Origin of the sequence: Streptomyces sp. NBC_00289 (assembly GCF_041435115.1) — a bacterium.
In the GTDB taxonomy this organism is placed as follows: Bacteria; Actinomycetota; Actinomycetes; order Streptomycetales; family Streptomycetaceae; genus Streptomyces.
In genome coordinates this window covers 4,194,789-4,656,161 of record NZ_CP108046.1, presented here as the reverse complement: position 1 = coordinate 4,656,161, position 461,373 = coordinate 4,194,789, and the positions used below count along the sequence as shown (strand labels likewise).

The 461,373-nt window shown below is 70.9% G+C and carries 400 protein-coding genes, 4 tRNA genes, 11 pseudogenes and 2 riboswitches (2 of these 417 running past the window's edge); of the genes and pseudogenes, 270 read left to right on the top strand and 145 right to left on the bottom strand.

Annotation, left to right across the window (positions count from 1 at the left end; genetic code table 11):
• Together OG985_RS21045 and hemB are read left to right on the top strand one after the other, a co-directional pair.
• Window positions 1-566 carry the end of a uroporphyrinogen-III synthase gene (locus OG985_RS21045; protein WP_371669883.1) on the top strand. It extends 1,138 nt beyond the left edge of the window, so only the last 566 of its 1,704 coding nucleotides appear in the window; its start codon lies off the left edge, out of view; it ends in the stop codon at window positions 564-566.
• Between the two features lie 420 nt (window positions 567-986).
• On the top strand, window positions 987-1,985 hold the full coding sequence (gene hemB, locus OG985_RS21040; RefSeq protein ID WP_371669882.1) for a porphobilinogen synthase: 999 nt from the start codon (window positions 987-989) through the stop codon (window positions 1,983-1,985).
• Here the strand turns inward: hemB and OG985_RS21035 are convergent.
• Window positions 1,979-2,710: a DUF4232 domain-containing protein gene (locus tag OG985_RS21035; RefSeq protein WP_371669881.1), complete on the bottom strand. Its 732-nt coding sequence runs from the start codon at window positions 2,708-2,710 to the stop codon at window positions 1,979-1,981. The two genes, hemB and OG985_RS21035, sit on opposite strands and share 7 nt — an antisense overlap.
• Before the next feature lie 213 nt (window positions 2,711-2,923).
• Between OG985_RS21035 and OG985_RS21030 the strand changes: the two genes are divergently transcribed.
• Entirely contained in the window at window positions 2,924-4,228 is a 1,305-nt protein-coding gene (locus OG985_RS21030) for a helix-turn-helix domain-containing protein (protein WP_371669880.1), read from the top strand.
• 230 nt (window positions 4,229-4,458) lie between these two features.
• On the opposite strand, the gene OG985_RS21025 is transcribed toward OG985_RS21030, so the two are convergent.
• Window positions 4,459-5,637, bottom strand: coding sequence for an IS4 family transposase (locus tag OG985_RS21025; protein ID WP_371669879.1), 1,179 nt, complete (start codon window positions 5,635-5,637; stop codon window positions 4,459-4,461).
• Window positions 5,638-5,728: 91 nt separating this feature from the next.
• Between OG985_RS21025 and OG985_RS21020 the strand changes: the two are divergent.
• Both OG985_RS21020 and OG985_RS21015 read left to right on the top strand, forming a co-directional pair.
• Window positions 5,729-5,964: pseudogene (locus OG985_RS21020) on the top strand (transposase); the annotation flags it as partial.
• Window positions 5,965-6,224: 260 nt separating this feature from the next.
• Window positions 6,225-6,644 (top strand): thiol-disulfide oxidoreductase DCC family protein, encoded by a 420-nt coding sequence (locus OG985_RS21015; protein ID WP_371669878.1) that lies wholly within the window; start codon window positions 6,225-6,227, stop codon window positions 6,642-6,644.
• An 85-nt stretch (window positions 6,645-6,729) separates the two neighbouring features.
• Here OG985_RS21015 and OG985_RS21010 read toward each other — a convergent pair.
• Window positions 6,730-6,840: pseudogene (locus tag OG985_RS21010) on the bottom strand (PRC-barrel domain containing protein); the annotation flags it as partial.
• Window positions 6,841-7,399: 559 nt separating this feature from the next.
• On the opposite strand from OG985_RS21010, the gene OG985_RS21005 reads away from it, so the two are divergent.
• The 3 genes from OG985_RS21005 (at window position 7,400) to OG985_RS20995 (ending at window position 10,681) form a co-directional block, all read left to right on the top strand.
• A complete protein-coding gene (locus OG985_RS21005) occupies window positions 7,400-8,836 on the top strand; it encodes an ice-binding family protein (RefSeq protein ID WP_371669877.1) in 1,437 nt (478 codons plus the stop codon).
• An 86-nt stretch (window positions 8,837-8,922) separates the two neighbouring features.
• Entirely contained in the window at window positions 8,923-9,621 is a 699-nt protein-coding gene (locus OG985_RS21000) for a DUF5819 family protein (protein WP_371669876.1), read from the top strand.
• Entirely contained in the window at window positions 9,611-10,681 is a 1,071-nt protein-coding gene (locus OG985_RS20995) for an HTTM domain-containing protein (protein ID WP_371669875.1), read from the top strand. The genes OG985_RS21000 and OG985_RS20995 overlap by 11 nt, the downstream gene beginning before the upstream one ends.
• A 352-nt stretch (window positions 10,682-11,033) precedes the next feature.
• Here the strand turns inward: OG985_RS20995 and OG985_RS20990 are convergent, their stop codons facing one another.
• Window positions 11,034-11,294, bottom strand: a complete 261-nt coding sequence (locus tag OG985_RS20990) for a hypothetical protein (RefSeq protein WP_371669874.1) — start codon at window positions 11,292-11,294, stop codon at window positions 11,034-11,036.
• A 264-nt stretch (window positions 11,295-11,558) separates the two neighbouring features.
• Between OG985_RS20990 and OG985_RS20985 the strand changes: the two genes are divergently transcribed.
• Window positions 11,559-12,461 (top strand): SAM-dependent methyltransferase, encoded by a 903-nt coding sequence (locus OG985_RS20985; RefSeq protein WP_371669873.1) that lies wholly within the window; start codon window positions 11,559-11,561, stop codon window positions 12,459-12,461.
• A gap of 28 nt (window positions 12,462-12,489) precedes the next feature.
• Here OG985_RS20985 and OG985_RS20980 read toward each other — a convergent pair whose 3' ends face one another.
• Window positions 12,490-13,938, bottom strand: a complete 1,449-nt coding sequence (locus tag OG985_RS20980) for an FG-GAP-like repeat-containing protein (protein ID WP_371669872.1) — start codon at window positions 13,936-13,938, stop codon at window positions 12,490-12,492.
• A gap of 352 nt (window positions 13,939-14,290) precedes the next feature.
• On the opposite strand from OG985_RS20980, the gene OG985_RS20975 reads away from it, so the two are divergent.
• Window positions 14,291-15,499, top strand: a complete 1,209-nt coding sequence (locus tag OG985_RS20975) for a PLP-dependent aminotransferase family protein (protein ID WP_371669871.1) — start codon at window positions 14,291-14,293, stop codon at window positions 15,497-15,499.
• A 129-nt stretch (window positions 15,500-15,628) separates the two neighbouring features.
• Entirely contained in the window at window positions 15,629-18,697 is a 3,069-nt protein-coding gene (locus OG985_RS20970) for an FG-GAP repeat domain-containing protein (RefSeq protein ID WP_371669870.1), read from the top strand.
• Window positions 18,698-18,707: 10 nt separating this feature from the next.
• Here the strand turns inward: OG985_RS20970 and OG985_RS20965 are convergent, their stop codons facing one another.
• The 4 genes from OG985_RS20965 to argS form a co-directional block, all read right to left on the bottom strand.
• Window positions 18,708-19,562 carry a DUF4253 domain-containing protein gene (locus OG985_RS20965; protein ID WP_371669869.1) on the bottom strand — a complete coding sequence of 285 codons (855 nt, stop codon included), beginning with the start codon at window positions 19,560-19,562 and terminating at the stop codon, window positions 18,708-18,710.
• 109 nt (window positions 19,563-19,671) lie between these two features.
• On the bottom strand, window positions 19,672-20,562 hold the full coding sequence (locus OG985_RS20960; protein ID WP_371669868.1) for a helix-turn-helix domain-containing protein: 891 nt from the start codon (window positions 20,560-20,562) through the stop codon (window positions 19,672-19,674).
• Window positions 20,559-21,389, bottom strand: coding sequence for a peptidoglycan-binding protein (locus tag OG985_RS20955; RefSeq protein WP_371669867.1), 831 nt, complete (start codon window positions 21,387-21,389; stop codon window positions 20,559-20,561). The genes OG985_RS20960 and OG985_RS20955 overlap by 4 nt, the downstream gene beginning before the upstream one ends.
• A 252-nt stretch (window positions 21,390-21,641) precedes the next feature.
• Complete coding sequence (gene argS, locus OG985_RS20950) at window positions 21,642-23,408, bottom strand: arginine--tRNA ligase (RefSeq protein ID WP_371669866.1); 1,767 nt, start codon at window positions 23,406-23,408, stop codon at window positions 21,642-21,644.
• A 146-nt stretch (window positions 23,409-23,554) separates the two neighbouring features.
• Between argS and lysS the strand changes: the two genes are divergently transcribed.
• On the top strand, window positions 23,555-25,318 hold the full coding sequence (gene lysS / locus OG985_RS20945; RefSeq protein ID WP_371669865.1) for a lysine--tRNA ligase: 1,764 nt from the start codon (window positions 23,555-23,557) through the stop codon (window positions 25,316-25,318).
• A gap of 79 nt (window positions 25,319-25,397) precedes the next feature.
• On the opposite strand, the gene OG985_RS20940 is transcribed toward lysS, so the two are convergent.
• The 3 genes from OG985_RS20940 to OG985_RS20930 form a co-directional block, all read right to left on the bottom strand.
• Window positions 25,398-26,741: a DUF2637 domain-containing protein gene (locus tag OG985_RS20940; RefSeq protein ID WP_371669864.1), complete on the bottom strand. Its 1,344-nt coding sequence runs from the start codon at window positions 26,739-26,741 to the stop codon at window positions 25,398-25,400.
• 182 nt (window positions 26,742-26,923) lie between these two features.
• Window positions 26,924-27,898: a DUF3558 family protein gene (locus tag OG985_RS20935; protein WP_371669863.1), complete on the bottom strand. Its 975-nt coding sequence runs from the start codon at window positions 27,896-27,898 to the stop codon at window positions 26,924-26,926.
• Window positions 27,899-28,016: 118 nt separating this feature from the next.
• Window positions 28,017-28,862, bottom strand: coding sequence for a DUF3558 domain-containing protein (locus OG985_RS20930; protein WP_371669862.1), 846 nt, complete (start codon window positions 28,860-28,862; stop codon window positions 28,017-28,019).
• Window positions 28,863-29,089: 227 nt separating this feature from the next.
• On the opposite strand from OG985_RS20930, the gene OG985_RS20925 reads away from it, so the two are divergent.
• Entirely contained in the window at window positions 29,090-30,283 is a 1,194-nt protein-coding gene (locus OG985_RS20925; RefSeq protein WP_371669861.1) for an RtcB family protein, read from the top strand.
• 25 nt (window positions 30,284-30,308) lie between these two features.
• Here the strand turns inward: OG985_RS20925 and OG985_RS20920 are convergent, their stop codons facing one another.
• From OG985_RS20920 to OG985_RS20905, 4 genes are all read right to left on the bottom strand, one after another.
• Window positions 30,309-30,455: a hypothetical protein gene (locus tag OG985_RS20920; protein ID WP_371669860.1), complete on the bottom strand. Its 147-nt coding sequence runs from the start codon at window positions 30,453-30,455 to the stop codon at window positions 30,309-30,311.
• Window positions 30,455-31,231 carry an SDR family NAD(P)-dependent oxidoreductase gene (locus OG985_RS20915; protein WP_371669859.1) on the bottom strand — a complete coding sequence of 259 codons (777 nt, stop codon included), beginning with the start codon at window positions 31,229-31,231 and terminating at the stop codon, window positions 30,455-30,457. Before OG985_RS20915 ends, OG985_RS20920 begins: the two co-directional genes overlap by 1 nt.
• Before the next feature lie 90 nt (window positions 31,232-31,321).
• Window positions 31,322-31,657 (bottom strand): YnfA family protein, encoded by a 336-nt coding sequence (locus tag OG985_RS20910; protein WP_371669858.1) that lies wholly within the window; start codon window positions 31,655-31,657, stop codon window positions 31,322-31,324.
• 100 nt (window positions 31,658-31,757) lie between these two features.
• Window positions 31,758-32,165 carry a winged helix-turn-helix transcriptional regulator gene (locus OG985_RS20905; protein WP_371669857.1) on the bottom strand — a complete coding sequence of 136 codons (408 nt, stop codon included), beginning with the start codon at window positions 32,163-32,165 and terminating at the stop codon, window positions 31,758-31,760.
• Window positions 32,166-32,303: 138 nt separating this feature from the next.
• Here OG985_RS20905 and OG985_RS20900 point away from each other — a divergent pair, with 138 nt between their 5' ends.
• Entirely contained in the window at window positions 32,304-33,212 is a 909-nt protein-coding gene (locus tag OG985_RS20900) for an NADP-dependent oxidoreductase (protein WP_371669856.1), read from the top strand.
• 188 nt (window positions 33,213-33,400) lie between these two features.
• Here the strand turns inward: OG985_RS20900 and OG985_RS20895 are convergent, their stop codons facing one another.
• Window positions 33,401-34,243: a DUF6597 domain-containing transcriptional factor gene (locus tag OG985_RS20895; protein ID WP_371669855.1), complete on the bottom strand. Its 843-nt coding sequence runs from the start codon at window positions 34,241-34,243 to the stop codon at window positions 33,401-33,403.
• Between the two features lie 136 nt (window positions 34,244-34,379).
• Between OG985_RS20895 and OG985_RS20890 the strand changes: the two genes are divergently transcribed.
• From OG985_RS20890 to OG985_RS20865, 6 genes are all read left to right on the top strand, one after another.
• Complete coding sequence (locus OG985_RS20890) at window positions 34,380-35,474, top strand: LLM class flavin-dependent oxidoreductase (protein WP_371669854.1); 1,095 nt, start codon at window positions 34,380-34,382, stop codon at window positions 35,472-35,474.
• Window positions 35,471-36,187 (top strand): FMN reductase, encoded by a 717-nt coding sequence (locus tag OG985_RS20885; RefSeq protein WP_371669853.1) that lies wholly within the window; start codon window positions 35,471-35,473, stop codon window positions 36,185-36,187. The genes OG985_RS20890 and OG985_RS20885 overlap by 4 nt, the downstream gene beginning before the upstream one ends.
• Before the next feature lie 117 nt (window positions 36,188-36,304).
• The gene (locus tag OG985_RS20880) at window positions 36,305-37,102 is read left to right on the top strand and encodes a response regulator transcription factor (RefSeq protein ID WP_371669852.1); all 798 of its coding nucleotides are present in this window, start codon (window positions 36,305-36,307) and stop codon (window positions 37,100-37,102) included.
• Complete coding sequence (locus tag OG985_RS20875) at window positions 37,103-38,530, top strand: ATP-binding protein (protein WP_371669851.1); 1,428 nt, start codon at window positions 37,103-37,105, stop codon at window positions 38,528-38,530.
• A gap of 247 nt (window positions 38,531-38,777) precedes the next feature.
• On the top strand, window positions 38,778-39,074 hold the full coding sequence (locus tag OG985_RS20870; protein WP_371669850.1) for a hypothetical protein: 297 nt from the start codon (window positions 38,778-38,780) through the stop codon (window positions 39,072-39,074).
• Between the two features lie 383 nt (window positions 39,075-39,457).
• On the top strand, window positions 39,458-39,883 hold the full coding sequence (locus OG985_RS20865) for a hypothetical protein (protein ID WP_371669849.1): 426 nt from the start codon (window positions 39,458-39,460) through the stop codon (window positions 39,881-39,883).
• A gap of 72 nt (window positions 39,884-39,955) precedes the next feature.
• Here the strand turns inward: OG985_RS20865 and OG985_RS20860 are convergent, their stop codons facing one another.
• Window positions 39,956-40,582, bottom strand: coding sequence for a hypothetical protein (locus OG985_RS20860; protein WP_371669848.1), 627 nt, complete (start codon window positions 40,580-40,582; stop codon window positions 39,956-39,958).
• 314 nt (window positions 40,583-40,896) lie between these two features.
• Between OG985_RS20860 and hemL the strand changes: the two genes are divergently transcribed.
• The 7 genes from hemL to ccsB all read left to right on the top strand — a co-directional run bounded on the left by hemL (window position 40,897) and on the right by ccsB (window position 48,740).
• The gene (gene hemL, locus OG985_RS20855) at window positions 40,897-42,216 is read left to right on the top strand and encodes a glutamate-1-semialdehyde 2,1-aminomutase (RefSeq protein WP_371669847.1); all 1,320 of its coding nucleotides are present in this window, start codon (window positions 40,897-40,899) and stop codon (window positions 42,214-42,216) included.
• 80 nt (window positions 42,217-42,296) lie between these two features.
• Window positions 42,297-42,944 (top strand): histidine phosphatase family protein, encoded by a 648-nt coding sequence (locus OG985_RS20850; protein WP_371674450.1) that lies wholly within the window; start codon window positions 42,297-42,299, stop codon window positions 42,942-42,944.
• Window positions 42,945-43,088: 144 nt separating this feature from the next.
• Window positions 43,089-44,405, top strand: a complete 1,317-nt coding sequence (locus OG985_RS20845) for a hypothetical protein (RefSeq protein WP_371669846.1) — start codon at window positions 43,089-43,091, stop codon at window positions 44,403-44,405.
• A 66-nt stretch (window positions 44,406-44,471) separates the two neighbouring features.
• Window positions 44,472-45,113 carry a TlpA family protein disulfide reductase gene (locus OG985_RS20840; protein ID WP_371669845.1) on the top strand — a complete coding sequence of 214 codons (642 nt, stop codon included), beginning with the start codon at window positions 44,472-44,474 and terminating at the stop codon, window positions 45,111-45,113.
• Window position 45,114: 1 nt separating this feature from the next.
• A complete protein-coding gene (locus tag OG985_RS20835; protein ID WP_371669844.1) occupies window positions 45,115-45,879 on the top strand; it encodes a cytochrome c biogenesis CcdA family protein in 765 nt (254 codons plus the stop codon).
• A 3-nt stretch (window positions 45,880-45,882) separates the two neighbouring features.
• Window positions 45,883-47,649, top strand: a complete 1,767-nt coding sequence (locus tag OG985_RS20830; protein WP_371669843.1) for a cytochrome c biogenesis protein ResB — start codon at window positions 45,883-45,885, stop codon at window positions 47,647-47,649.
• On the top strand, window positions 47,646-48,740 hold the full coding sequence (ccsB, locus tag OG985_RS20825; protein ID WP_371669842.1) for a c-type cytochrome biogenesis protein CcsB: 1,095 nt from the start codon (window positions 47,646-47,648) through the stop codon (window positions 48,738-48,740). Before OG985_RS20830 ends, ccsB begins: the two co-directional genes overlap by 4 nt.
• Window positions 48,741-48,831: 91 nt before the next feature.
• Here the strand turns inward: ccsB and OG985_RS20820 are convergent, their stop codons facing one another.
• The 4 genes from OG985_RS20820 to OG985_RS20805 form a co-directional block, all read right to left on the bottom strand.
• Window positions 48,832-50,376, bottom strand: a complete 1,545-nt coding sequence (locus OG985_RS20820) for an ABC transporter substrate-binding protein (protein ID WP_371669841.1) — start codon at window positions 50,374-50,376, stop codon at window positions 48,832-48,834.
• The gene (locus OG985_RS20815) at window positions 50,376-52,472 is read right to left on the bottom strand and encodes a hypothetical protein (RefSeq protein WP_371669840.1); all 2,097 of its coding nucleotides are present in this window, start codon (window positions 52,470-52,472) and stop codon (window positions 50,376-50,378) included. Before OG985_RS20815 ends, OG985_RS20820 begins: the two co-directional genes overlap by 1 nt.
• A gap of 106 nt (window positions 52,473-52,578) precedes the next feature.
• Window positions 52,579-53,571 (bottom strand): isopenicillin N synthase family dioxygenase, encoded by a 993-nt coding sequence (locus OG985_RS20810; RefSeq protein WP_371669839.1) that lies wholly within the window; start codon window positions 53,569-53,571, stop codon window positions 52,579-52,581.
• Window positions 53,564-54,022 (bottom strand): nucleoside deaminase, encoded by a 459-nt coding sequence (locus OG985_RS20805; protein ID WP_371669838.1) that lies wholly within the window; start codon window positions 54,020-54,022, stop codon window positions 53,564-53,566. Before OG985_RS20805 ends, OG985_RS20810 begins: the two co-directional genes overlap by 8 nt.
• 99 nt (window positions 54,023-54,121) lie before the next feature.
• On the opposite strand from OG985_RS20805, the gene OG985_RS20800 reads away from it, so the two are divergent.
• Window positions 54,122-55,384, top strand: a complete 1,263-nt coding sequence (locus tag OG985_RS20800; RefSeq protein ID WP_371669837.1) for a PucR family transcriptional regulator — start codon at window positions 54,122-54,124, stop codon at window positions 55,382-55,384.
• A gap of 104 nt (window positions 55,385-55,488) precedes the next feature.
• Entirely contained in the window at window positions 55,489-56,256 is a 768-nt protein-coding gene (locus OG985_RS20795; RefSeq protein ID WP_371669836.1) for a CDP-alcohol phosphatidyltransferase family protein, read from the top strand.
• Window positions 56,257-56,263: 7 nt separating this feature from the next.
• Here the strand turns inward: OG985_RS20795 and OG985_RS20790 are convergent, their stop codons facing one another.
• Window positions 56,264-56,914, bottom strand: a complete 651-nt coding sequence (locus OG985_RS20790; protein ID WP_371669835.1) for a hypothetical protein — start codon at window positions 56,912-56,914, stop codon at window positions 56,264-56,266.
• A 114-nt stretch (window positions 56,915-57,028) separates the two neighbouring features.
• Here OG985_RS20790 and OG985_RS20785 point away from each other — a divergent pair, with 114 nt between their 5' ends.
• A complete protein-coding gene (locus OG985_RS20785; RefSeq protein ID WP_371669834.1) occupies window positions 57,029-57,994 on the top strand; it encodes a Scr1 family TA system antitoxin-like transcriptional regulator in 966 nt (321 codons plus the stop codon).
• A pseudogene (locus tag OG985_RS20780) lies at window positions 57,948-58,055 on the top strand (DUF397 domain-containing protein); the annotation flags it as partial. The gene OG985_RS20785 and the pseudogene OG985_RS20780, both read left to right, overlap by 47 nt.
• Before the next feature lie 88 nt (window positions 58,056-58,143).
• Here OG985_RS20780 and OG985_RS20775 read toward each other — a convergent pair.
• Window positions 58,144-59,553 (bottom strand): cytosine permease, encoded by a 1,410-nt coding sequence (locus tag OG985_RS20775; RefSeq protein ID WP_371669833.1) that lies wholly within the window; start codon window positions 59,551-59,553, stop codon window positions 58,144-58,146.
• A gap of 99 nt (window positions 59,554-59,652) precedes the next feature.
• Entirely contained in the window at window positions 59,653-60,054 is a 402-nt protein-coding gene (locus OG985_RS20770; protein WP_371669832.1) for a PLD nuclease N-terminal domain-containing protein, read from the bottom strand.
• An 88-nt stretch (window positions 60,055-60,142) separates the two neighbouring features.
• Between OG985_RS20770 and OG985_RS20765 the strand changes: the two genes are divergently transcribed.
• The 9 genes from OG985_RS20765 to OG985_RS20725 all read left to right on the top strand — a co-directional run bounded on the left by OG985_RS20765 (window position 60,143) and on the right by OG985_RS20725 (window position 67,396).
• A complete protein-coding gene (locus tag OG985_RS20765; protein WP_371669831.1) occupies window positions 60,143-61,600 on the top strand; it encodes a menaquinone biosynthesis decarboxylase in 1,458 nt (485 codons plus the stop codon).
• Window positions 61,597-62,499 carry a menaquinone biosynthesis prenyltransferase MqnP gene (mqnP, locus tag OG985_RS20760; protein WP_371669830.1) on the top strand — a complete coding sequence of 301 codons (903 nt, stop codon included), beginning with the start codon at window positions 61,597-61,599 and terminating at the stop codon, window positions 62,497-62,499. Before OG985_RS20765 ends, mqnP begins: the two co-directional genes overlap by 4 nt.
• 57 nt (window positions 62,500-62,556) lie before the next feature.
• Window positions 62,557-63,228 carry a UbiX family flavin prenyltransferase gene (locus OG985_RS20755; RefSeq protein WP_371669829.1) on the top strand — a complete coding sequence of 224 codons (672 nt, stop codon included), beginning with the start codon at window positions 62,557-62,559 and terminating at the stop codon, window positions 63,226-63,228.
• 73 nt (window positions 63,229-63,301) lie between these two features.
• Window positions 63,302-63,757, top strand: coding sequence for an Lrp/AsnC family transcriptional regulator (locus OG985_RS20750; RefSeq protein ID WP_371674449.1), 456 nt, complete (start codon window positions 63,302-63,304; stop codon window positions 63,755-63,757).
• A 58-nt stretch (window positions 63,758-63,815) separates the two neighbouring features.
• A complete protein-coding gene (mqnE, locus tag OG985_RS20745; RefSeq protein WP_371669828.1) occupies window positions 63,816-64,979 on the top strand; it encodes an aminofutalosine synthase MqnE in 1,164 nt (387 codons plus the stop codon).
• A 31-nt stretch (window positions 64,980-65,010) separates the two neighbouring features.
• Window positions 65,011-65,673, top strand: coding sequence for a UdgX family uracil-DNA binding protein (locus tag OG985_RS20740; protein ID WP_371669827.1), 663 nt, complete (start codon window positions 65,011-65,013; stop codon window positions 65,671-65,673).
• Between the two features lie 16 nt (window positions 65,674-65,689).
• Window positions 65,690-66,214 carry an N-acetyltransferase family protein gene (locus OG985_RS20735; protein ID WP_371669826.1) on the top strand — a complete coding sequence of 175 codons (525 nt, stop codon included), beginning with the start codon at window positions 65,690-65,692 and terminating at the stop codon, window positions 66,212-66,214.
• Window positions 66,215-66,331: 117 nt separating this feature from the next.
• Entirely contained in the window at window positions 66,332-66,631 is a 300-nt protein-coding gene (locus tag OG985_RS20730) for a DUF4229 domain-containing protein (protein ID WP_371669825.1), read from the top strand.
• Between the two features lie 102 nt (window positions 66,632-66,733).
• The gene (locus OG985_RS20725) at window positions 66,734-67,396 is read left to right on the top strand and encodes a TetR/AcrR family transcriptional regulator (RefSeq protein ID WP_371669824.1); all 663 of its coding nucleotides are present in this window, start codon (window positions 66,734-66,736) and stop codon (window positions 67,394-67,396) included.
• Here OG985_RS20725 and OG985_RS20720 read toward each other — a convergent pair.
• Together OG985_RS20720 and OG985_RS20715 are read right to left on the bottom strand one after the other, a co-directional pair.
• Window positions 67,378-68,343 (bottom strand): MaoC family dehydratase, encoded by a 966-nt coding sequence (locus tag OG985_RS20720; protein WP_371669823.1) that lies wholly within the window; start codon window positions 68,341-68,343, stop codon window positions 67,378-67,380. The two genes, OG985_RS20725 and OG985_RS20720, sit on opposite strands and share 19 nt — an antisense overlap.
• Window positions 68,343-69,638, bottom strand: a complete 1,296-nt coding sequence (locus tag OG985_RS20715; RefSeq protein WP_371669822.1) for a 3-oxoacyl-ACP reductase — start codon at window positions 69,636-69,638, stop codon at window positions 68,343-68,345. The genes OG985_RS20720 and OG985_RS20715 overlap by 1 nt, the downstream gene beginning before the upstream one ends.
• A gap of 358 nt (window positions 69,639-69,996) precedes the next feature.
• Here OG985_RS20715 and OG985_RS20710 point away from each other — a divergent pair, with 358 nt between their 5' ends.
• Window positions 69,997-71,925, top strand: coding sequence for a long-chain fatty acid--CoA ligase (locus OG985_RS20710; RefSeq protein ID WP_371669821.1), 1,929 nt, complete (start codon window positions 69,997-69,999; stop codon window positions 71,923-71,925).
• Between the two features lie 226 nt (window positions 71,926-72,151).
• The gene (gene kstD, locus OG985_RS20705) at window positions 72,152-73,909 is read left to right on the top strand and encodes a 3-oxosteroid 1-dehydrogenase (protein ID WP_371669820.1); all 1,758 of its coding nucleotides are present in this window, start codon (window positions 72,152-72,154) and stop codon (window positions 73,907-73,909) included.
• A gap of 166 nt (window positions 73,910-74,075) precedes the next feature.
• On the opposite strand, the gene OG985_RS20700 is transcribed toward kstD, so the two are convergent.
• Window positions 74,076-74,279 (bottom strand): cold-shock protein, encoded by a 204-nt coding sequence (locus OG985_RS20700; protein ID WP_003992177.1) that lies wholly within the window; start codon window positions 74,277-74,279, stop codon window positions 74,076-74,078.
• A 451-nt stretch (window positions 74,280-74,730) separates the two neighbouring features.
• On the opposite strand from OG985_RS20700, the gene OG985_RS20695 reads away from it, so the two are divergent.
• Window positions 74,731-75,579: a menaquinone biosynthetic enzyme MqnA/MqnD family protein gene (locus tag OG985_RS20695; RefSeq protein WP_371669819.1), complete on the top strand. Its 849-nt coding sequence runs from the start codon at window positions 74,731-74,733 to the stop codon at window positions 75,577-75,579.
• A 335-nt stretch (window positions 75,580-75,914) separates the two neighbouring features.
• Window positions 75,915-77,612 carry a protein kinase gene (locus tag OG985_RS20690; RefSeq protein ID WP_371669818.1) on the top strand — a complete coding sequence of 566 codons (1,698 nt, stop codon included), beginning with the start codon at window positions 75,915-75,917 and terminating at the stop codon, window positions 77,610-77,612.
• Here OG985_RS20690 and OG985_RS20685 read toward each other — a convergent pair.
• Together OG985_RS20685 and OG985_RS20680 are read right to left on the bottom strand one after the other, a co-directional pair.
• The gene (locus OG985_RS20685) at window positions 77,527-78,210 is read right to left on the bottom strand and encodes a hypothetical protein (protein WP_371669817.1); all 684 of its coding nucleotides are present in this window, start codon (window positions 78,208-78,210) and stop codon (window positions 77,527-77,529) included. The genes OG985_RS20690 and OG985_RS20685 overlap by 86 nt on opposite strands.
• Window positions 78,211-78,253: 43 nt before the next feature.
• The gene (locus OG985_RS20680) at window positions 78,254-82,804 is read right to left on the bottom strand and encodes an FtsK/SpoIIIE domain-containing protein (RefSeq protein WP_371669816.1); all 4,551 of its coding nucleotides are present in this window, start codon (window positions 82,802-82,804) and stop codon (window positions 78,254-78,256) included.
• Window positions 82,805-83,102: 298 nt separating this feature from the next.
• Here OG985_RS20680 and OG985_RS20675 point away from each other — a divergent pair, with 298 nt between their 5' ends.
• Window positions 83,103-83,402, top strand: coding sequence for a WXG100 family type VII secretion target (locus tag OG985_RS20675; RefSeq protein WP_371669815.1), 300 nt, complete (start codon window positions 83,103-83,105; stop codon window positions 83,400-83,402).
• A 109-nt stretch (window positions 83,403-83,511) separates the two neighbouring features.
• Here OG985_RS20675 and OG985_RS20670 read toward each other — a convergent pair whose 3' ends face one another.
• The 5 genes from OG985_RS20670 to OG985_RS20650 all read right to left on the bottom strand — a co-directional run bounded on the left by OG985_RS20670 (window position 83,512) and on the right by OG985_RS20650 (window position 86,842).
• Window positions 83,512-84,057, bottom strand: a complete 546-nt coding sequence (locus OG985_RS20670; protein WP_371669814.1) for a hypothetical protein — start codon at window positions 84,055-84,057, stop codon at window positions 83,512-83,514.
• Entirely contained in the window at window positions 84,054-84,722 is a 669-nt protein-coding gene (locus OG985_RS20665; protein ID WP_371669813.1) for a hypothetical protein, read from the bottom strand. Before OG985_RS20665 ends, OG985_RS20670 begins: the two co-directional genes overlap by 4 nt.
• The gene (locus OG985_RS20660) at window positions 84,719-85,297 is read right to left on the bottom strand and encodes a hypothetical protein (protein WP_371669812.1); all 579 of its coding nucleotides are present in this window, start codon (window positions 85,295-85,297) and stop codon (window positions 84,719-84,721) included. Before OG985_RS20660 ends, OG985_RS20665 begins: the two co-directional genes overlap by 4 nt.
• 31 nt (window positions 85,298-85,328) lie before the next feature.
• Window positions 85,329-86,435, bottom strand: a complete 1,107-nt coding sequence (locus OG985_RS20655) for a putative T7SS-secreted protein (protein ID WP_371669811.1) — start codon at window positions 86,433-86,435, stop codon at window positions 85,329-85,331.
• A gap of 95 nt (window positions 86,436-86,530) precedes the next feature.
• Window positions 86,531-86,842: a hypothetical protein gene (locus OG985_RS20650; RefSeq protein ID WP_371669810.1), complete on the bottom strand. Its 312-nt coding sequence runs from the start codon at window positions 86,840-86,842 to the stop codon at window positions 86,531-86,533.
• A gap of 541 nt (window positions 86,843-87,383) precedes the next feature.
• On the opposite strand from OG985_RS20650, the gene OG985_RS20645 reads away from it, so the two are divergent.
• Together OG985_RS20645 and OG985_RS20640 are read left to right on the top strand one after the other, a co-directional pair.
• On the top strand, window positions 87,384-88,046 hold the full coding sequence (locus OG985_RS20645) for a hypothetical protein (protein WP_371669809.1): 663 nt from the start codon (window positions 87,384-87,386) through the stop codon (window positions 88,044-88,046).
• A gap of 53 nt (window positions 88,047-88,099) precedes the next feature.
• On the top strand, window positions 88,100-89,068 hold the full coding sequence (locus OG985_RS20640; RefSeq protein ID WP_371669808.1) for a hypothetical protein: 969 nt from the start codon (window positions 88,100-88,102) through the stop codon (window positions 89,066-89,068).
• A 116-nt stretch (window positions 89,069-89,184) separates the two neighbouring features.
• On the opposite strand, the gene OG985_RS20635 is transcribed toward OG985_RS20640, so the two are convergent.
• On the bottom strand, window positions 89,185-90,084 hold the full coding sequence (locus tag OG985_RS20635; RefSeq protein ID WP_371669807.1) for a hypothetical protein: 900 nt from the start codon (window positions 90,082-90,084) through the stop codon (window positions 89,185-89,187).
• A 486-nt stretch (window positions 90,085-90,570) separates the two neighbouring features.
• Here OG985_RS20635 and OG985_RS20630 point away from each other — a divergent pair, with 486 nt between their 5' ends.
• The 9 genes and pseudogenes from OG985_RS20630 (at window position 90,571) to OG985_RS20590 (ending at window position 97,091) form a co-directional block, all read left to right on the top strand.
• Window positions 90,571-91,299, top strand: coding sequence for a hypothetical protein (locus OG985_RS20630; protein WP_371669806.1), 729 nt, complete (start codon window positions 90,571-90,573; stop codon window positions 91,297-91,299).
• A 15-nt stretch (window positions 91,300-91,314) separates the two neighbouring features.
• Window positions 91,315-92,161 (top strand): annotated as a pseudogene (locus OG985_RS20625) (hypothetical protein).
• Window positions 92,158-93,465 (top strand): CpaF family protein, encoded by a 1,308-nt coding sequence (locus OG985_RS20620; RefSeq protein ID WP_371669805.1) that lies wholly within the window; start codon window positions 92,158-92,160, stop codon window positions 93,463-93,465. The pseudogene OG985_RS20625 and the gene OG985_RS20620 overlap by 4 nt, the downstream one beginning before the upstream one ends.
• Before the next feature lie 2 nt (window positions 93,466-93,467).
• Window positions 93,468-94,454 carry a type II secretion system F family protein gene (locus OG985_RS20615; RefSeq protein WP_371669804.1) on the top strand — a complete coding sequence of 329 codons (987 nt, stop codon included), beginning with the start codon at window positions 93,468-93,470 and terminating at the stop codon, window positions 94,452-94,454.
• Window positions 94,455-94,465: 11 nt separating this feature from the next.
• A complete protein-coding gene (locus tag OG985_RS20610; protein ID WP_371674448.1) occupies window positions 94,466-95,374 on the top strand; it encodes a type II secretion system F family protein in 909 nt (302 codons plus the stop codon).
• Between the two features lie 38 nt (window positions 95,375-95,412).
• Window positions 95,413-95,664 carry a hypothetical protein gene (locus tag OG985_RS20605; RefSeq protein ID WP_371669803.1) on the top strand — a complete coding sequence of 84 codons (252 nt, stop codon included), beginning with the start codon at window positions 95,413-95,415 and terminating at the stop codon, window positions 95,662-95,664.
• 112 nt (window positions 95,665-95,776) lie between these two features.
• Window positions 95,777-96,157, top strand: a complete 381-nt coding sequence (locus OG985_RS20600) for a TadE family protein (RefSeq protein ID WP_371674447.1) — start codon at window positions 95,777-95,779, stop codon at window positions 96,155-96,157.
• A complete protein-coding gene (locus OG985_RS20595; RefSeq protein ID WP_371669802.1) occupies window positions 96,157-96,633 on the top strand; it encodes a TadE/TadG family type IV pilus assembly protein in 477 nt (158 codons plus the stop codon). Before OG985_RS20600 ends, OG985_RS20595 begins: the two co-directional genes overlap by 1 nt.
• A complete protein-coding gene (locus tag OG985_RS20590; RefSeq protein WP_371669801.1) occupies window positions 96,630-97,091 on the top strand; it encodes a pilus assembly protein TadG-related protein in 462 nt (153 codons plus the stop codon). The genes OG985_RS20595 and OG985_RS20590 overlap by 4 nt, the downstream gene beginning before the upstream one ends.
• A gap of 9 nt (window positions 97,092-97,100) precedes the next feature.
• Here OG985_RS20590 and OG985_RS20585 read toward each other — a convergent pair whose 3' ends face one another.
• Window positions 97,101-97,445, bottom strand: a complete 345-nt coding sequence (locus OG985_RS20585) for a hypothetical protein (RefSeq protein WP_371674446.1) — start codon at window positions 97,443-97,445, stop codon at window positions 97,101-97,103.
• Window positions 97,446-97,573: 128 nt separating this feature from the next.
• Between OG985_RS20585 and OG985_RS20580 the strand changes: the two genes are divergently transcribed.
• The 11 genes from OG985_RS20580 to OG985_RS20530 all read left to right on the top strand — a co-directional run bounded on the left by OG985_RS20580 (window position 97,574) and on the right by OG985_RS20530 (window position 116,568).
• Complete coding sequence (locus OG985_RS20580) at window positions 97,574-98,221, top strand: hypothetical protein (protein WP_371669800.1); 648 nt, start codon at window positions 97,574-97,576, stop codon at window positions 98,219-98,221.
• 95 nt (window positions 98,222-98,316) lie between these two features.
• Window positions 98,317-102,888: a DUF6531 domain-containing protein gene (locus OG985_RS20575; RefSeq protein ID WP_371669799.1), complete on the top strand. Its 4,572-nt coding sequence runs from the start codon at window positions 98,317-98,319 to the stop codon at window positions 102,886-102,888.
• A complete protein-coding gene (locus OG985_RS20570; RefSeq protein WP_371669798.1) occupies window positions 102,885-103,493 on the top strand; it encodes a hypothetical protein in 609 nt (202 codons plus the stop codon). Before OG985_RS20575 ends, OG985_RS20570 begins: the two co-directional genes overlap by 4 nt.
• Window position 103,494: 1 nt before the next feature.
• Complete coding sequence (locus OG985_RS20565; RefSeq protein WP_371669797.1) at window positions 103,495-104,079, top strand: hypothetical protein; 585 nt, start codon at window positions 103,495-103,497, stop codon at window positions 104,077-104,079.
• A 54-nt stretch (window positions 104,080-104,133) separates the two neighbouring features.
• Window positions 104,134-104,784: a hypothetical protein gene (locus tag OG985_RS20560; RefSeq protein WP_371669796.1), complete on the top strand. Its 651-nt coding sequence runs from the start codon at window positions 104,134-104,136 to the stop codon at window positions 104,782-104,784.
• A 173-nt stretch (window positions 104,785-104,957) separates the two neighbouring features.
• Window positions 104,958-109,568, top strand: a complete 4,611-nt coding sequence (locus tag OG985_RS20555) for an RHS repeat-associated core domain-containing protein (protein WP_371669795.1) — start codon at window positions 104,958-104,960, stop codon at window positions 109,566-109,568.
• Window positions 109,569-109,613: 45 nt separating this feature from the next.
• Window positions 109,614-110,180, top strand: coding sequence for a hypothetical protein (locus OG985_RS20550; protein WP_371669794.1), 567 nt, complete (start codon window positions 109,614-109,616; stop codon window positions 110,178-110,180).
• Between the two features lie 537 nt (window positions 110,181-110,717).
• Window positions 110,718-113,672 (top strand): BTAD domain-containing putative transcriptional regulator, encoded by a 2,955-nt coding sequence (locus tag OG985_RS20545; protein ID WP_371669793.1) that lies wholly within the window; start codon window positions 110,718-110,720, stop codon window positions 113,670-113,672.
• Window positions 113,669-114,463, top strand: a complete 795-nt coding sequence (locus tag OG985_RS20540; protein WP_371669792.1) for an A24 family peptidase — start codon at window positions 113,669-113,671, stop codon at window positions 114,461-114,463. The genes OG985_RS20545 and OG985_RS20540 overlap by 4 nt, the downstream gene beginning before the upstream one ends.
• A 109-nt stretch (window positions 114,464-114,572) precedes the next feature.
• On the top strand, window positions 114,573-115,772 hold the full coding sequence (gene mqnC, locus OG985_RS20535; RefSeq protein ID WP_371669791.1) for a cyclic dehypoxanthinyl futalosine synthase: 1,200 nt from the start codon (window positions 114,573-114,575) through the stop codon (window positions 115,770-115,772).
• Window positions 115,773-115,779: 7 nt separating this feature from the next.
• Window positions 115,780-116,568: a hypothetical protein gene (locus OG985_RS20530; protein WP_371669790.1), complete on the top strand. Its 789-nt coding sequence runs from the start codon at window positions 115,780-115,782 to the stop codon at window positions 116,566-116,568.
• 40 nt (window positions 116,569-116,608) lie between these two features.
• Here the strand turns inward: OG985_RS20530 and OG985_RS20525 are convergent, their stop codons facing one another.
• Window positions 116,609-117,637 (bottom strand): chitinase, encoded by a 1,029-nt coding sequence (locus OG985_RS20525; RefSeq protein ID WP_371669789.1) that lies wholly within the window; start codon window positions 117,635-117,637, stop codon window positions 116,609-116,611.
• A gap of 307 nt (window positions 117,638-117,944) precedes the next feature.
• On the opposite strand from OG985_RS20525, the gene OG985_RS20520 reads away from it, so the two are divergent.
• Genes OG985_RS20520 through OG985_RS20505 form a run of 4 tightly spaced genes read left to right on the top strand, consistent with a single transcriptional unit; the run spans window position 117,945 to window position 122,852 of the window.
• Window positions 117,945-118,370: a hypothetical protein gene (locus tag OG985_RS20520; RefSeq protein WP_371669788.1), complete on the top strand. Its 426-nt coding sequence runs from the start codon at window positions 117,945-117,947 to the stop codon at window positions 118,368-118,370.
• A gap of 20 nt (window positions 118,371-118,390) precedes the next feature.
• Complete coding sequence (locus OG985_RS20515; RefSeq protein ID WP_371669787.1) at window positions 118,391-120,727, top strand: bifunctional polysaccharide deacetylase/glycosyltransferase family 2 protein; 2,337 nt, start codon at window positions 118,391-118,393, stop codon at window positions 120,725-120,727.
• The gene (locus tag OG985_RS20510; RefSeq protein ID WP_371669786.1) at window positions 120,724-122,121 is read left to right on the top strand and encodes an acyltransferase; all 1,398 of its coding nucleotides are present in this window, start codon (window positions 120,724-120,726) and stop codon (window positions 122,119-122,121) included. The genes OG985_RS20515 and OG985_RS20510 overlap by 4 nt, the downstream gene beginning before the upstream one ends.
• Window positions 122,122-122,156: 35 nt before the next feature.
• A complete protein-coding gene (locus OG985_RS20505) occupies window positions 122,157-122,852 on the top strand; it encodes a demethylmenaquinone methyltransferase (RefSeq protein WP_371669785.1) in 696 nt (231 codons plus the stop codon).
• Window positions 122,853-122,903: 51 nt separating this feature from the next.
• Here OG985_RS20505 and OG985_RS20500 read toward each other — a convergent pair whose 3' ends face one another.
• The gene (locus OG985_RS20500) at window positions 122,904-123,257 is read right to left on the bottom strand and encodes a PASTA domain-containing protein (protein ID WP_371669784.1); all 354 of its coding nucleotides are present in this window, start codon (window positions 123,255-123,257) and stop codon (window positions 122,904-122,906) included.
• Window positions 123,258-123,340: 83 nt separating this feature from the next.
• Entirely contained in the window at window positions 123,341-123,868 is a 528-nt protein-coding gene (locus OG985_RS20495) for a GNAT family N-acetyltransferase (protein WP_371669783.1), read from the bottom strand.
• Between the two features lie 98 nt (window positions 123,869-123,966).
• On the opposite strand from OG985_RS20495, the gene OG985_RS20490 reads away from it, so the two are divergent.
• Window positions 123,967-125,250, top strand: coding sequence for a geranylgeranyl reductase family protein (locus tag OG985_RS20490; RefSeq protein ID WP_371669782.1), 1,284 nt, complete (start codon window positions 123,967-123,969; stop codon window positions 125,248-125,250).
• A 453-nt stretch (window positions 125,251-125,703) separates the two neighbouring features.
• Here OG985_RS20490 and def read toward each other — a convergent pair whose 3' ends face one another.
• Window positions 125,704-126,330, bottom strand: a complete 627-nt coding sequence (gene def, locus OG985_RS20485) for a peptide deformylase (protein ID WP_371669781.1) — start codon at window positions 126,328-126,330, stop codon at window positions 125,704-125,706.
• 153 nt (window positions 126,331-126,483) lie between these two features.
• A complete protein-coding gene (locus OG985_RS20480) occupies window positions 126,484-127,308 on the bottom strand; it encodes a C40 family peptidase (RefSeq protein WP_371669780.1) in 825 nt (274 codons plus the stop codon).
• Window positions 127,309-128,061: 753 nt separating this feature from the next.
• On the opposite strand from OG985_RS20480, the gene OG985_RS20475 reads away from it, so the two are divergent.
• The 15 genes from OG985_RS20475 (at window position 128,062) to recQ (ending at window position 146,689) form a co-directional block, all read left to right on the top strand.
• A complete protein-coding gene (locus tag OG985_RS20475; protein ID WP_007383963.1) occupies window positions 128,062-128,421 on the top strand; it encodes an NADH-quinone oxidoreductase subunit A in 360 nt (119 codons plus the stop codon).
• A gap of 13 nt (window positions 128,422-128,434) precedes the next feature.
• Window positions 128,435-128,989 carry an NADH-quinone oxidoreductase subunit B family protein gene (locus OG985_RS20470; protein WP_006382209.1) on the top strand — a complete coding sequence of 185 codons (555 nt, stop codon included), beginning with the start codon at window positions 128,435-128,437 and terminating at the stop codon, window positions 128,987-128,989.
• Window positions 128,986-129,741 (top strand): NADH-quinone oxidoreductase subunit C, encoded by a 756-nt coding sequence (locus tag OG985_RS20465; protein WP_371669779.1) that lies wholly within the window; start codon window positions 128,986-128,988, stop codon window positions 129,739-129,741. The genes OG985_RS20470 and OG985_RS20465 overlap by 4 nt, the downstream gene beginning before the upstream one ends.
• 62 nt (window positions 129,742-129,803) lie before the next feature.
• Window positions 129,804-131,114: an NADH-quinone oxidoreductase subunit D gene (locus OG985_RS20460; RefSeq protein WP_371669778.1), complete on the top strand. Its 1,311-nt coding sequence runs from the start codon at window positions 129,804-129,806 to the stop codon at window positions 131,112-131,114.
• Window positions 131,111-131,983 (top strand): NADH-quinone oxidoreductase subunit NuoE, encoded by an 873-nt coding sequence (gene nuoE, locus OG985_RS20455; RefSeq protein WP_371669777.1) that lies wholly within the window; start codon window positions 131,111-131,113, stop codon window positions 131,981-131,983. Before OG985_RS20460 ends, nuoE begins: the two co-directional genes overlap by 4 nt.
• Window positions 131,980-133,329: an NADH-quinone oxidoreductase subunit NuoF gene (gene nuoF / locus OG985_RS20450; RefSeq protein WP_371669776.1), complete on the top strand. Its 1,350-nt coding sequence runs from the start codon at window positions 131,980-131,982 to the stop codon at window positions 133,327-133,329. Before nuoE ends, nuoF begins: the two co-directional genes overlap by 4 nt.
• Window positions 133,326-135,830, top strand: a complete 2,505-nt coding sequence (locus tag OG985_RS20445) for an NADH-quinone oxidoreductase subunit G (protein WP_371669775.1) — start codon at window positions 133,326-133,328, stop codon at window positions 135,828-135,830. The genes nuoF and OG985_RS20445 overlap by 4 nt, the downstream gene beginning before the upstream one ends.
• Complete coding sequence (gene nuoH, locus OG985_RS20440) at window positions 135,827-137,203, top strand: NADH-quinone oxidoreductase subunit NuoH (protein ID WP_371669774.1); 1,377 nt, start codon at window positions 135,827-135,829, stop codon at window positions 137,201-137,203. Before OG985_RS20445 ends, nuoH begins: the two co-directional genes overlap by 4 nt.
• The gene (gene nuoI / locus OG985_RS20435) at window positions 137,196-137,837 is read left to right on the top strand and encodes an NADH-quinone oxidoreductase subunit NuoI (RefSeq protein WP_371669773.1); all 642 of its coding nucleotides are present in this window, start codon (window positions 137,196-137,198) and stop codon (window positions 137,835-137,837) included. The genes nuoH and nuoI overlap by 8 nt, the downstream gene beginning before the upstream one ends.
• Entirely contained in the window at window positions 137,834-138,700 is an 867-nt protein-coding gene (locus OG985_RS20430; RefSeq protein WP_371669772.1) for an NADH-quinone oxidoreductase subunit J, read from the top strand. The genes nuoI and OG985_RS20430 overlap by 4 nt, the downstream gene beginning before the upstream one ends.
• Window positions 138,697-138,996 (top strand): NADH-quinone oxidoreductase subunit NuoK, encoded by a 300-nt coding sequence (nuoK, locus tag OG985_RS20425; RefSeq protein WP_356033474.1) that lies wholly within the window; start codon window positions 138,697-138,699, stop codon window positions 138,994-138,996. Before OG985_RS20430 ends, nuoK (OG985_RS20425) begins: the two co-directional genes overlap by 4 nt.
• A 14-nt stretch (window positions 138,997-139,010) precedes the next feature.
• The gene (gene nuoL / locus OG985_RS20420; protein WP_371669771.1) at window positions 139,011-140,975 is read left to right on the top strand and encodes an NADH-quinone oxidoreductase subunit L; all 1,965 of its coding nucleotides are present in this window, start codon (window positions 139,011-139,013) and stop codon (window positions 140,973-140,975) included.
• A gap of 5 nt (window positions 140,976-140,980) precedes the next feature.
• Complete coding sequence (locus OG985_RS20415) at window positions 140,981-142,552, top strand: NADH-quinone oxidoreductase subunit M (protein ID WP_371669770.1); 1,572 nt, start codon at window positions 140,981-140,983, stop codon at window positions 142,550-142,552.
• Window positions 142,549-144,198: an NADH-quinone oxidoreductase subunit NuoN gene (gene nuoN, locus OG985_RS20410; RefSeq protein ID WP_371669769.1), complete on the top strand. Its 1,650-nt coding sequence runs from the start codon at window positions 142,549-142,551 to the stop codon at window positions 144,196-144,198. Before OG985_RS20415 ends, nuoN begins: the two co-directional genes overlap by 4 nt.
• 346 nt (window positions 144,199-144,544) lie before the next feature.
• Window positions 144,545-146,689, top strand: a complete 2,145-nt coding sequence (gene recQ, locus OG985_RS20405; RefSeq protein ID WP_371674445.1) for a DNA helicase RecQ — start codon at window positions 144,545-144,547, stop codon at window positions 146,687-146,689.
• A 95-nt stretch (window positions 146,690-146,784) separates the two neighbouring features.
• Here the strand turns inward: recQ and OG985_RS20400 are convergent, their stop codons facing one another.
• The 8 genes from OG985_RS20400 to fahA all read right to left on the bottom strand — a co-directional run bounded on the left by OG985_RS20400 (window position 146,785) and on the right by fahA (window position 156,914).
• Window positions 146,785-149,979 (bottom strand): fumarate reductase/succinate dehydrogenase flavoprotein subunit, encoded by a 3,195-nt coding sequence (locus tag OG985_RS20400; protein ID WP_371674444.1) that lies wholly within the window; start codon window positions 149,977-149,979, stop codon window positions 146,785-146,787.
• Window positions 149,980-150,062: 83 nt separating this feature from the next.
• The gene (locus OG985_RS20395; protein WP_371669768.1) at window positions 150,063-150,836 is read right to left on the bottom strand and encodes an ABC transporter ATP-binding protein; all 774 of its coding nucleotides are present in this window, start codon (window positions 150,834-150,836) and stop codon (window positions 150,063-150,065) included.
• Window positions 150,820-151,689: an ABC transporter permease gene (locus OG985_RS20390; protein WP_371669767.1), complete on the bottom strand. Its 870-nt coding sequence runs from the start codon at window positions 151,687-151,689 to the stop codon at window positions 150,820-150,822. The genes OG985_RS20395 and OG985_RS20390 overlap by 17 nt, the downstream gene beginning before the upstream one ends.
• Window positions 151,686-153,035, bottom strand: coding sequence for an ABC transporter substrate-binding protein (locus OG985_RS20385; protein WP_371669766.1), 1,350 nt, complete (start codon window positions 153,033-153,035; stop codon window positions 151,686-151,688). The genes OG985_RS20390 and OG985_RS20385 overlap by 4 nt, the downstream gene beginning before the upstream one ends.
• A gap of 16 nt (window positions 153,036-153,051) precedes the next feature.
• Window positions 153,052-153,279 (bottom strand): ferredoxin family protein, encoded by a 228-nt coding sequence (locus OG985_RS20380; protein WP_010986276.1) that lies wholly within the window; start codon window positions 153,277-153,279, stop codon window positions 153,052-153,054.
• A gap of 110 nt (window positions 153,280-153,389) precedes the next feature.
• Window positions 153,390-154,175, bottom strand: coding sequence for a GntR family transcriptional regulator (locus OG985_RS20375; RefSeq protein ID WP_371669765.1), 786 nt, complete (start codon window positions 154,173-154,175; stop codon window positions 153,390-153,392).
• 202 nt (window positions 154,176-154,377) lie between these two features.
• On the bottom strand, window positions 154,378-155,316 hold the full coding sequence (locus OG985_RS20370; protein WP_371669764.1) for a M56 family metallopeptidase: 939 nt from the start codon (window positions 155,314-155,316) through the stop codon (window positions 154,378-154,380).
• Between the two features lie 374 nt (window positions 155,317-155,690).
• On the bottom strand, window positions 155,691-156,914 hold the full coding sequence (fahA, locus tag OG985_RS20365) for a fumarylacetoacetase (protein ID WP_371669763.1): 1,224 nt from the start codon (window positions 156,912-156,914) through the stop codon (window positions 155,691-155,693).
• Window positions 156,915-157,173: 259 nt separating this feature from the next.
• Between fahA and OG985_RS20360 the strand changes: the two genes are divergently transcribed.
• The 5 genes from OG985_RS20360 (at window position 157,174) to OG985_RS20340 (ending at window position 165,329) form a co-directional block, all read left to right on the top strand.
• Entirely contained in the window at window positions 157,174-158,523 is a 1,350-nt protein-coding gene (locus tag OG985_RS20360; protein ID WP_371669762.1) for a DegT/DnrJ/EryC1/StrS family aminotransferase, read from the top strand.
• Window positions 158,516-161,347: a lipopolysaccharide biosynthesis protein gene (locus tag OG985_RS20355; protein ID WP_371669761.1), complete on the top strand. Its 2,832-nt coding sequence runs from the start codon at window positions 158,516-158,518 to the stop codon at window positions 161,345-161,347. Before OG985_RS20360 ends, OG985_RS20355 begins: the two co-directional genes overlap by 8 nt.
• A gap of 315 nt (window positions 161,348-161,662) precedes the next feature.
• The gene (locus tag OG985_RS20350) at window positions 161,663-163,618 is read left to right on the top strand and encodes a glycosyltransferase (RefSeq protein WP_371669760.1); all 1,956 of its coding nucleotides are present in this window, start codon (window positions 161,663-161,665) and stop codon (window positions 163,616-163,618) included.
• Window positions 163,615-164,043, top strand: a complete 429-nt coding sequence (locus OG985_RS20345; protein ID WP_371669759.1) for a hypothetical protein — start codon at window positions 163,615-163,617, stop codon at window positions 164,041-164,043. The genes OG985_RS20350 and OG985_RS20345 overlap by 4 nt, the downstream gene beginning before the upstream one ends.
• Window positions 164,040-165,329, top strand: a complete 1,290-nt coding sequence (locus tag OG985_RS20340) for a glycosyl hydrolase (protein WP_371669758.1) — start codon at window positions 164,040-164,042, stop codon at window positions 165,327-165,329. The genes OG985_RS20345 and OG985_RS20340 overlap by 4 nt, the downstream gene beginning before the upstream one ends.
• A gap of 11 nt (window positions 165,330-165,340) precedes the next feature.
• Here the strand turns inward: OG985_RS20340 and OG985_RS20335 are convergent, their stop codons facing one another.
• The 3 genes from OG985_RS20335 to OG985_RS20325 all read right to left on the bottom strand — a co-directional run bounded on the left by OG985_RS20335 (window position 165,341) and on the right by OG985_RS20325 (window position 168,625).
• Window positions 165,341-166,096 carry a polysaccharide deacetylase family protein gene (locus OG985_RS20335; protein WP_371674443.1) on the bottom strand — a complete coding sequence of 252 codons (756 nt, stop codon included), beginning with the start codon at window positions 166,094-166,096 and terminating at the stop codon, window positions 165,341-165,343.
• Window positions 166,097-166,203: 107 nt separating this feature from the next.
• Window positions 166,204-167,508 carry a glycosyltransferase family 2 protein gene (locus tag OG985_RS20330; protein ID WP_371669757.1) on the bottom strand — a complete coding sequence of 435 codons (1,305 nt, stop codon included), beginning with the start codon at window positions 167,506-167,508 and terminating at the stop codon, window positions 166,204-166,206.
• 28 nt (window positions 167,509-167,536) lie between these two features.
• Entirely contained in the window at window positions 167,537-168,625 is a 1,089-nt protein-coding gene (locus OG985_RS20325) for a GNAT family N-acetyltransferase (RefSeq protein WP_371669756.1), read from the bottom strand.
• Between the two features lie 318 nt (window positions 168,626-168,943).
• Between OG985_RS20325 and OG985_RS20320 the strand changes: the two genes are divergently transcribed.
• A complete protein-coding gene (locus OG985_RS20320; RefSeq protein ID WP_371669755.1) occupies window positions 168,944-169,405 on the top strand; it encodes a carboxymuconolactone decarboxylase family protein in 462 nt (153 codons plus the stop codon).
• Between the two features lie 121 nt (window positions 169,406-169,526).
• On the opposite strand, the gene OG985_RS20315 is transcribed toward OG985_RS20320, so the two are convergent.
• A complete protein-coding gene (locus OG985_RS20315; RefSeq protein WP_371669754.1) occupies window positions 169,527-170,693 on the bottom strand; it encodes an arabinogalactan endo-beta-1,4-galactanase in 1,167 nt (388 codons plus the stop codon).
• A 155-nt stretch (window positions 170,694-170,848) separates the two neighbouring features.
• Entirely contained in the window at window positions 170,849-172,849 is a 2,001-nt protein-coding gene (locus OG985_RS20310) for a beta-galactosidase (protein WP_371669753.1), read from the bottom strand.
• Between the two features lie 281 nt (window positions 172,850-173,130).
• On the opposite strand from OG985_RS20310, the gene OG985_RS20305 reads away from it, so the two are divergent.
• The 5 genes from OG985_RS20305 (at window position 173,131) to OG985_RS20285 (ending at window position 178,378) form a co-directional block, all read left to right on the top strand.
• Entirely contained in the window at window positions 173,131-174,465 is a 1,335-nt protein-coding gene (locus OG985_RS20305; protein WP_371669752.1) for an ABC transporter substrate-binding protein, read from the top strand.
• Complete coding sequence (locus OG985_RS20300) at window positions 174,462-175,457, top strand: carbohydrate ABC transporter permease (RefSeq protein WP_371669751.1); 996 nt, start codon at window positions 174,462-174,464, stop codon at window positions 175,455-175,457. Before OG985_RS20305 ends, OG985_RS20300 begins: the two co-directional genes overlap by 4 nt.
• Window positions 175,454-176,341: a carbohydrate ABC transporter permease gene (locus tag OG985_RS20295; protein WP_371669750.1), complete on the top strand. Its 888-nt coding sequence runs from the start codon at window positions 175,454-175,456 to the stop codon at window positions 176,339-176,341. Before OG985_RS20300 ends, OG985_RS20295 begins: the two co-directional genes overlap by 4 nt.
• A 34-nt stretch (window positions 176,342-176,375) precedes the next feature.
• Entirely contained in the window at window positions 176,376-177,404 is a 1,029-nt protein-coding gene (locus OG985_RS20290; RefSeq protein ID WP_371669749.1) for a LacI family DNA-binding transcriptional regulator, read from the top strand.
• A gap of 140 nt (window positions 177,405-177,544) precedes the next feature.
• Window positions 177,545-178,378 (top strand): HAD family hydrolase, encoded by an 834-nt coding sequence (locus OG985_RS20285; protein ID WP_371669748.1) that lies wholly within the window; start codon window positions 177,545-177,547, stop codon window positions 178,376-178,378.
• A gap of 89 nt (window positions 178,379-178,467) precedes the next feature.
• On the opposite strand, the gene OG985_RS20280 is transcribed toward OG985_RS20285, so the two are convergent.
• A complete protein-coding gene (locus tag OG985_RS20280) occupies window positions 178,468-178,950 on the bottom strand; it encodes a transglycosylase SLT domain-containing protein (protein ID WP_371669747.1) in 483 nt (160 codons plus the stop codon).
• Between the two features lie 3 nt (window positions 178,951-178,953).
• Window positions 178,954-179,122: riboswitch (cyclic di-AMP (ydaO/yuaA leader) on the bottom strand.
• 976 nt (window positions 179,123-180,098) lie between these two features.
• On the opposite strand from OG985_RS20280, the gene OG985_RS20275 reads away from it, so the two are divergent.
• From OG985_RS20275 to OG985_RS20260, 4 genes are all read left to right on the top strand, one after another.
• Window positions 180,099-181,109, top strand: coding sequence for a polyprenyl synthetase family protein (locus OG985_RS20275; protein WP_371669746.1), 1,011 nt, complete (start codon window positions 180,099-180,101; stop codon window positions 181,107-181,109).
• Between the two features lie 299 nt (window positions 181,110-181,408).
• Complete coding sequence (locus OG985_RS20270) at window positions 181,409-182,632, top strand: outer membrane lipoprotein carrier protein LolA (RefSeq protein WP_371669745.1); 1,224 nt, start codon at window positions 181,409-181,411, stop codon at window positions 182,630-182,632.
• A gap of 45 nt (window positions 182,633-182,677) precedes the next feature.
• Window positions 182,678-183,652: an ABC transporter ATP-binding protein gene (locus tag OG985_RS20265; RefSeq protein ID WP_371669744.1), complete on the top strand. Its 975-nt coding sequence runs from the start codon at window positions 182,678-182,680 to the stop codon at window positions 183,650-183,652.
• Entirely contained in the window at window positions 183,639-184,574 is a 936-nt protein-coding gene (locus OG985_RS20260) for an ABC transporter permease (RefSeq protein WP_371669743.1), read from the top strand. Before OG985_RS20265 ends, OG985_RS20260 begins: the two co-directional genes overlap by 14 nt.
• Here OG985_RS20260 and OG985_RS20255 read toward each other — a convergent pair.
• Complete coding sequence (locus OG985_RS20255; RefSeq protein ID WP_371669742.1) at window positions 184,564-185,175, bottom strand: flavodoxin family protein; 612 nt, start codon at window positions 185,173-185,175, stop codon at window positions 184,564-184,566. The genes OG985_RS20260 and OG985_RS20255 overlap by 11 nt on opposite strands.
• 271 nt (window positions 185,176-185,446) lie before the next feature.
• Here OG985_RS20255 and OG985_RS20250 point away from each other — a divergent pair, with 271 nt between their 5' ends.
• Window positions 185,447-186,868: a tetratricopeptide repeat protein gene (locus tag OG985_RS20250; RefSeq protein WP_371669741.1), complete on the top strand. Its 1,422-nt coding sequence runs from the start codon at window positions 185,447-185,449 to the stop codon at window positions 186,866-186,868.
• Window positions 186,869-186,973: 105 nt separating this feature from the next.
• On the opposite strand, the gene OG985_RS20245 is transcribed toward OG985_RS20250, so the two are convergent.
• The 4 genes from OG985_RS20245 to OG985_RS20230 form a co-directional block, all read right to left on the bottom strand.
• Complete coding sequence (locus OG985_RS20245) at window positions 186,974-187,924, bottom strand: M28 family metallopeptidase (protein WP_371669740.1); 951 nt, start codon at window positions 187,922-187,924, stop codon at window positions 186,974-186,976.
• A 213-nt stretch (window positions 187,925-188,137) separates the two neighbouring features.
• Window positions 188,138-188,650: a VOC family protein gene (locus tag OG985_RS20240; RefSeq protein WP_371669739.1), complete on the bottom strand. Its 513-nt coding sequence runs from the start codon at window positions 188,648-188,650 to the stop codon at window positions 188,138-188,140.
• Window positions 188,651-188,819: 169 nt separating this feature from the next.
• On the bottom strand, window positions 188,820-189,773 hold the full coding sequence (gene rarD, locus OG985_RS20235) for an EamA family transporter RarD (RefSeq protein ID WP_371669738.1): 954 nt from the start codon (window positions 189,771-189,773) through the stop codon (window positions 188,820-188,822).
• Window positions 189,774-189,953: 180 nt separating this feature from the next.
• Window positions 189,954-190,808, bottom strand: a complete 855-nt coding sequence (locus OG985_RS20230; protein ID WP_371669737.1) for an SDR family oxidoreductase — start codon at window positions 190,806-190,808, stop codon at window positions 189,954-189,956.
• Between the two features lie 176 nt (window positions 190,809-190,984).
• Between OG985_RS20230 and OG985_RS20225 the strand changes: the two genes are divergently transcribed.
• The gene (locus tag OG985_RS20225) at window positions 190,985-191,338 is read left to right on the top strand and encodes a winged helix-turn-helix transcriptional regulator (protein WP_371674442.1); all 354 of its coding nucleotides are present in this window, start codon (window positions 190,985-190,987) and stop codon (window positions 191,336-191,338) included.
• A gap of 13 nt (window positions 191,339-191,351) precedes the next feature.
• Here the strand turns inward: OG985_RS20225 and OG985_RS20220 are convergent, their stop codons facing one another.
• The 5 genes from OG985_RS20220 to OG985_RS20200 all read right to left on the bottom strand — a co-directional run bounded on the left by OG985_RS20220 (window position 191,352) and on the right by OG985_RS20200 (window position 198,728).
• Window positions 191,352-192,443, bottom strand: a complete 1,092-nt coding sequence (locus tag OG985_RS20220) for a 2-oxoacid:ferredoxin oxidoreductase subunit beta (RefSeq protein WP_371669736.1) — start codon at window positions 192,441-192,443, stop codon at window positions 191,352-191,354.
• Window positions 192,436-194,364 carry a 2-oxoacid:acceptor oxidoreductase subunit alpha gene (locus OG985_RS20215; protein ID WP_371669735.1) on the bottom strand — a complete coding sequence of 643 codons (1,929 nt, stop codon included), beginning with the start codon at window positions 194,362-194,364 and terminating at the stop codon, window positions 192,436-192,438. Before OG985_RS20215 ends, OG985_RS20220 begins: the two co-directional genes overlap by 8 nt.
• 483 nt (window positions 194,365-194,847) lie before the next feature.
• Window positions 194,848-195,507: a response regulator gene (locus tag OG985_RS20210; RefSeq protein WP_371669734.1), complete on the bottom strand. Its 660-nt coding sequence runs from the start codon at window positions 195,505-195,507 to the stop codon at window positions 194,848-194,850.
• A 353-nt stretch (window positions 195,508-195,860) separates the two neighbouring features.
• A complete protein-coding gene (locus OG985_RS20205) occupies window positions 195,861-197,243 on the bottom strand; it encodes a sensor histidine kinase (RefSeq protein ID WP_371669733.1) in 1,383 nt (460 codons plus the stop codon).
• Between the two features lie 282 nt (window positions 197,244-197,525).
• Window positions 197,526-198,728: a sensor histidine kinase gene (locus OG985_RS20200; RefSeq protein ID WP_371674441.1), complete on the bottom strand. Its 1,203-nt coding sequence runs from the start codon at window positions 198,726-198,728 to the stop codon at window positions 197,526-197,528.
• Window positions 198,729-199,201: 473 nt separating this feature from the next.
• On the opposite strand from OG985_RS20200, the gene OG985_RS20195 reads away from it, so the two are divergent.
• From OG985_RS20195 to OG985_RS20140, 12 genes are all read left to right on the top strand, one after another.
• The gene (locus OG985_RS20195; protein ID WP_371669732.1) at window positions 199,202-199,597 is read left to right on the top strand and encodes an NADH-quinone oxidoreductase subunit A; all 396 of its coding nucleotides are present in this window, start codon (window positions 199,202-199,204) and stop codon (window positions 199,595-199,597) included.
• Window positions 199,588-200,295, top strand: coding sequence for an NADH-quinone oxidoreductase subunit NuoB (nuoB, locus tag OG985_RS20190; RefSeq protein ID WP_371669731.1), 708 nt, complete (start codon window positions 199,588-199,590; stop codon window positions 200,293-200,295). The genes OG985_RS20195 and nuoB overlap by 10 nt, the downstream gene beginning before the upstream one ends.
• The gene (locus OG985_RS20185; protein WP_371669730.1) at window positions 200,292-201,677 is read left to right on the top strand and encodes an NADH-quinone oxidoreductase subunit C; all 1,386 of its coding nucleotides are present in this window, start codon (window positions 200,292-200,294) and stop codon (window positions 201,675-201,677) included. Before nuoB ends, OG985_RS20185 begins: the two co-directional genes overlap by 4 nt.
• Window positions 201,674-202,642, top strand: coding sequence for an NADH-quinone oxidoreductase subunit H (locus tag OG985_RS20180; protein ID WP_371669729.1), 969 nt, complete (start codon window positions 201,674-201,676; stop codon window positions 202,640-202,642). The genes OG985_RS20185 and OG985_RS20180 overlap by 4 nt, the downstream gene beginning before the upstream one ends.
• Window positions 202,642-203,301 (top strand): NADH-quinone oxidoreductase subunit I, encoded by a 660-nt coding sequence (locus OG985_RS20175; RefSeq protein ID WP_371669728.1) that lies wholly within the window; start codon window positions 202,642-202,644, stop codon window positions 203,299-203,301. Before OG985_RS20180 ends, OG985_RS20175 begins: the two co-directional genes overlap by 1 nt.
• Complete coding sequence (locus tag OG985_RS20170; protein ID WP_371669727.1) at window positions 203,298-204,026, top strand: NADH-quinone oxidoreductase subunit J; 729 nt, start codon at window positions 203,298-203,300, stop codon at window positions 204,024-204,026. The genes OG985_RS20175 and OG985_RS20170 overlap by 4 nt, the downstream gene beginning before the upstream one ends.
• On the top strand, window positions 204,026-204,418 hold the full coding sequence (gene nuoK / locus OG985_RS20165; protein ID WP_371669726.1) for an NADH-quinone oxidoreductase subunit NuoK: 393 nt from the start codon (window positions 204,026-204,028) through the stop codon (window positions 204,416-204,418). The genes OG985_RS20170 and nuoK (OG985_RS20165) overlap by 1 nt, the downstream gene beginning before the upstream one ends.
• Complete coding sequence (locus OG985_RS20160; RefSeq protein ID WP_371669725.1) at window positions 204,415-206,409, top strand: NADH-quinone oxidoreductase subunit L; 1,995 nt, start codon at window positions 204,415-204,417, stop codon at window positions 206,407-206,409. The genes nuoK (OG985_RS20165) and OG985_RS20160 overlap by 4 nt, the downstream gene beginning before the upstream one ends.
• Before the next feature lie 6 nt (window positions 206,410-206,415).
• Window positions 206,416-207,990: a NuoM family protein gene (locus tag OG985_RS20155; protein ID WP_371669724.1), complete on the top strand. Its 1,575-nt coding sequence runs from the start codon at window positions 206,416-206,418 to the stop codon at window positions 207,988-207,990.
• Entirely contained in the window at window positions 207,987-209,486 is a 1,500-nt protein-coding gene (locus OG985_RS20150; protein WP_371669723.1) for an NADH-quinone oxidoreductase subunit N, read from the top strand. Before OG985_RS20155 ends, OG985_RS20150 begins: the two co-directional genes overlap by 4 nt.
• A 298-nt stretch (window positions 209,487-209,784) precedes the next feature.
• Window positions 209,785-210,648, top strand: coding sequence for a zinc metalloprotease HtpX (gene htpX, locus OG985_RS20145; protein WP_371669722.1), 864 nt, complete (start codon window positions 209,785-209,787; stop codon window positions 210,646-210,648).
• Complete coding sequence (locus tag OG985_RS20140) at window positions 210,645-211,037, top strand: YccF domain-containing protein (RefSeq protein ID WP_371669721.1); 393 nt, start codon at window positions 210,645-210,647, stop codon at window positions 211,035-211,037. The genes htpX and OG985_RS20140 overlap by 4 nt, the downstream gene beginning before the upstream one ends.
• A gap of 337 nt (window positions 211,038-211,374) precedes the next feature.
• On the opposite strand, the gene OG985_RS20135 is transcribed toward OG985_RS20140, so the two are convergent.
• Window positions 211,375-212,619: an APC family permease gene (locus OG985_RS20135; RefSeq protein WP_371669720.1), complete on the bottom strand. Its 1,245-nt coding sequence runs from the start codon at window positions 212,617-212,619 to the stop codon at window positions 211,375-211,377.
• A 200-nt stretch (window positions 212,620-212,819) separates the two neighbouring features.
• Between OG985_RS20135 and OG985_RS20130 the strand changes: the two genes are divergently transcribed.
• Window positions 212,820-213,086 carry a GlsB/YeaQ/YmgE family stress response membrane protein gene (locus tag OG985_RS20130; RefSeq protein ID WP_371669719.1) on the top strand — a complete coding sequence of 89 codons (267 nt, stop codon included), beginning with the start codon at window positions 212,820-212,822 and terminating at the stop codon, window positions 213,084-213,086.
• Between the two features lie 166 nt (window positions 213,087-213,252).
• On the opposite strand, the gene OG985_RS20125 is transcribed toward OG985_RS20130, so the two are convergent.
• Window positions 213,253-213,741, bottom strand: a complete 489-nt coding sequence (locus OG985_RS20125) for a YajQ family cyclic di-GMP-binding protein (RefSeq protein ID WP_371669718.1) — start codon at window positions 213,739-213,741, stop codon at window positions 213,253-213,255.
• 226 nt (window positions 213,742-213,967) lie between these two features.
• On the opposite strand from OG985_RS20125, the gene OG985_RS20120 reads away from it, so the two are divergent.
• Both OG985_RS20120 and OG985_RS20115 read left to right on the top strand, forming a co-directional pair.
• Window positions 213,968-214,049, top strand: a tRNA-Tyr gene (locus OG985_RS20120).
• 445 nt (window positions 214,050-214,494) lie between these two features.
• Entirely contained in the window at window positions 214,495-214,707 is a 213-nt protein-coding gene (locus tag OG985_RS20115; RefSeq protein ID WP_371669717.1) for a hypothetical protein, read from the top strand.
• A gap of 58 nt (window positions 214,708-214,765) precedes the next feature.
• Here OG985_RS20115 and OG985_RS20110 read toward each other — a convergent pair whose 3' ends face one another.
• Window positions 214,766-215,422, bottom strand: a complete 657-nt coding sequence (locus OG985_RS20110) for an SDR family oxidoreductase (protein WP_371669716.1) — start codon at window positions 215,420-215,422, stop codon at window positions 214,766-214,768.
• 463 nt (window positions 215,423-215,885) lie between these two features.
• On the bottom strand, window positions 215,886-217,235 hold the full coding sequence (locus OG985_RS20105; protein ID WP_371669715.1) for an amidohydrolase family protein: 1,350 nt from the start codon (window positions 217,233-217,235) through the stop codon (window positions 215,886-215,888).
• A 246-nt stretch (window positions 217,236-217,481) separates the two neighbouring features.
• On the opposite strand from OG985_RS20105, the gene OG985_RS20100 reads away from it, so the two are divergent.
• The 9 genes from OG985_RS20100 (at window position 217,482) to OG985_RS20060 (ending at window position 223,066) form a co-directional block, all read left to right on the top strand.
• Window positions 217,482-217,554, top strand: a tRNA-Thr gene (locus OG985_RS20100).
• A gap of 46 nt (window positions 217,555-217,600) precedes the next feature.
• A tRNA-Met gene (locus OG985_RS20095) sits at window positions 217,601-217,673 on the top strand.
• A gap of 91 nt (window positions 217,674-217,764) precedes the next feature.
• On the top strand, window positions 217,765-217,929 hold the full coding sequence (rpmG, locus tag OG985_RS20090) for a 50S ribosomal protein L33 (RefSeq protein WP_006347275.1): 165 nt from the start codon (window positions 217,765-217,767) through the stop codon (window positions 217,927-217,929).
• A 252-nt stretch (window positions 217,930-218,181) separates the two neighbouring features.
• Entirely contained in the window at window positions 218,182-218,634 is a 453-nt protein-coding gene (locus OG985_RS20085) for a MaoC family dehydratase N-terminal domain-containing protein (RefSeq protein WP_371669714.1), read from the top strand.
• 4 nt (window positions 218,635-218,638) lie between these two features.
• On the top strand, window positions 218,639-219,067 hold the full coding sequence (locus tag OG985_RS20080) for a MaoC family dehydratase (RefSeq protein ID WP_371669713.1): 429 nt from the start codon (window positions 218,639-218,641) through the stop codon (window positions 219,065-219,067).
• A gap of 189 nt (window positions 219,068-219,256) precedes the next feature.
• Window positions 219,257-219,826, top strand: coding sequence for a TetR/AcrR family transcriptional regulator (locus OG985_RS20075; RefSeq protein WP_371669712.1), 570 nt, complete (start codon window positions 219,257-219,259; stop codon window positions 219,824-219,826).
• Window positions 219,827-219,964: 138 nt separating this feature from the next.
• Window positions 219,965-221,410 carry a DHA2 family efflux MFS transporter permease subunit gene (locus tag OG985_RS20070; protein WP_371669711.1) on the top strand — a complete coding sequence of 482 codons (1,446 nt, stop codon included), beginning with the start codon at window positions 219,965-219,967 and terminating at the stop codon, window positions 221,408-221,410.
• 100 nt (window positions 221,411-221,510) lie between these two features.
• Window positions 221,511-221,891, top strand: coding sequence for a DUF3291 domain-containing protein (locus tag OG985_RS20065; RefSeq protein WP_371669710.1), 381 nt, complete (start codon window positions 221,511-221,513; stop codon window positions 221,889-221,891).
• A gap of 119 nt (window positions 221,892-222,010) precedes the next feature.
• The gene (locus tag OG985_RS20060; protein ID WP_371669709.1) at window positions 222,011-223,066 is read left to right on the top strand and encodes a UDP-N-acetylmuramate dehydrogenase; all 1,056 of its coding nucleotides are present in this window, start codon (window positions 222,011-222,013) and stop codon (window positions 223,064-223,066) included.
• A gap of 8 nt (window positions 223,067-223,074) precedes the next feature.
• Here the strand turns inward: OG985_RS20060 and OG985_RS20055 are convergent, their stop codons facing one another.
• Both OG985_RS20055 and OG985_RS20050 read right to left on the bottom strand, forming a co-directional pair.
• Window positions 223,075-224,106: an adenosine deaminase gene (locus OG985_RS20055; protein WP_371669708.1), complete on the bottom strand. Its 1,032-nt coding sequence runs from the start codon at window positions 224,104-224,106 to the stop codon at window positions 223,075-223,077.
• A 135-nt stretch (window positions 224,107-224,241) separates the two neighbouring features.
• Window positions 224,242-225,468, bottom strand: coding sequence for a pyridoxal phosphate-dependent aminotransferase (locus OG985_RS20050; RefSeq protein ID WP_371669707.1), 1,227 nt, complete (start codon window positions 225,466-225,468; stop codon window positions 224,242-224,244).
• A 249-nt stretch (window positions 225,469-225,717) separates the two neighbouring features.
• Between OG985_RS20050 and OG985_RS20045 the strand changes: the two genes are divergently transcribed.
• From OG985_RS20045 to OG985_RS19995, 11 genes are all read left to right on the top strand, one after another.
• Window positions 225,718-225,790: transfer RNA gene (locus tag OG985_RS20045), tRNA-Trp, on the top strand.
• A 110-nt stretch (window positions 225,791-225,900) separates the two neighbouring features.
• Window positions 225,901-226,185 (top strand): preprotein translocase subunit SecE, encoded by a 285-nt coding sequence (gene secE / locus OG985_RS20040; RefSeq protein ID WP_371669706.1) that lies wholly within the window; start codon window positions 225,901-225,903, stop codon window positions 226,183-226,185.
• A gap of 77 nt (window positions 226,186-226,262) precedes the next feature.
• Complete coding sequence (nusG, locus tag OG985_RS20035) at window positions 226,263-227,138, top strand: transcription termination/antitermination protein NusG (RefSeq protein ID WP_371669705.1); 876 nt, start codon at window positions 226,263-226,265, stop codon at window positions 227,136-227,138.
• Between the two features lie 193 nt (window positions 227,139-227,331).
• Window positions 227,332-227,766 (top strand): 50S ribosomal protein L11, encoded by a 435-nt coding sequence (gene rplK, locus OG985_RS20030; RefSeq protein ID WP_005481290.1) that lies wholly within the window; start codon window positions 227,332-227,334, stop codon window positions 227,764-227,766.
• 85 nt (window positions 227,767-227,851) lie between these two features.
• Complete coding sequence (gene rplA / locus OG985_RS20025; protein WP_371669704.1) at window positions 227,852-228,577, top strand: 50S ribosomal protein L1; 726 nt, start codon at window positions 227,852-227,854, stop codon at window positions 228,575-228,577.
• Between the two features lie 136 nt (window positions 228,578-228,713).
• A complete protein-coding gene (locus OG985_RS20020) occupies window positions 228,714-229,664 on the top strand; it encodes a hypothetical protein (RefSeq protein ID WP_371669703.1) in 951 nt (316 codons plus the stop codon).
• Window positions 229,665-229,819: 155 nt separating this feature from the next.
• Complete coding sequence (locus OG985_RS20015) at window positions 229,820-230,683, top strand: LppX_LprAFG lipoprotein (RefSeq protein ID WP_371669702.1); 864 nt, start codon at window positions 229,820-229,822, stop codon at window positions 230,681-230,683.
• A 282-nt stretch (window positions 230,684-230,965) separates the two neighbouring features.
• The gene (gene rplJ / locus OG985_RS20010; RefSeq protein WP_371669701.1) at window positions 230,966-231,496 is read left to right on the top strand and encodes a 50S ribosomal protein L10; all 531 of its coding nucleotides are present in this window, start codon (window positions 230,966-230,968) and stop codon (window positions 231,494-231,496) included.
• Window positions 231,497-231,605: 109 nt separating this feature from the next.
• Window positions 231,606-231,989 carry a 50S ribosomal protein L7/L12 gene (rplL, locus tag OG985_RS20005; protein WP_371669700.1) on the top strand — a complete coding sequence of 128 codons (384 nt, stop codon included), beginning with the start codon at window positions 231,606-231,608 and terminating at the stop codon, window positions 231,987-231,989.
• Between the two features lie 627 nt (window positions 231,990-232,616).
• Complete coding sequence (gene rpoB / locus OG985_RS20000) at window positions 232,617-236,102, top strand: DNA-directed RNA polymerase subunit beta (RefSeq protein WP_371669699.1); 3,486 nt, start codon at window positions 232,617-232,619, stop codon at window positions 236,100-236,102.
• 94 nt (window positions 236,103-236,196) lie between these two features.
• A complete protein-coding gene (locus OG985_RS19995) occupies window positions 236,197-240,096 on the top strand; it encodes a DNA-directed RNA polymerase subunit beta' (RefSeq protein WP_371669698.1) in 3,900 nt (1,299 codons plus the stop codon).
• An 86-nt stretch (window positions 240,097-240,182) separates the two neighbouring features.
• Here the strand turns inward: OG985_RS19995 and OG985_RS19990 are convergent, their stop codons facing one another.
• From OG985_RS19990 to OG985_RS19965, 6 genes are all read right to left on the bottom strand, one after another.
• Window positions 240,183-241,103: a M48 family metalloprotease gene (locus OG985_RS19990; RefSeq protein WP_371669697.1), complete on the bottom strand. Its 921-nt coding sequence runs from the start codon at window positions 241,101-241,103 to the stop codon at window positions 240,183-240,185.
• Window positions 241,104-242,078: 975 nt separating this feature from the next.
• The gene (locus OG985_RS19985) at window positions 242,079-242,615 is read right to left on the bottom strand and encodes a Pycsar system effector family protein (protein WP_371669696.1); all 537 of its coding nucleotides are present in this window, start codon (window positions 242,613-242,615) and stop codon (window positions 242,079-242,081) included.
• Window positions 242,612-243,997 carry a PE-PGRS family protein gene (locus OG985_RS19980; RefSeq protein WP_371669695.1) on the bottom strand — a complete coding sequence of 462 codons (1,386 nt, stop codon included), beginning with the start codon at window positions 243,995-243,997 and terminating at the stop codon, window positions 242,612-242,614. Before OG985_RS19980 ends, OG985_RS19985 begins: the two co-directional genes overlap by 4 nt.
• 56 nt (window positions 243,998-244,053) lie before the next feature.
• Entirely contained in the window at window positions 244,054-246,210 is a 2,157-nt protein-coding gene (locus OG985_RS19975) for a hypothetical protein (RefSeq protein ID WP_371669694.1), read from the bottom strand.
• Window positions 246,207-247,364 (bottom strand): hypothetical protein, encoded by a 1,158-nt coding sequence (locus tag OG985_RS19970; RefSeq protein WP_371669693.1) that lies wholly within the window; start codon window positions 247,362-247,364, stop codon window positions 246,207-246,209. The genes OG985_RS19975 and OG985_RS19970 overlap by 4 nt, the downstream gene beginning before the upstream one ends.
• Window positions 247,365-247,536: 172 nt before the next feature.
• Entirely contained in the window at window positions 247,537-248,235 is a 699-nt protein-coding gene (locus OG985_RS19965; protein WP_371674440.1) for a Crp/Fnr family transcriptional regulator, read from the bottom strand.
• 474 nt (window positions 248,236-248,709) lie between these two features.
• On the opposite strand from OG985_RS19965, the gene rpsL reads away from it, so the two are divergent.
• From rpsL to truA, 36 genes are all read left to right on the top strand, one after another.
• Window positions 248,710-249,081 (top strand): 30S ribosomal protein S12, encoded by a 372-nt coding sequence (gene rpsL, locus OG985_RS19960; protein ID WP_003948652.1) that lies wholly within the window; start codon window positions 248,710-248,712, stop codon window positions 249,079-249,081.
• A 2-nt stretch (window positions 249,082-249,083) separates the two neighbouring features.
• Window positions 249,084-249,554, top strand: coding sequence for a 30S ribosomal protein S7 (rpsG, locus tag OG985_RS19955; protein ID WP_005481264.1), 471 nt, complete (start codon window positions 249,084-249,086; stop codon window positions 249,552-249,554).
• 39 nt (window positions 249,555-249,593) lie between these two features.
• Window positions 249,594-251,723, top strand: coding sequence for an elongation factor G (gene fusA / locus OG985_RS19950; RefSeq protein WP_371669692.1), 2,130 nt, complete (start codon window positions 249,594-249,596; stop codon window positions 251,721-251,723).
• A 155-nt stretch (window positions 251,724-251,878) separates the two neighbouring features.
• On the top strand, window positions 251,879-253,072 hold the full coding sequence (gene tuf, locus OG985_RS19945; protein ID WP_371669691.1) for an elongation factor Tu: 1,194 nt from the start codon (window positions 251,879-251,881) through the stop codon (window positions 253,070-253,072).
• 330 nt (window positions 253,073-253,402) lie between these two features.
• Window positions 253,403-254,614, top strand: coding sequence for an acyltransferase family protein (locus tag OG985_RS19940; RefSeq protein WP_371669690.1), 1,212 nt, complete (start codon window positions 253,403-253,405; stop codon window positions 254,612-254,614).
• 472 nt (window positions 254,615-255,086) lie between these two features.
• Window positions 255,087-255,395, top strand: a complete 309-nt coding sequence (rpsJ, locus tag OG985_RS19935) for a 30S ribosomal protein S10 (RefSeq protein WP_003948644.1) — start codon at window positions 255,087-255,089, stop codon at window positions 255,393-255,395.
• 17 nt (window positions 255,396-255,412) lie between these two features.
• Entirely contained in the window at window positions 255,413-256,057 is a 645-nt protein-coding gene (gene rplC / locus OG985_RS19930) for a 50S ribosomal protein L3 (protein ID WP_371669689.1), read from the top strand.
• Window positions 256,058-256,065: 8 nt separating this feature from the next.
• Window positions 256,066-256,722 carry a 50S ribosomal protein L4 gene (gene rplD, locus OG985_RS19925; protein WP_371669688.1) on the top strand — a complete coding sequence of 219 codons (657 nt, stop codon included), beginning with the start codon at window positions 256,066-256,068 and terminating at the stop codon, window positions 256,720-256,722.
• Complete coding sequence (gene rplW, locus OG985_RS19920; protein WP_371669687.1) at window positions 256,722-257,141, top strand: 50S ribosomal protein L23; 420 nt, start codon at window positions 256,722-256,724, stop codon at window positions 257,139-257,141. Before rplD ends, rplW begins: the two co-directional genes overlap by 1 nt.
• A 40-nt stretch (window positions 257,142-257,181) precedes the next feature.
• Entirely contained in the window at window positions 257,182-258,018 is an 837-nt protein-coding gene (rplB, locus tag OG985_RS19915; protein ID WP_371669686.1) for a 50S ribosomal protein L2, read from the top strand.
• Between the two features lie 12 nt (window positions 258,019-258,030).
• Window positions 258,031-258,312: a 30S ribosomal protein S19 gene (gene rpsS / locus OG985_RS19910; protein ID WP_030619138.1), complete on the top strand. Its 282-nt coding sequence runs from the start codon at window positions 258,031-258,033 to the stop codon at window positions 258,310-258,312.
• A gap of 42 nt (window positions 258,313-258,354) precedes the next feature.
• The gene (gene rplV / locus OG985_RS19905; protein ID WP_030619142.1) at window positions 258,355-258,702 is read left to right on the top strand and encodes a 50S ribosomal protein L22; all 348 of its coding nucleotides are present in this window, start codon (window positions 258,355-258,357) and stop codon (window positions 258,700-258,702) included.
• Window positions 258,702-259,547, top strand: coding sequence for a 30S ribosomal protein S3 (gene rpsC, locus OG985_RS19900; protein WP_371669685.1), 846 nt, complete (start codon window positions 258,702-258,704; stop codon window positions 259,545-259,547). Before rplV ends, rpsC begins: the two co-directional genes overlap by 1 nt.
• A gap of 5 nt (window positions 259,548-259,552) precedes the next feature.
• Window positions 259,553-259,972, top strand: a complete 420-nt coding sequence (rplP, locus tag OG985_RS19895) for a 50S ribosomal protein L16 (protein ID WP_010986348.1) — start codon at window positions 259,553-259,555, stop codon at window positions 259,970-259,972.
• Window positions 259,972-260,196, top strand: coding sequence for a 50S ribosomal protein L29 (gene rpmC / locus OG985_RS19890; protein WP_003998824.1), 225 nt, complete (start codon window positions 259,972-259,974; stop codon window positions 260,194-260,196). The genes rplP and rpmC overlap by 1 nt, the downstream gene beginning before the upstream one ends.
• Window positions 260,196-260,483: a 30S ribosomal protein S17 gene (rpsQ, locus tag OG985_RS19885; RefSeq protein ID WP_057602880.1), complete on the top strand. Its 288-nt coding sequence runs from the start codon at window positions 260,196-260,198 to the stop codon at window positions 260,481-260,483. Before rpmC ends, rpsQ begins: the two co-directional genes overlap by 1 nt.
• 101 nt (window positions 260,484-260,584) lie before the next feature.
• Window positions 260,585-260,953, top strand: coding sequence for a 50S ribosomal protein L14 (gene rplN / locus OG985_RS19880; RefSeq protein ID WP_003998823.1), 369 nt, complete (start codon window positions 260,585-260,587; stop codon window positions 260,951-260,953).
• 2 nt (window positions 260,954-260,955) lie between these two features.
• Window positions 260,956-261,279, top strand: coding sequence for a 50S ribosomal protein L24 (gene rplX, locus OG985_RS19875; protein ID WP_266519679.1), 324 nt, complete (start codon window positions 260,956-260,958; stop codon window positions 261,277-261,279).
• Entirely contained in the window at window positions 261,279-261,836 is a 558-nt protein-coding gene (gene rplE, locus OG985_RS19870) for a 50S ribosomal protein L5 (protein WP_003974255.1), read from the top strand. Before rplX ends, rplE begins: the two co-directional genes overlap by 1 nt.
• Window positions 261,837-261,841: 5 nt before the next feature.
• On the top strand, window positions 261,842-262,027 hold the full coding sequence (locus OG985_RS19865; RefSeq protein ID WP_003948630.1) for a type Z 30S ribosomal protein S14: 186 nt from the start codon (window positions 261,842-261,844) through the stop codon (window positions 262,025-262,027).
• A 213-nt stretch (window positions 262,028-262,240) separates the two neighbouring features.
• Entirely contained in the window at window positions 262,241-262,639 is a 399-nt protein-coding gene (rpsH, locus tag OG985_RS19860; RefSeq protein WP_030380853.1) for a 30S ribosomal protein S8, read from the top strand.
• Between the two features lie 24 nt (window positions 262,640-262,663).
• Window positions 262,664-263,203: a 50S ribosomal protein L6 gene (rplF, locus tag OG985_RS19855; RefSeq protein ID WP_371669684.1), complete on the top strand. Its 540-nt coding sequence runs from the start codon at window positions 262,664-262,666 to the stop codon at window positions 263,201-263,203.
• Between the two features lie 3 nt (window positions 263,204-263,206).
• Window positions 263,207-263,590, top strand: coding sequence for a 50S ribosomal protein L18 (gene rplR / locus OG985_RS19850; protein WP_020132625.1), 384 nt, complete (start codon window positions 263,207-263,209; stop codon window positions 263,588-263,590).
• Between the two features lie 64 nt (window positions 263,591-263,654).
• Window positions 263,655-264,260 carry a 30S ribosomal protein S5 gene (rpsE, locus tag OG985_RS19845; RefSeq protein ID WP_371669683.1) on the top strand — a complete coding sequence of 202 codons (606 nt, stop codon included), beginning with the start codon at window positions 263,655-263,657 and terminating at the stop codon, window positions 264,258-264,260.
• On the top strand, window positions 264,260-264,442 hold the full coding sequence (gene rpmD / locus OG985_RS19840; RefSeq protein WP_055553514.1) for a 50S ribosomal protein L30: 183 nt from the start codon (window positions 264,260-264,262) through the stop codon (window positions 264,440-264,442). Before rpsE ends, rpmD begins: the two co-directional genes overlap by 1 nt.
• Window positions 264,443-264,444: 2 nt before the next feature.
• On the top strand, window positions 264,445-264,900 hold the full coding sequence (rplO, locus tag OG985_RS19835) for a 50S ribosomal protein L15 (RefSeq protein ID WP_053746341.1): 456 nt from the start codon (window positions 264,445-264,447) through the stop codon (window positions 264,898-264,900).
• 248 nt (window positions 264,901-265,148) lie between these two features.
• On the top strand, window positions 265,149-266,462 hold the full coding sequence (gene secY, locus OG985_RS19830) for a preprotein translocase subunit SecY (protein ID WP_371669682.1): 1,314 nt from the start codon (window positions 265,149-265,151) through the stop codon (window positions 266,460-266,462).
• Window positions 266,462-267,124: an adenylate kinase gene (locus tag OG985_RS19825; RefSeq protein ID WP_371669681.1), complete on the top strand. Its 663-nt coding sequence runs from the start codon at window positions 266,462-266,464 to the stop codon at window positions 267,122-267,124. Before secY ends, OG985_RS19825 begins: the two co-directional genes overlap by 1 nt.
• Before the next feature lie 147 nt (window positions 267,125-267,271).
• On the top strand, window positions 267,272-268,108 hold the full coding sequence (gene map, locus OG985_RS19820) for a type I methionyl aminopeptidase (RefSeq protein WP_371669680.1): 837 nt from the start codon (window positions 267,272-267,274) through the stop codon (window positions 268,106-268,108).
• A 141-nt stretch (window positions 268,109-268,249) separates the two neighbouring features.
• Window positions 268,250-268,471: a translation initiation factor IF-1 gene (infA, locus tag OG985_RS19815; protein ID WP_003948620.1), complete on the top strand. Its 222-nt coding sequence runs from the start codon at window positions 268,250-268,252 to the stop codon at window positions 268,469-268,471.
• A 60-nt stretch (window positions 268,472-268,531) separates the two neighbouring features.
• A complete protein-coding gene (rpmJ, locus tag OG985_RS19810) occupies window positions 268,532-268,645 on the top strand; it encodes a 50S ribosomal protein L36 (protein ID WP_003998809.1) in 114 nt (37 codons plus the stop codon).
• 192 nt (window positions 268,646-268,837) lie between these two features.
• A complete protein-coding gene (gene rpsM / locus OG985_RS19805; protein ID WP_328749708.1) occupies window positions 268,838-269,218 on the top strand; it encodes a 30S ribosomal protein S13 in 381 nt (126 codons plus the stop codon).
• 65 nt (window positions 269,219-269,283) lie between these two features.
• Window positions 269,284-269,688: a 30S ribosomal protein S11 gene (gene rpsK / locus OG985_RS19800; protein WP_003956432.1), complete on the top strand. Its 405-nt coding sequence runs from the start codon at window positions 269,284-269,286 to the stop codon at window positions 269,686-269,688.
• A 164-nt stretch (window positions 269,689-269,852) separates the two neighbouring features.
• Window positions 269,853-270,875, top strand: a complete 1,023-nt coding sequence (locus OG985_RS19795; RefSeq protein ID WP_053661878.1) for a DNA-directed RNA polymerase subunit alpha — start codon at window positions 269,853-269,855, stop codon at window positions 270,873-270,875.
• Between the two features lie 192 nt (window positions 270,876-271,067).
• The gene (gene rplQ / locus OG985_RS19790; protein ID WP_371669679.1) at window positions 271,068-271,568 is read left to right on the top strand and encodes a 50S ribosomal protein L17; all 501 of its coding nucleotides are present in this window, start codon (window positions 271,068-271,070) and stop codon (window positions 271,566-271,568) included.
• A 74-nt stretch (window positions 271,569-271,642) separates the two neighbouring features.
• On the top strand, window positions 271,643-272,500 hold the full coding sequence (truA, locus tag OG985_RS19785; RefSeq protein ID WP_371669678.1) for a tRNA pseudouridine(38-40) synthase TruA: 858 nt from the start codon (window positions 271,643-271,645) through the stop codon (window positions 272,498-272,500).
• A gap of 17 nt (window positions 272,501-272,517) precedes the next feature.
• Here the strand turns inward: truA and OG985_RS19780 are convergent, their stop codons facing one another.
• Window positions 272,518-273,402, bottom strand: coding sequence for a hypothetical protein (locus OG985_RS19780; RefSeq protein ID WP_371669677.1), 885 nt, complete (start codon window positions 273,400-273,402; stop codon window positions 272,518-272,520).
• A gap of 406 nt (window positions 273,403-273,808) precedes the next feature.
• Between OG985_RS19780 and rplM the strand changes: the two genes are divergently transcribed.
• The 3 genes from rplM (at window position 273,809) to glmM (ending at window position 276,457) form a co-directional block, all read left to right on the top strand.
• The gene (gene rplM / locus OG985_RS19775) at window positions 273,809-274,252 is read left to right on the top strand and encodes a 50S ribosomal protein L13 (RefSeq protein WP_371669676.1); all 444 of its coding nucleotides are present in this window, start codon (window positions 273,809-273,811) and stop codon (window positions 274,250-274,252) included.
• Window positions 274,253-274,294: 42 nt separating this feature from the next.
• A complete protein-coding gene (rpsI, locus tag OG985_RS19770; protein ID WP_371669675.1) occupies window positions 274,295-274,825 on the top strand; it encodes a 30S ribosomal protein S9 in 531 nt (176 codons plus the stop codon).
• Between the two features lie 273 nt (window positions 274,826-275,098).
• The gene (gene glmM / locus OG985_RS19765; protein ID WP_371669674.1) at window positions 275,099-276,457 is read left to right on the top strand and encodes a phosphoglucosamine mutase; all 1,359 of its coding nucleotides are present in this window, start codon (window positions 275,099-275,101) and stop codon (window positions 276,455-276,457) included.
• 76 nt (window positions 276,458-276,533) lie between these two features.
• Here the strand turns inward: glmM and OG985_RS19760 are convergent, their stop codons facing one another.
• Both OG985_RS19760 and coaA read right to left on the bottom strand, forming a co-directional pair.
• The gene (locus tag OG985_RS19760) at window positions 276,534-277,466 is read right to left on the bottom strand and encodes a DUF389 domain-containing protein (RefSeq protein ID WP_371669673.1); all 933 of its coding nucleotides are present in this window, start codon (window positions 277,464-277,466) and stop codon (window positions 276,534-276,536) included.
• A 40-nt stretch (window positions 277,467-277,506) separates the two neighbouring features.
• Window positions 277,507-278,496 (bottom strand): type I pantothenate kinase, encoded by a 990-nt coding sequence (gene coaA / locus OG985_RS19755; protein WP_371669672.1) that lies wholly within the window; start codon window positions 278,494-278,496, stop codon window positions 277,507-277,509.
• A gap of 195 nt (window positions 278,497-278,691) precedes the next feature.
• Between coaA and OG985_RS19750 the strand changes: the two genes are divergently transcribed.
• Window positions 278,692-280,338, top strand: coding sequence for a serine/threonine-protein kinase (locus OG985_RS19750; RefSeq protein WP_371669671.1), 1,647 nt, complete (start codon window positions 278,692-278,694; stop codon window positions 280,336-280,338).
• Between the two features lie 50 nt (window positions 280,339-280,388).
• Here the strand turns inward: OG985_RS19750 and OG985_RS19745 are convergent, their stop codons facing one another.
• Both OG985_RS19745 and OG985_RS19740 read right to left on the bottom strand, forming a co-directional pair.
• Window positions 280,389-281,336 (bottom strand): hypothetical protein, encoded by a 948-nt coding sequence (locus OG985_RS19745; RefSeq protein ID WP_371669670.1) that lies wholly within the window; start codon window positions 281,334-281,336, stop codon window positions 280,389-280,391.
• A 264-nt stretch (window positions 281,337-281,600) separates the two neighbouring features.
• Complete coding sequence (locus tag OG985_RS19740) at window positions 281,601-285,977, bottom strand: RICIN domain-containing protein (protein ID WP_371674439.1); 4,377 nt, start codon at window positions 285,975-285,977, stop codon at window positions 281,601-281,603.
• A gap of 666 nt (window positions 285,978-286,643) precedes the next feature.
• Here OG985_RS19740 and glmS point away from each other — a divergent pair.
• The gene (gene glmS, locus OG985_RS19735; protein ID WP_371669669.1) at window positions 286,644-288,491 is read left to right on the top strand and encodes a glutamine--fructose-6-phosphate transaminase (isomerizing); all 1,848 of its coding nucleotides are present in this window, start codon (window positions 286,644-286,646) and stop codon (window positions 288,489-288,491) included.
• Here glmS and OG985_RS19730 read toward each other — a convergent pair.
• The 4 genes and pseudogenes from OG985_RS19730 to OG985_RS19715 all read right to left on the bottom strand — a co-directional run.
• Entirely contained in the window at window positions 288,452-288,670 is a 219-nt protein-coding gene (locus OG985_RS19730; protein WP_371669668.1) for a DUF397 domain-containing protein, read from the bottom strand. The genes glmS and OG985_RS19730 overlap by 40 nt on opposite strands.
• Window positions 288,671-288,790: 120 nt before the next feature.
• Window positions 288,791-288,967: pseudogene (locus tag OG985_RS19725) on the bottom strand (DUF397 domain-containing protein); the annotation flags it as partial.
• Window positions 288,968-289,050: 83 nt separating this feature from the next.
• A complete protein-coding gene (locus tag OG985_RS19720; RefSeq protein WP_371674438.1) occupies window positions 289,051-289,269 on the bottom strand; it encodes a DUF397 domain-containing protein in 219 nt (72 codons plus the stop codon).
• A gap of 8 nt (window positions 289,270-289,277) precedes the next feature.
• Window positions 289,278-289,532, bottom strand: a pseudogene (locus OG985_RS19715) (Scr1 family TA system antitoxin-like transcriptional regulator); the annotation flags it as partial.
• Between OG985_RS19715 and OG985_RS19710 the strand changes: the two are divergent.
• The 9 genes and pseudogenes from OG985_RS19710 to OG985_RS19670 form a co-directional block, all read left to right on the top strand.
• Window positions 289,531-289,755 (top strand): annotated as a pseudogene (locus tag OG985_RS19710) (ATP-binding protein); the annotation flags it as partial. The pseudogenes OG985_RS19715 and OG985_RS19710 overlap by 2 nt on opposite strands.
• A gap of 124 nt (window positions 289,756-289,879) precedes the next feature.
• On the top strand, window positions 289,880-290,050 hold the full coding sequence (locus OG985_RS19705; RefSeq protein ID WP_356046985.1) for a hydrophobic protein: 171 nt from the start codon (window positions 289,880-289,882) through the stop codon (window positions 290,048-290,050).
• Window positions 290,051-290,273: 223 nt separating this feature from the next.
• The gene (locus OG985_RS19700) at window positions 290,274-290,645 is read left to right on the top strand and encodes a holo-ACP synthase (protein WP_371669667.1); all 372 of its coding nucleotides are present in this window, start codon (window positions 290,274-290,276) and stop codon (window positions 290,643-290,645) included.
• 89 nt (window positions 290,646-290,734) lie between these two features.
• Window positions 290,735-292,207, top strand: coding sequence for an NAD(P)H-hydrate dehydratase (locus OG985_RS19695; protein WP_371669666.1), 1,473 nt, complete (start codon window positions 290,735-290,737; stop codon window positions 292,205-292,207).
• 178 nt (window positions 292,208-292,385) lie between these two features.
• Window positions 292,386-293,333 (top strand): L,D-transpeptidase family protein, encoded by a 948-nt coding sequence (locus OG985_RS19690; RefSeq protein WP_371669665.1) that lies wholly within the window; start codon window positions 292,386-292,388, stop codon window positions 293,331-293,333.
• 69 nt (window positions 293,334-293,402) lie between these two features.
• Window positions 293,403-294,593: an alanine racemase gene (gene alr / locus OG985_RS19685; protein WP_371669664.1), complete on the top strand. Its 1,191-nt coding sequence runs from the start codon at window positions 293,403-293,405 to the stop codon at window positions 294,591-294,593.
• A 127-nt stretch (window positions 294,594-294,720) separates the two neighbouring features.
• Window positions 294,721-295,962, top strand: a complete 1,242-nt coding sequence (locus OG985_RS19680) for an alpha/beta fold hydrolase (RefSeq protein WP_371669663.1) — start codon at window positions 294,721-294,723, stop codon at window positions 295,960-295,962.
• Window positions 295,928-296,449 (top strand): tRNA (adenosine(37)-N6)-threonylcarbamoyltransferase complex ATPase subunit type 1 TsaE, encoded by a 522-nt coding sequence (gene tsaE, locus OG985_RS19675; RefSeq protein WP_371669662.1) that lies wholly within the window; start codon window positions 295,928-295,930, stop codon window positions 296,447-296,449. The genes OG985_RS19680 and tsaE overlap by 35 nt, the downstream gene beginning before the upstream one ends.
• A 163-nt stretch (window positions 296,450-296,612) precedes the next feature.
• The gene (locus OG985_RS19670; protein ID WP_371669661.1) at window positions 296,613-296,762 is read left to right on the top strand and encodes a hypothetical protein; all 150 of its coding nucleotides are present in this window, start codon (window positions 296,613-296,615) and stop codon (window positions 296,760-296,762) included.
• Between the two features lie 253 nt (window positions 296,763-297,015).
• On the opposite strand, the gene OG985_RS19665 is transcribed toward OG985_RS19670, so the two are convergent.
• Window positions 297,016-297,570 carry a hypothetical protein gene (locus OG985_RS19665; protein ID WP_371669660.1) on the bottom strand — a complete coding sequence of 185 codons (555 nt, stop codon included), beginning with the start codon at window positions 297,568-297,570 and terminating at the stop codon, window positions 297,016-297,018.
• 191 nt (window positions 297,571-297,761) lie between these two features.
• Here OG985_RS19665 and tsaB point away from each other — a divergent pair, with 191 nt between their 5' ends.
• Genes tsaB through OG985_RS19645 form a run of 4 tightly spaced genes read left to right on the top strand, consistent with a single transcriptional unit; the run spans window position 297,762 to window position 300,289 of the window.
• On the top strand, window positions 297,762-298,415 hold the full coding sequence (gene tsaB / locus OG985_RS19660; RefSeq protein WP_371669659.1) for a tRNA (adenosine(37)-N6)-threonylcarbamoyltransferase complex dimerization subunit type 1 TsaB: 654 nt from the start codon (window positions 297,762-297,764) through the stop codon (window positions 298,413-298,415).
• Window positions 298,412-298,951 carry a ribosomal protein S18-alanine N-acetyltransferase gene (gene rimI / locus OG985_RS19655; RefSeq protein ID WP_371669658.1) on the top strand — a complete coding sequence of 180 codons (540 nt, stop codon included), beginning with the start codon at window positions 298,412-298,414 and terminating at the stop codon, window positions 298,949-298,951. Before tsaB ends, rimI begins: the two co-directional genes overlap by 4 nt.
• Complete coding sequence (gene tsaD / locus OG985_RS19650; RefSeq protein ID WP_371669657.1) at window positions 298,944-300,035, top strand: tRNA (adenosine(37)-N6)-threonylcarbamoyltransferase complex transferase subunit TsaD; 1,092 nt, start codon at window positions 298,944-298,946, stop codon at window positions 300,033-300,035. The genes rimI and tsaD overlap by 8 nt, the downstream gene beginning before the upstream one ends.
• Complete coding sequence (locus OG985_RS19645) at window positions 300,032-300,289, top strand: hypothetical protein (protein ID WP_371669656.1); 258 nt, start codon at window positions 300,032-300,034, stop codon at window positions 300,287-300,289. Before tsaD ends, OG985_RS19645 begins: the two co-directional genes overlap by 4 nt.
• A 90-nt stretch (window positions 300,290-300,379) precedes the next feature.
• Here the strand turns inward: OG985_RS19645 and OG985_RS19640 are convergent, their stop codons facing one another.
• Complete coding sequence (locus OG985_RS19640) at window positions 300,380-302,686, bottom strand: glycoside hydrolase family 3 N-terminal domain-containing protein (RefSeq protein ID WP_371669655.1); 2,307 nt, start codon at window positions 302,684-302,686, stop codon at window positions 300,380-300,382.
• A gap of 145 nt (window positions 302,687-302,831) precedes the next feature.
• Here OG985_RS19640 and OG985_RS19635 point away from each other — a divergent pair, with 145 nt between their 5' ends.
• The 4 genes from OG985_RS19635 (at window position 302,832) to OG985_RS19620 (ending at window position 307,246) form a co-directional block, all read left to right on the top strand.
• The gene (locus tag OG985_RS19635; RefSeq protein ID WP_371669654.1) at window positions 302,832-303,899 is read left to right on the top strand and encodes a LacI family DNA-binding transcriptional regulator; all 1,068 of its coding nucleotides are present in this window, start codon (window positions 302,832-302,834) and stop codon (window positions 303,897-303,899) included.
• 211 nt (window positions 303,900-304,110) lie between these two features.
• Complete coding sequence (locus OG985_RS19630; RefSeq protein ID WP_371669653.1) at window positions 304,111-305,154, top strand: LCP family protein; 1,044 nt, start codon at window positions 304,111-304,113, stop codon at window positions 305,152-305,154.
• Window positions 305,155-305,324: 170 nt separating this feature from the next.
• Window positions 305,325-305,681 (top strand): YciI family protein, encoded by a 357-nt coding sequence (locus OG985_RS19625; RefSeq protein ID WP_371669652.1) that lies wholly within the window; start codon window positions 305,325-305,327, stop codon window positions 305,679-305,681.
• 347 nt (window positions 305,682-306,028) lie between these two features.
• Window positions 306,029-307,246 carry an RNA polymerase sigma factor gene (locus OG985_RS19620; RefSeq protein ID WP_371674437.1) on the top strand — a complete coding sequence of 406 codons (1,218 nt, stop codon included), beginning with the start codon at window positions 306,029-306,031 and terminating at the stop codon, window positions 307,244-307,246.
• 284 nt (window positions 307,247-307,530) lie between these two features.
• On the opposite strand, the gene OG985_RS19615 is transcribed toward OG985_RS19620, so the two are convergent.
• Window positions 307,531-308,715: a methyltransferase domain-containing protein gene (locus tag OG985_RS19615; RefSeq protein ID WP_371669651.1), complete on the bottom strand. Its 1,185-nt coding sequence runs from the start codon at window positions 308,713-308,715 to the stop codon at window positions 307,531-307,533.
• Window positions 308,716-308,817: 102 nt separating this feature from the next.
• Here OG985_RS19615 and OG985_RS19610 point away from each other — a divergent pair, with 102 nt between their 5' ends.
• The 4 genes from OG985_RS19610 to groL all read left to right on the top strand — a co-directional run bounded on the left by OG985_RS19610 (window position 308,818) and on the right by groL (window position 312,997).
• A complete protein-coding gene (locus OG985_RS19610) occupies window positions 308,818-309,747 on the top strand; it encodes a polysaccharide deacetylase family protein (RefSeq protein WP_371669650.1) in 930 nt (309 codons plus the stop codon).
• 26 nt (window positions 309,748-309,773) lie between these two features.
• Window positions 309,774-310,622 carry a polysaccharide deacetylase family protein gene (locus OG985_RS19605; protein WP_371674436.1) on the top strand — a complete coding sequence of 283 codons (849 nt, stop codon included), beginning with the start codon at window positions 309,774-309,776 and terminating at the stop codon, window positions 310,620-310,622.
• Between the two features lie 327 nt (window positions 310,623-310,949).
• Window positions 310,950-311,258 carry a co-chaperone GroES gene (gene groES, locus OG985_RS19600; RefSeq protein ID WP_003998759.1) on the top strand — a complete coding sequence of 103 codons (309 nt, stop codon included), beginning with the start codon at window positions 310,950-310,952 and terminating at the stop codon, window positions 311,256-311,258.
• A gap of 113 nt (window positions 311,259-311,371) precedes the next feature.
• Window positions 311,372-312,997, top strand: a complete 1,626-nt coding sequence (gene groL / locus OG985_RS19595) for a chaperonin GroEL (protein ID WP_371669649.1) — start codon at window positions 311,372-311,374, stop codon at window positions 312,995-312,997.
• 79 nt (window positions 312,998-313,076) lie between these two features.
• Here the strand turns inward: groL and OG985_RS19590 are convergent, their stop codons facing one another.
• The 3 genes from OG985_RS19590 to OG985_RS19580 form a co-directional block, all read right to left on the bottom strand.
• On the bottom strand, window positions 313,077-313,784 hold the full coding sequence (locus OG985_RS19590) for an ester cyclase (protein WP_371669648.1): 708 nt from the start codon (window positions 313,782-313,784) through the stop codon (window positions 313,077-313,079).
• Window positions 313,785-313,992: 208 nt separating this feature from the next.
• Window positions 313,993-314,766 carry an SDR family NAD(P)-dependent oxidoreductase gene (locus tag OG985_RS19585; RefSeq protein WP_371669647.1) on the bottom strand — a complete coding sequence of 258 codons (774 nt, stop codon included), beginning with the start codon at window positions 314,764-314,766 and terminating at the stop codon, window positions 313,993-313,995.
• A 97-nt stretch (window positions 314,767-314,863) separates the two neighbouring features.
• Complete coding sequence (locus tag OG985_RS19580; protein WP_371669646.1) at window positions 314,864-315,532, bottom strand: MOSC domain-containing protein; 669 nt, start codon at window positions 315,530-315,532, stop codon at window positions 314,864-314,866.
• Window positions 315,533-315,612: 80 nt separating this feature from the next.
• Here OG985_RS19580 and OG985_RS19575 point away from each other — a divergent pair, with 80 nt between their 5' ends.
• A complete protein-coding gene (locus tag OG985_RS19575; protein ID WP_371669645.1) occupies window positions 315,613-316,575 on the top strand; it encodes a LysR family transcriptional regulator in 963 nt (320 codons plus the stop codon).
• A gap of 39 nt (window positions 316,576-316,614) precedes the next feature.
• Here OG985_RS19575 and OG985_RS19570 read toward each other — a convergent pair whose 3' ends face one another.
• On the bottom strand, window positions 316,615-316,944 hold the full coding sequence (locus OG985_RS19570; RefSeq protein ID WP_371669644.1) for a WhiB family transcriptional regulator: 330 nt from the start codon (window positions 316,942-316,944) through the stop codon (window positions 316,615-316,617).
• Window positions 316,945-317,325: 381 nt separating this feature from the next.
• On the opposite strand from OG985_RS19570, the gene OG985_RS19565 reads away from it, so the two are divergent.
• The 4 genes from OG985_RS19565 (at window position 317,326) to OG985_RS19550 (ending at window position 322,027) form a co-directional block, all read left to right on the top strand.
• Window positions 317,326-317,937: a response regulator transcription factor gene (locus OG985_RS19565; protein WP_003948568.1), complete on the top strand. Its 612-nt coding sequence runs from the start codon at window positions 317,326-317,328 to the stop codon at window positions 317,935-317,937.
• Window positions 317,938-318,364: 427 nt separating this feature from the next.
• The gene (locus tag OG985_RS19560) at window positions 318,365-318,955 is read left to right on the top strand and encodes a sigma-70 family RNA polymerase sigma factor (RefSeq protein ID WP_371669643.1); all 591 of its coding nucleotides are present in this window, start codon (window positions 318,365-318,367) and stop codon (window positions 318,953-318,955) included.
• A 326-nt stretch (window positions 318,956-319,281) separates the two neighbouring features.
• A complete protein-coding gene (guaB, locus tag OG985_RS19555) occupies window positions 319,282-320,787 on the top strand; it encodes an IMP dehydrogenase (protein ID WP_371669642.1) in 1,506 nt (501 codons plus the stop codon).
• A gap of 115 nt (window positions 320,788-320,902) precedes the next feature.
• Complete coding sequence (locus OG985_RS19550; RefSeq protein WP_371669641.1) at window positions 320,903-322,027, top strand: GuaB3 family IMP dehydrogenase-related protein; 1,125 nt, start codon at window positions 320,903-320,905, stop codon at window positions 322,025-322,027.
• A gap of 101 nt (window positions 322,028-322,128) precedes the next feature.
• Here the strand turns inward: OG985_RS19550 and OG985_RS19545 are convergent, their stop codons facing one another.
• The gene (locus tag OG985_RS19545; RefSeq protein WP_371669640.1) at window positions 322,129-322,686 is read right to left on the bottom strand and encodes a hypothetical protein; all 558 of its coding nucleotides are present in this window, start codon (window positions 322,684-322,686) and stop codon (window positions 322,129-322,131) included.
• Between the two features lie 333 nt (window positions 322,687-323,019).
• Window positions 323,020-324,228, bottom strand: coding sequence for a nucleotide sugar dehydrogenase (locus OG985_RS19540; RefSeq protein ID WP_371669639.1), 1,209 nt, complete (start codon window positions 324,226-324,228; stop codon window positions 323,020-323,022).
• Window positions 324,229-324,498: 270 nt separating this feature from the next.
• On the opposite strand from OG985_RS19540, the gene OG985_RS19535 reads away from it, so the two are divergent.
• Window positions 324,499-326,205 (top strand): glycerol-3-phosphate dehydrogenase/oxidase, encoded by a 1,707-nt coding sequence (locus tag OG985_RS19535; RefSeq protein ID WP_371669638.1) that lies wholly within the window; start codon window positions 324,499-324,501, stop codon window positions 326,203-326,205.
• A 220-nt stretch (window positions 326,206-326,425) separates the two neighbouring features.
• On the opposite strand, the gene OG985_RS19530 is transcribed toward OG985_RS19535, so the two are convergent.
• Window positions 326,426-327,490, bottom strand: coding sequence for a serine hydrolase domain-containing protein (locus OG985_RS19530; protein WP_371669637.1), 1,065 nt, complete (start codon window positions 327,488-327,490; stop codon window positions 326,426-326,428).
• Window positions 327,491-327,712: 222 nt separating this feature from the next.
• On the opposite strand from OG985_RS19530, the gene OG985_RS19525 reads away from it, so the two are divergent.
• The 4 genes from OG985_RS19525 to OG985_RS19510 all read left to right on the top strand — a co-directional run bounded on the left by OG985_RS19525 (window position 327,713) and on the right by OG985_RS19510 (window position 336,655).
• Window positions 327,713-329,896: a serine/threonine-protein kinase gene (locus tag OG985_RS19525; RefSeq protein WP_371674435.1), complete on the top strand. Its 2,184-nt coding sequence runs from the start codon at window positions 327,713-327,715 to the stop codon at window positions 329,894-329,896.
• A 162-nt stretch (window positions 329,897-330,058) separates the two neighbouring features.
• Window positions 330,059-332,941 carry a protein kinase gene (locus OG985_RS19520; protein ID WP_371669636.1) on the top strand — a complete coding sequence of 961 codons (2,883 nt, stop codon included), beginning with the start codon at window positions 330,059-330,061 and terminating at the stop codon, window positions 332,939-332,941.
• A gap of 174 nt (window positions 332,942-333,115) precedes the next feature.
• Window positions 333,116-334,906, top strand: coding sequence for a protein kinase (locus OG985_RS19515; protein WP_371669635.1), 1,791 nt, complete (start codon window positions 333,116-333,118; stop codon window positions 334,904-334,906).
• Between the two features lie 81 nt (window positions 334,907-334,987).
• Window positions 334,988-336,655, top strand: coding sequence for a serine/threonine-protein kinase (locus tag OG985_RS19510; RefSeq protein ID WP_371669634.1), 1,668 nt, complete (start codon window positions 334,988-334,990; stop codon window positions 336,653-336,655).
• 78 nt (window positions 336,656-336,733) lie between these two features.
• Here the strand turns inward: OG985_RS19510 and OG985_RS19505 are convergent, their stop codons facing one another.
• Window positions 336,734-337,660, bottom strand: coding sequence for an AraC family transcriptional regulator (locus OG985_RS19505; RefSeq protein WP_371669633.1), 927 nt, complete (start codon window positions 337,658-337,660; stop codon window positions 336,734-336,736).
• Window positions 337,661-337,765: 105 nt separating this feature from the next.
• On the opposite strand from OG985_RS19505, the gene OG985_RS19500 reads away from it, so the two are divergent.
• The 4 genes from OG985_RS19500 to OG985_RS19485 all read left to right on the top strand — a co-directional run bounded on the left by OG985_RS19500 (window position 337,766) and on the right by OG985_RS19485 (window position 344,048).
• Entirely contained in the window at window positions 337,766-338,668 is a 903-nt protein-coding gene (locus OG985_RS19500) for an MBL fold metallo-hydrolase (protein ID WP_371669632.1), read from the top strand.
• Between the two features lie 42 nt (window positions 338,669-338,710).
• Complete coding sequence (locus tag OG985_RS19495) at window positions 338,711-340,408, top strand: serine/threonine-protein kinase (RefSeq protein WP_371669631.1); 1,698 nt, start codon at window positions 338,711-338,713, stop codon at window positions 340,406-340,408.
• 153 nt (window positions 340,409-340,561) lie between these two features.
• Complete coding sequence (locus tag OG985_RS19490; protein ID WP_371669630.1) at window positions 340,562-342,175, top strand: succinic semialdehyde dehydrogenase; 1,614 nt, start codon at window positions 340,562-340,564, stop codon at window positions 342,173-342,175.
• Window positions 342,176-342,233: 58 nt separating this feature from the next.
• Window positions 342,234-344,048, top strand: coding sequence for a GMC family oxidoreductase N-terminal domain-containing protein (locus tag OG985_RS19485; protein ID WP_371669629.1), 1,815 nt, complete (start codon window positions 342,234-342,236; stop codon window positions 344,046-344,048).
• 643 nt (window positions 344,049-344,691) lie between these two features.
• On the opposite strand, the gene OG985_RS19480 is transcribed toward OG985_RS19485, so the two are convergent.
• Window positions 344,692-344,973: a chorismate mutase gene (locus OG985_RS19480; protein ID WP_371669628.1), complete on the bottom strand. Its 282-nt coding sequence runs from the start codon at window positions 344,971-344,973 to the stop codon at window positions 344,692-344,694.
• 413 nt (window positions 344,974-345,386) lie between these two features.
• Between OG985_RS19480 and guaA the strand changes: the two genes are divergently transcribed.
• Entirely contained in the window at window positions 345,387-346,961 is a 1,575-nt protein-coding gene (gene guaA / locus OG985_RS19475) for a glutamine-hydrolyzing GMP synthase (RefSeq protein WP_371669627.1), read from the top strand.
• A gap of 34 nt (window positions 346,962-346,995) precedes the next feature.
• Here the strand turns inward: guaA and OG985_RS19470 are convergent, their stop codons facing one another.
• Entirely contained in the window at window positions 346,996-347,472 is a 477-nt protein-coding gene (locus OG985_RS19470; protein WP_371669626.1) for a pyridoxamine 5'-phosphate oxidase family protein, read from the bottom strand.
• Window positions 347,473-347,644: 172 nt separating this feature from the next.
• On the opposite strand from OG985_RS19470, the gene OG985_RS19465 reads away from it, so the two are divergent.
• Window positions 347,645-348,439 (top strand): class II aldolase/adducin family protein, encoded by a 795-nt coding sequence (locus OG985_RS19465; RefSeq protein ID WP_371669625.1) that lies wholly within the window; start codon window positions 347,645-347,647, stop codon window positions 348,437-348,439.
• 32 nt (window positions 348,440-348,471) lie between these two features.
• Here the strand turns inward: OG985_RS19465 and OG985_RS19460 are convergent, their stop codons facing one another.
• On the bottom strand, window positions 348,472-349,356 hold the full coding sequence (locus tag OG985_RS19460; RefSeq protein WP_371669624.1) for a DUF4429 domain-containing protein: 885 nt from the start codon (window positions 349,354-349,356) through the stop codon (window positions 348,472-348,474).
• Between the two features lie 189 nt (window positions 349,357-349,545).
• On the opposite strand from OG985_RS19460, the gene OG985_RS19455 reads away from it, so the two are divergent.
• Complete coding sequence (locus tag OG985_RS19455; protein ID WP_371669623.1) at window positions 349,546-350,823, top strand: hypothetical protein; 1,278 nt, start codon at window positions 349,546-349,548, stop codon at window positions 350,821-350,823.
• A 155-nt stretch (window positions 350,824-350,978) separates the two neighbouring features.
• A complete protein-coding gene (locus OG985_RS19450) occupies window positions 350,979-351,509 on the top strand; it encodes a DoxX family protein (protein WP_371669622.1) in 531 nt (176 codons plus the stop codon).
• A gap of 253 nt (window positions 351,510-351,762) precedes the next feature.
• On the opposite strand, the gene OG985_RS19445 is transcribed toward OG985_RS19450, so the two are convergent.
• Together OG985_RS19445 and OG985_RS19440 are read right to left on the bottom strand one after the other, a co-directional pair.
• Window positions 351,763-352,023, bottom strand: a complete 261-nt coding sequence (locus tag OG985_RS19445) for a hypothetical protein (RefSeq protein ID WP_371669621.1) — start codon at window positions 352,021-352,023, stop codon at window positions 351,763-351,765.
• Window positions 352,010-353,464 carry a PspC domain-containing protein gene (locus OG985_RS19440; protein WP_371669620.1) on the bottom strand — a complete coding sequence of 485 codons (1,455 nt, stop codon included), beginning with the start codon at window positions 353,462-353,464 and terminating at the stop codon, window positions 352,010-352,012. The genes OG985_RS19445 and OG985_RS19440 overlap by 14 nt, the downstream gene beginning before the upstream one ends.
• 189 nt (window positions 353,465-353,653) lie before the next feature.
• Between OG985_RS19440 and OG985_RS19435 the strand changes: the two genes are divergently transcribed.
• Together OG985_RS19435 and OG985_RS19430 are read left to right on the top strand one after the other, a co-directional pair.
• Window positions 353,654-354,946 carry a PspC domain-containing protein gene (locus OG985_RS19435; protein ID WP_371669619.1) on the top strand — a complete coding sequence of 431 codons (1,293 nt, stop codon included), beginning with the start codon at window positions 353,654-353,656 and terminating at the stop codon, window positions 354,944-354,946.
• Window positions 354,943-355,689, top strand: a complete 747-nt coding sequence (locus tag OG985_RS19430) for a LuxR C-terminal-related transcriptional regulator (RefSeq protein WP_371669618.1) — start codon at window positions 354,943-354,945, stop codon at window positions 355,687-355,689. Before OG985_RS19435 ends, OG985_RS19430 begins: the two co-directional genes overlap by 4 nt.
• Window positions 355,690-355,728: 39 nt before the next feature.
• Here the strand turns inward: OG985_RS19430 and OG985_RS19425 are convergent, their stop codons facing one another.
• Window positions 355,729-356,796, bottom strand: a complete 1,068-nt coding sequence (locus OG985_RS19425; RefSeq protein ID WP_371669617.1) for an NlpC/P60 family protein — start codon at window positions 356,794-356,796, stop codon at window positions 355,729-355,731.
• 505 nt (window positions 356,797-357,301) lie between these two features.
• On the opposite strand from OG985_RS19425, the gene OG985_RS19420 reads away from it, so the two are divergent.
• Entirely contained in the window at window positions 357,302-357,655 is a 354-nt protein-coding gene (locus tag OG985_RS19420; protein WP_371669616.1) for a hypothetical protein, read from the top strand.
• A gap of 1 nt (window position 357,656) precedes the next feature.
• On the opposite strand, the gene OG985_RS19415 is transcribed toward OG985_RS19420, so the two are convergent.
• On the bottom strand, window positions 357,657-358,646 hold the full coding sequence (locus OG985_RS19415; RefSeq protein ID WP_371669615.1) for a tellurite resistance/C4-dicarboxylate transporter family protein: 990 nt from the start codon (window positions 358,644-358,646) through the stop codon (window positions 357,657-357,659).
• Window positions 358,647-358,880: 234 nt separating this feature from the next.
• Window positions 358,881-360,050 (bottom strand): NlpC/P60 family protein, encoded by a 1,170-nt coding sequence (locus OG985_RS19410; RefSeq protein WP_371669614.1) that lies wholly within the window; start codon window positions 360,048-360,050, stop codon window positions 358,881-358,883.
• 583 nt (window positions 360,051-360,633) lie between these two features.
• Between OG985_RS19410 and pcrA the strand changes: the two genes are divergently transcribed.
• Entirely contained in the window at window positions 360,634-363,120 is a 2,487-nt protein-coding gene (pcrA, locus tag OG985_RS19405) for a DNA helicase PcrA (protein ID WP_371669613.1), read from the top strand.
• Window positions 363,121-363,172: 52 nt separating this feature from the next.
• On the opposite strand, the gene OG985_RS19400 is transcribed toward pcrA, so the two are convergent.
• Together OG985_RS19400 and OG985_RS19395 are read right to left on the bottom strand one after the other, a co-directional pair.
• Entirely contained in the window at window positions 363,173-364,687 is a 1,515-nt protein-coding gene (locus OG985_RS19400) for a M23 family metallopeptidase (protein WP_371669612.1), read from the bottom strand.
• 278 nt (window positions 364,688-364,965) lie between these two features.
• Window positions 364,966-365,838 carry a lipase family alpha/beta hydrolase gene (locus OG985_RS19395; RefSeq protein ID WP_371669611.1) on the bottom strand — a complete coding sequence of 291 codons (873 nt, stop codon included), beginning with the start codon at window positions 365,836-365,838 and terminating at the stop codon, window positions 364,966-364,968.
• A 611-nt stretch (window positions 365,839-366,449) separates the two neighbouring features.
• On the opposite strand from OG985_RS19395, the gene OG985_RS19390 reads away from it, so the two are divergent.
• Window positions 366,450-366,866, top strand: coding sequence for a cobalamin B12-binding domain-containing protein (locus OG985_RS19390; protein ID WP_371669610.1), 417 nt, complete (start codon window positions 366,450-366,452; stop codon window positions 366,864-366,866).
• Between the two features lie 595 nt (window positions 366,867-367,461).
• On the opposite strand, the gene OG985_RS19385 is transcribed toward OG985_RS19390, so the two are convergent.
• Both OG985_RS19385 and OG985_RS19380 read right to left on the bottom strand, forming a co-directional pair.
• The gene (locus tag OG985_RS19385; protein ID WP_371669609.1) at window positions 367,462-369,123 is read right to left on the bottom strand and encodes a DUF5691 domain-containing protein; all 1,662 of its coding nucleotides are present in this window, start codon (window positions 369,121-369,123) and stop codon (window positions 367,462-367,464) included.
• A gap of 307 nt (window positions 369,124-369,430) precedes the next feature.
• Window positions 369,431-370,786: an SWIM zinc finger family protein gene (locus tag OG985_RS19380; RefSeq protein ID WP_371669608.1), complete on the bottom strand. Its 1,356-nt coding sequence runs from the start codon at window positions 370,784-370,786 to the stop codon at window positions 369,431-369,433.
• Between the two features lie 157 nt (window positions 370,787-370,943).
• Here OG985_RS19380 and OG985_RS19375 point away from each other — a divergent pair, with 157 nt between their 5' ends.
• From OG985_RS19375 to sucD, 5 genes and pseudogenes are all read left to right on the top strand, one after another.
• The gene (locus OG985_RS19375) at window positions 370,944-372,074 is read left to right on the top strand and encodes an AAA family ATPase (protein ID WP_371669607.1); all 1,131 of its coding nucleotides are present in this window, start codon (window positions 370,944-370,946) and stop codon (window positions 372,072-372,074) included.
• Window positions 372,075-372,200: 126 nt separating this feature from the next.
• A pseudogene (locus OG985_RS19370) lies at window positions 372,201-374,713 on the top strand (DUF5682 family protein).
• Window positions 374,710-375,876: a VWA domain-containing protein gene (locus tag OG985_RS19365; RefSeq protein ID WP_371669606.1), complete on the top strand. Its 1,167-nt coding sequence runs from the start codon at window positions 374,710-374,712 to the stop codon at window positions 375,874-375,876. The pseudogene OG985_RS19370 and the gene OG985_RS19365 overlap by 4 nt, the downstream one beginning before the upstream one ends.
• Window positions 375,877-376,848: 972 nt before the next feature.
• Window positions 376,849-378,027, top strand: coding sequence for an ADP-forming succinate--CoA ligase subunit beta (gene sucC, locus OG985_RS19360; protein ID WP_371669605.1), 1,179 nt, complete (start codon window positions 376,849-376,851; stop codon window positions 378,025-378,027).
• A gap of 21 nt (window positions 378,028-378,048) precedes the next feature.
• Window positions 378,049-378,933 carry a succinate--CoA ligase subunit alpha gene (gene sucD, locus OG985_RS19355; RefSeq protein WP_371669604.1) on the top strand — a complete coding sequence of 295 codons (885 nt, stop codon included), beginning with the start codon at window positions 378,049-378,051 and terminating at the stop codon, window positions 378,931-378,933.
• Between the two features lie 213 nt (window positions 378,934-379,146).
• Here the strand turns inward: sucD and OG985_RS19350 are convergent, their stop codons facing one another.
• Window positions 379,147-380,424, bottom strand: a complete 1,278-nt coding sequence (locus OG985_RS19350; RefSeq protein WP_371669603.1) for a helix-turn-helix domain-containing protein — start codon at window positions 380,422-380,424, stop codon at window positions 379,147-379,149.
• A 96-nt stretch (window positions 380,425-380,520) separates the two neighbouring features.
• Between OG985_RS19350 and OG985_RS19345 the strand changes: the two genes are divergently transcribed.
• Window positions 380,521-382,875: a DUF6350 family protein gene (locus OG985_RS19345; protein ID WP_371669602.1), complete on the top strand. Its 2,355-nt coding sequence runs from the start codon at window positions 380,521-380,523 to the stop codon at window positions 382,873-382,875.
• A gap of 47 nt (window positions 382,876-382,922) precedes the next feature.
• Here the strand turns inward: OG985_RS19345 and OG985_RS19340 are convergent, their stop codons facing one another.
• Window positions 382,923-383,738, bottom strand: coding sequence for a hypothetical protein (locus OG985_RS19340; RefSeq protein WP_371669601.1), 816 nt, complete (start codon window positions 383,736-383,738; stop codon window positions 382,923-382,925).
• Between the two features lie 256 nt (window positions 383,739-383,994).
• Here OG985_RS19340 and purN point away from each other — a divergent pair, with 256 nt between their 5' ends.
• Window positions 383,995-384,624: a phosphoribosylglycinamide formyltransferase gene (gene purN / locus OG985_RS19335; RefSeq protein ID WP_371669600.1), complete on the top strand. Its 630-nt coding sequence runs from the start codon at window positions 383,995-383,997 to the stop codon at window positions 384,622-384,624.
• Window positions 384,621-386,186: a bifunctional phosphoribosylaminoimidazolecarboxamide formyltransferase/IMP cyclohydrolase gene (gene purH, locus OG985_RS19330; protein WP_371669599.1), complete on the top strand. Its 1,566-nt coding sequence runs from the start codon at window positions 384,621-384,623 to the stop codon at window positions 386,184-386,186. Before purN ends, purH begins: the two co-directional genes overlap by 4 nt.
• Window positions 386,187-386,262: 76 nt before the next feature.
• Here purH and OG985_RS19325 read toward each other — a convergent pair whose 3' ends face one another.
• The 3 genes from OG985_RS19325 to OG985_RS19315 all read right to left on the bottom strand — a co-directional run bounded on the left by OG985_RS19325 (window position 386,263) and on the right by OG985_RS19315 (window position 389,093).
• A complete protein-coding gene (locus OG985_RS19325; RefSeq protein ID WP_371669598.1) occupies window positions 386,263-387,843 on the bottom strand; it encodes a protein kinase in 1,581 nt (526 codons plus the stop codon).
• On the bottom strand, window positions 387,840-388,367 hold the full coding sequence (locus OG985_RS19320; RefSeq protein ID WP_371669597.1) for a hypothetical protein: 528 nt from the start codon (window positions 388,365-388,367) through the stop codon (window positions 387,840-387,842). The genes OG985_RS19325 and OG985_RS19320 overlap by 4 nt, the downstream gene beginning before the upstream one ends.
• A 159-nt stretch (window positions 388,368-388,526) precedes the next feature.
• Window positions 388,527-389,093 carry a hypothetical protein gene (locus OG985_RS19315; RefSeq protein WP_371669596.1) on the bottom strand — a complete coding sequence of 189 codons (567 nt, stop codon included), beginning with the start codon at window positions 389,091-389,093 and terminating at the stop codon, window positions 388,527-388,529.
• Between the two features lie 253 nt (window positions 389,094-389,346).
• Here OG985_RS19315 and OG985_RS19310 point away from each other — a divergent pair, with 253 nt between their 5' ends.
• The 15 genes from OG985_RS19310 (at window position 389,347) to OG985_RS19240 (ending at window position 407,854) form a co-directional block, all read left to right on the top strand.
• The gene (locus OG985_RS19310; protein ID WP_371669595.1) at window positions 389,347-390,201 is read left to right on the top strand and encodes a bifunctional methylenetetrahydrofolate dehydrogenase/methenyltetrahydrofolate cyclohydrolase; all 855 of its coding nucleotides are present in this window, start codon (window positions 389,347-389,349) and stop codon (window positions 390,199-390,201) included.
• Complete coding sequence (locus tag OG985_RS19305; protein WP_371669594.1) at window positions 390,191-390,673, top strand: DUF3017 domain-containing protein; 483 nt, start codon at window positions 390,191-390,193, stop codon at window positions 390,671-390,673. The genes OG985_RS19310 and OG985_RS19305 overlap by 11 nt, the downstream gene beginning before the upstream one ends.
• A gap of 280 nt (window positions 390,674-390,953) precedes the next feature.
• Window positions 390,954-391,415, top strand: coding sequence for a helix-turn-helix domain-containing protein (locus OG985_RS19300; RefSeq protein ID WP_371669593.1), 462 nt, complete (start codon window positions 390,954-390,956; stop codon window positions 391,413-391,415).
• A gap of 619 nt (window positions 391,416-392,034) precedes the next feature.
• Window positions 392,035-393,126, top strand: coding sequence for a helix-turn-helix domain-containing protein (locus tag OG985_RS19295; protein ID WP_371669592.1), 1,092 nt, complete (start codon window positions 392,035-392,037; stop codon window positions 393,124-393,126).
• A 464-nt stretch (window positions 393,127-393,590) separates the two neighbouring features.
• A complete protein-coding gene (locus OG985_RS19290; RefSeq protein ID WP_371669591.1) occupies window positions 393,591-394,580 on the top strand; it encodes a malate dehydrogenase in 990 nt (329 codons plus the stop codon).
• 128 nt (window positions 394,581-394,708) lie between these two features.
• The gene (locus OG985_RS19285) at window positions 394,709-395,773 is read left to right on the top strand and encodes a hypothetical protein (RefSeq protein WP_371669590.1); all 1,065 of its coding nucleotides are present in this window, start codon (window positions 394,709-394,711) and stop codon (window positions 395,771-395,773) included.
• A gap of 264 nt (window positions 395,774-396,037) precedes the next feature.
• Window positions 396,038-397,831: a hypothetical protein gene (locus OG985_RS19280; protein WP_371669589.1), complete on the top strand. Its 1,794-nt coding sequence runs from the start codon at window positions 396,038-396,040 to the stop codon at window positions 397,829-397,831.
• Window positions 397,818-398,171, top strand: coding sequence for a hypothetical protein (locus OG985_RS19275; RefSeq protein WP_371669588.1), 354 nt, complete (start codon window positions 397,818-397,820; stop codon window positions 398,169-398,171). The genes OG985_RS19280 and OG985_RS19275 overlap by 14 nt, the downstream gene beginning before the upstream one ends.
• 964 nt (window positions 398,172-399,135) lie before the next feature.
• Window positions 399,136-399,849, top strand: coding sequence for a hypothetical protein (locus OG985_RS19270; RefSeq protein WP_371669587.1), 714 nt, complete (start codon window positions 399,136-399,138; stop codon window positions 399,847-399,849).
• Between the two features lie 316 nt (window positions 399,850-400,165).
• Entirely contained in the window at window positions 400,166-401,695 is a 1,530-nt protein-coding gene (locus OG985_RS19265; protein WP_371669586.1) for an aldehyde dehydrogenase family protein, read from the top strand.
• Window positions 401,696-401,752: 57 nt separating this feature from the next.
• The gene (locus tag OG985_RS19260) at window positions 401,753-403,282 is read left to right on the top strand and encodes a GMC family oxidoreductase (RefSeq protein ID WP_371669585.1); all 1,530 of its coding nucleotides are present in this window, start codon (window positions 401,753-401,755) and stop codon (window positions 403,280-403,282) included.
• Window positions 403,283-403,299: 17 nt separating this feature from the next.
• The gene (locus OG985_RS19255; RefSeq protein WP_371674434.1) at window positions 403,300-404,379 is read left to right on the top strand and encodes a glycine betaine/L-proline ABC transporter ATP-binding protein; all 1,080 of its coding nucleotides are present in this window, start codon (window positions 403,300-403,302) and stop codon (window positions 404,377-404,379) included.
• Window positions 404,379-406,322, top strand: coding sequence for an ABC transporter permease (locus OG985_RS19250; protein ID WP_371669584.1), 1,944 nt, complete (start codon window positions 404,379-404,381; stop codon window positions 406,320-406,322). Before OG985_RS19255 ends, OG985_RS19250 begins: the two co-directional genes overlap by 1 nt.
• 1 nt (window position 406,323) lies before the next feature.
• Window positions 406,324-407,280, top strand: coding sequence for an ABC transporter substrate-binding protein (locus OG985_RS19245; protein WP_371669583.1), 957 nt, complete (start codon window positions 406,324-406,326; stop codon window positions 407,278-407,280).
• An 82-nt stretch (window positions 407,281-407,362) separates the two neighbouring features.
• On the top strand, window positions 407,363-407,854 hold the full coding sequence (locus OG985_RS19240; protein ID WP_371669582.1) for a carboxymuconolactone decarboxylase family protein: 492 nt from the start codon (window positions 407,363-407,365) through the stop codon (window positions 407,852-407,854).
• Between the two features lie 102 nt (window positions 407,855-407,956).
• Here OG985_RS19240 and OG985_RS19235 read toward each other — a convergent pair whose 3' ends face one another.
• From OG985_RS19235 to OG985_RS19210, 6 genes and pseudogenes are all read right to left on the bottom strand, one after another.
• Window positions 407,957-408,757 (bottom strand): aminotransferase class IV, encoded by an 801-nt coding sequence (locus OG985_RS19235; RefSeq protein ID WP_371669581.1) that lies wholly within the window; start codon window positions 408,755-408,757, stop codon window positions 407,957-407,959.
• Between the two features lie 10 nt (window positions 408,758-408,767).
• Window positions 408,768-409,943 carry an FAD-dependent monooxygenase gene (locus OG985_RS19230; protein WP_371669580.1) on the bottom strand — a complete coding sequence of 392 codons (1,176 nt, stop codon included), beginning with the start codon at window positions 409,941-409,943 and terminating at the stop codon, window positions 408,768-408,770.
• A pseudogene (locus tag OG985_RS19225) lies at window positions 409,940-411,499 on the bottom strand (class I adenylate-forming enzyme family protein); the annotation flags it as partial. The pseudogene OG985_RS19225 and the gene OG985_RS19230, both read right to left, overlap by 4 nt.
• 104 nt (window positions 411,500-411,603) lie before the next feature.
• The gene (locus OG985_RS19220) at window positions 411,604-413,127 is read right to left on the bottom strand and encodes a benzoate-CoA ligase family protein (protein ID WP_371669579.1); all 1,524 of its coding nucleotides are present in this window, start codon (window positions 413,125-413,127) and stop codon (window positions 411,604-411,606) included.
• Window positions 413,124-415,547 (bottom strand): aminodeoxychorismate synthase component I, encoded by a 2,424-nt coding sequence (pabB, locus tag OG985_RS19215; RefSeq protein ID WP_371669578.1) that lies wholly within the window; start codon window positions 415,545-415,547, stop codon window positions 413,124-413,126. The genes OG985_RS19220 and pabB overlap by 4 nt, the downstream gene beginning before the upstream one ends.
• 30 nt (window positions 415,548-415,577) lie before the next feature.
• Entirely contained in the window at window positions 415,578-416,156 is a 579-nt protein-coding gene (locus OG985_RS19210; RefSeq protein WP_371669577.1) for a hypothetical protein, read from the bottom strand.
• 209 nt (window positions 416,157-416,365) lie between these two features.
• On the opposite strand from OG985_RS19210, the gene OG985_RS19205 reads away from it, so the two are divergent.
• Complete coding sequence (locus tag OG985_RS19205; RefSeq protein WP_371669576.1) at window positions 416,366-417,193, top strand: DUF3050 domain-containing protein; 828 nt, start codon at window positions 416,366-416,368, stop codon at window positions 417,191-417,193.
• On the opposite strand, the gene OG985_RS19200 is transcribed toward OG985_RS19205, so the two are convergent.
• Complete coding sequence (locus OG985_RS19200) at window positions 417,126-418,034, bottom strand: DMT family transporter (protein ID WP_371674433.1); 909 nt, start codon at window positions 418,032-418,034, stop codon at window positions 417,126-417,128. The genes OG985_RS19205 and OG985_RS19200 overlap by 68 nt on opposite strands.
• 294 nt (window positions 418,035-418,328) lie before the next feature.
• Window positions 418,329-418,418: riboswitch (ZMP/ZTP riboswitch) on the top strand.
• Between the two features lie 34 nt (window positions 418,419-418,452).
• Between OG985_RS19200 and OG985_RS19195 the strand changes: the two genes are divergently transcribed.
• Window positions 418,453-419,904: a glycine hydroxymethyltransferase gene (locus OG985_RS19195; RefSeq protein WP_371669575.1), complete on the top strand. Its 1,452-nt coding sequence runs from the start codon at window positions 418,453-418,455 to the stop codon at window positions 419,902-419,904.
• Between the two features lie 120 nt (window positions 419,905-420,024).
• Here OG985_RS19195 and OG985_RS19190 read toward each other — a convergent pair whose 3' ends face one another.
• The 3 genes from OG985_RS19190 to OG985_RS19180 form a co-directional block, all read right to left on the bottom strand.
• Complete coding sequence (locus tag OG985_RS19190; protein ID WP_371669574.1) at window positions 420,025-420,729, bottom strand: hypothetical protein; 705 nt, start codon at window positions 420,727-420,729, stop codon at window positions 420,025-420,027.
• Between the two features lie 158 nt (window positions 420,730-420,887).
• Window positions 420,888-421,814, bottom strand: a complete 927-nt coding sequence (locus OG985_RS19185; protein WP_371674432.1) for a hypothetical protein — start codon at window positions 421,812-421,814, stop codon at window positions 420,888-420,890.
• Window positions 421,815-421,854: 40 nt separating this feature from the next.
• Window positions 421,855-422,415, bottom strand: a complete 561-nt coding sequence (locus OG985_RS19180; protein WP_371669573.1) for an RNA polymerase sigma factor — start codon at window positions 422,413-422,415, stop codon at window positions 421,855-421,857.
• A 188-nt stretch (window positions 422,416-422,603) separates the two neighbouring features.
• On the opposite strand from OG985_RS19180, the gene trpS reads away from it, so the two are divergent.
• Together trpS and OG985_RS19170 are read left to right on the top strand one after the other, a co-directional pair.
• Window positions 422,604-423,614 carry a tryptophan--tRNA ligase gene (gene trpS / locus OG985_RS19175; protein ID WP_371674431.1) on the top strand — a complete coding sequence of 337 codons (1,011 nt, stop codon included), beginning with the start codon at window positions 422,604-422,606 and terminating at the stop codon, window positions 423,612-423,614.
• 135 nt (window positions 423,615-423,749) lie between these two features.
• Window positions 423,750-424,328 (top strand): 2'-5' RNA ligase family protein, encoded by a 579-nt coding sequence (locus OG985_RS19170; protein WP_371669572.1) that lies wholly within the window; start codon window positions 423,750-423,752, stop codon window positions 424,326-424,328.
• 163 nt (window positions 424,329-424,491) lie between these two features.
• Here the strand turns inward: OG985_RS19170 and OG985_RS19165 are convergent, their stop codons facing one another.
• Complete coding sequence (locus tag OG985_RS19165; protein ID WP_371669571.1) at window positions 424,492-425,247, bottom strand: decaprenylphospho-beta-D-erythro-pentofuranosid-2-ulose 2-reductase; 756 nt, start codon at window positions 425,245-425,247, stop codon at window positions 424,492-424,494.
• A gap of 163 nt (window positions 425,248-425,410) precedes the next feature.
• On the bottom strand, window positions 425,411-426,760 hold the full coding sequence (locus tag OG985_RS19160) for an FAD-binding protein (RefSeq protein WP_371669570.1): 1,350 nt from the start codon (window positions 426,758-426,760) through the stop codon (window positions 425,411-425,413).
• 133 nt (window positions 426,761-426,893) lie between these two features.
• On the opposite strand from OG985_RS19160, the gene OG985_RS19155 reads away from it, so the two are divergent.
• The 4 genes from OG985_RS19155 to OG985_RS19140 all read left to right on the top strand — a co-directional run bounded on the left by OG985_RS19155 (window position 426,894) and on the right by OG985_RS19140 (window position 429,982).
• On the top strand, window positions 426,894-427,427 hold the full coding sequence (locus tag OG985_RS19155; RefSeq protein WP_371669569.1) for a phosphatase PAP2 family protein: 534 nt from the start codon (window positions 426,894-426,896) through the stop codon (window positions 427,425-427,427).
• Entirely contained in the window at window positions 427,420-428,391 is a 972-nt protein-coding gene (locus OG985_RS19150) for a decaprenyl-phosphate phosphoribosyltransferase (protein ID WP_371669568.1), read from the top strand. Before OG985_RS19155 ends, OG985_RS19150 begins: the two co-directional genes overlap by 8 nt.
• Window positions 428,392-428,615: 224 nt before the next feature.
• Entirely contained in the window at window positions 428,616-429,080 is a 465-nt protein-coding gene (locus OG985_RS19145; RefSeq protein WP_371669567.1) for a GtrA family protein, read from the top strand.
• Window positions 429,068-429,982: a YihY/virulence factor BrkB family protein gene (locus tag OG985_RS19140; RefSeq protein ID WP_371669566.1), complete on the top strand. Its 915-nt coding sequence runs from the start codon at window positions 429,068-429,070 to the stop codon at window positions 429,980-429,982. The genes OG985_RS19145 and OG985_RS19140 overlap by 13 nt, the downstream gene beginning before the upstream one ends.
• Here OG985_RS19140 and OG985_RS19135 read toward each other — a convergent pair.
• Window positions 429,936-431,303 (bottom strand): D-alanyl-D-alanine carboxypeptidase family protein, encoded by a 1,368-nt coding sequence (locus OG985_RS19135; protein WP_371669565.1) that lies wholly within the window; start codon window positions 431,301-431,303, stop codon window positions 429,936-429,938. The genes OG985_RS19140 and OG985_RS19135 overlap by 47 nt on opposite strands.
• Before the next feature lie 91 nt (window positions 431,304-431,394).
• Here OG985_RS19135 and OG985_RS19130 point away from each other — a divergent pair, with 91 nt between their 5' ends.
• The 4 genes from OG985_RS19130 (at window position 431,395) to OG985_RS19115 (ending at window position 435,426) form a co-directional block, all read left to right on the top strand.
• A complete protein-coding gene (locus OG985_RS19130; protein ID WP_371669564.1) occupies window positions 431,395-431,634 on the top strand; it encodes an SCO4848 family membrane protein in 240 nt (79 codons plus the stop codon).
• 99 nt (window positions 431,635-431,733) lie between these two features.
• A complete protein-coding gene (locus OG985_RS19125) occupies window positions 431,734-433,131 on the top strand; it encodes a metallophosphoesterase (RefSeq protein WP_371669563.1) in 1,398 nt (465 codons plus the stop codon).
• A 294-nt stretch (window positions 433,132-433,425) separates the two neighbouring features.
• Window positions 433,426-434,982, top strand: a complete 1,557-nt coding sequence (locus OG985_RS19120) for an ABC transporter substrate-binding protein (RefSeq protein ID WP_371669562.1) — start codon at window positions 433,426-433,428, stop codon at window positions 434,980-434,982.
• A 12-nt stretch (window positions 434,983-434,994) separates the two neighbouring features.
• Window positions 434,995-435,426, top strand: coding sequence for an ATP-binding protein (locus OG985_RS19115; protein WP_371669561.1), 432 nt, complete (start codon window positions 434,995-434,997; stop codon window positions 435,424-435,426).
• A gap of 22 nt (window positions 435,427-435,448) precedes the next feature.
• On the opposite strand, the gene OG985_RS19110 is transcribed toward OG985_RS19115, so the two are convergent.
• Both OG985_RS19110 and OG985_RS19105 read right to left on the bottom strand, forming a co-directional pair.
• Complete coding sequence (locus OG985_RS19110; protein WP_371669560.1) at window positions 435,449-436,927, bottom strand: sensor histidine kinase; 1,479 nt, start codon at window positions 436,925-436,927, stop codon at window positions 435,449-435,451.
• Window positions 436,924-437,649: a response regulator transcription factor gene (locus OG985_RS19105; protein ID WP_371669559.1), complete on the bottom strand. Its 726-nt coding sequence runs from the start codon at window positions 437,647-437,649 to the stop codon at window positions 436,924-436,926. Before OG985_RS19105 ends, OG985_RS19110 begins: the two co-directional genes overlap by 4 nt.
• 164 nt (window positions 437,650-437,813) lie before the next feature.
• Between OG985_RS19105 and OG985_RS19100 the strand changes: the two genes are divergently transcribed.
• Complete coding sequence (locus tag OG985_RS19100; protein WP_371674430.1) at window positions 437,814-440,225, top strand: MMPL family transporter; 2,412 nt, start codon at window positions 437,814-437,816, stop codon at window positions 440,223-440,225.
• A 159-nt stretch (window positions 440,226-440,384) separates the two neighbouring features.
• Here OG985_RS19100 and OG985_RS19095 read toward each other — a convergent pair whose 3' ends face one another.
• The 6 genes from OG985_RS19095 to OG985_RS19070 all read right to left on the bottom strand — a co-directional run bounded on the left by OG985_RS19095 (window position 440,385) and on the right by OG985_RS19070 (window position 443,893).
• Window positions 440,385-441,131: a TetR family transcriptional regulator gene (locus tag OG985_RS19095; protein WP_371669558.1), complete on the bottom strand. Its 747-nt coding sequence runs from the start codon at window positions 441,129-441,131 to the stop codon at window positions 440,385-440,387.
• A gap of 9 nt (window positions 441,132-441,140) precedes the next feature.
• Complete coding sequence (locus OG985_RS19090; protein WP_371674429.1) at window positions 441,141-441,641, bottom strand: thiol-disulfide oxidoreductase DCC family protein; 501 nt, start codon at window positions 441,639-441,641, stop codon at window positions 441,141-441,143.
• 5 nt (window positions 441,642-441,646) lie between these two features.
• Complete coding sequence (locus tag OG985_RS19085) at window positions 441,647-442,054, bottom strand: hypothetical protein (RefSeq protein ID WP_371669557.1); 408 nt, start codon at window positions 442,052-442,054, stop codon at window positions 441,647-441,649.
• A gap of 117 nt (window positions 442,055-442,171) precedes the next feature.
• The gene (locus tag OG985_RS19080) at window positions 442,172-442,582 is read right to left on the bottom strand and encodes a VOC family protein (protein ID WP_371669556.1); all 411 of its coding nucleotides are present in this window, start codon (window positions 442,580-442,582) and stop codon (window positions 442,172-442,174) included.
• Window positions 442,583-442,814: 232 nt separating this feature from the next.
• Window positions 442,815-443,027, bottom strand: coding sequence for a DUF397 domain-containing protein (locus tag OG985_RS19075; RefSeq protein WP_371669555.1), 213 nt, complete (start codon window positions 443,025-443,027; stop codon window positions 442,815-442,817).
• Between the two features lie 11 nt (window positions 443,028-443,038).
• Complete coding sequence (locus OG985_RS19070) at window positions 443,039-443,893, bottom strand: helix-turn-helix domain-containing protein (protein ID WP_371669554.1); 855 nt, start codon at window positions 443,891-443,893, stop codon at window positions 443,039-443,041.
• 246 nt (window positions 443,894-444,139) lie between these two features.
• Between OG985_RS19070 and OG985_RS19065 the strand changes: the two genes are divergently transcribed.
• Complete coding sequence (locus OG985_RS19065; RefSeq protein WP_371669553.1) at window positions 444,140-444,655, top strand: ATP-binding protein; 516 nt, start codon at window positions 444,140-444,142, stop codon at window positions 444,653-444,655.
• Between the two features lie 55 nt (window positions 444,656-444,710).
• Here OG985_RS19065 and OG985_RS19060 read toward each other — a convergent pair whose 3' ends face one another.
• From OG985_RS19060 to OG985_RS19040, 5 genes are all read right to left on the bottom strand, one after another.
• Window positions 444,711-445,490, bottom strand: coding sequence for a succinate dehydrogenase iron-sulfur subunit (locus OG985_RS19060; RefSeq protein WP_371669552.1), 780 nt, complete (start codon window positions 445,488-445,490; stop codon window positions 444,711-444,713).
• Entirely contained in the window at window positions 445,490-447,247 is a 1,758-nt protein-coding gene (gene sdhA / locus OG985_RS19055; RefSeq protein WP_371669551.1) for a succinate dehydrogenase flavoprotein subunit, read from the bottom strand. Before sdhA ends, OG985_RS19060 begins: the two co-directional genes overlap by 1 nt.
• 24 nt (window positions 447,248-447,271) lie before the next feature.
• Window positions 447,272-447,754: a succinate dehydrogenase hydrophobic membrane anchor subunit gene (locus OG985_RS19050; protein ID WP_371669550.1), complete on the bottom strand. Its 483-nt coding sequence runs from the start codon at window positions 447,752-447,754 to the stop codon at window positions 447,272-447,274.
• A gap of 5 nt (window positions 447,755-447,759) precedes the next feature.
• Window positions 447,760-448,140, bottom strand: coding sequence for a succinate dehydrogenase, cytochrome b556 subunit (gene sdhC, locus OG985_RS19045; protein WP_280887440.1), 381 nt, complete (start codon window positions 448,138-448,140; stop codon window positions 447,760-447,762).
• Between the two features lie 201 nt (window positions 448,141-448,341).
• On the bottom strand, window positions 448,342-448,905 hold the full coding sequence (locus OG985_RS19040; protein WP_371669549.1) for a 2-oxo-4-hydroxy-4-carboxy-5-ureidoimidazoline decarboxylase: 564 nt from the start codon (window positions 448,903-448,905) through the stop codon (window positions 448,342-448,344).
• Window positions 448,906-449,061: 156 nt separating this feature from the next.
• Here OG985_RS19040 and OG985_RS19035 point away from each other — a divergent pair, with 156 nt between their 5' ends.
• Together OG985_RS19035 and OG985_RS19030 are read left to right on the top strand one after the other, a co-directional pair.
• Window positions 449,062-450,726, top strand: a complete 1,665-nt coding sequence (locus OG985_RS19035) for a glycoside hydrolase family 20 protein (protein WP_371669548.1) — start codon at window positions 449,062-449,064, stop codon at window positions 450,724-450,726.
• 197 nt (window positions 450,727-450,923) lie between these two features.
• Window positions 450,924-451,490, top strand: coding sequence for a hypothetical protein (locus OG985_RS19030; protein ID WP_371669547.1), 567 nt, complete (start codon window positions 450,924-450,926; stop codon window positions 451,488-451,490).
• A gap of 17 nt (window positions 451,491-451,507) precedes the next feature.
• Here the strand turns inward: OG985_RS19030 and OG985_RS19025 are convergent, their stop codons facing one another.
• Entirely contained in the window at window positions 451,508-452,002 is a 495-nt protein-coding gene (locus OG985_RS19025; protein WP_371669546.1) for a DUF1877 domain-containing protein, read from the bottom strand.
• Window positions 452,003-452,183: 181 nt separating this feature from the next.
• Between OG985_RS19025 and OG985_RS19020 the strand changes: the two are divergent.
• The 5 genes and pseudogenes from OG985_RS19020 to OG985_RS19000 all read left to right on the top strand — a co-directional run.
• A pseudogene (locus tag OG985_RS19020) lies at window positions 452,184-452,579 on the top strand (hypothetical protein); the annotation flags it as partial.
• A 198-nt stretch (window positions 452,580-452,777) separates the two neighbouring features.
• Window positions 452,778-453,395, top strand: coding sequence for an RNA polymerase sigma factor (locus tag OG985_RS19015; RefSeq protein WP_371669545.1), 618 nt, complete (start codon window positions 452,778-452,780; stop codon window positions 453,393-453,395).
• The gene (locus OG985_RS19010) at window positions 453,392-454,258 is read left to right on the top strand and encodes a hypothetical protein (RefSeq protein WP_371669544.1); all 867 of its coding nucleotides are present in this window, start codon (window positions 453,392-453,394) and stop codon (window positions 454,256-454,258) included. Before OG985_RS19015 ends, OG985_RS19010 begins: the two co-directional genes overlap by 4 nt.
• Before the next feature lie 343 nt (window positions 454,259-454,601).
• Complete coding sequence (locus tag OG985_RS19005) at window positions 454,602-455,264, top strand: RNA polymerase sigma factor (RefSeq protein ID WP_371669543.1); 663 nt, start codon at window positions 454,602-454,604, stop codon at window positions 455,262-455,264.
• Window positions 455,264-456,499, top strand: coding sequence for a hypothetical protein (locus OG985_RS19000; RefSeq protein ID WP_371669542.1), 1,236 nt, complete (start codon window positions 455,264-455,266; stop codon window positions 456,497-456,499). Before OG985_RS19005 ends, OG985_RS19000 begins: the two co-directional genes overlap by 1 nt.
• Before the next feature lie 205 nt (window positions 456,500-456,704).
• Here OG985_RS19000 and OG985_RS18995 read toward each other — a convergent pair whose 3' ends face one another.
• A complete protein-coding gene (locus OG985_RS18995) occupies window positions 456,705-457,583 on the bottom strand; it encodes a L,D-transpeptidase family protein (RefSeq protein WP_371669541.1) in 879 nt (292 codons plus the stop codon).
• Window positions 457,584-457,856: 273 nt separating this feature from the next.
• Here OG985_RS18995 and OG985_RS18990 point away from each other — a divergent pair, with 273 nt between their 5' ends.
• Both OG985_RS18990 and OG985_RS18985 read left to right on the top strand, forming a co-directional pair.
• On the top strand, window positions 457,857-459,437 hold the full coding sequence (locus tag OG985_RS18990; protein WP_371669540.1) for a methylmalonyl-CoA mutase: 1,581 nt from the start codon (window positions 457,857-457,859) through the stop codon (window positions 459,435-459,437).
• 25 nt (window positions 459,438-459,462) lie between these two features.
• Window positions 459,463-459,696: pseudogene (locus tag OG985_RS18985) on the top strand (TetR/AcrR family transcriptional regulator C-terminal domain-containing protein); the annotation flags it as partial.
• Here OG985_RS18985 and OG985_RS18980 read toward each other — a convergent pair.
• The gene (locus tag OG985_RS18980) at window positions 459,682-460,866 is read right to left on the bottom strand and encodes a DUF1906 domain-containing protein (RefSeq protein ID WP_371669539.1); all 1,185 of its coding nucleotides are present in this window, start codon (window positions 460,864-460,866) and stop codon (window positions 459,682-459,684) included. The pseudogene OG985_RS18985 and the gene OG985_RS18980 overlap by 15 nt on opposite strands.
• A gap of 92 nt (window positions 460,867-460,958) precedes the next feature.
• A protein-coding gene (locus tag OG985_RS18975) for an acyltransferase family protein (protein ID WP_371674428.1) crosses the window boundary here: on the bottom strand, window positions 460,959-461,373 show its 3' end. It continues 701 nt past the right edge of the window; only the last 415 of its 1,116 coding nucleotides appear in the window; its start codon lies beyond the right edge, outside the window; its stop codon occupies window positions 460,959-460,961.

Here is a 461,373-nt window from a genome sequence, read left to right as displayed (position 1 = left end):
CCGCGAAGGCGCTCATCGCCTTCGGTGTGAAGCCCGATCTGGTGCCCAGCGGCGAGCAGTCCGCGGCCGGACTGCTGGAGGACTGGCCGCCGTACGACCCGGTCTTCGACCCGATCGACCGGGTGTTCCTGCCGCGGGCCGACATCGCGACCGAGACGCTCGTCGCCGGGCTCATCGAGCTGGGCTGGGAGGTCGACGACGTCACCGCATACCGGACCGTGCGGGCCTCGCCGCCGCCGGCGGAGACGCGTGAGGCGATCAAGGGCGGCGGGTTCGACGCCGTGCTGTTCACGTCGTCCTCCACGGTGCGCAACCTGGTGGGCATCGCCGGCAAGCCGCACAACGTGACCGTGATCGCGTGCATCGGCCCGGCCACGGCGAAGACCGCGGAGGAGCACGGGCTCCGGGTCGACGTCATGGCGCCCGAGCCGTCCGTGCACAAACTGGCGGAGGCGCTGGCCGACTTCGGGCTGCGCCGCAGAGCCGCGGCCCGGGAGGCGGGCGACGCGGTGACGCGTCCGAGCGAGCGCCGGCCGGGAGCGCGACGGCGTCGTTCGACGACCTGAGCTGTGACGGGGCGCTCCTCTGGGAGCGCCCCTTCTCCGTACCGGCCCAGGTACCGGCTCGGTTCCGTCGGCCTGACCGTCTCCGGCGCCCGCTCCGGCCTCCGTGTGTCGCGGAACCGGGCGTCTCGTCGGCGTCACCGGCGACCACCAGCCCGCCGTCGGTGGCCAGGGTGCGCGGAAGCGCGGTCGAGGGAGCCGGTGTCGCCGTCGCGGCGCGCACGGGCGTGGTGCGGTGCTCGGTCTGCCGGCGGCGGCCGCCTGTGTCTGGTGCCGGTGTGAGTGCCGCGGCCGCTCGGCCGCGGAGCCGCTGACGGGGTGGGGCGCACCTGTCGCCGGGCTCAGGACCCGGTGCCGGAGGCGTCCGGGGCACCGACGTCGCGTCGGCAAAGGTGGTGCCGGGGCGGGCGTAGCGTAGTGGGCATGACGACGTACGGATCCTTCCCCGGCACGCGGCCGCGGCGGCTGCGGACCACTCCCGTCATGCGGCGCATGGTGGCCGAGACCCGGCTGCACCCCGCGGACTTCATCCTTCCGGCCTTCGTGCGCGAGGGCGTCGCCGAGCCCGTGCCGATCGCGGCCATGCCCGGCGTCGTCCAGCACACCCGCGACAGCCTCAGGAAGGCCGCCGTGGAGGCCGTCGAGGCCGGGATCTCCGGGATCATGCTGTTCGGTGTGCCGGAGGAGTCGAAGAAGGACGCGCTCGGCACGCCGGGCACCGACCCGGACGGCATTCTGCAGGTCGCCCTCCGTGACGTACGGGCCGAGGTCGGGGACGACCTGCTCGTCATGTCCGACCTGTGCCTCGACGAGACGACCGACCACGGGCACTGCGGGGTGCTGGACGCCGAGGGGCGCGTCGACAACGACGCCACGCTCGAGCGGTACGCCGAGATGGCCCAGGTCCAGGCCGACGCGGGTGCCCATGTCGTCGGGCCCAGCGGGATGATGGACGGCCAGATCGGCGTCGTCCGTGACGCCCTCGACCAGATCGGGCGCGAGGACGTGGCGATCCTCGCCTACACCGTGAAGTACGCGTCCGCGTTCTACGGCCCGTTCCGTGAGGCCGTCGGCTCCTCGCTCCGGGGCGACCGGAAGACCTACCAGCAGGACCCCGCCAACCAGCGGGAGTCCCTGCGGGAGTTGGCCCTCGACCTGGCGGAGGGCGCCGACATGGTCATGGTCAAGCCCGCCGGGCCCTACCTCGACATCCTGGCGCGGGTCGCCGACACCGTCGACGTGCCGGTGGCCGCGTATCAGATCTCCGGCGAGTACTCGATGATCGAGGCCGCCGCCGAGCGGGGCTGGATCGACCGGGACCGGGCGATCCTGGAGTCGCTGACCGGAATCAAGCGGGCGGGCGCACGGAACATCCTCACCTACTGGGCCACCGAGGTGGCCCAGAAACTGGCGGGTCAGTAGGCGAGCGCGTCGTCCATGTCCTGCTGCCAGTACGTGACCCACATCGAGCTGTCGTAGTAGACGCCCTTGGCCGGCAGGGGCGGGGTCGCGGAGGCGCCGCCGCTGCTGTCGGGGGTCCTGCCCTGGAAGGCGACGGTCAGCTTGTGGCCGGTGGTGCCGCCGTCTCCGCTGCCGTCGGCGGCGGAGAGCAGGACACCCGCGTAGCCGGACTCACCCGGGGCGAGCGTGGTGACCGCCTGCGGGTGGGACGCCTTGAGCGGCTGCGGTACCCACTGCATCTCGTCGAAGCGGACGACCGGGTAGTACGTCAGGTCGCACACCTTCGAGCCGGTGTTCCGGACGGTGATCAGCAGGTGGTTGAGCGGCCGGGCGACCTTCTGGGCGGTGACGGCCGTGTTGGAGCCGTTGCACGCGACGCGGTTCGCGGGGGCGTAGGGGTCCGCGGACGACGTCGCCTTGCCGGTGCCGGAGTTGGTCTTCTGTCCGGCTCCCGTTCCGGTTCCCGCGCCTGTGCCGGCGTTCGTTCCCGTGCCCGTGCCCGAGCCGTCCCCGGCGTCCGCGGTGGGGTCGGGGGACGTGGTGGCCGAGGTGTTGGCCGAGGCCGACGCGGTGAGCTGCGAGGCGCCCTCGTCCTTCGCTCCCGTACCGTCCTCGCACGCCGTGAGGGCGAGGGCGGCGACGGTGGCGCCGGTGGCGGCGAGCAGGCGGATACGACGTGAGCGCATGACAGATCCTCTTCCGTAAAAGGTGGTTGAAGCAGACCGCTCGACCGGGTGACGGGAACGGCGTGCTTGGATGGCAACAGCGTGTGGGCTGAACCGTCCCGTCCGCCACAGCCGGCCGGCGATCAGGGACGCTGGAACGCCCACACCACCACTGACCTGGGGGAACGCCCCGTCCCTGGAACGCCTGGACGGGACACGGGGGAGGACTGGAACGTGCCTGAAGACGCTGCCGCGGCCGACTTCGCCGCGTCACTGCGCGAGTTGAAGGACCGCTCCGCACTCAGCTACGGGGTGCTCGCCAAACGGCTCCACATGAGTACGTCGACGTTGCACCGCTACTGCAACGGGGACGCCGTGCCCACGGACTACGCGCCCGTGGAGCGGCTGGCCCGTCTGTGCGGGGCGTCCCCGGGGGAACTGGTCGCACTGCACCGACGGTGGGTGCTGGCCGACGCGATGCGGGGGCGGAAGGGGGAGGTTGCTCCGCCGTCGCCCTCCGGCGCGGGAGCGGTGATTCCGTCGGACGGTTCCGACGAGGTGCCGTCCGTGACCGGGCCGCTCGGCGAGGAACCGAAGCCGACGCGCCGGCCCCGTTCCGTCCGGCTCGCCGGAGTCGCCGCGATCGCCGCGGCCGCCGTCCTCGGTGCCGTCGTGCTCGTCGTGAACCTGCCCTCAGGCGGGACGGACGACGATCGTGGCGGCCGTACCGTCGCCGCCGCGTCCGACAGGAGCGGGCAGGCGGACGACGCGTCCCCTTCCGTGTCGGCGACCGGTGGCTCGCCCTCCGCGTCCGCCACCGGGAAGGGCAAGGACAGCAAGGACGAGGGCGGGGACGGGGCCCGGCGGCGGGCATCAGTTCCCGCGTCCCCCGCCACCGGCTCCACCGGGGACGACGGCCCGGCGGTTCCGCTGACGGTCGGCGCGGCCCCGTACTCCTGGGAGAGCCCCTGTTCACAGCGCTACCTGATCGACCGCGCTCCGGAGCGGGTGTCTCCGCCGCCGCTGGAACAGGACGCGGCCGCCTGGGTGTCGGCGCTGGGTGCCGTCGCGTCTGGCGAGCAGTACCTGACGCTCACCGTGCAGGGCACCGGCGAACGGACCGTGGTAGTGAACAGCCTCACGGTCCGTATGGACGGCAAGCGCGCCCCGCTCGCCTGGAACGACTACGCGATGGGCTACCCCGGTGTCGGCTGCGGCGGTGACATCCCGAACCGCTCCTTCACGGTCGCCCTCGACGCCGCCCGCCCCGCGGTCGTACCCGAGGCGGGCCACAAGGACTTCCCGTTCAAGGTGAGCGAGTCCGACCCCGAGGTCTTCTACGTCAAGGCCGACGCCTCCGCGTACGACGTGAGTTGGAGACTGGAGCTGGCATGGTCCAGCGGCTCGCGGCACGGCATCCTGACCGTGGACGACCGGGGCCGCCCCTTCCGTACGAGCGGCAACAACGGGCGCCCGGCCTACGAGTTCCCCCTAGGTGGCTCCGGCTGGGTCGGGGCCGGGGAGAGCCAGGGCTCCTAGGCCCAATGCCGTTGCATTACGGGTCTGGGTCGGGTGGCCGGGCTCGTTTGATGCGGATGGCTTGGGTGCCGGTGTGGGTGGGTTGGGGCCAGGTTTGATGTTCAGTCCGCTTGAGCCAGTAGTTGGACATCTTGCGCTTAACGACGCGGGGCTGGCTGCGGAGCCGTCTGGCGGGCAGAAGTCTTTCCAGCAGGTCTTCTTGGAGTACCTGCAGTGCTCGGACCAGGAGCTCAGGGGGAAAAACCGCCCGGCGTGACGGTCACACTGCGCCGGGCGGAACGCAGAGTTTCGGTGAAAGAGATCCGGTCCGGGTCGAGTTGACGGGTGGCTGCGGTTCTCAGCATGAGTTCCCGCAGTGCGTGATGGACCAGGAGGTGAGCCCAGATCTGTTGGAGGACACCGTCTGGTGTCTTGCTGCTGAGGACCACCCTCGCACCGCGTTGAAAGGTCTTGATCTCGGCGAAGACGGACTCAATCTCCCAGCGCTCCCGATAGAGAGCGGCCAGCTGCCGGGCTGGGTAGCGGCGGGCGTCCAACAGCGTCGTGACCAGGCGATAGTTGCTTGCCGCAGCGTCCTCGCTGGTGCCTTTGAGTTGGTAGGCCAGCACGCGGACGTGCACCGGGTCCCGTTTTGCCGGGTCGGTGGTGGCGTGGATGTTGGAGAGCCACGATCCGTCACGCAATAGCTTGTTCACGGGCAGGACGCGGTTGGCCGGCACCCGCCAGAGCAGGTCGGCGCCGCTGTCGGTAAAGGCTCGCCACAGCGGGACGCCGAGAAATTCGCGGTCGGCCAGGACCAGCTGGCCCGCAGTGCAGGATCGGGGCAGACGGCCGACGAGGGTGACTTCACCGGTCCGGCAGCCGGCGAGTTCCGCATCGAGCACCGCATGGCTGCCCGCTTCCACCAGCGCCGCCATCCGCACCTGGACGAACGCACTGCGCTTTGCTCCGCGGCCGCTGCCGGGACGCCCGAACGCGGCCTCGTTGGCTTCCGTGTCGGCGACGTCCCAGCAGGTCCCGTCGACGGCCAACACCCGCAGACCCCGCCAGAACGCGCCCGGTGTCGACTCGTCGGCCATCGGCTTCGCGGTCGCCGCGAACAGCACCTGCAGCGGTTCAAAACCGAGCCGTTGCCGTGCTCTGAATAGCGAAGACTTCGCCGGAACATGCCAGTCGCCCAACAGTCCCAGCCCTCGCAGACCCGCGACCAGATGCCTCATGACCTCGAGATAAGGCGCAGGCGAAAACAGCGCCAGCCCCAGGACGAAATACACCACCAACCGCGCAGGAAGCAGCCGTCTCCGTTGCTCTGCCCGACCACACGCGGCCACCACCCGGTCCACCAACCCCGGCGGATACACCCACGTCAGCAGACCAAGACCCGATAAGTCCGACGCGCTCGAAGCCACCCCAACCACCCCCAGGCCCCACTCCCAAGCAGCCTACGCCCACGCCAAAAGCAACGGCATTGCTCCTAGGCCTTGTCTGATAATTGATCTTGTGGTGGGTCGTGGTGAGCTGACGGATGCGGCGTGGGAGCGGATGGCGCCGCTGTTGCCGGGTGTTGACGGGCGGGGTCGTCCGTGGCGGGATCACCGGCAGGTGATCAACGGGGTGTTGTGGCGGTTGCGGACGGGTGCTCCGTGGCGTGACCTGCCGGAACGCTTCGGGCCGTGGCAGACGGTCTATGAGCGGTTCGCCCGGTGGGAGGCGGACGGGAGCTGGGCCGCCTGATCTAGGAGGTCCAGGTCCGCGACGACTCGGTCGGGGCGGTGGAGTGCACCGTCGCTGTCGTATTTCCAGGCATGGTGCGAGTTCCCGAGTTCCCGGTGTCTCAGATATCGTCATCAACAATGATTTCCAACCTCTTGGAGCTCTTCGTCCAGAGAAAGACTTCTCCGGCCATGCTCACCGACTGGCTCATGGGTTCGCCCGGATCACGTGCCCTGCGCCCGGCAAAACGAGAATCCTTGCTACAACGCTGGACGGAGAACCCGTGACGCATCCAGGCCGCCGGCCATCGCCCTCGGTACGACCGTCGGCGCCCGTACTCGCCTACGACGGGGACTGTGGCTTCTGTCAGACGTCCGTCGACCGTGTCCGGGTGCTCGCCGCACCGACCCTGGAAGCGGTGCCGTGGCAGTTTCTGCCCGCTGAGTCCACAGCGCCGCACTTCGAACGTCTGGACCGTGAGGTTCTGCTGCTGTGCGGCGATGCGGTCCTCGCGGGCGGGGCGGACGCCCTGGCCCGCTACCTGGGCACCTCGCCGTCGCCGGCGTATCGCGCGCTTGCAGCCGTGGTCCGTCTCCCCGGCATCCGCGCCTGCGCCCGCATGGTCTACCGCTGGGTGTCCCGCAACCGGCACCGGCTGCCCGGCGGCGCATCCGCGTGCGCGGTACCGCCGCGCGGCGCGTGAGACCCGCCATGCGCATCCCGACCTGCGTGTTCAGCAACACGGCTCCACAGACTGATGCCCGCCACGACCTGCTGCGCCAGGAGCCGGCCGGTTCGTCTGTGTCCACGTAGACCGCTTCGAGCACGCCGATTTTGTGGCCATTCGGGTCGACGACCCCGCGATCGCGCCATTCGCGGATATCCGCTGCCGGAATCATGCCTTCTTCTTCCGGCCCGCCCGCCTGCCGTGCCGTCGGCCCATGGAATGTTGCCCGGCACCGATTGGGCGGCCTTACGCCAAAATCGCCGACGGCGGGGAAAACGACTCTGGCGCAACACGCCGGAGTCGCCCTTCCGAGTGGTTGCACGTGAGAGTGAACCAGCCCACATTCAATAGTACTGCGGAGTATGCAGCTCCGAAATGGCCGATTGATGCCTCGGACGCACTCTTCCCGCGGCCTGCGAGGCGCCGGATGCCCTGTCGTGTCGGTTTGAGCGTGCTGGGTGTATTGCGCGTGGCCTGACACCGGCGACCAGACCCTCACTCATCGGACAATCCCAGACGGTGGGCCAGATCCGCGTCGCGGATATCAAGATCACTAAGTCCTCCCGTCTCGGGCGATGCCCACAGGGGGCGGCCCGCCACGGGAGGCATGTGATCTTCTGGCGGTGGTCTCCCGTTCCGCCGGTCATGCCGGATGGCCGGCTCCGGCGATAGTTCAGATTTCTGACCTGTCCAGCCCATTAAGTATTCCTATGTAATTCAAGGTCCGTTCAGTGATTCCGGAGAACCCGGCACACTCCTCAGTAATATGCCAACGCCAGAAACAGACGATTCTGCGCGACTGGATCTGTCAAGACGATCCGTACCAAGGAGTTGGCCCCTCGATGACGCTGAACATTCCTGATGCGCCACTGCGGCGCACCATGTCGACGTGGATCGTGGCGGTAGCGGCTGTGGTGATCGCCGCCGTCGTCCTCGCTCTGACGCCGACACGCGCAAATGCCATTGCCACCCCCGTGCCGATCGGTACGACGCTGGCCACTTACGGAGTACTGGGTGGTGCGACCGTCACCAATACCGGCCCCACGGTGGTCGAAGGTCTCAACGTCGGTGTGAGCCCAGGTACAGCCATCACCGGCTTCCCGCCCGGCGTTGTGACCCCGCCCGGGACTCTGCACGCTGCCGATGCCCACGCGGGCCAGGCCAAGATCGAGCTGACCACGGCGTACAACCAGGCCGCCGGACAGTCTCTGGACCCCGTGGTGTACAACGACGCTCCCCACGAGTTCGGCGGCGAGGTGCTGACGCCGGGCCTCTACAGGGCGAACAGCAGCGCACAGATCACCGGCACGCTCACCCTGGACGCCCAGGGCAACCCCGATGCCGTCTGGGTGTTCCAGATCGGTTCGACTCTGACGACGGCAGCCCAGAACAGCACGGTGAGCCTGGTCAACGGTGCCTCGCCGTGCAATGTGTTCTGGCAGGTGGGCAGTTCGGCCACGCTCGGCACCAACACCTCGTTCGTGGGCACCATCCTCGCCAACACCTCGATCAGCGCCACCACGGGGGCGACCATCAACGGCCGACTGCTGGCCGATGCGGGCGGTACCGGTGACGGCGCCGTGACGCTGGACACGAACAGGATCTTCCTGGGACCGTGCGCGGCCGGGGGCACTGGTGGCACCACCGGTGGCTTGATCACGGGTGGCGTGATCGCCGGCACCACGACGGGCGGCACCACGACGGGCGGCACCACGACGGGCGGCACCACGACGGGTGGCACCACGACGGGTGGCACCACGACAGGCGGCACCACGACAGGCGGCGTCATCGGCGGTGTGCCGACGGGTGGCGGAACCGGTGGCGCCCTGGGTGGTCTTCTCGGCGGCGCCCTGACGACGGGCGGAACCACCGGGGGCGCCCTGGGCGGCCTCGTCGCGGGCACCACGGGCAGCGTCACGGGCGGCGGAACCGGTGGCAACGAGCACGAGCACGACCACGACCACGGTGGGAAGCCCGAAGACCACGATCACGGTGGGAAGCCTGGCGGCCACGACCATGGTGGGAAGCCTGGCGGCCACGACCACGGCGAAAAGCCCGGCGGCCACGACCATGGCGAAAAGCCCGGCGGCCACGACCACGGCGAAAAGCCCGGAAAGCCCGAGGGCTATGACAGCGATCACGAAGGTGACCACGAGAAGGCTGCCTGACCCGATTTGAGCGAGCAGAACGAGCGGCGCGCGGCGGATCCTTTTCGATTCCGTCGCGCGCCGTTGGCGAATTCTCAGGAGAAGCGATGAGAGAAGCCAGGACCAGAGTTGAGCCGACAGAACAGAAAGATCGGGGTGGGAAAACCCCTGCGCACCACCACCCACCTGCCAAGCCTTCGCCCGTTCTCCTGAAAGCGGGAACGAGTGCTGCGGTGATCCTTTGCCTCGCGACGGCCCTGATCCATGTTCTCCTCGTGTTTCTGCACGTGGCCCCGCCGAATCCCCTCTCCAGGCAGTACAGCCGCCAGGTCAATGCGTGGGTCTTCCCGCTGTTCGAGCAGAACTGGCGGCTCTTCGCGCCGGATCCCGAGTCGGTCAACCGGAAGATTTCGGCGAGGACCATGCACACCGACCCGGACGGCACGGTGCACGTGAGCGGCTGGTTCGATCTGACAGCCGTCGACAACTCGGCGGTGGAGCACAACGCGTTCCCGAGCCATACGGCACAGAACACGCTGCGGCGGGCTTGGAGTTCGTACCTGGAAACCCACGGTGGTGACGATCAGCCTCACTCGGAGCGGGCGCTGATGATCCAGCAGTACCTGACCAACATCGCCACAGAACGCATCTCCGGCCACCGGGGCGGCGCCTTTGAGTCGGTCCAGCTGCGGGTGATCACGGTGCCCATCGCCGTGCCCGCCGCGGCGGGCACGGCCGCCGCCACACCGACGTCTGCCGAAACGCGGTATCTGCCCTGGTGGAAGGTGACGTCCCATGGAAACTGAGCAGGCGCGCGCACCGCATCGGATCATTGCGTTGCTCACCGTCCTGACCGAGCGGCCGGTCTCCCTCTATGCCGCGGCGGTCCTGCGCATCGGTTACGGATTTCTTTACCTCGTCTTCCTGTTGCGCGAGTTTCCGCACCGCGACGAGATCTGGGGCCCCGGGTCGCCGTGGACGCCCGAGCTGGCGAGGCAGCTGTTCGATCAGACGGGGTGGGCCAGCATCCTCACCCTCTCCGACAGCCGAGCGTACTTCGAGACGTGCTATGTGCTGGCTCTCGTCACGTCTGCGCTGTTCATGCTGGGCTGGCGGACCAGAGCGGTGTCCGTGCTGTTCGCGGTCGTGGTGGCCTCGTTCCACGCCAGAGCCATCTTCATGACCGACGGCGGAGACAACCTCGTCCTCCTGATGGCCATGTACCTGGTCTTCACCGCCTGCGGCCGACGCTGGTCGCTGGACGCGCGCAGAACCCGTCTGCGAGCCTCCGCGGGCAAAAACACGTGCCCGTCGACGGCTCGGGCTGCGGCCGGGCTCCGCGACTCCCGCCGGACCCTGACGCTCGCGCTGCACAACTGCGGCATGTTCGTCATCGCGGCCCAGGTCTGCTTCCTCTACGGATCCACGGGCCTCTACAAGGCGCAGGGCGGCACCTGGGGCAACGGCACCGCCCTCCACTACGTCCTGAACCTTGACCTGTTCCGCCCATGGCCCGAGCTCTCGCTCATGGTGGACCAGCACGACGTAATGATCAGCATCGCCTGTTATCTGACTGTGCTGCTGCAGGTCGCGTTCCCGTTCGTCTTGTTCGGACGGCTCAAGTACCCGGTCCTGACCATGCTGCTGGGCATGCACGTGGGCATCGCCGTCCTCATGGGGCTGCCGCTCTTCTCCGGCGCGATGATCATCGCGGATGCCGTCTTCCTGCCGGACCGCTTCTACCGGTCAGTGGGACGATGGTGGCGGCGCACGAGCAGGCAGCCGGACGCCTGGAGCACGGCGGGGGATCCGCCGCGCGGAGAGCCGGCACTCGTGCCGTCGCAGCTGACACCGTCGACCCGCTGAGGGCCACGCAGGACCGGTCGGCATCGCGGGGCCGCAGGCCGTTGTGGCTGCGGCCCCGCCCGTGTGACGCTCGGAGGGGGGTTTGTCGGTGACCCCCCAGCCAGGACCTAACGACGTTCTTTGGCTGCCACCGGCAGGCGTTCGCCCACTTCGGCGGAGTGCCGATGAGCATCGTCCACGACCGCACCAAGACAGTCGCGCGCCGGCACGTCGCCCCGGGCATCGAGCCACCGTACTTGCTGCTGCGCTTGCGGACGCGGGCCTTCAGTCGCCGGCGTCGAAGACGGCCTCGTCACGGTTGATCAGGAGGTGGAGAAGACGGCTCCGTCGCCGGCGTGGACAATCACCCCGCTCACGCGCTTTCCTCCTGCGTACTCCCCGTGGGTGTACGAGGTGTGGTCCCCTCCAGAGCTTCGAGGCCGCTCGGACCCTTGTCCGGGCGGCCTTCGCGTCGTTCCGCCGCGGCCGGTCCCGCGGGCCGCAGTCCCGCCGCGGCCGGTCCCTCGTCCCGCACGCCCTTTCCGTCCTCGCAGCCCGTCAGTGCGAACGCGGTGAGCACGAGGACGCCCGCGACGAGGAGCCTTCGGCGGTTGCGGGTCAGCTGCGCGGGCATGGTCGTACGTCCCTCTCCTGAGTGGTGGGTCCGGTGCGGGAGTTCAGCCTGCGCGGCGATCCCTCCCACGCGCCACAGTCACCGGCGAATCCGGGACGCCCGTCCGACGGGACATCCGCTGACCTGCGAGAACAGTCTGTCCCGGGTGGCCGGTGCGGGATGCGACGAGGGTGCCGGACCGTGGAGTGGACTCCGGGCACCATCAAGTCCCGCCGGAGGTTAGGTTGTTGACCGGCCCTGTTGAGCCCTGATCGGGAGACGCCCATGTCCGGTGACGCCCTCAGCCAAGATCCCGCCGAGCTGAGCAGGAGGATCGACACCACCAGGGCGCACCCGGCCCGCGTCTACGACGTCTTCCTCGGCGGCAAGGACAACTACCCCGTGGACCGGGCGGCGGCCGCCGCCGCGCTCGCCGCCAACCCGCGCGGCTACCTCGACGTACGCCACAACCGCGACTTCCTGCGCCGGGCCGTCACCACCCTGGCGCGGGAGGACGGCATCCACCAGTTCCTGGACATCGGGACCGGCCTGCCCACCGCGGACAACGTCCACCAGATCGCCCAGCGGATCGCCCCCGACACGCGGGTCGTGTACGTCGACAACGACCCCGTCGTCCTCGCCCACGCGCGCGCCCTGCTCACCAGCGGGCCCGAGGGCCGTACCGACTACCTCGACGCCGACTTCAAGAACCCGGCGCAGATCCTCGAACAGGCCGCGAAGACGCTGGACTTCGACCGGCCGGTCGCGCTGTGCCTCGTCGCGATCCTGCACTTCGTCGAGGACGAGGAGGCGTACCCGATCGTGCGCGACCTCGTCGAGGTGCTGCCCGCCGGCAGCCGCATCGTGCTCAGTCATCTCACGGAGGACCTCAACGCCGAGAACGTGCGCGCGGTGCAGCGCACGTACACCGAGCGTGGGTTCACCTTCGTGCTGCGGTCCAAGGCGGAGGTCGAGCGCTTCTTCACGGACAGCGGGCTGGAACTCGCCGCCCCCGGTGTCGTCCCGGCGCACCACTGGCGTCCCGACGGCGCGGCCCCCGTCCCCGAGCAGCCGGAGGCCGCCTACCTGGCGACCCTCGACGACATCGAGAAGGTCCGCCACCGGGACATCAACGACGTCACGGACGCGGACATCAACGTGTACGCGGCGGTGGGGAAAAAGGCCTGAGAGGCCGTCCGGGAGGCCGCTTCACCTCTCAGCGGCCGAAGACCGATCCGATCCGCGTGCCGGTGCCGTAGGCGAACGATCCGGTGGCGGTCGTACCACCGCTGGCGCCGCGCAGCACCCAGGCCCCGCCGCCACCACCGTTCTCACCGGGGCCGCCGATGACCAGTTCCGCCTTGCCGTCGCCGGTGGCGTCCACGACATCGACGGCACGGCCGAACAGGTCGTCGGACTCCACCGTGCCGGGCACGCCGGAGGTGTTCTGCGTGAAGAGGCGTGCGCCGGTCGACGTCAGCCCGTGGGCACCGCCCCTGAGGACGACCACGCTGCCCGCCCGCGGCGTCGTACCCACGCGCTCCTCGGGGACGCCGATCGCGACATCGGCGTAGCCGTCGCGGTCGACGTCGCCCACCGAGACGGCGTCGCCGAAGCCGTCGCCCTCCTCGGCGGCGCCCGGAACGCCCGGGGTGTCCTGGTCGACGGTGCGCGGTCCGGTGGTCCTCGGCCCGGCGGCGGAGCCGCTGAGGACCACGATCACCCCGCCCCGCTCGTAGGACGTCGAGTTCGCCACGTCGCCGACCACGACCTCGTCGTACCCGTCGTTGTCCAGGTCGCCCAGGGCGACATCCGAGCCCCCGTCCAACGGGGTGCCGCCGTCGGTGAGGGTGACGGCCGTCGACAGGCCGTCCTTGGTACCCGCGAAGTACTGGAGGAGTCGGCGTCCGGGTTCCTCCTCGTTCTCCCCGGGACCGGACGTGGCGGCGGCCACCAGGTCGCTGATGCCGTCCCCGTCCGTGTCGCCCGACGCGAGCCGGACATCGGACCAGCCGGCGTCGTCCCTGCCGTCGTACGGCTCCAGATCCAGCGCCGCCTCCCGTACCGGGGCCCCGGTACGGGTGAACGGACCGTAGAACATCGTGGTGTCGGTGGCGACGTCCTGGCTGCCGTCCCCGTCGAAGTCGCCGGTCGTCAGGGCTCTGCCGAGTTCCCCGGACACCTCCGTGCCCTTGATCGTGGAGCCCCCGGACAGGCCGTGCGGGCCTCCCCACAGCACCGTCAGGGTGCCCGAGTCCGGGGCGGAGCCCACATTTTCCCCGGGCGACCCGACGACCAGGTCCGCGTAGCCGTCCCGGTCGAGGTCGGCGCTGGTCACGGAGTCGCCGAACCAGTCGGACACCTCGGCGGAGCCCGGGACACCGGACGAGTTCTGGGTGAGGGTCTGTCTGCGTGCCGTCTTCAGGGCCGACGACGTCGCCCCGTACGAGACCGTGACCGCACCGGCACCGACCTTCCCGTCGACCGACCTGCTCGGCGCGCCGGCCACGACGTCGCGGTAGCCGTCCCCGTCGAAGTCGTCCTGGAGCACCGCGGCTCCGCTCGCCGCCGCAGCCGTGCCTGACGGCCCGGTGGGCGTGACGACTGCCGCGACGGTCATCGCGACCGCGATGGCCACAGTGGTACGACGCACTCGCTCGGTCACACGGTCTCCTGTGCTGGGTGGGAAGACGGTCGGGGGCCGTGACACCGCGCACCCGCCGAACGCGCCCGTGGCCGCTCACAGGTCTCGGGCCGTCACGTCCGCCCCTTGCCTCCAGAGACCGGCGACTCGGCCGCAGGGTTGTACGAGCGGACCTGCCGGGTCGGACCCGGCGGACCGCGCGCATCGGTCGGACCGGTCGCTTCCGGGGACCGCGCGGACGGACACCCGGGAAGCCGCTGCCCGTGCCCGCCGCCCGCCCCCCGCCCGTCCGCATCGCGGAAACCTGCTTGTAGGTGGCACGTACTTCCCTAGGCTGCGGGCACGCGAGTCCCCGCAGCCGAAGGAGCCGGTCATGACCGTCACCGAGCCCGCGCCCGTCCACGCCCCCGTGCCGCCCCTGGCCGCCCGGACGCGGTCGATCGGCGGCTCGCCCGTACGGGACATCCTGGCCGTCACCGCCCGCCCCGAGGTCATCAACTTCGCGGGCGGGCTCCCGGCCCCGGAGCTGTTCGACGCCGAGGGGATCGCGGCCGCGTACGCCGCGGTCCTCGCCGAGGCGCCCGAACGGGCGCTGCAGTACTCCACCACGGAGGGCGAGCCCGCCCTGCGTACCGCGCTGGCGGAGCGCGCCTCCGCACGCGGACTGCCCACCACCGCCGACGACATCCTCGTCACCACCGGCTCGCAGCAGGCGCTGTCCCTGCTGGCCACCGCGCTGCTCGAGCCCGGGGACACGGTCCTCGTCGAGAGCCCGTGCTACCTGGCCGCCCTCCAGGCCTTCGGCCTCGCGGGAGCGCGCGTCCTGCCCGTGCCGGGGGACGCCGACGGCGTCGACCCGCAGGCGCTGGAGGTGCTCGTGGTGCGCGAGCGGCCCAAGCTCTTCTACACCGTCCCCACCTTCCAGAACCCGACCGGCCGCACCATGCCCGCCGGGCGCCGGGCCGCCGTCGCCGCCGTCGCGGCCCGCCGCGGTCTGTGGATCATCGAGGACGACCCGTACGGCGAGCTCCGTTTCGAGGGCGGGCGGGTGCCGTGGATCGCCGCCCACGAGGAGGCCGGCGACCGGGTCGTGCTGCTCGGCTCCTTCTCCAAGGTCATGGCCCCGGGCCTGCGGCTCGGCTGGCTGCGGGCACCCGGCGAACTGCGCCGGGCCTGCACGGTCGCCAAGCAGGCCGCCGACCTGCACACCCCGACCGTCAACCAGCTCGCCGCGGCACGGTACTTGGCGGACCGGGACCTGGACGCGCACGTCGCCCGGGTCGCGGCCGTGTACCGGGACCGGCGGGACGCCATGCTCGCCGGGCTGGCCGACGCGCTCCCCGAGGGCTCGACCTGGGACCGTCCCGAGGGCGGCATGTTCCTCTGGGCCCGGCTGCCCGAGTCGTACGACACCACAGCCCTGCTCCCGCGGGTGGTGCGGCAGGAGGTGGCGTACGTCCCCGGCGCACCCTTCTACGCCGGCGAGCCCGATCGCGCGACGCTGCGGCTGTGCTTCGTGACGCAGACCCCCGAGGAGATCGGGGAGGGACTGCGGAGGCTGGGGGAGGGGCTGCGGGCCTGAGCGACTCTTCGGGGCCGGTGAAACCCAACTCGACCTGTGACGCGCGTAGTTGGGGCTCCCTGGGTAGGATCGCGAACACATGTCCGGGGGGACGTGTGCAGCAGGAAAACGTGAATACAGGGGGGAATCGTGCCTGTACGGCACCATGGGCTGACGCGCGCGGGGAGCGCCGTCACCGCCACCGCACTGGCCCTGACCGGGGGCGTCGCCGTGTCACTGCTCGCGCCCGCGTCCGCCACCGCCGCCCCGGCCGCCGTGGTGATCCCGGCACCCGGCGCCGGTGTCGACCGGGAGGTCAAGCTCCTGGCGGGCAGCTATCTCGGCGCGCTCTACCAGGAGGAGGGCACCGGCGGCTACGTGTGGAGCCGGACCGGCAAGGTGGTGACGGCTCTCGACGGTGTGCCCGCCGAGTCCATCGTCCCGATGTACGACTACGACAACCGGGTCGCCTACACCACCGTCGGCGACGACGGCCGTACCACGATCGTGCTGCTGGATCTGGACGACTCCACCTCGCGCACCATGACGCTGCCGGCCGGCTACAGCAAGCCGCAGATGAGCGGCGGCTTCGTGCTGGTCTCGGCGGAGCTGGAGGACGGCTCGCACGAGTACCGGATCGTCCGGACGACCACCTCGGGCAGCATGTACGAGGTTCCCGTGCGGCTGCCGGCCGGTGCGAGCGCCGAGGCCGAACCGGAGATCCTCGCCCGGGACAACGCCGAGTTCGTCGTCCGCTACCAGCAGGACGGGCGGGCCGCGTACGGGATCGTCGACGGTGTCGACGGCAGCGTCCAGGCCCTCCAGGTCACCGGCCCCGCGAACAGCTTCCGGCTCACCGGCGCCTGGGTGTCCTGGTTCACCCGGGAGGGCGAGGACGGGATACGCCTCAGGGCGCGCAGCAGCCCGGGCGGCACTCCGGGGATCCGGCCCGTGACCACACAGTCGCCGGACAGCGAGGTCACGTCGTTCGTCGTGGGCAACAACCTTCTCTGGTACGAGGGTTCGGGCGGGACGCTGCACAAGCAGTCACTCGACGGGGAGCCGGCCGGGACAGCGCTGGCCGACGTCGAACAGATCATGCAGACCGGGGAGGCGGTGACCGCCGTCGGACGGGTCACCGCCGGCGGAACCCGGGCCATCCACCACCTCAGCCAGGACGGCACCGGCGCGGTCTTCGTGAACACCCTGCACGTGGTGCCGCCGGTGCGTTACTACGGCACCGTGGGGGCGGTGAGCCTGGACCGCGGAACCGTGCGCTTCCTCAACACCCTGCGCGGCACGCCGACCCTGCACAGCCAGGACGTCGGCACCGCGATGGCCCCGGCCGACGGCAGCGCCCTGACGGCCACCGCCCCCTCGCCCGGCACCGGCCCGGGCCGTTTCGCCGACGGCGGCGACGAGGGCCTCGCGCAGCTGACCACCGACCCGGCCACCGGCAAGGACGTCCTCACCACCGCCGACGACCCGGCCGGCGACATCGCGCTGCCGGCCACCGGCGGCCGCATCCTCGACGTCTCACCCCAGTACGTGCTGTACGCGGGCTCCGGCGGCACCGGCGGCACCGGCACCCAGTACGTGGTGGACATCGCCGCCGACGAGGTCGTACGCGAACAGGAAGCGCAGGCGGCCGCCCTCGACCACGCCACCCTGTGGACCCCCTCCGCCACCGCCGGCACGGTGGTCGCCACCAGCCTGCGCACCGGCAAGGTCCTGCGCACCGTCGACGCCGGCCCCGGCTGCACCCCCGACGACCTGCGCACCAACGGCACCCTTCTGTACTGGAGCTGCGCCGGCCTGCACAAGGCCGGCATCAAGAAGCTCGACGGGACGGGCCAGGCATACCCGGCTCCCGTCGGGGAGGTGCTCCTGGGCGACGGCTTCTACGCCTACCTCAACACCGCCACGCGGTCGATCCAGTCGGTGGAGATCGCCAACGATGTCACCGAACCCCTCGGGGAGATCACCGGTGTCGCCGTCACCGAAGCCTTCGACAACCGGGGTTACACCTGGAGCGTGGACCGCCGCTCCAACAAGGTCGCCTACCTCGGCAGTTCGGACAACGCCGTGCACGTCGTCAGCGCCCACACCTACACCTGGTTGGCCTCCCGGCTCTCCGTGCCCGACTCCACCGTCCCCGCCGCCTTCGCCGCCGACGGCGGTGCGGCACGGTGGACGGGCCGCTGGTGGCTGTCCAAGCCCGCCGCCTCCTGGCAGTTGACCCTCAGGAGCGACACCAGCGGCGCCGTACCGCGCACCTGGCAGGGCGGCCCGGCCCGGAGCGCGGTCGACGTCTCCTGGGACGGGCGTTCGCAGGCGGGCGCGCTGGTGCCCAACGGCGCCTACACCTGGACGCTCACCGCCGCCCCGGCCGACGGCGCCGCAGCCATGCCGCCCCTCTCCGGCTCCCTCAGGGTGACCGGCGCCGCGGCGGTACGGCGCGACCACGCCGGCCTGGACGGGATCGGCGACCTGGTGACCCTCAACTCCGCCGGGAGCCTGACGATTCACCAGGGCAACGGCGCCGGTGCCCTCGCGGGCAAGGTCTCCGGGTCCGGCTGGGCGACCTCGGTCACGGCCGTCCCGTTCGGTGACCTGAACGGCGACCGCTGCAACGAGGTCCTGGTGCGCTTCGCCGGCGGCACCCTGCGCGCCTACCGGCCCGCCTGCGGAAAGGCAGTGACGCCGTCGACCGCGTACACCTCGCTCGGTACGGGCTTCCAGCAGTACGACGTGCTGACCTCGCCCGGCGACGTCACCGGCGACGGGCGCGCCGACCTGATCGCCCGCAACTCCTCGACGGGCGCGACCTACCTGTACCGGGCGACCAGCTCGGGGAAGCTGTCGGCGCGGGTGAAGCTGTACACCGACTGGTCCGGCTACAAGAAGATCGTCGGGGCCGGCGACCTCAACGGTGACGGCCGCGGCGATCTGCTCGCCCAGGACAGGTCGAACGAGCTGTGGCGCTACAACGGCACCGGGGCCGGCACGTTCACGTCCCGGGTGAAGGTCTTCGACAACTGGGGCTCGGCCTACAACGCCGTCGTCGGCGCCGGAGACCTCACCGGCGACGGCAGGGCCGACCTGGCCGCCCGGGACACGGACGGCGTGCTGTGGCGCCTGGGCGGCAACGGCAGGGGCTCCTTCGGCAGCCGTACGAAGATCGCCACCGGCTGGGGCGGTTACCAGGGCGTGTTCTGAGGTCCGGCGGTCAGTCCCACCAGAAGGACCAGGTGTCCTCGCCGACGAGATCCTCGGCATAGGCGCGCAGGGTGTCCGGTCCGTCCTGCAGGACGGTGTCCGGGCAGAACGCGAAGTGTTCCGCCGCCACCGCCTCGGCCTGCTCCGGGGTGGTGGGCGGGGCGGCCACGGACACCACCAGGGTGTCGAAGCCGAGCGCGACGACCCGTATCCCGAAGCGGTCCTCCCAGGAGCGCAGCACCGCGCAGAGCCGGGCCACGTCGTCCTCGTAGTTCAGCGGGCCGCTCCAGCCGATGGCGGCCGGGATGTCGGCGGAGCGGCGGGCCGGTACCAGGGCGAGGCGAGGTTCCTTGAACCAGGAGCGCGGGCCGCCGGTCAGCGAGTCGGCGACCTGAGCGGCCCGGGTGTCCGGGTCGGCGGTCAAGCGGGCGGCGGCCGGGGCGAGGCCGGGCCAGGCGGGGCCGAAGGGGGCGAGGACCGGCGCCCGGTCGTGACCGCCCGCGTCCTCGGCGTCGGGGGCGAGTTCGTCCTCCGCGTTCTCCTCCCAGTACTCCGCGAGCACCTCCTCGGCGTCGTGGTCCCCGGGGTACGACGTCTCGCCCGGCATCAACTCCCAGTCCTCCGGGCCGCCCTGGCTGCCGCCGACGTCGACGAGGACCGGGAGCAGACCGGCCCGGGCGGCGGGGGTACCGAGCGCCGACCAGTTGCCGGTGGACGCGGGCTGCCCGGCGTACCACAGCAGCGGTTCGTGCCAGGGGCCTTCGTCGGTCGCGTCGGTCAGGGTGCCGAGCGGAAGTCGGAGCCCGAGGGAGCGGCCGCTCGGGTCGGCCGCCAGTGTGGGCAGCGGGTTGGGAAGTGTCGCCATGCCGGTGACTGTAGGGGCCGCCACTGACAATCGGACGGCGGCCCCGGTCGGCAGGCGTAACCGGGCTGTTGCGAAGGCGAGTTGGCGAAGGCCGGACCGGGCGGATCCGCTACTTCACCCGGCTTTTGAAGCACTCCGACCGGTCGGCCCCCGCGGGCCGGAAACAGGTGGTGACGACGGTGCCGGGGAGGGTGACCGCCATGGGGGTGTAGACGAAGGCATCGGTGTCGACGCCGTCCCTGACCTCGGCGCGGCGGACCGGGCCCGCGGCGCCGCCCGCGCTCATCTCGATCCGGTCGCCGATCCGCGTACCCCAGGTCCGCGCCCAACTGGCCCCGCACGCCCTGCTGTAGCGCACTTCCATCCAGGCTCCGGTGGCCATGCGGCGCAGGGCGAGGGTGTCGGGCTGGGCGGCGCACTTCATCGCCATCGGATCCCTGCCCTCGCAGGCGGCACCCCGGCAGTACGGTCCGGCCGAGGACGGGGACGGGGACGGGAGTGCGGACGACCACGACTCGCCGTCGTGGCCCGGCAGCAGGAGGAGCGCCACCGCCACACTCCCGACGGTCACGGCGCAGGCCGACGCGAGCACGGCAACGAGCGCCACGGTCCGGTTACCGGCACGGGCGGCCTCCCGGACAGCCGGAGCGGGAGTCGCTGTCGGGGAAGGGGAAGGGGAAGGCGGCGCCGGCGAGGGCGCTTCCGTCCGCTCCGTCTCCGCCCGCCCCGGCTCCTTCCGCGTCGTCTCCGCCGCGCGCCCGCTCCATTCCGACTCCGCGATCTCCCACAGCGCCAGACAGCGTCCCTCCGGTTCGCCGGCGAGCCGGCACAACTCTCGCACCGCGGGGCGGGGCGGCAGCGCCCTGCCGTTGAGGTAGCGCTCCCAGGACGACTTGCTGTACGCGGTCTGCGCCGCGAGGCCGGCCAGGCTCAGGCCGGTGCGTGCCCGCAACTCCCTCAGTTCCGAGGCGAGTCGGGCATGTCCCGGTGACGGTGTCATCCCCGCAGTACTTTCCAGGTGTGCGGTCCGACGATGCCGTCCACCCGGAGACGCGCCCGCTTCTGGAAGCGCTCGACCGCGCCCATCGTCAGCGGGCCGAACATGCCGTCGATGGCCCCCGGCGAGATTCCCCTCCTGCGCAGCAGACACTGCACCTCGGCGACCTGCGGCCCGGAGTTGCCGTACGCCACGGTGGCGTCCAGGGCGCGGCTGTTGCCCGCGTACCAGCGCCCGCCGGTCCGTTCCAGGCGGCAGCGGTACACGCGTTTGGCCACCGTCGGTGACGCCGACGCGGTGGACGCGGCGTGCGAAGCCGCCGGTGCGCCGCCGTCCCGGTCGTCCATGATCCGTACGACCACGAGCACCGTGGAGGACACGGCCAGCACCAGGGCCACCGAGCCCGACACGAGGGCGACGCGCAGGGCACGTCCTGGTAATCGCGCCTCCTCTGTCCCCGCCGACAGGACCTCGGACTCTGGCGCCGAGGCCGCCGGTACGGACGACTCGGCTTCGGCCGGCTCCGTCACGGCCGGCTCCGGGGCGGACGTGCCCGCGCGGCCCGCCCGCCAGGCCTCGGCGGCGACCTCGTGCAGCGCGAGCAGCCGGGTCGGATCGTCGCCGCCGATCCGGGCCATCGCCTCCACGGCGTCCCGCGGCGGCAGCGACCGGCCGCTCAGGTAGCGCTCCCAGGACTTCGGGCTGTACGCCGTCTTCGACGCCAGTTGCCGCATGCTCAGCCCGCTGTGGTCCTTCAGCCGTCGTAAGCGCACCAGTAACTGCCGGACGCGCGGGTCGAGTTCCGCAGGCAGCGCTTTCCAACGCGACATGTTCCCCCCACGCGTTCATGATCAGTGGCCGTGGTCAGTGCCGCTGTGCCCCGGTGGCATTCTGCATCAGCAACCACGTGACCGCACCGCAACGTGGTTCCTGCACGGATACGGAATCGGCCACCACCCGCCACCACCGTCCCGCCGGACGGCGCTCTCGCAGGTCAGCCGGTGAGGCGGACCCGTGCGCCGACGACCGCGGCCCGCCCTCCCGGTGGGGAGGACGGGCCGCGGTGCGTCGTGCGGTTCTCCTCAGAGCCGCTCGGGCGTCCTGACGCCCAGCAGGGCCATGCCCCGGTGCAGGGTGCGGGCCGTGACGTCGCACAGGAACAGGCGGTTCTCCACCTGCTCCGGCGTCTCGGCCTTGAGCACCGGGCACTTGTCGTAGAACGTCGTGTACAGCGACGCCAGTTGGTACAGGTACGCGGCCAGCTTGTGCGGGGCGTACTCCCTCGCCGCGTCGGCCACCGTCTCCGCGAAGGCGTCGGCGTGCAGGCCCAGCGCCCGCTCCGCCTCGGCCAGTTCGAGCTCCGGGTGGGCCGAGGGGCGCAGCTCCCCGGCCTTGCGCAGGATCGACTGGATACGGGCGTACGCGTACTGGAGGTACACGCTGGTGTCGCCGTTCAGCGAGACCATCTGGTCCAGGTCGAACTTGTAGTCGCGGTTGGCCGACGTCGACAGGTCCGCGTACTTCACCGCGCCGACGCCCACCTGGGTGCCGCGCTCGGCGATCTCCTGCTCGGACAGCTGCTGCTGGACGTCCTTCTCCCGGACGACGGCGGTCGCCCGCTCGACCGCCTCGTCGAGGAGGTCGACCAGCTTGACCGTCTCGCCCTCACGGGTCTTGAACGGCTTGCCGTCCTTGCCGAGGACCGTGCCGAAGGCGAGCTGGTGGGCCGTGACGTCGTCGCCCAGCCAGCCGGCCCGGCGAGCCGTCTCGAAGACCATCTTGAAGTGCAGCGACTGGCGCGCGTCGACGACGTAGACCAGCGTGTTCGCCTTCAGGTTGAACACACGGTCCCTGATCGCGGACAGGTCCGTCGCCGCGTAGCCGTAGCCGCCGTCCGACTTCTGCACGATCAGCGGGACCGGGTTGCCGTCCGGGCCCTTGACGTCGTCGAAGAAGACACAGAGCGCGCCCTCGGAGCGGACCGCGACGCCCGACTCCTCCAGGAGCCGGCAGGTCTCCGCGAGCATGTCGTTGTAGCCGGACTCGCCGACGATGTCCGCGTCCCGGATCTCCATGTCGAGCTTCTCGAAGACGGAGAAGAAGTAGATCTTCGACTCGTCGACGAACTTCTGCCAGACGGCGAGCGTGTGCGGGTCGCCGGCCTGGAGGTCGACCACCCTGAGGCGGGCCCTCGTCTTGAACTCCTCGTCGGAGTCGAACAGCTTCCGCGCCGCCTTGTAGAGACGGTCGAGGTTCGACATCGCCTCCTCGCCGGAGACCTGGGTGTCCTTGTGGTCCAGCTCGTGCGGGTGCTCGTCCAGGTACTGGATGAGCATGCCGAACTGGGTACCCCAGTCGCCGATGTGGTGGCGCCGCACGACGCTCTCGCCGGTGAACTCCAGCAGCTGGACCACCGCGTCGCCGATCACCGCGGAACGGAGGTGGCCGACGTGCATCTCCTTCGCCACGTTCGGCTGGGCGTAGTCGATGACCGTGGTGCCCGGGTGCTCCGCGAGGGGCACGCCGAGGCGGGCCGGGTCCGCGTAACGCGCGGCGAGGTTCCGGACGATCGCCCCGTCGCTGAGCGTGATGTTCAGGAAGCCGGGGCCGGACACCTCGATCTCCCGGATCACGTCACCCGACTCGACCTGGGCGACCACCTGTGTCGCCAGCTCCCGCGGGTTGGCCTTCGCCTTCTTGGCCAGCGCGAGGATGCCGTTGGCCTGGAAGTCGGCCCGGTCGCTACGTCGCAGCAGCGGGTCGGCGGAGCCGGCCTCCGGCAGGGCTGCCGAGAGAGCCGCCGCGAGGCGCTGCTGGACGGAGTCGCTGAGGGACGTGACCGAGGCCATGGAATGGGTGCCGTTCTGCTCGGGTTCCGGGAGTTGCTGAGTACAGGGAACCCAGTATCCCATGCGGTGAAAAGCCGTTTTCGCGGTTCCGGCCCCAGCTGGGAGAATGGTCCGGTCAGCCGTACTGGCGTATGAGAAAGAAGGACGTGCCGATCGTGGCTCAGAGCACCGAGACCACCGACTGGGTCTCCCGTTTCGCGGACGAGGTCATCGAGGAGTCGGAGCGTCGGGCCCCGGGCGCGAAACACTCTGGTGCCGGCGCACCGGTGGTCGTCGTCGCGTCCGGGCTCTCGCCGTCCGGCCCCATCCACCTCGGCAACCTCCGCGAGGTGATGACCCCGCACCTCGTCGCCGACGAGATCAGGCGCCGCGGCCACCAGGTCCGGCACCTCATCTCCTGGGACGACTACGACCGCTACCGCAAGGTGCCGGCCGGTATCGCGGGGATCGACGAGTCGTGGGCCGAGCACATCGGCAAGCCGCTGACCTCGGTGCCCGCCCCCGCGGGGTCCCCGCATCCCAACTGGGCCGAGCACTTCAAGGCCGCCATGGTCGAGTCGCTCGCCGAACTGGGCGTCGAGTTCGACGGCATCAGCCAGACCGAGCAGTACACCTCCGGCGCCTACCGCGAGCAGATCCTGCACGCCATCCGGCACCGCGGCGAGATCGACGCGATCCTCGACCAGTACCGCACCAAGAAGGCCCCCGCGAAGAAGCAGCAGAAGCCGGCCGACGAGGCCGAGCTGGAGGCCGCGGAGGGCTCCGGCGCGGCCGGCGAGGACGACGGCAGCTCCGGTTCCGCCGGCTACTTCCCGTACAAGCCTTACTGCGGCAACTGCGAGAAGGACCTCACCACCGTCACCGCCTACGACGACGACACCACCGAGCTGACGTACGCGTGCACGGCCTGCGGTTTCTCCGAGACCGTCCGGCTGAACGAGTTCAACCGCGGCAAGCTGGTGTGGAAGGTCGACTGGCCGATGCGCTGGGCCTACGAGGGCGTGGTGTTCGAGCCGAGCGGCGTCGACCACTCCTCCCCGGGCTCCAGCTTCCAGGTCGGCGGGCAGATCGTCGGCATCTTCGGCGGCAAGCAGCCCATCGGCCCCATGTACGCGTTCGTGGGCATCAGCGGCATGGCCAAGATGTCCTCGTCCAGGGGCGGCGTCCCGACGGCGGCCGACGCGCTGAAGATCATGGAGCCGCAGCTCCTGCGCTGGCTGTACGCCCGGCGCCGGCCCAACCAGTCCTTCAAGATCGCCTTCGACCAGGAGATCCAGCGCCTCTACGACGAGTGGGACAAGCTCGACGCGAAGGTCGCCGACGGCTCCGCCCTCCCGGCCGACGTCGCCGCGCACTCCCGCGCGGTGCGGACCGCCGGCGGTGAGCTGCCGCGCACGCCGCGCCCGCTGCCGTACCGCACGCTGGCGTCCGTCGCCGACATCACCGCCGGGCACCAGGACCAGGCGCTGCGCATCCTCAGCGACCTCGACCCGGAGCACCCGCTCGGCTCCCTCGACGAGGCCCGGCCGCGCTACGACAGGGCCGAGGCGTGGATCAACACCCACGTCCCCGCCGACCAGCGCACCATCGTCCGCGCCGAGCCCGACGCCGAGCTGCTGAAGTCCCTCGACGAGCCGTCCCAGCAGTCGCTGCGCCTGCTGCTCGACGGACTGTCCGGGCACTGGTCGCTCGACGGGCTCAGCCACCTGGTCTACGGCGTGCCGAAGGTCCAGGCGGGCTTCCCCGCCGATGCCACGCCCAAGGAGCTGCCGCCGGAGATCAAGACCGCCCAGCGGACGTTCTTCGCGCTGCTCTACCACCTGCTGGTGGGGCGTGACACCGGTCCCCGGCTGCCCACCCTGCTGCTCGCGGTGGGTCAGGAGCGGGTACGGGCCCTGCTCGGGGAGTGACCTGAGCGTAGATCCACAGGCGCGTGCAGGAGGCCCTCGTACATTCCGTACGAGGGCCTCCTGTCGTCCGCGGTCCCGCTCAGGCGATGTGGTCGTCTTCCAGTTCCGCGTTGTGCCGGTTGGTGAAGCGCAGCACCATCCGCTTCGCGTCGGCGTCCGGGACGGGCACGCCGTACGTCGCCTCGGCGTTGGCGCTGAACTCGCGCGGGGTCGGGTAGCTGCCGTTTATGGACTGCTTGAAGACCTGGTAGTACCCCTCCTCGTCCGGCTCGGCGGGAGGAGTGCCGCCGCCCTCACCGAGCTGGCGGGTGCGGTTGGGGCCCGAGGGGATGGGAAAGGTGCCGGTCTCCTCCGAAGGGGATTCCCGGACGGGCTCGGCAGGGGCCGCCGCGGCGGGCTCCCGGTACTGGTCGTCCTGCTCGTAGTGCTCGTAGTGCTCGTACCGGCCGTACTGCCCGTACTGGTCGGCCTGCTGCTGCTCCTCGTACCACTGGGCGTCCTGCTCCGGGTCGTACGTCGGGTCGTAGCCACCCTCGTAGACCGTTTCCTGCGGGGGCGGCGTGTTGAACCAGGGGCTCTGCTCCGGCGTGAGCCCGGCCCGCTGCCGCGACGCGGCGTCCGTCCGCTCGGCGCCGGGATGGCCGGCCAGCTCGAGACGCTGCTCGCCGGGCGGTGCCGAACGCTGTGGGCCGGGTGCCGCCTCCGCGGCCAGGCCGCCCGCCGTCACCTCCGGCCGCGGCGCCGGGGGCAGCAGCGCCGGCTCGATGCCCGCCGCCGCCAGACCCGAGGGAGCCGTCTCCGCCAGCGGCACGCCGTAACGCGCCAGACGCAGCGGCATCAGCGACTCCACCGGGGCCTTGCGCCGCCACGCCCGCCCGAAGCGGGAGCGAAGCCGGGCCTGGTAGACGAGGCGTTCCTGCTCCAGCTTGATGACCTGCTCGTAGGAGCGCAGCTCCCACAGCTTCATCCGGCGCCACAGCAGGAAGGTCGGCAACGGGGAGAGGAGCCAGCGGGTGAGGCGGACTCCCTCCATGTGCTTGTCGGCGGTGATGTCGGCGATCCGGCCGATCGCGTGCCGGGCCGCCTCGACGGAGACCACGAACAGGATCGGGATCACCGCGTGCATGCCCACGCCCAGCGGGTCGGGCCAGGCCGCCGCGCCGTTGAACGCGATCGTCGCCGCCGTCAGCAGCCACGCCGTCTGGCGCAGCAGCGGGAAGGGGATCCTGATCCAGGTCAGCAGCAGGTCCAGCGCGAGCAGGACGCAGATACCCGCGTCGATGCCGATCGGGAAGACGTACGAGAAGTTCCCGAAGCCCTTCTTCAGGGCCAGCTCGCGGACCGCCGCGTACGAACCCGCGAAGCCGATGCCGGCGATGACGACCGCGCCGGCCACGACCACGCCGATGAGAATGCGGTGCATCCGAGTCAGCTGCATTGGCGCGCTCACCCGTACTCCCCTCCCCTTGCGTGTTGTTGCGCGCATCAGGGTGGCACATGTGTGCGGGGGGCGCGTGCCCGGTACGGCGGGAGCCCGGTCCCCGAGGGGGCCGGGCTCCCGCAAATGCCTTGCCTGAGCTGTGCGTTACGGCCCTGGTGTGACAGTCAGCTCTTCTTGGACGCTGTGCTGGAGGGGGACGCCCCGGCGGCCTTCGACGCCGACTTCGACGGAGAGGCGGAGGATTTCGAGGCCGGCGACTTCGACGCGGACGCGGACGGCGCGGAACTCGCCGTGCCCTTGTCCGACCCCGAACCCGATCCGGTGCCCGATCCCGTGCCGTCACCGTTGGCCGACGCCACCGCGGCCACGGCCTCCTTGGCGGCCTTCTCCGCCGCCTTCGTCAGCGTGGCGACGCTCGGGGTCTTCTCGCCCGCCAGGCCCGCGCCGTTGTAGTCGACGGTGACGACGACGTTCTCGACGCGCGCCACGACCGTCTGCTGCTTGAAGGACCCTTCCTTCTTCTTCAGGTCGTACCGCACCAGCGTCGCCTGGTCACCCGTGCCGGCGACCGGCTGCGAGGTGGAGTTCTTCGCGCCGTCCACCGACTGCGCGTCCTGGATCTGCTTCGCGTAGTACTCCTGCGCCTGCTTGTCACCGGCGCCGCGCGTGGTGTCCGAGTCGAACCGCAGCAGCGACACGTTCAGCCAGCGGAACTGCGAGCCCTTCACGCCGTTGTTGTCGAGGCTGCTCCACGAGCAGCTCCCGCGCGTCGCCGCGTCGTCCGAAGTGCCCTTCTTGCCGGACTTGGTGCCCTTCGGGACCAGTTCGCCCAGCGTCTTCTTCGACACGACGCCACAGGACTCGGGAAGCTTCCGGTACGCCGCCGCCTGCACCGTCGGCGACGCGCTCGCGGACGGGGACGTCTCGCTGCTGCCGGCCGTGCTCTTGCTCCCGGCGTCCGCTGAGCCGGAGTCCGAGGAGCAGCCGGCGGCAATCAGCATCGCGGGGACGGCCGCCGCGCAGACAAGGGCGCGGCGGCCCCGGCGCTTCGCTCGCTCGTCGGTCCCTCGCTGCCTCAACGGCGTGGGCTGGGCCCCCAGGTCTCGATGTGCTGGTCGCTGCATGGTTCCTTCACTCATGACGCTCGTGGTTCCTGCCGTCGGATCGGGTCCGAGGGGCCACGGTACGCGGTGAGGAAGCTGTGCGGTCTCCCTTCGTCCGCTTTGCGCGCGGACACCCGGGAGCCGCGAAGGGGCACTAACCGGCGAGCGAGTTCGCCAGCCGCGCGGCCAGTTTCCGGGCCCTGTCCTGCATTTCCGCGCTGTCCGGAACCACACCGACCGAGGCCGGCTGCTCCTCGTACTCGATCGTCACGATCACGTTGGACGTGCGGAACGCCACAGTCACGGTGCGCTGCTGGGCCGTCGAGCCCGAACCGCTCAACACGTCGTCCAGGAAGGCCTCGTCGCCGAGGTCGGTGAGGACGCGGGGCTGGAGTTCGGCGGACGAGGAGGCCGACGAAGAGGGCGTCGAGGAGGGCGCGGTGGCCGAAGCGGACGGCGAGCCGCCGGAGGTGGGGGAGGAACTCGCGCCGGGACTCGCGGCGGAGCCCGTCTCGGCGGAACTCACGTCGCTGGAGACGGAGACGACGGGTTCCGGGAGGTCCGCCGCCGTCAGCTTGGTCGCGAAGAGGGTCTCCGCCTGGCTGTCGTCGCTCGCGGAGGTGTCGTACGACACCACCCGCTCGAAATCGACCAGCAGATGGTCGGTGGCCTCCGCCGACTCGACCTTCCAACGGCAGCCCACCTTGCGGTCGGTGTCGTACGTCAGCGTCGCCTCGCCCGCGTACGCCGTCTCCCGCTGCTGCTCGTCGGTCAGCTCCGTGATGCCCGGCAGAAGCGAGTCGAGGGTGTCGTGGCTCAGTGCCCCGCACGGTTCCGGAAGGGTGCGGTACTTGCCCGGCTGGGCCGCCGCGGACGCCGTGCCGGCCTGACCCGGGTTCGCGTCGTCCGTCGTGTCGCCGCTGCCCGAGCTGCCTGTACAGCCGGCCAACAGCGCCGCGAGGAGTGCGGCGACTCCGGGTACGTAGGCCTTCCGCTGCACGGTCGGGCTCCTCTCGACGGGGTCCGTTCCCAGGGGAACGCCAGGGGAAAACGGTGGTGATCTCAGTGTCCCCGCTGGTTATTCGCTTGCCGCACGGGGGCGCCCACTGGAGACAATGTGTATCGCACGCACTGCCGTGAACGCCGGTCCGTTGTCCCTTTCATGGACCTTGGCGCCGGTTTTGCGATTGAGGACTTCTGTTTGTTTTCCGGGGGAATGAGGACGATATGTCGTACGTGGAGATGCCGGGAGCGAAGGTCCCGATCCGTATGTGGGCCGACCCCGCGACGGTCGAGGAGGGCGCGCTCCAGCAACTGCGGAACGTGGCGACCCTGCCGTGGATCAAGGGCCTGGCCGTGATGCCGGACGTCCACTACGGCAAGGGGGCGACGGTCGGATCGGTCATCGCGATGCAGGGGGCCGTGTGCCCGGCGGCGGTGGGTGTCGACATCGGCTGCGGAATGTCGGCGGTGCGGACGTCGCTCACCGCGAACGACCTTCCCGGCGACCTCTCCCGGCTGCGGTCGAAGATCGAGCAGGCGATTCCGGTCGGGCGCGGGATGCATGACAGCGCCGTCGAGCCGGCGGGCTTCCACGGCCTGGCCACGGCCGGGTGGGACGACTTCTGGGGACGGTTCGACGGGGTGGCCGAAGCGGTCAAGTTCCGCTTCGAGCGCGCCACGAAGCAGATGGGAACACTCGGCTCGGGAAACCACTTCGTTGAGGTGTGCACGGATACGACCGGTTCTGTCTGGCTGATGCTCCACTCGGGTTCCCGGAACATCGGCAAGGAACTGGCCGAGCACCACATCGGCGTCGCCCAGAAGCTCCCGCACAACCAGGGCCTCGTCGACCGGGACCTCGCCGTGTTCGTGGCGGACACCCCGCAGATGGCGGCCTACCGCAACGACCTGTTCTGGGCGCAGGAGTACGCGAAGCACAACCGCTCGCTGATGATGGCGCTTCTGAAGGACGTCGTCCGCAAGGAGTTCAGGAAGGCGAAGCCGGCCTTCGAGCCGGAGATCAGCGCGCACCACAACTACGTGGCCGAGGAGCGCTACGACGGGGTGGACCTGCTCGTGACCCGCAAGGGCGCGATCCGGGCCGGCTCCGGCGAGTACGGGATCATTCCCGGCTCCATGGGCACGGGGTCGTACATCGTGAAGGGCCTCGGGAACGCGAAGTCCTTCAACTCCGCCTCCCACGGCGCGGGTCGGCGCATGAGCCGCAACGCGGCGAAGCGGCGCTTCTCGACGAAGGACCTGGAGGAGCAGACGCGGGGCGTGGAGTGCCGCAAGGACTCCGGTGTCGTCGACGAGATCCCGGCGGCCTACAAGCCGATCGAGCAGGTCATCGACCAGCAGCGCGACCTCGTGGAGGTCGTGGCGAAGCTGAAGCAGGTCGTCTGCGTGAAGGGCTGAGGCACGCCCCGGCGGGCGCCCAGGGTCACTTCGGGGCGTGTGTCACCGCGTAGATCATGACGAACGCCACGATGTGGATGCCGAACAGGAAGTAGGCGAGCCACAGCCACATGTGGCGTTCGTCCTTCTTCTCCTGGCTCAGGCGCCGCTGTTCCCGCTCGGCATCCGGCATCACAGGTCCCTGTGGACCTTCGTGTTGGACGCCTGCGCGCGCGGGCGGACGACCAGGAGGTCGATGTTGACGTGGCTGGGGCGGGTCACCGTCCAGGTGATCGTCTCGGCCACGTCGTCGGCGGTCAGGGGCTCGGCCACGCCCTGGTAGACCTTCGCCGCCCGCTCCTCGTCGCCGCCGAAGCGGGTCAGGGCGAAGCCGTCCGTTTTGACCATGCCGGGAGCGATCTCGATGACCCGGACCGGGGTGCCCACGATCTCCAGACGAAGCGTCTCGGCCAGGACGTGGGCGCCGTGCTTGGCGGCGACATAGCCCGCGCCGCCCTCGTACGTGCCGTGGCCCGCCGTGGAGGAGACGACCACCACGGTGCCGTCACCGCTCGCCGTGAGCGCGGGGAGCAGGGCCTGCGTGAGATTGAGGGTGCCGATGACGTTCGTCTCGTACATCTGACGCCAGTCGGCCGGATCGCCCGACGCGACCGGGTCGGCACCGAGGGCGCCGCCCGCGTTGTTGACCAGCACGCCGATCGTCCTGAAGGCGGTGGCGAACTCGTCGACCGCGGCCCGGTCGGTGACGTCGAGGGCGTACGCGGTCGCCTGGTGCCCCGCCGCGTTGATCTCCTCGGCCAGCGCCTCGATCCGGTCCTTGCGGCGCGCGGTGAGGACCACGCGGTAGCCGGCCGCGGCGAGCTGTCGTGCCGTGGCGGCGCCGATTCCGCCGCTGGCACCGGTGACTATCGCGATGCGGGAGGCGGCGGACGGGGCGGCGGGGGCCATGGGCTGCTCCTCGGACGTGATCGGAACCTTGTCCGGCCAGGATAGGCGGGCGGGCCGCCCGGGCGTTCCGAGGTCCACCGCGGCCGCCGCTCAGCTGTCACGCGGTGCGTACATGATCACCGCCATGCCGGCCAGGCAGATCAGCGCGCCCGCGATGTCCCAGCGGTCCGGGCGGTAGCCGTCCGCGACCACGCCCCACAGGATCGAACCGGCCACGAAGATCCCGCCGTACGCGGCGAGGATGCGGCCGAAGTGGGCGTCCGGCTGAAACGTGGCGACGAAGCCGTACGCCCCGAGGGCGAGGACACCGCCGCCTGCCCAGAGCCAGCCGCGCTGCTCGCGCACGCCCTGCCAGACCAGCCACGCGCCGCCGATCTCGAAGAACGCGGCGACGACGAAGAGGGTGGCGGACCGGAGGATGACCATGCGGGCAGCTTCGCACGCGGGTCGGCGGCCCTCCGCGCCACCCAAGCGTGACCTGTGGGAGGGTGCCCGGCGTCCGCTCCGGTGACGTCTCCTGCCCGGCTCAGCTGTCCGGGCTCTCCGCGTCGTACAGCTCGCGCGCTTCGTGCACCTGCCCGATGTGGCTCTCCGCCCAGTCCTTCACCGCGACGAGCAGCCCGCACAGGCTCAGACCCAGCGGGGTGAGCTCGTAGTCGACGCGGACCGGGACGGACGGGGTGACCGTGCGGGTGAGGATGCCGTCGCGTTCCAGCGACCGCAGTGTCTGGGTGAGCATCTTCGGGCTGACACCGGCGATCCGGCGGCCGAGGTCGCTGTAGCGCATGGGGCCGGTGGCGAGCGCGGCGACGACCAGGCTGACCCACTTGTCGCTGATGCGCTCCAGGAGCTGGTTCGTGGGGCAGCCCCGGATGAACGCGTCGTACTCGACTCGGGCCTGCTCGCGCCGCTGAGCCGCGGTCATGGTCGCCATGGTCGTGGCCTCCGCACACTTCGGGGGTAGGAACGCACCTTCGGGTAACTACTTACCAATGGATAGTAGCTCTTCCTAGGGTTGCTGACGGCTGAGGAGATACCGAGGCCAACAGCGACAAAAAGGGAGCTGTCAGTCATGCGCGCTGCAGTGGTAACGACGTTCGGTGGGCCCGAGGCCGTACGGATAGTGGAGACAGCGCTGCCGGAGCCGGCCGCGGGACAGGTGCGGATCAAGGTCGCGGCGGCCACGCTGAACCCCGTCGACGCCGGGGTGCGCGCGGGCGTCTTCGGGGGAGAGGGCCGCCAGAACGGGCTCGGCTGGGACGTCGCGGGGACCGTGGACGCGACGGGACCCGCCGGGGACACCCCCTCCGGGGAAGCGTGGAGTGTCGGGGACGAGGTGGTGGCGCTGTTCTTCGGCATGGGGCAGCCGCTCGGTACGCACGCCGAGTACGTCGTCGTCGACTCGGACGCCGTGGCGAAGGCGCCGACGACGGTCGACGCGGTCCACGCGGCGACGCTGCCGCTGAACGCCCTGACCGCCGTACAGGCCCTGGATCTGCTGGAGTTGACGCCGGGGCAGTCACTGCTGGTGACGGGTGCCGCGGGTGCGGTCGGCGCGTACGCCGTCCAACTCGCCGCCCAGCGGGGGGTGTCGGTGACCGCGCTGGCCCGGGAGAGCGACGAGGAGTTCGTACGGTCCCTGGGGGCCGCGCACTTCGCGAGCGACGCCGTCGGGGCGGGCAGCGTGGACGCCGTCCTCGACGCGGCGATCCTCAACGAGACGGCCCTGGCGTGGGTGCGGGACGGGGGAGTCTTCGTCGGCGTCATTCCGCAGGCCGCCCCGGCTCCGGTACGCGGGGTGCGGACGACGGCCGTCGGGGTGAAGGCCGACGGGGCCCGCCTGGCCGAACTGGCCGGGCTGGTGGACGAGGGTGTTCTGACCCTGCGCGTCGCCGACACCTACACCCTGGACGAGGCCCCGAAGGCCCACGCCCGACTCGCGGAGGGCGGAGTACGGGGACGCCTGGTACTCATCCCCTGAGCCGGCTGCTGCGGGTGCGGGTGCGGGTGCGGGCCGCAGGGCCGCACGCCGGGGGCGGTCCTGCGGTCCTGCGGCCCTGCGGCCGGGGGTCCTGCGGTCCTGCGGCCGGGGGTCCTGCGGTCCTGCGGCCGGGGGTCCTGCGGTCCTGCGGCCCATCGCCCGCTCGCCCGCCCGTCCGGCCGCCCCGGTCAATCGCCCGCCGCGCTCCCGCCGCGTGAGGTCGCCGTGCTCGCGGCGTATGCGGTGGGTGGTACTCCCACCGTGGCGGTGAAGTCGCGTACCAGGTGGGCCTGGTCGGCGTAGCCGAGGCCGGCGGCCAGGGCGGCCCAGTCGATCGCCGTCTCGGTCTCCGCGTGCTCCAGTGCCTCGTGGATGCGGTAGCGCAGGACGACCCACTTGGGTCCGACACCGACGTACGCGGCGAACAGTCGCTGCATGACCCGCACGGACATGCCCTCCGCGCGGGCGAAGTCGGTGACGCGGCGGATCGTGCGGTCGGTGCGGATGCGGTCGACGAGGGTCATCGCGAGCTCGGCCTGGGGGTCGGGGCGCGGGTCGAGACCCAGGAGGAAGGTGTCGAGGGCGGCGACGCGGGCGTCCTCGTCGTCGGGGGACAGGACGGCGGCGGGGTCGGCTGCCGGGAAGACCTCGGGGATCTCGGGGAAGCGGACCCGCCGGCCCGTCCAGTCCGAGACCGCCCGGGCCGGTGCGAAGGGGCGGAAGCCGCCCGGCCTGAACTGGATCCCGCAGACCCGGCCGGCCCCCTCCAGCTTCTGCGTGAACAGGTCGAGCCCGATCCCCGAGACCTCGGCGAACGGCGCCTCGTCCCCGTACCGCTGGAAGACGACGTTCACCGACGGGTGCGGGACCACGTGGGAGGCGTACGGCTGGGTCAGGTCCCAGTCGATCAGCCAGTAGTGCTCGAGGTAGGGGCGCAGGGCAGGCGCGGGTTCGCGGCGGCGGAAGCGGACTCGGGCGAGTAGTTCCGCGGCGTCGACGATGCCTCGGGTGTCACGGCGTGGGGCGGCCATGCGGCGATCGTAGGACGGGGCACTGACACTCGCGCGTGCCGTCGGGAGGTGGGGAACACGGTGGGGGAATACCCGGGTGCGGGGTCCGGTTGGACGGGTATAGTTGAACCGTCAACAACTTGGAGGGTGAGCGATCATGCAGTTCGGGATCTTCAGCGTCGGTGACGTCACGGCGGACCCCACCACGGGCCGTATGCCGACCGAGCGCGAGCGCATCAAGGCCATGGTCGCCATCGCGCTGAAGGCCGAGGAGGTCGGCCTCGACGTCTTCGCGACCGGCGAGCACCACAACCCCCCGTTCGTGCCGTCGTCCCCCACCACGATGCTCGGCCACATCGCGGCGCGGACCGAGAAGCTCATCCTCTCCACCTCCACCACCCTCATCACCACGAACGACCCGGTGAAGATCGCCGAGGACTTCGCGATGCTCCAGCACCTGGCCGACGGGCGGGTGGACCTGATGATGGGCCGCGGCAACACCGGCCCGGTCTACCCCTGGTTCGGGCAGGACATCCGCGAGGGCATCAACCTCGCCATCGAGAACTACGCCCTGCTGCGCCGCCTGTGGCGCGAGGACGTCGTGAACTGGGACGGGAAGTTCCGCTCGGCGCTCCAGGGCTTCACGTCCACGCCCCGCCCGCTGGACGACGTACCCCCGTTCGTCTGGCACGGGTCGATCCGCTCGCCCGAGATAGCGGAGCAGGCCGCCTACTACGGTGACGGCTTCTTCCACAACAACATCTTCTGGCCGGCCGACCACACCAAGCGGATGGTCGAGCTGTACCGGGCCCGGTACGCGCACTACGGGCACGGCACGCCCGAGCAGGCCATCGTGGGCCTCGGCGGACAGATCTTCATGCGGCACAACTCGCAGGACGCGGTGCGCGAGTTCCGGCCGTACTTCGACAACGCCCCGGTGTACGGGCACGGGCCGTCCCTGGAGGACTTCACCGACCAGACACCGCTGACCGTCGGTTCCCCGCAGCAGGTCATCGAGAAGACGCTGGCCTTCCGCGAGTACGCCGGCGACTACCAGCGCCAGCTGTTCCTGGTGGACCACGCCGGGCTGCCGCTGAAGACCGTGCTGGAGCAGCTCGACATGCTCGGCGAGGAGGTCGTGCCGGTCCTGCGCGAGGAGTTCGCCAAGAACCGCCCGGCCGACGTGCCGGACGCGCCGACCCACCAGTCCCTGCTCGCCGCCGCGAAGAAGGAGAAGGAGACCGTCGCATGAAGCTCGTCGTCGTCTCGGCGGGACTGAGCGTCCCGTCGTCCACGCGGCTGCTGGCCGACCGGCTGGCCGCCGCGGTCGGCCGGCAGACCCCGGCCGATGCCCCGGCCGAGATCCAGGTGGTGGAGCTGCGCGAGCTCGCGGTGGAGATCGCGCACCACTTCACCAGCGGCTTTCCCGGACGGGCCCTGTCCGCCGCGCTCGACGCTGTGACGGGGGCGGACGGCCTGGTCGTCGCCACCCCGGTGTTCTCGGCGTCGTACAGCGGGCTGTTCAAGTCCTTCTTCGACGTGCTCGACCCGGACGCGCTCACCGGCAAGCCGGTGCTGATCGCCGCGACCGGCGGCAGCGCACGGCACTCGCTGGTCCTGGAGCACGCCCTGCGTCCGCTCTTCTCCTACCTGCGGGCCGTGGTCGTCCCGACCGGCGTGTACGCCGCTTCGGAGGACTGGGGCGCCGAGGGACTGGAGGGGCGCATCGAGCGGGCGGCGGCGGAGCTGACCAGGCTGATGACCGGCTTGTCGGCGGCGCAGGGCGGGCCCGTGGTGAACGGCGGATCCGTGGCGAACGGCGGGTCCGAGGGGGCCGACGGGTCCGAGGCGGCACGCCCGGCCGCGAGGACCGTACCGGCCGCCCGGGACGGAAAGGTCCGCGCCGGAGACCTCGAGGTCGTGCCCTTCGCGCAGCAGCTCGCCGCGCTCGGGTCCGCGGGGTGAGAGGACGGTAGGCGCCTCGGCCGGGTTGCGCTCCCACGGGTGAGAGGCCAGTAAGAAGGACGGCCGGTGAGCTGCTCATCACGTCGTACGACCGTGAGGGCTTGGCACACTGAATCCGTGCCCCGAACCGTGCTGCTCGCCGAAGACGACCGCGCCATCCGTCACGCCCTCGAGCGGGCCCTGACGCTGGAGGGCTACCGGGTCACCGCGGTCGCCGACGGCGTCGAGGCGTTGGCGCAGGCCCACCGCACCCCGCCGGACGTGCTCCTGCTGGACGTGATGATGCCCGGAATCGACGGGCTCCAGGTCTGCCGGGTCCTGCGCGCGGAGGGGGACCGCACACCGATCCTGATGCTGACGGCGCTCGTGGAGACCGCGGACCGCATCGCGGGCCTGGACGCGGGCGCCGACGACTACGTCGTCAAGCCGTTCGACGTGGAGGAGGTCTTCGCCCGGCTGCGGGCGCTGCTGCGCCGGACCAGCCCGGTCAGCGCCCCGGACACCGGCACGGTCGGCCAGGCCGCCGGTCCGGCAGCGGCTCCGGCCGCCGGTGCGGTCGCCACCGGGCCGGTCGGCAGCGGTGCCCTCGCCGGCGGACCGAGGCAGGCGCCCGAGCGGTACCTGGAGGCGGCCGGGGTGCGGATGGACCCGCAGGCGCGCCGGGTCTGGCGCGGCGAACGCGAGCTGGAGCTGACCCGCACCGAGTTCGAGCTGCTCGAACTTCTCGTGCGCAACGCCGACATCGTCCTCGACCACGCCACCATCTACGACCGCATCTGGGGCTACGACTTCGGCCCCGGCTCCAAGAACCTCGCCGTCTACGTCGGCTACCTGCGCCGCAAGCTCGACGAGCCGGGCGCGCCGCAGCTGATCCACACGGTGCGCGGTGTGGGTTACGTGCTGCGGGAGGACTGAGTGAGCCGACTGGGGCGGCTGCTCGACAGTCGGCGGCCCCGGCTCCGATCGCTGCGGACCACGTTCGTGGTGTCGTTCGCGGCCGTCACCGCCGCCGTCACCGTCCTCGTCGGCGTCCTGTCGTACGGCGCCGCGGCCCGGCTCGTCCGCGTGGACCAGGAGTCCGTCTTCGACGAGGTCGTGCAGGACCTCCGGGACGAGGTACGGCAGCACAGGATGGCGCCGGACGACTTCTCCTCGGCGGCCCCCGGGCACGACATCGTGCGGCCGGCCCGCACGGACGTGCAGGTGCTGGGGCCGGGCGGCGGGGTCGTCGACGCCGGCAGTCCGCCGCTGCCGGTCACCGCCGCCGACCGGAGGCACGCGGCCGCCGTCCCGGCCGGGCGGATGACCGAGCACAAGGAGGTCGACGTCGGCGACGACATCTACCGCATCGCGACCGTCTCCCTCGGCGGCGGCCGGGGCGCGGTGCAGGTCGCGCAGGAGTTCAGCGACACCGAGGACCTGCTGCGGGCGCTACAGCGGCGGACACTGATCCTGATGGCGGCGGTGGTCGTCGCGGCGGGACTGTTCGGCTGGTGGCTGGCCCGGCGCATCACCCGGCGCCTGGTGATCCTCACCTCGGCCGCCGAGGACGTCGCCCGCACCCGTCGGCTCGGCATCGACGTGCCCGTCACCGGCTACGACGAGGTGGGCCGCCTCGGCCGCGCCTTCGACCGGATGCTCGGCCGCCTCGCCCAGTCGGAGGAGGACCAGCGGCGCCTGGTCCAGGACGCGGGGCACGAACTGCGGACACCGCTGACCTCGCTGCGCACGAACATCTCGCTGCTGCGCAGGATCGACGAGCTGCCGCCCGACACCCGCGAGGAACTCGTCGCCGACCTCAGCCAGGAGGCCCGCGAGCTGACCGACCTGGTCAACGAGCTCGTCGACCTCGCGGCCGGCCAGTCCGACAACGAACCGCCGCAACGGGTCGACCTCGCCGACATCGCCGAGGACGTGGCGGGCCTGGCGCGGCGCCGTACCGGCCGGGTCGTCCTCGTCCACGCGCTCGGCGACACCGTCACCGACGGACGCCCCGCCATGCTCCAGCGAGCGGTGTCCAACCTGGTCGAGAACGCGGCGAAGTTCGACCGGGACGGCACGGCGCCCATCGAGATCGCCGTCACGGGCTCGGTGGGACCGGGACCGTCGGTCGCCGGGCCGGTCCGTGTCGAGGTCCTGGACCGAGGTGCCGGCGTCGCCGAGGGCGACCTCGTGCGCATCTTCGACCGCTTCTACCGCGCCGCCGCCGCCCGCTCCCTGCCCGGCTCGGGCCTGGGCCTGTCCATCGTGCGCGAGGTGGCCCTCGCCCACGGCGGAGCACCGTTCGCCTCCGAGCGGGAGGGGGGCGGGTCGGTGATCGGGTTCACGGTGGGGGGCGGGTAGTCGCGGGAGGCGTGGGTGACCGGAGTCGACGACGAGCTTCCGGGGTTCACTCGTTGGCCGGGCCCCGGCTGCACGTTGCCCTACGGGTCATTAGCATCACTCAATGTGACCACTGTGGCGTGGGCCGGGCGGCCCTGGTCGTGGACGGCGATGCGGCGCAGCGGGTCTCGTATGCGGCAGCCGTCGTCCGCCGGTGGGTGATCCAGCCGGCAGCAGTGCCCACCAGGTGACGAAAGGCGGTGACGCCGTGATCGATGACCATGAGAGCGCGACCGATCGCGAGGAGAGTCCGACCGGCGCCGACGGCCGGAGAGGGCGGGCCGGAAAGTCGCGGCCAGGGGTCGGGCGTACCCGCCCGGTGCGTCTGACGGTGGACCTGGATCCGGTGCTGCACCGTCGGCTGAAGCAGTGGACGGGCAATGCCGCCGTGGAACTGGATGTGGTCGACGTGTCCCTCGCCGAGGTCTTCCGCACTCTGGTGCACCGTCTCACCGTCGACCAGGCCCTCGCGGCCGCTGTTCTGAGCGACCTCCGGGACCGGTAGGCGGCATCGGCGGAGATTGAATGACGAAAGGGTTCCGACTTTCTTTACGCATTCAAATTCCCGGTCATTCGCATTTCATGAAAACCTCGCCTGCATTACTGCATTCCTTAATGCAGTATCGCGCTTGCGCGCGAGAGGGTGCTGTGGAACTTTGGTTTGTGGAACCTTCGATGCGTCAATGTCGGCCAAGCCGCTCAGGAACTCATTCAGGGCGAGACGTCCGGGCCGAAAGGATTCCAAGCCGCGGAGGCCGAGTTCCACGTCCGCCGCTGACTGAAATGGACGCGCCTACCGACCCGACCTACGCGGCGCCCGCGTGAGTCAGTTGTGGTGTCGCGGGCCGTCGACTCGACAGTGCCGTCCAAACAACCAGGGAGGCTGCAATGCCTGTCCAGGCTCGTCGCAGGAATGTGAAGTTCATCGGGAGCGCCGTCGCGGCGCTGGCCGCTCTCGCGGTCGTCAATCCCGTGACCGTCGGATCGGCGCATGCCGACCCCGACAGTCCGAAGGTCAATCTCGTGGTGACGGCAAGCTGCGGACGATTCGCCAATGACTCGGTCCCCAACAAGGTGACCGTGACCACCGCCACCAATCCGGCGGAGAAGAAGTCGAAGACCATCGACGCGGACGAGGAGTCGGCGACTTTCGGCGCCCTGAAGTTCCTGAACATTCCGAAGGCCGGAACGCTGGCGAAGGTCACAGTCGTCTGTGAGGACCCGGACGGAGCGGACGACTCCTTCACCAAGCAGAACGTCAAGATAAAGCGCCCCGCCGGGGACACGCTCACGCAGAAGATCAGCGTCAGCTGAACCCTGTACGCGTGCACCGAGGCCGGTCCCCACGGACCGGCCTCCGGTGGCTGTCGACGTCGAACAGCCGGCTCAGGGCCAGACCAGGCAGTACGGCTGGTGCCCCGCCTCATGCAACCTGTGGCTGAAGTCCTGCCATTCGTGCAGCAGTTGGTAGACGTTGAACGCGTCTCGGGGGCCGCCCCGGTCCGGGACCGTCGACCAGATGAAGGCTGCCGCGCCGACCGCTTCCTCGCCTATGCCTCGCAGCGGGTCGACGACCGTCATCGGGAGTTTGACGACCGCGTAGTCGGGGTGCAGGACGACCAGTTCCAGGGGCGGGACCTTGTTGAGCGGGACGCCCTCTATGCCGGTGAGCACCATGGCGGCCATCGTCTCCGGCTTGATCTTGGTGAACATGCCGTTCATGCCGAGCTCGTCGCCGCCGAGTTCCTCGGGGCGCATCGAGATCGGGACGCGGGCCGCGGTCGCACCGTCAGGCGCGCCGAAGTACTTGTACGTCACCCCCACCCGACCACCATTCCCGCTCCCCGCCCTCAGCTGCTCGACCCGTTGGTCGAGCCGCTCGGACTCACTCGGTCCACCGTGCCCCTGACGGGCCTCGGCGGCTTCCTCAGCCTCGCGCCGGTGCCGTCCCCGCCTGGCACGTCGAGGACCCAGGTCGTCAGTCCCCTCGCCCAGTCCGCCACCGCGATGCATATCTCCACCCGACTGCTTTTCTAGGACGCGTGGCCCCCGCCGCGCAACCCGATCATCGTGTCAGTGACCTCCCCCACGGCCGCCCGCCGAAACGTGCGGTGAAACACCTGCCCGCAGGATCTTCGCACCCCCTCGACACCATGGTCCCTGTGAGCTGCGTCTATCGGGGTCCAGTTTCGCAGACAGCGCAGAACCGGGACGGTGTGTCCGGTCGGCAGCGGGCCGGCCGCCGCTCCCGGACGTCCGCCGCGGCTGGCCTACTCTGAGGAGGTCACTGGCAACCGGAGTCCGAGAAGTCGGAGAAGTCGCAGGTCATGAGCGAACTGCCCTATTCATACGAAGCGCCCGTGTCGCAGGCACTGTTCGACCGTGCGGCGACCGTCACACCCGGTGGCGTGAACTCCCCGGTACGAGCCTTCCGCGCCGTCGGCGGCACGCCCCGGTTCATGGTGTCCGGCACCGGCCCGTACCTGACCGACGCCGACGGGCGCGAGTACGTCGACCTGGTGTGTTCCTGGGGGCCCATGATCCTCGGGCACGCGCAGCCCGACGTGATCGCCGCCGTGCAGGACGCCGTCTCACGGGGCACCTCCTTCGGTACGCCCGGTGAGGGCGAGGTCGCGCTCGCCGAGGAGATGGTGGACCGGATCGAGCCCCTGGAGCAGGTGCGGCTGGTGTCCAGTGGCACCGAGGCGACCATGTCGGCGATCCGGCTGGCGCGCGGGTTCACCCGGCGCACCAAGGTGATCAAGTTCGCCGGGTGTTACCACGGTCACGTCGACTCGCTGCTCGCCGCGGCGGGCTCGGGCGTCGCCACGTTCGCCCTGCCGGACACGCCCGGCGTCACCGGGGCCCAGGCCGGCGACACCATCGTCCTGCCGTACAACGACCTCGAGGCCGTGCAGGAGGCGTTCCACCGGCACCCCGGCGAGATCGCCTGTGTGATCACCGAGGCCTCGCCCGGCAACATGGGTGTCGTGCCGCCGCTGCCCGGGTTCAACCAGGGCCTCAAGGACACCTGCCGGAAGAACGGCGCGCTCTTCGTCTCCGACGAGGTCATGACCGGCTTCCGTACCAGCAGGGCAGGCTGGTGCGGCATCGACGGGGTCAAGCCCGACCTCATGACCTTCGGCAAGGTCATGGGCGGCGGCTTCCCCGCGGCCGCCTTCGGCGGCCGTGCCGACGTCATGGCGCACCTCGCGCCCGCCGGGCCCGTCTACCAGGCCGGCACCCTCTCCGGGAACCCGGTCGCCACCGCCGCCGGGCTGGCTCAGCTGCGCCTCCTGGACGAGGCCGCGTACGACACGGTCGACGCGGTCTCCGCGCAGATCCAGTCCCTGGTCACCGAGGCCCTGTCCAAGGAGGGCGTCGCGCACCGTGTGCAGAACGCCTCCAACATGTTCTCCGTGTTCTTCACGGACCGCGCGGTCCGTGACTACGAGGACGCGAAGAAGCAGGAGTCCTTCCGCTACACCGCCTTCTTCCACTCGCTGCTGGCGAACGGCGTCTATCTGCCGCCCTCGTCCTTCGAGTCCTGGTTCGTGTCCACGGCCCACGACGAGCGGGCCGTCCAGCGCATCGCCGACGCCCTTCCGGCGGCGGCCCGAGCGGCGGCGGAGGCCACGGCAGCATGAGCTCCCAGAACAGCCGGACCGGCGACAACAACGGTCGGAGCGACAGCAACCCCGACGGCGAGACCACCGTCGTCCACCTCATGCGGCACGGTGAGGTCGCGAACCCGGACGGGGTGCTCTACGGCAGGCTCACCGGGTACCACCTCTCCGACCTCGGGCGCCGGATGGCCGACCGGGTCGCTGAGCACCTCTCCTCGCGGGACATCACCCACGTCGTAGCCTCGCCGCTGGAGCGGGCGCAGGAGACGGCGGCGCCGATCGCCAAGGCGCACGGGCTGGACATCGGGACCGACGAGCGGCTGATCGAGGCCGAGAACGTGTTCCAGGGCAAGACCTTCGGTGTGGGCGACGGCGCGCTCCGCCGGCCCGAGAACTGGAAGCACCTGGTCAACCCGTTCAAGCCGTCCTGGGGTGAGCCGTACGTCGAGCAGGTCGCGCGGATGAGGGGGGCGCTGGACGCCGCCAGGGACGCGGCCCGCGGGCATGAGGCGGTGCTGGTCAGCCACCAGTTGCCGATCTGGATCGTGCGCAGCGACGTCGAGGGGCGGCGGCTGTGGCACGACCCGCGCAAGCGGCAGTGCACGCTCGCGTCCCTGACGAGCTTCACGTACCACGGCGACAGGATCGTGGCCGTCGGCTACACCGAGCCGGCCCGCGATCTGGTGCCGGCTCATCTCCTCGCGGGTGCCAGGCCGGTGAAGGGGCAGGGCAAGGCGTTCGGCGCCTGAGGAAGGCGTCTCCCGAGTGTCCCGAACGGCGTCCTGACACGTTCGTGACATTTGTTGCTGAATACACGTGTCCGACGGGAACCTACCCGTTCGTCACGTCCTCTGAATGGGTGACCACCGGAGAACGTGACGAACGGGGATGCAATGCGCTCTCACACCCGAAGGGGAATGCTCGGTCTCGGCGCGGGCGCCGCGGCCGCCGTCGGACTCGCGGGATGCGGCACCCTCACGCCGTCAGACGGGCCGAACCATGCCGGAGGTTCCGGCGGCAAGCGATCCGGCAGTACTCCGCACCCCGCCCGCCCCCTCGGCGACGGCTCCACCTCCTTCACCGGCAAGCAGCCCCACCAGCCCAGGAAGCCCGAGCCGTTGGAGCCGGGGCAGACCCCGCCGCAGTTCGTGATCTTCTCCTGGGACGGTGCCGGTGAGGTCGGCAACGGTCTCTTCCCGCGTTTCCTGGACCTCGCCAAGCGGCACGAGGCGCACATGACCTTCTTCCTCTCGGGGCTGTATCTGCTGCCCGAGTCGAAGAAGCGGCTGTACGACCCGCCGAACAACCCGCGCGGTGCCTCCGACATCGGCTACCTCACCGACGAGCACGTCAGGGCGACGCTGACGAACGTGCGGCGGGCCTGGCTCGAGGGTCACGAGATAGGCACGCACTTCAACGGCCACTTCTGCTCGGGCTACGGCACCGTCGGCAACTGGACGCCCCAGCAGTGGCGCAGCGAGATAGACCAGGCCAAGTCCTTCGTGAAGGAGTGGCGCACCAACACGGGGTGGACCGATCTGCCGGCCCTGCCCTTCGACTACGACAAGGAGCTCGTCGGCGGTCGTACGCCCTGTCTCCTCGGCCAGAACAACCTGCTGCCCACCGCCCGCGAGCTCGGCTGGCGCTACGACGCCTCCTCGCCCGGCGGCCGGCAGATCTGGCCGGAGCGTCGGCAGGGGATCTGGGACCTGCCGTTGCAGGCGATCCCGATGAGTGGCCACAGCTTCGAGGTCCTGTCGATGGACTACAACCTGCTGGCCAACCAGTCGGTCAACTCGACGAACGCGCCCGCCCACAACTACCCGGCCTGGCGGCAGCAGGCGTCCCAGACGTACATAGCGGGCTTCAAGCGGGCATACGAGACAAATCGTGCTCCGTTCTTCGTCGGCAACCACTTCGAGCAGTGGAACGGCGGCATCTACATGGACGCCGTCGAGGAGGCGTTCACGTACATCGCGCGGGAGAAGGAGAAGGGCGAGGACGTACGCCTCGTCTCCTTCCGGCAGTTCGCGGACTGGCTGGACGTGCAGCGGCCCGAGGTGCTCGCCAAGCTGCGCACCCTCGACGTCGGGCAGCAGCCGGCCGGTGGCTGGAAGGAGTTCCTCAAGGACACCTCGAAGTCCGCCGGGCAGTCCGCCGGGCAGTCCGCCGAGGAGGACTCCGGAGAGGGCTCCGGGCAGGCCGCCTGAAATGCGGGTTTCCGCCCCCAAGGGGGGTGCGCAAGATCCCCGGAACGGACATGCGAAACTTTTCACATGAGTGCCGCCAGCCGCGCCTCCCTGCGCTTGAACAGCACGAACCGCCCGACGCGTACGCGTAACCGCGCCGCCCTGCTCACCGCCGGTGCCGCGGTCGCCGCGCTGACGCTGTCGGCGTGCGGTTCCGGTGGCACGTCCGGCGGCTCCGGCAACACCAACTTCGTCACCGGTACCAACGGCATCGCGACCGTCGCCAAGGACGGGCGGAGCGTCGCCCCCGAACTGGCCGGCGAGACCGTCAACGGCACCCGGCTGGACGTCGCCGACTACAAGGGCAAGGTCGTCGTCCTCAACGTATGGGGCTCCTGGTGCCCGCCCTGCCGGGCCGAGGCGAAGAACTTCGAGAAGGTCTACCAGGACGTCAAGGGCCAGGGTGTGCAGTTCGTCGGCATCAACACCCGGGACACCAGCGTCGGTCCGGCGAAGGCCTTCGAGGCCGACTACGGGATCACCTACCCGAGCCTGTACGACCCGACGGGCAAGCTGATGCTCCGCTTCAAGAAGGGCACGCTCAACCCGCAGCTGATCCCCTCCACCCTGGTCATCGACCGGGACGGCAGGGTCGCGGCGCGGGCGCTGCAGGCGCTCAGCGAGGACAAGCTGCGCTCCATGCTCAAGCCCGTCCTCGCGGAGAAGTGACGTGACCGGAGTGTCCACGCTCGCCGCGGAGAACCAGACGGTCCTCAACGGGGCCCTGCTGGTGGCCTTCCCCGTCGCCCTGCTCGGCGGCCTCGTCTCCTTCTTCTCCCCGTGCGTCCTGCCGCTCGTGCCCGGTTACCTGTCCTACGTCACCGGAGTCAGCGGCACCGACCTGGCCGAGGCCCGCCGGGGGCGCATGGTCGCCGGTGCCTCGTTGTTCGTCCTCGGCTTCACGGCCGTGTTCGTCTCCGGCGGGGCCTTCTTCGGGTACTTCGGGCAGACGCTCCAGGAGTACAAGGGAACCCTGACCACGGTGCTCGGTGTGCTCATGATCCTCATGGGCGTCTTCTTCATGGGTCTGATGCCCTGGCTCACCCAGCGCGAGTTCCGCTTCCACCGGCGGCCGGTGGCGGGGCTGGCCGGGGCCCCCGTGCTCGGTGCCCTGTTCGGCATCGGCTGGACACCGTGCATCGGTCCGACCCTCGCCTCCGTGCAGTTCCTGTCCTTCAACGAGGGCAGCGCGGGCCGCGGGGCCATACTGACGGTCGCGTACTGCCTGGGTCTCGGCCTGCCGTTCGTGCTCGCCGCGGTCGCCTTCCGCAAGGCGCTCGGCGCGTTCGACTGGGTCAAGCGCCACTACGTCTGGGTCATGCGCATCGGCGGCACCATGATGATCGTGACCGGTGTGCTGCTGCTGACCGGCGCGTGGGACCGGATCGTGCAGGAGATGCAGACCTGGTCCAACGGCTTCACTGTGGGGATCTGAGCGATGAGCGGGACGATGAAGACGGGCACCGACGCGGCCGCGGCCGCGGACCGGGCCGACGACCAGGACCTCGGTGCCGCCGGCTCCCAGCTGTCCACCGCCCCCCAGGAGGAGACGGCGGGCCTGCCCGCCCTCGGACCGGTCGGCTGGGCCCGCTGGTTCTGGCGGCAGCTCACCTCGATGCGGGTCGCGCTGCTGCTGCTCCTGCTGCTGTCGCTCGGCGCGATCCCCGGCTCGCTGATCCCGCAGACCAACGTCGACGCGTCGAAGGTCGCCGACTTCGAGAACCGGCACACCTTCCTCGCGCCGGTCTACGACAAACTCGGCCTGTTCCACGTCTACGGCTCGGTGTGGTTCTCGGCGATCTACATCCTGCTGTTCGTCTCGCTCATCGGCTGCATCGTGCCCCGCACCTGGCAGTTCGTGGGCCAGCTGCGCGGACGGCCGCCGGGCGCCCCGCGGCGCCTGACCCGGCTGCCCGCCTACACCTCCTGGCGCACCGAGGCCGAGCCCGAGCAGGTCCGTGAGGCGGCGCTCGCGCTGCTGAAGAGGCGCCGCTTCCGGGCGCACCTCGCCGGTGACGCCGTCGCCGCCGAGAAGGGCTATCTGCGGGAGGTCGGCAACCTCGCCTTCCACATCGCGCTGATCGTGATGCTGACCGCCTTCGCCTGGGGCCAGCTGTACAAGTCGGAGGGCGACAAGCTGATCGTGGAGGGCGGCGGGTTCTCCAACACCCTCACCCAGTACGACGACTTCAAGTCCGGCAACCTCTTCAGCCAGGACGACCTGGACCCGTTCAGCTTCACCCTGAAGAAGTTCACGGGCACCTACGAGCTCACCGGCCCCAACCGGGGCACCCCGCGCACCTTCCAGGCCGACCTCTCCTACAGAGTGGGCGCCTACGGCAAGGACAAGCGGACCACCATCAAGGTCAACGAGCCGCTGCGGGTCGGCGACTCGAAGGTGTACCTCGTCAGCCACGGCTACGCGCCCGTGCTCACCGTCCGCGACAGCAAGGGCAAGGTCGTCTACCGCGACGCCGTTCCGCTGCTGCCGCTCGACTCCAACGTCACCTCCTCCGGCGCCGCCAAGGTCATGGACGGCTACCGCAACGCGCAGGGCGTCAAGGAACAGCTCGGCTTCCAGGCCTTCTTCCTGCCGACGTACGGCGGCGCGAACACCGCGGTCGTCTCGCAGTTCCCGGCGCTGATGAACCCCGTGCTGAACCTGGCGGCGTACCACGGCGACCTCGGTGTCGACGCGGGCATCCCGCAGAGCGTGTACCAGCTCGACAAGACCAACATGAAGGGGTTCAAGAACTCCAAGGGCCAGCTGCTGCGGGAGAACCTGAAGCCCGGCGAGACCATGCAGCTTCCCGGCGGCGCCGGCTCGGTCACCTTCGACAAGGTCGAGGAGTGGGCCGGCTTCCAGGTCACCCGGCAGCCCGGCAGCGGCTGGGCCCTCGGCGGTGCCGTCGCCGCGATCTTCGGTCTGGCCGCCTCGCTGTTCATCCAGCGCCGCCGCGTGTGGGTGCGGGCGGTCAGGGGCGCCGACGGCGTCACCCTCGTGGAGATGGGCGGCCTCGGCCGCAGCGAGTCCGCCAAGGTGCCCGAGGAACTCGGCGACCTCGCCGGAATCCTCTACGACCAGGCGCCGGGCGCCCCCGACCCCGACACCTCAGATTCCCCCGACCCCGCTTCGGAGCCGGGCGACGACACCCCTATCCCCGACCCCCCAGTCGCACCTTCCGAAGGGGCTGAGACGAAGTGACTCTCGCCGCCGCAACCGACCTCGCCGTCGCGACCAACGAACACCTCGCGAGCACCAGCAACACGCTCATCTACTCCGCGATGGCCGTCTACACCCTGGCCTTCTTCGCGTACATCACCGAATGGATCTTCGGCAGCCGCAGCAAGATCGGCCGCACCGCCGCCGCGCTCACCTCGGCACAGAAGTCCAGGGCGCCGGCCGTCACCGTGCAGCAGGCCGGCGGCACCGCCGTGCTGGAGCGGCCGAAGGTCGTCGTACGGGCGGCCGCCGGTGCGCGGGACGTGCCCGACGGACCCGGCGCGCACGGCGGCGACGAACAGGGTGACCTGTACGGCCGGATCGCGGTGTCCCTCACCGTGCTCGCCTTCCTCGTCGAGCTGGCCGGGGTCGTCGCCCGCGCGGCCTCGGTGGAGCGGGCGCCGTGGGGCAACATGTACGAGTTCAACATCACCTTCTCCACGGTGGCCGTCGGCGTGTACCTCACGCTGCTGGCGCTGCGGAAGAACGTGCGCTGGCTCGGCCTGTTCCTGATCACGACGGTCCTGCTCGACCTCGGCATCGCCGTCACCGTCCTGTACACCGCGAGCGACCAGCTGGTTCCCGCGCTGCACTCGTACTGGCTGTACATCCACGTCTCGACGGCGATCCTGTGCGGCGCCGTCTTCTACGTCGGCGCGGTCGCCACGATCCTCTACCTGTTCAAGGACTCGTACGAGAACAAGCTGGCCAACGGCGGCAAGCCCGGCAGCTTCGCCACGTCCTTCCTGGAGCGGCTGCCCGCCTCGGCGTCCCTCGACAAGTTCTCCTACCGCGTCAACGCGGCGGTCTTCCCGCTGTGGACGTTCACGATCATCGCGGGCGCGATCTGGGCGGGCGACGCCTGGGGCCGCTACTGGGGCTGGGACCCCAAGGAGACCTGGGCCTTCATCACCTGGGTCGCCTACGCCTGCTACCTGCACGCCCGCGCCACGGCCGGCTGGAAGGGCCGCAAGGCCGCCTACCTGGCGCTGATCGCCTTCGGCTGCTGGCTGTTCAACTACTACGGCGTCAACATCTTCGTCTCCGGCAAGCACTCGTACGCGGGCGTGTGACGCTCGGAGGAGACATCGCGGCGAAGGCCGGTTCCTGTGACTCGGGTCACGGGGGCCGGCCTTCGCCGCTGCACGGCCCCTGAGGCGGCCTCTATGACGGCGGCAGGCACTCCTTGCTCGGCGGCTTCCCCTCCGGCCAGGCGATCCGCACGAAGCGGGAGCCACCCTCGGGGGTGAGTTCCACGATCGGTACGGCCTTGTCGTACGGGTTGCCGTGCACGTCCAGGCAGATCCAGCCGCTGGCCCCGTTCACCCGCAGCGAGCCCTTGACCTGCGGCCACTGGAGGCCGACGTCCGCGAGCGGCGGGACGGTCCGGCCCTCCGGCGTGGCCTCGCGGATGCCGTGCACGGCCAGTCGCAGCGCGTCGTAGGCGATGATCAGCTGCCCGTCCTCCAGGGGCACCGGGCCGATCGGGCCGACGGGCTCGCGTCCGCTTCTCGCCAGCAGGTCGGTGAGGATCCGCGTGTCGTGCGCCGAGCCGCCGGTCCTCGCGGAGTCCTTCGCCCAGGCGTCCGGGTGGGCGAGGGCGGTGTACCGGACGGACAGGTTGTGCGCGAGGGCGCTGCGGTCGAGGTCCTTCTCGCCGGTCAGGTAGGAGCCCTCGTCCCCGGTGAGCAGGGTGAACCTCCGGTCCTGGCAGCCGCGTCCGCCGAGCGCGTTGATGAACTGCCGCAGCTGGGTGTGCCGTCCGGCGAACAGGATCGTGTCGGTTCCCGGCGAGGTGTCGCACACCAGGTGGGTGATCTGCCGGAAGGTGTTGGCGGTGGTGCCCTCCTGGCTGCGGTCGGCGGGCGGGGTGAAGGGCTGCGGCTCGTAGGGCGAGCCCTCGATGAGCTTGGCGAAGGACGTCTGGAGGGTCCGCGTGTAGGGGTCGCCGGGCTTGTCGTACACCAGCAGGGCCCGGCCCGCCGACACCTTGGCGAAGGAGGCCAGCGCGCGGGCCTCGTCGGTGTTGGTGGGGGAGACGCGGGCGAGCCCCGGGAAGGGGTCCCTGCCGTCCTGGCCGTTGGCGAGGTCGTCGGCGGTGATGGAGGAGCCCACGACCGGGATGCCGCGCCGGGTCAGCTCCTTGACGGCGGCCTTGTTGCTGTCCGTGCTCAGGCCCACGCCGGCGACCGCCCGCAGCCGGTCGGCGCCCTTCGCCATCCGTTCCAGCCGGTCGACGGTCTGTGCCCAGTAGATGCCGGTGGCCCCGGGGTTGGCGAGCACCAGCCGGATGGCCGGGGCCTCGCCGTTGGAGCTGTGGTTGGCCTCGTACTGCGCCAGATACGCGCCCTGCAACTCGTGCTGGATGTCGCTGAGACTGGCCGGCGCGGTGGAGGTGAACGGCAGCATCACCGCGACGGTCACCTGGCTGCCCTCCTTCAGCCGCTTGTTCTCGCGGTCGATCGCCCGTACCGCGTCCCGGAGTTGGGGGCGTCCGAAGTCGTACGCCGTGGTCGCGACGCCCACGCACTCGTCGCTGCCCTCGGGCCGTACGACACCGGGGGCGCAGGAGCGGTCGTCGTGGGCGAGCGCCCGGACCGCGAAGACGAGGCCGGCCACCAGTGCGGCACTGAGCAGCAGGGCGAGGTAGCGGCGCAGGGGGATCTCCCAGACGCTCTCCCGCAGCCACACGCCGTATCCGCGTGCCATCACGCCTCCCCGTCCTCGTCGTGGTCCGGGATGTGCAGGGGCCGCCCGGCGAGCGCGTCCCCGGGCCAGTCGCGCGAGGCCCGCCACAGCAGCGCGTTGCCCGCGGGCCGCAGGTTGGACAGCTGCTCCAGCTCGAACCGGAGCCGGTCGCTCACCTTGGGGTCGGGCAGCGCCAGCGGGTCGGTCAGCTGCCACACGACGTGCAGCAACCGCCGTACCCGCAGGTGTAGTACGGCGTCCACCGCGTCCGGCGGGCTGTGGCCGGCGTCCGTGCGGCCGAGCGCGACGGCGGCCCGCCGGTCGTCGTGCCCGGCGAAGTCGTGGCCCTCCTCGTCGTGCGCGTGGAAGTAGGGCGCCGAGGCGATGAAGCGCAGCGACCGAAGCCAGGTGCGGGTGTCCTGGACGGGGAAGGTGTCGCGCAGGTGGGCCACCGCCGAGTCGGCACCGCCCAGGGCGAGTTCGTGGTGCAGCCGGAAGGGGGCGCGGGCCGGGTCGTCGTCCTCGGCGATCGGCGCGTAGTGCGCGACGAGCGTCTCGTGGGCGGTGCGCCACTGCGCGTGGCCGGTGTCGCGGTGGTGCAGACGCAACAGCAGCAGGGTCCGTACGAAGGGGTCACCGACGAAGCGGCCGGGCACCGCGGGCAGTCCCTCCTCGCCCAGCCGGGTCTCCAGGGAACGTACGTCCGCCGGGCCGAAGTCTTCGGGGAGGAGGGCGGCGGCGAGCGCGCAGGCCGAGTCGTGGTCGTGGGCGGCGGCCAGCACGGTCAGCTCGTCGAGGCGGTCGGCGGGCACCAGCCGGTCCAGCAGCTCCAGATAGGTGGGCCGCCCGTCGCGGTCCTCGTGCAGCCGCAGGTCCGCGGTGAGCAGCGTGCCCAGCGAGGACACGTCCGGCAGGTGCTGGGCGGCGGACTCGGCGAGCAGGGTGATGCCCAGCGGATTGCCGCCGGTCAACCGGTGGGTGGCGTGCGGAAGTTGGGGTGGCATCGGAGCCTCGGCGCAGGCGGCACCCATCAGGTGCAGGGTGTCGTCGGGGCTGAGCGGGGGCAGCGCCACCAGCAGCGCCCGGGAGGACGGGGCGGCCGGGTCCGGGGTCCATTCGCTGCGCCGGGTCACCTCGGGCAGGGCCCGCCGTACGGCGTTGCGCAGGGCCGGGCGCCCGGTGCCGCGCAGCGCGCCGAGAAACACCACCTGGTCGGGGATGCCGTCGGCGCGGTCGCGCAGCACCGCGTCGGTCAGTCCGGGACCGGGCGCGGTCTGGGTGTTGTCGAGCAGGACGAGCGGACGCCCGAGGCGCCGCATCCGCGGCAGCACCCCGGCGTAGGCCTCGGCGAGGTCGGCGAGCAGTGCCCGCACCACATACCGCTCGGCGTGCTCGCGGGAGGTGCCGCCGGCCCGGAAGTGCCCGGACAGCAGCATCAGTCCGCGCCGGGCGTTGCGGCCGGCGTTGGGGTAGTCGCGCCACCAGGTGGCGGCCTTCTGGTGGCGCCGGTGCACGAAGCTGTCGGAGACGGACTCCAGGGTCGCCTCGATGGCGGAGGACACCAGCGGTCCGGTGCCGGTCGCCGCGGCGACGACGTTGGCGGCGACCCGCCCGGCCCACCGCCCGGCGAACCCGGCGATCCACGACCCGCTCTCGTTCAGCAGCAGGATCCGCTCGACCTCGCGCCGGATGCGCTCGGAGTCGGCGTCGCCCCAGCCGCCCGCGGCCACCGCGACCAGCCCCGACATCAGCCGCGGGAAGGTGATCCGCCCGGCGCCGGTCACCGGCTCGGCCAGTTGCTCGGCGATCACGAGCAGCGCCTGCGACACCGGGGACCAGGCCTCGGCGGGCCGGCCGCTCGGCGGCGCCGCGAACTGGGCGTCCTCGCAGTCGATCAGCGCGACCGGGGTGTGCCCCTGGTACGCCTCGCGCAGTTCGCCGAGCGCCGCGCTCTTGCCGAGTCCCCGTCCGCCGGTGAGCACGACGAAGGGGAGTTCCTGCGGGTGTTCGACCGGGCAGGCGCGGTGCTGGTGCGGACGCAGTCCCACGAGCCGCGCGGCCAGACCGGCCGGATCGGTGTCGAACAGCGCCCCGCGTCCGTGCAGCCGTCTGCCCACCGCATCTCCCCCTGCCCCCCGTGGTGTTCAACTCCAGGGTAAGGAGAGGGAGTTGGTTCGGACTAGATCGCGTGATGTCCGTTGGGTTACGAAAGTGTCGATCTGGTCAGTCGACGGTGATCGAATCCAGCTTCTCCCGCAGGTAGGTGTGCGAGTCGACCGCCTCGTACGCCACCCGTCCCACCGGCGCCGGCACGGACTCGACGAGCGTGCCCGGGGTGCACTCACCGAAGTAGACGAGGGACATCAGCTCCTCGGCCGGGGCGTCCGCGGGCGGCGGCAGCACCCGGTGGCGGCCCGAGCGCCAGCGGTCGCCCGTCCAACGGGCCATCAGGTCACCGATGTTGATGGTGAAGGCGTCCGGGTCGAAGGGCGCGTCCTCCCAGCCGCCCGCGTCCGTGTAGACCTGCAGTCCGCCCTTGCCGGCCTGCCGGTCAAGGATCGTCACGGTGCCGAAGTCGGTGTGCGGGCCGATGCGGAACTGGCCGGGTTCGGGCTCGCCGACGACCTCGGCCCCCGGGTACCAGTTGATGTTGAAGCCGTACGTCGGACGGTCCATGTGCCGGGAGAAGAAGTCGGCTTCGAGGCCGAGCGCCTCACCGAGCAGGGACAGGAGCCGCTTCTCCAGCTCCGCCATCCGCCCCAGGTACTCCTCACAGAGTTCCCGTAGCTCCGGCGCCTCGTCGGGCCACACGTTGGGCGCGTACCACTCCGCGTTGACGACCGGGTCCTCGAACGGCTCGTGGGTCGCGAAGGTCAGCGACTCCTTGAGATCCGGCGGGGTCTCGGTCCCCTCCGAGTAGCCGTTGGCCTCGGCCCCCGGTCCGAGCCACCCGCGCCCGCCGACCTTCGCGGTGTAGGGCTGTTTGGTCTCGGCGGGCAGGGCGAAGAACGCCCGGGCGGCCTCCCGGATGCGGGCCCGCAGCGACGGGTCCACGCCGTGCCCGGTGACCAGGAGGAAACCGGCGGTCTGCAGGGCCTCGTCGACGGTACGGGCGATCCGCGCGCGCACCTCGGGCCCGCCGTCGAGCCACGGCCCGAGGTCCACGGTCGGGATGCGCGGAGCCGGGGCGGCGGGGGTGCCGGGGGCGTCAGTCACCGATGTCCTCATTCCACAGTGCGGGGTTCTTCTCGATGAAGTCGCGCATCATCCCGGCGCACTCGGGATCGTCGAGCAGCACGATCTCCACGCCGTGCCCGGCCAGCCAGTCGTGTCCGCCGTGGAAGGTGTCCGCCTCGCCGACGACCACCCGCGAGATGCCGAACTGGCGGACCAGACCGCTGCAGTACCAGCACGGCGAGAGGGTGGTGACCATGGTCGTCCCCCGGTACGACCGCTGCCGTCCGGCTGCCCGGAATGCGGCCGTCTCCGCGTGCATGGAGGGGTCGTCGTCCTGGACGCGGCGGTTGTGCCCGCGGCCGAGGAGGGTGCCGTCGGGTCCGTAGAGGGCGGCTCCGATGGGGATGCCGCCCGCGGCGAGACCCGTGCGGGCCTCGGCGACGGCGGTGGCGAGCCACTCGCGTGCCTGTGCCTGGTCGATGCGCTGCATGCTCCCACTCTGCGGTGGCCGAAACACCAGGGCAACGTGCGGAAAGTACTCTCCCGGCAACCCGTAGCCGGACGAAATGTCAGCGCCCTGGAGGTTCCCGTGCCCGCACTCACCCTCCGCGAAGTCCTGGCCCTCGATCCTGTGCGCGCCGCCGAGCCCGAGCTGCTCGCCGGGGGAGGAGCCCTGGACCGGCCGGTGCGCTGGGTCCACTCCAGTGAGGTGTACGAGGGCGCGAACTTCCTCGACGGCGGCGAGCTCCTGCTCACCAACGGCTTCGGCCTGGTCGACGCCGACGAGGTGACCCGCCGCCGGTACGTCCGCGAGCTGGCCGCCCGGGGCGCCGCCGGCCTCGCCGTCGAGATCGGCCGCTCCCTGCCCCACATGCCTCCCGAGGTGAGTGACGAGGCGGACCGTCTCGGCCTGCCGCTGCTGGCGCTGCGCCGGGTCGTGCCCTTCGTACGGATCACGGAGGCCGCCAACCGGGCGATCGTCGCCCGCGGCCTGTCCGGACGCACCGTGGTCCGGCCGTGGGGCGACGACCACACCGCCGCACTGCTCGCCGACCTCGCCGACCGCCAGGCACTCAACCAGCCGGAGGTGGAGGCGCGGGCGGCACTGGCCGGGTTCCACCCCGGCCCCGGCGCCCGCCTGATCGGGGTGTCCGCGCACGGCACCCGGGAGACCGGGGCGGTGGACCGGGCCGTACGGCTGCTCGGCGGGGCGGGCGTCCTGCGGGCCGCGTTCCCCGGGGACGTCCTGGCCCTGCTGGCGCTGCCCGCGCCGAACCGCCCCGGCGACCCGGTCCGGGCGGTCCAGGAGGCCTTCCGTACGTCCGCCGAGCCGGGCCTCACCGTCGCGGTCGGACACCCCGTCGCCGCGGGCGGCGGCTGGCTGCGCTGGAGCGACACCCTGCGCGCGGCCCGTACGACGCTGGAGCTGGCGCTGACCGTTCCGGCCGCCGAACCGGGCGTACCCGACGGCCCGTTGGTCACCTCCTCACGCGCCCTCGCCCTGGAACGGGAGCTGACGCGCGGCGGCGTGGACGCCAACCGGGAACGGCTGGCGGGCCTGGTGCAGCACGCCCTCGGCCCCCTGCTGGCCTGGGAGGCGGCCCACCCCAGCGACCTGGTCCGCACCCTGGAGATCCACCTGCGTAACGGCTGCTCGCCGACCCGCACGGCGGCCCTGCTGCACATCGGACGCCAGTCGCTCTACCAGCGCCTCGAACGCATCGAGTCCCTGCTCGGCCTCGAGATCGACGACCCGGACCTGCTGGGCGAGTTGCTGGCGGCGGCCTGCGCCCACCGTGTGGTGCGCGGGAGGGGAGCGGCGCTCCCCGGCGGACTGCGGACGGTGGCCTGAGCGCGGACGGTGGCCTGCGGGACGGACACGCCGACCGCCTCTGTAGCCTGTGCCGATCACCGCCGCGCCAAGCGGCAGTTGAGCCTCGGGCGGAAGGACAAGGCATGGGTGCTGCTCCGGTTCTGGAGGAGCTGCGGGAGGTCTGCCAGCCGCAGGCCAAGCTCGCGAGCCGCAACGGCGAACACTGGGCCGGCCGGCTCTACATGCGCAGGATCTCGCTGCGGGCGACCCGCCAGCTGGTCCGCACACCGGTCACCCCGGACCAGCTGACCTGGACCATGGTGGTGTGCGGGATCGCGGCCGGAGCCGCCCTCATGATCCCCGGCCTGGCCGGCGCCGTACTGGCCGTCGTCCTGATGCAGCTCTTCCTCCTCTTCGACTGCGTGGACGGCGAGGTCGCCCGCTGGAAGGGGCAGAACAGCGCGGCCGGCATCTACGTCGACCGGCTCGGCGCCTACCTGGCGGACGCCGCCCTGCTGGCCGGGGCGGGCTACCGCGCCGCCGAGTCCGGGGTGGGCGGGTGGCTGTCGATCGGCATCGCGACCAGCCTCGGCGTCGTCCTGCTGAAGGCGTCGACCGACCTCGTGGACGTGGCCCGCGCCCGCCGCGGACTGACCGTCGTCGGCGACGAGGCCACCCGGCCCCGCTCCCAGGGTGTCGCCACCGTCCGGCGCCTGGCCGCCGCGTTCAAGATCCACCGGGTGACCAACGGCATCGAGGCGTCCCTGGTGCTGCTGGTCGCGGCCGTCGCCGACCAGGTGACCGGCGGCATCGAGCCGACCCGCTGGGCGCTGGGCGCGCTGGCGGTCATCACCTGGGTGATGGTCCCGGCCCACCTGCTGTCGATCCTGTCCTCGTCGCGCCTGCGGTGAGCCGCGCTCACACCGTCCTCTCCAGCACCGCGTAGTCCGCGAAGCTGCGGCGGTAGCGCAGGTGCCGGGTCTCCTGGGTGTGCCTGCGCTGCCACTCCTCGACGTCCGCCGGATCCTGGCACGGCCCCGAGGCGGCACCGCAGTCCGCCTCGTCGCCCGAGACACAGCGGGCCTCGTACTCCGGCTGCGCCGACGCGTCCTGCACGATCGAGTACGGCACGTACCGGAAGATCCGGCGGCCCGCCGGCGGCAGGCCGCCGTGCTCCCGGCGCTGGTGCTGGCGCAACAGGACGTTCGCATCCGTCTCCGCGCTGCCGTCGAACACGGCCCGCGCCTCCTCGCGCCGGGTGGCGAGTTCGGCGCAGGTCGCGCAGCCGGACACCGGCTCGGGCGGGCGGCGCGCCGCACCCTCGTCGAAACAGGAGCCCGTCACCGTCCCCTCCCGCCCCTCCCGCGAACGGTCGTTGGCCGCCCGCACCCCCGCGCTCAGCCGTTCCTCCGCCGTCGCCGCCCGCAACCGCGCCGGATCCGCCTGCCACTCCCGGCCACCGCCGACCGGGCGCAGCATCGCGTACGGCCCCAACCTGTCCCGGTACTCGCCCACTTCGCGCGTACGCGGGTCGTAGACGAGCGTTCCCGGTTCCCACCGCTCAACCATGTCCAACTCCGAGCATCATCCGTCACTCTGGGTGTACCGAGCGTCGCCCAGGGGAACGGTCGGTATCAATGCCCGACGCGTGCCACTGGCCCACTGTCACGAAGGGGGACGTCCGTGAGCCGACGCAACGCCGACGGGGGAGCGGGGCTCAGTACGAGCACGGCTGCCGTGTTCGGCGAGGTGCTCAAGCACTTCCGTGAGGCGACTCTGCTGACCCAGGAGGGGCTGGCGAGGGAGATCCCCTGCGACCGCTCTCATGTCGCCCGCGTCGAGGCGGGCACGCGGGTGCCGCAGGACACGTTCGCGAAGAAGTGCGACGAACTCCTCACCACGGGTGGGGTGTTGCTTCGGTTGTGGAGCCGGATCGACTGGTATCCGCAGGTGGAGCATCCGGACTGGTTCCGGCGCCGGGCGGAGATGGACGAGGTGGCGGTCGCCCTGCGGGAGTATCAAGTACAGGTCGTGCCGGGGTTGTTGCAGACGGAGGACTATGCGCGGGCGCTGTTCTCGCGCGTCGCACGCGGCGAAGAGGTCGAGGAGCGCGTCCGGGCGAGGCTCAGCCGACAGCGGCGCTTTCTTGCCGACGGCGGGCCGATGTACGTGGTCATCCTGGACGAGAGTTGTCTGCGCAACGTCGTCGGCAGTCCGGCCGTCATGCGCGCCCAGTGCGCGCACCTGCTCGACGTCGGGCGCCGCCCCAACATCCGTATCCAGATCGCCCCGGCCGGTCGTCCCGCGCTGGTCCGCCCCAACGCCCCGATGTCGTTGATCAAGCTGCCCGACGGACGGGAGTGGGTCTACTCGGAGTCGCTCGACCGAGGCCACTTCAACGACGATCCGACCGTCTGCGCGCGGCATGGCCAGACCTATGATGTGCTCAGAGCGGATGCTCCGTCAGCTGCCGAATCCGCCGCTCTGATCAGCGACGTGTTGGAAGGGTACGAGCCCCATGAACAGGTACGAGCTCGACGCGGCGACTTGGATCAAGAGCAGCTACAGCGGAGACAACGGCGGCAACTGCGTCGAAGTAAGCCCCGATTTCCCCGCCGCCGTCCCCGTCCGGGACAGCAAGGTTCCTGACGGCCCGGTCCTGCTCCTCACCCGCACCGCCTGGTCCGCGTTCACGGCCGCCCTGCGCTGACCTTCGGCCGAACCGCGCGGACCTCGACGCCCTCGCCGACCGGATCAGCGAGGACATGACCCATCAGGGTCGAGCACGTACCGCCCGCCTACGCCGACGCCGGCTGACCCTTCCGCCGCGACACCGCGCACAGCACCGCGTACAGCCCCGCGCTCAGCGCGAAGCCCACCAGCGGGGTCACGTCGCCGAAGGACGGGTAGTGCTCCGGCACCCAGCCGACGTACTTCTCCTGGTTGGAGAACAGCGGGACGGACACCGCCACGCCGGCCAACAGGGCCGCCACACCGGGCCAGTTGGTGAAGGACCGGTCGGTGAGGCGGGCGGACAGCTCCTGATCGTCCGTCCGCGCCCGGAGCAGCCGCTCGACCAGCACCACCCCCAGCCAGGGCGCCACCCAGTAGGCGATGACCAGCAGGAACGCCTCGTACGCCGACCCCGCGTCCGACAGTGAGGCCCACGCGGCCGCCGTACCCACGACTCCGGACAGGACGACCAGCACGCTGCGGCCCAGCCACGCGGGGAGGTTCAGGCCGAGCGAGGTGAGGGAGATGGCGGAGGAGTAGACGTTCAGGGCGTTGGCCGAGACCGCGCCCAGAATGATGGCGATCAGGGTCAGGTCGCCGAGCCAGCCGGGAAGATGGCCGGTGAAGGCCGCCGTCGGGCTCGCGTCCGCCGGTGCCGCGATCGTCGCCGAGGCCGCACCGATGACGGCCACGATCGCGACCGACACGAACAGGCCCAGCGCCGGGTACAGGACGGTCCGCAGCCGGTTCGCGGTGCGCGGCAGATAGCGCGAGTAGTCCGTGGCGTACGGGTTCCAGCCCGCCGTGTATCCCCAGGCCGTGCTGAACGCCAGCAGGAATCCGCCGAGGCCGCCGCCCGCGCCGCCCCCGCCGAGGTGACCGTCCTTGACCGTCCACACCCCGGCCAGCAGGAAGATCAGCGCGAGCGCCGGGAACGCGTACCGCTCGAAGACGTGCACGAAGTTGTGGCCGATGAAGCCGATCGCGATCTCGGCGACGACCACGAGGAGAAGGGAGGGCAGCGGCCGCAGGCCCGTCAGCGTGTTCAGCGCGAAGGCCGCGCTCAGGCTGTTCACCGCGAACCAGCCCACGCCCGCCAGCAGCGCGTTGACCCCCGACGGCAGCAGGTTCCCCCGGTGCCCGAAGGACAACCGGCCGATCACCATCTGCGGGACGCCGAACCGCGGCCCGTCCAGGGACAGCACGCCCTGGGTGACCGCGCCGAGCGCGGCGCCGAGCAGGATCGCGGCGGTGGCCTGCCAGAAGCCCAGCCCGAAGAAGAGGACGGAGATCACGCCGATGTAGACGGTCGCGAACTCGATGTTCGGGGACGCCCAGGTCCACAGGAGCTGGAGCGGGGAGCCGTGCCGTTCGGCGTCGGGAATCGGATCCGAGCCCGCCGTCTCGACCGCGATGACCTTGTCACCGTAGGCGGGGGCCGGCGTGCCGGTGGAGTCGGCGGTAGTCGTCGTCATGCGAGGTAAGTGTCCGGCCCGTCCGGGCTCCGGCCCAGGGGCGCACTGTCCGCTTCGGGCGGCTCACCGGCGTACAACCTGTAGGGCCGGTGACGTCCCTCAGTCGGTCTTCGGGTCCTCGCCGGTCTCCTTGCGCCGCAGTTCCTCCTCGCGGCGGCGCAGGTCCGCCTCCCAGTCCTTCAGGAGCGCGGCCTCGTCCTTCTTGCCGTCCTCCTTCAGGGACTTGAGGAACTCGGGGTTGTCGTCGGGCGCGACGAACCCCGTGCCCCGGTCGCGGCGCCAGGGGGAGTCGGAGGCCGCGCCACCGGCCGCGCCGTGCCGCTGCTTGCCCGCGACCAGCCAGGCGACCGGGCCGACCAGCACCTCGCCGAACAGCAGGATGATGATCACCCAGACCACCTTCGGCAGCCCGCGCACCTGCTCCTCGGGGGTGTTCAGGCAGTCGATGAAGGCGTAGATCCACAGCGCCAGGACCAGCAGGAAGGGCAGATACCTGAGCATGGTGGTGCGATCCCCCAGGAGACGGCGACGGGGCGCGGAACGGCCCCGGTGACCGGGCCAGAGTAGCGGGTGCCCGATACTGGAACGCATGGCTTACGACGATCTTCGCTCCCTGCTCAGGGCCCTGGAACGCGAGGGCGACCTCAAGCGCGTCAAGGCCGAGGTCGACCCGTATCTGGAGGTCGGGGAGATCGTCGACCGGGTGCAGAAGGCCGGCGGGCCCGCCCTGCTCTTCGAGAACGTGAAGGGCTCCGCGATGCCCCTCGCGATGAACGTCTTCGGCACCGACCGCCGCCTGTTGAAGGCCCTCGGCCTGAAGTCGTACGGCGAGATCTCGGAGAAGATCGGCGGGCTGCTGCGGCCGGAGCTGCCGCACGGCTTCGTCGGCGTGCGCGAGGCGTTCGGGAAGCTCGGCGCGATGACGCACGTCCCGCCGAAGAAGGTGAAGTCCGACAACGCGCCCGTGCAGGAGGTCGTCCTGCGCGGCGACGACGTCGACCTCGACCAGCTCCCCGCGCTCTTCACCTGGCCGCAGGACGGCGGCTCCTTCTTCAACCTCGGGCTGACCCACACCCGTGACCCCGAGTCCGGCATCCGCAACCTCGGCCTCTACCGCCTCCAGCGCCACGACAAGCGCACCATCGGCATGCACTGGCAGATCCACAAGGACAGCCGCAACCACTACCAGGTGGCGGCCAGGCGAGGTGAACGCCTTCCGGTCGCGATCGCCTTCGGATGCCCGCCCGCGGTCACCTACGCCTCCACCGCCCCGCTCCCCGGCGACATCGACGAGTACCTCTTCGCCGGGTTCATCGCCGGCAAGCGCATCGAGATGGTCGACTGCAAGACGGTGCCGCTCCAGGTCCCCGCGCAGGCGGAGGTCGTGATCGAGGGCTGGCTGGAGCCGGGCCAGATGCTCCCCGAGGGCCCCTTCGGCGACCACACCGGCTTCTACACCCCGCAGGAACCCTTCCCGGCCCTCACGATCGACTGCGTGACCATGCGCAAGCGGCCGCTGCTCCAGTCGATCGTCGTCGGCCGCCCCCCGACGGAGGACGGACCCCTCGGCCGTGCGACCGAACGCTTCTTCCTCCCGCTGCTGAAGATCATCGTTCCGGACATCGTGGACTACCACCTGCCGGAGGCCGGCGGCTTCCACAACTGCGCGATCGTCTCGATCGACAAGAAGTACCCCAAGCACGCACAAAAGGTGATGCACGCGGTCTGGGGGGCACACATGATGTCCCTGACCAAACTGATCGTGGTCGTCGACTCCGACTGCGACGTGCACGACCTGCACGAGGTCGCCTGGCGCGCCCTCGGCAACACCGACTACGCCCGCGACCTCACGGTCGTCGAGGGGCCCGTCGACCACCTCGACCACGCCTCCTACCAGCAGTTCTGGGGCGGCAAGGCAGGCATCGACGCGACCAGGAAATGGCCCGAGGAGGGCTATACGCGAGACGGCGGCTGGCCCGAGATGGTGCTGTCCGACCCGGAGACGGCGGCGACGGTCGACCGCCGCTGGAAGGAGTACGGCCTGTGACCTCCGCTTCCGCAGCGCTTCCCCAGCCGGGACGCACCAAGGCGTTCCTGCGGCTGGTGATGATCGAGCACTCCGTCTTCGCGCTGCCCTTCGCCTACATCGCCGCGCTCACCGCGATGTTCCAGTGGGACAAGAACGTCCACTGGGGCCGGCTGCTCCTGGTCACCGTCTGCATGGTGGGCCTGCGCACCTTCGCGATGGCCGTCAACCGGATCATCGACCGCGAGATCGACGCCCGCAATCCCCGCACCGCGCACCGCGAACTGGTCACCGGCGCCATGTCGGTGCGACACGCCTGGACGGGCGCCCTGATCGCCCTGGTCGTCTTCCTGGGCTCGGCCGCCCTGCTCAACCCGCTCTGCCTGGCCCTCGCCCCCATCGCCGTGATCCCGATGGTGGTCTACCCCTACGGCAAACGGTTCACGAACTACCCGCAGGCCATCCTCGGTCTCGCGCAGGCGATCGGCCCGATCGGCGGCTGGCTCGCGATCACCGGCGAGTGGTCCTGGGACGCGGTCGTCCTGGGCCTCGCCGTCGGCATCTGGATCGGCGGCTTCGACCTGATCTACGCCTGCCAGGACATCGACACCGACCGCGAGACCGGCGTCAGGTCGGTCCCGGCCCGCTTCGGCGTCCCCGCGGCGATCCGGGGCGCGCGCGCCTGCCACGTCCTGACGACGGCCCTGCTCGTCTGGTACGCGGCGGCCACCGACGCGGGCGGCTTCTTCTGGTTCGGCCTGGCGATCGTGGCGGGCGCCTTCGTCTACGAGCACTCGATCGTCCGCCCGCACGACCTGTCCCGCCTCAACCGGGCCTTCTTCAGCGTCAACGGCTTCATCGGAATTGCCCTGTTCGTGTGCGCCCTGCTGGATCTCCTGGTGCGCGGCCTGACGGTCTGACCGCCGAGCGGCCCGGCCGGTCCTGAGGTCCCTTCCGTCCGCCGGTACGCTCAAGGTGTGAACGCAGGAGAAACGCAGCGCACGCCTTGGATCGTGGGGGTGTCGGGAGCGTCGGGTACGCCGTACGCGGCCGCCGTGCTGCGCGCCCTGCTGGACGCCGGCGAGAGCGTCGACCTGGTGGTGTCCCGGGCCTCCCGGCTCACCCTGCTCGACGAGACCGGCATCTCCTTCCGGGACGCGCACTGGCAGGACGACCTGCGGGAATGGCTGTCCAGAGGCGCCGACGGCAAGCCCGACAGCTTCGACGTGGACCTCACGGGCGTACGGCACTGGGGCGCTGGGGACCTGGCGGCGGGACCGTCCTCGGGGTCGTACCCCTCGAAGGGGATGCTGATCGTGCCCGCGTCGACGGCCTGCGTCGCCGGAGTCGCCCTCGGACTGTCCAAGGACCTGCTGCAACGGGCCGCGAGCGTGGTCCTCAAGGAGCGGCGCCCGCTGGTCGTGGCCGTACGGGAGACCCCGCTGAACGGCCAGACACTGCGGCACCTGGTCACCCTGGACGACGCGGGCGCGAGCGTCGTGCCCGCCTCGCCCGGCTTCTACGCGGGAGCGACGCACATCCAGGACCTGGTGGACTTCGTGGCCGGCCGGGTGCTCGACGCGGCGGGCGTCCGGCACCGGCTGTACCGCCGCTGGAAGGGCGAACTCGGCGGCTCCCGGCCCGAGTGAGCGGCAGGCGGCACCAACCCGCACCAACCTCAGAAACTTCTCTTCAGTCTCATCAGTGGAAGGCTTCGATCGCATGGACGCGGTGGACAGGCAGCTCATCCAGGCCCTGAGAGAGAACGGCCGGGCCTCGTACGCGGAGCTGGGGCGCCTCGTCGGCCTGTCGGGACCCAGTGTCACCGACCGCATCAACCGGCTGGAGGCGGCCGGTGTCATCACCGGCTACCGCGCCACCGTCGACGCCGCCTCCCTGGGCCTCGGCGTCATCGCCCTGATCGGCATCTCGCTCTCCGACGCCGCCGACCACGAGGACGTGGCCCAGCGGATGAAGGACCTCACCGAGATCGAGGACTGCTGGTTCATCGCGGGCGACGACTCGTTCATGCTCAAGGTGCGGGCGACCGACGTCGACGGTCTGGAGAAGATCATCCGACGGCTGTCCGGAACCAAGGGCGTCTCCCGGACCCGTACGACCATCGTGCTGTCCACGAAGTGGGAGAACCGCGTCGGGGAGCTGCCGGAAGAGGTGTAGCGGCGTGGGCGTACGGTTGGCGAAGTCTGTCTCACACAAGAGCAGGAAGAGGTAGGGCATGGATGTCGGGCTCAAGCGCGAGCTGGAGGAGAAGGTCCGCTCCGGCGAGCGGCTGACCCGCGAGGACGGCATCGCGCTGTACGAGTCGGACGACCTGGCCTGGCTGGGCGGACTCGCGCACGAGGTGCGGACGCGGAAGAACGGCGACGTCGTGCACTTCAACGTCAACCGTCACCTCAACATGACGAACGTGTGCACCGCGTCCTGCGCCTACTGCTCCTTCCAGCGCAAGCCGGGCGAGAAGGACGCGTACACGATGCGCATCGAGGAGGCGGTGAAGCTCGCCAAGGCGATGGAGGGCGAGAGCCTCACCGAGCTGCACATCGTCAACGGGCTGCACCCCAACCTGCCGTGGCGCTACTACCCGCGGTCGCTGAGCGAGCTGAAGAAGGCCCTGCCGAACGTCTCGCTGAAGGCGTTCACGGCGACGGAGATCCACCACTTCGAGACGATCTCCGGACTCTCCGCCTCCGAGATCCTCGACGAGCTCATCGACGCCGGCCTGGAGTCCCTCACCGGCGGCGGCGCGGAGATCTTCGACTGGGAGGTCCGACAGCACATCGTCGACCACCGCACCCACTGGGAGGACTGGTCGCGCATCCACCGCCTCGCGCACGAGAAGGGCCTCAAGACCCCGTGCACCATGCTGTACGGGCACATCGAGGAGCCCCGCCACCGCGTCGACCACGTGCTGCGGCTGCGTGAACTCCAGGACGAGACCGGCGGCTTCCAGGTCTTCATCCCGCTGCGCTACCAGCACGACTTCGTGGACATGAAGGACGGCAAGGTTCGCAACCGCCTCCAGGCGCGCACCCAGATGGCGACCGGCGCCGAGGCCCTGAAGACCTTCGCGGTCTCCCGGCTGCTCTTCGACAACGTCCCGCACGTCAAGGTCTTCTGGGTCATGCACGGCGTCCAGACCGCGCAGCTCGCGCTCCAGCACGGTGCCGACGACATGGACGGCTCGGTCGTCGAGTACAAGATCACGCACGACGCCGACAACTACGGCACGCCGAACAAGCTGACCCGCGAGGACCTGCTCGACCTGATCCGCGACGCGGGCTTCCGGCCGGTGGAACGCAACACGCGGTACGAGATCATCCGCGAGTACGACGCCCCCGACCCGGCGCGACGCGAGTCCCCGCAGCCGATGCGGGTGTGATTCCCGCCGGGTGCGGGGGTACTCGGCGGGGGTGAGCAGCTCCCGTACGACCGCCACCGCGCCCGAGGACGCGTACACCGCCGAACCCTTCGTGCCGGGCCGCGGCGGCCTGCCCGCACTGCGCCGGGCCGCCGCGGAGTGCCGGGGCTGTCCGCTGCACCGGGACGCCACCCAGACCGTGTTCGGCGCCGGTTCGGCGGACGCCCGGGTGATGCTCGTCGGCGAGCAGCCCGGCGACCAGGAGGACCTGCGGGGCGAGCCGTTCGTGGGTCCCGCCGGAAAGCTGCTGGACCGGGCGCTGGCCGAGGCGGGCATCGACCCCGGCGAGGCGTACGTCACCAACGCGGTCAAGCACTTCAAGGTCACCCGGGCCGAGCCCCGCAAGCGCCGGATCCACAAGGCGCCCAGCCTGCGCGAGATGACCGCCTGCGGGCCCTGGCTGGCGGCCGAACTGGCGGTCGTGGAGCCCGAGCTGATCGTGGTGCTCGGCGCGACGGCCGGGAAGGCGCTGCTCGGGTCCTCGTTCCGGGTGACCGAGGTGCGCGGCCAGGTCCTGGAGGAGGAGATCCACGGGCGGCCGGAGCGGCTGGTGCCGACCGTGCACCCGTCGTCGGTTCTGCGGGCCGACGACCGCGAGAGTGCCTACCGGGGGCTGGTCGCCGACCTGGAAGTAGCGGCACGCATCCTGTCGTAAGGGTTACGATCCTTCGGTGTCCCTTACTTTCACTCTCGACCCCGCCGTCACCCCCGCCCTGCGTGACGGCGTCCTCGACCTGTGGACGGACGTCTCCAACGCGGGCGGCGCCGTCGGCTTCGTACCGCCGGTGACGCGCGAGGCCGTCCGGCCGGAGCTGGTCAGACACCTCGCGGGCATGGCCGAGGGACGCACCCGGCTGCTGACCGGCCTCGACGAGGACGGCTCGGTGGCAGCGACCGCCTTCTTCGGCCTCAACACCCACCGGCTGATGACCCACTGGGTGTGGCTGTACACGGTGATGGTCCACCCGCGCCACCAGGGCAAGGGATACGGCCGGGACCTGCTGGCCGCCGCCGCGGACGCGGCCCGCCGCCTCGAGGGCGTCGAGGCGATACGGCTCACCTGCCGGGGCGGCCTCGGCCTGGAGCACTTCTACGGCTCCTGCGGCTACAAGGAGGTCGGCCGGGTCCCCGGCGCGATCCGGGTCGCGCCGGACGACGACCGGGACGACATCACGATGCTCCAGCCGCTGACCTGACCCGCGGGCGTGCCCGCACCCCCCTGCGGGAGCGGGCCGTCGCCGTGCTTCACTGGAAGGTGCGACCGTCCCCTCGGGGGACGTTCCGGACTGTTCGCAACGGAAGAGTGGATTGGGATGTTCCGCTACACACTGATGCGCCTCGGTATCTTCGCGGGCTGCCTCGTGGTCGTCTGGGGCCTCGTCTACTCCGGCATCGCCCCGCGCGGCCTCGGCGACGCCAACTACATGTGGGTCGTCCTGCTCGCGCTGGTCATCTCCGCCCCGATCAGCTTCGTCGCACTGCGCAAGGAGCGGGACCGGGCGTCCGTACAGGTCGTGCGCAAGGTGGACCGCATCAAGGCCAACCTGGAAGCGAACCGCAGCCAGGAGGACGGCGCCGACGACTCGGCCCGCGCGCAGGGCCAGACCTCGTAGGCCCACGGGACACGGCCGGGCGCCGTCGCTTTCGCGCCGTCCCGGTCGGTCGGTCGGGTCCTGAGCGGCTCGCTCCGGGCCGGGCCCAACTACCCTGTGCCCATGGGTGCCGTGAAGACCAAACGGATGCCGCGGGCCGTCCGTGAGCAGCAGATGCTCGATGCCGCCGTGCGGACGTTCGGGCAGCGCGGGTACATGGCCGCCTCGATGGACGAGATCGCCGAACTGGCGGGTGTGTCCAAGCCGCTGGTCTACCTGTACCTGAACTCGAAGGAAGACCTCTTCACGGCCTGCATCCGCCGCGAGGCGAGTGCCCTCACCGAGGCCGTCCGGGCCGGCGTCCGCACCGAGGAGCCCGCCGACCGGCAGCTCTGGGACGGACTGCGGGCGTTCTTCACCCACGCCGCGCAGAACCCGGACGCCTGGTCGGTGCTGCACCTCCAGGCCCGCACCCACGGCGAGCCGTTCGCCGCCGAGGTCGCCGCGATGCGCGAGGAGATCGTCGCGTTCGTGACGCGGCTGATCGCCGTCGCGGCACGGGAGGCGCACCGGGACCCCGACCTGCCCGAGGCCGAGGTCGCCGGCCTCGCCGAGGCCCTGGTCGGCGCCGCCGAGTCGCTGGCCGCCTGGGCCAACGCCACCCCCGGCGTCTCCGCCCGGCAGACCGCGGCGACCCTGATGAACTTCGCGTGGGCGGGACTGGGCAACCTGATGGAGGGGCGACCCTGGTCACCGCCGGGACACGCTCACGAGGTGAGCGGGTAGACCTCGCCGGTCAGGTGCACACGGTCGGCGCCCCGCAGCTCGAACCGCCCGCCCTCCGCCGCGTACGCCACCGTTCCCGGCAGCGGCACCGGCGCCCGGAACTCCGCCCGCATCCGCACCGCCGGTGGTGTGCCGTGCGCGGCCAGGCAGCGGGCCACGGTCCACATGCCGTGCGCGATGGGCCGGGGGAAGCCGAACAGACGGGCGGTGAGCGGGTGCAGGTGGATGGGGTTGCGGTCGTCGGAGACGGCACCATAACGCCGACCGACATCCGCGCCGAGCCGCCAGTCGGCGCGGACGGGCAGCGGTTCGGGGACGAGGGACAGCGGTACGGCGGCCGGGGGCGCCGGTTCGGTGACGGCGGTCGACGGATCGACGGCCGCGAGCGGTGTTCCGCCGGCGGCGGGCGGACGTGCGGGGTGGGCGGGCAGCTGTCCGGGTCCGTCCGCGGGCGTCCGCGCGGTACGGCCGTCGGTGCGGTGCCGGGCCAGATAGGTGCTCCTGGACTCCCACACGACCTTCCCGGCCGTCCGCACCTCGGTGACCACGGCGGCCTCCGTGCCCCGCCGATGCGGCGCCAACCCGTCGACGTACACCACGAGTTCGTACTCCCCGGTGGTCTTCAGGACCGTGCTCCGGGTGATCTCGATCGACGTGTGGACGAGCCCGAGCAGCGGCAGCGGGAAGTCGCGTCCGCTCATCAGCCGCATCGCCGGCGGGAAGCCCAGCACATGCGGATACGTCAGCGGCAGCGAGTCGTCGCCGGTCGCGAAGCCGCACACCCGCTCGTAGGCGGCCAGCCGCGTCAGGTCCACGCGCACACCGGGCAGATGGAGCCGGGTGCGCGGGAAGTCGGCGTCGGGGCGGGGCCGCTTGAAGGGCGACAGGAGCGCGCCGCGTGCGAGCAGGGGGCCGAGCGCCGGGGAACCGGTCAGCGTCGTGCGCATCACGCCCCCAGCAGGCTCTGGCCGCAGACCCGGACGACCTGGCCGTTGACCGCGCCGGAGGCCGGGTGGGCGAGCCAGGCGGTGGTCTCGGCGACGTCGGCGGGCAGGCCGCCCTGGGCCAGGGAGTTCATCCGGCGGCCCGCCTCCCGGATGAGGAGCGGGACTGCGGCCGTCATCCTCGTCTCGATGAAGCCGGGCGCGACCGCGTTGACCGTCACCCCGTGCCGGGCGAGGGCGCGCGGCGCGAGGGAACGGACCAGCCCGACCACCCCCGCCTTGCTCGCCCCGTAGTTGGTCTGGCCGGCGTTGCCCGCGAGGCCGGCGATGGACGCGGTCGCCACGATCCGCCCGCCGGGCCGCAGGGTGCCGCTCCCGAGCAGTGCGTCGGTGGTGCGCAGCACGCTCGCCAGGTTCACCTCCAGCACCGAACTCCATCTGTCGGCGGGCATGTTGACGAGCCGCCGGTCACGGGTGACGCCCGCGTTGTGGACCAGGACGTCCAGGCCGTCGGGCAGCGCGGCCGCGATCCGCTCACCCGCGTCGGCGGCCGTGATGTCCAGCGTGAGGGCGCTGCCGCCGAGCCGTTCGGCGACCCTGGCCGTCTCCTGCCCGGCCGCCGGTGTGTCGAGTACGACGACCCGGGCGCCGTCCCTGGCCAGCGTCTCGGCGACGGCCTCACCGATACCGCGCGCGGCGCCGGTGACCAGGGCGGTGCGCCCGGCGAGCGGGAGGTCCCGGTCGGCCGGAAGCGCAGGTTCGCCCGGGCCGACCTCGATCACCTGGCCGCTGACGTAGGCGGACTTGGGGGAGAGCAGGAAGCGGAGGGTCGATCCGGCGGCGGCCGCGTCGGTGAGCCGGACCAGGTTCACGGTCCTGCCCCGGCCGATCTCCTTGCCGAGCGAGCGGGTGAATCCCTCCAACGCCTGCTGGGCGGCGGCCTGGTGGTGGTCGGCGGGGTCGAGGGGAGCCCCCAGCACGAGCACCCGGCCGCTGGCGGCGACCGACCGGACGACCGGGTGCAGGGCCGCGTGCACCTCGGCGAGCGTCTCGACGTCCCGTACGCCGGTGGCGTCGAGGACGACGGCGGCGGGCCGGTCCGAGGTGCCGGCGAACGTGAGCCCGGTGCGGGTGAGGTCGAGGTCCGACGTGCCGGCGGTGAGGTGGAGCGGTTCGCCGGGCAACTCGGGCTGCCGGGCGCTCCAGCGCCGGAGTTCGGTGGGTTGGGGCAGGCCGAGCCGGCGGGTGAGGAGGCGGCCGGGCGCGGTGGTGGTGAGGCGCAGATAGCGGTCGGCCATGTCCAACTCCCAGAGGCGGCGACGAGAAACTGACTCTGGAGTAAGGTTACCGGAGGTAAGGCGTCGTCGGGGGTGCCCCGGAAGTGAGCCCCGCTCACCTTCGTACGGCAGGAAAGGCCAGGTGGATGAGGGAGGTTGGCGACTCGCGGAGTGAGGCCCGCAGGACCCCCGAGGCTGCACAGCCCTGCCTCCGGAACACCCCGGAAACCGCACAGACTCCCCACGCGAACCCCGTACGATCCCCTCCTAACCGGCGGTAACCCCGATTCTTTCGGTTCTGTCGGTGAACGCCTCGGTGTGCGAGGTACGTACGTCTTGCAGCAGAGCAGTTCGTCGCTGCACGCCACAGGAGCCGCCCGTGTCCACCCCGCTTCCCTCCTTCGCCGCCTCGGCCGCCTACGACGACGCTCCCGGCCCCGTGCTGGTGGAGCCTGAGACCCGGCGGCTGGACGGAGCCGTCCGCGAGGCGTACGTGCCGCCCTTCGCCCCACCGGTGACCCACGGCTCGCTCGCGGACCTGCCCTTCGACAACGCGGCCGCGGTACCCGACTCCGTCGTCCTCAGCCGCAGGACCCAGGACGGCACCTGGACGGACGTGACGGCCACTCAGTTCGCCGACCAGGTCCTCGCGGTGGCGAAGGGACTGATCGCCGAGGGGCTGATGCCCGGCGACCGGCTCGCCATCATGGCCCGCACGACGTACGAGTGGACGCTGCTCGACTTCGCCGCCTGGGCGGCCGGCCTGGTCACGGTCCCCGTCTACCCCACCTCCTCCGTCTTCCAGGTCCGCTGGATCCTGCAGGACTCCGGAGCGGTGGCCCTCGCCACGGAGACCGCCGCCCAGGCGGCGGCCCTCGGCCCGGAGCTCGACCGCCTCCCCGACCTGCGGCACATGTGGATCATGGAGAAGGACCACGTGGAACGGCTGGCGGAACTCGGCCGGGCCGTCCCCGACCAGGAAGTCGCCGTACGCCGCGGAATGCTCGGGCCCGACACCCTCGCCACCCTCATCTACACCTCCGGCACCACGGGCCGCCCCAAGGGCTGCGTGCTCACCCACAGCAACTTCTTCGCCGAGGTCGACAACGCCGTCGAACTCCTCTACCCGATCTTCAAGTCCAGGTCGGGCGACGAGGAGTCGGTCCTGCTCTTCCTGCCGATGTCCCACGTCTTCGGCCGCATGGTCGCCATCGCCTGCATCCGCGCCCGGGTGCGGCTCGGCCACGCCCCGAGCCTGAAGGCCGAGCACCTCCTGCCCGACCTCGCGAGCTTCCGCCCGACCTGCCTGCTGGCCATCCCGTACATGCTGGAGAAGGTCTTCAACACCGCCCGCGCCAAGGCCGAGTCGGGCGGCCGGCTGTCCTCGTTCGACCGCGCCGCGTCCGTCGCGAGACGCTACGGCGAGGCACTGGAGGCCAAACAGACGGGCACCGGCAAGGGCCCCTCCCGGGCCCTGCGCACCGCCCGCGCCTGCTACGACCCGCTGGTCTACCGCCGTATCCGCAACGCGATGGGCGGCCGCGTGCGGCACGCCATCTGCGGCGGCTCACCGCTGGGCCGCCGCCTGGCCGCCTTCTACGCCGGCGCGGGCATCGAGGTCTACGAGGGCTACGGCCTGACGGAGACGACCGGCGCGGCCACGGTGACGCCCCCGCTCAAACCCCGACTGGGCACGGTGGGCTGGCCGTTGCCCGGCACCCGGATCCGGATAGCGGCGGACGGCGAGATCCTGATCGCCGGCGAACACGTGCTGCGCGGCTACTGGGACCCGGCGGCGGGCGGAGTGACCCCCGCCGCACCCGACGGCTGGCTCGCCACGGGGGACATCGGCAGCCTGGACGACGACGGGTACCTGACCATCACCGGCCGCAAGAAGGAGATGCTGATCACGGCGGGCGGCAAGAGCGTGGCACCGGCCCCGCTGGAGAACTGGCTCCGCTCCCACCCGCTGATCAGCCAGTGCATCGTGCTGGGCGACACCCGCCCCTACGTGTCGGCCCTGATCACCCTCGACCCGGACGGCATCACCCACTGGCGCCAGATGAACGGCAAGCACCCGGTGCCGGCCGAACTCCTCGTGGACGACCAGGAGTTGCGCGAGATCCTGCAACGCGCGGTGGACGAGGCCAACAAGCTGGTCTCCCGCCCCGAGTCCATCCGCCGCTTCGCGCTCCTGCCGGTCGACTTCACCGAGGAGGCCGGACACCTCACCCCGTCGATGAAGCTGCGACGGGAGTTCGTCCTGCGGGACTTCGAGCAGGAGGTCGAGGCCCTGTACGCGAAGTGACCGGGAGGCGACGGCGCGCCGGGAGGGCGAAGAGCTCCCGCCGCGCCGGAGGCGGTACCGGCCGACGCGCGCGTGTCCGACCTCGACGACCTGGTCGACCCGGTGCCGTTGGTTCGTACCACCGCACGCATGGCCCTTGACTTCACAAGACCCCCGCGCGACATTCCCAGCCCTCGTACGTCCCCGTACGTCCTCGTCGTTCGTTCCTCGTCGGGCTGGAGCGGTCATGACCTATGAATCCCCCTCCCGGAGACGGGTGTTGACCGGTGCCGGCGCCACCGGTCTCGCTCTCGCCGCCGGGACCCACCCGTCGGCCCGTGCCGCCGACCTGCCACTCCTCGGAACCTACGACGTCGTCGTCATCGGCTCCGGAGCCGCCGGCATGACCGCCGCGCTGACCGCCGCCAAGCAGGGCCTGAGCTGTGTGGTCGTTGAGAAGGCGGCCACGTTCGGCGGGTCCGCGGCCCGCTCCGGCGCCGGGATCTGGATACCCAACAATCCCGTGCTCCTGGCCGCCGGGGTGCCGGACACACCCGCGAAGGCCGCCGCCTACCTCGCCGCCGTCGTCGGGTCCGACGTGCCCGCCGTCCGACAGCAGGCCTTCCTCGCCCACGGCCCCGCCATGATCTCCTTCGTCATGGCCAACAGCCCGCTCCGCTTCCGCTGGATGGAGGGCTACAGCGACTACTACCCCGAGCTACCCGGCGGGCTCCCCGGCGGCCGTTCCATCGAACCCGACCAGCTCGACGGGCACGTCCTCGGCGCCGAACTCGCCCGGCTCAACCCGCCGTACCTGGCGGTCCCGGCCGGCATGGTCGTCTTCAGCGCCGACTACAAGTGGCTCGCCCTGTCCGCGGTGAGCGTCAAGGGCGCCGCCGTCGCCGCCGAGTGCCTGGCCCGCGGGACGAAGGCGGCCCTGCTCGGGCAGAAGCCCCTCACCATGGGCCAGTCCCTCGCCGCCGGACTGCGCGCCGGACTGAGCTCCGCCGGCGTACCGGTGTGGCTCAACACCCCGCTCACCGACCTCCACACCGAGGCCGGCACCGTCACCGGGGCCGTGGTCACCCGCGACGGCGCCGCCGGACTCGTCAGGGCGCGGCGCGGTGTCGTCGTTGGATCGGGCGGGTTCGAGCACAACGCGGCCATGCGCGCGCAGTACCAGCAGCAGCCCATCGGCACGGAGTGGACCGTCGGCGCCAAGGAGAACACGGGCGACGGCATCCGCGCCGGACAGCGGCTCGGGGCCGGCCTCGCCCTGATGGAGGACGCCTGGTGGGGCCCGGCCATCCCGCTCCCCGGCGACCCCTACTTCTGCCTCGCCGAACGCACCCTCCCCGGCGGCCTCCTCGTCAACCAGGCGGGCGCCCGCTTCGTCAACGAGGCCGCCCCCTACAGCGACGTCGTCCACACCATGTACGAGCGCGATCCCACCGCACCGGACATCCCGGCCTGGCTGATCGTCGACCAGAACTACCGCAACCGCTACCTCTTCAAGGACGTCGCCCCGACCTTCGTCCTCCCCGCCGACTGGTACACCTCCGGCGCCGCCCACAAGGCGTGGACCCTGGACGCCCTCGCCACCTCCATCGGCGTCCCGGCGACCGCCCTGCGCACCACCGTCGACCGCTTCAACTCCCTCGCCCGCAGCGGCAAGGACACGGACTTCCACCGCGGTGACAGCGCCTACGACCACTACTACACGGACCCGTCCGTCCTCCCGAACTCCTGCCTCGCCCCCCTGTGGCTGCCCCCGTACCACGCCTTCCGGATCGTCCCCGGCGACCTCGGCACCAAGGGCGGCCTGCGCACCGACGCCAGAGCGCGGGTGCTGCGTGCCGACGGCTCGGCGATCCCCGGCCTGTACGCCGCCGGCAACGCCAGCGCGGCCGTGATGGGCCACAGCTACGCGGGCGCGGGCTCGACGATCGGCCCGGCGATGACCTTCGGGTACATCGCGGCGCGGGACATCGCGGGGGTGCTCTGAGGCCCCGGCGGGGGCCTGGCACGCGCCGGAGGTCCGGAATGTCCCAAAGTCCGGTGTGCCCGGTGGTGGGCCCGGAAAGGCAGGAGCCCCGTTGCCTTGCGGCACGGGGCTCCTTGGGTACTGCTACTTGTTCCGGATCAAAGCACCAGGCTCCGAGACCGAAGACTCAGACGGGGGTGACGTTCTCCGCCTGCGGGCCCTTCGGACCCTGGGTCACGTCGAAGGAGACCTGCTGGTTCTCCTCCAGCGAGCGGAAACCGCTCGCATTGATCGCGGAGTAGTGAACGAAGACGTCGGGGCCGCCGCCTTCTTGGGCGATGAAGCCAAAGCCCTTTTCGGCGTTGAACCACTTCACGGTTCCGGTAGCCATAAGCCCTCCTTGGGCCCAAAGGGTTGCCCTGCTCCAGAACCCTGCAAGTGTGAAAACAAAATGCCGCACAACTGCATACGTCTGAATACGACGAGAGCCCGCGGTCACATGCTCCGCAGGCTCTGTACTGCAAGGGAAACCAAACTGCAACTTGCGGCGAGCCTAGCATGTGGGCAGCCGAAAGCAACAGAGGGTCAAGATCACGTCACTCGGACGTTTGAAGGCGCCCCGGAGTGGGATTGACGAGGCGGTCGAGAAGGCGGTGCACCAGCCGAGATGCCGTCGGTCCGGACAGGGCCGAGACGCAGGCGCGAAGCCGTCGGGCACACGATCCAGCAAGATCCGGAGGAACAGCGCCCCGGATGCCAGGGGGTCACCGCGATGACACTCGCGCGCCGTCCGCGCCACCCCTGGTGCCTGCACGGTACCGCAAAGGGTCTAGCCTCGCGATGTGGACAATTCTCGCACCCGGCCGCGCGTCGGCCACATCCAGTTCCTGAACTGCCTGCCCCTCTACTGGGGGCTCGCGAGAACGGGCACGCTCCTCGACTTCGAGCTCACCAAGGACACCCCGGAGAAGCTCAGCGAGAAGCTGGTGCAGGGAGACCTCGACATCGGGCCCATCACCCTCGTCGAGTTCCTCAAGAACGCGGACGACCTGGTCGCCTTCCCCGACATCGCGGTCGGCTGCGACGGCCCGGTGATGTCCTGCGTGATCGTCTCGCAGGTCCCGCTGGACGAACTGGACGGTGCCCGGGTCGCCCTCGGCTCCACCTCTCGTACCTCCGTCCGGCTCGCCCAGCTGCTGCTCGCCGACCGATACGGCGTCCGGCCCGACTACTACACCTGCCCGCCCGATCTCAGCCTGATGATGCAGGAGGCGGAGGCGGCGGTGCTGATCGGTGACGCGGCACTGCGGGCGAACCTGCTCGACGGCCCGCGCTACGGCCTCGCCGTGCACGACCTCGGCGCCCTGTGGAAGGAGTGGACCGGGCTGCCCTTCGTCTTCGCGGTGTGGGCCGCCCGCCGCGACTACCTGGAGCGGGAGCCGGCCATCACCCGCCAGGTGCACGAGGCCTTCCTCGCCTCCCGCAACCTCTCCCTGGAGGAGGTCGGCAAGGTCGCCGAACAGGCCGCCCGCTGGGAGTCCTTCGACGAGCAGGTCCTGGAGCGCTACTTCACGACCCTCGACTTCCGTTTCGGCGCCCCGCAACTCGCGGCGGTCACCGAGTTCGCCCGCCGGGTCGGCCCGACGACGGGCTTCCCGGCGGACGTGAGGGTGGAACTGCTGCAGCCGTGAGGGGCCAGGGGTGACGGGCCGGCGGGGCCGGTCGGCGCGGGCGCGGGCGTGACCCGGGTGACAGGCTTTCGGCCCGGGCGGGCGCGGGGGGACTTCGCTGCACCCGGGCTGTGAGGGGCGGGCCTTGCTCCACCGGGCTGTGAGGGGTGGGCCTTGCTGCACCGGGCCGTGAGGGGCGGGCGCAGGGGGCTTCGCTGCACCGGGCCGTGAGGGGCGGGCCCGCGGGAACTTCGATCCGCCGGAGCCGTGAGCTGCGGGGGCCCGCGGCACTACGCTGCTGCTGCACGGTGCAGAAGGCGTGCACAGTGCAGGCGTACGGGGGAAAGGTGACGCCCATGCAGCCGCTCGGAGCCGACGAGCCCACCGTCGTGGGGCCCTACCGGCTGCTCGGCCGGCTCGGCTCCGGTGGGATGGGCCGGGTCTACCTCGGCCGCAGCGCCGGCGGCCGCACGGTCGCGGTCAAGATCGTGCACCCGCACCTGGCGCTCGACGAGGAGTTCCGCGCCCGGTTCAGACGCGAGGTCGCAGCCGCCCGGCGGGTCGGCGGCGCCTGGACGGCGCCGGTCCTGGACGCCGACCCGGAGGCGGCGATCCCCTGGGTCGCCACGGCCTACGCGGCGGGTCCCTCCCTGACCGTCGCGATCGCGGACGGCGGCGCACTTCCGGCCGCCACGGTACGGGCACTCGGCGCGGGTCTGGCCGAGGCGCTGGCGGCGGTCCACGAACTGGGCCTCGTGCACCGGGACGTGAAGCCGTCCAACGTGCTGCTGACCCTGGACGGCCCCCTCCTGATCGACTTCGGCATCGCCCGGGCGACGGACGGCACGGCGTCGCTCACCTCGACCGGCGTCTCGGTGGGCTCCCCGGGCTACATGGCGCCCGAGCAGATCCTCGGCAAGGGTGCGACGGGAGCGGCGGACGTCTTCTCCCTGGGCGCGGTCATGGCGTACGCGGCGACCGGCGAGTCCCCCTTCCCCGGTGACTCCTCGGCCGCCCTGCTCTACCGGGTCGTCCACGAGGAGCCCGTACTCGGCTCCCTGAGCGGTGACCTGCGGGACCTGGTGCAGGCCTGCCTGGCCAAGGAACCCGGGGCTCGGCCGGCCCCCGCGGAGGTGGCCCGGCGGCTGGCTCCGGAAGGCGCGGCACGACTCGTCGCGGGCGGCTGGCTGCCGGGGGCGCTGGTCGAGCAGGTCAGCCGGGGAGCCGTGGAACTGCTGAACCTGGAGGCGGCGGGGTCGGTGCGTGAGGTGCCGTCGGGGCCGGTGGGGTTCAGCAGCCCGTCGGTGGGGGAGTTCGCGGTACCGGTGGAGGACGGGGGCCGCCGGGCGGTCGCGGGGCAGTTCGGGCCGGCGCCGGTCATGCCGACCGCGCCGCCCCCGGTGTCCTTGCCCGAGCCGCGTGACGCGCCCGTGGACGCCGACCCGCGCCCCGGCAGGCTCACCGTCAGCGTGGCGGCGTCGTCCGCCCCGGGAACCGGCGGGCGGGGCCGGAGACTGAGCTGCACGGTCGCCCTGGCGGTCGCGGGGGCGCTGGCGGCGGTGACCGTCGGCTCGGTGTTCGTCTTCGACCTGCTGCCGGGCAACGGCCACGACAACACGAGCAGCGCCGAAGGCGACCCCACCGCGGCCGGCACCTCCGCACCCTCCACCGACCCGGGGAGCGGAGCCGACGAACAGCTCTCAAAGATCCCGGCCCGCTACCTCGGCACCTGGGAGGGCGAGGGCAGCGGCCTCGACGGCACGGTACCGATGGGCACCTTCCGGCTCACCGTCCACCGGGCGGCCGTCGGTGAGGAACTGGGCCGACTGCGCCAGACGGACATCCTGGGCGGCGTCTGCAACGACGTACTGACCCTGAAAAAGGTGACGAAGTCACAGCTCGTCGCCACCTCGGCGGGCGCCCCCACCAACCACGACGGCTGCAACCCGGCCACCCACACGGTCCGCCTCACCCCGGTCGGCGACGACCTGAAGTACGGCTCGGAGAGCGAGGCGGAGGGTCGGCCGGTGGCGCGGATGTCGAAGGTCGGGTAGCGGGCCCGGTCCCCGCATCGCGCCGCTTGACGTACGCGACGAGCACCACGATCAGGAGCGCGGCCACGGCCACGGTGGCGACGAGGCCCGCGGCCCACAGGTAGGGGAACTCGTCGTGCACCCAGCACGGCCCGCCGCGGCCGTGGCAGTCGGCGTCCCAGTCGCGGCGCCGCTTGGGCCGCCAGGTCGCGCCGATCACACCCGCGATGAACCAGCCGCCGGCCAGGCCCGGGAGGGAAGCGGCGGCCCAGGCCAGTGAACGGGACTTGCTCCGCTTCCAGTTCATACGCGTCAGCGGGGCCACGAAGAGGGCGAGGTCCAGGGGAACCAGCGCGCCGACGGTGGCGGCGAAGGCGTAGGCGCCGCCGGGCCACGAGGGAGCGAAGTCGCCCCAGATGTCGTCGCCCCAGTACATCTCGGTGAGGATCACGGGCGCGAGGACGGCGAGGAAGGCGGGGAGCATCAGGCAGCCGAACACCCGGTCCCGGCCGCGCTTCTTCCCGGCCCCGGAGGCGGCCGGTCCCTCGCGCCGGTGCTCGTACCGCAGCGCGGCCCCCGCCGCCCTCCGCCGCTTGGGACGGGCCGATCCCCCGCTCACGCCTGGCTCCTCCACTCGCCCGGTGTTCCGGTCACTCGCCGGGTCACCCGGGCACGACCACCGTCCGCAGTTCGCCGTCGCCCAGGTGCAGCATGCCCTTGCCCGGGGCGACCTGACCGCCGACCAGACTGCGCGACAGCCGTACGCCGATGAGGTCGCCGCTCGACGACTCCTGAGGGGAGAGCAGGATGCCTCGTCGGCCCTTCTTGGCGTCGACCTGCCAGCCGGAGAAGCCGCTGCACACGTCCTCCTCGTCACCGGCGATGACCAGGGCGAGGCCGCGTTCGGCGCCGCGGGAGACGATCCGCTTCATGTGGCCCTCGGCGTCGCAGTCCTCGAGGATCTCGCCGTCGTCGATCAGGACGGCGATCGGCTCTTCCAGCGACGCCTGGTCGATGAGCTCCTCGAACTCGTCCTCGTCGATGTCGTCGCCGGTGAACACCTTCAGCACGCCGTCCACGCCGTCCAGTTGACGCAGCGGGGACTGGCGGGGGGCCGCGACGACCAGGCGCACCCCCTGGCCCAGATACGACTGGGCGAAGTTCATCAGGACCGTGGACCGGCCCGACTTGGCAGGGCCCGCGACCACGAACGTCGGTACGCCCGCGGCGAGGTCGGGGCCGAAGCCGACGATCTCGTCGCCGCCGATGCCGGCCAGCGCCCACAGCCGGGAGCGGGAGGCCTCCGGGTCCCGCATCTCCCAGGCGTCCGCGAAGGAGACCCGGCTCGGCAGGCTGTCCACCCGGAACGGACGCCGGGAACGGGGCACGGCGGTGTCGCGTGCCATCGCCGCCTCACCGATCGCGGACAGCGCGGCGGCCTGGCCCTGGCCGGTGGTGTCCTCGGACAGCAGCGCGAACTGTGTCTCCGTCCCCGACTCGTTGCGGTAGCCGCGGCCCGGCGGGATCTCCTCGGGCACCTTGCGGGCCGGGATGCCAAGCGTGGTGAAGTCGCTGCGGTCGGCCAGCCGCAGGCCGTACTTGTCCTCGGTGAGGGTCGCGATACGGCCGACGAGCAGCGTCCGGTCACCGGTCAGGACCAGGTGGATGCCGACGCTCGCGCCCTCGCGCATCATCGTCTGCAACTCGTCCGTCAGCGAACCGTGGTCGACCTCGCCGAGCGTGGGCACCCAGCCCTCCCAGCGGTCGAGCAGCACCACGATGTGCGGCAGCCGCTCGTCCTCGGCGGCCGCCGCCCGCTGCTCGCCGATGTCGGCGAAGCCCTTCTCCGCCAACAGGTCCTGGCGGCGGGACAGTTCGCCCTTGAGCCGGTTGACGAGCCGGATCACCCGCTCGGTCTGGTTACGGCTGACGACCGCGCCGCAGTGCGGCAGCCGGGTCAGCGCGTTGAGGGCGCCGTTGCCGCAGTCGATGCCGTACAGGTGCACATCGGCCGTGGAGTGGGTGCGCGCCAGGGAGCCCGCGAGGGTGCGCAGGATCTGCGAGCGGCCGCTGCGCGGCGCACCGCCGATCATCAGGTGGCCGAAGGTCGAGAAGTCCACCACGACCGGGCGGCGGGCCTGGTCGGCCGGCAGGTCCTCGACGCCGAACGGCGCCGGTGCCAGCTTGCCGGGGGCGAGCGAGCGGGCCGGCATCTCGATCTCGTCGAGCAGCAGCGTCTCGGAGAGTGCGGGCAGCCACGGGCTGTGCTGGGCCGGTATGCCGAGCGACTGGTTGGCGTCGCGGACCGCGTCGACGAGGACCTTGAGGTCGGTGATCTCCTCGTCCTCGCGGGACTCCGTCTTCGGCTTCGCCAGCGCGGAGCGGCCGAGGTCCTCCCAGGACAACGGACCCACCCAGGGCATCAGGGCCTGCGGGTCGGCCGCCCCCGGCCGACGTCCCCCGACACGGCCGGACTGGAAGGGCACGAGGGAGGCGTGACCGAGCCGGACGTACGCGCGGCCCGGCGTGCTCTTGGAGATGTGACCGGCCTCGGGGGAGTCGATCACGTCGCTGGACTCACCGCCGTCCGTCACGCGCAGGGCGATACGGAGGTTGGTGTTGGCCCGGATCTCCGGGCTGACGACACCGCTCGGACGCTGCGTGGCCAGCAGCAGGTGGATACCGAGCGAACGGCCTCGCTGGGCGATGTTGACCAGACCGGTGACGAAGTCCGGCAGGTCGCGGACCATGGACGCGAACTCGTCGATGACGATGAGCAGTCGGGGGACCGGCGGGTGCGACGGGTCCCGGCGCACCAGGTCCTGATAGTCCTCGATGTCCTTGGCGTCGGCGGCGGCGAGAATGTGCTCGCGCCGCTTCAGCTCGGCACCCAGCGATTCGAGCGCGCGCTCCACGAGGTGGGCGTCGAGGTCGGTCACCATGCCGACGGTGTGCGGCAGCTTCACACAGTCCTTGAACGCCGAGCCACCCTTGTAGTCGACGAGGACGAAGGTCATGTTCTCGGGCGTGTTGGCGACGGCGAGCGCTGCCACGATGGTCTGCAGCAGCTCCGACTTACCCGATCCGGTCGTGCCGGCGATCAGACCGTGCGGACCGTCCTTGCGCATGTCGATACCGAACGGGCCGTCGTACGACTCACCGATGACGGCCATCGTCGACTGCCCGCCCATACGCCACCGCGCGACGATCGCGTCGCTCGTCGGCGGCTCCAGCTGGAGCACGTCGAGCAGCCGGCTCGAGGCCGGAAGCGCCGAGTCCTCGGTCTCGCCGCTGATGTCGCGCAGCGGGGACAGGGAACGGGCGAGCCGCAGGCACCAGGCGGGCGACACGAAGTCGGGCCGCACCTCCTTGACGCGCTCGGCGCCGGCCTCCTCGACCCGCAGCCTCAACTCCTCCGCCTGCGCCTGCCGTTCGGGCTCGCTGCCACCCGTGTGCCAGGCCTGGAAGGAGGGGAAGCCGCCGGCGGCCTGCTGCGGCTGGACGGCCTGCGCGGCCTCCACGTCGTACTCCTGCGCCTTGGGCTCCGCGACGACGAACGCCTGGCACTCACCGGGCAGGAACCGCTCCTCGGCGTCCAGGCAGAGGGCGTACATGGAGACCGCGGGGCCTTCGCGCAGCAGCCGTACGGCACCCGGCAGGGACCGGAGCCGCCGTGAACCGTCCCATACGACGACGATGTCCGGCTCGCTGAAGGTGGTGCCCTGCCCGCGGTTCTGCTCGGCGGCCTTCTTGCGGGCGTCGAGGATCTGCGTCAGCTCGCCGATCCGGGCGCCGACGGTCTCGGCGTCGGTGCCGATGAGCACGTTGATGTCCTGGCTGCCGCCCGGCTTGGCGTGCGGCAGCCAGCGCGTCCAGTCCCAGCTGCTCTGCGCGCTGTTCTCGCTGAGCAGGTAGAACTGCACGTCCATGGGGCTGTGGAGGGCGGCGGTCTGCGCGACGGCCCAACGGCCCATCGCCCGGGCCGAGTCGCCGGGACCGGCCATGCCGATGACACCGAGCGAGCGCAGGGACAGGGAGACGGGCGCGTCCTCGATCTTCCAGGTCACCTGGCGCCGGTGCTCGTCCTGCTCGGGGTCGTCGAGGACGACCTCGGAGGACACCTGGCCGGTACCCACGCGCAGGAGCAGATGGTCACGGTCGGTGCGCCGCCGTTCCCACAGCCGGGTCCGCGGCCCGGTCCCGAGGGACAGGACGGTGGCGGGGTCGGGCACGGCATGGCGACGGTCGTTGCGCTCGGCGACAAGGGCGTCCTGGGCGTCCTTCTCGATCCGCTCCTTCTGCTCGTTGTACTCCTTGACCTGCTTGGCATGGGACTTGCGCCCGTGCTTCTTGTCGTTGAAGTAGTTGGCGAACAGCAGCAGCGGGCTCAGACCCGCCATGATCAGGTAGTACCAGCGCTGGAAGACCAGCACGGACACGATGGCGCCGACGAGCGGGGTCAGGGCCATCAGCCAGGGCAGCGGCCGGGCCTCGTAGTCCCGGGGCGGTGACGGCAGCCGGAACTTGGTCTGCCGCTCCGGCGGACGCAGCCGCGGCGGCCGGTTGTAGTCGAGCCCGATGCCGTCGTCGGACCATTTGAGCGCGGCGTTGGGCGCGACGTAACGGGTCAGCTCGAGCAGGGAGTTGCCGACGGCGATCTGCCCGCCGAGCGGCCACGCGTCCCCGTCGACGGCCGCCCCGTCGAGAGTCACGCCGTCCTTGTCCGCGTGCACGGCGACTTGGCAGGTGCCATCGGTTGCAACTGACAACGTCAGAGCACGTGCGGGGACTTCCGGGTCGTCCACGCGGATGTACGAGGCCGGTCCGCTGCCGATGTCGTACCGCCCGACGCCGAGCCGGTGCACGAATCCGGCCACCGGACCGCCGACGACGCGGAGTTCGACCAACCCGGTCGGCTCGCCGGGCAGACAGCCGGCGGGGTCCTGGAGACTGACGACGGCCCCGTCCCGCAGCGGCGACCCCACCACCGTGGCGGCCGGATCGACGGCGTACCCGTCCACGTAGACCAACGGGGCGTTGTTGGCGGGCAGCTGGTGATGATGCCCGAGCGGAATGACCTGGGCACCGGTCGCCCCCACCTGCTGGGCCAGCTCCTGCGCGATGTCCCCCACCGTGGACTCGGGATCGGCATCGAGTACGACGTCGGCGGCGCCCCCGCCGAACGGATCGACGACGGTCAGAGTCAGGCGCACGCTTGTCCTCCCATGGCCCCCGTGACCGCTTCCACATCGCAGGCCACACCGGAACCGACGATATCCGCTCCGCGTCACGGCACGGCAACAGGTCTGTCGCGACCTTCCCGATGGCAACTGACTGTGCACCAGCTCACGACGCCTTGTTCACAGACCGGGGCTGTGACACCTCTGGCCACACCCGTAAGCTGCTGCCTCAAGAGCGGACGATCACACCGGTCGTGTCACAGACCTCGGCGTCCGCGTACAGGGAGCCACGGGGGTTGGCCCTGCGGCGTGTTGAAGAGGGAGCGGCTTCATGGCCAAGGACCTTGACGTCACATATCAGGACATGCGGGACGCGGCCAAGCATGTCGTGAAGGAGAAGGAAAAGCTCCAGGAGAAGCTGGACGGCCTGCGCAAGTACATCGCCAACCTCGTCGAGTCCGGATACGTCACCAAGAGCTCGTCGAAGGCCTTCGACGAGAACTTCGACGAGTTCGTGCGCGGCACGAAGGACACCCTCGACGGTCTCGACGGCATGGGCGACTACCTGACCATGGCCGCCGACAAGTTCGAGCAGATCGACGACGAGCTGGCGAAGTCGGCGAAGAAGTAGCAGGACTCTCCTCCTGCGGCAGGGAGGTGGGGCGACCACTCAGGGCAGCCCCACCTCCCACTCCGCTTCGCCCGCGCCCACCGTCGCGCGGATCCGCGTCACCTGTGTGTCACACCCACCGCAGGGAGGCGGCGATGGCCTCGCACAGTTCGCCCATGGGGCTTTTCACGCCGCTCAGCGGGACGGTGAAGGCCAACAGCAGGTAACCCACCTCGCCGGGCATGTAGACGTAGTAGTCCAGCGTGGTCGTGGTGGAGACGCGTACCGCGTTCCCCGCCGGGAGCGCGGTGACCGACACGTCCGCCGTGTCCTGCCTGCGGATCGCCAGTGACTCGGCGAGTTCCTTCGGTGGGGCGTTCAGGGCTCCCCGCATGGGGAGCAGTGAGATCAGCAGGGTCGCCGGAGTCGACGCGCCGACCGAGGCCTCGGTGCGCAGGAAGAGCTCCAGGGACCCCTGCGCGACGCCGCTCTCCGCGGTGTTGCGCAGGGCTGTCCAGAGTTCCCGCTGCGCCTCGGCCGACATGGGCCGCTGCGCGACCTGCTGGTCGACGAACTTCTTGAGCTGGGGACGCCACCGGTCCAGCGTGAGATCGATCCGGAACCAGTCGCGGGGGACGAGGAGGCGGTAGTCCTCCGGGGGCTGTGCGTCGGTCACTCGGAGGACCCCAGCAGATTGCCCTCGTCATCGAAGAACCGGACACTCTTGACGACGCCCGCGAACATGGACGAGAAGACGTCCCAGCCTTCCTGCGTCGGCGTCACCATCTCCAGTACCAGGACCGTGCCGTTGGGCAACGGCGCCTGCACCTGGATGAACGACGTCCAGAAGGGTTCGTCGTGGCCCGAAGGCGCGAGCGCCGCGTCGATGGCCGCCTGCCGCGTACCGATCCAGGAGACGGCGGGGCCGCAGGGCAGGTCGATCTCCTGCACCTCGCCCTGGTCGAACGCGCTGAGCGCGCCGATGGTCGCCTGCACCGGGTTGAACCGGGCTTCCTCAGCGAGGTCCATGAGGGACACGTGAACGGTCGCCGTGCAGCGGGTTCCGTCCACCTCGGTCAGAACGAACCCGGCGTACTGGACGCCGGCTTCGACGAAGGCGTCGTAGTTGCCGGCGCACAGAGCGGCCCACTGGTACTGCATGTCCGCGGGCGCCCCGGGCATCACCCGCTGTGCCAGCTCGACCAGCTCGTCGGCGAGCTGGTCGGTGGACTCCACGTCCATGGGCAGCTCGAAGAAACCCTCCGGCATGATCCAGCGGACGTTGACGGCCTCACCGTCGACGACCGAGACGACCTGGTTGTCTGCTGTCACCGTGCTCATCGGGAGGATGCCTCGTCGGGAAGCTCGAGTTCTTCGGCGTCGGAATGAAAATTGGCGGCGAACGGGTACGGGCCGTAATGCGGGTAGAACTCCGGGAGTTCAGCTCCGTGGCGTACCGCGACGTGGGCGATCGCCCGGTACGCGGCGGCCCGTGCCCGTACCTTCTGCCGGGGGCGATTACCCCAGTGCCGGGTCAGCGTGATGACGTACAGAAGCACGATGAACGCGACGACGGCACCGCACGCAGCGTAATAGAGCGTCTGGTTCTTCGACGACTCCCAATACTGGACGTAACCTCCCCAGTAGACGAACATCCCGACCAGGGCGAACGCGGCGGGAATTCCCAGCCACATGCCGGCGCTGTTCAGTTTCTCCTGGTCCAGGTAGCGCAAGCGCAGCATCTTGAGTACCGCGTCGTCGTCGAAGAAGTCGAACTCCAGGCGGCGGCCCTCGGACTCGCCGAGCTCCCGTGCAGCGGGCACGGCGGCCAGGTTGGCTCCGGGAACCATCTTCCTGATGATGCCGGCCCGTGCTCGGTACTCGTCGGGTTCGAGCTCGCGGTCGTCTTCGGACATCTCGGCCTACTCCTTGTGGCAGTACGGACTTCTACTGGGCGAGGGCAGTGTGGAACGGCGCCGACGGAGGCCTGGGTGCCGGCTGAGGGGACGGGCTTGGGGTGACCTTCGGCAGGTCTCCGGGGTCGCCCGTGGATTCGCCGTTGTGACCGGTGAATATCTTCACCATGGCGCTTGCGAAACTGCCGGTTTTGATTCCCGCGGTGATCTTCTCGCCCGCGATGGCGGGCCGTCCGGCCTTGACAAGGATCTTGTTCACGGTGTTGACCGCGATTCCGTTGAAGAATTTGAAACCCACGCCCTCGAGCGCCGCGCCCCCACTGAAGCGGAGGCCACGCAGCTTGCCCAGGCCTTTGAGGCCCTTCAGAGCTCGGAAGCCCTTCAGCGCACCCAGGCCGGGCATCACACCCAGTGCGTCGAAGAAGAGCTTCGACGCACTGAACTTACCGCCACGCACCGTCATATCGTAGGCGTGACCGGCCAGGGCGAGGGCGCTGGTGATCACGGCCAGCGCCGCGAAGACCGGGGCCAGCACCTGTAGGGGCGGCACGAAGGCACAGATGACGGCCAGAATGGAAAAGATCGCCGACAGGTTGGCGAACCTGTCCGCCCAGTCCGCCAGGAAGTTCATGATGCCGCCGGGATCGCGCACGCCGTCGTGGTGGACGACGTTCTTGATGTGTTTGGCCGCGGCGCTCGCGGCGTCATCGCGGATGATCTTCGCGCGGCCGATCTCGCTGTGGCATTCGCGAATGACGTCCATCGCGGCGTCGCGCTGCTTCGCCAGACGGGTGCGGTCCGTCACGTCGTCACGGCTGGGCACTGTGCCCTCGTACTGCTTGAGATCGCCGACCGCGGTCTTGTGGTCAGTCTCGGCCTCACGGTACTTCTGGAGGGCCTTGTCCGCGACCTTCTGCGCGCGGTGGAGTTCGCTGGCGTACTCCTTGGACTCGCCGCCGTCGACGACTTTCGTCCCCAGCGCCTTCGCGGCCTCGTCGTAGCGCTCGAAGGCCCGCTTGAGTCGTCCTGACGAGCCGTCGGCTATCTCGTGGAAGGCGCGCCCCGCGTCGCTGTCCCAGCCGTCGACGGAAGCGAGTGCCTTGATGTTGCCGGACTGCTTGTCGATCTCGTCGGCCATGTTCCGCAGCTTCTTGCCGAGACTCGCGACTTCGTACGGGTCTCCGGGAATCGGGTCTCCGTCGTGCAGGGGTTCCCAGTCGCGTGGGCGTGAGCTCACTTCTTGCCCTTCCCGTTCTTCTTGGCGTCCCGGAGGGCCTCGGCCAGCTTGTGATCGACCTCGTCGTAGGTGTCGGCGGCGGTCTTGGTGTACTTGGCCAGGTTCTCTATGTCCTCCATGAGTTTCTTGCGGGTCTTCTTCCAGGTGTCGGAGAATTCGTCGAAGACGTCGCGGAGTTTGTCGCTGCCCAGGTCGTCGTGATAACCGTCAGCGGGATTTCCGTGCTCTTTGAACTCGCGGTGAATGCGGAACAAGGAGTCGGAGCAGTCTCGGATGACGCCGAGATCCGCTCGTGTCCTGTCACCCATGGCTTACCCCCGTGGGAATGCTGTGCATGACATGGCGGGACACGGGGCTCGACGGGCGTGAGGGAGACGGGTCCGCCCCGCGTGGGGCACCCGGTCGGCGCTGCACAGTCGACTCCCCGTGAGACAAAGGACTAGTCAAGACCACCGAAGGTAGCGGTGTGACCGGTGGTTTCGCCAGGCCGGACTGGATCACACGTGCGGGTAACTGTGAATTTATGATGGTAAATCGGTCGCGTTCCTGTGCTCGCGTCGTGCCCGGCAGGCTCGTGCCTTGCAGGTCCCCGTGGAGAGTTCGGCCCGATGCGGGTGAGGCGCGGCGGCGTTGCCCGGGGGTGGCTCGTTCCCAGAAACGGTTCGGACATCGTCAACAGGCCTGCGGAAGCCCTGCTCCGAACCCCGCTGTGACGAAGCCCCCGTCTGTGAAGGCGTCTTCACGAAGTTCACAGTGTCGCACCAGTCCCTTGCGGCGCTTGGCCGCGCAGGTACCTCCCGTGGGATCATCCGATCGAACGCCGATCGTCTATCCCTGAGGACAAGCTTCATGCTGACCACGCGACAGAGGACGGCCGCGGCCGGACTGCTTGCTGCCGTCGCCTTCTCCGTGACCGGTTGCAGCAGCGATTCGGGCGACGGTTCGGGGAGCGACAAGATCGCGGGGGCCGAGGCCGCGGAGACGGGTTCCTCATCGCCGTCCGCTTCCGCGTCGGCCGAGAAGGACGCGCCGGTCTTCGAGCTCCCGTCGGACCTGAAGATCGACATCCAGCGGGATGCTGCCGGAGACTCGGTCAAGGACGCGATCCTCCGGGACGCGGCGTACTCCGCCCAGGCCAACATCGAGGCATTCGCGCAAGGGCAGAGCCAGTCCGCCCAACTGAATCGCTACTTCGCGGGGGACGCCCTCACCTACTGGGTCAAGCAGGTCGCTGACTTCAAGAAGGACGGGCTGACCCTCACCGGCGAGTACCGGTACTACGACTTCAAGGTCACGGACGTCGCGAACGGTAAGACGGCCGCCGCCACTTACTGCGAGGACCAGAGCAAGGCGTACAGCAAGGAGATCAAGACCAAGAAGGTGCTTCGCACCAAGGCGAGCGACAAGAGCTATGTCCTGTACACGGTCCAGGTGGCGAAGGACGCCGCCGGAGACTGGCAAGTGACGCAGCAGAGCTGGAAGAAGGGGGACGCTTCGTGCGTGCAGGGATAGGACCAGGCACAGGGAAGAAGAGTGCACGTCCGGTTCTGGGGACGGTCGCGGCCGTGGGCCTCGTCCTGGCGCTGGGGACCTGCTTCCCCGCGCACGCGGACGACACCCGGGGCGATGGCGGCACCGGAAATACCGGCCAGACGCCCGATTCCGGCGCCAACTCCGGCAACGGCACCATCGGTGCCCACATCCAGATCCATCAGAGCAAGGCCGGCGGCGGTGGTTCCAGCACCACCGCCACTTCCTCCAACGCCAACTGGAAGCCCCCGGTCTGCTGGTACGAGCCGATGTACTCGGCGGACGAGTACGAGGAGTTCATCAAGGACGCGTACGGCGGTGCGCAGGAGCCCGCGGCGAGCTACGCCGAGAAGCGGGACAAGGAGAAGTACCACAAGGGCGACGACGGCCTGTGGTGGCAGGTGAAGTTCCGCAACGACGACTACACCACCGCGTGCCCCGTCACCACGGACAACTGGGAGATCTGGGTCCCGCCGGCCGACCCGCAGCCGGACCCGAACAAGCTGACGCCGGAGATCCTCTCCGAACTGGCCTACAACTCCACGAAGTTGCCCACCCCGCCCGTGGTGCTGAGCCCGGACGCCGACCGGCTCATCGTGAACCTCGGTACCCGGGTGAAGTTCGCGGGCGACTTCGATCGCGTGTGGACGACCGCCGACATCAACTACAAGGGCGTCCAGATGGCCGCGACCACGGTCGCGACCCCCGTGGCGCTCAAGGTGGACGCCGGCACCGCCGACGCCGACCCGCAGTCGTGCACGTACGACCTGGTCAAGGGGGACGGCGGCTACACGGTCGACAGCAAGGACGCGGGCTGCAACGTCACCTACCGCCGTTCGTCCGGCACCGACACCTTCCCCTTCAAGGCGTCGATCACCTGGAAGGTCACCTGGACCGATTCGGCCGACCCGGACGGACCCGCGCGGCAGCCGGCGCTGCCGGACGGGCTGTCGACGTTCGAACAGGACGTGGCGGTCAAGGAGATCCAGTCCGTCAATCGTTAGACGGCGCAAGCGAGGGCGGCCTCTTCGCCTCCGGCGGGAGGTCCGTCCGCGTGCCCACAGTCCCGCGGTGGCCCAGCTGAGCCACGATCACCAACTGTGGGCAGGCTATTCGTCCATCAACCCGCGGAGGGCCGACGACAGTTCAGGCACCTGCGCCCCAGCCGCCTGCGCCGCCGCCACTGCCCTGACGTAGGCCAACGCCTCGGCCCGCAGCTGTTGCTTCTCGTCGCCCTGGCGGCTGCCCGCGACCCAGACGACGATCGCCAGGGGGATGAGGGCGAGCGCGGCGTAACCGATCGGCATTCCTTCCGTCGAGGCCCAGAGGGCCCGCCCGCACCCGCGAACACCAGGAGACAGCCGCCCTCGTTGTGCCAGCCTCCCGCGTCGGCGATCCGCTCGTACTCGGCGACCGCCGCCGGCTTGGCCGGCACGGCAACCGGTTCGGCTACCGAGGCGGCCACCGGATCCGCCGCCGGATCGGCGGGTGCGGTCCGCTCCCGTGCCGTCACGTCCGACGGGCTCCGCCCGGCCAGCGGCTCCACGCTCGGATACGACGGAATCGGTGCCGCGCCCTTTCCGCTGCCGCTCGACGACCGTCCCTCCAGCCATGCCGGTATGTGCGTCGGCGGCAGGCCGTGGGCGCGGGCCACGCCCAGGACTTCGCGGTAGCCGGCCAGGGCGGGGTGATCGAGCTCACGCCTCCAGCGGGTGCGGACGTAGGTGAGCGCGGTCGCGGCCAGGATCAGGAGCGGTCCCGCGGGGCCGTACGCCAGCACCGGCCTTCCGGCGAGCGCGGGCAGGGAAGGGGCCAGGAACGGCCAGATCGCGCCGACCGTCAGGGCCAGTCCGCCGAGCCACACGAGCGGGCCGCGCTGCGTCGCGTCCATCGCGCGCCGGCGTTCACCGAGCAGCGCGGTCACGGCCGCGTCGTCCGTGTAGTCGACGCCGGTTCGCGCGCCGATCGCGAGGGCTGCCTCCAGCACCCGTTCGTCCGACGCCAGCGTCGCCCCGCTCACCGGAAGCGGTCCCACCCGATTCCCCGTCACTGCCGTAACCCCGTTTCCCCGTAGACCGCAACGACCGCCGCGCTTGCTGCGAGCAGAGATCATGGCACGGCGGATTCGGGGCTTCGTGAGCGATTCGTGCAGGCATGATGGCCGACGCGTGACGGCGGACCCGGCGGCGGCGTGATGTCGGACCGATGGCCGATTCGCTCTCGCACAGCGAACCGGCCACCTCGGCGCTGTAGTCAACGGGGTTGCAAGCCCGATCAGTTGCAGATGAGTAACGGTGGACCGGGTGTGCGGTGAGACCGTGGACGCGCCTTGAGGGGCTTATGTGCGGCTGATACGGTGCCATGGCTTGACACTCACCCCAGCGCTGGCTATTTGGCCAGGTCGGGCGGTAAGTCCAGCACGCCCCACAGGGGTGTTCGGGGGTGAAGTGTCTGCATTTGCAGAGAATTTGGCAGACATTTTCTTGGGTGTACGGGGAGCGGTTGCGTGAAGATCCAAGAGCGTACGGGGGCGGGCGCCGGTCGTTCCGCCGCTCCGGCTCATTCGTCGGTCGGTGACCGGCTTCCCACTCCGCCTCGCGAGCGCAAACCGGCGCTGGCAGCCCTCGCGGTGCTGCTGATCCTGGTGGGCGCGCTCGGGGCGACGATGCTCGTGCTGCAGGCGGGGGACCGGATCGAGGTCATCAAGGTGACCGAGGACATCCCGGCCGGAGAGCCCGTCAAGGACAGTGACGTGACCTCCGTGATGGTCGCCGCCGACGACAGCATCAACTACGTCGAGTGGTCGAAGCTGGACACGCTCAAGACCCTCAAGGCCAAGTCGACGATCTACGCGGACACGGTCGTCATGGGGCAGATGTTCGCCGAGGGCGAGAGCCTCCCCGCGGGCAAGGCCGCCGTCGGTGTCGCCCTCAAGGAGGGGCAGTACCCGTCGGACATCAAGGCCGGTGACACCGTGGCCGTCTACAACGTCGACACCAGCGGCTCGGGTTCCTCCGGTTCCTCCGACTCGGACAGCTCCACCTCGACCTCCACGTCGTCGGGCGGTCTGCTCGTCGAGAACGCCAAGGTCGACACCAAGGCCGAGAAGAGCGACGCGACCGTCAGTACGGGCAACCTCGCGCTGACGCTGCTCGTCGACCAGTCCGACGCCGCCGCCGTGGCCAAGGCCGCCGCCGCCGGCGCGGTCGCCGTCGTGCACGTCTCCGGCAAGTAGAAGGCGGCAGCACCCATGGCGCTCATCGCTCTCGCCGCCGACAAGGGTTCCCCCGGCGTCACCACCGCGGCCGTCGCTCTCGCGGCGGTCTGGCCACGGCGCGTCCTGCTCGCCGAGACCGACCCGGCGGGCGGTGACCTGGTCTACCGCAGTGCCGCCGCGCACGGCGGTCCGCTCAACCCGAACACCGGCATGCTGTCCATAGCGGCCACCGCTGCGCCGCGGCCTCGTGCCCGACCAACTCTGGGACCACGTCCAGCCGTTGAGCGGCGGGCTCGAGGTCCTGGTCGGACTCGGGAGCGCCGAACAGGCCGCCGGGCTCGCCGGGCTGTGGCCGACGCTCGGGCACGCCTTCGCCTCCCTCGCCGACTCCCCGAACGCGCCCGCCGACGTCATCGCCGACTGCGGTCGTATCAGCGGGGACACCCCGGCGGTCGAGCTGTTCCCGCACGCGGCGCTGGTGTTGCTCGTCTCGCGCACCGAGCCCGAGGCCATCGCCCGGGTCCGGGACCGTGCCGCCGCCCTGTCCACCAAGCTGCACGGTGGTCCGCGCGGTGCCGCGAGCCTCGCCACCCCGCTGATCGGTGTGGTCCTGGTCGCCGACCCGGGCAACTCCGCCAAGCTGGCCGGCCAGGTCAACGACATGCTCGTGCACGCCCAGACCGGTGCCCGTGTGGTCGGCACGATCGCCGACGACCCGTCGGGCGCCGACCAGTTGGCCGGCCGCAAGCGCGGGCGCCTCGACAAGTCGCTGCTGATCCGCTCGGCCCGCAAGGTCACCGCGGACCTCTACCAGCAGTACGGCGCCGCCTGGGCCGTACCGACGCAGCCGCAGCAGGGTCACGCAGGGGCTGCCCGATGACCGCTGTCGACCATTCGTTGGTCAAGCGGTTCCGGCAGGAGGCCGGCGACCGTATCGCCGAGCAGCGCCGCCTCGACCAGGTCAACAACGTCACGCCGATGTCCAACGAGGACGAACGGCAGTACGCCCGCGCGGTCATAGCCCAGATCCTGGAGGACTACGCCCGTACGGAGATCAACGCCGGGCGTACGCCGCTGGACGCCGAGACCGAGGAGCAGTACGCGGCCGCCGTGCACGCCGCCCTGTTCGGTGTCGGCCGGCTCCAGCCGCTGCTGGACAACCCCGAGGTCGAGAACATCGACATCAACGGCTACGACCAGGTGTTCGTCGGGTACTCCGACGGGCGCGAGGAGAAGGTCGACCCCGTCGCGGAGTCCGACGAGGAGCTCATCGAGCTGATCCAGGTGCTCGGCGCGTACTCGGGTCTCTCCTCCCGCCCCTTCGACTCCGCCAACCCGCAGCTCGACCTGCGGCTGCCCGACGGTTCGCGTCTGTCGGCCGTCATGGACGTCACACGACGCCCCGCGCTGTCCATCCGTCGTGCGCGCATGGGCAAGGTCTTCATCTCCGACCTCGTCGGCAACGGCACGCTGGCTCCCGAGGTCGCCCACTTCATGGCCTGCGCGGTGCGCGCCCGCAAGAACATCATGATCGCGGGTGCGACGAACGCCGGAAAGACGACGCTGCTGCGGGCCCTGGCCAACGAGATCCCGCCGCACGAGCGTCTGATCACCGTGGAGCGTGCCCTCGAACTCGGCCTGGACACCTTCCCCGACCTCCACCCCAACGTGGTGGCGTTCGAGGAGCGGCTGCCCAACTCCGAGGGGCAGGGCATGATCGCCATGGCCGAGCTGGTGCGCCGTTCGCTGCGTATGAACCCCTCCCGCGTGATCGTCGGTGAGGTGCTCGGCGACGAGATCGTGACCATGCTGAACGCGATGTCCCAGGGCAACGACGGCTCGCTGTCCACGATCCACGCCAACAGCTCCAGCGAGGTCTTCAACCGCATCTCCACCTATGCGTTGCAGGCGTCCGAGCGGCTGCCCATCGAGGCCAGCCAGATGCTGATCGCGGGTGCGGTGAACTTCGTCGTCTTCATCCAGCGGCGCAACAACTACCAGACGGGCGGCCGCCTTCAGCGCATGGTGACCTCCGTCCGCGAGGTCAACGGCGTCGACGGCCGGGTGCTGTCCAGCGAGGTCTTCGCCGAGGCGCCGGACGGCCGGATCGTCCCGCACGCGCCCCTAGCCTGCCTGGAGGACCTGATGGCCCACGGCTACCGGCCCACGGGGACGTGGGGGTGAACATGACGCCTGTCGCACTCGGCTCGCTCGGCACCATGGGCGGCCTGTTCTCCACCACCGTTCTCTACTCGATCGGTTCCGGCGTCGCCGTCGGCGGCGGACTCGCCCTGTTCCTCGTCGCGGTACGCGGCCTGCCGGCCAAGCCCGAGCACGAGAAGCAGAAGGCCGCCGAGCGCGCGAACGAGCTGATCCGGTTCGCCGGACAGCGCGGTTCGCTCGCGGCGATCGTCGGCCTCGTCGTGCTTCTGCTCACCCGCTGGGCGGTCGCCGGTATCGCGGCCGGAGTCCTCGTCTTCTTCTGGGACCGCCTCTTCGGCGGCGCCGCGGAGGAGAAGTCGGCCATGCGGCGGGTGGAGGCCCTCGCGTCGTGGACGGAGTCGCTGCGGGACACCATCGCGGGCGCGGTGGGCCTGGAGCAGGCCATCCCGGCCTCGGCCCGTGCGTCCGCTCCCGTCCTGCGCCCCCACCTGGACGCGCTCGTCGACCGTCTGCGTTCCCGCACTCCGCTGCCGGACGCCCTCCAGCATCTCGCCGACGAGATCAACGACGCGTCCGCCGACATCATCGTCGCCGCGCTGATCCTCAACGCCCGGCTGCGCGGCCCCGGCCTGCGGCAGGTCCTGGGCGCCCTGGCCAAGTCGGCGCGCGAGGAGGTCGACATGCGGCAGCGCGTGATGGCCCAGCGGGCGTCGACGCGCCGTTCGGTGCAGATCGTCGTAGCGGTCTCGGTCGCGTTCGTACTCGGCCTGTCCATCTTCAACCGCGAGTTCGTCGAGCCGTACGGCACTGCCGTCGGGCAGCTCGTCCTCGCCTGCGTGTGCGGTCTGTTCGCGCTCGGCTTCTGGTGGCTGCGCAAGCTGTCCACCATCGAGACACCCGAACGCTTCCTCGTCCGCAACGAGTCGGCGGTCCAGTTCGTCCGTCCGGCGGTGCCCTCGCAGCAGTCTCCCCAGCAGCCGCTCCACCCGGAAGAGGGGGTACGACGGTGAACGACCTGACCATGCCGATCGTCGTCGGCGCGGTGCTCGGCCTCGGCGTCTACGCCCTCGTACGCGCCCTCATGCCGTCGAAGCGGAGCGCGGTCTCGCAGGTCGCGCGGATCGACGCGATGCGGGCGCGCGGAGCGGCGTACGAGTCGGCGCGGACGACGGCCGACAAGGGCCGCATCGGCTCGTTCCGGGCCCAAGTCGGTCTGCGCGTCTCCGAGTTCTACCTTCAGCAGGGCTGGGAACAGCGCTCGCTGCGGGCGGACCTCGCGGTACTGGAGCGCAGCTGGGAGAAGTTCCTGGCGACGAAGGTCCTGCTGGCCACGGCCGGCCTGTTCTTCGGCCCGCTCCTGTTCGCGGTCGTCTGGACGCTCGGCGTCGGCAGCAGCCCGATCATCCCGGTCTGGCTGGCGCTGGCGTTCGGCGCGATCTTCTTCTTCCTGCCGGACCTGGAGGTACGGCGGGACGCGGCGGAGAAACGGCGCGACCTGCGCCGCGTGATCGGCGCGTACCTGGACCTCGTGTCCATGAGCCTGGCCGGTGGCCGGGGTCTGCCCGAGGCGCTGATGGCGGCCGCCGAGGTCTCCGACGGCTGGGCGACGGGCCGTATCCGCAACGCGCTCGCCGACGCCCGTATCACCGGCATCAGCCAGTGGCAGGCGCTGGGTTCGCTCGGCGAGGAGCTGGGCGTGGAGGAGTTGAAGGACCTCTCCGCGTCCCTGGCCCTGGTCGCCGACGACGGCGCCAAGGTGCGCGAGTCGCTCGCCTCGCGCGCCGAGACGATGCGGCACCGCGAGCTGGCCGAGATCGAGGGCAGCGCGGGCGAGAAGTCCCAGTCGATGCTGGTCGCCCAGCTGCTGCTGTGCGCGGGCTTCCTGGTGTTCCTGATCTATCCGGCAGCGATGCGCGTGTTCCAGGTCTGATGTCGACGACAGCTATCTCTTCGAGAGGACAACTCACCATGAGCCGACGGAACTTCAGCACCGGGGTCCCGGGGGTGGACTTCCTGATCACCTTCCTCCAGAGCCGCGTGCAGCGGGCTCGCTCCGGTGAACTCGACCGCGGTGCGTCCGCGGTGGAGTGGGTCATCATCTCGGCGGTCGTCGTGGCGATCGTCGGCGTGGTCGCCGCGATCATCAACACGGCCCTGAGCGACGGAGCCACCAAGGTCGGCGACTGCATCAAGGGCGCCAAGGCGAGCGGCACCTGCTGATCGTCGTACGAACACAACGGGGTTGACGGGGTTGCTGGTGGGCGTGGGCAGATGGGTGCGCCGCAGGGTGGGGACCGCACGCGAGGAGGCGGCCACCCGCGGTGACTCCGGCATGACCGCGATCGAGTTCGTGCTGCTCACCCCGGTCCTGTTCTTCATGATCTTCGCGACGGTGCAGTTCGCGCTGTACTTCTTCGCGGACCACGTGGCGCAGGCGGCGGCCCAGGCGGGCGCGCGGAAGGCGCGTGCCACGGCGCACGACTCCCCGGGCGCGTGGCGGGGCGAGGCGAAGGACGTCGTGGACAGCTACATCAGCCAGCTCGGCCCGCAGCTGGTGCTGTCGCCGAACGTGACGATGCTCCAGCCGGAGCAGAACACGGTGGGCGTCGAGATCACCGCCCGGGTGCCCACGGTGTTCCCCGGACTGGACCTGACGGTGCACGCGCGGTCGTCGGGACCGGTGGAGCGGTTCGTTCGGGAGGACGGGAACTGATGGATCTCCTCCTCAGGAGAACCCGGGGGAACGCGTCGGGGACAAGGCCGGAAAGACGGCCAGGGACTCGGCCGGCTCCGGAGTGTGACGACCGGGGTCTGTCCACCGTCGAGGTGGTGATCCTCGCCCCGGTGATGATCATGTTCATCCTGGTCCTGGTGGCCTTCGGACAGCTCGTCGACGGCCGTGGGGCGCTCGACGGCGCGGCCCGGGACGCGGCACGTGCGGGCTCCATCCAGAAGAACCACGGGACGGCCATGGCCGAGGCCCGCAAGGCGGCCGAGGCCGACCTCGCGGACGTCTGCTCGGGTCCGGTGTCGGTGACGCAGACCAGCGCGGGCTTCGAGCCCGACACCATCTTCACGGTGGAGGTCAGCTGCCAGATCCGGGGCCTGGCCATGCTCGGCGTGGACGTCCCGACGACGCTGACGGCAAGTTTCAGCTCGCCGCTGGACCCGTACCGGAGGACGGCGTGAGGGATGTCCTGCGGGCCTGGTGGTCCGCCCGACACGCGGAGCTGGACGACCGAGGGTCGGGCGCCGGCGCGGTCATCATCTTCGCGCTCGTCTTCCTGTCGCTGTCGGCCTTCGTCATCGACGGCGGCCTGTCCATCTCCAAGCGGGAGCGCGCGGCGGACATCGCCGAACAGGCGGCCCGCTTCGCCGCCCAGGACATCGACACGGCAGCCCTCTACGAGAACCAGGGCGGCGCCGCGCCGATCAACTTCCAGAACTGCGACGCCCGGGTCAAGGCCTTCGCTCGCGAGATGGACATGTCCGGCGCGGACATCGCCGCGACCCACTGCGTCACGGCGGACGCCCAACAGGTCGAGGTCAACGTGCAGTTGACGTATTCGCCGGTCTTCTCCGGAATGTTCTACGGCGGCGACGTGGTCGTGCACGGGGAGGCGGTGGCGGAGAACGAGGTGGGCTGAGGGCCGGGCTCAGCTGCCGCCGCTGTTGCCCTTGCCGGGCCGCTTGTCCTCCGTCCGCATCTTGTCGTTGACCTGCTTGGCGAGTTCGTCGTCGAGCTTCCTGAACTCCCGGACGACGGCGTCGGACATCTTGGCCAGCGCGTCGAGCTGCTGGGTGATGTCCTCGCGGCCGTCCTCCCAGTTGGACTCGAAATCGCCGAGGGCGTCGTTGACGCTGCCGTCGCCGATGTCGTCCCGGTAGGACTCGAAGAGCTTCTTGGTGTGGTCGAGGCGGGTCTTCAGGGAGCGGAGCCGGCTGCCGTAGCCTTCCAGCTCGCTCAGCGGAAGTGTGAGGTCGCTCTTGCCCTTGCCCATGGTGTCCGCCCCCAGGCTGTGCCTCGTAGTCTGACTGGCACCGTACATCGGTACGGCGGTTGTACGGGTGATCGAGTCATCGAGTGGCTGAGTCGCCGCATGGTCGAGGAACGGGGAAGGTCGACGTCATGGCCCGCTACATGGAGGCGCTCACGGTCGAGCGCGGGGGTTTCCGGATCAAGGTGCCCGAGTCGTGGTGGGAGTTCGACGTACGGCCGGAGTCGCGGGACGACTCGATCCGGCGCATGGTGAACGAACGGCTGCGCGAGCGACCGGAGTTGTCCCAGTACCGGGACCTGTACACCGCCTTCCTGCAGAAGGCGGCGGCGGACGCGTGGAAATCGGGCGCGCTGTACTGCGGATGCATGGCGGAGAGCTTCGGCGGGGACACCCCCATCACCGGCTCCGTGACGGTGTCGCTGGTCGGCGGCCGCACGCAACAGGGTGAGCCGCTGTCGACGGATCCGGCCGCGATCGCGAGCGGGCTCGCCGTGAAGGAGGCGAAGCGGGCCGGGGACGCCTGGCGGAAGGTGACGACCGTCGACATCCCAAGCGTGGGTCCGGCCGCGCGGACGTACGGCATCGAGGACATCGCCGTACCGGGAGACGCCCTGAACCGCACGATCCGAGCCGTGCTGATGCAGACGTTCATCCCGGTGCCGGGGCAGGAGGGCAAGGTCGCCCTGGTGGCGGGCAGCAGCCAGGTGCTGGACCTCGCCGACTCCTTCTTCGACATCTTCGACGCGATCACCTCGACGTTCCGCTTCACCGGTTGAGCTTCACCGAATGACCTTTTCCTCGAACGACTGTGCCTTGTAAGTTCGCGTGTGCATACGGTTGTTGATGGGTTGCGCGTGACGGGGGTTGCGGTATGGCGGGGTATCGGCCGCGGGACTGGCATGTTCTGGATCTGGACGGGGATCCGACGCCGGGTGATCCGGACCGGGTGCGGACGCTGGCCAGGACGCTGCACGACTTCGCCGACGACGTCTCGGACGCACTTCGCCTGGTCAAGGGGATGGCCGGCGAGGACACGATGCTGGAGTGGGTGGGGAAGTCCGCCGATGTGTTCCAGGAGGAGTTCTCCGGCGTTCCGAAGAACCTGAAGAAGCTGAAGAAGTCCTACGAGATGTGCGGGGACGCGCTCGCGGACTTCTGGCCGAAGCTGGAGCGGGCGCAGGCGCTGGCGGACCGGGCGTTGGCCCGGGGGCGTGAGGCGCAGACGGACCTGGCGTCGGCCAAGTCCCGGTTGTCGTCGGCGGATTCGTGGGTGACGCGGGCGAACAAGGAGGCCGACAAGTACAAGGACGACCCGACCGGCAGCAAGTCCGATGCCGAGAAGCCGGACGAGACCAAGGTCCGCGCCGCCACCCGGGACGCGCAGCAGGCCAAGTCCGCGCATTCGACGGCCCAGTCGGACGTGAACGGCGCGCAGGACGCGCTGGACGCGGCGAAGAAGATGGCCGAGGACGCCCGCAAGATGCGTGAGGACGCCGCACGGGAGGCCAAGTCGAAGATCGACGAGGCGTCGGACGCGGGGATCCAGAACCGGTCGTGGTGGGAGGAGGTCGGCGACTGGTTCACGGACAACTGGGACAACATCGTCGCGGTGTGCAAAATCGTCGTGGCCGTGGTGGGCATCGTCGCGATGATCATCGGTGGGCCGATCCTGGGCGCGATCGTGCTGATCGCGGCGCTGGTCGTGCTCGCCGACACGCTCTACAAATACTCCAAAGGGCAAGCGTCGCTGTGGGATGTGGCGTTCGCCGCCCTTGACTGCATACCCGGCGGCAAGGGCATCACCAGCCTTGGCAAGCTCGCCAAGGGCATGAGAGGCCTGGGCAAGGTAGGCCTCAAGGGCATGGCTCTCAGCGTGAAGGGACTCGGCAAGAGCACCCGTTCGCTGGGCCGGCAGATGAAGAAGCTCATCACGCGCGGTGATCCCGTCGACATGGCCACCGGTGAGATGGTCATGTCCGCCACGGATGTCTCCCTGGACGGCATGCTGCCGCTCCTCTTCGAACGGCACTACCGGACCGCGTCCCCGGGAGGCAGTCTTCTCGGACGGAGTTGGACCTCGACGCTGGATCAGCGTCTCATTCTGAATGCCTCCGAAGTGCGGTACGTGGTCGAGGACGGCATGGTCCTCGTGTACCCGGTCCCTGAGCCGGACGTGCCCGTCCTCCCCGTGGCAGGGCCTCACTGGCTCATGAGCTGGGACGGCACGCCGGGGGGTGAGATCACCGTGCACCGGCCCGAGACCGGGCAGACCTTTGCCTTCCGGCCGGTCCCGGAGCGTCCGCACGCAGAGGCCGCGCTGGTGGCCGTCAGGGACCGCAACGACAACACGATCACGGTGTCCTACGCACCCGACGGCACTCCTGACGAGATCGCTCACCACGGCGGCTACCGCGTAGGTGTGACCTGCGAAGACGGAAGAATCAGCGCGCTTGCCCTGCGCAATGCCCCCGAGCAACCCGTCCTCGTGCGCTATGGCTACGACGCGCACGGCAACCTCGCCCAGGTCGTCAACTCCTCCGGGCTACCGCTTCGGTACTTCTACGACGACCATCGACGGCTCACCGGCTGGGAGGACCGCAACGGCGTCTGGTACCGCTTCGAGTACGACTCCGCCGGTCGCTGCACGGCAGGACGCGGCCGTGACGGAGTCCTCGACTACACCTTCATCTACGACGACGAGGCGCGCCGCACGACAGCCGTCGACTCGCTCGGGCATGCCACGGTCCACCAGTTCAACGACTCCTTCCAGCTGATCGCCGAAACCGATCCGCTGGGCAACGTGGTCCACCAGGAGTGGAGCGAACGCGATGAACTCATATCGCGAACAGACCAGTTGGGTCGCACGACGCTTTTCGAGCGGGATGCCGAAGGGAACCTGACGGCTATTCATCTTCCTGACGGCAGTACGTCGTCGGCCCGTTTCAACGAGCTCAACCTGCCTGTGGAGCTGACGAACTACGACGGTTCGGTGACGCGCCAGGAATGGGACGAGCGGGGCAACTGCACCGCCGTGACGAACGCCGACGGCGCGACCGTGAGGTTCACACGGGACCGCACCGGCGCCCTGACCTCCCTCACGGACCCGGTGGGCGCCACGCAGTTCTTCACCAACAACGAAGCCGGACAGCCCGTCTCGGTGACGGACCCACTCGGAGCCGTCTGGCACTTCGCCTACGACCCCTTCGGACGGAGCGCCACCGTCATCGACCCCCTGGGCGCGACGACAGCGACGACCTGGACTGTCGAGGGCCAGATGTCCTCGCGCACCGATCCGGACGGCGGGAGGGAGAGCTGGGCTTACGACGGCGAGGGAAACTGCGTCACACACACGGACTCCCTCGGCCGGGTCACCCGCTTCACCTACGGCGGCTTCGACCTGCTGACCTCCAAAACCACTCCGGACGGAGTCCGGTACCTCTTCGCCCACGACACCGAGCTGCGCCTCACCCGGGTCACGAATCCGCACGGGCACACGTGGGACTACACCCACGACGCCGCGGGCCGGCTCGTCAGGGAGACGGACTTCGACGGCCGGACCGTCGCCTACGCCCACGACGCAGCAGGCCAACTCGTCAGCCGTACCAATCCACTGGGGCAGACGGCCGCCTTCCGGTACGACGACGTGGGCCGTCAGGTGGAGAAGACGGTGGACGGCTCGACGACCGTTTTCGTCCACGACGCCGTCGGACGGCTCCTGCGGGCCACGGCCGAGGGCGTCACGCTCACGTACCGGTACGACCGGGCAGGCCGCATCACGAGCGAGGCGATCGACGGACGCGCGCTGACCACGTCCTACGATGCGCTGAGCCGCCCCACGCGCCGTACGACTCCGAGTGGCGCCATCAGCGTGTACACCTACGACGCCGCCGGCAACCGCACCGCGTTGACCGCGTCCGGCAGGACACTCGCCTCCGCCCACGACGTGGTGGGACGGGAGACGACACGTCGGCTGGGCGCGTCCGGGCTCGCTCTCACGCAGACCTGGGACACCGAGGACCGGCTCACCGGGCAGACGCTGTCCGAGCACAACTCCGAGCAGAACTCCGCGCGGCCTCTCAAGCAGCAGACGTACACCTACCGGGCCGACGGCTCCGTGACGGCGCTCGACGATCCTGTCGCCGGCCGCCGCACCTTCGACGTCGACACGGCGGGACAGGTCACCGCCGTCCGGGCGGAGGGCTGGGCCGAGACCTACGCGTACGACGAGACCGGCAACCAGATCTGGGCCTCCTGGCCGGATCGGCACCCCATGCCCGAGGCACGCGGCGAGCGGGCCTACACGGGCGACCGCGTCTCTCGCGCCGGAGGCGTCCACTACGAATACGACGCCGCAGGTCGCGTGACCATGCGCCGCAGAACCAGACTTTCGCGAAAGCCGGACGTCTGGCGCTACTTCTGGGACGCCGAGGACCGCCTCACCTCTGTGATCACGCCCGACGGGATCACTTGGCGGTATGTCCACGACCCGTTGGGGCGCCGGGTCGGCAAGCAGCGCCTGGCCCCGGACGGGACGACCGTCGTGGAGGAGACGCGCTTCACCTGGGACGGCCCGCACCTGGTGGAGCAGGCGACGCGCACCCTCGACGGTGCCGGGGAACGGGTCCTCACCTGGGACCGCGACGGAGTGATGCCGGTAGCCCAGACGGAGCGTCTCCTGCCTGCCGACGCTCCGCAGGACGTAGTCGACGAGCGCTTCTTCGCCATCGTCACCGACCTCGTGGGCACTCCGACCGAACTCGTCTCCGAGGACGGCTCCGTCGCCTGGCGCGCGGACGCCACACTCTGGGGTCTCGCCACGCCCGACCCGGACGCGACGGCCGACATACCACTGCGCTTCCCCGGCCAGTACTTCGACACGGAGACCGGGCTCCACTACAACTACTTCAGGCACTACGACCCGGCGACGGGCGCCTACATCAGTCCGGACCCACTCGGGATGGACGCGGGCCCGAACCCCCGCCGCTACGCCATCAACCCCCTGCTGTGGATCGACTACCTGGGCCTGCTCACGTGCCGCCAGAACGCGCGCAGGCTGCGCAGGAACATGAGGCGCGAGGGGCGCCGGGTGCCACGCGGGCACGCGGCCGCCCATATTGTTCCGTCGGGAGGCAACGCGGGGCACTGGGTCCCCGGCGCCCGCAGCCGCGCTCTGCTGGAGAGGTATGGAGTCGATGTCAATGACGCTGCCAACGGAATCCCGCTGGCTCACCCAACCCCACACAACTTCACACACCGCGAGCCCTTCCTGCGTCGGGTCAACGAGCACCTGGAACAGGTCGTACGCGACGGAGTGGACCAGGGCATGGGTGCCCGCGCCATCCGTGCCCAGTTGCGCCAGGAGCTGCGCGGCATCGGCCGTCAGGTCGAGGGCGAACTGTCCACTGGTGCACCGGGTCCCGGCGCGGTCTGGACGGCGCCATGACCGCTGACGCGTCCCGCGAGCCCCTCGCGGTCTACCGCCTGATGCCGAGCATGGGGGACTTCCGGACCCTGTCCCTCGAGGAGGACGCGCACCGGAAGCTGATCCGCTGGCTGCGCACGGGGGATTCCGGGGATCTGCCGGAGTCGTTCCGCGCCGAATGGGTGGGGAATCCACGGCTGCGGCCCGCCGAGTTCCCGTGCGGGTATCCGGGTGCCCCGGTGTTCAGCCGCCGCATCGCCGATCTCCTGGCCGACGAACTCTCGAAAGCCGGAAGGTACCTTCCCGTCATCCCGGAGGACAGCGATCCGGGCGGGGCCGCGGACTATCTCCTCTACCTCGTGGAGAAAGTCATCGACTGCGTGGACCCGCGCAGGTCGTCGAAACCGAAGAAGGGAACCGGCCAGATGAAGATCACGGTCTTCCGGCCCGACGCGGTGCCGGCCGAGCTGCCCGCCTTCCGGGTGCCCGAGTACCCGGGCGGCGTCCACTGGAACGGCTGGGCCGTGGACCGCCTGACCGAGCTCCTCGACGGCGATCTCGAGGCCCGCCTCATCTGGTCCGAGGATCCCTCGAGCACCCCGCACCCCAACCCCTGGGGCTTCTGACATGCTCGCCGTCGACCGCCTGGAGTCCTTCCGGCAGCATCTGCGGCGGTCGGGCGAGCGCGTTCTCCGACGCTTCCCCGAGGCACTCAAGGCCGAGATGTACCTGGTCTCGTTCCGGATCTGGCGTGTCGACCAGGACAGTCGCCGCCCGTATGTGGCCATCGGTTACAACACCGAAAGTCACTTCCGGCAGCAGATGTCCGGGAGGCCGAGCCCCGATCCGGGAGAAACCCGCTGGAACTACGCCTACTGGCTGCTAGAGGGATTCGAGAGGCTCGGCAACGTCCCTGACGATCCGGTCGGGAGCGCACTCTACGAGCAGGAAGTGAAGCGGCTGGGGTTCTGGTACGAGGGACCCGACGAGCCGGACGCCGAATCCAGCCTCCTGGATACCCATTTCGTGGACGCCTGTATCGACCTCGCCAGGTCTCTGCACTCCGGCGGACACGTCGAAGCCGCCCTGGGTCATTCCGTCCCGGTCATCATCTTCGACATGGACTGTCCCGGCTGGGAACTCGACGCCACGCAGGCAGCCAACCCATCACATCTGATCGCCGACTACGTGGAGCACTTTGCGGCCGACTGATCCCGGCGGCAGGTTGTGCGGTCGGGCCTGTTTGCGGAATGGGGGTCCATTGCGATGACGGAAGGGTATGTCCCGTTCTCCGAAAGGGGACTCGGCTACGACGTGTTCGCTCCGCTGTGGGGAATCCTGGAGCTGGGCGCCGTGACCGTCTCCGGGGCGAGGTCCCTGCGCGATGTCTCGCTCGCCGCGTTCGTGGCCACCAGGCGGGATGAGGTGGACAGCCTTCTCACTCTGGTCCGGGTCATCGGCGACTTTTCCGCCGAGACGATGGCCGTCTTCGAGAGGCAGGGAGGGTGGAACGACGGTCGAGAGGTGACTGCTGAGTACGTGACGCTGTACTCGGGATCCATCGAAGGCTATCCACCCGACACCGACAACCCCGCCGTCCTGCGGCGCATGCTGCGCATGGCAGGTGACCTCCAGTTGGCCACTCTCCTGCATGCTCTGGTGAGTACCGCGACACTCAGAGGGCCAGGTCTGAAAACGGCGCCGGAACTCATCGTCGCCGCCATGCGCATGGCCGGTTCGTTGCTGGGTGTCGATGACGAGCGGGTGGCGTGGGACGCCTTTCGCCTGTGGCGCGTCAGGTTCCTGCCGGAGATCCTGCGTCCCGAATCACCTTCACGTGAAGACGCCAAAGTGAATCTCAGGCGGTACGCCCACGCGCTGGAGGACTTGCTCGATCCCTCCACGCGATCAGGCTGACTGCCACGCGCCGGCACCGCACAGGCGTGCCGCACGGCCGCAACCGGTCGCTCCCGCGGCTGTCCGACGAGGCCGCCGGGTTCACCGGTTGAGCTTTCCCTCGAACGACTGTGCCTTGTAAGTTCGCGTGTGCACAGGGTTGTTGATGGGTTGCGCGTGACGGGGGTTGCGGTATGGCTGGGCTTCGGCCGCGGGACTGGCATGTCCTGGATCTGGACAAGGATCCGACGCCGGGCGACCCGGAACGGGTGCGGTCGCTGGCCAGACAGTTGCACGACTTCGCTGACGACGTCTCCGAAGCGCTGCGGCTGGTCAAGGGGATGGCCGGCGAGGACACCATGCTGCAGTGGGCGGGGAAGTCCGCCGACGTCTTCCAGGACCAGTTCTCCGGTGTCCCGAAGAACCTCAAAAAGCTGAAGAAGTCCTACGACCTGTGTGGCGACGCGCTGGCGGCGTACTGGCCGAAGCTGGAGCGGGCCCAGGCGCTGGCCGACAAGGCGCTGGTCAAGGCCCGTGAAGCGCAGAGTGACTTGTCGTCGGCGCAGTCGAGGCTGTCGTCGGCCGACTCCTGGGTCACCCGTGCCACCAAGGAAGCCGACAAGTACAAGGACGACCCGACCGGCAGCAAGTCCGGTGGGGAGAAGCCGGACGAGACCAAGGTCCGCGCCGCCACCCGGGACGCGCAGCAGGCCAAGTCCGCGCATTCCAAGGCGCAGTCGGACGTCAGCACCGCGCAGGACGCGCTGGACGCGGCGAAGAAGATGGCCGAGGACGCGCGCAAGATGCGTGAGGACGCCGCGCGGGAGGCCAAGTCGAAGATCGACGAGGCGTCGGACGCGGGGATCCAGAACCGGTCGTGGTGGGAGGAGGTCGGCGACTGGTTCGAGGACAACTGGGACACCATCGTCACGGTGTGCAAGGTCGTCGTCGCGGTCGTCGGCATCATCGCGATGATCATCGGTGGGCCGATTCTCGGTGCGATCGTGCTGATCGCCGCGCTGGTCGTGCTCGCCGACACGCTCTACAAATACTCCAAAGGGCAAGCCTCCCTATGGGATGTGGGGTTCGCGGCGCTGGACTGCATACCGGGCATGAAGGGGCTGACCACGCTCGGTGGCCTCGCCAAGGGCCTCAAGGGCGGTATGGCCGCGATGAAGGGCCTCAGGGGCGGGATGAAGGGCCTGAGCCTGGCGGTGCGAGGGTTGGGCAAGAACGCTCGCGGCATGCTCGCCGACGGCGCCAAGGGCGCCTACAACCGGCTGAGGAGCATCGTTCGGTCCAAGGGAAGTGATCCGGTGGACATGGCCACCGGGGCGATGTATCTGCCGCAGACCGATGTGGACCTTCCCGGCCTCCTGGCTCTGGCGTTCACCCGCAGAGCCGCCTCCGACTACCGCTGCGGCTGGTGGTTCGGCCCCACCTGGGCCTCCACCATCGACCAGCGTCTGGAGATCGACGCGGACGGCATCGTCTTCGTCACAGAGGACGGCCTGTTGCTCGACTACCCTCACCCTTCTGCTCGGCAGACGCCGGTACTGCCAGAAGCCGGGCCCCGCCTGCCGTTGACCTGCCTGGACGACGGCAGCTATCGCATCGACGACCCCGTCACCGGTCTGGCCCGTCACTTCGCCCGCGCCACGGCCGACGGAATCGCCCTGCCGGTTCGTGTCATCGACCGCAACCGACACACCATCACCTTTGACCACGACGAGCACGGCACCCCGCTCGCCATCCGCCACTCCGGCGGCTACCACCTCGCGTTCACCACAGAAGAAGGCCGCGTCACCACTCTTAGCTTGGTCAGCCCCACTGATGACGGCGGGGACGTCGTCATCAAGCGCTATGCCTACACCGACGGCAACCTCACCGACATCATCAACTCCTCCGGTCTCCCGCTTCGTCTCACTTACGACGAGCGGTCGCGCATCACCTCGTGGATCGATACCAACGACAGCCGTTATGAGTACACCTACGACGCTCAGGACCGCTGCGTCGCGGAGGGTGGCGAGGCCGGCCATGTCACCGTCACGCTCGACTACTCCGGTGCCGACCCTGCCTGGCCCGACTGTCATGTCACCACGCTCACCACGGCCGAGAACGCCACGACCAGGTTTGTCATCAATCCACTCAGCCAGGTCGTCGCGGAGATCGACCCTCTCGGCCACACCACGCGCACCAGCTATGACGAGCACCACCATGTCCTGTCCCAAACGGATGGGCTCGGCCACACCACTCACTACGCCCGCGATGACATGGGTCTGCCTCTGGTCATCACCTACCCGGACGAAGCGACGGCGCGTTTCACGTACGACGGGAATGGCAGGCCCACCGTGACCGTCCATGCCGACGGGAGCACTTGGCGGCGGGAGTACGACGAGAGGGGTAACTGCGAGGCGGTCACCGGTCCCGGCGGCGCGACCGTGAGGTACGCACACGATGACGCGGGACATCTGACGTCGGTCACCGACCCCTTGGGGAACACGACCCGGATCGAGACCAATGCGGCGGGCCTGACCACAGGGCTGACCGAGGCGCGGGGCGGGCGGGAGTGGCGTCGCCACGACGTCTTCGGCAGGGTGGTGGCGGTCGCTGACACGACCGGCAGCGAGGCACACCTGTGGTGGACCGTCGAAGGCCGGATTGCGCGATGGGTGGGCCCCGGCGGCGCACAGGAGACCTGGGAGTACGACGGCGAGGGCAACTGCGTCCGCCACACAGACGCGAACGGTGGCGTGAGTACGTACGAGTACACGCACTTCGACCTGCTCGCCGCCAGAACGGGACCGGACGGAGCCAGATACACCTACGAACACGACGCCTCTCTACGATTGACCAAGGTCACGAACCCCCAGGGGCTGACGTGGGAGTACACCTACGACCCTGCCGGGCGCATCGAGTCGGAGTCCGACTTTGACGGTCGTAGCCTGCGCTATGAGTACGACGCGGTCGGCCGGATCGTGCTCCGGAAGAACGCTCTGGGACAGGCGATCGCCTACGAGCGTGACGTCCTCGGCCAGGTGGTGACGAAAGACGCCGACGGCGCCGTCAGTCGGTACGAGCACGACGCCATGGGACGTCTGCTGCGCGCCACTGGCCCGGACTCCTCCGTTCGGCTGGAGCGGGACCAGTGGGGCAGGATCGTCGCAGAGTGCGTGGACGACCGGTTGCTGTCCTTCGAATACGACGGTCTCGGCCGGCGCACCCGGCGCGTGACACCCACAGGAGCCGTGTCGACGTACGACTATGACGCCCACGGCCGGCGCAACTCCGTGACCACGGCCGGGCGCGCCGTGCGTTTCGGCTACGACGTCGCCGGACGAGAGATCACTCGCCAGGTCAATGAGTCCCTCACCGTGAACAGCCGGTGGGACGCCTCGGGCCACCTTGTGGAGCAGACGGCCGAAACGCCCCATGGGACGCTACAGAGCCGTCGGTACGCCTACCGGCCCGACGGCCACGTCACCGCCGTGGACGATCTGCGGAACGGCTCGCGCCACATCGAACTGGACGCCCTGGGACGGGTCACGGCGGTGAGCGCGCGGAACTGGCGGGAACGGTACGTGTACGACGCTGCGGGCAACCAAACCGACGCTGCCTGGCCGGACACCCAGCCGGAGCCTGAGGCAAGAGGCCGACGCACCTACACGGGCACGCGCGTGACCAGAGCCGGCGGCGTGGGCTACGAGTACGACGGCGCGGGCCGCATGGTGGTGCGCCGCAGAACCCGCCTCTCACGGCGCCGGGAGACGTGGCGCTATGCCTGGGACGCGGAGGACCGGCTGACGTCCGTGATCACACCCGACGGTGTGGTGTGGCGGTATCGGTACGACGTCTTCGGCCGCCGGGTCGCCAAGCAGCGGATGGTCGCAGACGGAACAGCCGTCGTGGAGGAGACCCGCTTCACCTGGGACGGTGACACCCTCGTCGAGCAGACGACCACAAGCGACGGGCGGCCCCACCCGGTCACCCTGACCTGGGACTATGACGGTCTCCATCCCGTCGCCCAAACGGAACGAGTGGTGGACGCGGCGACGCAGGAGGAGATTGACTCCCGGTTCTTCGCCATCGTCACCGACCTCGTGGGCACGCCGACGGAACTGGTGGACGCCGGGGGAAGCATCGCGTGGCGGGCCCGCTCCACGCTTTGGGGTAGCACCGCATGGCCGACGGACAGCACGACGTACACGCCACTCCGATTCCCTGGTCAATACCACGACCCCGAAACCGGGCTCCACTACAACCAGCACCGCCACTACGATCCCGACAGCGGCCGCTACGTGACCCCCGACCCGCTCGGGCTGAGCACGGCACCGCATCCCACTGCCTACGTACCCAATCCCTGGGCGGGCACGGACCCGCTGGGCCTCGGACCCTACGAGGTATTTCACCGTGTGATGTCGGAGAAAGAGTTTTCGCGGTTGGGCCCCAACGGAGAGATAACCCCCCGAGGCGAGAACTTCGTGACGCAGGAGGCTGATTACGTCACCGGGATCGCGGAGCGCTTCGCTCGGCGCGGTGGGAGGAACGCCCAGAAGTACACGCATCTCGTGCGTTACGAGATGAAGCCGGGAACCAGGGACGCGCTCATCGCGGCCGGACGCGGATCCGGGGACAACATCACCGCGATACGCGAAGCGTACGGCCTCCACCTGGACGAGATCGGAGAGAGCACCGAATTCGTGCATGTGAAAATGGAGCGTGGCGGGCTGAATTTCGGACTCCGCGACGGGTCGGCCCATGTGTTCAATTCGAACATCCTGAGGATGACGCACGAGTTGCTCTAGCCGGACGAGCTCGTACGACGGGAACGGCACAGGGAGAAGGAATTGATGGCAAGCGACGCGGCGGCAGACGGCGCACTGCTGGAGCGGGTGGACTCGCTCCTGGCTGACGGAGGGTATGTCGGCCGCGAGAGGGCCGCGGAAGTGGCGGCGGCGGTTCCCGAAGCGCGTGCCCGGATTCTCGATTGGGTCAGGAGCGCGGCCGATTCCGGAGACTTTCGCAGGTTCGAACGGCTCGCGGCGTTGGCGGTTCACCTGCATCCAGAGGGGCTCGCCCCGATCCTCGTACCGCTGCTCGCGTCGGACGCGGCCGGTGTGAACACCGAGGACCTGGTCGACATGCTCGGTGAGCTGCGAGCACCCGAATCGGTGGACGCGATCAGCCATGTCGTACGCGAGAAGAGGAACGCCGATGGGCCGTTCTACCCCTTGGGTATCAAAGGAGTTCAGTCGTTGGGGGAGATCGGCACCCCTGAGGCACACCAGTTCCTGAGGGGCATCGCCACGAGTGGGCCCGGCGAATGGCCGGACCCGCTGAGGTGGCACGCGGCAGAGGAGCTGGGCATCGAGGACGAGCTGGGATTCGACGAGGACGAGATGCTCGGCGGGGCGTAGGCAGAGTCCGCGGGATGACCGGCACTGGTCCGAGGCAGGGGTTCGAGCCTCGACCGGTCCAGCCCGCGGGTAGGGCCACCTGTGCGGGACCCGTCCATCGCGGTGGGCCTCTTCGGTCTGTGGGCCGCCGGTGATCAGGGAGCGCTTGACGCTGTGAGGCGGCGGGCGGAGCGCCGAAAAGGACGTACTCCTCGTGCCGATCAACTCGGAATCAGGGCGGTCACGTAGGGATGAGCGAGCAGAGCGGGAACCGGTGGTCTGCTGAGACCGATCGCGTCCTGCCTCCGGGCATCCGCCGGAAGCCGTCAGGGCCTCGCTGGAGGGCACTTGGGCGGTCGCGGAGGGATTGTGTGGGGAATGTGTGGGGTGTGGTCCCGGTGCACGTCGGGCTTCGCGGGCATTCCGTGAGGAAACGGCGGCGGGGGGCGTCGGAGTTCCGCTGGGCCTTCGACGGTGTCAGTCACAGTCCATAAGATCTCTGTAGGCTCAACACACCCCCACTCCACCGCCCTCCACACACGACCCAGGACACCCGCCATGGCGCGACGCAGCACTTCAAGCTCGACGGGAAGCTCGACGGGCCCGAGGAACCGGACACCGCAGCCGGTGCGGGTGCGAAGGCGTACCTTCGGGGACGTCGTCAGGGCGTTCCTCGCCTTCGTCGCCCTCGTGGTGCTGCTCGTCGGGGTGCCGGGGGCGCTGGCCGTGGCCGTCGGATGGCCGCTGCCGCACGAGTTCGAGCCGATGGAGTGGCTGAAGAACGAGATCACGGTCAGCACCTTCCTGCACATCCTCACCGTCATCGTCTGGTTCGCCTGGGCGCAGTTCACCGCCTGTGTGCTGGTCGAGGTGAAGGCCGCGCTGTCGGGTGTCGGGGTGCCGGGGCGGGTGCCGGGGTCCGGGGCGAGTCAGCTGCTCGCGCGGCAGCTTGTCGCCGCGCTGCTCCTCGTGGGCGCCACCGCGGCCAGCTTCACGCCGGGGCTCTCGCAACTCGGGCACAGCATGGAGGACAACCAGCGGGGGACCGTCGCCGCCGCGCAGCAGACGCCCGGGCTGTTCGCGCAGCAGCAGGAGCAGGCCGCCAGTACCGCGGCCGCCCTCGCCGAGCAGGCCTCGCACGCTGCCTCGCACGCGGATGCGGGGGGCGCCACCGCCAAGGCCGACGACACGAAGTACTACCGGATCCAGCCGCCCGAGGGGCGCCATCACGACTCCCTCTGGGAGATAGCGCAGCGGCACCTCGGTGACGGGCGCCGGTACAAGGAGATCTACGAGCTCAACAAGGACCGTGTGCAGCCGGACGGTTCGCGGCTGTCCGAGGCCAGCCTGATCCGGCCGGGCTGGATCATGGAGATGCCGGGTGACGCGCGCGGCGGCGAGCTCGTCGAGATGCCCGACGCGGCGCCCAGCGTCTCGCCGGACGTGCAGCAGCAGATCCACGACTACGCCAAGTCCGGGGACCACGCCCAGGGCGGCGGCGGCAGCCAGGCGCAGGGCGGCGGGGCCACACAGGTCTCCGTGCCCGAGCAGCGGCCCGCCCCCGAGCAGAAGCAGCAGCGGAACGGCGATCAGCAGCACGCCACCTCCTCCCACTCCTCGGACAGTTCCTTCGGTCTGCCCGAGGCTCTTCTCGGTGCCCCGCTCCTCGCCGCCGGTCTTCTCGGCGCGCTCGGGCGGCGGCGCCGGCAGGCGCTGTGGCAGTCGGCGATCGGTGCGGTCGGCGGGCGGCGCGGTATGGAACCGCCCACGCCGGCCGGCGACGCCCTGGACGTCCAGGACGCGCTGCTCGTGGGCGCCGACCCCGAGGGCGTACGACTGCTCGACCGGTCGCTGCGTGGCCTCGCCGCCTCCCTCGCCGCCGAGTCCCGGCCGCTGCCCACCGTGTACGCGGCCTGGCTGACCAACGGCGACCTGCATCTCCAGCTCGCCCAGCCGTCCGGCAAGCCGCCGGCCCCGTGGCAGCTCGGGCAGGACCAGACGTTCTGGGTGCTGGCCCGGAGCGACGGCGAGCAGTACGAGGACACCGACACCGCCGCCCCCTACCCCGGCCTGGTCAGCCTCGGCACCATGGACGACTCGCGGCTGCTGCTCAACCTGGAGGCCGTGCCCGGCATCGTCTCCCTGAGCGGGCGCGAGGCCGACCGGGCCGCCGTCTTCGCCTCCGTCGCCGCCGAACTCGCCACCAACGGCTGGTCCGACCGCATGACGATCACGCTCGTCGGGTTCGGCGAGGACCTCACCCCGCTCGCGCCCAACCGGCTGCGCCACCTCGACGACATCGAGGCGCTCGTGGAGACCATGGAGGCCGAGACCCGGCAGCGGCGCGGCGCGCTCGGCGCCGCCGGCCAGGACTCGGTCCTGACCGGACGCACCGGCCCCGCCCAGCACACCCGTTGGGCCCCGCACCTGGTGCTGCTCGCCGCCCAGCCGGACGCCGAGGACGCCGTCAAGCTCGCCGAGCTCGCCGCCGACGCTTCCCGGCTCGGCATCGGCTACCTCGTCGGCACCGAGTCCGATGACCTGCCCGGCGCCGCCTGGGAGATGGAGATCACCGGCGCGGGCAAGCTGCTCGCCCCGCTCCTCGGACTCGAACTCGACGCCCAGCTCCTGCCGGTGGCCCAACAGCGGGCCGTCGTCGAGCTGTTCGTCGAGGCCGACCCCGATCACGGGCCCGACGGGCCGACCAACACCCCGCCGTTCCTCGTCGACATCAGCGAACAGGGGCGGCCCGCGGTGTACGCGCGCCTCGTCGGGTCGTACGAGATCATCGGCCTGGAGACGCCGGACGGCGAGCGCAGCGCGCTGCTGCACGAGGCGCTGGCGCTGCTGCTCCTGCACCGGGAGGGCGTGCACCCGCGGGTGCTGTCCTCCGCGCTGTGGCCGCGCGGTGTCACCGACGACGTGCGTGACGCGCTGGTCGAGCGGCTTCGCGTCTGGCTCGGCGCCGACCCCGACGGCTCGCCGCGCCTCACCTCCGACGCGACCGGGCGGCTCACGCTCGCCAAGTCCGTCGTCTCCGACCTGGACGTCCTGCGCTCGCTGTACTACGAGGCGACCCAGGGCAAGGGCGTCGACAGCCGGGTCGTCCGCGGCCGGCTCCTCACCGACGCGCTCGTGCTGGTGCGCGGGCCGCTCCTCGCCGACCGGCCCGAGGGCCGTTACGGCTGGCTCACCCACGAGATCGTCGACGCCCAACTCCCGCTGCTGGTCGCCGACATCGGGCTCGCGCTGTCCGCCTTCCACCTGGAGAAGAACCGCGCGGAGAAGGCGATCGAGGCGTTGAACGCGGCGGTGCGGACCGCTCCCGCCGACGAGCGGCTGTGGAACGAACTGCTGCGTGCCACCCACGCCACCGGCGACACCGACCGCCTCCAGGCGCTCGCCGTCGACCTCGTCGGCCGCAGCGGCGCCCGCGGCCTCCCGCCGCGCACCGAGGCACTGCTCGACGAGCTGCTGCCGACCTGGCGGGGCGGCGTCGCCGCGGTGGGATGAACAGCGTCCTGGTGATCGCCGCCGCGCTGTGGGGCGCGGCGGCGGGGTCGTTCCTGCCGAGAGCCGCCTACCGCTTCTCCGTCCCGTCGGGGGAGGCCTGGCGGGACACGTGTCCCGGCGGACACCCGGTCGGCGGGTGGATCGGACGGGCCCGGTGCGGGGAGTGCGCGGGGGCGGCGGTTGCCGGAAGGGGCGCCGAGACCGCCGTAGCGTCTCCCGCCGCACCTGTGCCTGTGCCTGTGCCCGGGTACGGCCCCGGCACCCCCCTCGTCGCCCTCGTCACCGCCCTCCTCTGCGCCGCTCTCGCCGCCGCCACCGGCACCCGGCCGGAGATCGCGGTCTGGTTGCTGCTCGCGCCGGTCGGGGTGCTGCTGGCGATCGTCGACTTCCGCGTGCGGCGGCTGCCGGACGTGCTGACCCTTCCGCTCGCGGCCGCCGCGCTCGCGCTGCTCGGGCTGGTCGCGCTGGTGCCGGAGCACGCCGGTGACTGGCCGACCGCGCTGTGGGGCGCCCTCGCACTCGGCGGCGCCTTCTTCGTGCTGTTCCTCGTCAACCCGGGCGGCATGGGCTTCGGCGATGTGAAGCTGGCGCTCGGTCTCGGCGCGGTGCTCGGGTGGTACGGCTGGCCGACGGTGATGCTCGGCACCTTCGCCGCGTTCCTGCTGGGGGCGCTGTACGGCGGCGCGCTGGTCGTGACGCGGCGGGCCGGTCGCAAGACGGCCATCGCGTTCGGGCCGTTCCTGATCGCGGGGGCGTACGTGGGGCTGCTGATCGGGGCCTACGCGGGTTAGGAACCGCACCGCCCGCACCGCTGCCCGGCGCAGGCTGACGTCGGCTCCGGGAACCCGCTGGCGTAGGCTGGTTCGGTCTGTCCACAACCCTTACGAAAGGGACGCCCCGGTGACCGAGAAGGCCGAGCTTCAGTCCGTCCTCGACCGTGCCGCGGCCGGCGGACGGATCAGCCCCGAAGAGGCACTCGTCCTCTACCGCGACGCCCCGCTGCACGCGCTCGGCGCGGCCGCCGACGCCGTACGCCGCCGGAGGTACGCGGGAACCGAGCACATCGCCACGTACATCATCGAGCGCAACATCAACTACACGAACGTGTGCGTCACGGCGTGCAAGTTCTGCGCCTTCTACGCGGCCCCCAAGGACACCGCCAAGGGCTGGACCCGCGACCTGGACGACATCCTGCGCCGGTGCGCGGAGACCGTCGAGCTCGGCGGGACCCAGATCATGTTCCAGGGCGGCCACCACCCGGACTACGGCGTCGAGTATTACGAGAAGCACTTCGCGGCCATCAAGAAGGAGTTCCCGCAGCTCGTCATCCACAGCCTGGGGGCGAGCGAGGTCGAGCACATGGCCCGGATCTCCGGCGTGACGGTGGAAGAGGCGATCACCCGGATCCACGCGGCCGGCCTCGACTCCTTCGCCGGCGCCGGTGCCGAACTCCTCCCCGAGCGGCCCCGCAAGGCCATCGCCCCGCTGAAGGAGAGCGGCGAGCGCTGGCTGGAGATCATGGAGGCCGCCCACGGGCTGGGCGTCGAGTCCACCTCCACCATGCTGATGGGCACGGGCGAGACCAACGCCGAGCGCATCGAGCACCTGCGGATGATCCGCGACGTACAGGACCGGACGGGCGGCTTCCGCGCCTTCATCCCCTACACCTACCAGCCGGAGAACAACCACCTGAAGGGCCGTACGCAGGCCACGCTCTTCGAGTACCTGCGGATGATCGCCATCGCGCGGCTGTTCATGGACAACGTCGCCCACATCCAGGGCTCGTGGCTGACCACCGGCAAGGAGGTCGGCCAGTTGTCGCTGCACTACGGCGCCGACGACCTCGGCTCGATCATGCTGGAGGAGAACGTCGTCTCCTCGGCGGGCGCCAAGCACCGCTCCAACCGGATGGAGATCATCGACCTCATCCGCAAGGCGGGGCGCGTTCCGGCGCAGCGGACCACGACGTACGAGCACATCGTCGTGCACGACGACCCGGCGAACGATCCCGTCGACGAGCGGGTCATGTCCCACATCTCCTCCACGGCGATCGCGGGCGGCACCGCTCACCCGGAACTGAAGCTGCTCGCCTCCAACTGACCTCCATATGCTGACGATCCACGCCGCCGATCTCCTCGTCACGGGGGACCGGCGGCCGGCCGTGCCGGGTGGCGCGGTCCTGGTCGACGGGCGGAGGCTCGCGGCCCTCGGCCCGTACGACGAACTGGCGGCCGCGCATCCGGCGGCCCGGGTCCGGCGCTGGCCCGGACTGCTCACCCCGGGGCTGGTAAACCCGTACGGACCGGAACTCCTGGAGCACGCCTACCACCCCGATCCCCGCGAGGCCGACGAGCTCGGCACCGCGCCGCTGTTCACCGGGGAGGCCCTCGACGCGCTCGGCATGACCGAAGCCCGCCGGGCCGCCAGCGCGCGGCGCGGTGTGCAGCGGATGCTGGCGCACGGATGCGTCGCGGTCGCGGGCGACCTGCGGCGGCCGGCGGTGCGGGACGCCGTGCACCGGGCGGGACTGAGCACGCAGCCGCGCCACGACGTGCCCGTGGGCCCGCCGACGCTCGATCCGCTGGCCGCGGGGCGGAGCCTCGCGGAGGCGATCCTGCTGCCGTTGCCGCCCGTGGGCACGGACGGTTTCGACGCGACCGTCGGGACGGGCGTCGAGAGAGCTCTCGGGACGGGCCTCGATGGGATCGCCGCGAGGAGTGTCGCGGGAGCCGCGGAGAGGGGTGTCGAGGGGGCTGCCGAGAGGAGCGTCGAGGGGGCTTTCGACGCGACCTTCGCCGTGTTCGACGTCCCGGACGAGGCGGCGCTCCGGGACCGCGGAGCCGCGTCCTGCGTGGCGACGGTCGTCGCGGGCCGGCTGCTGCACAGGCGCCGGTAAGGCACTCACCCCGCTGGGCGGCCGCGCCGGGCGGCCCCCGTCACTCCGCGAACGCCTCCGCGAACGCGCCCGAACCCTGCTTCACGCCACTGCAGTTGGTCGCCGCGTCGTCGTTGTCCGAGCTCCCCGACGCGCACTGCTGGTCGCGGAAGGTCGACCACATCGACACCCAGGCGATCTCCCGCTCCTCGGCGAAGGCGCGGACCTCGGTCGCGTCCGCGAGCCCGAACGTCTCGCCCGCGACGTCGTTGACGCCGATCATCGAGGTGAGGGCCATGCCCCGCCAGGCGTTCGCGTCGGACAGCCCGAAGACCTTCTTCAGCTGGGTGTGCGCGGCCTTGGCCGAGGTGATCGCGTAGTCGCCCATGTCGCCGTCGTACGACTCGCCGTAGTTCATGGTCATGATGTTGACGGTGGAGACCTGGACGCCGTTGTCGTTGGCGGACTCCAGCAGTGCCAGGCTGTCCGCGTCGAGCCCGGAGGGCATGACGGGCAGGGTGTAGGAGACCTCGAGGTCGCTGCGCTCCCGCTGCAACAGGGCGATCGCCTCGGAGCGCAGGGCCACCGAGTCGGAGTCGGTCAGGGTGTCGCCCTCGACGTCGAAGTCCGCCTGCGCCGACCCGGCGGCGTCCAGTGCCTCGCCGTAGGCCTTCGCCAGCGCCGACGCGGTGTCGCAGCTCTCCGCCAACTCCTTGCCCGAGGCGCCGCCGAAGGAGACGCGCACGGTGGCGTCCGACTCCTTGAGCGCCGAGATACGCGACTTGACCGCCGAGTCACCGATCGCCTCGACGCCGTTCCACTTGGGCGTGCAGTCACTTCCGTCCGCGATCACGAAGGCCAGGTTGTAGGTGCCGGGGGAGCCCGTGGAGTCGGTGCCGGAGGCTTCGGTGGCGCTGACGTAGGGGGCGTACGACGTCACCGACGACGCGGTCCCGGAAGGGGACGCGTCGGTCTGTCGCGGCGCCTTCGGGGCCGCGTCCGAGGTGGCGTCGGAACCCGCTGAGCATCCCGCGGTGGCCAGGGCAAACAAGCAGGTGAGCCCGGCTGCCGGCCTCAGGAAACTCCGCATTCTGCATGCACCAGCTCTCGTGATCTCTGTCTCAGGACGGAAACAAAGTGTGTTTCCGAAAAGGAAATGTCTCACACGCCGCTGAGCCGCGCGCGGACAGCCGGCGTACAGCCGGTCCACAGATCCGGCCTGGCGAATCGGACTGTTCGGGCATCGAAGCGGGGCATACGGTTCCTTTCGCTTCGCGGTCCGTCGCGCAGCCGTTCTGGGAATCTCTCAGGGAAGAGACAGGTTAGGTGATTTCTCATGGGCGTCTCACAAGAACCTCCGAGTTTCCAACACATAAAGGCTCCCTAATATCCGGGGAATGCATTCCGAGCCTGCCATCGAAAACCACGCCGCCGCCGCACCTGCCGGCGTTGTGCGTGGTCGCCGTCGCAAACCCGGCAACGCGTCTGCCGACGGCCCCGTGTTCGTCGACAACTCCGGACGCCGCTCCAAGGTGCTGCGCCGGGTCGGCATCCTCCTCGGCGTCGTCTGTGTCGGGTACGCCGTCGTGCTGGGCATGGCCTTCATGGGCATCGGCACGTCGATCAACCCGTCCTCGCTGGTGCCCTTCGGCAACGGGCAGAACGCCGGTCCGTCCGGCCGGAACGGGACCGGCCCCGGCGGCTACCAGCCGCAGGGCGGCCTGGGCGACCAGCTCGGCCGGCCCAGCGGCGCCCCGTCGACCACGTCCACCGGCACCTCCGCCCCCTCCTCGTCCGCGTCCGCCGCCGCGGCCGCCAACTGACGGGAAGGCAAGCAACCCACATGACCACGACGACGCCCGCACGCCGCCGCCGGCGTGCCCCCACCCGTATCGAACGGGCGGCGGGCAAGGCCGCGGCGCTGCAGAAGCCCCGCGTCATCCTCGCTCTGCTGCTCCTGCTCGGACTGACCAGCGTCATGCTGCTCGACGGCTATCTGCGCGCCGAGGTCGGCGGCGACCAGCGGGTGCGCGACGGGGCCAGCTCCAGCAAGGTCCCCGACAAGATCCTCAACGGCGGCCCCATCGTCACCTTCCGGGCCGGCCAGGCCACGACGATCTCCGTCCCCAGCAAGACGATCGCGCTCACCTTCGACGACGGCCCGAACCCCACGTACACGCCCGAGGTCCTCGACATCCTCGCGGAGAACGACGTCCCCGCCACGTTCTTCCTGGTGGGTTCGATGGTCTCGCGCTACCCGGGCATCGTGAAGGACATGGTCGACCAGGGCAACGAGGTGGGCATCCACACGTTCACCCACGTCGACCTGTCGTACCAGAGCGACTCCCGCATCCGGCGCGAGATGGAGCAGACGCAGCTCGCGCTGGCCGGGGCGGCCGGCATCACCACCACGCTGTTCCGTGCGCCGTACTCCTCGGAGACGGACGCCATCGACAACTACAGCTGGCCCGTCTACAAGGAGCTCGGCGAGGACGGCTACACCAGCGTCTTCGTCGACACCGACAGCGACGACTGGAAGAAGCCGGGCGTCTCGAAGATCGTCAGCTGGGCCACGCCCAAGGGCACCGCCGGCGCCGCGGTCCTCATGCACGACGCGGGCGGCGACCGTGAGCAGACGGTCGCGGCGCTCCCCGAGTACATCGAGAAGATGAAGGCGAAGGGCTACACCTTCACCACCGTCAGCGGCGTCATGCAGGCGCAGAACGCGAGCAACGCCCAGGCCGCGGGAGCGCCGCAAGCCACTGGCAGCCGGCCGAGCGACGCGCCCAACGGCTCGACGGGGAGCGCCGGTTCGGGCACCGGGAACGCGGGCGTCGAGGGTTCGGCCCGGCAGTCGACCACCTCCCGGCTCCAGGCGGCGCACCGCGAGGCCACCGGCGCGACCCTCTACGAGGGCAAGGCCCTCGTCGCCGCCGTCGCGGTCGCCGAGTGGACGGTGCCGGCGCTGTCGGTCGGACTGGTCGTCGTGGGCGTCGCCGTCATGGGCCGGTTCGGCATGATGCTGCTCCTCGCCCGCCGCCACCACAGACAGCGCAACAAACGCCGGTTCAGCTGGGGGCCGACGGTCACCCGCCCGGGCAGCGTGATCGTCCCGGCGTACAACGAGAAGGAGTGCATCGCCAACACGCTCGAATCGCTGGCGCGGAGCACCCACCCGATCGAGATCATCGTCGTGGACGACGGCTCCACGGACGGCACGTCCGAGATCGCTCGCGGCGCGGCCGACGCGCTCGGCATGTCCAACGTCCGCGTCATCCGCCAGGAGAACGCCGGCAAGCCGGCCGCCCTGAACAACGGTGTCCGCAGCGCCGGTTACGACATCGTCGTGATGATGGACGGCGACACCGTCTTCGAGCCGGACGCCGTGCACCAGCTCGTGCAGCCCTTCGCCGACCCGGAGGTCGGCGCCGTCGCGGGCAACGCCAAGGTAGGCAACCGCGACACGATCATCGGCGCCTGGCAGCACATCGAGTACGTGATGGGCTTCAACCTCGACCGCCGCATGTACGACCTGCTGCGCTGCATGCCCACCATCCCGGGCGCGATCGGCGCGTTCCGCCGTGACGCGGTCCTCCAGGTCGGCGGCATGAGCGAGGACACCCTCGCCGAGGACACCGACATCACCATCGCCATGCACCGCGCGGGCTGGCGGGTCGTCTACCAGGAGCACGCCAGGGCCTGGACGGAGGCGCCGGGTTCGCTCAAGCAGCTGTGGTCGCAGCGCTACCGCTGGTCCTACGGCACCATGCAGGCGCTCTGGAAGCACCGCAAGTCCCTGACGGACAAGGGTCCTTCGGGCCGCTTCGGCCGCGTCGGCATGCCGCTGGTCGTGATCTTCCAGATCCTCACGCCGGTCTTCGCCCCGCTCATCGACGTCTTCACCGCCTACTCGATGATCTTCGTCGACTTCCAGGCGGCGCTGTACGCGTGGCTGGCGGTCCTGGGCATCCAGCTCTTCTGCGCGGCGTACGCCTTCCGCCTCGACCGCGAGAAGTACCGCTACCTGCTGATGATGCCGCTGCAACAGCTGGCCTACCGCCAGATGATGTACCTCGTCCTCATCCACTCCTGCATCACCGCGCTCACCGGCGGCCGCCTGCGCTGGCAGAAGCTGAAGCGCACCGGCGAGGTCGGCACCCCGGCGGGGGTCAGCCGATGAGCTGGGGTGAGGAACAACCGGGGCACCCGCAGGGGTACGGCCAGGTGCAGGGGTACGGGGAGCAACTCCCTTACGGGTACGACGGGTACGGGCGTCAGCAGCCGTATCCGCAACCGCAGCAGCCGTATCCGCAGCAGCAGTCGCACGGGCAACAGCCGTACGGACAACAGCCGTACGGACAACAGCCGTACGTGCAGCAGGACTACCCACAGCAGCCCTGTCCGCCGCACTACGAGGGCTATGAGGGCTACGAGGGCTACGAGGAACCCGGGCAGCGGGTGCCGGTGGACTCGACGGCGACTGCGCCGGTGGTGGAGCCGGAACCGGAGCCCGTCGCCGCCTCGTCGGAGCCTGCCGCAGGCGGCGGCCGTGACCGGTACTTCGACACCCTCCGCGCGGTCGCGCTCGTCCGGGTCGTCGCGTACCACACCTTCGGCTGGGCCTGGGCCGGGCTCGTCTTCCCCTCGATGGGGATCATGTTCGGGCTGGCCGGCACCCTGATGGCCAAGTCCCTGGAACGGCCCGCCCTCCAGGTGGTCAGGAGCCGGTTCCGTCGCCTCCTGCCGCCCTTCTGGTTCTGGGGCGCCTTCGTGGTGCTCGCGATGATGATCCACGACTGGATGCCGGGCTGGCAGATCGTCTACTGGATCGTGCCGCTGGGCGACCCGCCGGGCAACGCGTGGGGCGAGCAGGCCTGGGAGATCCTCTGGTACCTGCGGACCTATCTCTGGTTCGTCCTGCTCTCCCCCCTGCTCCTGCGCCTGTTCCGGCTCGCCCCGGTCCCGGTGCTGGTGCTGTCCCTCGCGCCGATCCTGGCCCTGACCTTCGTCTGGGCCGGCCCCGACAACCGCCTCGGCACCGCCCTGTGGGACCTGTCGACGTACCTCTTCTGCTGGATCCTCGGTTTCGCGCACCGCGACGGTGTCCTGCAGCGGATGAAACCGGCCGTGGTCGTCGTCCTCTCGCTCGCGGCACTCGGCTACGGCGGCTGGTACGCCTTCGCCCACCGGGCCGAGTTCGGCACCTACGACCTCGACGAGATCCCGCTCGCCCAGGCCTTCTGGTCGGCCGGTTTCGTGACGCTCCTGATGTGGGCCAAGGCGCGCTTCCGGATCGACTTCGCCGGGCTCACCAGGTTCCGGCGGCTCGACCGGATCGTGACCGTCTTCAACGCGCGCGCGGTCACGATCTATCTGTGGCACGAGATCGCGCTGATCCTGGCCGTGCCGCTGATCGACCAGTTCTGGAAGGTGCCCGCGTTCGAGACCTACCTGCCGCTGGAGAGCCAGTGGTTCATGTTCGGCGTCGGCTGGGTCCTCGTCGCGCTGTTCATCCTGGTGTGCGGATGGGTCGAGGACGTGGCGGCGAGGAAGAGGCCGCGACTGCTCCCCTGAGCCGGCGGGGAGGGCCGTACTGCAACAATGGGCGGGTGACCCGCGCCTCCCTGAACAAGCAGCCGCACGAAGTCGCCTCGATGTTCGACGACGTGGCGGAACGGTACGACCTGACCAACGACGTGCTGTCGCTCGGCCAGGACCGGGTGTGGCGCAGGGAGGTCGCCAGGGCCGTCGACGCCCGGCCCGCGCAGAAGGTCCTGGACCTGGCCGCCGGTACGGCAACGTCCTCGCTGCCCTTCGCCCGCACCGGCGCCTACGTCGTCCCCTGCGACTTCTCGCTCGGGATGCTCAGGGTCGGCAAGCGGAACCACCCCTGGCTGCCCTTCACGGCGGGCGACGCGACGCGGCTGCCGTTCGCCGACGACGTCTTCGACGCCGTCACGATCTCCTTCGGGCTGCGCAACGTGCAGGACACCGACGCGGCCCTGCGCGAGATGTACCGGGTGACCAGGCCCGGCGGCCGGGTCGTCATCTGCGAGTTCTCGCACCCGACCTGGGCACCGTTCCGGACCGCCTACACCGAGTACCTGATGCGCGCCCTGCCGCCGGTCGCCCGGGCGGTGTCCTCGAACCCCGACGCGTACGTCTACCTCGCCGAGTCCATCCGCGCCTGGCCGGACCAGCCCGCCCTCGGCGAGCGGCTGCGCAAGGCCGGCTGGTCGAAGGTGGCCTGGCGCAACCTCACGGGCGGCATCGTGGCCATGCACCGCGGGTTCAAGGACAGCTGAACCACGCGGGAGGCGGGTCGGCACGAGGTCGGTTTCAGCAGGAGGTCGGTTTCAGCAGGAGCCGAACCCGGCGACCACGTACGTGTCGCCACCCGGCTCGTCGAGTTCCCGCCGCATTCCGCCGCTCGGCGGCCGTGGCGGTCGCGGCTCCCGCACACCCGCACCCCCGCCGCCCTCTCCCTCCCCGAGGTCGAACCAGACGGTGACGACGGCCCCGCGCGGCACGTCGACACCGGGCGGCGGGTACTGCCGTACGACGTAGTCGACCGCGGTCCGGTGGAAGTCGGGCCGGTCGGGCGCGGCGAGGAAGACCCCGCGCGCGTCGGCCGTCCTGCGCGCGTCCATGGCCATCAGGCCGACAAGGCGCGGTACGCGCACTTCGGGTGTCTTGGGCGGTATGTGCACAGATGTCACCCCCAGCGGTACCGGCAGGGTAACTCCCGTCCAGTACCGCCCGGAAGTGGTACGTGTCGTTCTGTAGCAGTCGACTACCCTGCGTCACGACCCTCGAGGTCGAGCCGGTAACAGTGCGCCTCCCCCTGCCGCGGTCCCGGCAGTGGGAGGACCTCTTCGAGGCGCATGCCCAGCCGCTGTGTCACCGCGATGGAACGGGCGTTGCCGGCGCGGACCATCGCCACCACGCTCGGCACCCCCGCCGCGCGTACCCGCTCCAGCGTCATCCGCGCGGCCGCGGTGACGTACCCCCTGCCCCAGTGCTCCCGTCCCAGCCGCCAGCCGATCTCGATCTCACCCTTCGGACCCCAGTCCCGCGGCCACGGCTGGGCGCCCGTGAAGCCGATGACCCGCCCGGAGTCGTCGAGCACGGTCCACAGGCAGAAACCGCGCTCCGCGTCGTGCCGGCGCTGCCGGGCGGTGAGCTCCTCGTAGACGGACAGCTCCGCGGACCGGCCGCCGTGGAACTCCATGACGTCCGGGTCGTCGAACACCCGGTGCCAGGCGACGGCGTCCTCGTCGGTGGGGACACGAAGCCGTACGACGGGCAGAGCTCGGTTCACGGGGGCAGCCCTTCAGCCGGGTGATCGGTAACGCTGAATAGACTGCCCATGTCCAGTGCCGGTCGGCACGCAGATTCAGAACTTGGGGAGATCCCGCCGTGACCGAGCCCCTCTCCGAAAACACCGCCGATGTGATCGTCGTCGGCGCGGGGCCAGCCGGCTCCACGACCGCCTACCACCTCGCCAAGGCCGGGCTCGACGTCCTTCTGCTCGAGAAGACCGAGTTCCCACGCGAGAAGGTCTGCGGCGACGGACTCACCCCGCGCGCGGTCAAGCAGCTCGTGGCGATGGGGATCGACATCTCCGAGGAGGCCGGCTGGCTGCGCAACAAGGGCCTGCGCATCATCGGCGGCGGCTCCCGGCTCCAGCTGGACTGGCCGGATCTCGCCTCCTTCCCCGACTACGGCCTCGTCCGCAAGCGCGACGACTTCGACGAGCAGCTCGCCCGCCAGGCCCAGAAGGCGGGCGCCCGCCTGTACGAGCGCTGCAACGTCGGCGCCCCGATCATCGACGACCGCACCGGCCGCATCACCGGCGTGCACGCCAAGCTCGGCGAGGAGAAGCGCGAGGTCACCTATCGCGCGCCGCTCGTCGTGGCCGCCGACGGCAACTCCACCCGGCTGTCCCTCGCGATGGGCCTGCACCGCCGCGAGGACCGGCCGATGGGCGTCGCCGTCCGCACCTACTTCACCTCCCCGCGCCACGAGGACGACTACCTGGAGTCCTGGCTGGAACTCTGGGACCGCCGGGGAGCAGAGGACCGTCTCCTCCCCGGCTACGGCTGGATCTTCGGCATGGGCGACGGCACCTCGAACGTCGGACTGGGCGTGCTGAACACCTCCGACTCCTTCAAGGAACTGGACTGGCGCGAGGTCCTCAAGGCCTGGTGCGCGTCCATGCCGGAGGACTGGGGCTACACCCCGGACAACATGACGGGCCCGATCCGCGGCGCCGCCCTCCCCATGGCCTTCAACCGGCAGCCCCACTACACCAAGGGCCTACTGCTGGTCGGCGACGCCGGCGGCCTGGTGAACCCCTTCAACGGCGAGGGCATCGCCTACGCCATGGAGTCCGGCCAGATCGCCGCCGACGTCATCGTCCAGGCCCACGCCCGCTCCACGCCGGCCCAGCGGGAGACGGCCCTGCACCACTACCCGCGCGTCCTCAAGGACACCTACGGCGGCTACTACACGCTGGGCCGCGCCTTCGTGAAGCTGATCGGCAACCCGAAGGTCATGAAGATCGCGACCCAGCGCGGCCTGACCCACCCCGTGCTGATGAAGTTCACGCTGAAGATGCTCGCGAACCTCACGGACCCCACGGGCGGCGACGCGATGGACCGGATCATCAACGGCCTGAGCAAGGTCGCCCCGAAGGCGTGACACAACACCGTGCGGCGCACGTTCGGTGAGCGCGCCGCACGGCCCGGCCGTCGACCGCGAGCCCGAAGTGCCCGCCGCGGCCACCCGCGCCCGGTGAGCGCGCGTGGCCGCGCCCTCGGTGAGCGCAGACGGCCGGGACCCTCGGGCACGCGCTGAGGCTGCGGCCTTGGGTACGGGTCGCGGCTGCGGGTCTCGGGTCTGCGCCTCGGTGAGGGTGCGGCCTTGGGTACGGGTCGCGGCTGCGGGTCTCGGGTCTGCGCCTCGGTGAGGGTGCGGCCTTGGGTACGGGTCGCGGCTGCGGGTCTCGGGCCTGCGCCTGGGTGAGGGTGCGGCTTTCGGGCGCGGTCGTCGGGCAGGCGGTGACGCCTGCGGCCCACGAGTGCGGCCTTCGGGCGCGCCGCCGCGTGTGCCTCCGGTCCCGTGCGGGCGGCGCGCGGAGGCCTGGCGGGCCCGCTACCTCCGGAGTTCGGCTTCGTTGGCGGCCCGGCGGGCGAGCACCTCGTCCCTCCGGTCGGCCACCTGCCGTAGGGCCTGCCGGCGTTCGCGCAGGGAGAGGCGGTCCATGTAGACCTGACCGTTCACGTGGTCCGTCTCGTGGGCGAGGCAGCGGGCGAAGTACCCCGTGCCCTCGATCACGAGCGCGTTGCCGTCCCTGTCGAGTCCGCGCACCACGGCACGGTCGGGGCGCGGTACGTCCATGACGGCGCCCGGCACCGACAGACAGCCCTCGCCGTCGTCGAGCAGTCGTCGCCCGGCCGGATCCAGCGGCTCCAGGACCGGATTGACGATGTGTCCGACATGTCGGACACCGTCGTCGTCCGGGCAGTCGTACACGAACAGGCTCAGGTCGACGCCGACCTGGTTCGCCGCCAGTCCCGCGCCGTCGGCGACGTACATCGTGAGGAACATGTCGTCGATGAGCGCGGCGAGCTCGGGCCCGAACTCGGTGACGTCCCGGCACGGCTTGTGCAGGACTGCCTCACCGGTCTCGGTGATGCGCCGGACGGACCCGCGCCGGGCCTCGGGCGCGTGCGGGAAGTAGGAAGCGACAGGCTTCCCCTGGACGAAGACACGGGGCATCGCGGACTCTCCTCGGATCGTCGGCCGGTCCTTGGGACGAACCGGCTCCGAGGGCAGAGCCTTTCAGGCGAGCGGTGGTCTCGGCAGCAGGGTGTACCGAAGGGCCGCTGCCCCCGAGCGGCTGCGGCCCTTCGTGTGGTGTGTCCGGGGATGTCAGAGCACCCGGACGGCTCCGGTCGGCGGGTCGTACGAGAGCGGCTTCTCGGCGACGCCGGTGGAGGGGTTCTGCGCGCCGACGAACATACCGTCGCCGACGTACACCGCCACGTGGTACGCGCTGCCCGCGCTGCCCCAGTAGAGGATGTCGCCCGGCTGGAGGTTGCTCAGCGACACCTGGGTGCCGGCCGTCGACTGGTCCTGGGAGACCCGCGGCAGGTTGACGCCGACCTGCTTGAAGGCGGCCTGGACCAGGCCGGAGCAGTCCCAGGAGTTGGGGCCGGTGCCGCCGGAGACGTAGGCGTCACCGATCTGCGCCTTGACGAAGGCGATGACGGCCGCGGCCGAACCGGTGGCAGTGGACGTGGACGTGGACGTGGACGTGCCCGTGGAGGCGCTGGAGGCCGCGGGAGCGGCCAACGTCGTCCGCTCGGCACTGCGCGAGGCGCGCTCGGCTGCGGCCTTGCGAGCGGCCTGCTGGGCCTTCTTCTTGGCCTCGGCCTTCTGCTTGGCCTCCGCGAGGTCCGACTTGGCCTGCTTCGCGGCCTTCGCGGCGGCCGAGTCACGTTCGGCCTGCAACTGGTAGTTCGCGGCGGCCTGCTGCGTGGCGTCCGCGGACTGGGCGACCTGAGCGGCCAGGTCGGCGGTCAGCGTGGGCAGTTCAAGGGTCTGCGTCACCGGTTCGGCGGCGCTCGCCGAACCGGACGCCCCGGCGACGGCCAGGGTGCTGAGAACGCCACCGGCAACTCCGGCCCGCATCGCGATTTTCGACGCGCTGCGGCGGGGTTTCCGGTGGCTGCGTATGAGAGCGGTGTGGGACATGGGTACAAGCGGTATCAGGGGCTCCTCCATACCTTCAAGAAACGTGTGGTGCGCCACAGTTGTTCAATGGGCCCCCCGAATGCCTGGTGTGTCGCCCTTTATTGACGCCGTAACGGGCATTACGGACTCACGTGATCAAGCCTGTGATCATGGACTTTCATCATTACGCCCTAATTGCCCGCCACCTACCATTGGTTGGGATCGGTGGCCAAGCCTCGTTCTCAGACGCCTCTCATCAATGTGGCGGAGGTCACGCAACGATTACGACGGCGGCCGCGTCCCGCGCCCGGAATCCTGTCCGACCCCCGCTCGTGAACGCGTGCACGTGTCCATGGCCGTCCACACCCACCCGCCGAACTACCTCTGACGTGTGAACGCGAGCCTCTACCAGCGGGTCGGGCCCAGCACCAATTTGCATGCAAGAGAACTCTCTTGATATTGAGACGACCCTCCCCACCTGCGCCGAAGAGCGAAAATGTCACCTCTGGTGATCACTCGGACGCTTCTCGTACGAAGATCACCGCTCATCCGACTTCATGATCCTTCGTCAGGTGGTGGAGATCACAAAGCTTGTGTAATACCCCGTGTCGCAGATCACAGAGCGTCGGGCATAGGATGCGAGGCAGTTGGGCTTGTGACCTGCTTCACATGTTCGCGATCTTCGTCGGGACGGGCGAGGTTCGGGGACCGATGGAGGAGATCCGGGTCCTGCCATCGCCAGCAGTCAGTGCCGACTGAGAGGAGCGAGGAGCGGTGAACGCGTATGCGCCCATCCTCGTACTGGGAGCCCTCGGGGCAGGCTTTGCGATCTTCTCCGTGGTCATGGCCACGCTGATCGGTCCGAAGCGGTACAACCGGGCCAAGCTCGAGGCCTACGAGTGCGGGATCGAGCCGACCCCCACGCCGGCCGGCGGCGGGCGCTTCCCCATCAAGTACTACCTGACGGCGATGCTCTTCATCGTCTTCGACATCGAGATCGTCTTCCTCTACCCCTGGGCCGTCACCTTCGACGCCCTGGGTGTTTTCGGGCTCGTGGAGATGCTGCTCTTCGTGCTCACCGTCTTCGTCGCGTACGCGTACGTATGGCGGCGCGGCGGCCTGGAATGGGACTGAGGGGCCTTAGGACATGGGACTCGAAGAAAAGCTGCCGAGCGGCTTCCTGCTGACCACCGTCGAGCAGGCCGCGGGCTGGGTGCGCAAGGCGTCCGTCTTCCCCGCCACATTCGGCCTCGCCTGCTGTGCCATCGAGATGATGACCACCGGCGCCGGCCGTTACGACCTGGCGCGCTTCGGCATGGAGGTCTTCCGCGGTTCGCCGCGGCAGGCGGACCTCATGATCGTGGCAGGCCGGGTCAGCCAGAAGATGGCGCCGGTGCTGCGGCAGGTCTATGACCAGATGCCGAACCCCAAGTGGGTGATCTCCATGGGGGTCTGCGCCTCCTCGGGCGGCATGTTTAACAACTACGCGATCGTCCAGGGCGTCGACCACATCGTGCCGGTCGACATCTATCTGCCCGGCTGCCCGCCACGGCCCGAGATGCTGATCGACGCGATTCTCAAGCTCCACCAGAAGATCCAGTCCTCCAAGCTCGGCGTGAACGCCGAGGAGGCGGCTCGTGAGGCGGAGGAAGCGGCGCTCAAGGCCCTGCCGACGATCGAGATGAAGGGGCTGCTGCGGTGAGCGACGCGAACGGCACCAACGAGCCGTCGAACGGGGTGAACCCCGAAAAGGACCTCGGCGCCTCCAACCTCCCCGGCCGGCGCGGCGAGGGCGGTGAGGAGATCCGCGTCCAGCGCGGCATGTTCGGCGCCAACAACGGCGGTGACACCTCCGGCTACGGCGGCCTGGTCCGCTCGGTCCGTCTCCCGGGACCGGCGAGCCGCCCCTATGGCGGCTGGTTCGACGAGGTCGCCGACGAACTCGAGGGCGCGCTGGAGGAACAGGGTCTCCTCCCGGACAACGCGATCGATCGGACGGTCGTCGACCGCGACGAGCTGACCTTCCACATCGAGCGCGAGCACCTGGTCCGGGTCGCCCAGACCCTGCGCGACGACCCCGCACTGCGCTTCGAGCTGTGTACCGGCGTGAGCGGTGTGCACTACCCGGAGGACAAGGGCCGCGAACTGCACGCCGTCTACCACCTGCGCTCGATCACCCACAACCGGCTGATCCGCCTCGAAGTCAGCGCCCCGGACGCCGATCCGCACATCCCGTCCCTGGTCCCGGTCTACCCGACCAACGACTGGCACGAGCGCGAGACGTACGACTTCTTCGGCATCGTCTTCGACGGGCACCCGGCCCTGACGCGGATCATGATGCCGGACGACTGGCAGGGCCACGCGCAGCGCAAGGACTACCCCCTCGGCGGCATCCCCGTCGAGTACAAGGGCGCCCAGATCCCGGCTCCGGACCAGCGGAGGTCGTACTCGTGAGCACTCCCAACCCGTCGCCTGGCCACCACACCTCATCGAGTCCCTCCGGGACCACCTCCTCGATGGCATCCGCCCGTGAGACCACCGAGGGCACCGTCTACACCGTCACCGGTGGCGACTGGGACGAGGTCGTCCAGTCCGCGGCCCGCGCGGACGACGAGCGCATCGTGGTCAACATGGGTCCGCAGCACCCCTCCACCCACGGTGTGCTCCGGCTCATCCTGGAGATCGAGGGCGAGACCGTCACCGAGGCCCGCTGCGGCATCGGCTATCTGCACACCGGCATCGAGAAGAACCTCGAGTACCGCACGTGGACGCAGGGCACCACGTTCGTGACGCGCATGGACTACCTGACGTCCTTCTTCAACGAGACCGCCTACTGCCTCGCCGTCGAGAAACTTCTCGGTATCGAGGACCAGATCACCGACCGGGCCGAGATCATCCGGGTGCTCCTGATGGAGCTGAACCGGATGTCCTCCCACCTGGTGTGCATCGCCACCGGCGGCATGGAGCTCGGCGCCACCACGATCATGATCTACGGATTCCGTGATCGTGAAATGATTCTCGACATCTACGAGCTCATCACGGGCCTCAGGATGAACCACGCGTACATCCGCCCCGGCGGCCTCGCGCAGGACCTGCCGCCCGGCGCGGTGGACCACATCCGCGAGTTCGTGAAGAAGATGAAGAGGAACCTCCCGGAGTACGACAAGCTCGCCACCGGGAACCCCATCTTCAAGGCCCGTATGCAGGACGTCGGCCACCTCGACCTGGCCGGCTGCATGGCCCTCGGCGCCACCGGCCCGATCCTGCGCGCCACCGGCCTGCCGCACGACCTGCGCAAGGCACAGCCGTACTGCGGCTACGAGACGTACGACTTCGACGTCCCGACCGCCGACTCCAGTGACTCCTACGGCCGCTTCCTGGTCCGCCTGGAGGAGATGCGCCAGTCGCTCAGGATCGTCGAGCAGTGCCTGGACCGGCTGCAGCCGGGACCGGTCATGGTCGCCGACAAGAAGATCGCCTGGCCCGCCCAGCTCGCCCTGGGCCCCGACGGTCTCGGCAACTCCCTCGACCACATCAAGAAGATCATGGGCACGTCCATGGAGGCCCTGATCCACCACTTCAAGCTGGTGACCGAAGGCTTCCGCGTACCGCCGGGACAGGCGTACGCGGCGGTCGAGTCGCCCAAGGGCGAACTCGGGGTGCACGCCGTGTCCGACGGTGGCACCCGCCCCTACCGGGTCCACTTCCGTGACCCGTCCTTCACCAATCTGCAGGCCATGGCGGCGATGTGTGAGGGCGGCCAGGTCGCCGACGTCATCGTCGCCGTCGCGTCCATCGACCCCGTGATGGGAGGCGTCGACCGGTGACCACCAGTTCTTCGGAGCAGGGCGTCAGCCTGGGCATGCCCGAACTGCCCGCGCCCGCCTACCCGGACGACGTCCGAGCCCGGCTGGAGACCGACGCGCGCGAGATCATCGCCCGCTACCCGGACTCCCGCTCGGCCCTGCTGCCGTTGCTGCACCTCGTGCAGTCGGAGGAGGGCCATGTCACGCGCACCGGGATGCGGTTCTGCGCGGACGTGCTGAACCTGACCACGGCCGAGGTCACCGCGGTCGCCACCTTCTACACCATGTACCGGCGCAGGCCGAGCGGCGACTACCAGGTCGGCGTCTGCACCAACACCCTGTGCGCGGTGATGGGCGGCGACGCGATCTTCGAGGAGCTCCAGGAGCACCTCGGCGTCGGCAACGGCGGGACCACTGAGGACGGCAAGGTCACGCTGGAGCACATCGAGTGCAACGCGGCCTGCGACTTCGCGCCGGTGGTGATGGTCAACTGGGAGTTCTTCGACAACCAGACCCCGGCGAGCGCCACGCGCCTCGTCGACGACCTGCGCGCGGGACGGCCGGTCGAGCCCACGCGCGGGGCCCCGATCTGCACCTTCAAGGAGACCGCCCGGATCCTCGCGGGCTTCCCCGACGAGCGGGACGGCGCCGTCGAGGCGAGTGGCAGCGCGGGACCCGCTTCCCTGGTGGGCCTCCGCCTGGCCAGGGGAGAGGCGACACCCACGCGCGTGGTCCATCCGCGCGACGGCGGCCCGCACGACCAGCCGAAGGACCGGGCGATGCACGAGCCGTCGCCCAGCGAACACCTGAGTTCGCACGACGCGCCGCAGGACACGTCGGCCTCCGACCCGGCCCACCCGGCAGGGCCGACCGCCGAGGAGGGGGAGTGATGACCTTGGCACCCGAGATCAAAGACACCAGCCCCGAGAAGCTGCTCGCACCCGTGCTGTCGGCCTTCTGGGACGAGGACAGGTCCTGGTCGCTGGACGTCTACCGAAGGCACGAGGGATACGAGGGACTCCGCAAGGCGCTCGCCATGTCGCCGGACGACCTCATCGCGTACGTCAAGGAATCCGGTCTGCGCGGTCGCGGTGGCGCGGGATTCCCCACGGGAATGAAATGGCAGTTCATTCCCCAAGGGGATGGAAAACCGCACTATCTAGTTGTCAACGCCGACGAGTCGGAGCCCGGGACGTGCAAGGACATCCCACTCCTCTTCGCGAACCCGCATAGCCTCATCGAGGGCATTGTGATCGCCTGTTATGCCATCCGGTCTTCGCATGCCTTCATCTATCTGCGCGGTGAAGTCGTCCCTGTGCTGCGGCGGTTGCACGAGGCCGTGCGTGAGGCCTACGCGGCGGGCTACCTCGGCGAGAACATCCTGGGCAGCGGACTCGACCTTCAACTCACCGTGCACGCGGGCGCGGGCGCGTACATCTGCGGTGAGGAGACCGCGCTGCTCGACTCGCTCGAAGGCCGCCGTGGTCAACCGCGGCTCCGTCCCCCTTTCCCCGCTGTCGCGGGCCTCTATGCGTGCCCGACTGTTGTGAATAACGTCGAGTCGATCGCGTCAGTTCCCGCGATTCTGCAAAAAGGCAAGGAATGGTTCAGGTCGATGGGCAGCGAGAAGTCCCCGGGCTTCACGCTCTACTCGCTCAGCGGTCACGTCACCAGTCCGGGCCAGTACGAGGCCCCGCTCGGCATCACCCTCCGTCAGCTCCTCGAGATGAGCGGCGGGATGCGCGCCGGGCATCGGCTCAAGTTCTGGACGCCGGGCGGCTCCTCGACACCGATGTTCACCGACGAGCATCTCGACGTCCCTCTTGACTACGAAGGAGTGGGCGCCGCGGGTTCCATGCTCGGCACGAAAGCTCTCCAGTGCTTCGACGAGACGACCTGCGTCGTGCGCGCCGTCACCCGCTGGACCGAGTTCTACGCCCACGAGTCCTGCGGCAAGTGCACTCCGTGCCGCGAAGGCACGTACTGGCTCGTGCAGTTGCTGCGCGACATCGAGGCCGGCAAGGGCGCCATGTCCGACCTCGACAAGCTGAACGACATCGCCGACAACATCAACGGCAAGTCTTTCTGCGCCCTCGGCGACGGCGCCGCCTCGCCGATCTTCTCCTCGCTCAAGTACTTCCGCGAGGAGTACGAGCAGCACATCACGGGCCGCGGCTGCCCCTTCGACCCGGCCAGGTCGACGGCCTGGGCCGACCGCACGGAGGTGAACGCATGACTGTGACCACCAGCGCTCCCTCGGGAGGGGGAGAGGCGGCGGTCCCGCCGGAGGATCTCGTCTCGCTGACGATCGACGGCGCCGAGATCAGCGTGCCCAAGGGCACCCTGGTCATCCGGGCCGCCGAGCAGCTCGGCATCGAGATCCCCCGCTTCTGCGACCACCCCCTGCTCGACCCGGCCGGCGCCTGCCGGCAGTGCATCGTCGATGTCGAGGGCCAGCGCAAGCCGATGGCGTCCTGCACCATCACCTGCACGGACGGGATGGTGGTGAAGACCCACCTGACCTCGCCGGCCGCCGAGAAGGCCCAGCACGGTGTGATGGAGCTGCTCCTCATCAACCACCCGCTGGACTGCCCGGTCTGCGACAAGGGCGGCGAGTGCCCGCTGCAGAACCAGGCGATGTCGCACGGCAACGCCGAGTCCCGCTTCGAGGGCCGGAAACGGACGTACGAGAAGCCCGTCCCGATCTCCACGCAGGTGCTGCTCGACCGCGAGCGGTGCGTGCTCTGCGCCCGCTGCACCCGCTTCTCCAACCAGGTCGCCGGCGACCCGATGATCGAGCTGATCGAACGGGGCGCGCTCCAGCAGGTCGGTACCGGAGAGGGCGACCCCTTCGAGTCGTACTTCTCCGGGAACACCATCCAGATCTGCCCGGTCGGCGCGCTCACCTCGGCGGCGTATCGCTTCCGCTCCCGCCCCTTCGACCTCATCTCCACGCCGTCCGTGTGCGAGCACTGCTCCGGCGGCTGCGCCACGCGCACCGACCACCGGCGCGGCAAGGTCATGCGGCGTCTGGCCGCGGACGACCCGGAGGTCAACGAGGAGTGGATCTGCGACAAGGGGCGGTTCGCGTTCCGGTACGCGCAGCAGCGGGACCGGCTCCAGACACCGCTCGTGCGCAACGCGGAGGGTGAGCTCGTCCCTGCCTCCTGGCCGGAGGCGCTGCAGATCGCCGCGCAGGGGCTGCTGGCCTCGCGCGGCAGGACCGGCGTCCTGACCGGCGGTCGCCTCACCGTCGAGGACGCCTACGCGTACAGCAAGTTCGCGCGCGTGGCCCTGGACACCAACGACATCGACTTCCGCGCGCGCGTGCACAGCAGCGAGGAGGCCGACTTCCTGGCCGCCCGGGTCGCCGGGCGCGGCCGTGACCTCGACGGTACGGGCGTCACGTACACCTCCCTGGAGAAGGCCCCCGCCGTCCTCCTGGTCGGGTTCGAGGCCGAGGAGGAGGCGCCCGGCGTCTTCCTGCGGCTGCGCAAGGCCTGGCGCAAGCACGGACAGAGGGTGTTCTCCCTCGGCACGCACGCCACCCGCGGCCTGGAGAAGGCCGGCGGCACTCTGCTGCCGGCCGCTCCCGGCACCGAGACCGAGTGGCTGGACGCGCTCGCGAGCGGCGTCGGCCTCGAGGAGGGCGGAGGCCAGGCGGCCGAGGCGCTGCGTACCGAGGGCGCGGTGATCGTCGTCGGTGAGCGGCTGGCCGCCGTCTCCGGCGGCCTCACCGCCGCCGTACGGGCCGCGTCCGCGACCGGCGCCCGGCTGGTGTGGATTCCGCGCCGGGCGGGGGAGCGCGGCGCCGTGGAGGCGGGCGCGCTGCCGTCGCTGCTGCCGGGCGGCCGTCCCGCCACCGACCCGCGCGCGCGGGAGGAGGTCGCCGGTGTCTGGGGTGTCGGCGAACTCCCGCACCGCTACGGGCGCGACACCGGCCAGATCGTCGAGGCCGCCGCCCGGGGCGAGCTCCAGGCCCTCGTGGTGGCGGGCGTCGAGATCGCCGACCTGCCCGACCCGGCACGCGCGCGTGAAGCCCTTCACGAGGTGGGCTTCCTGGTGTCGCTGGAGCTGCGGCCCAGTGAGGTCACCGAGCACGCGGCCGTCGTCCTGCCCGTCGCCGCCGTCGCCGAGAAGGCCGGCACCTTCCTCAACTGGGAAGGCCGGGTCCGCCTCTTCGAGGCCGCGCTCAAGCCCGACCAGATGATCCGCCGACTGGCGCCCGCGGACGCGCGCGTGCTGCAGATGCTGGCCGACGCCATGGACGTACACCTGGGTCTGCCGGACCTGCGCACCGCGCGCGCGGAGCTGGACCGGCTGGGTGCCTGGGACGGATCGCAGGCCACCGAACCGTCGGAGACCGCGGGTGTGCTGCCGCGGCCCGCCGCCGGGGAGGCCGTGCTCGCGGGGCATCGTCTGCTGCTCGACCAGGGCGTCCTCCAGGAGGGCGACGAGGCACTCGCCGGGACGCGGCACGCCGCGCACGCGCGCGTGTCGGCCGCCACGGCCGCCGAGGCGGGCGTCAAGGACGGCGATCTGCTCGCCGTGACCGGTTCCCGCGGCGTGGTCGAACTCCCCTTGCGGGTCACCGACATGCCGGACCGGGTGGTCTGGCTTCCGCTGAACTCGACCGGCGGGGGCGTCGCCTCCGACAGCGGGGCGCGGCCCGGCTCCCTAGTCCGTATCGGCCCGGCGAAGTTCGCCGACGAGGCCCCCAAGGAGGTGGAGGCATGAGCCCGTATCTCGCTGCTGAAGACCTCTCGATGTTCGGCACCGATCCATGGTGGCTGGTCGTCGTCAAGGCGGTGTTCTGCTTCGCCTTCCTGATGTTGACCGTGCTGTTCTCCATCGTGTGGGAGCGCAAGGTCGTCGCCTGGATGCAGCTGCGCATCGGCCCCAACCGGCACGGCCCCTGGGGCATGCTCCAGTCGCTGGCCGACGGCATGAAGCTGATGCTGAAGGAAGACGTCATCGTCAAACGCGCGGACAAGGTCGTCTACGTCCTCGCGCCGATCGTCGCGGCCATCCCGGCCTTCATGGCGATCGCGGTGATCCCGTTCGGCCCGGCCGACAACGAGGTGTCGATCTTCGGCCAGCGCACCGCGATGCAGCTGACCGACCTGCCGATCGCGATGCTGTACGTCCTCGCGATCGCCTCCGTCGGCATCTACGGCATCGTCCTCGCGGGATGGAGCTCCGGCTCCACGTATCCGCTGCTGGGCGGTCTGCGCTCCTGCGCGCAGATGATCTCGTACGAGATCGCCATGGGCGCCGCCTTCGCCTCGGTGTTCCTCTACTCGGGATCGATGTCGACGTCGACGATCGTCGAGCAGCAGCACGACCGCTGGTACATCGTCCTGCTGCCGGTCTCCTTCCTGATCTACATCGTGACGATGGTCGGCGAGACCAACCGCGCCCCCTTCGACATGCCGGAGTCCGAGGGCGACCTGGTCGGCGGGTTCAACACCGAGTACTCGTCGATCAAGTTCGCGATGTTCATGCTCGCCGAGTACGTGAACATGGTGACGGTCTCCGCCGTGTCGACCACGCTGTTCCTGGGCGGCTGGCGGGCCCCGTGGCCGATCAGCACCTTCTGGGAGGGCGCGAACCACGGCTGGTGGCCGATGCTCTGGTTCGTCGTCAAGGTCCAGCTGCTGCTGTTCTTCTTCATCTGGCTGCGCGGCACGCTCCCACGGGTCCGCTACGACCAGCTGATGAAGCTCGGCTGGAAGGTCCTCATCCCGGTCTCCGTGGTCTGGCTGATGCTCGTCGCCACCGTGCGGACCCTGCGGAACGAGAACTACGACTTCGCCGACATCGCCCTCTACGTGGGCGGCGGCGTCCTCGCCCTGCTGCTGCTCTCCTTCCTCGCCGACATGTTCCGCGAGAAGGCGAAGACGGCCGAGCGGCCCGATCAGGAGCCGGCCGGCTTCGACGCGATGGCGGGCGGATTCCCCGTACCGCCACTGCCGGGACAGGAGTTGCCACCGGTGCCGCGGCGCCACCCGCGCCGTGAGCGCGAGTTGATTGTCAGTGGCGGGCCGGATACTGCGAGTGACGAATCGATCGGCGGAACTCGTGAAGGAAAGGAGGCGTCCGATGGCTGAGGAGCCCAAGGAGACCAAACCCGGTTTCCAGAACCCCGTGGCCGGCTTCGGCGTGACCTTCAAGGCCATGTTCAAGAAGCGGCTGACCGAGCAGTACCCGGAGCAGCAGAAGACCACCGCCCCGCGTTTCCACGGAAGGCACCAGCTCAACCGCCATCCGGACGGCCTGGAGAAGTGCGTCGGCTGCGAGCTGTGCGCCTGGGCCTGCCCCGCCGACGCCATCTACGTCGAGGGCGCCGACAACACCGACGAGGAGCGCTACTCCCCCGGTGAGCGGTACGGCCGCGTCTACCAGATCAACTACGCCCGCTGCATCCTGTGCGGTCTGTGCATCGAGGCGTGCCCCACGCGCGCGCTCACGATGACCAACGAGTTCGAACTCGCCGACACCAGCCGCGCCAACCTCATCTACACCAAGGAGCAGCTGCTCGCCGGCCTCGACGAGGGGATGGTCGACAGCCCCCACTCGATCTTCCCGGGGACGGACGAACAGGACTACTACCAGGGCTTGGTGACGGAGGCCGCGCCGGGCACCGTACGGCAGGTCGCCCTGTCGAAGGGTGAGGTTCCGCAGGAGGCCGCCTCGACCTTCGGCGAGGACGAGCCGGCGTCGGAGAAGGTGGTCGGGCGATGACCGCGCAGCTCGCCGCACAATCCGCCACGCAGCTGGCCGCCTACAGCACCTCCACCGGTGAGGCCTTCCAGTTCTGGGTCCTCGGCACGGTCGCGGTGATCGGCGCCCTGTGCACCGTCTTCATGAAGAAGTCCGTGCACAGCGCGCTCTGTCTGGCCGGCACCATGATCGTTCTGGCGGTGTTCTACCTCGCCAACGGCGCCTACTTCCTGGGCATCGTGCAGATCGTCGTCTACACCGGCGCGATCATGATGCTGTTCCTGTTCGTGGTCATGCTCGTCGGTGTCACCGCGGCGGACTCGCTGAAGGAGACCATCAAGGGGCAGCGCTGGCTGGCCCTGCTGTGCGGTCTCGGCTTCGGCGTCCTGCTGTTCGCGGGCATCGGCAACGCCTCCCTGAAGGAGTTCAACGGACTCGGCCAGGCCAACGCGAACGGCAACGTGGAGGGCCTGGCGGCCCTCATCTTCACCAAGTACGTCTTCGCCTTCGAGATCACCGGCGCCCTGCTCATCACGGCCGCCGTGGGCGCCATGGTGCTCACCCACCGCGAGCGCACCGAGCGGGCCAAGACCCAGCGCGAACTGGCCGAGGAGCGAGTCCGCGAGGGCAAGCACCTGCCGCCGCTGCCGGCGCCCGGCGTGTACGCCCGGCACAACGGGGTGGACATCGCGGGCCTGCTGCCCGACGGCACACCGTCCGAGCTCACCGTCAACAAGACGCTGCGCGGGCGCGGTCAGATCCGTGACGTGTCGGCCGAGGCGCTGAACGACCTGCGCGCGCTGGAGCAGCGCGCGCAGGACCGCCTGGACCGGCCCGAGGACACGCGCGCGAACCGCAAGCGGGCCGAGGAGGCATCGAAGTGAACCCGGTCAACTACCTGTATCTCGCCGCGCTGTTGTTCACGATCGGCGCGACCGGCGTGCTGATCAGGCGCAACGCGATCGTCGTGTTCATGTGTATCGAGCTCATGCTCAACGCCTGCAACCTGGCGTTCGTCACCTTCTCCCGGATGCACGGCAACCTCGACGGCCAGGTCATCGCGTTCTTCACGATGGTCGTCGCCGCCGCGGAGGTCGTGGTCGGGCTCGCGATCATCGTGTCCCTGTTCCGTACCCGCCACTCGGCCTCGGTCGACGACGCCAGCCTGATGAAGCTCTGAGGGGTCGCTGAATCGTGGAGAACCTGATTGCGCTGCTGGTGGCGGCGCCACTGCTCGGAGCGGCCGTACTGCTGTGCGGCGGCCGGCGCCTCGACGCCGTCGGCCACTGGATCGGCACGGCACTCGCGGCCGTCTCCTTCGTGCTCGGTGTCGTCCTCTTCGTCGACCTGCTCGGCAGGAGCGCCGAGGACCGGACCCTGCTGCAGCACCTGTACACCTGGGTGCCGGTCGAGGGATTCCAGGCCGACGTCGCCTTCCGCGTCGACCAGCTGTCGATGACGTTCGTCCTGCTGATCACGGGCGTCGGCTCGCTGATCCATCTGTACTCGGTCGGGTACATGGCGCACGACGAACGCCGCCGCCGCTTCTTCGGCTACCTGAACCTGTTCCTCGCGGCGATGCTGCTCCTCGTCCTCGCCGACAACTACCTTCTGCTCTACGTCGGCTGGGAGGGCGTCGGTCTCGCCTCCTACCTGCTGATCGGCTTCTGGCAGCACAAGCCCAGCGCGGCCACCGCGGCGAAGAAGGCCTTCCTGGTCAACCGCGTCGGCGACGTGGGCCTGTCGATCGCGATCATGCTGATGTTCACCACCTTCGGCACCTTCGCCTTCGGCCCGCTGCTCGGCACCTACCAGGAGGGGGGGATCGCCGGGGACGCGAGCGAGGGCAAGCTCACCGCGATCGCCCTGATGCTCCTGCTCGCCGCCTGCGGCAAGTCCGCCCAGGTACCCCTGCAGTCCTGGCTCGGGGACGCGATGGAGGGCCCGACCCCGGTCTCGGCCCTCATCCACGCCGCGACGATGGTGACCGCGGGCGTCTACCTGATCGTCCGCTCCGCCGCCATCTTCAACGGCGCGCCCGACGCGCAGCTCGTCGTCACCGTCGTCGGTGCCGTCACGCTTTTGTTCGGTGCGATCGTCGGTTGCGCGAAGGACGACATCAAGAAGGCGCTGGCCGGCTCGACGATGTCGCAGATCGGCTACATGGTGCTCGCCGCGGGCCTCGGCCCGATCGGCTACGTCTTCGCGATCATGCACCTGGTGACGCACGGCTTCTTCAAGGCCGGACTGTTCCTCGGCGCCGGTTCGGTCATGCACGGCATGAACGACGAGGTCGACATGCGGAAGTACGGCGGCCTGCGCAAGTACATGCCGATCACCTTCGTCACCTTCGGCCTCGGCTACCTCGCCATCATCGGCTTCCCGGGCCTGTCCGGCTTCTTCTCCAAGGACAAGATCATCGAGGCGGCGTTCGCCAAGGGCGGCACCGAGGGCTGGATCCTCGGCGGCGCGGCCCTGCTGGGTGCGGCGATCACGGCGTTCTACATGACGCGCGTGATGCTGATGACGTTCTTCGGTGAGGAGCGCTGGAAGAACCGGGCGACGCGGTCCCCCGAGGAGCCGAGTGCGGAGCCCGCGGCCGCGCACCACGGCGATCACGCCGAACCGCACCCCCACGAATCGCCCCGGTCCATGACGATCCCGATGATCGTGCTGGCCTTCGGATCGGTCTTCGCGGGTGGCCTGTTCAGCATCGGCGACCGCTTCCTGCACTGGCTGGAGCCCGTCACCGGGCACAGCCACGGGGACTCGCCGGTCAGCGCGACGACGGTCACCCTGGCCACGATGGTCGTCCTGGTCGTCGGTGTCGCCATCGCCTACGCCCAGTACGGGCGCCGTCCGGTCCCGGTCCACGCCCCGCGCGGCTCGCTGCTGACCCGGGCGGCCCGGCGCGACCTGTACCAGGACGACTTCAACCACGTCGTGCTGGTCCGCGGCGGCGAGCACCTCACGCGCTCCCTGGTGTACGTCGACCACACCCTGGTCGACGGTGTCGTCAACGGCACGGCGGCCTCGGTCGGCGGGCTCTCCGGGCGACTGCGGCGGCTGCAGAACGGCTTCGCGCGGTCGTACGCGGTCTCGATGTTCGGCGGTGCGGCCCTTCTCGTCGCCGCGACCCTGCTGATGAGGGCGGTCTGATACCGATGTCCTTTCCTCTGCTGACAGCGACGGCGGCGCTTCCCGCGATCGGGGCGGTCGCCACGGCCGCCGTACCGGCCGCGCGACGCACCGCCGCCAAGTGGCTGGCGCTGCTCGTCTCGCTCGCCACCCTCGCCCTGGCCGTCGTCGTCCTGGTGCGCTTCGACCCGGGCGGCAGCCGCTACCAGCTCACCGAGTCACACTCCTGGATCGCGGACTTCGGAGTCAGGTACGAGCTGGGTGTGGACGGCATCGCGGTGGTGCTGATCGCGCTGACCGCCCTGCTGATCCCGTTCATCGTCCTCGCGGGCTGGCACGACGCCGACCCGCTGGAGACGGGCAACACGCGCTGGCGGCCCACCCAGGGCTTCTTCGCCCTGATCCTGGCCGTCGAGGCGATGGTGATCATCTCCTTCGAGGCCACCGACGTCTTCCTCTTCTACATCTTCTTCGAAGCCATGCTGATCCCGATGTACTTCCTCATCGGCGGCTTCGGGGACCGGGCCCACGAGCACGGCGAGGAGGCGGCCTCCACGCAACGGTCGTACGCCGCCGTGAAGTTCCTCCTCTACAACCTGGTCGGCGGTCTGATCATGCTGGCCGCGGTGATCGGCCTCTATGTGGTCGCCGGGAACTTCTCGCTCCAGGAGATCGCCGAGGCGCGCGCCAACGGCTCGCTCGACATGGCGACCAACACCGAACGCTGGCTTTTCCTGGGCTTCTTCTTCGCGTTCGCGGTGAAGGCGCCGCTGTGGCCGCTGCACACCTGGCTGCCCAACGCCATGCAGGAGGCCACCACCCCGGTCGCGGTGCTCATCACGGCGGTCGTGGACAAGGTGGGCACCTTCGCGATGCTCCGCTTCTGCCTCCAGCTGTTCCCGGAGGCGAGCAAGTGGGCGACGCCCGTCATCCTCGTACTGGCGCTGATCAGCATCATCTACGGGGCGCTGCTCGCCGTCGGCCAGCGGGACATCAAGCGGCTGGTGGCGTACGCGTCGATCTCGCACTTCGGGTTCATCGTGCTGGGCATCTTCGCGATGACCAGTCAGGGACAGTCGGGCGCGACCCTCTACATGGTCAACCACGGGATCTCGACGGCCGCGCTGATGCTGGTGGCCGGCTTCCTGATCTCCCGGCGCGGCTCGCGGCTCATCGCCGACTACGGCGGTGTGCAGAAGGTCGCTCCCATCCTGGCCGGCACCTTCCTGATCGGCGGTCTGGCGACCCTGTCGCTGCCCGGCCTCGCGCCGTTCGTGAGCGAGTTCCTGGTCCTGGTCGGCACGTTCGCGCGCTATCCGGTGATCGGCATCATCGCCACCTTCGGCATCGTGCTCGCCGCGCTGTACACCCTCGTCCTCTACCAGCGGACGATGACCGGCCCGGTGAAGGCGGAGGTCTCCGCGATGCCGGACCTCAGGGTGCGCGAGCTCGTGGTCGTCGCCCCGCTGATCGTGCTGTTGATCTTCCTGGGCGTCTACCCGAAGCCCCTCACGGACATCGTCAACCCAGCGGTGGAGAAGACCATGTCCGACGTACACAAAACGGACCCCCAGCCCGAGGTGGAGGCGGCCAAGTGAGCGCAGCAGCCGTCCACAGCCTGTGGACAACCGCGGCCGACCCGATCTCGAAGATCGACGCGCCGAAGATCGAGTACGCACAGTTGTCGCCCACCCTGATCGTCGTCGGAGCGGCGATCGTCGGGGTGCTGGTAGAGGCGTTCGTACCGCGTAAATCCCGCTACTACGTCCAGGTGTTCCTTTCCGCCGTGGCGCTCATCGCCGCCTTCGCCGCGGTCGTCGCGCTCGCGGCGGACGGGTACGGCACCAGCAAGGCCCGCATCGCGGCGATGGGCGCGATCGCGGTCGACGGCCCGGCTCTCTTCCTGCAGGGGACCATCCTGCTGGCGGGCCTGGTCGGTCTGTTCACCTTCGCCGAGCGGCGGCTGGACCCGGAGGCGCACGGCAACCGGGTCGACTCGTTCGCCGCGCAGGCCGCCTCCGTGCCGGGCAGTGACAGCGAGAAGGCCGCGGTGCGGGCCGGGTTCACCACCACCGAGGTGTTCCCGCTGCTGCTGTTCGCCGTCGCCGGCATGCTGGTCTTCCCGTCGGCCAACGACCTGCTGACGCTCTTCGTGGCCCTGGAGGTCTTCTCACTGCCGCTGTACCTGATGTGCGCGCTGGCCCGCCGCAAGCGGCTCCTGTCGCAGGAGGCCGCGGTCAAGTACTTCCTGCTCGGCGCGTTCGCCTCCGCCTTCACCCTGTTCGGCATCGCGCTGCTTTACGGCTACGCGGGCTCGGTGTCGTACGCGACGATCGCGCAGGTCGTCGACGGCACGATCACCACCGTCGACCCCGCCCTCGTGGGCACCATGGGCAACGACGCGCTGCTGCTGATCGGCTCCGCGCTGATCGTCATGGGGCTGCTGTTCAAGGTGGGCGCGGTGCCCTTCCACGCGTGGACGCCGGACGTCTACCAGGGCGCTCCGACCCCGCTGACCGGGTTCATGGCGGCGGCGACCAAGGTGGCGGCGTTCGGCGCGCTGCTCCGGCTCCTGTACGTCGTCCTGCCCGGCCTGCGCTGGGACTGGCGGCCGGTCATGTGGGGCGTCGCGATCATCACCATGCTGGGCGGTGCGATCGTGGCGATCACGCAGACCGACATCAAGCGACTGCTGGCGTACTCGTCCATCGCACACGCGGGATTCATCCTCGCGGGTGTCATCGCGACCACGCCGGACGGTGTGTCGTCCGTCCTGTTCTATCTGGCCGCGTACTCCTTCGTCACGATCGGCGCCTTCGCCGTCGTGACACTGGTGCGGGACGCGGGCGGTGAGGCGACGCACCTGTCCAAGTGGGCGGGGCTCGGCCGTCGTTCGCCCCTGGTGGCGGCCGTCTTCGCGGTGTTCCTGCTGGCCTTCGCGGGCATCCCGCTGACCTCCGGGTTCGCCGGGAAGTTCGCCGTGTTCAAGGCGGCGGCGGAGGGCGGCGCGGCCCCGCTGGTCGTGGTCGGTGTGATCTCGTCGGCGATCGCGGCGTTCTTCTACATCCGGGTGATCGTGCTGATGTTCTTCAGCGAGCCGCGGCCCGACGGCCCGACGGTCGCCGTGCCCTCGCCGCTGACGATGACCGCGATCGGGGTCGGCGTGGCGGTGACGCTGGTGCTCGGTGTGGCGCCGCAGTACTTCCTGGACCTGGCGAACCAGGCGGGCGTGTTCGTGCGCTGAGGTCGCACGACCGTCCAGGTCGGCCCGGTACCCGCAGGAGGGTGCCGGGCCGCTGCCGTCGGCGCGGTGCCCGCCCCGCGCGCTCGCCGTGACGCGACCGGAACCGGTGAGGGCCGAGGTCGGTGAGGGCCACCGGAAGGGTCACCGGCCGGAAACGGGTGGCCGCCGGGCACGCGGCCTACGTCGTCCACCTGCCGATGACCACCGGCCTTCATCGAACGAGCGAACGGCAGCCGTGTCCTTGAGGTGGTCCACGTCCGGCAGCCTGTGGATAACTCCGGCGTTGTCGGCGGCGGCCCCTATGGTGGACGCAGTGGTCGAGGGACGACGTACGGGGGACAGGACGATGCGCGGGACGGGCGGGATCAGCGAGATGCCAGAGGTGATCGAGAGCGAGGCGCTGGCCACGCTCCACCGTGTCTTCGGATACGAGGCCTTCCGCGGCGAGCAGCAAGAGGTCATCGAGCATGTGGTGGCGGGCGGCGACGCCGTCGTGCTCATGCCGACCGGCGGCGGCAAGTCGCTGTGCTACCAGATTCCGTCCCTGGTCAGACCCGGTACGGGCATTGTCGTCTCCCCGCTCATCGCGCTCATGCAGGACCAGGTCGACGCGCTGCGGGCGCTGGGCGTGAACGCCGGGTTCATGAACTCCACGCAGGACTTCGACGAGCGCAGGGTCGTCGAGGCCGAGTTCCTGGCCGGCGAACTGGACCTGCTGTATCTGGCCCCGGAGCGGTTGCGACTGGAGACGACGCTCGACCTCCTCTCCCGGGGCAAGGTCGCGCTCTTCGCGATCGACGAGGCGCACTGCGTGTCCCAGTGGGGCCACGACTTCCGCCCCGACTACCTGGCCCTGTCCGTGCTCGGCCGGCGCTGGCCGGACGTCCCCCGTATCGCCCTCACGGCGACGGCCACGCACGCGACGCACCAGGAGATCACCCAGCGGCTGAACATGCCGAACGCCCGGCACTTCGAGGCGAGCTTCGACCGGCCGAACATCCAGTACCGGATCGTGCCGAAGGCGGACCCGAAGAAGCAGCTGCTCGGCTTCCTGCAGGGGGAGCACGCGGGCGACGCGGGCATCGTGTACTGCCTCTCCCGCAACTCGGTCGAGAAGACCGCGGAGTTCCTGTCCCGCAACGGCGTCGAGGCGGTGCCGTACCACGCGGGTCTGGACGCGGGCACCCGTGCCGCGCACCAGTCGCGCTTCCTGCGGGAGGACGGCCTGGTCGTGGTCGCGACCATCGCCTTCGGCATGGGCATCGACAAGCCGGACGTCCGCTTCGTCGCCCACCTCGACCTGCCCAAGTCGGTCGAGGGCTACTACCAGGAGACTGGGCGCGCGGGCCGCGACGGACTGCCGTCGACGGCATGGATGGCGTACGGCCTCAACGACGTCATACAACAGCGCAAGATGATCCAGTCGAGCGAGGGCGACGAGGCGTTCCGGCGCCGGGCCGCCGCGCACCTGGACTCGATGCTGGCGCTGTGCGAGACGGTCCAGTGCCGCCGCGGGCAGCTCCTCGTCTACTTCGGCCAGGACCCCGACACGGCGGGCTGTGGGAACTGTGACACCTGCCTCGCCCCGCCGGAGACCTGGGACGGCACGGTCGCGGCCCAGAAGGTGCTGTCCACGGTGGTGCGGCTGCAGCGGGAGCGCGGGCAGAAGTTCGGGGCCGTGCAGATCGTCGACATCCTGCTCGGCCGGCGCACGGCCAAGGTGATCCAGTTCGACCACGACCAGCTGTCCGTGTTCGGCATCGGTGAGGAGTTCACCGAGGGCGAATGGCGCGGAGTGGTGCGGCAGATGCTGGCGCAGGGCCTGCTCGCGGTCGAGGGGGAGTACGGCACCCTGGTGCTGACCGAGGCCAGCGGCACGGTGCTGCGGCGGGAGCGGGAGGTGCCGCTGCGCAAGGAGCCGAAGAAGCCGGTCGGCTCGCGGTCGGCTTCGGGGTCGGCGGGCTCCGGCCGGGGCGAGCGCAAGGCCAAGGCCGCCGCGGTCGAGCTGCCCGAGGGACTGCTGCCCGCCTTCGAGGCGCTGCGTGCCTGGCGCGCCGAGCAGGCCCGTGAGCAGGGCGTCCCGGCCTACGTGATCTTCCACGACGCCACGCTGCGCGAGATCGTGACCCTCTGGCCCACGTCGGTCTCGCAGCTCGGCGGGATCAGCGGAGTGGGCGAGAAGAAACTGGTGACCTACGGGGAGGGCGTGATCGCGGCGCTCGCCGAACTGGGCGGCCCGCCGGACGTGGCGCCGGGCCCGGCGGAGGCGGCCGAGGCGACGGATCCACGACTGTCGGCGGCCCCGGGCCCGGCCTCGGCCCCGGTCTCGGCCCCGGTCTCGGCCCCGGCGGACCGGGCTCCTGCGGCGGCCCCGGGTTCGGGCCCGGCACGCGCCGCGGGGCCTCGCCCGGCGGACCCTGCGGACTCCAGTGCGCACGACTGGCCCGAGATGGACGCCGGCCACGAGCCGGAGCCGGACGACTGGATATAGCGGTGGGCGGGGCGGGGCGCGCCGGCGTCTTGGCCGTGCCCGGCGCACCTGCCTGAACACGCACACGCACGCCCCGGGCGCCGTCGTCCGTGCCGTCACAGGGCGCGTGTGGCGTACGCCCTGACGTCGGCGTCGGAGTCCGTGGTCGCCGTGGCGAGGGCCACGCGGGCGTCTTCGGCGCCGGAATGCCGGGTCAGGGACAGCACGGCCGCCTTGCGGACATCGGCGTTCGCGTCCGCGAGGGCCTTGGCCAGGGCCGGTACGGCCAGGTCGGGGGCAGCCGCCGACAGGGCGGTGGCCGCGCCGGCCCGCACCTGCCACGCCGGGTCGGACAGAGCGGCGACGGCCCGTGCGGCGAACGGCTCCGGGCAGCCGGCCGTGCCGAGCGCCCCGTAGGCGGCCGCGCGCACCAGGGCGTCGGCGTCGTCGATGAGCTCGGAGAGGGCCGAGCGCACGGGGTCGGGCGAGGCGCTGGGCTGGTCGCCGAGCGGGCTTGAAGGTGCCGTTGCCTGTTGGTCGCCGAGCAGGCTTGAAGGCGCTGTGGCCTGCCGGTCTTGGAGCTTGCTTGAAGGTGCCGGGGTCTCGCGGTGTTCGAGCGGGCTTGAAGGTGCTGTGGTCTGCCGGTCTTGGAGCTTGCTTGAAGGTGCCGTGGTCTGCCGGTCGCCGAGCGGGCTCGAAGGCGCTGTGGCCTGCCGGTCTTGGAGCTTGCTTGAAGGTGCCGGGGTCTCGCGGTGTTCGAGCGGGCTTGAAGGTGCCGTGGTCTGTTGGTCGCCGAGCGGGCTTGAAGGCGCTGTGACCTGTCGGTCTTCGAGCGGGCTTGAGGGCTTTGCGACCTGCCGGTCGCCGGGCCGGCTTGAAGGGCCCGTGGCTTGCTGGTGGCCGAGGCGGCCCGCGGACACCGTGGCCAGGGCCTTGGCGATGGTGACGCGGACCTCGCGCGACGGGTCGGCGGCCCCCGCTCGGGCGAGCTCCTCGGCGGCGTCGACCGATACCAGCGCGCGGACGGCTTCGATGCGGACGGCGGTGTCCGGGTCCGCCAGCGAGGCCGCGAACAGCGCGGTGTCGCCGAGGCGCAGGGCGCGCAGTACGTCGAGCGCGGCGGCGCGGACGACGGGGTCGGACTCGGTCAGCGCGGCGCCGAGGCCGTCCCGCAGCGCGGGTTCGGGCGGCAGCGTCTCGACGAGCTCGCGCAGGGATGCCGCGGCGGCGGCGCGCACCTCGGCGGCGGGGTCGCGGAGTGCCTCGGCGAGCGCCGGGCCCGTCCCCGGCGGCAGCGCCTCGGTCAGGACGGCGACGGCCTCACGCCGGACGGCCGGCACAGGGTCGGTCAGGTACGGCCGCAGGGCGTCGAGTTCGGGCTGCTCCTCGGCGAGGGCGACGAGTTCGAGGAGGCGGCCCGAGGACTGTCCGGGGGCGGGCTGGAAGGCCGGGCCGTCCGGGACGGCACCCGGGCGATCCGACCCGGTCCCCTCGGCACCGGTCTCCTCGGCACCGGCCGCCATCGGCGCCAGGTCCCGTGACCCGGCGGTCGCCACGTCCTCGGCGAGGACCTCGCCCAGATGCCGGGAAGGACCGCCGGTCGGGGTGAACTCCTCGACCGGCACCAGATAGGGAGCCACGGGACGAGCCGTGAACTCCATCGCACCAGAGGGGGACTTGTGCAGATCGAGGTGGTGGAACCAGGACGCGTCGTCGCGTTGCGGGTGGTCGATGCGGTCGTGGTAGAGGCCCCAGCGGGATTCCGTACGGGCCAGGGAGGCGCGGGCGGCCATCTCCGCGCAGTCGCGGATGAAGGTGACCTCGGCGCAGCGCATCAGCTCGTGCGCGGTGCGGGCGCCCATCTCGGCGATGTCGTCGCGCATGCGCTCGAACGCCTCCAGGGCGAGCGACAGCCGGGCGCCGGACTTCGGCGGGGCCACGTAGTCGTTCACGAAGCGGCGCAGTTTGTACTCGACCTGGGGCTGCGGCGGGCCCTCCGGGTGGCGCAGCGGGCGGTAGACGAGCTCGTGCGCCTCACGGAGCTGGTCCACGGGAAGCTCCCCTTCGTACGCCGGGTACCGGGCGGCGTCCGCGCCCGCCAGGTCGCCGAAGACGAACGCGCCGATCATGTAGTTGTGCGGAACGCAGGCGAGGTCGCCGGCCGCGTAGAGCCGGGGGACGGTGGTGCGGGCGTGGTCGTCGACGCGGACGCCCGAGGCCGAGTGGCCGCCGCACAGGCCGATCTCCGAGATGTGCATCTCGATGTCGTGGGTGCGGTAGTCGTGGCCGCGGCCCGAGTGGAAGGTGCCGCGGGTCGGGCGTTCCGTCGAGTGCAGGATCGACTCCAGGGCCGACACCGACTCCTCCGGAAGGTGGCTCAGTTTCAGGTACACCGGGCCCCGGTCGGAGGCGACCTCCGCGGCGAACTCGGCCATCATCTGGCCGGACCAGTAGTCGGAGTCGACGAAGCGCTCGCCGTGCCGGTTGACCTGGTAGCCGCCGAAGGGATTGGCGACGTAGGCGCAGGCCGGGCCGTTGTAGTCCTTGATCAGCGGGTTGATCTGGAAGCACTCGATGCCGGTCAGCTCGGCGCCCGCGTGGTAGGCCATGGCGTAGCCGTCGCCCGCGTTGGTCGGATTCTCGTACGTGCCGTACAGGTAGCCGGACGCGGGCAGTCCGAGTCGGCCGCAGGCGCCGGTCGCCAGGATCACCGCACCCGCGCGGACGGAGACGAACCGCCCGGTGCGGGTGTTGAAGCCGGCCGCCCCCACGGCCCGCCGGTCGGCGCCCTCGCCCGCCGTCAGCACACGCACCGGCATCACCCGGTTCTCGATCCGGATCCGTTCCCGCATCTCGCGCCGCCGCAGCTGCCGGTACAGGACCTTCTTGACGTCCTTGCCCTCCGGCATCGGCAGCACGTACGAACCGGAGCGGTGCACCTGGCGGACGGCGTACTCGCCGTGCTCGTCCTTCTCGAACTTCACGCCGTACGACTCGAGGCGCTGGACCATGGCGAAGCCGCGGGTGGCGGTCTGGCGGACGGTGGACTGGTCGACGATGCCGTCGTTGGCGCGGGTGATCTCGGCGACGTAGTCGTCGGGCTCGGCCCGGCCCGGGACGACGGCGTTGTTGACGCCGTCCATGCCCATGGCGAGTGCGCCGGAGTGCCGGACGTGGGCCTTCTCCAGCAGCAGCACGTTCGCGCCCTGTTCGGCGGCGGTCAGGGCCGCCATGGTGCCGGCGGTGCCGCCGCCGATCACGAGGACGTCGCAGGAGAGTTCCTCGGCGTCGGCGAGGGCGGGGATCTCCACCAAGGTGTCCACCAGGCTGCCTTTCGGATGTTCGGGGACCGGATGTTCGGGGAGCGGATGTTCCGGGACCGGATGTCCGCGGATCAGCTGCTCAGAGAGGTCAGGACGTCGTGGCGCAGCAACACGCGGGCCGGGTCGTCGCGGGCCGCGCGCTCACGCGGGCGAGGCACGTCGCGTACGGCGGTGAGCCGGCCGGAGCCGAGAAGGGCGACACGGTCGCCGAGGAACAGGGCCTCGTCCACGTCGTGGGTGACGAAGACGACGGTCGCTCCCGTGCCGTGCAGCACCTCGACCAGCAGGTCCTGCATGCCGGCCCGGGTCTGGGCGTCGAGGGCGCCGAAGGGTTCGTCCATGAGGACGGTGCGGGGGTGGCCGGCCAGGGCGCGGGCGAGCTGCGCGCGCTGGCGCTGGCCGCCGGAGACCCGGTGCGGCAACTGCCCAGCCCGGTCGGCGAGTCCGACCCGGTGGAGCCAGGTCTCGGCCTGGGCGCGGCGTTCGGCGCGCGGCAACCCCTGGATCGCGAGCGGCAGTTCGACGTTGGCGCGCAGGGTGCGCCAGGGCAGGAGGGCGTCCTCCTGGAAGACCAGGGCGCGGTCGGCGGCGGGGCCCGTCAGGGGGCTCCCGTCCTGGGTGACCGTGCCGGCGAGCGGGGGGAGCAGCCCGGCGAGGGTGCGCAGCAGCGTCGACTTGCCGCAGCCCGAGGGGCCGACGACGGTGAGGATCTCGCCGGGCCCCACCTCGAGGTCCACCCCGTCGAGCGCGGTCGCGCCCGGCCGGCCGAGAGCGGCTCCCCGCAGGGCGAGCCCGGCACCGGGCCGGGTCCTCTCCGCGGGGCGGACGTCAGACGAGCTGGTCATGGGGCACCTCTCCCTTCGTCCTGGTGCTCCCCGTCACGGGCACGGGCACGGGGGCGGTGGCGCGGGCACGGGGGGCGCGGAGTCCGGGGACGTACGAGGTGCGCGGCAGCCAGCGGGTGAGGCGGCGGCCGAGCAGCTCCACGGCGGTGGAGGTGATCCAGCCGAGCACGCCGATCGTGACCATGCCGACGAACACGGCCGGATAGTCGACCACTGTGTAGTCCTGCCAGGTGCGGTAGCCGACGCCGTACTGACCGGAGATCATCTCGGCGGAGATCACACAGATCCACGAGACGCCGATGCCGACCGAGAGGCCGCCGAAGATGCCGGGCAGCGCGCCCGGCAGGACGACCGAGCCGAGGATCCGCCACCGGCCGCCGCCCATGGTCCGCACCGCCTCCTCCCACACGGGGGTCAGCGCGCGGACCGCGTGCCGGGTGGAGACCAGGACCGGGAAGAAGGCGGCGGTGCAGGTGATGAAGACGATGCCCTGTTCGTTGGAGGGGAAGAGGAGGATGGCGACGGGGACGAGGGCGATCGCCGGGATCGGGCGGATCACCTCGAGAAGCGGACCGAGCAGGTCCTCGGCCAGGCGGGAGCGGGCCACCAGCACACCGGTGGCCACGCCCAGGACGGCGGCGAGGAGGAAGCCGGTGACGATGCGGGTGAGGCTGTCGGTGAGGTCCGTCCAGTAGTCGGGGCCGGACAGCCGTTCGGCGAAGGTGCGGGCCACGTCGGCGACGGTCGGGAACTGCGAGAAGCGCAGCCACAGGTCGACGTCCCTGCTGGTCAGCAGTTGCCAGAGGCCGAGGGCGGCGGCCAGCGAGCCCACCCGCAGCGCATACCGGCTCATGACGCCCGCTCCAGCGCGTCGGCGTACGTGACGACGCGGGCGCCACCGTGCCCGGCGGCGTAGGCCCGCGCGGTCGCCGGTGCGACGAAGGGGAGGAGCTGGTCGCCGTCGGCCACCCAGACCGCCCTGTCGGCGAACCACAGGGTGCCGGTGGTGGCGTCGGGGACGTACGCGGCGCGGATGCCGTCCGGGTGCTCGGCGACGTAACGCAGCAGCTGCGCGGGGGACTTGAAGGCACGGGTCTCGGTGGCGCCCTTGGGCCACACCTCGCTCGCGGCCGGTGCGGGCGCGGCGGCGAGGCGCTTGGCGTAGTCCGTGCCGAGGGCCTTCCTGACGTACTGGTCGTCGACGAAGGAGTCCACGTCCACGTCACCGGTCAGCTTGGCCGACTTCAGGACCGACACGTCCTGCTTCAGGGCGGAGACGAGCTGGGGCTTGATCGCCGGGTCGAAGGTGGCGATGCCGTGGGCGCCGTTGTAGAGGTAGACGACCTCGGCGGGCAGGCCGGTGGCGCCGGCGACCTTCTCGGCGGCGGCCACGGGGTGTTCGCCGAGGTAGTCGGTGGCTTCCGCCTGGGCCCTGAGAAAGGCCTCGAGCACGGCCGGGCGCTTCTCGGCGAAGTCCTCGCGGGCGGTGACGCCGTGGAAGGTGGGCAGGTTCAGCTGGGCACCGTCGTACAGCGCCTTCGCCTTGCCCTGGTAGGCGAGCAGGCCGGGCCAGGCCACGAACTGCGAGAGCGCGTCCGTGCTGCCCGCGGCGAGGGCGGAGGCGCCCACCGCGGGCTGCTGGTTGAGCTTCTCGACGCCCTTGTCGGGGTCGATGCCGGCGCGTTGCAGGGCCCGCACGAGAGTGCCGTCGGCGGCCGAGCCGACGCTCGTCGACACCTTCTTGCCGCGCAGGTCGGTGAGGGAGGCGAGCTTGGAGCCCGGGGCGGTGACGATGGTGTTGAGGCCGCCGCGGAGGTTGTAGCCGGTGACCGAGACCAGGTGGGTCGGCTTGCCGAGCTGCTTGCCGCGGGCCGCGTTGATGAGGAGCGGGAAGTCGCCCATCGAGCCGATGTCGATCTTCCCCGCGGTCATCTGGGCGGTGATGGGGGCGCCGGTGGCGTAGTCCTGCCAGTTCACCTTGTAGGTGATGCCGTCGCCGAGCGCGTCGAGTTCCTTCTCGAAGGAGCCGAGGGAGCGAAGGAGGGTTCCGGCGGTGACCGTGTTGATGGTCTTGGACTGGTAGCCCACGGTCACGGTGACCGTGGAGCCGTCGCCGGCCTCGGCGCTGCCGCCGCAGGCGGTGAGCGGGAGGAGGAGGGCGAGCGCGGCCGTGGTGGCGGTGACTGCTGGATGTTTCACGGGAGTTCGGGACCTCTCACCGGAGCAGATAGGGCATGTTGACCGTGACGGCTCCGGTGGGACAGCGGGCCGCGCACGGGCCGCAGTACCAACACTCGTCGACGTGCATGTAGGCCTTGCCGTTGCTCTCGTCGATGGCGAGGGAGTCCAGCGGGCACATGTCCACGCAGAGCGTGCAGCCGTCGATGCACTTCGACTCGTCGATGGTCACGGGCACATCGGCCCGCTGGGGCGCCAAGGGCATGGCTGTCTCCAGGGAGGTCCTACTCGCGGAAAGGTGGGCGTGGCGAAGGGGCGCGTGGGGAGGACGACCTCGGCTTCGAGGTGTCGTCGGGGAAGCGAAGAAGGGGCGGTTCAGACGGAGCGGTGCAGCAGGCCGCTCATCGTGATGCGGTCGCCGCGGAAGCGGATGAACTCGAGGTCGACGGGACGGCCGTCGGCGAAGTGCGTGAGCCGTTCCAGCATCAGGACGGCGGCGCCGCGTGGCGCTTCCAGTACGGCGGCGGAGTGGGCGTCCGCGTTCACCGCCTCCAGGGTGATCTCGGCGTGGCCGAGGCGCTGGCCGGTGACGGCTTCCAGCAGGCGGAAGACGTCGGTGTTCTCCAGATCGGCGCCGAGCAGGGCGGTGCCGAGGTCGAGGGGGATGTAGGTGAGGTCGAGGGAGAGGGGAAGGCCACCCAGGCGGCGCAGGCGTTCGATGTAGAGGACGTCGGTGCCGGGTGGGACGTGGAGGCGTTCGGCGACGGGGGCGGGTGCGGGGGCGGGGCCCATGGTGCGGACCTCGTTGGTGACCCGGCCGTGCTCGTGCAGGGTTTCCGCGAGGCCCATCAGACAGTCGAGGCCGTGCGGGTACTTCCGGGCGACGACCACGGTGCCCACGCCGGGTAGGCGTTCCACGAGGCCTTCGGCGCGCAGGAGGTCCAGGGCCTGGCGGACCGTGTTGCGGGTCGCGCCGTAGTCGGTGGCCAGGGTGGACTCGTGGGGGAGGGTGCCGTCCGGGAAGCCGTCGCCGAGGAGCTGGTGGCGCAGCAGGTCGGCGAGTTGCCGGGCCTGGTCGGCGCGCAGCCGGCGCCGCGCGCGGTGGGCCGCGACGGTGGTCGCGCCCTGTCCGGCGTGGTCTCGGATGCGGTCGTTTGCCATGCGTCGGACGATAGCGGCGGCCGGGCGGGAGTGGTGTTGCGGAAGTGTTGCGCCACCCGCCGACCCGCCGCTCGCCTCTCTGAGCTGGGGCTTTCGCCGACGGTCGAGAAGATCTGCCACCGGGGACCGCCTTGTCCGACCGCTCGCGCCCATGGGTTCGGGGGAGGTCGATGGCGCCGCCGGGCGGGACAGCCCTGTGTGGCTACGACAGTGCGGTCAGGCCCGGCGCGAAGGTGATCAGGAGCGGAACCAGGGGCACCAGCGCCGCCACCGTCGTCGTCAGGGCCCGGTTTCCGCGGCCGAGACGGGGCGGGGGCTGGAGGAGACGGTCGACGCGTTCGCCGAGGAGGCGGTGGCTGGAGGCGCAGGACAGGACGCCTCGGTGCTGGTTGAGTTCGATGAGAGCCAGGGCGGTGGTCAGGTGGCCGCAACGCCGGGATGCCGTGTCGTCGGCGGCGAGTTCCACCAGCCGGTGGGTCTGGTCGCAGAAGTGGGCGAAGAGGGGGATGCGGGGAAAGCCCGTGGCCAGCGCGGTGGAGAGGTGCAGCAGCCAGTCGTGGCGGGCGCGCGCGTGACCGCGCTCGTGGGTGAGGACGGCGTCGAGCTGGTGGTCGGTGAGGCGGTGCAGCGCCCCGGTGGTGACGACCAGTTGGGGCGGATGGCCGGGCATCCACCAGGCGTCGGGGTACTCGTCCTCCAGGACCAGCATGGGGCCGCGGGCGGGAGGCAGACCGGCGGGCAGGTCTGGGGCGCGTTCCCGCAGGTGCGCCCGCGCCTGGCCGCGGCGCCGGCGGGCCTCGACGAGTTCCCGGGCGATCATCGCCGTGGTCCAGGCGGCCCCGCAGGCCAGCAGCACGGTGAGGGCGACCGCCCACGGCGGGGCCGTGGACAGGTCGTACGCCGCGGTCACGGCCGGCGGTGCCGGGGCGAAGACGTGGTCGCGGACGGTGTGGAAGACGGCCGCCGCACCCAGGACCAGGGCCGTCAGACAGCACAGCAGGACGGTGGCGACCAGGCACTGCCACACCCACAGCGCGACCACGGGTTCCCGGTCCGGCCATTCGGACCGGGTCAGCGCACGCGGAACCGGCACGGCGGCCGTCACGGCGACGACACTCAGCAGGAGCAGGCAGACAGTCATGCCACGGGCTCCGGGTCCTGTTCGGGAGGGTGCGGCCAAAGGGCAAGGTGGTGCGGGGCGGTGCGGGGCGGTGCGCGTGTCGGCACCGCACATGCATCGCCTGCCGTAAGTATGACCGCGCGGGCGACAGGAGTCAGGGGCAAAGCCGGACGTCTCCCGAATCGCCCGGCGGGAAGCCTCCGTGACGCCCGGCATGAAGCTCCGGGACGCCCGGCTGGAAGCCTCCCACGACGCCCGGCGAGAAGTTCCGGGACGCCAGGCAGGACGTTCGCATGACGCCGGGCGGGAAGTTCCCGTGAAGCCGGGCGGGAGGTTCTCGTGACGCCCGCGGGAAGTTCGGTGACGCCCCCGCGGGCAGGGCGACCCCGTTGCTGTCAGCCGTCGTGGTCCGCCGGCACCACCCGTCCGGTGACCTCTCCCAGTCCGACCCGGGTGCCGCCCGGTCCCGGCGCCCACGCCGACATCGTGACCACATCCCCGTCCTCCAGGAACGCCCGCTTGCCGTCGGGGAGTTCCAGGGCATCGCGGCCGTTCCAGGTCAGTTCCAGCAGCGAACCGCGTTCCCGCTCCGTCGGACCGCTCACCGTGCCCGAGCCGTACAGGTCGCCGGTGCGCAGGGAGGCCCCGTTGACGGTCATCTGGGCGAGTTGCTGGGCGGCCGTCCAGTACATGGTGGAGAAGGGGGGTTCGGAGACCACGTGACCGTTGATCGCGATCGAGATGCGCAGGTCGTAGCCGCCGGGTTCGTCGTCGGCGTCGTCGAGATACGGCAGCAGGGGGTGCGTCCGCGCGGGCGGTGACACCCGCGCGTCGTCCAGCGCGTCCAGCGGGGTGATCCACGCCGACACCGACGTGGCGAAGGACTTGCCGAGGAACGGGCCGAGCGGGACGTACTCCCAGGCTTGGATGTCCCGGGCGGACCAGTCGTTGAGCAGGCAGACCCCGAAGACGTGGTCCCGGAAGTCGGCGAGGTCCACGGGCCGGCCGAGCCGCGAGGGCGCGCCGACCACGAAGCCGACCTCCGCCTCGATGTCCAGGCGGACGGACGGGCCGAACACGGGCGTCGCGTCGGAGGGGGCCTTCCGCTGCCCGGACGGTCGTACGACATCGGTGCCGGACACCACCACCGTGCCCGCGCGGCCGTGGTAGCCGATGGGCAGGTGCTTCCAGTTGGGCGTCAGGGAGTCGGCCGCGTCGGGGCGGAAGATCTGGCCCACGTTCCGGGCGTGGTTCTCGGAGGCGTAGAAGTCGACGTAGTCCGCGACCTCGAAGGGGAGGTGCAGCGTCACCGACGACAGCGGGTGGAACAGGGGCTCGATGACCTCCCGGTGGGACGGCACGGTCACCCACGCGGTCAGCGCACGCCGTACGTCGGACCACGCGGTCCGGCCGGCGGCCAGCAGCGGGTTCAGGGACGGCCGCGCCAGCAGGGAGATGTACGGCGAGCCGAGTGCCGCGGCCGCCGCGCCCGCGTCGAGGACGGCGTCGCCGAGCCGCACACCGACCGTCCGCTCCGTGGAGCCGGGGAGTGAGAACACGCCGTACGGAAGGTTGTGCGGGCCGAAGGGGTCGCCCTCGGGGACATCGAAGGGGGGCATGGAGTGCTGCCTCACTTTCGTGCGTTCCGTGGTCACCGGGTCGCTCCGGTGGCGCACCACACGTTACGGCTGTGTCACCGGTCGTGGGCAGGGGCCGCCGGGTCGGCCGCATCCTGTGGCGCTCCGCTTTCGTTCGTGTGCGGGAAGTTGTCCACAGGCCGGTACGCAATCTTGACGCAGTGGTGCGAACAGGGAGACTCTGGACGGGTGCCGGAAGGCCTCGGGGAGGGGGCTTTCCCACGGCACTTCAGGGGGGCTCATGGCCATTGGGGAGGCCGGCCTCGTGTCGGCGCGCCCGGACTCACAGTCGCAACGGACCAAGCGGCTGGAAGAGATCATGCGCGGGCGACTCGGTCGGGAATGCGTATACGTACCGTCGTGCCGGTTCGGGTTGTATCTGGCGCTGCGCCACTGGTGCCCGCCCGGCGGGCGGGTGCTGATGTCGCCGGTCAACGACGACGTCATCCTCTTCGTGGTGCTCGCGGCCGGGCTGCGGCCGGTCCAGGCACCGCTCGACCCGCTGGACGCGTCCATCGACGTCGACGCCGTGCCCGAAGCGGTGTGGGGTTCGCTGTCGGCCGTACTGACCACCAACCTGTACGGCAATCCGGACCCGGCTCCTCGACTGCGCGAGCGGTGCGACGCGTTGGGGATACCCCTGTTCGAGGACGCGGCGCACGCGATCGGCAGCGAGGTGGGCGGCCGGCCGGTGGGAGCTTGGGGGGACGCCTCGGTCTTCAGCCTGTCCAAACACGTCGGCGCCAAGGCGGGCGGCATGCTGTCCGTCGCCGATCCGGGGCTGCGTGAAGAGCTGGAGCGGACCGGCCGTGATCTGCTCGCCCCGGGCCGGCCCACGGCCGAACTGGCTTACGCCGTACGGCCGTACGCGGAGGCGGCCGTGCGCGGTCTGCGCCTGCGGAGCGCCGCCTGGACCACGATGCGACTGCTGGGACTGATGGAACGCGAGGAGATCCGGATGCCGCTGCGTCCGGAGGAACTCGCGCGCGCCGGCGACTCGGCCCCGGGCCTGGAGGCGTACGACCCCTGGGTGCGGGTGGACATGCACGACTACCGTCTGCGGTCCGGGCGGCTGCGGCTCGGCCGTATCGGCCGGAGGCTCGGCCGACTGGACGAGACGCTCGCGGCCTGTCGCGCGGGTACGGAACTGCTGCTGTCGACGAAGTGGGCGAAGCCGGGTGCGGCGAGCGGGTCCGGCGATCCCGTCCAACCCCTGTTCCGGGTCCCGTTGTTCGTGTCGGACCGGGACGCGGCGATCAGGGCGCTGGCGCGGCGGGGCATCGTCGTCGGCTATCTCTACGACCCACCCCTGGACGACTACGCGGGCGCGCCCTTCACCGATCTCTCGCCCGCCCCCGAAGGGGCCCGCTGGTTCGCCCGGCACGCGGTGCCGGTGGATCCGCTGCGGGCCCGCGTCGTCATCGACGCGTTGGAGGAGTCCGGGGCCCAGCCGGCCGGGGTGGCGCCTGCACTCGCGTCGGGAGAGGCGGCACCGGCGAACAAGGGTGAATTGGCACCCGAGGGCCGGGTGGCCGAGGGGCAGTTGGCCGAGGGGCCGGTGTCGAGAGGGCTGGGCCCGTCCCGTGGCTGAGACCCGGGTGCACGAGCGCGCCGCGGTGGACGCCGACGGCGGCTCGGCGACGTCCGGGACCGGGCGCGGGGCCGGTGCCGACTCGATGTTCAAGAACGCCTACTTCCTCATGCTCAGCACCGGGGTCTCCGCCGTGCTCGGGCTGGGGTTCTGGCTCGTGGCCGCGCGCTATTACTCGGAGGAGGCCGTCGGCCAGGGCTCCGCCGCCATCGCCGCGATGCGACTGCTCGCCAGCATCACGGCGACGACGATGATCGGCGCGGTGGTGCGTTTCGTGCCGCGCGCCGGCCGCGCGACCGGTGCCCTGGTGTGGCGGGCCTACGCGGCCAGTTCGGTGGTCGTCGTGGTGGCCTCCGTCGGCTTCCTGTTCACGCTGGGCTGGTGGGGACCGTCGTACGCGCCGCTCGACACGCCCACCGCGGGGGCGCTGTTCGTCGCCGCCTCCGTGGCGTGGGCGCTGCTCACTCTCCAGGACGGCGTCCTCACCGGGCTGCGCAAGGCGGAGTGGGTGCCGGCCGGGAACGCGGTGTTCTCCGTCGGCAAGCTGATCCTGCTGGTCGTGTTCGCCACCAGCGTGCCGGTACTGGGCATCTTCGTGTCCTGGGCGGTGGCGATCGCCTTCTCCACGCTGCCGCTCGGCTGGCTGATCTTCCGTCGGCTCATCCCGGGGCAGGTCGCGGCGGACCGGCACCTGGAGCCGCCCCGGCTGCGGGAGATGGGCCGCTTCCTGGCCGGGGACTCGCTCGGGGCGCTGTTCAGCCTGGCGATGATCAACCTGCTGCCGGTGATGGTCGCGGTCCGTTTCAGCGCCGCGGAGAACGGCTTCTTCTACGTGGCGTACACCGTCGGCGGCACGATGGAGTTCATGGCCATCAACATGGCCTCCTCGCTCACCGCCCACGCCTCGCACGACCCGCGCCAGCTCGCCGACGGAGTCCGTGGCGCCCTGCGCCGGATGACGCTGCTGCTGGTGCCGGTGATCCTGGTGCTGGTGGTCTTCGCCCCGCAGATCCTCGCCCCGTTCAACGAGGACTACTCCAGACACGGTTCGACGGTGCTGCGGCTGCTCGCCATCGGCGCACTGCCCCGGGTGGCGGTGGAGCTGTACATCGGGGTGCTGCGCGTCCAGGGCCGTACCGGAGTGCTCGCCGTGCTCCAGGGCACCATGTGCACGCTCGTGCTGGGCAGTGCGGCCGTGCTGTTCGCGCCGACGGGCATCGACGGTGCCGGGTGGGCGGTGGTCGGCAGCATGACGCTGATGGCCCTCGTGTCCATCCCGGGCCTGCGTTCCGCGCTGCGCGGTACCGGCCGCGCGTCCACCGACCTGACCCGGTCTTCCGCGGGCCCCGCCTACGGAACCCGCTGGGCCCAGCTCAACGCCACCGCGGGCTACGGCACGAGCTGGGCCCGCCGGGCCGCGTACGAGCAGCAGGAGTCCAGCGAGGACACGGTCACGCTGTTCATCGGACACCCCGGGTACGAACGCGAGGCACTGGAGGCGGACACGCTCGCCCTGATCGTCCGCCGGCCCGCCTCCGAGCCGAGGCCGGTCAGCACGGAGGGGGGTCCGGCTCGGCCGGACTCCTCGGGCTCCTCGGGTTCCCCGGGGTTCAAGGGTTCTCCAGGCTCCTCCGAGTCCCCAGGCTCCTCGGACTCCTCGGACTCCTCGGCCTCCCCAGGATCCTCGGGTGCCCCTCGGTCCCCTGCTTCCCCTGGTGTGCCGGGTTCCCACGGATCCAGCGCCCTCGTCCGTCCGGGTACCTCGGATGCCCCGGATGCCCCGGGCTCCTCGGGCCCCTCTGAACTCGCCGTCCCCGTCCGCCCGGAGCCCCCGCAGGCCGGCGGCTCCGTTCGCCCCGAGCCCCATCGGCCGCGCAGCCCGCGCCCTCTCTCCGCCCCGCCGCGGGTCTCCGCCGCCGCGCAGCGCGACCGGCTTCCGCGCTACACCCTCTGGTCCCTGCTCGTCGTCGCCGCCCTGTTCTTCTGGGCGTCGCTGCGCCAACTGCCCTGGTCGGGCGGCCCGTCCGGGACGGTCGTGGGCGGCCGGGAACTGGTGGAGAGCCTGCCGCCGGTGGCGACGGCCGCCGTGGTGGTGCTGCTCCTCGTGTACGTGGCCGCCGTGACCTGGTGCGCCCCGGGCGACTCCTGGCTGCCGGGCAGTGCGCTGGGCGTCTTCACGCTCGCCCTGTACGCGGCGCCGGTGGCCCTGGGCCAGGAACCCCGGCCCGTCGGCGGAGCGTGGTACGCGCGGACGGCCGGTTCCCTCGCGAACGGGCTGGGCCTCGACGGGCCCGGTCCGCTGCTGCGCTGGGCGCCGTCCGTCCTGCTGGTGCTGGGCCTCGTACCGCTGTGGTGGCTGCTCGCGCGCGGGGGAGGGCGGCTGCCGTGGCCCGGGCGTTGGGGGGCCTTGTATCTCGCCGCGGTGGGCGGCTGGGGGTGGCGGCAGGCACTCGCTCCGGTCGCCCTGCCCCTGTTCGTCCTCCTCGTGCTGCTCATCCTGATCGTCCTGCTCGCGCTGCTTCCGTCACGGCTCCGCGACACCCGCGCGGTCGAGCTCCGCGACACCCGAGCGGCCGAGCTCCCGAACCCCGCACAAGGCCGAACGACGGGTTCGGAGACTCGGCAGGAACAGACCCGGAGACCGATCGAGAGACCGACCCAGAAGCCGCTTCACGGACCGGTTCACGGACCGGTTCACGGACCGGTTCGCAGACCAGTTGACGGACCGGTTCGCAGACCAGTTGACGGACCGGTTCAGAGACCGGTCGAAACACCGGTCCAGCGGCCGAATGACATCGGATCCGGCAACGGATTCACAGACTGAGCAAGGGATCGACGAGCGCACCAGCCGAACCACCGAAGCCGAGCGGCCCAGCCGGCCGCGGAGCGAAGCCGAGCCGCCAGGGGGAACACCGTGCGTCCGCCAACAACTTCACGGGAGAGATCCGAACCCGAGCGGGTGCCGGGCCCGGAGTCCTCCGCCGGCCCGGAAACGCAGCCCGGAGCGGTGCCGGAGGCGACCGCCTCGCCCGGGTCGGCCCGCGCCTCGTCCCCTGCCGGGTGGACCGCCGCCGTCCGGCACCCGCGGAAGACACCCGACCGTTCCTCCCAGGAGTCGCACGGACCCACCGACGAACCCATGACGGACCTCTCGGAACTCTCGGATCTCTCCGACCTGCCCGCCTGGCCTCCCCGGCGTCCGCCCGGCTTCTGGCCGGCTCTCCCGCTGCTGGCCGCGCTCGGCCTGTGGGCGTACTCGACGGCGCACACGGACGTCTCCGGCCTCGACGACTTCGGACTCGTCTCCGCGCTGCACCCGACGTTCTGGCTCGGCCTGATCGTCCTCACCACCGGCTTCTGGTTCACCGTCCGCGATTCCCGGCGCCGCGACGCCTGGTCGCTCGCGTACGTGCTCGGGTTGCTGGTGATGGAGCGGGCCACGCAGGCCGTTCTCTATCCGTCCCCGCTGTACGCCTGGGCCTGGAAGCACGACGCCGTCATCGACCACCTGCTGACGTCCGGAGGGCTGCAGACCTCGAAAGAGCTCGGGGACATGGCGGTGTACGACCAGTGGCCGGGCTTCTTCGCCGCGCAGGCCGCGCTGGTGCGACTGGTGGGAGTGGACTCGGCCGCGGCGTACATGGCCTGGTGGCCGCTGATCTCGAGCCTGATGCTGCTGCTGCCCCTGCTGTTGATCTACCGCACCTTCACCGCGGACCGCCGACTGATCTGGACCGCGGTGTGGGTCTTCTACGTCGCCGACTGGGTGGGCCAGGACTACTTCTCGCCGCAGTCCGTGGCCTTCGCCCTGCACCTCGGCGTGCTGGCCGTGGTGCTGCGCCGGTACGGTCGTACCGGAGGGTTGGCGGACCGGCAGCGGACCACCGGGTGGACGGTGGTGATCACCGTGATGATCGTGGCGATCGTCATATCGCACCAGCTCACCCCGGGCATGCTGCTCGTCTCACTGGCCGCGCTGTGCCTGACCCGCCGCTACCGCAACTGGGTGCCGCTGGTCACGACATTGGTGATCTTCCTGGCCTGGTGCCTCACGGCCGCGCTGCCCTTCCTGTCCGCCGCGCTGCCCGACATGATCCGCTCGGTCGGCGACGTCGGCGGCAACGTCTCCACCGGATACGGGGCGACCCCGACCGGCACCGGAGCGGTGGCGACCTCCTGGGCGGCCCGGCTGTTGTCGGGCTCGGTGCTGCTGCTCGCGGTGGTCGGTGTGCTGCGCCAACGCGTGCTGCGGCACCGGGCCCTGCCGCTGCTGTTGCTCGCGGCTGCCCCGCTGCCGATGTTCGCGGCGAGCAGCTACGGCGCCGAAATGATCTTTCGGGTGCTGATGTTCATGCTGCCCGGCGCGTGCTTCTTCGCCGCCGCGGCGCTGCTGCCGAAGGTGCGCACCCTGGCCGCCGACGCGGCCGCGCGGGAGACCCGGGCGCAGGTCGCGGGCTCGGGACGGGCAGGAGGCGCGGGCTCGGGAAGGGCAGGGGTCGCGGGCTCGGGACCGGCACGGGCTGCGGGCGAGGGCCGGAGGAAGGACGTGGGCCCAGGCAGGGGAGGGGGTGCGGGCACGTGGCGTGGGCGGTTCGGCTCTTCCGTCGAGCGGTACGGCACCTGGGTACCGCTCCTCGCGCTGCTGGCCGGGACGCTCGCGTTCGTGCCGAGTTACTCGGGCAAGGACCGTATGAGCTACTTCCCGCCGCAGGAGGTCGACCTCGTGCAGTCCCTGTTCGACCGGGCGCCCGAAGGCTCCATGGTCGTCGCCGCCGACCGGAACTACCCCCTGGCCTACGCCTCGTACTGGAGCGTCGACCACTACTGGTTCCTCGAGGACGACAGACACCACGTCGACGAGATACTGCGGGACCCGGCCGCCACACTCGCCCGCGACATGTCGGTGGTGGATCCGCCGGGCCGCGCCTACTTCCTGCTCACCCAGGGGCAGGTGGCCGACTCCGAGATGAACGGGCTGCTCACCGGCGCCCAGTTGGCGCGCATCCAGCGGTCGGTCGCCGCGTCGCCGCGCTTCGAGCTGGTGGAGCGCAACAGCGCCGGATCGGTGTACGTGCTGAGGGGAGCCGTCCGATGACACCGCAGGAACTCGTGACCCGCGTACTGCCCCCCTGCGGCGGGTGGCTGGCCCTCGCCGCCCTCGCTCTGCCCGACGCGTCACCCCTGCGGGCCGCCGCCGTCGTCGTCTTCCTGACGGCGGGCCCGGGTACGGCCGTGGTCAGGATCGGCGCGGCCGCGCTGGGATCGCGGCCCGCGCGGGGGCCCGTCGACCGGCCGGGCACGGACTTCGATCAGCACTCCGACCTGCTGGAACGGCTGATGCTGGTGATCTTCCTGAGCGTGGGGGTCGTACTGCTCACCGCGACGGTGCTGATCGCCGGCCACGCGTTCAGCGGGCAGCGTGTGCTGCTGGCGCTCGCCGTGCTGACCACGCTCGCCGCGTTCTGCCCGCCGATGCGCGCCTCCCCGACGTCGAGGACACGGAAGGGTTCCGCTCCGTGAGGTCTGCCCGTCCCTTTCACCGTATCCATGGCGCCGTCGTCCGCGCCCACGGCCGCCTGCGCCGTACGACTCCTGGCCGGCACCGCAAGCCGGACGCGCAGCCGAACCCGCACGTCGAGCCGCTCGACGAGCCGGTCAACGACTCGCCCGACGACTCGCCCGACGCCCCGCCCGGCGACTCGGTCGACGGGCCCGCCCCGCCCGGCCGCCGGCGCCTGTTGACGACCTTTGCCGTCGCCGTCTGCGCGGTGCTGGTGGCGGTGCTGGTCCTGCGTGACGCGTCCGGGCCGCCGGGGCCGCGTTCCGGAACGGCCGCGGGCTCGGGCTCGCGGGCCTCCGCGCTCGGCGGTGACTGCCGCCCCACCGCACTCCTCGAGCCGCCCTGCGGAGCCTGGTTCGGCGCGTTCGTGCCGCACAGCAAGGACGATCTGGAGGAGAAGGTCCTCGCCTACGAGAAGCACGTGGGCCGCAGGCTGGACATCGTCTACACGTACCACGACATGTCCCGCGTGGAGGGCGTCCGCCGGGAGGGCCAGCTCCTCACCGACGACGAACAGGCCGTCGGCAGGGACCGCATGCTGCTGTTGTCCTGGGAGAGCAAGTGGTGGGGCGGCACGAAACAGCAGCAGCCCACCTGGAAGCAGATCGCGGCCGGCGACCTGGACGACACCGTCATCGACGTCCAGGCCGAGCGCATCAAGGCCTACGGCGAACGCACCGGGAAGAAGGTGTTCCTCTCCTTCGACCTGGAGATGGACACCCGTACGCCGGCCAGTGGCAGTCCGGAGGACTACGTCGCGGCGTACCGGCACATCCACGACCGGTTCGCGCGGCTGGGCGTCGGCAACGTCGTGTGGACCTGGATCATCACCGGATACCTCGAGCACGCCGATCTGTTCCAGCGGCTCTACCCGGGCGACGAGTACGTCGACTGGATCGGCTACAACCAGTACAACTACTACCGCTGCCACAACGCCGACTGGCTGTCCTTCGAGCAGACGCAGACCGCCACCCACACCTGGATCCGCACGCACCTCTCCGACGACAAGCCGCTGATGCTGTCCGAGTTCGGCACGGCCGACGACCCGTCGACGCCGGACCGGCAGGCCGGCTGGTACGCGCAGGTGCCCCGGGTGCTCAAGGAACTGGACGGCGTCAAGGCCGCACTCCAGTGGAACTACCGTGACCCGGGACGGTACTGCGATCTGGCGGTCGCGAACGACGACGCCTGGGACGGACTGCGCAAGGCGGTCTCGGACCCGTACCTCAACCAGCCGCTGGACTGACCGTGTCCGGCTCAGCCCGCGAACTCGGGCCCGCGCACGACCGCGCGGGCCCGCCGGTACCAGCGCCACGCGACCGTCCTCGGCGCGTCGCGGTACGGCGCCACCCGGGCGCCCGTGCCCGCCAGCCAGCCCTCGACGTCGGCGACCGTGTGGCTCCGCCGGACGATGAGGCGGGCGATGCGGTACCGCTCGTCCCGGTCCGAACTGAGCGCGTGCCGCACGGCGGTCGCCGTCTCGTACCCGGCGTCGGCGGACATCGCCCGCACCCGTGAGCTGTTGTAGCCGTGCGGATAGGCGAGGTGGCGGACGGGATGACCGAGCGCCTCCTCCAACACCGTTTTCGACGTGCGCAGTTCGTACGCCAGGTCCTTCGCGGAAAGCGTGTCCAGCTGCGCGTGGGTGACCGTGTGGCTGCCGACCTCCATGCCGAGATGCTCCAGTTCCGCCGCCCGGTCCAGGGTCATCATCGGCGCGGGCGGCAGCAGGCTGCGCCCGCCCGGGGCGATGGCGCCGGTGGTCAGGTACGCGGTGGCCGGCAGCGCGCGCTCGGCCAGCGCCTCGGCGGTGGGCCCGGGCAGGTCGGCGAACCCGTCGTCGAAGGTGAGCAGCACGGGCCGGGGCGGCAGCGGCGCCCGCCCCGCGAGGTGGTCGGCGACCGCACCGATGGTGACGGGCGTACGGCCACTGTCGACGACGGCGTCGAGGTGCGCCGCGAACTCCTTCGGTGTGACGGTGAACTCGGCGATCCAGTCGGGCGGATCGTCCATCACGGCGTGATAGAGGAAGACGGGGATGCCGTCCCGGCCCGCACGGGAACCCGAGCCACCGCCCGCGTCCCCCGCCGCACCGCTTCCCTCTCCGTCGTCCCGCGTCGTCATCGCGACCTCCGGTCGGCCGAGCGCAGGGCGTGGCGGGACCGGGCGTAGCCGACCGGGCCGTACAGCATGCCTCTGCGCTGGAGGCGGGACAGGCGTCCGGGCCACGGGTGGGACCGGGTGGCGTGCTCGCCGGGCGTCCCGCCGCCCTCCGCCTCCCGGGCCGCGGTCAGCGCGCGGGCGTACGCGAGGCCGCGCGGGAGCCTCGCGAGGAACGCCGGCAGCAGGGCGGGCCGGCGCGCGAGGACCGCGGTGAGGTACGCGGTGAGGCCCGCTCCGTAGCCGTACGCCTGGTTCTCCAGGTCCCGCCAGGTGTCCCGGTGGTGGTGCCAGACCAGTGCCCGCGGGGTGTAGCGCAGCCGGTGGCCCTGGGCGAGGACCCGGACGAACCCGTAGAGGTCGTCCCCGCCCCGGGCGAGGGTGCCGACGCCGGTCGCCGGGTCGAAGCCGCCGACGCCACGCAGCACCGACGTACGGAAGGCCATGTTGGCGCCGGAGCCGAAGCGTCCCGCGGTGAACGGGAACAGCGGCTCGTCGGCGGGCGGGTCCCCGGGATCGTAGGTGCGCGGCGCGAAGCCCTTCGCGAAGCCGCCGTGGCTCTCCAGCAGTACCTGGGCCGGGGTGCTCAGCCGGGCCGGCAGGATCAGGCCGGTGGCGCAGCCGAGTCCGGGGTCGGCGGCGAACGGCGCGCTCAGCTCGGTGAGCCAGCGCGGGTCCGCGACCACGTCGTCGTCGGTGAAGGCGACCACCTCGCCGCGGGCGGCCTCGACGCCCCGGTTGTGCGCGACGGCGAGTCCCGGAACGGTTTCGCGGACGTAGCGCACCCGCTCGCCGTACTTCCGCTCGACCAGGTCGCGGGTCTCGGTCGTCAGGGGCGCGTTGTCGACGACGAGGATCTCGAAGTCGGGGTGGTCCTGGGCGAGGAGCGAGTCGAGAGCGCGGGCGAGCTGCCCGGCACGTTCCCTGGTGGCGACGACGACGCTCGTGAGCGGCGGCGCGGGCGCCGCCCGCCGGGCGTCGTCCGTCCTCCGCGCGTCGTCCGCCGCCCCGCCGAAGTCGGCGCGGGCCAGCTCGCTGAGCACCGCCCGTGGTTCTGCGCCCTCGGGCACCCGCCCGAGCAGCGTGCCGACGGGCCGCCCCTCGCGTCTGACCAGCACGAAGACCTCACCGGCCGTCACGGGCGGACTGCCCGGTCCGGGTCTCAGCGAGACATCCTCCCCGTCGATGTCCAACTCGGCCACCTGCACGGCTCCGATGCTCAGGAACCGCCGTATCTCCTCCTGCGTGCGCGATCTGCGGGACATACGCCCTCCCCCTCGTGTCCCTGTGTTCCTACGGTCGGCGCAGCCTGGCCACGCCCTTCAGCGTCCGCGCGGCGACGGCGGCGAGCCGGGGCCGATTGCGTACGAAGTGGTGTGCCCGGCGGGAGGGTTCGACACTGAGCCAGTTCAGCGCGGCGCCCACCCCGGGACGCGTCGCGGCCCCTTCGTACACGGGCAGTTCGCCCGTCTTGAGCGAGTTTTTGTACTCGGCGGCCCCCCGGCCCAGATCGAGCAGCCCGACACCGGCGGCGGCCGCCGCCTCCGCCATCCGCAGATGCAGCACCAACCCCGGCGAGAACTTCGCGAACTCCTGGTCGTACGACGGGAACCAGCAGGCCAGTACGGTCGACGACCGCAGCCCGAAGTGGGCGGCGACCGGCCGGTCACCGGCGTACAGCGCGGACAGCGTGCCCGCGCACTCCCGTTCCCGCGTCGCGTCGAGGGTGTGCACGAGCCGGGTGATCCAGTCCTGCGCGAACCGGTCGCGGCGGCCCGTCCTGCGGTACTGCGCCGACTTCCACTCCATCAGGGTGCGCAGCGCGGCCGGGTCACGTTCGTCGAACACGAACCGCAGCTCACCGACCTGGCGGCCGAGCCTGCGTTCCTTGGCGAGCGTGGTCTTGAGGAACTTCGGCGACTGGGCGCGCAGGACGGTCTCGTAGGCCGCGTACCCCTTCTCCACGTCGATGACGAAGGTGGCGTACTCCGCGGCGGCGTACGGCACGAACAGCTGCTGCTCCGCCTCCAGGTTGTCGAAGGCGAGACTCGACAGCGAGCAGGCCCGCAGCAGTTCACCGGCGTCGAGCGCGAAGCCCGCCGGCAGCACCGCGCCCTGGCAGTCGGACACCCCGAGCGCGAGCGCCCGCCCCTGCCCCAGCGGCCCCCTCTCGTGCGGCAGGAAGCCGACCGCCTCGCTCCCCTCGTACACCACCGCGACCCGCGCCCGGGGCCGCACCCGACCCACGGCGTCGGCGAACTCCGGTTCCATGAACGGATTTCGCGGCTGACCGGACTTGGCGCGCAACTCGCGCCACTGCTCCCTTTCCCCCGCACCGAGCTCCTCGGGCCTCAGCACGCGAATGCGCCCACCACTCAACATGACCCCCCGATCAAGTCCCCCCTGGACACCCTTGGACGGTACCCCCGAGGCAGGTCCCACCGGTAGGTACCGGAGCATCCTGTGTCCAATTGGTGCAGAGGGTCGCAGAGGGCCGCAGAAGCCCTGCCTCAGTGGCCTCGGACGATGCCCGCGGCAACCCCGCGCGGACGTGTCCGAAACACGCGCCGACGCGTCCGGAATTCTTCCCGCCCGGCTGTCACAACGACCGCCCCCGCTCCGTCAGTGCAGTGAAGGCAACGCGACGCCGGCGACACATCTCCGGCGTTCACCGACGCGGTCAACACAGGAGGCACCACCATGAAGGCACGGATGACGAACCCGGCGTACGTCCTTCCCGGCGCGCTCAAGGGCATCGGCACGCTCTTCCAGGCGATCGGCGAGAGCGGACTCTCGCAGGAGATGACGGAGCTCGTCGGGCTGCGCGCCAGCCAGGTCAACGGCTGCAGCGCCTGCGTACACGGTCATGTGCTGAACCTGCGCAAGGCCGGGGTGACCGAGGAGCGCATCGCGGCCGTCGCCGCCTGGCGGGAGGCTCCCTGCTTCGGCGACGCCGAGCGTGCCGCGCTCCAGCTGACGGAGTCGGTCACGCGGCTCGCGGACCGCTCGCACGAGTCGGTGCCGGACACACTGTGGGACGAGGTGGCCGACCACTTCGACGAGAGGGAACTGTCGGCGCTGATCCTCACGATCTCCGTCACCAACATGTTCAACCGCATCAACACCACCATCAGGGAGCCCGCGGGGACGACCTGGGGATGACCGGTGTCGGGACAGGTCTGCCCGCGCCGTACCCTCCGCCCGCGGTGGCACCTGTCCCGCGGCGGCACGCGTCCCGCCGCGCCCCCGTGCCGCCGCGGCACCCCCGCCGAGCCTTCCCGCCTCAGCCCCGGTACGAGCCGAGTGTCTTCAGCCCCGGCAGTGCCCTGTCCTCGAAGTCGAACAGCGCGAGGTTCTCCCACGCGTTGCCGGACGCCGGGTCCGTCGGGTCCCAGCCCGCGCCGGCCCGGTAGGTCCACACGCCTTCCCAGTAGCAGTAGCCCAGACCCTGGCCGCCCGGGACCGCGGCGGCGAGGTCGGCCACCGTGCGCAGCCAGGCGGCCTGGCCCTCGGGGGTGGCGGGGTAGCCCTCGGTGAGCTGCGAGGGGCTGTTCAGGATGTCGTTGGTCGCGTCCTCGCTCTCCAGCGTGAACGGGTACGCGGTCTCGGCGATCACGCACGGCTTGCCGTAACGGGCCGTGATGTCGGCCATGTTGGCGGCGGCCTGCTCCACCGGGCCGTGCCAGAAGGGGTAGTAGGAGAGGCCGATGACGTCGAAGTCGACGCCGTGGGAGACCGCGTTGTCGAACCACCAGCGGTACAGCCCGTTGTCGCCGCCGTTGGCCAGATGAAGGATCGTGCGGATGCGCGGGGTGGTGTCGCGGGCGGCACGGAGGCCGGCCTTGAGGAACGCGGCGAGGTTGTCCCAGTGGTCCCAGTCGGCGGTGGGCCAGAGCATTCCGCCGTTGAGTTCGTTGCCGATCTGCACCAGGTCGGCCGGGGTGCCCTGGCGCCTGAGCGCGCCGAGGACGTCGGCGGTGTGGTCGTAGACGGCGCGGGTCAGGCCGGCCACGTCGAGGTCGTTCCAGGCGGCGGGCTTGGTCTGGTGGCCCGGGTCGGTCCAGGTGTCCGAGTAGTGGAAGTCGACCCAGATGCCGATGCCCGCCCGCTTAAGGCGCCGGGCCAGCGGGAGGATGTGCTTCTTGTTGTTGTAGCCGTCGGCCGGGTTCACCCACACCTTGAGCCGGGCGTGGGTGACGCCCGCGTCGGCGAGGAGGCGGACCGCGTCGGCGCGGCGGCCGTCGGCGGTGCGGTAGACGGCGCCGAGGTCCTCGTTCCTGGGCAGCGAGGAGATGTCCATGGCGCGGATCTCCAGGCGGCGGGGGCGCGGGCGGGCCGCGGAGGTGCCGGTCGCGGTGTTCGCGACGGCGGGCGTCGCGCCCAGGACGGGCACCGCCAGAGCGGCGGCTCCGGCGACGCCGGCGGCGGTGAGAACGCTGCGTCTGCGCATTTCAGGGTCCCTTCACAGTGGAGAACATTCACGGTGGACACACCAGGGGAATCGACGATCGACGTGCCGTGGGAAGCGGCAGCGGCCGGCGGTGGCAGGCGCGGGCGCGGCAGTGGAAGCGGCGTCCGCCCCGCTTCGGCCCGGCCCTCCGGAGCTCAGCGCCGGTCGCGGAACACCTCGACCCCGCCCGCCGGGACGGCGGCCCGGCTGCCGTCCGGCAGCAGGACCTTCACCTCGGTCTCGGTGTGGTTGACGGCGAAGCGGAAGACGCCGGACTCGCCCTCGCGTACGACGAGTTCGACGTCCCGGGGCAGGTCGGCAGGGGTGATGCCGGCGTCCGCCAGCGCCAGGTCCACGACGGCGGCCAGGTCGGCGCCGGTCAGCCGGGTGGCCAGGTACCAGGCGGTGCCCTCGCCGAGCGGATGCCGGGTCAGCGCGGGGTGTCCGGCCGTACGGCCGTCGGCGAAGGCGGCCACGGTCTGGCAGTCGTCGCCGGGGACGACGTACTCGGACCACAGGTCGGCGGTGTACGTACCGCCGTCGGCCGTGCGCACGGTGACCGTCTCGCCGGGCAGCAGCGGGTCGAACTCCTCGACCGTCAGGCCGAGTACGTCGCGCAGCGGGCCCGGGTAGGGGCCGGTGTGCACGGCGTCGTGCTCGTCGACGATGCCGGAGAAGAAGGAGACCAGGAGCGTGCCGCCGCGCGAGACGTACCGTTCCAGGTCGGCGGCGACGCCGGCGGGCGCCGAGTACAGCTGCGGGACGACGAGCAGGGGGTGACGCTCGGGGTCGACCGAGGACAGCGCGGACGGCGCCACGAAGTCGACCGTGAGGTGCCGGTCGTAGAGCGCCTCGTAGAACGCGTCGAGGCGCTCGCGGGCGTCCAGGTCCTGGCTGGGGCGCCACTCCAGGTCCTGCGCCCACCAGGACTCCCAGGACCAGACCATGGCCACGTCGCCGCGGGTGCGGGTGCCGCGCAGATCGGCCAGACCGGCCACCCGGCGGCCGAGGTCCGCCACCTCCCGCCAGACCCGGGTGCCGGTTCCGCCGTGCGGGAGCATCGCCGAGTGGAACTTCTCGGCGCCGTGCCGGGATTGGCGCCACTGGAAGAACATGGCGCCCTCGGAGCCGCGTGCCATGTGACCGAGGGAGTTGCGGGCCATCTGGCCGGGCGCCTTGGCGGGGTTGTGCGGCTGCCAGTTGACGCCCGAGGTGGATTGTTCGAGCAGCAGCCAGGGGCCGCCGCCCGCGACCGAGCGGGTGAGGTCGGCGGCGAGGGCCAGGTTGACGTGGGTGCGTCGGCCGTCGGTGATCAGGTAGTGGTCGTTGGTGACGAGGTCGACCTCGCGGCCCCAGGCCCAGTAGTCGATGCCCTGGCACTGGCTCGGGGCGACCATGAAGTTGGTGGTCACGGGCACGCCGGGGGACAGGCGGTGCAGGATGTCGCGCTCAGCGGTGAAGTTGGCGCGGGCGGCCGCGTCGGCGAAGCGCTGGTAGTCCAGTTGCTGGGCGGGGTTGACGACGGTGGGGGTGGCGCGGGGCGGGGTGATCTCGTCCCAGTCGCCGTAGAGCTGGCCCCAGAAGGCGGCACCCCAGGCGTCGTTGAGCTTGTCCGTGCTGCCGTACCGCTCCCGCAGCCACACCCGGAAGGCGGCGGCGCAGGTGTCGCAGTAGCAGGTGAGCACGGGGGCGCCGTACTCGTTGTGGACGTGCCACAGCACGACGGCCGGGTGGCTGCCGTAGCGTTCGGCGAGCCGGGTGGTGATCGTCGCCGCGGCGGCCCGGTAGTCGGGGTCGGAGTGGCAGATGGCACCGCGTGAGCCGAAGGCCAGGCGGACGCCCTCCCGGGTGACGGGCAGTGCCTCGGGGTGGGCCCGGTAGAACCAGGCGGGCGGCACCACGGTCGGCGTCGCCAGGTCCACCGCGATCCCGGCCTCGTGCAGCATCCCGATGACCTGGTCGAGCCATTCCCAGTCGTACGTGCCCGGCCGGGGCTCGATCCGGGACCAGGCGAAGATGCCGAGCGACACCATCGTGACGCCGGCCTCCCGCATCAGCCGTACGTCCTCCTGCCACACCTCCTGCGGCCACTGCTCGGGGTTGTAGTCGCCCCCGAAGGCGAGTGGCAGACGGTCGTGCGGGGCGGCGGAGGGCATGTGGTGGCTCCCAGGTGGATCGGCAGGATGATGCCTGAAGTTCCCATATTTCTGTGATCGTGCACAGAGCTTGGCATGGCTGGCATCCATGAGCAACAAGTAGGTAACCGCACGCTTTCACCATTGACAAGGGGCGGAAACAATTCTCTACTGTGCACGATCACAGAGCCGCGCGGCCCTCGCGCACAGCCTCTCGGTCACGTGCCCGCAGCCCCACACCCCCCACGGCGGCTGCCGCGCACGCGGGACATACCGAGGCCGGCTCTTCTCAGTCAGGGGAGATGAAGATGTCGATCCACAGCCGCCGGATCAGCAGGCGCACCATGCTCGCCGGGGCCGCAGCCCTCGGCCTCACCGGCACCCTCGCCGCCTGCGGCGGTTCCGACGACGACTCCGGCAAGAGCAGCGGCCCGGTCAAGCTGACCTACTGGTCGTGGGCGCCGAACATGGAGAAGGTCGCCGCGATCTGGAACAAGAAGAACCCGGACATCACGGTCACCGTGTCGAAGCAGGGCAGCGGCGCCGAGATCCTCACGAAGGTGATCACCGCGAAGAAGGCCGGCAACGCGCCCGACCTGATCCAGGCCGAGTACCAGTCGCTGCCGACCCTGGTCTCCAACGACGTGCTCGCCGACATATCGAAGTACGTCGCCGACGCCAAGGGCGACTTCGCCGAGGGTCTGTGGGACATGGTCACCCTCGGCACCGACGCGGTCTACGGCGTCCCGCAGGACTCCGGGCCGCTGATGTTCTACTACCGCGAGGACCTCTTCAAGAAGCACGGCCTGTCCGTCCCGAAGACCTGGACGGAGTTCGCGGAGACCGCGCGCGCCGCCAGGAAGGCCCTCCCGGACGCCTACCTGACCACCTTCTCCTCCAACGACCCGGGTCTGTTCGCGGGCCTCACCCAGCAGGCCGGCGCCAGGTGGTGGACGGTCGACGGCAGCGGCAAGTGGACGGTCGGCATCGACGACGCGGCCAGCCGGAAGGTCGCCGAGTTCTGGGGCGGCCTGGTCCAGGAGGGCGTCCTCGACAACCAGCCGATGTACACCCCGGCCTGGAACAACGCCCTGAACAAGGGCACCCACATCGCCTGGGTCTCCGCCGTGTGGGCGCCCGGCGTGCTGGTCTCCTCCGCCCCCGACACCGAGGGCAAGTGGCGGATGGCCCCGCTGCCGCAGTGGAAGTCGGGCGAGAACGTCACCGGCAGCTGGGGCGGCTCCTCCACCGGTGTCTCCACCGACTCCGAGCACGCCGAGGCCGCGGCGAAGTTCGCCCACTGGATCAACACCGACCCGGAGGCGCTGGCCGCCCTGGTCAAGGAGGTCGGCATCTACCCGGCGGCCACGAAGGGCCAGTCGGGCGACGTGCTCACCACGCCCGCGTTCTTCCCGAACCAGAAGGACTTCTACACGACGGCCGCGGAGATCGCCGCCACCACGGCCACCGCCGCCTGGGGCCCGAACGTCCAGACCGCCTACACCGCCTTCAACGACGGCTTCGGCAAGGCCACCAAGGCGAAGAAGGAGGCCCAGTTCACCTCTGCCCTCAGCACCATGCAGTCGAAGACCTTCGACGACATGAAGAAGCAGGGCTTCGAGGTGACCGAGGCATGACCAGCGCTCCGCTCAAGGGCTCCGACCGCATCACGGTCGGGCCCTTGGCGGACGGCACCGGCACCGCCAAGCCCGTCCGCCCCAGCCGCCCCCGCCGCCGTGGCCGCAGCGCACCGTACTGGTTCCTGACACCGACCCTGGTCCTGTTCGCCGCCTTCACCGTCGTCCCCATCGGATACGCGATCTGGCTCAGCCTCCACAAGGTCCGGGTCAAGGGCATCGGACTCGGCAAGGGCGCCCGCGAACAGGTCTGGAACGGCTTCGGCAACTACACCGACGTGCTCCAGGACTCCGAGTTCGGCCACAGCGTGCTGCGCGCCTTCGGCTACGGCCTCATCGTCATCCCGACGATGCTCGGGCTGGCGCTGCTGTTCGCGCTGATGCTCGACACCCCGAAGGCGCGCAGCGCCTCCTTCGCACGGCTGATGATCTTCCTGCCGTACGCGGTGCCCGGCATCATCGCCGCCCTCATGTGGGGCTTCCTGTACCTCCCGGACGTCAGCCCCTTCTACTACCTGCTGAACAGGTTCGGCCTGCCGCAGCCGGACCTGTTCGACGGCGGCAACCTGTACCTCTCCTTCGCGAACATCGCGGTCTGGGGCGGCACCGGCTTCAACATGATCGTCATCTACACCGCGCTCCGGGCGATCCCGCCGGACATCTACGAGGCGGCGCGGATCGACGGCGCGTCCGACCTCAAGATCGCGCTGCGGATCAAGATCCCGATCGTCATGCCCTCCCTGGTGCTGACCTTCTTCTTCTCGGTGATCGCCACCCTTCAGGTCTTCACCGAGCCGATGGCGCTCAAGCCGCTGACCAACGGCCTCTCCACCACCTGGAGCCCGCTGATGGCCATCTACGACAGCGCCTTCCTGAAGTCCGACATCTACGGTGCCTCCGCCACCGCGGTGGTCCTGGCCCTGGCCACCTACCTCATCTCCTTCACCCTGCTGCGCGTCTCCGACCGCTACACCCGGGAGGACCGGGCATGACCCCCCTCACCCTCACCGCCGACACCGCCGGCGAACTTCCCGTGAAAAGCCGAGCACGGCGCACGGCCTGGGTCCCCACCCTCGTGCTGATCCTCGGCGCGCTGTACTGCCTGGTCCCCATCGCCTGGGTGGTGATGGCCGCGACCAAGGACCGGTCGGAGCTGTTCTCCACCTTCACCTTCGCGCCCGGCACCGGCTTCTTCGACAACCTGAGCGAGCTGACCGCCTACCGGGACGGCATCTACTGGACGTGGATGGGCAACTCCGCCCTCTACGCGGGCTTCGGCGCCCTGCTGTCCGCCGCGGTCTCCGCCGGCGGCGGCTACGCGCTCGGCCGGTTCGCCTTCCGGGGGCGGGAGTTCATCTTCAAGCTGATCCTGGCCGGCGTCCTGGTGCCCAGCATCGTGCTGACCGTCCCGCAGTACCTGCTGCTGTCGAAGATGGGCATGGCCGACTCGTACTGGTCGATGCTGCTGCCGTCCATCCTCTCCCCGTACGGCGTCTACCTGGTCCGCATCTACGCGGCCGCCGCGGTACCCGCCGAACTCCTCGAAGCCGCCCGCATGGACGGCGCGAGCGAGTGGCGGATCTTCTCGCGGATCGCCGTACCGATGATGATGCCGGGCCTGATCACGGTGTTCCTCTTCCAGTTCGTCGCCATCTGGAACAACTTCCTGCTGCCGTACGTGATGCTGGCCGACGACACCAAGTTCCCGCTCACCCTCGGGCTCTACACCCTGCTCGCACAGGGCGCCTCGCAGCCCGCCCTCTACACCCTGGTCATCACCGGATGTCTGCTGGCGATCATCCCGCTGATCGCGCTCTTCCTGGTGATCCAGCGGTTCTGGTCCCTGGACCTGCTGAGCGGCTCGGTCAAGGCCTGAGGCACTGACCACTCCACCGTCACGAACGAGGACCATGACCACCAGCGCCAACGGACGCCGCCGACCGCCCACCATCCACGACGTGGCGCGGGAGGCGGGCGTGTCGCGGGGCACCGTCTCCCGCTTCCTGAACGGCGGCCACTACGTCTCGCCCGCCGCGGGCCGGGCGGTGGAGGCCGCCATCAGGAAGACGGGGTACGTCGTCAACCGGCACGCCCGCAGCCTGAGCACCGGACGCTCGGACTCGGTGGCCTTCCTCCTCACCGAGCCGCAGGAGAAGTTCTTCGAGGACCCCAACTTCAACGTGCTGCTGCGCGGCTGCACCGAACACCTCGCCCGGCACGACGTCCCGCTGCTGCTGATGCTGGCCTCCTCCAGGGACGACCGCCGCCGGCTGACCCGCTACATCACCTCCGGCCACGTCGACGGTGTCCTGCTGGTGTCCAGCCACAGCGGTGACCCGGTCGCCGCCGAACTGCGCGACGCCGGCATCCCGTTGGTGGCCTGCGGCAAGCCGCTCGGCCTCGGCTCCAAGGTCAGCTACGTGGCCGCCGACGACCGCGACGGCGCCCGGGAGATGGTCCGCCACCTCCTCTCCGTCGGCCGCCGCCGCGTCGGCATGATCACCGGCCCGCTCGACACCCCCGGCGGCACCGACCGCCTGGCCGGCTACCGCGAGGTGCTCGCCGAGGCGGGACTGCCCTACGACGAGGCGCTGGTGGCGGAGGGCGACTACCGCCGCACCGGTGGCGAGGAGGCGGCCCGGCTGCTGCTGGCCCGCGCCCCCGACATGGACGCGGTGTTCGTCGCCTCCGACCTCATGGCCCAGGGAGTCGTCAACACCCTCCAGCAGGCCGGGCGTTCCGTCCCCGATGACATCGCTGTCGGCGGCTTCGACGACTCGGCCGCGGCCACCGCCGTCACCCCGGCGCTCACCACCATGCGCCAGCCCTACGACCGCATCAGCGCCGAGATGGTCCGCATGCTGCTCGCCCAGATCGCCGGCGAGGACACGGCGGGAGTGATCCTGCCCACGGAACTGGTGGTGCGGGACTCGGCGTAGGGCGCCGAACCGCTCAACTCCCGGCAACCGACGACCCGTAACCGACAACGAGTAACCGGAACAGCTGTCAACAGATGTGAAACCAGTAGCCGTCCGGTTCGCGTCGAGTCGCCGGGGCGTTCCATCCGTATTCTCTGATCATGGCCGCTCCCACCGCGTATTCACTGATCGCCACCGACCTGGACGGAACCCTGCTCCGCGGCGACGACACCCTCTCCGAACGCTCGCTCGCCGCGCTCGCGCGCGTGGCAGCGGCCGGCGCCCGGCATCTGGTCGTGACGGGCCGCCCGGCGCCCAGGGTGCGGCCGCTGCTCGACGACCTGGGCAGCACGGGGCTCGCGGTGTGCGGGCAGGGCGCGCAGGTGTACGACACCGGCGCGGACCGTCTGCTGTGGTCCGTCACCCTGGACCGGGAGCTGGCCGAGACCGCGCTCGGCAAGATCGAGGCCGAGGTGGGGCAGGTGTACGCGGCGGTCGACCAGGACGGTGTCGACGGCCTCACGCTCATCGAGCCCGGCTACCTGATGCCGCACCCGACCCTCCCGGCCCTCCGGGTCGAGCGGCGTGACGACCTGTGGTGCGAGCCCATCAGCAAGGTGCTGCTGCGCCACCCCGACCTGAGCGACGACGAGTTGGCGGCGACGGCGCGTTCGGTGGTCGGCTCCCTGGCGACGGTCACCATGTCCGGACCCGGCACCGTCGAACTCCAGCCATGCGGCATCACCAAGGCCACCGGACTCGCCCTGGCCGCCGAGTACCTGGGCCTCGGTCCGGACCGGACCATCGCCTTCGGCGACATGCCCAACGACATCCCCATGTTCGACTGGGCGGCCCACGGCGTGGCGATGGCCAACGCCCACCCCGAACTCAAGTCCGTGGCGGACGAGATCACCACGTCGAACGAGGACGACGGCATCGCCGTCGTCCTCGAACGTCTCTTCCCCGGGCCCCGGAGCGCCTGGCGGCCGGCCTGATCCGCCGATCGGGCCGGGATGTCGGTGGCCCCGGCGCCCCAACGCCGTTGCCGTGACACCCGCGGGTGGCGTACCGGACTCCGGGCCTTCTAGTACGCCCCGAAGACGTTGTCGATCGAACCGTAGCGCGCGGCCGCGTAGTTGCAGGCGGCCGTGATGTTCGCTACCGGGTCGTACGAGTCCCAGGAGGTGCCGGCGACGTGGTACGCCCGGAAGGTCGGGTCGATGACCTGCAGCAGGCCCTTGGACGGGATGCCCGCGGCCGCGTTGGAGTCCCACAGGTTGATGGCGTAGGGGTTGCCCGACGACTCGCGGATGACGTTGCGGTAGATGCCGTTGTACGACCCCGGAATGCCGTGCTGCGACATGACGGTCAGGGAGGCCCGGATCCAGCCGTCGAGGTTGTTGGCGTACCCCAGCGAGGAGGCGGTGGTGACCGTCGGGGTCGCCGCGGAGGCGGTGCTCGCGCCGATGACGGGGAGTGCCAGTACGGCGGCTCCGGTGCCGATGACGGCGAGCTTGCGGACGAGGCGGGCGGTTCTGGTGCGTCGGTGCTGAGCGGCAGCGGGCATGACTGTTTTCCTCTCCGGCGCCTGCGAGGTGAGCTGTCGGGTTCGGGCGGGAGCTGCCCGGCCGCGCCCTTACGGACGTGGCTTCACCCCCAGCCGTACCGGTTCGTCCTGGAACGTCCGGTACGGCGACTTACCTGGGTCCCCCGCTCCTGCCGTGCGGTGTCTTTCGTCGATGAGTCTCGGTTCGGGCGGCGGCAGGATTAGGCGTCCGCCCGACAGGCCGGGAACGTATGCGAGAGCACATGTCCGGAACAAGTGCCGTATTCGCTTATGACGCCGTTGACCTTGGTCTGAGGCGTATGGGGCACTTGATCCTTTGCGGATGCCAATCCTCAACTCGCTTTCGGGGAAAGGTGAAAGGGGTGACGGGGAGGGGCTGGGGGGACGAGGGCGTGCGTGACCCAACTCACGGGCGTGAACAAGAGTGGCAATTCGGGCAATAGGGCCAACTCGTAGTCAACCGGCCGTCGGTGAAATCCACTTACCGGAGGGGTGCCTCGCGGCTCTCCGTGAGGCGGCCCGGCGGGGCCGCGGCTTTGGCTGTGGCTGTGGAAGCGGAGGCGGCTTGGTCGGGCGGGCGGGGCGCGTCGGGGGGCGGCGCCCGGCCCGGCACGGCAGGCCGGTGATCTTCGGGCGGCCGCGATCGCGGTCGCGAGCGCGATCAGGCGGAGGGGTGGACCGGTCGGCGTAAAGGCGCCGCCCGTCGCGGTGCGCGGTTCGGGCGGACCGGGGTATCCGACATGAGGGAGGTGGAGGAGGCGGCGGCACCGGAGGCCCGTGGAGGGCGGCAAGCGCGGCGCGCGTCCGGAGCGGGACACGCAGAAGCCCGTGGGTCGTCTCGTGGTGCGGAAGGGGCGTGGGGATACTGCATGTCAAGGAGTCACAAACGTTCCCGGACGCGCAGGCCGGCGGGCTCGGCGGCGGCCTAAGATTCGGGGCATATGCCAGTACATCCAGCTAAGCCGACAGGTATCCGTCCTTATCTAGTGATCAAAAACATTCCGGTCGTGATCCCATACCGCCTGGCCTGGAACCGTGGGCGCTATCGGTGATCGAAAGGTGACCGGATACGCTGACTTGAGTGAGCGCAGCGACCTATCGACAAACCGTGTAACCGCCAGTGGACACCAGCAGACAGGAGACCCCTCGTGACCGTCGTCGGGCCGTTCGGGCTGAGCGTGCGGGACCAGGCTCTGGAAGCCGATGTCCAGGCCGGGATGACGGCCGTCGAGGAGGGTCTGCTCGAAGCCACCAAGAGTGAGGTCCCCTTCATCACGGAGGCCGCCCAGCACCTGGTGCGCGCGGGTGGCAAGCGGTTCCGGCCGCTGCTCGTGATGCTCGCCGCGCAGTTCGGTGACCCGTACGCGCCGGGGATCGTGCCGTCGGCGGTGGTGGTGGAGCTGACCCACCTGGCGACGCTGTACCACGACGACGTGATGGACGAGGCCGCGGTACGGCGCGGGGTGCCCAGCGCGAACGCCCGCTGGGGCAACTCGGTCGCGGTCCTCACCGGCGACTTCCTGTTCGCCCGCGCCTCGCACATCCTGGCCGATCTCGGGCCGGAGGCGGTCCGTGTCCAGGCGGAGGCGTTCGAGCGCCTGGTGACCGGCCAGATCCTGGAGACGGCGGGACCGACGGACGGGCGCGACCCGGTCGAGCACTACCTCGACGTCCTGGGCGGCAAGACGGGCTCCCTGGTGGCCGTGTCCTGCCGGTTCGGCGCGATGATGTCGGGCGCCGACGAGACGGTCGTGGACGTGCTGACCCAGTACGGGGAGCGGCTCGGCGTCGCCTTCCAGCTGGCGGACGACGTGCTGGACATCGCCTCCGACTCCCACGAGTCCGGCAAGACCCCGGGCACGGACCTGCGCGAGGGCATCCCCACCATGCCGGTGCTGCGGCTGCGTGAGCGGGCGGCCCGGCTGGGCCTCGCCGAGGACCTCGCCCTGTGTGAGCTCCTCGACTCCGACCTGACCGACGACGACCGGCTCGCCGAGGCGCTGGCCGGGCTCCGGTCGCACCCCGCGCTGGAGCAGGCGCGCCGGGACACGGTGCGCTACACCGAGGAGGCCCGGTCGGCCCTGGCCCCGCTGCGGGAGTGCGACGCGAAGGCGGCGCTCGTGGAGCTGTGCGACGCGGTGGTCCACCGGGCGGGCTAGACCCTGCCACGCGTGTCCGCGCGACGCTGATCCGCCGGCGCCACCTGAGTGAGAAGAGGGCGGTGCCTGCTCCTACCCCTACGGGTCGGAGCAGGCACCGCCCTCTCGCGTCATACCCCAGGCGTACGCGGAGTTGATTCCGAGGGTTGACGCTTCACTGCGGCCGATTTGGTCAGATGGACATCACGGAAATCACCACTCCTCACCGATTCGGGTGAGAATGGCGGCTCAGGGTGGGACGAGTGCGAGGACGAGACGAGCAACGGAGAGCCGCCGCCGACGACGGAGGTAAGGCACACATGGCACCGTACGAATCCGAGGACAGCACGAACGCCGGGGAGGCCGACGACCTGCGCGTGGGTCGGCGAAGGGCCGCGCGGTACATCGTGCCGGTCACCGTGGTGGGGGTGGCGGCGGCGACCATCGGGCTCGTGCCCGCGCTCGCCGACTCCGGCGACCCCAGCCTGCCGAAGATCAGCGCACAGCAACTCATCGAGAAGATCGCCGCCTCGGACGTACAGCAGCTGTCCGGCACGGTGAAGATCACCACGGATCTGGGACTGCCCGACCTCGGTGGTCTGGAGAGCGGGCTGCTGTCCGGCGCCACGCAGCAGGGTGACGGCGGTTCGTCCGCGGACCCGTCGTCGAAGCTGATGGAACTCGCCACCGGCACGCACACCCTGCGCGTCGCGGCCGACGGCCCGGACCGGCAGAAGCTCTCGCTCCTGGAGAACGCCGCCGAGTACAGCGTGATCCACGACGGCAAGGACGTCTGGGGCTACGACAGCAAGTCCAACGAGGTCTACCACGCCACCGAGCCCGGCGGCGCGGAGGCGCAGCGGAAGCGGGAGGACGTCCCCGCGACCCCCAAGGACCTCACCGAAGAGGCCCTCAAGTCGGTCGACGACACCACCTCCGTGGCCGTCGACGGCACCGCGCAGATCGCCGGCCGGGACGCGTACCGGCTGGTCATCAAGCCCAAGCAGGCCGGGTCCACCGTCGGCGCGATCAGCGTGGCCGTGGACGCGAAGACCGGGCTGCCGCTGAAGTTCACGCTCACCCCGTCCAGCGGTGGCGCGGCCGTGATCGACGCCGGCTTCACACAGGTCAGCTTCGCCCGGCCGGCCGCTTCCACCTTCGACTTCACCCCGCCCAAGGGTGCCAAGGTCACCGAGGACGGCGCGGGCTCCGACGGCGGGACCGAGCACGCCCCGCGGTACCGGAAGTCCGAGGGCGACGTCACCAAGGGGGAGGGTCTCGACGGCCTGAAGGTCATCGGGAAGGGCTGGAACTCCGTCGCCACCTTCGAGACGGGCGGCGAAGGACTGCCGACGGGCTCCTCCGGCGGCGGTGACCTCGGCGGCTTCCTCGGCTCGCTCGGCGACCACGTCACCGGCAAGTTCGGCTCGGGCACCGTCTTCTCCACCCGCCTGATCAACGCCCTGGCCACGGACGACGGCAAGCTCTACGTCGGCGCCGTGTCCAAGGACACCCTGGTCAAGGCGGCCAACGCCGGGAAGTAAGGACGTACGCACCCACCGGAGGCGTACGACGAAACGAGGGAGCCGATGGACGAACCGTCCGTCACGGAGCCGGGCACCGAGGGCGCGGGTGACAGCGTGATCGCCACCCGCGCGCTCACCAAGCGCTACCGCGGCGGGCAGCTCGCCGTCGACGGTCTCGACCTGACCGTCCCGGCGGGCAGCGTCTTCGGCTTCCTCGGTCCCAACGGCTCGGGCAAGACCACCACCATCCGCATGCTGATGGGCCTGATCGAACCGACCTCCGGCACGGCCCGCGTCCTGGGCCGCCCGATGCCCCGCTCCACCCGCACCGTGCTGCCCCACGTCGGCGCGCTCATCGAGGGCCCGGCCCTCTACGGCTTCCTCTCCGGCCGCGACAACCTGCTGCGCTACGACGCCGCAGACCCGACCGCCGACCCACGCACCCGGCGCGCCCGCGTCGCCTCGGCCCTGGAGCGGGTGGGCCTCGGGGCGGCCGCGGGCAAGAAGGCGAAGGCGTACTCGCTGGGCATGAAACAGCGACTGGGCCTCGCGGCCGCGCTGCTCCAGCCGCGAAAACTCCTCGTGCTCGACGAGCCGACCAACGGCCTCGACCCGCAGGGCATGCGGGAAATCCGCTCCCTGATCCGGGAGTTGGCCTCGGACGGCACGACCGTCTTCCTCTCCTCGCACCTGCTCGACGAGATCGAGCAGGTGTGTACGCACGCTGCGGTGATGACCCGTGGCCGGCTGATCACCCAGGGCGCCGTCGCGGACCTGGCGGCGGGAACCCGCGGCCGGCTGGTCGTGACGACGCCGGACGCGGGGGACGCGGCTCGGGTGCTGAAGGAACACGGCGCCGCGGACGTCGTCGTCGGCGACGACCGCGTGACCGCCGACCCCCCTGACGGCGACCCCGCCGACCTGAACGCCGCGCTGGTGTCGGCCGGTGTCCGCGTCCGCGGCTTCGGGATCGAACGGGCCTCACTGGAGGACGCGTTCGTCGCGCTGACGGGGGAGGGCTTCGATGTCGCGGGCTGACACGACGCGGGGAGAGCAGGGACCGCCTGGCACCCAGGGCGTGGCGGACCTGCCCGTCGCGGCCGGGGCGCCGGTCCGGAAGCCCAGCCCGTTGTGGACCCTCGGCCTGCTGCGCAGCGAACTGCTGACCACCTTCCGGCGCTGGCGCACGCTCGCGCTGCTGGCTGTGCTGGCCGCCGTACCGGTCCTGGTCGGGATCGCCGTGAAGATCGAGACGAGCGACGGCTCGTCGGCCGGCGGAGGCGGCGAGGGCCCGGCGTTCATCTCGCAGATCACCAACAACGGTCTGTTCCTGGTCTTCACCGCGCTGGCCGCGACGCTCCCGTTCTTCCTCCCGATGGCGATCGGCGTCGTCGCGGGCGACGCGATCGCCGGCGAGGCGAACGCGGGCACCCTGCGCTACCTCCTGGTCGCCCCCGCCGGCCGCACCCGCCTGCTGCTCACCAAGTACGCGACCGTGCTGACCTTCTGTCTGGTCGCCACGCTGGTGGTGGCGGCCTCGGCGCTGACGGTCGGCGCGCTGCTCTTCCCGCTCGGTGACCTGACCACCATCTCCGGCACCCGGATCGGTTTCGCCGACGGCCTGGGCCGGGCGCTGCTGATCGCCCTGGTCGTCGCCGCGTCACTGATCGGGGTGGCGGCCCTCGGTCTGTTCGTCTCGACCCTGACGAACAGCGGTGTCGCGGCCATGGCGACGACGGTGGGCCTGCTGATCACGGTTCAGATCCTCGACCAGATCCCCCAGCTGCACGCCCTCCAGCCGTACTTCTTCTCCCACTACTGGCTGTCCTTCGCCGACCTGATGCGCGACCCCGTCTACTGGGACGACCTGGTGAAGAACCTCGGTGTCCAGGCCCTGTACGCGGGCGTGTTCGGGTCGGCGGCCTGGGCCCGGTTCACGGCGAAGGACATCACCGCGTAGCCCCCGTGACCGGAGGTAGGTCGGACTCGAACTGGAAGCGGGCGAGAGGCGCCTGCCGGGCGAAGAAGGTCTTCGCCTCGGCGAGGGCCTCGGTGTCGTGCAGGACGTCACCGGCCTTGCTGCCGTTGCCGAGCAGCACTCCGCCGAATCGCATCCGCAGGTACGCGGCCGAGTTGTTGAGGGTGCCGATCAGCGGGTCGGCGACCACCTGCTCCCGGTCCGCGAGCACGGTGACACCCCAGAGCGTGCGCCCGGCCAGGGTCGCCTTGAAGTCGATGCCGGGCGTACGCAGCCAGCCCGACCAGTAGTCGAGGTAGCGCTTGGTGTGGGCGGACACCGAGTACCAGTACAGCGGCGACGCGATCACGATGTCCGTGGCCGCGAGCGTGGCGTCGAGCAGCAGGCCCGCGTTGCCGTCCACCGGCCGCACGTGGTCGCTGTCGTGCCGCAGGTCCACGAAGTCGGGCAGCGGATGCTCGGCGAGGCTGATCCACCGCTGTTCCACGTCCGGGGGCAGCTGCTCGGCCGCCCGGCGCGCGAGCAGTTCGGTGTTCCCCTCGGTGCGGCTGCTGCCCAGGACGAACAGGAAGCGGCGGGTCATGGGATCTCCCGGATGGTCGGCGTGCGGCACTTACAGGCATCTGCATTATATGCGTACGCAAGTAACTGTCCACTGTTCTCTGGAACGAGCCTGTGACGCCCCAGTGACGTGAGAACCGTGAGTGAGCGGAGAGACTCACAGAAGGCGACTCGCAGGAGGCGTACGAACCGATCTTGACGCCGGGGCAGCAGAAACCGGCGGCGGGAGGGAGCACCATGGAATCCGAGCGCGCTCTACGGCGACTCCCCGACGCATCCGAGTGAGGGAACCGATGTCTCGACTCAGCCGCGACAAGAAGCGGGAACAGCAGGGCGCCGCCGACCCGGCCGCCGGGGAGGCGGCACCGATCGACGTGCGGGTCACCGGGACCGGGCCGGGTGCGGGCGGTGCGTCGGTCGGCGGCGTACCGGTCGTCGCGGCGCCCGGCGAGGAACTCCAGCACGCCGTCCTCGCCCAGCTGCACCGCATCGCGTTCGCCGCGGGCCACCCCGTCCTCGCCACCATCCACGACGAACGCATCGGTTACGTCGTCCCCCTTCGAGTGGATCCGGACGGCTCCAGCCAGTTCACCGCCGAGCCGGTCCTGCTGGCCGCACGCGACGAGCCGGCGAACGCGTCCGCGAGGGCACCGCACGACCCGCCCGCGCCTGCGATGCCGCAGGCGTCGATGCCGGAGCCGACGCGCACGGCACCGGGCACGGTGGCGGTACCCACCGGGCAGTTCGGCCCGCCGCCGGTGATGGACGCGCAGCCGGCCGCCCGAACCGACCACTGGCCCGTGCCGCCGACGACACCGGAGCCGGCCCTCTACCCGGAGTCGAACTCGGGCCCCGAGGGGGCCCTCTACCCGGAGTCGAACTCGGCCGCCGAGCGGGCCCTCTACCCCGAGTCGGGCTCCACCCCGGAGCCGGTCGGGTACCCACAGCCCGCACCCGCCTCGGCCACCCACCAGGAATGGCCGCCGGCACCGCAGCAGATCCCGCACCCGGACCCGTACCGGGCCAACCACGCGACCCCGACCGGACATCCGGCTCCGACCGGCCATCCGACTCCGGCCAACCGCCCGAATCCGATCCCCACCGCGACCGCGGCCCGCCCCTTCATCCCCGACCCCGCCTCCGTACGCGAACCCGACCCCAGGCCGACGCCCGCCAGGGGGTTCGACGCCGTGGCCGAAGCCGTCCTCGGGGACGAGCCGCTGCTCGCCGGTGACGCGGCAGGGCCTCCGCTGCTCGCGGAACCGGTCGCGCGGATCAACGAGGCCGTCAGGTCGGGCCGGATCGAGACGGCCGCGGCGCTCGCCGAGCAGACCGTGGCAGAGGCCTCGGGGACGCTGGGGCCGGAACACCCCGAAGTGCTCCGGCTGCGGGAACTGACCGCGTACATCCTCTACTTGGCGGACGACCCGGTCCGCTCCCTCCACCTCTCCCTCGACCTCGCGGGTCTCCGCCGCGGCGCCGGGGACGCGGAGGCGGCGTACGGCAACGTGCAGAGCGCGGCCACCGCCTGGCGCGCCGTACGCGACCCGGTGCAGGGGCTGAACCTGGGCGTCGACCTGATCGCCCTGTGGAGCGAGCTCGCGGCGCAGGGCGGTCCGGCCGCCGACGACATCGAGCAGCTGGAGTCGGCCCGCACCCGGATGACCCGCCTGGCCGACCGCGCCCGCAGGGCCGCGGACGCGCCGGGCGGCTGAAGCGGGCGGCTGAAGCGGGCGGCCAGGCGGACTCGCCCGCCGGCTTCGGCCAGGGAACTCCCTGGCCGAAGCCTTGGTTCGGGGTGCTGGGCCTGTCCGCCAGGCCTAGGAGGACAGTTGCCAGACCGCGTTGGCGAGGGCGTCGCCGTGCCGGTCCAGCGCGGTGTCGTTGATGTTGGAGGTCGTGTCGCAGGACCGGTGGTAGCAGCGGTCGAACGCCTGCCCCGCCGTACCGCCCCACTTGGTGGCCTGCGCCGCCGTCTTGATGTAGTCGGCGCCGCTGAACAGGCCGCCGACGGGGATGCCCGCGTTCTTGAAGGGCGCGTGGTCGGAGCGGCCGTCGCCCTCGGTCTCCGGCTCGGTGGCGATGCCGAGGCCGGTGAAGTAGTCCTTGAACGTCTTCTCGATCGCCGGGTCGTCGTCGTAGACGAAGTAGCCGGGGTTCGGTGAGCCGATCATGTCGAAGTTCAGATAGCCGCTGATCTTCGCCCGGTTCGCGGTCGACAGGTTGCTGACGTAGTAGCGGGAGCCGACCATGCCCAGCTCCTCCGCCCCCCACCAGGCGAATCTCAGATGCTTGGTGGGGTGGTAGGCGGTGCGGGCCACGGTGAGGGCGGTCTCCAGGATCGCCGCGGAGCCGCTCCCGTTGTCGTTGATGCCGGGGCCGGCGGTCACGCTGTCGAGGTGGGACCCCGTCATGACCACCTGGTTGGTGTCGCCGCCGGGCCAGTCGGCTATGAGGTTGTAGCCGGTGCGGCCGGAGGAGGTGAACTGCTGGGTGGTGGTGGTGAACCCGGCGGCGTCCAGCTTGGCCTTCACGTAGTCGAGCGAGGCCTTGTAGCCGGTCCGGCCGTGTGCCCGGTTGCCGCCGTTGGCGGTGGCGATGGACTGCAGCTGCGTCAGGTGCGCCTTGACGGCCGCGACGGGTATGTCGGGCGCCGCGGCCACGGCGGACTCGGGCGCGGGCGCCGCGTCGGCCATGGATCCGCCGGCCAACAGGGTGAGGGCCGCGACGGCACCGACAGCCGTCGTACGCCCGGAAACGGAGAGCTTCATGTGGGGGCTCCGAATTCCTTGGGAATCATGGGGGATTCCGCAGTGAATGGGGTGCCAGGATGGTGAAGCTGAGACTGACTGACCGTCAAGAGCGCTATCAGGACAGGGTGTTCGCATAGCGGAACCCGCGGCCCGGAACCGGTAGCCGTGGAGCCGGCGGTCGTGGAGCCGGCAGCTGCGGAAGTGGCGACCGCGGAAGTGGCGACCGCGGACCTAGTGGACGCAGAACTCGTTCCCCTCCGGATCCGCCATCACGACCCACTCCCCGGACGGCTCCGCCACCCGCCGCAGGACACGCGCGCCCAGCCGCTCCAGTCGCTCGACCTCCGCCGCGCGCAGTCCGTCGCCGGGGTGCAGATCGAGATGCAGCCGGTTCTTGACCGTCTTCGGCTCCGGCACCCGCTGGAACAGCAGCCGCCGCCCCAGCCCGGTCCCGCTGTCCTTGTCGTACGGGTCGTCGGGATGCCGTACGGCGATCAGGTCACGGAACGCGGGCTGGCCGTGGAACTCGACGGTCGCCGCGCCGGGCAGCGCGCCGAGTTCCAGCAGCCGCTCGATCAGCGCGCTGTTGTCCTCGACCTCGTAGTGCAGCGCGGCGGCCCAGAAGTCGGCCTGCGGGTGCGGATCGGCGGCGTCGACGACGAGCTTCCAGTGCACGGGCACGGGCACGGGCGTGGGGGCGGAGGCGGGTGCGGCTACGGGCTCGGGGGGAGGCGTCTGCGTCATGGCAACCACTCATACTCGTTGCGCGGGCGAGTGGGCAACGGAATCGCCGGTGGACCCGGGGGCCGCAGTCGTCCCCCGTTCCCGGAAGGGCTGGAAGTCGCCGTAGCGCCTCGATGCGTCCGGGGCCGCGGCCGAGCCCCCGGAGGAGTGCCCGGCGTGCCGGGGTGCGTCAGGCGTCCACCTCGGCGGACGTGGGCGCGGGCACCCGAAGGGCCAGGTCGAGTTGCGCCCGTGCCCTCCGCGCGGAGCGCCAGGCGTCGGCGGTCAGCAGCGCCAGTGCCAGCCACACCAGCGCGAACCCGGCCCACCGCTCGGCCGGCATCGCCTCGTGGAAGTAGAGGACGCCGAGAAGGAACTGGAAGACCGGGGCCAGATACTGCAGCAGGCCCAGCGTGGACAGGGGCACACGGATCGCGGCCGCGCCGAAGCAGACGAGGGGGAGCGCGGTGACGACGCCGGTCGCGGCGAGCAGCGCCGCGTGCCCGGCTCCCGCACCGGTGAACGTGGAGTCCCCGTGCGCGGACAGCCACAGCAGGTAGCCGAGCGCGGGCAGGAACTGGATCGCGGTCTCGGCGGCCAGCGACTCGACGCCGCCGAGGTTGACCTTCTTCTTCACCAGGCCGTACGTGGCGAAGGAGAAGGCGAGGGTGAGCGAGATCCACGGCGGCTGTCCGTACCCGATGGTCAGCACGAGGACCGCGGCGAAGCCGACCCCGACCGCCACCCACTGCGCGGGCCGCAGCCGCTCCTTGAGGAGCAGCACGCCCATCGCGATGGTGACCAGGGGATTGATGAAGTATCCGAGCGAGGCCTCGACCACGTGGCCGGAGTTCACGGCCCAGATGTAGACGCCCCAGTTCACGGTGATGACGGCCGCGGCCACGGCGACCAGCGCGAGCCTGCGCGGCTGCCGCAGCAGTTCGCCCGCCCAGGCCCAGCGCCGCACCAGGACCAGTGCCACGGCGACGAAGCCGAGGGACCACACCATCCGGTGGGCGAGGATCTCCATCGCCCCGGCGGGCTTGAGTAGCGGCCAGAAGAGGGGGACCAGACCCCACATCCCGTACGCGGCGAAGCCGTTCAGCAGACCTGTCCGCCGCTCGCCCGTCGACTTCCCGGTCACGGGGTCCTCCTCACTCACCCGGCTGCTTCTGTGCAGCCAGCAAGAAGGTAACGCCGAGGAGCCCCGCCTGTCATGTCCGTATCGCCATACGGTCATGACAGGCGGGGTGACGCGCTCAGGGGCGCGGCTGGGGAACGCGGCGCGGGGGAGTCCGGCGCGAAGAGCCCAGCGCGGGGGAGTTCAGCCCTTGAGCGCCGCCGCGACGGATTCGGCGATCGGCGTGGTGGGGCGCCCGGCCAGCCGGGACAGGTCACCGGTGACGCCGCTCAGCTCGCCCTTCTCTATGGACGCGTCGACGCCGGCGAGGATCGCGGCGAACGGCTCGGGCAGCCCGGCACCGGTCAGGATGCCGACGAAGGCGTCGACCGGGACCGCGTTGTAGACGATCTCCTTGCCGGTCTGCCGGCTCAGCTCGGCCGCGTACTCGGCGAAGCCCCAGGCCGTGTCGCCGCCCAGCTCGTAGGTCTTGTTCTCGTGGCCCTCGCCGGTCAGTACCGCGGCGGCGGCGGCCGCGTAGTCGGCGCGGGCCGCGGAGGCGACCTTGCCCTCACCGGCGGCCTGGACGACCGCGCCGTACTCGAGGACCGGGGCGAGGTTCTCCGTGTAGTTCTCGTTGTACCAGCCGTTGCGCAGCAGCGTGTACGGGACGCCGGAGGCCAGGATCGCCTCCTCCGTGCCCTTGTGGTCGTCGGCGAGCGCGGCGGTCAGGGTGCCGGGGGCGCTGGTGTAGGCGAGGAGGGCGACACCGGCGGCCTTGGCGGCGTCGAGGACGACCTTGTGCTGGCCGACGCGCCCCTTGTCGAACTCGTTGCCGGAGATCAGCAGCACCTTGTCGCCGGCCGAGAAGAGGCCGTCGAAGGTCTCGGGGGCGTTGTAGTCGGCGACCGCGATCCGTACGCCCCGGGCCGCGAAGCCGGCCGCCTTCGCCTCGTCGCGTACGACGGCCGTGATCTGCTCCGCCGGAACCTTCTCCAGCAGGTGCTCCACGACGAGACGGCCGAGGTGTCCGGTGGCTCCGGTGACAACAATGCTCATGATCAGAACTCCTTGTGGGGTGCGTTGTCACTAACCTTAGGGCAGGCGCTAACTTCGGGAAAGTACCCACTTTGAAGTAAGGTACTGGCATGTCGGTAAGTAGCAGCGAGTCAGCGGGCAAGAAGAAGGCGGCCGGCGAGAACGAGGCCGTGAACAAGTACGACATCGCCGAGGCGATGTGTCCGTACCGTCTGGTCCTGGAACACGTGACCTCACGCTGGGGCGTCCTGGTGCTGATCGAGCTCATGGAGCGCCCGTACCGCTTCAGTGAGCTGCGCCGGGCGATCGGCCGGGTCAGCGAGAAGATGCTGACCCAGACTCTCCAGACCCTCGAACGCGACGGCCTGGTCCACCGCGACGCCAAGCCGGTGATCCCGCCCCGCGTCGACTACTCCCTCACGGACCTGGGCCGGGAGGCGGCACAGCAGGTGCGGGGCCTGGCCATGTGGACGAGCCGGCGGATGCCCGAGGTGGAGGAGTCCCGCCGGACATACGACGAGGCCCGGGAGCGCGCCTCCCGGGCCTCGTGAACCGCGCCGGTACTCAGCCGACGACCGTCCAGGTGTCCCCGCCCGCCAGCAGCGCGGCGAGATCGCCCTTGCCGTGCTGCTCGACGGCCGTGTCCAGCTGGTCGGCCATCTGCGTGTCGTAGACCGGCCGCTCCACGGAACGCAGGACGCCGATCGGCGTGTGGTGCAGGGTGTCCGGGTCGGCCAGCCGCGACAACGCGAACGCCGTGGTCGGAGAGGCCGCGTGGGCGTCGTGGACCAGGACCTGCGCCTCGTTCTCCGGGGTCACCGTGACCACCTTCAGATCACCGGTGGCCGCGTCCCGTACGACGCCGCGCGAGGACTCCGCCCCGAAGCGGATCGGCTGCCCGTGCTCCAGGCGGATCACCGCCTCCTCGGCCTGCTGCCGGTCCTTGAGCGCGTCGAAGGCGCCGTCGTTGAAGATGTTGCAGTTCTGGTAGATCTCGATCAGCGCGGTGCCGGGATGGGCGGCCGCCTGCCGCAGCACCTCCGTCAGGTGCTTGCGGTCGGAGTCCACGGTCCGGGCCACGAAGGACGCCTCCGCGCCGATCGCGAGCGACACCGGGTTGAAGGGCGCGTCGAGCGAGCCCATCGGCGTCGACTTGGTGATCTTGCCGACCTCGGAGGTAGGGGAGTACTGGCCCTTCGTCAGGCCGTAGATCCGGTTGTTGAACAGCAGGATCTTGAGGTTGACGTTGCGGCGCAGGGCGTGGATCAGGTGGTTGCCGCCGATCGACAGCGCGTCGCCGTCACCGGTGACCACCCACACGGACAGGTCACGGCGCGAGGAGGCCAGGCCGGTGGCGATGGCGGGCGCGCGACCGTGGATGGAGTGCATGCCGTACGTGTTCATGTAGTACGGGAAGCGGGACGAGCAGCCGATGCCCGAGACGAAGACGATGTTCTCCTTCGCCAGGCCCAGCTCCGGCATGAAGCCCTGGACCGCGGCGAGGATCGCGTAGTCACCGCAGCCGGGGCACCAGCGCACCTCCTGGTCCGACTTGAAGTCCTTCATGGACTGTCGTGCCTCGGCCTTGGGCACCAGGGTGAGCGCCTCGATCGTGCCCGCGCCTTCCCTGGAGGAGCCAGTGGACGTCTCAGCCATCGATGGCCTCCTTGAGAGCCGTGGCGAGCTGTTCGGCCTTGAACGGCATGCCGTTGACCTGGTTGTAGGAGTGCGCGTCGACCAGGTACTTCGCCCGGACCAGGGTGGCGAGCTGACCGAGGTTCATCTCGGGGATCACCACCTTGTCGTAGCGCCGCAGGACGGTGCCGAGGTTCTTCGGGAAGGGGTTGAGGTGGCGCAGATGGGCCTGCGCGATCGACTCGCCGGCCGTGCGCAGCCGCCGTACCGCCGCCGTGATCGGGCCGTAGGTCGACCCCCAGCCCAGGACCAGGGTGCGGGCCTCGTGCGGGTCGTCGACCTCGAGGTCCGGGACGTCGATGCCGTCGATCTTCGCCTGGCGGATGCGGACCATGAAGTCGTGGTTGGCCGGGGCGTAGGAGATGTTGCCCGTGCCGTCCTCCTTCTCGATGCCGCCGATCCGGTGCTCCAGCCCCGGCGTGCCCGGGACCGCCCACGGGCGGGCCAGCGTCAGCGGATCACGCTTGTACGGCCAGAAGACCTCGCTGCCGTCCCCCAGGGTGTGGTTGGGCCCCTGCGCGAACTGCACGCGCAGGTCCGGGAGTTCGTCGACCTCCGGGATGCGCCAGGGCTCCGAGCCGTTGGCCAGGTAGCCGTCGGACAGCAGCATCACCGGCGTCCGGTACGTCAGCGCGATCCGCGCCGCCTCCACGGCAGCGTCGAAGCAGTCGGCGGGCGTGCACGGCGCGACGATGGGCACCGGCGCCTCGCCGTTGCGCCCGAACATCGCCTGCAGCAGGTCCGCCTGCTCGGTCTTGGTCGGCAGACCGGTGGACGGCCCGCCGCGCTGGATGTCGATCACCAGCAGCGGCAGTTCGAGGGAGACGGCGAGCCCGATGGTCTCCGACTTCAGGGCCACCCCCGGACCGCTGGTGGTGGTCACCGCCAGCGAGCCGCCGAAGGCCGCGCCCAGCGCCGCGCCGATCCCCGCGATCTCGTCCTCGGCCTGGAAGGTCCGCACACCGAAGTTCTTGTGCCGGCTCAGCTCGTGCAGGATGTCCGAGGCCGGGGTGATCGGGTACGAGCCCAGGAACAGCGGCAGGTCCGCCTGCCGGGACGCGGCGACCAGTCCGTAGGACAGGGCCAGGTTCCCGGAGATGTTGCGGTAGGTGCCGACCGGGAAGGCCTTCGTCGCCGGGGCGATCTCGTAGGAGACGGCGAAGTCCTCCGTCGTCTCACCGAAGTTCCAGCCCGCACGGAAGGCGGCGAGGTTGGCGGCCGCGATCTCGGGCTTCTTGGCGAACTTCCGCCGCAGGAACCTCTCGGTGCCCTCCGTCGGCCGGTGGTACATCCATGACAAGAGGCCGAGCGCGAACATGTTCTTGCTGCGCTCGGCCTCTTTACGGGTGAGGTCGAATTCCTTGAGTGCCTCGACGGTCAGGGTGGTCAGTGGGACCGGGTGGAGGTGATAACCGTCGAGGGACCCGTCCTCCAGCGGCGAGGCCGCGTACCCCACCTTCTGCATCGCCCGTTTGGTGAACTCGTCCGTGTTGACGATGATCTCCGCGCCCCGCGGCACGTCGGCGATGTTCGCCGCCAGGGCCGCCGGGTTCATGGCGACCAGCACATTGGGCGCATCACCCGGCGTGAGGATGTCGTGGTCGGCGAAGTGGAGCTGGAAGGAGGACACGCCCGGCAGAGTGCCCGCAGGGGCCCGGATCTCGGCCGGGAAGTTCGGCAGGGTGGACAGGTCGTTGCCGAAGGACGCCGTCTCCGAGGTGAAACGGTCACCGGTGAGCTGCATGCCGTCACCGGAGTCGCCCGCGAAACGAATGATCACCCGGTCGAGGCGGCGGACGTCTTTCACGCCGACCTCTTTGCGCTGCTCTCCTAGTACGGTTCCGTCTGCCTGCTCCGCTGGGCTACTGACCTGGCTGGTCACTGAACTGGACCTCCCTCGAGGCGGCTGTCTGGGAGCGACCGTCCCGCAGTCCCTCCCAGGATCAACCCTACGTCCGTAAGGGTCCCCTTCCCGGGGTCATTCGCATGATGGACCTGCATTTGAGACGGTCGGACACCCTGACTTGTCACGACTTGCTCACCCCCCGGTGCTGCTTGAAGACGCTTCGGGGGCGCCGTGCGGTTCTCGGAGCGGGCCGGATCGAGGGAGGATCCGGCCCCGCTCCACCGCGACCTCACGACGGCTCGAGGCCGGAGCGGCGGCGGGCCCGGGGGCTTTGTCGACGAGTACCCGATTTCACGCGTACGAGTACCCGCCGCGCCGGCGGTCGCCCGTGTCGGCCCTGCCGAGCCGTCAGGAGTTCAGGTGTTCGCTGGACCGTCGGAGGTCCACGTGCTCGGTGAGCCGTCAGCCGTCAGAGGTCACCTGTGCGCTGAGCCGTCAGGAGTTGAGATAGCTGAGCCGTCAGGAGTTGAGATAGGTGAGGACCGCCAGCACACGCCGGTGATCCCCGTCGCTCGGGGACAGCCCGAGCTTCAGGAAGATGTTGCTGACGTGTTTCTCGACCGCGCCGTCGCTCACCACCAACTGCCGCGCGACCGCGGAGTTCGTCCGCCCCTCGGCCATCAGCCCCAGGACCTCCCGCTCCCTCGGGGTGAGCCCCGCGAGCACGTCCTGCTTACGGCTGCGGCCGAGCAGCTGCGCGACCACCTCCGGGTCGAGGGCCGTACCGCCCTGCGCCACCCGCACCACCGCGTCCACGAACTCACGCACCTCGGCCACCCGGTCCTTGAGCAGATAACCGACGCCGCGGCTGGAACCGGCCAGCAGTTCGGTGGCGTAGCGCTCCTCCACGTACTGCGACAGCACGAGCACCCCGAGACCCGGATGCGCCTTGCGCAACTGCACCGCGGCCCGCACCCCCTCGTCGGTGTGCGTCGGCGGCATCCGGACGTCGGCGACCACCACGTCCGGCAACTCGCCCTGAGCGTCCAGCTCCGTGATCGTCTTGACCAGCGCCTCCCCGTCGCCGACGCCGGCGACGACCTCGTGCCCGCGGTCCGTCAGCAACCGGGTCAGGCCCTCCCTGAGCAGCACTGAATCCTCGGCGATGACAACCCGCACCCTGTCCTCCACGACTTTCGGCCCCCCACAGCCAGACACCGGCGGTCCCGGAACGTTTCGGCTCCGCGCCCACCGCACGACTGGTCCAGCATTCCAGCATTCGGTCCCGACCGCGCCCGAGCGGCGGGAACAGCGGGCGGCAGTGCGGGTTCCGGCCGCTCGGCGGCTTGTTGTCGCTCATGGGGCAGGGGGGCGGCTTCGGCTTCAGGTACGGGCCGGGTGGGGCGCCGGGCGGCTTGGGGAGCCGGCCTCGGAGCAGTGTGGCGGCGGGGAACGCGACGGAGGGGTCGATCAGATCGATCGACCCCTCCGTCACGTTCCCCGCTGTCGCGTCCGCCGTCCACCGGCGTCGCTCACCTACGCCAGGGAAGCTCCGCGGTGATCCTCGTCGGGCCGCCGGCCGGCGAGTCCACCACCAGGATCCCGTCCACCGCGTCCAGGCGTCCGGCCAGCCCCGCCAGTCCGGACCCCCCGGAGGCGTCCGCGCCGCCCGTCCCGTCGTCCACGACCTGCAACATCAGCCGGTCCTCGACGCGCCACACATCGACCGACGCCGACCTCGCCCCGCTGTGCTTGCTGATGTTCTGCAGCAACTCCGACACCGTGAAGTACGCGATCCCCTCGATCGCCGCCGCGGGCCGCTCCACGAGGTCCACCTCCACCTGCACCGGAACCGTGCAGCGCGAGGCGACCGAGGACAGCGCGGCGTCCAGGCCGCGGTCCGTCAGCACCGCCGGATGAATTCCGCGGGCCAGATCCCGCAGCTCCTGCAACGCCGTCTTCACCTCGCCGTGGGCCTCGCCCACCATCCGCGCGGCCGCCTGCGGATCCTCCGTCAGCTTCTCCTTCGCCAGCCCCAGATCCATGGCCAGCGCCACCAGCCGGGCCTGCGCCCCGTCGTGCAGGTCGCGCTCGATGCGCCGCAGGTCGGCCGCGGCGGTGTCGACCACGACCCCCCGGTCCGACTCCAGCTCCACCACCCGCGCCGACAGCCGCGACGGACCGAGCAGCCCGTGCACCATCAGCCGGTCCACGGTCGTCAGCGCTCGCACGATCCACGGCGAGGCCAGCGTGAACAGCAGGCCCACCAGCGCGGTCACCGTGATCTCGAACGGGTTGTCGAGGAAGATCTGGTGCTGCTCGTCCCCGTACAACTGCAGGCCGCCCTGTCCGCCGTACACCGGGAAGAGCCAGAACCACAGCGGATACGTCAGGAGCGCCCACCCGTACGCCCAGAAGGCCACGGCGACACAGAAGGAGAACACCGCCCACGGGAACTGGAGCATCGCGTACAGCACGGTCCGCCACGAGGTGCCGCTCTTGAGGACCGCCCCCATCCAGCCCAGCGCGCCGTTCTTCTTCACCCGCAGCGGCTCCGGGTCGGCCACCTCGAGCCCCAGCAGCCCGCGCGCCCTGACCCGCTCCAGCGCGCCGAAGCCACGGCACCCGGCCAGCCCCGCCGCGAGCACCGGTATCCCGAGGAACGTCACCAGCAGGCCCGCACCGATCGAGAGCATCGTGACGGCGTAGGTGAACAGCAGGATGCTCACCGGCAGGCTGAGCAGCACGTAGGTGAACTCGCGCCAGCTGCGCGCCTCGAACGGTGCCCGCAGGCCGGCCGGCAGCCTGTTCCGGCGCCGCTCGTCGGCGTACCCCTGCCCGTGGTCGGGGCCGTAGTCCGGGCCGTAGTCCTGGCCATAGCCCTGTCCGTAGCCGTGTCCGTACTCGGTGGCCATCGACGTCGTCCGTTCTACTCGTCCCGGGACTCCGCTCGGCCGGCGGCCGTCCTGTCCCTGTCTCCCTGTCGTACCTCCACCCTGCTGGACCGCAGGTCCGCGAACCATGGAGTCCGTCGGCGTCTCGCGCGGGGGGTTTTCCCTACCCCCTGCCGCCCCGGCACCTCCCACGACGCCGGCGGGGCCTGCTCGCTTCCGGCCCGGTGGGGCCTGCTCGCTACCGGCCCAGCGAGGCCTACTTGCTACCGGCCCAGCGAGGCCTTGCTACCGTCCCGGCGAGGCCTACTCGCTCCGGTTGCGCCAGGGCAGCTCCGCCGTCACCGTCGTCGGGCCGCCCGGCGGCGAGTCGACGACGAACAGCCCGTCGACCGCGCCCAGCCGGTCGGCCAGGCCCCGCATGCCCGTGCCGCCGTCGAGCCGCGCACCGCCCCGGCCGTCGTCCCACACCTGGATGAGCAGCCGCTCCTCCGACCGCCACACGTCGACCGACGCCGACCGCGCCCCGCTGTGCTTGCTGATGTTCTGCAGCAGCTCCGAGACGGTGAAGTACGCGATGCCCTCGATGGCCGCGGCCGGCCGCGCGTCCAGATCGGCCGTCACCTTCACCGGCACCGTGCAGCGCGAGGCCACCGAGGACAGCGCGGCGTCCAGACCGCGGTCCGTCAGTACGGCGGGATGGATGCCCCGGGCGAGATCGCGCAGCTCCTGGAGCGCGAGCTTCACCTCGCCGTGCGCCTCCTCGACCATCAGCGCCACCGTGTCGTCGGCCTGGCCCTCCAGCAGTTTCTCCTTCGCCAGACCGAGCCCCATCGCCAGGTTGACCAGCCGGGCCTGTGCCCCGTCGTGCAGGTCGCGCTCGATGCGCCGCAGATCGGCGGCGGCCGTGTCGACCACGACACCCCGGTCCGACTCCAGCTCGGCGATGCGCCGCTCCAGCTCGTCGGAGGGCGACAACAGGCCGCGCACCATCGCCCGGTCCGCGTTGGCGAGGCCCCGTGCGATGAACGGCAGCACCGGCCACAGCACGAACAGCGAGGTCAGCGTGATGGTGAAGGTGAGGATGCCCCAGGGCAACCGCATGAAGTCGTACAGCACCGTGCGCCAGCCCACCGGGTCCTTCAGCGCCATCCACAGCTTCGCGAAGAGTCCCCCGGAGCTGCGCAACGGGAGCGGACTCGGCTCGTCCACCCGCACTCCGAGCAGCGCCCGGGCCCGTCCTCGCTCCAGTTTGCCCAGCAGCCGCGCGCCCATGAGTCCGGCCGCGAGCAGCGGGAACCCGATCACCGTGATGGTCAGCGACGCCCCGGTGACCAGGACCGTCATGACGTAGGTGAACCCCAGCAGGGACGCGGGGAGGTTCGCGAGGAGGTGGGCGATCTCCTTCCAGGTGTGCCGGTCGTAGGCGAAACGGGCGGGCGGCAGACGGTCCTGATGCCCGAGCGGCAGATGCTCGTAGTCCCCGGGCGGCAGATGCTCGTCGTCCATGGGCGGCAGGTAGTCACCTGCCACCGGTGGGGCCGGGACATCGTGGTCGTCCGCGGACAGGAGGCGGTCGCTGTCCGCGGGCGGGAACTGGCCGCTGTCCGCGGACGGGAGGCGTTCGGTCATATGGGTCAGCGTGCCGCCTGACGCGCCGCCGCGCCATGAGGTGGGCCGCCGCGATGCCCTGGGGAAAACCCCACCCCGGCATGTCCACCCGTGACGACCTGCTTACCGTCTCTTTAGCAGGCCCTAGACTCCCGTGCGTACAGATCGTCGAACGGCAGCGTTCAGTGGGGCGCACGACCACCGGCCGCAGATCACCGGATCGTAGGGTCGCAGCACCGCATGGTCACGGGGCCACAAGGGAACAGGGCCGCAGGGGCGACAGACTCGTAAGGAACAGGGCCCGCAAGGAACAGGGCCGCAAGGGCAAGAGGACCTCAAGGTCGTCACTGATCAGGGAGCGAGGGACGGACGTGCCGGAACAGACCGTCGTCGTGGCGGCGGACTACTTCCAGTCCTACTCGGTCGTCGGACTGCTCGTCGTCGTCGGCGTGCTGTTCGTCGCCGTCGCCTTCGGAGCCGGGCGCCTGCTGCGCCCCGTGGTTCCCACCCCCGAGAAACTCCTGACGTACGAGTGCGGAGTAGACCCCGTCGGCGAGGGCTGGGCCCACACACAGGTCCGCTACTACGTCTACGCCTTCCTGTACGTCATCTTCGCCGTCGACTCGATCTTCCTCTTCCCCTGGGCGACGGTCTTCGCCGCGCCCGGTTACGGCGCCGCGACCCTCGTCGAGATGTTCGTCTTCCTCGGCTTCCTGGCCGTGGGCCTGCTGTACGCCTACAAGAAGGGCGTCCTGGAATGGACGTGACCCCAGAAACTGCTTCCCCGGAGCCCGTGTACCTGCCGGAGCCGAAACGGCTGGGCGCACTCGCCCGCCTCGCCCCCGAGCCCATGAAGGTGGTCCTGAACTGGGGCCGCCGCTACTCCCTGTGGGTCTTCAACTTCGGCCTCGCCTGCTGCGCGATCGAGTTCATCGCCGCGTCGATGGCCCGCCACGACTTCATTCGCCTCGGCGTGATCCCGTTCGCGCCCGGCCCGCGCCAGGCCGACCTGATGGTGGTCTCCGGCACGGTCACCGACAAGATGGCGCCCGCCGTGAAGCGGCTCTACGAGCAGATGCCCGAACCGAAGTACGTCATCTCCTTCGGCGCGTGCTCCAACTGCGGCGGCCCGTACTGGGACTCGTACTCCGTCACCAAGGGCGTCGACCAGATCATCCCCGTGGACGTGTACGTCCCCGGCTGCCCGCCCCGCCCCGAGGCGCTGCTCCAGGGAATCCTGAAGCTCCAGGAGAAGATCGCCCGGGAGTCGCTGGGGGAGCGGTACGGACACGGCACGGCGCGTCCCTCGACGGCGGCGCTCCAGAGCGGCCTGGTGAAGCCCCCGAGCCACACTCCTTCAGCCGAACCGGCCACCGGACCGGCCACCGGACCGACCGCCGGACCGACCGCCGGCCCGTCCACCGGACCGGTCGCCGGACCTGGTGCGGAGGGGAACCCCCGATGACCACGACCGGCTGGCTGCCGGCCCCCACCGCGGAACTTTTCGGCCCGGACGCCACGGCCGAGGAGTCGTACGAAATCCTCACGGTCGACGTACCGCCGACGGCGTGGACGACCGCGCTGCGCACCGCCCGCGACGAGCTGGCCTGCACCTACTTCGACTGGCTGAGCGCGGTCGACGAGCCCGGCACGGGCTTCCGCGTCGCCGCCCACGTGGTCGCGCTGTCCCCGGTACGACGGCTGCTGCTGCGCACGACGATCCCGCACGAGACGCCGGTCCTCGCGTCCGCCGTGGACGTCTACGCCGGCGCCGGCTGGCACGAACGCGAGACGCACGAAATGTTCGGCGTCGTCTTCGAGGGCCACCCCGCACTGGACCACCTCCTGCTCCCCGAGGGCTTCGAGGGCCACCCCCTGCGCAAGGACTTCGTCCTGGCCGCCCGCGTCGCCAAGGCCTGGCCCGGCGCCAAGGAACCGGGCGAGTCCGAACACGGCGGACCCAAGCGCCGCCAGATGCTCCCCCCGGGCGTCCCCGACCCCAACGAATGGGGCCCCCTGAAGGGCCAGCTCCCCCCTGCCCCGACCCGCCCGGCCCGCGCCACCACCCGCCCCACCGGCGACCGCCCACCACGACGTGCGCGTTCGGTCTCGGAGGGCTCGGCCAGCCAGTCGGCGGCCCCTCGGGCGACGGACACGGCATCGGATACCGCGACTTCGCCGGATCCGGGTGCTCCGGGTGCTCCGGGTGCTCCGCGGCGTGCGCGTTCGGCTTCGCAGGGCTCGGCCAGCCAGTCAGCGGCTCCTCCGGCGCCGGACGTGACGACTTCGCCGGGCTCGGAGACGGGTTCTTCCGCCGCGCCACGCCGGGCACGCAGCGCCTCGGGCGGGTCCGCGAGCCGGCCGACCACGCCGGACCCAGCACCGACGGACGGCGGCGACAGCGGCGACACTGCGGCCCCCGCCGCGTCCGCGCCCACGGAGGACACCCCCTCCACGCCCCCGAAGCCTCCCACCGCCCCGCGCAGCCCGGACGCCCCGTGGCACCACGCCCGCCCGGCCCACGCGGACCCGAAGCCCGAAGCCGAACCGGAGCCCGGCGGCACATCGAACTCCGGCAACAAGCCGAAGCCCGAAGCCCAACCGGAGCCGAAGCCGGAGCCGGATCCCGAAGCCCAACCGGAGCCGGAGCAGGAACCAAGGCTGGAGCCGGAGCAGGAACCAAAGCCGGAGCCGGAGCAGGAACCAAAGCCGGAGCCGGAGCAGGAACCAAAGCCGGAGCCGAAGCCGAAGCCAAAGCCGGAGTCCCACCCCGACTCCGCCACCACCCCTGGCCCGGCCCCCGCCCCCGCCCCCACCCCCGAAGACCCCGAAGGAGGCCCGCAGTGAACGACGCTCTCGACGTCGCCCTGCGACTCCTGATCGTCTTCGTCGTCTTCCTCACCTTCCCCCTGATCGTCGGCCAGACCGAGCACAAGGTGATGGCCCACATGCAGGGCCGCCTCGGCCCGATGTACGCGGGCGGCTTCCACGGCTGGGCTCAACTCGTGGCGGACGGCGTGAAGTTCGCGCAGAAGGAAGACGTCGTACCCGCGGGCGCGGACCGTCGTATCTTCCAGCTCGCCCCTGCCGTGGCCCTCCTGCCGTACCTCCTGGTCCTCCTCGCCATCCCCATCGGTCCCGGTGACGGCGCCGTCGGCCAGGTGGTCGACGCCGGCATCTTCTTCGTCCTGGCCGTGATGGGCGTGGGCGTTCTCGGCTCGCTCATGGCCGGCTGGGCCTCGGCCAACAAGTTCTCCCTCCTCGGCGGCCTGCGCACTGCCGCCCAGCTCCTCGCCTACGAACTCCCGATGCTCCTCACCGCCGCCTCCGTAGCCATGGCGGCCGGTACGGTCTCGCTGCCGGGCATCCTCGACGCCTTCGAGTGGTGGTGGCTGCCCTGGCAGATCGTCGGCGCGCTCGTCTTCTTCGTCGCCGGCCTCGCCGAACTCCAGCGCCCGCCCTTCGACATGCCGGTCGCCGACTCGGAGATCATCTTCGGTGCCTACACCGAGTACACCGGCCTGCGCTTCGCCCTGTTCCTCCTCGCCGAGTACGCCGGAATCGTCGTCCTCTGCGGTCTGACCACCGTCCTCTTCCTGGGTGGTTGGCACGGCCCCTGGGGCGCGGACGGCCTCGGCTGGGTCTGGACCCTGCTGAAGACGGCCGTCCTCGCCTTCGTCGTCATCTGGCTGCGCGTCACCTACCCCCGCCTGCGCGAGGACCAGTTGCAGAAACTCGCCTGGACTCTCCTCGTCCCCCTCTCCCTCGCCCAGATCGCCCTCACCGGCATCGTCAAGGTGGTGATCTCCTAGTGGCCCCCATCCCCGGCTCCGGCCTCGCCAAGGGCCTGGCCGTCACCCTCCGCACGATGACGAAGAAGACCGTCACCGAGCAGTACCCGGACGTCCAGCCCGACCTCCCGCCCCGCACCCGCGGCGTCATCGGCCTGTTCGAGGAGAACTGCACGGTCTGCATGCTGTGCGCCCGCGAGTGCCCGGACTGGTGCATCTACATCGACTCCCACAAGGAGACGGTCCCGCCCGCCGCGCCCGGTGGCCGCGAGCGCAGCCGCAACGTCCTCGACCGCTTCGCCATCGACTTCTCCCTCTGCATGTACTGCGGTATCTGCATCGAGGTCTGCCCTTTCGACGCCCTCTTCTGGTCCCCGGAGTTCGAGTACGCCGAGACCGACATCCACGAACTCACCCACGAGCGCGACAAGCTCCGCGAGTGGATGTGGACGGTCCCGGCCCCACCCGCTCTCGACCCCGGAGCGGAGGAACCCAAGGAGATCGCGAGCGCCCGCAAGGCCGCCGAGAAGCTCGCCGCGGCCCAGGCCGAGACGACCGCGCCCCCCACCGGCACCGAGCCGCACGCCGAGGAGCAGGCCCGCGCGGCCGAGTCCCCCACCCGGCCCGCGGGTGACTCGAAGCAGCAGACGGACCAGCCGCGGCAGGAGGACGGGGAATGACTCTCGCAGCGACCGCCGGCCACCTCGCGGGGGACACCGGACACGGCTTCCTCTCCCCGACCGGCGTCGAGATCGCCTTCCTCCTCGTAGGTCTCGCGACCTTCGGCGCCGCGCTCGTCACCGTCACCACCCGGCAGCTGGTGCACGCCGCGCTGTGGCTGGTGGTGACCCTCGGCGGCCTCGCCGTCGAGTACCTCCTGCTCACCGCGGAGTTCATCGCCTGGGTGCAGGTCCTCATCTACGTCGGTTCCGTCGTCGTCCTCCTCCTGTTCGGGCTGATGCTCACCAAGGCTCCCATCGGCCGCTCCCCGGACGCCGACTCCGGGAACCGCTGGGCCGCCCTCACCGTGGCCCTGGCCGCCGCGGCCGCCCTGGTCTGGGTCGTGGTCGACGCCTTCCGCACGACCTGGATCGACCTGGACGGCCCCGCCGCCGGCTCCACCCAGGCCACCGGAGCGAGCCTCTTCCAGAACTGGGTCCTGCCCTTCGAGGCCCTCTCCGTCCTCCTCCTCGCCGCCCTGGTCGGCGCGATCGTCCTGTCCCGCAAGGCGAACCCGGACGCGGTCACCCCCGCGAACCTCCCCGGCACCCGCAGCGCCCGGCCGGCCGGCCCCGACCGGTCAGCCGGCCCCGACCCGACCGACAGGGCCGGCAAGACGGAGCGGACAGACAGCGCCGACAGAGCCGACCGGGCAGGCAAAGCCGACAACGAAGAGGCACGCTGATGCACCTCGCCTATCCCGCCGTGCTCGCCGCCCTCCTGTTCTGCACCGGCCTGTACGGCGTCCTGGCCCGCCGCAACGCGATCCTGGTCCTGATGTCGGTCGAGCTGATGCTCAACGCCGTCAACCTCAACCTGGTGGCCTTCGACGTCTGGCTCAGCAAGGCCGCCGAGGAGACCCTGCACTCCGGTCAGGCCCTGACGCTGTTCACCATCGCCATCGCCGCCGCCGAGATCGGCATCGGTCTGGCGATCGTCCTCGCCGTCCACCGCTCCCGCGGCACCGCGGACATCGACCGGCTCCGCGACACCGCGGAGGGCCACGAGTCCGACGGCCCCGACAGCGACGGCGACGAGACCGGGACGACCGCCGAGAAGGCTGAGGCCACCGCGTGACCACGACCACCCTCGCCGTCCTCGTCCCCCTCCTTCCTTTCCTGGGCGCCGCGGCCGCCCTGCTCCTGGGCCGCACAGCCCCCGGCTTCGTCCGCCCCCTGGCCGTCCTGCCCACCCTCGGCGCGTTCGCGCTGGCCGCGCTGGTCGCCGTACGGCAGGGCGGCGACCAGGTCATCGACTCCGCCACCGAGCTCACGCCCACCGGCTCGGTCCCCATCGAACTCGCCCTGCACATCGACGGCTTCGCCGCCCTCGTCGCCGTCGTGGTCGGCCTCGTCGCCACCTGCGTGCAGATCTACTCGACGGGCTACCTGCGCGACGACCCGCGCTACCCCTCGTACGCCGCTCTCGTCTCCCTCTTCACCTCCGCGATGCTGCTCGTCGTCTACTCGGGCGACCTGATCGTGCTGCTGGTCGGCTGGGAGATCATGGGCATCTGCTCGTACTTCCTGGTCGGCCACTACTGGGAGACCCCGGAGGCCCACGCCGCCTCCATCAAGGCCTTCCTGGTCACCAAACTCGGTGACGTCCCCTTCCTCATCGGCCTGTTCGCCCTCGCCACCGACGCCGGCTCCTTCCGCATCACCAAGGTGCTCGCCACCACCGCGAGCGGCGGCCTCGACCACCCGACCCTGATCGCCCTGCTGCTCCTGGCCGGCGTGGCGGGCAAGTCGGCGCAGTTCCCGCTGCACACCTGGCTTCCCGACGCGATGGCGGGCCCCACCCCCGTCTCCGCGCTGATCCACGCGGCGACCATGGTCGCCGCCGGTGTCTACTTCATCGCCCGTCTCCTCCCGGTCTTCCAGGCCTCCGCGGCCGCGATGGTCGTCCTCGCGGTCATGGCCGCCGTCACGATGGTCGGCTCGGGGCTCGCCGCGCTCGCCCAGGACGACATCAAACGCGTCCTCGCCTACTCGACGATCGGCCAGCTCGGCTACATGACCGGCGCCCTCGCCGTCGGCGACCGTGGAGCCGCCGTCTTCCACCTCCTGTCCCACGGCGCCTTCAAGGCGCTGCTCTTCCTCGCCGCGGGCGTGATCATCCACGCCACCGGCACCAACTCGCTGGCCGCCATGTCCCGCATGCGTCACCTCCCCGACCGCGTCCCCGACGCCTACTGGACGATGACCGTGGCGCTCCTCGCGCTCGCCGCCATCCCGCCGTTCAGCGGCTTCTTCTCCAAGGAGTCCGTCCTCGGCGCCGCCGAGCACGTGGCCACCGGACACACCGAGCACGCACCCGGCGCGGCGGGCTGGACCGTCCTCCTCGCCGGCCTGGTCACCGCCCTCCTCACCGCCGCGTACGCGACCCGCCTGTGGCTGCTCGCCTTCCGCGGCCAGGGCACCGAGGCCCCCGACCACGGCCGTCAGCCCCTCACCATGACCGTGGTGCTCTGGGTGCTCGCCGTCCCGTCTCTCGCGCTCGGCGGGTTCGCCTACCGCACACTCCCGGACTGGTTCGACGGCCGTGACCTGGCCCCCACGCTCACCACCTCCGTCCTCGGCACGGGCGTGGCCCTGGTCGGCGGGATCGTCGTCTACGGAGCCTGGCGCCACACCTCCGCCGTCGCGGCCCGCGTCCCCCTGGGCGCCGTCGCGGCACACCCCGAGGGCGACGCCGGACTAGTCGAGGCGGAGGCCATCGCCAGCCACGCACCCGCCTACGGAGACGTGGCGTACGCACCCGACCCGGCCGACCCCGGCCGCCTCCTGCTCGGCCCGCTGCACCGCCACGCGGCCGCCGGCTTCCACCTCGACGCCGTGTACACGACCCTCTTCGTCCGCCCGGTGCAGGCAGCCGCGACCCTGGTCCGGTTCCTGGACCGGGAGGTCGTCGAGACCTACGTACGCGGCGCGGGCGCCCTACCGCGCTGGCTCGGCGCCGCCGTACGGCGCGCCCAGACCGGCAACGTGCAGACCTATGTGAGCGCGCTGCTCGCCGGCACCGTCGTTCTCGCGGTCGCCGCCGTCCTCGTCGCCACGGGAGCGTGAGCAGGCGTGATCGATATCAACGAGTCCGTGATGCAGTTTCTTCTGGCGTTCATCGTGGTCGGCCCGCTCCTGGGTGCCGCCGCCGCTCTCCTGCCGGCCCCGCCCGGACTGAAGGGGAAGTCGCCGGAGCAGGCCGTGCTGCGGCACGGCGTGACCGTCACCGGCGTGGTCCTCATTGCCGTGATCGTGCTCGCGCTCGGCTTCGACCACGACCATCCGTCGAAGATGCAGGCCACGACCGACATCAGCTGGATCCCGGCGCTCGACGTACGCATCCACCTGGGCATCGACGGCATCTCCCTCCCCCTTCTGGTCCTGACCGCGTTGCTGACCTTCCTCTGCGCGCTCTACTCCTACTTCAAGATGCCTTCGGGCCCGTCCCCCAAGGCGTTCGTCGCACTCGTGCTCGTCCTCGAGTCCGGCACCCTCGCCACCTTCGCCGTCCTCGACCTGCTTCTCTTCTTCCTCGCCTTCGAGACGGTCCTGATCCCGATGTACTTCCTCATCGCCCGCTGGGGCGGTGCTCAACGGACCCAGGCCGCCTGGAAGTTCATCCTCTTCACCCTGCTCGGTTCGGTCGTCATGCTGCTCGGCCTGCTGCTGATCGGAATCAACGCGGGCACATTCGACATGGTGGCACTCGCCACTGACAACGGCTCGTCGCTGACCACATCAGTGCAGGTCACCGCCGTTCTGGCGATCGGGATCGGGCTCGCCGTCAAGACCCCGATGTGGCCCCTGCACAGCTGGCTCCCCGACGCCCACACCGCCGCTCCGACGGTCGGTTCGGTTCTGCTGGCCGGCGTACTGCTGAAGATGGGTACGTACGGGTTCGTCCGGATTCTCCTCCCGGTCGCACCGGACGGCTTCCGTACCTTCGCGCCCTACCTCGCCGCCTTCGCCGTCGTCGGGATCATCTACGGATCGCTGGCCTGCCTGGCCCTCGCCAAGCAGGGCGCGAAGGGCGACCTCAAACGCCTCATCGCGTACTCCTCCGTCGGCCACATGGGCTTCGTCCTGCTCGGTATCGCGACCATGACCCCGACCGGTGTGAACGGCGCCCTCTTCGCCAACATCGCCCACGGCCTCATCACCGGCCTCCTCTTCTTCCTGGTCGGCGCGCTCAAGGACCGCACCGGAACCACCGACCTCGACACCCTCGCCGACAAGACCGGCGCCGCCCTCTACGGCAAGACCCCACGGCTCGGAGGCCTCCTCGCGTTCGCCGCGGTCGCCTCGCTCGGCCTGCCCGGCCTCGCCGGATTCTGGGGCGAGATGCTGGCACTCTTCGGCGCGTTCAACCCGGCCGCCGACCTCAGCCGCCCCGCCTTCCTCACCTTCATGGCGATCGGCGCGTTCGGCACCCTCCTGACGGCCGCGTACATGCTCGTCGTGGTCCGCCGCGTCTGCATGGGCGCCGCACCCCAGGAAGCCCCGAAAATCGCCGACGTGCAGCCCTACGAGTTCGCGGCCTGGACGCCGCTCGTCGTCCTCACCGTCGTCGCCGGCCTGTGGCCCAAGGCACTGCTCGGCCTGACCGATCCGGCCGTGCAGCAACTTCTCGCAGGAGGCAGCCGATGAGCTCCGTCGTCCAGTCCGTCGACTGGCTCGCCATCGCGCCGCCCACCGTCACCGCGGCCGTCGGGCTCGTCGTCCTCGTCGCCGACCTGTTCGTCGACAAGGCCAGGAAGGCACTGCTCGGCTGGGTGTCCGTCGCGGGCCTCGCCGCCTCCGCGCTCCTCCTGCTGCCCCTCCTGGACGGCGACCGCAGCACCTTCTGCGCGACCGGCGAGGCCGGTCTGTGCAGTTACACGGCCGACCGTTTCACCCTCGTCATCCAGCTCCTGGTCCTCGGCGGAGCCCTCCTCGCCGCCCTCCTGTCGGTCACCACCCTCAAGGACGACGCCAAGGGGATGCCCGAAGGGGAGTACTGGTTCCTGCTGCTCTCCTCGGCCGCCGGCGCAGCTCTCCTGCCCGCCTCCCGCGACCTGGCGACCCTCGTCGTCGCCCTGGAAGTCGCCTCGCTGCCCGCCTTCGCCCTCGTCGGCCTCCGGCCAGGCGACCGCAAGTCCTCCGAAGCCGCCCTGAAGTTCTTCCTGTCCTCGGTCACCGCCACCGCGGTCAGTCTCATGGGCATCAGCTTCGTGTACGCCTCCACAGGCACCCTCTACCTGACCCGCATCGCCGACCGGATCCAGCACGTCGACGGGCAGCTCCACACCCTCACCCAGACCGGCGTCGTCCTCACCCTCGTCGGCTTCGCCTTCAAGACGGCCGCCGTGCCCTTCCACTTCTGGGTGCCCGACACCTACGTGGGAGCGCCCCTCCCGATCGCCGCCTACCTGTCGGTGGTAGGCAAGGCGGTCGGCTTCTCCGGCCTGATCCTCGTCACCGTCGTCGCCCTCCCGTCCTACGGCGACGTCTGGGGACCGGCACTCGCGGCGCTGGCCGCCCTCACCATGACCGTCGGCAACGTCGGCGCCCTGCGCCAGCAGGCCACGCGCGCGTACAGCGCGGTACGCCTCCTCGCCTGGTCGTCCGTCGGCCAGGCCGGCTACCTGCTGGTGCCGATCGCCGCCGCCGCGTACACCGAGGACGCCGAGAGGTCCATCGGCTCCACCGTCGCCTACGCCCTCATGTACGCGGCCGTGAACCTCGGCGCCTTCGCGGTGGCCGCGCTGGTGGGCCGCACCAGGGCCCTCAACCGCATCGCCGACTACCGCGGCCTCTACGCCACGAACCCCGTCGCAGCCCTCCTCCTGGCCTTCTTCCTGCTCTGCCTCGCCGGGCTGCCACCCGGCATCATCGGCCTCTTCGCGAAGGTCACCGTCTTCTCCGCCGCCGTCGACGCGGGTCTCGGCTGGCTCGCCGTGGTCATGGCCGTCAACGTCGTGATCGCCCTCTTCTACTACCTCCAGTGGACGGCCCTGCTCTTCCGCGCTCCCGAGGGCGAACCCGTCAAGCACCGCGCCCCCGCACCCCTCACGGCCGCGATCACCCTGACCGCGCTGCTCGCCATCGCCCTCTCCGGAGCCCCCCAGCTCGTCCTGCGCTTCGCCGACACCGGACTGTTCTGACGCGCGAGCAGACCCACTGAGGCACCGCTCCGCGCTCACCCGTACCGCCCGGTGCTTTCGGCACGCGCGCGTGGGGCACCCGAACCGGCACGCGCGCGTGCCGCCGCACACCGTCGGCATCACCCGGACGGACCACGCGCGCCGCCGTACGCACAAGGGAACTAGTAATCCCCGCCTGGCGTTGACCAGTACGGGAGGGTCCACTGGACGTGACACCACGGCACCGGTGGCAACGGAGATCGACGAACAGGATCAGCAGGCAAAGGGTTCCCCTGCCGCACCACTTGGAGGGCGTACCGTGCACCGCCGGCACAACGGGCTCAGGACCGCAGTCCTCCTCGGGGGACTGTCCGCACTCATCATCCTCATCGGCAGCTTCTTCGGCCGGATGGGGCTGATCATCGCGGTCCTCGTAGCCCTGGGCACGAACGCGTACGCGTACTGGAACAGCGACAAACTGGCTCTACGCGCGATGCGTGCCCGACCGGTCAGCGAGTTCGAAGCCCCGGCCCTGTACCGCATGGTCCGTGATCTCTCCACCCAGGCCCGCCAGCCCATGCCCCGCCTCTACATCTCCCCGACGGAGGCCCCCAACGCCTTCGCGACCGGCCGCAACCCGCGCAACGCCGCCGTGTGCTGCACGGAAGGCATCCTGCGCCTTTTGGACGAGCGCGAACTGCGCGGCGTCATCGGCCACGAACTCAGCCACGTCTACAACCGCGACATCCTGATCTCGTCGGTCGCCGGCGCCCTCGCCTCCGTGATCATGTTCCTGGTCAACTTCGCCTGGCTCATCCCGATCGGCCGCTCGGACGACGACGACGGCCCCGGTCTCCTCGGCATGCTGCTCATCATGATCCTCGGCCCGCTCGCCGCCAGCGTCATCCAACTGGCCATCAGCCGCTCCAGGGAGTACGAGGCCGACGCGTCCGGCGCCCAGCTCACCGGCGACCCGCTCGCCCTGGCCGGCGCCCTGCGCAAGCTCGAACTCGGCACGAAACAACTTCCACTGCCCCCTGAGCCCCGGATCGAGACCGCGAGCCACATGATGATCGCGAACCCCTTCCGCCCGGGTCAGGGAATCTCCAAGATGTTCTCGACGCACCCGCCGATGGCGGAGCGCATCGCCCGGCTCGAGAAAATGGCAGGTCGCCCCCAGTGAAAACCATTCTGAACGTCATTTGGCTCGTCCTGAGCGGCTTCTGGCTGTTCCTCGGATACCTGGCCGCAGGCTTGCTGCTGTGCATCACGATCATCGGCATCCCCTTCGGCATCGCGGCCTTCCGCATCGGCGTCTACGCCCTGTGGCCCTTCGGGTACACCACGGTCGAACGCCGGGACGCCGGAGCGCCCTCCTGCGTCGGCAACGTCCTGTGGCTGGTCCTCGCGGGCTGGTGGCTCGCCCTCGCCCACATCGTCACCGGCATCGCCCTGTGCATCACGATCATCGGGATCCCGTTCGGCATCGCCAACTTCAAGCTGCTCCCCGTGTCGTTGCTCCCTCTGGGACGCGAAATCGTGCGCACGGACGAGCCGTTCGCGACACGCTGACATCGGCGGCTCTCACTGCTGCCGGGCCGACCGGGGCCGGGTCTCTCACGGCCCGGCCGGCCACGACCAGCTGTGGCCGGTCATGGCCGACGACTCCCCGACGCTTCCCTTTTCCACAGCCAATCGGTTTTCCACAGCCCGGTTGTCCACAGGGTGATGGTTGTCCACAGGCCGGACCGACTGTCGGCGCCGCCCGGCATGATGAATCCATGACCGAGATCGAGCAGTTGCCGACAGCAGTGGGGGAACGGCTGGACACCTGGGCCGCATTCCGCATACCCGCGGCAGCCGTACAGGCGCCCTGAAAGGCCACCGGAGCCCGCCCCGCGCTGTCCGCCTACCGCCCCGCCAGTCCTCGCCGTGCGCCGTACGCGATCACGCCCAGCACGAGCACTCCCGCACCCGCTACCACCGAAGCCGCCGGCAGCGCGAAGGCCAGCACGACGCACCCCAGCAACCCGACGGCCGGCACCACCCGGGCCGCCGGGGCGGACCCGAGCGTCCAGGCCGACGCGTTGGCCACCGCGTAGTACGCGAGCACACCGAAGGAGGAGAACCCGATCGCGCCCCGCACGTCCACGGTGGCCGCCAGGACCGCGACCACCACACCGACGGCGAGCTCCGCCCGGTGCGGCACCTGGAACCGCGGATGGACGACGGCCAGCGCACCCGGCAGATGCCGGTCCCGCGCCATGGCCAGCGTGGTCCGGGACACGCCCAGAATCAGGGCGAGCAGCGACCCCAGCGCGGCTACCGCGGCACCCACCCGCACCACCGGCACGAGCCCGGGCACCCCGGCCGCCCGCACCGCGTCGGCCAGCGGCGCTTCCGCGTGACCGAGACCACCGGCTCCCAGCACCGAGAGGACAGCCACCGACACACAGGCGTACACCACCAGCGTGATCCCCAGGGCCAGCGGGATCGCACGCGGAATGGTGCGGGCGGGATCCCGTACCTCCTCACCCAGGGTCGCGATGCGCGCGTAGCCGGCGAACGCGAAGAACAGCAGACCGGCCGCCTGCAGCACCCCGTCCGGGCCTCCCGAGACTCCCGCGTCCAGCCGTCCCGCGTCGGACGCCCCCGACCCCAGGCACACCACGACCACGGAAGCGAGGACAGCCAGGACGACCGCCACGATCGCCCGGGTCACCCAGGCGGACTTCTGGACACCGCCGTAGTTCACCGCGGTCAGCGCCACCACCGCGGCGACCGCCACCGCGTGCGCCTGACCCGGCCAGACGTAAGCGCCCACGGTGAGCGCCATCGCCGCACAGGAGGCCGTCTTGCCGACCACGAACGACCAGCCCGCCAGATAACCCCAGAACTCACCGAGCCGCTCACGCCCGTACACATAGGTACCGCCCGACGCCGGGTACAGAGCGGCCAGGCGAGCCGACGACGTGGCGTTGCAGTAGGCGACTACGGCCGCCAGCGCGAGCCCGAGCAGCAGCCCGGACCCGGCCGCGCCCGCCGCGGGTCCCAGCACGGCGAAGATCCCGGCACCGACCATGGAGCCCAGCCCGATGACGACGGCGTCGCCGACGCCCAGCGTGCGCCGCAGTTCGGCACCGGAGAGACTCATGTGCCGCACCCTACTGACCGGTGCAACCACCGGGTGCCGGCCTGACGTCCTCTCCCTCAACAGAGCACGAACAAGCGCGCGACCGACGGTGTGTACGCGCGCGACAAGCAGGGCGCCCGAACCACGGGCACAGTCCGCCCTGGACCGAAAGCACAGTGTCGGGACAGTGCGGGCACAGCACGAGAGGGCAGGTTCACCGCATGAGCATCATCAGCTGGATCATCCTGGGACTGCTGGCCGGAGCCATCGCCAAGGTTCTGCTGCCCGGCCGTGACCCGGGTGGCTTCATCGGTACCACCCTCATCGGCGTCGCCGGCGCGTTCATCGGCGGCTGGATCTCGGCCCGCTGGCTGGACCACCCGATCAGCAAGCAGTTCTACGACGGTGCCACCTGGACGGCGGCGATCGGCGGCTCACTCGTCCTCCTGATCGCCTATCGCCTCCTGTTCGGCAACTCACGCGACTGAGAACCGAACGTGAACGAACGCGACCGGACCGACCATGCCCGAGCATGAAGGGCACGACCGGGCGCACCCCTCGACCCGCGGCCAGCAGGCGAGAAGGGTGGACACCCGACGGCAGACCGCCGGGTGCCCACCCTTCCTCGTACGAGCGCCGCGCTCGGACCACCGGCTACCGGTAGTTCACGAACTGCAGGGCGAACTCGAAGTCCTTGCCCTTCAACAGGGCGATGATGACCTGCAGGTCATCACGGCTCTTAGAGCTGACGCGCAGCTCTTCGCCCTGCACCTGGGCCTTCACGCCCTTCGGGCCCTCATCACGAATGATCTTGGCGACCTTCTTCGCGTTCTCCTGGGAGATGCCCTCCTCGATGGACGCGAAGATCTTGTACTCCTTGCCCGAGAGCTGGGGCTCGCCCGCGTCCAGCGCCTTCAGCGAGATCCCGCGCTTGATGAGCTTGGACTGGAAGACGTCGAGGACGGCGTTCACCCGGTCCTCGGAGTTCGCTTCCATGAGGATCTTGTCACCGGACCAGGAGATGGAGGCGCCCACGCCCTTGAAGTCGTAGCGCTGCGAGATCTCCTTGGCGGCCTGGTTGAGGGCGTTGTCGACCTCCTGCCGCTCGACCTTCGAGACGATGTCGAAACTGGAGTCGGCCATGTCCTGTGGCTCCTTGTATCGGTGTGCGTATCAGGGTGCGTATCGGCGTACCTGGGGGCGACCGCCGAGCCCGGCGTCACCCGGGCCGCATCCGGACCAGCCTAGCCACCCGAGGTCCCCCGGGCGCAGATCAATCGGGTGGCGAAGCACCCCTCCGTATCGGGTATCGTTTACGTCGTTGCCACGGAGCGCCGCCGAAAGACGGTTCGAAGGGCAGCAAACCCCAGGCGGTGTGCCCGAGCGGCCAAAGGGAGCAGACTGTAAATCTGCCGGCTTAGCCTTCCCAGGTTCGAATCCTGGCGCCGCCACACGACCGAAAGGGTCTGTGACCAGCAGCAATGCTGATCACAGGCCCTTTCGTCGTTGCGGAGCCCGGCGTTCCAGAGGTTGGTATGCCGACGCGGGGCGCAGGCGGCTGCGTGGCGAAGATCATAAAAGCGAAAGGGTGCCCGTCCTCCCTCTGGGGGCGACCCGGGTGAGACGGCCGGCTCGGCGCTTGGCTGGACACCGTGCACACCCCACGGCCGAATCATGGGCATCGAGCACCGAGGTCACGTGCGAGCGGCCGCTCCTGGTTCGGCCGGAGGCGCGGTGCCTGCGGCCGGGCTGTGGCCGTGCGGACGTTCTGCTGGATGCGGAATCTCGTGAGGCCCGGGCGGCCCGGGAGTGTGTTCGTCGGTTGGGGCCGTGGGACGGCCTCCCGCGGGCCCTCGTCGGGCGCGAACCCCTGCCCGCTCGGGGCACACTGACACCATGTCCACTCGTCGCAGGCGCTGTCCCGAATGCCGTCGCGAAATCGCCGTCGTGGCCGGTCGGTTCGCGCGGCACGACCCGCCCGGCGCACGCGGGAGCGGGGAACTTGTCTCGTGCCCCGGCTCGCGCAGGCAGGCGGAACTCGGGTCGACGCAACCGTCGTTGGACGGATACGTGGTCCCGGAGTTCCCCGGCCAACTGCCCCTGTTCTGAGACCTGCCCCTGAAACCCGTCCCTGTTCTGAGACGCATCGACAAGCCGCGGCGCTACGTCAGTTCCCGGCCACCGACTTCACCGCCACCGACACCGGTGTCGACCCGCTGACCACCTCCAGGATCAGGCCGGCCGTCGCCGTGGTGTCCACCAACTCGGCCAGTACGGCGGCCACGTCGTCGCGCGGGATGCTTCCCCGCCCCGTGTGCGCCTCGAGGCGTACGAGGCCGGTACCGGCGTCGTTCGTCAGCGAACCCGGACGCAGGATCGTCCAGTCGAGGGCGTCCAGTCCGCTGACGTACGCGTCGGCCTCGCCCTTGGCGCGCAGGTACACGTCGAAGACCTCGTCGCCCTCGTGTGCGGGATCGGCGCCCATGGACGACACGACCACGTGACGGCGAACGCCCGCGCGGACCGCCGCGTCCGCGAAGAGGATCGCCGCGTCGCGGTCCACCGTCTCCTTGCGGGACGCCCCGCTGCCCGGGCCCGCACCGGCCGCGAAGACTGCGGCGTCGGCGCCCTGGAGATGGGCCGCGACCTCCTCGGTCGAAGCCGACTCCAGGTCCAGCAGGACCGGTTCGGCGCCGGCCTCCCGCAGGTCGTCGCTCTGTTCGGCCTTGCGGATGAACCCCGCGACCTCGTATCCGCGCGCGGCGAGCAGGCGCTCCAGCCGCAACGCGATCTGACCATGACCACCAGCGATGACAATGCGCATGTTTCCGACCGTACGCCCGGACGGCCCCATCCGCCGCACGGCCGCAGTCATGTCCCCACGGGCTCACCACTCCACTCACCAGCACCCACCAGTCGGCCTCTCGGGTCCCGACCCGCCGCTCCACCACGGCCAACCGCTCCGCCCCCGGGTCCAGACCCGCCGCTCCACCCGGGCCCACCAGTCCGCCCCCGGGTCCCGCCCCTCCGCTCCATTCGGGCCCACCGCTCCACCCCCGGGACCGTTCTCCAGGGCTCACCTTCCGGCGTCCCCGGGCTCACCACTCGCTCCCGCGGTCTCAGAACTCCGCTACCGGAGCCCCGGCACTCCGCTCCCGCGGCAGCAAGGACCCACCGCTCCCGCGGCAGCAAGGACACTCCGCTCCCGCGGCAGCTGGGACACATCGCCCCGCAAGGCTCGCAACACCACGCCGCCGACCGCCCGCCGCCGCCCTGTGCCCTGCGGCTCAGGACACTTCGCCCCGCCCCTGCCGCGGCAGTCCCGGCTCCGCCGTGGCGGCCGAGCCGCAGTACTCACGTACCGCACTCGTCCGCGCCACCACCCGCCCCTGGTGTACGACGACCCTGCTGTACGCCAGCGACAGCGCGCCCGCCAGTCCGTCTCCGCGCACCGCCAGGAGCTCGGCCGGGAAGCCGGCCTCCACCCGCACCTCGGGCAGCCCCAGCACCGCCCGCGCCGACCAACTCACCGCCTCGTACGCCTCCTCGGGGCGCAGCCCGTACCGCGAGGCAAGCAGATAGGCCGCTTCGAGCGGGTCGCCGCGACCCACCGGATTCGACACGTCGCGCAGGGCGCCGCTGCCGGCGGCGACCCGTACTCCGGCCGCGCGCAGCAGCCGTACCGGAGCGGTGCCCCGCCGGTCGACGGCGCCGCAGCCGCCCTGGGGCAGGCAGACGACCGCGACGCCGGCCGCCGCGAGTTGGTCCGCGGCCCGCGCGGCCACCTCGGTGGGCAGCCGGGCCAGGCCGCCGCAGGGGCCGAGGGTCACCCCGGGGCGCAGTCCTCCCGCCATCGCCGCGATCCGGGCGAGCCGGGCCGGGTCGGCGCCGTCGGTGTGCAGGTCGACGGGGCAGCCGTGCTCGGAGGCGACCTCCAGGACGGCTTCCACGTATCCCGTCGGATCGGGGTCCGTGTCCGGGCAACCACCGACCACGGCGGCGCCCATTTTGACCGCCTCCCGCAGTATCGCGAGCCCGTCGGCCCCGGCCACGCCGGTCAGCACCCTCGGCATCGCCACGGCCGCGAGATCGGTGAGCCCGCGCAGCGAACGCCGTGCCTGCAGTACGGCGGCCAGCGCGCCCAACCCCTGGACGTCGCCCACGTGTACGTGGGCCCGCAGCGCGGTCGCGCCGTGTCCGAGTTGCAGCAGGGCCGCCTCCGTGGCGCGGCGCTGGACGTCCTGGGCGTCGTACGAGACGGGCCCGTCGTCGTCGGCCGCCAGCGCGGTGTCGCTGTGGGCGTGCGGCTCGGCCGGGGCCGGCAGCAGGAGAAAGCCGGTGAGGTCTACGCGCGTGCTGTGACCGTGCGCTCCGCCCACCGCCAGGCTGCCGGCCGTGCCGACCGCCTCGATACGCCCGCCGCCCAGCCGTACATCCACGCTCCGGCCGTCGGTGAGCCGGGCCCCGCACAACAGCAGGGCCGCCGCGTCGGCCTGCCCCGCGGAACCCCGCGCGCCCCACAAGCCCGACGCCCCGGAGAAGCCCGAGGAACCCGACGGTCCGGATCTGTCCGAAGCCCCTGAGGAAGAGGACCGGCCCGACGGCGAGTGAGGCGGCTGCGGCTGGCTGTCGGGCATCGCGCTCCAGGGGGCTCGGGGACTGCTCACAGGGGGACGCAAGATCACGCAGAGTGAGTCGAGCCTAGGGTGACGACCCGTCCGGTTCGGGGAGGAGGGTAATAGTCGTACCGGTGTGGTCCTGTGTGGCCAGGGCTGCGGGAGAGGCTCACGGGGCGTCCGGAAGGCCCCCGGAACCGGGTTCGACGGCGGCCCCGAAACGGATTTGGGTGAACGGCGGCCGAGCGTGTAATGTCTTCATCGCTCGCCCCAATAGCTCAGTCGGTAGAGCGTCTCCATGGTAAGGAGAAGGTCTACGGTTCGATTCCGTATTGGGGCTCTGGTGTGAGAGGTTCCCGCCGCAAGGCGGGAACTGATCGCATCACAGCGGTGTAGCTCAGTCGGTAGAGCAAGCGGCTCATAATCGCTGTGTCACCGGTTCAAGTCCGGTCACCGCTACTGACAGTAGCCGATTGCGGGGTCGGTCCTTCGATCGGCTACTCTTTTATGCGTTGAACCCTGTCCCATCCGTTCGTCAAGGAGCACTCACGTGGCTGCCACCGACGTCCGCCCGAAGATCACGCTGGCCTGCGTGGAGTGCAAGGAGCGGAACTACATCACCAAGAAGAACCGGCGTAACAACCCGGACCGACTGGAGATGAAGAAGCACTGCCCGCGTTGCAAGGCGCACACCGCGCACCGCGAAACGCGATAATTTCAGGCTCGTACACGAGGCCGTCCCCGCAGTCTGGGGGGCGGCCTCGTGTCGTTTCGGTACCGGTTACCGACCGGTTCTGACCGACTACAGGCCGGCGACGGCAGGCCGGTCACGGCCGGTCAACCACGACGGGCCGGTCACGGTCGGTCAACCACGACAGGTCAATCACGGCCGGTCGATCACGGCAGGTCAATCACGGCAGACCTCAGGTGCAGGTCGGCCACGGCAGACAGCAGGAGGTGCCGAGCCATGGCGCTCGACCAGTCCTTCGTGGGGCGGACCTACCCGCCCACCGAGCCCTATGAGGTGGGCCGGGAGAAGATCCGCGAGTTCGCGGAGGCGGTGGGGGACGCCAACCCGGCGTACACGGACCCGGAGGCCGCGAAGGCGCTCGGGCACCCCGACGTCGTCGCTCCGCCTACCTTCGTCTTCTCGATCAGCTTCAAGGCCGCCGGGCAGGTCGTCGAGGACCCGCAACTGGGCCTGGACTACAGCCGTGTGGTGCACGGCGACCAGAAGTTCGCCTACACCCGCCCGGTGCGCGCCGGTGACCGGCTCACCGTCACCTCGACCATCGAGGCGATCAAGTCCATGGCGGGCAACGACATCCTGGACATCCGCGGCGAGGTCCACGACGAGGCCGGCGAGCACGTCGTGACCGCCTGGACCAAGCTGGTGGCCCGCGCGGCCGGGGAGGCGTGAACAGATGACAGCGAAGATCGCTTACGGCGATGTCGAGGTCGGTACCGAACTGCCCGCGCAGACTTTCTCCGTGACGCGCGCCACGCTCGTGCGGTACGCGGGAGCCTCCGGGGACTTCAACCCGATCCACTGGAACGAGAAGTTCGCCAAGGAGGTCGGGCTGCCGGACGTCATCGCGCACGGCATGTTCACCATGGCGGAGGCGATCCGCGTGGTCACCGACTGGGCCGGCGACCCGGCCGCGGTCGTCGAGTACGGGGTGCGCTTCACCAAGCCCGTCGTCGTCCCCAATGACGACCAGGGCGCCACGATCGAGGTCAGCGGCAAGGTCGCCGTCAAGCTCGACGACAACACGGTCCGAGTGGACCTCACGGCGACCAGCGCCGGCCAGAAGGTGCTGGGGATGTCCCGGGCGGTCGTACGGCTGGCCTGAGCGCTTGGGCAGGAGAGGGTGCTGAGGTTCGGGTAAGGGGCGTCCTCCATGGCGGGGCGTCCCTTACGTGTTTCTGTCCCCCTACCCGCCCCAACGGTTGGTGTGGTGGTGGCGTTCCGTAGGACACTTCCCGTGGCAGCCGTCCATAGAGCCTTGACGTAGTTAGTGATTGAGTACTAACTTAGCCGCATGGTCAGGATGAGCGCAGAAGAGAGGCGCGAGAGCGTCATTCGTGCGGCGACGACCGAGTTCGCCCGCGGCGGCTACCACGGGACGTCGACCGAGGTGATCGCCAAGCGTGTCGGTGTCTCGCAGCCGTATCTCTTCCGGCTCTTCCCGGGCAAGAAGGCGATCTTCCTGGCGGCCGCCGAGCGGTGCGTGGAGGACACCATCCGTACCTTCGAGGAGGCGTCCGACGGGCTCTCGGGGGAAGAGGCCCTGCATGCCATGGCGAACGCGTACACCAAGGTCATCGCGGAACACCCCGAGCGGCTGATGATGCAGATGCAGATGTACGTGGCGGTGGCCGCCGCCGAGCAGGCCGGTGACCACGAGTTCGGCGAGACGGTACGGGCCGGCTGGATGCGGTTGTGGGACACCGTCCACCTGCCCCTCGGCGCCGACGTGAACGAGACGACGACCTTCCTGGCGTACGGCATGCTCATCAACTGCCTGGTGGGCATGGGGTTTCCGCCCGAGCACCGGGTCTGGGAAGGGCTCTACCCGTCGGCGCGGCTGACGGGCCGGCTCGAGGCGTAGAAGGGCCGGATCGAGCCGCAGGGGGGAGGAGTGCGGCACGCGGGATCAGTGAAGGAAGGCATTTTCAGGGCCTCTCTCTGAGCGTAAAAGTTAGTCATCAATAACTAATCAAAATCGTGATCACTCTCTGGGGGAGCGATGTCACAGCAGACCGAACCTCGCGGGGGAGCCGTCTGGGCCCTCGTCATCACCAGCGTCGCCGGGTTCATGGCGGCCCTCGACAACCTCGTCGTCACCACCGCCCTGCCCTCCATCCGCAAGGATCTCGGCGGAGCGATGGACGACCTGGAATGGACCGTGAGTGCCTACACGCTCACCTTCGCCGTCCTGCTGATGTTCGGCGCGGCGCTCGGTGACCGGTTCGGCCGTCGCCGGCTCTTCCTCGTCGGACTCACCGTCTTCACCGGCGCCTCCGCCGCCGCGGCCATGGCGTCCGGCATCGACGCCCTCATCGCCGCCCGCGCGGTCCAGGGCGTCGGCGCCGCGATCATGATGCCCCTGACGCTGACCCTCCTGACCGCCGCCGTGCCCGCCGCCAAGCGCGGGATGGCGTACGGCATCTGGGGAGCCGTCAACGGACTCGCGGTGGCCTCCGGACCGCTGATCGGCGGCGCCCTCACCGAACACATCTCCTGGCACTGGATCTTCTGGCTGAACGTCCCGCTGGGCCTGGCCCTGCTGCCGCTGGCCCGCCTCCGCCTCGCCGAGTCGCACGGCACCGGCGCCCCGCTCGACATCCCGGGCACCCTGCTCGCCAGCGGCGGCCTCTTCGGGATCGTCTACGGCCTGGTCCGCGGGCCCGCCGACGGCTGGAGCAGCTCCATGGTCCTGACCGGCCTGTTCGCCGGAGCCGCGCTGCTCGTCGGCTTCGTGCTCTACAGCGTCCGCGCCAAGAACCCCATGCTGCCGATGCGGCTGTTCCGCTCCCGGGCCTTCACCGGCATCAACGTGGCGAGCCTGCTGATGTTCCTCGGCATGTTCGGCTCGATCTTCCTGCTCAGCCAGTACATGCAGGGCGTGCTCGGCTACTCGCCCACCGAGGCGGGCCTGCGGATGCTGCCCTGGACCGGTATGCCGATGATCGTCGCGCCGATCGCCGGCATCCTCTCCGACCGCGTCGGCGGCCGCCCGGTCGTCGCCACCGGCCTCTTCCTCCAGGCCGTCGGCCTCGGCTACATGGCCGCCGTGGTCACCGCCGACGCCTCCTACGCGATCCAGCTGCCCGGCCTGATCATCAGCGGCATCGGAATGGGCCTGTACTTCGCCCCGGCCGCCAACCTGGTGATGTCCAGCGTTCTGCCCAGGGAACAGGGCGTCGCCTCCGGCGCCAACAACGCCCTGCGCGAGGTGGGCGGCGCGCTCGGCATCGCCGTCATGGCGTCGATCTTCTCCGCCCAGGGCGGCTACGAGAGCGGCCAGGCGTTCGTCGACGGACTGCGCCCCGCGCTGATGACCGGTGGCGTGGTGGTGGCACTCGCCGGATTCGCGGCGCTGGCCATCCCGGCCCGACGTCCCGACGTCCCCGCCGAGAACGCGACGGCGCAGGCCCCCGCCCGAGTCCCCGAGACCGCCGCCTCCCACTGACCCCTGGCCCCCGTGGCCCCCCGGCCCACTGATCGAGTGACCGGCTGACGCACAGAGCCACCGCCCGACCACTGCTTCGCGACACCGAGAGGAGCCCGACGTGCCCACCCTTCCCTGGACCGTGCCGAACACCCCGCCCCGGTCCACCGACGTCCATGTCTTCGCCTCCCGTTTCGAGACCCGCACCGTCTGGGGAGCGCTCCGATTCCTGGCCCGCACGCCGGGAGTGTGGCGGCAGGTGAGCAGCGCCCCCGGTGCCTACGGGGCATCCCTCAGGGCACAGCCGTTCCGGCGGACCTTCTGGACCCTCTCCGCCTGGGAGTCGGCCGAGGCGCTCAAGGACTTCGCCCGTACGGGCACCCACGCGCCGACGTCCAGGGGGCTGGCCGCGCAGATGCGGGACGCGAAGTTCGCCACCTGGACGACGACGAGCGACAGCCTTCCGGTGGACTGGAACGAGGCGTTCCGGCGCCTTGGCTGACTTCGCCCGCGCGAGCATGCGCGCGTGGACACGAGGAAACGGCTCGGCCCGACGGCCGGGCCGTTCCCGGTGGCTTGGGACGGTCGGGGCTGTCAGTGCCGTCTCGTAGTCTTGGGCGCGTGCAGGAACTCCACGACGCCCCCCTCGCCCCGCTGACCACCTTCCGGCTGGGCGGCCCCGCCACCCGGCTGGTCACCGCGCAGACCGACGCCGAGGTGATCGCCGCCGTCCGCGAGGCCGACGACAGCGGCACGCCCCTGCTGCTCATCGGCGGCGGCTCCAACCTCGTCATCGGGGACAAGGGCTTCGCGGGCACCGCGCTCGTGATCGCCACCAAGGGCTTCGCCCTCGACGGCACCCGGCTGGAGCTGGCCGCCGGCGAGGTGTGGACCGACGCCGTCGCCCGCACCGTGGAGGCCGGACTCGCCGGTGTGGAGTGCCTCGCCGGCATCCCGGGCTCGGCGGGCGCCACCCCCATCCAGAACGTGGGGGCGTACGGCCAGGAGGTCTCCTCGACGATCACCGAGGTCGTCGCGTACGACCGCGTCGCCCGCGAGACGGTCACCGTCCCGAACGCCGAGTGCGCCTTCTCGTACCGCCACAGCCGCTTCAAGGCCGACCCCGAGCGGTATGTCGTCCTGCGGGTCCGCTTCGAGCTGGCGGACGCGGACGGACTGTCCGCACCGCTCAAGTACGCCGAGACGGCCCGCGCCCTCGGCGTGGAGCCCGGCGACCGCGTGCCCCTGGGCAAGGCCCGCGAGACCGTGCTGAAACTGCGCTCCGGTAAGGGCATGGTCCTCGACCCCGAGGACCACGACACCTGGTCGGCGGGGTCCTTCTTCACCAACCCGATCCTCACCGACGAGGAGTTCACGGCGTTCCACGCGCGCGTGCGGGAGCGGCTCGGCGCGGAGACGCAGCCCCCCGCCTACCCGGCGGGGGAGGGGCACACCAAGACCTCCGCCGCCTGGCTGATCGACAAGGCGGGCTTCACCAAGGGGTACGGCACCGGACCCGCCCGCATCTCCACCAAGCACACCCTCGCCCTCACCAACCGCGGTGCGGCCAGCACCGAGGACCTGCTCGCGCTGGCCCGTGAGGTCGTCGCCGGGGTGCGCGAGGCTTTCGGGATCACGCTGGTCAACGAGCCGGTGACGGTCGGGGTCAGCCTCTAGGCACCCGCTCAGGCGGTCAGCCAGTCGTCCACGCCGGCCAGCAGCTTCTCCCGCATGTCCTCGGGTGCCGCCGAGGCCCGGATCGACTGGCGGGCCAGTTCCGCCAGCTCCGCGTCGGTGAACGCGTGGTGGCGGCGGGCGATCTCGTACTGGGCCGCCAGGCGGGAGCCGAACAGCAGGGGGTCGTCGGCGCCCAGCGCCAGAGGCACCCCGGCGTCGAACAAGGTCCGCAGGGGGACGTCCGCCGGCTTCTCGTACACGCCGAGGGCCACGTTCGACGCCGGGCAGACCTCGCAGGTGATCCCCCGGTCCGCCAGCCGTTTCAGCAGGCGTGGGTCCTCCGCCGCCCGCACCCCGTGGCCCAGCCGGTCCGCGTGCAGGTCGTCCAGGCAGTCGCGCACGGACGCGGGGCCGGTCAGCTCGCCGCCGTGCGGGGCGGACAGCAGGCCACCCTCCCGCGCGATGGCGAAGGCACGGTCGAAGTCCCGCGCCATGCCCCGGCGTTCGTCGTTCGACAGGCCGAAGCCGACCACTCCCTGATCCGCGTAGCGCACGGCCAGGCGGGCCAGCGTCCGGGCGTCCAGGGGGTGCTTCATACGGTTCGCGGCGACCAGGACCCGCATGCCGAGGCCCGTCTCGCGCGACGTCGTCCGCACCGCGTCCAGGATGATCTCCAGCGCCGGGATCAGACCGCCCAGCCGAGGGGCGTACGACGTCGGGTCCACCTGGATCTCCAGCCAGCCGGAGCCGTCCTTGACGTCCTCCTCCGCGGCCTCCCGCACCAGGCGCTGGATGTCCTCCGGCTCCCGCACGCACGAGCGCGCCGCGTCGTACAGGCGCTGGAAGCGGAACCAGCCCCGCTCGTCGGTGGCCCGCAGCTTCGGTGGCTCCCCGCTGGTCAGCGCCCCGGTCAGCGCGTCGGGCAGCCGCACGCCGTGCTTGTCGGCCAGTTCCAGCACGGTGGTGGCACGCATCGACCCGGTGAAGTGCAGGTGCAGATGGGCTTTGGGCAGCTCAGAGACATCACGTACACGCTCCATTCCGGAATCCTGCCGCACCTGCCCGCCCTCCCGGTAGCGCTTTCCCCGATCGTGGTCTTGCTCGCACGAAGACACGAAGAAGCGGGCCGCCTCCCCGAGGGAAACGGCCCGCCGGCCCGCTCGCGGTGAGCGGGCTCAGTCCGTGGCCTCCGCCAGCAGCTTCTGGATCCGGCTCACGCCCTCGACGAGGTCCTCGTCACCCAGGGCGTACGACAGCCGCAGGTAGCCCGGTGTGCCGAACGCCTCACCCGGGACGACCGCGACCTCGACCTCCTCGAGGATCAGCGCGGCCAGCTCCACCGTGTTCTGCGGGCGCCTGCCCCTGATCTCCTTGCCGATCAGCGCCTTCACCGAGGGGTACGCGTAGAAGGCGCCCTCGGGCTCCGGGCAGAGCACGCCCTCGATCTCGTTGAGCATGCGCACGATCGTCTTGCGGCGGCGGTCGAAGGCCTCGCGCATCTTCGCGACCGCGTCCAGGTCGCCGGAGACCGCGGCCAGGGCCGCCACCTGCGCCACGTTGGACACGTTCGACGTGGCGTGCGACTGCAGGTTCGTCGCTGCCTTGACGACGTCCTTCGGGCCGATGATCCAGCCGACCCGCCAGCCGGTCATGGCGTAGGTCTTCGCGACGCCGTTGACCACGATGCACTTGTCGCGCAGCTCCGGCAGGATCGCGGGCAGCGAGGTGAACGTGGCGTTGCCGTAGACGAGGTGCTCGTAGATCTCGTCGGTCAGCACCCACAGGCCGTGCTCGACGGCCCAGCGGCCGAGCGCCTCGGCGTCCTCGGCGCTGTAGACCGCGCCGGTCGGGTTGGAGGGGGAGACGAACAGGACGACCTTCGTCTTCTCCGTGCGGGCCGCCTCCAGCTGCTCCACCGAGACGCGGTAGCCGGTCGTCTCGTCCGCGACGACCTCGACGGGGACACCGCCGGCCAGACGGATCGACTCCGGGTACGTCGTCCAGTACGGAGCCGGGACGATGACCTCGTCGCCCGGGTCGAGGATCGCGGCGAACGCCTCGTAGATGGCCTGCTTGCCGCCGTTGGTGACGAGGATCTGCGAGGGGTCGACCTCGTAGTTCGAGTCGCGCAGGGTCTTCGCGGCGATCGCGGCCTTCAGCTCGGGCAGACCACCGGCCGGCGTGTAGCGGTGGTACTTGGGGTTCTTGCAGGCCTCGATCGCGGCTTCGACGATGTAGTCCGGGGTCGGGAAGTCCGGTTCACCGGCGCCGAAGCCGATCACCGGACGACCGGCGGCCTTCAGGGCCTTGGCCTTGGCATCCACGGCGAGGGTGGCGGACTCGGAGATCGCGCCGACGCGGGCGGAGACCCGGCGCTCGGTGGGAGGGGTTGCAGCGCTCATGGCCCCATCGTTTCAGACCGGAAACGCCCCCGGCACGCGGGTTTCACAGACTGAACAACAACTGAACAACCGTCCGGATTCGCCCTCCATGCTGGGCGATCTTCCGTGGACAAGGCCCGTACGGGCGCTTTCTGTTCGACGCCCGGCCACAGACCACGTACACTCTCACCTCGTTGGCCTTCTGCGGGCTGCGCTCAGCCGGTGCACACCGTGCACCCGGTTGGATGCGGTACGTTGGGGGACACACAAAGGGTCGTAGCTCAATTGGTAGAGCACTGGTCTCCAAAACCAGCGGTTGGGGGTTCAAGTCCCTCCGGCCCTGCTACACACACTCCTTCGCCAGGATGTGTGCGCATGCACGTACAGTAATGCACCGCCGTGCGGCTCAGACCGGGCGCGGCACGGCCACGACCCGGAATCAGGTGAGGACGAGTGACGGACGCCGTGGGCTCCATCGACATGCCTGATGCCCAGGATGAGGCGCCGGAGTCCAAGAAGACTCGCAAGGGCGGCAAGCGCGCGAAGAAGGGCCCGCTGAAGCGCCTCGCGCTGTTCTACCGTCAGGTGGTCGCGGAGCTCCGCAAGGTCGTATGGCCTTCGCGCAACCAGCTGACGACCTACACGACCGTGGTGATCGTCTTCGTCATCATCATGATCGGCCTGGTCACCGTGATTGACTATGGGCTCGATCACGCCGCCAAGTACGTCTTCGGCTGAGCCAAGAGCGAAGGGCGCCGTCACCGGCGCCCCTTTCGCGTGTTCCACCCCCATGTAACGAGGAAGAAGCAGCCACCGTGTCTGACCCGAACGTGAACGAGGCCGTCGAGCCGGACGAGTCCGTGGATGACGAACTCGACATCGTCGAGGGCGCGGACGAGGCAGACGAGTTCGAGGCTGCGGAAGCCGCACTGGGCGAGCCCGCCGAGGAGACCGCCCTCCACGTCGAGGACGAGTCCGGCGAGGACGTCGAGGACGAGGACGTCGACGCTGCCGACCTGGCAGTTTCCGATGAGGCCGACGAGGCCGAGGAGCCGGCGGAAGAGCCGGAGCCGGTCGACCCCGTCACCGCCCTGCGCGAGGAACTGCGCCTCCTGCCCGGCGAGTGGTACGTCATCCACACCTACGCCGGTTACGAGAACCGCGTGAAGACCAACCTCGAGCAGCGTGCCGTCTCGCTGAACGTCGAGGACTTCATCTTCCAGGCCGAGGTGCCGCAGGAAGAGGTCGCGCAGATCAAGAACGGCGAGCGCAAGACCATTCGCCAGAACAAGCTCCCCGGCTACGTGCTGGTGCGCATGGACCTGACGAACGAGTCCTGGGGCGTCGTCCGCAACACCCCCGGCGTCACCGGCTTCGTGGGCAACGCCTACGACCCCTACCCGCTGACCTTGGACGAGATCGTCAAGATGCTCGCCCCGGAGGCCGAGGAGAAGGCCGCCCGCGAGGCCGCCGAGGCCGAGGGCAAGCCGGTTCCGCAGCGCAAGGTCGAGGTCCAGGTGCTGGACTTCGAGGTGGGCGACTCGGTCACCGTCACCGACGGCCCGTTCGCCACGCTGCAGGCGACCATCAACGAGATCAACCCCGACTCCAAGAAGGTCAAGGGCCTGGTCGAGATCTTCGGGCGCGAGACGCCCGTCGAGCTCTCCTTCGACCAGATCCAGAAGAACTAGCACCTTCTGGACGTACGTCTTCCGAGCAGGTCAGACAGGCTCTCGCAGCAGGTCTGACCTGCTCGGTTTTTGGCCGCGCACAGATACCCGTTATCGTTGTGCGGTATGCCTCCATCCGGATCATTGGCCCGGGCGCAGGCAGCCGTCCGGGGCGACTCGGACGTAGGTAGGCGAAAACGAAAGAGGACCCGGAATGCCTCCCAAGAAGAAGAAGGTCACGGGGCTCATCAAGCTCCAGATCAACGCCGGTGCGGCGAACCCGGCCCCGCCGGTCGGCCCCGCGCTGGGCCAGCACGGCGTGAACATCATGGAGTTCTGCAAGGCCTACAACGCGGCGACCGAGTCGCAGCGTGGCTGGGTGATCCCGGTGGAGATCACGGTCTACGAGGACCGCTCCTTCACCTTCGTCACCAAGACCCCGCCGGCCGCGAAGATGATCCTCAAGGCCGCCGGTGTCGAGAAGGGCTCGGGCGAGCCGCACAAGACCAAGGTCGCCAAGATCACCGAGGCGCAGGTCCGTGAGATCGCCACGACTAAGCTCCCCGACCTGAACGCCAACGACCTGGACGCCGCGTCGAAGATCATCGCCGGCACCGCCCGTTCCATGGGCATCACGGTCGAGGGCTGATCCCCAGCCCCGTAGCACCTTCGTAGCACCGTGGCAGGGCCTGCTCGGCCCCAACCACGACTCCTCAAGACACACAGGAGCAGTAGTGAGCAAGCGCAGCAAGTCCCTCCGCGCTGCGGACGCCAAGATCGACCGGGAGAAGCTCTACGCCCCGCTCGAGGCCGTCCGTCTCGCCAAGGAGACCTCCACGTCCAAGTTCGACGGCACCGTCGAGGTCGCCTTCCGTCTGGGTGTCGACCCGCGCAAGGCCGACCAGATGGTCCGTGGCACCGTGAACCTCCCGCACGGCACCGGCAAGACCGCCCGGGTCCTGGTCTTCGCGACCGGCGACCGTGCCGAGGCCGCGCGTGCCGCGGGCGCCGACATCGTCGGCTCCGACGAACTCATCGACGAGGTGGCGAAGGGGCGTCTGGACTTCGACGCCGTCGTCGCCACCCCGGACCTCATGGGCAAGGTCGGCCGCCTCGGCCGCGTGCTCGGTCCCCGTGGTCTCATGCCGAACCCCAAGACCGGCACCGTGACCCCGGACGTCGTCAAGGCCGTCAACGAGATCAAGGGCGGCAAGATCGAGTTCCGCGTCGACAAGCACTCGAACCTGCACTTCATCATCGGCAAGACGTCCTTCGACGACACCAAGCTGGTGGAGAACTACGGCGCGGCGCTGGAGGAGATCCTCCGTCTGAAGCCGTCCGCCGCCAAGGGTCGGTACATCAAGAAGGCCGCGATCAGCACCACGATCGGCCCCGGCATTCCGATCGACTCGAACCGCACCCGCAACCTCCTCGTCGAGGAGGACCCGGCCGCGGTCTGAGCCTGACGGCTCACCACATCCGGTCACGGGCCCCGCAACCTTCGAGGTTGCGGGGCCCGTCCCCTTTGTCGGTACGGGTGTCGGTGCCCTGCGCTAGCGTGCGGGCAGGCACAGGATTCGCATAGGGGTGGGACGAATGAAGAGCACGACCGTGCGCCGCGTGACCCTGTCCATAGCGGCACTGACCGCGCTGACCGCAGTGGCCGCCTGCAACTCCGCCGACTCCCCTAACTCCTCCGGGAGATCCGGGAACTCCGGCACGGGCGACCAGGGGTCCGGCGGGACCTCGGGCGGGGGCTCCGCGCGTCTCAGTCCCATGGCCGCCCTGCGCACCGCGGAGAAGTCCACCGACGCGGCCGACTCCGCCAAGGTCGAGTCGACCACCACCATGGGCTCGCTGATGTCCATGACGGCCGACGGCGCCCTCGGCTGGGGCGACGGCCTCTCCGGCACCCTGACCATCACGTACACCGGCGGCACGATCGCCGACACGATGCGCAGGCTCGGCAGCACGTCCATGGAGGCGCGCTACCTGCCCGACGCCTACTACGCCAGGATGGGCGAGAAGTTCGCCGCGCAGACGGGCGGCAAGCACTGGATCCGATACCCGTACGACGAACTCGAGGCACTCGGCGGCAGCTCCGGCGCCTACCTCAAGGACCAGATGCAGAACACCACCCCCAACCAGTCGGTGAAGCTCCTGCTGGCCTCCGGGGACGTACGGAAGACCGGCACGGAGAAGGTGCGCGGTGAGGACACCACGCACTACTCGGGCACGGTCGACGTCGCCGAGCTGACCGGTGCGAACTCCGGCCTCGACAAGAGCAAGCTGGCCGACCTGAAGAAGCAGCTCGAGCAGGCCGGGGTCACGACCGAGACCGTCGACATCTGGGTCAACGACCGGAACCTGCTGGTCAAGAAGGTCGAGAAGGGCCGGATGACGACCGGGGAGCTGACCCAGACCGCCTACTACAGCGACTACGGGGTGCGGGTCTCGGCCGAGGAGCCGCCGGCCGGCGACACCGAGGACTTCACGGCGCTGATGCGGCAGCAGGGCGCGACCGGCGGGACCGGCGCGACGTCCTGAGCCGCTCCGGCGACCCCGGGCGCCCGCGGGCCAGGGGGCCGGCAGGGAGGGCCGAAGTCGCCTGCGAACAGGGGGAATTCGGAAGACCATTCGAGTCCCCTGGGATAGGCTCTCGGCCTTGCTGTGTATCAGCCATGCATTCCTTGGGGGGAATCTTGAAGACTTCCGTACGTGGTTCCGCACGCCGTCGCGCGGCGGGTGCCGGCCTCGCCGCCCTGGCCCTCGCGGGCGGTGCGGTCGGGTGTGCCAAGGGCGACGACGAGTCGCCCGCCATGGAGCCGGCCGCGGCCGTCGCCAAGGCCGCGAAGAACGCCGAGACCATCACGTCCTTCCGCTACACGATGACCGGCAAGGTTCCGGACGCGGGCCGGGTGAACGGCGAGGCGGCGATGAGCGTCAAGCCGCCGGCGATGAGCATGAAGATCACCGCTCAGGACAAGGGCGCCGACGGCAAGGTGGAGATCCGGCTCGTCGACAAGGCCATGTACATCGGCGGGGGCGCCCAGGCCGCCAAGGAGATGGACGGCAAGAGCTGGATCAAGTTCGACATGTCCGCGCTCGGCGCCGACAAGCAGCTGAACCCCGCCCAGCTCGGGGCCGGCCAGGCCGACCAGAACCCGGCGACCGAGTCCACCTTCCTCACCGGCTCCAAGGACGTGAAGAAGGTCGGCACCGAGACCGTCGACGGGGTGAAGACCACCCACTACCAGGGCAACGTCACCCTCGACGAGCTCGAGGCCTCCCTCAAGGGCAAGGACAAGGCCACCCGCAAGACCCGCGAGAAGAGCATCGCGCAGTACGAGAAGATGGGCGTCGACTCGCTCGTGATGGACATGTGGATCGACGGCGACGACCACACCAAGAAGTTCCGCATGCGCGGAGACGCCGACAAGGGCCCCCTCGACATGACCATCACCTTCCTCGACATCAACAAGCCCGTGACGGTCACCGCCCCACCCGCCAAGGACACGGTCGACCTCGCGGAGATGATGAAGGACGCCTCCGGCGCCGAGAGCTGAGGCTCGCACGACCGGATTTGCCTCGCGGCGAGCCGGTCACGTACTCTCCTGAAGAAGCCAAAGACCGCTGGTCGTCGCTGTGCGCTCGCAAGAGGGTGCGGTGGCCGAAGGATCCGTAGAACTGCGGACGACCCGCGCAGGTGACTGTGGATGAACTCCCGGTACCGCCGCTCACGCTGCGGACACCGGTCGAGTCACGCCCCGTGCGCCTGCGCCGGGGCGTTTCGTTTTCCCCGGCCCCTTGCGAGCGGTCCTCATCACCCGGAAGGAGGCCGACGCTCTATGGCAAGGCCCGACAAGGCTGCCGCGGTAGCCGAGCTCGCGGACCAGTTCCGCAGCTCGAACGCCGCCGTGCTGACCGAGTACCGGGGTCTCACCGTGTCGCAGCTCAAGACGCTGCGTCGTTCGCTCGGTGAAGACGCCCAGTACGCCGTGGTGAAGAACACGCTGACCAAGATTGCGGCCAACGAGGCCGGGATCTCGACGCTCGACGACCTGTTCAACGGTCCGACGGCGGTCGCCTTCATCACCGGTGACCCGGTGACGTCGGCGAAGGGTCTTCGTGACTTTGCCAAGGACAACCCGAACCTCGTCATCAAGGGCGGTGTCCTTGACGGCAAGGCGCTCTCCGCCGACGAGATCAAGAAGCTCGCGGACCTCGAGTCCCGCGAGGTTCTGCTCGCCAAGCTGGCGGGTGCCTTCAAGGGCAAGCAGTCCCAGGCTGCCTCGCTCTTCCAGGCGCTGCCCTCGAAGTTCGTCCGCACCGCGGAGGCGCTTCGGGTCAAGCTGGCCGAGCAGGGCGGTGCCGAGTAACTCGGCTCGCGCATTGACCGCCGCCTGAGGCGACGGTCGCAGCGGGCCGAACGTACGCCCGCCTCACATGTACATCGGCACCAGCCGAATTAGTGGAAGGATCGCCCACATGGCGACGAAGCTGTCCCAGGAAGAGCTGCTCGAGCAGTTCGAGACCCTCACCCTCATCGAGCTCTCCGAGTTCGTGAAGGCGTTCGAGGAGAAGTTCGACGTCACCGCCGCCGCCGCGGTCGCCGCTGCCCCGGCCGGCCCGGCCGCCGCCGCTGAGGTTGCCGAGGAGCAGGACGAGTTCGACGTCGTCCTCACCGGTGCCGGCGAGAAGAAGATCCAGGTCATCAAGGTCGTGCGCGAGCTGACCTCCCTGGGTCTCAAGGAGGCCAAGGACCTCGTGGACGGCGCCCCGAAGCCCGTTCTCGAGAAGGTCGCCAAGGACGCCGCCGAGAAGGCCGCCGAGGCCCTCAAGGGCGCCGGCGCCTCCGTCGAGGTCAAGTAACACCTCACGCGACCGCACGGCCCCGCGCGGGCCGCTGCGGCCGCGGGCGACAGGCCCCGTAAGGGGCCTGTAACGCTGACGCACAGAAGAGCGATCATCCATCTGGGTGGTCGCTCTTCGGCGTTCAGGGGAGGCCGGTTGCGGCAGCCTTGCGGGGAGAGGTGCGCGGAGTATGGTGATCATCGTCGTGTCTCCGAGTGCCCGTGGTGGCGGCGGCACGTGACGGTCGCAGCACCAGGTTTGGGCAGTGGGGCCTTGACGAACCGCACGCAGCGCGCAATTCTCAGGACGCGTCGTCACAAGGATCCGGGTCCGAGGCATGGATCGATGGCGAAGAGGGCAGTATCAACGTGCATTGAGGGCGTGGGCTTGCGCAGGTGTCGGGAACAACGAGGGTCTCGAAAAACCCGCATTGGACATCAGTGTGCCGAGTGGCTACACTGACCCTTTGCGCTGCCTGTTAGCTGCTCCCTGCCCGTCACCAGGGGCATGCCCTCACTTGAGCACAGACGACCGGACCGTCCCTGACCTGGCCACTTCTGGCCCGTGAAGGAAACGTCTGTCCCTGTGCGCCGGAGAGGGACCGGTACGCGCGTAGTGAGTCCGAGCCCTCGGAAGGACCCCCTCTTGGCCGCCTCGCGCACTGCCTCGACCGCGAATATGAACAACGGCGCCAGCACCGCCCCGCTGCGCATCTCCTTTGCAAAGATCAAGGAGCCCCTCGAGGTTCCGAACCTTCTTGCGCTGCAGACCGAAAGTTTCGACTGGCTGCTCGGCAACGACGCGTGGAAGGCTCGTGTCGAGGCGGCTCTGGACAGTGGACAGGACGTCCCCAGGAAGTCAGGTCTGGAGGAGATCTTCGAGGAGATCTCCCCGATCGAGGACTTCTCCGGGTCGATGTCCCTGACGTTCCGTGACCACCGCTTCGAGCCTCCGAAGAACTCCATCGACGAGTGCAAGGAGCGCGACTTCACGTTCGCCGCCCCGCTCTTCGTCACCGCCGAGTTCACCAACAACGAGACCGGCGAGATCAAGTCCCAGACGGTCTTCATGGGCGACTTCCCGCTCATGACCAACAAGGGCACCTTCGTCATCAACGGCACCGAGCGTGTCGTGGTGTCGCAGCTGGTCCGCTCGCCGGGCGTCTACTTCGACTCCTCGATCGACAAGACGTCCGACAAGGACATCTTCTCCTCCAAGATCATCCCGTCCCGGGGTGCCTGGCTGGAGATGGAGATCGACAAGCGCGACATGGTCGGTGTCCGCATCGACCGCAAGCGCAAGCAGTCCGTCACCGTCCTCCTCAAGGCCCTCGGCTGGACGACCGAGCAGATCATCGAGGAGTTCGGCGAGTACGAGTCCATGCGCGCCACCCTGGAGAAGGACCACACCCAGGGCCAGGACGACGCGCTGCTCGACATCTACCGCAAGCTGCGTCCGGGCGAGCCCCCGACCCGTGAGGCCGCGCAGACGCTGCTCGAGAACCTCTACTTCAACCCCAAGCGCTACGACCTCGCCAAGGTCGGCCGTTACAAGGTCAACAAGAAGCTGGGTGCGGACGCTCCGCTGGACGCGGGCGTCCTGACCGTCGAGGACATCATCTCGACGATCAAGTACCTGGTGAAGCTGCACGCCGGCGAGACCGAGACGACCTCCGACAGCGGTCAGACGATCGTCGTCGAGACCGACGACATCGACCACTTCGGCAACCGTCGCCTGCGCAGCGTCGGCGAGCTCATCCAGAACCAGGTCCGTACGGGTCTGGCGCGTATGGAGCGGGTCGTCCGCGAGCGCATGACGACTCAGGACGTCGAGGCGATCACGCCGCAGACCCTGATCAACATCCGGCCGGTCGTCGCCTCCATCAAGGAGTTCTTCGGCACCAGCCAGCTGTCGCAGTTCATGGACCAGAACAACCCGCTGTCGGGTCTCACCCACAAGCGCCGTCTGTCGGCTCTTGGCCCGGGTGGTCTCTCCCGTGAGCGGGCCGGCTTCGAGGTCCGTGACGTGCACCCGTCGCACTACGGCCGCATGTGCCCGATCGAGACGCCCGAAGGCCCGAACATCGGTCTGATCGGCTCGCTCGCCTCCTACGGCCGGGTCAACGCGTTCGGCTTCGTCGAGACGCCGTACCGCCGGGTCACCGACGGAATCGTCACCGACGAGGTCGACTACCTCACGGCCGACGAAGAGGACCGGTTCGTCATCGCGCAGGCCAACGCCACGCTCGACGACGACATGCGCTTCACCGAGAACCGCGTCCTGGTCCGCCGCCGTGGCGGCGAGGTCGACTACGTCGCCGGTGACGACGTGGACTACATGGACGTCTCGCCGCGCCAGATGGTGTCGGTCGCGACCGCCATGATCCCGTTCCTCGAGCACGACGACGCCAACCGTGCCCTCATGGGCGCGAACATGATGCGCCAGGCCGTGCCGCTCATCAAGAGCGAGGCCCCGCTCGTCGGCACCGGCATGGAGTACCGCTCCGCCGTCGACGCCGGCGACGTGGTCAAGGCCGAGAAGGACGGTGTGGTCCAGGAGGTCTCCGCGGACTACATCACCACCGCCAACGACGACGGCACGTACATCACGTACCGCCTCGCGAAGTTCTCGCGCTCCAACCAGGGCACCTCGGTGAACCAGAAGGTCATCGTCAACGAGGGCGACCGGATCATCACCGGTCAGGTCCTCGCCGACGGTCCGGCCACCGAGAACGGCGAGATGGCGCTGGGCAAGAACCTGCTCGTGGCGTTCATGCCGTGGGAGGGTCACAACTACGAGGACGCGATCATCCTGTCGCAGCGCCTCGTGCAGGACGACGTCCTCTCCTCGATCCACATCGAGGAGCACGAGGTCGACGCCCGTGACACCAAGCTCGGCCCCGAGGAGATCACCCGGGACATCCCGAACGTCTCCGAGGAGGTCCTCGCCGACCTCGACGAGCGCGGCATCATCCGTATCGGTGCCGAGGTCGTCGCCGGCGACATCCTCGTCGGCAAGGTCACTCCCAAGGGCGAGACCGAGCTGACCCCGGAGGAGCGCCTGCTGCGCGCGATCTTCGGTGAGAAGGCCCGTGAGGTCCGTGACACCTCGCTGAAGGTGCCGCACGGCGAGATCGGCAAGGTCATCGGCGTCCGCGTCTTCGACCGTGAAGAGGGCGACGAGCTGCCGCCGGGCGTGAACCAGCTGGTTCGGGTCTACGTGGCGCAGAAGCGCAAGATCACGGACGGTGACAAGCTCGCCGGCCGTCACGGCAACAAGGGTGTCATCTCCAAGATCCTGCCCATCGAGGACATGCCGTTCCTCGAGGACGGGACCCCGGTCGACATCATCCTGAACCCGCTCGGTGTGCCGTCCCGAATGAACCCGGGACAGGTTCTGGAGATCCACCTCGGCTGGCTCGCCAGCCGCGGCTGGGACGTCTCCGGGCTCGGCGAGGACTGGGCGAAGCGCCTGCAGGTCATCGGCGCCGACCAGGTCGACCCCGGTACCAACGTCGCCACCCCCGTCTTCGACGGTGCGCGTGAGGACGAGCTCGCGGGTCTGCTGAACCACACCATCCCGAACCGCGACGGCGACCGCATGGTCCTGCCGTCCGGTAAGGCGAGGATGTTCGACGGCCGCTCCGGCGAGCCGTTCCCGGAGCCGATCTCGGTCGGCTACATGTACATCCTCAAGCTCCACCACCTGGTCGACGACAAGCTGCACGCCCGGTCGACCGGTCCGTACTCGATGATCACCCAGCAGCCGCTGGGTGGTAAGGCCCAGTTCGGTGGCCAGCGCTTCGGTGAGATGGAGGTGTGGGCGCTGGAGGCATACGGCGCCGCGTACGCCCTCCAGGAGCTGCTGACCATCAAGTCCGACGACGTCACCGGTCGCGTGAAGGTCTACGAGGCCATCGTCAAGGGCGAGAACATCCCCGAGCCCGGCATCCCCGAGTCCTTCAAGGTGCTCATCAAGGAGATGCAGTCCCTGTGCCTCAACGTGGAGGTGCTGTCCTCGGACGGCATGTCCATCGAGATGCGCGACACCGACGAGGACGTCTTCCGCGCAGCGGAGGAGCTTGGCATCGACCTGTCCCGGCGTGAGCCGAGCAGCGTCGAAGAGGTCTGACGGGAGTTCGGAGGCCTTCGCGATGAAGGCCTCCGGCCCCAGGACCCCCGTATCAGACCCCATGACTTACAACCCTGAGAGGGATTGACGCATAGTGCTCGACGTCAACTTCTTCGACGAGCTCCGGATCGGTCTGGCCACCGCTGACGACATCCGTCAGTGGAGCCACGGCGAGGTCAAGAAGCCCGAGACGATCAACTACCGCACGCTCAAGCCCGAAAAGGACGGACTCTTCTGCGAGAAGATCTTCGGTCCGACCCGGGACTGGGAGTGCTACTGCGGCAAGTACAAGCGTGTCCGGTTCAAGGGCATCATCTGTGAGCGCTGTGGCGTCGAGGTCACTCGCGCCAAGGTGCGCCGTGAGCGGATGGGCCACATCGAGCTGGCCGCTCCCGTCACCCACATCTGGTACTTCAAGGGCGTCCCGTCGCGTCTGGGCTACCTGCTCGACCTGGCCCCGAAGGACCTCGAGAAGGTCATCTACTTCGCGGCGTACATGATCACGTACGTCGACGACGAGCGTCGCACGCGTGATCTGCCCTCGCTGGAGGCGCACGTCTCCGTCGAGCGTCAGCAGGTCGAGAACCGCCGCGACGCGGACCTCGAGGCCCGCGCCAAGAAGCTCGAGACCGACCTGGCCGAGCTCGAGGCCGAGGGTGCCAAGGCCGACGTGCGCCGCAAGGTGCGCGAAGGCGCCGAGCGCGAGATGAAGCAGCTGCGCGACCGTGCGCAGCGCGAGATCGACCGTCTCGACGAGGTGTGGACCCGGTTCAAGAACCTCAAGGTCCAGGACCTCGAGGGCGACGAGCTGCTCTACCGCGAGCTGCGGGACCGCTTCGGCACGTACTTCGACGGTTCGATGGGTGCCGCGGCGCTGCAGAAGCGCCTGGAGTCCTTCGACCTCGACGAGGAGGCCGAGCGCCTTCGCGAGATCATCCGCACCGGCAAGGGCCAGAAGAAGACCCGTGCGCTCAAGCGCCTCAAGGTCGTCTCCGCGTTCCTGCAGACCAGCAACAGCCCCAAGGGCATGGTGCTCGACTGCGTGCCGGTCATCCCGCCGGACCTGCGTCCGATGGTGCAGCTGGACGGTGGCCGCTTCGCGACCTCCGACCTGAACGACCTGTACCGCCGCGTGATCAACCGCAACAACCGTCTGAAGCGGCTTCTCGACCTCGGCGCGCCCGAGATCATCGTGAACAACGAGAAGCGCATGCTCCAGGAGGCCGTCGACGCGCTCTTCGACAACGGCCGTCGTGGTCGCCCGGTCACGGGCCCCGGCAACCGTCCGCTGAAGTCGCTGTCCGACATGCTCAAGGGCAAGCAGGGTCGTTTCCGTCAGAACCTGCTCGGCAAGCGTGTGGACTACTCCGCGCGTTCCGTGATCGTCGTCGGTCCGCAGCTGAAGCTGCACCAGTGCGGTCTGCCGAAGGCCATGGCACTGGAGCTCTTCAAGCCGTTCGTGATGAAGCGCCTGGTCGACCTGAACCACGCGCAGAACATCAAGAGCGCCAAGCGGATGGTCGAGCGCGGCCGCACGGTCGTGTACGACGTCCTGGAAGAGGTCATCGCCGAGCACCCGGTTCTGCTGAACCGTGCGCCGACGCTGCACCGCCTCGGCATCCAGGCCTTCGAGCCGCAGCTGGTCGAGGGCAAGGCCATCCAGATCCACCCGCTCGTCTGCACCGCGTTCAACGCGGACTTCGACGGTGACCAGATGGCCGTCCACCTGCCGCTCTCCGCGGAGGCGCAGGCCGAGGCCCGCATCCTGATGCTGTCCTCGAACAACATCCTCAAGCCCGCCGACGGCCGTCCGGTGACGATGCCGACCCAGGACATGGTCCTCGGTCTGTTCTTCCTCACCACCGACGGTGAACTGCGTGACGTCAAGGGTGAGGGCCGTGCGTTCGGCTCCTCCGCCGAGGCGACCATGGCGTTCGACAACGGCGAGCTCGCGCTCCAGTCGGCGATCGACATCCGCTTCCCGGTGGGCACCATCCCGCCGCGCGGCTGGACCCCGCCGGCGCAGGAGGAGGGTGAGCCGGAGTGGCAGCAGGGTGACTCCTTCCGCCTGCGGACGACCCTGGGCCGCGCGCTCTTCAACGAGCTGCTGCCCGAGGACTACCCGTTCGTCGACTACTCGGTGGGCAAGAAGCAGCTCTCCGAGATCGTCAACGACCTGGCCGAGCGCTACCCCAAGGTCATCGTGGCGGCGACGCTCGACAACCTGAAGGCGGCCGGCTTCTTCTGGGCGACCCGCTCCGGTGTCACCGTGGCCATCTCCGACGTCGTCGTTCCCGAGGCGAAGAAGGAGATCGTCAAGGGGTACGAGGCGCAGGACGAGAAGGTCCAGAAGCAGTACGAGCGCGGTCTGATCACCAAGGACGAGCGCACGCAGGAGCTCATCGCGATCTGGACCAAGGCGACCAACGAGGTTGCCGAGGCGATGAACGCGAACTTCCCGAAGACGAACCCCATCTTCATGATGGTCGACTCGGGTGCCCGAGGAAACATGATGCAGATGCGTCAGATCGCCGGTATGCGCGGTCTGGTGTCGAACGCCAAGAACGAGACGATTCCGCGTCCGATCAAGGCGTCCTTCCGTGAGGGTCTGTCCGTCCTCGAGTACTTCATCTCCACCCACGGTGCCCGTAAGGGTCTCGCGGACACCGCCCTGCGTACCGCCGACTCGGGTTACCTGACCCGTCGTCTGGTGGACGTCTCGCAGGACGTCATCATCCGCGAGGAGGACTGCGGCACCGAGCGCGGTCTGAAGCTGCGGATCGCCTCGAAGGACGCCAGTGGCGTGCTGCGCAAGGCGGAGGACGTGGAGACCAGCGTCTACGCCCGGATGCTCGCCGAGGACGTCGTCATCGACGGCAAGGTGATCGCGCCGGCCAACGTGGACCTGGGCGACGTGCTCATCGACCAGCTCGTGCGCCACGGTGTCGAGGAGGTCAAGACGCGTTCGATCCTGACCTGCGAGTCGCACGTCGGCACCTGTGCCATGTGCTACGGCCGCTCCCTGGCCACCGGCAAGCTGGTCGACATCGGTGAGGCGGTCGGCATCATCGCCGCCCAGTCCATCGGTGAGCCCGGTACCCAGCTGACGATGCGTACCTTCCACACCGGTGGTGTGGCCGGTGACGACATCACGCAGGGTCTGCCGCGTGTCGTCGAGCTCTTCGAGGCCCGTACCCCGAAGGGTGTCGCCCCGATCTCCGAGGCCTCCGGCCGCGTGCGGATCGAGGAGACCGAGAAGACCAAGAAGATCGTCATCACGCCGGACGACGGCAGCGAGGAGACGGCGTTCCCGATCTCCAAGCGCGCCCGACTCCTGGTCAGCGAGGGCGAGCACGTCGAGGTGGGCCAGAAGCTCACCGTGGGTGCCACCAACCCGCACGACGTGCTGCGCATCCTGGGTCAGCGTGCCGTCCAGGTCCACCTGGTCGGCGAGGTCCAGAAGGTCTACAACTCGCAGGGTGTGTCGATCCACGACAAGCACATCGAGATCATCATCCGGCAGATGCTGCGCCGGGTGACGATCATCGAGTCGGGCGACGCGGAGCTGCTGCCCGGCGAGCTGGTCGAGCGTTCGAAGTTCGAGACCGAGAACCGTCGTGTGGTCCAGGAAGGCGGCCACCCGGCCTCCGGCCGTCCGCAGCTGATGGGTATCACCAAGGCCTCGCTGGCGACGGAGTCCTGGCTGTCGGCCGCCTCCTTCCAGGAGACGACCCGAGTGCTGACGGACGCGGCGATCAACGCCAAGTCCGACAGCCTCATCGGCCTCAAGGAGAACGTCATCATCGGTAAGCTCATCCCGGCCGGTACGGGTCTGTCCCGCTACCGCAACATCCGGGTCGAGCCGACCGAGGAGGCCAAGGCCGCGATGTACTCGGCCGTCGGCTACGACGACATCGACTACTCGCCGTTCGGCACCGGCTCCGGCCAGGCCGTTCCGCTGGAGGACTACGACTACGGTCCGTACAACCAGTAAGCGAGCAGCTTGAACCGAAGGGCGCCCACCCCGTCTCGTACGGGGTGGGCGCCCTTCGGGCGTGTCCGGGTACGCGGGGCCCCGGCTCAGCGGGTCAAGCGCAGGAACGGTTCCAGTTCGCTCAGGCGGGTCTGGTGGTCGGGGTGGGTGGACAGGAGCCTGGCCAGGGTGCCGGGTTCGCGGAGTTGCAGTCCCTGGGCGACGAGGGCCGCCTTGGCCGCCGTCTCCTCGGTCTGGAAGTGGTACAGCACCTCGGCGAGCTGGCGGGCGAAGCCGAGTTCGGCGGCCTGCTGGTCGGCGCGCAGTTCGCCGCGCCGGCCCGCGTAGGCGAGCAGATAGGGGGCGACGACCAGCGGGACGGCGATGTACCAGGCGGCGAAGAACGCGGCCACCGCCATCAGGCTCATGAACAGGATCAGGAAGCCGGTCGCCGCCACGGAGAACACGCCGGCCACGGCGAGCGCGAACCTCGCCAGTGCCCTGGTCGCCGCCCAGGCGATCCGGCCGGGCAGGGAGTACCAGTAGCCGAGCAGTCCGGCCCAGGCGTGGCCGCCGGTGTGGTGACCGAGTTCGTGGGCGAGTACGGCGGCGAGGTTGCTGCTCGGGATCCGGTTCAGGGCGTACGTGGTGACGCCGACGACATGGCCGGCCACGGCCGCCGCGTTCAGCTCCTCGCTGTTCTCCACCATCAGCTCGTAGGTGCCCCGTTCGATGCCGGCGCGGGCGGTGACCTCGTGCCAGACGGGTTCCAGCCGGGCCCGCTCGTCCGGCGTCGGCAGCCGGAGCTTGAGCACGTGCCGGGCGAAGGCCAGTTCGGTGGGCCGGTGGAAGACGAGCAGCCCGGAGGCGACCCAGGCCACGATCACGAACGTCCCCACGACGCTCCCGAACAGGCCCAGGGCCAGGGAACTCACCAGCGCGAGGCTCACCAGCGCCCCCGGCAACTGCACCGCGAGCCGCCCGACCGCCGTGGCGTCGGCCCCCCGCTGGTGCTCGGCCACGTGCACGCGGGCGCCACGGTGGCGGTAGTCGAGGTCGTCGGCAGCGGGCGGGGGCGGCGCGGGCGTGACACCGGGGACAGCGGGTGGCGACGGTACGGCGCCGGGGTGCGCGTACGGAGGCGAGGCGGTGGTTGCGCCGGGGTGGGCGGGGCCGGCGGTCGGGTGTGTGGCGTGGGCCGGGGGCGGGCCGGGGTGAACGGGGCCGGCGGTCGGGTTCGGGGAGTACGCCTGACCCGGGTCGGGGTACGCGGGGCCGGAGCCCGGGTGGGACGGGCCTGTGCCCGGGTACGTGGGGCTCGGGTACGTCGGAGTTGAGGGGGCGGAGGTCGGGCCGGAACCCGGGTATGTCGGAGCGGTTCCGGGGTGGCTGGGGCCGGAACCCGGGTGTGTCGGAGCGGCTCCGGGGTGGCTGGGGCCGGCTCCGGGGTATGTCGGAGCGGCTCCGGGGTTGCCGCGGCCGACGTCAGGGTATGCCGGACCAGTTCCGGGGTAGCTGGGGCCGGCATCGGGGTATGCCGGGCCAGTTCCGGGGGCGGGACCAGCGCCTCGGTACGCCGGATCAGCTCCGGGGCCAGGGCCAGCGCCCGGGTACGCCGGATCAGCTCCGGGGTGGCTGGGACCAGCATCGGGGTAGGCCGGGCCCTGGCCCGGGGAGGCTGGATTCGAAGCAGGGTAGGCCGAGCCTCTTCCGGAGGCGGCCGGCCCTGTGCCGGAGGCGGCGGTACCTGCGCCCGAGTAGGCCGCCCCCGGCTGCGGTTGCTGAGAAGTCGGTGCTGCCGTGGGTTCCGGGTATGCGGGTGCCTGGGGATGGGCGGGCTGGCCGGTGGTCGGGTATGTGGGGCTCGGAATGGCGGCGTCGGGGTAGGGCGGGTTCGGGTATGTGGGCCCCGAGGTGGCGGTGTCCGGGTAGGGCGGGCTCGGGTGGGCCGGGTCGGGCGGGTTCGGTGGGTGGGGCATGGTGGCTCCTTCGAGGCGGGGACGTCAGCCGATGAGCGGGGCGGTGGGCAGCAGCAGGGTGCCGGTGCAGAAGGCGATCAGGCCGGCGCGGATCCAGCGGTGCTTGGACGCGGCGATCCCGCTGTTCTCGGCGAGGGCGGCGAGCAGACCGGCGGCCGGGTCGCGGTCGGTGTCGGCGAGGGCCTCGGCGAGCCGCCCCTCGCGCACGGCCTGTTGGATGTCGCCGAAGTAGCAGAGGGGCCGTCCGGCGGCCCACGCGTCCGTGCGGTAGCGGGGCAGCACCGCCAGCAGCAGTGAGACCAGCGACAGCGCCAGTGCGGCCGCCCCGGCCCACCAGACCGCGGCTCCGGGACCGGACAGCCGCCCCGGCGACCAGTCCCGGCCGGCCAGCAGCGCGGTGAACACCCCGGCCGTCATGCCCAGGGCCGCCACCAGCACGGATGCCTTGGTGTCGGCGCGGGCGATCTCCCCCCGCACCTCGGCGAGCAGCCGCTCCGCGGTCCGGTTCCCGGTGGTGCCGGAGGTGGAGGAAGCGGGGGACACGGTGTCGGGGGTGGTCACGCGGACCCGGCCTCGGGTGGCTCCGCCGCGTACCCCCCGGGCGCGGGCGGCACGGCGGGTGCCGGTCCGTCGGTGACGGGGGGCATGGGCGGCGGGGGAGGCGTCGGAACGGCGTACAGCGTCTGCTCGTACGACCCGGTGGGCCCCTGTGCCGTCTGCTCGTACGACCCGGCGGACCCCTGTGCCGCCGGGTCGTACGGGACCTGAGAGGGGGCCTGCGGCGCGCCGTAGCGAGCTGTCGGCCCATCAGGGGCGTAGGACGGCGTGCCGGGGGCGTAGGACGGCGTGCCGGGCGCGTACGGCTGCTGCGGGACGTACGGCTGCTGGGGGGCCGGCGCGTACGGCTGCTGCGGGGCCGGCGCCCCGGGGTAGGGCGGTTGGGGGGCTTCGCCGTACGGCGAGGGCGGCGGCGCGCCCGGCGGCAGGGCCGGGGGTGTCTGCTCGCGCAGCAGGTCGTCCACGGAGCGCAGGACGGACCGGGCCGACTCCGCCTTCTGGAAGTCCTCCAGCGTGTCCCCGGCGATCACCTCCAGCTCCTTGCGGATCGAGCCGAGCTGGTCCTTCTGCAGGGTCTGGATCACCATCCGGGTGTCCCTGGGGTGCGCGGCGAGGTGGAAGGCCCACGCGCCGACACCGCCGTGCTGGAGGTGGTGCTGGTGGAAGGCGATCTTCTGGGCGATCAGCTCCTGCGACTGGTGCTCGCGCAGCACCTCCAGCTCGTGCTCGAGGCGGGCCTGCCGGAGCCGGTACTCGTGCTCGGGGTCGAGCATCTCCGACTCGTAGCGGAGGGTCCGCCTGCGCCGGCGGTGGGCGATCGCGTCGTCGTCCAGGCGCAGCCGCACCACGCACGACACGGTCAGACCGGTGCCCGCGGCGAAGTCGCCCTCCTCCTCCACCGCTCGCTGGACGGCCCGCTCGGCGGCGGGGCTGTCGTCGATGGGGAAGCGCCGGGTGACCGGCCGGGCCGCCTGCTGGAGTTCCCGGGTCAGCCGGGTCGGTACGTCACGCTCGCCGCTCACCACGAACGCGACCGGATCCGACACGCGCCAGGTCAGGTCGGCGGTGACGCCGAACGCGAACGCGTCGTCGTCACTGGGCAGTTCGAGCTCCAGCCGCACGGGATGACTGCCCATGTCCACCTCGTAGACGGAGGTGTAGCGGCGGGTCGCGGCCTCCGCCCGGCTCGGCCGGCGCGGCGGCAGGAAGACGTCGTAGGACCCGCTCGCGGTCACGAAGACCAGGGCGTGGTCGATCGCGCCGACCTGTCTGCGCGCGGTGTAGTCGAACCGTGAGATGGGGCGCACGGTCAGCACCGGGTCGATCAGCGCGGTGTGCCGGTCGGCCTGTTGCTGCCACTCCGGCGGCCGGCGGAATTCCGTCACGGGACACTCCTCGGGGTCTGCGGGTCGGGCGGGATCTGAGGGCATGGACAGGTGGTTCAGCGCGCGGTCACCGGGTGCAGGACGGTGAGCAGGCGGTCGGCCGGCGCGGGGCGCGGGCCGCCGTCCTCGGCGCGCATCGTGCGCAGCGTGTGGTCGAGCCGCTTGCGGTCGTCCGCGGTGACGACCAGCGCGGGCAGCAGCAACTCCAGGGCCAGGGCGGTGTCCGCGCGGCGGCCGGCGACGTACACCCAGACGCGCAGGGCGTCGAGGGCCGGGCGCGTGTGGGTGTGGCCGTTCAGGGCGGTGCGCCACAGGGTGGCGAGGTCGCGGGCCGCGTCGGCCTCGTACATGCCGGTCTCGGAGTACCAGCCGACGAGCCCGCCGTCCTCGTCGTTGTCGCAGGCACGCACGAACGCGGCGAGGGCGAGGTCGCGGACCGCCGGGGTGTCCAGGTACAGCAGCCGTACGAACTCCGCGAGCACCTCGGCGCGACGTCGGCCCGGGCCGCCGGACAGCAACAGGGCGGCGGACTCGGTGAGGTTGGCGTACTCGGCCGGACTGCTGGCGTCCACCCGGGCGCGGGCGGCGAGCGCGCCGAGCGCGGGCCCGGCGAGGTCGGGGCGGAGCGGGGCGAGCAGGCCGAGGGCGCGGATGGCCGTCCAGCGGCGGCCCGGATGGCTGTCGGAGCACCACTGGGTGAGCAGCCGCAGGACGACGGGCAGGTCCAGGAGCAGGGCGAGCGTCAGCGTGTTCGCGGCGGTGACACGGGGGCCGAAGGCGCGGGACCTGGCCCAGCCGTCGACCAGGAGCGCCATCGTCGAGGGCAGGTCGGCGGCGGCGAGCAGCGCGGTGGCCGCGGCGGCCCGGGTGCGCACCAACGGGCGTCCGTCGCGGGCGAGTTGCCGCAGCCACTCGACGAGTGCCGGGCGGGCCGAGGGATGTCCCGTCCACACCTCGGTGAGCAGGACCCGAGGGGTGCGTTCGTCGCGGAAACGGGACATGAACTGGGGCACCGCCCCCCATTCCGTCTGCTCGTCCCGCAGTTCGCCCTCGGCCCGGGCGAGCGCGAGCCGGTCCTCGGGGGCCGGACCGAACACCGGGATCTCCGACGGCTGTTCGGGATGCTGGAGCCGCTGGAAGTGGACGAACAGCTTGTCGGCGAGCTCGGCCGCGAGGACGTACGGGGCCTGGTCGAAGACGGCGAGCGAGAGCAGGAAGGCCTTGTCCCGAAGGCCGGTCGCCGGGTCGCTGAGCCAGTCACGGCACTGCTTCTCCACCGCGGCCTGCCCGAAATCCGCGAGCCGGGCCAGCGCCTGCGCGCCGCCGTCGTACGTGGCCAGCGAATCGGCGAACGCGGCCGCCTCGGCCGGCCGGCGATCAGGGGCGGCGAGGAAACCGGTCACCGGTTCGAGGGCGAGCAACGCGTCGACGTCGTCCGGCCGGTGCCGGGCCAGCAGCGCCCGTACGACGTCCCGCGCGCCCGGCGGAACCCAGGGGCACGGGGTGACGCCGGGCAGGTGCGGCGAGTTCTCGACGGTGACGACGAGGTAGCCGTCGGCCTTCCTGAGCTGGTCGCGGGCCGCGAACAGGTGGGTGTCGCGCAGCGGGCGGTTGCGGCTCAGCGGCAGGTCGCGCAGGACGTGCCCGCCGGGCCGGGTGAGCTGTGCGCTCAGCGTGGCCGGCGGGGTCTCGGGGCTCAGGGCGTGGACGGTGCTCACGCCCAGCCGGTGCAGCAGCATCACGGCGGCGGCGTTGCGGCCGGTGGCGTGGGCGCCGCAGAGGACCAGGACGCGCTCGTCGCGCAGCCGTTCCAGGGCGCTGGCGAAGGCGGGGCCCTCGGCGAACACCTCGGCCAGCGCCTCCAGGCGCTTGTGGGGTATCTCGCCGGAGGCGTCCTGGGCGGTGGCCGCCGGGCCGTGGTGGTGGATCTCGGTCCTGCCACCCAGGTAGACGTCGCCGTCGACCTGCCCGCCGGACACGCCGTGCTGGGAGCCGCCGACCAGGCTGCCGCCGAAACCCGTCCCGTCGCCGAGGATGAAGTCCGGGGTGTGCGCGAACAGTTCACGCTGCGCGGCCCGCGCCTCCTGGGTGCGCTCCTCGTCCGGGTCCGGCCCGGCGTCGGGGTGTGGGTCCCGGCGCGGGGGCGGAGGCTGCTGCGCGGCGCCTGGGGATACGTCGTCGGGGCCGGCGTCCCCGGCCTCGGGTGCCGTCACGACTGCTCACCCACCGTGCCGCCGAGGTGGACGTCCCCGGTGACCTGCCCGCCCGACACGCCGTGTTGATCCCCGGCCACGAGACCGCCCCCGAACCGCGGCGAGCCGCTGCCGAAGTTGAAAACGGGGCCGGGAGCGGGCGCCTGCGGCGGGACCGGAGCGGGGCTCGCCGCGGTGGCCGGCGTGGCGGGGACGGACGGCGGCTCTGCCGCGGCGGCCGGCACAGCCCGTTCCGGAGCCGCCGCCTTCGAGGCTGCCCGTTCCGGAGCCGCCGCCTTCGAGGCTGCCCCTTCCGAAGCCGCCGCTTCTGACGCCGCCCGTTCCGAAGGCGCTGCCTCCGAAACCGCCCCTCCTGAAGGCGCCGCCTCCTGAGCCGCCCGTTCCGGAGCTGCCGCCTCTGAAGCAGCCCCTCCTGAAGGCGCCGCCTCCTGAGCCGCCCGTTCCGGTGCTGCTGTCTCCGAAGCCGCCCCTCCTGAAGGCGCCGCCTCCTGAGCCGTCCGTTCCGGAGCCGCCGCCTCTGAAGCCGCCCCTCCCCGAGCCCCCGCCTCCGAGGCCGCCCCTCCCGAGGTCACCGCCTCCGAAGCCGCCGTCCCGCCGGGGACCGGGCCGTGGAGCCAGGCCGTCAGGGGGCCGTTCTTGCTGGTCAGTGTGACGGGGTGGAAGTCCGCGGCCGGGACGCCGTGGTGGTCGTGGCGGACGATCCCGGCGTGCACGCCCTCCGACACGCAGAGCGCGAAGCCGGACGCGCGTTCGCGCAGCGCCGCCCGCAGCAGGTGTGCGTCGAGGAGACGGCAGGCGTGGTTGAGGTCCGAGCCGACCCAGCCGCCGTGCTCGTCGACGGCCACGTACCCGGTGGCGACCACGCCCCGCAGCCGGATCCGGGCCGAGCTGGAGGCGATTCGGTTGTAGCCGTGCAGCTGCGCCGGGACCTCGGTGAGCAGGGCCCGCAGCAGTCCCGTCACGGAGGCGTTGGCGTCGATCAGCTCCATGACCGAGTCGCCGCGGTCGGCCCGCAGGCGCAGCGTCTCGTCGATGCCGGCGTGTTCCAGGGCGCGGTCGGTGATGTCGTAGAGGACTCGGCGCAGGTACGTCTGCTCGACGTCGTCCCGGTCGCTGTACTTCTCGATGTCGAGCAGGAGGATCGTGCGGCTCACGGGGTCGGGCATGGTCGCCTTTCGGTCGCGGGCGAAGGGGCGTGGACGATGGTTCGCGGGGGCGGTGCGCCCCCGGGATCGGAAGGGTGTCGCGGCCGGTGCCGGGGCCGTGAGGACGGATGACCCACGGGAACTGTGACGGTGTGCACAGAAGGCCCCCCGAGAGCACGGATCACTCGGGTCCCTCGGCTCGCGCGATCCTGCGCAGGACGCCGGGCCGGACGATCACCAGCGCCCGCCGCCCGGTGATCACCACTCCGCGCTCGCGCAGTTCCTTGAGCAGCCGCTGCACCGCCTCGCGCGAGGCACCCACCGAACCGGCGAGCTCCTGCTTGCTCAGCGGCACGGACAGTTCGACGCCGTCGGCGGTGCGGCGGCCGTGGGTGCGGGCGAGGTCGAGGAGCAGGGCCGCGAACCGCTCCCTGACGCTCATCGAGGCGAACTCCAGGCGGCGCCGGTCGGCGGCGCGCGTCCGGTCCGAGGTGAGGCCGAGGAGGGCGAAGGAGGTGGCGGGGGAGCGGTTCAGGAAGTCCGTGAAGCGTTCGCGCTGTACGGCCACGGTCCGTACGGCCTCCAGGGCGGTCACGGTCGCCGAGCGGGTCCGGCCGGTCAGCGCGGCGGACTCGCCGATGATGTCGCCGGGGCCGCGCAGCGCCAGCAGGGCCTCGTAGCCGTTGGCGGCCGCCGCGGTCACCTTGGTCCAGCCCGCGACGATGAACAGGACGTGCGAGGAGGGTTCGCTCTGGTGGAGGAGGACCATCCGCGGTGCGAAGGACAGCTCGCGGCCGAGCGCGAGCAGCGCGGCCCGGTCCGCCTGCTCCAGCCGGGCCAGGAACGGCACCCGGTCGTCCAGACCGTCGTCCCCCGTCAGGCCGTCCGGCAGGTCGAACGGCGACGCCCCCGGTAAGCCGCCCGGTGTCTCATCCGGTATGTTCCCCGGCCCCGGTGTGCCGGCCCGGCTTTCGGCTGTCATCGTCCCCGCCCCCCACGCGTCAGCGATCGCTCAAAGTACTGAAGGGGAGGCGGGGGCGAGACACGAACGGGTGGGATTCACACGGAAGTGCCGACCAGCAGATATGGGGAACCGGAACAAGCCCGGCGTGTCGGGGCGGACGGCAGTTGTTTTGACCGAAGTCGTTGAGGTAGGTACGCTCAGACCTTGTGCCTGGGGTGTGCCCTGGCCCTCGTGCGTGCCTTCAACCGCACACGGGGCCGAGCGCGGCCGCCGTAATCTGTGCCCTTTTCGCCTTGCGCGGGAGTATGCAGCATTCGACACACCCGACCGCGTGGGTCGGCGACGTTCCAGGTTAGCTTCACCATTCGGCACACAGAAACCGGAGAAGTAGTGCCTACGATCCAGCAGCTGGTCCGGAAGGGCCGGCAGGACAAGGTCGAGAAGAACAAGACGCCCGCACTCGAGGGTTCGCCCCAGCGTCGTGGCGTCTGCACGCGTGTGTTCACGACCACCCCGAAGAAGCCGAACTCGGCCCTGCGTAAGGTCGCGCGTGTGCGTCTGACCAGCGGGATCGAGGTCACTGCCTACATTCCGGGTGAGGGACACAACCTGCAGGAGCACTCCATCGTGCTCGTGCGCGGCGGCCGTGTGAAGGACCTGCCCGGTGTTCGCTACAAGATCATCCGCGGTTCTCTCGACACCCAGGGTGTCAAGAACCGCAAGCAGGCCCGCAGCCGCTACGGCGCCAAGAAGGAGAAGTAAGAATGCCTCGTAAGGGCCCCGCCCCGAAGCGCCCGGTCATCATCGACCCGGTCTACGGTTCTCCTCTTGTCACGTCGCTGATCAACAAGGTGCTGCTGAACGGCAAGCGCTCCACCGCCGAGCGCATCGTGTACGGCGCCATGGAGGGCCTGCGCGAGAAGACCAGCAACGACCCGGTCATCACGCTGAAGCGCGCGCTGGAGAACATCAAGCCGACCCTCGAGGTCAAGTCCCGCCGTGTCGGTGGTGCGACGTACCAGGTTCCGATCGAGGTCAAGCCCGGTCGCGCCAACACGCTCGCGCTGCGCTGGCTCGTCGGTTACTCCCGCGCCCGTCGCGAGAAGACCATGACCGAGCGTCTGCTCAACGAGCTTCTCGACGCCTCCAACGGCCTCGGTGCCGCTGTGAAGAAGCGCGAGGACACCCACAAGATGGCCGAGTCCAACAAGGCCTTCGCGCACTACCGCTGGTAGTCGCTACCCACATCGAGACCGAGAGAAGACGAAAGCCTTATGGCTACCACTTCACTTGACCTGGCCAGGGTCCGCAACATCGGGATCATGGCCCACATCGACGCGGGCAAGACGACCACCACCGAGCGGATCCTCTTCTACACCGGCGTCAGCTACAAGATCGGTGAGGTCCACGACGGCGCCGCCACCATGGACTGGATGGAGCAGGAGCAGGAGCGTGGCATCACGATCACCTCTGCTGCCACCACCTGTCACTGGCCGCTCGATGACAACGACTACACCATCAACATCATCGACACCCCGGGTCACGTCGACTTCACCGTCGAGGTGGAGCGCTCGCTGCGCGTCCTCGACGGTGCCGTCACGGTGTTCGACGGTGTCGCCGGTGTCGAGCCGCAGTCCGAGACGGTGTGGCGTCAGGCCGACCGTTACGGCGTGCCGCGCATCTGCTTCGTCAACAAGCTCGACCGGACCGGCGCGGAGTTCCACCGCTGCGTGGACATGATCAAGGACCGGCTCGGTGCCGTTCCGATCATCATGCAGCTGCCGATCGGTGCCGAGATGGACTTCAAGGGCGTTGTGGACCTGGTCCGCATGAAGGCGCTCGTGTGGTCCGCCGAGGCGGCGAAGGGCGAGATGTACGACGTCGTCGACATCCCCGCCACGCACGCCGAGGCCGCCGAGGAGTACCGCGGCAAGCTGGTCGAGACCGTCGCCGAGAACGACGACGAGATCATGGAGCTGTTCCTGGAGGGCCAGGAGCCCACCGAGGAGCAGCTGTACGCCGCGATCCGTCGTGTCACCATCGCGTCCGGCAAGTCCGACGGCATCACGGTCACCCCGGTGTTCTGCGGTACCGCGTTCAAGAACAAGGGCGTCCAGCCCCTGCTCGACGCGGTCGTGCGCTACCTGCCGACCCCGCTCGACGTCGAGGCCATCGAGGGCCACGACGTCAAGGACCCCGAGGTCGTCGTCAAGCGCAAGCCGTCCGTGGACGAGCCGCTGTCCGCGCTGGCGTTCAAGATCATGAGCGACCCGCACCTGGGCAAGCTCACCTTCGTCCGGGTTTACTCGGGCCGCCTGGAGACCGGCACGGCCGTGCTGAACTCCGTCAAGGGCAAGAAGGAGCGCATCGGCAAGATCTACCGCATGCACGCGAACAAGCGTGAGGAGATCGAGGCGGTGGGCGCCGGCGACATCGTCGCCGTGATGGGTCTGAAGCAGACCACGACCGGTGAGACGCTCTGCGACGACAAGAGCCCGGTGATCCTGGAGTCCATGGACTTCCCGGCGCCGGTCATCCAGGTCGCGATCGAGCCCAAGTCCAAGGGTGACCAGGAGAAGCTGGGTGTCGCCATCCAGCGTCTCGCGGAGGAGGACCCCTCCTTCCACGTTCACTCGGACGAGGAGACCGGCCAGACCATCCTCGGCGGTATGGGCGAGCTGCACCTCGAGGTGCTGGTCGACCGTATGAAGCGCGAGTTCAGGGTCGAGGCCAACGTCGGTAAGCCGCAGGTCGCCTACCGCGAGACGATCCGCAAGGCCGTCGAGCGCGTGGACTACACCCACAAGAAGCAGACCGGTGGTACCGGTCAGTTCGCCAAGGTGCAGATCGCGATCGAGCCCATCACCGAGGCCGACGGTCCGGCGTACGAGTTCGTGAACAAGGTCACCGGTGGCCGTATCCCGCGGGAGTACATCCCCTCGGTGGACGCCGGTGCGCAGGAGGCCATGCAGTTCGGCATCCTCGCGGGCTACGAGATGACGGGCGTCCGCGTCACGCTTCTCGACGGTGGCTACCACGAGGTCGACTCCTCCGAGCTCGCGTTCAAGATCGCCGGCTCGCAGGCCTTCAAGGAGGCCGCGCGCAAGGCCAGCCCCGTGCTGCTCGAGCCGATGATGGCCGTCGAGGTCACCACGCCCGAGGACTACATGGGTGAGGTCATCGGCGACATCAACTCCCGCCGTGGCCAGATCCAGGCCATGGAGGAGCGGGCCGGTGCCCGCGTCGTGAAGGGCCTCGTGCCCCTCTCGGAGATGTTCGGCTACGTCGGAGACCTCCGCAGCAAGACCTCGGGTCGCGCAAGCTACTCGATGCAGTTCGACTCCTACGCCGAGGTTCCGCGGAACGTCGCCGAGGAGATCATCGCGAAGGCCAAGGGCGAGTAACGGACTCCGTTCACACGCTTTAGGCTTGACTCCGGAGCCTCAGGGGGCATTCCGCCGCAATCGTGGGGGAATGCCCGGGGGCCCGGGCTTTCCAGCAAAGATCACCTGGCGCCGTTGAAGCAAGGCGTACCAGAACCACTCCCAGGAGGACCCCAGTGGCGAAGGCGAAGTTCGAGCGGACTAAGCCGCACGTCAACATCGGCACCATCGGTCACATCGACCACGGTAAGACGACCCTCACGGCCGCCATTACCAAGGTGCTGCACGACGCGTACCCGGACATCAACGAGGCCTCGGCGTTCGACCAGATCGACAAGGCTCCTGAGGAGCGCCAGCGCGGTATCACCATCTCGATCGCGCACGTCGAGTACCAGACCGAGACGCGTCACTACGCCCACGTCGACTGCCCCGGTCACGCGGACTACATCAAGAACATGATCACGGGTGCGGCGCAGATGGACGGCGCCATCCTCGTTGTCGCCGCCACGGACGGCCCGATGCCGCAGACCAAGGAGCACGTGCTCCTGGCCCGCCAGGTCGGCGTTCCGTACATCGTTGTCGCCCTGAACAAGGCCGACATGGTGGACGACGAGGAGATCCTGGAGCTCGTCGAGCTCGAGGTCCGTGAGCTGCTCTCCGAGTACGAGTTCCCGGGCGACGACCTGCCGGTCGTCAAGGTCTCGGCGCTCAAGGCGCTCGAGGGTGACGCCGAGTGGGGCAAGACCGTCCTCGACCTGATGAAGGCCGTCGACGAGAACATCCCGCAGCCCGAGCGTGACGTCGACAAGCCGTTCCTCATGCCGATCGAGGACGTCTTCACGATCACCGGTCGTGGCACCGTCGTCACCGGTCGTATCGAGCGTGGTGTCCTCAAGGTCAACGAGACCGTCGACATCGTCGGCATCAAGACCGAGAAGACCACCACCACGGTCACCGGCATCGAGATGTTCCGCAAGCTGCTCGACGAGGGCCAGGCCGGTGAGAACGTCGGTCTGCTGCTTCGTGGCATCAAGCGCGAGGACGTCGAGCGCGGCCAGGTCATCATCAAGCCCGGCTCGGTCACCCCGCACACCTCGTTCGAGGCGCAGGCGTACATCCTGTCCAAGGACGAAGGCGGCCGTCACACGCCGTTCTTCAACAACTACCGCCCGCAGTTCTACTTCCGTACGACCGACGTGACCGGCGTCGTGACCCTCCCCGAGGGTACCGAGATGGTCATGCCGGGCGACAACACTGAGATGACCGTTGAGCTCATCCAGCCCGTCGCGATGGAAGAGGGCCTGAAGTTCGCCATCCGTGAGGGTGGCCGGACCGTGGGCGCCGGCCAGGTCACCAAGATCAACAAGTAGTCTTGTCGATCAGACCTGGTGGGTCCAGCGTGAGCTGAGCTCCTGAAGGGGCCCGTACGACTTCGGTCGTACGGGCCCCTTTGCCGTTCCCGGAGGACCCGCGCCCCGAAGCCCGCGTCCCCCAAGTCCTGTGCCCCGCCCGCCTGTTCCGGGTCAAGTGAAGTGTCGGGGAACTCTGCGGGACGCGTGGGCGAGAGGTGTCGCAACTCCGAGCGGCCCGCGTACGGAATGTGCCTGTCTGCTCCCTGTGGGCCGGTTGTGGCGGTCGTACCGTGAGCTGTCCGGCAGCTGTGGGGCCCGGAACTCGGTCGTGAGGATGGCTTGGTCGTGATGCGTGGCTCGCCCGGCGAATCGTCGACGTCCCTGCCGGTCGTGAGCCGGTTCCAGCAGCCGCTCCCCGCGCTCGCCGACCAGCCGACACGGCAACTGCGGACGGTACAGGCCGGCGGACCTGCCACCGCGGCCCCCCAGAGCCCCCGCCGACGGCCCCGGCTGTACGCCATCGACGGCATCCGGCTGATGGCCGCCCTGATGGTGGCCCTGCACCACTACGCCGGCACCCGCCGCGTCGACCAGCCGCACAACCTGGTCTGGGACCGGCCGGTGTCGGACATCATGCCGACGGTGTACCGCTTCGCCGCCTACGGCTGGATCGGCGTCGAGATCTTCTTCGTCATCAGCGGCTTCGTGATCTGCATGTCCTGCTGGGGCCGAAGCCCGCGCCAGTTCTTCGTCTCCCGGGTCATCCGGCTCTACCCGGCGTACTGGTTCGCCACGGCCTTCACCACGGCCGTCCTGGTGGCCCTGCCGGGCGTGTGGGACCGGCTGAGGCTGCGGGACGTCCTGCTCAACCTCACGATGCTGCAGACCGGCTCAGGGGTGCGGAACGTCGACGGCGTCTACTGGACCCTCTGGTCGGAGCTGCGCTTCTACCTGCTCTTCCTGGCCGTCGTCGCCACCGGCCTGACGTACCGCAAGGTGGTCGTCTTCTGCTGCGTGTGGGGCACCGCCGCCATGCTCGCCCCGGTCTCGGGCTTCCCCCTGCTGGAGCTGGTCGCGAACCCTGACGGAGCCTGGTACTTCATCGCCGGGCTGGCCCTCTACCTCATGCACCGGTTCGGCCAGGACCTCCTGTTGTGGGGCATCCTCGCCATGGCGTGGCTGATGGGCCAGCGGGAGCTGGGGCGACGGATCGACGAGGTCGAACACGTCTCCGGCTGGCGCGGCAGCGTGCTGATCTTCACCGTGTTCCTGCTCGTCATGGTCGCCGTCGCGCTGGGTGCGACGGACCGCGTGCGCGGGAAGTGGCTGGTCACGGCCGGCAGCCTGACCTACCCGCTGTATCTCGTCCACTACGCGGCCGGTACGACCGTGATCAACCGCCTGCGTGACACCATGGACGCCCGGCTGCTGGTCGCAACGGTGATCGCCGGCTTCCTGGCCCTGGGCTGGCTGGTCCACCGTTTCGTGGAGCGGCCGGTGGCGAGGCTGCTGAAGCGGGGCCTGGACACGTCCTTCGCCCGCCTGCGGAACGCGGGGTAGCGGACCGGTGGGCGACGCCCGAGAGCGCGTACGACCGCTCTTGGTTTGACCTTCGTCACCTTCGGGGTATTGTCTCCGGCCCGATTGGCCAGGCCCCTGCCCCATATGGCAGACTGTCGGAGTTGCTCGGTCGAGCGTTGATGCTGCGCGCCTCCCGCCGGGAGGACCGGAAGCGAGTCCCACAGTACTCGTCGTCCCAACTGCCCTCAGGCAGCGCTGGGACGGACGTACGGGAATCTTTCGGGAAGTGTCAGTGCAGCGCCGGCCAGGCACCCGGTGGGCCACGCGTAAGCATGTCAAGTGCTGCGCCCCCGGCTTGCGGTTCCGGAAGGGCCGTGCTTCCCAGCAAGGGATGTCTCCTAGGGGACATCTGTGTTGGTGAATGCGCGACACACCCGACCGCGTGGGTCGGACAAAGGGTACGGAACACCGGGTTCCAGAGCGTTACGAGAGACAGGACTACTGAGTAGCCATGGCGGGACAGAAGATCCGCATCCGGCTCAAGGCCTACGACCACGAGGTCATCGACTCCTCGGCGAAGAAGATCGTCGAGACGGTGACGCGCACTGGTGCGTCGGTCGCGGGCCCGGTGCCGCTGCCCACTGAGAAGAACGTGTACTGCGTCATCAAGTCGCCGCACAAGTACAAGGACTCGCGCGAGCACTTCGAGATGCGCACGCACAAGCGCCTGATCGACATTCTCGACCCGACTCCCAAGACCGTTGACTCTCTGATGCGACTCGACCTCCCGGCCGGTGTCGACATCGAGATCAAGCTCTGAAGGCCGGTGATCTGAGAATGGCTAAGCAGATCAAGGGCATCCTGGGCGAGAAGCTCGGCATGACGCAGGTGTGGGACGAGAACAACCGTGTTGTTCCGGTCACCGTCGTCAAGGCCGGCCCCAACGTCGTCACCCAGGTCCGTACGAACGATGTCGACGGCTACGAGTCGGTCCAGATCGCCTTCGGCGAGATCGACCCGCGCAAGGTGAACAAGCCCCTCAAGGGTCACTTCGCCAAGGCCGACGTCACCCCCCGCCGTCACCTCGTCGAGATCCGTACCGCTGACGCCAGCGAGTACATCCTCGGCCAGGAGATCACCGCCGAGACCTTCGAGGCCGGCGTCAAGGTGGACGTGACCGGCAAGAGCAAGGGCAAGGGCTTCGCCGGTGTCATGAAGCGTCACAACTTCAAGGGCCTCGGCGCCGGCCACGGTGTCCAGCGCAAGCACCGCTCTCCCGGTTCCATCGGTGGCTGCGCCACCCCGGGCCGTGTGTTCAAGGGCGTCCGCATGGCGGGCCGCATGGGCAACGAGCGGGTCACCACCCAGAACCTGACCGTCCACGCCGTTGACGCGGAGAAGGGTCTGCTGCTCATCAAGGGCGCGATTCCTGGTCCGAACGGCGGCCTCGTCCTGGTCCGCACCGCGGCCAAGGGGGCCTGAGGTAACTGATGAGCACTGTTGACATCCTTTCGCCGGCAGGCGACAAGACCGGGACGGTCGAGCTCCCCGCGGAGATCTTCGACGTCGAGAAGATCAGCATCCCGCTGCTTCACCAGGTCGTCGTCGCCCAGCTGGCCGCTGCCCGCCAGGGCACGCACAAGACCAAGACCCGCGCCGAGGTCCGTGGTGGCGGTAGGAAGCCCTACCGTCAGAAGGGCACCGGCCGCGCCCGCCAGGGTTCGACCCGTGCGCCGCAGTTCGCCGGCGGTGGCGTCGTTCACGGCCCCACCCCGCGTGACTACTCGCAGCGGACCCCGAAGAAGATGAAGGCCGCGGCCCTGCGCCACGCCCTCACCGACCGGGCCCGCAACGCTCGTATCCACGTCGTCTCCGGCGTGATCGAGGGCGAGACCCCGTCCACGAAGGCCGCGAAGTCGCTGTTCGGCAAGATCTCGGAGCGCAAGAACCTGCTCCTGGTCATCGACCGCGCCGACGAGGCCGCGTGGCTGTCCGCCCGCAACCTGCCCCAGATCCACATCCTGGAGCCGGGCCAGCTGAACACGTACGACGTTCTCGTCTCGGACGACGTGGTCTTCACCCAGGCCGCTTTCGAGTCCTTCGTGTCTGGCCCCAAGGCCGCTGACACCGAAGGGAGCGAAGCCTGATGGCTACGCGTCACCCGAGCATCGCCTCGAAGGCCGCCAAGGCCAAGAAGGTCGCGCGCATCGCCAAGGCGAAGCGTCACGAGACCGAGGGCAAGAACACTGTCGCGACGCCGATCAGCAAGTCGTACACGGACCACCGTGACGTGCTGCTGAAGCCGGTCGTCTCCGAGAAGAGCTACGCGCTTCTCGACGACAACAAGTACACGTTCATCGTCGCCCCGGGCGCGAACAAGACCCAGATCAAGCAGGCCGTCCAGGCGGTCTTCTCGGTCAAGGTCACCGGGGTCAACACGATCAACCGCATCGGCAAGCGCAAGCGCACCAAGACCGGTTTCGGTCAGCGTGCCGCCACCAAGCGTGCGATCGTGACCCTCGCTGAGGGCGACCGTATCGACATCTTCGGCGGTCCGACCGCCTGACGGCGGTCCGGATCGTCCGATATCGGACGAGGACTGAGAAATGGGAATCCGCAAGTACAAGCCGACTACGCCGGGCCGTCGTGGCTCCAGCGTCGCCGACTTCGTCGAGGTCACGCGGTCCACGCCGGAGAAGTCGCTGGTTCGCCCGCTGCACAGCAAGGGCGGCCGTAACAATTCCGGTCGTGTGACCGTCCGCCACCAGGGTGGTGGCCACAAGCGCGCCTACCGCGTCATCGACTTCCGTCGTCATGACAAGGACGGCGTGCCGGCGAAGGTCGCGCACATCGAGTACGACCCCAACCGCACCGCGCGCATCGCGCTGCTGCACTACGTCGACGGCGAGAAGCGCTACATCCTCGCCCCGCGCAACCTGCAGCAGGGTGACCGCGTCGAGAACGGTCCCGGGGCCGACATCAAGCCGGGCAACAACCTGGCCCTCCGCAACATCCCGGTCGGTACCACGATCCACGCGATCGAGATCCGTCCCGGTGGCGGTGCCAAGTTCGCCCGCTCCGCCGGCGCCTCGGTGCAGCTGCTCGCGAAGGAGGGCACCATGGCCCACCTTCGTATGCCCTCCGGTGAGATCCGCCTGGTCGACCAGCGCTGCCGCGCCACGGTCGGCGAGGTCGGCAACGCCGAGCAGAGCAACATCAACTGGGGCAAGGCCGGACGCAAGCGCTGGCTCGGCGTCCGTCCGACCGTTCGCGGTGTGGCGATGAACCCGGTTGACCACCCGCACGGTGGTGGTGAGGGCAAGACCTCCGGTGGTCGCCACCCGGTCTCCCCGTGGGGTCAGAAGGAGGGTCGTACTCGTTCGCCGAAGAAGGCTTCGAACAAGTACATCGTCCGCCGCCGCAAGACGAACAAGAAGCGCTAGGAGCGGGTTTAGATGCCGCGCAGTCTCAAGAAGGGGCCCTTCGTCGACGACCACCTCATCAAGAAGGTGGACGTCCAGAACGAAGCGGGTTCCAAGAACGTCATCAAGACCTGGTCCCGTCGCTCGATGATCGTCCCGGCCATGCTGGGCCACACGATCGCGGTGCACAACGGCAAGACCCACATTCCGGTGTTTGTCACCGAGTCGATGGTCGGCCACAAGCTCGGCGAGTTCTCGCCGACGCGCACCTTCCGGGGTCACGTCAAGGACGACCGGAAGTCGAAGCGCCGCTAGTAGCGGGGTGGAATGACCATGACAGACACTGGAAGGACAACCATGGAAGCCAGGGCCCAGGCGCGGTACATCCGCGTCACGCCCATGAAGGCCCGCCGAGTGGTGGACCTTATCCGTGGCATGGACGCCACGGAGGCTCAGGCGGTCCTGCGTTTCGCCCCGCAGGCCGCGAGCGTGCCGGTCGGCAAGGTGCTTGACAGCGCCATTGCCAACGCCGCACACAACTACGACCACACCGACGCCGACAGCCTTGTCATCTCCGAGGCGTACGTCGACGAGGGTCCGACCCTGAAGCGGTTCCGTCCGCGTGCCCAGGGCCGCGCCTACCGGATCCGCAAGCGGACCAGCCACATCACCGTGGTCGTCAGCAGCAAGGAAGGAACCCGGTAATGGGCCAGAAGGTTAACCCGCATGGGTTCCGGCTCGGCATCACCACGGACTTCAAGTCCCGCTGGTACGCCGACAAGCTGTACAAGGACTACGTCAAGGAAGACGTCGCCATCCGTCGGATGATGACGTCCGGCATGGAGCGCGCCGGTATCTCGAAGGTGGAGATCGAGCGCACCCGTGACCGCGTCCGTGTGGACATCCACACGGCCCGTCCGGGCATCGTCATCGGCCGCCGTGGCGCCGAGGCCGACCGCATCCGCGGTGACCTCGAGAAGCTCACGGGCAAGCAGGTCCAGCTGAACATCCTCGAGGTCAAGAGCCCCGAGACCGACGCTCAGCTGGTTGCCCAGGCCGTTGCCGAGCAGCTCTCCTCCCGCGTCTCCTTCCGTCGTGCCATGCGCAAGAGCATGCAGGGCACGATGAAGGCCGGCGCCAAGGGCATCAAGATCCAGTGCGGTGGCCGCCTCGGTGGCGCCGAGATGTCCCGCTCGGAGTTCTACCGCGAGGGCCGTGTGCCCCTGCACACGCTCCGCGCGAACGTGGACTACGGCTTCTTCGAGGCCAAGACGACCTTCGGCCGTATCGGCGTGAAGGTCTGGATCTACAAGGGCGACGTCAAGAACATCGCCGAGGTCCGCGCCGAGAACGCCGCTGCCCGCGCCGGCAACCGCCCGGCCCGTGGTGGCAACGACCGCCCGGCCGGCCGCGGTGGCCGCGGTGGCGGCGAGCGTGGCGGTCGCGGTCGCAAGCCGCAGCAGCAGTCCGCGCCGGCTGCCGAGGCCCCCAAGGCCGAGGCTCCCGCCGCCGCTGCCGCTCCGGCTGAGAGCACCGGAACGGAGGCCTGACCGACATGCTGATCCCCCGTAGGGTCAAGCACCGCAAGCAGCACCACCCGAAGCGCCGTGGTCAGGCCAAGGGCGGTACGCAGGTTTCGTTCGGCGAGTACGGCATTCAGGCCCTCACGCCGGCGTACGTGACGAACCGCCAGATCGAGGCCGCTCGTATCGCGATGACCCGCCACATCAAGCGTGGCGGCAAGGTCTGGATCAACATCTACCCGGACCGCCCGCTGACCAAGAAGCCTGCCGAGACCCGCATGGGTTCCGGTAAGGGTTCGCCGGAGTGGTGGATCGCGAACGTTCACCCGGGCCGGGTCATGTTCGAACTGTCCTACCCGAACGAGAAGATCGCGCGTGAGGCCCTCACTCGTGCAGCCCACAAGCTGCCGATGAAGTGCCGGATCGTCAAGCGCGAGGCAGGTGAAGCGTGATGTCGGCCGGTACGAAGGCGTCAGAGCTGCGCGAGCTGGGTGACGAGGAGCTTCTCGCGAAGCTCCGCGAAGCCAAGGAAGAGCTGTTCAACCTCCGCTTCCAGGCGGCGACGGGGCAGCTCGAGAACCATGGCCGTCTGAAGGCGGTCCGCAAGGACATCGCGCGGATCTACACCCTGATGCGTGAGCGCGAGCTGGGCATCGAGACGGTGGAGAGCGCCTGATGAGCGAGAGCAACGTGACCGAGAACACCACTGAGGCGCGCGGATTCCGCAAGACCCGTGAGGGTCTCGTCGTCAGCGACAAGATGGACAAGACCGTCGTCGTCGCCGTCGAGGACCGCGTGAAGCACGCGCTGTACGGCAAGGTCATCCGCCGTACGAACAAGCTCAAGGCGCACGACGAGCAGAACGCCGCGGGTGTCGGCGACCGTGTCCTCCTCGCGGAGACCCGGCCGCTGTCCGCGACGAAGCGCTGGCGCGTCGTCGAGATCCTCGAGAAGGCCAAGTAATTCCTGCGGGGTCAACCCGGCAGGACAGTTCCGCCAGGCTCGGCAGGGGCCCTCGTCACTGAGGCCCCTGCCGGGAACCGGCAGACAAACAGGAGATAGACGTGATCCAGCAGGAGTCGCGACTGCGTGTCGCCGACAACACTGGTGCGAAGGAGATCCTTTGCATCCGTGTGCTCGGTGGCTCCGGTCGCCGCTACGCGGGCATCGGTGACGTCATCGTCGCCACCGTCAAGGACGCGATCCCCGGCGGCAACGTGAAGAAGGGTGACGTCGTCAAGGCGGTCATCGTTCGCACCGTCAAGGAGCGCCGTCGTCCGGACGGCTCGTACATCCGCTTCGACGAGAACGCCGCCGTCATTCTGAAGAACGACGGCGACCCTCGCGGCACCCGTATCTTCGGCCCCGTCGGCCGTGAGCTGCGCGAGAAGAAGTTCATGAAGATCATCTCGCTCGCGCCGGAGGTGCTGTAAGCATGAAGATCAAGAAGGGCGACCTGGTTCAGGTCATCACCGGTAAGGACAAGGGCAAGCAGGGCAAGGTCATCGCGGCCTTCCCCCGCGAGGACCGCGTCCTGGTCGAGGGTGTCAACCGGGTCAAGAAGCACACCAAGGCCGGCCCGACCGCCAGCGGTTCGCAGGCCGGCGGCATCGTCACGACCGAAGCCCCGATTCACGTGAGCAACGTTCAGCTCGTGGTGGAGAAGGACGGCAACAAGGTCGTCACGCGTGTCGGTTACCGCTTCGACGACGAGGGCAACAAGGTTCGCGTTGCCAAGCGGACGGGTGAGGACATCTGATGGCTACCACCACGACCCCGCGTCTCAAGACGAAGTACCGCGAGGAGATCGCGGGCAAGCTGCGTGAGGAGTTCTCCTACGAGAACGTCATGCAGATCCCCGGCCTCGTCAAGATCGTGGTCAACATGGGTGTGGGCGACGCCGCCCGCGACTCCAAGCTGATCGAGGGCGCCATCCGCGACCTCACCACGATCACCGGGCAGAAGCCGGCCGTCACCAAGGCCCGCAAGTCCATCGCGCAGTTCAAGCTGCGTGAGGGCCAGCCGATCGGTGCCCACGTCACACTCCGTGGCGACCGCATGTGGGAGTTCCTGGACCGCACCCTGTCGCTCGCGCTGCCGCGCATCCGCGACTTCCGTGGTCTGTCCCCCAAGCAGTTCGACGGCCGTGGCAACTACACCTTCGGTCTCACGGAGCAGGTCATGTTCCACGAGATCGACCAGGACAAGATCGACCGCACCCGGGGTATGGACATCACCGTGGTGACCACGGCGACCAACGACGCTGAGGGCCGCGCGCTCCTTCGTCACCTCGGCTTCCCCTTCAAGGAGGCGTGAACGAGATGGCGAAGAAGGCTCTGATCGCGAAGGCTGCTCGCAAGCCCAAGTTCGGCGTGCGTGGCTACACGCGCTGCCAGCGCTGCGGCCGTCCCCACTCCGTGTACCGCAAGTTCGGCCTGTGCCGCGTGTGCCTTCGTGAGATGGCTCACCGTGGCGAGCTGCCGGGCGTGACCAAGAGCTCCTGGTAATCCCCTAAATAAGGGATTGCAGGACTCTCGGTAAGCACTGGGCGTGTCAGGTGCCCACCTCTCCATGGCTTAGGCTTGGAGGGTTGGGCGCCTGATTGCCGCCCGTACGACTTACTACGCCGTAGGTCCACCGCGCCGCACCCGTCCCGTCTCGGATCGGGGAGAGGGATGGCGCACCAGGAAACCCCGGCGAGAGAGGCCGAAGGCCAATTCATGACCATGACTGATCCGATCGCAGACATGCTTACGCGTCTGCGCAACGCGAACTCGGCGTACCACGACTCCGTGGCTATGCCGGCATCGAAGATCAAGTCCCACATCGCGGAGATCCTCCAGCAGGAGGGCTTCATCACGGGCTGGAAGGTCGAGGACGCCGAGGTCGGCAAGAACCTCGTCCTCGAGCTGAAGTTCGGCCCGAACCGTGAGCGCTCCATCGCGGGCATCAAGCGGATCTCCAAGCCCGGTCTCCGGGTGTACGCGAAGTCCACCAACCTGCCCAAGGTGCTCGGCGGCCTCGGCGTGGCGATCATCTCCACGTCCCACGGGCTCCTCACCGACAAGCAGGCCGGCAAGAAGGGCGTAGGCGGAGAAGTTCTCGCCTACGTCTGGTAGCGGAAGGGAACGGAGGAAACAGCTATGTCGCGTATTGGCAAGCTCCCCATCACGGTTCCCGCCGGCGTGGACGTCACCATCGACGGCCGTACGGTTTCGGTCAAGGGTCCCAAGGGATCCCTGAGCCACACCGTTGCTGCGCCGATCGACATCGCCAAGGGTGAGGACGGCGTTCTCAACGTCACCCGCCCCAACGACGAGCGTCAGAACAAGGCCCTGCACGGCCTGTCCCGCACGCTGGTGGCGAACATGATCACCGGCGTGACCGAGGGTTACGTGAAGAAGCTCGAGATCAGCGGTGTCGGTTACCGCGTGGCGGCGAAGGGTTCGAACCTCGAGTTCGCGCTCGGCTACAGCCACTCGATCACCGTCGAGGCCCCCGAGGGCATCACCTTCAAGGTGGAGAACCCGACCCGCTTCTCGGTCGAGGGCATCGACAAGCAGAAGGTTGGCGAGGTTGCGGCCAACATCCGCAAGCTGCGCAAGCCCGACCCGTACAAGGCCAAGGGTGTCAAGTACGAGGGCGAAGTCATCCGCCGCAAGGTCGGAAAGGCGGGTAAGTAAGCCATGGCATACGGACAGAAGATCCTCAAGGGCGACGCTTACAAGCGTGCTGCGATCAAGCGTCGCCACATCCGGATCCGTAAGCACATCTCGGGTACGGCCGAGCGTCCGCGCCTGGTCGTGACGCGCTCCAACCGCCACATCGTGGCCCAGGTCATCGACGACATCAAGGGTCACACCCTGGCGTCGGCGTCGACCCTGGACACCACGATCCGCGGCGGCGAGGGCGACAAGTCCGCGCAGGCCAAGTCGGTCGGCGCCCTGGTCGCCGAGCGCGCCAAGGCCGCCGGTGTCGAGGCTGTCGTATTCGACCGTGGTGGCAACCAGTACGCCGGGCGCATCGCCGCCCTGGCGGACGCCGCCCGCGAAGCCGGACTCAAGTTCTGAGTCGCCCGTCGCGCTAGCGACTTAGGTCGCTGCGTAGCTAGCGGAAAAAGAGAGAGGTAATCCAATGGCTGGACCCCAGCGCCGCGGAAGCGGTGCCGGTGGCGGCGAGCGGCGGGACCGGAAGGGCCGTGACGGTGGCGCAGCTGCCGCCGAGAAGACCGCTTATGTTGAGCGCGTCGTCGCGATCAACCGCGTCGCCAAGGTTGTGAAGGGTGGTCGTCGCTTCAGCTTCACCGCGCTGGTCGTGGTGGGCGATGGTGACGGCACCGTCGGTGTCGGTTACGGCAAGGCCAAGGAGGTGCCGGCCGCCATCGCCAAGGGTGTTGAGGAGGCCAAGAAGCACTTCTTCAAGGTCCCCCGTATCCAGGGCACCATCCCGCACCCGATCACGGGTGAGAAGGCTGCCGGCGTCGTGCTGCTCAAGCCCGCGTCCCCCGGTACCGGCGTTATCGCCGGTGGCCCGGTGCGTGCCGTGCTCGAGTGCGCCGGTATCCACGACATCCTGTCGAAGTCGCTCGGCTCGTCGAACGCGATCAACATCGTGCACGCGACCGTGACGGCTCTGAAGGGCCTGCAGCGTCCCGAGGAGGTCGCGGCCCGCCGTGGCCTGCCCCTCGAGGACGTCGCTCCCGCGGCTCTGCTGCGTGCCCGTGCAGGGGCGGGTGCGTAATGGCTCGCCTCAAGGTCACGCAGACGAAGTCGTACATCGGCAGCAAGCAGAACCACCGTGACACCCTGCGCTCCCTTGGTCTCAAGGGCATCAACACGCAGGTCGTCAAGGAGGACCGCCCCGAGTTCCGCGGAATGGTTCACACCGTCCGCCACCTCGTGACGGTCGAGGAGGTCGACTGATCATGGCGGAGAACAACCCGCTCAAGATCCACAACCTCCGTCCCGCCCCGGGCGCCAAGACCGCCAAGACCCGTGTGGGTCGTGGTGAGGCGTCGAAGGGTAAGACGGCTGGTCGTGGTACCAAGGGCACGAAGGCCCGTTACCAGGTTCCGGAGCGCTTCGAGGGTGGCCAGATGCCCCTCCACATGCGTCTTCCGAAGCTCAAGGGCTTCAAGAACCCGTTCAAGACCGAGTTCCAGGTCGTGAACCTCGACAAGCTGGGCGCGCTGTACCCGGAGGGTGGCGAGGTCACCGTCGAGGGACTCGTCGCCAAGGGTGCCGTTCGCAAGAACAGCCTCGTCAAGGTGCTCGGCCAGGGCGAGATCTCCGTGGCGCTGCAGGTGACGGTCGACGCCGTCTCCGGCTCCGCCAAGGAGAAGATCACCGCCGCCGGCGGTACCGTCACCGAGCTCGTCTGAACACCACAGGCGTCTCGATGACTTGAGCGATCCCGACCGGGGATGCCCCACAAATGGGGTATCCCCGGTTGGTCGTTCCTAGGGTGGCAGTCTCGCCGGTAAGGTGACCTGCACTGCCTACTTTCACAGGTTGCTTCACATGGGGCACCCTGGGCGGCAGTCAACCGTTACGTATGTCGTCGTCGTTTCTATCGGACTCTCAAGACCGTCACCCTTGACGCAGTTGCGCGGGGGTCGCAGGAGGCACCGTGCTCACCGCGTTCGCCCGGGCGTTCAGGACGCCCGACCTGCGCAAGAAGCTGCTCTTCACGCTCGCCATCATCGTGGTGTACCGAGTCGGTACCCACGTTCCGATCCCGGGCGTCAACTACACGTCCGTCCAGCAGTGCGTGGACGAGGCCTCCGGCAACCAGGGCCTGTTCGGCCTGGTCAACATGTTCAGCGGCGGCGCGCTGCTGCAGATCACGATCTTCGCCCTCGGCATCATGCCGTACATCACGGCGAGCATCATCCTGCAGCTGCTGACCGTGGTGATCCCGCGTCTGGAGGCCCTCAAGAAGGAGGGCCAGGCCGGCACGTCGAAGATCACGCAGTACACCCGTTACCTGACGGTGGCGCTGGCCATCCTGCAGGGCACCGGCCTGGTGGCCACCGCCCGCAGCGGCGCCCTGTTCTCCGGCTGCACGGTCGCCTCGAGCATCGTCCCGGACCAGGCGATCTTCACCACCATCACGATGGTCATCTGCATGACCGCCGGTACGGCCGTCGTCATGTGGCTCGGTGAGCTCATCACCGACCGCGGCATCGGCAACGGCATGTCGATCCTCATGTTCATCTCGATCGCCGCGACCTTCCCGTCCGCGCTGTGGGCCATCAAGAAGCAGGGCACGCTGGCCGGCGGCTGGATCGAGTTCGGCACCGTGATCCTGGTGGGTCTGGTCATGGTCGGCCTGGTGGTCTTCGTGGAGCAGGCCCAGCGCCGCATTCCGGTGCAGTACGCGAAGCGGATGATCGGGCGCCGTTCGTACGGCGGTACCTCGACCTACATCCCGCTCAAGGTCAACCAGGCGGGTGTGATCCCCGTCATCTTCGCGTCGTCACTGCTCTACATCCCGGCACTGATCGCCCAGTTCTCCGGCAGCACCTCCGGCTGGAAGACCTGGATCGAGCAGAACCTGACCAAGGGTGACCACCCCATTTACATCAGCATGTACTTCTTGCTGATCGTTTTCTTCGCGTTCTTCTATGTGGCGATCTCCTTCAACCCCGAGGAAGTCGCCGACAACATGAAGAAGTATGGTGGCTTCATCCCGGGCATCCGGGCTGGCCGACCGACCGCTGAGTACCTTTCGTACGTGCTCAACCGGATCACCTGGCCGGGTTCGCTGTATCTGGGTCTGATCGCTCTTGTACCGACGATGGCGTTGGTTGGCTTCGGGGCAAGCCAGAACTTCCCGTTCGGTGGGACAAGCATCCTGATCATCGTGGGTGTCGGTCTCGAGACGGTGAAGCAAATCGAGAGCCAGCTCCAGCAGCGCAATTACGAAGGGTTCCTCCGCTGATGCGTATCGTCCTCGTCGGGCCGCCGGGCGCCGGTAAGGGAACGCAGGCCGCGTTCCTCGCCAAGAACCTGTCGATCCCGCACATCTCCACGGGCGACCTGTTCCGGGCCAACATCAGCAAGCAGACGGAACTCGGCAAGCTGGCGAAGTCCTACATGGACAAGGGCGAGCTGGTGCCGGACGAGGTCACCATCGCGATGGCCAAGGACCGCATGGAGGCCCCGGACGCCGAGAACGGCTTCCTGCTCGACGGCTTCCCGCGCAACGTCTCGCAGGCAGAGGCGCTGGACGAGATGCTGAAGTCCGAGGGCATGAAGCTGGACGCGGTGCTGGACCTCGAGGTCCCCGAGGACGAGGTCGTCAAGCGGATCGCCGGCCGGCGCATCTGCCGCAACGACTCGGCGCACGTCTTCCACGTGTCGTACAAGGCACCGAAGAAGGACGGCGTCTGCGACGTCTGCGGCGGCGAGCTCTACCAGCGGGACGACGACTCCGAGGAGACCGTCCGCACCCGGCTGGAGGTCTACCACACGCAGACCGAGCCGATCATCGACTACTACAAGGCCCAGGGTCTCGTGGTCACGATCTCGGCGCTCGGCAAGGTGGAGGATGTGACCGCTCGCGCCATGGAGGCGCTGAAGCGGGGCGAGGGCGACAAGTAGTCGTCGCACGGTTTTGGCCGCGGTCTCCTTCTCGAAGGGGGCCGCGGCTGCTGCGTGCGGGGGCCGGCCGGGCCGTGCGCGGGCCGTCAGCCCTTATCGTTGAAGGCGCTCGTACTCTTTCCCGGTCCAAGAAAGGCTTTCGCCGCCATGGTGCAGATCAAGTCCCCCGAGCAGATCGCCAAGATGCGTGAGGCGGGGCTGGTCGTTGCCGCCATTCACGCGGCGACCCGTGAGGCCGCCGTGCCCGGGGCCACGACGCGGGATCTGGACCAGGTCGCGCGCAAGGTGCTGGCCGAGCACGAGGCCAAGCCGAACTTCCTCGGCTACGGCGGTTTCCCCGCGACGATCTGCACCTCCGTGAACGAGGTCGTCGTCCACGGCATCCCGTCCGACGAGGTCGTCCTCAAGGACGGGGACGTCATCTCCATCGACTGCGGCGCGATCATCGACGGCTGGCACGGCGACGCCGCCTACACGGCGTTCGTGGGCTCCGGCCACGCACCGGAACTGATCGAGCTGTCCCGGGTCACCGAGGAGTCGATGTGGGCCGGCATCGCCGCGATGAAGCTCGGCAACCGGCTGGTCGACGTCTCCCGTGCCATCGAGACGTACATCCGCCGGCAGCCGAAGCCGGGCGGCGGCAAGTACGGGATCATCGAGGACTACGGCGGCCACGGCATCGGCACCGAGATGCACATGGACCCGCACCTGCTGAACTACGTGGAGAAGCGGCGCGGAAAGGGCCCGAAGCTGGTCCCCGGCTTCTGCCTGGCCATCGAGCCGATGGTCTCCCTGGGCACCCCGAAGACCAAGGTCCTGGAAGACGACTGGACGGTCATCACCACCGACGGCACCTGGTCCTCGCACTGGGAGCACTCCGTCGCCCTGACGGAGGAGGGCCCGCTGGTCCTGACCGCCCCGGACGGCGGCAGGGCGAAGCTGGCGGAGCTGGGTATCACGGCCGCGCCGGATCCCCTCGCTTAAAGACCTTCGGCCTGGGGCAGACTTTCTCGATTCGTCTTTCCGAGTGCCCTGACGTAGACTGACTCGTCGGCTCTCGTGCACCCGCATGCCTGCATGCGCTCGTACGGAGTCGATCAAGGTAGTCGATTCGAAGGGCGAAGCGTGGCCAAGAAGCAAGGTGCCATCGAGATCGAGGGCACTGTCGTCGAGTCTCTTCCGAACGCCATGTTCAAGGTAGAGCTCCAGAACGGCCACCAGGTCCTGGCGCACATCAGCGGCAAGATGCGTATGCACTACATCCGTATCCTCCCTGACGACCGGGTCGTGGTGGAGTTGTCTCCGTACGACCTGACGCGTGGCCGGATCGTCTACCGCTACAAGTAGATCTTGCCCATGTCCCGCATCAGCGGGGCTGCCGGCAACTGACCCGGAGAACCTCACCCCATGAAGGTCAAGCCGAGCGTCAAGAAGATCTGCGACAAGTGCAGGGTGATCCGCCGTCACGGTCGGGTCATGGTCATCTGCGAGAACCCGCGCCACAAGCAGCGCCAGGGCTGACGCAGGACCGCGTTCCCTCTGCACCTTCGCAGAACTTCGCGCGACGCGAGCAACACACGTTCATACGCAGAGCCCAGGCACCGCAGGTGTCTGACACCCCCGGTTCGGAGGCTGGGGACCCGGTTCGTACCTGGTACGGCGGCTGGGAGCCGGTTCTGTGGAAGACCTCCGAAGATCAACTGGAGCCATTGAATGGCACGCGTTTCCGGTGTTGACATCCCGCGCGAAAAGCGCGTGGAGGTCGCCCTGACCTACGTGTTCGGCATCGGCCGGACCCTTTCCCAGCTGACGCTGGCCGAGACCGGCATCGACCCGAACACCCGCGTTCGCGACCTCTCGGAAGAGCAGCTCGTCGCGATTCGTGAGTACGTCGACAGCAACATCAAGACCGAGGGTGACCTCCGCCGTGAGGTCCAGGCCGACATCCGCCGCAAGGTCGAGATCGGCTGCTACCAGGGTCTGCGTCACCGCCGCGGCCTGCCCGTCCGCGGTCAGCGCACCAGCACGAACGCTCGTACCCGCAAGGGCCCGCGTCGCGCCATCGCCGGCAAGAAGAAGCCGGGCAAGAAGTAGTCCTCAGCGGACGCTCACCAGCGGTCTTCGCTGTAGGACCGACCACCTCCCTGTAGGAGATTTAGATGCCCCCCAAGGGTCGTCAGGGCGCTGCCAAGAAGGTGCGCCGCAAGGAAAAGAAGAACGTCGCTCACGGGCACGCCCACATCAAGAGCACGTTCAACAACACCATCGTCTCGATCACGGACCCCTCGGGCAACGTGATCTCCTGGGCCTCCGCCGGCCACGTCGGCTTCAAGGGCTCGCGCAAGTCCACCCCCTTCGCCGCGCAGATGGCCGCCGAGTCGGCCGCCCGCCGCGCGCAGGAGCACGGCATGCGCAAGGTTGACGTCTTCGTCAAGGGTCCCGGCTCCGGCCGTGAGACCGCGATCCGCTCCCTCCAGGCCACCGGCCTCGAGGTCGGCTCGATCCAGGACGTCACCCCCACCCCGCACAACGGCTGCCGTCCGCCCAAGCGTCGTCGCGTCTGACGCACGGCCGCGTGTCGGTCTGAGGTTTTCGGGCGGTACGGCTCCGTAAAGGGGCCGTATCGCCCGTACCCTTGCAGTACCCCCCGCGCTGTGTGATGTGAGCGGCGCGGTTTTGTCGGACGTCAAATAGCGGGCGTCCACGAAAAAAAGGATCTGATCCACACATGCTGATCGCTCAGCGTCCCTCGTTGACCGAAGAGGTCGTCGACGAGTTCCGCTCCCGGTTCGTGATCGAGCCGCTGGAGCCGGGCTTCGGTTACACCCTCGGCAACTCTCTTCGCCGCACCCTGCTGTCCTCCATCCCCGGCGCCGCTGTCACCAGCATCCGCGTCGACGGCGTCCTGCACGAGTTCACCACCGTGCCGGGTGTCAAGGAGGACGTCACCGACCTGATCCTCAACATCAAGCAGCTGGTCGTCTCCTCGGAGCACGACGAGCCGGTCGTGATGTACCTGCGCAAGCAGGGCCCGGGTCTGGTCACCGCCGCCGACATCGCGCCCCCGGCCGGTGTCGAGGTGCACAACCCGGACCTCGTCCTGGCCACGCTGAACGGCAAGGGCAAGCTGGAGATGGAGCTGACCGTCGAGCGCGGTCGCGGCTACGTCTCCGCGGTCCAGAACAAGCAGGTGGGTCAGGAGATCGGGCGCATCCCGGTCGACTCGATCTACTCGCCGGTGCTGAAGGTCACGTACAAGGTCGAGGCGACCCGTGTCGAGCAGCGCACCGACTTCGACAAGCTGATCGTCGACGTCGAGACCAAGCAGGCCATGCGTCCGCGTGACGCCATGGCGTCGGCCGGTAAGACCCTGGTCGAGCTGTTCGGTCTGGCGCGTGAGCTCAACATCGACGCCGAGGGCATCGACATGGGCCCCTCGCCCACGGACGCCGCCCTGGCCGCCGATCTCGCGCTGCCGATCGAGGAGCTCGAGCTCACCGTCCGGTCGTACAACTGCCTCAAGCGTGAGGGCATCCACTCCGTGGGTGAGCTCGTCGCCCGCTCCGAGGCCGACCTGCTGGACATCCGCAACTTCGGTGCGAAGTCCATCGACGAGGTCAAGGCGAAGCTGGCCGGCATGGGCCTGGCCCTCAAGGACAGCCCGCCCGGATTCGACCCGACCGCCGCGGCGGACGCGTTCGGCGCCGACGACGACGCGGACGCGGGCTTCGTGGAGACCGAGCAGTACTAGTCGCTCCGCGAGTCGGCCGGATTCCGGCCGCGGGACCGTTGTGGCTGGTTGCGCAGTTCCCCGCGCCCCTTCGGGGGCGCGGACCCTCCGGGTGCTTCGCAAGAGGCGCCCGGATCTCCGACGGGTAATCGCCCGCTCGGACACTGACCCCGGTACCTGATACGGCCGGGGCAGACACCTAGGAGAAACGCCATGCCGAAGCCCACCAAGGGTGCCCGTCTGGGCGGCAGCGCCGCGCACGAGAAGCTGCTCCTCGCGAACCTCGCGAAGTCGCTCTTCGAGCACGGCCGTATCACCACCACCGAGGCGAAGGCGCGCAAGCTGCGCCCGTACGCCGAGCGTCTGATCACCAAGGGCAAGAAGGGCGACCTTCACAACCGCCGTCAGGTGCTTCAGGTGATCACGGACAAGAGCGTCGTCCACACGCTCTTCACCGAGATCGGCCCGCGCTACGAGAACCGCCCCGGTGGCTACACCCGCATCACCAAGATCGGTAACCGTCGTGGCGACAACGCGCCCATGGCTGTCATCGAGCTGGTCGAGGCGCTGACGGTCGCGCAGCAGGCGACCGGTGAGGCCGAGGCCGCCACCAAGCGTGCGGTCAAGGAGTCCGAGGAGGCCAAGGTCGAGGAGACCAAGGCCGACGAGGTCGTCGAGGACGCGGCTCCGGCCGAGGAGTCCAAGGACGCCTGAGGCTCCGCCTTGCACTGAGCGGGTCCGCCCCCTTCGGGGCGGGCCCGCTCTTGCGTTGCTGAGAGGATCTAGGGGTGAGTGACGAAGTACAGCCCGGGTTCGTACGGGTGCGGATGGATCTGTCGTACGACGGGAGCGGGTTCTCCGGCTGGGCGAAGCAGGCCGGCGGGCGCCGGACCGTACAGGGCGAGATCGAGGACGCCCTGCGGACCGTCACGCGGTCCGGGGAGACGACGTACGAGCTGACCGTGGCCGGGCGGACGGACGCCGGCGTGCACGCGCGCGGGCAGGTGGCGCATGTCGACCTGCCCGGCGAGCTGTGGGCCGAGCACCGCGAGAAACTGCTCAAGCGGCTCGCGGGGCGCCTGTCGAAGGACGTGCGGGTCTGGTCCCTGGCCGAGGCTCCCGCGGGCTTCAACGCCCGTTTCTCGGCCGTCTGGCGGCGATACGCCTACCGGGTCACCGACAACCCCGGCGGAGTCGACCCGCTGCTGCGCGGCCACGTGCTGTGGCACGACTGGCCGCTGGACGTGGACGCCATGAACGAGGCGGCGCGCAGGCTCCTCGGCGAGCACGACTTCGCCGCCTACTGCAAGCGGCGCGAGGGAGCCACCACCATCCGCACGCTCCAGGCACTGGCCCTGGAGCGGGGCGCCGACGGGATCATCACCGCGACCGTCCGTGCCGACGCCTTCTGCCACAACATGGTGCGCTCGCTGATCGGGGCGCTGCTGTTCGTGGGCGACGGCCACCGCGGGCCCGAGTGGCCCGGAAAGGTGCTGGCGGCGGGCGTACGGGACTCGGCCGTGCATGTCGTACGGCCGCACGGGCTGACGCTGGAGGAGGTCGGCTACCCCGCCGACGAGTTGCTGGCCGCGCGCAACAAGGAGGCGCGGAACAGGCGGTCGCTGCCCGGGGCCGGCTGCTGCTGAGTCCGGCCCCGGTCGCCCTAGCCGACGGCCGCGGCCGACGCCTGGGCCTCACCGCGGCGGCGGATCTGGCGGAAGGAGAACTCGGCCAGGTCGTCGCCGGTCGAGAAGACCTTCGTGTCCTTCGTCGTCACGTCCTTGCCGCTGGTGAAGCCGGCGATCGTGAAGTAGGCGTAGCGGCCGTAGGAGTTGGTGGTCGAACGGCAGACGGCGGAGTTGCAGAACGCCTTGACGCCCTTGCCGGCCAGCGACGCGACGATGCTCTTGTTGTCGGCCTCGCCCTTGGCCTTGGTCGCCTGCGCCTCGGTGTCGAAGAGGGCCACGCCGACCGTCACGGCGATGCCGTCCTTGGTGTACGTGACGCGCATCAGGCGGGTGCACTTGTTGCCGGTGAGGACCTTGGCGAGGGTGCCCCGGGCGGCGCTCGCGCAGTTCTTCGTGTCGGCCGTCGGGCCCTTCTTGTACACGGTCTCGCCCACGGTCAGCTGCGTGCCCGGGAAGAGGATGTCCGGGCCGATCGGCGCCGTGTCCTTGCCCTTGCTGGCGATGAATTCCCTGGGGTCCAGCGGGGGCGGCGCGCTGGTCGGGGCGAACGACGGGGCCGTTGTGCTGGACGCGCTCGGGATGTCCGCGGTCGAGGGCAGTTGCGAGTTCGGCCTGCCGGACGCCTCGTCACCGCCTCCCGCGTCCACCACGGCCATCGCCACGGCGGCGCCTATCGCCACGGTGGCGAGCGCGCCGCCGCCTATGAACAGCAGCCGACGGCGCCGGTTACGCGTCTCGGACGCCTCCGCCAGCGCGGCCCAGTCCGGCGTCTGGTCGGTGCCGCTGTGCCACGGCTGCTGCTGGGAATTCGGTTTCCATGGATCCCACTGGGACTGGGGTCCCCCCTGCCCGAAGCTCATGGGCCGCATCTTAGACGGGGGAACGGGTTCCGTTGTGCTGCCCGTATGTGAAGGACGGGGTTACTCTCCGCGTCCCACCTGTCACACAGATCTACTGTTGTCGCAGGTCACAGGCGTCTCAGTGGTCCCAGCGGGCTCGCGGTTCGGCGGTCGGGGGGTGGGGCCGGTAGGCTGGGCGCCAGCAGAGATCCCGCGTTTTGACCCGTCCGGGTCCCCGAAGGTATCCTGCTTGTTCGTTATGTGTATTGGCTTGCTCATTCTCACGTGAGGGGCCCTTACACCGGTCCACCGGGCCGATGACCAGCGGCAGGACTCGGTTGCGTCACCGAGGTCCGCCAGGGCTGTCGTACATCGTCCGTGGTGGCCATGTCAGGACCCACTCACTGAAGAAGCGAAGGCTACGACCGTGCGTACGTTCAGCCCCAAGCCCGGCGACATCACTCGCCAGTGGTACGTCATCGACGCCCAGGATGTCGTCCTGGGTCGTCTGGCGACCACTGCCGCGAACATCCTGCGGGGCAAGCACAAGCCGATCTATGCGCCCCACGTCGATGCTGGTGACTTCGTCATCATCATCAACGCCGACAAGGTGCACCTCACCGGCAACAAGAAGACCCAGAAGCTGGCGTACCGCCACTCCGGTTACCCGGGTGGTCTGCGCTCCGTCCGCTACGACGAGCTGCTGGCGAAGAACCCCGAGAAGGCCGTCGAGAAGGCCATCAAGGGCATGATCCCCAAGAACACCCTGGGCCGTCAGTGCCTCTCGAAGCTGAAGGTCTACTCGGGCGACCAGCACCCGCACGCTGCCCAGCAGCCGGTGCCGTTCGAGATCACCCAGGTCGCGCAGTAGTTCCGGCCACCCCCTAAGACGTAGAGAAGCCTGAGGAGAATCGTGGCCGAGACCACTGTTGAGCAGCCGCTCGACGAGACCGCCGACGTCGAGAACGTGGACGTGGAGAGCTACACCACCGAGTCCGAGGTGCCCGTCGAGGGCGAGTACACCTCGGAGTCGCTGGCCGGCCGCTTCGGCGACCCCCAGCCGGCCGCCGGCCTGGGCCGTCGCAAGAACGCCATCGCCCGCGTCCGGATCGTCCCGGGCACCGGCAAGTGGAAGATCAACGGTCGCACCCTTGAGGACTACTTCCCCAACAAGGTGCACCAGCAGGAAGTCAACGAGCCCTTCAAGGTGCTCGAGCTCGAGGGCCGTTACGACGTCGTCGCCCGCATCTCGGGTGGTGGCGTCTCCGGTCAGGCCGGTGCGCTCCGTCTCGGTGTCGCCCGCGCGCTGAACGAGGCCGACGTCGACAACAACCGTGGCGCCCTCAAGAAGGCCGGCTTCCTCAAGCGCGACGACCGTGCGGTCGAGCGCAAGAAGGCCGGTCTCAAGAAGGCCCGCAAGGCTCCGCAGTACAGCAAGCGTTAATCGCTGCTGCCCTGTACGTAGTCCGAACGCCCCGGCGGCACGCCACTGTGCCGCCGGGGCGTTCGTTTATCACAGGCTGGGCGTATAACGACACAAGACGCTCAAAGTCTTGTGTGATCGGATGTTCGGGCATGGAATGCCTGGGATGCGGAAGTCACCGGCGGCGATTCCATCGAGACCTTCGACACCGTCGAGGGAGGTGGAGGGCGTTGGCGGCCCGAACGCACCGGACGGCTTCCGGACTTCCGAACTGATGCTTTCTCAGGAGGACAAGTGGGACGACTCTTCGGCACGGACGGCGTGCGCGGTGTCGCCAACGCGGATCTGACGGCTGAGTTGGCGCTCGGCCTCTCCGTCGCCGCGGCGCACGTACTGGCCGAGGCGGGCACCTTCGAGGGCCACCGGCCGACCGCCGTGGTCGGTCGGGACCCACGCGCGTCGGGGGAGTTCCTGGAGGCCGCCGTGGTCGCCGGCCTCGCCAGCGCGGGCGTGGACGTGCTCAGCGTCGGCGTGCTGCCGACGCCGGCGGTGGCGTATCTCACGGGCGCGCTCGGCGCCGACCTCGGCGTGATGCTGTCGGCCAGCCACAACGCGATGCCTGACAACGGCATCAAGTTCCTCGCCCGCGGCGGGCACAAGCTCGACGACGAGCTGGAGGAGCGGATCGAGGCCGTCTACGAGGAGCACCGCACCGGCGCCCCCTGGGACCGGCCGACGGGCGCGGGCGTGGGACGGGTCCGGTCGTACGACGAGGGGTCCGAGCGGTACGTCGCGCACCTCCTCGGCGTGCTGCCGAACCGGCTGGACGGTTTGAAGATCGTCCTCGACGAGGCGCACGGTGCGGCCGCCCTCGTCTCGCCGGAGGCCTTCACCCGCGCCGGTGCCGAGGTCGTCACGATCGGTGCCGAGCCGGACGGACTCAACATCAACGACGGCATCGGCTCCACCCACCTCGGGCCGCTGAAGGCCGCCGTCGTCGCGCACGGGGCCGACCTCGGCATCGCGCACGACGGGGACGCCGACCGCTGCCTCGCCGTCGACCACACCGGTGAGGAGGTGGACGGCGACCAGATCATGGCCGTACTCGCGCTTGCGATGCGGGAGCGTTCCGCACTGCGCTCCGACACCGTTGTCGCGACGGTCATGTCGAATCTGGGCTTCAAGCTGGCGATGGAGCGGGCAGGGCTCAAGATCGTCCAGACCGCCGTCGGCGACCGGTACGTGCTGGAGGAGATGAAGGAGCACGACTACGCCCTCGGCGGCGAGCAGTCCGGACACGTGATCATCCTGGATCACGCGACGACCGGTGACGGCACGCTGACCGGACTGCTGCTGGCCGCCCGGGTCGCGCAGACCGGGCGTTCGCTGCGGGACCTCGCCGGCGTCATGGAGCGGTTGCCGCAGGTACTGATCAACGTGCCGGACGTGGACCGGACCCGGGTCGGGAACTCCGCCGAGCTCGCCGCCGCCGTCGGCGAGGCCGAGCGGGAGCTGGGGGCGACGGGACGGGTGCTGCTGCGGCCTTCGGGGACCGAGCAGTTGGTGCGGGTCATGGTCGAGGCCGCGGACATCGACCAGGCTCGGTCGGTGGCCGGAAGGCTGGCCGATGTGGTGAAGTCCGCCCTGGGCTGAGGGCGTTGAGGGTGGACGTTCCGGGGCGGGGGGCCGGGGGCTTGTCGCCCGGTTCCCCCGCCCCGGGCGTCGTCGGCTAGAGCGTCTTGGCACGCTGGCGGGCCCAGAACCACTTCTGCATCAGCAGGGTGAGCGTTCCCGCCAGGATGATGCCCACCAGGTTCAGCAGGAGCTGTTCCGTCGAGTGCCAGGTCTGGTTGGTGTCGCCGTAGGTCAGGGCCACGGCCGCGTTGGCGGCGGCCGGGACGGTCGTCACCGAGATGGCGACGCCGACCAGGGCGCCCGACTTGGCGGACGTCAGGGAGAGGGTGCCGGCGGCCCCGGCGAGGACGGCCACGACGAACGAGAACCAGTCGGGGGCGTAGATGAAGCCGGTGTTGGGGCGTTCGGCTTCCAACTGGGCCTTGCTGAACAGGCCTACGGCGTCCATGAAGAGGCTGAAGCCCGCCGTGATCACCATGGCCGCCGCGAACCCGACGAGCAGGGCGATGAGCGAGCGCAGCGCCAGACGCGGGGCCCGCCGCACCACCGCGGTGCAAATGCCCGCGAGGGGGCCGAACTCGGGCCCGACCGCCATCGCGCCGACGATCAGGATCGCGTTGTCGAGCACCACACCACAGGCCGCGATCATCGTGGCGAGGGTGATGAAGGCGACGTAGGTGACCGAGAGGGTCGACTCCTCGTGCGTGGCGTCCGTCAGGTGCTCCCACAGCACCGCGTCCGCGCCCTCGCCGGGGGCCTCCGCCTCGGCCTTGTCGGCACGCTTGGACAGCGACAGGTCGATGTTCTCGACGGCGATGGATCCGGTGGCGTCGATGCCCAACTCCTGTAGACCGGTGAGGAGTTGGTCACCCGCCTCGCGTGCCACGTCGCACAGCACCACGTCTCCGGCGGGGTTGCGGGCGGCGCCCGGCAGCACGACGACATGCGTGGTGCCGACCGTCTTCTCGATCAGGCGGACCACGTCGTCGGTCCGGTCGGACGGTGTGATCAGGCGCAGATGCAGCATGGGTCATTTCTACATGCCCCCTCCACGGCGCCGGAGCCGCCTACAGCTTGCGCAGGCTCAGCCGCTGCACCTTGTGGTCCGGGCCCTTGCGGACGATGAGGGTGGCGCGGCCGCGGGTCGGGGCCACGTTCTCGACCAGGTTCTGGCGGTTGATCGTGCGCCAGGTCGTACGGGCGTAGTCGAGGGCCTCGTCCTCGGAGACCTGGGTGTACTTGCGGAAGTATGAGGACGGGTCCTGGAAGGCGGTCGCGCGCAGCTTCTTGAACCGGTTGAGGTACCAGCGCTCGATGTCCTCGACGCGGGCGTCGACGTACACGCTGAAGTCGAAGTAGTCGGCGAGGCCGACCCGGGTGCGGCCGTCCTGGCCGGGCAGGGCGGGCTGGAGCACGTTGAGGCCCTCGACGATCAGGATGTCGGGGCGGCGGACCGTGAGCCGCTGCTCGGGGACGATGTCGTAGATGAGGTGCGAGTAGACGGGAGCCGTCACCTCGCCCTTGCCGGCCTTGATGTCGGCGACGAAACGCGTCAGGGCGCGGCGGTCGTACGACTCCGGGAAGCCCTTGCGCGACATCAGGCCGCGGGCCTCCAGCTCACGGGTGGGCAGCAGGAAGCCGTCCGTCGTCACCAGCTCGACGCGCGGGTGCTCGGGCCAGCGGGAGAGCAGGGCCTGGAGGAGACGGGCGACGGTGGACTTGCCGACGGCCACGGAGCCGGCGACGCCTATCACGAAGGGCGTGCCGGACTGGGAGCCCTGCTCGCCGAGGAAGGTGTTCAGGGCGCCTCTGAGGCCGTCGGTGGCGCCGACGTAGAGATTGAGGAGGCGGGACAGCGGGAGGTAGATGTCCCGCACCTCGTCGAGGTCGATGACATCGCCGAGACCACGCAGCCGCTCGACCTCCTCGGCGGTCAGCGGCAGCGGCGTCTTCTCCCGCAGCGCGCTCCACTCGGCTCGGGTGAGGTCGACGTAGGGAGTCGCCTCCGGCCTGTGCCGGTGGGCGCTCCGGGGCAACGGGGAGACCGGAGAGATCACAGTCCATTGTTAACGGAGTTTGAACGGGGCGGGGGGTGGGGTGGGTCACGTCGGGTCGTGACCAGGCTCGCCGTGAACGGGGCGGAGTCCTCCGATGCCGCAAAAGGGGCATAAACGGTGTCGTGCGTCACGGGTCTGTGACCGGAAAGCGCCGGGGGTGGAACCCGAAGCGCTCGACGCGGTAGGGATGGACCCATGAGCAGCAACGGGGGAGCGCCTTACCGGCCCGACGAGCCGACAAGTTTTGAGCTGCAACCGCCGGGTGCGCCGGCCGCCGTGCCACACCCCGGGAATCCGTACGCCGCGCCCACTCAGGTCGTTTCCGGGCAGCAGGTGGCGCAGGAGCCCGGTGCCGGTCGGCTCATCGCCGGGCGGTACCGGCTGCTCGACAAGATCGGTCACGGCGGCATGGGCACCGTGTGGCGGGCGAAGGACGAGACGATGGACCGGGAGGTCGCCGTCAAGGAGCCCCGCCTGCCGGACCATCTTCCCGAACGCGAACGTGCCAACGCCTTTGAGCGGATGCGCCGCGAGGCGCGAGCCGCGGCCCGGCTCGACCACCCGGCGGTCGTGAACGTGCACGATGTCGCGGTCCTGGACGGGCAGCCGTGGATCGTGATGGAGCTCGTGCGGGGACGTTCGCTCGGCGCCGCGCTCCAGGAGGGCACGATCGGGGCGCGTGAAGCGGCGAAAATCGGCCTTGAGGTGCTCGGCGCACTGGAGGCCGCGCACGCGGCGGGCATCCTGCACCGCGACGTCAAGCCCGACAACGTGCTGCTCGGCCACAACGACCGGATCGTCCTCACCGACTTCGGCATCGCCCAGATCGAGGGCGAGACGAACCTGACGGACACCGGCGGCTTCGTCGGCTCGCCAGAATTCATCGCGCCCGAGCGGGTGTTGGGTCAGCGTCCCGGGCCGGCCTCGGACCTCTGGTCGCTGGGCGTGGTCCTGTACACGGCCACGGAGGGCGTGTCGCCGTTCCGCCGCACCAACACGCCCGCGACCCTCCAGTCCGTCCTCAACGCCACGCCGGCCCCGCCCAACGCGGCCAGGGGCCCGCTCGCCGACGCCATCAACGGCCTCCTGAACAAGGATCCGGCCCACCGCCCGAACACCGAGCAGGTTCGCCGACTGCTGGAGCAGGCCGCGCGACCGCCGGAGCCCGCGCCCACCCGGATCGCCCCGATCGCGGAGCCGGCCGGCAGGCAGATCCGCCTCGGCCGCAAGGGGTGGATCGGGATCGGGGCGGCGGTCGTCGCGGCGGCCGTGGTGGCGGCCCTCCTGGTGACCGGGAACCCGTTCGCGGGGCCCTTGCCGGACGGCTGGAAGACGGAGAACGCGACGGCGCTGGGCGCGAAGCTGGCCGTACCGGACGGCTACAGGAAGTCGGTGCCCAAGGCCGACGCCGCCGAGGACGAACACTGGGTCCAGTACACCGATCTGAGCGGCACCCTCTGGATCAGCCTCACCCTGGCCAAGAGGGCCGAGAACACCAGCGGCGAGATCGCCGCTTCGGCTGCGGCCGAGATGTACGACGACGACGCGAGCTACAAGGAGAGCGGCAGCTACAACATCGACATGGACTCCGATCCCGCTCCCAGAAGCAAACCCGAGCCGACGACGTACCGGGACCGGAAGGCGGCCCTCAACACCGTGGTCTACGAGACCACGGACTCCCAGCATCCGCGTCCCCGTGAGATGCAGGTCCTCTACTACAAGACCAGGTCAGGCGACATGTACAAACTCATGATCGGCTACCCGGGCAAGGGCGACTTCACCGAGCGCGGCCGTGAGGTCGCGAAGACGGCCATCGCGAATTTGGACATCACCAGGCTGTGAACTCGTGAGAGGGCGGGCCTTCTCGACTGGTGGCCGGTGGCCGGATCATCTCAGGTGGTCGTCGCTGAGTCGTCCTCCTCGACCAAACCGATGGCCTCCGGGAAACCGGAAGCGAACGCCTTGTGCGCGGGGGCGGTCTCCTCGTCGGAGGCCTGTCGGAAGAGGTGGATCAGCTCCTGCCGGTCCTCGTCGGGCGCCTGGTCCAGCCGTCTGAGCAGGGTTCCCGTCCACCCTTCGGTGATCTTGACGGCATCATCCTCGTCGACGGTGTCCGCGTCGGCCAGTTCGATACTGCCGAGCAGAGCCATGTACGTGGCCGCGAGAACCTGAGACCGGGTCACCGAGGTACCGGTTGGGGCCGGCGGTTCCTGCGCGGGGAGGCAGAGTTCGTCGGGTAGTTCCAGCAGCGACCGGTCTGCCTTCCAGAAGCCCCTGTACACCATGTCCTGGCTGTGCATCGCTCCGGCGAGCCTGCGGAAGACGCGGGCGACCTCCCTCCGGTCGTCGTCCGCCAGACGCTGCAGGCCGTCCCGCATGATCCGGATGCCTCGTCCGGTGAGCCGTGCCTTGCCCGCCACGCTGATGCCGGACAGCTCACCGGAATCGTCACCGCTTGGATCGCAGGAGCGGATGGATGCGATGAGACCGAGCACTCCCTCCGTGAGGATGTACTCGATGAACCACTGTCTCGGCTGTCGGCCCGCGACATGGGTTCCCTGGGCCAGGTCGTTGAGCTCGGCCGCGTCACGGGTGCGGAAACCGGCGAGCGTGAGCACGCTTTTGATTGTCTCGTCCATGAGTGAACCGACCCGCGCGCCGTGCTCGATCACCGGTTCCAGGAGATCGAGCCGGTCCGGCTCCATGAATCCGAGGGAAGCCTCGGTCAGGGATTCACCGGCGTTCCAGCTGACGTGGACGCCGCCTGCCGGACCGTCGATGGTGTCGACGGAGACACACGCGCCGGTCTGCCGGTCGGCCAGGGTGTTGGGGTGTTCCACGTATGCGGGGAGACCGGCGTGTTGCAGCTCTCGGCATACCGTCTTTGCCAGCGCGTGCCACTCGGCGATGACTTCTTCGGGAGCGTGTGGAGTACCACTTTCCTCAGCATTTGCGCGCTTCTGGGGATCAATGTAGGTCAAGGGTTCTCCTGAGGGAGCCGTCCGCAGCGAAGGCGACCTGGAATGTCAATTCTTCCAGTTCGGCAGCCCCGCCGGGACGGAAGTCCCGGCGGGGCCGGCCAGCGGCTGCATCACTGATTCTCGTCAGTCACGCTTCCGTGCCTCAGTCTCTTGGTCGCTTGTCGCGGAACGAGTCAACCGTCCGCCGTTGGCCCGCTTGACATAGCTCGCGAGAAGGCTCTTCGAATAGGAGGCGATCTCAACCGTGTAGGGGACGGAGTAGGTGATCACGGTCCCTTCCTTGAGAGCCTTTTCAAGAGCACCGGCACAGTCATTGCACGGCTGCCGTTCGGTGTACAGAGCGGTGATCTTCTTGGGGTCGACGCCCTTTTCCTTCAGCTGGTCGAGGATCTCCGTCTCGGAGTGGCCGCTGAACTTGCTGTTGGCAACCACGTAGTCACCGGTCTTGGGGTCATTCCAGCCCGGCACCCTCGCCACGGCCACGTTGTGATCCGCGCCGAAGTACCCGTTCTCCACCCGGTACTTGTACGCGAGGTGGCTCATCTCGTCGCTGTTGTAGGCGATCAGCTTCAGCGGGCACGCGCTTGCGGACGCTGAGACTCCGGCGGAAAGGGGTGTACGCGCGATCCTGGTACATGTCTTGACGAACTTGTCGAGAGCCTTGAGACCGATGCCGACCTTGGCTGTCTCGGACAACCCGTCAAGGGCACGTAGTGCCTTGAAGGCGTCCTCGAAGTCGATGCCTGTCCTGGCGGCGGCGTCGAGCGCCTTGACAGCGCGTGAGAGCGGGGCGAGCAGGCCTTCGACCGGAACGTACGTGGCGAGGCTCCAGGCGCAGGCGGTCTTGTCGCCGTGCCAGCAGTCCATCAGGTCTTCGGCGAAGAAGGAGAACAGGATCGATCCGGCCACATCGCCGAAGAGGCTCTGCCATCCGGCGCGGACGATGTCCTTGCCGGAGAACAGGTGCGTCCAGCCGTCGATCTTGATGTTCTTCAGCGTCGACCGCTGGAGGAACTGCCACGCCGACTTCGGGCACCCGTCGGCCGTGGCCTGGGCCTGGTCGTCGGTGCACAGGTAGAAGTCGGCCTCGTAGCTGACGACCAGGTCGTACTTCGCGTTGCAGCCCTGGAAGGCGGCTTCCGGCATCGCCGGGCAGGTGCCGATCTGCTTGCTGCTGACGATCTCGACGGTGGACTCGTCCGGAACGGCGAACACACCGGGAATGCCCGTACCGGTTCCCTGGGACGCGTCCTTGTTGGCTTCCTCCCGTTCGGTGCGGTCAGCCGCCTCCTGGGCCTCCTTGGCGTACTTGGCGGCGTCCTTTGCCGCCTCCTCCGCCTCGGTGGCCGCCGCGTCCGCGCGGTCGGCTGCCGCTCGGGCGTCCTTCGCGGCCTGTTCGGCCTCGCTCGCGGCCGTGCGGGCCGCTTCGGCGTCCAGGGCTGCCTGGTCGGCCGAGGAGCGGGCGTCCGCCGCGTAACCCTCGGCACGGCCGGCCGCCTTGTCGGCTGCTGCCGCGTCCTCCGTGGCCTGGCGGTCGTACTCCTTCGTGCGGGCCAGTGAGGACGAGGCCTTGGAGGCGGCCTGCGCGGCGTCGGCCGCGTAGCCGAGGGCCTCCTTCGCGTAGCCGCGGGCGTCCGCCGCGTAGCCGGCGGCGTTGGCCGCGTGCTGGTACGCCTCCTTCGCGTCGCCCACCGCCTGGTCGGCGAGGGCCTTGGCGGCGGCCGCCTCCTCCTGCGCGTTCTTGGCGTGCGCGTCGGCGACGGCCTTCTGCTGCTCGGCGATCGTCTTCGACGCCTGGCCGGTCAGCACGACCAGGCCGGCGGCCGAGTCCGTGTCGACGTACGGGGAGCCGAGCTGGATCGCGTCGTTGGCCGGCTTGGCGACCTGTTCGGCGGAGTTGGCGGCGTCCACGGCCGCCTGCGCGGTGACGTGGGCGAAGCCCGCGGCCTTCGCCGAGGCGGCCAGCGCCTTGCCGGCCTCCTTGTTCGCCTCGTCCGCGTCGGCCATGGCGGTCTTGGCGAGTGCCTCCGCCTCGTCGGCCAGTTTGACCGCCGTCTTGGCCTCGTCGGCGGCGTGCGCCGCGGCCTTGATGGCGTCCGCCGCGGCGCTGGTCGCGGTCTTCACCGCGGCGTCGGCCTTCAGCTTCGCGGCCTGTGCGGCGTCCGCGTCGGAGCGGGCCCGCTTGGCGGCGGCTTCGGCGCGGGTGGCCGCCGCGTCGGCCTCGGCCGCGGCCTGGGTCGCGGCGTCGGCCTCGTCGCGGGCACGGCCGGCGGCCGCTTCCGCGTCGTCCGCGTGCTGGTCCGCCTCGTTGGCGGCGGCGCGGGCGGCGTCGGCCGCCTCACCGGAGTCCAGCGAGTCGGCGTAGGCGTCCTTCGCGTCGGCCTTGGCACGGGAGGCGTCGGCCTTCTGCTCGGCGTCCCACGCGTCGTCCCGCTTGTCCTTGGCGTTGTCGCGTGCGGTGACCGCGTCGTCCCGCCTGCTCTCGGCGGTCTTCTCGGAGGCTTCGGCCTTGTCCTTGGCGTCCTTCGCCTTGGTGGCTTCCGCCTGGGCGTTCTGTTTGTGCTCGTTGGCCTCGGCCTGCTTGGCCGCGGCGGTCTCCTTCTCGGCCTTGGCCGTCGCCTCCTCGGCCTCGGCCGCGAGCCGCTTGGCGTGCGCGTCGGCGGCGGCCGACTTGGCGTCGCCCTCGGCCTTCAGCGCCACGGCGAGCTTGGCCTCGGCGGTCTCCTTGTCCTTCTTCGCGTTGTCGCGGTGGACCTTCGCGGCGTCGGCCGCGGCCTTGGCCTGCAACTCGGCCGTCTCGGCGGCCTTCTTGCGGAACTCGGCCTTCGCCTGCGCGGCCTGGGCGAGCGCGCGCTGCGAGATGGTCTCGCTGTCGGCGGCGGCGGCGCGGGTGGCGGCCTCGGCGGTTTCGCCTGCCTTCACCATCGCCGTGAGGGCTGCCACGCTGCCCTTGGTGACCTGTGCCTTCTGCTGGCCGACCAGCAGACCACGGCCGCGGGGGGCGCCGTTGGCGTCCGCGATGCCGTACGCAGCCTGCTCGGCGGTGTCCGAAGAGGTGGCGGCCTTCTGCGCGGCGGTGAGCTGCGCCTTGAGGGCGGTGAGCTGGCTCTTGGCCGCCGCCTGGGCGGACGCGACGCCGGCCTTGGCCTTGGTGAACTGGGCCGCGGGGGGAACCGTGCCGGTGTGGCCGGCCGGCTTGATCGTGTACTTCTGCGGGCCGGTGCCCGCGCACGTCAACAGCCGTGTGTCCTGGCCGTTGTCGTACTTGGCCAGGTCGACGCACTTGCCGGTGCCGACGTTCTTCAGGGTCGTCGCGGCGCGCAGGTTGTACTCCCACGTCTGCGCGGGGGTGCTGTTGCACGTGTAGATCTGGATCTTCGTGCCGTTCGCCGAGTTGTTCCCGGCGACTTCGAGGCACTTCGCGGAGTTGGGGTTGCGCAGGTGCAGGCCCTTGTCGTCGCCGTAGACCTCCCACTTCTGGGCCGCGCCGCCGTTGCAGGTGTAGATCTGCACCGCGGTGCCGTTGGTCTTGGCGCCGCCCGCGACGTCCAGGCACTTGCCCGACGCGGCCGGTACCTCGATCACGGCGGGCGAGTCACCGACGTAGCCGACGCCACCCGCGGACCAGTAGTCCTGCCAGCGGGTGAGGTGGTCGGCGGTCCACGACTGACCCAGCAGGTCGCCGAGGGTCTTCGAGCCGGCGGCGAGGGCCTTGGTGGCGTCCTTGTTCGCGCTCAGGATCTGGTTGCGCTGGGTGGCCTGGGAGGTGATCTCCTGCTGCCACTCGGCGGCGGCGGTCGAGGAGACGTCGCCCAGCACCTTGTCCGGGTCCATCGGGTCACGCCAAGCGCAGGACGCGAACCGGGTCTTCAGGTCCTCGACCGCGATGCGGTACTCGGCTGTGCCCGGCTGCGGGGCGGTACGGGGGAACCCTCCGGACGCCAGGAAGATACGGGCGTTGTCCGCGCCGGTGGGCTCCAGGGACCAGTCCGACAGGTACTGGAACCCGTCGCGCTCGGCCAGCGCACGGTTCCACTCGTCCGTGGGCAGGCTCGGGTCAGGGTCCTTGCCGTACAGCGGCGTACCGAGGTCCTTGACGGCCTTGACCGTCTGCTCGTCAGCCCTGGGGGTGGGGTCCTCGTAGAAGTCGTCCTCGTCCTTCCAGAACCGCTCGGCGACCCACTTGGACAGCCCGGTCTGGGAGTAGAAGTCCTCCTTGCCGTCACCCGGCGAGCCCGGGGGCCAGTGGAAGTCGGTGTCGGTGAAGCCGGCGGGATTCGTCAGTCCGTCGAGCGGCTTCTTCCAGGTGTCGCGCAGGGCGTGGAGAGCGTCGAGTTCCTTGCCCGCCGCGTCGCGGTCCGCCGTGTACGCGGTCGCGAGCGGCGTCTTCTCCCAGTACTGGCGGTCGGCGAGGGCGTGCAGCTTGTCCGCGGGCTGGTTGAGGCCGTCCTGCGCGGTGGTGGCCATCGCGGGCCCGCCCAGGCGCAGGACGTCGGCCATCAGGCACTGGTCCTGCCGCAACTGCTCGGCGGCGGTGTCCACGTACCAGTCGGCGGAGTCGCTCGCCGGAGCGGCGTCCAGTGCGGTGAGCCGGTTGAGCTGGTCCGGACTCACGGCCAGCGCGGTGAGAACCGCCCCGGCGACGAGGAGCGGAACGGCCCGAGCGCGAAGCCCGGAACGCGTTGACGCGGGTTCGAAGAACCCGGATGGTCTGGAACGCAAGTGCGCACCCCTTCATCTCGCGGAAGGAGACCGGGAGTCGGTCGGCGTGGGACTCGCGGATTGCGGGCACTGCGGCATGGCGACGCGCCCCCCCGTGACGGTGTGAACTTGTTCCCCCGGTCGCTGGTCTACGCGCGCGAGGACGGACTGGTCGGTGTCCGTCACGCGGCGCGACACGATAGGCACACGCCATCCGATTCGAACAGAGATTTGTTTCGGTGGTGGCGTGATCGGGTGGCGTGAAATATCCCCCGGTCGACCGCCTCGCCGAGTGTGTGCCGGACTCCGCTTCGGGAGGATTCTGTGCATGTCCTGTGCTTGAGTGACGGGAGTCGATCAGGGTGGCCGGGCTGAAGATGGCCGAATACCGACCCGGCTCAGAATTTCCGATTTCGGGCAGGAAGTGCCAGGTTCGGCCCGCTCCCGGCGCTTAGGCTGCGGGCCATGTGCGGAATCGTGGGATACGTGGGGTCGCAGTCGGCGCTCGATGTCGTGATGGCCGGACTGAAGCGACTGGAGTACCGGGGGTACGACTCGGCAGGCGTCGCCGTGCCGGCGGACGGCGGGCTGGCGGCGGCGAAGAAGGCCGGGAAGCTGGTCAACCTGGAGAAGGAGCTGGTCGACCGGCCGTTGCCGGCGGGGACCACCGGAATCGGGCACACGCGGTGGGCCACGCACGGCGGGCCCACCGACGCCAACGCCCATCCGCATCTCGACAACGCGGGGCGCGTCGCCGTCGTGCACAACGGCATCATCGAGAACTTCGCCGCGCTGCGGGCCGAGTTGGCGGAGCGCGGGCACGAGCTGGCCTCCGAGACCGACACCGAGGTCGTCGCGCACCTGCTCGCGGAGGAGTTCTCCTCCTGCGCCGACCTCGCGGAGTCGATGCGGCTCGTGTGCCGGCGGCTGGACGGCGCGTTCACGCTGGTCGCCGTGCACGCCGACGAGCCCGACGTGGTGGTCGGAGCGCGGCGGAACTCGCCGCTCGTGGTCGGTGTCGGTGACGGCGAGGCCTTTCTCGCCTCCGACGTCGCCGCGTTCATCGCCCACACGCGCTCGGCGATCGAGCTGGGTCAGGACCAGGTCGTGGAGCTACGGCGGGACGGTGTGACCGTCACCGGCTTCGACGGGCGTCCGGCGGACGTCCGGTCGTACCACGTCGACTGGGACGCCTCGGCCGCCGAGAAGGGAGGCTACGACTACTTCATGCTCAAGGAGATCGCCGAGCAGCCCAAGGCGGTCGCCGACACCCTGCTGGGCCGCATCGACGCGTCCGGTTCGCTCACGCTCGACGAGGTCCGCATCTCCGCCGCCGAACTGCGCGAGCTGGACAAGGTCGTCATCGTCGCCTGCGGTACGGCCTTCCACGCCGGCATGATCGCCAAGTACGCCATCGAGCACTGGACCCGCATCCCGTGCGAGGTCGAGCTGGCCAGCGAGTTCCGGTACCGCGACCCGATCCTCGACCAGCAGAGCCTGGTGATCGCCATCTCCCAGTCCGGCGAGACCATGGACACCCTCATGGCGCTACGGCACGCCCGCGAGCAGGGCTCCAAGGTGCTGGCGATCTGCAACACCAACGGCTCCACCATCCCGCGCGAGTCGGACGCGGTGCTGTACACCCACGCCGGACCCGAGGTCGCCGTCGCCTCGACGAAGGCGTTCCTCACCCAGCTCGTGGCCTGCTATCTGGTCGCCCTGTACCTCGGCCAGGTGCGCGGCACCAAGTGGGGCGACGAGATCGGCGCCGTCATCCGCGACCTCTCCCACATCTCCGGCGAGGTCGACCGGGTCCTGGAGACCATGGAGCCGGTCCGTGCCCTGGCGCGCTCGCTCGCGGACAAGAACACGGTGCTGTTCCTCGGCCGGCACGTCGGCTATCCGGTCGCCCTGGAAGGCGCCCTGAAGCTCAAGGAACTCGCCTACATGCACGCCGAGGGCTTCGCGGCGGGCGAGTTGAAGCACGGGCCGATCGCCCTGATCGAGGAGGATCTGCCGGTGGTGGTCGTGGTGCCGTCCCCGCGCGGGCGGTCCGTCCTCCACGACAAGATCGTGTCCAACATCCAGGAGATCCGGGCCCGGGGCGCGCGGACCATCGTCATCGCGGAGGAGGGCGACGAGGCGGTCGTGCCGTACGCCGACCATCTGATCCGCATCCCGGTCACGCCGACGTTGCTCCAGCCGCTCGTCGCCACGGTGCCCTTGCAGGTCTTCGCCTGCGAGCTGGCCACCGCCCGGGGCAACGAGGTGGATCAGCCGCGCAACCTGGCGAAGTCGGTGACGGTGGAGTAGCCCTTCACGCCGTTCACGAACGCTGCGAAGGCTCCGGCCGGGACGGTGAGGGTGGCTCGGGTCGGAGCCTTTGAGTCGCGGATGGATATGTGCGTGGGGCGGTGTGCGACCTCCACGCAGGCATCGCCCTGACCGCCGCCGGAGAACGACGACTTCTGCCAGGAGTCGCGAGTGATCATGCCTTACAGCTCCTTCGCCAGCCTGCCGATGAAGTCACGCGAGCGCTCGGGTTCGAGTGACACGGCCTCCACTTTCGATCGGCCGCGCAACCTGGCGAAGTCGGTGACGGTGGAGTAGCCCTTCACGCCGTCGAGGAACGCGGCGAAGGCTCCGGCTGGGAAGGCGAGGACGGCTCCGGCCGGGGCCTTGGAGTCGCGGATGGCTATGTGGGTGGGGCGGGCCGCGATCTCCACGCAGTTGTTGCCGTCGCCGCCGCCGGAGTAGGACGACTTACGCCAGATCTCGGGGATGGGCACGGTCGGTCTCACAGCTCCTTGGCAAGCCTGTGGATGAAGTCACGCGAACGGGCGGGATCGAGTGACACAGCCTCCACTGTCGGTCAGCCGCGCAACCTGGCGAAGTCGGTGACGGTGGAGTAGCCCTTCACGCCGTTCACGAACGCTGCGAAGGCTCCGGCCGGGACGGTGAGGACGGCTCGGGCCGGGGCTTTCGTGTCTCGTACGGCGACGTGCGTGGGCGAGGCCGCGACCTCCACGCAGTCGTTGCCGTCGCCGCCGTCGGAGTAGGACGACTTCCGCCAGTTGTCGCGGGTGGTCACGAGTTGCCTCACAGCTCTTTCGTCAGCCTGTGGATGAAGTCACGCGAGCGTTCGGGTTCGAGTGATACAGCCTCCACTTTACGGAAACGTGTTCGGTACGTGGCGAGTTGAGCTTCGGAATCGACGAAGGCGGCGCCATGAGGAGCGTCGCGGACCACGGTGTCCAGCTTGGGCACGGGGCCACCGACGTAGGTCATCGCGCTGCCGCCCCACGAGAAACCGTCCAGGTCGAAGGGGATGACACGCACGGTGATGTGTTCCGCCGCCCTGCGGGTGTGCTGGTCGGCGGGTGTGCTGCGGATCGGGGCGTGGGACGCCGACCCCGCGCCGCCGGAGCCGCCCGTGCCGTCGGGGCAGGCGGTCGACGGGCAGGACGGGCGGGGGCTGGTGCTCGTCCGGGCCTGCGCCGATCTGTGGGGGTGGCAGCCGCTGGCGAGAAACGGCAATCGGGGCAAGGTCGTGTGGTGTGAGCTCGGCGCGGCTTAGGGAATGCGTCTGTGCGGGCGCGCGCGAGCAATTCGGATTCCCCCAACTGCCGTGAAGAAACCGTGAATCCCGGATGCGTGTTCGTGCGAGCTCGGGGCACTCGGTGTTCTGGAGGTTGATACATATGGTTCCCCTGCTTCTGGTTCTTCTGCTGGCTCTTGTTCTTTTCGGTGCGGGATTCGCACTGAAGGCGCTGTGGTGGATAGCGGTCATCGTGCTCGTGGTGTGGGCGCTGGGCTTCGTGGTCCGTCCGGCGGGAGGTGGCGGCCGTCGTGGCCGCTGGTACCGCTGGTGAACGTGCACGTCGAAGTGTGAGTGGGGCCCCGGTTGTGACCGGGGCCCCATTCACGCGTGGAAGGCGTGAAAAGGGACGTGACTCCCGATGTCGTGGGCACCCGGCAACCACGGCCGGGCGCCGGTGCGCCAAGGGAACCAGCGCCTCCAATCCGGCGCCCGGCTTCCGCCTCGGGTGCCGCGCAAGGCACTCCGTATAAGCCACTCGGCATAAAGTGCTCGGCATGAGCATCATCGGGGTCGGTATCGACGTGGCCGAGATCGACCGGTTCGCGGCGTCGCTGGAACGCACGCCCGGGCTGGCCCAACGGTTGTTCCTGGAGAGTGAATTGCTGCTGCCCGGCGGAGAACGCCGTGGTATCGCCTCGCTCGCCGCCCGCTTCGCCGCGAAGGAGGCCGTGGCCAAGGCCCTCGGTGCCCCGGCCGGCCTGCACTGGACGGACGCGGAGGTCTACGTCGAGGACTCCGGCCGCCCGCGCCTGCGCGTGACGGGCACGGTGGCCGCGCGGGCCGCCGAACTGGGGGTCGTCTCCTGGCACCTGTCACTCAGTCATGACGCGGGGGTCGCGTCGGCGGTGGTGGTGGCGGAGGGGTGACGCCACCCGTCCGGCTCCGCAGGGGGAGACCCGGGCTCTGACGGCGGCCGGATGTGCCCACCGGGCGTATCCGGGGCAGACTCGACCGCATGCGTACCGCATTCAGCGTGGAGACGGTCCGAACAGCCGAACGCGAGCTGATGGCGCGACTGCCCGAAGGCGCCCTCATGCAACGGGCCGCGGCGGGACTCGCCGCCGCGAGCGCGGACCTGCTCGGCCGGGTCTACGGCGCCCGGGTCGTGCTCCTGGTCGGCAGCGGGGACAACGGTGGGGACGCCCTGTACGCCGGGGCCCGGCTGGCCCGGCGCGGGGCCGGCGTCACGGCGGTGCTGCTGGCACCGGAGCGGGCCCACGCCGGCGGCCTGGCCGCGCTGCGCCGGGCCGGTGGCGGCACGATCGCCCCCGCCTTCGCCGGACATCAGACCGCACACCGGGCGACACAGGCCGGCCAGGCCGAGGAACTGATCGCCCGCGCCGACCTCGTCCTCGACGGCATCGTCGGGATCGGTGGCAAGGGAGGACTGCGGCCGGACGCCGTCCCGTTGGCCGCCGCCGCCGAACGCTCCCGGGCCGCCGTCATCGCCGTCGACCTGCCGAGCGGAGTGGACGCCGACACCGGCGAGGTGCGCGGCACGGCCGTCCGGGCCGATCTGACCGTCACCTTCGGGGCGCACAAGCCGGGCCTGCTGATCGATCCCGCGCGCGAGTACGCCGGCTCGGTGCGGCTCGTCGACATCGGGCTGGAGCTGCCCGCCGAACCCGAGCTGGAGGCCCTCCAGCACGCGGACGTGGCCGCGCTGCTGCCCCTGCCGGGCGCCGAGAGCGACAAGTACCGGCGTGGGGTCGTCGGAATCGCCGCCGGATCGGCGCGTTACCCGGGTGCGGCCGTGCTCGCCGTGTCGGGTGCCCTGCGCGGCGGGGCCGGGGCCGTGCGGTACGTCGGGCCCGCGGCGGACGCGGTGATCGCCCGCTTCCCCGAGACCCTCGTCTCCGACCGGGGGCCGCGGAAGGCGGGGCGGGTGCAGGCCTGGGTCGTCGGACCGGGGGCGGGGGACGACGCGGAGACCGTGGCGGAGGTCCTGGCCTCCGACGTGCCGGTGCTGATCGACGCGGACGGGCTGCGGCTGGCCGACCGGGACGCCGTACGGGCGCGTACGGCCCCGACGCTGATGACCCCGCACGCGGGGGAGGCGGCCGCGCTGCTCGGCGTGGCGCGGGAGGAGGTCGAGGGGGCGCGGCTCTCCTCGGCGCGGGAGCTGGCGGGGCGGTATGCGGCGACCGTGCTGCTGAAGGGCTCGACGACCCTGGTGGCCGACGCCGGGGGCGGCGCGGCGCGGGTGAACGCGACCGGGACGTCCTGGCTGGCCACGGCCGGCAGCGGGGACGTGCTGTCGGGGCTCGCCGGGTCGCTGCTGGCGGCGGGTCTTCCGGCGCTGGACGCGGGGAGCGCGGCGGCGTATCTGCACGGGCTGGCCGGAAGGTTCGCCTCGGACGGGGCGCCGGTCGGGGCGCACGACGTGGCGGCGGCGATTCCCGGGGCCTGGCGCGACGTGCGGGACTGAACGCGGAGCCGAATGCGGGACTCCGTACGAAAGCGAGGGCGCGACCGAGTGGCAACCGCGTACCGGAACCGTGTGCGGAAGCGGCGGATGGCGCAGGGGGACGGGTCGGGTCGTCAATAAGGGTGACCTCGCCGCGCGCCACCCTCCTCACCTCGCGGTGCCGCGTTTATCTGATCGCATGATCAGCAGACGTATCGCATGCCGGAGTGTCGCCGTACTGCTCGCCGCGGTATGCGTCTTCCCCGCCGAAGCCGCCGAAGCCGCCGAAGCCGCCGAAGCCGCCGCGGCCGATCCCGCGCGACCCCTCGTCGCCGCCGCGGCCGAGCCCGCGCCGCCCGCCGCGGGGCCCGAGGCCATGTTGGTTCCCGGGGTGCCGCCGGGGCCGTATCAGCCCTGGCAGACGGACACACCCGACCAGGTGCTGCCGCCGACGGTGTACGCGCCGAGTGCCGAGGAGGACGCCGTCGAGCCGCGGGCGGCGACGGAGGGGACGTACGCGCTCGTCGAGTACGTACCGCTCGGCGACGCCGCCGCCCAGGTGGCGTGCAGCAAGCGCACCGGGCCGTATCAGCGGGCCGTCGAGCGGTGGCTGAAGCTCAGGGTGGACGGGAAGCAGTCGGCCGCCGACTGCCGGGCCGTACGCGCCTTTCAGCTGCGGCAGCGGATCAAGCCGGCCATCGGCTTCGCCGGACCCGTCACCTGGGCGCGGATGCAGCTGCTCTCCGCGCGGAAGAACCCCAACGCGGCGAAGAAGTGTCCCGTGCGGACGTACCGGATCGCCTGCGTCGACCTCGACCGGCAGGTGACCTGGGTGCAGAAGGGCACGAAGGTGGTCTCCGGGCCGGTGCCGATGCGCAGCGGGCGGGCCGGGTACCGGACGCGCACCGGCTGGCACACCATCTACTGGCGGCACAAGAACCACTGGTCGACGCTCTACAACAACCCCATGCCGTACGCCCAGTTCTTCGACGGCGGACAGGCCTTCCACGCCGTCTACGGCAGCATCTACACGACCGTCGGAAGCATGGGCTGCGTCAATCTGACCCTCGCCGACGCCCGCACGCTGTGGGGCGCCCTCAAGAAGGGCGACCGGGTGTACGTGTGGGGGCACAGGCCTGGCAACTAGTGCCCGCCCGACTGCCCTCCCGCCCGTCCTTGGCGTGCTGTCCGACCCCTCTGAGACACTGGGCACGCCATGAGTGAGACAGCAGCCGCGCCGACCGCACCCCTGCGGGCCCGCGCCGAAATCGACCTGGACGCCCTGCGCGCCAATGTGCGGACCCTGCGTGCCCTCGCGCCGGGCGCGGCCCTGATGGCCGTGGTCAAGTCCGACGCGTACGGCCACGGGGCGGTGCGGTGTGCCCGCGCGGCCGTCGAGGCGGGCGCGTCCTGGCTCGGCACGGCCACGCCCGAGGAGGCCCTCGCCCTGCGCGCCGACGCCGGGCTGCCGGACCACGTGCGGATCATGTGCTGGCTGTGGACGCCGGGCGGCCCCTGGCGGCAGGCGATCGAGGGCGACCTCGACGTGTCGGTGAGCGGGATGTGGGCCCTGCGGGAGGTCACGGAAGCCGCCCGGCAGGCCGGCCTGCCCGCGCGCGTGCAGCTCAAGGCCGACACCGGGCTCGGGCGCGGCGGCTGCCAGCCGGGCGCGGACTGGACCGAGCTGGTCACCGACGCCCTGCGCGCCGAGGCCGAGGGGCTCGTCCGGATCACCGGACTGTGGTCGCACTTCGCCTGCGCCGACGAACCCGGCCACCCCTCCATCGCCGCCCAGCTCACCCTCTTCCGGGAGATGGTGTCGTACGCCGAACGGCGCGGCGTCCGCCCCGAGGTGCGGCACCTCGCCAACTCACCGGCCACGCTCACCCTGCCCGAGTCCCACTTCGACCTCGTCCGGACCGGGATCGCGCTGTACGGCGTCTCGCCCAGTCCCGAGGTCGGCACCCCGGCCGACTTCGGACTCCGCCCGGTGATGACGCTGTCGGCGTCCCTCGCCCTGGTGAAGCACGTGCCCGGGGGCCACGGCGTCAGCTACGGACACCACTACGTCACCCCGGGCGAGACGACCCTCGGCCTGGTGCCCGTCGGCTACGCGGACGGCATCCCGCGGCACGCCTCCGGGACCGGCCCGGTGCTGGTCGGCGGCAAGTGGCGCACGGTCGCGGGGCGGGTCGCGATGGACCAATTCGTCGTCGACCTCGGGGGAGACGAGCCCGCGGCCGGCGCGGAGGCGGTCCTCTTCGGCCCCGGCGACCGCGGCGAGCCGACCGCCGAGGACTGGGCGCAGGCGGCGGGCACGATCGGATACGAGATCGTCACGCGCATCGGAACGCGCGTTCCCCGCGTCTATGTGAACGAGGGACCAATTCCCGTGCATGACGCATGAGTTCTCCTGCACGAGGAACTGACGCGCAGGGGAAGCAGACGCCCATGAGGAACCCGTCGGACACGGTGGTCGACCCGCACGGCCGGCCGGCCGTACGAACCAGCAGAGCGGCGAAGAGGAGCGGTACGTGAGCGAGAGCAGCGCGGAGGCCGTCCTGGCCGTCGCCTCCGCCCCGGGGGCGGCCGGGAGCTGGCGCCGGGCGACCGGCCTCGCCGGCGCCGCGATAGGCGTGGTCGCCGCGGGCGCGGCCGCCGGTGTGGCGCTCGAACGGCTCACGGTCGGCCGCGGCATGCGCAACAAGGCCCGGCTCGCCCTCGACTCGTCGGGGCCGTACGGCGCGCTGCGCGGCACCCCCGGCAAGGCGTACGCCGACGACGGCACCGAGCTGTACTACGAGGTCGACGAGGTCGATCCCGAGGCCGCCCCCGCGCTCTCCCCGCGCCGCCGCAGACTCTTCGGCCGCAAGGCCCCCGCCCCCGTCACCGTCGTCTTCAGCCACGGCTACTGCCTCAACCAGGACTCCTGGCACTTCCAGCGGGCCGCCCTGCGCGGGGTCGTACGGACCGTGCACTGGGACCAGCGCAGCCACGGCCGGTCCGGGCGAGGCGTGGCCCAGACCCAGGACGACGAGCCGCTCACCATCGACCAGCTGGGCCGCGACCTGAAGACCGTCCTCGACGCCGCCGTGCCCGAGGGCCCGGTCGTGCTGGTCGGGCACTCCATGGGCGGCATGACGATGATGGCGCTGGCCGACCAGTACCCGGAGCTGATCCGGGACCGCGTCGTCGCCACCGCCTTCGTCGGTACGTCCTCCGGGCGACTCGGCGAGGTCAACTTCGGGCTGCCGGTCGCCGGCGTCAACGCGGTACGGCGGGTACTGCCCGGTGTGCTGAAGGCACTGGGACAGCAGGCCGCCCTGGTGGAGCGGGGGCGCCGGGCCACCGCCGACCTGTTCACCGGAATCATCAAGCGGTACTCGTTCGCGTCCCGGGACGTCGACCCGGCCGTGGCCCGCTTCGCCGAGCGGATGATCGAGGGCACCCCGATCGACGTCGTCGCGGAGTTCTACCCGGCGTTCACCGACCACGACAAGACCGCCGCCCTCACCCACTTCAAGGACGTCCCGGTGCTCGTCCTGGCCGGGATCGGCGATCTCGTGACACCCAGCGAGCACAGCGAGGCCATCGCCGACCTGCTGCCGGACGCCGAACTCGTGCTGGTCCCGGACGCCGGGCACCTGGTGATGCTGGAACACCCGGAAGCGGTCACCGACCGCCTCGCCGACCTGCTCACCCGCGCGGGCGCCGTACCCGCAGGGGCTACCGTAAGTGGCTATGGAAGCACCAGCAGCACCGCACGACCCGGCTGAGCCCACCGCTGCGGACATCACCGTCAACTCCCCCGAAGAGATGAAGGAGTTGGGCCGCAAGCTCGCCAAGCTGCTGCGCGCCGGCGACCTGGTGATGCTCAGCGGGGAGCTCGGCGCGGGCAAGACGACACTGGCCCGCGGGCTCGGCGAGGGGCTCGGCGTCCGGGGCGCGGTCACCTCCCCGACCTTCGTGATCGCCCGCGTGCACCCCTCCCTCGGGGACGGCCCGCCCCTGGTCCACGTGGACGCGTACCGGCTGGGCGGCGGCCTCGACGAGATGGAGGACCTCGACCTCGACGTCTCGCTGCCCGACTCGGTGATCGTCGTGGAGTGGGGCGAGGGCAAGGTCGAGGAGCTGACCGACGACCGGCTGCGGATCGTCATCCACCGAGCCGTCGGCGACACCACCGACGAGGTGCGCCACGTGACGCTGACCGGCCTCGGAACGCGCTGGGCGACGGTCGACCCGAGCGTGTTCAGCGCCTGATCCGCGGGTGTTCGGGGCTCGGGTGGGCGCCCGGCCCGGCGAACGTTCCGACAAGACGTCGGCAAGATGTTGCGTTCGGGCTCTTGTGCGTGGTCACATGGTACCCAGCCCGTAGTTAGGTGTGCCTAACTACGTCCGGCTCACGGACCTTCAGGAGGCGCCCATGCCGGCCATGGACCGAGACGTGCCCCGCGTGGTGTCCATGCGCGACCTGCTGGCTTCGTGTGCCGCGGCGGACCTGATCTCCACGCCGCCGCGCCCGCCCGAGCCGCAGCGCACGGAACCCGTCGAGGACCACCGCGAAGCCGCCTGACGCACACCGACATCTGTCACCCCGACGGATGACGACGGCTGGCGCCGACGGACGACGACGGCTGTCGCTGAACGATGGCGACGGCTGTCGCCGAACGGTGCCGACGGCTGGCGACCGACGGATGACGACGGCTGTCGCCCAACGATGGCTGTGGCTGTCGCCGACGGATGACGACGGCTGTCAGCCCAACGGTGGCGACGGCTGTAGCTACGGGATGACGACGGCTGTCGCCCAATGGTGGCAACGGCTGTCCCTACGGGATGACGACGACCGCCGCGCCGATCGTCGCGAACCGCCACATCGCGTCGCCGTCCGCCCGGGACTCCCGGATGCCGCCCGTGCGGGTGGGCGCGTCCGCCGCCGGTGCCGTGTCGTCCACGGCCGAGCTGAAGCCGATGGTGACGCCGTCCTTGGCGGTGAAACGGACGACGTGCTCGACGGGGGTGCCGTCGGTGCCGGTGACCGCGTTGGAGCGGGACGTGACCATGTAGAGGCCCGGCATCGGGTCGATCGAGCCGGGCGTGACCCGGTAGGTGCGCTTGACCCGGTCGCCCGCGCCGACCAGCCACACCCGGTCGTCGTCCAGCGAGTACACGACCCGTGTGCCGATGCCGGACGCGGCGGGCAGGGCGGCCGGGTGCCTGCGGTCCCGCGGGGCCTTCTTGGCGGCCGTGGAGGCGGAGACGCGTACGTGCGCCTCGCCGAGGTCGTCCGGGACGGTCGCCGAGGCCTGGTAGGCGAGGAAGCCGACCGACGTGAGGGCCGCCACGGTGAGCGCGGCCACGAATCCGGAGCTGCCTGCTGCCACCGTCGCCCACCTCTGCCGTCTCGTGCGTGGTCTCCTACGGCCGGTCGTCCCGTGCGTCGCGCCGGCCGGCCGTCCCGTGTGTCCCGTGCGTTCCGTGGCCCGTCACGTCACGCTCCGTGGCGACGGTAGCAGCAGACGCGGGCCCTGCCGGGGCGGCGGTGCCGGGCCCCGCGTGGCCGTAGGCTGTTTGCGTGCTCTTGCTCGCTCTGGATACCGCCACCCCCGCAGTGACCGTCGCCCTGCACGACGGCACGGCCGTCATCGCCTCGTCGAGCCAGGTGGACGCGCGCCGGCACGGAGAACTGCTGCTGCCGTCCGTGGACCGCCTGCTCGCCCGGGCCGGGCTTGAGATCGACGCCGTCACCGGTGTGGTCGTCGGTATCGGACCCGGCCCGTACACGGGACTGCGGGTCGGCCTGATGACCGCGGACACCTTCGGGCTCGTGCTCGGCGTCCCCGTGCACGGTGTGTGCACGCTCGACGGGCTCGCCTACGCGTCCGACATCACGGCCCCCTTCGTCGTGGCGACCGACGCCCGCCGCAAGGAGGTCTACTGGGCGCGCTACGCCGACTCCCGCACGCGCCTGACCGACCCCGCCGTCGATCGGCCCGCCGACATCGCCGACCAGGTGGCCGGACTGCCCGCCGTCGGCGCGGGCGCGCTGCTCTACCCGGACACCTTCCCGGTCGCGCGCGAGCCCGAGCACGTCTCCGCCGCCGCGCTCGCCGCCCTCGCCGCCGAACGGCTGGCCGCCGGTGAGGAGCTGCCGCCGCCCCGGCCGCTGTACCTGCGGCGGCCGGACGCCCAGGTTCCCAAGAACTACAAGGTGGTCACCCCCAAGTGACCGACACCGTGACTCCTCGGCTGCGCGAGATGCGCTGGTGGGACATCGATTCCGTGCTCGTCCTGGAGAAGGACCTCTTCCCCGAGGACGCCTGGTCGCGGGGGATGTTCTGGTCCGAACTGGCGCACTCTCGGGGCGCCGAGGCGACCCGGCGCTACGTCGTCGCCGAGGACGGCGACCGCGTCGTCGGCTACGCCGGACTGGCCGCCTCCGGAGACCTCGGCGACGTGCAGACGATCGCCGTCGCCCGCGACCACTGGGGCACCGGCCTCGGCGGGCGGCTCCTGGCCGAGCTGCTGCGGGCCGCGACCGCCTTCGAGTGCGCCGAGGTGATGCTCGAGTGCCGCATCGACAACACCCGCGCGCAGAAGCTGTACGAACGCTTCGGCTTCGAGGCCATCGGGTTCCGGCGCGGCTACTACCAGCCAGGGAACATCGACGCCCTGGTGATGAAGATGACCACAGCACCCGACAGCGGCTCCGCTGCGGGTTCCCCCTCCGGCGACGGCGTACAAGGAACCGAGATCCATGGCTGACGAACCCCTGGTCCTGGGGATCGAGACCTCCTGCGACGAGACCGGCGTCGGTGTCGTCCGCGGCACCACCCTGCTGGCCGACGCGATCGCCTCCAGCGTCGACGAGCACGCCCGCTTCGGCGGGGTGGTGCCGGAGGTCGCCTCGCGGGCCCATCTGGAGGCGATGGTGCCGACCATCCAACGCGCGCTGAAGGAGGCGGGCGTCTCGGCGCGCGACCTCGACGGCATCGCGGTCACCGCCGGCCCCGGCCTCGCCGGCGCGCTCCTGGTCGGGGTCTCGGCGGCGAAGGCGTACGCCTACGCGCTCGGCAAGCCCCTGTACGGCGTCAACCACCTCGCCTCCCACATCTGCGTCGACCAGCTGGAGCATGGCGCGCTGCCGGAGCCGACGATGGCGCTGCTGGTGTCCGGCGGGCACTCCTCCCTGCTGCTGTCCTCGGACATCACCTCCGACGTCCGGCCGATGGGCGCGACCATCGACGACGCGGCCGGCGAGGCCTTCGACAAGATCGCGCGCGTGCTGAACCTCGGTTTCCCCGGCGGCCCGGTCATCGACCGGTACGCGAAGGAGGGCGACCCCAAGGCGATCGCGTTCCCGCGCGGTCTGACCGGTCCGCGCGACGCGGCGTACGACTTCTCCTTCTCCGGTCTGAAGACCGCCGTGGCCCGCTGGATCGAGGCGCGGCGGGCGGCGGGGGAGGAGGTGCCGGTGCGTGATGTGGCGGCCTCCTTCCAGGAGGCGGTCGTGGACGTGCTGACCCGCAAGGCCGTACGGGCCTGCAAGGACGAGGGCGTCGACCACCTGATGATCGGCGGCGGTGTCGCGGCCAACTCCCGGCTGCGGGTGCTCGCCCAGGAACGCTGCGAGGCGGCGGGCATCCGGCTGCGGGTGCCCCGGCCGAAGCTGTGCACCGACAACGGGGCGATGGTGGCGGCGCTGGGCGCCGAGATGGTGGCCCGCAACCGGCCCGCGTCGAGCTGGGACCTGTCGGCGGACTCGTCGCTGCCGGTGACGGACCCGCATGTGCCGGGGCACTCCCACGACCACGCGCACGAGACCGGCGAGGGGAACCTGTACGCGTGACCGTCGCGCTGATGTGGGAGGCGCGGGCGGTCTCCGGGCGGGGCGAGGACCTGCTGGCGTGGACCCGCGAACAGCGGCTCCCCCGGGAGCCTCTGCGCCGCGAAACCCTCCGGGCCCCGCAGGACCGCGTCCTCGTCATCACCTGGTGGGACGCGCCCTACGACGCCGAACTGCCCGAACTGCCCGAGCCGAACGCCGAGTTGGTCTCCCGTGCGGTGCACAGGTGGCGGTTCGAGTCGGTGGACACGGGCTGACCGCCGCCCGCGGTGGCCGGCCGGGCCACCGCGGCGACGACCGGCCCGCACCTCCTGCCGGGCGTCTCATCTCCCTTGCGCGCGGCGCGGTCAGGACACCGGCGACAGCTCCGTCTCGCAGCGCAACCGCCGGTCGGGTCCCAGCTCCCGTACCGGGCCCGTGAGGGTGAGCCGTGCCGTGTGCCGGGCCTCCGCGGCGGAAGCCGCCAACCGCAGTTCCAGGGCGCCCGGTTCGACCACCCGACGGCCGCTGCGGTCGGTGAACGCCGACAGGTCCGTGTGGAAGCGGAAGGTCACGCGCCGCGCCTCGCCCGGCGCCAGCCGCACCCGCTGGTAGCCGATCAGCCGGACGTCGGGGCGGGTCACCGTGGCCACCGGGTCGTGCAGGTACAGCTGTACGACGTCCGCGCCCTCCCGGTCGCCGGTGTTGCGGACCGTCAGCGACACGTCGTACGAGCCATCCGTGCCGATCTCCGGCTCGGTGCCCGCGAAGTCCTCCCACACGAACGCCGTGTAGGAGCGGCCGTGCCCGAACGGGTACAGCGGGGTCGGGTCCAGGTTGCTGACGTCGCCCGCCAGGCCCAGCGGTGGCTGGAGGTAGGTCCACGGCTGACCCCCGGGCACCCGGGGGACGCTCACCGGGAGGCGGCCCGAGGGGTTCACCCGGCCGGAGAGCACGCCCGCCACCGCCGGGCCGCCCTCCTCGCCGGGGAAGAACGCCTGGACCACGGCGGCCAGCCGGCCGTCCCAGCGGCCCAGCGCGTACGGCCGGCCGGTGAGCAGGACCAGCACCACCGGAACCCCGGTCGCCGTCAGCGCGTCGAGCAACTCGGCCTGTACACCGGGCAGTCGCAGGTCCGTCACGTCGCAGCCCTCGCCCGAGGTGCCCCGGCCGAACAGGCCCGCGCGGTCGCCCAGGACCGCCACGCACACGTCCGCCTCGGCGGTCCGGGCCACTGCCTCGTCGAAGCCCGAGGTGTCCGGGTCGGAGGTGTCGCAGCCCTCGGCGAAGCTCACCTTGGCGTCGGGGAGCTCGTCGCGCAGGGCGTCCAGCAGGGTCGGGATGTCGATGCCCATGGGCACGTCGGGGTGCCGGGTGAGCACATGGGAGGGGAAGGAGTAGCAGCCCAGCATGGCCAGCGCGTCGGCGGCCCGCGGGCCCACCACCGCGATCCTGGCGTCGGGGGCCAGCGGCAGCGCCCCGTCCGGGTTGTCGAGGAGCACCACCGACTGTTCGGCCAGCCGGCGGGCCAGGGCGCGGTTGGCGGTCGAGTCGAGGTCGATCGGTCCGGTCGGCTCCGGGGTCCAGCCCTCGTCCAGCAGGCCCAGCTCGCACTTCTGCAGCAGGACGCGGCGGGCCGCCCGGTCGATCAGCGACTGCGGGACCTCGCCGGCCCGTACCGCTTCGAGGAGCGGCTTGCCGTAGCACTTGAGTGTCGGCAGTTCGACGTCGATGCCCGCGGCCAGCGCCGCGTGCGCCGCCTCGGCCGGCGAGCCGGCCACCCGGTGCAGGGTCTCCAGGAAGCCGATGCCGAAGTAGTCGGCGACCACCGTGCCGGTGAACCCCCAGCTCTCGCGCAGGAGTTCGGTGAGCAGGAGGGGGTCCGCCGAGGCCGGGACGCCGTCCGTGTCGGTGTACGCGGCCATCACCGAGCGCGCGCCGCCCTCGCGCAGCGCCATCTCGAACGGCGGGAGCGTGACGTCGGCGAACTCCCGGACGCCCGCCCGGACCGGAGCCAGGTTGCGGGCGCCCGCCGAGGAGGCGTACCCCGCGAAGTGCTTGAGCGTGGCGACCACCCCGGCCGACTCCAGGCCCCGGACGTAGGCGGCGCCGACCGTGCCGACCAGGTACGGGTCCTCGCCGATGGTCTCCTCCACCCGGCCCCAGCGCGGATCGCGTACGACGTCCAGGACGGGGGCGAGGCCCTGGTGGACGCCGGCCGAGCGCAGGTCGCGGCCGATGTGCCGGCCCAGCTCCTCGACGAGCTCGGGGTCGAAGCCGGCGCCCCAGGCGAGGGGCACGGGGTACGCCGTGGCGCCCCAGGCCGTGAAGCCGGCCAGGCACTCCTCGTGGGCGACGGCAGGGATGCCGAAGCGGCCGGCCTCGGTGATACGGCGTTGGGCGCGCGCCAGTGCCTGCGCGCCCAACGCCGGGTCCACCGGGGCGGTGCCGAAGGAGCGGGTCAGCTGGCCGAGGCCGTGGGTGATCAGCTCGTCCCAGTCGTAGGCGGCGGTCATCTCGCTCTGCAGGGGGGCGACTCCGTCGCCGTCCGTGGCGGCGCCCACCCACACGCCGTACAGCTGGGCGGTCTTCTCCTCCAGGGTCATCCGGGAGAGGAGGTCGTCCACGCGGGCGGCGGCGGGCTGGGCGGGGTCACGCCAGGGGGCGGTGGTCATGAAACTCCTGTCAGGGTGGAGGGCCCTCAGAGCCTGTGTCCACGAACGTTCCTGCGAATGTTTCGCTGAACAAACCGAATGTTTTGGGAACCTAGGCCGGTGAGAAGGGTTCGTCAAGGGGTGCCGCAGGGATACGATCGCCGCCATGACACCCCCGGAGCCCGCTGAAACCCGGACGAAGACCGGGACGACCGGACGGTCCGCGCAGACCGCGACGCTGGCCGAGATCGCCCGCGAGGCCGGCGTGTCGGCGCCGACAGTTTCGAAGGTCCTCAACGGCCGCGCCGACGTAGCCCCCGCGACCCGCGCCCGCGTGGAGGAGCTGCTGCGCGTCCACGGCTACCGCCGCCGGCGTGCCGAGGCGAGCCGCTCGCCGCTGATCGACCTGGTCTTCCACGAGCTGGAGAGCGCGTGGGCGATGGAGGTCATCCGGGGCGTCGAGAACGTGGCCCGGGGCGCCGGGCTGAGCGTCGTGCTGAGTGAGAGCGCGGGCCGGCTCACCCCGGGCCGGACCTGGGCCGACCAGGTCGCCGCCCGTCGCCCGCACGGCGTGATCCTGGTGCTCTCCGGCCTCGACGTGTCCCAGCGCGCCCTGCTGCACAGCAGGTCCATCCCGTTCGTGGTGATGGACCCGGCCGGCGACCCGGGCGCCGACGTGCCCTCGATCGGCGCCACCAACTGGCAGGGCGGACTCGCCGCCACCCGGCATCTGATCGAACTCGGGCACACCCGGATCGGCGCGATCAGCGGGCCGTCCCGGATCATGTGCAGCCGCGCCCGCGTCGACGGCTACCGGGCCGCGCTGGAGACGGCCGGCCTCCCGGTCGACCCGGCGCTGATCACGGCCGGCGACTTCCACCACGAGGCCGGCTACCGGCGCGGCCTCGAGCTGCTGCGCCGCCCGGACCGGCCCACCGCCGTCTTCGCGGGCAACGACCTCCAGGCGCTCGGCCTGTACGAGGCGGCGCGCGAGCTGGGGCTGCGCATTCCCGAGGACCTGAGCGTGGTCGGGTTCGACGACCTGCCGGTGGCCCGCTGGGTCGGCCCACCGCTGACGACCGTACGGCAGCCGCTCATGGAGATGGCCGAGGCGGCCGCGAAGCTGGTCCTCGACCTCGGGCGCGAGGAGGGGTCCTCGTCCACGGCGACCCGGGTGGAGCTCGCGACCAGTCTGGTGGTGCGCAGCAGCACAGGGGTGCCGCCGGTGGGTTAGGGCACCACGGGTGCTCGCGCCGCGTGAGGTCGAAGCGAGTCGGGTGCTCAGTCGAAACTTTCGACACGCTTCCGGTGCTGGGACGCGGCACACCGAGGCGGGCCTGCCGCCGGGCTGAGGCGGGCCTGAGAAGCGTTAGATTTTCCGAAGAAAACGGCTCCCGGCCGCTCCCGCTAACAGTCTCCTAATAATTCGGACCTATGTTCCTCCCGTGACCGGAGACGAAGCGAGCGGCGACGCGGGCAGACGGACGGCCCGACGGGCGAGAGTGCTGAAGGTCGCCGGCCTCACGCTGGCCGGCGCCCTGGTGCTGGGCATCGGCGCCGCGGGCTGGGCCTATTGGCACCTGAACAACAACATCAAGAGCGTCGACATCGACAACGCCCTCGGCGACGACCGCCCGGCGAAGGCGGTGACCACCCCCGCCCCCTCCGCGTCCGCACTGCCCACCGAGGCCCTGAACATCCTGGTCCTGGGCTCGGACTCGCGCAGCGGCAAGGAGAACAAGGCGCTCGGCGGCGGAGACAGCACCGGTGCCCGTTCCGACACAGCGATGGTCGTCCACCTCGACGCGGGCCGTACCACCGCCAGCGTCGTCAGCATCCCGCGCGACACGCTCGTCACCCGCCCGTCCTGCCCGCTGTCGTCCGGCGGGACCTCGGCCGTCTCCTACGGCACGATGTTCAACAGCGCCTACTCGGTGGGCGGACCGGTGTGCGCGGTGAAGACGGTCGAGGCGATCACCGACGTCCGCATGGACCACTACATCGAGATCGACTTCTCGGGGTTCGCGAAGCTGGTGAACGCGCTCGGCGGGGTCACCGTCACCACGGACGAGGACATCGACGACGACGACAGCCACCTGCACCTCAAGGCCGGCACGCACACCCTCGACGGCACCCAGGCCCTGGCGCTGGCCCGTACCCGGCACGGCATAGGCGACGGCAGCGACCTCGGCCGGATAGGCCTCCAGCAGAAGCTGGTGAAGGCCCTGATCGAGCAGATCTCCTCGACGAACCTCCTCTCGGACCCCACCAAGCTGTACGAGGTCGCCGACGCGGTGACCGGCAGCCTGACCACGGACACCGGGCTCGACTCGCTGACCGAACTGATGCGCCTCGGCCAGAGCCTCAAGGGCCTGGCGGCGGACGACGTGAAGACGGTGACGATGCCGGTGGTGACGGCACCCTCGGACCGCAACCGGGTGGTCGCCGACGAACCCGAGGCGAGCGAACTGTGGGCGTCACTGCGCTGACCGCGCGGCGCACCGAACGGCATGGAGACCGCCGTGCCGAACGCCCCCGGGACGGCCGCTCGAAAAAACCCCGGCGAATGTCGGCTCACGTGTCGATCCGGCCGTCTCCCGTTCGACGCAGGGGTGAGAGGCCGGGAAGGAACCGGCCGGACACCGTACGAGGAGCTGTCATGCCGCGCTATCTCTCCATGATCCGTATCGACGAGTCGGCCGCCCCCGCCGAGGGCCCCAGCCCCGAGCTGATGCAGCGGATGGGTGAGCTGATCGAGGAGATGACCAAGGCGGGTGTCCTGCTCGACACCGCCGGTCTGACCCCGTCCGCCCAGGGCACCCGCGTGCACTACGAGGGCGGGCAACTGTCCGTCACCGACGGACCCTTCACCGAGTCCAAGGAGGTCATCGGCGGCTACGCCCTCGTGCAGGCCAAGGACAAGGCCGAGGCGATCGAGTGGACGAAGCGGTTCCTGAAGGTGCACGAGGAGCACTGGACCGTCACCTGTGAGGTGCGGGAGATCATGGAGGGCTGAGTCCTCCTTGGTCCTGGGCCGCCGGGGGTGTTGCATGGAGGGCTGTGAGCCCACAGCCCTCCGCAGACCAGCCCGCCACCGCCGCCACCACGCCGGCCGAGGCCCGCCCTACGGCGGAGACCCGTCCGACGGCGGAGGCCCGCCCTACGGCCGAGGCCCGCACCGGGTCGGACGCCGACACTGGGTCGGAAGCCGACACCGGGGCGGAGGCCCGCCCTACGGCCGAGGCCGACACCGGGTCGGAAGCCGACACCGGGTCGGACGCCGACACTGGCTCGGACCCCAGCACCAGGTCGGAAGCCGGCACCGGCGCGGACGCTCGCCGCACCGTCGAGACCGTCTTCCGTATCGAGTCGCCGCGCATCATCGCCGGCGTCGCCCGTATCGTCCGGGACGTCGGCATCGCCGAGGAACTGGCGCAGGACGCGCTGGTCGCCGCACTGGAGCAGTGGCCGAGGGACGGGGTGCCGGACAACCCCGGTGCCTGGCTGATGGTCGCCGCCAGGCGCCGCGCGGTCGACCTGATCCGACGCCGGGAGAACTACGCGCGCAAGCTCCAGGAGATCGGCCGCGACCTGGAGACGACGGTGCCGCCCGAGGAGCCCGCCGCCCTCGCCGACCCCGACGACATCGACGACGACCTGCTCCGGCTGGTCTTCACCGCCTGCCACCCCGTGCTGTCCGCCGAGGCCCGCACCGCGCTCACACTGCGCCTGCTCGGCGGTCTGACGACGACCGAGATCGCCCGCGCGTTCCTGGTCCCGGAGCCGACCGTCGCCCAGCGCATCGTGCGCGCGAAGCGGACCCTGGCAAAGCGGAACGTGGCGTTCGAGGTGCCCTACGGGCCCGACCGCGAGGCCCGCCTCGGCTCCGTCCTCGACGTCATCTACCTCGTCTTCAACGAGGGCTACGCCGCCACGGCCGGCGACGACTGGCTGCGCCCCGGTCTGTGCGAGGACGCCCTGCGCCTCGCGCGGGTGCTCGCCGGACTGATGCCGAAGGAGGCCGAGGTGCACGGCCTGGTCTCGCTCCTGGAGTTCCAGACCTCCCGCGCCGCCACCCGCACCGGTCCCGGCGGCGAGCCCGTCCTCCTCAAGGACCAGAACCGCCGCCGCTGGAACCGCATGCTCATCGGCCGCGGCATCACCGCCCTGGACCGCGCCACCGCCACCGCGACCGGCGCCCCGGGCCCGTACGCCCTCCAGGCGGCCATCGCCGCCTGTCACGCCCTCGCGTACTCCTACGAGGCAACCGACTGGCCGCGGATCGCCACCCTGTACGCCCTGCTCGCGGCCCGCGCCCCGTCCCCGGTCGTCGAGCTCAACCGCGCCGTCGCGGTGTCGATGGCCGAGGGGCCCGCCCCGGCGCTGGAACTCGTCGACGCCCTCACCGCGGAACCCGCCCTGCGGGACTACCACTTGCTGCCGAGCGTGCGGGGGGATCTGCTGACGCGGCTGGGGCGTACGGCGGAGGCCCGCGAGGAGTTCGTACGGGCGGCGGGGCTGGCGCGCAACGAACGCGAGCGGGACCTGCTGCTGGCGCGGGCGGCCGAGTGCGGTTCGTGACCCGGATTCGACCATGTTCGTGACCCGGGTTCGACCATCGGTCAGCGGGCATGCGGGCCGCGATCGCGTTCGGCCCCACCGCCTCGGTCACCCCGGGCGCGCTGACCACGGCGGGCGCCTCGATCAGCGCGAGCGGCAGCCGGTTCGTGTACCAGCCGTACGACAACGGCGTCCCGGCGACGAGCGACGAACCGAGCGCGCGGGCGTTCCCTCGCGCGCCGACGGCGGCGACGCGGCCGCGACCCGGTCCGGCCCGGTGGCCGCCGAGCCGCACCTGGGCCCCCTCAAGACGTCCCACCGCTAGTAGGGGCCACGGGGGCGCCGACCAGCATGGTCGGCGCACCCGCGACGCGTGTCAGGAAGACGGTGGCCGCGTTGCGCCCCTGCGGCTTGACCTTCCTGCGCAGTTCCTCCGGCTCGACCGCCGACCCCCGCTTCTTCACGGTCAGGATCCCGACCTCCCGCTCCCGCAGCAGTGCCTTCAACTTCTTCAGGTTGAAGGGGAGTTGGTCGGTGATCTCGTACGGCGAGGCGTACGGCGTCGGCCGCGGTTCGTCGGCGGTGACGTACGCGATGGTCTCGTCGATCAGGCCGCCGTCGAGCTGTTGGGCCACCTCGGCCACCAGATGGGCCCGGATGACGGCGCCGTCCGGCTCGTACAGGTAACGCCCCACCGGTCGCACCCGCGGATCGGGCAGGCCGGTGGAGAGCACGGTGCGCGGTCCCGGCAGCAGGGTCGCGCGCACCGCGCCGGGCTCGGTGCCGAACCACAGCACCGCCTCCTTCACGTCCCCGCGGTCGGAGATCCACTCCGCCTCGGCCTCGGCGGGCACCGCCTCGTGCGGGATGCCGGGAGCGATCTTCAGCGCGGCCAGCGGTGCCCTGCGGGCCGCCTCCACCGCCCACGAGAGCGGGGGCGAGTACCCCTCGGGGTCGAAGATCCGTCCGCGGCCCCCGCGCCGGCCGGGGTCGACGAACACGGCGTCCCAGCCGGCCGTGTCCACCTCGGTGACGTCCGCCTCCACCACCTCGATCAGGTCGGTGAGACCCAGCGTCTCCGCGTTCGCGCGCGCCGTCGCCGCCGTCAGCGGGTCCCGGTCCACGGCCAGGACCCGGATCCCGGCACGGGCCAGCGCGATAGCGTCCCCGCCGATGCCGCAGCACAGGTCGGCGACGGAGGTGACGCCGAGGGCCTTGAGGCGTTCCGCGCGGTAGGTCGCGACGGTCGTCCGGGTGGACTGCTCGACCCCGTTCGGCGTGAAGAACATCCGCCCCGCGTCCTCGGCCCCGAACTTCGCCGCCGCCCGTTGCCGCAGCCGCGCCTGCCCGAGCGCCGCCGACACCAGTTCGGCGGGGTGCTCGCGGCGCAGCCGGGTGGCGACGGCGAGTTCGTGCGCCGGGTCGGTGTCACGCACCTCGTCGAGGAGAGCGCGGCCTTCGGGGGTGAGGAGGGCGTCCAGGTCGTTCACCGGCTCATTGTGGGCCAGTCGGTGGACGGTCCGCCTCCGGCGGCCGTGCGAGCCGGGGTGTCGGCCGGGGACGGAGGCGGTGACCTGCGAGGATCCGGCCCCATGCGAGTAGTAGGACAAAATTACAAAAATCGGTCAGCTCGGCGATTCCCGCCGCGCGGCGCGGTCGCCGTGCTCGCCGTCGCCGCCCTCGCCGCGGGCTGCGCACAGGGCGGATCCACGGAGGTGCGGCCGGCCCATGGACAGCAACCCCTGCGCGCGGCCCCGGCCCGCGCCCTCCAGGGCTACGCCGAGAAGCTGCGCGCCGCGCACACCGCCCGGGTCGCCGCCGCGCGGCGCTGGGGCCTGGCTCGGGTCCCGCTGACGGCACCGGCGCCGCCCGCGGAGAAGCCGGTGATCAGGACCCGCAAGGGTTTCGAAGTGCACGACCACGACGAACTGCGCCTCCCCCCGGTCTTCACCACCGTCCCCACCCGCCAGAAGATCGTCTTCCTCACCATCGACGACGGCGCCGAGAAGGACCCGGCGTTCCTGCGCATGACGAGCGACCTGAAGATCCCGTACACCGCCTTCCTCAGCGACTTCCTGATCAGGAAGGACTACGGCTACTTCCGCAGGATGCGGGAGTCGGGGGTGAACCTGAACAACCACACCCTGCACCACCCCTACCTGCCGGCCCTGTCCTACGCCCGCCAGAAGCGGGAGATCTGCGGCATGCAGGACGTGATCGAGAAGCAGTACGGCAGGCGCCCCGCCCTCTTCCGCCCGCCCTACGGCAACTACGACGCGGACACCCTGCGCGCCGCCAAATCCTGCGGCATCAGGTACGCCCCCCTCTGGGCCGAGGAGGTCTTCGTCGACCACTGGGAGTACCGCGAGTGGGACCGCGACATCCATCCGGGTGACATCGTCCTCAGTCACTTCCGGGGCAGACGGGACTGGAAGGGCACGATGCCCGACATGATCCGCCGTTTCCTCGACAAGATCACCGCCAGGGGATACGCGGTGGCCCGCCTCGAGGACTACCTGTGAGGCTGCGGGCGGGACCGCGGACCCCGGTGCTTCCGCGAGCTCTCGCTCCCCGGCGGGCACGGGTGCTGACACTGGTGGCCGGACTGCTGGGGCTGGCGCTCCTCGCCGGCTGCGCCCAGTCCGTCGACCCCATCGAACGGCTGAGCAAGAAGGCGGCCCAGCGGGTACGGCCGCACGAACCGGCCACGTCGGCAGAGCCCGCGTACCGCCGCTGGGGACTCGCGCTCCCGCTGCCCCCGGCCCCGCGGGTGCGCGCCCGGCCCCCCGCCGCCCGTACGGCGGGCCCCGGTCTGCCGCCCGTGGTGGACCGGGTGCGCACCCGCGACCGAGTCGTCTTCCTCACCTACGACGACGGCGCCGAGCAGGACCCGCGGTTCGTCGACATGGTCCGTGAACTGCGGCTCCCCGTCAGCCTGTTCCTCACGGACAGTGTCGTCGGCCCGGGGTACGGCCACTTCGCGCGACTGCAGGCGGTCGGCGCGAGGGTCCAGAACCACACCCTCGACCACCCCGCCCTGCGCGGCCTGCCCTACGCCGGCCAGCGCGCCGAGATCTGCGGCCAGCAGGACAAGCTCACGTCCCGCTTCGGCATCCGCCCCCGCTTCTTCCGGCCCCCGTACGGCACGTACGACACGAACACCCTGCGCGCGGCCGCCGACTGCGGCCTCTCGGCGGTCGTCCGCTGGCGCGCGTCGCTGGAGGGCGGCGGCACCCTGACGTACACATACGGCGAGCCACGCCTGCGGCCCGGCGACATCGTGTCGGTGGCCTCGGGCGAGTCGACGGGCCTGACCCTCGTGAAACGCACCACCCGACTGCTGCGCGAGACACAGGAACGCGGCCTGACGGTGGGCCGACTGGAGGACTACCTCTGAACAGCGGGCCATATTGAGCCGGTCCGGCGTTTGAGGACGAGGACCGCAGGGCCGAAGCGGGGGCCTGGGGGCGGCAGCCCCCGGCAACGCCCACCCGAGAAGGGGGCCAGACGGGGCCGCACCCAGGTGAAAACCCCGCCACGCGCCGCAGGCAATTGGCACTCCGCTTGACCGAGTGCTAATCGCGGTCATAGTCTCGGCTTTGGCACTCCCCCCGGGAGAGTGCCAACCAGCGACAGGCAGGTCCGGCACCCGCGACGACGGATCGACCTGGGCGCGACCCCAGACAGTTAGCCCCGTGAGATCTCCGAAGGGGGAGGTCGGATCGTGACGACCACCAGCTCCAAGGTTGCCATCAAGCCGCTCGAGGACCGCATTGTGGTCCAGCCGCTCGACGCCGAGCAGACCACCGCCTCTGGCCTGGTCATCCCGGACACGGCCAAGGAGAAGCCCCAGGAGGGCGTCGTCCTGGCCGTCGGTCCGGGCCGCTTCGAGAACGGCGAGCGCCTGCCGCTCGACGTGAAGACCGGCGACATCGTGCTGTACAGCAAGTACGGCGGCACCGAAGTGAAGTACAACGGCGAGGAGTACCTCGTCCTCTCGGCTCGCGACGTCCTCGCGATCATCGAGAAGTAATCCGCTTCGAAGCACATTGCATTGAGCTGCGCCCCTGGCCCCCGCGATCACATGAGCCGGGCGTCGGGGGCGCAGTCAATTTCACCTAGATTCCCGAGAGGGCTCACGCTCCCATGGCGAAGATCCTGAAGTTCGACGAAGACGCCCGTCGCGCCCTCGAGCGCGGCGTCAACAAGCTTGCCGACACGGTGAAGGTGACGATCGGCCCCCGTGGCCGCAACGTCGTCATCGACAAGAAGTTCGGCGCCCCCACCATCACCAACGACGGCGTGACCATCGCCCGTGAGGTCGAGGTCGAGGACCCGTTCGAGAACCTCGGCGCCCAGCTGGTGAAGGAGGTGGCGACCAAGACCAACGACATCGCGGGTGACGGCACCACCACCGCCACCGTGCTGGCCCAGGCGCTCGTACGCGAGGGCCTGAAGAACGTCGCCGCCGGTGCCTCCCCGGCCGCCCTGAAGAAGGGCATCGACGCCGCGGTCAAGGCGGTCTCCGAGGAGCTCCTCGCCACCGCCCGTCCGATCGACGAGAAGTCCGACATCGCGGCCGTCGCCGGGCTGTCCGCCCAGGACAGCCAGGTCGGCGAGCTCATCGCCGAGGCGATGGACAAGGTCGGCAAGGACGGTGTCATCACCGTCGAGGAGTCCAACACCTTCGGTCTGGAGCTGGACTTCACCGAGGGCATGGCCTTCGACAAGGGCTACCTGTCGCCGTACTTCGTGACGGACCAGGAGCGTATGGAGGCCGTCCTCGACGACCCGTACATCCTGATCACGCAGGGCAAGATCTCGTCGATCCAGGACCTGCTGCCGCTGCTGGAGAAGGTCATCCAGACCAACTCCTCCAAGCCGCTGCTGATCATCGCCGAGGACGTCGAGGGTGAGGCCCTCTCCACCCTGGTCGTGAACAAGATCCGCGGCACCTTCAACGCGGTCGCGGTCAAGGCCCCCGGCTTCGGTGACCGCCGCAAGGCCATGCTCCAGGACATCGCGATCCTGACCGGCGCCACGGTCGTCGCCGAGGAGGTCGGCCTCAAGCTCGACCAGGTCGGCCTGGACGTGCTGGGCTCCGCCCGCCGCGTGACGATCACCAAGGACGACACCACGATCGTCGACGGTGCCGGCAAGACCGAGGAAGTCCACGGTCGCGTCAACCAGATCAAGGCCGAGATCGAGAACACGGACTCCGACTGGGACCGCGAGAAGCTCCAGGAGCGCCTCGCGAAGCTGGCCGGCGGCGTGTGCGTGATCAAGGTCGGCGCCGCCACCGAGGTGGAGCTGAAGGAGAAGAAGCACCGCCTGGAGGACGCCATCTCCGCGACCCGCGCCGCGGTCGAGGAGGGCATCGTCTCCGGTGGTGGCTCCGCGCTCGTCCACGCCGTGAAGGTCCTCGAGGGCAACCTCGGCAAGACCGGCGACGAGGCCACGGGTGTCGCGGTCGTCCGCCGCGCCGCCGTCGAGCCGCTGCGCTGGATCGCCGAGAACGCCGGCCTGGAGGGTTACGTCATCACCTCCAAGGTCGCCGAGCTCGACAAGGGCCAGGGCTTCAACGCCGCCACCGGCGAGTACGGCGACCTGGTCAAGGCCGGCGTCATCGACCCGGTCAAGGTCACCCGCTCCGCCCTGGAGAACGCCGCCTCCATCGCCTCCCTCCTCCTCACGACCGAGACCCTGGTCGTCGAGAAGAAGGAAGAAGAGGAGCCGGCCGCCGGCGGCCACGGCCACGGCCACTCCCACTGAGGCAGGCACCACCCGCACCCCGAGAGAAGCCCCCGCTCCGCGCCCGCGGAACGGGGGCTTCTCCGTTGCCGGGAACCGACTACTGCTCCAGCCCTTCGAGCGCCCCCAGCTGGGCCATCAGCCCCAGCCGGTCGTACTGCCACCACGCCTCGGTGATCTTCCCGTCCTCGCCGCACCGGAAGACGGTCGTGCCGGTCATCGTGGCCCGCTTCCCACTGGCCGGCAGCCCCATGAAGTCACCGGTCTGGGTCCCACTCCAGGACCAGCGGGTGCACACCCGGTCCCCGTCGGCGATCTGGTCCTCGACGTGGAAGGCGAAGTCGAAGCCGCCGCGCCACATCTCGATCTCGCGCCGCATCGCGTCCATGCCGATGGTGTCCTGCTCGTTGGCGGGATCGTGGTCGTGGTAGTCCTGCGCGATCAGCCCGTCCAGCGGCGGCAGTTCACCCTTGGTGCCGATGGTCTCGAAGAACCGGCGCGCGTTCTCCGCGTACAACTGCTCGTCCCGCACGACCTCCAGATCCGTGAAGGTGGGCATCTCGTCGCACAGGGCCACCATCTCCCGGAAGATCTTGTCGGTCTCCGGCAGGTTGGAGTTCCGCATCGCCTCCTCGTACGACGGGAACTCCACGATCTCGACGATGTGCGAGGAGTCGGACAGGTCCTTACCGATCACGCTGTGGGTCGCCGTCCGCTTCCCCTTGGTCTGCTCGACCCACGTGTCCATCAGCCGGTTCATGTCGTCGAACCGGCTGGTCCTGCAGTCGATGAGCTGTACGAATGTCATGGTGCCGCCTCCGGCCCCCCTGGGTCCGGTGGAACCCTCCCATTCTCCCACCGGAACGCCTCGGTGCCTCGCGCCCGACGGGCGACATGCCGCCGTGGTCGGGTCAGCCCACGGGGAGGCTGCGGCCGGTGGCCGGGGTCGGGTCAGCCACGGACCGCCGCCACGCGCGCCCTACCCGTCCGAGGGCCGGTCCCGACCGCGTCGCCCCCTACTGCGGCCCGTACTTCCGTCCCGTCCGGGAACTGATGCCCCCGAGCAACGCCCTCGGCGTGACCTTCACCAGGCCCATCAGCGCCTTGTACCGCGGGTCCGGGACCGACAGCGACTTCCCCCGGGCCAGGTCCGCGAGCGCCGCCGCGACCAGCTTGTCGGCGTCCAGCCACATCCAGCCGGGGATGTTGTCCGTGCCCATCCCGGCCCGCTCGTGGAACTCCGTACGCACGAAGCCGGGGCACAGCGCCATCAGCCGCACCCCGGTGCCGACCAGGTCCCGCGCCGCGCCCTGCGTGAACTGCACGACCCAGGCCTTGGACGCGCCGTACGTCCCGCGCGGCACGAAGGCGGCCACGGACGCGACGTTGACGACCCCGCCCCGGCCCCGCTCCCGCATCGCCTCCGTCGCCGCCGACGTCAGCCGAAGCACCGCCTCGCAGTGCACCTTGAGCATCTTGAGCTCGTCGGCCATGGACACGTCGAGGTAGCGGCCCTTGTTGCCGAAGCCGGCGTTGTTGACCAGCAGGTCCACCGGGTTTCGGCGGTCGGCGAGGCGGGCTGCCACCGTCTCGATGCCGTCGTCCGTCGCGAGGTCGGCGGTCAGCACCTCCGCCTCGATGCCGTGCCGGTCGTGCAGCTCGGTCGCCTGCTCCCCGAGCCGCTTGGTGTCCCGTGCCACCAGGACGAGGTTGTGCCCGTCAGCCGCGAGCCGTCGCGCGAACGCGGCACCGATGCCCGCGGTCGATCCCGTGATCAATGCTGTTGTCATGGCGCAAGGTTAGTGACCCGGACCGATCACGTCCGGTCACTGCACAGGGCCTCCCCATCAGTGCGGACCCGGCCGGAAGATGTCCCGTGCGACCCGGTCAGGACCCGTACCTCTCCACGTACGCCCGCGCCGCCGCCAGCGATTCGGGATGCAGCGCCGCACCCGCCACGAGCAGCCGCGGCAGCAGTTCCCGCTCGGTGGTGACCGCCCGGAACTGGAGCGCCACCGTCACGTCGTGGTCCGGCCGGTGCACGATCTCCACGGGGTCCCCGGCACCTATCTCGCCTGGCTGTATCACCCGCAGGTACGCGCCCGGCGCACCCTTCCGCGTGAACCGCTTCACCCACCTCGGCTCATCCAGATGGCCCTGGAAGGTACGGCAGGGAATCCGCCCGCAGGTGACCTCGAGGACCACTCCGGAGCCGATCCGCCAGCGCTCGCCGATCAGCGCGCCGGACACGTCCAGGCCCGCGGTCGTCAGGTTCTCGCCGAACGAGCCGCTCGCCAGCGGCCGCCCCAACTCGCGTTCCCAGTCGTCCAGGTCCTCGCGCGCCACGGCGTACACGGCCTGGTCGTCGCCGCCGTGGTGGCGCGTGTCGCTCACCGTGTCGCCAGCCAGACCGCTCCTCCCGATCCCCTTGGGACCGGGGGCCGCCACCCGTACCGGCCCGTCGGCGGGCCGCTTGTCGATGGCGGTCAGCCCCTCCGGCTGGTCCGTGTACGGCACGGCCCGCGCCCGGCCCAGGTTCACAGACAGAAGCTTCATGGCCGCACGGTAGGCGACGGTGAGTCAAAGTGTCGACGGGATATTCGGCGTCGTACCAAAGGCTCGCTTATCATGGAAGGGTGATCGAAGCCCGTCATCTGCGTGTGCTGCGCGCCGTCGCCACCACCGGCTCCTTCTCGGCGGCGGGACGCGAGCTGGGCTGCACCCAGCCCGCCGTCAGCCAGCAGATGAAGGCCCTGGAAGCCTCGGTGGGCACCCCCCTGCTGATCCGCACCGGACGCGAGATGCGGTTGACGCAGGCCGGTCAGGCGCTGGTCAGGCACGCCGCCGGAATCCTCTCCGGGCTGACCGCCGCGGAGGAGGAGGTCGCCGCCATCGCGGGGCTGCGCGCCGGGCGGGTGCGGCTCGTCTCCTTTCCCAGCGGCAGTTCCACCCTCGTACCGACCGCCCTCGCCGCCCTGCGCGCCGCGCATCCCGGCACCCGGGTCTCGCTGGAGGAGGCCGAGCCGCCGGCCTCCGTCGACCTGCTCCGCGCGGGCGACTGCGACGTGGCACTCGCCTTCCGCTACGAGCGGGCGGCGGCCACGGAGGAGTGGGACGACCTCGTCGTACGACCGCTGCTGACCGACCGGCTCGTCGCGCTCGTGCCCGAGCGGCACCGGCTCGCGCGCGCGGAGTCCGTCGCCATCGGCGAACTCGCCGGGGAACCGTGGATCGCGGGCTGCCCGCGCTGCCGTGGGCAGTTGGTCGAGGTGTGCGAGGGGGCCGGCTTCACGCCCCGCATCGACTTCGCGACCGACGACTATCCGGCGGTCGTCGGCCTGGTGAGCGCCGGTCTCGGCGTCGCCGTCCTGCCCCAGCTCGCCGTCGAGTCCGTACGACCGCGGGGCGCGCGCACGGTGACACTGGAGCCGGCGGTGCGGCGGGAGATCGTCGCCCTCACGCTGCCCGATCTGGCGCAGGTGCCGGCGGTGGCGGCGACGCTGGAGCAGCTGGCGCGGGCGTCGGCGCGACAGGACACGGGCCGTGGTCCGCGACAGGACTCGGGCCAGGTCCAGGGCCAGGTCCCGGGCCAAAAATAAGGGCACGCGTATGCGTGCCCGGCCAGCAGAAACGTTCCTTCAGTTGTTCGAAGCGGCATCGCCGCCGCCGGCGGACGCCGCGACCAGCCGGTTTCGTGCCCTGCCCATGAGCTCTTCGCGCTCGTCCTCGGTCAGGCCGCCCCACACGCCGTACGGCTCGCGCACCGCCAGGGCGTGAGCCGCGCACTGCGCCCGTACCGGGCACCTCATGCAGACCTCCTTGGCCGAGTTCTCGCGAGCACTCCGAGCCGCACCGCGCTCGCCCTCCGGATGGAAGAAGAGCGAGCTGTCCACCCCGCGGCAGGCAGCCAGGAGCTGCCAGTCCCACAGGTCCGCGTTCGGTCCTGGAAGGCGGGAGAAATCTGCCATTGCGTGACCCCTTGTAGCCGTTCTGGGCGGATACGGTGTCCACGACCGTACATCTACGATCTAAGGAGATGAAAATATGACTCATTGCGAATCTAGCCTTAGACACCAAAAAATGGGAAGAAAAACGGCTAAATGGGGCATGTCTTGTGATGAAAGATGGGGAGTCCGCCGCGCATGTCTGCACCGTGTCCGCGCCCTCACGTAGAGTGCCGAAGATGACACTCAGCCCCGTAACTCTTTCGAGTGACCATCGTTGAGAGTGCGGAGGCGGTTGAAGCAACAAGTGCTCGGGCAGGCGTCCGAGACGGTCGACCGCACAGGTGAAGATTTCGTACCAGCCTGGAGGCTCAAGGTGACGTGCATCAGCTGCGGAGGGCGGCCATGACATCCGTCCTCGTCTGCGACGACTCCCCGCTTGCCCGAGAGGCGCTCCGCCGCGCGGTCGCGACCGTGCCCGGCGTCGAGCGTGTGACGACGGCGGCCAACGGCGAGGAGGTCCTCCGCCGTTGGGGCGCCGACCGCTCGGACCTCATTCTGATGGACGTACGCATGCCCGGGCTGGGCGGCGTCGAGACCGTCCGACGGCTGCTGTCCGCGGACCCCGGCGCCCGCATCATCATGCTGACGGTCGCCGAGGACCTCGACGGTGTCGCGCTCGCCGTGGCCGCCGGCGCGCGCGGGTACCTGCACAAGGACGCCTCCCGCGCGGAGTTGCGGGCCACCGTCACGCAGGCCCTGGCCGACCCGACCTGGCGGCTCGCCCCGCGCCGGCTGCGCTCGGCGGAGATGGGCGCCGCGCCCACGCTCACCGCGCGTGAGATCCAGGTCCTCGAGGGCATGAGCCACGGCCGCTCCAACGCGGAGATCGGCCGTGAGCTGTTCCTCTCCGAGGACACCGTCAAGACGCACGCCCGGCGGCTCTTCAAGAAGCTCGGCGCCTCGGACCGGGCCCACGCCGTGGCGCTCGGGTTCCGGTGGGGTCTGGTCCGCTAGACCTGCCGTCACCTCCCGTCCGCCTCGCGCGGGAACGGGGCGACAGGACGTGGGCCCTGCCGTCACCTTCCCGTCCGCCTCGCGACGTGTCCGGCCCTTGGCGTCGGATCGGCGGTCGGCGTCCACCCGGCGGGAATCGGCAGACAGAACCTGGGGCGTTCGCTGTGCCCCGGTGAGGGTTCGGAACGTCGACGAATCCCCGCCTACCGCAAGGTGGGCGGGGGTGGCAAACGGGCCCACCGGCTGCCCGCTGCTCGTTTCGCCGCGGATGCCGCATCCTTGAGGTGTGGAGTTCCTCGGGAACGAGTCGGTCGAGCGGAAGGGGAGGGCGCAGGGAATGAGTGCCGGCGCACCTGCTCATAACGCTTCAGTGCACAACGACGGGCGCGGTGCCACGGAGCACACGCCGCCAAGGCACCATGGACCGATGCGCGACGATGAGGCGGCGGCCCCTGCCCAAGGGGCGATCGGTTCGCTCGTCCATCGTGCCGTCGACGGGGACGAGCAGGCGACGCACGACCTGCTCGCCCATGTACACCCCCTCGCGCTGCGCTACTGCCGCACCCGTCTGTCCCGGCTCCCGGGCGACGCGCGGCACTTCGTGGAGGACCTGGCCCAGGAGGTCTGCGTCGCGGTCCTCCTCGCCCTGCCGCGCTACAAGGACACCGGGCGCCCCTTCGAGGCGTTCGTCTTCGCCATCGCCGCGCACAAGGTCGCCGACCTCCAGCGGGCGGCGATGCGTCACCCGGGCTCGACGGCGGTTCCCTCGGACGAGATGCCCGAGCGCCCCGACGACTCGCTGGGCCCCGAGGAGCGGGCCCTGCTGAGCAGCGACGCCGAATGGGCCAAGAAACTGCTGGCCAACCTCCCCGAGAACCAGCGCGAGCTGCTTCTGCTCCGCATCGCGGTGGGCCTCACGGCCGAGGAGACCGGCCAGATGTTGGGAATGTCACCGGGCGCGGTCCGGGTGGCGCAGCACCGGGCGCTGAGCCGGCTGCGGGCCCTGGCCGAGCAGTAGGCAGGGTCCGCCCGCCCGAGCGGTGGACGGGGTTCGCCGAAGGCGAGTGAACGGGTTCCTCCGTCACAGCGGCTTTCCCTTGGTGACAGCGGATTCGCCTCCGTGACAGCGGCGGACAACCGAAAAGCGAGAACCTTCGGCGCGGTGCCGAGCGGCCTGTTCCCGGCTCGCGGTGCGCAAGGGAGCCCGCCGCACGTGAACGCGCCCGCCCTCACCGCCGTACGAACATACGAGACCCACCGGTACCCGAAACTGTGGAATTCGGGAGCCGCGCTTCCCGTTAGCATGGACATCCGCACCGATCAAGGCCATTTGGGGAAGGTGTCATGACTGCGAACGTCGACGGAGTGCCCGGAAAATTCGCGACACTCGGGCTGACCTACGACGACGTGCTGCTGCTGCCGGGCGCATCCGAGGTGCTCCCCAACGCGGTCGACACCTCGTCCCGCATCTCGCGCAACGTCCGGGTGAACATCCCGCTGCTCTCCGCGGCGATGGACAAGGTCACCGAGTCCCGCATGGCGATCGCGATGGCCCGGCAGGGCGGCGTCGGCGTGCTGCACCGCAACCTCTCCATCGAGGACCAGGTCAACCAGGTCGACCTCGTGAAGCGCTCCGAGTCCGGCATGGTCACCGACCCGATCACGGTGCACCCCGACGCCACGCTCGGCGAGGCCGACGCGCTGTGCGCCAAGTTCCGCATCAGCGGCGTCCCGGTCACCGACGGCAACAAGAAGCTGCTCGGCATCGTCACCAACCGGGACATGGCCTTCGAGAGCGACCGCTCCCGCCAGGTGCGGGAGGTCATGACCCCGATGCCGCTGGTCACCGGCCACGTCGGCATCTCCGGCGCCGACGCCATGGAACTGCTGCGCCGCCACAAGATCGAGAAGCTTCCCCTGGTCGACGACGCGGGCGTCCTCAAGGGCCTCATCACCGTCAAGGACTTCGTCAAGGCCGAGCAGTACCCCAACGCCGCCAAGGACTCCGAGGGCCGGCTGCTCGTCGGTGCCGCCGTGGGCGCCAGCCCCGAGGCGCTCGAGCGCGCCCAGGCCCTCGCCGAGGCCGGTGTGGACTTCCTGGTCGTCGACACCTCGCACGGACACAACAGCAACGCCCTCAACTGGATGGCGAAGATCAAGTCGAGCGTCCACGTCGACGTGATCGGCGGCAACGTCGCCACCCGCGACGGCGCCCAGGCGCTGGTCGACGCCGGCGTCGACGGCATCAAGGTCGGCGTCGGCCCCGGTTCGATCTGTACGACCCGCGTCGTCGCCGGCATCGGCGTCCCGCAGGTCACCGCCATCTACGAGGCGTCCCTCGCGGCCCGTGCCGCCGGCGTCCCGCTGATCGGCGACGGCGGTCTCCAGTACTCCGGCGACATCGGCAAGGCGCTGGCCGCCGGCGCCGACACCGTGATGCTGGGCAGCCTTCTCGCGGGCTGTGAGGAGTCTCCGGGCGAGCTGCAGTTCATCAACGGCAAGCAGTTCAAGTCGTACCGCGGCATGGGCTCGCTCGGCGCGATGCAGTCCCGCGGCCAGGGCCGGTCGTACTCCAAGGACCGCTACTTCCAGGCCGAGGTCGCCTCCGACGACAAGCTTGTCCCCGAGGGCATCGAGGGCCAGGTGCCCTACCGCGGCCCGCTGGCCAACGTGCTGCACCAGCTCGTCGGCGGCCTGCGCCAGACCATGGGCTATGTGGGCGCCGCCTCCATCGAGGAGATGGAGACCAAGGGCCGCTTCGTCCGGATCACCTCCGCGGGCCTCAAGGAGAGCCACCCGCACGACATCCAGATGACGGTCGAAGCACCCAACTACAGCCGCAACAAGTGACCCCCACGCGCGCGTGAGGCATGCCGAGGGCGGCTCCGGGGTCACCGGGGCCGCCCTTGTCGTACCCGTCGGCGATACTGGGAGACGCTGAAACGCAGAGGGAAAGGCCACACACGTGACTGAGATCGAGATCGGGCGCGGCAAGCGCGGCCGCCGGGCGTACGCCTTCGACGACATCGCCGTCGTCCCCAGCCGCCGTACGCGGGACCCGAAGGAGGTCTCGATCGCCTGGCAGATCGACGCCTACCGCTTCGAGCTGCCCTTCCTGGCCGCCCCCATGGACTCGGTCGTCTCGCCCGCCACCGCGATCCGTATCGGTGAGCTCGGTGGCCTCGGCGTACTGAACCTCGAAGGCCTGTGGACGCGGTACGAGGACCCGCAGCCGCTGCTCGACGAGATCGCCGGGCTGGACGTGGACACCGCGACCCGCCGTCTCCAGGAGATCTACTCCGCCCCCATCAAGGAGGAGCTGATCGGCGCGCGCATCAAGGAGGTGCGCGACTCGGGCGTGGTCACCGCGGCCGCGCTCTCCCCGCAGCGCACGGCGCAGTTCTCCAAGGCCGTCGTGGACGCGGGCGTGGACATCTTCGTCATCCGCGGTACGACCGTGTCGGCGGAGCACGTCTCCGGTTCGCACGAGCCGCTGAACCTGAAGCAGTTCATCTACGAGCTCGACGTCCCGGTGATCGTCGGCGGCTGCGCCACGTACACCGCGGCCCTGCACCTGATGCGCACGGGCGCGGCGGGCGTCCTGGTCGGCTTCGGCGGCGGCGCCGCGCACACCACGCGCAACGTGCTGGGCATCCAGGTCCCGATGGCCACCGCGGTGGCCGATGTGGCCGCGGCCCGCCGCGACTACATGGACGAGTCCGGCGGCCGGTACGTGCACGTGATCGCGGACGGCGGTGTCGGCTGGTCCGGCGACCTGCCCAAGGCGATCGCCTGCGGCGCCGACTCCGTGATGATGGGCTCCCCGCTCGCGCGCGCCACCGACGCGCCCGGCAGGGGCCACCACTGGGGCATGGAGGCGGTCAACGAGGAGCTGCCGCGCGGCAAGAAGGTCGACCTGGGCACGGTCGGCACCATCGAGGAGGTCCTCACCGGCCCGTCCCACATCCCGGACGGCTCCATGAACTTCTTCGGCGCCCTGCGCCGCGCCATGGCCACCACCGGCTACAGCGAGCTCAAGGAGTTCCAGCGCGTCGAGGTGACGGTGGCGGACTCGCAGCACAAGCGATAGGCCGTACGACGTCGAAGGGGCCCGCCACCGTGAGGTGGACGGGCCCCTTCGCGCGGTCGCGCGCTGCGCGTGGCCTGCGTGTGCACGCGACACCCGCGTGATTACAGCGCGGCCTTCTTCGCGCCGGAGAACGCGGCGAACGCGCCGATGGCGAGGAACAGGTAGGTCATCGCGTCGGCCGTCTCGCTCCAGCCCTCGGTCAGCAAGTCGAAGTGCTCGGTGAACAGCGAGGTCGCGGAGACGCCGAGCTCGTCGGCGCCGATCATCGCGATGCCGATGAGCTGGCCGAGGTAGACGGCGCCCAGCGACAGCAGGGCGCTGACCACGGGCAGCACCGGGTTGGTGCCGCCGATCTTGCCCGCCGCGAAGCCGATGAGGAAGCCGACGCCGACAGCCGCGTAGCCGATCTCGTACTCGGTGGCGCCGACGATGCCGCCGTAGATGCCCGCGGTGACCAGGGCCACGACGACGGCGACGACCAGGCCCAGGGCGAGGTTGGTACGGGCCGGAGCGGCCGCGGGCACGAACGGGGCCGGAGGCGGCAGGGCGGCGCCCGGCTGCTGGGCGTAGGGGTTGCCGTCGGTGGGCTGCGGGGCGCCGGCGGCGGGCTGCTGGGCGAACGGGTTGCCGTCGGACGGCGGCGGAGCTGACTGGGTCATGACAGGATCCCCCCACGGGACTGAAGTGACGAATGGTGTGGTGTGTGCGCACGAGTGTGCGACAAGACGCCGAAGACTAGCAGGCGCGGCCACCCTCTTCACCAGGGATTACGCGGGGAATTCCGGGCCCGGCCCGGCAGGAGTGCGCGGGGGGAACGCGGGAGGGCGCGGGGCGAATCCATCTGCGCGGAGCCCTCCGGGAGGTCATCGGAAACTGGTGCGGTATCCGTGGACAACTCCCGTCAAGGGCCGGTCGACCGGGGACGACCCTGGTCAGAGCCGGTCGCCCCGTAGGGACACCCGGTCGAACCGGTCACTCCGTAGAGAACCCGGTCAGAGCCGGTGGGCGGCTCCTGTCGGGGTGGCGCCACGGGTGTCCAGCAGGAGCTGGGCCTTCACCGACAGGCCCTGGAGGTCGTAGGTGCGGTGCGGCTGGAGCAGGATCGTCAGGTCCGCGTCGGCGGCGGCGTCGTAGAGGGAGTCGACGCGCGGGACCGGGCGGTCCAGGACGCTCCAGGACGGAACGTGCGGGTCGTGGTAGCTGACGGAGGCGCCCAGCTCGATCAGCCGGGTCGCGATCTCCTGGGCGGGGGTGCTCTGCTGGTCGGCGAGGTCGGGCTTGTAGGTGACGCCGAGGAGCAGCACGCGGGCGCCGCGGGCGGACTTTCCGTGCTCGTTCAACAGGGTCGCGGCGCGCTGGATGACGTACCGGGGCATCTGGTCGTTGACCTGCTGGGCCAGTTCGACCATGCGCAGGGTGCGCCCCCCGTGGCCGGTCAGGTCCTGGGGGACGGCGTGGCCGCCGACGCCGGGGCCCGGACGGAACGCCTCGAAACCGAACGGCTTGGTCTCCGCGCAGCGGATGACGTCCCAGAGGTCCACGCCCAGGTCGTGGCAGAGCACGGCCATCTCGTTGACGAGGGCGATGTTGACGTGCCGGTAGTTGGTCTCCAGGAGTTGCACGGTCTCCGCTTCGCGGGGTCCACGCGCGCGTACCACCTTGTCGGTGAGGCGGCCGTAGAAGGCGGCCGCCGACTCGGTGCAGGCGGGGGTGAGGCCACCGATGACCTGCGGGGTGTTGGCGTGGCTGAAGTCGCGGTTGCCGGGATCGACGCGGCTGGGCGAGCAGGCGAGGTGGAAGTCGCGGCCGGCCCGCAGGCCCGAACCCCTTTCCAGGAGGGGGCGCAGGATTTCCTCCGTGGTCCCCGGGTACACAGGTGACTCGAGGATCACCGTGGTGTGCGGGCGCAGGTGTGCGGCCAGGGTGCGGGCGGCCGTCCGCACCTGGCTCAGGTCGAGCCCGCCGTCCGCGCCCCGCGACGTCGGGGCGCAGATGACCGCCGTGCGCACCCGGCCGAGCTCTGCCGGGTTGGTGGTCTGCCGGAAACCCCCCGAGAGCATCCGGCGCAGTTCTGCGGGGCTGAGGCCGCCGGCCTCGGGGCCGGTCTTGTACCCGAGGGTCGAGACGCCGGCGGCGACGGCGGCTTGGGCCAGGGGCAGGCCGTACGGGCCGAGTCCGATGACGGCGAGATCTGCGGGCATGGCGTGGGCCGTCCTTCCCAGTAACCGAAGCGGGACAGGTGCGCAAGCCCAGTGGACAGGATGGGCGAGCGCAATGTCAGACTAGGAGTAAATATGACCGTTATGTGGGATTGGTCGGCTGTGTCGTCCCGCGGGTCGGTGGCGGTTGTCCACAGGCTGGGGGCGAGTAGTGGCTGAAGCAGGTCAAGCCGGTCAGAATTTGGGCAGGGGGAAACGGCACGGGTCTCACCTCACGGGTGCGGCCGGCGCGACCGACAGCGGGAGGCAGCGGTGAGGACAGCGACACTCGGGCCGGCGCAGCGCGCCGAGTCACTCGCGGCAATGGCCGAGCGAGAACTGGACGTGCTGGTCGTGGGCGCGGGCGTGGTCGGTGCGGGCACCGCCCTCGACTCCGTGACCCGCGGTCTGTCCACGGGACTGGTAGAGGCGCGTGACTGGGCGTCCGGCACCTCCAGCAGGTCCAGCAAGCTCATCCACGGCGGCCTGCGATATCTGGAGATGCTCGACTTCGCGCTCGTACGGGAGGCGCTGAAGGAGCGCGGCCTGCTGCTGGAGCGGCTCGCCCCGCACCTGGTGAAGCCGGTGCCGTTCCTGTACCCCTTGCAGCACAAGGGCTGGGAGCGCCTGTACGCCGGCTCGGGCGTCGCGCTCTACGACGCCATGTCGATGGCCCGCGGCCACGGGCGCGGTCTCCCCCTGCACCGTCACCTGAGCCGCCGTCACGCCCTGCGCGTCGCCCCCGCCTTGAAGAAGGACGCGCTGGTCGGCGCGCTGCAGTACTACGACGCCCAGATGGACGACGCCCGCTATGTGGCGAACCTGGTGCGCACCGCCTCGTCGTACGGCGCCCATGTCGCCAACCGCGCGCGCGTGACCGGGTTCCTGCGCGAGGGCGAGCGCGTCGTCGGGGCCCGCGTGCAGGACGTCGAGGGCGGCGGCGAGTACGAGATCCGGGCCAAGCAGGTCGTGAACGCCACGGGTGTCTGGACCGACGACACCCAGGGCATGGTCGGAGAGCGGGGCCAGTTCCACGTACGGGCGTCCAAGGGCATCCACCTCGTCGTCCCCAAGGACCGCATCCACTCGACCACCGGGCTGATCCTGCGCACCGAGAAGTCCGTCCTGTTCGTCATCCCGTGGGGCCGCCACTGGATCGTCGGGACGACGGACACCGACTGGGACCTCGACAAGGCACACCCCGCCGCGTCCAGCGCCGACATCGACTACCTCCTGGAACACGTGAACTCGGTCCTCGCGGTGCCGCTGACCAGGGACGACGTGCAGGGCGTGTACGCGGGTCTGCGCCCGCTGCTGGCCGGCGAGTCCGACGCCACCAGCAAACTGTCGCGCGAACACATCGTGGCGCATCCGGTGCCGGGGCTCGTCGTCGTGGCGGGCGGCAAGTACACGACGTACCGGGTGATGGCCAAGGACGCGGTGGACGCCGCCGTGCACGGACTCGACATGCGCGTCGCCGAATGCGTCACCGAGGACGTGCCACTGCTCGGCGCCGAGGGGTACCGGGCGCTGTGGAACGCGCGAGCGCGCATCGCCGCGCGGACCGGGCTGCATGTGGTGCGCGTGGAGCACCTGTTGAACCGGTTCGGGACGTTGACGGAGGAGATCCTCGAGCTCATCGCCGCGGACGCCTCGCTGGGCGAGCCGCTCCAGGCGGCCGACGACTATCTGCGCGCCGAGATCGTGTACGCCGCCTCGCACGAGGGGGCCCGGCACCTGGACGACGTGCTGACCCGCCGCACCCGCATCTCGATCGAGACCTTCGACCGGGGAACGCGCAGCGCGCGGGAGGCCGCCGAACTGATGGCGCCGGTGCTCGGCTGGGACAAGGACCAGATCGAGCGCGAGGTCGAGCACTACGAGAAGCGGGTGGAGGCGGAACGGGAGTCGCAGCGCCAGCCCGACGACCTGACGGCTGACGCGGCGCGGCTGGGGGCGCCCGACATCGCGCAGTTGTAGGGCGGTCAGCTCGGTGGCGGCAGTGGCACTCCGCCACTTGGGGCTTGAGCTTGGGGCTTGCGGCTTGGGCCTGGGCCTGGGCTTGGGCCTGGGCTTGGGGTTCAAGGCTCAGGGCTCAGGGCTCAGGGCTCAGTCGCTCCGGCGAGTCGCCGGAGTGGTCGGCCGGACGTCACTCGAACGAGTGTCTCCTGCCGGGATCTTCGTTCGGAACCCGCTCGTTCTACGAGGTGCGGGGGCAGAACTCGGCGGTGAGGAGCCGGGGTTCGAGTCCGGGGTCCGCGACCGTGTCCGTGTTCACGCGGAAGGTGAGGACACGACGGCCGTCGACGGTGGCTGCGGTGCGCACGTAGCTGCCGGTGATGCGTCCGTTGTGCCCCCACACCGTGATGCCGCACGGCAGCTTCAGGGGAAACAGGCCCATGCCGTACGAGCCGTGTGCGGTACGGGTGTCGAGCATCTCGCGCAGCCGGCGCGGGGGCAGCAGTTCGCCGCCGAGCAGGGCCGCGTAGAAGCGGTCCAGGTCGGCAAGCGTGGTCACCAGCTCGCCCGCGGCGCCGGCCACCCGCGGATCGAGGTCGGTGACGTCGGAGCCGTCGGCGGCATAGGCGCGGCCGTGCGGGAAGGGAAGAGTGGTGCGGGAGCCGGGGAAGGAGGTGCCCGTCAGACGCAGGGGAGCGAGGATGCGGCGCTCGGCCTCGGTGGCGAACGAGCGGCCGGTGACCTGCTCGACGACCAGGCCGAGCAGGACGTAGTTGGTGTTCGAGTAGGAGTAGCGGCCGCGGTCGGCCGGAGGGTGGGTGAGAGCGAGGCGTACAGCCTGGAGGGGGGACACGGGGACGGTGCCCCCGGTGTCCGCGGTGAAGTCGTAAAGGCCGCTGGTGTGGGTGAGCAGGGCGCGCAGGGTCAGCGCGCGGCCGTCGTTGCCCGCTCCTCGCACCAGACCCGGCAGATACCGCTCCACCGGGGCCGACAGCGACAGCCGCTTTTCGTCGGCCAGTTGCAGGACCACCGTCGCGAGGAAGGTCTTCGTGACGCTGCCCGCCCGGAAGTGGTCGGCACGGGACATCCCGTCACCTGCCCGGGCGAAACGGGTGGCGGTCCCCTCACGGGCCAGCAGGGCCGCGGCGGGGGCGCCTCCACGCGAGACCAGCAGCGGCAGGACCGTGTCCGGGGCCGGCGCGGGAGGTGCCGCCCGCGAGCCGGTCGAGGCCGACCAGAGCAGTGCCAGGGACACGGGTACGACCAGGAACGGCCGTAGCCGCCGAAGTGGCCTGAGCGGCGGCATCGCGGGAGCCCTCCCTTGTCGCGGTCCATCATGCAGGGCCGCGGAAGACGAGGCCCACGGGGCCCCCGGCACGTGGCCACCCGGGCGCCGCGGAGCCGCAGGCCGGCGGACTCGCGGGCCTTCAGGGGGCCCCGGGTGCGGCGAGAGGCACCCTGGGCGTCGGGCACTTGTCGGGTGAGAGACAATGGAGGCTCTGTCAGGGCGGGTTGCATGAGGGGACGCATGTCGGAGGCGGAGCGGGCGGGGGCGGCATCCCGGCAGGACAAGAGCAAGCGTCTCCTCGCCGGGCGGTACCGGCTGGGAGAAGTGCTGGGCCGCGGCGGCATGGGCACGGTGTGGCGAGCCGAGGACGAGACCCTGGGCCGGACGGTCGCCGTGAAGGAGTTGCGGTTCCCGTCCAGCATCGACGAGGACGAGAAACGGCGCCTGATCACGCGCACGCTGCGCGAGGCCAAGGCGATCGCGCGGATCCGCAACAACAGCGCGGTGACGGTCTTCGACGTGGTCGAGGAGGACGACCGGCCGTGGATCGTGATGGAACTGGTCGAGGGCAAGTCGCTCGCCGAGGCCATCCGGGAGGACGGCCTCCTGGAGCCCAGGCGCGCGGCGGAGGTCGGGCTCGCGATCCTCGACGTGCTGCGGTCCGCGCACCGCGAGGGCATTCTGCACCGTGACGTGAAGCCGTCGAACGTGCTGATCTCCGAGGACGGCCGGGTCGTGCTCACCGACTTCGGCATCGCGCAGGTCGAGGGCGACCCGTCCATCACGTCGACCGGCATGCTCGTCGGCGCGCCCTCCTACATCTCGCCGGAACGCGCCCGGGGTCACAAGCCGGGCCCGGCGGCCGACCTGTGGTCGCTGGGCGGGCTGTTGTACGCGGCGGTCGAGGGAGCGCCGCCGTACGACAAGGGCTCGGCGATCGCGACGCTCACGGCGGTGATGACCGAACCGCTCGGCGAGCCGAAGAACGCGGGGCCGCTGAAGGACGTCATCTACGGACTGCTCACCAAGGATCCCGAGCAGCGGCTCGACGACGCCGGTGCGCGGGCGATGCTCAACGCGGTGCTGCACGCGCCCGAGACCAAGGTCGTCGAGCCGGAGCCGGTGGACGCGACCAGGGTCGTGCCGCTGCCCGCACAGCCGGGCGAGCGGTCCGGCAAGGGGAGTTCGGCCGGCACCGGGAGCAAGCGGGGCGAGGAGGCCGGCGAGCGGTTCCGCGGGGCCCTGCGTTCCATGCGGAAGGCAGCCGGAGCGGCGGCCGGTTCGGCGGCCGCGACACGCGCCAGGTCCGGGAGCGGGACGGCCGTCTCGGGTTCCGGTGGTGCCGGGTCGGCGGGCGCGAAGGAGACGGCCGGAAGCGGGAAGCCGGACACGACCACGGGGTCGGCGTCAGGGCCCGGAGCGGGTGCGGGCGCCGGAACGGCAGCGGGCGAGTCCGGTTCGGGCCGGGTGCCCGCGGCCCGCGAGCGAGGCGCGCGGGGAACGACGGCGAAGGGCTCGGACACCGCGAGCGCCGCGGCGGGCGCGAACGCCACGAGCACCACCAGCGCCGCGAACGCGCCCACGAACGGGCGGAGTTCCGGGTGGCCGGTGATGACGCCGCCGGATCTGCCGCCGCGCTCCGTGCCCAGGGCGCCGCTCACCGACGTGGTGCCCCGCAGGACGCTGGTGATCATCGCGGTGGTCGTGGCGCTCGCCGTGATCGGCACCGTGCTGGCACTGACGCTCGGTGGGGACGACGACGGTTCGAAGGGGGCCAAGAGCAGCGGCGGTGGTGCCAAGGTCACCGCGCGGGCCAGCGAGAGTGCCGCCACCAAGGAGGACAAGAACACCTCCGCCGGAACCAGCGGGTCGGCGGCCGAGTCCGGCTCCGCCGCCTCGGGCGACTCCGGGTCGGAGGACACCTCGAAGACCGAGGCGAGCCCGTCCGGCGGCAGCGGTGCGGAGGCGGACGGCACCGGCGGTTCCGGCAGCGGGACGGCGTCGACGTACCGGGGTGGTCAGGGGTACTCGATCGGGCTGCCGAAGGGGTGGAAGTACCAGTCCACCGGCTCGGCGGGGGATCGTTTCACCGGACCCGACGGGCAGAGGCTGCTGGTCGCCTGGACCTCCACGCCGAAGGGCGACCCGGTGGCCGACTGGACGAACCAGGAGCGCTACATGGTGCGCTCGCAGTACAAGAAGATCCGAATAGAGAAGGTGAACTACAGGGGCTGGAACACGGCCGACTGGGAGTTCACCTACACGGAGGGCGGGACCAGGTACCGCACGATCGACCGTGGGTTCGTCGTCAACGACCATCTCGGCTACGCCCTCATGTACACGGCGAAAGCCGCGAAGTGGGGCACCGAGGTGCGCAAGGACACCTGGCGGACCCTGACGGAGACCTTCACACCGAAGTCGTGAGGGGAGCGGTCCCGCGTTTGGGCCGCGAGATCCGGCATCCCCTCTTTGCAGGTTGCCTCCGGCACGTATCGTGAATGTTCGCGGACCGTACGCATCCACGTGGATGCGGAACGGGTCGCGACACGAACGGAATTGACCAGTCGGGCGGCCGGGGGAGGCAACGTGGACGACTATGCGGGTCGGGTGCTCGCCGACCGCTACCGCCTGCCGCTGCCGCCCTCCGACGAGTACGAACTCACCGAGAGCCGGGCCTTCGACACCTACAGCGGCCAGGAAGTCTTCGTCAGGCAGGTGCCGTTGCCGGAGGTCGTCGAGGCGGAGGTGCTCGACGCGGAGGGTCTGCCGGACGGTTTCACCGCGCGGGATCCGCGCGACGCACGGGACCGGGGCGCGCGGCGGTCCGCCGCGATGCGGGCGAGCACCCGCCGGCCCACCGACCCCGCTGTCCGGCGGGCCGTCGAGGCCGCGCAGGCCGCGGCCCGGATTCCCGACCACCCCCGGCTCGACCAGGTCTTCGACGTGTTCGCCGAGGGCGGTTCGCTCTGGATAGTCAGTGAGTGGGTGGCCGCGCGGTCACTGGCGGCGTTCCTCGCCGAGAAGCCGCTGACGCCGTACCGGGCGGCCGAGGTGGCCTCCGACGTCCTCATGGCGCTGCGGGTGCTGCACGCCCACGGCTGGGTGCACCGCAACGTCACGGCACGCACGGTGCTCGTCTGCGACGACGGCCGGGTGATGCTGACCGGCCTCGCGGTCGGAGCGGCGGAGGAAGCGCTGTGCGGGTACGACCCGGTGCCGGCCCCGGACAGCGAGTGGGGCGCGGACACCGGTGGCGGGGGCGCGGGGTTCGGTGGGGGCCGTGACCAGGCTTCCGGTGGCGCGCCCGGCCCTCCCGGCCCTTCCGTGCCGGGCACTCGACCGCCGGGCGTGGGTGGCGTGCCTACGTCCGGTGGCGCTCGCACGACAGGTGGCGCGCCCGGGTCTGCCATCGCGCTCGGTTCCGGCGGCGCGCCCGGCACCGGCCCACGCCCCGGACCCTTCGCCGGCTCGAGTACGGGCGCGGGTACGGGATCCGTCGCCGGCCCTGGTGGCGGGCAGGTGGATCCCGAGGCTGCCCGGCGGGCGGCCATCGAGGCGCGTGCGGCCGGGGGACTGCCCGCTGCGGGGCCGGAAGCGGCGACCGGAGCGGCCGGGTCGGGCGCGCTCGCCCGCCGGGAGCCCGACGGCGGCGGCGACATCCGGGCGGCGCGGGCCGGAGCGATCGCCGCATATCGCGCGGGAGCGCGGGCCGCGGCCCGGGTCCAGGAGGCGCAGCAGAGCGGGCGGACGGCACTGCCCGGAGCCCGGCCCGCCTCCGACGGCCCCGCTGCCCAGGGTGACGGCTCGGCGCAGTCGCCGTACGCCCCCGGGACCGGTGTGGAGCGGGCGCCGGGTGCCACGCCCCCCGGCCAGATCGCCGACCCCTACGGCGTGCGCGCCACCCCCTGGCACGGTGCCGCGCCGCGTGGCGGGGCCGAGGCCTCACCACCGTCGGCCGGGGGCTACGCCCCGGGCGTCACGGGACGTACGGCGCTGCCGGCCGGGAGCAACGGTCTCGCCGCCCCGGGCCACGGTCCCGTCCTGGGACACCCGGCGGCACCGGGCTTCGGCGCCACCCCTCCGACCGGCGGCCCCGCCCACGCCTCCGCCCCTGCCCCTGTCCCCGCCGCCGGTCTCGGCGGGACGCCCGCCCCCGGTGGCCCCACCCGCTGGGAGGAGCTGGCCGCCGAGGCTCCCGTGCGGCGGGGGCCGGCCACCGCGTTGGCGGCCGAACGGGCGAGGCAGGCGCGGATGGCCGTCGTCGGACCCGTGACCGAGCGGTGGGCGCCCGAGCAGGCGGGGCCCGTGCACGAGAACTGGCAGCTGGCCGCGCCCATCGGGCCGGCGACCGACCTGTGGGCGCTCGGCGCGCTGCTCTTCCGGGCCGTACAGGGGCATGCGCCGTACCCGGAGGAGTCGACCGCCGAGCTGGTGCAGCTGGTGTGCGCCGAGCCGCCCGCGTTCGCCGAGGAGTGCGGACCGCTCCGGCCGGTCGTGGAGTCGCTGCTGCGTCAGGACCCGACGGAACGGCTCGACTTCGAGGAGCTGCGCGGCTGGTTGCGTTCGCTGGTCCGGTCGGCGCCCGAGCCGGAGGCGGGCGCGCACGTCGTGGTGGCTCCGCCCGTCGACGCGAGCCGGCTGCCCATCGTGCGCCGCCGGGGCGAGCTGGTGCGCAGGCGGCGCGCCAAGCTGCCCGCGACCAGTGCGCACGGCCGGCACAAGCGGGCCCGGGAGGAGGTCCGTTCACCGCGCAGCCTCGGCCGCACCCTGATCGTGCTGATCCTGCTCGCGCTGGCCGCGGCGATCGCGTACGCCATGTTCTTCATGCCGAAGGCCGACCCGGACGACACGAACGGCGCGGACCGGACGGGATCGACCGGGGCCGCCGGTCAGGCGCCCGCTCAGTCCCCCGAGGCGAGCAGTGAGCCCCGGCCGGACCAGACCTCGCCGCAGCCGTCGACCAGCCCCTCGAACTCGGCCGGTTCGGCCGAGACGCAGACCACCGGCCCGGAGCTCGCCGACGGGTTCACGCTGCGCGACGACCCCGCGGGCTTCCGGGTCGCCGTGGCCAACGGCTGGAACCGCACGCCGGAGAACGGGCGCGGTCAGGTGCTCTACACGCACGGCGACTTCGAGCTCATCGTCGTGTCGGGCCGGGACTCGGCGGCGGCCGGCGGCAGCGATCCGATGGTGTACCAGCGGGAGAAGGAGCGCGAACTCCAGCCGTACCGCGACTCCAGCTGGGCCACCGCCACCGGCCTGAAAACCATTCAGGTGGGCGGACGGACCATGGCGGAGGGGCAGTTCACCTGGACCGGAGACGACGGGCGGGAGCTGTTCGTGCGCAACCTGGCACTGCTCGTCGACGGCAAGTACCACGTGGTGCAGGTGCGCGGACCGGAGGCCGAACGGGACGAGGTGACACGGCTGTACGAGCAGGCGTCGGCGACATATCAGGTCACCGGCTGACGATTCGCCTGCTCCAGGCGTGACGGTACGCAGCGAAGGCGCCGACGGTTTACTCCCGGCGCGGGAAGCGACAACCGTCACAGTGCGGTCTCCTTGGCGCCCCCTGGTTCCCCTCGGCGCGTGGCGCTCCTTAATCTGACTCAGTCAAGAGCATTGCGGGGCAACGTGAATCAGATGCAGGGCCTGCTCCTCGCGGGGCGCTATCGGCTCGCCGAGGCGATCGGCAGCGGCGGCATGGGCCGGGTGTGGCGTGCGCACGATGAGGTGCTGCACCGGGCCGTCGCGATCAAGGAGCTGACCGCCGCCCTCTATGTGTCCGAAAGTGACCGGCCCAGGCTGCTCGCCCGCACCCGCGCGGAGGCGCGTGCCGCGGCTCGGATCAATCACTCCGCGGTCGTCACCGTGCACGACGTGCTCGAGCACGACGGTCGGCCGTGGATCGTGATGGAACTGGTCGAGGGCCACTCGCTGGCCGACGCGGTCAAGGAGCGCGGGCGCGTCGAGCCGACGGAGGCCGCGCGCATCGGACTGTGGGTGCTGCGCGCGCTGCGCGCCGCCCACGCGGCCGGCGTGCTGCACCGCGACGTGAAGCCCGGCAACGTGCTCCTGGGCCACGACGGACGCGTGCTCCTCACCGACTTCGGCATCGCACAGATCGAGGGCGACACCACCATCACCCGTACGGGAGAGGTCGTCGGCTCGGTCGACTACCTCGCCCCCGAGCGGGTCCGCGGGCACGATCCGGGAGCGTCCTCGGACCTGTGGGCGCTCGGCGCCACGCTGTACACGGCGGTCGAGGGCAGGTCGCCGTTCCGCCGCACCTCGCCGCTGACCACCATGCAGGCCGTGGTCGAGGAGGAGGCCGCGGAGCCGAGCCATGCCGGTCCGCTCGCGCCCGTCATCGCCGCGCTGCTGCACAAGGACCCCGCCGCACGGCCCGACGCCTCCGCGGCCGAGCACCTGCTCGCCCAGGCGGCGGAGGGGCGCCGGCCGCACGAGGCGCAGGCGTACGTGCGGACGCAGTACGGCGGTCCCCACCACGAACCGGACTCCCGCACCGGGCTCACCGGGCCGCCCATGGGGCCGGGGCCGGCGGCCGCGTCGCCGTTCCCCTCCGGAACCGCCTCGCCGTATTCCCCCGCAACCGGGACGCCCTATCCCTCCGCGACCGGGACGCCGTACCCTTCGGCGACATCGACGCCGTACCCCGGGGCCTCGACGGCGTACCACCCGGCTTCCGGCGCCCCCTACGGGTCGGTGACGTCGGCGACGGCCGTCGGTCCCGAGGCGCCGCCCGGACGGCGCCGGTGGCGCACCCGGGCGCTCGTCATCGTCGTCGCCGCGCTCGTCGGCGGGGGCACGGTGGTCGGGCTGCAGGCGTGGGAAGCGAAGCGCGAGCAGGACAACGCGAGCGTCTCGCCGGAGCCCAGCCGGAGCACCGGCCCGTCGCCCGGGGCGACGGACGGCAGCACGACGACCCCCGGCACCGTTCCCGCGAGCTGGGTCAAGGTGGATGATCCCGCGGGCTTCAGCCTCTATCTGCCCAAGGGCTGGAAGCGGGAGGTCGCCAGCGTCAAGGGCGGCATCGAGCAGATCGACTACACGCCCGACGGCGGGGAGCACTTCGTCCGCATCGCCGTCGATCCCTCGCCGGACTTCGCCGACGGGTATCAGCACCAGTTGGACCTGGACGAGCAGTTGCGGGTGCGGCTGCTCGACTACAACCGGGTGTCGCTGGAGAAGAACCTCTACCGGGACCGCGACGGCTCACGGTGGGAGTACACGTGGACCGCGCTGGCCAAGGACACCTCCTTCCCGGGGCCGCGCCGGGCCGTCGAGGAGACGTACGTGGCCCGGGACGGCGTCGAGTACGCGATCTACATGTCCTCGCCCGCGGCGGACTGGGCGACCACGCGCCGACAGTTCACGGCGGTACTGCAGGGCTGGCAGCCGCAGAGCTCCTGACGACAGCCTGCCGCCCGCTGCCGCGGAGTTGGCCGGTCGCCGACCCGGAGGCGGTCCGTCCGGTGCGGCATGATGGGGCGCATGGGGACCGAGGGGGACAGCGCCCGCGTCATCGCAGGGCGTTACCGGCTGGAGAAGCGGCTCGGGCGCGGCGGCATGGGCGTGGTGTGGCGTGCCACCGACCAACTGCTCGGCAGGCAGGTGGCGGTCAAGGAGATCCCCCTCGACGACACGCTCTCCGAGGAGGAGGCGCGGCGGCAACGCGACCGTACCCTCCGCGAGGCGCGTGCGGTCGCGCAGTTGCGCCACCCGCACATCATCGTGGTCCACGACGTCGTCGAGCACGACGAACGCCCCTACATCGTCATGGACCTGATCGGCGGCGGCTCGCTCGCCGACCGCGTCTCCGCGCGCGGCCCGGTCGACGCCGCCGAGGCAGCCCGCATCGGCATCGGCCTGTTGAGCGCGCTGCGCACGGCGCACGCGGCGGGAGTCCTGCACCGTGACATCAAGCCCGCGAACGTCCTGCTGGAAGCCGACACCGACCGGGTCGTCCTGACCGACTTCGGTATCGCCCAGGTCGCCGGAGCCACCACGCTCACCGAGACCGGATCCTTCGTCGGCTCCCCCGAGTACACCGCGCCCGAGCGGATGTCCGGGGCGAGGACCGGCCCGGAGTCCGACCTGTGGTCGCTGGGCGCGCTGCTGTGCACGGTCCTGAGCGGCGAATCGCCGTTCCGCCGCGACTCGTTGGGCGGCATCCTGCACGCGGTGGTCTTCGACGAGATCCGCCCGCCCGTGCAGGCCGGACCGCTCCTTCCCGTCGTACGGGGGCTGCTGGAGCGCGATCCGGAGCGACGGCTGGACGCGGCTCAGGCAGAACGGATGCTGCGCGCCTTCCGGGACACGGGCCGGATGCCGACGTCACCGCCCGGGTACACGCCGACGCGGCTGGACGTACCCCGGCGGGAGCCCGCGCCGACCGCCGCGGAACCGGTACCGCCCAACAAGACGTACTCCACCAGGGGGGTGCTGGTGGCCGCGCTGCTGGTCGCCGCGATGGCGGGCGCGGGGGTCTCCGCGGCGGCCCTCCTGGTGAACCGGGACGGAGGTGGCGGGGGTGGCACGCCGACGAGTTCGGGGCCGGGGGCGTCGGTGACGTCGGCGAGCTCACCCGTGAGCCGGCCCGCGCGACCCTCCGGGCAGCCGTCCGGGGCGTCCCCCGCGACGAACTCCAGCCGGTCGGCCACGGCCGGTACCGGTACGGGTACCGGCGCCGGCGCGAGCGACCGAACCCCCCACTCGCCCGCGCCCTCGGGCTACCGCACCGCCAAGGACCCCGCCGGCTTCACACTCGCCGTCCCCGACGGCTTCACCCGCGAGCCGCAGGGGGAGCGCGTCTTCTACCTGTCGCCGGGGAAGGCCTTCCGCCTGGGCATCAAGATCGCCGACCCCCAACCCGGCGGCCCGCTCGGGGTGATGCGACGGGCGGCGGCCGACGGCCCCTCGTCCAACCCCGGTTACCACGACGGCCGGGTCACGGAGACCACCCACCGCACCGGTGCGGCCGCCCTCTGGGAGTTCACCTGGAACGGCTTCAGCACGGCGGAGGGCCCCCGGCACACCTACGACCTGTGCTGGGAGGAGAACGGCCGGCTGTACGACGTGTGGGTGTCGGCCCCGGTCGGCAAGGTGCGGGAGGCGAAGGAGTACTTCGACGTGGCGGTGGACACCTTCGTCCGCGGCTGAACCGAACCGCGAGGCAGGAAACCGCGGTTGAACGGAGCCGCGAAGGCACAACCACGGATGAAAGGCAGGGGGCCGGCGCTACGCCTCCCGCCCCCGGTTCACCGCCAGCTCCCGGTACCGCCCCGGCGTCACCCCGAACTCGCGGCTGAACGCGTGCGACAGGGCGTACGGGCTGCCGTATCCCGCCTCCCGGGCCACGGTCGCCAGGGGGGCGTCCGAGTCGCGGAGGCGGGTGGCCGACAGGGTCAGGCGCCACCAGGTCAGGTAGGCCATGGGCGGGCGGCCCACGAGTGAGGTGAAGCGGCGGGAGAGGGTCGCGCGGGAGACGCCGGCCTCGGCGGCCAGGCGGTCGATGGTCCACGGCGCGGCCGGGTCGGTGTGCAGGGCCCGCAGCGCGGCCGTCGTCACCGGGTCGCTCAGCACGCCGGGCCACGCGCCCGTCCGTGCCCGCGCCATCCACGCGCGGACCATGTAGACGAGGAGCAGGTCGAGCAGGCTCGGCAGCGCCAGGCACGCGCCCGGCCGCCGCTCGTCCAGCTCCCGTGCCAACAGGTCGACCGCGTACCGGAGTTCGGGGTCCGCGCCGACCCGGTTGGGCAGGTGGACGACCTGTGGCAGCTCCGCGAGCAGCGGGTGCACCCGGCTGCGGTCGAGGCGGTACTTGCCGCACAGCAGCTCCGCCTCCCGGCCCTCCCCGCGCAGGGACCCGACGGGGCCGGTCAGCGACTCGAACGGCACCGCCCGTTCCGCCCGCGCCGCGTCCACGGGTCCGTCGGCGAGCACGTGTCCGGCCCCGTGCGGCAGGAGTACGACGTCGCCCGCGCCCAGCGTCACCGGCTCGCCGCCCCCGTCCGGCAGCAACGAGCAGCCGCCCGAGAGGACGACGTGGAAGCCGGCGCCCTCGTACGGGGCGAGCCGGGTGCACCAGCTCCCTCGCACCGTCAGCCGGTTCGAGGAGGGGCGCCCGGTGCGTACGGCGGAGATCGCGTCACTCACCACGTCCATGAGAGACAGCCTAACCTCGTCGTCAGCCGATGATGAGACGCTCGCGTATTCGGCGGAGCAGATCAGTCATCGAAATGCTCAGCCGAGATCCCTAGACTTGTGGGCATGGCTGATGAGACCGTACAGAGCTTCGTGATCGGTGATGTCGAGATCGTCCGGGTCGTCGAGTGGCAGGTGCCGTTCGTGCCCGCCCGTGACCTCGTTCCGGGCTGCGCCTCCGACGTGTGGGAGGACAACCGGGACCGGTTGGCACCCGACCACTGGGACCCCGAAAGTGACCGTGCCGTGGTGGCGCTGCAGACCTGGGTGGTGCGCAGCGCCGGGCGGACCGTGCTGGTGGACACCGGGGTCGGCAACGGACGCGACCGGCCCGGCAACCCGCTCTTCCACCACCAGGCGGGCGACTTCCCGGGCCGTCTCGCGCGGGCCGGGGTACGCCCCGAGGACGTCGACGTCGTCGTCAACACACACATTCACGGCGACCACGTCGGCTGGAACACCCGTGACGCGGACGGGGAGTGGGTGCCCATGTTCCCGAACGCCCGCTACCTCCTCCCGGCCGCCGACGACACCCACTTCGGCCCCGAGGGCGGCTACGGCGGCGGGGTACGCCCCGACGACCGGCTGATCTACGAGGACAGCATCGCCCCCGTGCACCGGGCCGGGCAGGCCGAACTGTGGGACGGGGAGCACCGGATCGACGAGCACCTCACCCTGGAATCCGCTCCCGGTCACACCCCCGGTTCCGCCGTACTGCGCCTCTCCTCGCGCGGCGAGCGAGCCGCTTTCGTCGGGGACCTGCTGCACAGCCCGGTGCAGATCCTGCATCCCGAGTGCAGCAGCTGCTTCTGCCTCGACCCGCGGCAGGCCGCCGCAAGCCGACAGCGGGTCCTGGAACGGGCGGCCGACCAGCAGGAGTCGGTGATCCCGGCACATTTCGCGGGGACGGGCGTGGTGGAGGTTCGGCGCGAGCGTGGGGCGCTCACGCTGGGGCGGTGGAAGGGCTGACCCACGTCGACAAGAAGGCGCCTCGCACGGTAGTCATGGGGCATGAGCAACGGCGGGGCAGGCGGTGGCCCCAGGGGCCGGGTGATCGGCGGGCGCTACCGGCTGGTCGAGCGCATCGGCTCCGGCGGCATGGGCACGGTCTGGCGGGCGCTCGACAACCGGGTGGAGCGCGAAGTCGCCGTCAAACAACCGCGGTTGCCGGGTGACCCGGAGGACGAGAGCCACCAGCGGGCCGCGCACCGGCTCTACCGTGAGGCCCGCGCCGCCGCCCGCGTCGACCATCCCGCCGCCGTCTCCATCCACGACGTCGTCGTCGAGGACGGACTGCCCTGGATCGTCATGGAGCTGGTCCGCGGCGAGTCCCTGCACGAGCTGCTCCGACGTGGGGCCGTCCCGCCCGCCGAGTCCGCCCGGATCGGCCGCGCCGTCCTCGGCGCCCTGCGCGCCGCGCACGCCGTCGGCATCGTGCACCGCGACGTGAAGCCGGCCAACGTCCTGCTCGGCGCGCACGACCGGGTCGTCCTCACCGACTTCGGCATCGCCCACATCCAGGGCGAGGAGTCCCTCACCATGAGCGGCGAGTTCGTCGGCTCGCTCGAGTTCATCGCCCCCGAGCGGATGTCGGGCCGCGGCGCCGGCCCCGCCTCCGACCTGTGGTCCCTGGGCGTCCTCCTGTACGCCGCGGTCGAGGGCTGGTCCCCGTTCCGCCGTACGACCCTGGAGTCCACGCTCGCCGCGATCCTCGCCGCCGACCCGCCCGAGCCGAAGCAGGCGGGACCGCTCAGACCGCTCGTGGTGCGGCTGCTGGCGAAGGACCCCGAGCGCCGGCCCGGCGCGGAGGAGGTCGACGCGGTCCTGGAGGCGGTGGCCGAGGGGTGGCCGGTGCCGGACACGCTCCCACAGGACGTGACGGACACGCAGGACGCCTCAGGGCTGCGGGAGTTCGCGGACGACGTGGGGACCGTACGGCTGGGAGCACCGGAGCGAAAGCCGCAGCCGGAGCCGGATCGCGAGCCGGAGCCGGAGCCAATACCCACCCCCATTCCCACCCAAGCCCCCACCCCGAAGCCAATCCGCCGCCTTCTCCGCAACACCGCCCCCGCCCCCGCGGTCGCCGTCGTGCTCGGCGCCCTCCTCCTCGGCGGCGTCTGGCTGGGCACGTCCTCCTACCTCACGGAGACCGAAAGCGGCTCGACCACGAAGCCGACCCCGACCCCCACCCGCACCTCCGCCCCCGCCGCCGTACCCCCTTCCGATTCCGCCTCCACCGCAACCCCGTGGATCTCCCACACCGAGAAGGCGATGGGTGCCGTTCTGACCCTCCCCGCCGGGTACCAGGAGACCGCCAGGGAAGGCAGTGCGACTGATCAGCCCAGGCTGGTGGTCTACGACCTCGACGACACCGTCCAGGTCCGCCTCACCCAGTGGGCGAAGGCCCCCGGCTCGCCCATGGGCGAGGCGCAGAAGGCGCACGGCACCTGGAACGCCTACGACGGCGACGCGCGTACGCAGACGACCGCCACCTCCTTCCACGGCTACCGGGCGGCCCTCGCCGACACGACCTACGGCATGGACGAGTCCCCGACGCGCGTCATGCAGTTGTTCGTCCTCACCGCCGACAGCGGCATGTACGAGCTGCGCGTGGACATGCCCAAGGGCACGCCGGACGAGAAGAAGGGCACGGCCGTGTTCAAGGGAGCCCGCGGTCGGCTCGGGATCACGGGTGCCGGAGGCGGATGAATCGGGGGCCGCCGCTCCCGGACCCCGCGTTCCCCGAACAACAGGCTGATCAGCGAGTTTGTTGCCAGTGACCACTGGCGTCATGTGTGCACCCGGTGAATCCCGATTACCGACGGGTACCCAAAGTCTCCGCCCCGGCATACCCTGCGGCTCATGACGGACGCGCAGGCCCCGGCCAAGACCGGCACCAATCCTCTCGCCCCCGCTCCGGAGGGCGCTCGTACCGCCGCCGACGTGGTGACCCCCGAGCTGGTCGCCCAGCTGACCAAGGGAGTCGTCGGCTCCGGACGGACCGCCAACCACTCGCCGTTCACCGGCGAGAAGCTGGCCGACCTGCCCGAGTCCACGCCCGAGGACGTACAGAAGGCCTACGAGTCGGCCCGCGCGGCCCAGCAGGTGTGGGCGCGGACACCGGTACGGCAGCGCGCCGCCGTCCTGTTGCGCTTCCACGACCTGGTGCTGGAGCGCCAGGCCGAGGTGCTCGACCTGATCCAGCTGGAGACCGGCAAGGCGCGGCTGCACGCCCATGAGGAGGTCCAGGCCGTGGCCGTCGCGGCCCGCCACTACGGCCGCAGGGCCCCTGCCTATCTCAGGCCCAAGCGGCACGCCGGCGCCGTCCCGACCCTCACGAAGGTCACCGAACTGCGCCACCCGCGCGGAGTCGTCGGCCAGATAGCGCCCTGGAACTACCCGCTGGAGCTGTCGGTCGGCGACGCGCTGCCGGCCTTCGTCGCGGGCAACGCCGTCGTCATGAAGCCGGACACGGAGACCTGCCTGACCGCCCTGTGGGCGCGGGACCTGCTGATCGAGGCCGGTCTGCCCGCCGACGTCTTCCAGGTCGTCCTCGGCGAGGGCCCCGTCGTGGGCCCGGAGATCGTCCGGCACGCCGACTACGTCTCCTTCACCGGCTCCACCCGCACCGGCCGCGAGGTCGCCCAGGGCGCGGCCGCCCGCCTGATCGGTGTCTCCCTCGAACTGGGCGGCAAGAACGCCATGGTGGTGCTCGAGGACGCCGACATCGAGAAGGCGGCCGCGGGAGCGGTCCGCGCCTGCTTCTCCTCCGCCGGCCAACTGTGCATCTCCATCGAGCGGTTGTACGTCCACGAGTCGATCGCGGACGCCTTCCTCGAGCGCTTCGCCGCCCGCACGAAGGCGATGCGGCTCGGCACCTCCCTCGCCTACGGCGCCGACATGGGCTCGCTGGTGGGCGAACGCCAGCTGGAGACGGTCACCCGGCACGTCGACGAGGCGGTCGCCAAGGGCGCCAGGCTCGTCGCCGGCGGCGTCGCCCGCCCGGACATCGGCCCCTACTTCTTCGAGCCGACCATCCTCGACGGCGTCGAGGCCCCCATGTCGGTCTGCTCCGAGGAGACCTTCGGCCCGGTCGTGTCGATCTACCGCTTCACGACCGAGGACGAGGCGGTCGAGCTCGCCAACTCCACGCCGTACGGCCTGAACTCCTCGGTCTGGACGAAGGACGGCCGGCGCGGTCGCGAGGTCGCCTCCCGCCTGCGCACGGGGACGGTGAACGTCAACGAGGGCTACGCGCCCGCGTACGGCAGCGTCCAGTCGCCGATGGGCGGCATGAAGGACTCCGGCCTCGGACGCCGGCACGGCTCCGAGGGCATCCTCAAGTACACCGAGGCACAGACGGTCGCGCAGCAGCGGCTGTTGCCGATGGCTCCGTCCATGGGCATGGACGACGAGAAGTACGCGGCGTTCATGAGCCGGAGTCTGCGACTGATGAAGGCGTTCCGCTTCCGCTAGGCCCTGCCGGGCCGGTCCTGCCGGCCCGGGCAGCACCCGTTCTCAACGAGGAGAGCACGTGTCACAGGAGAACTCCGTCCGCGACCAGGGCGAGGACGACGGCCGCGACCATGACTACGACGTCATCGTCGTCGGCTCGGGCTTCGGCGGTTCCGTCACCGCCCTGCGCCTGACGGAGAAGGGCTACCGGGTCGGTGTGCTGGAGGCGGGCCGCCGCTTCACCCCCGGCACGCTGCCCAAGAACTCCTGGGACCTGAAGAACTACCTCTGGGCGCCCAGGCTCGGCATGTACGGCCTCCAGCGCATCCACCTGCTGGGCAACGTCATGGTCCTGGCGGGCGCGGGCGTCGGCGGCGGCTCCCTCAACTACGCCAACACCCTCTACGTACCGCCGAAGCCGTTCTTCGAGGACCCGCAGTGGCGTGACATCACGGACTGGCAGGCGGAGCTGGAGCCGTACTACGACCAGGCGCGGCGCATGCTCGGCGTACGGCTCAACCCGACCATGACGCCGTCCGACGTCCACCTCAAGGCGGCCGCCGAGCGGATGGGCGTCGGCGACACCTTCCACATGGCGCCGGTCGGGGTGTTCTTCGGCGACGGCGAGGACGCCGACAAGACGGTGCGGGCGACGCCCGGCGAGCGGGTCGCGGACCCCTACTTCGGGGGCGCGGGCCCCGACCGCAAGGCCTGCACCGAGTGCGGCGAGTGCATGACCGGCTGCCGGCACGGCGCGAAGAACACCCTCAACGAGAACTACCTGTACCTCGCCGAGAAGGCGGGGGCGGTCGTGCACCCGCTGACCACGGTCGTGTCGGTCACCGACGACTCACAGGGCGGCTACGCCGTGGCCACCCTCCCCACCGACGACCGCCGCAAGGGACGGGGCCGGACCTACAAGGCCCGCCGGGTCGTCCTCGCCGCCGGCACCTACGGCACCCAGACCCTGCTGCACCGCATGAAGGCGGGCGGCCAGCTCCCTCACGTCTCGGACCGGCTGGGCGAGCTGACCCGCACCAACTCCGAGGCGCTGGTGGGCGCGCAGACCAGCGACCGGCGCTACCGCAGGGCCACCGGCGAACCGAAGGCCGACTTCACCCGCGGGGTCGCCATCACCTCCTCGATCCACCCCGACGCGAACACCCACATCGAGCCGGTCCGCTACGGCAAGGGCTCCAACTCGATGGGCGGCCTGTCGATCCTCCAGGTCCCGTACGCGGAGGGCACCTCACGGGCCGCGGCCTGGCTGCGCAATGCCGCGCGGCACCCCGTCCTGGTCCTGCGCTCCCTCTCCAACCGCCGCTGGTCCGAGCGGACCATCATCGGTCTGGTGATGCAGTCCCTGGACAACTCCCTGACGACCCATCTCAAGCCGGACGGCGTGGGCAAGGGACTGCTGACGGCCAGGCAGGGCCACGGCTCACCGAACCCCAAGCAGATCAAGGCCGCCTCCGAGGGCGCCTCCGCCATCGCCGCCGAGATCAACGGCTTCGCCGGCTCGAACGTGGGCGAGCTGATGGGCACCCCGCTCACCGCCCACTTCCTCGGCGGCTGTCCGATCGGTTCGTCCCGCGAGACCGGCGTGATCGACCCGTACCACCGCCTGTACGGACACTCCGGCATCTCGGTCGTCGACGGCGCCGCGGTCTCGGCGAACCTGGGAGTGAATCCGTCCCTGACGATCACCGCCCAGGCCGAGCGGGCGATGTCGTACTGGCCGAACAAGGGCGAGACCGACCCGCGGCCGGCGCAGGCGGCGGCCTACGAACGCCTTCAGCCGGTCGAGCCCAAGACGCCGGCCGTCCCCGCGGAGGCGTTCGGCGCGCTGCGGCTGCCGTTCCTGGGGATGCCGGCGGTACCGCCGAAGAAGTAGGCCCGAAGCAAGTAGGCCCGGAGCCGGGGCCGGGCATGAAGAAGGACCTGCGCCCCCCTCCGAGCGCAGGTCCTTCTCCGAGGGGTGTGGCCCCTGGTTCACAGGGTTTGATCCGTGACGAGTGTGAATGGTTGTGTTCGCACTCACAGAAATTCTCGAAGGTTCGGACCAAGCGAACCCGGCCCGGCGAACGGGCACGCGAACGAGCCCGGGTATGGGCGGGGCGCGGGAAGGTGCGCGGGCATGCGAAGGGCCCCGCGGGGCGGAGCCGCGGGGCCCTTCGCTCGTCAGCACCGACGTCAGGGCAGCGCCGGTGCCTGGGGGAGCGGCGCCGGGGGGGTGCGCCGCTTGTCCGATGCCTTCGGCCGGCCGGGCCTCTTGCGGGTCTGGGTGGTGTCCGCCGGGCGGCCCCGGGCGTCCCCGGAGCCGACCGTTCTCTTGGGTGACCGGGCTGCTGTCCCCTGCCGTCCGGTCACTTGTCCGGGACGAGGTCCCACGACGTACGGCACGACCCGTACGTCTCATCGCCCCAGTGAGCCACGCGTGGTTCTTTCGGGCCCGCCCCTGGCTGGCACGGACACCGGGACCAACGAAGGGGTTCACGCCGCGGTCACGCGCCGTACGGGTGAGAGGGGGCCCGAACTCAGATGCGACCGCGGCACAGCTCGAGGAGCGTCATGGCGAGGGACGTGCCGGGCCTGTCCAGCGCCTCCCTGTAGTGGCCGAGGACCTCCATCTCGCGGGAGAGGTTCACGCGTCGGCCACCGGAGGCGATCCGGGCGTCCTGGATGACGGCGGACACGGCCATCCGTTCGTGGACGAGGCCGATGATCCGGTCGTCGAGCGCGTCGATGCGCGCACGGGCGTCACCGATCACCTCGGCGGCCTCGGGGGTACGGGCGCCGGTCACGTCGATCGCGGTCACAGGGGGCTCCTTTGGAGGACGGCTGCCCCGGAACGGCAGGACCCGGGAAAACGACAGGCGCCCCGGGCCTTGTCGGCCCGGGGCGCCTGGGAAGTCGCTTGTCAGTTGCTCAAGCAGCACGACCATGGCAGCCGGTGGGCCGGTTGCCATAGGTAAAGAGGAAGGTCGGGTGCGTGAGCATGGGGCCCAGTATGCACGGGAGCGGGTCCCCGTCCAACCCGGGGGCCGGGCACGTCCAGCCCGTCCGGCGTTCGAGGAGGAGGCCCCTCGGGCCGAAGCGGGGGCCCGGGGCGGCAGCCCCAGGGACGGGAAGGGGAGGGGCGGAGGGGACGAAACCCCGCAGGCGGCACCCCCACTCCGGCCCCCGGTAGAATCGACCCCAGACACCCTTGCTCACCGCCGGAAGGCAAACCGTGCCAGAAGCGTCCCCCGCCGCCCCCGACACCGTCCTGGTCGTCGACTTCGGTGCGCAGTACGCCCAGCTCATCGCCCGTCGTGTCCGCGAGGCCCGGGTCTACAGCGAGATCGTGCCGAGCACCACGCCGGTCGCGGAGATGCTCGCCAAGAACCCGGCGGCGATCATCCTCTCCGGAGGCCCCTCGTCGGTCTACGCGGAGGGCGCGCCCCGCCTCGACCGCGAACTCTTCGAGTCCGGCGTCCCGGTCTTCGGTATGTGCTACGGCTTCCAGCTGATGGCCACGACCCTCGGCGGGACCGTCGACAACACCGGCGCCCGCGAGTACGGCCGTACGCCGCTGCACGTCTCGAGGTCGTCCTCCACCCTGTTCGAGGGCACCCCGGACGAGCAGTCGGTGTGGATGTCCCACGGCGACGCCTGCTCTGCCGCCCCCGAGGGCTTCTCGGTCACGGCGTCCACGGACGTCGTCCCGGTCGCCGCCTTCGAGAACGACGAGAAGAAGCTCTACGGCGTCCAGTACCACCCCGAGGTCATGCACACCACGCACGGCCAGCAGGTGCTGGAGCACTTCCTGTACCGCGGTGCGGGCCTCAGCCCGGACTGGACCACCGGCAACGTCATCGACGAACAGGTCGCGGCCATCCGCGAGCAGGTCGGCGACAAGCGCGCGATCTGCGGGCTGTCCGGCGGCGTGGACTCCGCCGTCGCCGCCGCGCTGGTCCAGAAGGCCATCGGCTCGCAGTTGACCTGCGTGTACGTCGACCACGGCCTGATGCGCAAGGGCGAGACCGAGCAGGTCGAGAAGGACTTCGTCGCCGCGACCGGCGTCCAGCTCAAGGTCGTCGACGCCGAGGAGCGCTTCCTCACCGCGCTCAAGGGCGTCTCCGACCCCGAGCAGAAGCGGAAGATCATCGGCCGGGAGTTCATCCGGGTCTTCGAGCAGGCGCAGGCGGAGATCATCGCCGACGAGGGTCCCGAGGTCGCCTTCCTGGTCCAGGGCACCCTCTACCCGGACGTGGTCGAGTCCGGCGGCGGCACCGGCACGGCGAACATCAAGTCCCACCACAACGTGGGCGGCCTCCCCGAGGACCTCGAGTTCCAGCTGATCGAGCCGCTGCGCAAGCTGTTCAAGGACGAGGTCCGGATGGTCGGCCAGGAGCTCGGCCTGCCGGAGGAGATCGTCCAGCGCCAGCCGTTCCCCGGCCCCGGCCTCGGTATCCGGATCGTCGGCGAGGTCACCAAGGAGCGGCTCGACCTGCTCCGCGACGCCGACGCGATCGCCCGCGAGGAGCTGACGGCGGCCGGTCTCGACCGTGACATCTGGCAGTGCCCGGTGGTCCTGCTCGCGGACGTCCGCAGCGTCGGCGTCCAGGGCGACGGCCGCACCTACGGTCACCCGATCGTGCTGCGCCCGGTCTCCTCCGAGGACGCCATGACGGCCGACTGGTCGCGCCTGCCGTACGAGGTCCTCGGCAAGATCTCGACCCGCATCACGAACGAGGTCGCCGACGTCAACCGGGTCGTCCTCGACGTGACCTCGAAGCCGCCGGGCACCATCGAGTGGGAGTAGCCCCCGCGTCGTGAGGTCAGGCACGCCGTGAGGGTCAGGTCCGCCTGAGCGTCCGCACCGGCGCTCCGGGCCGCCAGACCTCGACGACCAGGTACGTGTCGTCCTCGACAGAGGTGCGTACGACCTCCGTCAACTCGGTGCGGAAGAGGTGGAACGGCTCCGGCGGTTCCACCTCTTCCACGTATCCGGCCTTCGTCTCCGCGTCCGTCACCTCGATCGCCCGACCGCTGATCCGCACGTCCCCGCCGCCCATGCCGGTGCCGGCCCCGGGGTTCGCCTGGAGCGCGAAGCGCGGGTCGCGGCGCAGGTCCAGCGCCTTGAGCGAGTCCGGCATCATGCCGAGCCACAGCTCGCCACGCAGGAAACGCACCTCCAGGCCGGTGGTGCGGGGCGATCCGTCCTTACGGAGGGTCGCGAGGGTGTGGTGGGTGAAGGCCCCGAAGCGGTTCTCGACGGTTCCGGCGAATTCGGGTGCCGCGGCGGCGAAGGCTGCCCAGTTCGTACGACTCATGGGGTCAGTGTCCTGCTGATACCTGACATCTTCTGTCCGGTATCGGCCTTGCGTGTCCCGGTCGGCGTACCGCATTTCCGTTGCGAACGTCATGTTTGCATAACATCCCTGTTCTCCTGCGCTGACCGACGGTAACTTCCGCCCCGTAAAGCAACCCAGTGCTGGAGGACCTATGCCCGGGCCCACTCCACCCCCGCCGCTGCCCACGGACCGGCTCCGGTTCGCGATGCCGCCGATGCACGACTCGGTCGACGACGAGCGCCGGCACCGCAAGGAGCGGCTCGCGGGCGCGCTGCGGATCTTCGGGGCGCGCGGCTTCGAGGACGGGGTGTCGGGGCACATCACCGCACGCGACCCGGAGTTCAGTGACTGTTTCTGGGTCAATCCGTTCGGTATGCCGTTCAAGCACGTCACGGTGAGCGACCTCGTCCTCGCCAACACGGACGGGCAGGTGATCGAGGGCCGCTACCACGTCAACCAGGCGGCGTTCACCGTTCACGCCCAGGTGCACGCCGCCCGCCCCGACGTCGTCGCGGTCGCCCACTGCCACTCGGTCTACGGCCGGGCCCTCGCCGCACTCGGCGACCTGCTCGACCCCATCTCGCAGGAGAGCTGCGCGTTCTACGAGGACCACGCCCTGTACGACGCCTACACCGGCGTCGCCGTCGACGCCGTCGAGGGCCGCCGGATCGCGAGCGCGCTCAGCTCGCACAAGGCCCTCGTGCTGCGCAACCACGGCCTGCTGACGGTCGGCGACTCGGTGGACGCGGCGGCCTGGTGGTTCCTGTCCATGGAACGCTCCTCCCAGGTGCAGCTGTCGGCGAAGGCGGCCGGGCGCCCGGTGCTCATCGACCACAAGGCGGCGGTCGCGACCCGGGAGCAACTGGGCGGCGACCTCGTCGCCTGGATCAACTACCAGCCGTTGTGGCAGGACATCAGCCGAACCGAACCGGATTTGCTGAGCTGAGGGTGCGTGCGGGTGCCTTCTTGCCCGCCGCGTCAGAACCCCCGTAGCACCGCGGCCTTCGTCGCCGCGAACTCCTCGTCCGTCAGCACCCCGGCCCGGTGCAGTTCGCCCAGTTCCCGCAGCCGGCGCAGGAGTACGTCGTGATGGTCGGCCGGGGGCGGCACGGACGCCGCCGGGTGCGGCCGGTCCGCGGGGTGGTCCCCGGCCTGGGTGGAGGGGTGCGGAAGGCGGGCCGTGACCGCGGTCGCGACGAGGGCCGTGAGCAGGTCGCGGCGGATACTGCCCCACAGGTCCAGCGCGTACGGGTCCTTCTCGGGCGGCAGCTTGGAGAACGCCGTCTCGCGGGTCGCGAAGCGCAGGAAGCCGTCCTCGTAACCGGAGTTGGGCAGCCACTCGACCCGGACCACGTCGGCCACCGAGATGATCCGCGGGCCGGTCGCGCGTTTGACGCGGTCGGAGGTGTCGGCCCAGTCGATGCGCACCTGGGTGCCGTCGAAGGAGACCGTGCCGTCGGACGAACGGACCGAGACCGGGACGGGCGGCCCGGGCAGGAGGTAGGCCCGGGTGGGCTCCTTGGGGATCTGGTCCAGGAGCAGGGCGTGGCGGATCTCCTCGGCCACGTACTCCGCGACCCCGGCCCGGTCGACGTCCACGACCAGCCGGTACGGGTCCGCCGGGTCGGGCAACCGGCCACCGGTCGCCTGCAGTAGCGGGTCCGCGCCCTCACGCAGCCGCATCCGCAGCCGGCCCCGCTTGCGTTCCGGCTCGTAGACGACCCCGGAGATGGCCTCCAGCGGCACGGCGACCTCTCCGTACGTCTGCCGGAACAGCGGCACGGAGCGGTGGAGTCCCGGCGTGATCCGGACCGTGCTGCCGTCGAAGGCCCAGGTCCCGTCACGCTGGATGATCTCGGCCATGGGCAGATTCTCGCAGCCAGGTCAACACGGTGGCGGCCACTTCACCCGCGCTGACCAGACCTGCCGGACACGGGCGGTGTGCCGTAGGGCACAATTCGCTGTCATCGCGGGGGAGTTGTTTGTCGCGCGGTGACCGGATTTCTCAGGGGTCACCGATCATGAGGGTAGCGGGGAAGGCGGGCATCGGGCGTGGCGGTGCAGGAGGCGAGACAGAACGCGGAAGCGGCTGCCCACGGGGGCGGCTGCACCTGCGGGGACTGCCCGCACGGGGCGCGTGCGGGGCATCGGCGGGCAGTCGCCGAATTCCTTTCGAAACGGGACGGATTCGCGGCCGGGCAGGGGCTGCCGGCAGCCGTGGCCCACTCGGTCTCGGCCTCCCGGCAGTGGGTCTCGGAGGAACTGACGCAGTCCGCGGAACACGTCGCCGAGCGCGGGCGGGCCGAGGGCGAGGCGTGGCTGACGCGACTGTGGCGCCGTACGGCGTTCGCCGTGTGGTCGATGGTCCTCGCGCTGCTCCTGGTGCAGTCGCTGACGGCGATCGGCGCCGGCTGGTCGACGGCGCGCACCGCCGGCCTCCTCGCGGCCCTGCTCGTGGCCGGTGCGCTGACGGCGGCCTCGTGGTTCCACCGGGCGCGGGGCGGTGCGCTGGCACCCGTGATCGGTGAGGACAACCGGCTGTCCACCTCCCGCGCGGTGGCGGCGGCGTGGGTGCTGTTCGTCGTGTACGCCGTGCTCGTGCTGGTGGGCCGTCTCGCGGCGGCCTCCGGACACGCGCAGCGCGACGCGCTGATCACCGGCCTCGAACTGGCCCGGGGCGCCGGCGTGGTGACCGTACTCGCCGTGGTGTGCGGGATCGCCGTACTGGTACGGCGGGTGGTCGGCCTGCGGGTGCTGGGACAGCGCCTGCAGAAGGTGCGCGCGGACCGGCCACGGGCCGCCGACCTGCTGACCGACGACGCGGGCCGCGGGGCCTTCGCCGACATCCAGTACGTCGTGATCAGCGCCGTCACCCTGCTGTTCGCGGCCGTACGGCTGGCCCGGCGGCCCGACCAACTGCCCGATCTCCCCTGGGGTCTGGCGGTGGTGGTGCTGGTGTCGGCGGCGACCTATGTGGCCGGGAAGTACGCCGAGGGAGGCCGGCCGGTGATCCTCTCCGTGGTGCGCTCGCGGGAGGCCGGCGATCTGGACGCGCCGATCCGCACCGGCGACGACATCGAGATCCGCGGGGCGGCCTTCGTGCCACCGGGCGCCCAGACCGCCGAACGGCTGTCGCGGATGGTCGTACGCATCGGCGCGGTGCACGTGCATGTTCCGCTCGTGCCGGTCGCCGGCGGTTTCAGCAACCCCACGGACGCGGTCCTCACCGTGCCGGTGCCGGCGGACGTCGAGCCCGGACGGGTGGAGGTCCAGGTGATCACGGCAGCGGGCGTGGAGACCAACCGGTACGCGATCGATGTGACGGACTGACCGACCGGCTCTCCTGCCCCACCGGTCGGCACGGCGGGCGTCGAAGCGGACCAAGTCGGAAAAACTGGCCGGGACCGGAATGAGCCGAACTTCCCTCCCGTACGTATCGTCATTCGAGGAGTCACGGTACGGCGGGCGAGAGGCGGCTGAGGACGATGACTCACGGCATTCGTACGGACACGCACACTCCCTACGCGGGGGGCGGCGGCGACTGGCGGGAGACCGCCACCCGCTACGCGCTGCTCCCGCTACGCGTCTTTCTCGGCGTCACCTTCATCTACGCCGGCCTGGACAAACTCACCGACAGCGCGTTCCTGAAGGACTCCGGTTCCGGCTCGGTCGGCGACATGATGCGCGGGGTCCGCGACACCGCGGCCATCCCGGCCATGATCGACATGGCCCTGAAGAGCCCGGTCGGCTTCGGGTACGCGATCGCCTTCGGTGAGCTCGCCGTCGGCATCGGCACCCTGATCGGCCTGCTCGCCCGCCTGGCCGCGCTCGGCGGTGTACTGATCTCCCTGAGCCTGTGGCTGACCGTCAGCTGGGCCTCCGACCCCTACTACTACGGCAACGATCTCCCCTACCTGATGGCGTGGATCCCTCTCGTCCTCGCGGGCGCCTCCGTCTTCTCCGTGGACGCCGCGCTGCGCAACCGCCGACGGCGGCGAACGGGAAGCTTCCGGTAGCGCCACGGCAGGCACCATCCGCCCCGTCGCGACGCCCTCGCCGTGTTCGGCAGCGCCCGCGGAGGCAGGCGCGCGGAACTGCGCGACCAGCTACGTCGGGGCTGTGGACGATCGACGGCGCATCGCGGCACTTCCAGCGGAGCACTCGGCTTCCGCGGACACCGGTCGGCGGCTCCCACCTGTGGGAGCTGCCGGCCACTTTGTCCGCGCTGCCCCGAGGGCCGCGAGGGGTGTCCCGAGCGGGCGCGGCCGGTCAGCCTCCCGTGTCCTGCCGGACCTCGGCGGGGCCGCCCGGACCGCCTGCCCTGCCAGCCCGGCCTGCCCGGCGTCTGCGTATGCCCCCGGCGAGGAAGCCCACGGCACCGGCGAGGCAGAGGCCGCCGACGACGATCGGGATCACCGCGAACCACGGGGTCTCCCAGAGGCCGCCCGCGTCACCCGCGTAGATGACGCCGGCGAGGGTGAGGAAGGCCCCGGCGACCAGCTTCCCGGGCTGGAACTCATGACGTAGCACGGGTCACCTCCGCCTGTCCCACGCCCACCTGCACGTCGAGGTCGAGCGTGCCCGTGGCCTTGGCGCCCGAGGTCGGCGACAGGGTCACCTCCTTGTACCTGCCCGGCTGCACGTCCACGTCCTTCTTGTCGTCACCCGGCAACTGGATGTCGCCCACTCCCACGTCCAGGTGCAGCTTCACCCTCAGGTCCGGCGGCACGATCACCCGCACCCGGCCCACGCCCACCTCGACCTCCGACTCCACCGTCTTCCCCTTGGCCACGTCCAGCCGGGTCAGGTCCAGGGTGCCGACGCCGGTGCCGAGGTCGTACTTCTGCTGCATCTCCGCCACCGAGGCGGGCCGCCACGTCGTGCGCACCCAGTGCGTGCTGATGTTCCCGGGCAGGGCGGCCGCGCCGGCGAGCAGGGCCGCCGTGATGATCGCCAGGAACACCGACCCCGCCCCCGTGCGCCCGAGAAACGCGCTGACCGCGATACCCAGACCGAAGACGGCGAGCGCGCAGGCCAGCCCGGCCTGCAGGCTGGTGCCGAGCGCGTGGTCGTCCCAGGTCGCGCTGGTGCCGAGACCGCCCGCGAGCAGGGCGATCAGCAACACCCAGCCGCCGATCCAGCGAGGACCGCGCGGCTTCGGCTGTCCGGCGCGCGCGGGGCCCATGTCCCCGCGGCTGCTTCCGTACCCGCGGAGGCCGATGCTGACGGCTGCCGCGATGTCGCGGTCACGGGAGTCCCGGGGACCCCACAGATAGCCGGTGCCGCCCTCGTGCGTGCCGTCCTTGACGATGGGGTCGCGCCACCAGGACGGATAGCCGGCGGGCACGGGCGGCGCCTGGGCCTCCGGCGGGGCGTCCGCGACGGCCTGGGCGGCCAGCGGGTCGGGGTCGGGGGCGCCGCGATGCCGGGACCAGTACCCCGCGCCCGCGAGAAGCAGGGACAGGACCACGGCGAAGGCCAGCACCCCGCCGTTCCTCAGCATCGTCAGGAACACACCGCAGCCGACCAGCGCGAACAGCACGGCGGCCAGGGCCTGGCCGTCGACCCGGCCGGTCAGCAGCTTGCGCACCTCGTTCTCGTCCTCGTCGTCGTACGGGACGAACAGCCAGGCGAACCCGTAGAAGATGAGGCCGATGCCGCCGGTCGCGGCGAGCACGGCGAGCGTGATCCGGAAGATCACCGGATCCATCTCGCACTGCCGACCGAGCCCGGCGCACACCCCGGCGAGCGTCTTCGACCGCCGGTCGCGCCGGAAGCTGTGGGGCGGCCCGGCCACCCCCGGTTCGCCGGGCGCGACCGGTTGCGAGGCCGCGGTGCCGCCCCCGGCGGTGGCCTTCTCCTCGCCCGGGCCGGCCGCGGCGGGCGTGGCATCCCGCGGCCCGCCGCCCGGGGCAGGGGGTGGGCCGGAGCCGGATCCCGGACCCGTCGCGGCGTGCTGGTGCTCTGTCATGCGTCCATGGTGACGGGCCCGGCGCTCCGGCGGCAGTCGGAACGACCCTGGCCGGACCCTGATATCGCCCCTGAGCCGGGGCGGGGGGAGCGTTCGAGGGGCTGCCCGCCGCACCGGCTTCGAAGATCAGGGCAGTCTCGGGGGTCGACCCTGATGCTCCGGTCCTCCCGCCGTGTGACCATCGTTGGCATGCCGGAAGCCGCAGCAGCGCCACTCGTCGAACCGCGGCCGCCGCGCAAGCTCTACCGCAGCAGTGACGGACGCTGGCTGGGTGGCGTGGCGCGGGGGCTCGCCGGGCATCTCGGGCTGCCCGTGATCTGGGTGCGGCTCGTCTTCGTCGGCCTGTTCATGGCGGACGGCCTCGGGGCCCTGCTGTACGCGGCCTTCTGGTTCTTCGTGCCGCTCGGCGTCGGCGGCGTCGGCGACCAGCGGACCCCGGGCCTGGTCAGCGCCGAGACCTCGCCCGACGGCCGTCGCAGACTCGTGGCCCGCAAGCCGGACAAGGGCCAGATCGTCGCCCTGCTCCTCATGGTCGTCGTGGCCATGGTCTTCGTCAGCAGCGTCAACCTGGGCAGCGGCGCCAAGGCGTACCTCCTGCCCGCCGTCCTCGTGGGCGCGGGTGTCGCCCTGGTCTGGCGCCAGGCGGACAACGCACGCCGGGCCCGCTGGGTCGAGGTCGGCCGTCGCCGTCGCACGCTCACCCTGCTGCGCTCCGGCGGCGGTGTGCTGCTGGTGACGGCAGGCGTCTCCGGCATCTTCGTCCTGCAGGGTTCCGCCGCCCACCTCGGCTCGGTCCTGCAGGCGGCCCTCGCGGTCCTCGTCGGCATAACGCTCCTGGCCGGCCCCTATCTGGTGCGCATGACCCAGGACCTCTCCGAGGAGCGCCTCATGCGCATCCGCGCCCAGGAGCGCGCGGAGGTCGCCGCCCATGTCCACGACTCGGTGCTGCACACCCTGACCCTGATCCAGCGCAACGCGGAGAGCCCGGCGGAGGTCCGCCGTCTCGCCCGCGCCCAGGAGCGGGACCTGCGCACCTGGCTCTACAAACCGGAGGGCACCGGCAAGGACGAGGCGGACGAACCGACCAGCGTCGCCGACGCCGTGCGGCGCAACGCCGCGGAGGTCGAGGACAAGCACGGCGTCCCCATAGAGGTCGTCGTCGTCGGGGACTGCCCGCTCGACGACAGAATCGGCGCACAGATGCAGGCCGGACGTGAGGCGATGGTGAACGCCGCCAAGTACGGTGGCGAAGGCGGCGCCGTACAGGTCTTCGCCGAAGTCGAGGGGAGGACGGTCTTCGTGTCCGTCCGCGACCGCGGTCCCGGGTTCGACCTCGACTCGATACCCGCCGACCGCATGGGCGTCAGAGAATCGATCATCGGCCGCATGGAGCGCCACGGCGGCACGGCGCGGCTGCGCGCGGTGCCGGACGGCGGCACGGAGGTCGAGCTGGAGATGGAGAGGGCGGAGAAGACGTCATGAGCGACCCGACCGAGGCGAACGGCACGACCGGAGCGGCGGAGACGGCCGGGACCGGCGGCTCCGCGGGGGGCGGCGCGGGCGAGCGTCATGTGCGCGTCGTCCTCGTCGACGACCACCGCATGTTCCGTACGGGAGTCCAGGCCGAGATCGGCCAGACCGAGCAGACCGGGGTGGAGGTCGTCGGTGAGGCCGCCGACGTCGACCAGGCGGTCACGGTGATCACCGCGACGCGGCCCGAGGTGGTTCTCCTCGACGTCCACCTCCCCGGCGGCGGCGGGGTCGAAGTGCTGCGTCGCTGCGCCCCGTTGATGGCCGACGCCGAGCAGCCGGTCCGATTCCTCGCGCTGTCCGTCTCGGACGCCGCGGAGGACGTGATCGGTGTGATCCGCGGCGGCGCCCGCGGCTACGTGACGAAGACGATCACGGGCACGGACCTGGTGGACTCCGTCTTCCGGGTCCAGGACGGCGACGCGGTGTTCTCCCCGCGTCTGGCCGGCTTCGTCCTCGACGCCTTCGCCTCCACCGACGCCCCGCCGGTCGACGAGGACCTCGACCGCCTCACCCAGCGCGAGCGCGAGGTGCTGCGGCTCATCGCGCGCGGTTACGCCTACAAGGAGATCGCCAAGCAGCTGTTCATCTCGGTGAAGACGGTCGAGTCCCACGTCTCGGCGGTCCTCAGGAAACTCCAGCTGTCCAACCGGCACGAACTCACCCGGTGGGCCACGGCTCGGCGGCTGGTCTGAGCGAGGGGCGGCGAAGGCGCGCTCCGGCTGCCCGCCGCCCTACGCCACCCGCGCCGCCCCCGCGAACGGCATCTCGTCGATCGGCGCCAGCCGTACCGGAGCCGACGGGTTCGGTGCGTGGATCATCTGTCCGTTACCGACGTACATGCCGACGTGGCTGATGCCGGAGTAGAAGAACACCAGGTCGCCCGGGAGCAGTTCGGAGCGGGAGACGCGGCGGCCGGTGTCGATCTGCGCGTAGGTCGTGCGGGGCAGGGAGAGACCCGCGGAGCGGTACGCGGCCAGCATCAGGCCCGAGCAGTCGAAGGCGTCGGGGCCCGTGGCGCCCCATACGTAGGGGCTGCCGAGCTTCTGGTACGCGTAGGCCACGGCCGCCGCCGCCCGGGAGTCGGGCGCCTCGGTCGTCGCGGAGGCGGGGGCCTCGAGACTGTCCCGCGCCCCCGCCGTGAACCGTGAGGCGCGGCCCGCAGCCGAGCCACCGGTGACCTGCGCGCGTTCCTCCGTGGACAGGCGGGACAGCAACTGCCGTGCCGCGCCGAGCTTCCCGGTGATCGTCTTCTTGTGCCGTGCCAGTTCCTTCTGCCGCGACGTGAGCGTCGCCAGCTCGATGTGCGCGGCCCCGCGCAACTGCTCGATCTCCCGCAGCTGCGTGCGTACTCGGGAGACGGCGGCGGCCTGCCGGCTGCCCGCGCGTTCGGCGAACTCGGCGCCGTCGAGGTACCGGTCCGGGTCGTCGGATAGGGCGAGTTGCAGCGAGGGATCCAGGCCGCCGTCGCGGTACTGCGCCGCCGCCATCGAACCCAGTTCGTCGCGGGCGGAGTTGAGCTTGTCCTCCTTGCGGGCCGCCTCGTCCCGCAGTGTTCTCAGCCGCGCCTCCGCCGCCCCCGCCTTCTCCTTCGCGCCGTTGTACTTCTCGGTGGCGGTCTCCGCCTCCTGGTACAGCCCGTCCACCTTCGCCTTGACCTGCGACGGCGTGAGGTCGGGTTCCGCGTGTCCGACCCCGTCGAACGCCGTCGCGGTCGCCGCGCCCGCCAGGGCGATCGTCGCCGCCGCACGGACGGTGTTGCCGCCTGCCGAACGCTGACGGGGCTTGCGATGCGCTGCCATGTGGACTGCACGTCCTTTCGTACGACCGCCTGGTCCATACGTACGCCGGGACGGCGGACGTACCGGCCGCCCTGCCGGGACTCACCGGCCGTACGAGCGCCAGGGGGAGCGGACGTACGGCCGCCCGGTGGGGCGGTTCACGCGTCCGGCGGCGGACCGCACAGGGGAAGCGGGCCGCCGCCGGATCTTCTCGGCGGTGGTGGCCGACTGCCGCCCCTGGCCCGGGCGGCGGTGGGGAGCCGGTCACCTGGGGGAGGACGCTAAACCTGACCGTGTCGGCTTGGTAACGCCTTGTGCGGAAGTGCCTGGTGACGACCGCCGCGTGACCGTATGTGGCCGTGCAGTGCCGACGCGGCCATCGACTTCACGCGGTGTGATGACCGATGTGGCGATTCCGGGACGTCCTCCGACCGCGGAGTGCTATGGGCCGCATATATGCACGATCCGACGGTGAGCGGTGGGGCGGTGCGGGCGCCGTCCGAGCCGCTGATTAGGCTCCGGCCCCATGGACGTACTCATCCATCTCTTCGTCGGCCTGCACATCGTCGGCATCGCCGCGCTCCTCGGCGGCTTCCTCACCCAGCTGAAGGCGATGGGCACGGGCACCGCCCGCTTCGTCCCGGCGATGCTGCACGGCGCCCTGACGATGCTGGTCACCGGCGTGATCCTGGTCGGCCTCAACCAGGCCGACGACCAGCCCGTCAACAACATCAAGATCGGTGTGAAGCTGGCCCTGCTGATCGTGATCCTCGGCCTCGTCTACGTGAAGCGGGACGACGAGAAGGTGGACAGGAACCTGTTCGCCCTGGTGGGTCTGCTGACCGCGGCGAACATCTTCATCGCGGTCCTGTGGACCTGAGTCACCGTCGCGCCGCCGCCCCGAACCGGGCGCGCGCCTGTGTGACCGCCCCCGCGGCGACGGCCAGCCAGGCCGCCACCGCGATCCACAGCAGTACCTGACCCGGCGTCCTGAGCCACGGGACGTCCACGGCGTCGGCGACGGACAGCGTGGCCGCGGCCGTCATGCCCATCGGGAAGACGGTCGCCCACCGCCGCACGTCGTAGCGCGGCCGGGGCCGGCACAGCTCGGCGACCAGCAGGACGGCGTACCAGCCGAGGTCGAGCACCAGCAGCGCGACGGTCACCGCGCGCAGGAAGTGAGCGTCGTCGCCGCTCCACAGGTACAGGCCCGCGCTGTCGGCGACGATCAGCCTCGATCCGGCGAGCGCCGAGATGCCCAGCGCGCCGCCGGCCACCCAGTGGTCACCGGCCCCGGCGGTGACCTGCCGGAGGTCGAAGCGGGTCAGCGCCAGGACGTAGAGCACCAGCCCGAGCCAGAACAGGACGAGCGCGGTGTGCGCGAGCCAGGCCGTCGCCTCGGCCGCGGCGAGCGTGGCGCCGAGCACCACGAGCCCCTGTGTGGCCACGCAGGCGAGGAACACCGTCCCGGGCATGCGCCGACGCCAGTGCCGCAGGACGAGGACGAGCAACACCGGCCAGAGCAGTGCGGCCAGCGCCAGCAGCGCCTCGGCCAGGGGTTGCCACCCCAGCGCGGAGAAACGGATCCCGAGCACGGTGGTCGCGGCCACCGCCACCAGCGCGCCCGGTGTGCCCGCCTCCGCCACCCACCGCGGCCGGTCCCACAGCAGTCGTACGACGAAGTCCGCGGCCAGGCCCAGCCAGGCGGCGCCGGCCGCCACCAGGGCGATACGGGACAGGACGTCGTACCCCGTCGCGTCGAGGCCGACCGACAGGATGCCGGTCGCCAGCACGGCGGCGCCGGCCGCCGGCGGACGCCCGGCCCACCGGGCGCCGACGGGGGAGCGGGGTGAGGTGCCGGTGCCGGGCATGGGGCGATGGTAAGGAGCGCCGCACGCCTCGCGAGCGGGGCACGCACGCGGGCGCTCCGAAATACGCGCGGGCGCCGGAAGGGGAAGGCGCGTGGAGCGTGGGGCGCGCGCTCCAGGCGCGCAGACGCGCGGATCGGCGCGGAACAGCGGGGTGCGGGGGCGGAGTGCGGGCGTGAGGTTCGGGGCGCGGGGCTGGAGTGTCACCCCACGCCCCGCCGCCCTCGGGCCGTCGGTTCAGGCCGGTCGTACCACGCTGTGGATCGCCGACTCGCCGTCGTAGTAGATCGACTCCTCGCGGACGTACGCGCCCGGCTTGGGGGCGTGGATCATCATGCCGTTGCCGATGTAGACGCCGACGTGGCTGACGTCGTCGTAGAAGAAGACCAGGTCACCGGGCTGGGCGTCGGAAAGGGGCACCGTGGTGCCGGCGTCGACCTGGTCGTAGGTGGTGCGGGGGAGGGTGACGCCGGCGGCCTTCCAGGCTGCCTGGGTGAGGCCGGAGCAGTCGTAGGAGTCGGGGCCGGTGGCACCCCAGACGTAGGGCTTGCCGATCTGCGCGCGGGCGAAGGCGAGCGCCTTGTCCGCCTTGGCGGCGTACGTGGAGTCGGCGGGCGCGGAGGGGGAGGGGGAGGTGGGTGTGGTGGACGACCCCGCGGAGGCGTCTTCCTGCCGAGCCTCCTCCTGGGCCTTCCGCTGCTCCTCCTGTTGCCGCGCGAGCTCCGCGGCCTTGCGCGCGGCCTCCTGCTGCCGCTTCTCCTCGGCCGCCGCGAGCCGGGCCTTCTCCTCGGACGTCAGCTTCGACAGCATCTCGCGCGCGTCCGAGAGCTTCCTCTGGACGGTGGCCTTGGCCGCCTGGAGATCACCCTGCGTGTCGGTGAGCGTCTCGAGGCTCTGCCCGGCCTCCTGGCGCTTCTTCGTCGTCGCGGACTGCTCGGTGACGTAGTCGTCGACCGCGCTCTTCTGCCGGCTGGTCATCCGGCCCATCAGCTGGCTCTGGTCGAAGTAGTCCTGCGGGGAGTCCGCGAGTAGGAAGGTCGCGGTGTCCGGAGCGGAGGCCCCGGTGCGGTACTGGGCCGCGGCGAAGGAGCCCAGCTCCTCGCGGGCCTCGTTGAGCTTCTGGGTGCGCCGGGCGACGTCGTCGAGCAGGGCGTCGACGTTCGCCCGCTGCTTCGCGGTCTTCTCCTTGGCCGCGTTGTACTTCTCGGTCGCCGACTCCGCCTGCCGGTACAGGTCGTCGACCTTCTTCTCGACTTCCTCGAGACTCGGCCTGCCGTCTTCCTGTGGAGCGGCGTCGGCCGTCTGGGACAGCAGGGCCACGGAGGTGAGCGCCGCCGTGGCGAGGACGGGGGTCCGTATGCCTGCTGCGCGCGTCCCCGCGGGACGCGACTTGCGGTGTGACGCCAAGGGTGGCGACTCCTTCCGTGTTCCGCCCGCCGGGTCGGCGGGCGGGGTACCCGCAGGCCGTTCGGGCACTGGGGAGGGGCCGGGCGGGTGCTGCGGAAGGGTTGCCCCGCGGCCCTCTCCCGCGAAGGGAGCCGGGCCGGTTCCCTCCCGGGTTCGGCGGGTCCCCGGTTCCGGGCGCCCACGAGGGCGGACCGGATGCGGGGGAGGCCGCGCGGCCCGGCGATGTTCGCCGGTGGGGGCGCACGGTCTGTCCGGAACGGTAGCCAACTGGTGTGGCCTCTGTGAAGGTTGATGTTCGATATGCCCGATACGTTTTCGTGACCTGAGCCAGGGCGTCGCTCGGCGTGGTCGATCCGGTGCGGACCGGCAGGATTCCGGACAGGAAGTCCGGCGCCGGCTCGACCACCGGACTCGCCTCGACGGCCACGGCGACCTCCACGTCAGCCGGTCGTTCGCCGGCAAGGTGACCGAAATCTCGGAAGGTTCTCGGCCTGCGAGGCCGCCGTGGACGAGCAGCCGTAAACGGGGATGTTTCCCGGGGCGGCGGTGGGTTGTCAGTGAGGCACCCTAAACTCGGAGAGCGATGAGCAGCCTCTTTGATGACAGCTTCCTGGCGGACCTCAAGGCCCCACGGGCCCGCGAGGAAGAACACCCGCCGCCGCCCGAGGACGATCACGTGCCGGAGCCCGTTCCGGACGATCTGTTCGGCGGGAAGTTCGACGTGCCCCCGGACCGGGACGCGTACTACCGCGACGGCGCCCCGCGCCCGCCGGTGGACCCGGCCGCGCTCCTGGCGGGGCTCAACGAGAACCAGCGAGCGGCCGTCGTCCACTCCGGCGCCCCGCTGCTCATCGTGGCCGGTGCCGGCTCCGGCAAGACCCGCGTGCTCACCCACCGCATCGCGCACCTCCTCGGCGAGCGGAACGTCCACCCGGGCCAGATCCTCGCGATCACCTTCACCAACAAGGCCGCCGGCGAGATGAAGGAGCGCGTCGAGCAGCTCGTCGGCCCGCGCGCGAACGCGATGTGGGTGATGACCTTCCACAGCGCGTGCGTGCGCATCCTGCGCCGCGAGAGCAAGAAGCTCGGCTTCACCTCCTCGTTCTCGATCTACGACGCCGCCGACTCGAAGCGTCTGATGGCCCTGGTCTGCCGCGACCTGGACCTCGACCCCAAGCGCTACCCGCCGAAGTCGTTCAGCGCCAAGATCTCGAACCTGAAGAACGAGCTGGTCGACGAGGAGGACTTCGCCGCCCAGGCCACCGACGGCTTCGAGAAGACCCTCGCGCAGGCCTACGCCATGTACCAGTCGCGGCTGCGCGAGGCGAACGCCCTCGACTTCGACGACCTGATCATGACGACGGTCAACCTGCTGCGCGCCTTCCCGGACGTCGCCGAGCACTACCGCCGCCGCTTCCGCCACGTGCTGGTGGACGAGTACCAGGACACCAACCACGCGCAGTACGCGCTGGTCCGGGAACTCGTCGGCACCGCCGAGCACCCGGTGGACGTGCCGCCCGCCGAGCACGACCTCCCGCCCGCCGAGCTGTGCGTCGTGGGCGACGCCGACCAGTCGATCTACGCGTTCCGTGGCGCGACCATCCGCAACATCCTCCAGTTCGAGGAGGACTACCCGGACGCGACGACGATCCTGCTGGAGCAGAACTACCGCTCGACGCAGACGATCCTCTCCGCCGCGAACGCCGTCATCGAGCGCAACGAGTCCCGCCGCCCCAAGAACCTGTGGACCAACGCGGGCGCGGGTGCCGGCATCACCGGCTACGTCGCCGACACCGAGCACGACGAGGCGCAGTTCGTCGCCGACGAGATAGACCGTCTCACCGACGCGGGCGACGCGAAGGCGGGCGACGTCGCCGTCTTCTACCGCACCAACGCCCAGTCCCGTGTCTTCGAAGAGGTCTTCATCCGCGTCGGCCTGCCCTACAAGGTCGTCGGCGGCGTCCGCTTCTACGAGCGCAAGGAGGTCCGGGACGTCCTGGCCTACCTGCGGGTGCTGGCCAACCCGGAGGACTCGGTCCCGTTGCGCCGGATCCTCAATGTGCCGAAGCGGGGCATCGGCGACCGCGCCGAGGCGATGATCGACGCCCTCTCCCAGCGCGAGAAGATCAGCTTCCCGCAGGCCCTGCGGCGGGTCGACGAGGCGTACGGCATGGCCGCGCGCTCCACCAACGCCGTCAAGCGGTTCAACACGCTGATGGAGGACCTCCGTACGATCGTCGAGTCGGGCGCCGGACCGGCCACCGTCCTGGAGGCCATCCTCGAACGCACCGGCTACCTCGCCGAGTTGCAGGCCTCGACGGACCCGCAGGACGAGACCCGGATCGAGAACCTCCAGGAACTCGCCGCCGTGGCCCTGGAGTTCGAGCAGGAGGCCGGTGAGGGTGAGGCCGCGGGCGGGCTCTCCGCGTTCCTGGAGCGGGTGGCCCTGGTCGCCGACTCCGACCAGATCCCCGACGAGGACGAGGACGGCTCCGGCGTCATCACCCTGATGACCCTGCACACCGCGAAGGGCCTCGAGTTCCCGGTCGTCTTCCTGACCGGCATGGAGGACGGCGTCTTCCCGCACATGCGCGCCCTCGGCCAGGCCAAGGAGCTGGAGGAGGAGCGGCGCCTTGCGTACGTCGGCATCACGCGCGCGCGTGAACGGCTGTATCTGACCCGGTCGTCGCTGCGCAGCGCGTGGGGGCAGCCGTCGTACAACCCGCCCTCGCGTTTCCTGGAGGAGATCCCGCCGCACCACGTCGACTGGAAGCGGACCGGAGCCACGGTACCGATGCCCTCCGGTCCGGCCTCCGGGGTCGCGGCGTCCCTGTCGTCGTCCCGCTCCCGCTCCTCGGCCTCCGGTGCGTCCGGCTTCGCCACCCGCCGGACCTCGGAGAAGCCGGTGGTCTCACTGGCGGTCGGGGACCGGGTGACGCACGACCAGTTCGGTCTCGGGACGGTCGTCGGGGTGAAGGGCATGGGCGCGAACGCCGAGGCGACGGTCGACTTCGGCGAGCCCAAGCCGAAGCGGCTGTTGCTGCGGTACGCGCCCGTGGAGAAGCTGTAGCGGTCACGCAAACGAGCCCCCGCCGGACAGCGGGGGCTCAACCGCACGGTGTCTACGACGGGTTGATGCCGTGGCTGCGCAGCCACGGGAGCGGGTCGATCGCCGAGCCGCCCGCCGGCCGTACCTCGAAGTGCAGGTGCGGGCCGGTCGAGTTGCCGGAGTTCCCCGAGTACGCGATCGGGTCGCCCGCCTTGACCGTCGTACCGGAGGCGACCCGGTAGGTGGAGAGGTGGCAGTACCACGTCTCCGTACCGTCCTTGTCGGTCACGATCAACATGTTGCCGTAGGCGCTGTTCCACTGGGTGCGGACGGTGCCGTCGGTCGCGGCCATCACGGTGGTGCCGTAGGCGACCGGGAAGTCGATGCCGGTGTGCACGGACATCCAGTTGACACCGGCCTGGCCGAAGTAGGCGCTGAGGCCGTGCTGCGCCACCGGGAGCGCGTACTTGGGACGCAGCCGCTCCTTACGGGCCGCCTCCGCCGCCGCCTTCTTCTTCTCGGCTTCCTGCTGCGCCTTGAGGTCGATACGTTCCTGTGTACGGCTGGCCCGGTCGGCGAAGTCGTCGGCGCCCGCGGAGAGGCTCTTCAGCTGGGTGTCCAGCTTGTTGTTCACGGCGGACGGCTGCACGGCGGTCGCGTCGGACGCGGTGGTCGAGGTGTCGTTGCTGTCCTCGGTCAGGGTGCCGACCGAGGCGGCGGCGATTCCCGCGACCCCCATCACGCACGCCGAGGGAACGGCCACCGTCAGGAACGCGGAGCGCTTGGGCGGCGGGCGGCGGCGGGACCGGGATGCCGTGCGGGGGGCCGGTCCAGGAGCGGTCTCCTCCTGGTCGTCGAGCAGTGAAGGCACGGCGGGCAACTCGCCCGTGGCGCTCAACTCCCCGTCGTCCAGGGCGGGTTCGTCGTACGAGAACTGTTCGAAGGTGGCCGTGGCCTGCTGCTCGAAGGGCTCGGCCTGCTGACCGTGGTCGTCCGTCGTCCCGGCCATGTCGGCGGCGCTGCCGTCGGAGTTCCACTGGGTCGCGTCGTAGGCCCCGGTGTCGAAGGCCTGCGTGCCCCATTCCCAGTGCTGGGTCCGGTCGGCCGGCTCGGCGCCCGACTGATCGGGCTGCAGCCAGGCGCTCGCGTCCCACTGGCCGCTGGCCTCGGGGCCCGTGGCCTGCGGCGGGATGGCGGGAAGCGGCTGGTGTCCGGCGGTCCAGGTGGTGTGGTCGTACGCCCCGGTGTCGTAGGCGGCGTGGTGCTGAGCCGCGTAGGCGTCGTAGTTCAGGTTCTGATGACTGCCGTCGGACCACGCCGACGTGTCGTACGCGCCCGAACCGTGCCCGTCCGCCGGGAGGTTGCCGAAGAGCGGGTCGGTCTCGAACGTCGTGGTGGCGTGGCCGCCCGCGTCGAGTCCGTGGGAGTGGAAACCGGTGTGGTCGACGCCGCCCGCGGCATAGGCGTCATACGCGGTGAAGTCACCGTACTGGCCTTCCTGACCGCCATAGGGCGCATAGTGCGCGGAGGCGGCGTCGGAAGCCGGAGCCGGGGTGGTCATGGTCCCCGACGGGTGACGATCGTTCACCAACTTCTCTTTCGCCTCGACAACAGGGGCTGCCAGAGCAGTGCGGTGACTGTACCCGCCGGTACGCGGGCGCGACAATCTTCAACTGGTTTCGTGCCAGCAGGAAACGGGCATTCGGCCGTGTTTCGGGGGACTGCGGACGCGGGTTTGGCCCTGTGTTCGAAGAACGTTCGATGCTGGTGAGCTGTCGGTGCCCTGTTGTTCCGCTGTGGCGGCGGGTGCGGTCGGTTGCTGAGGGAGGATCGGGGCGCGGTGCCGCTGCCGTGACCGGTGCGGGGTCAGGCCACCGTCAGGCCGCCCGCGCGGGTGTCCGCCTCCGCCTCGGCCTCGGTCCGCGCCGTGTCGAGAACCTGCCGTATCCCGGTGGCGACGGCGGGGTGCACGGGCAGCGCCAGATGTCCGACCCCGCTCACCCGGACGTTCTGTGCCGACAGGTCGGGGTGGTCGATGCAGGCGGTCTCCAGCGGGTCCATCAGGTGGTCGAGGTCGCTCCAGAAGCTCACGAAGTGCGTACGGCAGCCGGGCGCGGGGCGGGTCAGCTCCTCGAGCAACTCGGAACCGGGGCGCATCTGGCGCACGATCGGGTGAGCGTTCGCCAGCGGCGCCACCCGGGTGCCGGAGTGCGGCGTGCCGAGCGTCACCAGCGTGCGTACGCGGAGGTCCCCGCCGAGGCGCTGCACGTAGTAGCGCGCGATCAGTCCGCCGAGGCTGTGCCCGACGATGTCGACCTGCCCGCTGCCCGTGCGCGCGCAGATCTCCTCTATGTGCCGCCCGAGTAGCTCCGCGGCGGTGCGGATGTCGCAGGTCAGCGGCGAGTAGTTCAGCGACTCGACCTGCTGCCTGCCGTGCTGGGCGAGGCTGCGGCGCAGCAGCACGAAGACCGAGCGGTTGTCGATGAAGCCGTGCAGCAGGACGACCGGAGGCTTCGCCTCCGTCGGGAGCTGCGCCGTGCCCTCCGGGGCGGGCAGAGGGGAGATCGGGGCCCGGCGCTCCTGGGCGATGCCGGACGGATACAGCAGGAGGTGTCCCGCGAGGATCGCGATCTCCAGAGCGGTCGCCTTCAGGAGGGCTACGGACAGACCCGCCAGCCTGCTGGGCAGAAGTCGCTGGCAGAGCGGAAGAAAGGGCTGAACCGCCCCGGTGACCTTCATGGCCGGCCTCCTGTCGGCACACAGGGGGACGGCTCTGTCCCCCGTGTGCCCTCGTGGGAGGCCGCGACGCGGGTGATCGACGGCGAGGATGCCCGAGGGGCGCGTGTGAGGTGAGTGCGGTCTGCGGCGCGTGGTGCCTTTGATGCTCCCCGTTCTTGTGGGTTCCGTGGTGCTTGTGGTGCTGGTGATGCGCCGATGACGTGCCGAGACTCCCTGCCGGTGTGGCGACGAGGCTCCCCGCTGTCGTGCCGTACCTGCCCTGCGTGCCTTTCGTGCAGTCGCCGAAGCACCGCACTGTCACGACGCGCGGTCTGCGGCGCGGCGATGCGGCGACCTCGTTGCGGCTCCCGTTGCGCGTGTTCCCGCTGTGGCATGTGTGCCGCGAGAGCCTGTGAACCGTGTGCCGTCACAGGGGCCCGCGCCGCGCGTGTCGCAGAGACTCGGAACGGTGCGCTGCTGATGTGTCCCATCGTGTGATTTCCCCCTCGGTCCGCACCGCGAAACTGCCGGTTGCGGGATGCTGGCGATAACGTTCGTTCACTTCCCCGGCCGGTGTGGGTACCTCGGTACCTGTCGGTAGGGATGAATGCAGTCGCTTCATGGAGGCAGTGATGGGTGTGGCAGCCGGTCCGATCCGCGTGGTGGTGGCCAAGCCGGGGCTCGACGGCCACGATCGCGGGGCCAAGGTGATCGCGCGGGCGCTGCGCGACGCCGGTATGGAGGTCATCTACACGGGGCTGCACCAGACCCCCGAGCAGATCGTCCACACCGCGATCCAGGAGGACGCCGACGCGATCGGCCTCTCGATCCTCTCCGGCGCGCACAACACGCTCTTCGCGGCGGTCATCGACCTGCTCCGGGAGCGGGACGCGGAGGACATCAAGGTCTTCGGCGGCGGAATCATCCCCGAGGGGGACATCGCTCCGCTCAAGGAGAAGGGCGTCGCGGCGATCTTCACGCCCGGAGCGACGACCGCGTCGATCGTGGACTGGGTACGGGCGAACGTACGCCAGCCCGCGGGGGCGTAGCCCCTCCGACGACCCCGGGTCGGCCCCACGCGTCTTTCGAGGCCGACGGTCGGCTGTGCACTGGGCGATCGGCGGGGTCGGCAGCTGCGGAGGGGACGGCCATCGCGGCGGGCTTTGCTTGCGCGGCGGGGTCTGCCGCGCGGCGGGGTCGGCTTGAGTGGTGGGGTCGGCATACCCGGCACGAGCGGCACGTTCGGCACGAGTGGCGGGTCGGGCACGAGCGCCGGGTCGAGCATGGCTGGCAGACCTCGCACGTCTGGCAGATTCGGCCCCTCTGGCAGATTCTGCCCAGCTGGCACTTTCGCCAGGTCCCGCGCGTCGGGGCTGACCGGCAGGTCCCGTACGCGCGGCGTCTCCGACAGGTCCGGCGCGGTGAGCGGATGCCGCTCGCGCGGCGTCTCCGGCAGGTTGTGCGCGTCAGGCAGATCCCGCGCACGCGGCGTCTCCGGCAGGCCCCGCATGCTCGGTAGATCCCGCGCACGCGGCACGTCCGGCAGATCCCGCTCGCGTGGCGTCACCCGCAGGTTCGCTGCTTGCGGGCGAGGTTCCTCAGCGTGCGGGTGGGGCCGGTCGCAGTGGCTTCGGGCGACGACGCTCAGAGAGCCTGTGGTGGGGCCATGACGGTCGGCGACGCCAGTTCCTCGGCCATCGTCCCGCGCAGACGCAGGGTCGTGACCAGGCGCTGGAACGCCTCCGCCCAGTACTCCCCGGCCCCTGGTGACGCGTCCTCCCGCTCGTCGGGCACCGCCAACAGCCCGTCCAGACGCCTTGCCTCGGACGGGTCGAGGCAGCGCTCGGCGAGCCCCATCACTCCACTGAAACTCCATGGATAGCTCCCTGCGTCCCGCGCGATTTCGAGCGCGTCCACGACCGCCCGCCCGAGCGGCTCGGCCCACGGCACAGCGCACACCCCGAGCAGCTGAAACGCCTCGGAAAGGCCATGGGTGGCGATGAACCCGGCCACCCACTCGGCCCGTTCGGCGGCGACCAGCCGGCCGAGCAGCTTGGCGCGCTCCGCCAGGGACACCGCTCCAGGGCCGCCGGCCTCCGGTGCCGAGGGCGCCCCGAGGAGCGCTCGCGACCATTCGGCGTCCCGCTGTCGCACGGCCGCCCGGCACCAGGCCGCGTGCAGTTCGCCCTGCCAGTCGTCGGTCACCGGCAGCGCCACTATCTCCTGCGGCGTACGACCGCCGAGCCGGGCGGGCCATGTTCCCAGCGGCGCCGCCTCCACCAACTGGCCGAGCCACCAGGACCGTTCGCCCCGTCCTGTGGGCGCCTTGGCCACGACTCCGTCACGCTCCATGCCCGCGTCGCACTCGTGCGGTGCCTCGACGGCGAGGGTCGGCGTGTCCCGCGTGCGGTCAAGGGCGACGCAGGCCCCGGCCCGCACCGCCATCCGCCCGGCGAGCGCGGACTGCGGCAGCGCCGAGAGCAGCTCCGCCGCCGTGGCCCGTACGTTGCGGCTCCGGTCGGCGAGTGCCTGCTCCAGGAACGGCTCGTCCTCCGGGCCCAGGCCGGTGCGCAGCGAGTCGAGGAACATCAGCCGGTCCTCGGCCCGCTCCGTCGCCCAGGTCGTCGCGAGAAGTTCGCGCGCGGCGACGGGCTCGCGGGCCCGTAGCGCGCCGAGGAGGGCGACCCGCTCGGCGAACAGCCCCTCCTGCCACAGCTCGCGCACCTGGTCCGGGTCGTCGGCGGGCGGCAGCGCCGTGCCTCCGCCGGGTGCGGCCCGCAGTGCGAACCGCCAGTCCGGGCTCAGCCGGGCCAGCCACACGGCGCGCGGCCCGGCGAAGGACAGCGCCGCCGGGCGCAGATCCGTACGACCCCGGGCAGCGTCCAGCAGTGCGGGCACGGTTTCCGGCGGCGCCGCGAAACCCCGGGCGTTCGCGGCCGCGAGCCACTGCGGAAGCAGCTCCATCAGGTCGGGTGCCGTGCCTCTGCGCCCGCCACCACCCCCGCCGGCGCCCGGACGGTCCGCCAGCAGCATCGTGAGCCGGCGGGCCGCCGCGCCGGGCAGCGGTGGCCTCGGATCCTCCGGCGCCGGCTGTGGACGTTCCGCCGCCCGCGCCGCCCGCAGCCCGGCCCGTCGCCGTACGGTCTCCACGGCGGCCGCGTCGAGCAGTGCGACCGGCGCCTCCCGGCCCGGCTCGCAGCCGGGCGGCGTGCGCCGCTCCGTCCCGAGCAGGGCGGCGGTGACGAGCTCCTCCCAGGCGCCCGGAGCGGGTGAACCCACGGAACCCGGCGCGGGGGTGCTGTTCATGAGATTCCTTCCATCAAGTGCGACGCAGTGGTGGAAAGCTCACCGGCGCCGGGTGTCCCGTGGGGCGGAGGACATGCACGGCACAGGAGAGGTCTGGCGGATCGACGTACGAAACCCGGTGGAGCCGGGGCCGTCGGGGCCGTCGGGGCGGGGAGCATGCGGACCGGTGTGCGGGGTGCACGCGCTGTTCCGGATGTACGGGGCGGCGGCACCCGGCTTCCCGAAGGCGTGCACGGCGGCCGGTGTCGGCGCCCGCGGTGCGGATGATCGGTGTGGGGCGCGGCATGGTGGCGATGAGCCGGGCGGCTCAGCACAGCGGCACCGGTCCGCCCGCACCCGTCGGCCAGGCCGTCAACGGGGTGAAGCCCCGGTGGCCGCACTCGCCGAACACCGTGACGGGGGCGCCGCCCGAAAGCGAGACCAGACGCCACAGACCGGGACGAGAACAGGCCACGGAAGTGAGCGGAAGTGCCGCCTCCCCGTCGGCGTCCGCGAGCTGCCAGGAGCCGCCGTCCGGAGTCGGTACGACCCCCTCCAGCGTCACCGGCACCGAGTCCAGCCACGGGTCGTCGCGCAGCGCCTCGCCGTAGCGCGCCGCCGCTTCGGCGACCGTCACGCCCGGCGGCCGTATCGCCGCCGGTGCGGGCGGCGCGAACTGCTCGCCCAGGGCCGCCCGCGGCTGCCCGGCCCCCGGATACGCCGACACCTGAGCCTCCAGGGCCAGCCCGACCGGCAGCGCGAGTTCCGGCGCGCGGCCGGCCGCCCCATAGGAGAGGAGCAGTGCCGTACGGTCCGACTCGGCGCCGTACAGCCAGATCCGGCGGGTCGTCAGGCGCGCGTCAGCGGTGTCGTACTGGGAGAGGACCAGCCAGCGGTCCCGTACCGGTGGACCGTCCGCCGAACCGGGCAGGCCGACGCGGGAACGGACCGTCGCCGCCAGGCCGTCCGGGAGCCGCTCGCGGCGCAGCCAGCCCTGGTCGAGCAGGTGCAGCAGCGCGCACTCCTCCAGCAGACGCACCGGCCAGCCGGACCCGGACGACGGAATGGCACCCAACTCCCGCACGCGTGCGGCCAGTCCGGGGGCCTGGGCGTCGACCATGCGGGCCGCGGTCTCCTCCCACAGTCCGTATCCCGCCTGCTCGGCGCCCGCCAGGCCGCCGCGCAGCAGATCCGCCAGACGCTGCTCCAGCTCCGCCGCCCCCGCGGTGATCCGCTCGGCCCGGCGCTGCGCTCTACGCCGCGCTCCCTCCGCATCACCTGATGCGGAGGGGGAACCGGACACCTCCGCCGCTCGTTTCTCCTCCGCCCGCCTGCGTCTCCCCCCGAGCCACTCCTCCGCCCAGTCCGGTGGCTGGGCCGACGGCACGGCGCCGTCCCCGCCCGCCCAGAGCAGCAGCAGCCCGAGCGCGTGCTTGCACGGGAACTTGCGGCTCGGACAACTGCACTTGTAGGCGGGACCGGCCGCGTCCGCGATGTCGATGACCGTCTGATACGGCTTGCTGCCACTGCCCTTGCACAGTCCCCACACCGTCCCCCCGTCATCACTGCCCGCCTCGGACCACGGTCCGGCCGCGCCGAGTTTGCTTCCCGCTTTGCGTGAGGCGGCGTCAGGCGCCAGTGCCAGCACCTGATCCGCAGTCCAGCGCACCCCCTGCTGAGTCATGCTGTCGAAGGTAGGTCCCGGCACTGACAGTCGGTCCTGCCGGCCGCCCCGGCGGCGGCCTGCCGAGTGCGTTCTCGCAGGTCGGATCGCATTGTCAGTGGCGTGGTGCACGGTGGACACCAGATTCGAACCGGCCGAGCTGGAGGGGGCCTCAGCCATGTCTGTGTCCGTGGAACCGCAGTCCGTCGAAGTGCGCGAGAAGAAGCCGGCCGAGGCGTTGCGGCCGCACGCCGAGGACGCCTTCGCCGGTGAACTGGCCGCGCTGGCCGCGCAGGACGACCGTCCGCGTCCGGTCCGCTGGAAACTGTCGCCCTGGGCCGTCGCCACCTATCTGCTCGGCGGCACGCTGCCCGACGGCACGGTGATCACACCGAAGTACGTGGGACCGCGCCGCCTCGTCGAGGTCGCCGTCACCACCCTCGCCACCGACCGCGCCCTGCTCCTGCTCGGCGTGCCCGGCACGGCGAAGACCTGGGTGTCCGAGCACCTGGCCGCGGCGGTCAGCGGCGACTCGACGCTGCTCGTGCAGGGCACGGCGGGCACCCCAGAGGAGGCCATCCGGTACGGGTGGAACTACGCGCAACTGCTCGCGCACGGGCCGAGCCGTGACGCCCTCGTGCCCAGCCCGGTCATGCGGGCCATGGCGGAGGGGATGACGGCCCGTGTCGAGGAGCTGACCCGCATCCCGGCCGACGTGCAGGACACGCTCATCACGATCCTGTCGGAGAAGACCCTGCCGATACCGGAACTGGGACAGGAGGTGCAGGCGGTCCGCGGCTTCAACCTGATCGCGACGGCCAACGACCGCGACCGCGGCGTCAACGACCTCTCCAGCGCCCTGCGCCGCCGCTTCAACACGGTGGTGCTACCGCTGCCGGAGAGCGTCGAGGCAGAGGTCGACATCGTCTCCCGGCGCGTCGACCAGCTCGGCACCTCGCTCGACCTGCCGGCCGCACCCGACGGCATGGACGAGATCCGCCGTGTGGTGACCGTCTTCCGAGAGCTGCGCGACGGCGTCACCTCCGACGGGCGGACGAAGGTGAAGTCGCCCAGCGGCACCCTGTCCACCGCCGAGGCGATCTCCGTCGTCACCAATGGTCTGGCCCTGGCCGCCCACTTCGGGGACGGCGTGCTGCGGGCCGGTGACGTCGCCGCGGGCATCCTCGGTGCCGTGGTGCGCGATCCGGCAGCCGACCGCGTCATCTGGCAGGAGTACCTGGAGGCGGTCGTCCGCGAGCGCGACGGCTGGAAGGACTTCTACCGGGCCTGCCGGGAGGTGAGCGCGTGAACGACAACCGAGGGGGGACGCGCCGCGGTGGGGCGTCGGCATACGGGCGTGCGGCCGGTGGACACGGAGCGGTCCGGAAGGCAGTCGGGGACGACTCGAGCTGGTCCCGGAGAGGAGGGCGGCGGTGTGACGGGCGCTGACGAGTCCGGCGGCCGCCGGGCCGGCGGGGCGGGGCTGCCGCTGCTGCTCGGTGTGCGGCACCACGGCCCCGGTTCGGCGCGGGCCGTGCGGGCGGCGCTGGCGGCGGCCCGGCCGGCAGTCGTGCTGATCGAGGGCCCGCCCGAGGCCGACGCCCTCATTCCGCTGGCCGCCGACGAGGACATGCGGCCGCCGGTCGCCCTCCTGGCCCACGCCGTGGACGAGCCCGACCGCTCGGCCTTCTGGCCGCTGGCCGAGTTCTCCCCGGAGTGGGTCGCGATCCGCTGGGCGCTGGAGCACGGTGTCCCGGCACGCTTCATCGACCTCCCGGCCACCCACACGCTGGCCTGGGGACGGGAGACGGAGGACGAGCCCGCGGGGCCTGTGCAACCCGTGGCACCCGCACGGCCTTCCGGAGAGGAGGCCGCGCAGCCCGCGGGGAATCAGGGCGACGGCACTGCGGGCGAGGCCGGCGACGAAGGGGCCGCGCCCCCTGTCGATGTCCGGGTCGATCCGCTTGCCGTGCTGGCCGAAGCCGCCGGATACGACGATCCCGAGCGCTGGTGGGAGGACGTCGTCGAGCATCGGGGCCCGGGGGGGACCCGTTCGCACCGTTCGAGGTGCTCGAGGACGCCATGGGGGCGCTGCGGGAGAGGTACGGCAGCGGCGGACACGACCGGGACCTCGTGCGGGAGGCGTACATGCGGCTCCAGCTGCGGACCGCACAGCGCGAGTTCGGGGACGACGGCGTGGCCGTGGTCTGCGGTGCCTGGCACGTGCCCGCGCTGCGGCGGAAGACCGCCGTCGCCGCCGACCGGGCGCTGCTGAAGGGACTGCCCAAGGTCAAAGCGGACATGACATGGGTGCCGTGGACGCACCGCCGGCTCTCCCGGGTCAGCGGTTACGGCGCGGGCATCGACTCGCCCGGCTGGTACGGGCATCTGTTCGCCGCGCCGGACCGGCCCGTCGAGCGGTGGCTGACGAAGGTGGCGGGACTGCTGCGGGCCGAGGACCGGCTCGTCTCCTCCGCGCACGTCATCGAGGCGGTGCGGCTGGCCCAGACGCTCGCGGCGATGCGCGGCCGCCCGCTGCCGGGCCTGAGCGAGACCACCGACGCCGTGCGGGCGGTGATGTGCGAGGGCTCGGACGTGCCGCTGGCCCTGGTGCACGACCGGCTGGTCGTGGGAGACGTGCTGGGAGAGGTCCCGCGCACGGCGCCCGCGGTGCCGTTGCAGCGCGACCTCGACCGGCTCCAGCGCAGGCTGCGCCTCAAACCCGAGGCGCTGGAGCGCGAGTTGGAGCTCGACCTGCGCAAGGAGAACGACGCCGAGCGCAGCAGGATGCTGCACCGGCTGCGGCTGCTGGGCGTCGCGTGGGGCGAACCGGCCGCCTCGCGCGGCAGCACGGGCACGTTCCGCGAGACATGGCGGCTGCGCTGGGAGCCGGAGCTGTCCGTGCGGGTCGCCGAGGCCGGAGTGTGGGGGACGACCGTGCTCACCGCGGCGACCGCCAAGGCGGAGGCCGACGCCGTGACCGCGCAGGGTCTCGCCGAGGTCACCGCGCTCGCCGAACGCTGTCTGCTGGCCGAACTGCCGGACGCACTGCCGGTGGTGATGCGGGTCCTCGCCGACCGGGCGGCCCTCGACACGGATGTCGGCCACCTCGCCCAGGCCCTGCCCGCGCTGGTCCGCTCGCTGCGCTACGGCGACGTGCGCGGCACGGACACCCAGGCACTCGCGGAGGTCGCCGCGGGCCTCGCCGAGCGGGTCTTCGTCGGCCTGCCCCCGGCCTGCGCCGCCCTCGACAGCGACGCGGCCGAGGAGATGCGGCGCCATGTGGACGCGGTGCAGGGAGCGGTGGGACTGCTGGACGACGCTCCCACGCGAGAGCGCCGGCCCACGGACCGGTCGGGCGAGCGCCCCGCACCCGGCCGGCGCGACCTGCGCGGACGCTGGCACGCGGTGCTGCGGGTCCTGACCGGACGGGACACCGTGCCCGGGGTCATCCGCGGCCGTGCCGTACGACTGCTGCTCGACGACGGGGAGTTGGCGCAGGACGACGCGGCGCGGCTCATGGGGCTCGTGCTGTCGCCGGGGACACCGCCGCAGGACGCGGCCGCGTGGATCGAGGGCTTCGTCGGGGGCGGCTCGGGGGGCGGGATGCTGCTCGTGCACGACGAGCGGCTGCTGGGTCTGGTCGACGACTGGCTCACCGGCGTACCGGCGGAGGCCTTCACGGATGTGCTGCCCCTGCTGCGGCGCACGTTCTCGGCGTACGAACCCGGAGTGCGCCGGACGTTGGGCGAGCTGGTCCGCCGGGCGCCCGGCGAGCGGGGCGGCGTGGCGCCCGCACGCTCCGGCATACCCGGCTTCGCGGCCGACCTCGACCCCGGACGCGCCGAGGCCGTGCTGCCGGTGCTGCGGCTGCTGCTGGGCCTGGACAGAGACGGCGTCGAAGACGAGGTCTTCGACCACGACAACCTCGTAGGGGTGGGCAGATGACGACGACCGAGCCGGTGGACCCGGTGCGCGAGCGGCTGCGCCGCTGGCGGCTCGTGCTCGGGGGCGACGCGGCCGACGGCACCGGCTGTGCGCTGTCGGGGCAGGACGCCGCGATGGACGGGGCGCTCGCCGCGCTCTACGGGAAGGGGGACAAGCCACGGACCGGGCGGGACCGTTCTGCGGGGCTGGGCGCCTCGGCGCCGTCCGTGGCGCGCTGGCTCGGGGACATCCGTACGTACTTCCCCTCCTCCGTCGTCCAGGTCATGCAGCGTGACGCCATCGACCGCCTCGGACTGTCCACCCTGCTGCTCGAACCGGAGATGCTGGAGGCGGTGGAGGCCGACGTGCACCTCGTCGGCACGCTGCTCTCACTCAACAAGGCGATGCCCGAGACCACGAAGGAGACGGCACGGGCCGTCGTGCGCAAGGTCGTCGAGGACCTGGAGAAGCGGCTCGCCACCCGTACCCGGGCCACGCTCACCGGCGCCCTCGACCGCAGCGCCCGCGTCAACCGGCCACGCCACCACGACATCGACTGGAACCGCACGATCGGGGCCAACCTCAAGCACTACCTGCCGGAGTACCGGACGATCGTGCCGGAGCGGCTCATCGGCTACGGCCGGGCCTCCCAGTCGGTGAAGAAGGAGGTCGTCCTCTGCATCGACCAGTCGGGGTCGATGGCGGCGTCCGTCGTCTACGCGTCCGTGTTCGGGGCCGTGCTGGCCTCCATGCGGTCGATCGACACACGGCTCGTCGTCTTCGACACGGCGGTGGTGGATCTCACCGACCAGCTCGACGATCCGGTCGACGTCCTCTTCGGCACGCAGTTGGGCGGGGGTACGGACATCAACCGGGCGCTCGCGTACTGCCAGTCGCAGATCACCCGGCCCGCGGAGACCGTGGTCGTGCTGATCAGCGACCTCTACGAAGGGGGCATACGGGCCGAGATGCTCAAGCGGGTCGCGGCGATGAAGGCGTCGGGGGTGCAGTTCGTGGCGCTGCTCGCGCTGTCGGACGAGGGGGCGCCCGCATACGACCGGGAGCACGCGGCCGCGCTCGCCGCCCTGGGCGCGCCGGCCTTCGCCTGCACGCCGGACCTGTTTCCGGAGGTGATGGCGGCGGCGATCGAGAAGCGGCCGCTTCCGGTACCGGACACCGTGTGACGACGGGGGAGCAGCGGTGTTCGCGGGTGCCGGGTCACTGACTGATGGGGACTCAGGCCGACGAACCGGACATGCCTGACCATCGGTAACTAAGGGCTTGCGCAACCTCCGGAGTCCCGTGCGAGGATCGGCGCGCGTCAGCGGTGCGTAGCCGCACCGCTCCCTCCGCTCCCTCTGTTCCCTTCGCTCCCTCTGTTCTCTCCGCCTTCTCCGTTCCGCCGCACACGAGGAATCTCCCCTCTTGGTCTGGCCGACCGCCCTGCCCGGTGCCGCTCTGCGCATGATGCGCACGGCGGCCGGGCGGCGTGCGCCGCACGTGGCACTGCTGGCGGGCGGATTGTTCGCACTCGGCTTCCTCTGGGGACCGCGTTCGACCTCCAGGCCCGCGCGCGCCCGGCGCCCACCGGTGAGCCGGACGCTTCTCTGAGCTCCGGACGAGCTCCCGACTGGTTCTGGGCGAGCTCCCGACGAGTTCCGGGCGAGCTCCGGACGAGTGCGGGCGCGCGCCTCGGAAGCCGTATCCATTCCGTCGGCGCCGCCATCCAGACTCCGTGAGGCACCTGACCCGGATGGCCGAAAGCCAGCGGTTCGTCCGGTCGGCTTCTCACGGAAGGGCAGGGTGATCCCCATTGGGGTGGGGTTCACCCGCCCTGAGCCCTCAGGGGCTGTTCGAGGGGCCTCACCGGGCCAACCCCAACCCGGTGAGGTCCCGCCCCGTTCGCCCGTCTGTTCGCCTGCTTCCGGCACGCCGTGCCATGGATCCCGGCATCATGTGACAGGTATCACCGCTCAGGTGTGACCTGCGATTTAGAGACCTACGGCAAGCGGCGATAGCCTGCGAGACGGACATGCCGCGCGCTCGGACACCGTGTGCGCCTCCCTTGTGACTGACAGACGGCGGACGTCACGTTGCCCTCGCGGCACGCCCACGCAGACAACGAACCGCGAGATCACTGATAGGGACGGAAGCGCGTGGACCTGTTCGAGTACCAGGCGAGGGACCTCTTCGCCAAGCACGATGTACCGGTGCTGGCCGGTGAAGTCATCGACACGCCTGAGGCGGCCCGCGCAGCCACTGAGCGTCTCGGTGGCAAGTCCGTAGTCAAGGCTCAGGTGAAGGTCGGCGGCCGTGGCAAGGCCGGTGGCGTGAAGCTCGCCGCCACCCCGGACGAGGCCGTCGCCCGTGCGACGGACATCCTCGGCATGGACATCAAGGGCCACACGGTCCACAAGGTGATGATCGCCGAGACGGCCCCGGAGATCGTGGAGGAGTACTACGTCTCCTTCCTCCTGGACCGCACCAACCGCACCTTCCTCTCCATCGCCTCCGTCGAGGGCGGCATGGAGATCGAGGAGGTGGCGGCCACCCGTCCGGAGGCCGTCGCCAAGACGCCGATCGACGCCAACGAGGGTGTGACCCCCGAGAAGGCCCGCGAGATCGTCGAGGCCGCGAAGTTCCCGGCCGAGGTCGCCGACAAGATCGTCAACGTGCTGGTCACGTTGTGGAAGACCTTCATCGAGGAGGACGCTCTCCTCGTCGAGGTCAACCCGCTGGCGAAGGTCGCCTCCGGCGACGTCATCGCCCTCGACGGCAAGGTCTCCCTGGACGAGAACGCGGACTTCCGCCACCCCGACCACGCGGAGCTCGTCGACCACGCCGCGGCCAACCCGCTCGAGGCCGCCGCCAAGGAGAAGAACCTCAACTACGTCAAGCTCGACGGTGAGGTCGGCATCATCGGCAACGGCGCGGGTCTCGTCATGAGCACCCTCGACGTCGTCGCGTACGCCGGTGAGAACCACGGTGGCGTGAAGCCCGCCAACTTCCTCGACATCGGCGGCGGCGCCTCCGCCGCGGTCATGGCGAACGGCCTGGAGATCATCCTCGGCGACCCGGACGTCAAGTCCGTGTTCGTCAACGTCTTCGGTGGCATCACCGCCTGCGACGAGGTCGCCAACGGCATCGTCCAGGCGCTCCAGCTGCTCAAGGACAAGGGCGAGGAAGTCACCAAGCCCCTCGTCGTGCGCCTCGACGGCAACAACGCCGAGCTGGGTCGCAAGATCCTCTCCGACGCCAACCACCCGCTGGTGCAGCGTGTGGACACCATGGACGGCGCGGCCGACAAGGCCGCCGAGCTCGCGGCTGCGAAGTAAGGAAGAGGGACAGACACAGCCATGGCTATCTTCCTCAACAAGGACAGCAAGGTCATCGTCCAGGGCATGACCGGTGCCACGGGCATGAAGCACACCAAGCTCATGCTGGCGGACGGCACGAACATCGTCGGTGGCGTGAACCCGCGCAAGGCGGGCACGTCGGTCGACATCGACGGCACCGAGATCCCGGTCTTCGGTACGGTCGCCGAGGCGATCGAGAAGACGGGCGCGAACGTGTCCGTCCTCTTCGTGCCGCCGGCCTTCGCCAAGGCCGCCGTCGTCGAGGCGATCGACGCGGAGATTCCCCTCGCGGTCGTCATCACCGAGGGCATCGCGGTCCACGACTCGGCCGCGTTCTACGCGTACGCCGGGTCCAAGGGCAACAAGACCCGGATCATCGGCCCGAACTGCCCCGGTCTCATCACGCCGGGCCAGTCGAACGCCGGCATCATCCCGGGCGACATCACCAAGCCGGGCCGCATCGGCCTGGTCTCGAAGTCGGGCACGCTGACGTACCAGATGATGTACGAGCTGCGTGACATCGGCTTCTCCTCCGCCGTCGGCATCGGTGGCGACCCGATCATCGGTACGACGCACATCGACGCGCTCGCCGCGTTCGAGGCCGACCCCGACACCGACCTGATCGTCATGATCGGTGAGATCGGCGGCGACGCCGAGGAGCGCGCGGCGGACTTCATCGCGAAGAACGTGACGAAGCCGGTCGTCGGCTACGTCGCCGGCTTCACCGCGCCCGAGGGCAAGACCATGGGCCACGCCGGCGCCATCGTCTCCGGCTCCTCCGGTACGGCCGCCGCGAAGAAGGAGGCCCTCGAGGCCGCCGGCGTCAAGGTCGGCAAGACGCCGACCGAGACGGCGAAGCTCGCCCGCGAGATCCTGGCCGGCTGACCTCTCAGCCGACACGCGGATGGGCCCGCCCCCGGAAACTGGGGCGGGCCCATCGCGTTTCTCACCCACCCGCGTGTCCGCCCGCGCAAACGATCAGTGATCCGCGCCTGCGACGAGTGATCCACACCCGCGACGGGCGATCCGCGCCGGCGACGAGCGATCCGCGCCCGCGACCGGTGATCCGTGCCCGCGACCGACGGTCCGGGCGCACGGCTAACCCGGCCGTGGTACCAGCCTCTCCGGACCTCTGACCGTCTCCTCCCGCAGCTTCGACCGCAGTTCCCGCTCCGCCTCCGACAACGGGCCCGGCGCGACATGCGGCGGCACCCCGTGCACCTCCGCCCCCGGCGCGACCGGTGGCTCGTAGTGCGTCGGCGCGGTGCGTACGGTCAGCGCGGTGGTGCCGATCAGGGCGATGGTGAAGGCGATGGCGGCCCGGGTCCAGAACCGTGCCCGGCGTTCGCCGCAGTACCGCACCGCCGGTGGCTTCGCGGCCCGCAGCCGGCCCGCGGAGGCCAGTCCGGTCAGCCGCCGGTGGAGGGCGGCGGGATCGGCCAGCTCGGGCAGGCGGGTGGCGACCGCCGCGCGCGCGTTCAGCAGCCGGTTCGCCGTCGCCGGGGTGCTCGCCTCCGTCTCCGCGGCCGTCTCCGGCAGGCCGAGGCCGACACCGTCGTAGAGGAGCAGGGCGCGGCGGTACGGCGGCGGGAGGTGCAGGAGTACGTCGAGCAGGGCGCGGTCGGAGGCGTCGACGGGCGGGGGTTCGGGCTGGCGGTGGCGCGGGCGGAACCGGTGCCAGGGGGAGAGCGCGTACTCGTACGCCGCCGCCCGCACCCAGCCCGCCGGGTCGCGGTCCACGGCCACCTCGGGCCAGCGCTGCCAGGCGAGTTGGAAGGACCGCTCGACCGACTCGCGGGCCAGCTCGCGTCGCCCGGTGAGCAGATAGGTCTGCCGTACGAGGGCGGGCGCGCAGAAGGCGTACAGCGCGTCGAAGGCCTGATCGGGCGTCAGGTCCGCCGGACTCGTCACCGGTTCGGGCTCGGGCCCGGCCACTCTCTCCGGCGCGCGTACGGTGCGCACCACCACCGGAGCGGGATCCACGGAGCGAGAGCCTGCGGTTTCTACGGGTTCTACGCGTTCTACGGGTTGTACGGCCGGTACGGGGTCCTCGGCGACGGCGACGGCGACGGCGATCGCGACGGCTTCGGGCTCCTCCGCGGGTGCCGAGTTCTCAGGCTGATGCTCCGCCACATCCGGCTTCCGGTTCGGCTCCGGCGGCTTCTGGTGGTCCGGGCCCGCGAGCGTGGTCAGCAGTTTCGCGTACGCCTCCCCCTTTCGGCCGCGCGGACTGGTCCGGCCGGCCTCCCATCCGCGCACGGTCTCGCGGGCGACGCCGAGCCGCGCCGCGACCTGAGCCTGCGTCAACGACGCGGCCTCACGCAGGCGTCGGCGTTCCTTGGTCGGGGGGAGCGGGGTGGCGGGGCTCTGCGTCACAGGAACCCCTTTCGTACGAAAAAGTACATAAACGTATATTGAGCGACACATCCGAGCTTCGCCTGTTACGACGAGAAAGCGCGTGTCGTTGGGAGCATGACCGTCGTGATCCAGATGACCGCTCCCCGACCGCCGTTGTCATCCCTGCTCACCCGGGTGCGCGACCGATCGCCCGGACTGGGCGCCGGCCTCCTTGGCGGCGCCGTCGCGGCCGGGCTCGGCCTCGGGATGTTCGCCGTACTCGTCATCTTGCTGTGGATCAGCTCGCCGTATCCCGACAGCGGGCCCAGCGGTGCGCTGCACGCCGCCGCCGCGCTGTGGCTGCTGGCGCACGGCGCCGAGCTGGTGCGCACCGACACGCTGTCCGGCGTTCCCGCGCCCGTGGGCGTCACCCCGATGCTGCTGCTCGCGCTGCCGGTCTGGCTGCTGCACCGGGCGGCACGCGACGCGACCGACGGGGGCGTGGAGGCGGACACGGGGAGCGACGCGCCGCCGCCGGTCCGGGCCCGCACGGCGTGGACGGGTGTCGCCGTCGGCTACCTCACGGTCGGCACGGCGGCCGTGCTCTACGCGTCGGACGGCGCGCTGCGGCCCTCGTGGGGGTGGACGGCGGTGTGTCTGCCGCTGGTCGTCGCGGCGGCGGCCGGATCGGGGGTGTGGACGGCGCACGGCCGTCCCGGCGCAGTCCTGGACGGCGTGCTGATCGCGTTGCCGAAGGACGTACGGCGCCTGCTCGTCGGACCGGACGCCCGGGCCCGCCTCGGCATCGCCGCGCGGGCCGCGGCCGCCGGGTTGGCGGTGCTCGTCGGCGGCGGGGCGCTGCTGGTTGCCACGTCGCTGGTGTGGCACGGCGACGTGGCGCGGGGATCGTTCCTGCAGCTCACCGAGGGCTGGTCGGGACGCTTCGCCGTCCTGCTGCTCTGTCTGACGCTGGTGCCGAACGCGGCGGTGTGGGGGGCGGCCTACGCCCTCGGGCCCGGCTTCGCGCTCGGTGTCGGCCATGTCGTGGGGCCGCTGTCCTCGGCGCCTCCGACCCTGCTGCCGCCGTTCCCCCTGCTGGCGGCCGTGCCGGACGCGGGGACCGGAACGCCGTTGAACTGGCTGGCGGGAGCGGTGCCTGTGGTGGCCGGGGTGACGCTGGGATGGTTCACGGGAACGGCCTCGTCGGCCGGTGGCCGGGACACAGCCTGGTCGCGCAGGCGGACCGCGGGCGTCACCGCGCTCGCCTGCGCGCTGTGCGCGGTGGGGATCGCCGTCCTCGCCGCTCCCGCGGGCGGTCCGCTCGGCGTCCGTGCCCTCGCCCGGTTCGGCCCCGTGTGGTGGCAGACGGGCGGCGCGGCCCTGCTCTGGCTCGCGGCGGCGGGCGTTCCCGCGGCACTGGGAGTACGGAGCTGGCGCTGCCGACGCCGCGGCGAGCGGTCCGGCGAGTCGGGCGGCGGGCGGACGGCGACCATCGGCAAGCCACGGGTGGCGACGCCGGACCGGAAGCCGCTCGGCGAGAAGGCAGCGGACCGGAAGCCGCTCGGCGAGAAGGCAGCGGACCGGAAGCCGCTCGGCGAGAAGGCAGCGGACCGGAAGCCGCTCGGCGAGAAGGCAGCGGACCGGAAGCCGCTCGGCGAGAAGGCAGCGGACCGGAAGCCGCTCGGCGAGAAGGCAGCGGACCGGAAGCCGCTCGGCCAGCAAGCAACGGACCGTAAGACGCTCGCCCGGCTAGAACCGGACCGAGAGACGCTCGGCCAAGAACCGCAGGACCGGAACTCACGCCCTGGTCTCCGGCAGCCCGAGCGCACCGATCACCCCTCGCCGCACTCGGACGACCAGCTCAGCAAGAACCCACCGGACGGGAAGCCGCTCAGCGAGGAACCACCGGACCGGAAGCCGACCAACCAAGAACCCCCCGTCGGTCAAGCACCCGCCACCAGCCAAGCACCCCCCATCACCCAAGCACCCCCCACCACCCAGCAACCGTCGACAGCGCCCCAGCTGCCAGGTCGACGTCGCTTCCGGCTGCCGCTGCGTCCGTCGGGCGGATGGTTGGCCGGGAGGAGGAAGGACTCCGGCCGCAGGGCGACGACGGCCACCGGCTCGGCGCTGCCCACAGCCGTGCCCTACGACCAGGACGCCATGGCGGCGCTGTCCGCGCTCGCCGGGCTGAGTGACCAGGACGTCATGGCCGGTCTGCGGGACCAGCACCTCACCTACGACGACGCGTACGACTTCCTGCCCATCGAGCCCCCGCCCACGCGCACGTCTTCACCGTCGCCGGTGCACCCGCCCTCCCCGGCGAACACGCCCGAGCCCTGGTACGAGGGCACCGCCCGGGAGACCCACCGGACCGCACCCCGCGACGAGACCGCGCCACCGGACGCACCGACGCCACCGCAGTCACCCCAGCCACCGCCGGACTCGGCCACACCGCAGCCGCAACCCCAACCACCGGACGCCCCGTAACCCCCCGTCCGTTTCCGCCCGGAAGGCCCGTCAGAGCAATCGCCCCGTCAGTTGCTCACACCCAGCAGGGTCCGCAGTTCCTTCGGCAGGAGGTCGTTGCAGGACTGCTTCGCCTCGTTGGTGAGGGCGTCGTTCGTGCAGGTGTAGTAGTCGCTGTACACCAGCTGCGCGGTGAAGGACGCGGCGACCAGGGCGAGCGCCAGGGACGCGGTGACCAGGCCGCTCACCGCCGCCGAGGTCTGCGGGCGGGCCTTCGGGTCGGGCGCCGGAGAGTCCGGGTCGGGGGTGCGGGGCTTGCCGCGCAGTGCGCTGATGCCCCAGTACAGGGAGAGCGCGCCGAGCAGCAGGGCGACGTACGGCCAGCTGAAGAGGGCGAAGAAGAAGGCCCACATGCCGCTGAGGAGGGAGTAGCGGGCACGGCGCTGGGAGGGGTCGGCGGCGTCCCAGCGGGGGCCCGCGCCGGGGCCGCCGCCAGTGGGTCCCTGCGGGCCGGTGCCCGGGCCGCCCGGACGCTGCCCGAAGCCGCCGGGGGAGCGGCCGGGCTGCTGGTCGCTCCACTGGCTGCCCCACGGAGAGTGCCCGTCCTGGGGCTGCTCGGGGTTCGGGGAGCCGTCCTGCGAACCGTCGGAGCCCTCGCCGCCGGCCGGGCGGCGTGGCTGCCAGGGGCGGTCCGGCGTGCCCTCCGGCGGCGGTGCGAAGGGGTTGTCGTCCGTGGCCGGGCCGCCCTGCTCGTCGCCGTTGTTCCGGCCCGAGGGCGCGTCGGGCGGCGAGGCGGGGCGCTCACGCAGGAGCATGCCGCCGCGCTCCCCTCCCTGCACCGACTGCTGGGGGAGCGTGAGGAGTCGCAGGCTGCGGTCCGGCATCAAGTGAGCGTCTTCCCCTTGGTGAATACGGCTTGTCTGGCGTGAGCTGTCACTTCGTGAACGCACCGCATACCGACCGCGTTCCCGAGCCCGCTCGATCCAGACGCTACCTTCCGGCCACGCCCCCGTCCCACGGGGGCCGCCAGGAGTGCCGGTATCGTTGCTGACGGTCGGCCGCTTCGTAGACTTCCCCGTATCCCGGGGCGCGAAGCATTCGTACGACCGTACAAACGCTCCCCCGAGAAAGGGCCCCGCCGTGGCCGCCAAGCCCGTGGCCAAACGCATGGTCGTGCTGGTCTCCGGTTCCGGTACGAACCTCCAGGCGCTCCTCGACGCCATCGCGAGCGCCGGCACCGAGGCGTACGGAGCGCGGATCGTGGCGGTCGGGGCCGACCGCGCCGGTGTCGAGGGGCTGGCCCGCGCCGAGCGCGCCGGGCTTCCCACCTTCGTCTGCCGGGTGAAGGACCACGCGAGCCGCGAGGAGTGGGATGCCGCGCTGGCCGAGGCGACCGCAGCGTACGAGCCCGACCTCGTGGTGTCCGCCGGGTTCATGAAGATCGTGGGCAAGGAGTTCCTGGCCCGTTTCGGCGGTCGGTTCGTGAACACGCACCCCGCCCTGCTGCCCAGTTTCCCGGGAGCCCACGGTGTGCGGGACGCGCTCGCGTACGGCGCCAGGGTCACCGGCTGCACCGTCCACTTCGTCGACGACGGCGTCGACACCGGACCGATCATCGCCCAGGGCGTGGTGGAGATCCGGGACGAGGACGACGAGAGCGCTCTGCACGAGCGCATCAAGGAAGTCGAGCGAAGGCTGCTCGTCGATGTCGTGGGGCGGCTCGCCCGCAACGGCTATCGCATTGAGGGACGAAAGGTAGTTATCCAGTGACCGCCGAGAGCAACAAGCGGCCCCTTCGCCGGGCACTCGTCAGCGTCTACGACAAGACCGGGCTCGAGGAGCTCGCCCGTGGGCTCCACGAGGCGGGCGTGGAACTCGTCTCCACCGGCTCCACCGCCGGGCGTATCGCCGGCGCCGGTGTCCCCGTGACCAGGGTCGAGGAGCTCACCGGCTTCCCCGAGTGCCTGGACGGCCGCGTCAAGACCCTGCACCCCAAGGTCCACGCCGGCATCCTCGCCGACCTTCGGCTGGAGGACCACCGGCGGCAGCTCGCCGAGCTGGGCGTCGAGCCGTTCGACCTCGTCGTCGTCAACCTCTACCCGTTCAGCGAGACCGTCGCCTCGGGTGCCACGCCCGACGAGTGCGTCGAGCAGATCGACATCGGCGGACCGTCGATGGTGCGCGCCGCCGCCAAGAACCATCCGTCCGTGGCCGTGGTCACCAGCCCCGAGCGGTACGCCGACGTCCTCGCCGCGGTGCAGAGCGGCGGCTTCGACCTCACCACCCGCAAGCGTCTGGCCGCCGAGGCCTTCCAGCACACGGCGGCGTACGACGTGGCCGTCGCGAGCTGGTTCGCCAGTTCCTACGCCCCCGTCGACGAGTCGCGGTTCCCCGACTTCCTGGGCGCCACCTGGGAGCGCGGCAGCACCCTGCGCTACGGCGAGAACCCGCACCAGCCGGCCGCCCTGTACCTGGACGGCAACGGTGGCGGTCTCGCCGAGGCCGAGCAGCTGCACGGCAAGGAGATGTCGTACAACAACTACACGGACACGGACGCCGCCCGCCGTGCCGCCTACGACCACGCCGAGCCCTGTGTCGCGATCATCAAGCACGCCAACCCCTGCGGCATCGCGATCGGCGCGGACGTCGCCGAGGCCCACCGCAAGGCGCACGCGTGCGACCCGCTGTCGGCGTTCGGCGGGGTGATCGCGGTCAACCGCCCGGTGTCCAGGGAGATGGCGGAGCAGGTCGCCGAGATCTTCACCGAGGTCATCGTCGCGCCCGGCTACGAGGAGGGCGCGCTGGAGGCGCTGGCCAAGAAGAAGAACATCAGGGTCCTCAAGGCCCCGAACGGCCCGTCCAACGCGGTCGAGGTCAAGCCGATCGACGGCGGCGCGCTGCTCCAGGTGACCGACCGGCTCCAGGCCGAGGGCGACGACCCGGCGAACTGGACGCTGGCGACGGGCGAGGCCCTCACCGCCGACGAGCTGACCGAGCTCGCCTTCGCCTGGCGGGCGTGCCGGGCCGTCAAGTCCAACGCCATCCTGCTCGCCAAGGGCGGTGCCTCGGTCGGCGTCGGCATGGGCCAGGTCAACCGGGTGGACTCCGCGAAGCTGGCCGTCGAGCGGGCGGGTGCCGAGCGCGCCCAGGGCTCCTTCGCCGCCTCCGACGCCTTCTTCCCCTTCCCGGACGGCCTGGAGATCCTCGTCGAGGCCGGCGTCCGGGCAGTGGTCCAGCCCGGCGGTTCGGTCCGTGACGAACTGGTCGTCGAGGCCGCCAAGAAGGCGGGCGTGACGATGTACTTCACGGGGACGCGGCACTTCTTCCACTAGGCCGTGTCCGACGATTCCTGCCCGTACGTGCCGCCGTGCGCGTACGGGCGGACGCGGTACCTCGGAAGTCCCAGGGTCACTTCCGGCCCGGTGGCGTGTACTCCTTGAGGTAGTGGGCGACGCGGTCGGCGTAGGCGCGGTACTTCGGGGGCACTCCGGCCGCGTCGTTCACCTTGTCGAACGACGTCCGGTAGGCGGCGGCGATCAACACCCCGCGGTCGCCCGGCAGGTCGGGGTCCAGGCGCGGGGCGATCCAGCACAGGTACCGGCCCATTGCCGGGATGGACTCGGCGGGCGGGAAGGGCGGTTCGGGGACCGCCTCCCCGGGTGTGCCGTCCTCGTTCATCCACCAGCGCAGCACGCTCGGGGTCCAGCGGGCGATGCCGTACTCGTTCATGTCGGGGTCGGACAGGGCCGGGTCGAAGTCGCTCTCCACCTTCAGCATGGCGGCGATCAGGGGCGGACTGACGGCAGACCGGTCGCAGTCGTGCGCCGTTTCCACGATCAGCAGGCGGTAGGCCGCCGGAATGCCCCGGTCGGTACGGAGGTCGTCCGCGCCGTACGCGGCGGCGGTGGCGTTCACCGCGTTCGTGGGAGCCACGCCGGCGCGATCGCCGTTCGCGCCGTCGCCGGCCCAGGTGGTGATGCCGTACCCGAGCGCCACGACGGCGACGGTCGCGGCGGACGCGCCGGCGATCAGCAGGGGGCCGGAGCGGCGGCCGCGCCGGGCGAACAGACGGGGCAGCCGCGCGGACCGGCCGGTGCCCGCCGCCGCCTCCACCCGGCGCAGGAGACTCTCCGTGGTGATACGCGCCGCATGCGTACGGGCCAGGCAGCCCCGCACGATCTCCCGCCAGGCGTCCGGCAGTTCGGGGGACAGTCGCAGCTCGTCGCTGCCCCGGGCGTACGCGGCGGCGGCGTCCCGGCGGGCCGTCGGGGTGCCGCCGGGCAGCGGGAAGGAGCCGGTGAGGACGAGGTGGGCGAGGACACCGAACGCCCAGACGTCGGCCGACGGGCGGATCCGGCGGCCGCGGTCGCCGATCTCCGACCAGAGCAGCTCCGGCGGGGTGTAGTCGGGGGTGGAGAAGGCGGGGGTGTACGCGTGCGTGCCCTCCAGTTCCGCGGCCATGTTGAAGTCGGCCAGCCGCGCCGAACCGTCCTTCATCAGCAGCACGTTGGCCGGCTTCAGGTCACCGTGCACCCAGCCCGCGCGGTGCAGTTGCGCCAGCCCCTCGCAGATCTGCGCGAGCAGGGCCGGACCGCCGTCCGGACGCGGCCGCGCGCCGAGCAGCGCCGCCAGCGAGACTTCCGCCTTCTCCAGCACGAGGACGGTGGCGCCGTCGAGGCCTGGGCGGCCGGGGTCGTCGACGGTGAGGGTCTCGTACATCCGGATCAGCCGCGGGCGTTTGAGCCGGCGGTGCAACTCGACCTCGCGGTCCACGAGTTCGCGCAGATGGGTCAGCTGCCGGGGGGTGCCCGTGCCGGTGGGCAGGAACTTGAGGGCGGCCGTGCGGGGGAGGCCCTCGCCGGCACGGGGCTCGCCGGTGCGCCGGCCCTCGTAGACGCTTCCGAAGGCGCCCGTCGCGATCGGCGAGCGCACCTCCCAGTCGCCGACGCGGTACCCCTTGGGGACCGGCACGGCGTAGGGCCCGGTCACCGCGAGACCCGGCCGGACGGCGTGGCCAGGACGACGAGGTCGTCCTCCCGGACCAGGTCGAAGCGGAGCGCCAGGGACACCGGGAACTCCTTCTTGCCGTTCAGCCGCGGGCCCGGCTCCGCGGTCTCCGGGCCGGGCTTGAGGCGCAGCTTCACCGCCGGGTAGTCGATGTTCCACTGCACCGACGTACGGGACGCGGCCGGCCAGGTGGGACGCAGCCGCTCGACCACGTGGTCGACGGTGGGCGGCGGGGCGTGCGGCGCGCCGCGCAGACGCGGTTCGCACAGGGCGGCGAGGACCGCGAAGTAGCGCGTCCGGCGGGCGCTGAGGTTGCTCAGGGTCCAGAAGGCGCCCTGCGCGCGGATCTCACCGGCCCTGCGGGACACCCCGTCGTGCGCGATGCGCAGGTCGGACTCCCGTGCGGACCGCCCGAAGCCGAGCCGCTCGCCGGGTGCGAGCCGCCGCTGGGCGCGGTTTTCCTCGTCCTCCGTGGTCGGCGGAGGTACCACGATGATGCTGTACAAGGTGCGTCTCCCCGTGCCTGACGGCTACACGGGCCAGAGTAGGGCGACGCACCAGGGCCGTGTCCCCCTCGTACGGGTGAGACACGGCCCTTGGATGTGATTGGCGCGAACTGTTCAGTCGGAGGCGCGTTCGAGTGCGGCGGGTTCGGGTGGGGCCCGTCAGTAGCGCGGGCGGTTGAACCAGGCGGCGCCGTTGGAGTTGCCGACGAACACGGCGATCAGGATGGCGAGCACCGTGTGGATGAGGCCCACGACGACGAACGGGTAGATGCCGAGGATCGCGGTGATGATGCCGTAGACCAGGGTCGTGATCCGGACGCCGTTGCCGCCGGAGTTGAACTTCACCGCCAGCACGATCGTGAACACCGTCCAGGCCACCGCGAAGATGGTGAGGCCCCACAGCATGCCGGACGAGTAGTCGGCGAGCTGCTGGAAGTTGGCGTTGTCCTTGAGCTCGTCGTCGTTCTTCGCCGCGTTGACGCTCGCGGCGGCGAAGGCGAACAGGGCGACGCCGAGGATCTGCAGACCCGCGATGACCCAGAGCATCACGCGGGCCGCGCTCACCGTGCCGGGCATCGTCGTCGGGCCGGCGGGCATGCCGTAGTGCACCGGAGGAGCCTGCGGGTAGCCGTATCCGGGCGCCTGGGGCTGCTGCTGCGGGTAGCCGTAGCCCTGCTGCTGGCCCTGCGGCGCGCCGTAGGGGTTGTTCGGGTCGCCGAAACTCATGGCGGTGTTTCCTCCGTTGTCCAAGTGCGGGGACGACGCGCGGCACCGTGCGGAGGAAGGTTCTACAGAAGCGGTTCATCCCCCCGATGAGCTGCCCGCGGCACTGTTCAGGCCATCGTTCTTTAGCCTGTACTTACTTGTCCAGCCGCAATCCGCATGTGTTGTGCAAGTGCAACATCGATGATCATGCGATCCAGGCTGCCCCGGGACCCCGGATTGGAACCGGGACCCCGTCATCCGCGAGGATGGGGCCATGACCGCCCAGATTCTCGATGGCAAGGCCACCGCAGCCGCGATCAAGTCCGACCTGACCGCCCGCGTGGCGGCGCTGAAGGAGAAGGGCGTCACGCCCGGCCTCGGCACGATCCTCGTCGGGGACGACCCCGGCAGCCAGAAGTACGTCGCCGGCAAGCACCGCGACTGCGCCGAGGTCGGCATCGCCTCCATCCAGCGCGGGCTGCCGGCCACGGCGACGCAGGAGGAGATCGAGGCAGTCGTACGCGAGCTGAACGAGGACCCGGCCTGCACCGGCTACATCGTGCAGCTGCCGCTCCCCAAGGGCATCGACGAGAACCGCATCCTCGAGCTCATGGACCCGGACAAGGACGCCGACGGCCTCCACCCGATGAACCTCGGCCGCCTGGTCCTGAACGAGCCGGCCCCGCTGCCCTGCACCCCCAACGGCGTCCTCACCCTCCTGCGCCGCTACGGCGTCGAGATCAAGGGCGCGGAGGTCGTGGTCGTCGGCCGTGGCGTCACCATCGGCCGCCCGATGCCGCTGCTGCTGACCCGCCGCAGCGAGAACGCGACGGTGACCCAGTGCCACACCGGCACCCGTGACCTGGCGGCCCACCTGCGGCGGGCGGACATCATCGTCGCGGCCGCCGGTTCGGCCCACCTGATCCGGCCGGACGACGTGAAGCCGGGCGCGGCCGTCCTCGACGTCGGCGTCTCGCGCAGCGCCGAGGGCAAGATCGTGGGCGACGTCCACCCGGGCGTCGCCGAGGTGGCCGGCTGGATCTCCCCCAACCCGGGCGGCGTCGGCCCGATGACCCGTGCCCAGCTGCTCGTCAACGTGGTCGAGGCGGCGGAGCGCAGTGCCGGCTGAGGACACCCCCGGCGAGACCGAGGACATCGAGGTACGGGACCCCGTCAGCGCGCCCGACGCCGACGGACGCCCCCGGCGTACGACGCGCCGGTTCCCGCTGTTCACCAGGGACACCGCGCGCCCGGAGGGCGGTGGCCGGGCCGCGCCCGGTGACGCCCCGGCACCCGCCCGGCAGTGGCCGATCCTCGCCGTGCTGAGCACGGTCGCCCTGGGCCTGCTGCTGACCGCGCTGGACGTGTTCCGCTACGGGACCCTGCTGATCGGCGCCGCGCTGCTGGCCGGCGGCCTCCTGCGCTGGCTCCTGCCGGACGTCGGCATGCTCGCCGTACGCTCCCGCTTCACCGACATCGTCACCTACGGTGTGCTCGGCGCCGCGATCGTCCTGCTGGCCCTGATGGCGCAGCCGCACCCGTTGCTGCAGATCCCGTTCCTGAAGGACACGTTGCACTTCACCGTCAGCAGCGGCGGCTGACAGCCGCCCGGGACGGGTGTCCCGGACGCATACGGACGGCGGCCCGTCCTCTCCCCCGAGCAAGGACGGACCGCCGCCGGGACCCACCCTCCTGCACGGCGAACGACCTGTTCAACCGCTGTCCGTCCGCTGTGGCAGGGGTGTGACAGTTCCGCCATGTTGTCCGCGCTCTGCCACGGCGGCGGGCGTCCGGTCGGGCGCAGCACGGGAACCGAGCACCCCTCCGACGTCGTCAGTCCGCTCGGACCGGGCAACGCGAGGAACGCCGTGGAGGTGAGCGATGAGCGCCTGGCAGCCGCTGCCGGACGACCTGCCGCCGGAGGTACGGCACCTCGTGGAACAGCTGCGGCTCCTCAAGGACCGCACCGGGCTCAGCCTGGTCGCGCTCGGCGCGCGCACCGCGTACAGCAAGTCCTCCTGGCACCGCTACCTGAACGCCACCCAGCCCCCGCCCCGACAGGCGGTCGTCGCCCTGTGCCGGGTCGCGGGAGTGGATCCCGAACGGCACGGCATCCGCTGGGAGTTGGCGGTCCAGGCCTGGCCCCGCCCGGCGGCGATGCCCGACCGGCCGGCCGCCGGCCAGGAGTACGAGGACGACCCCACCCTGCCCTGGTGGGACACGCCCCCCGAGGCGAGCGGGGGCGGTGGCCGCGGACCGGGCGGACGGGTGCTGCTCTACGCCGTGCTGCTGCTCCTCGCGCTGGTGCTGACCGGTGTGGTCGGCGCCGTCGCCCTCGGGTGAGCCGGGCACGCGGGTGACGCACGGGGGCGACCGTGCCGGCCCGCCGCGCCGGCGGCTGTGACCCGCCTCGGGCGCTCGCCGCGGTGACCGTCCTTGCGCGCTCGCCCTGTGACACCGGCTTGTGCGCTCGCTGCGGTGACCGGCCTTGTGTGTTCGCTGCGGTGACCGGCCTTGCGCCCGCGGCTGTGACCCGCCTCGGGCGCTCCCTGCGGTGACCGTCCTTGCGCGCTCGCCCTGTGACACCGGCTTGCGCGCTCGCCGCGGTGACCGGCCTTGCGCGCTCGCCGCGGTGACCGGCCGGCAACTTCGTGCAGGCGGCCCGACGTCGTCCGGCGGCGGGGTTAGCGTGGTAATCGGGATGGTTCGGACGGGTCCGGACGTCCCTCGCATATGCCGGGGCGTGCGACGGCGTGCGCCCGCGTCCCGACGCTCCTGTGCGCCCCTGAGACGGGAACTGGGATCCCGACCGGGCGCATCCCTGTGGGTAGGCCAGAACGGGCGGAACGGGGACTCGGGGGACGACCGCACACGGGAGGAGGGCGGGCCGACCGGAACAACCGGGGGACAGCCAGCACGAACCGGGGGGAAGAGGGGGGAAGTGATGCCTCGTTGGAGGGCCTTGCCGGATGAACTCGATCCGCAGGTCAGGGAGTTCGCGAGCCAGCTGCGGAGGCTGGTGGACCGCGGCGGTCTGAGTGTCGCGGCGGTGGCCGACCGCACCGGCTACAGCAAGACGTCCTGGGAGCGTTATCTCAACGGCCGGCTCCTCGCGCCCAAGGGCGCGATAGTCGCCCTGGCCGAGGTCACCGGAACCAACACCGTTCACCTGACCACGATGTGGGAGCTCGCCGAGCGTGCCTGGAGCCGCTCGGAGATGCGCCACGACCGGACCATGGAGGCGGTCCGGATCTCCCAGGCGCGGGCGGCGCTCGGCGAGTTCGGCCCGCCGCCGGCGAACGCCAAGGGCGGCAGGACGGCCCGCAAGGGCGGCAGCGCGACCGTGACACCGGGCATCGCCGGACCCGCGGGTGTGTCCCCCACGGTGCCGCTCCAGCCGACGGCGCCCGAGGTGCAGGACGCTGTCGGGAGCGGCGGCGGGACGGGCCGTGTGGGCTCGCGGGGGGCGGCGGCCGGGTACGCGGGAGCGACCTCGATGTCGTCCTCGCCACCGTCCTCTCCGTCCGCGTCGGCGCCTCCGCCTCCGCCTCCGTCGCCCGGTGGCAGGCGGCGCTGGGTGGCGTTCCTCGTCGGTGTCGTCGGCGCGCTGGCCGTCCTCGGCGGGGTGCTGTTCCTGATGGACGGCGGCGGACAGAAGAAGGACCAGGTCGCCGCCGGGTCGCCCGCGCCGCCTCTCGGTGCGAAGCGTGACCTGCCCGCCGGAGTGAGGTGCTCCGGCGCCGCCTGTGAGGGCAAGGACGCGGAGAGCATGGGGTGCAGCGGCGAGCGGGTGGCCACGACCGGGACGGTGAGCGTGGGGGCGACCGTGGTCGAGGTCCGGTACAGCGCGACCTGCGGGGCGGCGTGGGGACGTATCACCCGGGCCGCCCCCGGGGACGAGGTGCGGGTGACGGTCGGCCGTACCGTGCGCAGGGGGAACATCACGGTGGCCGGCGACACGATCGCGTACACGCCGATGGTGGCGGTGAAGGACGCCGGCCAGGCCACGGTCTGCGCCACGCTGGCATCCGGGAAGAAGGGCTGCACGAGGTAGCGAAGCGGGGGCGGCCGTCCGGGGCCTGCGGTGCCCGGACGGCGGCGGCGACGGGGTGCCGGGAGTCGCCGTGAGGCACCATGCGGTGTCCCGCGGCGCTTCGCGGCGCACCGTGCCGAACATTCGGTCTCCGGCAGGAATGGCATTCCGAAACGTGGGCAGGCGGACGGTACCCCCACGGGAGTCCGGTAACCGGTACCCCCATCGGCGGTCGTCCGCGTCCCTCCTCTCCCGACCGGGCGGCCGCCCCTTTGTGCGGCTCTGTGGGGTGGGCCACACGGACCCGGACGTCCGGGATCCCGCGAGCGCGATAGCCTGACCGCTGGATCTCTCTTGACGCCAAGAGATCGATCATCCATACCCGTGATCGATCATCGCGGCGGTCACCGGCCACAAGCCGGGACGGGGATCCCGTACCCCCGGGGCAGGGACGCCCCACCGCCAGCTGTCATACGGAGAACGCCATGACCCGCACTCCCGTGAACGTCACCGTCACCGGCGCGGCCGGCCAGATCGGTTACGCCCTGCTCTTCCGCATCGCCTCCGGCCAGCTGCTCGGCGCGGACGTGCCGGTCAAGCTGCGCCTCCTGGAGATCACCCCCGCGCTGAAGGCCGCCGAGGGCACGGCCATGGAGCTGGACGACTGCGCGTTCCCGCTGCTCCAGGGCATCGACATCTCGGACGACCCGAACGTCGCCTTCGACGGCGCCAACGTCGCCCTCCTGGTGGGCGCCCGCCCGCGCACCAAGGGCATGGAGCGCGGCGACCTGCTCTCCGCCAACGGTGGCATCTTCAAGCCGCAGGGCAAGGCCATCAACGACAACGCCGCGGACGACATCAAGGTCCTCGTCGTCGGCAACCCGGCCAACACCAACGCGCTGATCGCCCAGGCCGCCGCCCCGGACGTACCGGCGGAGCGCTTCACCGCGATGACCCGACTCGACCACAACCGCGCGCTGACCCAGCTCGCGAAGAAGACGGGTTCGACGGTCGCCGACATCAAGCGGCTGACCATCTGGGGCAACCACTCCGCCACCCAGTACCCGGACATCTTCCACGCGACGGTCGCCGGCAAGAACGCGGCCGAGGTCGTGAACGACGAGAAGTGGCTGGCCGAGGACTTCATCCCGACCGTCGCCAAGCGCGGTGCGGCCATCATCGAGGCGCGTGGCGCGTCCTCGGCCGCCTCCGCCGCCAACGCCGCCATCGACCACGTCCACACGTGGGTCAACGGCACGGCGGACGGCGACTGGACCTCCATGGGCATCCCGTCGGACGGTTCGTACGGCGTTCCGGAGGGCCTCATCTCCTCCTTCCCGGTCACCACGAAGGACGGCGTCTACGAGATCGTCCAGGGCCTGGACGTCAACGAGTTCTCCCGCGCGCGTATCGACGCGTCGGTGAAGGAGCTCGAGGAGGAGCGCGAGGCGGTTCGCTCCCTCGGCCTCATCTGAGCCTTCTCGACGGCTTCGTCACGAGCGCGCACGGGCCCTGTTCCGGTTTCGGCCGGAACAGGGCCCGTTCCCGTTTCCGCCGCTACCGTCGGGAGCGTTACCTGGTGGGGTGATTCGGGGGGTTCGCGATGAGCGCTTGGAACAGCGACGGCTACGGCGACGGCAACGGCGGCAGCACCGGCGACGGCAACGGCGGCAGCACCGGCAGCGGCTACAGCTCCGGTTCCGGTTCCGGGGCGGCGCACGAGCCGAGCGAGGACCGGGGCCAGGCGGCCTGGGGCACGGGGGAGGCCGGGCCGGCGGACCCGCCCCTGCCGCCGTGGGCCTCCGCCGAGACCCAGACCCGCGGCACCCTGCCACCACCGTTCGCCCCGGGCGCCATGCCCCCGCCGCTCACCCCCGGGTACGTTCCCTCGCCCGCCACACCCGCGTACGTGACCCCGCCCGCCGCGCCGCCGTACGCGCCGCCGTACGCGCCGCCCCTCGCTCGTCCCCGCCGGGCCGGCCGGGTGCTCGCCGCGTTCGCCGCCGCCGTCGTGCTGGGCGCGGGCGCCGGCACCGGGGTCTGGTTCCTCATCCGTGACGCGGGCGGCGGAGGCGACGACACCCACGGCGGTGCCGGCCCCGCGCGGAGTGTCACGGTCACCACCTCCGCGCCCCCCGCCTCCGCGCCCGCTGTCTCCTCGCCTCCGGAGTCCACTTCCCCGCCCGCGTCCCCGTCCCTGTCTCCGTCCTCCGCCACCGGCTACCGCCGTGCCGAGGACCCGGTCGGTTTCACGATCGACGTCCCCGAGGGCTGGACCCGCAGACAGAAGCAGGGGCAGCTGGCCGCGGTGGTCTACTACGACGCCCCGGCCGGCGGCCGGCAACTGCAGATCTTCCAGCTCGCCGAGGACACCCCGGCCCAGTCCCTGGACCTGGCCGAGCGCGATCCCGGGTACGGCTTCGCGCGCCAGCCCGGCTACCAGGTCCTGGACCGCACCTCCGGCGCGGCCTGGTCCGAGCTCACCTACCGTTACGACGACACGGACAAGGGCCCGCGGCAGGTAGTCGACCACCGGTTCCGCACGGCCGACGGCACCCTGTACGCGATCCGCTCCAGCGGCCCCGAGCGCCTGGCCCCCGCGCAGGTGCGCGAGCCGCTCACCACCGCGCTGGCCTCCTTCTGCCCGGCGGGCCTCCAGTGCCCGTGACGGTTCCCGGCCGCGCTCGTGACGGTTCCCGGCAGCGAGGTCCGTCGGCCGGGGCCGTCCGGCTCAGGTGTCCGGCTTCCAGGTCCAGCCGGCCCCGCAGGGCGCGCAGCGAGATCCCGTCCGTGCCGTCGGAGACATCGAAGAGCAGGCGGGCCTCGCCCAGTGGGCGGTATTCCGGTTCCCCCGGTCCCACCCGTCCCCCTATGCTGACCGTTTGTCAACTGAACTTCTGACAAGGGTCTTTCCACGCATCGGGGGAGTGGCGTGAGCACCGCATACGTGCCGCAGCAACCACAGCCGACACAGCCGGCACACACCGGCGCACCACCGGTACCACCGCCCACCGCGCCACACGCCAGCGAGGCCACCCGGCTGCTGTGCGCGGGCACCTATCTCGACTCGGGATACCGCGACCGGGTCATCCGGGAACTGCACCTCAACGAACAGCGGATCGTGGCGCCCTCCCTCGGCTACGACGCGGCCCGCGTCCTCGCGCACGCCCTGCGGGCCCGCCGCCAGGAGCTGCTGTGGGCCGGGCTGATCCTCGGCCTGTGGGTGGTCGGACTACCGTTGAGCGGCGGCCTGCTGGCCGGATTCCTCGCGCCCAGCCTGCTGCTGGCCCTCGCGTCCTGGATCCGCGGCCACCGGGCGGACCCGCCGCTGTACCGGCTGCTGCCCGCCTTCCTCATCCGCTGGTGGGGCCGGATCATCTTCACGGTCTTCCTCGTCGTCACGGTCCTCGCCGCGTTCGACGCCGGTTCGGACAGCGGCTCCTCGTACGACGACTCCTACGGCTACGGCGGCTCGTACGGCGACTCGACCTCCCCGTCCGACCTGGTGTTCCCGAGCTCCGGCGACTTCGGCGACCTGATCGAACCCTGGCGGGCCTGGCTCACGCTCGCCCTGTTCGCGCTGATCGCGCTGTGCTTGGCCGCGCAACGGGGCCAGTTCGCCCGCGTCATGGCCGCCGAGCTGTCCCCGCAGCGCTTCCCAGACGCGGCCGGCGACCCGGCGGAACAGAGCGAGAGCCACCGCTTCCAGCGGCTCAAGGCCCGTATCCGGCACGAACAGCACGCCCCGTTGATCATGTACCACGAGACGCGTCCGTTCTGCGGGGCGGGCGCCGCCTACGACACCTGGGTCCTCGCCGTCGAGCTGCGGCCCGACGGCATGAAGAAGCAGCAGCCGATCAGCAACCGCACGATCCTGGAGACGATCCGCCCGCTGATCGAACAGCTGCGGCTGCCCGCCGAGTACGCCGGCCACCTGGGCCGTGACCGGCTGCGCTGGCTGGAGATCGACGAGTGCGTGTTCCTGCCGGCCGAGGGGCTGCGGCGGCGCGACGAGGCGCCGTACCACCCGCAGGCCTTCGAGGACCACCGGGCACGGGCCGTCGAGGAGGGCGCCGAGAAACGGCGGCACTTCCTCCGCGTCCGCGTCGGCGGCTGGGAGGAGGAACTGGTCGTCACGGTCTTCGTGCGCATCCACACCCAGGGCCGCATGCTCATGCTGGAGATCGCCCCGCACGTGCTGACGCCGATCCGGGAGGACTTCAAGAACGCCGACCGTACGGCTCACCGCTTCCGTCACAACAACGTGTTCGGCAAGGCCGCCTGGGCCCTCGCCCGGGTGCCCGGGTCCGCGGCAGCCTCCGTGGTCAGCCTCGGACGGGGCCTGCTCTACGCCTGGCGGCTGCTGACCGGCGGCTACGCGGGCGCGCTGCCCGACGGGCCGGCGCTGTCCGTGCGGGAGCTCGGCTCGGTGCCCGCCGGGTCCCTCTTCCAGGAGATGGACGTCGCCCGCTACCTCAAGAGCGTGCAGGACCGCGTCGCGAACGGGGTGCGGGTCGCGCTCGAGGCGTCCGGCTACCTGACCGGCGAGTTCGTCCAGAAGATCGTCAACGTCAGCAACGGTGGAGTGAACATCGACCGGGTCGAGGGCAGCACCTTCGCCGTCGGCTCGCACGCCTCCGCCTCCTCCACCCACACCTCCGGCACCAACTCCACGACCGGCGGCGCCGCGCCGCAGAAGGGACCGGGCACCGATGGCAACGGATGAGCCGAACGTCAGCCTCGGCGACGTCTCACAGAGCACCTTCGCCATCGGGAGCCACGCGCGGGCCGAGAGCCATCACGGCACGGCCCCGCAGCGCGACCGGGCCGCCGAGGAACTCCTCGAAGCGGTGCGCGAGCTGCGCGCGGACCTGGAGCGGGTGCGCGGCAGCGAGCAGACGGCCGCGCTGGCCGCCGAGCTCGCCGAGACGGAGGACGAGATCACCCGCACCGGCCAGGCCGCGCCGACCCGCCGGGAGCGCCTGCGGGAACTGCTCACCGACTCCCAGGCCCTGTTGAGCGTCCTCGCCTCGGCCGGCGCCGTCGCGGGTCTGCTGGGGATGTGAGGGGGACACCGTGAGCGGGGGAGAGCGGTTCTGGAACGAGGAGACCCAGCGCTGGGAGGACGACGACACCCGCGGCACCGCCCCGACCACACCACCGCCTCCGGCCAGACCGGACTTCGCCCCGGCCTGGCCCCCGGTGACACCGACCGAACCACCGAGCACCTGGCCGCCCGTCGCGAGCCCTCCGACAGAGCGGCGCCCGAAGGCGGACCCGCCGGGCGGTGGGGCCTCGGACGGCGCGTCGCCCGGGGCCGAGCCGCCGACCGGAAGCGCCCCGGCGAACGGGCAGCCGGGTCCCCCGGCCGGTGCACCGCCAGGCGCCGAGCCACCCGGGACCGACGCTCCGACGGACACACCCCCGGCTGCCCAGGCGCCCGCATCCCCGGCGGCTCCGGGTGCGGCGGCCGCCGGTACCGGTACGCCGACCGCCGGTCCGGACGCGCACCCGGCGACCTGGCCGGTGGCGCCCGTTGACCCGGCCACCTCGGGTGAGGTGGCCGCCGGTGCCGGTACGCCGACCGCCGGTCCGGACGCGCACCCGGCCGTCTGGCCGGCGGCGGCGTCCGCAGGCCCCGCCGTGGCGGGCGGAGCGCCCTCCGCTCCGCCCGGTGGATGGCCGGCCGCCGGTGGGCCGAGCACCTGGCACGGGCCGGGAGGCGTGGAACCTGCGGTCGGCGACGGCGATGGGTGGTCGCCGACGGGAGCGACGGCCGCCGACGCCGGCGCCTGGTCCCCCACGGAGGTGTCGACCGGGGGCGCGCCCTCCGCCGGGATCGGTGCAGGACCGGACTGGCCTTCCGCGGGGGCCGGTGGCGCTGGGTCGGACTGGCCTCCCGTCGGAACCGCTGGTGCCGGGCCGGACTGGCCTGGCGCCGGAGTCGGGGTCGGGGTCGGTTCCGACTGGCCCTCCGCCCAGTGGCCGTCCGCCGACCGGCAGCCGGCACCTCCGGCGACGGTGGGCGGGATGAGCCGGCGGCTCGTCTGGTCCGTGTTGATCGGGGCCGCCGCGGTCGGTGTCGCCGTGAGTCTGGTGCTGACCCTGGTGGTCGACACCGGGGACGACGACGGCAAGGGCAACCGGACGGTCGCGGCGAGCGAGTCCCCGACGCCCGAGCCCACGCAGCCGACGGAGGTGACCGGGTCGCCCACCGAGGACACCGCCTCGCCCAGCCCCACCCTCCCCGAACTCCCCACCGGTTACGAGACGTTCGAGGACGACGAGGGCTTCCGGATCGCCCGGCCCGAGGGGTGGACGCGCAGCACGGTGGACTCGTCGTACGGCATCGCGGTGGTCAACTACCGCAGCGCGGACAGCGAACACCGGCTGCAGGTGTACCAGGTCGCGGAGGAGTCGCCGGACGCCTCGTTCGACCTGTACCTGTCCGCCGAGACCCCCAAGCCGGCCGGCTTCGACAAGCTGAGACTGCGCAACCTCGACGACGGCGAGTTCACCGGTTCCCGGCTGGAGTACCTGGCCGACTCCATCAAGGGTGAACCCGACGTCGGCGTCTGGCACGTCTACGACGAACGTTTCGTGGCCGCCGACGGCAACATCTACGCGATCGCCGCCTACGGCCCCGACTCGGACGGCGGGGACGACGAGCTCGAGGTCCTCACCACGGCGTTGGACTGGTTCTGCCCCTCCCTCGGGGGCTGCGACCCGGCGGCGGTCGACTGACCACGACCTCCGCACTTCCCCCCGCTGCCCCGCTGTCCACGGGACCGGCCCGACGCCGACCTTCACGGTCCACGTCGATCCGGTCCCGTCGCCGTTTGCCGCGCCGCCTCATACACGGACATCAGCGGAATTCCGTGGCGCGCGTCACATCTCCGCATCCCTTTCGCCCCAATTACCCGCATTCTCAGTGACGCAGCGCACTTTCAGCCATGGATTGCGCATGCAACGAGAGGTCGAGGGCAGGCGGACACGGTCCTCGAAAGTGAGACGGCTGTGACGCGGGGGCAGTGAACAGGAACGGAAGGCACATCGGATCATGGCGGAAACCGCCGAACCCCAAGTACCTCAGATGAACAAAACCATTCACGCGGGAGGAGAGTGGCTGGAAGCGGTCTCCGGCGCGACGCGCGAGATCCTCGACCCCGCGGACGCCCTGCCCTTCGCCGTGGTCGCGGAGGGCGACGAGAAGGACACCGACCTGGCGGTCGCGGCCGCCCGGCACGCCTTCGACCACGGCGACTGGCCGCGCACCCCCGTCGCCGAGCGCGCGGCCCTGTTGCGCCGCGTCGCCGACCTCCTCGTCCGCGACCGTGAGCGGCTCGGCCTGCTGGAGAGCCGCGACGCGGGCAAGACCGTGGAGGAGGGCCGGGTCGACATCGACTGTGTCGCCGACGCCTTCCGGTACTTCGCCGACCTCGTCGCCGCCGAGGCGCCGGGCCGGGTCGTCGACGCGGGCTCGCCCGACATCCACAGCGTCGTCGTACACGAGCCCATCGGCGTGTGCGCGCTGATCACCCCGTGGAACTACCCGCTGCTCCAGGCCAGTTGGAAGATCGCCCCCGCGCTGGCCGCCGGCAACACCTTCGTCGTCAAGCCGAGCGAGATCACACCGCTGACCACGGTCGCCCTCATCGACCTGCTGGCCGAGGCGGGACTGCCCGCCGGTGTGGCCAACATCGTCACCGGCCCCGGGCACTCGGTCGGTGCCCGCCTCGCCGAACACCCGGACGTCGACCTGGTCTCCTTCACCGGCGGTCTGGCCAGCGGCACGAAGGTGGCCCAGGCGGCCGCCCCGTCCGTGAAGAAGGTCGCTCTCGAACTCGGGGGCAAGAACCCCAACGTCGTGTTCGCCGACGCCTGCGCCACCGAGGAGGGCTTCGACACCGCCGTCGACCAGGCCCTCAACGCGGCGTTCATCCACAGCGGCCAGGTCTGCTCGGCGGGCGGCCGGCTCATCGTCGAGGAGTCCGTCGGGGAACGCTTCGTCGCCGAACTCGCCCGCCGGGCGGGCAGGATCCGCCTCGGACGCGGCACGGCGGACGGCGTCGAGTGCGGCCCCCTCGTCTCCGAGCAGCAGCGCGCCAAGGTGGAGGACTTCGTCGCCTCCGCGCTCGCCGAGGGCGCGGTGCTGCGCACCGGCGGCAGGCGGCCCGAGCCCTCCGCCGAACGCCCGGACACCGGCTACTTCTACGAGCCGACCGTGCTGGACGCGTGCCACCGCGAGATGCGGGTGGTCCGGGAGGAGGTCTTCGGGCCGGTCCTCACCGTCGAGACCTTCCGCACCGAGGACGAGGCGGTGGCCCTCGCCAACGACACCGAGTACGGCCTCGCGGGCGCCGTCTGGACCGCCGACGCGGGACGGGCCCGGCGGGTGGCGGGCCGGCTGCGCCACGGCACCGTCTGGATCAACGACTTCCACCCCTACCTCCCGCAGGCGGAGTGGGGCGGCTTCGGCAAGAGCGGGGTGGGCCGCGAACTGGGCCCCGCCGGACTCGCCGAGTACCGCGAGACCAAGCACGTCTACCAGAACCTCGCGCCGAAGCCGGTCCGGTGGTTCACGGGCTGAGCCGCTGAGCCCCCTTCCTCGATCCACCGGTTCGATCCCCCTGGAGTGAGTACCACCATGTCCCAGACCCCCCACGTCTACGACTATGTCGTCATCGGCGGTGGCACCGCAGGATCCGTCATCGCCTCCCGTCTCACCGAGAACCCCGACGTCACCGTCGCCGTCATCGAGGGCGGTCCGAGCGACGTCGGCCGCGACGACGTGCTGACGCTGCGCCGCTGGATGGGCCTGCTCGGCGGCGAACTCGACTACGACTACCCGACCACCGAGCAGCCGCGCGGCAACTCGCACATCCGGCACAGCCGCGCCCGCGTCCTCGGCGGCTGTTCCAGCCACAACACCCTCATCGCGTTCAAGCCGCTGCCGTCCGACTGGGACGAGTGGGAGGCGGCCGGCGCCAAGGGCTGGGGCGCGGTGCCGATGGAGGCGTACTACGCGCGCCTCCTGAACAACATCGTGCCGGTGGACGAGCAGGACCGGAACGCCATCGCCCGCGACTTCGTCGACGCGGCGCAGACCGCGCTCGGCGTCCCGCGCGTCGAGGGCTTCAACCAGAAGCCGTTCGACGACGGCGTCGGGTTCTTCGACCTCGCCTACCACCCGGAGAACAACAAGCGGTCGTCCGCGTCGGTGGCGTACCTGCACCCGGTGATGGACGAGCGCCCGAACCTCACGATCCTGCTGGAGACCTGGGCGTACCGGCTGGAGCTGGACGGCACCCGCGCCGACGGCGTGCACGTCCGCACCAAGGACGGCGAGGAACTCCTCGTACGGGCCCGCAACGAGGTCCTGCTGTGTGCGGGCGCCGTCGACTCGCCCCGGCTGCTGCTGCACTCCGGCATCGGCCCGAAGGCGGACCTGGAGGCGCTCGGCATACCCGTGGCGCACGACCTGCCCGGCGTCGGCGAGAACCTGCTCGACCACCCCGAGTCGGTGATCGTGTGGGAGACCGGCGGGCCCATCCCGGAGAACTCCGCGATGGACTCCGACGCGGGCCTGTTCGTGCGCCGCGATCCCGGACACGCGGGCCCCGACCTGATGTTCCACTTCTACCAGATCCCCTTCACGGACAACCCGGAGCGCCTGGGCTACGAACGGCCGCCGTACGGCGTCTCGTTGACCCCCAACATTCCCAAGCCGAAGAGCCGCGGCCGGCTGTACCTGGAGAGCGCCGACCCGTCCGTCAAGCCCGCTCTCGACTTCCGCTACTTCACCGACGAGGACGACTACGACGGCCGCACCCTCGTCGACGGCATCCGTATCGCCCGCGAGATCGCCCGGACCGAGCCCCTGGCGGGCTGGCTCAGGCGCGAGGTGGCCCCCGGCCCGGACGTGACCGGGGACGAGGAGCTGAGCGAGTACGCCCGCAAGGTCGCCCACACCGTCTACCACCCGGCGGGCACCTGCCGTATGGGCGCCGTCGACGACCGGCTGGCGGTGGTCGACCCCGAGCTGCGGGTCCGCGGGCTGGACGGCATCCGGATCGCCGACGCCTCCGTGTTCCCGACCATGCCCGCCGTGAACCCCATGATCGGGGTCCTCATGGTCGGTGAAAAAGCCGCCGAACTGCTGGGAGATGGTGCGTGATGACGACGACCCCGAACATGTCGGCCGAGCCGACCACGAGCGCCGCGCCGACCGCGGACGGCTCCGTCTTCTCCGTGGACGGACTGTGGAAGGTCTTCGGCCCGAAGGCGGAGAGCGTCCCCGCCGACCCCGAACTCGCCGCCCTGCCCGCGGCCGAGCTGCGCTCCCGCACCGGCTGCACCGCCGCCGTCCGTGACGTCTCCTTCGACGTGCGCAAGGGCGAGGTCTTCGTCGTCATGGGTCTGTCCGGCTCCGGCAAGTCCACCCTGGTGCGCTGCCTGACCCGGCTCATCGAACCGACGGCGGGCACGATCGACATCGACGGCGAGGACGTCCGCGCCATGGACCGGTCCCGGCTGCGTGAACTGCGCCGCCACCGCGCCTCGATGGTCTTCCAGCACTTCGGCCTGCTGCCGCACCGCACGGTCCTCGACAACGTGGCGTACGGCCTGGAGGTCCAGGGCGTCTCCCGGGCCGAGCGCAGGAAGCGGGCCGCCGAGGTGGTCGCCAAGGTCGGACTCGAGGGCATGGAGCAGCGCAGGCCGGCCCAGCTGTCCGGCGGCCAGCAGCAGCGCGTCGGCCTGGCCCGCGCCCTCGCCGTCGACCCCGAGGTCATGCTGTTCGACGAGCCGTTCAGCGCGCTCGACCCGCTGATCCGCCGCGACATGCAGGAGGAGGTCGTGCGGCTGCACCGCGAGGAGGGCCGCACGATGGTCTTCATCACCCACGACCTCAACGAGGCCCTCAAGGTCGGTGACCGCATCGCCCTGATGCGCGACGGCCGCATCGTGCAGCTCGGCACCCCCGAGGAGATCGTCGGCTCGCCCGCCGACGACTACGTGCGCGAGTTCGTCCGGGACGTGCCGCGCGAGCAGGTCATGACCGTCCGTACGGCCATGCGCCCCGGCGGCTGCGACGGCCCCGAGCATCCCGGCGCGCTCCCCGCCGACGCGGTCGTCGCCGAGGCGATCAGGGTCGTCGCCGAGAGCGGCCGGCCCGCCTGTGTCGTGGAGGACGGCCGGTGCCTGGGAGTCGTCGACCACGAACGTCTCCTCGACGTCGTGGCCGGAACGGAGCTCCGAAAGGAGGCGGTCTGATGGCAACGGTCACCGCATCCGTCCCCCGCATCGCGCTGCCCGGTGTCCTCAAACACCGTGCCGTGCACAAGCTGCTGCTGCTCGCCCTCGCCGCGGCGGTCCTCGTCCCGCTCGCCAACGCCCGCTGGTCCGGCGGAAGCTGGCCGCAGGCGCTCACCGTCGACGTGTCCGCGCCGCTCACCAGCGCCAGTGACTGGATCATCGACAACCGGGACAGCCACCCCCTGTTCCTCTACTTCTTCGGCTATCTCAGCAACGCCGTCGTGCTGTCCGTGCGCGCCGTCTACCTCGTCCTGCTGGCGGCGGGCTGGGCCGGCGTCACCGCGTTCGCCGGGCTCGTCGCGTGGCGGGTCGCCGGGGTGCGGCTCGCGGCCGGCACCGCCGCCGCGTTCCTCGCCTGCGGTCTGCTCGGCATGTGGGTGCCGACCATGCAGACCCTCGCCCTGATGGTCGTCGCGGTGCTCACCTCAGTTGTCGTGGGCGCCCTGCTCGGCCTGGCGACGGGCCTGTCCGACCGCACGGACCGGGCGCTGCGTCCGGTCCTCGACACCATGCAGGTGCTGCCCGCCTTCGCCTACCTGCTGCCCGTCGTCCTCGTCTTCGGCATCGGCGTCCCCGCGGCGGTCCTCGCCACCGTCGTCTACGCCGCCCCGCCCATGGCCCGCCTCACCGCGCTGGGCCTGCGCGGCGCCGACAAGGGCGTCCTGGAAGCCGTCGAGTCGCTGGGCGCCACCGCCCGGCAGCGCCTGCTGACCGCGCGGCTCCCGCTGGCCCGCAAGGAACTCCTGCTCGGCCTCAACCAGACGATCATGATGGCGCTGTCCATGGCGGTCATCGCGTCCGTGATCGGCGCGGGCGGCCTGGGTGACCGCGTCTACCAGGCGCTGGCCTCGGTCGACGTGGGCGCGGCGCTCGCCGCCGGCATCCCGATCGTGCTGCTCGCCGTCGTCCTGGACCGGGTGACCGGCGCGGCGGGGGAGCGCCTCGGGGAGGACCGCAAGGAGCGCGGACACTGGGCGTACGGCCTGGTGGCCGTCGTCGCCGTCGGCCTCGCCGGGCGGCTGGTCGGCCGGCTCGACTGGCCCGACGCGTGGACGGTGAACATCGCCGACCCCGTCAACCGTGCCGTTGACTGGATGACCGCCCACCTGTACTCGGGCGTGCCCTACGTGGGCGGCACCGCCGACTGGGCGGGCCACTTCACCACCTGGGTCCTCGACCCGGTCCGCGACGGCCTGCAGTGGCTGCCCTGGTGGTCGGTCCTGCTCGTGGTGGCCGCCCTGGCCTGGCTGATCGGCACCTGGCGCACCGCGCTCACCGCCGTCCTGGCCATGGCCGCGATCGGTGTCCTCGGCGTCTGGCAGCCCTCGCTGGACACGCTGTCCCAGGTGCTGGCGGCGGTCGCCGTCACCCTGGTCCTCGGCTTCGCCATCGGTATCGCGGCCGCCCGCAGCGACCGCCTCGAACGGCTGCTGCGGCCCGTCCTGGACGTCTTCCAGACGATGCCGCAGTTCGTGTACCTGATCCCCGTCGTCGCCCTGTTCGGCGTCGGCCGCGCCCCCGCCGTCGCCGCGGCCGTGGTCTACGCCCTGCCCGCCGTCGTCCGCATCACCGCCCAGGGCCTGCGCCAGGTCGACCCCGCGGCACTGGAATCGGCGCGCTCCCTCGGCGCGACCAGCGGCCAGCAACTCCGCCAGGTCCAGCTTCCGCTGGCCCGGCCGGCGCTGCTGCTCGCCGTCAACCAGGGCGTGGTCCTGGTCCTCGCCGTCGTCGTCATCGGCGGTCTAGTCGGCGGCGGCGCGCTCGGCTACGACGCCGTCTTCGGCCTCGCCCAGGGCGACCTGGCGACCGGTCTGGTGGCCGGAGCCGCGATCGTCTGCCTCGGCCTGATGCTCGACCGGGTGACCCAGCCGACGGAACGCCGCGCCAGGAAGGGAGCCTGACATGCGAGTCCGTACCACGTCCGCGGTGGCCGCCGGAGCCTCACTGCTGCTGCTCACCGGCTGCGGCGCCGCCGACATGACCAAGCAGGCCTCACCGTTCGCCAACGCCCAGGGCGCCAAGACCCTCACCCTGTCGGTGCAGTCCTGGGTCGGCGCGCAGGCCAACGTCGCCGTCGCCCAGTACCTCCTGGAGCACAAGCTCGGCTACCGCGTCGACACCGTCCAGGTCGACGAGGTCCCCGCCTGGGACGCGCTCAGCCAGGGCCGCGTCGACGCGATCCTGGAGGACTGGGGCCACCCCGACCAGGAGAAGCGGTACGTCGACGACAAGAAGACGATCCGGCGGGGCGGCGGGCTCGGGGTGACCGGGCACATCGGCTGGTACGTCCCGACGTACTTCGCCAAGCAGCACCCGGACGTCACGAACTGGAAGAACCTGAACAAGTACGCCGACCGGTTCCGTACCGCGGAGAGCGGCGGCAAGGGCCAGCTGATGGACGGCTCCCCGTCCTACGTCACCAACGACAAGGCGCTGGTGAAGAACCTGAAGCTGAACTACCAGGTGGTGTTCGCCGGTTCGGAGGCCGCGCAGATCACGCAGATGAAGCAGTTCGCGAAGGAGAAGAAGCCCTTCCTGACGTACTGGTACGCCCCGCAGTGGCTGTTCAAGAAGGTCCCCATGACCGAGGTGAAGCTGCCGGCGTACAAGGAGGGCTGCGACGCCGACCCCGACAAGGTCGCCTGCGCCTACCCGCACACCCCGCTGCAGAAGTACCTCAACGCGGACTTCGCCAGGAGCGGCGGCAGGGCGGCGGCCTTCCTGAAGAAGTTCAGGTGGACGACCGAGGACCAGAACGAGGTCTCCCTGATGATCGCCGACCAGAAACTGGCACCGGAGGAGGCGGCGAAGAAATGGGTCGACACCCACGCCTCGACCTGGAAGGCATGGCTGTCGTGACATCCACCGCGCGAGACCGGACCGCGCCGCCTTTTTCGGCGACCGCGACTTCGGCGGTCCTTTTCGTGGATAGAGTCTGCCCATGAGCAACAGTGATTCCATATCCCGCGCAGCCCTCAAAAAGATAACCCCCGGCGTTTCCGCGGCGATGGGTTCCCTGCACGGTGCCGCCGTTTCCGCGGCCCAGGACGCCAAGGTGGAGCCGGAGATCCTGGAACTGGTCAGGATCCGCGCCTCGCAGATCAACGGCTGCGCGTTCTGCCTCGACATGCACACGAAGGACGCCCGTGCCCAGGGCGAGACCGAGCAGCGCCTCTACGCGCTGAACGCCTGGCGGGAGACCCCCTTCTTCACCGAACGGGAGCGCGCCGCGCTGGCATTGACCGAGTCGGTGACCCTGGTCCACGACGGCCACGTCCCGGACGCGGTCTACGCCGAGGCGGCGGCGGTCTTCGACGAGGCTCAGGTGGCGGCGCTGATCTGGGCGGTCACCGTCATCAACGCGTACAACCGGATCGCGATCGCGACGCGGATGGTTCCGGGGGCTTATCAGCCCGCCCAGAAGAAGAGCTGAATTCAGGCAGCGGAAACTGCGCCGGGTCGAAGGCAATTCGATCCGGCGCAGTTTTCTGAGCACGTCCGGACGTGTCCCGGCGCAGCTTTTCGGCAGGGGAATTCAGTCGGTCGGCAGCGGCTCCAGGATGTCGTCCAGCCAATTTCGCCATTCTTCGGCACGCGCCGCCGGTGCCGCCTTCATCGGCCGTCCGATCCAGCCCGTCACCGGCCGGATCCCGTGCAGCGCGTTGACCAGCCACACCTCACGGCCGTCCAGCTCCGCCACGGTCCGCTCGCGAGACGCGACCCGGACTCCCGAGCGCCGGGCCCGCTCCTGGACGAGCCCGGCGGTCACCCCGGCCAGGACGGGCAGCCGCGGCGAGGGCAGGCACAGGGTGTCGTCCTCCCACCACAGCACGCTCGCCGTGGCCGACTCCAGCACGAGACCGGAGGGCGTGACGAGCACCGCCTCCTCCGCACCCTCGTCGAAGGCCCGCCCGCGGACCCGGGCCAGGGCGTCCAGGTCCGGGCCCTTGCGACGCGGGGCGGTCCGCGGATCGGGCTGCCCCGCCGCCCAGACCCGCACCTCGCGGGCGAGCGGCGGGGCCTGCCGCAGCAGCAGCCGCAACTCCATTGATCCCGCCGTGAGTTCCACCCGGGGAAACCACTCACCCGTGCGCGGCAGTACGGCGGTCACGTCCTGCCAGAACTCGACCAGCCGGCGCGGCCCCGGCCCGCCGCACTCGGCGCACGCGCGCAGAAACCGCTCCCGGTGCCGGGCGTACCCGCGCATCCGGCCCTCGCGCAGCAGCCACGAGTCCGCGGCGAGCAGCCGTCCGCCTCCGTCCGCGGCCGCCGCGACCAGGCCCCGGCCGGGCGTCCAGGTCGACAGCCCTTCCGCGATCGCCGATCGTGTCGTCAACTGTTCCTCCTCAGTACGTGCCGGTCGCCGCCGGCGCCCCGCGCCGGGGCCCGTACGGCGCGTGCTCCAGCCACGACCCGCACCGGGGCAGCACGGGCGAGAGGACCGCCGCGGCACGCTGCCGGACCCGGACGATCCGGCGCCGTGGCCGCAGGTGCTCCAGCGCGGCCCCGGCGGCGGCGCTGTTGTACAGGCCCGCCGCACGCCGTACCTCGGCGAACCCGGCGACCGCCCCCGCCGTACCGGTCGCGACGGCCTTCGCCGCCGCGGCGGCGTCCGCGATCCCGCTGTTCATGCCGCGCGCGCCGAACGGCGGGAAGAGATGCGCCGCCTCCCCGACCAGCAGCACCCGCCGGTGGGGATCGGTGAAGGAGGCCGCGACCTTCCGCAGGAAACGGTACGTCGACACCCACAGGATCCGCTCGTCGTACCCGTCCCCGACGACCCCGGGCAGCCACCGGCGTACGGCCTCCTCGGTGCCGTAGGCCTCCTCCGCGTCCTCGTCCCGGCACTGCAGATCGACCTGGAAGCCCCCGGTGAACGGCACCCGCATCACGCTGCGGCCGCCGGTCCCCGGATGCTCGTAGTGGAAGACCCGCTCCAGCGGCAGTTCCGCGCCCGGGACGTCGGCCACGTCCACGACCACGTGGAAGCCCTCACCCCGAACGCCCTCCATGGCGATGCCCAGCTCCCGCCGGACCGCGGAGCGGGCACCGTCGGCGGCGACGGCGTACGCGCCCGTCCACACCCGCCCGTCCTCACCGGTCAGCGAGACGCCCGTCTCCGTGCTGCGGACGCGCGTGACGCGGGCGCCCCACACGAACTCGACCCCCGCCCGCTCGCAGGCGGCGCGCAGGAAGCGCTCGGTGTCCACCTGGCGCAGGCTGGTGAAGGGCGGCGTGCCGGAGGCCCGCGGGAAGGTCCGGGCGTACACCTCGCGGCCCCGGTAGAGGGTGCGCCGGGTCTGCCAGGTCCGTCCGTACGACGTGATCTCGGCGGCGAGCCCGGGAGACATCCCGTCGAGCAGGCCGAGGGTCTCCCGGTGCACGAACAGGGCGCGGCTGCCCGGCCGTTCGCGGTTCTCGGGGTCCGCCTCCAGCAGGACGACCGGCAGTCCGCCCGCCCGCAGTCCCAGGGCCGCCGACAGTCCCACGGGGCCGGCGCCGACCACGACGACCGGCTTCACGCGCGCGTGCTCTCTGGCGTCGTGGCCAGCATGCGGGTGATCTCCACCCGCTTCACCTTCCACGTGGCGGTCATCGGCAGCTCCTCGAACCGCCACTGCCGCGGCTCGGCCATCGCGGGCAGATCGGCGGTGGCCTCCCGCCAGCGCTCCGGGTCGAGGGCACGTTCGCCCCGCACACACACCACGGGCACCGGCTCGCGGTCCACGCCGGGCACGATGACGACCTCCCGCAGCTCCTCCAGGCGGGACATCAGCGTGTCCTCGACCTCCAGATTGCTGTGCACGGAGTCGATCTGATCGACCTCACGGTCGATCAGACGCAGCGCGCCCAGCCGACTCCGGTAGCCCATGTCGCCCATCTGCCACCAGCCGCCGTCGAGTTGACGCTCGTACTGCTCCCGGGCGCCGAGATAGGTGAGGATGCGACCCCTGGTGCGCGCCTACATCCGGCCGGGCGTGCCGGGCGCGACCCGCCTGCCGTCGGGGTCGGTGACACGGATCCGGGTGAAGCCGGGGATGCCGGTCCCGACCCGCCGCCCGTCCGCGCGGGCCGCGCTGCGCCGCGTGAACCACTGGAACGCGACGGGCCCCGTCTCGCTCTGCCCGTACAGCTGGATCAGCCAGGGCGAACGGCGCTTCGAGGCGTCCAGCAGCCGCCGTACGGTACGCGGGTGGATCGCGTCGAACGTGGAGCCGTACGACCGGACCCGCGACAGCGGCGCGCCCGGCGCGTCCGCCAACTCCTCCCACAGCACGAAGGTGTTGGGGTGGGTCTCGACGATGCCGGGGCGGTGCCGCACCAGCATCGGACCCACGGCCGCCGGTTCCGGGTCGGTGATCAGCACGAGCGGGCTGCCGAAGTGCAGCAGGAAGCCGAGCAGATGGTAGAAGCGCGAGTGCACGAAGGACATGTGCAGCGCCGCGGTCTCGCCACGGGTGGGCCAGCCCATCGCCTTCTGCGGTACGAGGCGGTTCCACATGGTGTTGGCGCAGTGCACGGCCAGCTTGGGGAGGCCGGTGGTGCCCGAGCTGTGCGTGATCAGGGAGGGGTCCCTGGGGTGCAGCCGCACCGGCGCGGGAGGCGCGGCCCCGGCGTACTTCTCCAGAAGGTCCGCTCCGGACGCGTCGTCCACGGACAGGGTCCGTCGTACGAGCGCGGAGACGTCGACGTCCCGCAGGGGGCCGTCCAGCTTGGCTCTGTCGGTGATCAGCCAGGGCCGCTGGAGACGGCCGAGGAGCTGTCCCACCACGGGGCCGGCCAGCGCGGGGGAGAGCAGCACCGGAACCGCGCCGATACGGGAGACGGCACAGGTCAGCAGCACGATGTCGACGTTGTCCGACTTGTGGACGACCACCTGTTCCGAGGGCCGCACCCCGGCCTTCCACAGCCGGCCGGACAGTTCCTCGACGACGTCGGCCAGCACCGGATAGCTGAGGTCGCACCCCAGCTCGGGACGGACGTCCAGCGGGCGGTCCAGGGTGACGAAGACGGCTCCGTGGCGGTCGGCGGCCCGCCGGAACACCGGGCCCAGGTAGAACCCGCGGTCGGCGAGCAGGGTCTGCTGCTCTTGCATGGCGCCGTTCCTCTCTTGGCGTTCTTTCGTGGTCACCAGGTCGGTCCTGGTCGGCGGCTCTGTCCTGGTCACCGGCCCCGGCCCGGTCACCAGGCGCCCTGGCGGACCAGGTGCCGGCGGAGCTTTCCGGTCGGGGTGCGGGGCAGCGACGGGACGAAACTGACGCTTCTGGGGACCTTGAACGCGGCGAGGCGCTCACGGGCCAGACCGACGAGGTCGTCCTCCAGCCGGGCCGACGGCGTTGCGACGGGCACCACGAACGCGCGCAGCCGGCTGAAGCCGCGCCCGTCCGTGACGGCGGCGACCGCGACCTCCCTCACCGCCGGATGGGCGCGCAGCACGGCCTCCACCTCCAACGGGGAGACGGTGATGCCGCCGACCATCTCCATGTCGTCGCTGCGGCCCAGGTGACGGTAGCTGCCGTCCGGCTCGCGGCGGGCCCGGTCCCGGGTGGCGAGCCAGCCGCCGACCAGGGCGCGGTCCGTCTCCTCGGGCCGGTTCAGATAGCCGGGCGTCACCGTCGGCCCGCGCACCCACAGTTCACCCGTCGCGCCGTCCGGCACCGGCTGCCCGGCACGGTCGCGCAGCTCCACCTCGAAGCCGGGGACGGGACGGCCGACCGTGCCCGGGTGGTTGTGCTCGAAGCTGTTGGCGCAGAAGGCGTGCCCCGCCTCGGTGGAGCCGATCTGCTCCAGGACCGGTGCGCCGAGCAGCTCGGTGACCTGCCGGCCGAGCCCGGCCGGCATGCCCTCGCCGGCCGACACCGCCGCCCGTAGGGAGGCGAAGCAGGCCCCGTGTCCGCTGCCCCGGTCGGCCACGAGCGCGGCGTACGCGGACGGTACGGAGTAGAGCAGGGTCACCCGGTGCCGGGCGACGAGTTCGTCGACGGCGGCCGGGGCCGGACGCCGGTCCACCAGTACGGCGGAGGAGCCGGAGAAGAGCGGGAAGACGAAGGCGTTGCCGAAGCCGTAGGCGAAGTACAGCTTCGACACCGACAGGGTGACGTCGTCCGGGGTGATCCGCAGCAGCCGTCGGCCGATCAGGTCGTGGTACGTCTTCGGGTCGGCGTGGCAGTGCACGACCCCCTTGGGGCGGCCCGTCGTACCGGACGTGTACTGGACGTACAGCGGGGCGTGCGCGTCGACCGGGTGGGCGGCGGCCGGTTCGGCGGCGGCGCCGAGCGCGACCAGCTGGTCGGCGCCGAGGCAAGCCCGGTCGGAGAACCGTTCCTCCAGGCCCGGCCCGGTCACGCACAGCACGGCCTCGGTGTCCTCGGCCACGAACCCGTGCTCGGCGGCGGGGAGTTCCGGGTTGACCAGGACGGCCACGGCACCGAGGCGGGCTGCCCCCAGGAAGGCCGTCACCCAGGCGATCCCGTCGGGCAGGGCGAGCAGCACCCGGTCCCCGGGACGCACACCGAGCCCTGCGAACACCGCGGCCGCCCGGGACCCGAGGTCGTGCACCTCCCCGTGGGTCCAGGCCCGGTGACCCTGGTGGAAGGCGGGCCGGTCGGTCCAGCCGCGACGCTCGGCGAGTGCGGCGAGGTGCGCCGCCAGGTTGCCGGGGGCCTCGGCGTCGGCCGGAGTCGGCGCGGTCTGCGCAGTCGTCATCGCGCGGGCTCCTCGGCGACGGTCCGGCGGACCCGGGCACCGGCCCGAGCCGCGGTCTCCGTACGTTCCCCCCGGATCCGGGCGACCGTGTGTTCCCGGTGGGCCCGCATCTGCGCGGCCGTCTTCAGCAGCATCTCGTCGTACTCGGCGACCGGATCGGAGTCGAGGACGATCGCGCCACCGGCGCCCAGCCGCATCAGACCGTCCGCCAGCACGGCCGTACGGATGACGATGCTCAGGTCCGCGCCGCCGCTGCACCCCAGATAGCCGAGGGCCCCGGAGTAGACCCCGCGGGCCTCGGTCTCCAGCCCGTCGATGATCTCCATCGTGCGCAGCTTCGGCGCGCCGGTCATCGACCCGCCGGGAAAGCACGCCCGCACGCAGTCCACCGCGTCCGTGCCCTCCCGCAGCCGCCCCTCGACGGTGGAGACGAGCTGGTGCACGGTCGCGTACGTCTCGGTGGCCATCAGCCGGGACACGCGCACGGACCCGGTACGGCAGACCCGGCCCAGGTCGTTGCGGAGCAGGTCGACGATCATCAGGTTCTCGGCACGCGTCTTGGCGTCCGCCGCCAGCGCGTCCCGGAGCCGGGCGTCCTCCCGGGGCCCGTCACCCCGCGGCGCGGTGCCCTTGATCGGCTTGGCCTCGGCGACACCGTCCCGCGTGATCCGCAGGAACCGCTCGGGTGAGGAACAGGCCACGTCGAGGTCGCCGAATCTCAGGAAGGCCGCGTACGGCGCCGGATTGACGCGGCGCAGCACCCGGTAGAACTCGTACGCGTCGGGCGGTGCGGGTAACCGGGCGGCGTTGGTCAGACAGATCTCGTAGCTGGTGCCGGCCCTGAGTTCCCGTTGGCAGGCCTCGATGTCCGCGAGATAGGTGTCCCGGCCGCGCACCAGCCACGGCTCGGCGGCGGCGAGGTCCGGACCCTCGGGCGGCACGGTCGGCGGCGCCGTGCCGGGGTCCGCCGCGACGAAGGTGAGCTGCGCCAGCGCGCTCTCCAGCCAGTCGGTGGCCTCCCCGGCTGCCTGCGGGGTGTCCTCCGCCAGGCAGACCGCGTAGGTGAAGCCCTTCTGGTGATCCACCGCGATCAGCCGGTCGGCGAACAGCCAGCAGGCGTCCGGCGTTTCGGCACGGTGGCGGTTCGGCGAGCCGCAGTCGGACTTCGTCTCGTAGCCGAAGTAGCCCACGTAGCCGCCGGTGAAGTCGAAGGGCAGCCCGGTCGCGTCCACCCGACGGCTCGTCAACTGCCGCTTGAGGTAGTCGAAGACACTCGCCGCGACCTTGCGCGTGGGCCGCCCGGCCCGCTCGATCTCACAGCGGCCGGCCTCGACGTCGTAGCGGACGAACTCGGCGAGTGGGCCGCTGTCGTCACCGAAGAACGAGAAGCGGGACTGCCCCCGCTCGACACGGGAGCTGTCCAGCCAGAACGCCCGCGGCGAGGCACCGTACATCCGCGTGAACGCGGCCTCCGCGTCGACCGCTCCGGCGACACGCCGGGTGTGCAGCCGAAACGCGGGACGGCCGGCACGCCGGGGGCGGGGGATGGTCGTGGGTGACGTCGAGGTGGGTGACGCGGGCGACTCAAGCGACGCGGGAGCCGTCGGGGACGGGTCGATCGGGCGCGCTGTGGCGCCCGTCTCGGCGGGTCCGGCGTTCGCGTGCGACCCGGCGCCCGCCCCGGCCGATGTGGCGCCCGCGCCCGACCTGGCGCCGGCCCGGACAGACGGTCCGGCGTTGTGGGACGACGTGCCGGCCGCGGCCGACGATCTGCCCGCCGGACGGGGCACCGACGCCTCGGTCCGGGGCACCGCGGTGTTCTTCGCACGGGTCTTGCGGGCCAGCTCCGCCGTCAGGTTGCGGAAGTTCACGAGCATGCGGTGGCCGTACTCCGTGAGCACCGACTCCGGGTGGAACTGCACCCCCCACAGCGGCCTGCTGCGGTGTCGCAGGCCCATCAGGACGCCGTCCTCCGCCCAGGCGGTGGCCTCCAGCGTTTCGGGCAGCGGCTCTCGTACGGACAGCGAGTGGTAGCGGACCGCGGTGAAGTTCTGCGGCAGTCCCTGGAACAGGTCCCGCCCGTCGTGCCGGACCGTGGACAGATGCCCGTGCCGGGGTTCGGGGGCGGGGGCCACCCGGCCGTGCTCCCCGAGGGCGATGCCCTGGTGGCCGAGGCAGACGCCGAGTACGGGGACCGGGGACTCGGCGAGCATCCGGGCACTGATGCCGAAGTCACGCGCCGTCGCCGGGTGCCCCGGGCCCGGCGACACCACCACGTTGTCGAATTCCGCGAGATTCTCCATGGCGCCGGCGGGCGCGTCATTGAGGATCACCACCGGTTCCTCGCCGTTGACCTCGGCGATCAGCTGGAACAGGTTGTACGTGTACGAGTCGTAATTGTCGATGAGCAGGGTCTTCACCCGCCCACCTCCCTCGGGTCGTTCTCGGGGCTATGCCGTCCGTCTTTTGTGTCGTCCGCGCAGTGCCTGGAGCGGTGGATACAGCCATTTCTTGAAGAAACGCTGAAGGCGCGGCATGAGAATCCAGGTGACGAGGGCCGTCACGCACAGGCACAACAGCAGTGTGCGAACGAACGCATTAAGGCCGCCAAGATAGGGGAGCACGATCAGATTGAACATAAGCACCGGCGGGAAAACCGCGCTCATGTTCACAAACCACAGTTTCCATTTCGACGGCGGGGCCGGTGCCTTCGGTGTGGCGGTCTGGGAGTCGAACCAGGCCTGGGAGCCCCGCACACTCGTGCGGCCGGTCTGCCGGGCGAAGCCCACCACCCGGGCGTCCCACTGCACCCGGGCGGTCGAGTCCTCCCAGGCCCGGGCCGTGCCCTCACTGGCGAAGCGATAGACGACATGCCACTCCGCCTCTCGGTCGACAAGAACGCCACCCCCCAGGAAGCCCGACTGCCGGGCGCTCGCGCCCAGCAGGGCCCACCCCCAGGAATGAAACTCGGCCTCGCGGCCCGGCACCACGTGATAGGCCACGGTGACGGTGACGGGATTACTGGTCACGCCGACGAGTACGGAATGAAGACCCGGCGCGTTCAAAGATTCAACGAAGTTTTCCGGCTGTCCGGAACGTTACTTTTCAGAGACTTTCCGACCGCTTGACCTCTTCTGTCGAGCGATACCCGGGGTAACTTCTACGGAATTCCAGGAAGCGCTTGCCGGAGTCGCCGAGAAAGTTGCACGATCGCTCTCCGGCTCTGAATGGAGTATCCATGCCCAGGTACGACTGGAATCTGACCGACGAGGGAATCGACCGGGCCCGTTCCGCGATCGAACCCGCGCGAAAAGAAGTCACCGCCCACCCGATCTACCAACGGATAACCGACCGGGAACACCTCGCGGCTTTCATGTCGCACCACGTGTTCGCGGTATGGGACTTCATGTCCCTGCTCAAGTCACTGCAACGGGAACTCACCTGTGTCGACGTGCCCTGGGTGCCGCGCGGTTCGGAGGTCAGCCGACGGCTCATCAACGACATCGTGCTGGTCGAGGAGAGCGACGAGCTGAACGGCGGCTTCACCAGCCACTTCGAGCTGTACCGGGCCGGCATGGCCGAGGCGGAGGCCGACACGACCAGGATCGACACGTTCCTCGCACTCGTCGGGGAGGGGCACGACGTGTCGTCGGCGCTGCGTGTCGCCCAGGTCCCCGCCCCCGCCGCCGAGTTCGTGCGCACGACCTTCGGGATCATCGCCGACCGGCCCCTGCACTGCCGGGCGGCCGCCTTCGCCTTCTCCCGCGAGGACCTCATCCCGGACATGTTCGACCAGGTGATCAAGAAGGAGGGCACCGCACGGTTCCCGCTCTTCCGCGACTACCTGGCCCGCCATATCGAGGTCGACGGCGAGGAGCACACCCCCATGGCCATGCAGATGGTCGCCGACCTCTGCGGCACGGACGACACCCGCTGGCAGGAGGCCGTCGAGACGGCGACCCTCGCGCTGGAAGCGAGGTCCCGCCTGTGGGACGGCATCACGGAGACGATGGAGGGGTTGGAGACGAAGGCGGGGACAAAGGTGGGGGCGAAGGCGACGGGCTGACGAGGGTGTCGTCGTCCGAGGGCACCTCGGCCGGAATCTCCCCGAACCGCGCCAACGCCAACGCCCCCACCACGGCCACGGCGAAACCCAGCAGGGCCAGCCACTCCAGCCCCTCCCGCGTACGGTCGCCCAGCCACACCACGCCCACCGCCGCCGGCCCGATCGTCTCCCCGATCACCATCCCGGCCGTGGCCGTCGTCACCGAGCCGCGCTGGAGCGCCGAGGTGAGCAGCAGGAACGCCGCGCCGCCGCCCAGGAGCAGCGCGTACGTCGCCGGATTGGTGAGCAGCGCGCCGGGTGACACGTCGTCGATGAGCCGGACCGCCACCTCCACCACCCCGAACCCGAACCCGGCGCCCAGCCCGAGGGCGAGTGGCCGCCCCCGCTCCGGCAGCCGCCCGCCGAGCGCGCCCAGGGCCAGCACACCGGCCGCCGTGGCGAGCATCGCGTACTTCAGCGCCGTCGGCCCGGTCCGTTCCCCTTCCGTCCCGGACGCCAGCGCCAGCATCCCGAGCCCGGCGCACACCACGATCACGGCGCCCCACTCGGCACGGCTCAACCGGACCTTGAGCAGCCGCGCCGCGACGACCGCGGTCACCGCGAGACTGGAGGCCAGGGCCGCGCCCACGGCGTAGATCGGGATCGACCGCAGCGCGGCGACCTGGAGTACGAAGCCTGCCCCGTCCAGCGCGAGCCCGGCCAGATACCGCCACTGCCGCAACGCGCGCAGCAGCAGCGCCGCGTCCCCGCCCCCTTCACCCGCGTCCGCCGTACGTGTGGCGACCGCCTGCAACACCGTCGCCGTTCCGAAGCAGACCGCGGCACCAAGCGCGCACACCATTCCAAAGAGCACGAAGCGACTGTAGGGGAGGGGCTCACGGTCGGGATGCGTCTGTGACGCTCTCGCCGATCTTTGTGCTGTCCGCCGGACAATCGCGGTGAGGCGATCGCGGTGAGGACCTGATGGCTGTGACCCACCTCGAGGAGACGGCGGAGCAGGCGGGCCGTGGCGACCTCGACAGCCTGGCCAACGGCGGCGGCACAAGCGCCTCCTGCTGTCACCACCGCCCCCTCCTTCCGTCCCTTTCGCATCGTGGACGCCAACCTGCGGCCTGCGGCGCACCCGGTAGGCTGACCAGCGGGCCGTGACTGGCGCGCTGGGATGGGACAGACCATCGGGGAGCGGCCCGGGAACCAGCTAGTGCCGTGCGCCTGGGCCGAACCGTGAACGCTGAACGCCACGCCGTCCGGAGGCCGACATGTCAGAGCAGCAGCCCCTCTCCACCGAGTCCACCGCCTTCCGAGCCGCCCTCGACGTGATCCGCGCCGTCGAGCCGCGCGTCGCCGAGGCCATCGGCCAAGAGGTCGCCGACCAGCGCGAGATGCTCAAGCTGATCGCCTCCGAGAACTACGCCTCCCCGGCCACCCTCCTCGCGATGGGCAACTGGTTCAGCGACAAGTACGCCGAGGGCACCATCGGCCGCCGCTTCTACGCCGGTTGTCGCAACGTCGACACGGTCGAAGCCCTCGCCGCCGAACACGCCCGGGAACTGTTCGGCGCCCGCCACGCCTACGTCCAGCCGCACTCCGGCATCGACGCCAACCTCGTCGCCTTCTGGTCCGTCCTCGCTCAGCGCGTCGAGGTCCCCGCCCTGGAGAAGGCCGGCGTCCGTCAGGTCAACGACCTCTCCGACGCCGACTGGGCCGAACTGCGCCAGGCCTTCGGCAACCAGCGCATGCTGGGCATGTCGCTGGACGCCGGCGGCCACCTCACCCACGGCTTCCGCCCGAACATCTCCGGCAAGATGTTCGACCAGCGCTCCTACGGCACCGATTCCGCCACCGGCCTCCTCGACTACGAGGCCCTGCGCGCCACCGCCCGCGACTTCAAGCCGCTCATCATCGTCGCCGGCTACTCCGCCTACCCCCGTCTCGTGAACTTCCGCATCATGCGCGAGATCGCCGACGAGGTGGGCGCCACGCTCATGGTCGACATGGCCCACTTCGCGGGTCTCGTCGCCGGCAAGGTCCTCACCGGCGACTTCGATCCCGTACCGCACGCCCAGATCGTCACCACCACCACCCACAAGTCGCTGCGCGGCCCGCGCGGCGGCATGGTCCTGTGCGACGACTCCCTCAAGGACCAGGTCGACCGCGGCTGCCCGATGGTTCTCGGCGGTCCGCTCCCGCACGTCATGGCCGCCAAGGCGGTGGCTCTGGCGGAGGCCCGCCAGGACTCCTTCCGCGGCTACGCCCAGCGCATCGTGGACAACTCCCGCGCTCTCGCCGAGGGCCTGATGCGCCGAGGCGCCACGCTCGTCACCGGCGGCACCGACAACCACCTCAACCTGATCGACGTCACCTCCTCCTACGGACTCACCGGCCGCCAGGCGGAGGCCGCGCTGCTCGAGTCCGGCATCGTCACCAACCGCAACGCCATCCCGGCCGACCCGAACGGTGCCTGGTACACCTCCGGCATCCGCATCGGCACGCCGGCCCTCACCACCCGTGGTCTCGGCACCGCCGAGATGGACGAGGTCGCGAGCCTCATCGACCGCGTCCTGACCACCACGGAGCCCGGCACGACGAGCAAGGGTGCTCCCTCCAAGGCCCAGCACATCCTCGACCCGAAGATCGCGGACGAGATCTCCCGCCGCGCCACCGACCTCGTGGCCGGCTTCCCGCTCTACCCGGAGATCGACCTCGGCTGACACGCCGACCGGGCCTGCGTCCGGTCCGGCCCGGTCCGGGTTCCTCCAGCGGCGGTTCGGCTTCGGCCGGGCCGCCGTGTCCGCCCCGAGCCCGCCTCCTTCCCGAACTCCCGCCGCAGCTCATATGTCGCGAAGTTCCTGCCGGGGGCCCGCCGAGTCCTTCCGCCTCCAACGGTCCGGCCGGACCTGCAAGGCGAACGGGCGCAGCAGCAGTGCCAGCACGGCCCCGGCCGCCATGCCCGGCAACGCCCACCACCAGTCCGTGCCGTCGTCCGTCCTGTCGCCTGCTCCCGGAGCGCCGGCCCGCACCGAGCCCGTCCTCGTGTCGGTGGTGGCGGGGCCCGGGGTCTCCGCCGCGTCAGGTGCGTCCGCCGCGTCCGACTGCCAAGGTGCCGGGAAGATGCCCGTGTAGCCCTCACCCGAGGCCTTGCCGGTGACCCCCAGCCTCTTGAGCAGCGAGCTCAGCCGGCCCGGCTGCTCGGCGCGGTGCCAGTAGCCGTTGAGGTTCTCGGGCACGTTCGCGGCCGTGTGGATCCAGACCCACGGCGGCTCGGACTCGACGGCGAAGACCCGGTCGATCCGCCAGGGCGATATGTCGTGCGCCAGCCAGGTGACGTTGATCTGGCGCGCACGGTCCAGATCGGGCCTTTTCGGTTGCTCCGTCGAACCCGTCTCCGCGGGGCCCAGCAGCCGCTCCAGCTCTCTGTAGTCCGCGTCGGAGTAGTACAGCGCGGAGGCCTCCCCGGCGGCCGGCGAGGTGATCAGCACACTCGTCGGACCGCCCGCCGAAGCCGACGACGCACCCCACACCATCAGCGTGCACACCACCGCCAACGCTCCTGTCAGAGCACCCAGTTCACGAACCCAGCCCCTCCACCCGCGCATCCCATCCCCCAGCCGGTAGGTCCCGTGCGGCCCGCTCACGCGCCGCGTGTCACTTCTGGTACACCGCCCGGCCCGCCGGGGTTCCCACCCCGCCCGCACTATCTCGAGGACTTCTCCGGCCACTGTCCGAGAGACTTCGCGATCTCCACCGCGCGCCCCTTCGACGCCACGCCCTCCAGCCGGAGCACCAGGCTCCCCCCGCCGTCGGCCGCGTCGTGGGGCCACAGCAACGTCGGCCCGGCCGGGCGCTCCGACCGTGTGAAGCGGTTCCCCTCCGCGTCCACCAGCCAGAAGCTCAGCAGGTGCGGTCGCGGGAACCACAGTGCCGAGTCCGGCACGCCGCTGTCCGTGGTGCCGGAGTCCAGCACGAGCCACTCCGGCTGCTCGGCCACCGTCTTGGTGAAGCTGACGTCCAGGCGGGCGGGGTACTCGTCGAGCCGGATCGTGTGTCCGTGGTCGCGCCAGCACAGGCTCACCAGGAAGCGTCCTCGCGGTGCGCCGGTCACCGTGACCGTGTCCGGCGTGCCGAGCGCGCCGGGCACCAGCGGCTCGAACCCGGCCCGGCCGCCTGCCTGCGCGAGGGAGACCGAGCGTCCGCAGCCGGGCACCTCGGACCCCGGCGAGGGCACCGCCGACGGGTCGTAACGGATCTCGACCCCGCCGAAGTCGAACCAGTCGACGACCGCGGCCCGCACCGGAGGCGTGAGGACGAGGACCGTCAGCACTCCGCACAGCCCCGCGGTCAGGGATCGCCACCGCGTCCGCGTCCAGCGCCGCACCGCCCGCAGCCGCTCGACCGCCGACGGCGGCTCGACCACCGGGACCGGAACCCGCTCGGCGAGTATCCGCTCCAGCACCTGTTCCACCATCGACTCGGCCCCGGCTCCGCCCGGCGCGTCCAGCGAGCGCCCGAGCGCCCGCAACTCCTCGGGCAGCCGGCCCCCGGCCTCCCGCGAACGCCCACCGGCGATGCCGGGCCCACCGCCACGCCCACCGGGACGGGGTTCGGGACCAGGGCCGAGCACGCCCCCCGCGCTGTCCTCGCCGTCGTACGCGTCGCGCTCGTCACTCACGCTCGTCACCCCCTTCCCAAGGTTCGAGGCCCGGCAGCAGCCGGCTCAGCTTTCGCAGCGCGCGGTTGAGCCGGGACTTCACCGTGCCGCGTGGCCAGCCCAGGGCCTGGGCCGTCTCCGGCTCGTCCATCTCCAGGAGATAGCGGTAGGTGACGACCAGACGGTGTTCCGCGCTCAGCTTCTCCAGGGCCGCGAGCAGCGCCGTGCGGCGCTCCGACTTCAGGGTGGCCGTCGCGGGGTCCGTCGCCTCCGGTATCAGCGGCTCCGCCTCCGCGAAGGCCGCCTCACGGCCGGCGAGCGTGCGCTGACGGGCCGCCGTCCGCACTGTGTTCCTCGTCTCATTGGCGACGATCGAAAGCAGCCACGGCTTGAACGCCGCGCCCGCCCGGAACCGCCCCAGCGAGCAGTAGGCCTTGACGAAGGCCTGCTGCACCACGTCCTCCGCGTCCGCACCCGCTCCGAGCGCCGCGGCCGCCCGCAGTGCGATGCCCGTGTGGGCCCGCACCAGCTCCGCGTACGCCTCCGGCTCTCCGGCGCGTACGCGTGCGATCACCGCGGCCTCATCGACGATGCGGCCCCCCTCCCGCGTCCTCACACCCTTGTTACACCGCCGAAGGGGTATCGGTTCCCACCTGTCCCGGATCAGTTCCGGACCGCACCCCGGGACCTGAGAGAATGGTGAGCATGGCCTCTGACCGCCCACCCGTCGCCCACCGCCACCCCCAGGCGAATGGCTCCGCCATGCAGCGTCGCCCGCGAGTGCTCTCCGGAATCCAGCCCACCGCGGGCTCGTTCCACCTCGGCAACTACCTCGGCGCCGTCCGCCAGTGGGTGGCCCTGCAGGAGTCCCACGACGCGTTCTACATGGTCGTCGACCTGCACGCGATCACGATCCCGCAGGACCCGGCGGAGCTGCGCGCGAACACCCGGCTGGCCGCCGCCCAGCTCCTCGCGGCCGGCCTCGACCCGGAGCGCTGCACGCTCTTCGTCCAGAGCCACGTCCCCGAGCACGCCCAGCTCGCCTGGGTCATGAACTGCCTCACCGGCTTCGGTGAGGCGTCGCGCATGACCCAGTTCAAGGACAAGTCCGCCAAGCAGGGCGCCGACCGCGCCTCGGTCGGCCTGTTCACGTACCCGGTCCTCCAGGTCGCGGACATCCTGCTGTACCAGGCCAACGAGGTCCCCGTCGGCGAGGACCAGCGCCAGCACATCGAGCTCACCCGTGACCTCGCCGAGCGCTTCAACGGCCGCTTCGGCCAGACGTTCACCGTCCCCAAGCCGTACATCCTCAGGGAGACGGCGAAGATCTACGACCTTCAGGACCCGTCGATCAAGATGAGCAAGTCGGCGTCCACGCCGAAGGGCCTCATCAACCTCCTCGACGACCCCAAGGCCACCGCCAAGAAGGTCAAGAGTGCCGTCACCGACACGGACACCGTGATCCGCTTCGACCCGGCGGCCAAGCCCGGCGTCAGCAATCTCCTCTCCATCTATTCGACCCTCACCGGGGCGGGTATCACGGAACTGGAGGAGAAGTACGAGGGCAAGGGCTACGGTGCGCTCAAGACGGACCTCGCCGAGGTCATGGTCGAGTTCGTGACGCCGTTCCGGGAACGCACCGAGCAGTACCTGGACGACCCCGAGACGCTCGACTCGATCCTTGCCAAGGGTGCGGAGAAGGCCCGCGCCGTCGCCGCGGAGACCCTCTCCCAGGTGTACGACCGGGTGGGCTTCCTGCCCGCCAAGCACTGAGCGCCACGGCGCACACGTACCACTGGGCAGAGCGCTGCACATCACTACGACTGCGCCTGCCCACAGCACAGCCATGGCCGTACAGTCGATAGCCGGACGGCTGAGAACAAAACAGACACGACGACAGGAGACGCAGTGGGGACCGTAACGATCGGCGTGTCGATCGCGGTCCCGGAGCCTCACGGCAGCCTGATCCAGCAGCTGCGCGCGGGCTTCGGCGACCTCGCGGCCCACGGCATCCCCACGCACGTCACCCTGCTGCCGCCGACGGAGGTCGACGACAGCGAGCTGCCGGCCGTCGAGGCGCACCTCACCGAGGTCGCCGGGGCCGGCCGGCCGTTCCCGATGCGACTGTCCGGCACGGGCACCTTCCGGCCCCTGTCGCCGGTCGTCTACCTCCGGCTCGTCCTGGGCGCCGAGGCCTGCACCTGGCTGCAGAAGCAGGTCCGCGACGCCTCCGGCCCGGTGGCACGCGAGCTGCAGTTCCCGTACCACCCGCACGTCACCGTGGCGCACGGCATCGGCGAGGACGCGATGGACCGCGCCTTCGAGGAGCTGGCCGACTACGAGGCCCAGTGGCCGTGCACCGGTTTCGCCCTCTACGAACAGGGCGCCGACGGCGTGTGGCGCCAGCTCCGGGAGTACGTCTTCGGGGGCCCGGTGGTACCGCCGCAGGCGGGTCACGTCGAGCGCGGCTCGATCCACACCCGCTGAGCCGCCCGCGCATCGCCGGACGGTAGGCGTCGGGACGGTGCCACCGCCCCGAAGGCGTCAGGCCGGCGATCACCGGGACCCCGACAGGCCGTCACACCGTCCCGAAGCCGTCAGGCCGGCGATCACCGGGACCCCGACAGGCCGTCACACCGTCCCGAAGCCGTCAGACCGGCAGGCGTCGGAACACCGAACGCGGCAGGTGGCGCAACGCCGACATCACCATCCGCAGTGCCCCTGGCACCCACACCGTCTCCGACCGCCTGCGCAGCCCCAGCTCGACGGCCGCCGCGACGGCTTCCGGCGTCGTCGCCAGCGGGGCCTCCTCAAGTCCGGCGGTCATCTTCGAGCGGACGAACCCGGGGCGTACGACCATGACGTGGACGCCCGTACCGTGCAGGGCGTCGCCCAGCCCCTGGGCGAAGGCGTCCAGGCCGGCCTTGCTGGAGCCGTAGATGAAGTTGGAGCGGCGGGCCCGTTCGCCGGCGACGGAGGAGAGGATCACGAGGGAGCCGTGGCCCTGGGCCTGCAGTGCGCCGGCGCTGACCAGGCCCGCCGACACCGCGCCCGTGTAGTTGGTCTGGGCGACGCGCACCGCGTTCACCGGCTCACGCTCGTCGTGCGCCTGGTCGCCGAGGATTCCGAAGGCGAGCAGCACCATGTCGACGTCGCCCTCGGCGAAGACCTTCCCGAGCACCGCCTCGTGGGACTCGGGGTCGAGCGCGTCGAAGGCGACGGTGTGCACAGCGGCCCCCAGCGCGCGCAGTTGCGCGGCGGCCGTGTCCAGGGCGGGGGAGGGGCGCCCCGCCAGCCACACCGTGCGGGTGCGGCGGGCGATCATCCGGCGGGCGGTGGCCAGCGCGATCTCGGACGTACCGCCGAGGACGAGCAGGGACTGGGGAATGCCGAAGGCGTCCTTCACGACAGCTCCTAAAGGATGGCGCGGGCCGACAGGCCCGAAACGAACGACCAGAACAGGGCCGGAACAACGACCAGAACAAGGGCCAAACCATTGCCCGAACAAACGAACAAACGAACAAACGAACAAACGAAGCGACCGAAGCGACCGAAGTGAAGGGCAGGCCCTAGAGCCCGAGCCGGCGGGCAAGGTCCGACGTGAACACCGCGCGCGGGTCCAGCTCCGCGCGCAGGGCGCGGAAGTCGTCCAGCCGCGGGTACATCCCGGCGAGCAGTTCGGGCCGTAGCCGGGAGTCCTTGGCGAGGTAGACCCGCCCGCCGGCCGCGGCGACCTCCTCGTCGAGTTCGTCGAGGAGGGCGCCGAGCCCGGGCAGTCCGGCGGGGATGTCCAGGGCGAGCGTCCAGCCGGGCAGGGGAAAGGAGAGCCAGCCCGGGTCCGCGTCGCCGAAGCGTTTGAGGACGGCGAGGAAGGACGGGCACCTGCTCTGCGAGAGGCGCCGCACGATCCGGCGCAGGGTCTCCTCCCGGCCGTGTCCGACGGCGAACTGGTACTGCACGAAGCCGCCGCGGCCGTAGATCCGGTTCCAGTGCGGCACCCCGTCCAGGGGGTGGAAGAACGTGGCGAGGCGCTGGAGTTCACCGGTACGCGCGCGGGGCGCCTTCCGGTACCAGAGTTCGTTGAACCAGCCCACGGTCCTGCGGCTGAGCAGTCCCTCCGGGAGGAAGGCGGGGGGTGCCGGGAGCCGGCCGGGGCGGAAGGACAGCGGGGCTCTGCGCGCGCGTGCGGAGAGTGCGTCCAGCGGCGCGTGCGCGCCGCGCGTGAGGACGGCGCGACCTGTCGCCGCGCCGCGGGCCAGCAGGTCGATCCACGCGACCGAGTAGGGGTAGCGGTGGTCGGTGGCCGTCAGGCGCGCCATGAGGTCGTCCAGGTCCCGCGCGCGCTCGGTGTCGACCGACATCAGGGAGGTTTCCACAGGCTGGAGTTGGACGGTCGCGGTGAGGATCACGCCGGTCAGGCCCATGCCGCCCGCGGTGGCGTCGAACAGGGGGGTGCCGCGGCTCACCGTGCGGATCTCGCCGTCGGCGGTGAGCAGTTCCAGGGACAGGACGTGCCGGGTGAAGGAGCCCGACACGTGGTGGTTCTTGCCGTGGATGTCCGCGCCGATCGCGCCGCCGACCGTGACGTAGCGCGTGCCGGGGGTCACCGGCACGAACCAGCCGAGCGGCAGCAGCACTTCCATGAGCCGGTGCAGGGACACTCCTGCGTCGCACAGCACGGTCCCGCCGTCGGCGTCGATCGCGTGGACGCGGTCCAGCCCCGTCATGTCGAACACCGCTCCGCCGGCGTTCTGCGCCGCGTCCCCGTACGCCCGTCCGAGCCCCCGGGGGATGCCTCCGCGGGTGCCGCAGTCCCGGACCGCGGCCGCGGCCTCCTCGTAGGTCCGCGGGCGGATCAGGCGGGCGGTGGTGGGAGCGGTGCGTCCCCATCCCGTGACGGAAACGGTGTCGGCAGGCATGCTGGCGACCGTATCGCCCTTATGTGGACGATTAGTTCTGAAACATACACAGCCTCCCCGAAATGGGTGATTAATGGGATGTCGCTCAATATTGCCGGAGTTCCGGCGGTGTTGACGTGAACAGTGAGTCCACATGGACGACCTCGACGACATGGACCGACGAAGCCTCCGAGGTGTGGATCACCGAATCCTTTCCGCACTCCGCGCCCGCGCCGGAGACCCACGCGTCGCCGGCGCCGCGCGTGCCCTGTCCCGGGCCGGTGAACACGGTGCGCTGTGGCTCGCGGCGGGACTCGCGGGAGCGGCCGTGGACGGCGCCCGGCGTGGCGCGTGGCTGCGGGGCACGGCACTCACGGCGGGCGCGCACCTCGTCAGCATGGGCGTGAAGCGGGTGGTGCGCCGTCCGCGCCCCACACACGTCGAGCCCCTGGTGCGCACCGCCGGCCGGCACTCCTTCCCCAGTTCGCACGCGACGTCCGCGGCGGCGGCCGCCGTCGCCTACGGCGCGCTCGGGGCGCGCGTGATCCCCGTGCTCGCCGCCGCCATGTGCGTGTCGCGGCTGGTCGTCGGCGTCCACTACCCCTCGGACGTGGCGGCGGGCGCCGCCCTCGGGGCACTCACCGCGCGCGTCGGAGCGCGCTGGGTGAACGGGTGCCCGGATGACTGAGACCGCGCCGCTGACGGACACCGCGCGCACCGCGCTCCACGAGCAGCGCACCGCCCGCAGGCCCGTCCCGCCACCCCGGCCCGGATCCCTTCCGCGAGGCCTTCTCAGGACCGCCCGCCCCAAACAGTGGGTCAAGAACGTCCTGGTCGTCGCCGCCCCGGCCGCGGCCGGGCAGCTCTTCTCCCGTCAGGCCGTCGCCCGACTCCCGCTCGTCTTCGCCCTGTTCACCGCCTGCGCCGCCGCCGTCTACCTGATCAACGACGCCCGTGACGCCGAGGCCGACCGCGCCCACCCGACCAAGTGCCACCGCCCGGTCGCCGCCGGACAGGTCCCGGTGCCGTTCGCGTACGCCGTCGGGGGTGCCCTCGCGGTCTTCGGGCCCGCCCTTGCGGCCTGGCTCGTCTCGCCCGTGGTCGCGGCGCTGCTGACGGCGTACCTGGGCATGCAACTGGCGTACTGCGTCAGCCTCAAGCACGTTCTGGTCGTCGACCTCGTGGTCGTGACGACCGGGTTCCTGATGCGGGCGGTCATCGGCGGCCTCGCCCTCGGCATCCCGCTGTCGCGCTGGTTCCTGATCACCACCGGCTTCGGCGCGCTGTTCATGGTGGCGGCCAAGCGCTACTCCGAAGCCGTGCAGATGGCCGGAAAGGCGGGCGCCACGCGCGCGTTGCTCACCGAGTACACCACCGGCTACCTGCGCTTCGTATGGCAGCTGGCGGCCGGCGTCGCCGTCCTCGGCTACTGCCTGTGGGCCCTGGAGGAGGGCGGGGTGCCGCACACGAGCGTGCTGCCCTGGCGCCAGCTGTCCGTGATCGCCTTCGTCCTCGCGATCCTCCGGTACGCCGTCTTCGCCGACCGCGGCACGGCGGGCGAACCCGAGGAGGTCGTCCTGCGCGACCGCGCGCTCGCCCTGATCGGCCTGGTCTGGCTCGCGATGTACGGCCTGGCCGTGGCGAACTGGTGAGCACGCATGGGTGACCGGCGCGGGGAAACAGTGATCACGCCCGCGTGCATGTCCGGCGGTGGCGGCCTCGTGACCGCGCGCGTGTGCGCGTCGGGCGGTGGCGGTCTCGTGATCACGCGCGTGTGCGCGTCGGGCGGTGGCGGTCTCGTGACCGCGCGTGTGTGCGCGTCCGGCGGTGGCGGCCTCGTGACCGCGCCCGCGTCCTCGACCCCCGTTGGCGACCGGTGAGCACGCGCGCGTGGCCGGGTCGGCGTGAGCTGCTGGGCTTCGCCGTCGTCGGGCTCCTCGCCTACGCCGCCGACCTGGCCCTCTTCACGTACCTGCGCGGCCCCGCCGGTCTGGCCCCGCTGAGCGCGAAGGTGCTCTCGTTCGTCGCCGGCTGCTCGGTGGCGTACGCGGGCAACGCCCTCGGCACCTACCGGCACCTGCGGTCCAAAGGCCTGCGCCCCTACGCCGTCTTCTTCGCGGTGAACGCCGCGGGCGCCCTCGTCCAGCTGCTCTGCCTCACCGTCAGTCACTACGGCCTCGGCTACACCTCGCAGCGCGCCGACACCGTCTCCGGGGCGGGAATCGGCATGGCACTGGCCACTGTCCTGCGCTTTTGGGGCACCCGTACATGGGTCTTCCGCCACCAGGGCAGAGTGGGATCATGGACTAGCGAGGGCAGGGTCGGATCATGGACTGGCTGAAAAAGCTCCCGGGCGTCGGGCCGCTGGTGACCCGCCTGACCCGCACGCACGCGTGGCGCTCCTACCTGCGGCTGGACCGGGTGCACTGGACGCGGCTGGCCGCCGCGATGACCTTCACCAGCTTCGTCGCGCTCTTCCCGCTGCTCACCGTGGCCGCCGCGATCGCCGCCGCCACCCTCAGCACCGACCAGCAGAACGATCTGCAGGACAAGATCACCGAGCAGGTGCCCGGCATCGCCGACCAGCTGAACATCGAGGGGCTGGTGCAGAACGCCGGTGCCATCGGCCTCATCGCGGGCGCCGTCCTGCTGTTCACCGGCATCGGCTGGGCCGGCTCGATGCGCGAGTGCCTCCGGGCGGTGTGGGAGCTGCCCGACGAGGAGGAGAACCCGGTCCTGCGCAAGGCCAAGGACCTGGGCATCCTGGTCGGGCTCGGCGGCGCGGTTCTGGTCACGCTCGCCACGTCCACCGTCGCCTCCGCGATGGTCGGCTGGATCATCCGTCAGCTCGGCGTCGACGAGGGCGGCTGGGGCGGCGTCCTGCTGCGGACCGCCGCGTTCCTGGTCGCCGTACTCGCCGACTTCCTGCTGCTCCTGTACGTCCTCACGCTGCTGCCCGGCGTCGAACCGGGGCGCCATCGCCTGATGGTGGCCGCGCTGATCGGCGCGGTCGGCTTCGAACTGCTGAAGCTGCTGCTGAGCGGCTACATGCAGGGCGTGGCCGCGAAGAGCATGTACGGAGCGTTCGGCGTCCCCGTCGCGCTGCTGCTGTGGATCAACTTCACCTCGAAGCTGGTGCTGTTCTGCGCCTCCTGGACGGCGACGCAGAGCAAGGAGGTCGAGTTGGCTCCCGAGGTCAACGACGACGCCGTACCAGATCCGGCAGTGGCCAGCGGCGGTTGACCAGGTACGCGCCCGCCGCGAGCAGTGCGAGCAGCCCGCCGGTGATCGCCAGCGCGATCCCCATGCCGCCGGATCCGCCCTCGGAGGTGGCGCTCACCACCGGCTTCGTCGACTCCCCGGCCGCGCCCGCTGCCGACGGCCCGCCGCTTCCCGCGCCGCCCGCCTCGCCGGAGGCGTTCGCGCCCGGCTGGGCACTCGCCTGCGCGGTGCCCTTCGGCGGCACCAGTTCACCCACCGGCTGGACCTTGCCGACTGCCCGGAAACCCCAGTCGAACAGCTTGGCGGTCTCCTTGTAGACCTCGTTGTGCTCGTTCTTCTCCGGGTTCATGACCGTGACGAGCAGCACCTTGCCGTTGCGTTCGGCGACGCCGGTGAAGGTGGCGCCCGCGTTGGTGGTGTTGCCGTTCTTGACGCCCGCGATGCCCTGGTAGACGGAGATGTCGGAGTCGCCGCTGAGCAGCCGGTTGGTGTTCTGGATCTCGAAGGAGCCGCGGACCGACTTGCCCTTCTTCTTCGTCGTCTCGCCCGGGAACTTCGCCGTGACCGTCGAGCAGTACTCGCGGAAGTCCTTCTTCTGCAGTCCGGAGCGGGCGAACAGGGTCAGGTCGTACGCGGAGGAGACCTGGCCCGGGGCGTCGTAGCCGTCCGGGCTGACCACGTCCGTGTCGAGGGCCTGGAGCTGTTCGGCGTGCTCGTTCATGTCCCGGACGGTGTTGTCGACGCCGCCGTTCATCGCGGACAGGACGTGCACCGCGTCGTTGCCGGAGCGCAGGAAGACGCCGAGCCACAGGTCGTGGACCGTGTACGTCTCGCCCTCCTTTATCCCGACCATGCTGGAGCCGGCCCCTATCCCCGCCAGGTCGGTGGGCCGGACCTTGTGCTTCTCCGTCCTCGGGAACTTCGGCAGGACGGTGTCCGCGAACAGCATCTTCAGGGTGCTCGCCGGCGGCAGCCGCCAGTGCGCGTTGTGCGCGGCGAGCACCTGGCCGGACTCGGCGTCCGAGACGATCCACGAGCGCGCGGTGAGGTCCTTCGGCAGTACCGGGACACCCGTCGCGAGGTTGACCTGCGGGCCGGCCTGCGCGAGGCGGGCGCCGCCGACGGCGGACATGTTCGCCGGGGGAGTGACCGAAGGACTAGCCGACGAACTCGCCGAACCTTCCGGCGACGGACTCGCGGACTTTTTCGGCGACGGACTCCCGGACTTGCCCGGCGACGGGACGGGGGCCGCCAGGGAGGCGGGCGCGGTCAGCGCGAGGGACACGAGGGTCGCGGAAGCGACCAGCAGGGATCGCCTGCCGGTCCGGTGGGATGCGGGCACGACGGAGAACGTACCTGCCGTGCGCGGCGAAGTCCCACCGCCCTCCCCACCCCGGTCATGGAACCGGACACGGGACGGCGATACTGAGGTCATGAAGCTCAGCCGCCCCCTCTCCTGGTTCCTGCTCGCCTTCGGGGTGTGGAGCTGGATCATCTGGGTCACTTTCGTCAAAAACCTGGTCAAGGACGGCAGCGGGCTCGCCTTCGACGACGGCCGGCCGACGGCGTACTTCTGGGTGCACCTGCTGCTCGCGGTCGTGTCCTTCGTATTGGGGACGGTCATCGGAGGCATCGGGTTGCGCGGACTGCGCGCACTGCGCCGCACGTCATAGCCGACCGATCGGCAGACCGATCGGCTGACTGATCGGCTGACTGATCGGCCGACCGCAGCACCGACCGACCGCCCGGCCCACGACGGAGGACACGACACCGTGGTCATACTTTTCGTCCTGATCGCGCTGGCCGCGCTGGCCGTCGTGGTGGCGGCCAACTGGTACCTGTGGCGCCGTCTGTTCCGCGACACGACCCGGGGCCCGGGTCGGGCGCGCCGAGCGGGGGCGGTCCTCGTCGCGGGCGGCTGGGTGCTGGCGATCGGAGCGCTCGTCGCCGAACGCACGGGCGCGCCCTTCTGGCTCCAGCAGGTGCTGGCCTGGCCCGGCTTCCTGTGGCTGGCGCTGTCGATATACCTGCTGCTGGCACTGCTGGCGGGAGAGGTCGTACGGCCGCTGCTGCGACGCGTCCTGGAGAGGCGGGCCCCCACCGGGCTGCCCGCACCGCGCCCGGAACGGGTCCCGGCGGGCGGACCGCGCGAGACACCCGCGCCACGTGACGAACGCGAGGCGCACGACGAACGCCACGCGCACGACGAACGCCGCGTGCACGACGGACACGGCGCGCACCACGGACACGACGCACCCGAGTCTCGCGACGCGGGCGAGGACCGCGGGGCACGCGGGGCACGCGAGGAACAGGAGTCCGCGAAGTCGCCCCGGCTCGTCGCCGCCCCCTCGCGCCGCCTGTTCGTCTCCCGTGTCGTCGGCGGTGCCGCGGCGGCGGCGGCCGTCGGGACGGTCGGCTACGGCACGTACGGCGTGCTGCGCGGGCCGCGGGTCAAGCGGGTCACCGTCCCGCTGGCCAAGCTCCCGCGCGCGGCGCACGGTTACCGTATCGCGGTGGTCAGCGACATCCACCTGGGCCCGGTCCTGGGGCGGGGCTTCGCCCAGAAGGTCGTCGACACGGTCAACGCGACCCAGCCCGACCTGATCGCGGTCGTCGGCGACCTGGTGGACGGCAGCGTGAAGGACCTGGGCCCGGCGGCGGCGCCCCTCGCCCGGCTGAGGGCCCGGCACGGAAGCTTCTTCGTCACCGGCAACCACGAGTACTTCTCCGGCGCCGAGCAGTGGGTCGAGGAGGTACGCCGGCTCGGACTGCGCCCGCTGGAGAACGCCCGCACCGAGCTGGCCCATTTCGACCTCGCCGGTGTCAACGACGTGGCGGGCGAGAGCGAGGGCCACGGTCCCGACTTCACCAGGGCCCTCGGCGACCGGGACCGGGCCCGCGCGTGCGTGCTGCTCGCCCATCAGCCGGTCCAGATCCACGACGCCGTCGAGCACGGCGTCGACCTCCAGCTCTCCGGCCACACCCACGGCGGCCAGCTCTGGCCCGGCAGCCTCATCGCCGAGGCCGCGAATCCGACCGTGGCCGGACTGGAGCGCTACGGCGACACCCAGCTGTACGTCAGCCGGGGTGCGGGCGCGTGGGGGCCTCCCACGCGCGTGGGCGCACCGTCCGACATCACGGTGATCGAACTGGCCTCGCTACAGGCGTGACGGCTTACGGCCCGGGCGGGAAGACGGCCTCGCCCAGGCGCGAACAGCCTTTCCGCGCCCGCCGGTTCACGGCCCGCACCCGCCCCGCACGGAGCACGCACGCGAGCCGGTGGGCCTTCGCCGCGGATTCTGTGAGGAGGCTGTGAAACGTTCCGGAAACCGCTTGCGGCAAGTTCTTCCCCAACTCACCAAATCACTCTTCCGCCAGGAGAAACACCTGTGGTTAGGTGAGCCGCGCCACTAGGGGAGTGGCCTGTGCACTGGGGCCCCCGGGGGTCCGGGGAGGGCAAACCGATGCGATCGGTTCGCATGCGGATTCTCGCGATGCTCGCCGTACTGGCGGCTGTGGGAGTCGGCGGCTGGCAGTTGTTGCCGTCGCAGGGGGACTCGGACAAGTCCATCCAGGTCGGTACGACGGACGCCGTCACGTCGCTCGACCCGGCAGCGGCCTACGACGCCGGGTCGTGGGCTCTGTTCAGCAACGTTTTCCAGTCACTGCTGACCTACGAGCCGGGCGGCGCCTCACCCGTGCCCGACGCGGCCGAGAGCTGTGGCTTCGTGGGCCACGACCTGCGCACCTACCGCTGCACCCTGCGCGAGGGCCTCACCTTCCCGAGCGGCCGCTCGATGACCGCCGAGGACGTGAAGTACTCCTTCGACCGGGTCAAGAAGATCAAGTCGGACGTCGGCCCCTCCGCCCTGCTGGACACCCTCGCCTCGGTGAGCGCGGATGGCCTGAAAGTCACCTTCCACCTCTCCTCGCCGGACGCGACCTTCCCGTTCAAGGTGGCCACCGGCGCCGGTTCGATCGTCGACCGCACCAAGTACCCCGCCGACGGGCAGCGCACCGACAACGGCGTGGACGGCACCGGCCCGTACGAACTGACGGCGTATACGAAGAACAAGAAGGCCCGCCTCACGCCCAACGGGAACTACGAGGGCGCCGTCAAGGACACCGGACGGCCCGTCGACCTGCTCTACTACGCCGACGCGAACAAGCTGGACAGTGCCTGGAAGGCGAAGCGGGTCGACGTCGCCACCCGCCAGCTGCCGCCCCAGGTCCTCGCCGGGCTGAACGCGAGCGACCCGGGCCGGCGCGTCTCCGAGTCCGACAGCGCCGAGACCCGCAACCTCTACCTCAACACCCGCACGGGTTCGCCGTTGCACGAGACGAAGGTCCGTCAGGCCATGGCCTGGCTCGTCGACCGGGAGCAGCTCGCCGCCCAGGTGTACGACGGGACCGTGGACCCGCTGTACTCGCTGATCCCCACGGGTATCACCGGCCATACGACGTCGTTCTTCGACGCCTACCCGAAGCCGGACACCGCGAAGGCCAAGCAGCTGCTCACCGAGGCCGGTGTCACGCTGCCCATCCGCTTCACCTACGGCTACGGCGCCGGCCGGGGCGCCGCCGCCGCGGAGGCCGCGGAACTCAAGCGGCAGCTGGAGACGGGCGGCCTGTTCAAGGTGACGGTCAAGGGCTACGAGTGGTCCGACTTCCAGAAGCGGTGGGCCACCGGCAAGCTGGACGCGTACGCCGTCGGCTGGGTGGCCGACTATCCCGACGCGGACACCTTCGGCGCCCCGCTCGTGGGCACCGACGGCACCATGAACACCGGCTACAGCAGCGGCCTCGTCGACCACCTGATCCAGAGCGGCCGCGGGTACGCCGACCGCGGCGAGGCCACCGAGGACTTCCGGGAGCTGCAGCAGGCGGTCGCGGCGGATGTGCCGGTCATCCCGCTGTGGCAGGCGAAGGAGTACGTCGTGGGCAGCGAGGACGTCGGCGGGGGCCAGTACCTGTCGGACGGCACCGGGGTCTTCCGGCTCTGGCGCCTGACCTGGATCTGACGCGATCCCGCGGTGCTCAGACGCAACGCCTTCGTGCTGCCCCGGAATCCGGCCTCCGTCGGTCTCGCCCGCCGCATGGTCCGGGACCATCTGGCCGAGTGGGGGCACACGTTCGACGAGCCGATGCTCCAGGACGCGGTGCTGGTCGTGTCCGAGCCGGCCACCGACGTCGTACGCCGCGGTGCTGCCGCCCCGGGCTTCCCGGGCCTCGACAAGGCCCGCCCGGAGCGGGAGTTCGAGGTGGCGGTGACGGCGCTCGCCGACGGCTCCTGTCTCGTCGAGGTGTCGGACGAGGCCGGGCCGCCCCGGCTGCGGTTGGTCGGTGCGGGTGAGGACGCCGACCGCGGACCGCGGCTGGTGGAGAGCGTCGCGGCGGCCTGGGGCGTGGGGAGCGGGGGCCGGTACGGGAAGACGGTGTGGGCCGTCGTGCGCTCCGCCCCCTGAGCCGTACGGTCGCGAAGCGGACCTACGGCGGGGTGGCCCCGGCCGGCAGCGTGACGGTGACCGCCAGCCCCTCGCCGGGCGCCGTCCGCACCGCGACCTCGCCACCGTGTGCCTGCACGACCCCCTGCACGATCGCCAGGCCGAGCCCGCTTCCCGCACCCCCTCCGGCCCGGAAGAACCGGTCGAAGACGCGGGCCGAGTCCTCCGGACGGAGCCCCGGGCCCTCGTCCGAGACGCACAGCCGTACGGCCCCGTCCGTACGCTCGACGGCCAGCCGCACCGGCACGTCGGCGGGCGTGTGCGTGCGCACGTTGCCCAGCAGGTTGCCGAGCACCTGCCGCAGCCCCGACTCGTCGGCGCGTACCAACAGGGTGCCCTCGGCGCCGACGGTGACCGGTCGTTCGGGCTGCTGCACCCGGAAGTCCTCGGCCGCCTCCCGCACCAGGCGGCTCACGTCGACGTTCCGGAAGCGCAGTTCGGGCTGCTGGTCGAGCCGGGCGAGGGTGAGCAGTTCGTCGACCAGGCGCCCCATGCGGTCCGCCTCCGCCAGCACCCGCTCCCAGGCGCGTTTGCGGTCGGCCGGGTCGTTGAGCATCCCCTTGTCGTACAGCTGGAGGTAGCCGCGTATCGCGGACAGCGGGGTGCGCAACTCGTGCGAGGCGTCGGCGACGAAGCGGCGCAGCTGGGCCGCGCTGTGCTCGCGTGTGCGGTGCGCCGACTCGACCTGGTGGAGCATGGAGTTGAGGGCGAGCCGCAGCTGTTCGACCTCCAGGGTGGCCTCACGGCTGGAGGGGACGCGCCGGGTCAGGTCGCCCTCGGCGATCGCCGACGAGGTCTCCACCATGTCCTCCAGCGGCCGCATCCGGCGCCGGACGCTGAACATCGTGAGACAGGCCAGCAGCGCGAGCAGCAGGGTGCCGATGGTGAGGTCCAGTTTGACGGCCTTGCCGACGCCCTGGTGGAGGGCGTCGGCCGAGCTGGCCAGCAGGATGTACGTGCCGTCGGCGAGGCGGGTCGCCGTCGCACGGTAGGCGGCGCCGTGCACCGTCAGGTCGTGCGGCTCGGTGTCCTCGGTCAGCGCGCGCGGGTCGTCGACCGCGGCCGCCAGGGCGCGCTGGGCGTCGGTCGGCTTGAACCCGAGGATGCCGACGGGCTCGCCCCGGCTGTCGACGGCGGCGAAGATCGAGTCCGGTCTCGGGTCCTCCGCCGCGGTCCCCGGCGCGACGCGGTCGTGGAGGAAGCCCAGCACGCTCAGCGAGTCGATCTGCCGCAGGGTGAGCTGCGAACTGCTCAGCGAGTTCCGGGTCTTGACCAGCCCCGCGTCGATCTGGTCGAGCAGGTAGTACCGCATGCCCATCACGCTCACGGCGGTCGCCGCGACGATTCCGAGGGCCAGCAACGCCACGTTCGCCAGTGTCAGCTGGGCGCGCAGGGAGCGGACGCCGTGCGTGCAGCGCGACAGGTGGAGGGCGGGAAACCAGGGAGCTTTCGGGAACCTCATGCCAGCCCGTATCCGACGCCCCGCCGGGTGGTGATCACCGGCGGGCCGAGTGGGTCGAGCTTGCGCCGCAGATAGCTGATGTAGGTCTCGACGACGGTCGATTCGGGCGGGGTGTGCTCGTACTGCCAGACGTGGCGCAGGAGTTGCTCCTTGGGCACGATCCGGCCGCCGTTGCGCACCAGGAAGCGCAGCAGGGCGTACTCGGTGGGGGTGAGCTCGACCGTGCGTCCCGCGCGGTGCACCGAGTACGTCGTCTCGTCCAGCTCGAGGTCGCCGTAGCGCAGGGGCGGTCGCTGCGGCAGGACGTCGGCCAGGGCGGTGCCCTCGCGGGAGTCCGATCGCGCGTGCGGGAGGGTGCGGCGCAGGACGGCCGATATCCGGGCGATGACCTCGTCGATGTTGAACGGCTTGGTGATGTAGTCGTCGCCGAACTCCAGCGCGCCGACGATCTCGGCGGGTGAGTCGCGGGCGGTCAGGAACACCAGCGCAAGACCGGGTTGTCCGGCGCGCAGCCGGCGGCCCAGGGCCCGGCCGTCCCCGTCGGGCAGCATGACGTCGAGCAGCGCCACGTCGGGCCGGGTGCGCCCGGCCAGCGCGAGCGCCTCCCGGACGGTGCCCGCCGTCATGACCTCGAACCGGTGGTAGCGCAGGGCGATGGAGAGGACGTCCGCGATGCTCGGTTCGTCCTCCACGACCAGCACGGTGCCTGGAGCCGTCGACATGCCCCCAGTATCGGCGGCGCCACTGACAGCCGGGTCGGTTCGCAGCTTTGGAGTTCCTTGAGAGTCATGGCGAGCCGCCCCCACACGCGCGCGGTGCGGCCAATCCTGTTGTCCAGGACCTGGGGGACCAACCGACGACTGAGGAGCTGTTGAGCGTGGCGGCATTGGCACGGTGGTGCTATCGGCACCGGCTGGTGGTCCTGTTGTTGTGGGTGGGGGCATTGTTCGGCCTGGGCTTCTCGGCCTCGGCGGCGGGCACGGACTACGCGAACGTCTTCTCCCTCCCGAACACGGACTCCAAGCGCGCGTACGACCTGATGGAGAAGGCGTTCCCGGACAGCGCGGGCGACACCGACACGGTGGTGTGGAAGGTCGACACCGGGACGGTACGGGACCAGGCGGTACGGTCCCGGATCCAGCCCGCACTCGACGAGATAGCCGGGATGAAGGGCGTCGGCGGGGTCACCAGCCCCTACGCGGGCGCCGGGGGCGCGGCACAGGTCAGCGGCGACGGGCGGATCGCGTACGCCCAGATCACCTTCGCCGACCAGGCGAACGCGGTCCCCAAGGAACTCGTCCAGGACGTCGTCGACACCGCGCGGGGCGTCGAACGCGACGGACTGGAGGTCGAGCTCGGCGGCCAGGCGATCCAGCGGGTGCAGGAACCGCCCACCGGACTCGCGGAGATGATCGGGATCCTGGCGGCGGCCGTCGTCCTGTTCCTGGCCTTCGGTTCGCTCTTCGCGATGCTGCTCCCGCTCGCCATCGCGATCTTCGGCGTCGGCACGGGCATGTTCTCCACCCAGCTGCTCAGCCACACCACCGACATCCCCGACCTGGCCCCGCTGCTCGCCACCCTGATCGGCCTCGGCGTCGGCATCGACTACGCCCTGTTCATCGTCACCCGCCACCGGCGCGGCATCCTGAAGGGGATGGCGCCTGAGGAGTCGGCGGTCGTCGCCCTCGACACCTCCGGCCGGGCCGTGCTGTTCGCGGGCGGCACGGTGTGCATCGCACTCGCCGGAATGCTGGTGACGAACCTGCGTTTCCTGGACGGTGTCGTCATCGGCACCTCCCTGACCGTGGTGCTGAGCGTGCTGGCCGCCACGACCCTGCTGCCGGCGATGCTCGGCTTCCTCGGCCCGCGGGTGCTCAGCCGCCGGCAGCGGCGCAGGCTCGCCGCGAGCGGTCCGGAGCCGGAGAAGGCGAGCGGTCTCGCCGCCCGCTGGTCCACGGGCGTGCAGAAGCGCCCGCGCCGGATCGCCACACTCGCCCTCGTCGTCATGGCCGTACTCGCGCTGCCGGTGCTGTCACTGCGCCTGGGCGCCACCGACCAGGGCAACGACGACGCGACGACGACCACCAGAAAGGCGTACGACCTGCTCGCCGAGGGCTTCGGGCCCGGCTTCAACGGCCCGCTCCAGGTGGTCACCGACGGCGGGGACACCACCGCGCTGGTCCGGGGGATCAAGGACACGGCCGGGGTCGCCCAGGTCGCGGCGCTGCCGCCCGCGCGGGGCGTGACCGTGATCCAGGTCGTCCCGACCACGTCACCGCAGTCCGAGGAGACGGACAACCTCATCGACACGCTGAGGGACGAGGTGATCCCGCAGGCGGGGGTGAAGGCCCACGTCGGCGGCGTCACGGCCGTCTCCAAGGACTTCGCCACGGTGACGGGCGACCGTCTGCCCCTCTTCATCGCGACGATCATCGGCCTGGGCTTCCTGCTCCTGCTGGTCGCCTTCCGCTCCCTGGTGGTGCCGCTGACGGCCGCGCTGATGAACCTGATCGCGGCGGCGGCCTCCTTCGGCGTCCTCGTCGCGGTCTTCCAGTGGGGCTGGGGACTCGACCTCCTCGGCCTCGGCAAGGAGGGCCCGATCAACGCCTTCCTGCCGGTCATCATGCTGTCCCTGCTCTTCGGCCTCTCGATGGACTACCAGGTCTTCCTGGTCAGCCGTATGCACGAGGAGTGGGTCCACACCAAGGACAACGCCCGCGCGGTACGGGTCGGTCTGGCGGAGACCAGCCGCGTGATCAACTCCGCGGCCCTGATCATGGTGTGCGTCTTCCTGGCCTTCGTCCTGAGCGGCGACGCCGGCGCGGCCATGGCGGGCGTCGGCCTGGCGGCCGCCGTGGCCCTCGACGCCTTCATCCTGCGTACGGCGCTGGTGCCGGCCATGATGCACCTGCTCGGCAATTCCAACTGGTGGCTGCCGGCCGGGCTGGAGAAGCGGCTGCCGCATCTCGCGGTGGAGCCCAAGGAGGAGCAGGAATCCCCCGAGGAGCCTTCGGCGGAGGGCGGCGCCTCGGTGGTCCACGGTTACGTCCGCACCACGGAGGGCGAACCGGTGGAGAACGCGACCGTGACCCTGCTGACGACGGGCGGACGCCGGCTGGACGGGGTCACGTCCCTCGCGGACGGCTCGTACATCGTCTCGGTACCGGAACCGGGCACCTACCTGCTGGCCACGACGGCGACACCGTACGGCTCGAAGGCACGGCAGGTGATCGTCGAGAACGGGCCACTGGTGCATGACGTGGAACTCGCGGAGGGAGAGGTGGACGCGGTCAACTAGTGCCGCGGCAGGCAACGTTGCGACGGGGCGAACGTTGCCTTTTGGGGCACCGGCCGCGTCCGGCCATCCCGTCGGCGTCGGGGGTGACCCCGGCGCCGACGGGACCGTCGTCGTGGGCAGGCCGACCGTCCCGTTCGGTTCCGCATCACCCGAAAGCGATCACTCGGCCTGCCGCCCCTTGCCCCCCGGGTCCGGCAGAGCCCTCGTCATTCCCGGCAGGAAGTCCGTGAACAGCTCGTGCACCTCGCGTACGAGCGGTCGCAGCACCCGGAACCGGGCCAGGACCACGCCCCGCGAGGTGAGCCGCGCGCCCCGCTCGGCGAGCCGGTAGCTGCGTTCCCGGCCGTCCGTCCGGTCGAAGATCCAGTACAGCACGAGCCCCATCTGTGAGAGCCACATCAACTCCGGCAGCACGTCCCGCAGTTCCTCCGGGACCTTCGTCCTCGTCGCGCCGGCAAGCACCTCGCGGTGGACTTCGATGGCCGCCACGCGCGCGTGCTCCGACTCCGGCGAGAAGGGGCTGAGCGGGCTGTCCGGGTCGGCGGCGTTCTTGAAGAACTGCACCGCGAACTCGTGGTACGGCGTGGCGACGTCCAGCCACGTCCTCAGTACGCCCGCGAGCCGTGCCTCAAGGTCGGTCTCCCGTTCCAGGACCTCGCGGACCGCCGCCCGGTGTTCGGCGGCGATCCGGTCGTAGAAGCCCTGGATCAGATGTTCCTTGCCCTCGAAGTAGTAGTAGGCGTTGCCGACGGAGACCCCTGCCTCCTTGGCGATGGCCCGCATCGTCGTCTTGTCGTACCCCCGCTCCTGGAACAGCCGCATCGCCGTCTCCAGGATCAGCGCACGGGTCTGCTCGGACTTGCTCTGGGGGCCGACCTCGTCGGGGCCGTCGTTGTTCGCGGGCACGTAAGGAGCCTAACCAGTGGGACAGGCCCCGCCGTCACAGCCCGACGCGCGGTAGGTCCAGCCCTGCCGGGGGTCGTAGACCCAGCCGTCCGATCGCCGGTACGTCTGCCCGCCCCACTCGGACCTTCCCCACTGCGAGCCGCGCCACTTGGCGGCGGCCAGTACGGCCCCCTTGGCGAGCCGCGCCCCGGACGGCGTGCTCAGCCGGTGCGACAGCGGCCGGTGCTCGCGCAGTGCCCACAGCACGACGACCCAGGCGGCCGCACCCCGGTACACCTGCCCTGAGTCCCCCACGACGGTGACGTCGTCGAGGGTGGCCCGGTGGTCCAGGCCGGGGAACCGGACCCGGGCCTCGTCCGACCCGGCCGGCACCAGTTCCAGCGGCACCAACTGCGGCTGCCGTACGAGCCAGTCGCGCAGGAAGGCGCACAGGGAGCACTCGGCGTCGTACAGGACGGTGAGCCCGCGGACCGGGACACGCGCGGTGTCCCGGTCCCCAGGTGTGGTCACGGTGCTCACGCCCGTGCCGTGGGCGGGACCCAGCCCTGCGGTGCGACGGGCGGCACCTGCTCCCGCTCCAGCACCCCGCGCCGCCGTATCCGGTTGAGCACGTACACGTTGCCCAGGTGCATGACGCCGAGCACCAGCAGGACCACGCCGAGCTTCGTCGACAGGGCCTCGAAGATCTCGCGGGTGTCGTCGATGGTCCCGTCGCCGCTCAGGTAGAGCGCGACGAAGCCGAGGTTGACGAGGTAGAAGCCGACCACCAGGAGATGGTTGACGGCTTCGGCGAGCTGCTCGTTCCCGTGCAGGACGTCGGCGAGAAAGATCCGCCCGTTGCGGCTGAGCGTCCGGGCCACCCAGATGGTCAGCGCGATGCTGACCAGCAGGTAGATGACGTAGGCGATGACCGTACGGTCCATGCCCCCCACCCCTTCTTGAACACGTTCAAAAAGCTGACAGGCATGACTGTAGACCTGTTTTTGAACGTGTTCAACGAGGAGGGGTGATGGGCGGGTGAGGGCTGCGTCACGTGGACGTCAGGGCCTTCGGCCGATCTCTGGTCGTTTGCTGTAGTCCGTGAGCCCGAGGATGTTCCCCCACGGGTCGGCGACCTCGACGGTCCACCCGGTGGCGGTGGAGAATGGCGGGTCGATCGGAGCGATCCCCGCGTCGGCCAGCGCCCGGGCCGCCGCCCGCGCGTCCGCAACCTCCAGCCACGCGCGCGTGGGGGGCCAGGGCGGCGGCCGGTGCCCCATGCCCTCTTCCTGGCGCAGCAGGATGCCGGGCATCTCACCCCCGACCTTCAACTGGGCGATCCCGCCCTCGTCGAACCGGAACCCGACCGCGAACCCGGCGCGCTCGTAGAAGGCCAAGGCCTCGGCGAGATCCCCGACGGGCAGCAACAGGTTGTCGAATCCGAGCAGCTCGTACGACTGGTCATCTGACATGCCATCAGATTAGGTGTGTTGACGCCGACGCCGAGGGGGGCTGACCGTGGGGGTCACCCGGGCGGGGGAGTAACCGACGACGTCGATGCCGAAGTCGACCGCCTCCTGGGGCCCGGTGCCAGGTGCTGCGGGCACGGGGTGGACACCTGCTGTGCGTCATCCCCGTCCACAGCGATCCGGATCTCTTCGCGGCGACCGCGCGGACCTGGAAGTGACCTGTCCGACGTTCGGATCACGGGTTGGCGCGCGAGGCGCTTCGCTCCGCTCCGTGCGGGGATCTGAGGGTGGATATCAGCGCGCCGAGTTGGCGGGGGCCGGTGGTGAGAATGGTTTCCGGTTCGTCGCTTTCGCGGAGCAGGATCGTTCCGGCGGGGGCGGTGGCCAAGTAGACGCAGGCGGAGGCCTCCTGGCTGTACGTGGACTTCTGCCAGTGCGGTTCGGTCATGGAGGGCTCCTTCAGAGGTCTTTGGCGAGTCGGGTGATGTAGTCGCGGGACTTCGCCGGGGTGAGCGCCGCTTGTCCGGCGCGGTCCAGGATGCGTTGGTAGCGCTCCAACTGGGCGGGAGCGTCGATGAGTTCCGCCCCGTGGTCGGTATCGAGCTGGACGGTGTCCAACTGGTGCACCTGGCCGTGGAAGTAGTCGATGCCCTGGCCCGAGGTGTGGAAGGGGCCGCCGGCGAAGGGGATGACGGTGATCGTGACGTCGTCCAGTTCGCTGAGCTCGTTGAGGTGGTGGAGCTGGCCTCGGACAGTGACGCGGTCACCGAACCGCATGCGGAGTGCCGCCTCGTGGATGATCGCCGTGTAGGGCGGCGGCTGTTCACGGTGCAGGATTTCCTGGCGCTTGATGCGGTGCGAGACGCGGTGCTCGATCTCGTGGGGCTTCAGTGGCGGCACCGTGTGGCCGAACAGAGCGCGGGCGTGATCGGCGGTCTGGAGCAGGCCGGGGATGTTGATGATGTGCGCCACGCGCAGCGCGGTGGCGTGGTGCTCGACCTCTGTCAGGTCCAGCATCCGGGGAGACAGGATGTCCCTGTACTCCTCCCACCAGCCGCGCCGGCGCTCGCCGGTCAGCGTGGTGAGCGCGTCGATCAGGGGCTCGTCCGTGCAGTCGTAGTGCCGGGCGATCGTGCGCACGCGGTCGGCGCTCACTCCGTAGCGTCCCGCTTCGATGTTGCTCACGCGTGACTGTGTGGCTCCGACCAGCGCGGCGGCCTGCGTGGCGGTCAGGTCGGCCCGTTCGCGCAGCCGGCGCAACTCGACCCCGAGGCGGCGGCGCCGGGCGCTGGGGAGGGGGCTTGGCTGCGGCATCTGCTGCGACTTCCCATTCGTACGTACGTCGATCGGTTCACCCGCGCGAGGGTAGAGGGGCTGCATTCCCTGACTTTCATGGAATGTAGTCCATGAACCGCTCTACGGTGAGACCCGAGCCGCTCGACCGGCCACGCCGACCCGTCGGAAGCGCACCGCTGCGCCCTCAAGCGCACGGCACTGCCACCGCCAGGTCGGTTCTTCGGCCGTCGAGCCACCCAAGTCCCCCCACCGCAGGAGGCGTTCATGGTCACCGTATCCCCGTCGGAGTGCGAAGGGGCCGCAACGTGGGCGTACGCCCTCCAACTGCCCCACGACGCCCGCGCCGCACGTATCGCCCGGGTCACCCTGAGGGCCGTCCTCTCCGGGCATGGCATGTCCCAACTACAGGACGACGCCGAACTGTTGGCCTCCGAGCTGGTCACCAACGCCTACCGGTACTCCTCCGGTCCCGCGACCCTCCGCCTGCGCGGGCTCGGCCGGAGCCGGCTGCGGGTGAGTGTCCGGGACGCCAACCCGCACATCCCACCGCCCTTCGGCAGGCGATCCGGGCCCGTCGGCCGCGTCCCGGTGGAAGCGGACGGCGGGCGCGGGCTGTTCCTCGTGTGCCACTACGCCAGCGCGTGGGGCGGCTATCCGCTCGGGGGCGGTGTCGGCGGGCGCGGCGGGAAGCTGCTGTGGTGCGAGGTCGGGCCGTCGGCCGGGGGTGGGGCCTGCCCCGGGGCCGGCCTGACGGCCGTCGACCGGCGCCCCCGCGGCTGACGACGAAGGCCCCGCATCCACAGGAGCGGGGCCTTCATACACGTACCGACGGAGATCAGAAGCGGCGCGTGATCAGCGCCCGCTTCACCTCCTGGATCGCCTTCGTCACCTCGATGCCCCGCGGGCAGGCGTCCGTGCAGTTGAACGTGGTGCGGCAGCGCCAGACGCCGTCGCGGTCGTTCAGGATCTCCAGGCGCTGCTCGGCCGCCTCGTCACGCGAGTCGAAGATGAAGCGGTGGGCGTTGACGATGGCCGCCGGGCCGAAGTACTGGCCGTCGTTCCAGAAGACCGGGCACGAGGACGTGCAGGCCGCGCAGAGGATGCACTTCGTCGTGTCGTCGAAGCGCTCGCGGTCCTCGGCCGTCTGGAGACGCTCGCGCGTCGGCTCGTTCGTGTCCTTCGTGATGAGGAAGGGCATGACGTCGCGGTACGCCTGGAAGAACGGCTCCATGTCGACCACGAGGTCCTTGAGGACCGTGAGGCCCTTTATGGCCTCGACCGTGATCGGCTTCTCGGGGTTGAGGTCCTTGATCAGCGTCTTGCAGGCAAGGCGGTTCTTGCCGTTGATCCGCATGGCGTCCGAGCCGCAGATGCCGTGCGCGCAGGAGCGGCGGAAGGTGAGCGTTCCGTCGAGGTCCCACTTGATCTTGTGCAGGGCGTCGAGGACGCGTTCCTTCGGGTCGATCTCCAGCTGGAAGTCTTCCCAGACCGCCTCTCCCGCGACCTCGGGGTTGAAGCGGCGGACGCGGAACGTGGCCAGGATGTACGGGGAATCGGCGAAGCCGGCCTCGGGCGTGCCGGCGCTGTCCGCCTTGTCCAGGGTGGGAGTTGCCATCAGTACTTACGCTCCATCGGCTGGTAGCGGGTCTGGACGACCGGCTTGTAGTCGAGACGGATCGACTCGGTGCCGTCGTCGCCGACCTCGCGGTACGCCATGGTGTGGCGCATGAAGTTGACGTCGTCGCGGTTCGGGTAGTCCTCGCGGTAGTGACCGCCGCGGGACTCCTTGCGGGCGAGCGCGGAGACGGCCATGACCTCGGCCAGGTCGAGCAGGTTGCCGAGTTCGACGGCCTCGAGCAGGTCGGTGTTGAACCGCTTGCCCTTGTCCTGGATCGAGACGTTGAGGTAGCGCTCGCGCAGCTCCGCGATCTTCTCGACCGCCGTCTTGATCGTCTGCTCGGTGCGGAACACCATCACGTTGGCGTCCATGCACTCCTGGAGCTCCCGGCGGATGTCGGCGACGCGCTCGGTGCCCGTGGAGGCACGCAGCCGCTCGACCTGCGAGACGACCAGCGACGCCGGATCCTCCGGCAGTTCGAGGTGGGCGTCGACCTTCGCCGAGTACTCGGCGGCGGCGATACCGGCCCGCTTGCCGAACACGTTGATGTCCAGGAGCGAGTTGGTGCCCAGACGGTTCGCGCCGTGGACCGAGACGCAGGCGACCTCGCCGGCCGCGTACAGGCCCGGGACGACCGTCGTGTTGTCGGAGAGGACCTCGCCCTGGACGTTCGTCGGGATGCCGCCCATCGCGTAGTGCGCGGTGGGCTGGATCGGGATCGGGTCCGTGTACGGCTCGATGCCCAGGTAGGTGCGCGCGAACTCGGTGATGTCCGGGAGCTTCGCGTCCAGCTGCTCCGGGGGAAGGTGGGTCAGGTCCAGGTAGACGTGGTCGCCCTCGGGGCCACAGCCGCGACCCTCGCGGATCTCGGTGTAGATCGAGCGGGAGACGACGTCACGGGACGCGAGGTCCTTCATGACCGGCGCGTACTTCTCCATGAAGCGCTCGCCGTCCTTGTTGCGGAGGATGCCGCCCTCACCGCGGGCGCCCTCCGTCAGCAGGATGCCCATGCGCCAGATGCCGGTCGGGTGGAACTGGAAGAACTCCATGTCCTCCAGCGGCAGCCCGCGACGGTAGACCGCCGCCTGGCCGTCACCGGTCAGCGTGTGCGCGTTCGAGGTCACCTTGAAGAACTTGCCGGTGCCGCCGGACGCGTAGATCACGGCCTTCGCCTGGAAGACGTGGATCTCGCCGGTCGCCAGTTCGTAGGCGACGACGCCCGCCGAGTGCTTGACGCCGTCGACCTCGACGATCAGCTGGTCGAGGACGTAGAACTCGTTGAAGAACTCCACGCCCTCCTTGACGCAGTTCTGGTAGAGCGTCTGGAGGATCATGTGGCCGGTGCGGTCGGCCGCGTAGCAGGAGCGGCGGACCGGGGCCTCGCCGTGGTTGCGGCTGTGCCCGCCGAAGCGGCGCTGGTCGATGGTGCCGTTCGGCGTCCGGTTGAACGGCAGGCCCATCTTCTCCAGGTCGAGGACCGAGTCGATGGCCTCCTTCGCCAGGATCTCGGCGGCGTCCTGGTCGACCAGGTAGTCACCGCCCTTGACCGTGTCGAAGGTGTGCCACTCCCAGTTGTCCTCCTCCACGTTGGCCAGCGCGGCGGCCATGCCACCCTGCGCGGCGCCCGTGTGGGAGCGGGTGGGGTAGAGCTTCGTCAGGACCGCGGTGCGGCTGCGCTTCGTCGACTCGATGGCGGCGCGCATACCGGCGCCGCCGGCGCCGACGATGACGGTGTCGTACTTGTGGATCTTCATGGGTGGATTACCTCAGCCCCGTGCCTAGCGGATGTTCGGGTCGAAGGTGAAGATCACCAGCGTGCCCAGCAGGATGGTGAACACCGTGGCGGTGTAGAGCAGGCCCTTCAGCCACAGCCGGGTGTTCGCGCGCTCCGCGTAGTCATTGATGATCGTACGCAGGCCGTTGGCACCGTGCAGCATCGCGAGCCACAGCATGAGCAGGTCCCAGACCTGCCAGAACGGCGAGGCCCAGCGGCCGGCCACGAAGGCGAAGCCGATCTTGGAGACGCCGCCGTCCAGGACGAGCTGGATCAGCAGGTGGCCGATGACCAGGACGACCAGCACGATGCCGGACAGGCGCATGAACAGCCAGGCGGCCATCTCGAAGTTGCCCCGGGTGGACTTGGGGGACTTCTTGGTGCGCTTGCGCGGGGCTTCGATGAGGGGTGCCGGGTTGTCGACGCCGTAGAGGGACTCGCCCTCGACGGGGCCGATGCCGGAGGCGGACTTCTCAGTGGTGGACATGCGCGTCAGCTCCCGAACAGTTCACGAGCGGCGTGGCCGAGGACGGGGTAGATCGCCCCGAGCATCAGCACGACCCAGACGCCGGCGACGGCCCAGAACATCTGCTTCTGGTAGCGCGGGCCCTTCGACCAGAAGTCGACGGCGATGACACGCAGGCCGTTGAGCGCGTGGAACAGGATGGCGGCGACGAGGCCGTACTCCAGGCACGCGACGAGCGGGGTCTTGTAGGTGGCTACGACCTTGTCGTAGTCCTCGGGGGAGACACGCACGAGAGCGGTGTCCAGCACGTGAACGAACAGGAAGAAGAAGATGAGGACGCCGGTGACTCGATGAGCCACCCAGGACCACATTCCTTCCCGGCCGCGGTACAGCGTTCCAGCCGGCACGGAATTACCCTCCGGGAGCGGGGACAGGGGCCTGCCGGCTTCGGTGTCGGACGGGCCCGGCCGGGTACGGTCCACCGGCCCCCAGCATCGTAGCCAGCCACTGCGGCCTGGCTTACAGCGGGCCTACCGGTGTGATCAAACTGGCACGCGTATGGGTGAGCGCGGGCGGCATCTGGGGCCTGGTGTCCCGTTATCCGCCGTCTAGGGGTGCGATGTGGCTGGTCGGGCGGTTCCCGGCGTTCCCAGCTGCGCCGCCAGACGTTGCCGCGCCAGGCGGCGGACCTCCTCCGCCGTCACGACCCGTTCGTCGTCCCGATCGTTTGCCAATCGTGACCGGATGGCTTCCAGGACGTAGTCCAGGACCTCGTTCGGGGGCACGCCGTCCAGGCAGATCACGAACATGTGCCCGAACTTTGCCTCGTACGCCGCGTGTGCCGCGCCCAGTGCCATGTGGGCCGCCTCGTACGCGTCCTCCGGCAGGGACGGCAGGAACTCCTCGGCCAGCGCCTCGGCGAGATCCTGCTGGTTCAGGTCGTACGCCGCCTCGTCGGACGCGGCCAGGAGGGCGTCCATCGTGGGGTAGGGGCGGTGGTCGGCGACGCGGTGGGCCCAGCGGAGGCTGCCCAGGCAGCTCAGGAGCAGGGGGACGACGTCCCCGGGGGAGGCGGAATTGAACCTCTCCAGCGAGGCCGGAGGCGGCGGGGTGCGGCTCTGCTCGGGGAGCGCGGGTATGGCCACTCGGCCGGGGAGGTGTGTGGGCGTCACGTGTGTTTCGGCTGGGGAGAATGTGAGAGATGTGGCAGCAGGTTATCGATAGCGGACATGACGTGTCCGGCGGACGCCCGAATTTCACCCGCACGGGAGAGTTTCGGAACGCGTGGTGGACGATTCCGACGGGGGACGAGTCGTAGCGTTGGCGGGGTGAGTCAGCACAGGCGTCGGGCGCCGGCGAAGAAGGCGCGGCAGGCGGTAGGTACCCGGACGGTGGTCGCCTCGGCGGTCGCCGTGACGGTCGTGGCCGGAGTGGGTCTCGGGCTGTGGGCCTCCGGGGACGACAGCGGGCCGGCGGGTGCCTCGCTGTGGCCCGGGGAACGGAAGTCGGCCGCGGCGCCCGCCCCCTCCCGCGCGGCGAGCCCCACACCGACGCCCACCCGCTCGTACGCGCTGTCGAAGACCCCGCGCACGATCCCCGCCGTGCGCTCCCACACCGCGGCCCGCGGGCCCGGCTGGCGCCCCGCGAGCGGCCGCCGGGTCGTCGTGAACGACGCGGAGCTGGCCGACGAGGGGCGGCTGATCGCCGGTGAGCTCGGTCTGACGTACGCGGGCGCGAAGGACGACGTGCGTGCCGGGGACGTACGGCTGGCGCTGAACGACGACGAGGGCGCCGACCCGGAGTCGTACGCGATGACCGTCCGCGGCGGGCGCGTGAACATCAGCGGGCCAGCGGACTCGGGTGTCTTCTACGGCACCCGCACTCTCAAGCAGGAGGTGCACGGCGGCCGTACGGCGCCGGAGGGCGTCGTACGCGACCAGCCGGCCAAGCCGGTGCGCGGGTTCATGCTGGACATCGCCCGCAAGCACTTCACGGCGGCCTGGATCGAGGACCGCGTCCGTGAGCTGGGCGACCTGAAGTTCAACCAGCTCGGGCTGCACTTCTCCGACGACCAGGGCTTCCGCATCGCCTCCGACACGCATCCGGAGATCGTGTCCCGCCAGCACCTGACGAAGGCGGAGGTGAGCAGGATCGTCGATCTCGCGGCGAGCCGGCACATCGCCGTCGTGCCCGAGATCGACTCGCCCGGGCACCTCGGGGCCGTCATCGCCGCGCACCCCGACCTCCAGCTGCGCAACGCGCAGGGCGTGGCGACGCGCGGGGCGATCGACATCTCCAAGGACGAGTCCGCGGCGATCGTCGACGACCTGCTGGAGGAGTACGCCGAGCTGTTCCCCGGCAGCCAGTGGCACCTCGGCGGCGACGAGTACCAGGCCCTGGTGGTGTCCAACCCGCAGGCCTCCTACCCGCAGCTGGCCGCCGCGGCCACGAAGGCCTACGGCTCCGGCGGGACCGTCGCGGACCTGACGACCGGCTGGCTCAACGACCGGGCCGACACGATGCGCGCCCAGGGCCGCACGATGCGGGTCTGGAACGACGGCTTCTTCCGGGGCACGTCCGTGCAGCCGGCCAAGGACCTCCAGGTGGCCTACTGGACCGGCAAGGAGATCGGCGCCCGTCTGCCCGTGGAGTACCTGAGCACGGGGCGCAAGCTCATCAACTACAACGACGAGTTCCTGTACTACGTCCTCGGGCAGCCGCAGACCTTCGTCTACCCGACCGGGCAGCGGATCTACGAGCAGTGGACCCCGCGCGTCGTGCGCGGCACGCAGGCGGTGCCCGCCAAGTACGACCGGCAGATCCTCGGCGGTTCCTTCGCCGTCTGGTGCGACCTCTCGAACTCCCAGACGCAGGCCCAGGTCGCGGCCGGCATCCGGATGCCGTTGCGGGCGACGGTCCAGAAGCTGTGGGCCCCGGGAACGCCGGCGCTGTCGTGGACCCAGTTCAAGGCGCTGGCGGACGGCCTGGGCTGAGCGGGGAGCCGCGTCCGGTGCCGCCCCGGTTCGGGCGGATTGGCCGAAAACCCCTTCCTCTGTCCCCTCGACCTGCTTGTGTGGTGCGCCTGTGACACTCCGGGGCCGTCGCACGCAGTAAGGGGAAGTGCGGGCTCCGTATCGGCGTGTGAGCGGCGCCGGAGGCGAGCAGGGCCCTCGGAACAGGGGAGATGTGGATGAGTCTGGTGGAGCTGATCGCTCAGGCCGACGAACGCGGGCTGACCGCCAGCGGCTTGGCTTGTTTGGATCGGTGCGTGCCGCTGCTCGGCGGTGACGACGAGAGCCTGCGGCCGCTGTGGGCGAGCCTCGCCGAACACGACGCCGGCGAGTGGGGCGTGGGGCTGGAACAGGCGAGGGACAAGCTGGCCGGACAGGTCGGGCCGCCGGACGGCCCCCAGGGCGAGGCCGCCCTGCTGGCCCGCAGGATGCTGGCCGCCGCCCCCGCCACCCGGTCCGTCGCCGAGGTACGGGCGTGGGCCGACGCGTGCTCGGTGGCCGCGCTCCAGATCCACCGGCTCCTCGACCCCCTGGACGACCCCGCCGCCTCGGTCGAGACCCGCCGAGAGGGCCGTACGGGAGGCATGTCGCCGCTCGTCGCCGCCGAACTGCGCCGCCAGGTCACCATCCTGGAGCTGCTCGCCAGTCACGGCGCGGGCGGACTGCGCCGGGCGCTGGAGGTGTCGACGGAGGGCCGGCGGGTGCTGCGCGCGGTGGTGTCGCGCCGCAGCCGCAGACAGGGCTGAGGCGCCGGCCGGCCGCTTCACAGCACGAGCCACTTCACCACCGCGTCCCCGTAGTGGGCGGTCTGCGTGTAGAACGCGGTGAGGTCGCGGTGCGCGGCCGCGAACACGGCACGGGCCTCGGGCTCGGCGTCGGACCCGCCGTACCGGGGCAGCAGCCCGCCGCGCGAGGTACGCCACAGCTCGTCGAAGTCGGCGGCGCCCAGGTAGACGGAGACCCGCTCCGTCTCGGCCGCGGTGAGCAGCAGGAACGGCGGCAGCCCGTGGGCGGAGTGGAACACCGGCCGGCCGCCGAGCACCACCTGGGCCGGCGGCCCGTCCGCCACGTGGTGCGGGGGAGAGCCGGCGTACAGGAGCTCGTGGTCGAGGTACAGCTTGTCCAGCACCTCCTCGCGATGGCGGCCGATGCGTTCACGGACGGTCTCCCAGTCGTCCCGGAAGAGCCCCTCGAGCCAGCGGACGTCGTCACGCAGGTGGCCGGGGGGTACGGCGCGCAGATGGAAGTACATGCTCATCACAGGTAGGAGCGCACGGGAGCGGCCGACCGTCACTCCGACCCGTGCGCGCCGGATCAAACCCCCGCGCCCGAGCGGGTCCTGTGACCGTCCCGCGGGGAAGCCGGGGCGGTTCTGCGCCGGTTCTCGCAACGCCCCGGATCGGAGTGACACAACCGCGACTGACCTCGCTCTTCCCTATGTGACAGCGCACTTCGGGACGACACGGCAGGAGACCAGACCACACGCGGCGGCCAGGCCGGTGCGGTGGGCGGCGGACGCGGTGGCGGCCCTGCCCGCCGAGGTCCGGCCGCGGTTCGACCACTCGGCCCAGAGCCTGTGGTGGGCCGACCGGACGATCGCGGAGACACGGCGGACGGGCACCCCGTATGCCGCCGTGGAGAGCCTGTTGCGCGGGCTCGGGGCGTACGCCGGCGAGGTGATCGCCCGCCAGGCCGGCGCCGAGTGGTGGGCCACCGGAGGCGACCACTGGATCCGCACACCCGACGGCCGCCTGTGGGACCCGCTCGACGAGGCTCGCCGCTGCTTCGCCGGGGACGGGTCGCTGCGGCTGCTGTGCCGGGACGCGACGAGCGCGGCCGGCGGGCGGGCCGCGACCGGCCGGCCGGCGTCCGGATGGCCCGCCGCGGACGAGCGGGGCCCGCAGGAGGGTCGCGAGGCGCTGTGACATTTCAGTGGGGCCGGACGCTGATCACGGTGGGGGACGGAGCAGGGGCGGCCGTGTCCCGATGTGCGGACGGATCCGCCACGGACTCGGTACGGACGAGGACAGTTCTTGGGCCAGCGAGGGGAACCCCGCCGCGTGCAGGCGTACGACGGGGAACTGGGCGCGGCCGTCGCGCGGGCCCAGGAGGGTGACGAGGCCGCTTTCGCGGTCGCCTACCGGATCGTGCAGCCCGGACTGCTCGGGTACCTGCGCGGGCTCGTCGGCGACGACGCCGAGGACGTGGCGTCCGACGCCTGGCTGGAGATCGCCCGCGACCTCGGCCGGTTCAAGGGGGACGGCGCCGGGTTCCGCGGCTGGAGCGCGACCATCGCCCGGCACCGGGCGCTCGACCACCTGCGCCGCCGGCGGGTACGGCCGAGGTCGGCGACGCTCGAACAGGACGTACTGGAACTGCCCGGCCCGCACAGCACCCACGACCAGGCCCTGGAGTCCCTCTCCACCGAGGCCGCCCTCCGGCTCGTGCGCACCCTGCCCCGCGACCAGGCCGAGGCCGTACTGCTGCGGGTCGTCGTCGGCCTCGACGGCCCCGCCGCCGCACGCGTCCTCGGCAAGCGGCCGGGTGCCGTGCGGACGGCCGCGTACCGGGGGCTGAAGCGGCTCGCGCAGCAGGTGGGCGGCGAGGGTGTGACGGATGACCGCCCCCGGACGCTGGGGGAGTCGACATGAGGAGCGACGCGCCGGACGGACCGGACGCGCGGCCGGACAGGGGCGGAAGCGGAATGGGTGAACGGCACAGCGGCGGGGATTCCGGCCGTCGGCGCGCACACCCCGAGGCCACCGCCGACCTGGAGGCACTGCTCACGGCCGCCGGGCGCGGGGTCGCTCTCGACGCCGACGCCGAACTGCGGGCCGTGGACGCCTTCCGCACCGCCCGGGACACGGGCGCGCACCGCGCCCGCACCCGGCGCCGGGACGACTGGCGGCCCCGGGAGCAGCGCCGTGTGGCCCGGTCGGTGAGGGTCACGCTCTCCGTGTTCCTCGCGAGTCTCACCCTGGGCGGGGCGGCGGTCGCCGCGATCGGCTCGTACGGCACCTTCCCCGGCGGCTCCGCCGAGGACCGGGACCGCCCCCGCCCGACGGCGAGCGCCCCGGCCGCCGAACCCTCGCCGACCAGGCCCGGCGCAGCCTCCACGGGCCCGGACGGCCCGGTCACCGCGGGGGACACCGAGGCGCACTGCCGCGCCTACGGGAAGCTCCAAGGCCGGGGACGGGCGCTCGACGCGACGGCCTGGCGGCGGCTGGTCGCGGCCGCGGGCGGCGAGAACCAGGTCGCCGCCTACTGCGCGGAGCGGATGAAAACGGCGACGGCGAACGGAGCGGGCGCGTCGGCCGAGGAGGACAAGGCGGCCAAGGCCTCCGAGAAGGCGGCGGACAAGGCGGCGAAAGCCTCCGAGAAGGCGGAGAAGGCCGCGGCGAAAGCCGAGAAGGATGCGGCGAAGGCTTCGGCGAAGGCCGAGAAGGACGCGGCCGAGGCTTCGGAGAAAGCCGAGAAGAAGGCCGACGAGGGCGACCAGACCGACGGCGGGTGACCGTGTCGGTCGCCGAGGCGACGGCCGGGGCCGCCACCCCCCACAGGAGAGGCCCCGGCCGTCGCGCGGCACGGGCCGCGCGGCGGCCCGTACTCAGTACAGCGCCATGAGTGCGTTTTCTGTCACACCGCTGCGCGTCACGGGTTAGTTGCATCTTCTACGGACATGGACGAGGAGCGGTTTCAGGTCGTAACGTGCCTTTCGCGCCGGGGCGCGGCGGATGTATGACCTCTGCAACCATCTGTGGTCCCTCAATGCCGCAACCATTCATCGAGGAACCACCACGGCGAGGACCCGGTCCGCGAGAGCGGCGCCGGTTTAGGCGCGAAGAGGGATACCACGGGTGCTGGGGGACGACGCGGAGCTGACCACCGCGGTGCTTGCGGCTCAGGACGGGGACGAGACCGCGTTCCGGACTGTGTACCGCGCCGTGCACCCACGGCTGCTCGGATACGTACGGACGCTGGTCGGCGATCCCGACGCCGAGGACGTGGCGTCCGAGGCCTGGCTGCAGATAGCCCGTGACCTGGAGCGGTTCACCGGAGACGCGGACCGTTTCCGTGGCTGGGCCGCCCGCATCGCCCGCAACCGCGCACTGGACCACATACGCATGCGGGGCCGCCGGCCCGTGATCGGCGGCGACGAGACCGAGCTCACCGGGCAGCCCGCCGAGTCCGACACGGCCGGCGAGGCCATCGAGTCCCTGGCCACCGACAGCACGCTGTCCCTCATCGCCCGGCTGCCGCAGGACCAGGCCGAGGCCGTCGTCCTGCGGGTGGTCGTGGGCCTCGACGCCAAGACCGCCGCCGAGACCCTCGGGAAGCGGCCGGGCGCCGTACGCACGGCCGCGCACCGCGGCCTGAAGCGGCTCGCCGAACTGCTCGGCGAGGATCCGGAATCGGCGGCCAGGCTCGACGCCCTGCCGCCCCAGCGAGAACCGCGCGGTCGCGCGGTGACGTCCGCGAGTGTGACGCATACGCGCCCGCGGACGCAGAAGGACATGTGATGGCCGACGAGCGCTGTGTCTTTCCGGGGGGCACCCCCCGGACCCCCGGCCGGTGGCTGGACCGCGAAACGGCGGAGCGGCTGCTGAGCGGCGAGGCACTGGACAACGCTGTCGACGGCGCTGCCCGTGACGAGGCCGAACTGCTCGCCAAGACGCTGGGTTCGCTGTCCGTGGAAACGCAGCTGACCAGCACGGAACTCCCCGGCGAGGCCGCCGCGCTGGCCGCCTTCCGCAAGGCGCGTGAGGCGCGGGAGGGGCGGGCGGGCAGCGAGGGACGAGCAGGCCACGGGGCGCACGGGGACCGCGACGCCGAGCAGGCCGTCGGCGGCCACCGCGCACGCCCGCACGGCTCCGACGCCGGGCTCGTCCGCATCGGCGGCCCGGACCGGCGCGCCCGGCGGCCCCGCTGGGACCGGCCCGTACGCCTCGGGCTGACCGCCGCGCTCGCCGCCGGCATGGTCGGTGGGGTCGCGGTCGCGGCCGGAACCGGAATCCTGCCGACGCCGTTCCGTCCCGCCGAACCTGCCCCCGCCGCCTCCGTCTCGGCCGCCGTGACACCGGACCACCCGCCGGTCTCGCCCTCGCCGAAAGCCCCCGGGAAAGAGCCCACGCCCGGCGGCTCCGCACCCTCGGGTTCCGCCGGGTCCCCGGGCCAGGACTCCCCGCGCGACACGGCCCGCGCCGGCTCGTCGCCGGGTGACACCGCCGGGCCCGGCCGCACGGAGCGGGACGGCCGCTGGAGCGGAGCCGCCTCCGCCTGCCGCGACGTCCACGACGGCAAGGAGCTGACCAGGGAGCGCAGACGTGCCCTGGAGAGCGTGGCGGGCGGCTCGGCGCGGGTCTACAAGTACTGCAAGGGCGTGCTGGCCGTGGCCCCGGACAACGGCACCGAGAGCCAGAACGGCGAGACCGGCCACGACGGCCGGAACGACGGCGGCGGTGACGGCAAGGGCGACGGCGACGGCACGGACCAGGGCAACGAGGACGGCGACGGCCGGGGCGGCCACACCGGTGACGACGACGGCAACCACCTGAGCCCGGGGCACGGCCACGGGCACGGCGGTCACGGCGACGGCCGCGACCGCTCCGGCGACGGCAGCGACAGCGGAGACGGCGGCGACAGCGGAGACGAGGGTAACGGCGGCGGGGACACCCCGACCGCCGCCGCGCCCCTGCTCCCGACGTCGACGACCTGGCAGAGCCCCTCGCCGACCGCGCCGTATCACGCCCTCTGACCTGCGGGTTCTCGACTCGTCGAAATTTATCGGCGCCGAGTGTGACGTTTCTGGCCGCCGGGGCGCAGTAGTGAGTGAGCCGACTGGTCATCGGCCCTCGCACAGAGCCGGGGTTCCCCCCGTACCTACGGCTCGTGCACCTCGGCGCGGGCGGGACACGTTCCCCCGGTCCCGCCCGCGCCCCATACCTCTCCCGCCGCGCGCCTCACCAGTGCACGACGACCTTGTCGCCGTTCCGCACCTGGGCGTAGAGCGCCGCGATCGCCGTCTCGTCCCGGACGTTGACACAGCCGTGCGAGCCGCCGGCGTATCCGCGGGCCGCGAAGTCGTACGAGAAGTGCACGGCCTGGCCGCCGCTGAAGAACATCGCGTACGGCATGGGCGAGTCGTACAGCGTCGAGACGTGGTGGCGGGACTTCCAGTAGACCTGGAACACGCCTTCCCGCGTGGGCGTGTACTGCGAGCCGAAGCGCACCGCCATCGTGGAGACGGTCCGGCCGTCGATCATCCAGCGCAGGGTCCGGCTGGACTTGTCGACGCACAGCACCCGGCCGGTCAGACACCGCGGGTCGGGCGCGCCCGCGGGCTGACCGCCCATCAGGTACAACTCCCACCGGCCCGGTTCGTGGGTCATCCGCAGCAGCCGCTGCCAGGTGACCCGGTCGGTCTCGCCCGTCCTCGGCAGTCCGCGCTTGCCCTGGAAGCCCTCGACCGCGTCCTCCGTCAGGTCGTCGTACGTCCCGGTCGGCCCGTCGTACAGCCAGGCGACCTGACGCAGCCGGGCCTGGAGTTCCCGTACGTCCTGGCCGGTGTCGCCACGGGACCACAGGACGGCGGGAGCCGGGGCGGTGCTCGGCTTGCCGTCCGCCGGGCCGTCGTCGGCCGCGCCGTCGCCCTTCGTGCTGTCCTGCCCCGCGTCGTCGTCCGCCGTGGACGGAGTGCCGGCGGTTCTGCTGCCGGGGACGTCGATGTGGACCGGGGGGCGCTGCTTGCCGTCCGCGCCCGCCGGCTGCACCGTGCAGCCGGCGACCGCCAGCAGAGCCACCAGGACGGCGATCGATTTCCCCATGCCCGTGGTACGCATTCGGACCCCCGTCGTCTCAGCGATGTGCGCTCGTACGGCCGTCGTGTCATCTGAGATGTTCCCCGCGGATGACGGTTCGCGAACGGCGCGGGATGGTGGTGACGGGGACGGTGGCGAAGGATGTGATCGAGGTCCCAGCGAGGCTGTGAGCAAGGTCGCGGCGTGCTCCTCTGCACCGGGTGCGGGCCCCACCGCTACAGTCCGTCGGAGGGTCGGTCTGTACCGGAAAGTAACTGGCGGCGAGCAGAACTGCTCAGCGGGAGGCAACACACCATGGCGCGCGAGTCGGAGTCCGGACTGCCCATCGAACCCGTCTACGGGCCTGACGCCCTGCGGGACTGGGATCCCGCGGAGAAGCTGGGCGAGCCGGGGGCGTACCCCTTCACGCGTGGCGTCTACCCGTCGATGTACACCGGCCGCCCGTGGACGATGCGCCAGTACGCCGGCTTCGGCACGGCCGTGGAGTCCAACGCGCGCTACAAGCAGCTGATCGCCAACGGCACGATGGGCCTGTCCGTCGCCTTCGACCTGCCCACCCAGATGGGCCACGACTCGGACGCGCCGATCGCCAGCGGCGAGGTCGGCAAGGTGGGCGTGGCGATCGACTCGATCGACGACATGCGGGTGCTGTTCGGCGGGATCCCGCTGGACAAGGTGTCGACGTCGATGACGATCAACGCCCCGGCGGCCCTGCTGCTGCTGATGTACCAACTGGTCGGCGAGGAGCAGGGCGTTCCGGCGGACCGGCTCACGGGCACGATCCAGAACGACGTCCTGAAGGAGTACATCGCGCGCGGGACGTACATCTTCCCGCCGAAGCCGTCGCTGCGTCTGATCGCGGACATCTTCAAGTACTGCCAGACCGAGATCCCGAAGTGGAACACCATCTCGATCTCCGGCTACCACATGGCGGAGGCCGGGGCCTCGCCCGCGCAGGAGATCGCGTTCACGCTGGCGGACGGCATCGAGTACGTCCGCACGGCGGTGGCCGCGGGTATGGACGTCGACGACTTCGCCCCCCGGCTGTCCTTTTTCTTCGTGGCCCGTACGACGATCCTGGAAGAGGTGGCCAAGTTCCGCGCCGCCCGCCGGATCTGGGCGCGGGTGATGAAGGAGGAGTTCGGCGCGAAGAACCCCAAGTCCCTGATGCTGCGCTTCCACACGCAGACGGCGGGCGTGCAGCTGACGGCCCAGCAGCCCGAGGTGAACCTGGTCCGGGTCGCGGTCCAGGGCCTGGCCGCGGTGCTCGGCGGCACGCAGTCCCTGCACACCAACTCCTTCGACGAGGCGATCGCGCTCCCCACGGACAAGAGCGCCCGCCTGGCCCTGCGCACCCAGCAGGTCCTCGCCTACGAGACGGACGTGACGGCGACGGTGGACCCCTTCGCGGGTTCCTACGTCATCGAGAAGATGACCGACGACGTCGAGGCGGCGGCCGTCGAGCTGATGGTGAAGGTGGAGGACCTCGGCGGCGCGGTCACCGCGATCGAGCACGGTTTCCAGAAGGGCGAGATCGAGCGCTCCGCGTACCGGATCGCCCAGGAGACCGACTCCGGCGAGCGGGTCGTGGTCGGCGTCAACCGCTACCAGCTGGACGCGGAGGAGCCGTACGAGCCGCTGCGGGTCGACCCGGCCATCGAGGCCCAGCAGGCCGAGCGCCTCGCGAAGCTCCGCGCGGAGCGCGACCAGCAGGCGGTGGACTCGGCACTCGCGGCCCTGAAGAAGGCCGCCGAGGGCGAGGACAACGTCCTGTACCCGATGAAGGACGCGCTGCGGGCCCGGGCGACGGTGGGCGAGGTGTGCAACGCGCTGCGGGGCGTGTGGGGGACCTACGTCCCGTCGGACGCCTTCTGACCCGGCTCCGATCGACCGCTGCCCGCTCGGCTTCGGCACCGCGGAACAGGGCGTGCAGCCCCCGCCAGGCGAGCGCCGTGCGGGCTGTGACGTGGACGAACGCGCCCGCCTGACGGCCGACTTCCCGCTGTCGGCCCAGGCGGGCGCGGAGCTCTTCCAGGACTTCGGCCGGTACGTCGAGGAGGGGCCGGCGCTGGTGATCGCGGGGATCGGGGCGCGCTACCGGCCCGGCCGGCCGCCGGGGTCAGGCGTCCGGTAGCGCGGTGTCCGCGAGCCGGACGTCCAGGTAGTCCTGGTCGATGTTGATCGTCCTGCCGCCCCAGGTCTCCTGGTGGCCCCCGGAGTACTGGTGGATGCGCCGGTGGTCGCCCCAGAGGGTGCTCGGCACGACCGGGTCGTGGGTGTTCGCGACGCCGTTCCACAGTCCGTCGTAGATGACGTCGGGCATGGTGTGGCCGTCGTAGTCGTCGACCAGGTCCCTGATGCCCGAGCTGCTGCTGCTGTACCACCCGGAGCGGTAGCCCTGGGCGTGCAGTTCCTCCGTCCACGCCTCCTCGAAGGCCAGCACGTTCGAGGTGTACGACGAGGAGTAGGCCTCCATGTCGTAGTACAGCGTCGAACCGGGACCGAAGCCGAGGGCGGCGGCGCGTTCGACGGCGTCCTCGGCCGCGCCGGCGCCCTGGGTCTCGGGCGAGCTGATGCCGGAGGCCTGCGTGCCGACGTAGAGCGGCACGAACCGCCAGCCGTCGGTGGCCTGCTGCTTCACCCAGGAGGCCGTCAGGTTGGGCTGGCTGCAGGCGCGCTTGGAACCGCCGAAGTAGATGCCGACGGCGCTGTAGGGCGAGCTGTCCTGCCAGGTGCTCATGGCCTTGGCCGAGGGCGCGGTGCAGGTGTCGAAGCCCTTGCCGGTGTGGTCGGTGGCGTGGGCCGGCAGGGCGGGTGCGGCGGCGGGCGGCGCGGGCGGTTCCACCGGGACGCGGGGCGCCGTCGCCGGGACCTCCGCGTCGGTCAGGATGGTGCGCACGAGTGCCGCGTCCGCGTCGTAGGTGGCGGTGACGGTGACCTTCGCCGCCCGGGCGCGGTATTCGCGCTGGCCGGGCTGGGCCACGGTGCCCAGTTGGGCCGCCTCGTTGTCGTCGGGTTCGATGAGCAGTGCCTCGGTACGGCCCACCGCGTGGCTGGGGCAGTCCTGGTCGGCGCCGGGATGCCCGAGGTACACCGCGTGCCGGTCGAACCGGACGCAGGCGGTCGGGTCCTCGGTGAGGTCCACCACCGGCCAGGAACCCGGCACGGTGAACCGGTGTCCGCGGTAGTCGACCTGCTTCGTCGCCGCCGGTCCGTCGGCCTGCACGGGCGTGCCGGCGAGGGCGAGGAGACCGAGAGCCGGAAGTGCGGTGGTGACCGCGGTCCTTCTCCAACGTGATCGCATTACCGCATTTTTGACCACATGCACCGAAATTCTGACCTGCCGCGCCTGGGGAGCCGAACACCTCACGCCCATGGACGGCGTTCGCGGCTCTCTCAGCGCGCCCGCGCTCCGGCCAGCGCCGCGCGCAGTCTCGGCGTCAGCGGCTTCTCGACGAACCGGTTCAGCAGCCAGGCCAGCAGCAGCATCGACACGACCGTCAGCCCGAAGGTCACCGCCGACGGCAGGCCGAGGGTGATGTGCAGGGCGTGGATCACCACCCAGCCGAGGTGCTCGTGGACCAGGTAGAAGGGGTACGTCAGCGCCCCGGCCACGGTCAGCCAGCGCCAGTCCGCCCGGTTCAGCAGGCCCAGCGCGATCGCGGCGACCGCGACGAAACCGAAGGCGACGACGAGGACGATGCCGGTCGAGGAGCGCTGCGCGAAGGCGTGCGGGTCCGACGCGTTCCACAGGCTGCGCACCGCGTAGTGCTGACCGATCAGGAAGCTCACGGCCACGATGCCCCAGGCG

Excerpts from the sequence above, each read along its gene's own strand:
- OG985_RS19580 (WP_371669646.1), bottom strand. The coding sequence starts at position 315,532 with ATGAAGCTTCTGTCTGTGAACCTGGGCCGGGCGCGGGCCGTGCCGTAC.
- OG985_RS19130 (WP_371669564.1), top strand. The coding sequence starts at position 431,395 with ATGAAGCTCAGCCGCCCCCTCTCCTGGTTCCTGCTCGCCTTCGGGGTG.
- OG985_RS20655 (WP_371669811.1), bottom strand. The coding sequence starts at position 86,435 with ATGGCCGACGAGATCGACAAGCAGTCCGGCAACATCAAGGCACTCGCT.
- tsaD (WP_371669657.1), top strand. The coding sequence starts at position 298,944 with ATGGCTGACGAACCCCTGGTCCTGGGGATCGAGACCTCCTGCGACGAG.
- OG985_RS20805 (WP_371669838.1), bottom strand. The coding sequence starts at position 54,022 with ATGCAGCGCATCGACCAGGCACAGGCACGCGAGTGGCTCGCCACCGCC.
- OG985_RS19010 (WP_371669544.1), top strand. The coding sequence starts at position 453,392 with ATGAGGAGCGACGCGCCGGACGGACCGGACGCGCGGCCGGACAGGGGC.
- OG985_RS20975 (WP_371669871.1), top strand. The coding sequence starts at position 14,291 with ATGACCGTCACCGAGCCCGCGCCCGTCCACGCCCCCGTGCCGCCCCTG.
- OG985_RS20560 (WP_371669796.1), top strand. The coding sequence starts at position 104,134 with ATGACGGAAGGGTATGTCCCGTTCTCCGAAAGGGGACTCGGCTACGAC.
- OG985_RS19000 (WP_371669542.1), top strand. The coding sequence starts at position 455,264 with ATGGCCGACGAGCGCTGTGTCTTTCCGGGGGGCACCCCCCGGACCCCC.
- mqnE (WP_371669828.1), top strand. The coding sequence starts at position 63,816 with ATGGATGTCGGGCTCAAGCGCGAGCTGGAGGAGAAGGTCCGCTCCGGC.
- OG985_RS20725 (WP_371669824.1), top strand. The coding sequence starts at position 66,734 with ATGGGTGCCGTGAAGACCAAACGGATGCCGCGGGCCGTCCGTGAGCAG.
- OG985_RS20985 (WP_371669873.1), top strand. The coding sequence starts at position 11,559 with ATGTCCGGTGACGCCCTCAGCCAAGATCCCGCCGAGCTGAGCAGGAGG.
- OG985_RS20555 (WP_371669795.1), top strand. The coding sequence starts at position 104,958 with ATGGCTGGGCTTCGGCCGCGGGACTGGCATGTCCTGGATCTGGACAAG.
- alr (WP_371669664.1), top strand. The coding sequence starts at position 293,403 with ATGAGTGAGACAGCAGCCGCGCCGACCGCACCCCTGCGGGCCCGCGCC.
- OG985_RS20775 (WP_371669833.1), bottom strand. The coding sequence starts at position 59,553 with ATGACGACGACTACCGCCGACTCCACCGGCACGCCGGCCCCCGCCTAC.
- OG985_RS19425 (WP_371669617.1), bottom strand. The coding sequence starts at position 356,796 with ATGGCAGCGCATCGCAAGCCCCGTCAGCGTTCGGCAGGCGGCAACACC.
- OG985_RS20865 (WP_371669849.1), top strand. The coding sequence starts at position 39,458 with ATGCCTGTCCAGGCTCGTCGCAGGAATGTGAAGTTCATCGGGAGCGCC.
- OG985_RS20130 (WP_371669719.1), top strand. The coding sequence starts at position 212,820 with ATGAGCATCATCAGCTGGATCATCCTGGGACTGCTGGCCGGAGCCATC.
- OG985_RS20315 (WP_371669754.1), bottom strand. The coding sequence starts at position 170,693 with ATGCGCAGACGCAGCGTTCTCACCGCCGCCGGCGTCGCCGGAGCCGCC.
- OG985_RS19565 (WP_003948568.1), top strand. The coding sequence starts at position 317,326 with ATGACATCCGTCCTCGTCTGCGACGACTCCCCGCTTGCCCGAGAGGCG.
- OG985_RS20890 (WP_371669854.1), top strand. The coding sequence starts at position 34,380 with ATGCAGTTCGGGATCTTCAGCGTCGGTGACGTCACGGCGGACCCCACC.
- OG985_RS20295 (WP_371669750.1), top strand. The coding sequence starts at position 175,454 with ATGACCCCCCTCACCCTCACCGCCGACACCGCCGGCGAACTTCCCGTG.
- hemL (WP_371669847.1), top strand. The coding sequence starts at position 40,897 with ATGAGCGAACTGCCCTATTCATACGAAGCGCCCGTGTCGCAGGCACTG.
- OG985_RS20525 (WP_371669789.1), bottom strand. The coding sequence starts at position 117,637 with ATGCGGAGTTTCCTGAGGCCGGCAGCCGGGCTCACCTGCTTGTTTGCC.
- OG985_RS20845 (WP_371669846.1), top strand. The coding sequence starts at position 43,089 with ATGCGCTCTCACACCCGAAGGGGAATGCTCGGTCTCGGCGCGGGCGCC.
- OG985_RS20605 (WP_371669803.1), top strand. The coding sequence starts at position 95,413 with ATGAGCCGACGGAACTTCAGCACCGGGGTCCCGGGGGTGGACTTCCTG.
- OG985_RS20335 (WP_371674443.1), bottom strand. The coding sequence starts at position 166,096 with ATGGACGATCCGCCCGACTGGATCGCCGAGTTCACCGTCACACCGAAG.
- OG985_RS20940 (WP_371669864.1), bottom strand. The coding sequence starts at position 26,741 with ATGCACCGCATTCTCATCGGCGTGGTCGTGGCCGGCGCGGTCGTCATC.
- OG985_RS19340 (WP_371669601.1), bottom strand. The coding sequence starts at position 383,738 with ATGCCGGACCGCAGCCTGCGACTCCTCACGCTCCCCCAGCAGTCGGTG.
- OG985_RS19060 (WP_371669552.1), bottom strand. The coding sequence starts at position 445,490 with ATGGCAACTCCCACCCTGGACAAGGCGGACAGCGCCGGCACGCCCGAG.
- OG985_RS19075 (WP_371669555.1), bottom strand. The coding sequence starts at position 443,027 with ATGACCGAACCGCACTGGCAGAAGTCCACGTACAGCCAGGAGGCCTCC.
- OG985_RS20330 (WP_371669757.1), bottom strand. The coding sequence starts at position 167,508 with ATGTCCCGCAGATCGCGCACGCAGGAGGAGATACGGCGGTTCCTGAGC.
- OG985_RS20920 (WP_371669860.1), bottom strand. The coding sequence starts at position 30,455 with ATGCCGGATGCCGAGCGGGAACAGCGGCGCCTGAGCCAGGAGAAGAAG.
- OG985_RS20470 (WP_006382209.1), top strand. The coding sequence starts at position 128,435 with ATGGGACTCGAAGAAAAGCTGCCGAGCGGCTTCCTGCTGACCACCGTC.
- rpsQ (WP_057602880.1), top strand. The coding sequence starts at position 260,196 with ATGAGCGAGAGCAACGTGACCGAGAACACCACTGAGGCGCGCGGATTC.
- OG985_RS19395 (WP_371669611.1), bottom strand. The coding sequence starts at position 365,838 with ATGAAGGTCACCGGGGCGGTTCAGCCCTTTCTTCCGCTCTGCCAGCGA.
- OG985_RS20955 (WP_371669867.1), bottom strand. The coding sequence starts at position 21,389 with ATGTCGCGTTGGAAAGCGCTGCCTGCGGAACTCGACCCGCGCGTCCGG.
- OG985_RS20965 (WP_371669869.1), bottom strand. The coding sequence starts at position 19,562 with ATGGCGACACTTCCCAACCCGCTGCCCACACTGGCGGCCGACCCGAGC.
- guaB (WP_371669642.1), top strand. The coding sequence starts at position 319,282 with ATGACTGCGAACGTCGACGGAGTGCCCGGAAAATTCGCGACACTCGGG.
- rpsG (WP_005481264.1), top strand. The coding sequence starts at position 249,084 with ATGCCTCGTAAGGGCCCCGCCCCGAAGCGCCCGGTCATCATCGACCCG.
- OG985_RS20660 (WP_371669812.1), bottom strand. The coding sequence starts at position 85,297 with ATGTCCGAAGACGACCGCGAGCTCGAACCCGACGAGTACCGAGCACGG.
- OG985_RS19255 (WP_371674434.1), top strand. The coding sequence starts at position 403,300 with ATGTCGGCCGAGCCGACCACGAGCGCCGCGCCGACCGCGGACGGCTCC.
- OG985_RS19415 (WP_371669615.1), bottom strand. The coding sequence starts at position 358,646 with ATGCCCGGCACCGGCACCTCACCCCGCTCCCCCGTCGGCGCCCGGTGG.
- OG985_RS20285 (WP_371669748.1), top strand. The coding sequence starts at position 177,545 with ATGGCCGCTCCCACCGCGTATTCACTGATCGCCACCGACCTGGACGGA.
- OG985_RS19245 (WP_371669583.1), top strand. The coding sequence starts at position 406,324 with ATGCGAGTCCGTACCACGTCCGCGGTGGCCGCCGGAGCCTCACTGCTG.
- OG985_RS19670 (WP_371669661.1), top strand. The coding sequence starts at position 296,613 with ATGCCGGCCATGGACCGAGACGTGCCCCGCGTGGTGTCCATGCGCGAC.
- nuoH (WP_371669774.1), top strand. The coding sequence starts at position 135,827 with ATGAGCCCGTATCTCGCTGCTGAAGACCTCTCGATGTTCGGCACCGAT.
- OG985_RS19570 (WP_371669644.1), bottom strand. The coding sequence starts at position 316,944 with ATGGCAGATTTCTCCCGCCTTCCAGGACCGAACGCGGACCTGTGGGAC.
- OG985_RS19160 (WP_371669570.1), bottom strand. The coding sequence starts at position 426,760 with ATGCCTGCCGACACCGTTTCCGTCACGGGATGGGGACGCACCGCTCCC.
- OG985_RS19300 (WP_371669593.1), top strand. The coding sequence starts at position 390,954 with ATGAGCGCCTGGCAGCCGCTGCCGGACGACCTGCCGCCGGAGGTACGG.
- OG985_RS20115 (WP_371669717.1), top strand. The coding sequence starts at position 214,495 with ATGTCCACTCGTCGCAGGCGCTGTCCCGAATGCCGTCGCGAAATCGCC.
- OG985_RS19530 (WP_371669637.1), bottom strand. The coding sequence starts at position 327,490 with ATGCCGCCGCTCAGGCCACTTCGGCGGCTACGGCCGTTCCTGGTCGTA.
- OG985_RS19285 (WP_371669590.1), top strand. The coding sequence starts at position 394,709 with ATGAGCGCTTGGAACAGCGACGGCTACGGCGACGGCAACGGCGGCAGC.
- OG985_RS20600 (WP_371674447.1), top strand. The coding sequence starts at position 95,777 with ATGACCGCGATCGAGTTCGTGCTGCTCACCCCGGTCCTGTTCTTCATG.
- OG985_RS20545 (WP_371669793.1), top strand. The coding sequence starts at position 110,718 with ATGGCGCGACGCAGCACTTCAAGCTCGACGGGAAGCTCGACGGGCCCG.
- nuoK (WP_371669726.1), top strand. The coding sequence starts at position 204,026 with ATGCACCTCGCCTATCCCGCCGTGCTCGCCGCCCTCCTGTTCTGCACC.
- OG985_RS20480 (WP_371669780.1), bottom strand. The coding sequence starts at position 127,308 with ATGTCCCACACCGCTCTCATACGCAGCCACCGGAAACCCCGCCGCAGC.
- nuoB (WP_371669731.1), top strand. The coding sequence starts at position 199,588 with ATGGACGTGACCCCAGAAACTGCTTCCCCGGAGCCCGTGTACCTGCCG.
- OG985_RS20225 (WP_371674442.1), top strand. The coding sequence starts at position 190,985 with ATGTGTCCGTACCGTCTGGTCCTGGAACACGTGACCTCACGCTGGGGC.
- OG985_RS18990 (WP_371669540.1), top strand. The coding sequence starts at position 457,857 with ATGGCGCGCGAGTCGGAGTCCGGACTGCCCATCGAACCCGTCTACGGG.
- rplR (WP_020132625.1), top strand. The coding sequence starts at position 263,207 with ATGGCATACGGACAGAAGATCCTCAAGGGCGACGCTTACAAGCGTGCT.
- OG985_RS20960 (WP_371669868.1), bottom strand. The coding sequence starts at position 20,562 with ATGACACCGTCACCGGGACATGCCCGACTCGCCTCGGAACTGAGGGAG.
- rpsE (WP_371669683.1), top strand. The coding sequence starts at position 263,655 with ATGGCTGGACCCCAGCGCCGCGGAAGCGGTGCCGGTGGCGGCGAGCGG.
- OG985_RS19140 (WP_371669566.1), top strand. The coding sequence starts at position 429,068 with ATGGACTGGCTGAAAAAGCTCCCGGGCGTCGGGCCGCTGGTGACCCGC.
- OG985_RS19610 (WP_371669650.1), top strand. The coding sequence starts at position 308,818 with ATGCGAGTAGTAGGACAAAATTACAAAAATCGGTCAGCTCGGCGATTC.
- OG985_RS20200 (WP_371674441.1), bottom strand. The coding sequence starts at position 198,728 with ATGGACGACGAGCATCTGCCGCCCGGGGACTACGAGCATCTGCCGCTC.
- OG985_RS21035 (WP_371669881.1), bottom strand. The coding sequence starts at position 2,710 with ATGCGCTCACGTCGTATCCGCCTGCTCGCCGCCACCGGCGCCACCGTC.
- OG985_RS20310 (WP_371669753.1), bottom strand. The coding sequence starts at position 172,849 with ATGCCCTCCGCCGCCCCGCACGACCGTCTGCCACTCGCCTTCGGGGGC.
- rplL (WP_371669700.1), top strand. The coding sequence starts at position 231,606 with ATGGCGACGAAGCTGTCCCAGGAAGAGCTGCTCGAGCAGTTCGAGACC.
- argS (WP_371669866.1), bottom strand. The coding sequence starts at position 23,408 with ATGGCCTCGGTCACGTCCCTCAGCGACTCCGTCCAGCAGCGCCTCGCG.
- OG985_RS19495 (WP_371669631.1), top strand. The coding sequence starts at position 338,711 with ATGAGCAACGGCGGGGCAGGCGGTGGCCCCAGGGGCCGGGTGATCGGC.
- OG985_RS20380 (WP_010986276.1), bottom strand. The coding sequence starts at position 153,279 with ATGCCCTTGGCGCCCCAGCGGGCCGATGTGCCCGTGACCATCGACGAG.
- def (WP_371669781.1), bottom strand. The coding sequence starts at position 126,330 with ATGCCCCGTGTCTTCGTCCAGGGGAAGCCTGTCGCTTCCTACTTCCCG.
- OG985_RS20570 (WP_371669798.1), top strand. The coding sequence starts at position 102,885 with ATGACCGCTGACGCGTCCCGCGAGCCCCTCGCGGTCTACCGCCTGATG.
- OG985_RS19625 (WP_371669652.1), top strand. The coding sequence starts at position 305,325 with ATGCCGCGCTATCTCTCCATGATCCGTATCGACGAGTCGGCCGCCCCC.
- OG985_RS19030 (WP_371669547.1), top strand. The coding sequence starts at position 450,924 with ATGAGTCTGGTGGAGCTGATCGCTCAGGCCGACGAACGCGGGCTGACC.
- rplW (WP_371669687.1), top strand. The coding sequence starts at position 256,722 with ATGGCTACGCGTCACCCGAGCATCGCCTCGAAGGCCGCCAAGGCCAAG.
- OG985_RS20055 (WP_371669708.1), bottom strand. The coding sequence starts at position 224,106 with ATGGAGCGTGTACGTGATGTCTCTGAGCTGCCCAAAGCCCATCTGCAC.
- OG985_RS19695 (WP_371669666.1), top strand. The coding sequence starts at position 290,735 with ATGCGTACCGCATTCAGCGTGGAGACGGTCCGAACAGCCGAACGCGAG.
- fahA (WP_371669763.1), bottom strand. The coding sequence starts at position 156,914 with ATGCCCCCCTTCGATGTCCCCGAGGGCGACCCCTTCGGCCCGCACAAC.
- OG985_RS19205 (WP_371669576.1), top strand. The coding sequence starts at position 416,366 with ATGCCCAGGTACGACTGGAATCTGACCGACGAGGGAATCGACCGGGCC.
- OG985_RS20250 (WP_371669741.1), top strand. The coding sequence starts at position 185,447 with ATGTCTCGACTCAGCCGCGACAAGAAGCGGGAACAGCAGGGCGCCGCC.
- OG985_RS18980 (WP_371669539.1), bottom strand. The coding sequence starts at position 460,866 with ATGCGATCACGTTGGAGAAGGACCGCGGTCACCACCGCACTTCCGGCT.
- OG985_RS19080 (WP_371669556.1), bottom strand. The coding sequence starts at position 442,582 with ATGTCAGATGACCAGTCGTACGAGCTGCTCGGATTCGACAACCTGTTG.
- OG985_RS19390 (WP_371669610.1), top strand. The coding sequence starts at position 366,450 with ATGGGTGTGGCAGCCGGTCCGATCCGCGTGGTGGTGGCCAAGCCGGGG.
- OG985_RS19740 (WP_371674439.1), bottom strand. The coding sequence starts at position 285,977 with ATGGCCGACGTCCTGCGCCTGGGCGGGCCCGCGATGGCCACCACCGCG.
- OG985_RS19780 (WP_371669677.1), bottom strand. The coding sequence starts at position 273,402 with ATGAGCTTCGGGCAGGGGGGACCCCAGTCCCAGTGGGATCCATGGAAA.
- OG985_RS19545 (WP_371669640.1), bottom strand. The coding sequence starts at position 322,686 with ATGACCCAGTCAGCTCCGCCGCCGTCCGACGGCAACCCGTTCGCCCAG.
- OG985_RS20050 (WP_371669707.1), bottom strand. The coding sequence starts at position 225,468 with ATGAGCGCTGCAACCCCTCCCACCGAGCGCCGGGTCTCCGCCCGCGTC.
- OG985_RS20895 (WP_371669855.1), bottom strand. The coding sequence starts at position 34,243 with ATGGCCGCCCCACGCCGTGACACCCGAGGCATCGTCGACGCCGCGGAA.
- OG985_RS19435 (WP_371669619.1), top strand. The coding sequence starts at position 353,654 with ATGCCGGAAGCCGCAGCAGCGCCACTCGTCGAACCGCGGCCGCCGCGC.
- OG985_RS20110 (WP_371669716.1), bottom strand. The coding sequence starts at position 215,422 with ATGCGCATTGTCATCGCTGGTGGTCATGGTCAGATCGCGTTGCGGCTG.
- rpsM (WP_328749708.1), top strand. The coding sequence starts at position 268,838 with ATGGCACGCGTTTCCGGTGTTGACATCCCGCGCGAAAAGCGCGTGGAG.
- OG985_RS19105 (WP_371669559.1), bottom strand. The coding sequence starts at position 437,649 with ATGTCGACGGCTCCAGGCACCGTGCTGGTCGTGGAGGACGAACCGAGC.
- rpsK (WP_003956432.1), top strand. The coding sequence starts at position 269,284 with ATGCCCCCCAAGGGTCGTCAGGGCGCTGCCAAGAAGGTGCGCCGCAAG.
- OG985_RS20910 (WP_371669858.1), bottom strand. The coding sequence starts at position 31,657 with ATGGTCATCCTCCGGTCCGCCACCCTCTTCGTCGTCGCCGCGTTCTTC.
- OG985_RS19120 (WP_371669562.1), top strand. The coding sequence starts at position 433,426 with ATGCGATCGGTTCGCATGCGGATTCTCGCGATGCTCGCCGTACTGGCG.
- OG985_RS20700 (WP_003992177.1), bottom strand. The coding sequence starts at position 74,279 with ATGGCTACCGGAACCGTGAAGTGGTTCAACGCCGAAAAGGGCTTTGGC.
- rpmJ (WP_003998809.1), top strand. The coding sequence starts at position 268,532 with ATGAAGGTCAAGCCGAGCGTCAAGAAGATCTGCGACAAGTGCAGGGTG.
- kstD (WP_371669820.1), top strand. The coding sequence starts at position 72,152 with ATGACCTATGAATCCCCCTCCCGGAGACGGGTGTTGACCGGTGCCGGC.
- OG985_RS19540 (WP_371669639.1), bottom strand. The coding sequence starts at position 324,228 with ATGCCCGCAGATCTCGCCGTCATCGGACTCGGCCCGTACGGCCTGCCC.
- OG985_RS20280 (WP_371669747.1), bottom strand. The coding sequence starts at position 178,950 with ATGCCCGCTGCCGCTCAGCACCGACGCACCAGAACCGCCCGCCTCGTC.
- OG985_RS20245 (WP_371669740.1), bottom strand. The coding sequence starts at position 187,924 with ATGAAGCTCTCCGTTTCCGGGCGTACGACGGCTGTCGGTGCCGTCGCG.
- sucD (WP_371669604.1), top strand. The coding sequence starts at position 378,049 with ATGGCTATCTTCCTCAACAAGGACAGCAAGGTCATCGTCCAGGGCATG.
- OG985_RS20345 (WP_371669759.1), top strand. The coding sequence starts at position 163,615 with ATGACACCGCAGGAACTCGTGACCCGCGTACTGCCCCCCTGCGGCGGG.
- OG985_RS20105 (WP_371669715.1), bottom strand. The coding sequence starts at position 217,235 with ATGCCCGACAGCCAGCCGCAGCCGCCTCACTCGCCGTCGGGCCGGTCC.
- OG985_RS20830 (WP_371669843.1), top strand. The coding sequence starts at position 45,883 with ATGAGCGGGACGATGAAGACGGGCACCGACGCGGCCGCGGCCGCGGAC.
- OG985_RS20550 (WP_371669794.1), top strand. The coding sequence starts at position 109,614 with ATGGCAAGCGACGCGGCGGCAGACGGCGCACTGCTGGAGCGGGTGGAC.
- OG985_RS20905 (WP_371669857.1), bottom strand. The coding sequence starts at position 32,165 with ATGGCGACCATGACCGCGGCTCAGCGGCGCGAGCAGGCCCGAGTCGAG.
- OG985_RS20595 (WP_371669802.1), top strand. The coding sequence starts at position 96,157 with ATGGATCTCCTCCTCAGGAGAACCCGGGGGAACGCGTCGGGGACAAGG.
- OG985_RS19110 (WP_371669560.1), bottom strand. The coding sequence starts at position 436,927 with ATGAGGTTCCCGAAAGCTCCCTGGTTTCCCGCCCTCCACCTGTCGCGC.
- OG985_RS20645 (WP_371669809.1), top strand. The coding sequence starts at position 87,384 with ATGCTGACCACGCGACAGAGGACGGCCGCGGCCGGACTGCTTGCTGCC.
- rplX (WP_266519679.1), top strand. The coding sequence starts at position 260,956 with ATGAAGATCAAGAAGGGCGACCTGGTTCAGGTCATCACCGGTAAGGAC.
- OG985_RS20675 (WP_371669815.1), top strand. The coding sequence starts at position 83,103 with ATGGCCAAGGACCTTGACGTCACATATCAGGACATGCGGGACGCGGCC.
- OG985_RS20840 (WP_371669845.1), top strand. The coding sequence starts at position 44,472 with ATGAGTGCCGCCAGCCGCGCCTCCCTGCGCTTGAACAGCACGAACCGC.
- OG985_RS20585 (WP_371674446.1), bottom strand. The coding sequence starts at position 97,445 with ATGGGCAAGGGCAAGAGCGACCTCACACTTCCGCTGAGCGAGCTGGAA.
- OG985_RS19050 (WP_371669550.1), bottom strand. The coding sequence starts at position 447,754 with ATGTCCACCACTGAGAAGTCCGCCTCCGGCATCGGCCCCGTCGAGGGC.
- OG985_RS19635 (WP_371669654.1), top strand. The coding sequence starts at position 302,832 with ATGACACCCCCGGAGCCCGCTGAAACCCGGACGAAGACCGGGACGACC.
- OG985_RS20205 (WP_371669733.1), bottom strand. The coding sequence starts at position 197,243 with ATGGCCACCGAGTACGGACACGGCTACGGACAGGGCTATGGCCAGGAC.
- OG985_RS19585 (WP_371669647.1), bottom strand. The coding sequence starts at position 314,766 with ATGACAACAGCATTGATCACGGGATCGACCGCGGGCATCGGTGCCGCG.
- OG985_RS20320 (WP_371669755.1), top strand. The coding sequence starts at position 168,944 with ATGAAGGCACGGATGACGAACCCGGCGTACGTCCTTCCCGGCGCGCTC.
- rplF (WP_371669684.1), top strand. The coding sequence starts at position 262,664 with ATGTCGCGTATTGGCAAGCTCCCCATCACGGTTCCCGCCGGCGTGGAC.
- OG985_RS19705 (WP_356046985.1), top strand. The coding sequence starts at position 289,880 with ATGGTTCCCCTGCTTCTGGTTCTTCTGCTGGCTCTTGTTCTTTTCGGT.
- OG985_RS20620 (WP_371669805.1), top strand. The coding sequence starts at position 92,158 with ATGACCGCTGTCGACCATTCGTTGGTCAAGCGGTTCCGGCAGGAGGCC.
- OG985_RS19730 (WP_371669668.1), bottom strand. The coding sequence starts at position 288,670 with ATGATCACTCGCGACTCCTGGCAGAAGTCGTCGTTCTCCGGCGGCGGT.
- OG985_RS19450 (WP_371669622.1), top strand. The coding sequence starts at position 350,979 with ATGACTCACGGCATTCGTACGGACACGCACACTCCCTACGCGGGGGGC.
- OG985_RS20770 (WP_371669832.1), bottom strand. The coding sequence starts at position 60,054 with ATGCTCAGGTATCTGCCCTTCCTGCTGGTCCTGGCGCTGTGGATCTAC.
- OG985_RS19260 (WP_371669585.1), top strand. The coding sequence starts at position 401,753 with ATGTCCCAGACCCCCCACGTCTACGACTATGTCGTCATCGGCGGTGGC.
- OG985_RS20690 (WP_371669818.1), top strand. The coding sequence starts at position 75,915 with ATGCAGCCGCTCGGAGCCGACGAGCCCACCGTCGTGGGGCCCTACCGG.
- rplV (WP_030619142.1), top strand. The coding sequence starts at position 258,355 with ATGGAAGCCAGGGCCCAGGCGCGGTACATCCGCGTCACGCCCATGAAG.
- map (WP_371669680.1), top strand. The coding sequence starts at position 267,272 with ATGGTGCAGATCAAGTCCCCCGAGCAGATCGCCAAGATGCGTGAGGCG.
- rplB (WP_371669686.1), top strand. The coding sequence starts at position 257,182 with ATGGGAATCCGCAAGTACAAGCCGACTACGCCGGGCCGTCGTGGCTCC.
- OG985_RS20540 (WP_371669792.1), top strand. The coding sequence starts at position 113,669 with ATGAACAGCGTCCTGGTGATCGCCGCCGCGCTGTGGGGCGCGGCGGCG.
- OG985_RS19240 (WP_371669582.1), top strand. The coding sequence starts at position 407,363 with ATGAGCAACAGTGATTCCATATCCCGCGCAGCCCTCAAAAAGATAACC.
- OG985_RS20715 (WP_371669822.1), bottom strand. The coding sequence starts at position 69,638 with ATGGCCGACCGCTATCTGCGCCTCACCACCACCGCGCCCGGCCGCCTC.
- OG985_RS20395 (WP_371669768.1), bottom strand. The coding sequence starts at position 150,836 with ATGACCAGCTCGTCTGACGTCCGCCCCGCGGAGAGGACCCGGCCCGGT.
- OG985_RS20220 (WP_371669736.1), bottom strand. The coding sequence starts at position 192,443 with ATGGCTGAGACGTCCACTGGCTCCTCCAGGGAAGGCGCGGGCACGATC.
- OG985_RS19505 (WP_371669633.1), bottom strand. The coding sequence starts at position 337,660 with ATGGACGTGGTGAGTGACGCGATCTCCGCCGTACGCACCGGGCGCCCC.
- OG985_RS20350 (WP_371669760.1), top strand. The coding sequence starts at position 161,663 with ATGACGGACCTCTCGGAACTCTCGGATCTCTCCGACCTGCCCGCCTGG.
- OG985_RS19265 (WP_371669586.1), top strand. The coding sequence starts at position 400,166 with ATGGCGGAAACCGCCGAACCCCAAGTACCTCAGATGAACAAAACCATT.
- OG985_RS19250 (WP_371669584.1), top strand. The coding sequence starts at position 404,379 with ATGGCAACGGTCACCGCATCCGTCCCCCGCATCGCGCTGCCCGGTGTC.
- OG985_RS18995 (WP_371669541.1), bottom strand. The coding sequence starts at position 457,583 with ATGCGTACCACGGGCATGGGGAAATCGATCGCCGTCCTGGTGGCTCTG.
- OG985_RS20185 (WP_371669730.1), top strand. The coding sequence starts at position 200,292 with ATGACCACGACCGGCTGGCTGCCGGCCCCCACCGCGGAACTTTTCGGC.
- OG985_RS20995 (WP_371669875.1), top strand. The coding sequence starts at position 9,611 with ATGGAAACTGAGCAGGCGCGCGCACCGCATCGGATCATTGCGTTGCTC.
- OG985_RS21000 (WP_371669876.1), top strand. The coding sequence starts at position 8,923 with ATGAGAGAAGCCAGGACCAGAGTTGAGCCGACAGAACAGAAAGATCGG.
- OG985_RS19500 (WP_371669632.1), top strand. The coding sequence starts at position 337,766 with ATGGCTGATGAGACCGTACAGAGCTTCGTGATCGGTGATGTCGAGATC.
- OG985_RS20445 (WP_371669775.1), top strand. The coding sequence starts at position 133,326 with ATGACTGTGACCACCAGCGCTCCCTCGGGAGGGGGAGAGGCGGCGGTC.
- OG985_RS20080 (WP_371669713.1), top strand. The coding sequence starts at position 218,639 with ATGACAGCGAAGATCGCTTACGGCGATGTCGAGGTCGGTACCGAACTG.
- OG985_RS20665 (WP_371669813.1), bottom strand. The coding sequence starts at position 84,722 with ATGAGCACGGTGACAGCAGACAACCAGGTCGTCTCGGTCGTCGACGGT.
- OG985_RS20375 (WP_371669765.1), bottom strand. The coding sequence starts at position 154,175 with ATGGCAAACGACCGCATCCGAGACCACGCCGGACAGGGCGCGACCACC.
- OG985_RS19640 (WP_371669655.1), bottom strand. The coding sequence starts at position 302,686 with ATGACCACCGCCCCCTGGCGTGACCCCGCCCAGCCCGCCGCCGCCCGC.
- rpmD (WP_055553514.1), top strand. The coding sequence starts at position 264,260 with ATGGCTCGCCTCAAGGTCACGCAGACGAAGTCGTACATCGGCAGCAAG.
- OG985_RS20530 (WP_371669790.1), top strand. The coding sequence starts at position 115,780 with ATGCTGACGATCCACGCCGCCGATCTCCTCGTCACGGGGGACCGGCGG.
- OG985_RS20750 (WP_371674449.1), top strand. The coding sequence starts at position 63,302 with ATGGACGCGGTGGACAGGCAGCTCATCCAGGCCCTGAGAGAGAACGGC.
- OG985_RS20730 (WP_371669825.1), top strand. The coding sequence starts at position 66,332 with ATGTTCCGCTACACACTGATGCGCCTCGGTATCTTCGCGGGCTGCCTC.
- OG985_RS20900 (WP_371669856.1), top strand. The coding sequence starts at position 32,304 with ATGCGCGCTGCAGTGGTAACGACGTTCGGTGGGCCCGAGGCCGTACGG.
- OG985_RS20720 (WP_371669823.1), bottom strand. The coding sequence starts at position 68,343 with ATGCGCACGACGCTGACCGGTTCCCCGGCGCTCGGCCCCCTGCTCGCA.
- rplQ (WP_371669679.1), top strand. The coding sequence starts at position 271,068 with ATGCCGAAGCCCACCAAGGGTGCCCGTCTGGGCGGCAGCGCCGCGCAC.
- glmS (WP_371669669.1), top strand. The coding sequence starts at position 286,644 with ATGTGCGGAATCGTGGGATACGTGGGGTCGCAGTCGGCGCTCGATGTC.
- tsaE (WP_371669662.1), top strand. The coding sequence starts at position 295,928 with ATGGAAGCACCAGCAGCACCGCACGACCCGGCTGAGCCCACCGCTGCG.
- OG985_RS19795 (WP_053661878.1), top strand. The coding sequence starts at position 269,853 with ATGCTGATCGCTCAGCGTCCCTCGTTGACCGAAGAGGTCGTCGACGAG.
- OG985_RS19195 (WP_371669575.1), top strand. The coding sequence starts at position 418,453 with ATGTCAGAGCAGCAGCCCCTCTCCACCGAGTCCACCGCCTTCCGAGCC.
- OG985_RS20765 (WP_371669831.1), top strand. The coding sequence starts at position 60,143 with ATGGCTTACGACGATCTTCGCTCCCTGCTCAGGGCCCTGGAACGCGAG.
- OG985_RS19375 (WP_371669607.1), top strand. The coding sequence starts at position 370,944 with ATGTCTGTGTCCGTGGAACCGCAGTCCGTCGAAGTGCGCGAGAAGAAG.
- OG985_RS20820 (WP_371669841.1), bottom strand. The coding sequence starts at position 50,376 with ATGGCACGCGGATACGGCGTGTGGCTGCGGGAGAGCGTCTGGGAGATC.
- OG985_RS20510 (WP_371669786.1), top strand. The coding sequence starts at position 120,724 with ATGAGCTGGGGTGAGGAACAACCGGGGCACCCGCAGGGGTACGGCCAG.
- OG985_RS19525 (WP_371674435.1), top strand. The coding sequence starts at position 327,713 with ATGTCGGAGGCGGAGCGGGCGGGGGCGGCATCCCGGCAGGACAAGAGC.
- OG985_RS19440 (WP_371669620.1), bottom strand. The coding sequence starts at position 353,464 with ATGACAGAGCACCAGCACGCCGCGACGGGTCCGGGATCCGGCTCCGGC.
- OG985_RS19310 (WP_371669595.1), top strand. The coding sequence starts at position 389,347 with ATGACCGCCCAGATTCTCGATGGCAAGGCCACCGCAGCCGCGATCAAG.
- OG985_RS20240 (WP_371669739.1), bottom strand. The coding sequence starts at position 188,650 with ATGACGCAGACGCCTCCCCCCGAGCCCGTAGCCGCACCCGCCTCCGCC.
- hemB (WP_371669882.1), top strand. The coding sequence starts at position 987 with ATGACGACGTACGGATCCTTCCCCGGCACGCGGCCGCGGCGGCTGCGG.
- OG985_RS20650 (WP_371669810.1), bottom strand. The coding sequence starts at position 86,842 with ATGGGTGACAGGACACGAGCGGATCTCGGCGTCATCCGAGACTGCTCC.
- OG985_RS19490 (WP_371669630.1), top strand. The coding sequence starts at position 340,562 with ATGACGGACGCGCAGGCCCCGGCCAAGACCGGCACCAATCCTCTCGCC.
- OG985_RS19220 (WP_371669579.1), bottom strand. The coding sequence starts at position 413,127 with ATGACGACTGCGCAGACCGCGCCGACTCCGGCCGACGCCGAGGCCCCC.
- OG985_RS20260 (WP_371669743.1), top strand. The coding sequence starts at position 183,639 with ATGTCGCGGGCTGACACGACGCGGGGAGAGCAGGGACCGCCTGGCACC.
- OG985_RS20370 (WP_371669764.1), bottom strand. The coding sequence starts at position 155,316 with ATGACTGTCTGCCTGCTCCTGCTGAGTGTCGTCGCCGTGACGGCCGCC.
- OG985_RS20575 (WP_371669799.1), top strand. The coding sequence starts at position 98,317 with ATGGCGGGGTATCGGCCGCGGGACTGGCATGTTCTGGATCTGGACGGG.
- OG985_RS19510 (WP_371669634.1), top strand. The coding sequence starts at position 334,988 with ATGGGGACCGAGGGGGACAGCGCCCGCGTCATCGCAGGGCGTTACCGG.
- OG985_RS20795 (WP_371669836.1), top strand. The coding sequence starts at position 55,489 with ATGGGTGCTGCTCCGGTTCTGGAGGAGCTGCGGGAGGTCTGCCAGCCG.
- OG985_RS20390 (WP_371669767.1), bottom strand. The coding sequence starts at position 151,689 with ATGAGCCGGTATGCGCTGCGGGTGGGCTCGCTGGCCGCCGCCCTCGGC.
- OG985_RS19200 (WP_371674433.1), bottom strand. The coding sequence starts at position 418,034 with ATGGTGTGCGCGCTTGGTGCCGCGGTCTGCTTCGGAACGGCGACGGTG.
- OG985_RS19065 (WP_371669553.1), top strand. The coding sequence starts at position 444,140 with ATGGTCACCGTATCCCCGTCGGAGTGCGAAGGGGCCGCAACGTGGGCG.
- OG985_RS19420 (WP_371669616.1), top strand. The coding sequence starts at position 357,302 with ATGGACGTACTCATCCATCTCTTCGTCGGCCTGCACATCGTCGGCATC.
- OG985_RS19560 (WP_371669643.1), top strand. The coding sequence starts at position 318,365 with ATGCGCGACGATGAGGCGGCGGCCCCTGCCCAAGGGGCGATCGGTTCG.
- OG985_RS20300 (WP_371669751.1), top strand. The coding sequence starts at position 174,462 with ATGACCAGCGCTCCGCTCAAGGGCTCCGACCGCATCACGGTCGGGCCC.
- OG985_RS20020 (WP_371669703.1), top strand. The coding sequence starts at position 228,714 with ATGAAGAGCACGACCGTGCGCCGCGTGACCCTGTCCATAGCGGCACTG.
- OG985_RS19460 (WP_371669624.1), bottom strand. The coding sequence starts at position 349,356 with ATGGCCGAGATCATCCAGCGTGACGGGACCTGGGCCTTCGACGGCAGC.
- OG985_RS20990 (WP_371669874.1), bottom strand. The coding sequence starts at position 11,294 with ATGCCCGCGCAGCTGACCCGCAACCGCCGAAGGCTCCTCGTCGCGGGC.
- OG985_RS20790 (WP_371669835.1), bottom strand. The coding sequence starts at position 56,914 with ATGGTTGAGCGGTGGGAACCGGGAACGCTCGTCTACGACCCGCGTACG.
- OG985_RS20265 (WP_371669744.1), top strand. The coding sequence starts at position 182,678 with ATGGACGAACCGTCCGTCACGGAGCCGGGCACCGAGGGCGCGGGTGAC.
- rplD (WP_371669688.1), top strand. The coding sequence starts at position 256,066 with ATGAGCACTGTTGACATCCTTTCGCCGGCAGGCGACAAGACCGGGACG.
- sdhA (WP_371669551.1), bottom strand. The coding sequence starts at position 447,247 with ATGAAGATCCACAAGTACGACACCGTCATCGTCGGCGCCGGCGGCGCC.
- OG985_RS19290 (WP_371669591.1), top strand. The coding sequence starts at position 393,591 with ATGACCCGCACTCCCGTGAACGTCACCGTCACCGGCGCGGCCGGCCAG.
- OG985_RS20580 (WP_371669800.1), top strand. The coding sequence starts at position 97,574 with ATGGCCCGCTACATGGAGGCGCTCACGGTCGAGCGCGGGGGTTTCCGG.
- OG985_RS19155 (WP_371669569.1), top strand. The coding sequence starts at position 426,894 with ATGGACGACCTCGACGACATGGACCGACGAAGCCTCCGAGGTGTGGAT.
- recQ (WP_371674445.1), top strand. The coding sequence starts at position 144,545 with ATGCGCGGGACGGGCGGGATCAGCGAGATGCCAGAGGTGATCGAGAGC.
- OG985_RS19150 (WP_371669568.1), top strand. The coding sequence starts at position 427,420 with ATGACTGAGACCGCGCCGCTGACGGACACCGCGCGCACCGCGCTCCAC.
- OG985_RS19590 (WP_371669648.1), bottom strand. The coding sequence starts at position 313,784 with ATGACATTCGTACAGCTCATCGACTGCAGGACCAGCCGGTTCGACGAC.
- OG985_RS20070 (WP_371669711.1), top strand. The coding sequence starts at position 219,965 with ATGTCACAGCAGACCGAACCTCGCGGGGGAGCCGTCTGGGCCCTCGTC.
- OG985_RS20125 (WP_371669718.1), bottom strand. The coding sequence starts at position 213,741 with ATGGCCGACTCCAGTTTCGACATCGTCTCGAAGGTCGAGCGGCAGGAG.
- OG985_RS20610 (WP_371674448.1), top strand. The coding sequence starts at position 94,466 with ATGCCGATCGTCGTCGGCGCGGTGCTCGGCCTCGGCGTCTACGCCCTC.
- rplK (WP_005481290.1), top strand. The coding sequence starts at position 227,332 with ATGCCTCCCAAGAAGAAGAAGGTCACGGGGCTCATCAAGCTCCAGATC.
- rpmC (WP_003998824.1), top strand. The coding sequence starts at position 259,972 with ATGTCGGCCGGTACGAAGGCGTCAGAGCTGCGCGAGCTGGGTGACGAG.
- groL (WP_371669649.1), top strand. The coding sequence starts at position 311,372 with ATGGCGAAGATCCTGAAGTTCGACGAAGACGCCCGTCGCGCCCTCGAG.
- OG985_RS19760 (WP_371669673.1), bottom strand. The coding sequence starts at position 277,466 with ATGCTGCATCTGCGCCTGATCACACCGTCCGACCGGACCGACGACGTG.
- OG985_RS19275 (WP_371669588.1), top strand. The coding sequence starts at position 397,818 with ATGGCAACGGATGAGCCGAACGTCAGCCTCGGCGACGTCTCACAGAGC.
- OG985_RS20075 (WP_371669712.1), top strand. The coding sequence starts at position 219,257 with ATGGTCAGGATGAGCGCAGAAGAGAGGCGCGAGAGCGTCATTCGTGCG.
- pcrA (WP_371669613.1), top strand. The coding sequence starts at position 360,634 with ATGAGCAGCCTCTTTGATGACAGCTTCCTGGCGGACCTCAAGGCCCCA.
- rplP (WP_010986348.1), top strand. The coding sequence starts at position 259,553 with ATGCTGATCCCCCGTAGGGTCAAGCACCGCAAGCAGCACCACCCGAAG.
- OG985_RS20860 (WP_371669848.1), bottom strand. The coding sequence starts at position 40,582 with ATGCATCGCGGTGGCGGACTGGGCGAGGGGACTGACGACCTGGGTCCT.
- rpsH (WP_030380853.1), top strand. The coding sequence starts at position 262,241 with ATGACCATGACTGATCCGATCGCAGACATGCTTACGCGTCTGCGCAAC.
- OG985_RS19070 (WP_371669554.1), bottom strand. The coding sequence starts at position 443,893 with ATGCCGCAGCCAAGCCCCCTCCCCAGCGCCCGGCGCCGCCGCCTCGGG.
- OG985_RS20565 (WP_371669797.1), top strand. The coding sequence starts at position 103,495 with ATGCTCGCCGTCGACCGCCTGGAGTCCTTCCGGCAGCATCTGCGGCGG.
- OG985_RS20150 (WP_371669723.1), top strand. The coding sequence starts at position 207,987 with ATGAGCTCCGTCGTCCAGTCCGTCGACTGGCTCGCCATCGCGCCGCCC.
- OG985_RS20460 (WP_371669778.1), top strand. The coding sequence starts at position 129,804 with ATGGCATCCGCCCGTGAGACCACCGAGGGCACCGTCTACACCGTCACC.
- OG985_RS20085 (WP_371669714.1), top strand. The coding sequence starts at position 218,182 with ATGGCGCTCGACCAGTCCTTCGTGGGGCGGACCTACCCGCCCACCGAG.
- fusA (WP_371669692.1), top strand. The coding sequence starts at position 249,594 with ATGGCTACCACTTCACTTGACCTGGCCAGGGTCCGCAACATCGGGATC.
- OG985_RS20270 (WP_371669745.1), top strand. The coding sequence starts at position 181,409 with ATGGCACCGTACGAATCCGAGGACAGCACGAACGCCGGGGAGGCCGAC.
- OG985_RS19365 (WP_371669606.1), top strand. The coding sequence starts at position 374,710 with ATGACGACGACCGAGCCGGTGGACCCGGTGCGCGAGCGGCTGCGCCGC.
- OG985_RS20520 (WP_371669788.1), top strand. The coding sequence starts at position 117,945 with ATGCATTCCGAGCCTGCCATCGAAAACCACGCCGCCGCCGCACCTGCC.
- OG985_RS20360 (WP_371669762.1), top strand. The coding sequence starts at position 157,174 with ATGGCCATTGGGGAGGCCGGCCTCGTGTCGGCGCGCCCGGACTCACAG.
- OG985_RS19385 (WP_371669609.1), bottom strand. The coding sequence starts at position 369,123 with ATGAACAGCACCCCCGCGCCGGGTTCCGTGGGTTCACCCGCTCCGGGC.
- rplE (WP_003974255.1), top strand. The coding sequence starts at position 261,279 with ATGGCTACCACCACGACCCCGCGTCTCAAGACGAAGTACCGCGAGGAG.
- OG985_RS19465 (WP_371669625.1), top strand. The coding sequence starts at position 347,645 with ATGCCCGGGCCCACTCCACCCCCGCCGCTGCCCACGGACCGGCTCCGG.
- OG985_RS19825 (WP_371669681.1), top strand. The coding sequence starts at position 266,462 with ATGCGTATCGTCCTCGTCGGGCCGCCGGGCGCCGGTAAGGGAACGCAG.
- OG985_RS19690 (WP_371669665.1), top strand. The coding sequence starts at position 292,386 with ATGATCAGCAGACGTATCGCATGCCGGAGTGTCGCCGTACTGCTCGCC.
- OG985_RS20925 (WP_371669861.1), top strand. The coding sequence starts at position 29,090 with ATGTCGTACGTGGAGATGCCGGGAGCGAAGGTCCCGATCCGTATGTGG.
- OG985_RS20230 (WP_371669737.1), bottom strand. The coding sequence starts at position 190,808 with ATGAGCATTGTTGTCACCGGAGCCACCGGACACCTCGGCCGTCTCGTC.
- OG985_RS20885 (WP_371669853.1), top strand. The coding sequence starts at position 35,471 with ATGAAGCTCGTCGTCGTCTCGGCGGGACTGAGCGTCCCGTCGTCCACG.
- OG985_RS20515 (WP_371669787.1), top strand. The coding sequence starts at position 118,391 with ATGACCACGACGACGCCCGCACGCCGCCGCCGGCGTGCCCCCACCCGT.
- OG985_RS19430 (WP_371669618.1), top strand. The coding sequence starts at position 354,943 with ATGAGCGACCCGACCGAGGCGAACGGCACGACCGGAGCGGCGGAGACG.
- OG985_RS19025 (WP_371669546.1), bottom strand. The coding sequence starts at position 452,002 with ATGAGCATGTACTTCCATCTGCGCGCCGTACCCCCCGGCCACCTGCGT.
- OG985_RS19380 (WP_371669608.1), bottom strand. The coding sequence starts at position 370,786 with ATGACTCAGCAGGGGGTGCGCTGGACTGCGGATCAGGTGCTGGCACTG.
- rpsJ (WP_003948644.1), top strand. The coding sequence starts at position 255,087 with ATGGCGGGACAGAAGATCCGCATCCGGCTCAAGGCCTACGACCACGAG.
- OG985_RS20135 (WP_371669720.1), bottom strand. The coding sequence starts at position 212,619 with ATGAGTCTCTCCGGTGCCGAACTGCGGCGCACGCTGGGCGTCGGCGAC.
- OG985_RS20170 (WP_371669727.1), top strand. The coding sequence starts at position 203,298 with ATGACTCTCGCAGCGACCGCCGGCCACCTCGCGGGGGACACCGGACAC.
- OG985_RS19750 (WP_371669671.1), top strand. The coding sequence starts at position 278,692 with ATGAGCAGCAACGGGGGAGCGCCTTACCGGCCCGACGAGCCGACAAGT.
- OG985_RS20615 (WP_371669804.1), top strand. The coding sequence starts at position 93,468 with ATGACGCCTGTCGCACTCGGCTCGCTCGGCACCATGGGCGGCCTGTTC.
- rplJ (WP_371669701.1), top strand. The coding sequence starts at position 230,966 with ATGGCAAGGCCCGACAAGGCTGCCGCGGTAGCCGAGCTCGCGGACCAG.
- OG985_RS19940 (WP_371669690.1), top strand. The coding sequence starts at position 253,403 with ATGCGTGGCTCGCCCGGCGAATCGTCGACGTCCCTGCCGGTCGTGAGC.
- rpsC (WP_371669685.1), top strand. The coding sequence starts at position 258,702 with ATGGGCCAGAAGGTTAACCCGCATGGGTTCCGGCTCGGCATCACCACG.
- OG985_RS20915 (WP_371669859.1), bottom strand. The coding sequence starts at position 31,231 with ATGGCCCCCGCCGCCCCGTCCGCCGCCTCCCGCATCGCGATAGTCACC.
- OG985_RS19700 (WP_371669667.1), top strand. The coding sequence starts at position 290,274 with ATGAGCATCATCGGGGTCGGTATCGACGTGGCCGAGATCGACCGGTTC.
- OG985_RS20325 (WP_371669756.1), bottom strand. The coding sequence starts at position 168,625 with ATGTTGAGTGGTGGGCGCATTCGCGTGCTGAGGCCCGAGGAGCTCGGT.
- OG985_RS19345 (WP_371669602.1), top strand. The coding sequence starts at position 380,521 with ATGACCGTCGTGATCCAGATGACCGCTCCCCGACCGCCGTTGTCATCC.
- OG985_RS20850 (WP_371674450.1), top strand. The coding sequence starts at position 42,297 with ATGCGGCACGGTGAGGTCGCGAACCCGGACGGGGTGCTCTACGGCAGG.
- OG985_RS19270 (WP_371669587.1), top strand. The coding sequence starts at position 399,136 with ATGAGCCGGCGGCTCGTCTGGTCCGTGTTGATCGGGGCCGCCGCGGTC.
- OG985_RS20290 (WP_371669749.1), top strand. The coding sequence starts at position 176,376 with ATGACCACCAGCGCCAACGGACGCCGCCGACCGCCCACCATCCACGAC.
- trpS (WP_371674431.1), top strand. The coding sequence starts at position 422,604 with ATGCAGCGTCGCCCGCGAGTGCTCTCCGGAATCCAGCCCACCGCGGGC.
- OG985_RS19085 (WP_371669557.1), bottom strand. The coding sequence starts at position 442,054 with ATGGACCGTACGGTCATCGCCTACGTCATCTACCTGCTGGTCAGCATC.
- OG985_RS19470 (WP_371669626.1), bottom strand. The coding sequence starts at position 347,472 with ATGAGTCGTACGAACTGGGCAGCCTTCGCCGCCGCGGCACCCGAATTC.
- rplO (WP_053746341.1), top strand. The coding sequence starts at position 264,445 with ATGGCGGAGAACAACCCGCTCAAGATCCACAACCTCCGTCCCGCCCCG.
- rpsS (WP_030619138.1), top strand. The coding sequence starts at position 258,031 with ATGCCGCGCAGTCTCAAGAAGGGGCCCTTCGTCGACGACCACCTCATC.
- OG985_RS20305 (WP_371669752.1), top strand. The coding sequence starts at position 173,131 with ATGAAGATGTCGATCCACAGCCGCCGGATCAGCAGGCGCACCATGCTC.
- OG985_RS20430 (WP_371669772.1), top strand. The coding sequence starts at position 137,834 with ATGACCGCGCAGCTCGCCGCACAATCCGCCACGCAGCTGGCCGCCTAC.
- OG985_RS20415 (WP_371669770.1), top strand. The coding sequence starts at position 140,981 with ATGTCCTTTCCTCTGCTGACAGCGACGGCGGCGCTTCCCGCGATCGGG.
- OG985_RS20255 (WP_371669742.1), bottom strand. The coding sequence starts at position 185,175 with ATGACCCGCCGCTTCCTGTTCGTCCTGGGCAGCAGCCGCACCGAGGGG.
- nuoI (WP_371669773.1), top strand. The coding sequence starts at position 137,196 with ATGGCTGAGGAGCCCAAGGAGACCAAACCCGGTTTCCAGAACCCCGTG.
- OG985_RS19865 (WP_003948630.1), top strand. The coding sequence starts at position 261,842 with ATGGCGAAGAAGGCTCTGATCGCGAAGGCTGCTCGCAAGCCCAAGTTC.
- OG985_RS19515 (WP_371669635.1), top strand. The coding sequence starts at position 333,116 with ATGCAGGGCCTGCTCCTCGCGGGGCGCTATCGGCTCGCCGAGGCGATC.
- OG985_RS19315 (WP_371669596.1), bottom strand. The coding sequence starts at position 389,093 with ATGAGTTTCGGCGACCCGAACAACCCCTACGGCGCGCCGCAGGGCCAG.
- rplC (WP_371669689.1), top strand. The coding sequence starts at position 255,413 with ATGGCTAAGCAGATCAAGGGCATCCTGGGCGAGAAGCTCGGCATGACG.
- OG985_RS20935 (WP_371669863.1), bottom strand. The coding sequence starts at position 27,898 with ATGAGTGAAGGAACCATGCAGCGACCAGCACATCGAGACCTGGGGGCC.